Origin of the sequence: Niallia sp. NCCP-28, assembly GCF_023168165.1 — a bacterium.
Lineage (GTDB): Bacteria > Bacillota > Bacilli > Bacillales > Cytobacillaceae > Niallia.
In genome coordinates, this window is the sequence record NZ_BQYJ01000001.1 from 576,715 (window position 1) to 1,000,976 (window position 424,262).

At 35.2% G+C, this 424,262-nt stretch carries 396 protein-coding genes, 3 tRNA genes, 4 pseudogenes, 1 riboswitch and 8 other annotated features (1 of these 412 running past the window's edge); of the genes and pseudogenes, 61 read left to right on the top strand and 342 right to left on the bottom strand.

The window, feature by feature from the left end; translation table 11 throughout:
* The 20 genes from NCCP28_RS02905 to NCCP28_RS03000 form a co-directional block, all read right to left on the bottom strand.
* Positions 1-1,070 carry the 5' portion of a BppU family phage baseplate upper protein gene (locus tag NCCP28_RS02905; protein ID WP_248559892.1) on the bottom strand. The gene continues 1,615 nt to the left of window position 1, outside the view, so 1,070 of the gene's 2,685 nt are visible here — the first part of the coding sequence; it begins with the start codon at positions 1,068-1,070; its stop codon lies beyond the left edge, outside the window.
* 16 nt (positions 1,071-1,086) lie between these two features.
* Positions 1,087-3,108, bottom strand: a complete 2,022-nt coding sequence (locus NCCP28_RS02910; RefSeq protein WP_248559893.1) for a phage baseplate protein — start codon at positions 3,106-3,108, stop codon at positions 1,087-1,089.
* Entirely contained in the window at positions 3,105-5,585 is a 2,481-nt protein-coding gene (locus NCCP28_RS02915; RefSeq protein ID WP_248559894.1) for a phage tail protein, read from the bottom strand. The genes NCCP28_RS02910 and NCCP28_RS02915 overlap by 4 nt, the downstream gene beginning before the upstream one ends.
* Before the next feature lie 11 nt (positions 5,586-5,596).
* The gene (locus tag NCCP28_RS02920; RefSeq protein WP_248559895.1) at positions 5,597-6,430 is read right to left on the bottom strand and encodes a phage tail family protein; all 834 of its coding nucleotides are present in this window, start codon (positions 6,428-6,430) and stop codon (positions 5,597-5,599) included.
* Between the two features lie 14 nt (positions 6,431-6,444).
* On the bottom strand, positions 6,445-10,011 hold the full coding sequence (locus NCCP28_RS02925; RefSeq protein WP_248559896.1) for a phage tail tape measure protein: 3,567 nt from the start codon (positions 10,009-10,011) through the stop codon (positions 6,445-6,447).
* Positions 10,012-10,046: 35 nt separating this feature from the next.
* Entirely contained in the window at positions 10,047-10,193 is a 147-nt protein-coding gene (gene gpGT, locus NCCP28_RS02930) for a phage tail assembly chaperone GT (protein WP_248559897.1), read from the bottom strand.
* A 38-nt stretch (positions 10,194-10,231) separates the two neighbouring features.
* On the bottom strand, positions 10,232-10,597 hold the full coding sequence (gpG, locus tag NCCP28_RS02935) for a phage tail assembly chaperone G (protein ID WP_248559898.1): 366 nt from the start codon (positions 10,595-10,597) through the stop codon (positions 10,232-10,234).
* Positions 10,598-10,649: 52 nt separating this feature from the next.
* Positions 10,650-10,838 carry a hypothetical protein gene (locus NCCP28_RS02940; RefSeq protein ID WP_248559899.1) on the bottom strand — a complete coding sequence of 63 codons (189 nt, stop codon included), beginning with the start codon at positions 10,836-10,838 and terminating at the stop codon, positions 10,650-10,652.
* A 3-nt stretch (positions 10,839-10,841) separates the two neighbouring features.
* Positions 10,842-11,447: a major tail protein gene (locus NCCP28_RS02945; RefSeq protein ID WP_248559900.1), complete on the bottom strand. Its 606-nt coding sequence runs from the start codon at positions 11,445-11,447 to the stop codon at positions 10,842-10,844.
* Positions 11,448-11,484: 37 nt separating this feature from the next.
* Positions 11,485-11,865: a hypothetical protein gene (locus NCCP28_RS02950; RefSeq protein WP_248559901.1), complete on the bottom strand. Its 381-nt coding sequence runs from the start codon at positions 11,863-11,865 to the stop codon at positions 11,485-11,487.
* Positions 11,865-12,257: an HK97 gp10 family phage protein gene (locus NCCP28_RS02955; protein WP_248559902.1), complete on the bottom strand. Its 393-nt coding sequence runs from the start codon at positions 12,255-12,257 to the stop codon at positions 11,865-11,867. Before NCCP28_RS02955 ends, NCCP28_RS02950 begins: the two co-directional genes overlap by 1 nt.
* A complete protein-coding gene (locus NCCP28_RS02960) occupies positions 12,254-12,622 on the bottom strand; it encodes a phage head completion protein (RefSeq protein ID WP_248559903.1) in 369 nt (122 codons plus the stop codon). Before NCCP28_RS02960 ends, NCCP28_RS02955 begins: the two co-directional genes overlap by 4 nt.
* Complete coding sequence (locus tag NCCP28_RS02965) at positions 12,609-12,905, bottom strand: phage gp6-like head-tail connector protein (RefSeq protein WP_309296610.1); 297 nt, start codon at positions 12,903-12,905, stop codon at positions 12,609-12,611. Before NCCP28_RS02965 ends, NCCP28_RS02960 begins: the two co-directional genes overlap by 14 nt.
* A gap of 13 nt (positions 12,906-12,918) precedes the next feature.
* On the bottom strand, positions 12,919-14,079 hold the full coding sequence (locus NCCP28_RS02970; protein ID WP_248559904.1) for a phage major capsid protein: 1,161 nt from the start codon (positions 14,077-14,079) through the stop codon (positions 12,919-12,921).
* Positions 14,080-14,104: 25 nt separating this feature from the next.
* Complete coding sequence (locus NCCP28_RS02975; RefSeq protein WP_248559905.1) at positions 14,105-14,845, bottom strand: head maturation protease, ClpP-related; 741 nt, start codon at positions 14,843-14,845, stop codon at positions 14,105-14,107.
* Positions 14,842-15,984, bottom strand: a complete 1,143-nt coding sequence (locus tag NCCP28_RS02980; RefSeq protein ID WP_483870134.1) for a phage portal family protein — start codon at positions 15,982-15,984, stop codon at positions 14,842-14,844. The genes NCCP28_RS02975 and NCCP28_RS02980 overlap by 4 nt, the downstream gene beginning before the upstream one ends.
* Positions 15,985-15,998: 14 nt before the next feature.
* Complete coding sequence (locus NCCP28_RS02985; RefSeq protein WP_248559906.1) at positions 15,999-17,675, bottom strand: terminase TerL endonuclease subunit; 1,677 nt, start codon at positions 17,673-17,675, stop codon at positions 15,999-16,001.
* Entirely contained in the window at positions 17,672-18,007 is a 336-nt protein-coding gene (locus NCCP28_RS02990; RefSeq protein ID WP_248559907.1) for a terminase, read from the bottom strand. Before NCCP28_RS02990 ends, NCCP28_RS02985 begins: the two co-directional genes overlap by 4 nt.
* A 126-nt stretch (positions 18,008-18,133) precedes the next feature.
* Positions 18,134-18,433, bottom strand: coding sequence for an HNH endonuclease (locus tag NCCP28_RS02995; protein WP_248560281.1), 300 nt, complete (start codon positions 18,431-18,433; stop codon positions 18,134-18,136).
* A gap of 426 nt (positions 18,434-18,859) precedes the next feature.
* Positions 18,860-19,096 carry a hypothetical protein gene (locus tag NCCP28_RS03000; protein ID WP_248559908.1) on the bottom strand — a complete coding sequence of 79 codons (237 nt, stop codon included), beginning with the start codon at positions 19,094-19,096 and terminating at the stop codon, positions 18,860-18,862.
* Between the two features lie 310 nt (positions 19,097-19,406).
* Between NCCP28_RS03000 and NCCP28_RS03005 the strand changes: the two genes are divergently transcribed.
* Positions 19,407-19,583 carry a DUF8096 family protein gene (locus NCCP28_RS03005; protein ID WP_248559909.1) on the top strand — a complete coding sequence of 59 codons (177 nt, stop codon included), beginning with the start codon at positions 19,407-19,409 and terminating at the stop codon, positions 19,581-19,583.
* Between the two features lie 353 nt (positions 19,584-19,936).
* Here NCCP28_RS03005 and NCCP28_RS03010 read toward each other — a convergent pair whose 3' ends face one another.
* The 26 genes and pseudogenes from NCCP28_RS03010 to NCCP28_RS03130 all read right to left on the bottom strand — a co-directional run bounded on the left by NCCP28_RS03010 (position 19,937) and on the right by NCCP28_RS03130 (position 30,610).
* Complete coding sequence (locus tag NCCP28_RS03010) at positions 19,937-20,095, bottom strand: hypothetical protein (RefSeq protein WP_248559910.1); 159 nt, start codon at positions 20,093-20,095, stop codon at positions 19,937-19,939.
* 119 nt (positions 20,096-20,214) lie between these two features.
* The gene (locus tag NCCP28_RS03015) at positions 20,215-20,478 is read right to left on the bottom strand and encodes a hypothetical protein (protein ID WP_248559911.1); all 264 of its coding nucleotides are present in this window, start codon (positions 20,476-20,478) and stop codon (positions 20,215-20,217) included.
* A gap of 204 nt (positions 20,479-20,682) precedes the next feature.
* Positions 20,683-20,955, bottom strand: a complete 273-nt coding sequence (locus tag NCCP28_RS03020; RefSeq protein ID WP_248559912.1) for a hypothetical protein — start codon at positions 20,953-20,955, stop codon at positions 20,683-20,685.
* Positions 20,942-21,397 carry an ArpU family phage packaging/lysis transcriptional regulator gene (locus NCCP28_RS03025; RefSeq protein WP_248560282.1) on the bottom strand — a complete coding sequence of 152 codons (456 nt, stop codon included), beginning with the start codon at positions 21,395-21,397 and terminating at the stop codon, positions 20,942-20,944. The genes NCCP28_RS03020 and NCCP28_RS03025 overlap by 14 nt, the downstream gene beginning before the upstream one ends.
* A gap of 78 nt (positions 21,398-21,475) precedes the next feature.
* Positions 21,476-21,625, bottom strand: coding sequence for a hypothetical protein (locus NCCP28_RS03030; RefSeq protein WP_248559913.1), 150 nt, complete (start codon positions 21,623-21,625; stop codon positions 21,476-21,478).
* Positions 21,626-21,631: 6 nt separating this feature from the next.
* Positions 21,632-21,904 (bottom strand): hypothetical protein, encoded by a 273-nt coding sequence (locus NCCP28_RS03035; protein ID WP_248559914.1) that lies wholly within the window; start codon positions 21,902-21,904, stop codon positions 21,632-21,634.
* Positions 21,891-22,115 carry a hypothetical protein gene (locus tag NCCP28_RS03040; RefSeq protein WP_248559915.1) on the bottom strand — a complete coding sequence of 75 codons (225 nt, stop codon included), beginning with the start codon at positions 22,113-22,115 and terminating at the stop codon, positions 21,891-21,893. The genes NCCP28_RS03035 and NCCP28_RS03040 overlap by 14 nt, the downstream gene beginning before the upstream one ends.
* 38 nt (positions 22,116-22,153) lie before the next feature.
* Complete coding sequence (locus tag NCCP28_RS03045) at positions 22,154-22,501, bottom strand: hypothetical protein (RefSeq protein WP_248559916.1); 348 nt, start codon at positions 22,499-22,501, stop codon at positions 22,154-22,156.
* An 11-nt stretch (positions 22,502-22,512) separates the two neighbouring features.
* The gene (locus NCCP28_RS03050; protein ID WP_248559917.1) at positions 22,513-23,061 is read right to left on the bottom strand and encodes a dUTP diphosphatase; all 549 of its coding nucleotides are present in this window, start codon (positions 23,059-23,061) and stop codon (positions 22,513-22,515) included.
* A 59-nt stretch (positions 23,062-23,120) separates the two neighbouring features.
* Entirely contained in the window at positions 23,121-23,570 is a 450-nt protein-coding gene (locus NCCP28_RS03055; RefSeq protein ID WP_248559918.1) for a hypothetical protein, read from the bottom strand.
* A gap of 2 nt (positions 23,571-23,572) precedes the next feature.
* Entirely contained in the window at positions 23,573-23,716 is a 144-nt protein-coding gene (locus NCCP28_RS03060; protein WP_248559919.1) for a Fur-regulated basic protein FbpA, read from the bottom strand.
* Entirely contained in the window at positions 23,713-24,273 is a 561-nt protein-coding gene (locus tag NCCP28_RS03065) for a crossover junction endodeoxyribonuclease RuvC (protein WP_248559920.1), read from the bottom strand. The genes NCCP28_RS03060 and NCCP28_RS03065 overlap by 4 nt, the downstream gene beginning before the upstream one ends.
* Positions 24,270-24,518 (bottom strand): helix-turn-helix domain containing protein, encoded by a 249-nt coding sequence (locus tag NCCP28_RS03070; RefSeq protein WP_248559921.1) that lies wholly within the window; start codon positions 24,516-24,518, stop codon positions 24,270-24,272. The genes NCCP28_RS03065 and NCCP28_RS03070 overlap by 4 nt, the downstream gene beginning before the upstream one ends.
* 156 nt (positions 24,519-24,674) lie before the next feature.
* Entirely contained in the window at positions 24,675-25,580 is a 906-nt protein-coding gene (locus NCCP28_RS03075; RefSeq protein WP_248560283.1) for an ATP-binding protein, read from the bottom strand.
* Positions 25,540-26,472 (bottom strand): DnaD domain protein, encoded by a 933-nt coding sequence (locus NCCP28_RS03080; RefSeq protein WP_248559922.1) that lies wholly within the window; start codon positions 26,470-26,472, stop codon positions 25,540-25,542. The genes NCCP28_RS03075 and NCCP28_RS03080 overlap by 41 nt, the downstream gene beginning before the upstream one ends.
* A gap of 168 nt (positions 26,473-26,640) precedes the next feature.
* Positions 26,641-27,450 carry a PD-(D/E)XK nuclease-like domain-containing protein gene (locus NCCP28_RS03085; protein ID WP_248559923.1) on the bottom strand — a complete coding sequence of 270 codons (810 nt, stop codon included), beginning with the start codon at positions 27,448-27,450 and terminating at the stop codon, positions 26,641-26,643.
* Positions 27,398-28,273 (bottom strand): hypothetical protein, encoded by an 876-nt coding sequence (locus NCCP28_RS03090; RefSeq protein ID WP_248559924.1) that lies wholly within the window; start codon positions 28,271-28,273, stop codon positions 27,398-27,400. Before NCCP28_RS03090 ends, NCCP28_RS03085 begins: the two co-directional genes overlap by 53 nt.
* Positions 28,274-28,447, bottom strand: a complete 174-nt coding sequence (locus NCCP28_RS03095; RefSeq protein WP_248559925.1) for a hypothetical protein — start codon at positions 28,445-28,447, stop codon at positions 28,274-28,276.
* A gap of 104 nt (positions 28,448-28,551) precedes the next feature.
* Entirely contained in the window at positions 28,552-28,767 is a 216-nt protein-coding gene (locus NCCP28_RS03100; RefSeq protein ID WP_248559926.1) for a YqaI family protein, read from the bottom strand.
* Positions 28,757-29,068: a hypothetical protein gene (locus NCCP28_RS03105; protein ID WP_248559927.1), complete on the bottom strand. Its 312-nt coding sequence runs from the start codon at positions 29,066-29,068 to the stop codon at positions 28,757-28,759. Before NCCP28_RS03105 ends, NCCP28_RS03100 begins: the two co-directional genes overlap by 11 nt.
* Positions 29,058-29,186 carry a hypothetical protein gene (locus tag NCCP28_RS23565; RefSeq protein WP_282579519.1) on the bottom strand — a complete coding sequence of 43 codons (129 nt, stop codon included), beginning with the start codon at positions 29,184-29,186 and terminating at the stop codon, positions 29,058-29,060. Before NCCP28_RS23565 ends, NCCP28_RS03105 begins: the two co-directional genes overlap by 11 nt.
* A gap of 18 nt (positions 29,187-29,204) precedes the next feature.
* On the bottom strand, positions 29,205-29,405 hold the full coding sequence (locus NCCP28_RS03110; RefSeq protein ID WP_248559928.1) for a hypothetical protein: 201 nt from the start codon (positions 29,403-29,405) through the stop codon (positions 29,205-29,207).
* A 2-nt stretch (positions 29,406-29,407) separates the two neighbouring features.
* Positions 29,408-29,779 (bottom strand): annotated as a pseudogene (locus tag NCCP28_RS23725) (YopX family protein).
* Between the two features lie 82 nt (positions 29,780-29,861).
* Positions 29,862-30,086 carry a hypothetical protein gene (locus tag NCCP28_RS03120; protein WP_248559929.1) on the bottom strand — a complete coding sequence of 75 codons (225 nt, stop codon included), beginning with the start codon at positions 30,084-30,086 and terminating at the stop codon, positions 29,862-29,864.
* 140 nt (positions 30,087-30,226) lie between these two features.
* Entirely contained in the window at positions 30,227-30,367 is a 141-nt protein-coding gene (locus NCCP28_RS03125; protein WP_248559930.1) for a hypothetical protein, read from the bottom strand.
* A gap of 12 nt (positions 30,368-30,379) precedes the next feature.
* Positions 30,380-30,610, bottom strand: coding sequence for a helix-turn-helix transcriptional regulator (locus NCCP28_RS03130; RefSeq protein ID WP_248559931.1), 231 nt, complete (start codon positions 30,608-30,610; stop codon positions 30,380-30,382).
* Between the two features lie 191 nt (positions 30,611-30,801).
* Between NCCP28_RS03130 and lexA the strand changes: the two genes are divergently transcribed.
* Both lexA and NCCP28_RS03140 read left to right on the top strand, forming a co-directional pair.
* Positions 30,802-31,479, top strand: coding sequence for a transcriptional repressor LexA (gene lexA, locus NCCP28_RS03135; RefSeq protein ID WP_248559932.1), 678 nt, complete (start codon positions 30,802-30,804; stop codon positions 31,477-31,479).
* Between the two features lie 50 nt (positions 31,480-31,529).
* Complete coding sequence (locus NCCP28_RS03140; protein ID WP_248559933.1) at positions 31,530-32,936, top strand: recombinase family protein; 1,407 nt, start codon at positions 31,530-31,532, stop codon at positions 32,934-32,936.
* Here the strand turns inward: NCCP28_RS03140 and NCCP28_RS03145 are convergent.
* From NCCP28_RS03145 to NCCP28_RS03165, 5 genes are all read right to left on the bottom strand, one after another.
* Positions 32,853-33,392, bottom strand: coding sequence for an ATPase, T2SS/T4P/T4SS family (locus tag NCCP28_RS03145; protein ID WP_248559934.1), 540 nt, complete (start codon positions 33,390-33,392; stop codon positions 32,853-32,855). The genes NCCP28_RS03140 and NCCP28_RS03145 overlap by 84 nt on opposite strands.
* Before the next feature lie 998 nt (positions 33,393-34,390).
* The gene (locus NCCP28_RS03150; protein ID WP_248559935.1) at positions 34,391-35,773 is read right to left on the bottom strand and encodes an amino acid permease; all 1,383 of its coding nucleotides are present in this window, start codon (positions 35,771-35,773) and stop codon (positions 34,391-34,393) included.
* Positions 35,774-36,125: 352 nt separating this feature from the next.
* Entirely contained in the window at positions 36,126-36,551 is a 426-nt protein-coding gene (locus NCCP28_RS03155; protein ID WP_248559936.1) for a hypothetical protein, read from the bottom strand.
* A gap of 34 nt (positions 36,552-36,585) precedes the next feature.
* Positions 36,586-37,116 carry a hypothetical protein gene (locus NCCP28_RS03160; protein WP_248559937.1) on the bottom strand — a complete coding sequence of 177 codons (531 nt, stop codon included), beginning with the start codon at positions 37,114-37,116 and terminating at the stop codon, positions 36,586-36,588.
* A gap of 6 nt (positions 37,117-37,122) precedes the next feature.
* Positions 37,123-37,596: a hypothetical protein gene (locus NCCP28_RS03165; protein WP_248559938.1), complete on the bottom strand. Its 474-nt coding sequence runs from the start codon at positions 37,594-37,596 to the stop codon at positions 37,123-37,125.
* A 243-nt stretch (positions 37,597-37,839) separates the two neighbouring features.
* Between NCCP28_RS03165 and NCCP28_RS03170 the strand changes: the two genes are divergently transcribed.
* Positions 37,840-37,911 (top strand) — tRNA-Gln (locus NCCP28_RS03170).
* A 311-nt stretch (positions 37,912-38,222) separates the two neighbouring features.
* On the top strand, positions 38,223-38,921 hold the full coding sequence (locus tag NCCP28_RS03175) for a helix-turn-helix transcriptional regulator (RefSeq protein ID WP_248560284.1): 699 nt from the start codon (positions 38,223-38,225) through the stop codon (positions 38,919-38,921).
* Positions 38,922-39,072: 151 nt separating this feature from the next.
* Here the strand turns inward: NCCP28_RS03175 and NCCP28_RS03180 are convergent, their stop codons facing one another.
* The 7 genes from NCCP28_RS03180 to NCCP28_RS03210 form a co-directional block, all read right to left on the bottom strand.
* Positions 39,073-39,708 (bottom strand): MBL fold metallo-hydrolase, encoded by a 636-nt coding sequence (locus NCCP28_RS03180; RefSeq protein ID WP_248559939.1) that lies wholly within the window; start codon positions 39,706-39,708, stop codon positions 39,073-39,075.
* A gap of 16 nt (positions 39,709-39,724) precedes the next feature.
* Positions 39,725-40,039 carry an MTH1187 family thiamine-binding protein gene (locus tag NCCP28_RS03185; RefSeq protein ID WP_248559940.1) on the bottom strand — a complete coding sequence of 105 codons (315 nt, stop codon included), beginning with the start codon at positions 40,037-40,039 and terminating at the stop codon, positions 39,725-39,727.
* A 146-nt stretch (positions 40,040-40,185) separates the two neighbouring features.
* Entirely contained in the window at positions 40,186-41,316 is a 1,131-nt protein-coding gene (locus tag NCCP28_RS03190; protein WP_248559941.1) for a YqgU-like beta propeller domain-containing protein, read from the bottom strand.
* A gap of 146 nt (positions 41,317-41,462) precedes the next feature.
* Positions 41,463-42,650, bottom strand: a complete 1,188-nt coding sequence (locus NCCP28_RS03195) for a M14 family metallopeptidase (protein ID WP_248559942.1) — start codon at positions 42,648-42,650, stop codon at positions 41,463-41,465.
* A 164-nt stretch (positions 42,651-42,814) separates the two neighbouring features.
* Positions 42,815-44,701, bottom strand: coding sequence for an LTA synthase family protein (locus tag NCCP28_RS03200; protein WP_248560285.1), 1,887 nt, complete (start codon positions 44,699-44,701; stop codon positions 42,815-42,817).
* Between the two features lie 288 nt (positions 44,702-44,989).
* Positions 44,990-45,952, bottom strand: a complete 963-nt coding sequence (locus NCCP28_RS03205) for an ROK family glucokinase (RefSeq protein WP_248559943.1) — start codon at positions 45,950-45,952, stop codon at positions 44,990-44,992.
* Positions 45,953-45,964: 12 nt separating this feature from the next.
* Complete coding sequence (locus tag NCCP28_RS03210; protein ID WP_248559944.1) at positions 45,965-46,171, bottom strand: YqgQ family protein; 207 nt, start codon at positions 46,169-46,171, stop codon at positions 45,965-45,967.
* A 369-nt stretch (positions 46,172-46,540) separates the two neighbouring features.
* Here NCCP28_RS03210 and NCCP28_RS03215 point away from each other — a divergent pair, with 369 nt between their 5' ends.
* Positions 46,541-47,413, top strand: coding sequence for a hypothetical protein (locus NCCP28_RS03215; RefSeq protein ID WP_248559945.1), 873 nt, complete (start codon positions 46,541-46,543; stop codon positions 47,411-47,413).
* 280 nt (positions 47,414-47,693) lie between these two features.
* Here the strand turns inward: NCCP28_RS03215 and NCCP28_RS03220 are convergent, their stop codons facing one another.
* The 7 genes from NCCP28_RS03220 to NCCP28_RS03250 form a co-directional block, all read right to left on the bottom strand.
* Complete coding sequence (locus NCCP28_RS03220) at positions 47,694-47,885, bottom strand: hypothetical protein (RefSeq protein WP_248559946.1); 192 nt, start codon at positions 47,883-47,885, stop codon at positions 47,694-47,696.
* Between the two features lie 73 nt (positions 47,886-47,958).
* The gene (locus tag NCCP28_RS03225; RefSeq protein WP_248559947.1) at positions 47,959-48,735 is read right to left on the bottom strand and encodes a DUF92 domain-containing protein; all 777 of its coding nucleotides are present in this window, start codon (positions 48,733-48,735) and stop codon (positions 47,959-47,961) included.
* The gene (locus NCCP28_RS03230) at positions 48,732-49,301 is read right to left on the bottom strand and encodes a 5-formyltetrahydrofolate cyclo-ligase (RefSeq protein ID WP_248559948.1); all 570 of its coding nucleotides are present in this window, start codon (positions 49,299-49,301) and stop codon (positions 48,732-48,734) included. The genes NCCP28_RS03225 and NCCP28_RS03230 overlap by 4 nt, the downstream gene beginning before the upstream one ends.
* A gap of 351 nt (positions 49,302-49,652) precedes the next feature.
* A complete protein-coding gene (rpmG, locus tag NCCP28_RS03235; RefSeq protein ID WP_101175018.1) occupies positions 49,653-49,802 on the bottom strand; it encodes a 50S ribosomal protein L33 in 150 nt (49 codons plus the stop codon).
* A 67-nt stretch (positions 49,803-49,869) separates the two neighbouring features.
* On the bottom strand, positions 49,870-50,496 hold the full coding sequence (locus tag NCCP28_RS03240; RefSeq protein WP_248559949.1) for a hypothetical protein: 627 nt from the start codon (positions 50,494-50,496) through the stop codon (positions 49,870-49,872).
* A 59-nt stretch (positions 50,497-50,555) separates the two neighbouring features.
* Positions 50,556-53,027, bottom strand: a complete 2,472-nt coding sequence (locus NCCP28_RS03245; RefSeq protein ID WP_248559950.1) for a glycosyltransferase — start codon at positions 53,025-53,027, stop codon at positions 50,556-50,558.
* Complete coding sequence (locus tag NCCP28_RS03250; RefSeq protein ID WP_248559951.1) at positions 53,024-53,737, bottom strand: DUF4912 domain-containing protein; 714 nt, start codon at positions 53,735-53,737, stop codon at positions 53,024-53,026. The genes NCCP28_RS03245 and NCCP28_RS03250 overlap by 4 nt, the downstream gene beginning before the upstream one ends.
* A 542-nt stretch (positions 53,738-54,279) precedes the next feature.
* On the opposite strand from NCCP28_RS03250, the gene NCCP28_RS03255 reads away from it, so the two are divergent.
* Complete coding sequence (locus NCCP28_RS03255) at positions 54,280-54,672, top strand: hypothetical protein (protein WP_248559952.1); 393 nt, start codon at positions 54,280-54,282, stop codon at positions 54,670-54,672.
* The gene (locus NCCP28_RS03260) at positions 54,665-55,138 is read left to right on the top strand and encodes an endolytic transglycosylase MltG (protein WP_248559953.1); all 474 of its coding nucleotides are present in this window, start codon (positions 54,665-54,667) and stop codon (positions 55,136-55,138) included. The genes NCCP28_RS03255 and NCCP28_RS03260 overlap by 8 nt, the downstream gene beginning before the upstream one ends.
* A 159-nt stretch (positions 55,139-55,297) precedes the next feature.
* Here NCCP28_RS03260 and phoU read toward each other — a convergent pair whose 3' ends face one another.
* The 9 genes from phoU to NCCP28_RS03305 form a co-directional block, all read right to left on the bottom strand.
* A complete protein-coding gene (gene phoU / locus NCCP28_RS03265; RefSeq protein WP_248559954.1) occupies positions 55,298-55,951 on the bottom strand; it encodes a phosphate signaling complex protein PhoU in 654 nt (217 codons plus the stop codon).
* 36 nt (positions 55,952-55,987) lie between these two features.
* The gene (pstB, locus tag NCCP28_RS03270; RefSeq protein WP_375709368.1) at positions 55,988-56,752 is read right to left on the bottom strand and encodes a phosphate ABC transporter ATP-binding protein PstB; all 765 of its coding nucleotides are present in this window, start codon (positions 56,750-56,752) and stop codon (positions 55,988-55,990) included.
* 84 nt (positions 56,753-56,836) lie between these two features.
* Positions 56,837-57,715: a phosphate ABC transporter permease PstA gene (gene pstA / locus NCCP28_RS03275; RefSeq protein ID WP_248559955.1), complete on the bottom strand. Its 879-nt coding sequence runs from the start codon at positions 57,713-57,715 to the stop codon at positions 56,837-56,839.
* Positions 57,715-58,620, bottom strand: a complete 906-nt coding sequence (gene pstC, locus NCCP28_RS03280) for a phosphate ABC transporter permease subunit PstC (RefSeq protein WP_375709369.1) — start codon at positions 58,618-58,620, stop codon at positions 57,715-57,717. Before pstC ends, pstA begins: the two co-directional genes overlap by 1 nt.
* Before the next feature lie 114 nt (positions 58,621-58,734).
* A complete protein-coding gene (locus NCCP28_RS03285) occupies positions 58,735-59,682 on the bottom strand; it encodes a PstS family phosphate ABC transporter substrate-binding protein (RefSeq protein WP_248559957.1) in 948 nt (315 codons plus the stop codon).
* Between the two features lie 196 nt (positions 59,683-59,878).
* Positions 59,879-61,984 carry a peptidoglycan D,D-transpeptidase FtsI family protein gene (locus NCCP28_RS03290; RefSeq protein WP_248559958.1) on the bottom strand — a complete coding sequence of 702 codons (2,106 nt, stop codon included), beginning with the start codon at positions 61,982-61,984 and terminating at the stop codon, positions 59,879-59,881.
* Positions 61,985-62,353: 369 nt separating this feature from the next.
* A complete protein-coding gene (locus NCCP28_RS03295) occupies positions 62,354-64,456 on the bottom strand; it encodes a peptidoglycan D,D-transpeptidase FtsI family protein (protein WP_248559959.1) in 2,103 nt (700 codons plus the stop codon).
* Between the two features lie 168 nt (positions 64,457-64,624).
* Positions 64,625-65,854, bottom strand: a complete 1,230-nt coding sequence (locus tag NCCP28_RS03300; protein ID WP_248559960.1) for an MFS transporter — start codon at positions 65,852-65,854, stop codon at positions 64,625-64,627.
* A 204-nt stretch (positions 65,855-66,058) separates the two neighbouring features.
* Entirely contained in the window at positions 66,059-66,667 is a 609-nt protein-coding gene (locus NCCP28_RS03305; RefSeq protein ID WP_248559961.1) for a superoxide dismutase, read from the bottom strand.
* A 610-nt stretch (positions 66,668-67,277) separates the two neighbouring features.
* On the opposite strand from NCCP28_RS03305, the gene NCCP28_RS03310 reads away from it, so the two are divergent.
* Positions 67,278-67,973 (top strand): Crp/Fnr family transcriptional regulator, encoded by a 696-nt coding sequence (locus NCCP28_RS03310; protein WP_248559962.1) that lies wholly within the window; start codon positions 67,278-67,280, stop codon positions 67,971-67,973.
* Positions 67,974-68,150: 177 nt separating this feature from the next.
* On the opposite strand, the gene NCCP28_RS03315 is transcribed toward NCCP28_RS03310, so the two are convergent.
* Complete coding sequence (locus NCCP28_RS03315) at positions 68,151-68,639, bottom strand: DUF456 domain-containing protein (RefSeq protein WP_248559963.1); 489 nt, start codon at positions 68,637-68,639, stop codon at positions 68,151-68,153.
* A 157-nt stretch (positions 68,640-68,796) separates the two neighbouring features.
* Between NCCP28_RS03315 and NCCP28_RS03320 the strand changes: the two genes are divergently transcribed.
* Positions 68,797-69,582 (top strand): DUF1189 domain-containing protein, encoded by a 786-nt coding sequence (locus NCCP28_RS03320; protein WP_248559964.1) that lies wholly within the window; start codon positions 68,797-68,799, stop codon positions 69,580-69,582.
* A 404-nt stretch (positions 69,583-69,986) separates the two neighbouring features.
* Here NCCP28_RS03320 and NCCP28_RS03325 read toward each other — a convergent pair whose 3' ends face one another.
* Positions 69,987-71,675, bottom strand: coding sequence for a methyl-accepting chemotaxis protein (locus NCCP28_RS03325; protein ID WP_248559965.1), 1,689 nt, complete (start codon positions 71,673-71,675; stop codon positions 69,987-69,989).
* A 219-nt stretch (positions 71,676-71,894) separates the two neighbouring features.
* Here NCCP28_RS03325 and NCCP28_RS03330 point away from each other — a divergent pair, with 219 nt between their 5' ends.
* Together NCCP28_RS03330 and ispG are read left to right on the top strand one after the other, a co-directional pair.
* On the top strand, positions 71,895-72,233 hold the full coding sequence (locus tag NCCP28_RS03330; RefSeq protein ID WP_248559966.1) for a hypothetical protein: 339 nt from the start codon (positions 71,895-71,897) through the stop codon (positions 72,231-72,233).
* A 317-nt stretch (positions 72,234-72,550) separates the two neighbouring features.
* Positions 72,551-73,669 carry a flavodoxin-dependent (E)-4-hydroxy-3-methylbut-2-enyl-diphosphate synthase gene (gene ispG / locus NCCP28_RS03335; protein WP_248559967.1) on the top strand — a complete coding sequence of 373 codons (1,119 nt, stop codon included), beginning with the start codon at positions 72,551-72,553 and terminating at the stop codon, positions 73,667-73,669.
* Positions 73,670-73,779: 110 nt separating this feature from the next.
* On the opposite strand, the gene NCCP28_RS03340 is transcribed toward ispG, so the two are convergent.
* Positions 73,780-74,127 carry a DUF4190 domain-containing protein gene (locus NCCP28_RS03340; protein ID WP_248559968.1) on the bottom strand — a complete coding sequence of 116 codons (348 nt, stop codon included), beginning with the start codon at positions 74,125-74,127 and terminating at the stop codon, positions 73,780-73,782.
* 232 nt (positions 74,128-74,359) lie between these two features.
* Here NCCP28_RS03340 and NCCP28_RS03345 point away from each other — a divergent pair, with 232 nt between their 5' ends.
* Positions 74,360-74,941: a hypothetical protein gene (locus tag NCCP28_RS03345; RefSeq protein WP_248559969.1), complete on the top strand. Its 582-nt coding sequence runs from the start codon at positions 74,360-74,362 to the stop codon at positions 74,939-74,941.
* A gap of 81 nt (positions 74,942-75,022) precedes the next feature.
* Here the strand turns inward: NCCP28_RS03345 and zur are convergent, their stop codons facing one another.
* Positions 75,023-75,436 (bottom strand): zinc uptake transcriptional repressor Zur, encoded by a 414-nt coding sequence (zur, locus tag NCCP28_RS03350; protein WP_248559970.1) that lies wholly within the window; start codon positions 75,434-75,436, stop codon positions 75,023-75,025.
* Between the two features lie 241 nt (positions 75,437-75,677).
* Here zur and NCCP28_RS03355 point away from each other — a divergent pair, with 241 nt between their 5' ends.
* The gene (locus tag NCCP28_RS03355; RefSeq protein ID WP_248559971.1) at positions 75,678-75,932 is read left to right on the top strand and encodes a DUF2624 domain-containing protein; all 255 of its coding nucleotides are present in this window, start codon (positions 75,678-75,680) and stop codon (positions 75,930-75,932) included.
* A gap of 404 nt (positions 75,933-76,336) precedes the next feature.
* Here the strand turns inward: NCCP28_RS03355 and NCCP28_RS03360 are convergent, their stop codons facing one another.
* The gene (locus NCCP28_RS03360; RefSeq protein ID WP_248559972.1) at positions 76,337-77,230 is read right to left on the bottom strand and encodes a deoxyribonuclease IV; all 894 of its coding nucleotides are present in this window, start codon (positions 77,228-77,230) and stop codon (positions 76,337-76,339) included.
* 45 nt (positions 77,231-77,275) lie between these two features.
* Positions 77,276-78,586 carry a DEAD/DEAH box helicase gene (locus NCCP28_RS03365; RefSeq protein ID WP_248559973.1) on the bottom strand — a complete coding sequence of 437 codons (1,311 nt, stop codon included), beginning with the start codon at positions 78,584-78,586 and terminating at the stop codon, positions 77,276-77,278.
* A gap of 376 nt (positions 78,587-78,962) precedes the next feature.
* On the opposite strand from NCCP28_RS03365, the gene NCCP28_RS03370 reads away from it, so the two are divergent.
* On the top strand, positions 78,963-79,580 hold the full coding sequence (locus NCCP28_RS03370; protein WP_248559974.1) for a YqfQ family protein: 618 nt from the start codon (positions 78,963-78,965) through the stop codon (positions 79,578-79,580).
* Positions 79,581-79,799: 219 nt separating this feature from the next.
* The gene (locus NCCP28_RS03375; protein WP_248559975.1) at positions 79,800-80,738 is read left to right on the top strand and encodes a 4-hydroxy-3-methylbut-2-enyl diphosphate reductase; all 939 of its coding nucleotides are present in this window, start codon (positions 79,800-79,802) and stop codon (positions 80,736-80,738) included.
* Positions 80,739-80,786: 48 nt separating this feature from the next.
* Here the strand turns inward: NCCP28_RS03375 and NCCP28_RS03380 are convergent, their stop codons facing one another.
* The 20 genes from NCCP28_RS03380 to yqfC form a co-directional block, all read right to left on the bottom strand.
* A complete protein-coding gene (locus NCCP28_RS03380) occupies positions 80,787-81,902 on the bottom strand; it encodes a Nif3-like dinuclear metal center hexameric protein (RefSeq protein WP_248559976.1) in 1,116 nt (371 codons plus the stop codon).
* Positions 81,889-82,608 carry a tRNA (adenine(22)-N(1))-methyltransferase gene (locus NCCP28_RS03385; RefSeq protein ID WP_248559977.1) on the bottom strand — a complete coding sequence of 240 codons (720 nt, stop codon included), beginning with the start codon at positions 82,606-82,608 and terminating at the stop codon, positions 81,889-81,891. The genes NCCP28_RS03380 and NCCP28_RS03385 overlap by 14 nt, the downstream gene beginning before the upstream one ends.
* Positions 82,609-82,863: 255 nt before the next feature.
* Entirely contained in the window at positions 82,864-83,403 is a 540-nt protein-coding gene (locus NCCP28_RS03390) for a hypothetical protein (RefSeq protein ID WP_248559978.1), read from the bottom strand.
* Positions 83,404-83,576: 173 nt separating this feature from the next.
* On the bottom strand, positions 83,577-84,701 hold the full coding sequence (gene rpoD, locus NCCP28_RS03395) for an RNA polymerase sigma factor RpoD (protein WP_248559979.1): 1,125 nt from the start codon (positions 84,699-84,701) through the stop codon (positions 83,577-83,579).
* A gap of 42 nt (positions 84,702-84,743) precedes the next feature.
* Positions 84,744-86,558: a DNA primase gene (gene dnaG / locus NCCP28_RS03400; RefSeq protein ID WP_248559980.1), complete on the bottom strand. Its 1,815-nt coding sequence runs from the start codon at positions 86,556-86,558 to the stop codon at positions 84,744-84,746.
* A 58-nt stretch (positions 86,559-86,616) separates the two neighbouring features.
* On the bottom strand, positions 86,617-87,057 hold the full coding sequence (locus NCCP28_RS03405) for a YaiI/YqxD family protein (protein ID WP_248559981.1): 441 nt from the start codon (positions 87,055-87,057) through the stop codon (positions 86,617-86,619).
* Between the two features lie 377 nt (positions 87,058-87,434).
* Positions 87,435-88,259, bottom strand: a complete 825-nt coding sequence (locus tag NCCP28_RS03410) for a pyruvate, water dikinase regulatory protein (RefSeq protein ID WP_248559982.1) — start codon at positions 88,257-88,259, stop codon at positions 87,435-87,437.
* A 14-nt stretch (positions 88,260-88,273) separates the two neighbouring features.
* On the bottom strand, positions 88,274-88,906 hold the full coding sequence (gene ccpN / locus NCCP28_RS03415; RefSeq protein WP_101179172.1) for a transcriptional regulator CcpN: 633 nt from the start codon (positions 88,904-88,906) through the stop codon (positions 88,274-88,276).
* A gap of 301 nt (positions 88,907-89,207) precedes the next feature.
* Complete coding sequence (glyS, locus tag NCCP28_RS03420) at positions 89,208-91,274, bottom strand: glycine--tRNA ligase subunit beta (protein ID WP_248559983.1); 2,067 nt, start codon at positions 91,272-91,274, stop codon at positions 89,208-89,210.
* A gap of 3 nt (positions 91,275-91,277) precedes the next feature.
* The gene (gene glyQ, locus NCCP28_RS03425) at positions 91,278-92,156 is read right to left on the bottom strand and encodes a glycine--tRNA ligase subunit alpha (RefSeq protein ID WP_248559984.1); all 879 of its coding nucleotides are present in this window, start codon (positions 92,154-92,156) and stop codon (positions 91,278-91,280) included.
* Positions 92,157-92,250: 94 nt separating this feature from the next.
* Positions 92,251-92,424 (bottom strand) — a binding site (T-box leader).
* A gap of 46 nt (positions 92,425-92,470) precedes the next feature.
* Positions 92,471-93,226: a DNA repair protein RecO gene (gene recO, locus NCCP28_RS03430; RefSeq protein WP_248559985.1), complete on the bottom strand. Its 756-nt coding sequence runs from the start codon at positions 93,224-93,226 to the stop codon at positions 92,471-92,473.
* Between the two features lie 33 nt (positions 93,227-93,259).
* The gene (locus tag NCCP28_RS03435) at positions 93,260-93,403 is read right to left on the bottom strand and encodes a YqzL family protein (protein ID WP_101179163.1); all 144 of its coding nucleotides are present in this window, start codon (positions 93,401-93,403) and stop codon (positions 93,260-93,262) included.
* A 129-nt stretch (positions 93,404-93,532) separates the two neighbouring features.
* Complete coding sequence (era, locus tag NCCP28_RS03440) at positions 93,533-94,447, bottom strand: GTPase Era (protein ID WP_248559986.1); 915 nt, start codon at positions 94,445-94,447, stop codon at positions 93,533-93,535.
* Entirely contained in the window at positions 94,434-94,838 is a 405-nt protein-coding gene (locus tag NCCP28_RS03445; RefSeq protein ID WP_248559987.1) for a cytidine deaminase, read from the bottom strand. Before NCCP28_RS03445 ends, era begins: the two co-directional genes overlap by 14 nt.
* 530 nt (positions 94,839-95,368) lie before the next feature.
* Positions 95,369-95,758 (bottom strand): diacylglycerol kinase family protein, encoded by a 390-nt coding sequence (locus NCCP28_RS03450; RefSeq protein ID WP_248559988.1) that lies wholly within the window; start codon positions 95,756-95,758, stop codon positions 95,369-95,371.
* Positions 95,736-96,206 (bottom strand): rRNA maturation RNase YbeY, encoded by a 471-nt coding sequence (ybeY, locus tag NCCP28_RS03455; RefSeq protein ID WP_248559989.1) that lies wholly within the window; start codon positions 96,204-96,206, stop codon positions 95,736-95,738. Before ybeY ends, NCCP28_RS03450 begins: the two co-directional genes overlap by 23 nt.
* Entirely contained in the window at positions 96,203-98,380 is a 2,178-nt protein-coding gene (locus NCCP28_RS03460; protein WP_248559990.1) for an HD family phosphohydrolase, read from the bottom strand. The genes ybeY and NCCP28_RS03460 overlap by 4 nt, the downstream gene beginning before the upstream one ends.
* 487 nt (positions 98,381-98,867) lie before the next feature.
* Positions 98,868-99,836 carry a PhoH family protein gene (locus NCCP28_RS03465; RefSeq protein WP_248559991.1) on the bottom strand — a complete coding sequence of 323 codons (969 nt, stop codon included), beginning with the start codon at positions 99,834-99,836 and terminating at the stop codon, positions 98,868-98,870.
* Positions 99,833-101,026, bottom strand: coding sequence for a sporulation protein YqfD (gene yqfD, locus NCCP28_RS03470; RefSeq protein ID WP_248559992.1), 1,194 nt, complete (start codon positions 101,024-101,026; stop codon positions 99,833-99,835). The genes NCCP28_RS03465 and yqfD overlap by 4 nt, the downstream gene beginning before the upstream one ends.
* Positions 101,027-101,040: 14 nt before the next feature.
* Positions 101,041-101,325, bottom strand: coding sequence for a sporulation protein YqfC (gene yqfC, locus NCCP28_RS03475; protein ID WP_248559993.1), 285 nt, complete (start codon positions 101,323-101,325; stop codon positions 101,041-101,043).
* A gap of 103 nt (positions 101,326-101,428) precedes the next feature.
* Here yqfC and NCCP28_RS03480 point away from each other — a divergent pair, with 103 nt between their 5' ends.
* Together NCCP28_RS03480 and NCCP28_RS03485 are read left to right on the top strand one after the other, a co-directional pair.
* Positions 101,429-102,961 carry a recombinase family protein gene (locus NCCP28_RS03480; protein WP_248559994.1) on the top strand — a complete coding sequence of 511 codons (1,533 nt, stop codon included), beginning with the start codon at positions 101,429-101,431 and terminating at the stop codon, positions 102,959-102,961.
* A 98-nt stretch (positions 102,962-103,059) separates the two neighbouring features.
* Positions 103,060-104,100, top strand: coding sequence for a hypothetical protein (locus tag NCCP28_RS03485; RefSeq protein ID WP_248559995.1), 1,041 nt, complete (start codon positions 103,060-103,062; stop codon positions 104,098-104,100).
* Between the two features lie 107 nt (positions 104,101-104,207).
* Here the strand turns inward: NCCP28_RS03485 and NCCP28_RS03490 are convergent, their stop codons facing one another.
* On the bottom strand, positions 104,208-105,665 hold the full coding sequence (locus NCCP28_RS03490) for an HNH endonuclease (protein ID WP_248559996.1): 1,458 nt from the start codon (positions 105,663-105,665) through the stop codon (positions 104,208-104,210).
* A 652-nt stretch (positions 105,666-106,317) separates the two neighbouring features.
* Positions 106,318-107,322, bottom strand: a complete 1,005-nt coding sequence (locus NCCP28_RS03495; protein ID WP_248559997.1) for a DUF3231 family protein — start codon at positions 107,320-107,322, stop codon at positions 106,318-106,320.
* Positions 107,323-108,105: 783 nt separating this feature from the next.
* Between NCCP28_RS03495 and NCCP28_RS03500 the strand changes: the two genes are divergently transcribed.
* Positions 108,106-108,669: a recombinase family protein gene (locus NCCP28_RS03500; RefSeq protein WP_248559998.1), complete on the top strand. Its 564-nt coding sequence runs from the start codon at positions 108,106-108,108 to the stop codon at positions 108,667-108,669.
* A gap of 339 nt (positions 108,670-109,008) precedes the next feature.
* On the opposite strand, the gene NCCP28_RS03505 is transcribed toward NCCP28_RS03500, so the two are convergent.
* The 5 genes from NCCP28_RS03505 to rpsU form a co-directional block, all read right to left on the bottom strand.
* Positions 109,009-109,449: a hypothetical protein gene (locus tag NCCP28_RS03505; RefSeq protein ID WP_248559999.1), complete on the bottom strand. Its 441-nt coding sequence runs from the start codon at positions 109,447-109,449 to the stop codon at positions 109,009-109,011.
* A 174-nt stretch (positions 109,450-109,623) separates the two neighbouring features.
* Positions 109,624-110,619 carry a flotillin-like protein FloA gene (gene floA, locus NCCP28_RS03510; RefSeq protein ID WP_248560000.1) on the bottom strand — a complete coding sequence of 332 codons (996 nt, stop codon included), beginning with the start codon at positions 110,617-110,619 and terminating at the stop codon, positions 109,624-109,626.
* A gap of 14 nt (positions 110,620-110,633) precedes the next feature.
* On the bottom strand, positions 110,634-111,956 hold the full coding sequence (locus tag NCCP28_RS03515) for an NfeD family protein (protein ID WP_309296611.1): 1,323 nt from the start codon (positions 111,954-111,956) through the stop codon (positions 110,634-110,636).
* A 151-nt stretch (positions 111,957-112,107) separates the two neighbouring features.
* A complete protein-coding gene (locus NCCP28_RS03520; protein ID WP_248560001.1) occupies positions 112,108-112,551 on the bottom strand; it encodes a GatB/YqeY domain-containing protein in 444 nt (147 codons plus the stop codon).
* Positions 112,552-112,566: 15 nt separating this feature from the next.
* Positions 112,567-112,740: a 30S ribosomal protein S21 gene (rpsU, locus tag NCCP28_RS03525; protein WP_003152957.1), complete on the bottom strand. Its 174-nt coding sequence runs from the start codon at positions 112,738-112,740 to the stop codon at positions 112,567-112,569.
* A 324-nt stretch (positions 112,741-113,064) separates the two neighbouring features.
* On the opposite strand from rpsU, the gene NCCP28_RS03530 reads away from it, so the two are divergent.
* A complete protein-coding gene (locus NCCP28_RS03530) occupies positions 113,065-113,982 on the top strand; it encodes a Na/Pi symporter (RefSeq protein WP_248560002.1) in 918 nt (305 codons plus the stop codon).
* A gap of 105 nt (positions 113,983-114,087) precedes the next feature.
* Here NCCP28_RS03530 and NCCP28_RS03535 read toward each other — a convergent pair whose 3' ends face one another.
* The 13 genes from NCCP28_RS03535 to gpr form a co-directional block, all read right to left on the bottom strand.
* Positions 114,088-114,669 carry a PepSY domain-containing protein gene (locus NCCP28_RS03535; RefSeq protein ID WP_248560003.1) on the bottom strand — a complete coding sequence of 194 codons (582 nt, stop codon included), beginning with the start codon at positions 114,667-114,669 and terminating at the stop codon, positions 114,088-114,090.
* A 253-nt stretch (positions 114,670-114,922) separates the two neighbouring features.
* Complete coding sequence (deoC, locus tag NCCP28_RS03540; RefSeq protein WP_248560004.1) at positions 114,923-115,591, bottom strand: deoxyribose-phosphate aldolase; 669 nt, start codon at positions 115,589-115,591, stop codon at positions 114,923-114,925.
* 134 nt (positions 115,592-115,725) lie between these two features.
* Positions 115,726-117,075, bottom strand: coding sequence for a tRNA (N(6)-L-threonylcarbamoyladenosine(37)-C(2))-methylthiotransferase MtaB (gene mtaB / locus NCCP28_RS03545; RefSeq protein WP_248560005.1), 1,350 nt, complete (start codon positions 117,073-117,075; stop codon positions 115,726-115,728).
* A 6-nt stretch (positions 117,076-117,081) separates the two neighbouring features.
* A complete protein-coding gene (locus tag NCCP28_RS03550) occupies positions 117,082-117,825 on the bottom strand; it encodes a 16S rRNA (uracil(1498)-N(3))-methyltransferase (RefSeq protein ID WP_248560006.1) in 744 nt (247 codons plus the stop codon).
* 101 nt (positions 117,826-117,926) lie between these two features.
* A complete protein-coding gene (gene prmA / locus NCCP28_RS03555) occupies positions 117,927-118,868 on the bottom strand; it encodes a 50S ribosomal protein L11 methyltransferase (RefSeq protein WP_248560288.1) in 942 nt (313 codons plus the stop codon).
* Positions 118,869-118,888: 20 nt separating this feature from the next.
* Entirely contained in the window at positions 118,889-120,019 is a 1,131-nt protein-coding gene (gene dnaJ, locus NCCP28_RS03560; RefSeq protein WP_248560007.1) for a molecular chaperone DnaJ, read from the bottom strand.
* 164 nt (positions 120,020-120,183) lie between these two features.
* Positions 120,184-122,013, bottom strand: a complete 1,830-nt coding sequence (gene dnaK, locus NCCP28_RS03565) for a molecular chaperone DnaK (RefSeq protein ID WP_248560008.1) — start codon at positions 122,011-122,013, stop codon at positions 120,184-120,186.
* Positions 122,014-122,046: 33 nt separating this feature from the next.
* Positions 122,047-122,628, bottom strand: coding sequence for a nucleotide exchange factor GrpE (gene grpE, locus NCCP28_RS03570; RefSeq protein ID WP_282579520.1), 582 nt, complete (start codon positions 122,626-122,628; stop codon positions 122,047-122,049).
* 126 nt (positions 122,629-122,754) lie between these two features.
* Entirely contained in the window at positions 122,755-123,783 is a 1,029-nt protein-coding gene (gene hrcA, locus NCCP28_RS03575; protein WP_248560290.1) for a heat-inducible transcriptional repressor HrcA, read from the bottom strand.
* Between the two features lie 168 nt (positions 123,784-123,951).
* The gene (gene hemW, locus NCCP28_RS03580) at positions 123,952-125,103 is read right to left on the bottom strand and encodes a radical SAM family heme chaperone HemW (RefSeq protein WP_248560009.1); all 1,152 of its coding nucleotides are present in this window, start codon (positions 125,101-125,103) and stop codon (positions 123,952-123,954) included.
* A gap of 138 nt (positions 125,104-125,241) precedes the next feature.
* Entirely contained in the window at positions 125,242-127,077 is a 1,836-nt protein-coding gene (gene lepA / locus NCCP28_RS03585; RefSeq protein WP_248560010.1) for a translation elongation factor 4, read from the bottom strand.
* A gap of 368 nt (positions 127,078-127,445) precedes the next feature.
* Entirely contained in the window at positions 127,446-127,790 is a 345-nt protein-coding gene (locus tag NCCP28_RS03590) for a DUF3679 domain-containing protein (RefSeq protein ID WP_248560011.1), read from the bottom strand.
* 189 nt (positions 127,791-127,979) lie between these two features.
* Positions 127,980-129,101, bottom strand: a complete 1,122-nt coding sequence (gpr, locus tag NCCP28_RS03595) for a GPR endopeptidase (protein WP_248560012.1) — start codon at positions 129,099-129,101, stop codon at positions 127,980-127,982.
* 333 nt (positions 129,102-129,434) lie between these two features.
* Between gpr and rpsT the strand changes: the two genes are divergently transcribed.
* Positions 129,435-129,701: a 30S ribosomal protein S20 gene (gene rpsT, locus NCCP28_RS03600; RefSeq protein WP_248560013.1), complete on the top strand. Its 267-nt coding sequence runs from the start codon at positions 129,435-129,437 to the stop codon at positions 129,699-129,701.
* 79 nt (positions 129,702-129,780) lie between these two features.
* Here rpsT and holA read toward each other — a convergent pair whose 3' ends face one another.
* The 4 genes from holA to NCCP28_RS03620 form a co-directional block, all read right to left on the bottom strand.
* Positions 129,781-130,818, bottom strand: a complete 1,038-nt coding sequence (holA, locus tag NCCP28_RS03605) for a DNA polymerase III subunit delta (RefSeq protein WP_248560014.1) — start codon at positions 130,816-130,818, stop codon at positions 129,781-129,783.
* A 555-nt stretch (positions 130,819-131,373) separates the two neighbouring features.
* Positions 131,374-133,701 (bottom strand): DNA internalization-related competence protein ComEC/Rec2, encoded by a 2,328-nt coding sequence (locus NCCP28_RS03610; RefSeq protein ID WP_248560015.1) that lies wholly within the window; start codon positions 133,699-133,701, stop codon positions 131,374-131,376.
* Positions 133,702-133,866: 165 nt separating this feature from the next.
* Positions 133,867-134,454: a ComE operon protein 2 gene (locus NCCP28_RS03615; RefSeq protein ID WP_248560016.1), complete on the bottom strand. Its 588-nt coding sequence runs from the start codon at positions 134,452-134,454 to the stop codon at positions 133,867-133,869.
* Positions 134,455-134,648: 194 nt separating this feature from the next.
* The gene (locus NCCP28_RS03620; protein WP_248560017.1) at positions 134,649-135,296 is read right to left on the bottom strand and encodes a helix-hairpin-helix domain-containing protein; all 648 of its coding nucleotides are present in this window, start codon (positions 135,294-135,296) and stop codon (positions 134,649-134,651) included.
* A gap of 82 nt (positions 135,297-135,378) precedes the next feature.
* On the opposite strand from NCCP28_RS03620, the gene comER reads away from it, so the two are divergent.
* A complete protein-coding gene (gene comER, locus NCCP28_RS03625) occupies positions 135,379-136,212 on the top strand; it encodes a late competence protein ComER (RefSeq protein ID WP_248560018.1) in 834 nt (277 codons plus the stop codon).
* Positions 136,213-136,354: 142 nt separating this feature from the next.
* Here comER and NCCP28_RS03630 read toward each other — a convergent pair whose 3' ends face one another.
* The 8 genes from NCCP28_RS03630 to NCCP28_RS03665 all read right to left on the bottom strand — a co-directional run bounded on the left by NCCP28_RS03630 (position 136,355) and on the right by NCCP28_RS03665 (position 141,466).
* On the bottom strand, positions 136,355-137,101 hold the full coding sequence (locus NCCP28_RS03630) for a class I SAM-dependent DNA methyltransferase (RefSeq protein WP_248560019.1): 747 nt from the start codon (positions 137,099-137,101) through the stop codon (positions 136,355-136,357).
* Positions 137,098-137,454 carry a ribosome silencing factor gene (gene rsfS / locus NCCP28_RS03635; RefSeq protein ID WP_248560020.1) on the bottom strand — a complete coding sequence of 119 codons (357 nt, stop codon included), beginning with the start codon at positions 137,452-137,454 and terminating at the stop codon, positions 137,098-137,100. The genes NCCP28_RS03630 and rsfS overlap by 4 nt, the downstream gene beginning before the upstream one ends.
* Positions 137,455-138,024 (bottom strand): bis(5'-nucleosyl)-tetraphosphatase (symmetrical) YqeK, encoded by a 570-nt coding sequence (yqeK, locus tag NCCP28_RS03640; RefSeq protein WP_248560021.1) that lies wholly within the window; start codon positions 138,022-138,024, stop codon positions 137,455-137,457.
* On the bottom strand, positions 138,014-138,586 hold the full coding sequence (locus NCCP28_RS03645) for a nicotinate-nucleotide adenylyltransferase (RefSeq protein WP_248560022.1): 573 nt from the start codon (positions 138,584-138,586) through the stop codon (positions 138,014-138,016). The genes yqeK and NCCP28_RS03645 overlap by 11 nt, the downstream gene beginning before the upstream one ends.
* A gap of 24 nt (positions 138,587-138,610) precedes the next feature.
* Positions 138,611-138,904 (bottom strand): ribosome assembly RNA-binding protein YhbY, encoded by a 294-nt coding sequence (gene yhbY / locus NCCP28_RS03650; protein ID WP_248560023.1) that lies wholly within the window; start codon positions 138,902-138,904, stop codon positions 138,611-138,613.
* The gene (gene aroE, locus NCCP28_RS03655) at positions 138,897-139,736 is read right to left on the bottom strand and encodes a shikimate dehydrogenase (RefSeq protein ID WP_248560024.1); all 840 of its coding nucleotides are present in this window, start codon (positions 139,734-139,736) and stop codon (positions 138,897-138,899) included. Before aroE ends, yhbY begins: the two co-directional genes overlap by 8 nt.
* A 107-nt stretch (positions 139,737-139,843) precedes the next feature.
* Complete coding sequence (yqeH, locus tag NCCP28_RS03660; RefSeq protein WP_248560025.1) at positions 139,844-140,947, bottom strand: ribosome biogenesis GTPase YqeH; 1,104 nt, start codon at positions 140,945-140,947, stop codon at positions 139,844-139,846.
* A gap of 3 nt (positions 140,948-140,950) precedes the next feature.
* Entirely contained in the window at positions 140,951-141,466 is a 516-nt protein-coding gene (locus tag NCCP28_RS03665) for a YqeG family HAD IIIA-type phosphatase (protein ID WP_248560026.1), read from the bottom strand.
* Between the two features lie 412 nt (positions 141,467-141,878).
* Here NCCP28_RS03665 and NCCP28_RS03670 point away from each other — a divergent pair, with 412 nt between their 5' ends.
* Entirely contained in the window at positions 141,879-142,019 is a 141-nt protein-coding gene (locus NCCP28_RS03670; RefSeq protein ID WP_248560027.1) for a sporulation histidine kinase inhibitor Sda, read from the top strand.
* Between the two features lie 36 nt (positions 142,020-142,055).
* Here NCCP28_RS03670 and NCCP28_RS03675 read toward each other — a convergent pair whose 3' ends face one another.
* A complete protein-coding gene (locus NCCP28_RS03675) occupies positions 142,056-142,850 on the bottom strand; it encodes a phosphatidylserine decarboxylase (protein ID WP_248560291.1) in 795 nt (264 codons plus the stop codon).
* A 120-nt stretch (positions 142,851-142,970) separates the two neighbouring features.
* On the opposite strand from NCCP28_RS03675, the gene pssA reads away from it, so the two are divergent.
* Positions 142,971-143,510: a CDP-diacylglycerol--serine O-phosphatidyltransferase gene (gene pssA / locus NCCP28_RS03680; RefSeq protein WP_248560028.1), complete on the top strand. Its 540-nt coding sequence runs from the start codon at positions 142,971-142,973 to the stop codon at positions 143,508-143,510.
* Between the two features lie 51 nt (positions 143,511-143,561).
* Here pssA and NCCP28_RS03685 read toward each other — a convergent pair whose 3' ends face one another.
* From NCCP28_RS03685 to NCCP28_RS03695, 3 genes are all read right to left on the bottom strand, one after another.
* Positions 143,562-145,355, bottom strand: coding sequence for a M3 family oligoendopeptidase (locus NCCP28_RS03685; RefSeq protein ID WP_248560029.1), 1,794 nt, complete (start codon positions 145,353-145,355; stop codon positions 143,562-143,564).
* Positions 145,356-145,517: 162 nt separating this feature from the next.
* Positions 145,518-145,748 (bottom strand): hypothetical protein, encoded by a 231-nt coding sequence (locus NCCP28_RS03690; protein WP_248560030.1) that lies wholly within the window; start codon positions 145,746-145,748, stop codon positions 145,518-145,520.
* A gap of 173 nt (positions 145,749-145,921) precedes the next feature.
* Positions 145,922-146,698 carry an N-acetylmuramoyl-L-alanine amidase gene (locus NCCP28_RS03695; protein ID WP_248560031.1) on the bottom strand — a complete coding sequence of 259 codons (777 nt, stop codon included), beginning with the start codon at positions 146,696-146,698 and terminating at the stop codon, positions 145,922-145,924.
* A 183-nt stretch (positions 146,699-146,881) separates the two neighbouring features.
* Here NCCP28_RS03695 and NCCP28_RS03700 point away from each other — a divergent pair, with 183 nt between their 5' ends.
* A complete protein-coding gene (locus NCCP28_RS03700; protein ID WP_248560032.1) occupies positions 146,882-147,199 on the top strand; it encodes a hypothetical protein in 318 nt (105 codons plus the stop codon).
* Between the two features lie 125 nt (positions 147,200-147,324).
* Here NCCP28_RS03700 and NCCP28_RS03705 read toward each other — a convergent pair whose 3' ends face one another.
* Positions 147,325-148,230, bottom strand: a complete 906-nt coding sequence (locus NCCP28_RS03705; protein WP_248560033.1) for an AraC family transcriptional regulator — start codon at positions 148,228-148,230, stop codon at positions 147,325-147,327.
* 174 nt (positions 148,231-148,404) lie between these two features.
* Between NCCP28_RS03705 and melA the strand changes: the two genes are divergently transcribed.
* Positions 148,405-149,730 carry an alpha-glucosidase/alpha-galactosidase gene (gene melA / locus NCCP28_RS03710; RefSeq protein WP_248560034.1) on the top strand — a complete coding sequence of 442 codons (1,326 nt, stop codon included), beginning with the start codon at positions 148,405-148,407 and terminating at the stop codon, positions 149,728-149,730.
* A gap of 332 nt (positions 149,731-150,062) precedes the next feature.
* Here the strand turns inward: melA and sigK are convergent, their stop codons facing one another.
* Positions 150,063-150,776, bottom strand: coding sequence for an RNA polymerase sporulation sigma factor SigK (gene sigK, locus NCCP28_RS03715; RefSeq protein WP_101176418.1), 714 nt, complete (start codon positions 150,774-150,776; stop codon positions 150,063-150,065).
* A 354-nt stretch (positions 150,777-151,130) separates the two neighbouring features.
* Between sigK and NCCP28_RS03720 the strand changes: the two genes are divergently transcribed.
* Positions 151,131-153,065 carry a fructose-1,6-bisphosphatase gene (locus NCCP28_RS03720; protein ID WP_248560035.1) on the top strand — a complete coding sequence of 645 codons (1,935 nt, stop codon included), beginning with the start codon at positions 151,131-151,133 and terminating at the stop codon, positions 153,063-153,065.
* A 701-nt stretch (positions 153,066-153,766) separates the two neighbouring features.
* Here NCCP28_RS03720 and NCCP28_RS03725 read toward each other — a convergent pair.
* The 7 genes from NCCP28_RS03725 to NCCP28_RS03755 all read right to left on the bottom strand — a co-directional run bounded on the left by NCCP28_RS03725 (position 153,767) and on the right by NCCP28_RS03755 (position 159,036).
* A complete protein-coding gene (locus NCCP28_RS03725; RefSeq protein ID WP_248560036.1) occupies positions 153,767-153,904 on the bottom strand; it encodes a YrzI family small protein in 138 nt (45 codons plus the stop codon).
* 27 nt (positions 153,905-153,931) lie between these two features.
* The gene (locus NCCP28_RS03730; protein ID WP_248560037.1) at positions 153,932-154,081 is read right to left on the bottom strand and encodes a YrzI family small protein; all 150 of its coding nucleotides are present in this window, start codon (positions 154,079-154,081) and stop codon (positions 153,932-153,934) included.
* A gap of 636 nt (positions 154,082-154,717) precedes the next feature.
* Positions 154,718-154,957, bottom strand: coding sequence for a YrhC family protein (locus tag NCCP28_RS03735; protein ID WP_248560038.1), 240 nt, complete (start codon positions 154,955-154,957; stop codon positions 154,718-154,720).
* A 506-nt stretch (positions 154,958-155,463) separates the two neighbouring features.
* On the bottom strand, positions 155,464-156,597 hold the full coding sequence (locus NCCP28_RS03740; protein ID WP_248560039.1) for a bifunctional cystathionine gamma-lyase/homocysteine desulfhydrase: 1,134 nt from the start codon (positions 156,595-156,597) through the stop codon (positions 155,464-155,466).
* A gap of 1 nt (position 156,598) precedes the next feature.
* The gene (locus NCCP28_RS03745; protein ID WP_248560040.1) at positions 156,599-157,522 is read right to left on the bottom strand and encodes a PLP-dependent cysteine synthase family protein; all 924 of its coding nucleotides are present in this window, start codon (positions 157,520-157,522) and stop codon (positions 156,599-156,601) included.
* Between the two features lie 168 nt (positions 157,523-157,690).
* Positions 157,691-158,386 (bottom strand): 5'-methylthioadenosine/S-adenosylhomocysteine nucleosidase, encoded by a 696-nt coding sequence (gene mtnN / locus NCCP28_RS03750; RefSeq protein ID WP_248560041.1) that lies wholly within the window; start codon positions 158,384-158,386, stop codon positions 157,691-157,693.
* A complete protein-coding gene (locus tag NCCP28_RS03755) occupies positions 158,383-159,036 on the bottom strand; it encodes a class I SAM-dependent methyltransferase (protein WP_248560042.1) in 654 nt (217 codons plus the stop codon). The genes mtnN and NCCP28_RS03755 overlap by 4 nt, the downstream gene beginning before the upstream one ends.
* A 159-nt stretch (positions 159,037-159,195) precedes the next feature.
* On the opposite strand from NCCP28_RS03755, the gene NCCP28_RS03760 reads away from it, so the two are divergent.
* The gene (locus NCCP28_RS03760) at positions 159,196-159,405 is read left to right on the top strand and encodes a YrzA family protein (protein WP_248560043.1); all 210 of its coding nucleotides are present in this window, start codon (positions 159,196-159,198) and stop codon (positions 159,403-159,405) included.
* Positions 159,406-159,475: 70 nt separating this feature from the next.
* On the opposite strand, the gene NCCP28_RS03765 is transcribed toward NCCP28_RS03760, so the two are convergent.
* From NCCP28_RS03765 to NCCP28_RS03905, 29 genes are all read right to left on the bottom strand, one after another.
* The gene (locus NCCP28_RS03765) at positions 159,476-160,120 is read right to left on the bottom strand and encodes a YrrS family protein (protein WP_248560044.1); all 645 of its coding nucleotides are present in this window, start codon (positions 160,118-160,120) and stop codon (positions 159,476-159,478) included.
* 157 nt (positions 160,121-160,277) lie between these two features.
* The gene (locus NCCP28_RS03770; protein WP_248560045.1) at positions 160,278-162,038 is read right to left on the bottom strand and encodes a peptidoglycan D,D-transpeptidase FtsI family protein; all 1,761 of its coding nucleotides are present in this window, start codon (positions 162,036-162,038) and stop codon (positions 160,278-160,280) included.
* Positions 162,039-162,100: 62 nt separating this feature from the next.
* On the bottom strand, positions 162,101-162,571 hold the full coding sequence (greA, locus tag NCCP28_RS03775; RefSeq protein ID WP_248560046.1) for a transcription elongation factor GreA: 471 nt from the start codon (positions 162,569-162,571) through the stop codon (positions 162,101-162,103).
* A gap of 413 nt (positions 162,572-162,984) precedes the next feature.
* Positions 162,985-163,620, bottom strand: coding sequence for a uridine kinase (gene udk, locus NCCP28_RS03780; protein ID WP_248560047.1), 636 nt, complete (start codon positions 163,618-163,620; stop codon positions 162,985-162,987).
* Positions 163,621-163,624: 4 nt separating this feature from the next.
* Positions 163,625-164,893 (bottom strand): peptidase U32 family protein, encoded by a 1,269-nt coding sequence (locus NCCP28_RS03785; protein WP_248560048.1) that lies wholly within the window; start codon positions 164,891-164,893, stop codon positions 163,625-163,627.
* Positions 164,894-164,917: 24 nt separating this feature from the next.
* Positions 164,918-165,847, bottom strand: a complete 930-nt coding sequence (locus NCCP28_RS03790) for a peptidase U32 family protein (protein WP_248560292.1) — start codon at positions 165,845-165,847, stop codon at positions 164,918-164,920.
* Between the two features lie 2 nt (positions 165,848-165,849).
* Positions 165,850-166,491 carry an O-methyltransferase gene (locus tag NCCP28_RS03795; RefSeq protein WP_248560049.1) on the bottom strand — a complete coding sequence of 214 codons (642 nt, stop codon included), beginning with the start codon at positions 166,489-166,491 and terminating at the stop codon, positions 165,850-165,852.
* Positions 166,492-166,772: 281 nt separating this feature from the next.
* Entirely contained in the window at positions 166,773-167,921 is a 1,149-nt protein-coding gene (gene mltG / locus NCCP28_RS03800; RefSeq protein WP_248560050.1) for an endolytic transglycosylase MltG, read from the bottom strand.
* Positions 167,922-168,574: 653 nt separating this feature from the next.
* Positions 168,575-168,865, bottom strand: a complete 291-nt coding sequence (locus tag NCCP28_RS03805; protein ID WP_248560051.1) for a DUF1292 domain-containing protein — start codon at positions 168,863-168,865, stop codon at positions 168,575-168,577.
* 13 nt (positions 168,866-168,878) lie between these two features.
* Positions 168,879-169,295 (bottom strand): Holliday junction resolvase RuvX, encoded by a 417-nt coding sequence (ruvX, locus tag NCCP28_RS03810; RefSeq protein WP_248560052.1) that lies wholly within the window; start codon positions 169,293-169,295, stop codon positions 168,879-168,881.
* A 5-nt stretch (positions 169,296-169,300) separates the two neighbouring features.
* Entirely contained in the window at positions 169,301-169,567 is a 267-nt protein-coding gene (locus NCCP28_RS03815) for an IreB family regulatory phosphoprotein (protein WP_101176399.1), read from the bottom strand.
* 75 nt (positions 169,568-169,642) lie between these two features.
* The gene (alaS, locus tag NCCP28_RS03820; protein ID WP_248560053.1) at positions 169,643-172,276 is read right to left on the bottom strand and encodes an alanine--tRNA ligase; all 2,634 of its coding nucleotides are present in this window, start codon (positions 172,274-172,276) and stop codon (positions 169,643-169,645) included.
* Positions 172,277-172,740: 464 nt separating this feature from the next.
* A complete protein-coding gene (locus tag NCCP28_RS03825) occupies positions 172,741-173,802 on the bottom strand; it encodes an AI-2E family transporter (RefSeq protein WP_248560054.1) in 1,062 nt (353 codons plus the stop codon).
* Positions 173,803-173,895: 93 nt separating this feature from the next.
* On the bottom strand, positions 173,896-174,027 hold the full coding sequence (locus NCCP28_RS03830; protein ID WP_248560055.1) for a DUF3918 family protein: 132 nt from the start codon (positions 174,025-174,027) through the stop codon (positions 173,896-173,898).
* 80 nt (positions 174,028-174,107) lie between these two features.
* Positions 174,108-174,299, bottom strand: coding sequence for a hypothetical protein (locus tag NCCP28_RS03835; RefSeq protein ID WP_101176395.1), 192 nt, complete (start codon positions 174,297-174,299; stop codon positions 174,108-174,110).
* 355 nt (positions 174,300-174,654) lie between these two features.
* A complete protein-coding gene (gene recD2 / locus NCCP28_RS03840) occupies positions 174,655-177,090 on the bottom strand; it encodes an SF1B family DNA helicase RecD2 (protein WP_248560056.1) in 2,436 nt (811 codons plus the stop codon).
* 62 nt (positions 177,091-177,152) lie between these two features.
* Complete coding sequence (locus NCCP28_RS03845; RefSeq protein WP_248560057.1) at positions 177,153-177,803, bottom strand: tetratricopeptide repeat protein; 651 nt, start codon at positions 177,801-177,803, stop codon at positions 177,153-177,155.
* 246 nt (positions 177,804-178,049) lie between these two features.
* The gene (gene mnmA / locus NCCP28_RS03850; RefSeq protein WP_248560058.1) at positions 178,050-179,165 is read right to left on the bottom strand and encodes a tRNA 2-thiouridine(34) synthase MnmA; all 1,116 of its coding nucleotides are present in this window, start codon (positions 179,163-179,165) and stop codon (positions 178,050-178,052) included.
* Positions 179,166-179,240: 75 nt separating this feature from the next.
* Positions 179,241-180,383, bottom strand: coding sequence for a cysteine desulfurase family protein (locus NCCP28_RS03855; protein ID WP_248560059.1), 1,143 nt, complete (start codon positions 180,381-180,383; stop codon positions 179,241-179,243).
* A gap of 73 nt (positions 180,384-180,456) precedes the next feature.
* Positions 180,457-180,879 carry a cysteine metabolism transcriptional regulator CymR gene (gene cymR / locus NCCP28_RS03860; RefSeq protein WP_101176388.1) on the bottom strand — a complete coding sequence of 141 codons (423 nt, stop codon included), beginning with the start codon at positions 180,877-180,879 and terminating at the stop codon, positions 180,457-180,459.
* Between the two features lie 494 nt (positions 180,880-181,373).
* Positions 181,374-182,516 carry a M20 peptidase aminoacylase family protein gene (locus NCCP28_RS03865; protein WP_248560060.1) on the bottom strand — a complete coding sequence of 381 codons (1,143 nt, stop codon included), beginning with the start codon at positions 182,514-182,516 and terminating at the stop codon, positions 181,374-181,376.
* Between the two features lie 89 nt (positions 182,517-182,605).
* Complete coding sequence (menC, locus tag NCCP28_RS03870; RefSeq protein WP_248560061.1) at positions 182,606-183,718, bottom strand: o-succinylbenzoate synthase; 1,113 nt, start codon at positions 183,716-183,718, stop codon at positions 182,606-182,608.
* A gap of 174 nt (positions 183,719-183,892) precedes the next feature.
* A complete protein-coding gene (locus tag NCCP28_RS03875; RefSeq protein WP_248560062.1) occupies positions 183,893-185,185 on the bottom strand; it encodes a replication-associated recombination protein A in 1,293 nt (430 codons plus the stop codon).
* 396 nt (positions 185,186-185,581) lie between these two features.
* Entirely contained in the window at positions 185,582-186,535 is a 954-nt protein-coding gene (locus NCCP28_RS03880; RefSeq protein ID WP_248560063.1) for an ABC transporter permease, read from the bottom strand.
* Positions 186,532-187,446, bottom strand: coding sequence for an ABC transporter ATP-binding protein (locus NCCP28_RS03885; protein ID WP_248560064.1), 915 nt, complete (start codon positions 187,444-187,446; stop codon positions 186,532-186,534). Before NCCP28_RS03885 ends, NCCP28_RS03880 begins: the two co-directional genes overlap by 4 nt.
* A gap of 20 nt (positions 187,447-187,466) precedes the next feature.
* Entirely contained in the window at positions 187,467-188,171 is a 705-nt protein-coding gene (locus tag NCCP28_RS03890) for an ABC transporter ATP-binding protein (RefSeq protein ID WP_248560065.1), read from the bottom strand.
* Entirely contained in the window at positions 188,158-188,547 is a 390-nt protein-coding gene (locus tag NCCP28_RS03895; RefSeq protein ID WP_248560066.1) for a GntR family transcriptional regulator, read from the bottom strand. Before NCCP28_RS03895 ends, NCCP28_RS03890 begins: the two co-directional genes overlap by 14 nt.
* A 4-nt stretch (positions 188,548-188,551) precedes the next feature.
* Entirely contained in the window at positions 188,552-189,316 is a 765-nt protein-coding gene (locus tag NCCP28_RS03900) for a hypothetical protein (protein WP_248560067.1), read from the bottom strand.
* A 184-nt stretch (positions 189,317-189,500) separates the two neighbouring features.
* Positions 189,501-190,271 (bottom strand): tRNA threonylcarbamoyladenosine dehydratase, encoded by a 771-nt coding sequence (locus NCCP28_RS03905; protein ID WP_248560068.1) that lies wholly within the window; start codon positions 190,269-190,271, stop codon positions 189,501-189,503.
* Positions 190,272-190,570: 299 nt separating this feature from the next.
* Between NCCP28_RS03905 and NCCP28_RS03910 the strand changes: the two genes are divergently transcribed.
* Entirely contained in the window at positions 190,571-191,818 is a 1,248-nt protein-coding gene (locus NCCP28_RS03910) for a sensor histidine kinase (protein WP_248560069.1), read from the top strand.
* Between the two features lie 63 nt (positions 191,819-191,881).
* Here NCCP28_RS03910 and aspS read toward each other — a convergent pair whose 3' ends face one another.
* From aspS to NCCP28_RS03925, 3 genes are all read right to left on the bottom strand, one after another.
* Complete coding sequence (aspS, locus tag NCCP28_RS03915; protein ID WP_248560070.1) at positions 191,882-193,651, bottom strand: aspartate--tRNA ligase; 1,770 nt, start codon at positions 193,649-193,651, stop codon at positions 191,882-191,884.
* A gap of 92 nt (positions 193,652-193,743) precedes the next feature.
* Positions 193,744-195,018, bottom strand: a complete 1,275-nt coding sequence (gene hisS / locus NCCP28_RS03920; RefSeq protein WP_248560071.1) for a histidine--tRNA ligase — start codon at positions 195,016-195,018, stop codon at positions 193,744-193,746.
* Positions 195,019-195,205: 187 nt separating this feature from the next.
* Positions 195,206-195,438: a binding site (T-box leader), on the bottom strand.
* A 64-nt stretch (positions 195,439-195,502) separates the two neighbouring features.
* The gene (locus NCCP28_RS03925) at positions 195,503-195,679 is read right to left on the bottom strand and encodes a YybS family protein (protein WP_248560072.1); all 177 of its coding nucleotides are present in this window, start codon (positions 195,677-195,679) and stop codon (positions 195,503-195,505) included.
* A 192-nt stretch (positions 195,680-195,871) separates the two neighbouring features.
* Between NCCP28_RS03925 and NCCP28_RS03930 the strand changes: the two genes are divergently transcribed.
* The gene (locus NCCP28_RS03930) at positions 195,872-197,230 is read left to right on the top strand and encodes an N-acetylmuramoyl-L-alanine amidase family protein (protein ID WP_248560073.1); all 1,359 of its coding nucleotides are present in this window, start codon (positions 195,872-195,874) and stop codon (positions 197,228-197,230) included.
* Between the two features lie 274 nt (positions 197,231-197,504).
* On the opposite strand, the gene dtd is transcribed toward NCCP28_RS03930, so the two are convergent.
* The 6 genes from dtd to NCCP28_RS03960 all read right to left on the bottom strand — a co-directional run bounded on the left by dtd (position 197,505) and on the right by NCCP28_RS03960 (position 206,458).
* Entirely contained in the window at positions 197,505-197,945 is a 441-nt protein-coding gene (gene dtd, locus NCCP28_RS03935) for a D-aminoacyl-tRNA deacylase (RefSeq protein WP_248560074.1), read from the bottom strand.
* 12 nt (positions 197,946-197,957) lie between these two features.
* A complete protein-coding gene (locus NCCP28_RS03940; RefSeq protein WP_248560075.1) occupies positions 197,958-200,153 on the bottom strand; it encodes a RelA/SpoT family protein in 2,196 nt (731 codons plus the stop codon).
* Between the two features lie 325 nt (positions 200,154-200,478).
* On the bottom strand, positions 200,479-200,991 hold the full coding sequence (locus NCCP28_RS03945; RefSeq protein WP_248560076.1) for an adenine phosphoribosyltransferase: 513 nt from the start codon (positions 200,989-200,991) through the stop codon (positions 200,479-200,481).
* Positions 200,982-203,354, bottom strand: coding sequence for a single-stranded-DNA-specific exonuclease RecJ (gene recJ / locus NCCP28_RS03950; protein ID WP_248560077.1), 2,373 nt, complete (start codon positions 203,352-203,354; stop codon positions 200,982-200,984). Before recJ ends, NCCP28_RS03945 begins: the two co-directional genes overlap by 10 nt.
* Before the next feature lie 247 nt (positions 203,355-203,601).
* Positions 203,602-205,863: a protein translocase subunit SecDF gene (secDF, locus tag NCCP28_RS03955; RefSeq protein ID WP_248560078.1), complete on the bottom strand. Its 2,262-nt coding sequence runs from the start codon at positions 205,861-205,863 to the stop codon at positions 203,602-203,604.
* A gap of 295 nt (positions 205,864-206,158) precedes the next feature.
* Positions 206,159-206,458 (bottom strand): post-transcriptional regulator, encoded by a 300-nt coding sequence (locus tag NCCP28_RS03960; protein WP_248560079.1) that lies wholly within the window; start codon positions 206,456-206,458, stop codon positions 206,159-206,161.
* Positions 206,459-206,738: 280 nt separating this feature from the next.
* Here NCCP28_RS03960 and spoVB point away from each other — a divergent pair, with 280 nt between their 5' ends.
* Positions 206,739-208,283, top strand: a complete 1,545-nt coding sequence (gene spoVB / locus NCCP28_RS03965) for a stage V sporulation protein B (protein WP_248560080.1) — start codon at positions 206,739-206,741, stop codon at positions 208,281-208,283.
* 588 nt (positions 208,284-208,871) lie between these two features.
* Here spoVB and NCCP28_RS03970 read toward each other — a convergent pair.
* Positions 208,872-209,516, bottom strand: coding sequence for a DUF421 domain-containing protein (locus NCCP28_RS03970; RefSeq protein ID WP_248560081.1), 645 nt, complete (start codon positions 209,514-209,516; stop codon positions 208,872-208,874).
* A 352-nt stretch (positions 209,517-209,868) separates the two neighbouring features.
* On the opposite strand from NCCP28_RS03970, the gene NCCP28_RS03975 reads away from it, so the two are divergent.
* Positions 209,869-210,225: a TIGR04086 family membrane protein gene (locus tag NCCP28_RS03975; protein WP_309296614.1), complete on the top strand. Its 357-nt coding sequence runs from the start codon at positions 209,869-209,871 to the stop codon at positions 210,223-210,225.
* A gap of 50 nt (positions 210,226-210,275) precedes the next feature.
* Here the strand turns inward: NCCP28_RS03975 and yajC are convergent, their stop codons facing one another.
* From yajC to safA, 10 genes are all read right to left on the bottom strand, one after another.
* Entirely contained in the window at positions 210,276-210,560 is a 285-nt protein-coding gene (gene yajC / locus NCCP28_RS03980; RefSeq protein ID WP_248560082.1) for a preprotein translocase subunit YajC, read from the bottom strand.
* A 31-nt stretch (positions 210,561-210,591) separates the two neighbouring features.
* A complete protein-coding gene (gene tgt / locus NCCP28_RS03985; RefSeq protein ID WP_248560083.1) occupies positions 210,592-211,731 on the bottom strand; it encodes a tRNA guanosine(34) transglycosylase Tgt in 1,140 nt (379 codons plus the stop codon).
* A 189-nt stretch (positions 211,732-211,920) separates the two neighbouring features.
* Positions 211,921-212,952 carry a tRNA preQ1(34) S-adenosylmethionine ribosyltransferase-isomerase QueA gene (queA, locus tag NCCP28_RS03990; protein ID WP_248560084.1) on the bottom strand — a complete coding sequence of 344 codons (1,032 nt, stop codon included), beginning with the start codon at positions 212,950-212,952 and terminating at the stop codon, positions 211,921-211,923.
* Between the two features lie 28 nt (positions 212,953-212,980).
* The gene (ruvB, locus tag NCCP28_RS03995) at positions 212,981-213,985 is read right to left on the bottom strand and encodes a Holliday junction branch migration DNA helicase RuvB (protein WP_248560085.1); all 1,005 of its coding nucleotides are present in this window, start codon (positions 213,983-213,985) and stop codon (positions 212,981-212,983) included.
* 57 nt (positions 213,986-214,042) lie between these two features.
* Positions 214,043-214,651: a Holliday junction branch migration protein RuvA gene (gene ruvA / locus NCCP28_RS04000; protein ID WP_248560086.1), complete on the bottom strand. Its 609-nt coding sequence runs from the start codon at positions 214,649-214,651 to the stop codon at positions 214,043-214,045.
* A gap of 211 nt (positions 214,652-214,862) precedes the next feature.
* Positions 214,863-215,390, bottom strand: a complete 528-nt coding sequence (locus tag NCCP28_RS04005; RefSeq protein ID WP_248560087.1) for an intercompartmental signaling factor BofC — start codon at positions 215,388-215,390, stop codon at positions 214,863-214,865.
* Between the two features lie 298 nt (positions 215,391-215,688).
* On the bottom strand, positions 215,689-216,438 hold the full coding sequence (locus NCCP28_RS04010) for an NAD-dependent epimerase/dehydratase family protein (RefSeq protein WP_248560088.1): 750 nt from the start codon (positions 216,436-216,438) through the stop codon (positions 215,689-215,691).
* A 292-nt stretch (positions 216,439-216,730) separates the two neighbouring features.
* A complete protein-coding gene (locus NCCP28_RS04015; RefSeq protein WP_248560089.1) occupies positions 216,731-217,390 on the bottom strand; it encodes a YhcN/YlaJ family sporulation lipoprotein in 660 nt (219 codons plus the stop codon).
* A 101-nt stretch (positions 217,391-217,491) separates the two neighbouring features.
* Positions 217,492-218,469, bottom strand: coding sequence for a phosphotransferase (locus tag NCCP28_RS04020; RefSeq protein ID WP_248560294.1), 978 nt, complete (start codon positions 218,467-218,469; stop codon positions 217,492-217,494).
* Positions 218,459-220,153: a SafA/ExsA family spore coat assembly protein gene (safA, locus tag NCCP28_RS23570; protein ID WP_282579521.1), complete on the bottom strand. Its 1,695-nt coding sequence runs from the start codon at positions 220,151-220,153 to the stop codon at positions 218,459-218,461. The genes NCCP28_RS04020 and safA overlap by 11 nt, the downstream gene beginning before the upstream one ends.
* A 342-nt stretch (positions 220,154-220,495) precedes the next feature.
* Between safA and NCCP28_RS04030 the strand changes: the two genes are divergently transcribed.
* Positions 220,496-221,032, top strand: coding sequence for a transcription repressor NadR (locus tag NCCP28_RS04030; protein WP_248560090.1), 537 nt, complete (start codon positions 220,496-220,498; stop codon positions 221,030-221,032).
* 200 nt (positions 221,033-221,232) lie between these two features.
* On the opposite strand, the gene pheA is transcribed toward NCCP28_RS04030, so the two are convergent.
* The 30 genes from pheA to NCCP28_RS04180 form a co-directional block, all read right to left on the bottom strand.
* The gene (gene pheA, locus NCCP28_RS04035) at positions 221,233-222,087 is read right to left on the bottom strand and encodes a prephenate dehydratase (protein ID WP_248560091.1); all 855 of its coding nucleotides are present in this window, start codon (positions 222,085-222,087) and stop codon (positions 221,233-221,235) included.
* 379 nt (positions 222,088-222,466) lie between these two features.
* A complete protein-coding gene (locus NCCP28_RS04040; RefSeq protein WP_248560092.1) occupies positions 222,467-222,922 on the bottom strand; it encodes an ACT domain-containing protein in 456 nt (151 codons plus the stop codon).
* 27 nt (positions 222,923-222,949) lie between these two features.
* Entirely contained in the window at positions 222,950-224,239 is a 1,290-nt protein-coding gene (obgE, locus tag NCCP28_RS04045) for a GTPase ObgE (RefSeq protein WP_248560093.1), read from the bottom strand.
* Positions 224,240-224,304: 65 nt separating this feature from the next.
* A complete protein-coding gene (locus NCCP28_RS04050) occupies positions 224,305-224,856 on the bottom strand; it encodes a Spo0B C-terminal domain-containing protein (protein WP_248560094.1) in 552 nt (183 codons plus the stop codon).
* A 378-nt stretch (positions 224,857-225,234) separates the two neighbouring features.
* Positions 225,235-225,525 (bottom strand): 50S ribosomal protein L27, encoded by a 291-nt coding sequence (rpmA, locus tag NCCP28_RS04055; protein ID WP_016201696.1) that lies wholly within the window; start codon positions 225,523-225,525, stop codon positions 225,235-225,237.
* 15 nt (positions 225,526-225,540) lie between these two features.
* Positions 225,541-225,873 carry a ribosomal-processing cysteine protease Prp gene (locus tag NCCP28_RS04060; RefSeq protein WP_248560095.1) on the bottom strand — a complete coding sequence of 111 codons (333 nt, stop codon included), beginning with the start codon at positions 225,871-225,873 and terminating at the stop codon, positions 225,541-225,543.
* 12 nt (positions 225,874-225,885) lie between these two features.
* A complete protein-coding gene (gene rplU, locus NCCP28_RS04065; protein ID WP_101179424.1) occupies positions 225,886-226,194 on the bottom strand; it encodes a 50S ribosomal protein L21 in 309 nt (102 codons plus the stop codon).
* A 13-nt stretch (positions 226,195-226,207) separates the two neighbouring features.
* Positions 226,208-226,290 (bottom strand) — a sequence feature (ribosomal protein L21 leader region).
* A 211-nt stretch (positions 226,291-226,501) separates the two neighbouring features.
* Positions 226,502-227,947, bottom strand: coding sequence for an Rne/Rng family ribonuclease (locus NCCP28_RS04070; RefSeq protein WP_248560096.1), 1,446 nt, complete (start codon positions 227,945-227,947; stop codon positions 226,502-226,504).
* A 188-nt stretch (positions 227,948-228,135) separates the two neighbouring features.
* The gene (locus tag NCCP28_RS04075; RefSeq protein WP_248560097.1) at positions 228,136-229,002 is read right to left on the bottom strand and encodes a M50 family metallopeptidase; all 867 of its coding nucleotides are present in this window, start codon (positions 229,000-229,002) and stop codon (positions 228,136-228,138) included.
* A complete protein-coding gene (locus NCCP28_RS04080; protein ID WP_248560098.1) occupies positions 228,995-229,774 on the bottom strand; it encodes a M23 family metallopeptidase in 780 nt (259 codons plus the stop codon). Before NCCP28_RS04080 ends, NCCP28_RS04075 begins: the two co-directional genes overlap by 8 nt.
* A gap of 144 nt (positions 229,775-229,918) precedes the next feature.
* A complete protein-coding gene (gene minD, locus NCCP28_RS04085) occupies positions 229,919-230,722 on the bottom strand; it encodes a septum site-determining protein MinD (protein ID WP_248560099.1) in 804 nt (267 codons plus the stop codon).
* Between the two features lies 1 nt (position 230,723).
* Positions 230,724-231,401 (bottom strand): septum site-determining protein MinC, encoded by a 678-nt coding sequence (gene minC, locus NCCP28_RS04090; RefSeq protein ID WP_248560100.1) that lies wholly within the window; start codon positions 231,399-231,401, stop codon positions 230,724-230,726.
* Between the two features lie 449 nt (positions 231,402-231,850).
* Entirely contained in the window at positions 231,851-232,372 is a 522-nt protein-coding gene (gene mreD / locus NCCP28_RS04095; protein ID WP_248560101.1) for a rod shape-determining protein MreD, read from the bottom strand.
* Positions 232,369-233,259, bottom strand: a complete 891-nt coding sequence (gene mreC / locus NCCP28_RS04100; protein ID WP_248560102.1) for a rod shape-determining protein MreC — start codon at positions 233,257-233,259, stop codon at positions 232,369-232,371. Before mreC ends, mreD begins: the two co-directional genes overlap by 4 nt.
* A 24-nt stretch (positions 233,260-233,283) precedes the next feature.
* Positions 233,284-234,306 (bottom strand): rod shape-determining protein, encoded by a 1,023-nt coding sequence (locus tag NCCP28_RS04105; protein ID WP_248560103.1) that lies wholly within the window; start codon positions 234,304-234,306, stop codon positions 233,284-233,286.
* Between the two features lie 162 nt (positions 234,307-234,468).
* On the bottom strand, positions 234,469-235,152 hold the full coding sequence (gene radC, locus NCCP28_RS04110) for a RadC family protein (protein ID WP_248560104.1): 684 nt from the start codon (positions 235,150-235,152) through the stop codon (positions 234,469-234,471).
* A gap of 64 nt (positions 235,153-235,216) precedes the next feature.
* Positions 235,217-235,798, bottom strand: coding sequence for a Maf family protein (locus NCCP28_RS04115; RefSeq protein WP_248560105.1), 582 nt, complete (start codon positions 235,796-235,798; stop codon positions 235,217-235,219).
* A 391-nt stretch (positions 235,799-236,189) separates the two neighbouring features.
* Positions 236,190-237,302, bottom strand: a complete 1,113-nt coding sequence (locus NCCP28_RS04120; RefSeq protein WP_248560106.1) for an SPOR domain-containing protein — start codon at positions 237,300-237,302, stop codon at positions 236,190-236,192.
* A gap of 102 nt (positions 237,303-237,404) precedes the next feature.
* Positions 237,405-237,863 carry a type II secretion system protein gene (locus NCCP28_RS04125; RefSeq protein ID WP_248560107.1) on the bottom strand — a complete coding sequence of 153 codons (459 nt, stop codon included), beginning with the start codon at positions 237,861-237,863 and terminating at the stop codon, positions 237,405-237,407.
* A gap of 20 nt (positions 237,864-237,883) precedes the next feature.
* Positions 237,884-238,657, bottom strand: a complete 774-nt coding sequence (locus tag NCCP28_RS04130) for a pilus assembly protein PilO (RefSeq protein WP_248560108.1) — start codon at positions 238,655-238,657, stop codon at positions 237,884-237,886.
* Positions 238,654-239,322: a fimbrial assembly protein gene (locus tag NCCP28_RS04135; RefSeq protein WP_248560109.1), complete on the bottom strand. Its 669-nt coding sequence runs from the start codon at positions 239,320-239,322 to the stop codon at positions 238,654-238,656. Before NCCP28_RS04135 ends, NCCP28_RS04130 begins: the two co-directional genes overlap by 4 nt.
* A gap of 3 nt (positions 239,323-239,325) precedes the next feature.
* On the bottom strand, positions 239,326-240,312 hold the full coding sequence (gene pilM / locus NCCP28_RS04140; protein WP_248560110.1) for a type IV pilus biogenesis protein PilM: 987 nt from the start codon (positions 240,310-240,312) through the stop codon (positions 239,326-239,328).
* Positions 240,313-240,457: 145 nt separating this feature from the next.
* Positions 240,458-241,204, bottom strand: coding sequence for a prepilin peptidase (locus tag NCCP28_RS04145; protein WP_248560111.1), 747 nt, complete (start codon positions 241,202-241,204; stop codon positions 240,458-240,460).
* A 24-nt stretch (positions 241,205-241,228) separates the two neighbouring features.
* Complete coding sequence (locus NCCP28_RS04150; RefSeq protein ID WP_248560112.1) at positions 241,229-241,669, bottom strand: prepilin-type N-terminal cleavage/methylation domain-containing protein; 441 nt, start codon at positions 241,667-241,669, stop codon at positions 241,229-241,231.
* Positions 241,670-241,776: 107 nt separating this feature from the next.
* Complete coding sequence (locus NCCP28_RS04155; protein WP_248560113.1) at positions 241,777-242,982, bottom strand: type II secretion system F family protein; 1,206 nt, start codon at positions 242,980-242,982, stop codon at positions 241,777-241,779.
* Positions 242,983-242,986: 4 nt separating this feature from the next.
* On the bottom strand, positions 242,987-244,024 hold the full coding sequence (locus NCCP28_RS04160; protein WP_248560114.1) for a type IV pilus twitching motility protein PilT: 1,038 nt from the start codon (positions 244,022-244,024) through the stop codon (positions 242,987-242,989).
* 11 nt (positions 244,025-244,035) lie between these two features.
* On the bottom strand, positions 244,036-245,697 hold the full coding sequence (locus NCCP28_RS04165) for a GspE/PulE family protein (protein ID WP_248560115.1): 1,662 nt from the start codon (positions 245,695-245,697) through the stop codon (positions 244,036-244,038).
* 21 nt (positions 245,698-245,718) lie between these two features.
* Positions 245,719-247,113, bottom strand: coding sequence for a G5 domain-containing protein (locus NCCP28_RS04170; protein ID WP_248560116.1), 1,395 nt, complete (start codon positions 247,111-247,113; stop codon positions 245,719-245,721).
* A 19-nt stretch (positions 247,114-247,132) separates the two neighbouring features.
* Positions 247,133-247,906, bottom strand: a complete 774-nt coding sequence (locus NCCP28_RS04175; protein ID WP_248560117.1) for a PRC-barrel domain-containing protein — start codon at positions 247,904-247,906, stop codon at positions 247,133-247,135.
* 26 nt (positions 247,907-247,932) lie between these two features.
* Positions 247,933-249,195, bottom strand: coding sequence for an MFS transporter (locus NCCP28_RS04180; protein ID WP_248560118.1), 1,263 nt, complete (start codon positions 249,193-249,195; stop codon positions 247,933-247,935).
* Positions 249,196-249,350: 155 nt separating this feature from the next.
* On the opposite strand from NCCP28_RS04180, the gene NCCP28_RS04185 reads away from it, so the two are divergent.
* The 3 genes from NCCP28_RS04185 to NCCP28_RS04195 are packed head-to-tail and all read left to right on the top strand — an operon-like array spanning position 249,351 to position 252,482.
* The gene (locus NCCP28_RS04185) at positions 249,351-249,842 is read left to right on the top strand and encodes a type IV pilus modification PilV family protein (protein ID WP_248560119.1); all 492 of its coding nucleotides are present in this window, start codon (positions 249,351-249,353) and stop codon (positions 249,840-249,842) included.
* Positions 249,826-250,410 carry a type II secretion system protein gene (locus NCCP28_RS04190; RefSeq protein ID WP_248560120.1) on the top strand — a complete coding sequence of 195 codons (585 nt, stop codon included), beginning with the start codon at positions 249,826-249,828 and terminating at the stop codon, positions 250,408-250,410. Before NCCP28_RS04185 ends, NCCP28_RS04190 begins: the two co-directional genes overlap by 17 nt.
* Before the next feature lie 11 nt (positions 250,411-250,421).
* A complete protein-coding gene (locus NCCP28_RS04195) occupies positions 250,422-252,482 on the top strand; it encodes a hypothetical protein (protein ID WP_248560121.1) in 2,061 nt (686 codons plus the stop codon).
* Between the two features lie 54 nt (positions 252,483-252,536).
* Here NCCP28_RS04195 and NCCP28_RS04200 read toward each other — a convergent pair whose 3' ends face one another.
* From NCCP28_RS04200 to hemA, 14 genes are all read right to left on the bottom strand, one after another.
* Entirely contained in the window at positions 252,537-255,437 is a 2,901-nt protein-coding gene (locus NCCP28_RS04200; RefSeq protein WP_248560122.1) for a VWA domain-containing protein, read from the bottom strand.
* A gap of 228 nt (positions 255,438-255,665) precedes the next feature.
* Complete coding sequence (locus NCCP28_RS04205) at positions 255,666-255,830, bottom strand: GGDEF domain-containing protein (RefSeq protein WP_248560295.1); 165 nt, start codon at positions 255,828-255,830, stop codon at positions 255,666-255,668.
* Positions 255,757-256,209, bottom strand: coding sequence for a hypothetical protein (locus NCCP28_RS04210; RefSeq protein ID WP_248560306.1), 453 nt, complete (start codon positions 256,207-256,209; stop codon positions 255,757-255,759). The genes NCCP28_RS04205 and NCCP28_RS04210 overlap by 74 nt, the downstream gene beginning before the upstream one ends.
* 205 nt (positions 256,210-256,414) lie before the next feature.
* Positions 256,415-256,804 (bottom strand): hypothetical protein, encoded by a 390-nt coding sequence (locus tag NCCP28_RS04215; RefSeq protein WP_248560123.1) that lies wholly within the window; start codon positions 256,802-256,804, stop codon positions 256,415-256,417.
* Positions 256,805-257,051: 247 nt separating this feature from the next.
* Entirely contained in the window at positions 257,052-258,362 is a 1,311-nt protein-coding gene (locus tag NCCP28_RS04220) for a bifunctional folylpolyglutamate synthase/dihydrofolate synthase (protein ID WP_248560124.1), read from the bottom strand.
* A 94-nt stretch (positions 258,363-258,456) separates the two neighbouring features.
* A complete protein-coding gene (locus tag NCCP28_RS04225) occupies positions 258,457-261,105 on the bottom strand; it encodes a valine--tRNA ligase (protein WP_248560125.1) in 2,649 nt (882 codons plus the stop codon).
* A gap of 73 nt (positions 261,106-261,178) precedes the next feature.
* Positions 261,179-261,410: a binding site (T-box leader), on the bottom strand.
* Positions 261,411-261,792: 382 nt separating this feature from the next.
* Positions 261,793-262,836 carry a spore coat protein YsxE gene (gene ysxE / locus NCCP28_RS04230; protein WP_248560126.1) on the bottom strand — a complete coding sequence of 348 codons (1,044 nt, stop codon included), beginning with the start codon at positions 262,834-262,836 and terminating at the stop codon, positions 261,793-261,795.
* A 101-nt stretch (positions 262,837-262,937) separates the two neighbouring features.
* The gene (gene spoVID, locus NCCP28_RS04235; protein ID WP_248560127.1) at positions 262,938-264,137 is read right to left on the bottom strand and encodes a stage VI sporulation protein D; all 1,200 of its coding nucleotides are present in this window, start codon (positions 264,135-264,137) and stop codon (positions 262,938-262,940) included.
* A gap of 323 nt (positions 264,138-264,460) precedes the next feature.
* Positions 264,461-265,750 carry a glutamate-1-semialdehyde 2,1-aminomutase gene (hemL, locus tag NCCP28_RS04240; protein ID WP_248560128.1) on the bottom strand — a complete coding sequence of 430 codons (1,290 nt, stop codon included), beginning with the start codon at positions 265,748-265,750 and terminating at the stop codon, positions 264,461-264,463.
* Between the two features lie 16 nt (positions 265,751-265,766).
* A complete protein-coding gene (gene hemB / locus NCCP28_RS04245; protein ID WP_248560129.1) occupies positions 265,767-266,744 on the bottom strand; it encodes a porphobilinogen synthase in 978 nt (325 codons plus the stop codon).
* A 19-nt stretch (positions 266,745-266,763) separates the two neighbouring features.
* Entirely contained in the window at positions 266,764-267,531 is a 768-nt protein-coding gene (locus NCCP28_RS04250) for a uroporphyrinogen-III synthase (protein WP_248560130.1), read from the bottom strand.
* Positions 267,524-268,462: a hydroxymethylbilane synthase gene (hemC, locus tag NCCP28_RS04255; RefSeq protein WP_248560131.1), complete on the bottom strand. Its 939-nt coding sequence runs from the start codon at positions 268,460-268,462 to the stop codon at positions 267,524-267,526. The genes NCCP28_RS04250 and hemC overlap by 8 nt, the downstream gene beginning before the upstream one ends.
* An 80-nt stretch (positions 268,463-268,542) precedes the next feature.
* A complete protein-coding gene (locus NCCP28_RS04260; protein ID WP_248560132.1) occupies positions 268,543-269,367 on the bottom strand; it encodes a cytochrome C assembly family protein in 825 nt (274 codons plus the stop codon).
* A gap of 100 nt (positions 269,368-269,467) precedes the next feature.
* Positions 269,468-270,838, bottom strand: coding sequence for a glutamyl-tRNA reductase (gene hemA, locus NCCP28_RS04265; protein WP_248560133.1), 1,371 nt, complete (start codon positions 270,836-270,838; stop codon positions 269,468-269,470).
* Positions 270,839-271,532: 694 nt separating this feature from the next.
* Between hemA and NCCP28_RS04270 the strand changes: the two genes are divergently transcribed.
* Complete coding sequence (locus tag NCCP28_RS04270; protein ID WP_248560134.1) at positions 271,533-272,018, top strand: LiaI-LiaF-like domain-containing protein; 486 nt, start codon at positions 271,533-271,535, stop codon at positions 272,016-272,018.
* 27 nt (positions 272,019-272,045) lie between these two features.
* Here the strand turns inward: NCCP28_RS04270 and yihA are convergent, their stop codons facing one another.
* The 6 genes from yihA to NCCP28_RS04300 form a co-directional block, all read right to left on the bottom strand.
* Positions 272,046-272,633 (bottom strand): ribosome biogenesis GTP-binding protein YihA/YsxC, encoded by a 588-nt coding sequence (yihA, locus tag NCCP28_RS04275; protein WP_248560135.1) that lies wholly within the window; start codon positions 272,631-272,633, stop codon positions 272,046-272,048.
* On the bottom strand, positions 272,630-274,957 hold the full coding sequence (gene lon, locus NCCP28_RS04280) for an endopeptidase La (RefSeq protein WP_375709360.1): 2,328 nt from the start codon (positions 274,955-274,957) through the stop codon (positions 272,630-272,632). Before lon ends, yihA begins: the two co-directional genes overlap by 4 nt.
* A gap of 373 nt (positions 274,958-275,330) precedes the next feature.
* Positions 275,331-276,998, bottom strand: coding sequence for an ATP-dependent protease LonB (lonB, locus tag NCCP28_RS04285; protein ID WP_248560136.1), 1,668 nt, complete (start codon positions 276,996-276,998; stop codon positions 275,331-275,333).
* 239 nt (positions 276,999-277,237) lie between these two features.
* Positions 277,238-278,503, bottom strand: a complete 1,266-nt coding sequence (gene clpX, locus NCCP28_RS04290; protein ID WP_248560137.1) for an ATP-dependent protease ATP-binding subunit ClpX — start codon at positions 278,501-278,503, stop codon at positions 277,238-277,240.
* A gap of 360 nt (positions 278,504-278,863) precedes the next feature.
* Complete coding sequence (tig, locus tag NCCP28_RS04295) at positions 278,864-280,150, bottom strand: trigger factor (RefSeq protein ID WP_248560138.1); 1,287 nt, start codon at positions 280,148-280,150, stop codon at positions 278,864-278,866.
* Positions 280,151-280,362: 212 nt separating this feature from the next.
* Positions 280,363-281,397: a tetratricopeptide repeat protein gene (locus NCCP28_RS04300; protein ID WP_248560139.1), complete on the bottom strand. Its 1,035-nt coding sequence runs from the start codon at positions 281,395-281,397 to the stop codon at positions 280,363-280,365.
* Positions 281,398-281,699: 302 nt separating this feature from the next.
* Between NCCP28_RS04300 and NCCP28_RS04305 the strand changes: the two genes are divergently transcribed.
* From NCCP28_RS04305 to NCCP28_RS04325, 5 genes are all read left to right on the top strand, one after another.
* Complete coding sequence (locus NCCP28_RS04305; RefSeq protein ID WP_248560140.1) at positions 281,700-282,557, top strand: DUF3100 domain-containing protein; 858 nt, start codon at positions 281,700-281,702, stop codon at positions 282,555-282,557.
* A 1-nt stretch (position 282,558) separates the two neighbouring features.
* Positions 282,559-283,002, top strand: coding sequence for a hypothetical protein (locus NCCP28_RS04310; protein ID WP_248560141.1), 444 nt, complete (start codon positions 282,559-282,561; stop codon positions 283,000-283,002).
* 281 nt (positions 283,003-283,283) lie between these two features.
* Entirely contained in the window at positions 283,284-284,630 is a 1,347-nt protein-coding gene (locus NCCP28_RS04315) for an amidohydrolase (RefSeq protein WP_248560142.1), read from the top strand.
* Between the two features lie 23 nt (positions 284,631-284,653).
* Complete coding sequence (locus tag NCCP28_RS04320; protein ID WP_248560143.1) at positions 284,654-285,409, top strand: GntR family transcriptional regulator; 756 nt, start codon at positions 284,654-284,656, stop codon at positions 285,407-285,409.
* Between the two features lie 46 nt (positions 285,410-285,455).
* Positions 285,456-286,169 (top strand): sulfite exporter TauE/SafE family protein, encoded by a 714-nt coding sequence (locus NCCP28_RS04325; protein ID WP_248560144.1) that lies wholly within the window; start codon positions 285,456-285,458, stop codon positions 286,167-286,169.
* Positions 286,170-286,316: 147 nt separating this feature from the next.
* On the opposite strand, the gene leuD is transcribed toward NCCP28_RS04325, so the two are convergent.
* The 8 genes from leuD to NCCP28_RS04365 all read right to left on the bottom strand — a co-directional run bounded on the left by leuD (position 286,317) and on the right by NCCP28_RS04365 (position 295,735).
* Complete coding sequence (gene leuD / locus NCCP28_RS04330; RefSeq protein WP_248560145.1) at positions 286,317-286,904, bottom strand: 3-isopropylmalate dehydratase small subunit; 588 nt, start codon at positions 286,902-286,904, stop codon at positions 286,317-286,319.
* A 28-nt stretch (positions 286,905-286,932) separates the two neighbouring features.
* On the bottom strand, positions 286,933-288,345 hold the full coding sequence (leuC, locus tag NCCP28_RS04335; RefSeq protein ID WP_248560146.1) for a 3-isopropylmalate dehydratase large subunit: 1,413 nt from the start codon (positions 288,343-288,345) through the stop codon (positions 286,933-286,935).
* A gap of 102 nt (positions 288,346-288,447) precedes the next feature.
* On the bottom strand, positions 288,448-289,548 hold the full coding sequence (leuB, locus tag NCCP28_RS04340; RefSeq protein ID WP_248560147.1) for a 3-isopropylmalate dehydrogenase: 1,101 nt from the start codon (positions 289,546-289,548) through the stop codon (positions 288,448-288,450).
* A gap of 135 nt (positions 289,549-289,683) precedes the next feature.
* Positions 289,684-291,219 carry a 2-isopropylmalate synthase gene (locus tag NCCP28_RS04345; protein ID WP_248560148.1) on the bottom strand — a complete coding sequence of 512 codons (1,536 nt, stop codon included), beginning with the start codon at positions 291,217-291,219 and terminating at the stop codon, positions 289,684-289,686.
* Complete coding sequence (ilvC, locus tag NCCP28_RS04350) at positions 291,206-292,228, bottom strand: ketol-acid reductoisomerase (protein ID WP_248560149.1); 1,023 nt, start codon at positions 292,226-292,228, stop codon at positions 291,206-291,208. The genes NCCP28_RS04345 and ilvC overlap by 14 nt, the downstream gene beginning before the upstream one ends.
* A gap of 50 nt (positions 292,229-292,278) precedes the next feature.
* A complete protein-coding gene (gene ilvN / locus NCCP28_RS04355) occupies positions 292,279-292,797 on the bottom strand; it encodes an acetolactate synthase small subunit (protein WP_248560150.1) in 519 nt (172 codons plus the stop codon).
* A complete protein-coding gene (gene ilvB, locus NCCP28_RS04360; RefSeq protein WP_248560151.1) occupies positions 292,794-294,515 on the bottom strand; it encodes an acetolactate synthase large subunit in 1,722 nt (573 codons plus the stop codon). The genes ilvN and ilvB overlap by 4 nt, the downstream gene beginning before the upstream one ends.
* A gap of 96 nt (positions 294,516-294,611) precedes the next feature.
* Positions 294,612-294,878 (bottom strand) — a binding site (T-box leader).
* A gap of 662 nt (positions 294,879-295,540) precedes the next feature.
* Complete coding sequence (locus NCCP28_RS04365; RefSeq protein WP_101175770.1) at positions 295,541-295,735, bottom strand: YolD-like family protein; 195 nt, start codon at positions 295,733-295,735, stop codon at positions 295,541-295,543.
* A gap of 499 nt (positions 295,736-296,234) precedes the next feature.
* Between NCCP28_RS04365 and NCCP28_RS04370 the strand changes: the two genes are divergently transcribed.
* Positions 296,235-297,068 (top strand): YsnF/AvaK domain-containing protein, encoded by an 834-nt coding sequence (locus NCCP28_RS04370; protein WP_248560152.1) that lies wholly within the window; start codon positions 296,235-296,237, stop codon positions 297,066-297,068.
* Between the two features lie 86 nt (positions 297,069-297,154).
* Here the strand turns inward: NCCP28_RS04370 and NCCP28_RS04375 are convergent.
* From NCCP28_RS04375 to NCCP28_RS04425, 11 genes are all read right to left on the bottom strand, one after another.
* A tRNA-Arg gene (locus NCCP28_RS04375) sits at positions 297,155-297,228 on the bottom strand.
* Between the two features lie 48 nt (positions 297,229-297,276).
* Positions 297,277-297,350: transfer RNA gene (locus NCCP28_RS04380), tRNA-Arg, on the bottom strand.
* Between the two features lie 136 nt (positions 297,351-297,486).
* Positions 297,487-297,999 (bottom strand): metallophosphoesterase family protein, encoded by a 513-nt coding sequence (locus NCCP28_RS04385; protein WP_248560153.1) that lies wholly within the window; start codon positions 297,997-297,999, stop codon positions 297,487-297,489.
* Position 298,000: 1 nt separating this feature from the next.
* A complete protein-coding gene (locus NCCP28_RS04390; protein WP_248560154.1) occupies positions 298,001-298,603 on the bottom strand; it encodes an XTP/dITP diphosphatase in 603 nt (200 codons plus the stop codon).
* A gap of 23 nt (positions 298,604-298,626) precedes the next feature.
* Positions 298,627-299,373: a ribonuclease PH gene (gene rph, locus NCCP28_RS04395; RefSeq protein ID WP_248560155.1), complete on the bottom strand. Its 747-nt coding sequence runs from the start codon at positions 299,371-299,373 to the stop codon at positions 298,627-298,629.
* 115 nt (positions 299,374-299,488) lie between these two features.
* Entirely contained in the window at positions 299,489-300,553 is a 1,065-nt protein-coding gene (locus tag NCCP28_RS04400; protein ID WP_248560156.1) for a GerMN domain-containing protein, read from the bottom strand.
* A 307-nt stretch (positions 300,554-300,860) separates the two neighbouring features.
* A complete protein-coding gene (gene racE, locus NCCP28_RS04405; protein ID WP_248560157.1) occupies positions 300,861-301,658 on the bottom strand; it encodes a glutamate racemase in 798 nt (265 codons plus the stop codon).
* A 10-nt stretch (positions 301,659-301,668) separates the two neighbouring features.
* The gene (locus NCCP28_RS04410; protein WP_248560158.1) at positions 301,669-302,127 is read right to left on the bottom strand and encodes a MarR family winged helix-turn-helix transcriptional regulator; all 459 of its coding nucleotides are present in this window, start codon (positions 302,125-302,127) and stop codon (positions 301,669-301,671) included.
* A gap of 170 nt (positions 302,128-302,297) precedes the next feature.
* Positions 302,298-302,873, bottom strand: coding sequence for a DUF421 domain-containing protein (locus NCCP28_RS04415; RefSeq protein WP_248560159.1), 576 nt, complete (start codon positions 302,871-302,873; stop codon positions 302,298-302,300).
* Positions 302,874-303,267: 394 nt separating this feature from the next.
* Entirely contained in the window at positions 303,268-304,938 is a 1,671-nt protein-coding gene (locus NCCP28_RS04420; protein ID WP_282579522.1) for a ribonuclease J, read from the bottom strand.
* 313 nt (positions 304,939-305,251) lie between these two features.
* Positions 305,252-305,476 (bottom strand): helix-turn-helix domain-containing protein, encoded by a 225-nt coding sequence (locus NCCP28_RS04425; protein ID WP_101175759.1) that lies wholly within the window; start codon positions 305,474-305,476, stop codon positions 305,252-305,254.
* Between the two features lie 473 nt (positions 305,477-305,949).
* On the opposite strand from NCCP28_RS04425, the gene NCCP28_RS04430 reads away from it, so the two are divergent.
* On the top strand, positions 305,950-306,201 hold the full coding sequence (locus NCCP28_RS04430) for a hypothetical protein (RefSeq protein WP_248560160.1): 252 nt from the start codon (positions 305,950-305,952) through the stop codon (positions 306,199-306,201).
* 298 nt (positions 306,202-306,499) lie between these two features.
* A complete protein-coding gene (gene panE / locus NCCP28_RS04435) occupies positions 306,500-307,429 on the top strand; it encodes a 2-dehydropantoate 2-reductase (protein ID WP_248560161.1) in 930 nt (309 codons plus the stop codon).
* A 45-nt stretch (positions 307,430-307,474) separates the two neighbouring features.
* On the opposite strand, the pseudogene NCCP28_RS04440 reads toward panE, so the two are convergent.
* The 5 genes and pseudogenes from NCCP28_RS04440 to NCCP28_RS04460 all read right to left on the bottom strand — a co-directional run bounded on the left by NCCP28_RS04440 (position 307,475) and on the right by NCCP28_RS04460 (position 312,447).
* Positions 307,475-307,971 (bottom strand): annotated as a pseudogene (locus NCCP28_RS04440) (GNAT family N-acetyltransferase).
* Between the two features lie 120 nt (positions 307,972-308,091).
* The gene (locus tag NCCP28_RS04445; RefSeq protein WP_248560162.1) at positions 308,092-309,090 is read right to left on the bottom strand and encodes a DUF3231 family protein; all 999 of its coding nucleotides are present in this window, start codon (positions 309,088-309,090) and stop codon (positions 308,092-308,094) included.
* Positions 309,091-309,268: 178 nt separating this feature from the next.
* Entirely contained in the window at positions 309,269-310,030 is a 762-nt protein-coding gene (gene sdhB, locus NCCP28_RS04450; RefSeq protein ID WP_248560163.1) for a succinate dehydrogenase iron-sulfur subunit, read from the bottom strand.
* Position 310,031: 1 nt separating this feature from the next.
* Entirely contained in the window at positions 310,032-311,795 is a 1,764-nt protein-coding gene (gene sdhA, locus NCCP28_RS04455) for a succinate dehydrogenase flavoprotein subunit (protein ID WP_248560164.1), read from the bottom strand.
* Positions 311,796-311,838: 43 nt separating this feature from the next.
* Positions 311,839-312,447, bottom strand: a complete 609-nt coding sequence (locus NCCP28_RS04460) for a succinate dehydrogenase cytochrome b558 subunit (RefSeq protein WP_248560165.1) — start codon at positions 312,445-312,447, stop codon at positions 311,839-311,841.
* Positions 312,448-312,913: 466 nt separating this feature from the next.
* Here NCCP28_RS04460 and NCCP28_RS04465 point away from each other — a divergent pair, with 466 nt between their 5' ends.
* Entirely contained in the window at positions 312,914-313,369 is a 456-nt protein-coding gene (locus NCCP28_RS04465; protein WP_248560166.1) for a YslB family protein, read from the top strand.
* Positions 313,370-313,513: 144 nt separating this feature from the next.
* Here the strand turns inward: NCCP28_RS04465 and NCCP28_RS04470 are convergent, their stop codons facing one another.
* The 15 genes from NCCP28_RS04470 to NCCP28_RS04540 form a co-directional block, all read right to left on the bottom strand.
* Positions 313,514-315,493 (bottom strand): methyl-accepting chemotaxis protein, encoded by a 1,980-nt coding sequence (locus NCCP28_RS04470; protein WP_248560167.1) that lies wholly within the window; start codon positions 315,491-315,493, stop codon positions 313,514-313,516.
* A gap of 359 nt (positions 315,494-315,852) precedes the next feature.
* Positions 315,853-317,082, bottom strand: a complete 1,230-nt coding sequence (locus NCCP28_RS04475; RefSeq protein WP_248560168.1) for an aspartate kinase — start codon at positions 317,080-317,082, stop codon at positions 315,853-315,855.
* Between the two features lie 149 nt (positions 317,083-317,231).
* Positions 317,232-317,413, bottom strand: a riboswitch (Lysine riboswitch).
* A gap of 64 nt (positions 317,414-317,477) precedes the next feature.
* Positions 317,478-319,286, bottom strand: coding sequence for an excinuclease ABC subunit UvrC (gene uvrC / locus NCCP28_RS04480; protein WP_248560169.1), 1,809 nt, complete (start codon positions 319,284-319,286; stop codon positions 317,478-317,480).
* Between the two features lie 386 nt (positions 319,287-319,672).
* Positions 319,673-319,987 (bottom strand): thioredoxin, encoded by a 315-nt coding sequence (trxA, locus tag NCCP28_RS04485; protein WP_248560170.1) that lies wholly within the window; start codon positions 319,985-319,987, stop codon positions 319,673-319,675.
* 159 nt (positions 319,988-320,146) lie between these two features.
* A complete protein-coding gene (locus NCCP28_RS04490) occupies positions 320,147-321,115 on the bottom strand; it encodes an electron transfer flavoprotein subunit alpha/FixB family protein (protein ID WP_248560171.1) in 969 nt (322 codons plus the stop codon).
* Between the two features lie 28 nt (positions 321,116-321,143).
* Positions 321,144-321,884 (bottom strand): electron transfer flavoprotein subunit beta/FixA family protein, encoded by a 741-nt coding sequence (locus tag NCCP28_RS04495; protein WP_248560172.1) that lies wholly within the window; start codon positions 321,882-321,884, stop codon positions 321,144-321,146.
* A gap of 19 nt (positions 321,885-321,903) precedes the next feature.
* Positions 321,904-323,595, bottom strand: a complete 1,692-nt coding sequence (locus NCCP28_RS04500) for a long-chain-fatty-acid--CoA ligase (RefSeq protein WP_248560173.1) — start codon at positions 323,593-323,595, stop codon at positions 321,904-321,906.
* 381 nt (positions 323,596-323,976) lie between these two features.
* Complete coding sequence (locus tag NCCP28_RS04505) at positions 323,977-324,384, bottom strand: DUF350 domain-containing protein (RefSeq protein ID WP_248560174.1); 408 nt, start codon at positions 324,382-324,384, stop codon at positions 323,977-323,979.
* A gap of 164 nt (positions 324,385-324,548) precedes the next feature.
* Entirely contained in the window at positions 324,549-326,900 is a 2,352-nt protein-coding gene (locus NCCP28_RS04510; protein WP_248560175.1) for an endonuclease MutS2, read from the bottom strand.
* Positions 326,901-326,949: 49 nt separating this feature from the next.
* Positions 326,950-328,671, bottom strand: coding sequence for a DNA polymerase/3'-5' exonuclease PolX (polX, locus tag NCCP28_RS04515; protein ID WP_248560176.1), 1,722 nt, complete (start codon positions 328,669-328,671; stop codon positions 326,950-326,952).
* Between the two features lie 300 nt (positions 328,672-328,971).
* Positions 328,972-329,517 (bottom strand): CvpA family protein, encoded by a 546-nt coding sequence (locus tag NCCP28_RS04520; RefSeq protein ID WP_248560177.1) that lies wholly within the window; start codon positions 329,515-329,517, stop codon positions 328,972-328,974.
* A gap of 7 nt (positions 329,518-329,524) precedes the next feature.
* Complete coding sequence (gene zapA, locus NCCP28_RS04525; RefSeq protein ID WP_248560178.1) at positions 329,525-329,785, bottom strand: cell division protein ZapA; 261 nt, start codon at positions 329,783-329,785, stop codon at positions 329,525-329,527.
* 304 nt (positions 329,786-330,089) lie between these two features.
* A complete protein-coding gene (gene pheT, locus NCCP28_RS04530) occupies positions 330,090-332,510 on the bottom strand; it encodes a phenylalanine--tRNA ligase subunit beta (RefSeq protein WP_248560179.1) in 2,421 nt (806 codons plus the stop codon).
* Positions 332,511-332,529: 19 nt separating this feature from the next.
* Positions 332,530-333,570 carry a phenylalanine--tRNA ligase subunit alpha gene (pheS, locus tag NCCP28_RS04535; protein ID WP_248560298.1) on the bottom strand — a complete coding sequence of 347 codons (1,041 nt, stop codon included), beginning with the start codon at positions 333,568-333,570 and terminating at the stop codon, positions 332,530-332,532.
* A 78-nt stretch (positions 333,571-333,648) separates the two neighbouring features.
* Positions 333,649-333,897: a binding site (T-box leader), on the bottom strand.
* A gap of 78 nt (positions 333,898-333,975) precedes the next feature.
* Positions 333,976-334,725 carry a TrmH family RNA methyltransferase gene (locus NCCP28_RS04540; protein WP_248560180.1) on the bottom strand — a complete coding sequence of 250 codons (750 nt, stop codon included), beginning with the start codon at positions 334,723-334,725 and terminating at the stop codon, positions 333,976-333,978.
* 156 nt (positions 334,726-334,881) lie between these two features.
* Between NCCP28_RS04540 and sspI the strand changes: the two genes are divergently transcribed.
* Entirely contained in the window at positions 334,882-335,088 is a 207-nt protein-coding gene (sspI, locus tag NCCP28_RS04545) for a small acid-soluble spore protein SspI (protein WP_248560181.1), read from the top strand.
* 241 nt (positions 335,089-335,329) lie between these two features.
* Entirely contained in the window at positions 335,330-336,454 is a 1,125-nt protein-coding gene (locus NCCP28_RS04550; RefSeq protein WP_248560182.1) for an AI-2E family transporter, read from the top strand.
* Positions 336,455-336,506: 52 nt separating this feature from the next.
* On the opposite strand, the gene NCCP28_RS04555 is transcribed toward NCCP28_RS04550, so the two are convergent.
* Positions 336,507-337,592 carry a M42 family metallopeptidase gene (locus NCCP28_RS04555; RefSeq protein ID WP_248560183.1) on the bottom strand — a complete coding sequence of 362 codons (1,086 nt, stop codon included), beginning with the start codon at positions 337,590-337,592 and terminating at the stop codon, positions 336,507-336,509.
* 182 nt (positions 337,593-337,774) lie between these two features.
* Here NCCP28_RS04555 and NCCP28_RS04560 point away from each other — a divergent pair, with 182 nt between their 5' ends.
* Positions 337,775-338,125, top strand: coding sequence for a sigma-w pathway protein ysdB (locus NCCP28_RS04560; protein WP_248560184.1), 351 nt, complete (start codon positions 337,775-337,777; stop codon positions 338,123-338,125).
* Positions 338,126-338,296: 171 nt separating this feature from the next.
* Here the strand turns inward: NCCP28_RS04560 and NCCP28_RS04565 are convergent, their stop codons facing one another.
* The 20 genes from NCCP28_RS04565 to NCCP28_RS04660 all read right to left on the bottom strand — a co-directional run bounded on the left by NCCP28_RS04565 (position 338,297) and on the right by NCCP28_RS04660 (position 360,639).
* Positions 338,297-338,878: a TVP38/TMEM64 family protein gene (locus NCCP28_RS04565; protein ID WP_248560185.1), complete on the bottom strand. Its 582-nt coding sequence runs from the start codon at positions 338,876-338,878 to the stop codon at positions 338,297-338,299.
* A 66-nt stretch (positions 338,879-338,944) separates the two neighbouring features.
* Positions 338,945-339,217 carry a DUF1294 domain-containing protein gene (locus NCCP28_RS04570; protein ID WP_248560186.1) on the bottom strand — a complete coding sequence of 91 codons (273 nt, stop codon included), beginning with the start codon at positions 339,215-339,217 and terminating at the stop codon, positions 338,945-338,947.
* A 101-nt stretch (positions 339,218-339,318) separates the two neighbouring features.
* Positions 339,319-339,675: a 50S ribosomal protein L20 gene (gene rplT, locus NCCP28_RS04575; RefSeq protein ID WP_248560187.1), complete on the bottom strand. Its 357-nt coding sequence runs from the start codon at positions 339,673-339,675 to the stop codon at positions 339,319-339,321.
* Between the two features lie 32 nt (positions 339,676-339,707).
* On the bottom strand, positions 339,708-339,908 hold the full coding sequence (gene rpmI, locus NCCP28_RS04580) for a 50S ribosomal protein L35 (protein WP_101175729.1): 201 nt from the start codon (positions 339,906-339,908) through the stop codon (positions 339,708-339,710).
* A 16-nt stretch (positions 339,909-339,924) separates the two neighbouring features.
* Positions 339,925-340,428, bottom strand: coding sequence for a translation initiation factor IF-3 (infC, locus tag NCCP28_RS04585; protein ID WP_248560299.1), 504 nt, complete (start codon positions 340,426-340,428; stop codon positions 339,925-339,927).
* A 226-nt stretch (positions 340,429-340,654) separates the two neighbouring features.
* Positions 340,655-340,797 (bottom strand) — a sequence feature (ribosomal protein L20 leader region).
* 196 nt (positions 340,798-340,993) lie between these two features.
* On the bottom strand, positions 340,994-342,925 hold the full coding sequence (gene thrS / locus NCCP28_RS04590) for a threonine--tRNA ligase (RefSeq protein ID WP_248560188.1): 1,932 nt from the start codon (positions 342,923-342,925) through the stop codon (positions 340,994-340,996).
* A 397-nt stretch (positions 342,926-343,322) separates the two neighbouring features.
* Complete coding sequence (locus tag NCCP28_RS04595; protein WP_248560189.1) at positions 343,323-344,192, bottom strand: putative sporulation protein YtxC; 870 nt, start codon at positions 344,190-344,192, stop codon at positions 343,323-343,325.
* 169 nt (positions 344,193-344,361) lie between these two features.
* Positions 344,362-345,291, bottom strand: a complete 930-nt coding sequence (dnaI, locus tag NCCP28_RS04600; protein ID WP_248560190.1) for a primosomal protein DnaI — start codon at positions 345,289-345,291, stop codon at positions 344,362-344,364.
* A 12-nt stretch (positions 345,292-345,303) separates the two neighbouring features.
* Positions 345,304-346,707 (bottom strand): replication initiation and membrane attachment family protein, encoded by a 1,404-nt coding sequence (locus NCCP28_RS04605; protein ID WP_248560191.1) that lies wholly within the window; start codon positions 346,705-346,707, stop codon positions 345,304-345,306.
* 263 nt (positions 346,708-346,970) lie between these two features.
* Positions 346,971-347,426: a transcriptional regulator NrdR gene (nrdR, locus tag NCCP28_RS04610; protein WP_101175723.1), complete on the bottom strand. Its 456-nt coding sequence runs from the start codon at positions 347,424-347,426 to the stop codon at positions 346,971-346,973.
* A gap of 163 nt (positions 347,427-347,589) precedes the next feature.
* A complete protein-coding gene (coaE, locus tag NCCP28_RS04615) occupies positions 347,590-348,192 on the bottom strand; it encodes a dephospho-CoA kinase (protein ID WP_248560192.1) in 603 nt (200 codons plus the stop codon).
* A gap of 41 nt (positions 348,193-348,233) precedes the next feature.
* Positions 348,234-348,869 (bottom strand): sporulation membrane protein YtaF, encoded by a 636-nt coding sequence (ytaF, locus tag NCCP28_RS04620; RefSeq protein WP_248560193.1) that lies wholly within the window; start codon positions 348,867-348,869, stop codon positions 348,234-348,236.
* Between the two features lie 86 nt (positions 348,870-348,955).
* On the bottom strand, positions 348,956-349,783 hold the full coding sequence (mutM, locus tag NCCP28_RS04625) for a DNA-formamidopyrimidine glycosylase (protein WP_248560194.1): 828 nt from the start codon (positions 349,781-349,783) through the stop codon (positions 348,956-348,958).
* Between the two features lie 19 nt (positions 349,784-349,802).
* Positions 349,803-352,427: a DNA polymerase I gene (gene polA / locus NCCP28_RS04630; protein WP_248560195.1), complete on the bottom strand. Its 2,625-nt coding sequence runs from the start codon at positions 352,425-352,427 to the stop codon at positions 349,803-349,805.
* 612 nt (positions 352,428-353,039) lie between these two features.
* A complete protein-coding gene (pnpS, locus tag NCCP28_RS04635) occupies positions 353,040-354,791 on the bottom strand; it encodes a two-component system histidine kinase PnpS (protein WP_248560196.1) in 1,752 nt (583 codons plus the stop codon).
* Entirely contained in the window at positions 354,792-355,505 is a 714-nt protein-coding gene (locus tag NCCP28_RS04640; RefSeq protein WP_248560197.1) for a response regulator transcription factor, read from the bottom strand.
* 426 nt (positions 355,506-355,931) lie between these two features.
* Positions 355,932-356,864 carry a malate dehydrogenase gene (gene mdh, locus NCCP28_RS04645; RefSeq protein ID WP_375709361.1) on the bottom strand — a complete coding sequence of 311 codons (933 nt, stop codon included), beginning with the start codon at positions 356,862-356,864 and terminating at the stop codon, positions 355,932-355,934.
* A 92-nt stretch (positions 356,865-356,956) separates the two neighbouring features.
* The gene (gene icd, locus NCCP28_RS04650; protein ID WP_248560198.1) at positions 356,957-358,225 is read right to left on the bottom strand and encodes an NADP-dependent isocitrate dehydrogenase; all 1,269 of its coding nucleotides are present in this window, start codon (positions 358,223-358,225) and stop codon (positions 356,957-356,959) included.
* Positions 358,226-358,372: 147 nt separating this feature from the next.
* Positions 358,373-359,488 carry a citrate synthase gene (citZ, locus tag NCCP28_RS04655; protein WP_248560199.1) on the bottom strand — a complete coding sequence of 372 codons (1,116 nt, stop codon included), beginning with the start codon at positions 359,486-359,488 and terminating at the stop codon, positions 358,373-358,375.
* Positions 359,489-360,177: 689 nt separating this feature from the next.
* Entirely contained in the window at positions 360,178-360,639 is a 462-nt protein-coding gene (locus NCCP28_RS04660) for a DUF441 domain-containing protein (protein WP_248560200.1), read from the bottom strand.
* 358 nt (positions 360,640-360,997) lie between these two features.
* Here NCCP28_RS04660 and ytvI point away from each other — a divergent pair, with 358 nt between their 5' ends.
* On the top strand, positions 360,998-362,116 hold the full coding sequence (ytvI, locus tag NCCP28_RS04665; protein WP_248560201.1) for a sporulation integral membrane protein YtvI: 1,119 nt from the start codon (positions 360,998-361,000) through the stop codon (positions 362,114-362,116).
* Between the two features lie 69 nt (positions 362,117-362,185).
* On the opposite strand, the gene NCCP28_RS04670 is transcribed toward ytvI, so the two are convergent.
* From NCCP28_RS04670 to dnaE, 7 genes are all read right to left on the bottom strand, one after another.
* The gene (locus NCCP28_RS04670) at positions 362,186-362,575 is read right to left on the bottom strand and encodes an FxsA family protein (protein ID WP_248560202.1); all 390 of its coding nucleotides are present in this window, start codon (positions 362,573-362,575) and stop codon (positions 362,186-362,188) included.
* Positions 362,576-362,895: 320 nt separating this feature from the next.
* Positions 362,896-364,656, bottom strand: a complete 1,761-nt coding sequence (pyk, locus tag NCCP28_RS04675; protein ID WP_248560203.1) for a pyruvate kinase — start codon at positions 364,654-364,656, stop codon at positions 362,896-362,898.
* Positions 364,657-364,785: 129 nt separating this feature from the next.
* The gene (pfkA, locus tag NCCP28_RS04680) at positions 364,786-365,745 is read right to left on the bottom strand and encodes a 6-phosphofructokinase (protein ID WP_248560204.1); all 960 of its coding nucleotides are present in this window, start codon (positions 365,743-365,745) and stop codon (positions 364,786-364,788) included.
* Between the two features lie 636 nt (positions 365,746-366,381).
* Positions 366,382-367,335: an acetyl-CoA carboxylase carboxyl transferase subunit alpha gene (accA, locus tag NCCP28_RS04685; RefSeq protein WP_248560205.1), complete on the bottom strand. Its 954-nt coding sequence runs from the start codon at positions 367,333-367,335 to the stop codon at positions 366,382-366,384.
* Positions 367,329-368,198, bottom strand: coding sequence for an acetyl-CoA carboxylase, carboxyltransferase subunit beta (gene accD, locus NCCP28_RS04690; RefSeq protein ID WP_248560301.1), 870 nt, complete (start codon positions 368,196-368,198; stop codon positions 367,329-367,331). Before accD ends, accA begins: the two co-directional genes overlap by 7 nt.
* A gap of 362 nt (positions 368,199-368,560) precedes the next feature.
* On the bottom strand, positions 368,561-369,184 hold the full coding sequence (locus NCCP28_RS04695) for a FadR/GntR family transcriptional regulator (RefSeq protein WP_248560206.1): 624 nt from the start codon (positions 369,182-369,184) through the stop codon (positions 368,561-368,563).
* 226 nt (positions 369,185-369,410) lie between these two features.
* Positions 369,411-372,773, bottom strand: a complete 3,363-nt coding sequence (dnaE, locus tag NCCP28_RS04700) for a DNA polymerase III subunit alpha (protein WP_248560207.1) — start codon at positions 372,771-372,773, stop codon at positions 369,411-369,413.
* A gap of 542 nt (positions 372,774-373,315) precedes the next feature.
* On the opposite strand from dnaE, the gene ytrH reads away from it, so the two are divergent.
* The gene (gene ytrH / locus NCCP28_RS04705) at positions 373,316-373,651 is read left to right on the top strand and encodes a sporulation membrane protein YtrH (protein ID WP_248560208.1); all 336 of its coding nucleotides are present in this window, start codon (positions 373,316-373,318) and stop codon (positions 373,649-373,651) included.
* Positions 373,652-374,161: a sporulation membrane protein YtrI gene (gene ytrI / locus NCCP28_RS04710; protein ID WP_248560209.1), complete on the top strand. Its 510-nt coding sequence runs from the start codon at positions 373,652-373,654 to the stop codon at positions 374,159-374,161. It abuts the gene before it with no gap.
* A gap of 113 nt (positions 374,162-374,274) precedes the next feature.
* On the opposite strand, the gene NCCP28_RS04715 is transcribed toward ytrI, so the two are convergent.
* From NCCP28_RS04715 to NCCP28_RS04725, 3 genes are all read right to left on the bottom strand, one after another.
* Positions 374,275-375,210 (bottom strand): DHH family phosphoesterase, encoded by a 936-nt coding sequence (locus NCCP28_RS04715; RefSeq protein WP_248560210.1) that lies wholly within the window; start codon positions 375,208-375,210, stop codon positions 374,275-374,277.
* Positions 375,211-375,240: 30 nt separating this feature from the next.
* Positions 375,241-376,563 (bottom strand): CBS domain-containing protein, encoded by a 1,323-nt coding sequence (locus tag NCCP28_RS04720; RefSeq protein ID WP_248560211.1) that lies wholly within the window; start codon positions 376,561-376,563, stop codon positions 375,241-375,243.
* A 463-nt stretch (positions 376,564-377,026) separates the two neighbouring features.
* The gene (locus tag NCCP28_RS04725; protein ID WP_248560212.1) at positions 377,027-377,272 is read right to left on the bottom strand and encodes a hypothetical protein; all 246 of its coding nucleotides are present in this window, start codon (positions 377,270-377,272) and stop codon (positions 377,027-377,029) included.
* A 337-nt stretch (positions 377,273-377,609) separates the two neighbouring features.
* On the opposite strand from NCCP28_RS04725, the gene NCCP28_RS04730 reads away from it, so the two are divergent.
* On the top strand, positions 377,610-378,710 hold the full coding sequence (locus tag NCCP28_RS04730) for a M24 family metallopeptidase (RefSeq protein ID WP_248560213.1): 1,101 nt from the start codon (positions 377,610-377,612) through the stop codon (positions 378,708-378,710).
* A 114-nt stretch (positions 378,711-378,824) separates the two neighbouring features.
* Here NCCP28_RS04730 and NCCP28_RS04735 read toward each other — a convergent pair whose 3' ends face one another.
* Positions 378,825-378,962, bottom strand: a complete 138-nt coding sequence (locus tag NCCP28_RS04735) for a hypothetical protein (protein WP_248560214.1) — start codon at positions 378,960-378,962, stop codon at positions 378,825-378,827.
* Positions 378,963-379,065: 103 nt separating this feature from the next.
* Here NCCP28_RS04735 and NCCP28_RS04740 point away from each other — a divergent pair, with 103 nt between their 5' ends.
* Complete coding sequence (locus NCCP28_RS04740) at positions 379,066-379,509, top strand: universal stress protein (RefSeq protein WP_248560215.1); 444 nt, start codon at positions 379,066-379,068, stop codon at positions 379,507-379,509.
* A gap of 280 nt (positions 379,510-379,789) precedes the next feature.
* On the opposite strand, the gene argH is transcribed toward NCCP28_RS04740, so the two are convergent.
* The 18 genes from argH to ezrA all read right to left on the bottom strand — a co-directional run bounded on the left by argH (position 379,790) and on the right by ezrA (position 402,552).
* Positions 379,790-381,184 (bottom strand): argininosuccinate lyase, encoded by a 1,395-nt coding sequence (argH, locus tag NCCP28_RS04745; RefSeq protein WP_248560216.1) that lies wholly within the window; start codon positions 381,182-381,184, stop codon positions 379,790-379,792.
* Positions 381,181-382,389, bottom strand: coding sequence for an argininosuccinate synthase (locus NCCP28_RS04750; RefSeq protein ID WP_248560217.1), 1,209 nt, complete (start codon positions 382,387-382,389; stop codon positions 381,181-381,183). Before NCCP28_RS04750 ends, argH begins: the two co-directional genes overlap by 4 nt.
* Before the next feature lie 467 nt (positions 382,390-382,856).
* A complete protein-coding gene (gene helD / locus NCCP28_RS04755) occupies positions 382,857-385,148 on the bottom strand; it encodes an RNA polymerase recycling motor HelD (protein ID WP_248560218.1) in 2,292 nt (763 codons plus the stop codon).
* Between the two features lie 95 nt (positions 385,149-385,243).
* Positions 385,244-386,068 carry an EcsC family protein gene (locus NCCP28_RS04760; protein ID WP_248560219.1) on the bottom strand — a complete coding sequence of 275 codons (825 nt, stop codon included), beginning with the start codon at positions 386,066-386,068 and terminating at the stop codon, positions 385,244-385,246.
* A 174-nt stretch (positions 386,069-386,242) separates the two neighbouring features.
* Positions 386,243-387,430, bottom strand: a complete 1,188-nt coding sequence (locus NCCP28_RS04765; protein ID WP_248560220.1) for an acetate kinase — start codon at positions 387,428-387,430, stop codon at positions 386,243-386,245.
* A 255-nt stretch (positions 387,431-387,685) separates the two neighbouring features.
* Positions 387,686-388,669, bottom strand: a complete 984-nt coding sequence (locus NCCP28_RS04770; protein WP_248560221.1) for a class I SAM-dependent methyltransferase — start codon at positions 388,667-388,669, stop codon at positions 387,686-387,688.
* Positions 388,670-388,907: 238 nt separating this feature from the next.
* Positions 388,908-389,408 (bottom strand): thiol peroxidase, encoded by a 501-nt coding sequence (gene tpx, locus NCCP28_RS04775; RefSeq protein WP_248560222.1) that lies wholly within the window; start codon positions 389,406-389,408, stop codon positions 388,908-388,910.
* A 213-nt stretch (positions 389,409-389,621) separates the two neighbouring features.
* Complete coding sequence (ytfJ, locus tag NCCP28_RS04780; RefSeq protein ID WP_101175694.1) at positions 389,622-390,077, bottom strand: GerW family sporulation protein; 456 nt, start codon at positions 390,075-390,077, stop codon at positions 389,622-389,624.
* Between the two features lie 27 nt (positions 390,078-390,104).
* Positions 390,105-390,797: a DUF2953 domain-containing protein gene (locus NCCP28_RS04785; RefSeq protein WP_248560223.1), complete on the bottom strand. Its 693-nt coding sequence runs from the start codon at positions 390,795-390,797 to the stop codon at positions 390,105-390,107.
* A 256-nt stretch (positions 390,798-391,053) separates the two neighbouring features.
* Positions 391,054-391,602, bottom strand: coding sequence for an RDD family protein (locus tag NCCP28_RS04790; protein WP_248560224.1), 549 nt, complete (start codon positions 391,600-391,602; stop codon positions 391,054-391,056).
* A gap of 13 nt (positions 391,603-391,615) precedes the next feature.
* The gene (gene sppA / locus NCCP28_RS04795; RefSeq protein ID WP_248560302.1) at positions 391,616-392,626 is read right to left on the bottom strand and encodes a signal peptide peptidase SppA; all 1,011 of its coding nucleotides are present in this window, start codon (positions 392,624-392,626) and stop codon (positions 391,616-391,618) included.
* 220 nt (positions 392,627-392,846) lie between these two features.
* Positions 392,847-393,773, bottom strand: a complete 927-nt coding sequence (gene rarD / locus NCCP28_RS04800) for an EamA family transporter RarD (protein ID WP_248560225.1) — start codon at positions 393,771-393,773, stop codon at positions 392,847-392,849.
* 230 nt (positions 393,774-394,003) lie between these two features.
* Positions 394,004-395,611 (bottom strand): amidohydrolase, encoded by a 1,608-nt coding sequence (locus tag NCCP28_RS04805; RefSeq protein WP_248560226.1) that lies wholly within the window; start codon positions 395,609-395,611, stop codon positions 394,004-394,006.
* Between the two features lie 546 nt (positions 395,612-396,157).
* A complete protein-coding gene (gene mbcS, locus NCCP28_RS04810) occupies positions 396,158-397,729 on the bottom strand; it encodes an acyl-CoA synthetase MbcS (protein WP_248560227.1) in 1,572 nt (523 codons plus the stop codon).
* A 251-nt stretch (positions 397,730-397,980) separates the two neighbouring features.
* Positions 397,981-398,184 (bottom strand): alpha/beta-type small acid-soluble spore protein, encoded by a 204-nt coding sequence (locus NCCP28_RS04815; protein WP_101175688.1) that lies wholly within the window; start codon positions 398,182-398,184, stop codon positions 397,981-397,983.
* Between the two features lie 140 nt (positions 398,185-398,324).
* Entirely contained in the window at positions 398,325-399,536 is a 1,212-nt protein-coding gene (gene thiI / locus NCCP28_RS04820) for a tRNA uracil 4-sulfurtransferase ThiI (protein WP_248560228.1), read from the bottom strand.
* A complete protein-coding gene (locus NCCP28_RS04825) occupies positions 399,537-400,682 on the bottom strand; it encodes a cysteine desulfurase family protein (protein ID WP_248560229.1) in 1,146 nt (381 codons plus the stop codon).
* A 157-nt stretch (positions 400,683-400,839) separates the two neighbouring features.
* Positions 400,840-402,552 (bottom strand): septation ring formation regulator EzrA, encoded by a 1,713-nt coding sequence (ezrA, locus tag NCCP28_RS04830; RefSeq protein ID WP_248560230.1) that lies wholly within the window; start codon positions 402,550-402,552, stop codon positions 400,840-400,842.
* Between the two features lie 421 nt (positions 402,553-402,973).
* On the opposite strand from ezrA, the gene hisJ reads away from it, so the two are divergent.
* Positions 402,974-403,771, top strand: coding sequence for a histidinol-phosphatase HisJ (gene hisJ, locus NCCP28_RS04835; RefSeq protein ID WP_248560303.1), 798 nt, complete (start codon positions 402,974-402,976; stop codon positions 403,769-403,771).
* Here hisJ and refZ read toward each other — a convergent pair.
* Positions 403,757-404,380, bottom strand: a complete 624-nt coding sequence (gene refZ / locus NCCP28_RS04840; RefSeq protein WP_248560231.1) for a forespore capture DNA-binding protein RefZ — start codon at positions 404,378-404,380, stop codon at positions 403,757-403,759. The genes hisJ and refZ overlap by 15 nt on opposite strands.
* A gap of 247 nt (positions 404,381-404,627) precedes the next feature.
* On the opposite strand from refZ, the gene NCCP28_RS04845 reads away from it, so the two are divergent.
* The gene (locus NCCP28_RS04845; protein WP_248560232.1) at positions 404,628-405,107 is read left to right on the top strand and encodes a GAF domain-containing protein; all 480 of its coding nucleotides are present in this window, start codon (positions 404,628-404,630) and stop codon (positions 405,105-405,107) included.
* 308 nt (positions 405,108-405,415) lie between these two features.
* Positions 405,416-405,604 (top strand): annotated as a pseudogene (locus NCCP28_RS04850) (transposase); the annotation flags it as partial.
* 101 nt (positions 405,605-405,705) lie between these two features.
* Here the strand turns inward: NCCP28_RS04850 and NCCP28_RS04855 are convergent.
* On the bottom strand, positions 405,706-407,583 hold the full coding sequence (locus NCCP28_RS04855; protein ID WP_248560233.1) for a sensor domain-containing diguanylate cyclase: 1,878 nt from the start codon (positions 407,581-407,583) through the stop codon (positions 405,706-405,708).
* A gap of 658 nt (positions 407,584-408,241) precedes the next feature.
* Between NCCP28_RS04855 and rpsD the strand changes: the two genes are divergently transcribed.
* Entirely contained in the window at positions 408,242-408,844 is a 603-nt protein-coding gene (rpsD, locus tag NCCP28_RS04860) for a 30S ribosomal protein S4 (protein WP_248560234.1), read from the top strand.
* 308 nt (positions 408,845-409,152) lie between these two features.
* On the opposite strand, the gene tyrS is transcribed toward rpsD, so the two are convergent.
* Positions 409,153-410,409, bottom strand: a complete 1,257-nt coding sequence (gene tyrS, locus NCCP28_RS04865; protein WP_248560235.1) for a tyrosine--tRNA ligase — start codon at positions 410,407-410,409, stop codon at positions 409,153-409,155.
* A 105-nt stretch (positions 410,410-410,514) separates the two neighbouring features.
* Positions 410,515-410,747, bottom strand: a binding site (T-box leader).
* A 128-nt stretch (positions 410,748-410,875) separates the two neighbouring features.
* Between tyrS and NCCP28_RS04870 the strand changes: the two genes are divergently transcribed.
* Positions 410,876-413,857 carry a transglycosylase domain-containing protein gene (locus NCCP28_RS04870; RefSeq protein WP_248560236.1) on the top strand — a complete coding sequence of 994 codons (2,982 nt, stop codon included), beginning with the start codon at positions 410,876-410,878 and terminating at the stop codon, positions 413,855-413,857.
* A 155-nt stretch (positions 413,858-414,012) separates the two neighbouring features.
* On the opposite strand, the pseudogene NCCP28_RS04875 reads toward NCCP28_RS04870, so the two are convergent.
* The 3 genes and pseudogenes from NCCP28_RS04875 to NCCP28_RS04885 all read right to left on the bottom strand — a co-directional run.
* Positions 414,013-415,509: pseudogene (locus NCCP28_RS04875) on the bottom strand (SpoIID/LytB domain-containing protein); the annotation flags it as partial.
* Between the two features lie 659 nt (positions 415,510-416,168).
* Positions 416,169-417,173 (bottom strand): catabolite control protein A, encoded by a 1,005-nt coding sequence (ccpA, locus tag NCCP28_RS04880; protein WP_248560238.1) that lies wholly within the window; start codon positions 417,171-417,173, stop codon positions 416,169-416,171.
* 529 nt (positions 417,174-417,702) lie between these two features.
* Positions 417,703-418,779, bottom strand: coding sequence for a bifunctional 3-deoxy-7-phosphoheptulonate synthase/chorismate mutase (locus NCCP28_RS04885; RefSeq protein ID WP_248560239.1), 1,077 nt, complete (start codon positions 418,777-418,779; stop codon positions 417,703-417,705).
* 308 nt (positions 418,780-419,087) lie between these two features.
* Here NCCP28_RS04885 and NCCP28_RS04890 point away from each other — a divergent pair, with 308 nt between their 5' ends.
* Positions 419,088-421,250 (top strand): cell division protein FtsA, encoded by a 2,163-nt coding sequence (locus NCCP28_RS04890; protein WP_248560240.1) that lies wholly within the window; start codon positions 419,088-419,090, stop codon positions 421,248-421,250.
* Positions 421,251-421,294: 44 nt separating this feature from the next.
* Here NCCP28_RS04890 and ytxJ read toward each other — a convergent pair whose 3' ends face one another.
* From ytxJ to NCCP28_RS04905, 3 genes are all read right to left on the bottom strand, one after another.
* Positions 421,295-421,624, bottom strand: coding sequence for a bacillithiol system redox-active protein YtxJ (gene ytxJ / locus NCCP28_RS04895; protein ID WP_248560241.1), 330 nt, complete (start codon positions 421,622-421,624; stop codon positions 421,295-421,297).
* Positions 421,625-421,789: 165 nt separating this feature from the next.
* A complete protein-coding gene (locus NCCP28_RS04900) occupies positions 421,790-422,260 on the bottom strand; it encodes a YtxH domain-containing protein (protein WP_248560242.1) in 471 nt (156 codons plus the stop codon).
* 15 nt (positions 422,261-422,275) lie between these two features.
* Positions 422,276-422,719: a DUF948 domain-containing protein gene (locus tag NCCP28_RS04905; protein WP_248560243.1), complete on the bottom strand. Its 444-nt coding sequence runs from the start codon at positions 422,717-422,719 to the stop codon at positions 422,276-422,278.
* Between the two features lie 371 nt (positions 422,720-423,090).
* On the opposite strand from NCCP28_RS04905, the gene NCCP28_RS04910 reads away from it, so the two are divergent.
* Positions 423,091-424,206: an aminopeptidase gene (locus tag NCCP28_RS04910; protein WP_248560244.1), complete on the top strand. Its 1,116-nt coding sequence runs from the start codon at positions 423,091-423,093 to the stop codon at positions 424,204-424,206.
* Positions 424,207-424,262 lie beyond the last annotated feature (56 nt).

Below are 424,262 nucleotides of genomic sequence, written 5' to 3' on the forward strand. Positions count from 1 at the left end.
CTGTTAGGACTATTATTTTTTATTACAGTATAAGCACCTTTTAACATATCAAAATAAGTTTCTATTTTTTCTATTTCAGTTTGTTCATTATCGAACCAAAACCTTTCAGCGTTGGGCTCATTGTAAACTTCATAATCTACGTTTAGGTCTGCAAAGTGTGCAGTTACTGCATCTATAAAATTTATATACGCAGTTACCATTTCCTCGTTAGAATACAAAGGATTTGCATAGCAAAGAATACATAAAGGTTGTATTCCATTTTCTACATAACTTTGTATATCACTCTCAATACTCGAAAAGTTATAAACACCTTTTGTTGTTTCAAATCTTTCCCAAACGATGTCCAAGCGAACGTGTTTGGTTCCGAGTTGTTGCAATCCATATAAATTTGACGGTGTATTCGTTCCTCGTCCATGTATATTTACGCTCAAACTTTCTCTCAAAGTAGCACTTTTCGAAAAAGAATTAGGCTTGGAATCAACTATATTTACTCTATCCGACATAGTTACCAACTGTGCATTAGTGGTTTCTAATTCTGACTTCTTCGCAACGTCATTTTCTGCGATTAAACTAATGATTTCATCCGCTTTTTCTTTGGTTAAATCTACATTGGTTTGAGTTTCTGCAGCAATGGTTTCGATGGTTTCTTTCATCGTGTAAAAATCATCTACATAAAATTCTGTAGAAACAGCAATATCCGCATCGATCAGCGCTTGCTCAATGACAAAAGAGAATCGATGAACAGACATCTTTTGATTATTATCATAGTTGAGATATAGCTCGGCATTTACGCGGCCGAAGTGTTTCAGCTGCTCTTTAGTAAGCCAATACTCAGCTATTCCGTTTAATTTATCCACTATGGTTACTGTCTCTGTGAATTTACTGCCATCTGCCATTCTCATAAATAGTTTGCCAGTCACTGCATTTAATGGCAGCTCCACACCGTCCTTAAATAAAAAGAAGGCCAGCTTCGCTGTACCCTCATCTTGCGTGCTAAATCGTATATCGGTTGTAATACTTTGAACGCCTATTGGCGATACTTCAAGCTTTAAATCTGCGCCTTTATCCATGTGCTTTTCACCTCACTTAATATATAGAAATCACTGTATTCATACGCACGTTTATAGCACTTCCGCTTGTGTTCGTTGCTTCAATTGTTCCGTCCGTTTGGAATGCAAATTTAACGCCAAGTTGCTCTTCTTCCCACAACATGCTAGGTTTTAGGCTATTCGGCAATGTAGCTATTTTTGTAGCTGTTGAAAGAGAAGGTACGGTAACTGCACCGCGAATAATAATAAATTTACCATCTGTCGCTGCTCTCCATTTTGAATTCGAATCGGGATTACTTGCACCATTACTTAAAGGCATATCGGTATATGTCATAGGGCCTGTAAGTCTAGCTCCTATCCAATCTGCTGAAGGTGTTTTAGTTGCTACCACTACATTTCGTACTTGTTCATCGATAATGACGTCTGAATTTCTAACAATCTTTTGGCGAACCGAACCACCATTGTCACCAGCTGACACATAAATCCTTGCTCCTGCATCGGTATATGGTGCATCCGTAAATAACGCCATCTGTGCTGAGGTAATATAAAACTCTCCTCCAAGCAAAATATTGCTTAATTTATTCCCCCAATCCGCAGCCGAAAGATATTCTTGTTCTGTACTTGTTGTTTGTATGACACTCCAACTACCAAATGAGTGAGCAAAAGTTTCTCTGGTAAAATCAAAAGAACGTTCAATACGAAATATCTTTCTTCCGGCAGATAGTCGAACAAAAAGTTGAATGCTGCCTAATGTTTGAGTGTACGGGAATACGATTATATACCAACCAGCACCACCGCTAGGGTAAGGAAAATCAGATAAGCTTGCGGCAGTTGCCGCATCTAAATAATATTGACCAGGTATCACTAATTGATTAACAGATGTAGTCCCATCCGGTATTGATAGGGCTCTTCCATCTCCTTTTGTCATCGCATAGTTTTGTGCTCCAGTTCTAGCGATCGCTTCCCAGTATTCATTGTCATTTCTCTGAACAAATCCGTACAGTTGGTTAAACCTTTTCCCTGTGTTCCCACTTGTCACAACAAATAACAAGCTATGCTTACCCGTAACTGGATTTACAAAATAACAAAGCCCTTCCGGTTCTGCCAATTCATCCCGAAAAAGCCTTATGCCATTTTCTCCTATGATTTTAGTAACATCATAGTCCATAACTTTTTTATTTGTAACAGCATCATATTTTTGTATTTTCATCACGTTATTATCTCTACCAGATTGATAATAAACATCTGTTCCGTAACTAACGCACCCTTGCATTGGACGTTCCTCAGTATATTGAGTTGGATCAATATTCACTTTATATAACACATTGTCTATCTGTGCTAAAATATCCGTTCGTTTACGCAACTCTACGATTCCATCTTCTCTTCTAAAACAGAAGTAATCATAATGTTCATCGAAAGAAGGAGTAAAATAAACATTTTTCAAAGATGTCGGCGTATAATCTGTTAATCCAGCAACCTCTGATTCTTTCAAGATATAATTGTCTTTCCATGGATAGCATACTAATTTACGCTGGCCTGTATGATAAAGCCAGATGCGTAGGTCACCCTGGCTCTTTCTTTCTACAGAAATCATCGTTCCATGTCCCCCGCGAGGAATCCACATGAAACTCAAATTTTTACCATCTGGAGTCATACGAGTTATATAAAATCCTTCATTTGGTGCCGCTACACTGTCAGATTGAGTCGTATAAAGTTGGGCTGTTTTGCTGTCAATATTAAGCGACTGATTAACAGCATTCCTTATACCTCCAATTCCGGTAATATATTTAGGGTTTAAATTAGTGATAGTAAATTCTAATTCTTTAGCTGCTGCTTCCATTGCATCCAATCTGTCTGGCAGCCAATCAAAATTCCCGCGAGCTGCGATAACTTCTGGCAAATCAGATGCCTTTAACACTAAATTTTTTATTAGAGTTTTTACATTAAGAATCTCGGATATTCTTTTTCTGTTTTCCTCTTCAATCATATCGAAATTTTCATTCTGTTCTCGTCGCCATCCAACTCCCTGAAAATTCTTCAAAATCCTATTTAGATTCAACTAGATCCCTCCTCTTCTATAATTTTCACGAACTGCGGATTCCCATCGTTATCGACTGTTAAATTCCACTTTGAACCATCAGGAGAAAAATAAGCCAGGGCATCCCCAGCTAAATCAATACGATTTGTAATATCGTCTATAACATCATCAGATAAGGATCCAACACCAGAACTTAAATCTATACCATCTGGAGTAATTACCTCTTTTTCCTCCCCTGTGTCATCCACAATAGTTATGGCGCCATTCCCCATAAAAACAGAACCGTTTTCCACTTCTGTTTCTACAGTAGAATCTTCGTCCGTATCATCTGGAATGTACTCATTACCAATAGCAGCAGCATCCCAAGAAGCCAAATCATGTGCTTCAATAATGGATGTTAGCTTGCTGACGTATTCAGTATCTGTTGCATATCCTGCGGCCTTTATTGCCTGTGCTTGCGCTGTATAATCCGTTAATCCAATTACTGCAGCATAACGGCTATTGTCATGAAAAAACTGACCATGATCTAAAATACTTTCTGTCCAGTTGCTGTAGGCTCTGAAATATGCAGTAACATAATAAACGTTGCCATTCGAATCTTGTTCGGCTGTTCTATACGCTTTTTTAGCACCCGTCCAACTACTATCAGCTTTTATTCCGAATAAATTGTTACAATCAATAGTTAAAGAAGACCTGCCCCAATTACTCTCTAAGGCCCCTTGTGCTGCAGTAATAGAAGGCAATATTCCATGAGAGTACCAAGTTTGCATTGCCCCGTTTTTTATCTTCGTTAAAAAACTAGTTACATAACTTGGACTAGTGCTAAGGGTCATGATAGATGCTGTTTGTACTGACGCTGTTGAAACTGTGGAGGACTTAGTTTTTCTAGTCGTCTTAATCCCTTTATCCGGATCAAATTCCACATTACCAGATACAGCAGCAATAGCCTTCGATGCTTCCTGCAAAGAAGGTAAACTTCCAGTTAACGTGCTATTTACGCCAGATAATTGCTTACCTAAATCAGCAATAGATTTCCTTAATTGACTCTGGATTTTAAGCATATCTTTATGAGCACTGCTGAATGTTAAACTCTGCGGTTGGTTTGTATAAGGATGTGGAGATTTAAGGTTGACTAATTTCACATCGCTCGCTATTCCTAGTGGTTCATGAATTAACAGCCATACATCACGGACATCTACCGATTCGGCGCCGCTATAAATAATGTTCAATGACAAATCAGGATAATCTTGCAATTGACTCTTGGCAAACTCAAGCAATTTATCCTTATCCGTAATCGTATCACTTGTTACAGGTGCCGCCATTTTCGTTCCCCAATCCTTATGAGATGGAGAAAGATATGTCACAACAGCTTCGTATTTATCGTCACCCTCATTTTCAAGATAAACATTGGCAGCTGGATCATTCAATTCCAAAGTGGCCGCTTCTTGGGTATAAACATTCTTTGTTTTGCGGACAATTTTCCCTTGTTTATTTTTCTCATCATATGATTCCTGGTGCTTCACTTTTTTCGTATTTGGATTTTTTGTATCCGTGCCAACGAACTTAATATTGCACTTATGTTTTTTATTCTCTAATCCTCGAATAGTAAGGGTTAAAGTGCCACTCTTTTCGCTATACGTCGTATCATTTTTGGAATTAGAATCATCTACATTAATTGATACTTTGCCGCCAAACTTTGACTTCTTAAAGTAGACGTCTACTCCGGTGCCGGTGAATTCAAAGGATGCTACACTGTCCTTTGTGGAAGTAGTCCCATCCGTCCATTTATCTGAGAAAGTTACTACCGATTGTCCTATGGATTGGTCAGATTTAGTATCCTTATTTTCTTTCTCTTTTCCATAGGCTTTTATATAAGTTTTAATATTGGTGATATCTTCAGCGACACTAACCTCATTTGTGTTGTAAAGATAACGAAAAGTCTGCTGCACTTCTCGATACCATTCATCTTCGCTATACAATTGCAAATGCTTATTATCAGCATAAAAAATAGCCCCGAACGTGCGGCAGGCTATGTCGTTTATGATATTTTTAGCATCATTTGCACTGATACTTTCAATTGTTTGCTTTTCAAAGTCTCCGACAATTTCGTAAGTGAACCCTAATTCATTACCATTAATAGCGAATTTCATAATATCATCTAAGCTATATTCTGCAGCACTCTCTTTTGCGTCATATTGATAATGATCCTGCACCGTAAAACTGACATGTACAGCCGTTATGTCTTTCGTCTGCCGCTTACCAACCACTTTAGGCGTACATTGCTTTATGACAAATTCCTGTCCTTGATAAACAATAACTGCATCCCCAGTTAAAAGGTCGAAAGAAAATTTATTATAGATAGTTTCATAAGCTGTGAACGACAATTGGCGAGAAGTATTCTTTTCGTAATCATAAGAAAAACCGCCATAATCAATATCGATTAATATTTCCTCATAAGCATCTGTTTTATCTCTAACAAGCAAGATTCCGTTCTGCATTTTAAGTCACCTCACTTGTTCGCATACAGAAATGGGAAATCAAATGATATTTTACTATTTGTTAGCCCTGTAAGTTCCATTTCATTGAATAGCATAGGATTTAACGTTATAATGCCATGATTGGTATCTCTTCCACAATGATCTCCATTTAAATAAGGATATACCCCTGTCAGTAAAAGAATATCCCCTTGTTTCATGGATTTATTGTACTGAAAAATATCTCCCGTACTTTTATTGATTAGTTTGACGGATGAACCAACCCCACTAATCCCAATGGTTAAATCGTGTCTTAGCAATGGATTCACTACAATATCAGATGCATTATAAACCTTGAAATTTGACTCATTAGTAAAGACATATTTCAAATCCTCTGCTAAAGGCAAGTTCATTCCAATTTGCCACTTTTCTTCATCAAAAGTAAAATCGTTTAATGTGGTGCCCCATGATTCCCCGTAGCCCTTAAACACTTCAAACTCAATGCTGAAAGTGGCAGCAATCGTATTTACCCTTGTATATTCGAACGGTTTAGGATGCACTAAGTAACGAATACCCTTCATATCCGAACTGGAAATGTAGTAAGCCTCACGCTGAAAGAAAAATTGAAACACATCCCGGATTAATAATTGATACTCTTGTGGATCCATGCTTTTTAAATAAAAATTGGCTGTGACTGTTTTTGGGCCATATGTTGTATATCCATCCATTTGACCGTCTAGCCCATCTTGCTGCTGATAATTAGTAGATGGTTGAGGACTGGATATAATCAATTCTAAAAAACGGCATCCTAATACTTCTTCTAAGGACTGCCGCTTCTCATTGCGATCAATATACAATTGCTTCTTCACTTATCACCCACCTCCTAAAACTGATAATTCATTATTACATCATTGAGACCATTTTGTTTATTTACTGTGTCAGTAACATTTTTTCCACTTAAATAGACATTCGTATTTTTTTGCAGTAGTTGCATCAGTAGCTGATTTTGCTTCAATGTGGCATCTAATAATTGTTGCATAACTCCATTATCACTGTCGCCAGCAACGTTGTTAGGCAATTGATTAGGACGTTTATTCCCTTGAATTTCTTTTCCAGCTAAAGCCAACAGTTTCATAGCATCTGTTCTTCGTGCTGGATCAGTAGGAATAACAAATTCAGGCCAACCGCCTTCTGCAAGTTCATAAAGTCCTGCTGTATTAACTAGACCGCCTGACTCGAATTTACGTCCGCCACTTGGCCCCCATCCACTTTTACCGTAAGGTAAATCACGTCTCCATGTTTTATTGTTAAAAAAAGCTAACAATTGATCGTAACCTGAATAGATGTTGTTATGACCGTTCACTGCGTAACTTCCAAATGTTTGCGGGATATATTGGAGCAATCCACGGGCTGGGTTATTATTTTTCATATTGATATCATTCACAGCTGAGGATTGTATAATTTTTTCATTACCGCCTGATTCACGTTGGATTTGAGCAAGAATGCCATTCACTTCGGCAGCCGTTACACTTTCTTTCATAGCCGCAGCCGCTTGAAGAATAACACTTTTCCATCTCTCAACGCCTTTTCCTGAAGGTGCGCCAACATCAAACATGCCTTTCATTTTCTCCTTAACAACATCAGTGGATTTTCCTTTAAGAAAATCTAATACTCCACTACCTAACTTTCCTAAAGCACCACTAAACCCAAAGTCAGAAAAGGAAACATTAAAGCTTTCAAAAACTTTCCCCATTAACTTTTTAGGATTGGATATATAGCTCCATACGTCACTCAAAACACTTCCATCTGAGCCTTCCACGCCATTTTTATAAGCAGGTAATCCTGTTTTTAACAATTGCATACTTTGTTTAAAAGGCAAAACCTCTGTGCCTTTTGGTAGGTTCATTAGTGTAGGTTTTCCTGGAGATAATCCAATAAAGCCATCCAAGGTTCTGAACAGTTCAGGTCCTCCGCCATCCCCTAATATTGCAGGACCACCAGGATGAAAAGGCGTTCCTTTAGCATACTGTGCTGGGCCACTTAGATTATTCACCTTTGAAGTTTCCCCGCTACTCGGATACCATTTTGGAATATCAAAATCAATTCCGATTTTCCCCATTACCCAGTTTAGTCCGTCTATTAAGCTATTAACCTTTTTAGCCAAAGCGCCTGCCATGGATCCAATACCATCAATCAAACCTTGGATGATGGCTTTTCCTGTATCTTTTAAATTAATTCCTTTAAAAAATCCAAGGATATTTTTCATGACTCCAAGTGCTGTGGATTTTATGGCTTTCCAAGCTCCACTCCAATCACCGCGCAAAACAGATAGTGCAACTTTTATAATGCCTAGAATAACTGTCATGGTATTATTTATGATCAGTTGCAAAGTAGCAAAAGCAATCTTTACAACTCCAACCACAATCGGAAAGACTATTTGGAAAGCACCTTTTATTAACCCTAATACTAATTTGATATTAGAAAGGATATTTTGATTAAAAATAAATTTAACTATCCCTAAAATTTGTTTTCCATTTTCACTCCAAAACGATTTGAGTTGAGTTAATTTCTCTTGAATAAAGGTGGTCGCAGAAGATATTATTTGAGTTATATATGGTCCTATATACCCCCATATAGAAATGGCTGTATTTTTTATATAATTCCATCCAGATAAAAGCCCATTTCGGAAGGTTTCTGAGTTTTTATAGAGTAATATAAATCCTGTTCCTAATAAGGTAAGAGCGCCGATTGTAAGACCTACAGGACCTGTTAATCCCATTAGACCCATACGAAGCCATTTTATTAAACCACCTGCTCTTAAAATGGAAGTCATCACCGGCCTTAAGGCTGCTACGATATTTCCAAATGCACCTATTACTATTCCTGCAATGGTTATCAATGGTCCTATCGCTGCCACTAATCCAGCAAAAATAAGAGATGCTGTCTGTGCTGCAGGAGATAAACCGTTAAAAAAGTTAGCCATTTTTTCAATACCGGTAGATACTTTAGGAAGAATATTTTCTGCAACAGATAAAAGAATCTCTCCGAACGGCCTAAAAGCATCGGTTGTTTCTCTCCAGGCAGATTTAAGACGTATTCCAAATGATTGCTCCATATTCTTGGACATCTTATCTACTCGTCCATCCACATCTTTGAGTTTCCCATCGATGCCGCCTAATGTATACATGGCATCCGCTTCGAGATCTTCCCACTTTGTTCCATAGAGACCAACGCCAATATTATTAGCTTTAGTCTGATCATCCATGTTTTTTAATTCTTTAATGATGACATTATGGACATCTTTTACTGTACCTTTGCCAGCCAAGAAATCTTTCCATACTTTATTCGTTCCATCTGACAATTGGACCATAGCATCGCTAGTGCTTGTTGAACCATCTTTTAGCTTTATCTGAAATTCTTTCATAACATCGTTAATGTAATCAAGATTATATACACCAGCTTTACTGCCTTTTTCTAAAAGCTGGAAATATTCTTGTGCTGAAAACCCCATTTTTCCAAATAAAGGCGCATATTCTGAAAGGTTATCAAACATCTCATTCGAGAAGTTAAGTCCATTTTGTGCCCCGTGTGCCATTAAATCAAAAGCTTTATCCGAACTAAGTCCAAACCCTTTCATCAAGTTGTTTCCGGCTCTTGTTACCTCGTTCACTTCACCGTCAAATGTTTCAGCTAAAATTAATGCTTTTTTCGTAATATCTTCTAAGTCTTCCTGATTTAATTCACTGATATTATGTCTTGTTTCAAGTAAAGCATTATCTATATCTTCCACACTTTCGCCAAATCCAGCTTTATAAAGATTCCTTGAAATATTCGTTAACTCTTTCGAATCTTTTATATTTAATCCTAAAGAGTTACTTATTTTTACTGATGAATTTTCAAATTGAGATGCTATCGCTGTTATTCCAGCACCTAAACCCAAAATAGGTAATGTTAGAGATGTTGATAGAGAAGCACCAACCTCTTTCATTTTTCCGCCTAAATCAGTAAGATGCGTCCCTACTTCATCAAATAACTGCCCCATTCGTCCCCAAGTTGATTCCGATATACGTTGTTCTTCTCTTAAATCCGCCAACTCCTGCCGAACATTATCTACATATCTCCCTAGATTATTGAGAGCAGCAACTTCATTGTTATAGGCTCTAGCAGCCTTCTCAGCCTGTTTAGATCCTTCCCCGTGTTGCTGAACCATTCTTTCGTATTCGGATCTCGCTTCCTCTGTTATTGCTGTTTGCAACTCAAGTCTTCTGTTCAATCCATCAACTTGTGTCTCATACTTTTCTATTGATCGATCAGCGCGGTCAAAAACAGACATATTCGCTCGCACTTCACTACTTAGCGTCCTCATACTATTTTTGAGCCCTTTAAGACCAGAAGTGACTCTAACGGTATCTAAATCCAACGATATGGACATTCCCTCTATTCTATCCACTATTTACCTCCCTTCTTTACACAAATAAAAAATCTTTAACCACCGAATGCAGCGATTAAAGACTTTGTCTCTTTTGGTTTATTTCTTTCTGCTAATAGCTCCAACATAAAATGAAACGGCATATTTAATATTTCATTAATGTCTTTGCCATCCTTCATTAAATCAAGGATAAGCTTATCCATATATTCCTTTTGTTTTTGTGGAGTGAAATCCTCATCTGTTAGCGATTCTTCTCCGCTAAAAACTTTTTTGTTTCATCATTTTGGCGCCCTTGTGAAACGAATAAAATTTGTTCCTGAAGTATTTCGATAGCGTCAGGTGCATGCAGGCCATTAAACAAATCTTCCTTGGTGAATTGATTGTTATATATTTTTGTAGCAACAAAATACATTAGATTCTCAAACAGTTCTTTTTCAGATTTAGCATCTGTATTGCCTTCGCTTTTCTCAATCTTTTGAACCATATCAACTGATTCATAAACAACAGAAAAAGGAATAAACACAGGAGTTAAATACTTTTTCGTAATAATTTCCCCTTCTTTTACTTCTTTCACTAATTCGATCATATTTCTTTTAAAATTCGCCATTATAATCTTCCTTTCAACTTTTATTCATGTGCATAAATAAAAAGAGCAAGCTTTATGCCTGCTCCTGAATAACCGGTCTACCTTGTTTGTTTTTATCGGATAAAAGTTCTTCTAAACGTTCTGGTTCAATTTTTTTATTCGTTGGATGTGGAAACGAATCACCTTTACGATAAATTTTATTATTATCCTGCAAATCCTTAAAATCTTGAATCACTTCATATTTAGTTTTTATCTTAGCCATTAATCACACCCCCGCTGGATCTACTGGGTAAGGTTTGCCAAAAACAGCTTGAAACAATGCATCACGGTTTGTTGTAGAACCTTTTTCATCTAAGCCAAAGATTACAGATTTAGGAACATCAAAGCCATCGACTTCTCTATCCATAAACTCTGCCGTTACTTCATCATTCCCAAATTCCACGCCATCTTCTTTTGTTGCAGCAGCAATATTATTTCGCATAAAAATACCTTTGGTAAGACCAACCCATTCCTTACTGCCATCCTCAAAGGTTTTAGCAATTACACATGCAACATATGGAGGATTATCTGAGCCACCATATGAATGCAATCCTCCAATTGTAGATTCAAGACCAAATAACACTTTTCTATCTTCAATCGGCAACTTATGAAATGCTGATGTAACGCTAATATTACCATTAGATATAGCGATTTCTGCTGTGGTATTATCTCCGTATGCACGCACAGCTTCTTGAGGCATTTCTATTTCTATACTTTGCAAAAACTTAACGCGTTCAGGATCCGTTGAAACAATATCCGCACCTGTTTCAGCTAGAACAGCATAATAAAATTCTTCTACTCCAGTTCTAGCACGATATTTTTTTTCTGGCAAAATAATCACTCCTATTTTTTATAATAAAAAAGACACATCATACAGTGTCTAAATCATCTCTATACAATTTTCCTCGATAGCGTCTGGCATCACGAAAAATATTTTCTTCGTACTCATCAATGCCGCCATTTTGGAAAAATCCTTGCTTCCACATGACTTGTTGAATACGTTCAGCTAATTTCATTGTAACAGCTCGATTTTTCGTCCACACTTCTATTTGATAAAGAGCATCATAAGTTAGCCAAGTGTTATCAGCAAAATCAGAAGGATTAGGGACATCTAATGGAACAATGATGATATATGGCGCTGCCACATTGCCACTCTCTGGATATTCATAATATTTAATTCGTCCAGATGCTTGTTCTTTAATAAAAGAATCCGCAATCAACGCATCATATATCACCTTTATAACGTCCATTAGATTCCCTCCCTTATTGCTTGTGCCACAGCTTGACGATAAGCTGTTTCAGCATTTTTCAGTGCTCTTGCAACAGCACCCTTACCTTTAGGATTAGGATTTTTAACAGTGCCCCATTCATTCAAATGAATAATCCTATATCTTTCTTTGGGCCCGCGCCAGTGAACCTTTACAGTCCGCGTGCCTTTTACCCACATAGGCTCTGATATAGTGATTTCATCGATAGAAGCACCTGTGTCTTTAAATGTTGCAAATTGCTTTTTCAATTCTTTAACAAATACTTTGGCTCCAGCTAACAATGCCTTATCACTTATACGTCGGGCTGCTTCTTGTCCTATTCGGTTTTCTATTTGCTGAATAAGCTGCGTATTTTCTCTTATCCTCATACTCATTCCGTTAACCCCGCTACAATCGTAATGAATTGTTTGTTTTGCAAATCAGGCTGCACCTGCTTTATGTTATATCGCTTATCTACATATTCAGCAGCATCAATAGAAATATAGTGCTTATTAGTAGGAATGTAATCAGCCTGTGGATCTCGAATAGTAATGGTTAAATCAGATAAGGTACCATTTGATTTAGCAGTTTCTAAATCTTTTAACCAAACATGATCCACCTGCCCCCACGCTTTATACAAGACTTGTTTTTCATCTTCTCCGGGTTCAGGTCCTTCATTAGGTTTATACTCATAAAAAGTAATTAAAGTTCGTAAATCGCCCGTATTAACCCTTGGTGGTTGATATTTAAACGGCTGCATCTGATTCACCTTCTTCGGCTAATGCAATTGATAGACCTAAGCTATTAATCTGACTTAAAAAATTATTATCAAAATATTCAAGAGCATCGTTGTAGGCATATCGCGTCCGCTCGAATACTAATTCTTTGGCGCGAATATTCTTTTCAATATCGAACGCTCCACACTTCTCCGTAATGTCAGCAACAGAAAAGGACAACAATGTTTTTAAATTGTCATCCTCACTTGAATGGGTTATTCGCATACGATCTTTAAATTCTTGCAATACCTTCAATGCGATTTCCAATCACATCAACCCCTTATGCGCCTGCTGGTTCAGTTGTAAAGCTAATATTAAGATCATAAACGAGAGCAGTTTTATTATCTTTTGGCTTACCATTAGCAAATTGCTTCATAGTGTATAAACGAGCATCTTCAATAGCTAACGTTTCATCAAATTTATTGATTTTATATCCACCAGCAATAGCAGCTAAGTAAGTATCTTTCACAAAGAACAATGCCTTACTATCAGGAATTTCTTCTGATTCAACTACTTGAATATTGTAAGGTAAAGCAGTTACCCATTGGCCATTAGCTGTTTGAATAGTATTTCGTGCTTGTACACTAATCGCGTCAATTGGATTGACCACCATAACTACTTTATTAAGTACCTTACGTGCTTTTCCTTTAGCATCTGTTGTTAAAGCCTTGATTACATCATGCAATTCGCCAGCTACAACTTCCCCATATTGAGAAGGTGCAAAAGTTAATGTGCCAGTAGACGTTTTAGTTGTAACAGCACCTGTTTCTGAATTTACATCTTTCATTAAACCAATTGGTTCATTTTGTGCAGGACCACGACCATTTACTAGACCATATTCTAAACCTACAGAATATGATTCTACTAAAACTGTACGAACATAACGCTCAACATATTCAGGTCCTAATTCAAGCATATCCTTTGGAATAACAGCAAAAGCAGTAAGTTTTAATTGACCAATTTGTTCTTCTCGGAATGATGCAGAAATTTGCCCTTTAATTTCTCCGAATAATGCACCCCAAGCATAAGATTTATTTGCATCAGAATAGATGTATCGAGTGATGGCACCCAAATCTTTTAAACCAATAGCATCCAATAATGGATGTTCAGTAACCAAATCCTCAAACACACGCTCTTGAGTTGTAATCGGCAAAATAGTATCTTCTGCAAATCCACCACTTGCGATTACTTCATTGAAGAATTTGCGCTCTGTGGATGTTAAAACATTTTGGCCACGTGCAGCTAGGATTTGTGCATCGTGAACTTCGTTTTTTGCTTCAGATGTAATTTTTTCAGTAAGATCAGTTTGTAATGCAGTAAACATTTCATCAAATGCATTTGATAATTCTTCCACACTTGAATTTTCAGCTTTCACCAAGTTCATATATGCTTGTTTTTTAGTTTCAAAGTTATCTAACCCACCAGTAAATTTAATGACCATTATTAATTACCCCCATTTTTTTATATTAAAAAAAGCGCCAAGATTTATTATTAACCGGCACTTGGTTTTGCTGATTTTTAATTTGATCTAACTCATTTTGTAATGTTTGCATATTTGCTTTTAATTGCGTGATTTCTTCGTCTTTGTTGTCTTCTACAGTTGATGATGTGGAAGTAGCAAAACCGATTTCAATTGCTTTACTTGCACTAAACCATGTTTCAGCATCAACCATGTTGCGAATTTCTTCACGCTGAACATTTGCTTTAGTCATATAAATATCGATAATTCCATCTTCTAAATTATCTAAAACATCTGCTTCTTTACGCATATCTGTTTTAGTTCCCCATACCAATGTGCTTGCTTCATGAATCATTAGCATTGACCCTAATCCCATATTAAGTTCGTCAGCTGCCATCGCAATAACAGATGCAGCAGAACATGCCCATCCATCAATATTAACAGTGACTTTTCCATCATGTTTCTTTAGACGGTTATAAATAGCAATACCGTCAAAAGCATCACCACCAGGACTATTTAAGTTAATTATAATGTCACCACTAATAGTTTTTAGTGCATTATCAATATCAGATGCTGAAACAGAATCTTCCCACCAAGAATCACCGATAATTCCGTAAATCGTGATTTCGGTATTGTTAGCAGCTTCATTGTGGAAGGTTTCAAACTTGCGTTCAACCTTTTTAAGTTGTTCAACATGAGTTTGATTTTTAAAGCTCTTTAAATATTCTTCTTTTGATATTACTCTCACTCATTCTCACCTCCTTCATCTACGCCTGTTTCAGCATAGTTCTTAGTAATATAGTGCTTATTGAGTTTAGGGTCATCCGAAGCCTCATACCCAACCTCCAATCTAATCTCATTAGCAGTAAAGGCACTGGATGCGATAAGTTTATCAATGCTTGTTGCAAGGTCGAAAATACTTTGATATGAAGGTGCTCGAACTTCTAACCAAGAACCATTAAGATAGGCTTTTTTCTCAAAAAACTTACCACATCCCTCATCTTTTATTTTCTTAAGAATCGGATTGATGGTGTACATCATATAGTTTTTCGTGATTTTTTCTACATCAGCCATATCACCACGAATCAGTGTTAAGGGAATACCTAAAGCAGTTGCTACTTGGTCGAAGAACCCACCTGTCACTTTATTGATTTCGTCCACAGACTGAATACCATTTCCGCTACCTGTGAAATGTTCTTTATATTCAAAACCTGGTTGTTCAGGAATAATCGCAACATCTTTTTCTTCAATAGCCTTGTACATCTTATTGATGAATTCCTGTAAACTTTCCAGACCTTGTTTAGTTTTAGCAGTAGTAGCATCGACTTTTACAGTTGAACGTATTTGATTTTTTCGTTTTTGTGAATTAAGCAAACGTCCAAACAAATCTCCATAATCCTTAAATAAGCTATCTATCAAAGGTGCTAGAGATTCGTTGCTGTACCGTAAATGAAATACTTCACTTTGCTTAAACACTCTCTTAAAGGTGTAATCTTTAACTGTGACATTTGAAAATGTATCTTCAAAAACAGCATATTCTACGTGATCAAAGTCATCAGCAATCAATAGATCCTCATTGTCTGTTTGAATAACGAGCACTTCGTTGTCGTAAATCAGCTTGTACATAATTTCTTGCCAAAACGTACTTGCTGTTTGATTTAAATTCGGTCGTACATTCAACCGATAGTACAACTCATTTTTGAGGAATTTTTCATTCTCTTTAATCCTAAATTCAGATTGACTAATGGTTCTTGCTAAAAAAGAAGCACATGTATCAATCGCTAGCTTTTTCATATGCAATCGATTTGTTGTATCTTGAAAAATATCAAAATCAAATATAAAGCTAGACTCACTCTTACGGTTTAAAATTAAATCCAAAAATCCCAACTTCTCACCTCCTTTTAGAAATTAATGTTAGCAAAGGCGAATGTTCCACCCACTACAATGTCATCTGCCCGATACAACCCATGAACAAATGCTTGGAAACCATCCGTTTTTCTTTTGACGGGTTCCTTTTTCTGATATTCTTTATTTCCTCGTTTATCAGTAACAACAAGTACATTATTGGTGTACCAACGCATCATTGGATTAGATCCAAATATAATTTTGTGATTTGCGAAAGCTGTTTCAATTCGTGGAGCTAATAAGCTGTGGATGGCACGCGGATTTCTGATAACTTCCACTTCGAATCCTTCCACTTCAAATAATGGTTTTAAAATCTCCATACGGAAGTTATCTGCAACGATTTTTTTTATGACATAATGCTCTCGCATTTCTACAAACCATCGGACAATAGTGTGTGGATCAATGGTCGGCGCATCAATTACAGACAATAATCCTTGTTCTTCCCACTCACGAATAGGAGCTAATTTCTTTTGATTTTTCACATTATCACTCGTCTTTTTCGAATAAGCATAATGTTTGTCTACAAATTCTTTACGTACGAATGAATGAGTTTTGAAAATATAATTTTCCTCTTCATCTCTGAACAAAAGACCGCATGCAGCGAAGTCACGAATTGAAGCATAATCCAAACACCCTATACATTCTTCATTTAGAAGTTCTGGCATTTCACGATTTGTCGCTTCGATTTCTTCCCAATTGGCTACAGACTTTTCCAAATCAACCTTAGGCAGGTTCATTCTTTTCGTCATAAATTCTTCATAGTTTGATGGATCTTCTTCCAATTCTTCATACTCTTCATAGATTGTATCGAATAGACCTTGAGCATAATCACTACGTGGTTCACATAGCATCGGATTTGCTTTTTCCCACATATCGGGGTTGTCAGCTTCTGATTCATCATCCAACTTACAAATGAATGGAAAAAGAGAATTCCAACGCGCTTCACCATTAAGGACCTTCATAGCTTTTTCTTTTAACTTGTCTAAGAATCCCTCACGAACATATCCATCAGTACCAATATAGAACTCTCTCGGATTCGGCTTTTTACCAAGACCAGAAATATGAACGCGCACATCTTTGTTATCTTCGTATTGATGGATTTCATCAAAGATAACAGCACCGTCACGGAGACCATCCTTGGTACCACCATTTGATGTTCTAAATGTAAAGATAGAATTTGTTTTCTTAGACACAATTTTTGTTAAAGTTGCTTTAAATGCACGTTGCAGCACTTCATGTTTCTTAACACATTTATAAGCTTCATCAACTGATGTTTTAGCTTGCTCTTCACTGTTGGCCACAATCGAAATATTATAATCTTCAATTCCGTGAAGTTCACTGATGAGGAATTTTGAAACGACTGTAATTAAACCGTTTTTCCCACCACCACGTCCAAGCATCCAAAGGAATTTACGAAAGACCACACGATTATTTTTTTTCCAAAATAAAAAGACGAATGCTATTAAGAATCTTTGAAATGCAGTTAAAGGGAAATACCACTTCTCCCCAAACGCAATACAATTCTCAATCAATTCGTCATCGAAATAAACGTCGTTATTATTCAAAATGTTCTTTTGGACAAACTTCACTAATAACAAACGTTCTTTATTTAATTTTATCTTTCCCGTTTCATACAGTTGGATATATTCATCTACATATTTTTGGCTGTTCATACTAAATCACTAGGTGTGTAGTCACCTTGTTTTCCTTCCACAGATGCAGGGGAAGGGACAAGATTTCCGTTTGTAAAATTTATGCTCTTCTCAAGTGCAATCATTTGTGAATTTAATTTAATCTTTTCGTTTATTCCTGGATGCGACTTGATAAATCGTTGCGAACCATTTTCTGTAACTATGGTTTTTCCCTCACGCTCAATGTCAGCATCAAAAGCTAAATCCAATTCCCGCAATTTAACGTATCGATTCACTTTATCGACTTCCAACAAATCATCCGTATCGATCCGCATCATTAATTGTTCTTTCAATCTTTCCAACATTTCATCCATGCGACCCCCCCTCCCCTCTATCTACACCCCTTACGTGCGCGAATTTATAAAAAACATTTGCGAGTTATTGCTGCTCACCGGTCTTCCCCCCGGTCAAAAAGCCAAAACTTTTTGACCGGGGGGTATTTACCACATTTCGTCATCCCATTTTGATTCTTTTTTCGAATTTTTTATTTTGTCGAAAGTTCGTTCGTGCTCTTCGTTGTGGCAATTGATGCAAAGTGTTTCAAGGTTGTCCAATTCGAGAGCAAACTCTGGATGAAAATAAATTTCTTTGATGTGATGTACGTTTTGTCCTTTACTTACTTTCCCTTTAAGTTTGCATTGCTGGCACTCATAGTTATCACGATTCAATGCAAGTAATCTTAGCTTCTTCCATGCTGTCGAGTTATAGAACTTCTTCTTTTGTTCTTTTGTTTTATACACGACATCAGAAGAATCCTCAACACGATCATAGTGGTTGAACCAATCCTTGATTACTTGTTTGATACGATCTTTATCTGAACGATTGCTTTGGTTTAACCTGTCCAGACATACTTTGATATCTGTATCTATCTTGATGTACTCTACATTTAAATCATTAAGCTTCTTCTTTAAATCGTTTTGGATAAAGGTAGTAATGATATAAGCTGTGCCAATGTTGCTGTCATACCTCAGCTTATCTATTATCAAGTCTCTAAAGTCCATCACATAATCAATCAGATGTTCATTGGATTCTTGATATGGCAAACCTGATAAACATTGCATAATGTCATCAAAGTCATAGAGCAAATCATTTAGCTGCCTGTTCTCTTTTGCATATGTTGTCTTACCAGAACCAGGTGCACCATAGATTACTTTAATGTTAGCCATCTAGCAACAAGTCCTTGCTCGAATCATCATTGGTTTACGAATGGTTACAAGAGAATGAATACGTTGCTTAGAATGTTTCAGTTTAGCTGCTGGATGAATAGGTTCTACATAATGAACCAATAGCAGTTCTTCTTTCAAAGACTCCCAAGTATGCATAAGTTTTTCTTGAAAGGCTTTTAGTTCTTCTTCTGTAAAAAACATTTTATAAACTTCTTCTGCCCATAGCACGTTACTCACCCTTCTTTCTATTTAATTCCTTTAACCACAATGTCTAAGCATCTCTGACAATAAAAGAAAACACTGCTTACCTTTCCGTTAATACTCTCCGTTCTAAAATCTCTATACAAATGATCGCAGTTATTCGAAGGTGTTACCTTTTTCTCTGTAACTGGTCTGTCAAGTCTGTTAGTTAAGCTTGGCTTATCCATATTACTCACCCTTTCTTTTGGTTTTATTCTTGCTGTTGGAAATTCTGAATGCATATCACTCATCCTTCCATGTATAATAAGTCTGTTATTTAAAAATAAATTGCATAAGGTGATTAACCATGTTCGAAGAAAACTATAAAGGTTTCGATACATCCATTGTTTATGATTATCGAGAATACCCTGATAAGAACGCTGGAATCTGCGATAACTGCGGCAATGCACAGTTTAAGAGCTCAATTAAGAATACGATTTTCTTACGTGAGTGTAGGAAATGCGGTATGAAGAAAAGTATTTAATTCTTTTTTCTCCATAAAAAAAGCCCTCGAAACGAGAGCTTGTCTTTAGCATATTTCACCAACCAACTTAATATAGTATGTTGAATCACAATAAAAAATAGGTTGGTGAATAGCATGTTATCAATGATTGTGTATGTTCTAAGAAAGCTTCTTCAAACCAAAAGTTCAAGCATCAATGTGCAAATTTGTATCTTTTACGTTAAGGTGAAGCAACATTAAAGAAGCAACTTAAAACAATTGTATTGGAAAATCGAACTGCGGCCAATGCAGTTCTTTTTTCTTTTCTATACACTTTATGCATGTAATTTACTTTTATGAAAAATATAAAAATAAATTACATATTGATCAGCGAACTATCTTCTTTTCTTAGCCCCACCATGCCCACGCCTTAACGTTTGCATATGCAGATTCATTATTTCTTCCATATCTCTTTTGCTAAATTCTTCTTTCTTCTTCCCCATCTTTTCTAGGTGTCTTAATTGGTCTGTTTTCAGATGATCTTTAACTTTCATATCATCACCTTCTTAATTGATTGTCAGACTTACACAATTGGCTTATTTCGCATTTTAAACAGATACATAGATAAATACCTTAGATAATAGAAAAACGCTCCTATAAAGCTAGGAACGTCTTAATCTAAATCTTCTTGAATGTCTCCAAAATCATCTCCGAATGTAAAACTAACAATCTTTATTCCAGGTGCAAATTTATGAGTAAGATCCCCATCGTATGTTTTTTTATAATAAGCTAATTTAGAATCTATATTCTCACGCTTATTAATAATTATTTCTGGTTCTGGGAATCCTGCCATCTCTATTTTTACCGCAACATAAGGCACACCCAATAACTTCGCTTGCTCAAAACAATTCTCTAAATTAGTTGCCGTTAAATTCATTATCGTTCCTTCTTTCATTTAATTTATTTTTGGCAATAAAAAAGCCGACTAGATTAAAACTAGCCAGCTCGCGTTCTCTCTTTGATTAATTTCTTGATAATATAAATTTAACACATCTAAAAGCAAATGCTCATCTTAGATTCGTGATAAAAACTTCTTAGAATCGTTTCTGTTTCGTTTTAAGTAGAAAATAAATTGAAAAAGTCAGTTCGTTTTCTCTCTCATAGCTAATCCGTTTAGTCTTAACTTCTCTTTCGTTTCTTCCGATAAAACACGCTCTTTTTTCATAGAGACTTGTTTTTCTTTTAAAACACCTTTAATTGCTATTGGTCTGTCATTCTCTGATTCTATTGTTTCCATTTGACCAATACTCATTAATTTACGGATATGTTTAGGAACTGTAGAGTAAACATTCCATTCATTCTTTTCATAATCGAATACTAGGCTTGTTTCTTGCTCTGATTTAGAATATCCCATTTTCTTTTTCCTCCTTAGGTTTGATTACTTCAACTTTCAATGCAAATGCCAATTTATAAAAGATTCTAGGTTTAAACTTCTGGTGGTAATACGATTCACTCATTCCTAACTGGTTATAAACCTCATAATCGAACAACTCTTCTTCTCCAAGATACCTAAGTATAAGGGCTTGTCTTTCTCTTGGAGATAATCGATTTACAGCCTTGCGAAAAAACTCTACATAGCTTTGACGTTTTCTTTCTTCATCTACACGTTCAATAGCTATTTGTTCTGTTGTTGAATGGAATTGATTTGAGAATACTGGCAATTCCAATGTGTACTTTGGTGTAACTTGTGGGAGTTTTTCTTCTGGTACACTCATTAAATAAAAACGATATTTTTCGATTGCTTCCTCCACAGCTATTTGAGTTAGATTACTATCTATCTCAGGAAGAAAAGACATTTGTTTCAAGACGACTCCCCCCATGTGTTATAATTAATTTGCCGATTAATTAAGAGATGGGAGAAGTCCTGTCTTTTTTTATTTGTCTTCATTTGTTTTGTAAACAACCATAATATACTCTCCATATTCAGCTGTTAAACACATTTGAACATTAATTACTTCAACGCTTTGATTTTCTCTCAACCATTTGTTTACTCCGTTTTCATCATTACAATAAACTTGTATCATTCCCCTTCACCCTTCCTTTTCATCATCTGCAAACACCATCATCTTTTTATTTGAGCCTTTACCAATAACCACAAACCCTTCTACTTCATAACTATCGTTTAAGGTATGAACAAAATATTTACCTTCTTCACGTAATTTGACGGCCAATTCATTTACCATTTCATGTGGTATTAATAAATTTTTGAATGTCCCATCCACAATTAGAGAAACTGCAATGTTATTCATATCATCATCCTTTCTGCTGCAAAGTTTTTCGAACTGTTCATTAAACTTCTTCAATTTCACATTCTGTAACATAGCTTGATTCTTTTAAAATTTTAGTAACTGCGTTTTCTGCACCTTTGCGATATTTATACACTTTTGCTAATGCGATATCATCCGTATGTCTAGGTACTACAACACATTCATTTTTGTAATAATCAATTTTTCCTGCATAATATCCATCTATATCAGAAGTACACTGAGGAATGATTTTAACTGCAAACCCCATAATTATCCGACCTTTCTAATGCACAATAGTGGTCTACACTACGCCTTTTGCCCCTTTTTCTTCCACAGTATTTGTTCTTTATATATCCTGGTTAATTCAGCATTCTCTCCACATATCCAATGGCGTGTATAATCGCTTGTGTGGTCCTTCAATGATTCATAAGACGCTTCAATACCTGTGAATATATTGGCTCTTAATCGAACCGTTACGATGTTCTCAGGAGACTTTCCATCTACTAAAAAAGTGCTGCCATAAACTGTTTCATCCGTATGAAAGAAAATACCTTGGTTATATTTGTTCAATTGCGCCTGAGCTTCATATAACAAAGTTGCCAATTCTTCTTTTTTATATTTCCGCATTAATCGTGCTACTTCTTTACTTGGCATATGATCACTCCTTAATATCCGGTGGATTGGCGTACATGATTTATTTGCATTTTTGTATAATAGGCTTGTTCAATTTGTTCCCATGTAAAACCGAGTCTATATCCTAAACCAAGAAATGCGTTGAATATATGAAGCATTTTATAAGCTCTATCCTCAATACTTCCTGTATTCATTAGTTCCGATGTTGAGTGATAAATATATCCGAAATGGTATTCCATACTTCCAATTTTCTTTTTTCGTCCGTCAATAAATCTTTCTAATTGATCTGCTCTTAATCCTAGTTCAATACACAATTCCAACCCGAAAGCTACTCCATCCACATATTCATCAAGTAAAGGATTATAAAAATCAGCATCTTCAATATCCATATAAGGAGCTCTTGCAGCTTTAGTTCTTGGATTCTGATTCTTGCTCCAAAACTTAAATCCACGCCATTCATTAGCACATTCACCTAATTCCACAAGTAAAGCTAAAATTAGTTTTTCAAAACGATCTTCACCTTGATATCCGATTCTATCTCTAAGCACTTTTTGCTTTTCAAATAATTTAGCTAAATTCATTTTAATTCCCCCATTTATTAAGATTCTCTCCCTTCCAGAAGGAAAGGAGAGTGCAGCTATTAATCTAGATCTTCTTCTTTTTCACCTTCCGCAACATCGTCCATTGATAATTGATTATCTGGAACAGTAATATTGCCGCCTTTATCAATGGAATATTCAATACCTTCATGTTCATCTTCGCCATAAAATTCCTCGATGCTCATTTGAGACTCCACAATATTTAGAGTTACATCAGAACCTGCCATTTTATAAAAGTTAAAAGATTGGTCAGATGATGTATCACCTTTAACAACAAAATCTAGAACGGTTTTTTTGCTATCCTTAGATGATTTACTAAATTCACAAGTAAGCTTTTGCTCAACTCCCTCAATCTCCAGTTCAACTACTTCACGAGTTAAATGGTTGATTTCAGATTTCTTTTCATCTTCACCTTTTACATAAAACTGAATTAACTCTTTACGGCTATCCTTAGTTTGTTTATTAAAATGTGCTTTGACTGTTAGTTGCATGGTTAATTCGCTCCTTTTATTTGGTTATATATAGTTTCAAGCTCCTTATATGTAAGCTCATAAAGTTGGCGCCCATCAGGAGTTTTGAAATATCCGAGATTAATAAGTTTGGCTTTTAAATCATCTTCTAATTGTTCAATAGTCATTTTCGCCCTACCGTTTTTCTTTTTTTCTTTTCCTTTTGCTTAGGTTGAATAATATTAATCAATACTTCTGTTTGATATGGTTCTAAAAGCATGTTCATTTCCAATTCAGAAGCATCTTTCAAAAAGTGATAACTTCTTGCAATATGGGCCATGACAAAAGCATCCCTAATGTTGTCACTTGTGTTGCTATATCCCCATAAGTCCATTAATGGTTGAATCATTTCATCCTTAGTTGCATTCCCTTTTCCTGTTGCAAACTTTTTAAGAGCATTAGGAGCAACCTCAATATAGTTAATCTTTCTTCTCAGCAAGGCCATTCTTATCCCCCAGCCGATTCCACCTAATTGAATCCCTTGTGTCGTGCTATAACCAAAGCCCTCAATCACTATGACATCATCAGGCTGTATATGACGCATAACTTCATCAATCATAGTAGCCATTCGCTTAGGGTCAACAGAGCCCACACCAGTTAATTCTTTATTTCTTAACACCTGAGCATTTTCTCCAAGAGCAACAAATCCTGTTTTGGTACTCGGGTCAATTCCCACGAACCTCATATGTGCATCCTCCTATATTGAATTCTTTTCTCTTTAGCTAGATGGATACAGGCAAGCATTACTTCATCTGGATCTCTGCCGAAATACTCACCCATTTCCCACAAGCTGATGCCTTTCTTCCACATTTGCACAATTTCTTTTAATTCACTTCTATCCCAAATGAAATTTACTTCCTCCAGCACAATCACAATGTTTCTTCTGGAATATCCCTTAGGATGATGTGATGTGTGATTTCTCTTTTTCATAGCAACATCTTTAATTCAATTTGTTCTAAAGCTTGATACACTGGAGCTAACCTTTTATCTCGTTCTTCAGCCGTTTCAGGAGGACATAAGGGACAAGGTGTTGTTCTTATGGAATAGCTATCTATCAACCGCAAAACACGTTTTCCACCGCATATGCTACACATTCTCGATTCCTCGCAATCTATGATTCAACTCTTTTTCTAAACCAGTAATATTCACCGTAAAATCGCTACACCTTTCAATGATTCGATCTGCAAGTGCAGGATCTACTCCCCTTAATTCACTGGTATTTAATTCAGACGAGATAAGAAATGGCAGCATATTGTTGTAACGGTAATTAATAACCTCATAAGTCATTTCTACCTGCCATTCTGTCGCTCTTGGCTTTTTGATCTTCCCTTGGCCAGCTTGGACCATAAAAGGTTTGAACAAATCGTCTATAAACAGGACTTCCACTTTCTTCATCCGATCTAGTTTTGATTGCAATTTATTAAAGTCATCCTTTAAATCCGTGAATCCTTCTACATAAGGGAAGTACAAAACACCAATTTGCTTTTTAGACATCAGATTATTAGATAAAGCAGTTAACAAATGGGTTTTCCCTGAGCCTGGATTGCCAAGGAGAGCCATGCTGTTTCTTTCTGTATTTCTGATTTCTCGGAAGTTCTGATAATATTCCACTGCACAATCGTAAGCATCTTTGATTACTTGCGGTTTCCCTTCTGTTAGAAAACTCTTAAACCCTTTTCGTTTAAAGGCTTCTGTTATCTCACTTGATTTTAGGATTCTGTTTGTTTTAACAGCTTTCACACAATTGCATTTCTTGGAATAGGTACTTCTCCATTCCCATGCTTGTTCTGGACCACAAATCTTGCCAGCTAAAAAATCATCTTCTAAAACCATTTCATTAGGAACTAATCTAGTTTCGATATTTCCTTTCACATTAAGGGTTTCTTCTTTCCACTCTGTATCCTTGTGTACTCGATAGATAATTAACTGCTTGTCCTTACAAACAGAGCATTTATACTTCCCTTCTTCTGACACGCCCAACTGGAGTTCCATTTGATTCGGTTTCACTCGTTCCTGTAGCCTGCTTAGTATTGTGGCTAAATCCATTGCCATACTGACCACCACCATTCCGTTTTTCTTCAAACTTCTTGTTATACTCTTGGACGGCTTCTAAGGTATACAGTTCCATATCGTGATATTTCTTGATAATGGCCTTCACATAACTTGCAGCATTTCTTGGAGCCTGTTTTCTAGCCTGCTTAATCACTTCACAAATGATTGCTTCCGGTTCTTGAAAAAACGATTCTTCACTATCTATCCAGAAGCTAAATTCTTGAATTAATATTGCTGGTGGAAATCCGAATGATTTTTCATATTCAGTAATTGGATTATGTTTCATATCAACATCCTCATTTTTCTTTTTTATCTTGTTGTTGTTATTTATATCTTTTATTTCTTTATCTTTCTTTATCTTATTAGACATGCCACTTTTGTCGTGTCTCTCTACCAAATCTGTCGTGTCTCTCGGTTCAGACATGCCATATTTGTCGTCTCTCTCCTCAAGAGACATGCCACTTTTGTCGTGTCTCTTGCTATCAGGTACGACAGATTTGTCGTGTCTGTTTTTATAAAACTTCTTAGAGTTTTTCACTTTAAAAATGTCACCATAAGGTGCTTTGGTTGCTTTTATATATCCAAATTTCTTTAACCTGACTATGTTCCTTTGGATAGTTCGTTCACTACTACCGATTTCCTCAGCAATTTCAGATAGCTTAATAGGTTTACCACCAAGAACAATGCCCCAAGTTTCTCCATCTTCATCCTTCACTTCTTTTGTGGTCTTAGCGATCATCCAGAGAAACTCCCACAAGGCATTACCTATATTTTCTTTATGCTGAGGTGAAAGGAGTCCCGTGTGTACTGGAAAATAAAAGGTTTCGGGCATTGTCTCACCTACTTCCTATAACAAATTGCCATTCCGTTATGCACATTTTTAACTTTAAGGTGCGAATAACGCTGCATATATTGCAAGATAAGCCTTTTAAGATCTTCCGTATCCTTAGCTTCCTTCCACAGTCTTTCTGGCAGGACAACATGAGTAGGAACATCATTGTCATGCATAAATCAAAGCGCCTATTTCCATCGTGTCTGAAAGCTTTTTTATGGACCTGCAATAATCACACTTCCCACAATTCACTGCTGCCACTTTCTCTTGTTTCACCTGCAAAAAACGTTCCATTTTCATTTCGATATATTCATATTCAAATCCGAAACGCGATTCATCAAAATGTAAAACAGCTTTATTAGGTGGATTTTCCTTTGTAACAGCCACAATATACGGTTTGTACATCTTTCCTGTATTTACTTCGATAACCTTTCGATATAGTGCCATTTGTAGGATGTAATCCCATGCTTCAATAAAAGATACCCAGCCATCATATTTATTGCTCCAGTACCTTTTATGAAGGTCCTGCGTGGTCTTTAAATCAGAAAAGTTAAAGCGATTATGATTAATGGAATCCACTTTTATTTTCCAAGGTGCCCCGTAAAGTTCTGCTGTATAAATGACTTCTTTTTCCCCTTGTAAAGCAAACATGGAGAATGGATCTTCAAGAATGGTTTTAATCATTTGGTCTGCTTTTTCAAAGTCAGCATATTTGTTACCACGGGAATTAAAGATAGCTTTACTATTCTTTTCAATAAAATCCCCATATGCTTCTGTACCTTCAAAAGCTACATGTACATAAGAACCCACTAGCAAAGCATTTGATTCAGCTGGCTTATATTCACCTTTCAACTTCGCCATTGTACGTGCTTCACACTCTACAAAGCTTTTAAACTGGGAAACTGACATATATTCAAGGTCAGCTTCAATCGAATGATAGTTCTCTCTGTTCAACTGGAGTTTTTTCTTCTTTGGCATCTTCTGATTTCACCTCTTCCTTAAAGGATTCAGCTAATGAGCTGCCACTTTCTTTTTTGTTAGTAGAACCTTTTTCGAACCAGTCTTCCACTTTGCTTATGCCGTCTTTTAATGAGTTGAAAATTTTAATTAAATCTAAATAATCTCTTTCAGTGAATGAATCTACGTTATAACCGAAACGTAATTCAATCATTGCTTGGGTTACACGATGATTATCTTTGAAAGCTTTGAGTGCATTTCCTATTCTGTCTTTTAAAGGACTTGTATTTTGCCCTGATAGTGTTTTGTTACATTCTTCAACTGCTTGATCTATAATGTCGCCAGGTATAACACCTAAAATGCAGGCTCTCATTCTACGTGATCCTTGGTTTGCCACTATTTCGTATATATCACGTTGATCAGTTAACTTTTGTGGACCTGATTTTTTGTCTCGAATATGTTTAACGGTAAATATCTTTTCTTGTCTAACATTAGTTTCTAGGTCCCACGCATAAGCCATGGCCACTGATTCACCGGCGCGTTGTTCCAGTTCTTTTACACCAAAGGATAAATTACCCCAGTTCTGTGCTATTACCTCAGCCAATCTTATAGATGGCCCCTCAACCTTAGTTCCTCCACGCGGATAGCTATATACTGCTTGTTCTGCTAATGCAGGACGTTTGCAGTTATCTAAAATGCGTTTCTCTGCATCAAAAATATTGCGTGGAAATTGTTTGGCCATAAAGATTTGACCTTTCACTTCCTCCATTTCACGACTGCTAGATGATTGTGCTAAAACACTTGGTTGTTGTTGCTGGTTAAATTGTTGAGATAGTTCGTTCACTTATTTTTCCTCCTTTAATTCTTCATCTAATTTCTGATACATATTTAAAAGTTCTTCATAAAACTTACTTCCGCTAAAATTACTACTATATTTTTCTAAGAAGCTATAAAACTGCTCTAACTTAGGATTTTCAGAACTATATACTGTTTTATTACCTGTGAAAAAGAATGGCAATTTATAACCTCCCCCTTGATTTTCCAAAGTATTTAACATAAAATGTGATTACGATTATTTGAGGTTGCTCATAATTATTAGATCCACTCCGCCAAGTGGGTCTTTTATTCTGCCTTTTTAAATTCAAACCCCAATACTTCAATCAAGTAATCATCCAAACTATCAGCGAGAATTGTTTTCCCTTCATATTCAACAACATCATCACCGGCATAAATTTTATTACCGAAATAATCTTTACCAACAATTTCTTTTGGTTCCACATCTTTAGATGGGTAGCCAGTAGCATTGATTTGAGTAATCATTGGATGTTCAATGCTCAATGTTTTCATCTCCTTCTTCAAGCCAAGAGATAATCATTGTTCTTTTGAAATTGTAATTATCAACAGTAACTTTAAATCCTCTATTTCTGTAGTAATTAGCGACTGACTCTGTACATTCATATTCGTTCCAAAGTGGTTCATTAGGAATGGGAGTCATATAACTAAAGTGACCATCGCTTGCTTTGCTTTTGATATTTTCATTTGTTCCATTAATAAATTGTTCTAAATTAGCAGTTGCTACTTTATAGCGATTCTCCGTTGACTTCTTTCTCATTTCTGCTGCATTCATTTCATTCATCATTCCTTTCTAACATTTGACCAACTGTGATTATTTCCCGAAGACTAGTTGAATGTTCTACACCCTCTAGCTTGATGTGTAGATCACCGTCAGAAACAGCTTTAAGAAGTTCTTTGCTCACTATGAACCACTCCTTTTATTATTCAATTTGACTAAGTTTCTCCCATCTTTCCTTTGTTCTTCTTGCTCCATTTTCACTAGCTTCTTTACGCTTTCTTTCACCGATATTTGCAAGGGAAGAACCTTTAGGTGGTTCAGTTGGAACAATTGGATACTTCTTAATAAAAGCTAATCTTTCTTCCTCAGTCATTTTCCAAACCGTTACTTTGCCAATCATCATTTTCACTCCTTTTCTAATAGTTCAGGGTTTTCATGGATGTTTCCAATGACTTCAAAAGTTCGACTTTCACTTCTTGTTAATTCGAATAAAGCAAATTCATCTGTACAATAAAATCATTCTTGGAAATAAACAACTTGGTTATCGCCTTCTCTATCTGAAATATTTAAAATATCCCCTTCATAAATCTCTATACCGTTTTTATCTTTTAGGCCGGTGAAGCTTCTTAATTTCACTTCTCCTTCAAAAAAGCTAACTACTCCTTCTGGAAGATCTAACTCAACAACCAAAGGGAAAAAATTAATGCTTTTAACAGGGAAACAACCTTTACCATGAATAGGATTATCGATAAATCCTTGCAACTTAATCTCTCTCACTATGTATCACCTCCTTCAAATATTCCTATTTCTTTTCGTCTTTTTTCGCGCTATGGCTAAAAAGAGTACCGACTGTTGTCGGTTATTTACTTAAAACAATCGCTAGTTCTTGTGGTGATAATTTTTCTTCATTGCATACCTGAATAGCTTTTTTAATCCATTCCAATTTCTCTGCTTGTTTAATTAGAAAATCAAAGTCTGATTTGGATAATTGAGCAGACGGATGAACACCTAAATGGCTAATCATCGTTTGATGTTTTATATTCTCCACTCTTTTTTCATCACTAATTTTTTCTTGAAAGTCCATTTACTTCACCCCTCCCTTCACCTGCATCAGATAATATTTATGACTTTGCTTAGTGGCCCACGTTGCAATATGTAGGCGATTTTTCATTAACATTTCCCCAGCGAATTGAAGTAACATCTCTGCTTTTTGAAAGTTGTTCATTAGCCCACTTCCTTGTTTTTTTTTTGTTTTTCCAATTCCTCAGCGATGATTCTAGGAATTGATGTTTTCATAAAGAACTTTTTCATTTCTTTCATAGTTTCATCGCTGATTGAAGGTGGAGTAACTTTTACTTCATTCACACATATCCTCCTTTATGCGCTTTTTAATTTCCGAAAAAAATCGGATTGAGGACCAAAAAAAATATTTTCAACCGGAATCTTATAAAACTTTTCGATATTAATGAAAAAGGATCTTGGTACATTAGATGAATCTTTCTCATATTTAGAAAGAGTATCTTTATTGATACCAAAGAGATCAGCAGCTTCCGTTAACTTTAAACCAGCATTAACTCTTGCAGCTTTTAAAGTGATTTTTATCATCATCTCACCTCCTTGTTCCCTCGGCTTGATTCTAATATATCCGAGTTATTTCGGAAAGTCAACCGATTTTTCTCGGAATTTTAATAATTGTTATTTAAAAAACAGATATTATATTTCGAGTTTTTTCGGATTTATTCTTTACTTTCCGTATTTTTTCGGATATAATTTGCTTATAAGTTAAGGAGGGGAACGTGTTGTTAGATAGAGATTTACCATTAAAAAAGGAAATATCCGAAAACATAAAAAAGTTAATGAAATTAAATGGATGGACTCAAATAAAAACTAGTGAAAAATCAGGAATTTCTAAGAGTACCCTATCCGATTACATAAATTGCAAGACTTTAATCAATCCAGGAAACGTAGAAAAACTTTCCGAAGCATTCGGAGTACATAAATCAGAAATAGATCCAAGTTTTAATCGATCAGCATTAATTAAAATGGATACAGGAACCGGAAAAACACCAATAATGATGCAAAAAGTAATGTCTCAAGTAAAAGATCTTCCTATAGTAGGTAAAATTTCATGCGGAAATGGAGTTTTAGCTTTCGACGAAATTGAAGGGTATGAACCTACACCTGCAGATTGGTTAAATGGTGGAGAGTATTTTTATCTTCGCGCTAAAGGAGATAGCATGGTTAATGCTCGTATTATGGACGGAGATTTACTTTTAATAAGAAAACAAAATGAAATAGAAAATGGAGAAATAGCTGCTGTTTGTATTGGAGATGAAGCTGTATTAAAGAAAGTTTATAAATCTGGAGAAAATGTTATTCTTCAAAGTGAAAATCCTAATTATCCTCCTATCGTACTTGATAAAAATAAAAATATCCGTATAATCGGCAAATTAAAAAAAGTAGTAGTAAATTTTTAACCAAAAGATGGACAAAGTGTACCATCTTTTTTTGAAAGGAGAAATTCTTTGTGACAGTTGGTATTTATATAAGAGTTTCAACGTTAGAACAAGCAAATGAAGGTTACTCCATTGGAGCACAAAAAGAACGTCTTACAGCATATTGCGCTGCCCAAGGATGGAATGATTATAAATACTATATTGATGAAGGAATAACTGGTAAAAACACTAATAGGCCACAACTAAATCAATTATTAGAACACGTGAAAAATGGACAAATCAGCACGATATTAGTTTATCGACTAGATCGCTTTACAAGGTCTGTATCCGATTTATATAATATGTTGCAATTTTTAGATGAAAATAAATGCTCTTTTAAGTCAGCTACAGAAATATATGATACTTCTAACGCTATGGGAAGAATGTTTATAGGACTCGTTGCTTTACTTGCACAATGGGAAACAGAAAATTTATCTGAAAGGGTTAAGATGGCCTTAAAGAAAAAAGTTTCTGGTGGAGAACGAGTTGGTGCAATACCTTATGGTTTCGATTTATCCGAGGATGAAAAATTAATAAAAAACAATCAAACTAAAACAGTCTTAGACATGGTGGATAAAATCCAAAAAGGTATGTCAGCAAACCAATTGGCCTCATACTTAAACAAAACAAACCATGATCGCACCTGGCATGCGCAAGGAGTTTTACGAGTATTAAGAAATCCTGCTCTATACGGTGCTACAAGATGGAATGATGAAGTATATGAAGATACACACGAGGGAATAATTTCTAAAAATCAATATATAAAACTTCAACAAATGCTTGAAGATAGGACCAAGCATTATAGAAGAGAAGTGAAAACTGAATATATATTTCAAGGTGTGATATATTGCCACGAATGCTCACAACCATTATCAGTTAATCGATATATAAAAAAAAGAAAAGATGGCTCAGAACTTCAAAATGCAGTATATAAATGCCAAGCTTGTTATAGAGAAGGAAGAACAATGAAAACGATTGGAGAATATCGTTTTTTAAACGCTTTGAATGAATATATGAAAAATATAGAATTAAATGGTATAGAGATTGAAGAAGAAAAAGATGAGGGCAATGATTTAAGAATACAACTTCAACAAATTGAAAGAAAAAGAGAAAAATATCAGCGTGCATGGGCAGCTGACTTAATTAGTGATGATGAATTTGAAAAAAGAATGATTGAAACAAAGGATTTACATGATGAATTAAAAAACAAACTCGAAGAAATTAAAGTGCCTTATCGTATCGATTTAAACGCAATAAAGGACATCGTAGTTACCTTCAACAAAAGTTTTTCCTACCTCACCAAAGAAGAGAAAAGAATGTTCATATCCCAATTTATTAGAAAAATAGAATATAAATTAATTCCACAACCACCAGTAAGACCTGATAAAGCAAAGGCAGGTAAAGATTTGGTGCTTATTACAAACGTCTTGTTCTATTAGTATTTGCGTAACGCTATCAGTTGGACCTGTGAAAATCACAAGCCCATGAGCATGCTTTAATAATGCGATGAGTTTTCTTGAGGTTTCTGGAAAAAGACTAATATAGTGGATGGGGATGTCATTTTTCTCTTGAAGAATCCGAATAACTAAACTTTCGTGGGGAGCAGAAGGCAGGGTAGAAAAGCGCAAGCCTATCTTTTGATCTTTCAGTTTAAAGGAATAAGCGCCATTTTGCGGCCGCCTCCTTTCTCCAATATCCATAGAGGCTGTAAACTTAAAATGCGAAATTAATTTGTCGCACTGTTTAGGAGGAAGGAGTAATTTGGTGTGGAGTTTATTGGAAATGCGAAATTGGAGCAGCGATTCTTGGGGCTTTGGAATAATATGAATATCTGTTGCATCATCTTCCACCGCCTCCCGAATAATGCGGTTAGCTAAAGCTTCAATTGATACCACTTGACATGGTGCACCACCTTTCATTTATTTACTGACTATTTCGACAAATTTCTTTCAACACCTGCTTTTCCTTTTTTTTTTCGAAATATTTTTGAAGAAAGTTCATCAATTTGTCAAAATTCACATTTTATGATACTTCCTTTTATAAATTATAAATATTTCTATTTAACTCAATAAAATAATCTATGAAAGCAAAATTGACTATTACAATTGTTTCTTTTAGGTACACTGAAAAAGGAAAGTGTAAAACAAATGGAATTCCTTTTTTGAAGACTTACTATTTGCTTTCCAAAAGACGAATAAGCACCTCTCCAAACAAGAAATAAATTGTTCCCTTCAAATCCTCTGTAAATATAAGAAAGCTTTTTGCTAGTTAATCAAGGAATACTTGTTAAATATGTGAAAGCAATGGAAGTTTTCCTTTAATCAGCCCTTTTGTCGTCTTTTTGTTTTATCGGAAGGCTGGGACATAAGTATTCCAGTTGAAAATAAAAACGAACAATTATATGGTAATTACATATAATTGCTCGTTTTTAAGCTTTTAAAAGGGTGGTTTCAGTAAAGTTTATTGTTATTGCCGCAGCCTGAATAATTAATTTTTTCTATTTTTTTAAATGGTTTTAGATAACAACCTTTAAAAAAGAAGTAGAATGGAGCGGAGGACACTCAACTCCTGCGGGAAATAGAAGACCCCGCAGGCGTGCCGAGGAGGCTCGGGCTTCCTCCCCGCGGAAAGGGAGTGTCTGTAGCGCAATGGAACGAATTAGTTTTTACACTTGACTTATAAACACAAGTAACCAAGATTGCGAAACTAGCCTTTATTTTAAAGCGAAAGGTAGAGATTATTCGTCTTTACAGATTATCTAATTAGTTGTGTCCCAACCTCTCTTCACAGCACATCCAATACGAAGATAAAAAACACTAATTTTTTATTAGCCTTATTTTTTTTCGGAATATTTTTTAGTCTTATGTTCTTTTCTACAAGAATCCACCAAACTTTACATTTTCCTATTAATATCCTTATCTATCGGAACACCTTTTCCAATGCCAAAAGCAAAAAAGCTTGCGACTACTATACTTAAAAAGATAATTCCTGCAACAAGAGACATTCTTGTATCGTCGTTTATCCACATTCCAATCAAAACAAAAATTAAAAAGGCAATCGTTAAATAGTTGGTGAATGGTGCAAAAGGCATTTTAAATGGATGATCCGCCATTTTTTCCGCATTTGCTTTTCTAAAGCTGATTTGACTGATTAGAATAACAAACCATGGAACCATTCCAGGAAGCACACTTGCACTATATACATAAACAAATAGATTTTCTGGTGCGATAAAACTTAAAATTACCCCAATTGCTAAACCAATCAGCACACCAAATGTGCTGAATAGCGGAACTCCATTAGAAGAAAGTTTCGTAAAAAACTTAGGTGCTTGTCCATTCATTCCGAGGGTATAAAGCATTCTCCCTGCACTATAGATTCCGCTATTGCACCCAGACATTGCTGCTGTAATAACAACAAAGTTGATAATGCCCGCTGCAGCTGTAATGCCGATTTTTGCAAATGTTGCTACAAATGGACTGCCAATTGATTGCAGCTCATCCCATGGGTACACTGTTACAATAACAAAAATTGCGCCAATATAAAAAATTAAAATCCGCCAAATAATGCTTTGAATGGCATTTTTTAATGTTTCTTTAGGATTTTTTGCTTCTCCAGCTGTAATCCCAATCAGTTCCACCCCTTGGTAAGCTCCTATAACAAGAGAAAGGGCAAAGAAAAATCCAGTCCATCCTCCTGTAAAAAAGCCGTTATTTTTCCAGAGGTTAGAAAATCCAATAGCATTGCCATCATTGCCGATCCCAAATAAAATAAGACCCAATCCTGCAATAATCATTAAAATAATGGTGACAATTTTTATCATAGCAAACCAAAATTCAAATTCGCCAAACGATTTGACCGAAATTAAATTTGCTAAACCTAAAATCACTAATGCAATAACGCCTGGTATCCATGCTGGCAAATCAGGAAACCAGTATTTCATATACGCTCCAACGGCAATAATTTCTGACATTCCAACAATAACCCATTGAAACCAATTGCTCCATGCAGTCATATAGCCTGCCAATGGATGGATATATTTATGGCCAAACGTAGCAAAGGAACCTGCACTTGGCTCCAGGTAAAGCATTTCTCCCATTGCACGCATAATAAAAAAAATAAACACCCCTGTCATCGCATAAGCAAGCATCACAGATGGACCAGTCCATTTTATTGTACTCGCCGATCCCATAAATAGACCAACGCCAATCGTTCCCCCTAGAGCGATCATTTGTATATGACGTGCCTCTAGTCCCCTGCTTAATTTTTCATTTGTCATTTTCTCCATTTCCTCCTTGCAATAATCAAAAGCAGTCTTCTCTTCGATAGGAATGGATTACGTTTTTTATTTACCAAAAATTCAGCGGCTGTAATTTTTGCAACCCGGCTTCTTAGTGAACTACGATCTTGTTGTATCCATGCCCAAATACCTTTCTTATAATAATAAACTTTCTGACAAAAAACAATTGTATTTCTAAGAAAAACAAAACTTGAACTTTTTCCAGATCAAGCTCAAAACTGTATAATAGAAGAAATAAAACAAATACCTATTTAAATAGACAAAAAACTATCCAATTTTCATGATAATGGATAGTTTTTTGTTAAATATTCACATATATTTTTTAACATTTTTATTTTATATTTCTTTCTCTTTTGTTGAATAATTCCGTATCATCAAGCGGTTTATCCCAGCCTTTAAATCCACTTGCTTTTTTGGCTTGCCGATTAAAGCCGAATTCTACCCTTTTTCCCTCTGGAGTATAAATAGCATATTTTTTTATAATAATCTGCGAAGTATCCAAAACCGAAGCGAAAAAATAATATTCATCATTTGGAGAATCAACCGTAAATGAATAACCACCAAATTCTTTTGAAAAATTATTTAGCTCTTTCCCTAATAATCTTTTTCTTATATTGGTAGCAGCACCTGTATATTCTTTATATTCATGGATACCTAAGTTTGTATAAAATTCATCAGGAGAATATGCTGCATATACCCTCATATTCCCTATCAATAATAAAAAACAGCTAATAAGGATGCAATTTGCTTTTTTCATATGTAAATCCTTTCTAATTTTTTTGTCAGGACACTTATTCTATACAGTTTTTTATACGAGAAGATCTATTCTGATACCACCACTTATTCAACAGATGATGGTAAACAATAGTCAACGGAAAAGCAAAACTATAAAACCCTGCAGAAAAATAACTAAGCCAGCCCTTAAAGTAAAACACATGGCATTTTACTGAAAAAGCTTCATATAAAGTCGATAGAATAATAATTACCACCATTAAAAATAAATGATTTCTTCCCTTAGCTTTCCAATAATCATACCAATAAACAAAGATATAGCCGATAGTGGGATACAGAAGCCATTGCAGAATAGAATCAAATAACTCATATTTATTGGAATCATTAAAATCATATAAATCAAATTTAAAGGAACCAGACAATATATAATCCACTAATTTAGAGACCGCACTTATGAAAAGAAACAATAAAACTGTAACAATTGTCGGAAACCTTTTCGGCAATATCCAAATAATGATACAGGCAATCAGAAACGAAATAATAATAAACCATTCATTCTCATCAAATTTTTCTGGTAAATATAAGAACATACCTATTTACGGATTCTCCTTCTTTTCAAGATAAATAAACAGATGAAGCAGTCCATACAGCAAATTCCCAAAACAAAACCATAGAAGAAGTGATTTTTCCATTCCCCAGTGGTGATACTGAATAATCTTCAACCAGCTGTTTGAATAATCTAAACAAACCATAATCAATGTACCAATAATAATTACTATTATTTTTTTGACATAATTTTTTTCTTGTAAAAATACTTCCAGTAACAATATAGAAGCAATTGGCAATAGAATAACCTTATTCATAACAAATATTAAGTTTAGACTCAATTTATTGGGAAGTTCTAAATAATTTAGATTACTTGCTAATATATTTGTCCAATCATGCACAAAGATAAAACTGATCAAATAGCAGCCTATTCTAACAAGAGGTGCCATTACTTTTTCAATATGCAGATACCACCCTAAAACAAAAATATTCAATAAAAAAAATATATAAATACTAATGTTCATTTTTGCTACCTTTCATCTGGAAGTTATAATTAGCATCCCCCACTTGCAAGCATCTATGTAAAAATATGCATAAAAAAATTTAGCCCTCATTAACAGGATTCCTCCACCTAAGGAGTGATGATAACAAACAAAAAATTCAGGTGAAAATAAACTTTCCTGCAAAAGTCTGATTGCAGTTTCACATGATATACAATGTATAAAAAAAGAAAAGCGATACATACTATTTTATGTACTAGATTTTAATGGGCTATAGCCAAGCGGTAAGGCAACGGACTTTGACTCCGTCACTCGTTGGTTCGAATCCAGCTAGCCCAGTAACAATAAAAAAACTTCTTCGTTTACAGAAGAAAAAATGGATAGAAAAAGCAAATAAACTGCTTTTTCTATCCATTTTCATTTTGAAACCATCATATATAAAAAGCCTCGTAAAAAACTCCTCTTTATTATAGCCCCTATATACTTTCCACTTTTAAACTATGTTCATAATTAAAATGATGAATATGTATATTTAATGAACTTTTCATCTGGAAGTTGTGAACTTTTTATAAACTTATAGTTTTTACCGTGTTTATGGTAGATTGCTATATTATAATGTAGAAAAAATAAACATAAAGGGGCAACAAATGATGGAAAGTACATTAAAAGTAACAAATGTATTATCAGATCCAACAAGATTTTATATCTATCAATATATAACAAATCGTCATCAAGATGTAACCGTGCAAGAAATTGCGGATGAATTTGAAATCCATCCAAATGTAGCTCGTCTGCATTTATCAAAACTAGAAGATGTAAGAATGCTTCATTCAGAAACAAAAAAAACAGGAAAAGGTGGTCGTCCAAGCAGATTATATCGCCTTTCTAATGAAGTTATCCAACTAAGCTTTCCTTTTAGAGACTATCAATTATTAAGCAAAATTTTGCTGCAGACAATGGAAAAGCTCGGCCCAGAAGGAAAAAAAGCCTTATATGAAACAGGCAAAAAATTTGGCAAGGAAATGATGGAACAAGAACTCGTTCAATATACCAAAAATGCTGACCTGCTTTCAAAAGGTGATAAGCTGCGAATTTTGCAGAATGCCAGTTTAATGACAGGACAGCTGCCTGCATTAGAATGGAGCGATGACCAAACATCCTTGTATTTTGAAATATACAACTGTCCATACAAAGAAGTAGCAAAAGATCATAAAGAAAATGTCTGCATGATGCATCAGCAATTTTTCACAGGAATGTTTGAGGCACTGTTCGAAGATGTACAATTAGTGGAAAAACAAAATATGCTTGCCGGCTGTCATCATTGCGCATATCGAACAGCCGTTCAGTAAACTATTTCTAGGCTAAATCATCTCTATCCGCATCAATTCCAATCATTGATATCACCTAATTAGTTAAAAAACACTTATCCCTTTACTGCGTATAAAGCTCTATTTTCCATTCAATGATTATGAAGAAAATAGAGCTTCTATCGTTTGGAGATTAAAAGCCATTTATAAAAGGATTATAATCCATTTCATGTCCAATAGTTGTACTTCTGCCATGGCCTGATAAAATAATAGTATCCTCAGGCAATGTTAGCAGCTTATCATGAATGCTATTAAGCAATGTCCGCTGATTTCCTCCTGTTAAATCTGTACGGCCAATGCTTTCATAAAAAAGTGCATCCCCTACAAATGCTATTCCTTCTTTTTTAAAATAAAAAGTGACGCTGCCAGGAGAATGGCCAGGCGTTTCAAACACTTCAAAGGTAAAATCCCCAACCGTCATGCTTGGATTTTCATCTAAATAATAATCCGCTGGTTTTGCAACAATTGGAGTGGGCAACCGAAATTGCGTACTGCCATTTAATACAGGATCAATAAGCCATTCATCTTCTTTTTCATGTATGTATACTGGAATACTATAATGAATTCGAATATCCTCTAATGCTCCAATATGGTCAAAATGCCCATGAGTAAGCAAAATCGCTGTGGGGGTTAATTCAAGATCTGCGATTATTGCCATTAACTTTTGGCTGTTCGCTCCTGGATCAATAACCAAACAGTTTTTCTCCTCATTCCAAACGAGATAGCAGTTTGTCTGAATAGGGCCAAGGGGAATTTGTTTATACTCCATCTTCTTCTTCCTCTCTTTATTTATTTAAATAACTCATTACTCGATCCACTTTATCTTCCATTTTTCGTGTAATGTCTCTGCGATCATCAATTCTTATGTTAGTGCAGACGCGTACTAAACCTTTTGCAAAAGGAACTTCATGCATTGCTTGAATTACTTCAAATAATTTAGGCAGTTCCCCTTCAATAATTGTATTCATTGGTGTAAGCTGAAAACGAATTTCTCCTTTTTCCTCATAACTTTTCAGCACTTTCTGTATATCTGCAACATATGCACTTACACTGGGAGTTTCTGTTCCTACTGGTATTACGGTTACATCTACTATTGCCATTCTTCTATTTCACTCCTTTATTTATTTTGCTAACAGGTAAGAATAAACATGAATCTTCGCTAGCCATTCTTTCTCTATCTTGTCATATTTCAAGTTGTTTCTCAAACTTTTCATCCAAAAGAGTCTCCGCTCTCTTTTAATGCTTATCATTCATTACTTTTTGCGCTTAATGATTGTATTTCCCCTGTATCAACATTCACTAACTTTTCAAAATAATATCCATATAAACACCATTGGCCATTTGGCGACAAGGAAATCGGTTCATTTTCCAATAATTGTTTCCCTATATTTTTTTGCAATCCATTTTTTATATCAAAAGAAACAAAAGAAAATCCTTTATTATATGTTTCGATATCTCCATTTTCTTTTGGGACAAATGTATAAAATTTATCATTATTTATAGCAAAATAAGGGACAAACCAATCATTAAATTTAGCGAGCCGAGGCATAGACACCGTTGTGTATTTTTGAAAATGTTGATTATAAAAAGTATACAATGCCTGCTCCCTTTTTTCATCATCAGTAGATATAGTAACAATAGCTTCTTTTGCAGCATAAAAAGAATAGCTTTTTGGTAAACTATGGACACTTTCTACTTTTGTTTGAAGATTAATTGTTTGAAGAGGAGACTGAAACTCCGAATCTTGTTCTTGCCAGTTGATATATGCCAGTTCTTCTTTATTGAGCCATTGTGAAAATGGTTTTATAGCAGCTTCTTCTATCAGCTTTTGTTCATTGACTTTTAAAAGGAAAACATTGCTGCTCCAATCCTCTTTAAATGTAGTTACTACTAGTTCATTATTAGTAAAGGGGTTCCAGACAAATTCTGCCTCAAAGCTAGCAAGGGAATTTGTATAAAGGGTGTTGCCGCTACTATCTATAATAGTAATTTCTCCCCCTTCTAAAGAGTTGGTATAAATCAATGTCTTTTGCAAATCAGGGCTTATTTCAACAGTGACTATTTCTTTATCACCTTGATAGAGCAGTTTATCTTTTCCTGTTAATAATTGGTGTTCATATAACTGATAGACTTTTCCTTTTTTTGCTATATAAGCGATAGACTCTCTACTAAGCCAACCTGCTACCTGAATAAGATCACCGTTCTTATTGTTTATAGGGAAAATTGTATTTTTCGTTTTTCCCTCTGATACTGCATCTTTTTCTTTTTTATTATTTTTGATGTTTTTCTGTTTATCTGTACATCCAACTACTGCAAGGGTCAAAAGAAAACATAAAAGAACAAGATATGCTGATTTCCCCCTGATTAAGCAACTCATTTTCCACACCTTCTATATCCTTCAAATTAATGGTCAGCTATATTGAATAGTAACATAAAAAAGCCGAAACAGGCCGGCTTTACATAATCTTTTATTTATTTTTTTGTTTTCTAGCATCCTTTGAAAAATAAACAGTTCACAACGGTTTACATATAAAGTGCCGCTAAAAAAACTCCCATTACATCTTTATGGATTTCGTCAAATTGGGATAATGGAAGTGGATTGATTCCCTTACCTAGTTCCATAGTAAAACCAGGTTTTCTAAATTCTTGAATAAACCAATCTTTATAACCTGCATGACTATCTACATATTGAATAGATTCATATCCACTTACTCTGGCAAACTCATTTGCCAACACTTTTGACTCAGGAGGCTCCAGCCCTTCATATCCCCAATAAAACTCTTTTCCTTGCGTATGAAAAGCAAGAACTCTCTGAAATTTTTCCTTTTGTGCAAGCTCTGCCATCGCTTGTGCTTCTGGTTCCGTTAACGGAGCATCGCCAGGATAGTCTCTCGGGGCCGGCACTTTCGGTTTTTTGCGTTCTTTTTCTATTTCCCAGTTCGCTGGATATTGGTTATTTAAATCTATTCCTCTAATATTTGCCTTCCAGCCTGTAAAATCCGTGCTTCCTTCGTTTATCGCTATTACTTGCTCTCGACTGCTTTCGTCCGGTCCATTTAATACAAGATCTACACCATCTGGATTAACCATTGGAACAATGGATAAATCGATGGATTGATAAAAAGGAAACGTCTTCATCCCTCTTATAGCCGTTCCATTTGTTAATGATAATAAATATTCATTTAAATAAGACATTAAAATTGGAGTCGTGATCCATTCATTTGCATGAAAAGATCCATTAAAATGCACTTTTTTGCTGCCTTTTCCTATTCGTATCTCCTGTATAGATTTCTTTCGTACACTCTCCCCTATAAGATTAATTTTAATAAAGGGATAAGCTTTTTTTAATGCTTCTATATCTCTAGCTAATGCCGCATAATCATATCGCTTTTTGCCATTGACTAGTTTGGTGATAATTCTTTTGGGGACCTTTATGCTTGCACCGATTGTTAGCTTATTAGGAATTAAATCTTGATTCAATAATAATAAACTGTCAACCGAAATATTTCTTGCACCAGCAAGCTTCCATAAAGAATCTCCTTGTTTCACTTGAATAGTTTGCATGGTGAAGCCTGGTACAATGATAGACTGCCCTGCTGTTAAAGAATTCGGATTTATGTTAGGGTTGCTGTCTATAATTAAATTTAATGGAATCCTAAATAGTTGGCTATAATACCATAATGTATCACCTGGTCTTATTTTCACTTCCACCGATACCACTCCTTCCATCATTAATAACTATGAAAAACAGCATGCAAAAATACATTTTATAAGGAAAAACTTTCGTTTGCCTCTTTACATAATGGATCTAATAGCAAAAAAAACTTTGTTTAACTCCATTTGATTTTGATTCGGAGTTAAACAAAGCGATTAAATTATTCTACTTCTACATCTTCTATTTCCAGCCTTCCATCATTCACTGTATAAAATCGCAGCAAATCTCCATATATAATGGAATCAGAAATATCCAATTCTTCATTTGCTTGTTCTATATAAGGAGTGCACAAATCTTTTTCTACTGGATATCCGGTCTTTTTCTCGTAGCAAATTTCCTTTGTATATACATAATCTTTTGTAATAAAGCTGCCATCACGCAAAACGGTAAATTCTTTTTTGTCTTTAGAAAAGAGATCAGATCCAAATTGAATATCATTTTTCGTATCAATTCCTAATAGATGAAGAAGTGTTGGTTTAATATCCACCTGACCTGAAACAGTCGAGATGGTTTTCCCCTTTTCCCCAGGAATGTGAATAACAAAGGGAACACGCTGCAATTGTGTACTTACAAATGGTGTAACTTCTTCTCCTAATAATTCTCCCATTGCTTTATTATGATTTTCTGAAATGCCATTATGATCTCCATACATAACAATTATGCTGTTATCATAAATCCCTTCCTCTTTTAGCTGTTGAATAAACTGTTTTAGTGCTTCATCTTGATAACGTACTGTTGGAATATAATTATTTAAGGTTTTGCTTCCTGTTGTAAGAGGCTCAATAAATTTATCTTCTTCCTCTAAAACAAAAGGAAAATGATTTGTTAATGTAATAAATTTACTGTAAAACGGCTGCGGCATTTCTTTTAAATGTTGAATAGACTGTTCAAAAAAGTCAATATCCTTTAATCCCCAACCAACGGAATTTTCTTCCTTTACATCATAATCCTCTATTTCATAAAAACGCTGATAACCTAAGCTTTGATACATAATATCCCTATTCCAAAAACTCTTATTATTTGCATGCAAACTTGCTGTATAGTAACCATTTTCATTCAGAATTTCTGGTGTTGCACGATACTCATTTCCAGAATGAGTAAAAAAGACAGCTCCTCGACTTAGTGGATACAGCGAATTTTCCACGATAAACTCTGAATCAGATGTTTTCCCTTGTCCTGTTTGATGATAAAAATTATTAAAATAGTAGCTTTTTTTAATAAAATCATTTAAAAATGGCGTTATTTCTTCCCCGTTTACTTCCCGGTTTACTAAAAAACTTTGGGTAGATTCTAAGCTGATTAGTATAACATTTTTTCCTTTAGCAATTCCAAACATGTCTTGATTAGGCGCTGCATAGTTGGCAGCATTATAATTGACAATGTCGGTTAATTTACCGCCATCTGCTAATGCTCTTTGGGCAGAAGATTTCGTCTGCAAAAATAAATCATATAATTGGTAATTATAAGCACCGATATTTTTCACTAATATTTCTCTATCAAATGTTCTGGTTAGAAGCTGTGTACGCTGTGTTTCTGCAAGACTTAAATTGAAAAAGGCAAACCCTGCAGCTGCTAGATAAAATATTCTTTTGGCCCATCTTGTATAAGTTGGATACTTTATAAAACTAGGACTCTTTTTAATCAAAACAGCTAAAATAATAATATCAGCAAAATAGAACATATCTGTCCAAGAAACAAGTTCCTTCACACTGCTTCCTAAATCACTCATATTACTTGTTTGAAACAAAAGAGGCAATGTTAAAAAATCCGTATAGATTCGATAAAATACAACATTTGCATATAAAATTATTCCTAAAAAAATACTTGATCCTAATATATATCTTTTTTGATGTTTTTCTTTTAAAAACAAGCTGATGCCAAAAATAAACAGCAATGAACTTAATGGATTAATCCATAAAATAAACTGCTGTATGCCATTTTCAATTTTGATATCAAAACTTGTCTCATATACAATATTTGTCTTTAACCAAATTAATAGTATGGCAATAGTCAAAAGAGACAGACCTGGCCATTTTTTATTTGCAATCAACACTCATAAATCCCCCTATTTCTCATCCTTTTTCTTCTCTTTATATTTTTTATAAAAAATTCATATATTTTTCATTTTATTTTCATAATAAAAATTTATAATATATTATTTCCTAATATATAGACGAATAACTAATAAAAAGGTTTCATTTTTTATGTTTTATGAAATAATTTCCATTTTATAAAAAACACCATTTTCCTTCCAAACAAAAAAAATCTGCACTAAAACTGTTTCAGAAAGCAGAAAACAATGTTAGTGAGATCCTTTTTTTAATCTATTTATTTTTTATGCTTTTGCCAACCATGCTGCACCAATTACTCCTGCTACATTTCCTAATGTAGCGACATCTAGATTAGTAGACTGTGCCACACTCTTAAAAGAATATGCTTTAAAATATTCTTCTACAGGTTTTAAAAGCACATCACCTGCTTTAGACACGCCTCCGCCTAAGACAATCTTTTCTGGATTTAATGTATTGGCGATGTTCGCTAATGCTAATCCTAAATGCTGGGCAATATAAGAAATTACATCACAAGCAACCTTATCCCCATTTCTTGCTGCATCAAAGACATCTTTTGCAGTAAAAGTTCCTTGTTCATTTAAGATTTCTTGAAGTTCACCAGCTTCCTTGGCAGCTCCTAAAAATTCCTTTGCTACTCTTACAATTCCCGTTGCCGATGCAATTGTTTCCAAACAGCCAGTTTTTCCGCAATTGCATGGTGCACCATTTTCTACCACGGATGTTAAATGGCCAATCTCTCCGGCAGCTCCTTTTACGCCTTGAACGATATCCCCATTCACAATTACACCGCCGCCTACACCAGTACCAAGGGTCACACATACTAAATCTTTGCTTCCAGCCCCTGCACCTTTCCACATTTCTCCTAAAGCAGCACAATTTGCATCATTATCGATAATAACAGGCAAGCCTAATTCTGCTTCTAATCGCTCTTTTAGGGGGAAATTATCTGGCCATCCCAAATTGACTGTATTATAGATAATTCCTGTTTCATAATCAAATGGACCAGGCGCTCCCATCCCTACACCTGCTACCTCTTGTTTCGAGTGATTCCATTTATTTAATTTTTCCTCAATCGACTTGGCGATATCTATTGTAATGTTTTTGCCTTCTTCAGAGTTATCTGTAGGAATTTCCCAACTATCTATTAAATCACCAGCTGTTGTTAAAAAAGCTATTTTTACCGTTGTTCCGCCTAAATCAACACCAATAACCCATTTCTGTTCCATACTCTTCTCCCCTTACTTCTCTCTGTCTTCTTTAAGATGCAAAATTTCTTGATTTAATAAAAATAATGCGGATTCAAATTCTTGTTTATCTATTAATTGAGATCTGTGCAGCTCTTCTACTTCAGATTTCATTAACTCTAAATCACCAATTCGATCCCCAATATAAATAATTGTTCCATATTGTTTTAAAAATTGCTGTATGTCATAAATTGTTTTCATTTTAACCCTCTATCAGTTCTTTTTATTTAAATAGATTAACAGAGCTTAATCCATTTAAATCGTTTTCACTTTTAGTATAAAACAATTTTTCCTTTTCCTCAAGATTGTCTTTTTCATCAAATAATTTTTCCCTGAAATTTCGAACAACTTGTTACAGAGCAAAAAAATAAAAATAAAACTTCAATCATTGGAGTTTTCTCTTATCCCCCCTTAGGTTCGGATCGATGGACCGTAAGTAAAGGATAAAACAGCAAACATGAATAAAGCTTATCCATCATATAATATGTAAAGTTTTTATTCTATTTTAAACGGCAACTTCTTTTTAATAAATAACCGTACACACGAAAACATTTATAGTGGGGAATGGAAATGAAAAGAGATTTCATATTATTAAGCTTGTCATTAGCTTTTCTTATTTCTGTATTTTATGTATTTCAGCAAAATCAGATTGCAAAAGAGAGCATTACGTATTTTCCAATTGACCCAACCGTCTCCTTTCCAAAAGCAGAGACTTCCATTCGACTTCAGAATCAAAGATATGATGAATACAGCATCGAATGGGAGACCACATCCAATCTTAATAAACGTGCCTATTTAAGACAAAATATGAGTTTATTATATGCAAACGGCAAACTTGTCAGCAAAATGGGGGAATGGAAACAAAATACAATGGAATTATCGGAAAAGAAAACAGTTGTTGAAAAGCAAAGTAAAAAATTCGAAGCAATTTCTTTCCATTATGCAGAAATTCATGATAAAAATGAGCGCATCTTCAGTTCGCAAAAAATAACATATGATTTCTTGTATGTAGTCAATTCAAAATATGATAATCAAGCAAAAGTTTTTCAAAATGTAAAAAATCAAGATGAAAAAGAGTGGAAAAAACTTCTAGACTCTCAGACAAAAGAATATCTTTATTATTATTTCAATCAAAGCATAAAAAAAAATCAGCTGCCACTTGAACAATATCCCCTTCAGCTTTTATTGACAGACTTTGAAAAATTTAACGAAGAGCCACTAAAAGGTTTTACTCAAAAACAAACAGCAAAAATTATCGGACAACTAATGGAAGGACTATATAAAAATTATTTCCTAGGAATTAGAACAGCAAATGGAGATATAATAGATCCAATCGGCAGCACGATTCCTATTATTCTTGTCGCCAAAGATCATCTTTTAGTTGAATTTACCACTAAAAGCGGGGAATCTATTATTCTTAGGCAGCAAATTTCTGCTTTTTAATTTGCTGCCTTCCTATTACAATGTGTTTTTCAGGCTATTCTCCTATAATTTGCTACTATTTAATGCACAGGATAAATACATTTCGCTTTCCGAGGAGTCCAGATCTGTCTCTTTATTCCCGCAGGAGTCTGCATGTATTCAGCCTGCTCAGTAATTCTAAAACTTTTTTCATCTTATTCAACAAGCAATGAATTTTTTAAATAAACCACTTTTTACAAAGTAAATGCTTGTGCTAAAATCACTAACAGGTCCAATAAAAAAAAGACCAAAAAGGCCTTTTTCAGTAGCTCGTTGGTTTTGAAAAAACAGTGCTCATCATTTGATTGCGCAAACCGGGCAAATTCATTGCAAATTTTATTAAATATTTGCGCAATAATCTGCTTTTTAAAACCGTATTTAAAATACGATAGCGTTTTTTCAGCAGATAATATCCGCTTAATCCGATTAGCAAAATGGAGAAAATTTTCGGCATTTTCATCCCTCCTACCACTTAGTTTGGAGAAAAAGTGAAATTTTATCCATACAATTTTTATTCTAGCTAGAATTTACAAAAGAACAAAAAGTGCTAACAATGCGGCAAATACTCCTGATAAAATATTGACAATATCATTATTTAAAATGGTAAATCCTTTACGCTTGACTGTTTTTTTCCCACAATGGATTTTTTTCTCAACCATTTTTTCACATACTTTACATTGATATTCAGCTTGCAGCAAAGCACCTAATAATGTATCCAATAAATTTCCAACGAACCCAAAGATGCCAATAATTATCATCTCTTTTACCGATATAGAAAAAAGAAAAAAAGTGCATACTGCAATAAAAAAGGAACCGCAAATAGCTGCAGCTGTACCAAGTGCACTGACTGCTCCAGATGTGCCCGTTTCTGCCAAACGGAAGTTTTTGATAGAAAGCGGTTGTTTTTTGCTTAATGTGCCAATTTCTGATGCCCATGTATCAGAATTAGACGCTGCAATGAAAATCGCAAATAGATATATCCAAAGCGATTCATTTGTAGCGAGATAAACAAGACTTGCAAAAGATGCCGCTCCACCATTTGCCAGTACTTGAAAAGCATCTCGTTCACTGCCCTTTTCCACCTTTTCTTCCATCATAATTTTTTGGCTTTTTTTGTACTTTGATAAAAGACTAGATGACAGAAAAAAAGCGCCTAAAAGCAATAATCCTTTATACCCTAATCCTAAAGCAATACAGATGCCTACAAAAAATGCAGCAATACTCCCGCTGCTATTCAAAAATTGAACTTTTTTTGCCGATACAACTACAAAAAAAATGATCAGCATATATAAGAAGGTAATCATGTTGGGATATATACCCCTCTATTTGTAATTATTCTATCAACTGGCAAATCATGAGTTTCTATCGGCAAATCAGTCATAAGCTGCATTTCAAATGCTAGGGATAATGTTTTTCCAGCATACTTCATTAAATAGCGATCATAATAGCCTCCGCCAAATCCAAGCCGAAATCCTTCTGTTGTAAAGCCTAGTCCTGGAACAATTAATAAATCTATTTCTTTAGGTGCTGTTTCCTCTGTGACCTTTTCTATCGGCTCATGCAAACCACTATATACAGTTTCTAGTTGATGAAAGGATGTCAGTTTTCGAAATGCCATTTCTCTGGTTTTTGGCAAACATTTTGGCACACTTACTGTTTTCCCCAGTTCCCATGCACGGTGAATAATTTCATATGTATCTACTTCAGGAAAATTCGAGATTGTAATGCCAATGCTTTTTGCTTGCATAAATAGAGGATCCGCCAATAATTCCCCAGCGATTTCCCTAGATAATTTTATATGCTCTTCTTTCGTTAATAGATTTAATTTTTCTTTTATTTGTTTGCGAACAATATGCTTTGCCTGCTTCATTCTGTCATGCCGCCTCCTCATTTTTAGCTGCTAGCCATTTCTTTTCTTTGCCCTATATTTTTAATTGGTTGTGAAATTGTACATACAGTTTTTCTCTTTTCTCAGAGCTGTTTTTGCAGAAACTGTTATTATTGTTTTTATATCGCTTTATTCAGCCATTTTGTTGCTTTCCGTTTGAATCAACTAATTAACTCATCTTCTCTCTTCACCCCTTAGGTGAGGGTCAAAAGCCCGTTAATGCGTCATAAATTAATTTCCGCAAAACAACAAAGTTTGCAAAAAGAGTTTTTTTAACAAGTTCTTCGCTAAAAAAATTGCATACAAAAAAAACAGAAGGGATATCCCCTCTGCTTATTTTGTTTCGCGGTGAGTTGTAGTACGTTTTTCTCTTGAGCAATATTTTTTTAGCTCAAGACGATCTGGGTTATTTCGTTTATTTTTTTTAGAAATGTAGTTACGATCTCCACATTCTGTGCAAGCTAACGTAATGTTTACACGCATGTTATTTCCCTCCAAACTATTGCTATACTAGTTCGTGCATACGACTTTTATATGATAACACTTTTTGTTAGGAAATGCTAGTATGATTTTTTATTAGATAAGAATTCATTGCCATTACATCTTGTTTTTCTTTGCCATGGATAGCCCATGCTCTGCCAATCGCCGAGGAATGAGGGTTTATTTCTGCATTTAAGGAGAAAATACTGACTGAGGCTCCTTTTCCCATTGGCTGGTATTTTAAAATTCCAGTTCCGTGTTTGCTCCATATATGTTCTGTATGGATATTCCAAAAGGGCTGGATTGTTCTTTGCTCCATTTTATAGCCATTGCATTCACCGTTCACTAGAAACAAATCCTGGTCAACAGAGTGAAAAATTACATTATCAGTAGGAGAAACAAAGGCCAAATGCTCTTTAAAAGGTTTCGTATAATGATTCAGCATCAATATTTTCAACTGTTTTGTAACAGAGGAATGATTTCTTACATAAATCTCGCTATATTGGATCTTTGAGTGTTTGGAAAGATGTTTTATATGCACTGAAATAGAATGGTCAGGAATTAATTTCTCATATCCATTTTGTATCCAGTATGTTTTTCCATCTATCCATATTCCAGGAGTGCCAATCAATCTTCCAACGGTAGCTTCTTTTTGAATACATTGATAATCTGTATTTAAGTAAGCTTCTGATTTCATCCTCATTTCACCTTTTTTAATTTATTTTTATTGCCTTAGCAGAAATCTTTCCAAAGCGACTATGAGTTGCCGATTTCATATACCGTCTCTTTCATTTTATACTGGATAGCCACCTCATCAAATACTCTCATTGTCTCATCCCCAATGCGATTCCATCCAAATAACTGCTCCACCAGTTTTCTTCCATTTTTTCCGATTTCTTCTGCTTTCTTGTCATTTTCCAATAAAAAGTAAATTCCTTGGATAAGTTGTTCTGTATTCGCAGGCTCTATTACTATTCCGCTTTTTTGATGCTCTACTATTGCTTTTAACCCTCCAGTATTGCTAATAATGGTTGGTTTTCCGTAAACAAGGGACTCTAATGCAACAATGCCAAATGGTTCGTAATGGCTCGGTATCACTACAATATCTGCTCGTTCATATAATGCTTTCTTTTTATCCTCCTGCAAATAGCCGACTAAAAAGACCACCGATTGCAACCCGTTTTTTTCTATATAACTTTTATATTCCTCATACATTGGACCAACTCCGGCAAGAACAAAACATACCTTTTGATTGTACATGCTGATTTTTTTCGCTGCTTCCAGCAATGTTCCGAATCCCTTTTCCTTTACAAGCCTTCCAATAGCAAAAATGACTGTTTCTTCACTGGTAATAGGCAAGCTGCTAATGGTAGCATAGGCTGTTTCACAGGAAAATGACATATCAACTCCATTTGGTATGATATATATTTTATTTTGATCCACTTGAAAAATTCGAATCAGTTCTTCCTTCATATAGTCGCTGCAAACAATGATTCCATTCGATTCTTGAATTAATTGACTTTCTTTCTCATGAATAAATTTTTGCATTTCCGTATGAATTCCGCCATTTCTTCCATGTTCAGTCGCATGGATGGTCGAAATAAGAGGGACATTCCATTCTTTTTGCAATGAAATGGCAGCGGCACCTACAAGCCAATCATGTGCTTGAATACAATCAAAATCAATCGATGCTGCAAGTTCCATCCCTTTCTCCCACATTCTCATATTTAATCCGGCAACCCAATGAATAAAATTTTCTTCTAAACTATTGAGCGGTTTTACTCTGTATACAAATAAGCCAGCTTTTTCTTCTCTATCTAACTCTTCTAATTTTATATTTTGTGCTGTAATAAGATGCACTTCATACCCTTTTTTCGCCAAGCTGTTTGTTAAACCGGCAACATGAGTTCCAAGTCCACCTACTATATTTGGAGGGTATTCCCATGAAAGAATCAATATCTTTTTATTGCTGTTTTCTTTGTTTCCTATTTCTTTTGACTCTGCTGGAATCATTGCATCATTTAAGATAGGAATGTCTTTTTCTCTTTCTTGAAGCCACTCCGCATCACAAGATCCTTGCAAAAATGAAAGTAATTTTTCTGCTGCTTTTATATGGTTTTCTGCCAATTCCTTATTTTCTTCATTCACCTCAGAAAGCATTCCAGCAAGTAAAAACCATTCTTTCTCTAACTGTTCTACTACCCTTGTATGAGCATAAAAGTCGGATGTGCCAATAATGTATTCCCATTGTTTTTCAATAAAGGAACCGGCAGCATAATATGGGCCAAATTCAATAAAAGTAGAAGCATCTTTATTTTTCAAACAGCTTGCACAAAGATGTACTTGATCCAAATCTTCTTTAAACTGTTTTTGATACGCAACTGGGGAAATGTTGGCAATAAATCCTTCATCCATTACATACATCATGCCTTTATTTAATTCACTCCGTCTTTCATTAAAGGTTGTCAGCTCTATTGCCATAGTGATAACACCTTGATGCCGATAATGATTATAAGCATTTACAATCGAAACTATTTCGTTTTGTATATCATTTCTATTATTTTGTGTGTTTTGAATGATAGTAATTAATGATTCTTCAATGGGGAAAAACATTAACCCATGCGGGGAGACAACAGCGGTACCTTCTTCATTAGGCAGGGGATCGCTGAATTTAATTGTCTCTCCTTTTAGAAAACTAAATTCAAAGCCAGCATTTTTCACATGCAAATCCAACCCTGGCGTGTAGCTGCCATTAGGAAACCAAAACCCTGTTGGTTTATAGTTGAATACTCTTTCAATAATGGCTCGTCCTTTATCTATATGCTTTCTAACACCTTTTTCAGTAGTCAGGTTTGTTAACTCGCTAAATGTTGCGGCACTTGCTAATATCTCTATTTTATTTTGGGATAATAAATGGCTGATTCCCTTATTCAGCTGCTTGGAATGTTCCTTCCAATATTGCAGCTCTTTTTCATAATGCTCTTTTTCCTTTTCCAAAAATTCAGTCATCTCTTTTTGAAAAAAAGGCATTTCAAGTATGTCATAGTAGCATGGAGGGATGGCAAGCTGTATGGTATAATGTTCTCTTTCCTGCTCTACATATTGCAAGAAGTTGATGAAGGAAGCAGACTCTTTATATAATTTATTTCTTGTATCCTGTTCTTTTGAAAATAGGTTGATAAATGGAAGATTCGCATACACAATTGCTTGAAAGTAAGAATAATTCATTTTTTCTTTACATCCTCCCGTTCCGTTTCATAATAGCTGTATGTGCTGACATGTTCAATCCAATTTGGAGCAGCTGAATTTCCCTTTACCCATGTCTCCATGTCCCTAGCTAAAGCGCCTGTGTGATTTTTATTCGTTCTTGGAAGCTGAATTGGATTAGATTGCAGGATAGGAATAAATGCCTGGTAATGATCAAGCACTCCCACTTCAAAACAGTAGCTGCGATTTGCTTGTAAATCCTCGATGACAGCATGTTCTATGCCATTTTGCAATTCAATTTGTTTAGTTGAGTGTGCATTCTTTCCATTATAGATAATGCTTGTTATATCATTTACTTTCAGGATAAAAGCACATTGATCCTGCTTGATTCCATAGTATTGGAGAAGGATGCTCCATTTGCCTTGGGGAATTCTCCAAAATACAAAAGCACCTGTTTCCGCTGAAACTCTTGCTTCCATTCCATTATTGCCTAGCAGCTCTTGAATGCTTGTCTTCATTAATTGCTCAGAAGAAGCGATTTCACTTTTATCGTTTGCTTTTGATTGCCGGCTTTTCACTTCTGTATCTACTGCATTTTTCTCCTCTTCTTGTAAACTTTTCATATACTTATTCCATTGATATTGGACTTTTCCGACCGTAGACTCTAATTCTTTGGCGATTTTTCGAAAAGACAGTCCCTTTCTTCTTAGTTCAAGGATTTGTTCTAGCAAGAAAGTAGCACCCCTTTTTTAGAATATAAGTTATGTTATTTTAAACAAATGATTTTTTTCTTTTTTTATGGAATCTCTAAACTTTTTAATTCTATAAAAAAGAAATTCACAAAAGATACATGAACACATCAAATGAATGGTAAACAAATCTATTATTGTATGCACAAGATGCAAAATTTATGGCAATTTATTTATACTCTTATGTTATCACTGATTAATAGATGCTACAATAAACAGATTTTGTCGTAAAATGCCTATCTCACTAGCTCCAGAGATTTTTGCTGGATATTTTTTTTCTGTTACCTTGTTTTGACACAATCAGCTGCACTGTTTCGACATCTGCATACATAATTCCCTCTCACAATCCGACATTTTCTCATTTTCTTTGCAGATTTTCTAAAGCAAGCTCTTAACTTTTATTTGCAAGTTTCACTTCCTTTTCTCTTTTTTGCTGCAGTTGTTTAGGAATCGTTGCATCATATAGGGAAAATGGTAAGATACTATTAGATACTTATACAAATTTAGAGGTGAATTCATTATTTATGTTAATAGTTATGCTCAGCTTATTAGGCGTTTCCATCCTGTTATTTATCTTTTCTTTTTTTGCAAAAGATCCCTATAAATCTCTGCAAGATACAATGGATCAATTATCATTGCAAACATATCAAGAATTACATAAGGTGAAAAAAAAATTGAAACTATTAGAAGAGGAACTTTTGCTCGATACGATAGATTTATCGCCTAATTACAGCAGTACAGCCTCTGCAAGGGCCACTAAAGGAAGTTCTATACATGCTATTATCAAAAATCAAATATGGTCGTTGGCAGCCCAAGGTGTCCCTGTTGAGCAAATTGCCAATCAATCCTCCTTATCCATCTATGAAGTGGAGCGCATTATTATGGAAGCAAAGGAGAATGGAAAGTTAGATGAATAAACATAAAATAAGATCCTTTGCATTTGGTATATTTTTTTCTGTTTCTCTAATCGGCGTCTTTTATTTTTTGCAAGATAAAGAAAAAAGCACAAAACCCGATTCAGAAGAAGCCAAAAGAATTGTAATGGAAAAAGGTTATACTATCTTAAGCAAAACAGATTATGAACAGCTTCAAACAAAAATTTCAACACTTGAAAAACAAATCGCTTCCTCAGCAAATGAAGCAGAAAACAAAAAAACGGAAGCAAAAAAAACAATTCCGTCTTCTTATCAGCTTCATATTGTAAAAGGGATGAGTACAGAAGAAATCGCCAAAAAGCTTGCAAATAAAAAGATGATCAAAAATGAAAAAAAATTCGCACAGTTTTTAATTCAAAAAGATTACCATACGAAAGTTCAACTTGGAAAATATACAATAAAAAAAGATATGACTTATACACAAATTGCAGAACTGATCACAAAATAACGTTTGTCGATAACAGAAGCCAATATACAGTAAAATTTCAATCAAGTATTAACGGGAGAAACTCCCCGTTAATGGGATTAAACACTGTAAGCAGAAATGTCAAAAACCTCCTATTATTTTGATTATATGATCCATATAATCAAAAATAGGAGGTTTTTATTACCAATCGTAATGTCTTCCTTTTACAAGGTAAAAAACATTTTCGGCAATATTGGTTGTATGGTCTGCTGCGCGTTCAAGGTATCTGCAAACAAAGGATAACTGAGAAATTTGCTGCACAAACTCAGGTTTTTGTCTGCTGATTTCCATAAGCTCTCGAATCGCATGTGTATTTAAATCATCTACTTCGTCGTCCATCTCGGCAATTTTTTTGGCCAGCTTTACATCTTCTTCATTATAAGCTTTTAGCGCTAAGTGAAGCATATTGCTTGTAATTTCCAACATTTTTTTCACATGTACAATAGGCTTTACCAGTTCTTGGTTGCCAATGCGAATCGTTGCTTTTGCGATATTTACTGCAAAATCGGCAATCCTTTCAATATCTGTCGCAATTTTAATGCCAATAATAATTCTGCGCAAATCAATGGCAACAGGCTGCTGTTTGGCAATCAGCAAAATCGCAAAGTCGTTAATATCCTCATACATCATATCTGCTTTTGCATCATTGTCGATAATTTGAAGTGCTAAGTCTACATTTTTCGTTTCTAATGCTTCTAATGATTGATGCAATGCCTCAATAGAAAATTCGCCAATCTCTGTTAATTTTGTTTGCAGCTCTTTTAGCCCTAATTCAAACTTTTCTCTAACAACCATTTTTATTACACTCCTTTTTGTAAAGTAATATGCCTATTAGCCAAATCGGCCAGTAATATAATCTTCTGTCCGCTGATCTTTTGGGTTAGAGAAAATTTTATCTGTTTGATCATACTCTATCACTTCACCACTAAGGAAAAAAGCTGTTTTATCTGAAATCCGTGCAGCTTGCTGCATATTATGTGTCACAATAATAATGCTGAAATTTTCTTTTAGCTCATGAACTAATTCTTCTACTTTTAAAGTAGAAATTGGGTCAAGGGCAGAAGTAGGTTCATCCATTAAAATAACATCTGGTTCAATCGCTAAACATCTTGCAATGCATAGACGCTGCTGCTGACCTCCTGATAAGCCAAAAGCATTTTGATGGAGACGGTCTTTCACTTCATCCCAAATAGCTGCGCCCCTTAAACTTTTTTCTGCAATTTCCATTAAGATTTTTTTATCGCGAATGCCGTGAATTTTGGGACCATACACAACATTTTCAAAAATAGATTTTGGAAAGGGGTTTGGCTTTTGAAAAACCATGCCCACTTTTGTTCGAAGTTCCTCTACTCCATAATCTTTGTCGAAGATATTTCGGCCACGATAGTTTATTTCACCAGAAGTCCTTACACCTGGCACTAATTCAATCATACGATTTAATGTTTTAATATACGTAGACTTTCCGCATCCTGAAGGTCCAATAATAGATGTTACTTCATTCTCTTTAATATCTAAATTAATATTTTTTAATGCATGGTTTTCCCCATACCAAAGGTTTAATTGGTTTGTTTCATATACACTCTCTTTTGTCGGCATTTCTTTTTCAACCTCTGCATTTTTCTTTTCCGGCTTTGGCATCACTGACATATTCAATGGAAATCCCCCTTTAGAAACTAAAAATTAATAACGTTTTTGAAATTTATTTCGAATTAAAACAGCTATTGAATTCATTACAATTAATAAAAATAATAAAACGAGAATACCTGCTGCTGCTAGACCTTGAAACTCTTCTTGAGGTCTACCTGTCCAGTTATATATTTGCATTGGCAATACAGTAAACATATCAAATACCGTGCGCGGCAAAAATGCTAAGAAAAGAGGAAGACCAAGCACTACGAGGGGAGCCGTTTCTCCTATGGCACGTGATAATGCTAAAATTCCTCCTGTTAATATGCCTGGGATGCTTGCTGGCATTACCACACGAACAATAGTCTGCCACTTTGTTGCTCCCATCCCAAGAGAGGCTTCTCTAAGTTCATTTGGCACAGAACGAATAGCTTCTTGGGAAGCAACAATAATAACAGGCAATACCAATAAACTCATCGTTAATCCTGCTGCTAAAACACTTGTGCCCAATGTTAATGCACGCACAAATAGTGTTAATCCTAATAAACCAAATACAATGGAAGGAACTCCCGCCAAATTTGATATATTAATTTGGATAAAATTTGTAAATTTATTTTTCCTTGCATATTCTTCTAAATAAATGGCTGTTCCAACTCCGATTAATAAAGAAACAGGGGCAACAACCGCCATTAACCATACAGTTCCAATTAATGCTGTATAAACACCCGCCTGCTCTGGTTTACGAGATGGCAAACTTTGCAAAAACTGCAGATCCAAATAGCCAATTCCTTGAGTCAATACCCGATAAAAAAGAATGCCTAAAACAACTAAACCAAACATAGTTGCACAAAAGAACAATGCTCTTAAGATGCTATTTGTGATAATTCTCGGTTTCATTTTTTGCAGTACTTTTGTATGCTCAATCAGTTTCATTAATATTCCTCCCTAAACTTTCGAGAGATAAATTGCGCAAGTAAATTCATTAGTAAAGTAAATAGGAATAAAGTAAAACCAACAGCATAAATACTGTAATAGATAGTTGTGCCATACCCTGCATCACCTTGAGAAACTTGAACAATATATGCTGTCATCGTTTGAATGGATTCTGTTACATTAAGATTTAAGTTTGGTGTGCTTCCTCCGGCAACGGCAACTATCATCGTCTCTCCAATTGCTCTTGATAAAGCTAAAACAATAGAAGAAACAATTCCTGAAACAGCAGCTGGCAGCACAACCTTTAAGGAAACCTCAAGCTTAGTCGATCCAAGAGCAAGGGCTCCCTCACGCATTGATCTTGGTACAGAGCTCATTGCATCCTCAGATAAAGATGCAATCATCGGTGTAATCATAATGCCGATGACAATACCAGGACTCAGCGCATTAAACATTTCCAAAGAAGGAATAATTTCTCTTAATACAGGCGTTACAAATGTTAAGGCAAAAAAACCATAAACAATAGTTGGAATGCCTGCAAGCACCTCTAATATCGGCTTGATAATACGTCTTGTCTTATCACTTGCGTATTCACTTAAATAAATGGCAGAAGCAAGCCCAATTGGCACTGCAACAATCCCTGCAATCAATGTTACTTTTACGGTTCCTGCAATTAATGGAAGGATGCCAAAAGAACCTGGTTCAGAAAATGGATACCATTTTTTAGATGTAATATATTCGATAATGGATACTTTTTCGAAAAAAGTGAATGTCTCTATAATTAATGTTAAAAGTATTCCCAGTGTTGTCAAAATGGAAAGTGCAGCTGTTACCAGCAATACTTTTGGCATTAGTTTCTCTAACATTTGATTTGCACTTGCTTTTTTCTTTTTTTCTTCAATCATTTTTTGTACGGAGTATGATTGGTTTGCTGAGTTTTGTATACTCACTTTTAAATCCCCCTTTATCCACATGCCAAGAAGGAAAGCTTTTTAGTAAAAAGCTCTCCATCCACTTCTTTACTTAACTGCCTTAATTGCTTCTAAATCTTTTTTGTATTCTTCATCTGGAAGTCTTACATAACCTACGTCTTCGGACAGATCCGCTGCGTTATCAATCATAAACTCAACAAAGTTCTGCACTTCTTCTTTTTCCAATGAATCATTTTTAACATATGTGTACAATGGTCTTGAAAGTGGCGCATATTCTCCGCTTTTTACTGTTTCATTTGTAGGTTCTACAGGTCCATTGCCCCCATCAATTGGCACTACTTTTAATTTTTCTTTATTCTCTGCATAATAAGCATAACCAAAGTAGCCAATCGAATTTTTATCCCCTGTCACTCCTTGTACTAATACATTATCATCTTCAGATAATGTCGCTTTTTCATTGATTTGTTTTCCATCTAATATAATTTCATCAAAATAATCGAATGTGCCAGAATCTGTTCCAGGAGAATACATTTTTATTTCTTCTGCTGGCCATCCTTCACGAATGTCTGACCATTTTTTTGTTTTGCCATCTTCTAGCCAGATTTTCTTTAGTTCATCTATTGTTAAATGATCAACCCAAGTATTATCTTTATTTACCACAACGGATAAACCATCATAAGCTAATCGCAATTCTGTATAGTCTGTTCCATTCTGCTTTAATTTTTCTTTTTCTTCATCCTTAATCGGGCGTGATGCATTGCTGAAATCTGTTTCCCCAGCGATAAATGATTTAAAGCCTCCGCCTGTTCCAGAAGAAGCTACAGAAACTTTTACTTTCGGCTGCTCCATCTGATACTCTTCTACAACAGCCTCCATTATTGGGTAAACAGTTGAAGATCCATCAATTTTTATTTGTCCTTGAAGTTGTTTTTCGGCTGAATCGCTATTTGCATTATTTGCTCCTGTTCCACAAGCTGCAAGTGTAAGTACAGCTCCAATCATTGCTACAGATCCAATTCTTTTTAAGCTCTTCATTTTCTTTATTCCCCCTAAGGATGGTTGTTTTGTTTATAGGTTAACTATAATCTCCTTGTATTAATTAAGTTTTAATCAAATGTAAAGCTTGTGTAAATTTGCTAGAGTGAATAGAGACACTATTTTTTTCAATAAAAAAAGGCAAAACTATTTTTCCTAGTTTTACCCTAAATTTATATGTTATTCTCTTTTCTGCTTAGTCCTTTTTGTCCGCTTCTTTCTCTTTTTGCCGCTCTTTTTTCAGATCAAAAAAGGCATCCAGCACTCTTTCACCAATATATTTGTTTGCACCATTATCCACACTTCCTTGATAAGCCCAAGGAACTAATACAGCCATTGCCACTTCTGGATTTTGGCTAGGAGCATAACTTACTAGACTTAAGTTCATTACTTCTGGAGGCTCATCATAATTGCTTCTAGATGGTCCATCATAAAAAGCTTGTGCTGTACCTGTTTTCGCAGCAGGAGAATAAGATTTCCCGCCTAAATAACTATATGCTGTTCCCTTTGGTGTTTGAGCAACCATTTTAAAGCCTTGCTGCACTCTTTCGATCCAATAGTCCTTCGCATCCACTGTATTTAATACTTTTGGTTTAATTGTTTCTACTATCGGTCCAAGCTTGTCTTCATCGGAAACAGGCTCTCTTATTTCTTTTACAATATGCGGTTCCATTCTTTTCCCGCCATTGGCAATGGTAGAAACATACTGAGCCAACTGCATATTAGAATACGTATCATACTGCCCGATCGCTAAGTCAAGCAGAAATCCAGGTTTTAGACTCGCTCCTTTAAACCCAGTCTGCTCATTAGGCAAATCTATTCCGGTACGTACGCCTAATCCAAATTGTGCATAATAATTACGCATTGTCGTAAAAGCAGTAGTATCAAGATCTAGTGGCTGATTATACGCATATGTTCCGCCGGCAATTTTTATAGCGGTTCTAAACATATAAACGTTGGAAGATCTTTGCAATGCTGTTAATTCATTGATATCTCCCATATATGTCCATGATTTTTTTAATGGAGTACCTGCAATTTTTAGTCCTGAATCACTTAATACTGTTCCTGGAGAAATTGCACCGGTTTTATATCCCGCTAAAACAGTCGCCCCCTTTACAACAGATCCCACATTATAAGTTGTTGTAATATTTCCAAGAGCATCATCAGTCATTTCCATTTTTCCTGTTTCAGCATTTCTTTCTAACCGTTTCCCAGCCATTGATAATATTTCGCCGGTATTTGGATTCATTAATACCACATAGGCACGGTCTAAAAGCCCTGTTCCAGCTGATTGTTTTGCTTTGCGGAGCTCTTCTTCAATAATTTTTTCTACTTTTAATTGCAGCTCCATATCAATAGAAAGCACTAAATCATTTCCTCTTTGCCCTTCTGCAATAATTTCCGTACTGGTGATGTTTCCAGATTTATCGGTTTTATTGCGAACCTTCTCTTTTTGGCCTTTTAATACATCTTCATATTGCAATTCTAAATAGCTTGTCCCGACACGATCATTGCGGCTGTACCCTCTTGATTCATAATACTCCAGCTTCTCTGCCGGCAAACCTTTTTCTGAAGAACTGACATTTCCTAAAACTGTTTTTAATGTATCTTTAAATTTATACATGCGATCCCAATCCGTTGTCGTCTCGACTCCAGGAAGAGATTCTAAATTTTCACTGACAACGGCAAGCTCTTTATCTGTTACATCTTCATTTTTTACCATCTGAGGCGTTAATTTATAGCCACTTGAAAATTCTCGGTAAATCGCGATTATTTCTAAATCACTTTGTGTTAATGTATTCAATTCTTTTTCTGTAATTCGCTCTAGCTGCAGTTTGTATACCTGCTTATTGTATTCATCTTCATCCGTATATTTTTCCTGCAATTTCTTTTTTTCTGCAGCCGTCACTTTCTTTTCTGCTTCTTTTGGATTTTTTATCATCCAATAATCTTGTTTATCCCGTTCTGTTACTTTTTTTGTATCTTTTTTTATATATGTTGCCAAAAGTTTTGCTGTTTTCAGCATTTCTTCTTGCTTTACACCAGTATTTGTATATGTTATGGCATTTTTTGCTTTGTTATCCACAATCGTTTTCCCTGTTGTATCGTAAATTTTCCCACGAGGCACTGATGTGTTTACCGTAACATCTTCTGTTTTTTCCAACTCTCTTTTATAATCTTCGCCATAAACAATCTGCACAAATCCTAAACGGAGGATCAATGCAGAAAACAATAAAAATACAGCGAAAAAAATAATATTAAGACGAATTGGTATAGTTTTCTTTTTTTTCTTTTTTTCCAACTTTCAGCACACTTCCTTCAAATCAATTCTTGTTCTATTGTAATAGAAACGGCTTGATAATTCTATTAATAACCTATTGGAATAAATTACTAGATTCATTTTGCAAAATAAGTGTTCTTTTCTCCCACTTTTCTTGTTTATCTTACTATTTTCCTTTATCGTCCTTTTTATTTAGAAAAATATCTAAAGATAAAGGACTGACAACTATACAATGGCATGCATCTTTCTAAAAAGAATTCATCCAAAAATCCCCACATTTTTTCCTCGTAAAAAAAGCCGCAAACCATGATGAATCATCGTTTGCAGCTTCCGTTATTTGTAAATGCTATTCTTTTTTCCTTCCGTTGCACTTTTTAAGTCAGCCGCTTTTTATTTAGCCGCTTCTTCTTTTTTCATTTCAAAATATTTATCCAGGACACGTTTTCCAATCGTTAGGTTTGGCGATGGTCCACTGTTTGTTGTATACACCCACGGTACAAGCACTGCCATTGCCACTTCCGGATTTTCATATGGTGCATACGTAATTAAACTGACATTCATTACTTGCGGAGGCGCACTGTAATTGCTGCGGAGGGGTCCATCATAAAAAGCTTGGGCTGTTCCTGTTTTTCCTGCCGGCTGATAAGAAGTTCCTGCAAAAACCTTTCCTGTACCGCTAGTCATCACCATACGAAATCCTTTTTGTATTTGCTCAATCCAGCCTGGCTCTAAATCGACTTTATTTAATACTTTTGGCTGAATTTCCTGCACCATGCCCCCAAGTTTTTCTTCCCCTAGCGACGGATCTCGTATTTCTTTTACAATATGAGGCTGTATGCGGTAGCCCCCATTTGCGATTGTTGAAGCATATTGGGCAAGCTGCATATTTGTATACGTATCATATTGTCCAATTGATAAGAACATTAAATTACCAGGTGTTTGTGTATCTTGTCCTTTAAAACCTACCATTTCATTTGGAAGATCAATGCCTGTTCTAACACCGAGCCCAAATTCTCCAAATGAATTGCGGATAGTGGAAATAGCCTCTGAAGTACGAGTATCTAATGGCTGCCCATAACTATAGTGCCCTTTTCCAATTGCAATCGCTGTTTTTGCCATATAGACATTGGAAGATTGTTGCAATGCCGTTAAGTCATTAATATAGCCCATTGTTTTCCATGACTTAAAAGGCGGAGATCCTTTTACTTGCATCACTTCATCAAGATAACCAGAGTATGGATGAATAACTCCCTCTTTATAGCCTGTTAACACCATCGCTCCTTTAACCGTGGATCCTACGTTATAAGAGGTTGTAATATTCCCAAGAGCAAAATCCTGCACCTGCTGGTTGCCATTATCATCTTTGCCAAGCATTTTGCCGGCCATTGTCAAAATTTCTCCTGTTTTTGGATCCATTAATACAACAAAAGCCCTGTCTAAAAGATAAGTTCCTGCATAGCCTCTTTTGGTTCTTTTTAATTCTTCCTCAATAATTTTTTCTACTTCCAGCTGCAGCTTCATATCAATGGTCAAAACCAGATCTTTTCCTGATTCTCCATCTGTTAAAACTTTTGAATCAACGATATTGCCTTTTTTATCTTTTATATATTTAATTTTCTTTTTTTGTCCCTTTAGAATATCTTCATATTGGTTTTCTAAATAACTGAGGCCGACACGATCATTCATGCTGTAGCCTTTTGCCAAATAGCTGTCTTTTGCTTCAGCAGGCACCCCTCTTTGAGAACTGGATACATTGCCAAGCACTGTTTTTAAGGTGGAACCGTAAGCATACGTTCTATCCCAATCTTTTGCTGTGTCCACACCCTTCAATTCTGCCAAATGTTCACTGACTCTAGCAAACTCTTCATCTGTTACCCCATTATTTTTTACGATTTGCGGTGTATAGTAATAGCCGCTGTTAAAGGCTCTGTAGATTGCCAGCGTTTCCAGCTCAAATTTAGAAAAACTATTAATCTCTTCTTTTGTAATTCTCGAACGAAGAAGTTCATTATAAGCTTTTTGATATTTTTTTGAATCGTTTTTATACGCCTCTTGCAGCTCCGCATCTTCTTTTTTTGTCACCTTTTCCTTTGCTTCTTTCTCATGAAGAAGAATCCAATAATCAATTTTATCTCTTTCTGTAATCTTTTTCAGATCATCTTCTGTATCCATTTTGATTAGTCTAGCAAGCTTTTCTGCCGTATTTTGCATATCTTTTGCTTTTACATCCCAATTGGTATATGTAATGGAATTTTTCGCCTTATTGCTGACAATATTATGGCCATTCCGATCATACATTTCTCCTCTAGGAACTTGAGTGCTGATAATAACATCTTCTTTTTTTTCTAATTCTCTTTTATAATCGTCGCCGTAGACAATCTGCACAAATCCTAAACGCAGTATCAAAGCAGAAAACAGCAAAAACACTACAAAAAATAAAATATTTAACCGAAGTGGAAATTGATTTTTTTTCTTTCTCTTTTTTTCCCCCATTTGAAAACACCACACTTTCTCCACTCTGTTATTTTATCGAATATTTTTGGATATATCTAGGACAATTGCTAATTTGGTGGAATTTATACGTCATAATCATACAAAAAAACCAAAAGACTGTATAGTAAGTTCAGGCGACTTACTATACAGTCTGACTAGTAGAGAAATTTATTTTGATATATTTTTCCTTTGTTCAAAGTGAATATTTTTTGTCCAAAAATAAATAATCGTGTGTCCTGTGCCTAAAACAAATAAAATATACGGCAATACATGATCAGGATTAAAAAAACTAACTCCAACAATAAAAATTAAAACAGACAATAGCCGTCCCAAATTTAAATACATTTCACGAACAACAATATATTCAATCCGCATTTCGCCTGCATTCCATCCTCTTCCAATTACATCAAATGTTAAACTTGTATAAGGGACTAAAATCAGCGGATAAGCTACAGCTATTATCCCTGCATAAATTAATAATTTCGTATAAGAAAAATCAAAGATGATAATAAACATGGAGAAAAACAACAAAATCCCGCCGCTTAAAATAGCTTTATTGCGATTATCATTTTTGATTGTTCTCGAAACAATATAATAGGCGACAAAGGAAATTCCGGAATTGATTAAACCAAATTTCCCTAATGCCATTTCACTTCCAGTCGCAATAAATACAAATACTGTTATAACAAAGGCAAATGTGCCCTCCCTCATTCCTTGGAAAAAATGCGCATTGGTTATATATTTCCAATTTTTATTATTTTGCCTTTCTTTAATAATTCGTGCAAATAAATATTGACCGCTAGCAGGGCGCCTTTTCAAAAAGAAGCTTAACACTACAGCCAACGAAAACAAACCAAGTGAAATTCCAAATACAACCATATATCCAGTAGATTTAGTAAAGGAAGAAATAATATATCCAGCTAAGATGGGTCCAATCATCCCTCCGGCCGACGTTAAAATACCTAAAAACCCATTAAAGAAATCTCTTGTTTCCGGCTCTGTTACTTCAAATGTCAGCACATTAAAAGCCAACCAGTAAAAACCATAGCCTATTCCAAGCAAACCTCCTAATAACAGCAAAAATGAAGCGGCCTTGTCTCCTATAAATAAAACAGCTAAATAAAACACTGCTAAAAAGATAACCCCAATCCTCAGTACAATGACTCTGTCAATTTTTTTCGCCCATCTACCTGCTAAAATAAAAGTTGCTAGCTGCAAAATGATAATCGCCATATTATATAAGCCTAAATCTTTAAATTCTCCAGACTGCTTCCATAAAAAGATATTTACAAAAGTATTAGAAAGAGCAATGCTTAATGAGTATAATCCTCCAATAAGCAGCAATAAATTCAAATCTTTTGTCAGTTCAACATCGCCAAGCAATTTATTTTTCATCATAAAAAACTCCCCTTTGTTCTAGGGTAGTTTCTATCAAAAATTAGTTAGTTATACATCTAATATAGAGAAAACAAAAGATGATATTTTCTTGCAGATCTATGTAAATAAAATCCACTTGCAAACAAAGCCATCATAAAAAAAAGGCTGTCCCGAAAGTCATTAAAAAATGACTTTTGAGTACAGCCCCTGCTTTTACACTAATGATTATTTTGCAGCAGCAAAACGTTTTGATACTTCTTCCCAGTTGATTACATTAAAGAATGCATTAATGTATTCAGGACGACGGTTTTGATAATTTAGGTAGTAAGCATGCTCCCAAACATCTAAACCAAGAACTGGAGTTTTTCCTTCCATTAATGGAGAATCTTGGTTTGGTGTGCTAGTTACTTCTAATTCGCCATTATTTACAACTAGCCAAGCCCAGCCGGAACCAAAGCGTGTAGTAGCTGCTTTAGAGAATTCTTCTTTAAAGTTTGCAAAGTTTCCAAATTTGCTGTCAATAGCGCTGGCTAGGTCGCCAGTTGGTTCACCGCCGCCTTCTGGTGAAATTATTTGCCAGAATAATGAATGGTTAGCGTGTCCGCCGCCATTGTTGCGTACTGCAGTGCGTGCACTTTCAGGTACTGCATCTAAGTTAGAAACAACTTCTTCTACTGTCTTAGAAAGTAGTTCAGCATTTCCCTCTAAAGCGTTATTTAAATTTGTAACATATGTGTTATGGTGTTTCGTATGGTGAATATTCATTGTTTCTTTGTCGATATGTGGCTCAAGTGCATCGTATGCATATGGTAATTGTGGTAAAGTGAAAGACATGGTTAATTCCTCCTATGTATATAAGTTTTTATAAAATGGCATTACTTATTAGCAGAAGTTAAAACTATTTGTATACTACTAATATGAAATGACCTTTTCATTAACATTATCAAATTATTCCTATATTTTCAATGTTTATGCTTCATTCGCCAACAACATTAAAGTACCCATATTGTAAATCTTTAAACAATAACTTTGCAAAAAAGAGCAGTGTTTTAAAATGGCTGTTTTCGTATAAGATTATGCCCTTTAAAATTATCAGCCTACATACACTTCGATTTGCTCTCCTGCTCAAAATCTGCTTCTCCTGTTTTTTCTGTTAAAACAACCACTTTGAGCAAACCGCCTTTAAAATCATTTGCAACTTGTGATATAGTTCACATTTATCTTAGGACAAATATTTTCCTCCCCTTCTAACAGAAGAAGGAACTGACAAAGAAGAATTTCGCAAAATTGTCACTTATGCGCTTTTCCCTGCTATATCAATGATTTTTCTTTATATATGATTGTCTCCTTCTTTTCATTATACATAATTTAACATTTTGAGATTGACAATCTTTTCACAATATCCTTTAATCAAGGTGGGAGAACAATTAGAGGAGTGCAAAATATGACAGAAATTCAATTATCATTGTACAGTTTATTAATCCAAAACTTTTTTGATATCAACAAAATTATTCATATAAAAAAAGGAACCCTACTATTTCAAGAAAAGGATCCAGTTCATCAAATTTTCATTTTATTAAATGGGACAATATCATTGGGAAGAGTTCATGAAAAAGGAAAAGAATTCATCTTAAAAATATTGCACGATGAAGATCTTTTATTAGAATACAATCTATTTAAAAATGCTCCAAAGTATCATTTTTTTTCTAAAACAATGACGGATTGCGAAATACTTGCAATCGATCGAAAAGAATTCGAAGAAGCTGTCATAAAAGATCCTATTCTTTTAACTGCTCTAACTACATGGCTCAGCAATGGCTATTTAAAAGCACATATGAAATGTCAAGATTTAATTATGAATGGGAAAAAAGGAGGCTTATACAGTATTTTAATTCGATTATGCCATTCCTTTGGAAAAAAAACAGATGAAGGAATTTTAATCGATTTTCCACTGACGCATCAAGAATTGGCCAATTTAACCTACGGTACCCGAGAAGTAATGCAGCGTATTTTAAAAGAGCTTCGGGAAGAGGGAATTATTTCTTACTCCAATCAAAAATTCACGATAAAAAACCTTGCCTATTTAAAACAAGCTGTAGACTGTCAAAACTGTCCTGCTGATATATGCGGCTTAAACTAAAAACATCAGTATTTCCTCCATTTCTCCTGCTTGGAAGTTGAGGCCAACTATAGCATATAGATTACACAGACTAAAGAGTGGCTTCCTTAGTCTGTGTTCTTTTCCCCCGGGCTTTTACAGGCCATTATCTCCCCTATAGATTTCTCTTTTTCTTTTATAATCTCTTAGGTTAGGGTTTTACTGCCCGTTAATGCGTAATAAAAAATAAATAATCATAATTGTTTGAATAACCCCTTTTGTAATGACACTGCTCAAAAAACCAATTAAAGAGCCCATCCCCACTTTTAATGCTGTTTTCCAATTTGCCCGGCTTACCAATAATTCAGCAATTACCGCACCTAAAAACGGTCCGATTATTATTCCTAATACAGGAATAACAAAAGGACCAGCTAAAAGGCCGATTGTACTGCCCCATACGCCAGCTTTTGTCCCCCCATATTTTTTCACGCCAACTAAATTAGCTAAATAATCAGCTAAAAACAATAATAGAACAAACATGCCTTGAATAATCCAAAAGAGAATGGAAAATGATGTAAAATGATAAAATATACCATATGCAATAAAACCAGCTAAAATAAATAATACACTGGGAATAATCGGGTATACTAGCCCAATATATGCTATAAGAAAAAGCACCCCAATAATTGTCCAATAAATATAATCCATATATACTCCTTTTCATTATTATTTTTTTACTACATACCCTGTTTTCTACTAAACAATGCCAGCTATTTTTTTACTTCTATTTAAATTATGCCCAAAACTTGTATCTATCCTTCTGCGAGGATAAAATAGTAATGAATCTTTATAAGGGTGTGTCAAAATGAATATTTTTAAGCAGTTTTACAAAAGCATCTATTCTCCCAGAGACATAGCTAGCTTTCGCATGCAAGGAAAAGGAAAAACCATTCTTTATCTTATTTTGTTAACCTTGTTGGCCTCCATTCCCGCTTTATACTATTTAAGCAGTGGAATCAACGAAGGAGTCAAGTCGCTATCCAATACATTAGAGGAAGATTCCCTTTCTTTTTCTATAAAAGACAATGAACTGAAATCAAATGCAAAAGAGCCTACCATAATAAATAAGGATGATTTAACGATTATCATTGATTCTACTGGTACATATGAAGAAAGTAATATCAGCGCATCTGGCAACACAGTTGCATTACTACAAAAAGAATTTATTATTGTAGCTGCAGGGCAATCCCAAACATTTGAATACTCAAGTTTTGGAAATGTGAGTATTACAAAAGATGATATCGCGGCTTCTTTAAATGCATTTGATTCTATGCTTCCAATACTTATTACGATTTTGGCAGTTGTTTATTTTATCATATTGCTTATTTCCAAAGTAATAGAAGCATTTGTTTTTGCTGTTTTCGGCAGTTTATTTGCACGCACAATGAGACGTACATTAACATATGGACAGCTTTGGAGAATTACTGTGTACAGCATGACATTGCCGACACTGTTTTTTGTCATTATGGATGCAATTCAAACGTCTGTACCAAATGGAATGCTCTTAAATTGGGTAGTCACTTTATTTATGTTATTCCTTAGCATCAAAGAAGTACCTTTTAAAAAACAGCCAGAAGAAAATATACAATAATATAAAAAGGATAAAGGCCAATTGCAAAGGTTTTTATCCTTTTTTATTATCGTTGCTTTCACAGCAGCGATAATAGCAGTCATTCCTCAAAAATCCCCACTTCTTCTAAACTCCTTAAACCAATATGAGAACTAGAAAAAACTGCTATTTACTTGAAAAACACTTTTTTATTTTACATAAACTCCTATAGCTTAAAGGCATACTAATTTTAATACTTGGAATTTCTAAAGACTAAAATGCCGTTTTTAATCAGCAGGTATTTTAACACAAGAGGTGAACAAAATGGTTTTGGCAATATTCTTCTTCGCCGGATGGTTATGCATTAGTATTATTGTGGCAAAAAACAACGTACTTTCTAGAATAGAAAATACTGTATTATTATTATGGATTTAAAAATCACAGCTTTACGTTAAAAATTCATTAGAAACTTCTTTAATTGTCTGCACTAATTCAGCTAGCTTTTCATTTACTTTTGCATTAGTTTGCACCCCTTCTTTATGCATATCAGCAATGTCTTTCATCTCATCAGCATTTGCCAATGTTTGCTGGCTGATTGCCGCTAATTGCAAGGAGGAATTTTCCATTATCGGCAAAAAGGTTTGCAGCTCCTTTAATTTCCCTTGATTAAAATCCAACTCTTTATTAACAACCTTAATTCCTTGCAATAATTGATTAAAAGAAGTGCTGCTTTCTTCTGAAATTTGCGAGCATTTCATAAATTGATTTGTGATTTGCACCATTTCTGCAGAAGCTTTTTCCGCAATTTTATCCATTTCTTTTGTGAATTCATTAATTTCTTCCGTCGCTTTTTTGGATGAATTCGCTAAGGTTCCAACCTCAGCTGCAACAACAGCAAACCCTTTGCCATTTTCTCCAGCTCTTGCTGCTTCAATCGACGCATTTAAAGCAACCAGCTTTATCTGGTCTGCTAATTTTCGAATAGAAAATATAATATTTTCAATGGACATCGATTGCGCTTTCACTTGCCCAATAGTAGCTGCCATTTCCCTAACATCCAAATGAAGGTCATTTAAAGACTGAAACAGCTCTTTTATATTCATTTCACCAATATTAGCACATTCGTTCATCGTTTTTGTTTTTCCATTCATCTCATGCATGCTTGCAGAAACTCGCTTAATAGTTTGTTTCATTTCTTGAAAAACATCAATTGTGCTATCTGAACATACTGCCGTCTCATTCGCTCCTTTTTTTACTACTGCTATCATATTAGTTAAAAAATTATTTTTTTCTATCATAGTATTGGAATGTTCTTGAAGCATATTTCCTGTTTTTGTTAAATCGCCACTAGACAACTGCAATTCTGTGAGAACTCTTCTTATTTTATCTATCATTATTTGATAGCTATGCACTAATGATTGAATTTCTGGAATTGAAGTATCGCTTGTTGCTGCTACCCCTAAATTTCCTTTGCTTACTTCACTCATCATATAACCAAGATCCTTTAAAGGATTTATGATGCCTCTTACAATTAAAAGAATCATCAAAATCGTTACTATCATGCTAATACCAGATACAATGATAATAATTTCACTTATCGTCTTCACTTCTTGCAAATAATCATCTTGGGGAACGGCGATCACATATATCCCTTTTAATTCTTGAATTTTCATAAAAGCAATAGAATATTTTTTCTTTCCAATTTCCTTTTCCATAATCCCATTTTCTTTTTGACGCAGTTCTTTGACGACATTATTAGGCAATGGAATAGCATCATTTTTATTCACACGAAAAGATTTAATTTCTTCATTTGTCACTAAATAGAATTGTCCTTCAATATTGTCTTTCAAAAAATCTGCATCTTGACTATGTATAACCTGCTCTATCTTTTTTTGAAATTTTTCCTGATCATCTACATATGTAAACATAATATTTTGCGACATAATATAAGTTGCTTTTGTTTCTTTAGCAAGACGCTGATGCATAAGTTCTATCGCCAAATCTTTTGATTTTGTAACGGCGACATAGGTAATCGAAAAAGTAGTTAGCAGCAGCAATAAAATGACAAATAATAGTAATCGTTTTCGAATAGATAACTGCAATCGTTTCTTATTTGGAAATTTGCCTTTTTTCATGAAGATCCCCCTTTTCTCCTATTTTGACAGTCGATTATTAACCCACTGTAAAGAGAAGGTAAATTCTTCTTTAATACAATACTTTTTTCCTAATCCTTTTAGCCCTCATCCTTTTTGATCCAGCAAATCTAGCACATTGTTAAGGAATATTAGCAGCATATAAAGCATACCTTATACAAATCTAGCATTTATTCTATTAAACAGGAGGCTTCATAAACAATGAAACGGCTTGCTGCTACCTTTCTTGTTCTCATTACTATCTATGTTATTTACTTTGACTTAAGCCATGGCACTCTTAACTATACAGAAAAACCTGATTCTAGCTCACAAGCTGTTCCTGTCAACTCTAATTCTTCTTCATTTCCATCCTTTGATTATAAAGTGAAAACAGGGGATACTGCTCTACTGATCATAGAAAAACAATTAAACAAAAATATTCCCGTAACAATTGATCAATTAATCAAAGATTTCAAACAACTAAATGACGGCACATCACCAGAAGAGATTCAAATTGGAAAAACTTATCATTTCCCTGATTATACAGGAAATGGAACTTGATATTTTTTGTCATTTAATATATTGTTGGCAACAAACTTGCAATGAAAAATCTCTACAAACTTTTTACAGTCATCAATAATTATTTTTCTGCTATTTTTACATTAATGAAAAAATAGTCTGTTTTCGTATAAATTGTGGCTTTTAAAATCAGCAGCCTTTAAGAAAACAGCAAAAAAGAAAATCAACTGTAAAAAACAGCAAGTTTCTTGTCAATCTTTATATATCATTGTTACAATAGGAAAGGTACATTTTTAATTATGAACACTTTATTTCATTTTATATTTGGCGTGTCCAATATTTAAAGGAGCGAATCACCATTGAGTGAAATTATACATCGTACGAAAACCCGTCCAATCAAAGTAGGGAATTTAACTATTGGCGGAAATAATGAACTAGTCATTCAAAGTATGACAACAACCAAAACCCATGATGTGGAAGCAACAGTTGCAGAAATAAAACGTCTGGAAGAAGCAGGCTGCCAAGTTGTCCGTGTTGCTTGTCCTGATGAACGTGCAGCAAATGCAATTGCAGATATAAAAAAACAAATAAATATTCCACTTGTAGTAGATATTCACTTTGATTATCGCTTAGCATTAAAAGCAATCGAAGGCGGAGCAGATAAAATCCGCATCAATCCAGGGAATATCGGCAAAAAAGAAAAAGTGGAAGCTGTCGTAAAAGCGGCAAAAGCAAAAGGAATACCAATAAGAATAGGCGTTAATGCAGGTTCTTTAGAAAAAAGAATTCTGGAAAAATACGGTTATCCAACTGCTGATGGCATGGTGGAAAGCGCCCTTCATCATATTAAAATCTTAGAAGACTTAGATTTCTATGATATTATCGTATCTATGAAGGCTTCTGATGTTAACTTGGCAATAGAAGCATATGAAAAAGCTGCACAGGCATTTGACTATCCATTGCACCTAGGCATTACTGAATCCGGCACTTTGTTTGCTGGTACCGTTAAAAGCGCTGCTGGTTTAGGAGCAATTTTATCTAAGGGAATCGGAAATACACTGCGCATCTCTTTAAGTGCTGATCCTGTAGAGGAAGTAAAAGTAGCCCGAGAATTGTTAAAATCATTTGGTTTATCATCAAATGCAGCAACACTAATTTCCTGTCCAACATGTGGACGCATTGAAATCGACCTTATTTCTATCGCAAATGAAGTGGAAGAATATATCTCTACTATAAAAGCGCCAATTAAAGTAGCAGTGCTTGGCTGTGCGGTCAATGGACCCGGCGAAGCAAGGGAAGCTGATATCGGCATTGCCGGCGCTAGAGGAGAGGGACTTTTATTCCGCAAAGGAAAAATCGTTCGTAAAGTGCCGGAAGAAACAATGGTAGAAGAATTAAAAAAGGAAATCGATATAATAGCAGAAGAATATTTCGCCAAAAAAGCGGTGGAAGAAGCGGCAGAACTGAAAGAGCAATAAAGGGAAACTTCAATCAGCGAGGATCAAAAACCCTTTAATCAGAAATCGATATTCCATAACAAAAGAAACCGAAAAAGCTATGCTTTTTTCGGTTTCTTTTGTTTAATCAGTTAAAAGAACGGGGCGATAAAAATTCCAATAATAATGGAAATGGCTCCAAGTGAAATGGCCCAAGAACCTAAGGTGATTGCTCCTCTTCTTCTTGCCATAAATCCCATTACTATTCCTACTGCTCCAAGTAGAATTGGCCAGAAAAACAAGGATAAAACGGATAAGATTAACGCAGTGATTCCTATCCCTTTTCCTCCTTCTCTTTCTCCTTCAATATGGCGTTCTCTATTGCTAAATCTAATCGGTGGTGCGATTTCAGCAGAAGTTTCTTCTAAATAATCTTTTGGCGAACCATATTGCTCTCTATCTTGAAGATCGTCTCTTTCATTGCTATTATAATCTGCCATGATGATCCCTCACTTTCTTTCATAGGAGCATTTATTATGATTTCCAGATTTTTTATCTATATAGCTGTAAATGTTTAGCATCGCTTACAGGTATTTGCTTGAAAAGATTTTCCGCTGTTAATATAAATAGCTTTTCGTACCTGTTTATATTTGTTAAGCTAATACAAGTGGACCAGATAACTCATACTATAAAAAATGCTGCATATTGGCGAATCGCAAAAAGGAGTTAAAGATGAAAAAATTAAGATTTGGAATTGATATTGATGGAACAGTTACAAGCCCATCAACTTTTGTGCCATATTTAAATGAAAGCTTTCAATTAAATATTACATTGGATGACATTAAAGAATATGATTTATATCCATTAGTAAATGTGCCAAAAGAGGAATTTGATCAATGGTTTATACAAAATGAACCAAAGATTTACACTGCTTCTCCTCTTGCTGAAGGAGCAAATATTGTTTTGCAAAATTGGGTGGAGGAATTTGAATTATACTTTATTAGCGCAAGAGGAACCCACCTTTTAGAAGTAACAAAAGAATGGTTTGCAAATAATGGCCTATCATTCGACCATATTGATCTAATTGGAACACATAATAAAATTTCGGCAGCAAAAAAATATAAAGTTGATTTATTTTTTGAAGATAAACATGATAATGCCGTGATGATACATGAACAGTGCGGAATTCCTGTTCTTTTATTTGATACCCCGTATAACCGAGATCCTATTCCTGAAGGTGTTATACGAGTAGCTGATTGGAATGAAGCATATGCTTGGGTAGATAAATGGGCGAAATCAGCAATGATCCGCTAAAAATTCAAAAAAGAGGGGAAGAAAAACAAATTGTTTTTCTTCCCCTCTTTTTATTTTAGGACTTATTAGGCAGCCCCTTTTTTAATGGATACATTCTGGGCACTTTCCATAAATTTCAAATTTGTGTCCAGATACATCATATCCTTTTAAATTATCAGTAAGTTCCTGCATGGGACAAGTGATAATTTCTTTTGTTTTCCCGCATTCTAAACAAATAAAATGATGGTGATGATGGGAATGGGAACATGTAAAACGAAAATGTTTTTCGCCGCTTAATTCCGTCATCTCAAAAATATTTAAATCAACAAATAAAGAAAGGTTGCGGTAGATGGTATCAAAACTTAATCCTGGATAATCACTTTTTAGAGCATCAAGCACTTCTTTTGCAGTAATATACTTGTTTTTAGTTGCAAATAATTCAAGCATGTCTTCTCTTTTTCCAGTATGTTTATATCCTTTTTCCTTTAATATTTCTAATGCTTGTTGAACATTCATTCTCCCATCTCCATTTGTTATCTTATATGTCAGCTATTTTTTTAATATAGTAATCGTTACGATTTATCTAAAATAGTATACAAGAAGCACAAAAAGAAAGCAAGCACTAATCACTTTTAAAAAATAATATTATTTCTAAAACAACTAAACTAAGCTACCTATAGAGTTATTTAATAATACCTAAAAAAAATAGGCACAATTTTCGCCGCTCTTTCATATGTTTAGAATGGGGAGTGATGACATGAAAATTTTTGAAAATATTATTAATCATAAGGTTAGCAATATAACTGCGCCTGAATTATTAAAGTACAGCAAACAATTTAAAATTGCCCTTACAAATGATGAAGCGGAAAAATTAGCAAATCATTTGCATGGAAAAAAAATCAATATTTTTAACCCATCAGAAAGAGCACAATTAGTTAAGGATATGGCTAAAATTACAAGTCCAGCCACCGCAAAAGAAGTTAATCAGCTTTTTAACCTATTCACAAGTTAAAAAAATGTATCTTTACACATAATGGCTGAAAAAATACATGCTAAAAAGCCAGTTGAAAAGGAAAGCTTTTCAACTGGCTTCTTTATTTCTTGGATTTTTTTCATATAGATTGCTGCTTTTAAAATCAAGCAGCTTGCATACATTTTCGCTTCCCATGAGCGAAGAAGCACTTTGCCGGGTCTCTTCTAATCGCTCAAGAACCTACCTATTCCATTTGCTGAAAAACCTAATTTTTGCATTTTTCGTTAAGGCTGTTTTCGTAAACTTTATTGCTTTTAAAGAAGGAGGTTGATTGCAGTGAAGGATTCTCGCTTTCCACGGGGCGGGCGGTGAGCCTCGAGGTCTCACTTGGTCCGCTAATCCCACAGGAGTTTTCCATCTTTCACTCTAATCAGCCATTCTTATTAACCTTGCATGATATCTACTAAAAGATTTTCGTTAAAAATTTGTGCCTTTAGCATAGCAATTTCATGCTTATATGGGGCTGCTTTATTATTTTTATCTTCTCCAACATATGGTGTTTCTAAAATTTTCACAATATCCATAAGCTGTGGATGATGAACAATTTTATTTAATGCTGCAAAACCAATATGGCCAAAACCGATATTTTCATGACGGTCTTTTCGCATGCCACTAGCATTTTTGCTGTCATTAATATGCAGCACCTTTAACTTATCCACACCAATAATTCGGTCAAATTCGTTAAGTACACCATCAAAATCTTCTACAATGTTATAGCCTGCATCATGGACATGGCAAGTATCAAAACAGACAGACAGCTTGTCATTATGCACTACTCCGTCCATAATCATCGCAAGCTCCTCAAAACTTCTGCCGCATTCTGTCCCTTTGCCTGCCATTGTTTCTAATGCGATTTGCAAGTTCTCATTGCCAGTTAGAACTTCATTCAACCCCTCAATGATTCGTTTAATGCCAATGTCCGCTCCTGCACCAACATGTGCTCCAGGATGCAAAACAATTTGTTTTGCTCCTAAACTTTCTGTTCGCTCAATTTCTGTGCGCAAAAAATTCACACCAAGTTCAAATGTCGCTGGATTTGTCGTATTTGCCATATTAATGATATATGGGGCATGGACAACAATTTCATTTATGCCATTTTGCTCCATATGAAGTCTTCCAGCTTCAATATTTAACTCCTCTATTTTTTTTCTGCGTGTATTTTGAGGTGCACCTGTATAGATCATAAATGTATTGGCTCCATAAGAAACAGCCTCTTCACTTGCCCCTACTAACATCTTTTTGCCGCTCATGCTGACATGAGAACCTATCTTAAGCAATATTTCTCTCTCCTCTTTGTATCCTGCATCCTAAGGTTAGAATGGTTATCTTTTTTTGCTTTTTATTCGTCTTTCTCTTTTTTTAATGCTCTCTACTTCACGCTGCATTTTCTTTTTGTATCCTGGCTTTACTTTTTTTGGTTTTTGAACCAAAGATTTTGCTTTCGCATCAATCTCATCCGTTTGTCTTGTGCGTTTTTTTCTGCGGTTGCGATCATCAATAGCAACCCACTCGCCATTTTTCAAATCCATATTTTTAAATTCTACACCCAGTTTCTCCAACTGATTTAATGCATCTTCATCAGATGTTTCATAAATCGTCAGCGCAATTCCAGAGTAGCCGGCACGTGCCGTTCTTCCTACACGATGGACATAAAAATCTAAATCTGTTGGCAACTCATAGTTAATAACATGGCTAATTCCTTTAATATCAATTCCTCTTGCAGCAAGATCTGTAGCTACAATGTATTGGTATTCTAAATCCAATATTTGTTTCATTACTTTTTTTCGTTCTCGTGGAGTTAACCCTCCATGAAGTTTTGCTGCCTTTAATCCTCTATTGCTTAAGCCAGCGGCCACTTCATCACATTTTTGTTTGGTATTTGTAAATACAATCGCTAAATAAGGATTAAAGCTCTTTAAAGCTTCATAAACAGTTGTCACTTTATCGCGATGTCTAGATGGAATAAGAATATGTTCAATTTTTGCAGCAGTTAATTGTTTTGGCTCAATTTGAATAAAAGTAGGATTTTCTAAATATTTTTTCAAAAATGGTTTTAATTTTTCTGGAATAGTTGCCGAAAAAACAAACATATTTAAATTTTTTGTCATTCTGGCTGCAATTTGATCTACATCTTCTATAAATCCCATATCCAGCATTAAATCTGCTTCATCGACGATTAAAGTAGTTGCCGTATATACTACTAAAGCTTGTTCTTGTACTAAATCATTAATTCTTCCTGGCGTGCCTACTACAATATGTGGCTGGGCTTTTAATTTTTCAATTGTTCTTTGTTTATCTGTGCCACCAATAAACAGGCGGGATGTTATTTCTGTTTCTGAATGTTTTGCCACTTTTAAAATTTCTTGGTGAATTTGTGCTGCCAATTCTCTTGTTGGCGCTGTAATAACTGCTTGAACCTGCTGTTTTTCTGGTTCTATTTTTTGCATAATAGGCAATAAATAAGAATGGGTTTTTCCTGTGCCCGTTTGAGATTGTCCAATAGCACTTTCCCCTTTTAACATTAAAGGCATTACTTTCGCCTGGATTTCTGTCGGTTCATAAAAACCTAACTCTTCTACCGCTTTTATAATAAATGGTTTTAAATTATATCGATCAAATTTTGTTGTACTCATCATTAAACTCCTTAATAGTATCGCAAATGTTTAAAAGCGCAGAATAAAGCTTTCCCTTATGAGAGGGTTAACTGGGGAAATTCGCCATTTTCATTAGAACTCCATACATTTGCTCACTTGTTCATCATGTTATTATAATAAAGTTTTGGCTAAAAGACCACTAATACTATGTATTAATTAGTTTTAACGAATTTTTTTTATTTTAGTATGCTTTCTTATCTTTTTATCCTCCATTTATAAAAAAGCTCCCCAGCTATTAAAGATTTTTCTAAACCCGCAAAAATCATCTATTTTGCACTCTTCCTCATAAAACCTAAACACAACAGATAGAAAGCGCATAGTCTATAAAAGAGAAATAGTGAAAGGAGGCAAGACTATGCCACCAAGACAACAGATGCCTTTTCAAAGAGGAATGGGAGGCAGAATGATGCCACAAGGACCAGCTAATTTCCGCGGCGGTCCAAGAAGTCCTGGCTTGGGGAAAATTGCTGGAAACGCTGGAGCCCGTAATGGAGGAAGTGGAGGCGGTATTTTGTCTAAACTTCTTGGAGGAGGAAATAAAGGCGCTGCAAATGCCGCTGGCGCTGCTAGTGCTGGGGCAAGAAGTGCTGGGGCTGGAGGAGGTCTCTTAAAAACAATAACAAATCCGGCCTCTATTAATGGCTTTTTAGCCAATTCCCAAAAATTTCTTAACACCGCTAGCCAGCTTGGTCCAATGATTAATCAATATGGGCCAATGGTTCGCAATATCCCAGCAATGTGGAAGCTCTATAGAGGGTTAAAAAACACCGGGACCGCTGATGAAAACAATACTGCAACTGAAACAACCATGCCAGCAAATGAAAAAACAATCGAAACCATGCCAATCAAACAGCATTCTAACAAAACGACTCCTTCATCCAAAGATGTGGAAATAGATGTTTCTGAGGAAGAACGGAAAATCCAGACACCAAAAAAAAATAATGGATCATCTATTCCTAAGCTATATGTGTAGGAAAAAATGTTAACTAATCTGATTTTTTAATAAACCTTATCAAAAATAGAATTGTATCTAAGATTCTATTTTTTTTTGGTGTTTTTCCTCAAAATGTTCTAATGCTTTGTTTTCTGTGCATATTTCTATATAATAGAATTGTTACAGAGAGAATTTTCGTTACTTATTAAAAGGAACGAATCGAAAATAGAGACTTGCCTATGCGGGAGGAATTCAAAAATGAAAGTAATTAAGATTGCCCCGAGGGGTTATTGCTATGGGGTAGTTGACGCGATGGTTATTGCCCGTAATGCGGCATTAGATAAATCATTGCCACGTCCGATCTATATTCTTGGCATGATTGTTCATAATAAACATGTTACCGATGCTTTTGAAGAAGATGGCATCATTACATTAGATGGACAAAATCGCAAAGAAATTCTAGAAAAAGTGGATACTGGCACAGTTATTTTTACAGCACATGGTGTATCGCCAGAAATACGAGAAATAGCTAAACAAAAAGGTTTGGTTACATTGGATGCAACTTGTCCTGATGTAACAAAAACACATGATTTAATACAAGAAAAAGAAAAAGAAGGCTATTTTATTATATATATAGGGAAAAAAGGGCATCCAGAACCAGAGGGAGCAGTTGGAGTTGCTCCACATGCTGTTTCTCTTGTGGAAACAATTAATGATGTGGAAAAGTTAACGATTACACGAGAAAAAATACTTGTTACCAACCAAACGACGATGAGCCAATGGGATGTTGCCGACTTGATGGAATCCATTAAATTAAAATTCCCCCATGCAGAATTTCATAAAGAAATCTGTTTAGCGACACAGGTAAGACAAGAAGCGGTTGCTAAACAAGCTGGAGAAGCTGATGTATTGATTGTAGTTGGAGATCCTAAAAGCAATAACTCCAATCGTTTGGCACAAGTTTCCGAAGAAATCTCCCATACTACAGCCTATCGAATTGCAGATATTTCTGAATTGCAGCTGGAATGGCTCGAAAATGCTAATGTTGTGGCAGTGACAGCAGGAGCCTCTACTCCTACTCCTATTACAAAAGAAGTGATAAACTTTCTTGATCAGTATGATCCAAATGATGAGAATACATGGGATCGGCAGAAAAAAGTTCCATTGCACAAAATACTGCCAAAAGTAAAAAGATAAAAAAGTCGGAAGCAAATTCCGACTTTTTTATCTTTTTTTCTATAGCTATTAAACAAATTGAAATGGATCTGTATGAATCTCCGATGGAAAAATACAAACATTATAGCCCTTTTCTAAGCACATTGCTGTTAACTTTTTGGAAACCCCTTTTTTCATTACTTTTTCCACATTATGGCCTGGATCAATAATATTTAAGCCAAGCGCTTTGGCATCATGTGCAACATGATAATACATATCTCCTGTAACATACACATCTGCCCCTTTAAATAAGGCTTGAGAGAAGTACTTATTGCCATCTCCCCCAAGTACAGCCACTTTTTTTACTTTGGCATTTAAGTCTCCTACCACTCTAACTGTATCCACTTCTAATACTTTTTTGACCTTCAAAACAAACTCTGAAAGCGTCATTTCCTCACACTTGCCGATTCTTCCTAACCCTAATTGCTCCCCGCTAGTTTGCAGGTCAAATAAATCATATGCCACTTCTTCATACGGATGAGCTTTTAGCATCGCTTTTATCGCCTTTTTTTCTAATGAAGCTGGAATAACAGTTTCTATTTTCGCTTCCTGAACAGTTTCTAATACATGGTGTGTTCCTATATACGGATTTGCATCGCTTCCTGGTTTAAACTGTCCTTGCCCATCTGTTGAAAACAAACAATGGGTATAGTTTCCAATTGATCCAGCACCTGCATCACCTAATGCACTTTTGACATCTGCTTCCGCTTCTTTTGGTACATAAACAATCAGTTTTTTCAATTTATCTTCATATGTAGGAATAAGAACCTCTGTATCGATTAGTCCTAGGGCATCACTTAATAAATCATTCACCCCACCTTTTGCTACATCTAAGTTTGTATGGGCAGCATACACAGATATATCATGCTTAATCAATTTCTCCATTAATCGACCAGTTGGATTATCATTTGTAACTTTTGTTAAAGGACGAAAAATGGGCGGGTGATGAGCAATGATTAGATCTACTTTATTTGCAATAGCCTCCTCTACTACTTCATCCAACACATCGAGTGCAATCATCACATTTTTTACCGGACGGCTTAAGTCGCCAACTTGCAATCCAATTTTATCTCCTTCCATTGCATAGGCTTTAGGAGAAAACTGTTCAAATAGAGAAATAATTTCATATCCATTAATTTGTTTCATCAAACAAAACCTCCTCCACTAAAGTGATTTTTTCTATGAGTTCTTTTTTCTTTTGGTTATTTTCTTCAGAATCAGGAGCTGCTTTTAGTTTTGCTAGTATCCTCTGCCAATTGTTAATTTCAGATGTCCATTTTTTCTGAAAGATACTATTTTTTTCTTGCATCAAAAAAGGGCCTAATAATAGGACTGCATCTTCATTTAATTTATCTTGCAGCCCCATTTTCCCTTGTTCGGCAACAAGCACTTCATAAATTTTTCCATCCTCTTCTATTATTTCTTCTCGCACTAATTTCCACTTATTTTCTAATAGCCATACGCGAATCGCATAGGCATGAATGTTTGGCTGAAGAATCAAACGTTTTACGGTGGAAAGCTTTTTTTTCCCCTGTTCAAGAATGCTAGCAATTAACGATCCTCCCATACCAGCAATCGTTATGCAATCCACTTCCCCTAATTCCACCACTTCTAAGCCATTTCCTTTGCGAACAGAAATCACAGAAGTTAGGCCCTCTTGTCTTACTTGCGTACATGCAGATTTATAAGGCCCTTCTACCACTTCTCCTGCAATTGCAAAGCTAGCTTTATTTTTTTTCAGCATATAACAAGGCAAATAGGCGTGATCAGAACCTATATCAGCAAACTTTGCACCTTCTGGAATATATTTTGCGACTGTTTCTAGCCGTTTTGATAATTTCTCCGTGTTCATTTTTACACCACATTTCTAAAAAATAAAAACTGTTTTTGTATCGATTGCTGCTTTTAAAAACACAGTCTGAAGACTTCCCTTTCCATGGACGAGTACCGTACCCTTCTCATCCGTATTCAGGCTGCTCCATCCTGCTTCGTCTTTTTTCTTTTGAGAAAGCAGCCAAAATAAATCATATTGAAGCTATTTTTTCCACAACTATTTCTTTTATTAGTATAAATATTGTTGCGCTTTGTTGCAAAATCATCATCGAAATTAAGATATTTTATAGAAAAAAAGACCAATTAATAAAATAAATCCAACACAGGATGATATGGTCAAATATAATAGCTTAAACTTTCTACCTGTAATAAACCATATTAAACAATGGAATATTAACATGCTATTAAGCATCATTAAATTTCCTGGAAACAGCTGTATCACCATATGTACACTTGCAAGCAAAAAAATTAGCACAGCAGCGGAAATTGCAATATCTGCTCCTAAGTGTCTATATTTTAAAAAATAAATGCTTCCAATGCAAAAAGTCAGAAAAATTAGTGAAATACTCATTTGCAAAATAAAAGACAATTCAGTAAAATAAAATAAAAATACTATTATTGGAATAAATGATAAACAGAGACTGCCTAAAAAAAGGGTTAAACTACTTTTGCTTATCGAGTCTGCTTCTTTTGCAGGATGATTTCCTTCTGTGTAGAGTGTTAATAAATAATCACAATAATGCTCAGGAAGCATACGATTTTCCTTCCAGTACACAATTTCTTTAACAATAATGGTTTTTCTATTTTCATTCATTAGTAAATCACTTCCTTTAAAAAAAGGTGGCATATAGGGATGAGCTAACTTTACGAACATTGTAAATCATTGATTTATTAACTCTTATTCAACAAAAAAAAGAAATAGCTACTTCCATTGTAAGAAGTCAACTATTTCTTTACAACTACTTTTCAAAGCTGTGTTCAAAAATCTTACTCTAAGAAATCTTTTAGACGTTTGCTTCTGCTCGGATGTCTTAATTTTCTTAGTGCTTTAGCTTCAATTTGACGAATCCGTTCACGGGTTACACCAAACACTTTACCTACTTCTTCTAGTGTACGTGTACGGCCGTCATCAAGACCAAAACGTAATCTTAATACATTTTCTTCGCGGTCCGTCAATGTATCAAGGACATCTTCTAGCTGCTCTTTTAATAATTCATATGCCGCATGTTCAGATGGTGATGTAGCATCTTGATCCTCAATGAAATCACCTAAATGGGAATCATCTTCTTCCCCAATTGGTGTTTCTAATGAAACTGGTTCTTGAGCAATTTTTAATATTTCTCTTACTTTATCTGGAGTTAAATCCATATCTTCGCCAATTTCTTCAGGAGTCGGTTCACGCCCTAAATCCTGCAGTAATTGACGCTGAACACGTATTAGTTTATTGATCGTTTCTACCATATGAACTGGTATGCGAATTGTTCTCGCCTGATCGGCAATCGCTCTTGTAATGGCCTGACGAATCCACCATGTAGCATACGTACTGAACTTAAAGCCTTTTTCATAGTCAAACTTTTCAACAGCTTTAATTAAGCCCATGTTTCCTTCTTGGATTAAATCTAAGAACATCATGCCCCGTCCAACATATCTTTTGGCAATACTTACAACAAGGCGCAAGTTTGCTTCGGCAAGGCGGCGTTTTGCTTCCTCATCGCCTTCTAGTATGCGTTTCGCCAATTTAATTTCTTCTTCAGCAGACAGCAGATCCACTCTGCCAATTTCTTTTAAATACATACGAACTGGATCATTTATTTTGACGCCAGGAGGTACACTCAGATCATTTAGATCAAATTCTTCTTCTCCTTTAGCAAGTTCTTGAACATTAGGAGCTTCATTCTCTCCATCGCCAATCAGCTCCACTCCCTGGTCCCCCAAAAACTCATAAAATTCATCCATTTGGTGGGAATCCAGCTCAAAACTGGATAATTTTTCTGCAATATCATCATACGCAAGTACACCAGTTTTTTTACCTACTTCTGTTAATTGTTCTTTTACCTGATCAAGGGTCATTTCCGTTTCAATTTCTTTTGAACGGGTCGACTTTTCAGCCATATGTCCCCCTCCTTCCAAAAAATCAAGACCATCATTTTTCATTTATTTTAATGATTTCTCCAACGAGAGCACTTCCATGCCAATCTTAGCTGCTTCCACATAATTTTGTTGTCTTTCAGCTTCTTTTTGCTTTAGTTTTTTCTCTTTAATTTCCACTAGTTTTTCATAGTTTAAAATTTGCTTCATATAGTCCATTAATTCTTGGTTGCTTAATTCTTCATTAATATCCATCATTTCAATATCAACTACCATCCGCTTAAGCTCATTATCCGTAATAAAGTTGATAAAAGAGCTGATATCTGAACTTTGGCCAGACTCGTAAAAAGCTAAAAGATACGTAAAAATTGCTTGATGTTCATCAATATTAAACATTTTTTCTTGTAAATATTCTTGCACTTTAAAAGCTGTATCTCCGCTTTTTAACATATGTGCAAGCAATCTTCTTTCTGCTGTTTGATATGCAGGCAATAAATTTTTCACTTGTTTTTTTACACTATATTGCTTTACTGGTGTACTAATGCTTTTATTTGAATTATTTATTTGTAAAGAATTCGTCAGTTGTTTTTCTTGCTGTTGCAATGCTTCTAAAGAAATTGAAAATTCGCTGGAAAGTTGCCTTATATATAAATCTTTTTCCACAACCTTTTCAAGCTTAGCAATTTCACCTAATACCTTTTCTATATATTCCAGCTTATCTCCTTCATTTTGAAGATTTTTTCCTCTGCGATAATACATTAACTTAAAACCCATATATGGAAGGGCATTATGGAGAATTTCATTTTGCAGTTTTTCTTCTCCATACTGGTTAACATAATCATCAGGATCCATTCCATCTGGCAATACAGTCACTTTCACTTGGCAGTTTGCTTTTGTTAATAGTTGGCCTGCACGAAAAGCCGCTTCAATACCAGCAGAATCAGAGTCATAACAAATAGTGACTGTCTGTGAATTTCTTTTTAGAATTGAAATATGTTCATCCGTAAGCGAAGTACCCATTGTTGCTACTCCATTTTCAATCCCAGATCTAGAGGCTGCAATCACATCGGCGAATCCTTCAAAAAGAACAGCTTGCTGCGATTTGCGAATGCTAGACCGTGCGGAAGAAAAATTGTAAAGTGTACTGCTTTTATTAAAGATTGGCGTTTCAGGACTATTAAGATATTTAGGATGGCTGTCTCCAAGTGCACGACCTGAAAAAGCGACCGTATTCCCGTTGCGATCCATAATGGGAAAAATAATGCGATCCCTAAAACGATCAAAATATTTATTTTCCTTATCGCTTTTGATAATTAGTCCAGCCTTTTCCATTAAAGTCCCATCATATTTTCTTTTTGCTAAAAATTTCACTGCAATATCCCATGATGACAAGGAATATCCTATTTGAAACTTCTCAATGATAGGAAGTGTAAAGCCTCTATTTAATAAATATTCCAAAGCATGTTGACCATCCTTTGTGTTTACAAGCAAATGATGATAGAATTTAGATAATAAATCATGCGCATCCATCATTTGCTGCAGTGAATCAGGAATGCTTTTTTTCTTTTCAACATCCGCTATGTCTATGCCAAGATCAACATGTGCTCTATTTGCTAATTTAGCAGCGACTTCTTGAAAAGAAAATCCTTCAAGATCCATAAGGAAGGAAAATACATTTCCACCTGCATTGCATCCAAAACAATGAAAAATTTGCTTTTCAGGTGAAACAGAAAAGGATGGGGTTTTTTCCCCATGAAATGGACATAATCCAAGAAAATTGCGCCCTTGTTTTGTTAATTGGACATGTTCGCCAATTACATCCACGATATCAATTGCTTGTTTTATTTCATTTATTTTTTCTTCAGGAATTCGCCCAACCATTTAAAGCATCTCCCTTTAAAAAATCCTACCTACATAAAGGATATTCGACACAGCTGTATTAAACTCCTTCAAATTTCGACAAAATCTTTATTAAATTTCTTTTAAAATTTTTTCGGTCTGCTTCTGTAAAAGATTTGGGACCTTTTCCATAAATGCCTCTTCTTCTTGCTTTGGCTGATAAGTAACGCATATCCAATGCAGTCGCTATATCTTTCTCCTCCATTAACTTACCCCTTGGAGAGAGAACATACACATCCTTTAACAGGAGCGTTGAGGCCAGTCCAATATCCTGTGTTATCACAATATCCTGTTTTTTTACAGAATTCATAATAAATAAATCCACTGCTTCTTTGCTGCTGTCGACATATTTCCATTTCATGTTTGTTTCTTCCCTTGTCATATGAGCATAGGAAGCAACAAATAATACTTCGACAGAATAGCATTTGGCAATTTCGACAATTTCTTCCTTCACTGGACAGGAATCAGCGTCAACATACATGATATGTTTCCCTAATGTACTAGTAATTCTACATCACTCCACATATTCCTTCTTACAATTTTATTTTTCGATGAAAGAAGTATTGTCGAATTTTTTTATGTCTTTTTCTTGACTTCTCACAATAAATAGTTTATTCCTTATAAGCCAACTCTAAACCTAAATTATAATACTTTTTTATCACAATTTTTTATTATAGTATATATAATCAGAAAACACCATGATTTTTTAGAAAAATTTAATAAAAATAAAAAATAATAACACTACTATTTCAACATGTAAAAGACCTTGTTATTTATCAAACAAAGTCTTTAGCATTTCATTCAAATTAAATATATGTTTCTTTTATAAAACTATATGTGCTAATTAAATGAAAATAATCAAGATTGGTGCTTCGTGCGATGATAAAGATTAAAAATAATATTCGCCGTTTCTTCTACAGCTTTATTTGTCACATCAATAACTGGACATCCAATTTGATTAACAATCTGATCAAAATATGTTATTTCTTCTTGGATCCGTTCAATTTTTGCATAACTGGCACTATCGCTTAACCCTAACGAAATTAAACGTTCTTTACGGATATTATTTAATTTTTGAGGACTAATTTTTAAGCCAAAACATTTATTTGCCGGCAACTGAAATAATTCTTTGGGCGGATCCACTTCTGGCACAATTGGTACATTTGCAACTTTGACCCGTTTATGCGCTAAAAATTGCGACAATGGTGTTTTTGAGGTTCTTGAAACCCCAATCAAAATAATATCTGCCTTCTCTAAACCTCTTGGATCTCGGCCATCATCATATTTAACAGCAAATTCAATCGCTTCCACTTTTTTAAAATAGTCCTCATCTAATTTTCTTACAAGTCCAGGTTCATATAAAGGAGTTTTCCCCCAATGCATCTGAAATTGATCGATAATTGGCCCGATAATATCGCAAGCATATACTCCCTCTTCTACAGCAAGCTCACTCATATACTTGCGCATTTCTGGTTTGACAAGGGTATAAGCAATCATGCCATGCTCAAGTTTTGCCTGAAGAACCACTTCATGAATGTTTGACTTGTCTTCAACAAAAGGAAAACGTTTAATGAGAACATTAACATTATGCCCTGAAAATTGACTGATTGCAGCTTTTGTAACAAGTTCAGCCGTTTCCCCTACAGAATCCGAAACCACATAAATTATTTGTCTTTCTTCCATCTAATGTTCCCCCTTTACGAAAGCATTTGTTCATTGTGCAAAGCAACTAATGCCTTGGTGATATTTGTTTTTGTTACTCTTCCCACTACAACAAGCCCCTTTTCTGAATCCTTTACAACTGGAAGGGCATCAATTTCTCGTTCGATCAACTTTTTGCCGACATTCACCAATAACTCGTCCAAATAGCAATATGCGACATTTGGCATCCTTGTCATAATAATGGTCACAGGCAGAGATGTCAGTTCCTGTTTTCCAATACTTGCACGAAGAAAATCTTTGCGGGAAACTACCCCCACTAATAAGGAGAGTTTGTCTACAACAAAAATTGTGCCAACATCTTCTGTAAACATTGTAACGATTGCATCATAAACAGAAGTATTTTCATTCACTACTACAGGCCGTGAATAATAATCGCTCACTAGTAATTTTTGAATATTCTCTGTTAAAAGCTGTTCAGATGTTTTTCCAGTATAGAAGTAGCCAACTCGAGGCCTTGCATCAAGAAAACCTGCCATTGTTAGTATTGCAAGATCTGGACGTAATGTTGCCCTTGTCAAATGCAGCTTCTCTGCAATTTGCTCTCCTGTTATCGGTCCATTTGCTTTGACGATTTCCACTATTTGTTCTTGTCTTTTATTCAGTTCTATTTTTATTCACCACCTTAAAAGGAATGAATATGCTATGTATGCAAATTGTACAATAAAAAGCACTTTCTCTTATAGTTTTTTGCATTATCATCTGCACACTTCAGCAAAGCTATTGACATGAAATTTCATTGCCTATTTTAATTAACTATATACTGGAGTGAAGTGTTTATCAAAGGAAAAAGAAAAAGAGGTTATCCAATTAGTGCTATCCACTTATTACTTATAGTAAACCTTGTAATTAAATATATGCTCGAAAACAAGATTTTAAGTGCATGCTTAGAATTGGATCTCCTCTTAAACTTTATTTCACAAGTATTTCATTAACATTTGCAAATTGTGTAATTAAATCAGCCAGTTTTTTCATTTGATTTAAACGATTTGCCTTTACATTTTCATCTTCAGCCATAACCATCGTATGATCAAAATAATTTGTAATGCCTGTTTTTAAAGCGAAAAGCAATTGGAACGCTTCTTCTTCATTTTGAATTGTTGCTAAACTCTCTTTAACAGATAGATATTTTTCATAAAGAGCTGATTCTTCTTCATTTTCAAATAAAGCTGTTTTTATTTCTCCTACAACTGCAGCTTTATTAGAAATGTTAATAACGCGGCTTAATGCTTCTATGCCTTCTTTAAAGCCTTCATCTTCTTTATGGTATTCCAGCACTTGAGCCTTTCTCACTAAGCTTGCAATGCTTGCCAGTTTGTTTCCTAATACAGCATCAATTAAGTCATAGCGTATTCCTTTTTCTTGCAGAATATGTTTAATTCGAAGTGTAAAGAAAGAGATAATATTTTGGTATAATTCTTCTTTTGCTACTTTAAAGGAATTTGTATTGTTATCAATCGTATTATTAATTAATTCTCCAAGTGATAAATCCCAATTTTTATCCAATAATGTTTGGATAATTCCAGTTGCTTGTCTTCTTAAAGCATAAGGGTCTTGTGAACCAGATGGAATTAATCCGATACCGAAAAAAGAAACAATCGTATCCAATTTTTCAGCAAGAGCCAATACTGCTCCTACATTGCTTGGTGCTGTGCCATCTTCTGCAGAACGAGGCATATAGTGTTCATTGATTGCTTTGGCAACTGCTTCTTTTTCTCCTTTTTGAACGGCATACTTCTCGCCCATCAAACCTTGCAGCTCAGGGAATTCATACACCATATTTGTTACAAGGTCAAATTTAGCAATTTGCGCAGCACGATCTGCATCTTGTTTTTCTGCTTCACTTAAATGCAAGCTATCCGCTATTTTATTTGCTAAGGAACGAACTCTTGCTACTTTTTCCGCTAATGTCCCTATCTCTTCATGATATACAATGGATTGCAGTTTCCCTAAAAGTGAATCAATCGTTGTTTTCTGATCTTCATTGTAAAAGAACGCTGCATCTGCTAAGCGAGCACGCAATACTTTTTCATTTCCTTTTGCTACCTTCTCTATATGATTGCTGTCCCCATTTCTTACTGTTACAAAAAAAGGAAGCAATTCTCCATGTTTAGATTTCACCGGGAAATAGCGCTGATGCTCTTTCATACTTGTAATCAGAACTTCATTAGGCAATTCTAAATAAGATTCTTCAAACTTGCCAAATAATGCAGTTGGATACTCGACTAAATTTACTACTTCCTCAAGCAACTCTTCATCCATTGGAATTTCCCAATTGTTGTCTTCTTCTATTTTATTGATTTGTGAAACAATCATGGCTTTCCGTTCCACTGGATTTGCCACAACGTATTGATTCAATAATGTTTGCACATAATCGCTTGGACGTTCAATAGTCATTTCTGCTCCAAGAAATCGATGTCCTAAAGATGTATTGCTTGTCGTTACATTTGTGATAGTAAAAGGAATCACTTCTTCCCCAAACAATGCCAGCATCCATTTAATTGGACGTACATATCGCAAATCATTATTTGCCCAACGCATATTTTTTGGGAAAGTTAAACTTAAAATGATTTCCTTTAACTCTGACAATAAGACTTTTGTCTCCTGTCCTTTTATAAATTTTTTCACATGAGCATATTCCACACCATTTATTTCTTTAAAGAAAATATCCTCAACTGTCATTTGCTGTCCTCTTGTAAAACCAACAGCCGCTTTGGACCATTCTCCATTTTCCGCAAGGGCAATTTTTTTTGCCGGACCTTTTGCTTCTTCTTCTACATCTTTTTGCGCTTCGTCTAAGCCGCTGACAAGAACAGCCAATCTTCTAGGGGTAGAAAAAGCTTCTACTGATTTATACGCTAGTTGTTTTTCATTCAGCCATGCTTGTACTTTTTCTTTTAATGCATTCATGCTGCTGGTTACAAATCGTGCAGGCATTTCCTCTAAACCAATCTCTACTAACAAATCTCTTTTGCTCATTAATTAAACCTCCTTATCCTTTAAAATCGGGAATCCTAATTTCTCCCGTTCTTCATAGAATGTTTTTGCTACTTTACGAGCTAAATTGCGGCATCTTCCAATATATCCCGTTCTTTCCGTAACAGAAATAGCTCCTCTAGCATCAAGAAGATTAAATACATGAGAACATTTTAATACATAATCATAAGCTGGATGAACTAAGCCTTCCTCCATTTGTCTGTGGGCTTCCTTTTCATACACATTAAATAAATGGAAAAGCATATCAACATCTGATGTTTCAAATGTGTATTTGCTGTGCTCATATTCAGGCTGATAAAAAATATCTTTTACTGTAAAACCATCTGTCCATTCTAATTCAAATACATTTTCCTTATCTTGTATATAAGAAGCAAGTCTTTCAATTCCATATGTAATTTCAACAGAAACTGGTTTACATTCCAATCCGCCAACTTGCTGGAAATAGGTGAACTGTGTAATCTCCATGCCATCTAACCAAACTTCCCAACCAAGCCCAGCGCAGCCCAAAGAAGGATTTTCCCAATTGTCTTCTACAAAACGAATATCATGCTCTAGTGGATTAATTCCCAATGCTTTTAATGAATCTAAATAAAGTTCCTGAATATTATCAGGGGATGGCTTCATAATTACTTGAAACTGATGATGCTGATAAAGTCTATTTGGATTATCCCCATATCTTCCATCTGCCGGCCTTCTAGATGGTTCTACATAGGCAACATTCCAAGGCTCTGGACCTATTGCACGTAAAAAAGTATAAGGGCTCATCGTTCCAGCACCCTTTTCCACATCATATGCTTGCATTAATATACAACCATAATCAGACCAATGTTTTTGCAATGTCAATATCATGTTTTGAATATTCATTGCGTTTTGCACCTCCAAAATTAGTTAAGCTTTTTTATTTGCATAAGGACCTTTTTATAAAGAAAAAACTCTCGTCCCTATGCCAAAAAATTAGCATAGGGACGAGAGTTAACCCGCGGTTCCACCCTATTTGCTGCCAAAAGCAGCCACTTTCCATAGGTGTTGCTCCAAAAACGCCTTCCTTAATGCTCTTGTACCTAGCTTTCACTATCCTAGGCTCGCTTGCACAATAGGTAATTAAGTACTACTTTCTTTTCAACGCAACTATTTTGTTATCAAAAATACTAACGAAAAAAAAAGGGATTGTCAACTCTCTAATTAAAGTGCTGTCCAAAATCTTTTAGGGAGTGAAGGAATTTTTTCGATTTTAAATACAAGCCGGAATATTCCTCATAATAGGCTGAGATAATGATATCAAGCTCTTTTTTTGTCTGCTCTTTAACCGATATTGTTCCTAGTCTAGAAATATCAAACAAATAAAAAATCCGCAGCAGTTTTACTGTTGCTTGCGAAATTTTATAATGATAAGGATCCTTTTCTATACAGCGGTGACAAATTAACCCGCCCTCTCGAATGGAAAAAGAAAAATGCCCATCTGTTGCACCACAAACGGAACATTTATCAAGTATTGGATACAATCCAAGGGCATTTAGCATTTTCATTTCATAAATATGTGTCAGTATCTCTCCATCATACCCCTCATTCATATACTGCAAAATTTGATGGAGCAGTTCAAAATGATAAGGATTTGTTTTTTTTTCCTCCACACATTTATCTGTTAGTTCCACAATATAGCTTGCATATGCAGTTAAGAAAATATCTTCTTTTAGCGCACGCATGCTTGTTATTATTTCACCTTGTTGCAATAGTCCTAAACCGCGGCTTCTTTGCACTAGATAAAAGCCATATGTAAAGGGTTGAGTAATACTGGCGAGTCTAGAATTTGATTTCTTAGCCCCCCTAGCCATTACTCCGACCTTTCCCCATTCTCGGGTGTATAATGTAACAACTTTATTTGTTTCGCCATAATCGATTGTTTTAATTACGATGCCTTCGCATTTTTCGAGCACCTATAACTCACCATCCCTGTTTAAGAGACAGTTCTATGAGATGGGGGAATCCAAACTTGCTAGCTCCTCATCTTGAATTCCTGGTATTTCATGATTATCCTTTTCTAATTCTTTAAAAAGTAGATAAGTATCAATATTACCTGTCTGGGAGAAAACTTTCCAGGTAAAGTCTAACATAATAAAACCCCACCTTTCAATTTTTAAAACTAGCATTATTTCGCCTTAACCTTATCATAGCCTGTCTTTTTAAAATCATGTGACGAAAAAATTGTTAATTAAATTCATGTATAAACACTAAAAATTTGTTTAATATTCGTCTTCTCGAAAACCAAAATCTCTTAACTGAGACATTTTATTGCGCCAATCTTTTTGCACTTTTACCCATAGTTCTAAAAACACCTTTGTTCCAAGAAGATTTTCTATATCAGTTCTTGCTCTTTTTCCCACTTCTTTTAGCATGCTGCCTTGTTTTCCAATAATAATTCCTTTTTGCGAATCTCTTTCAACCACAATAGTCGCCATAACATGGACGACATCATTTGGTTTTTTCTCCATTTTTTCAATAACCACTGCTAAAGAATGGGGAATTTCTTCCCTTGTCAAATGCAATACTTTTTCCCTGATTAATTCTGAAACAATAAATCTTTCTGGATGATCTGTCACTTGATCTGCTGGATAAAACTGAGGTCCTTCTGGCATATATGCTTTGATTTGTTCTAATAATCTTTCTACATTATTTCCTTCCAATGCAGAAATTGGCACTATTTCTTTAAATGGATATTTTTCTTTATAAGAATCAATAATGGAAAATAATTGATCTGGATGAATGGTATCGATTTTATTCACAACAAGAAAAATTGGTGTTTTCACATTTTGGAATTTCTCTAAAATAAACTCTTCTCCTTTTCCAAATCCTTCTTCCGCGTTCACCATAAATAAAATGAGATCCACTTCTTTTAATGTATTTTGAGCAACTTTCATCATAAAATCACCAAGGCGATGTTTTGGTTTATGGATGCCTGGTGTATCAATAAAAATAAGCTGAGAATCATTTGTTGTTAAAACCCCTTGCACTTTATTGCGTGTCGTTTGGGGTTTATCACTCATAATCGCAATCTTTTGTCCGATTACACGGTTTAAAAATGTTGATTTGCCAACATTGGGTCTTCCAATAATACTAATAAATCCTGATTTATGTTCGCTGTTATTATTTATGTTCATTTAAGTCCTCCGGTGAAAATGCTCCTGGCAATAATTCTTCGACAGTTGTTTTTTGTATATCTCCGTTTAAGTTTGTTAAGACAACCGCCATATCTTTTGGGCAAAATTCAGCAATCGCCTGTCTGCAGATTCCACATGGGGATACTGGTCCAGTTGTATCTGCTACTACCGCTAGCATAGTAAATTTCATTTCGCCTTCTGAAACAGCTTTAAATAAAGCTGTTCTTTCTGCACAATTTGTCACACCATATGATGCGTTTTCAATATTGCAGCCATGATATACGGTTCCATTATCGCTAAGCAGTGCTGCTCCTACCTTAAATTTAGAGTAGGGAACATATGCCTTTTCTCTTGCTTTTTTCGCTTCTTCTATTAATTGGCTTTCATTCAAAATGGCCTCTCTCCTTATTGTACCCTAAAGCGCAGGTTATTTTCATGTTTCTTCATTTATTTTTCAGAATTTTTACATTTTAATATTTTTGTAATAAAACTATGTAATAGCTCATAATAGCTGATGAAACATGTTGAAAATGGATAACCATTTTACTGTATGATTTGAATAGGCTGATTGTTTATGATTATAAGTTCCCTCGCTTCAACTAATGGCTTTAAAGACTGCTCTTTAAAAAATAAAGACCCATTAAACCTGTCTGTTGATGGCAAGAAAGGGCGGTCTAGAAGTCTCCCACATCCGCTTCATCCAAAATGTTGACATAACCAAAAATAAAGCTATTTTAATACTCTAAAAACACTTCTTTAAAATATTATATGAAAATTATATACTAAGTTTCATTTTCAATAAAGGGTTTAGAGAAAAAGACGCTCCTTCCCTTTTTCTTTTTGTTAAAACAAAAAGAAAAAGGGATTTGAATAATGGGAAAGCATTTATTCAAACCCCTTTTAACGCTATATATGAACCATTTAAAATAGTGAAGCGACTATTTTAGGCAAAAAAATAACCAGCCCTATAACAACCGAAACAATTGCTGCCATTAATACAGCTCCTGCAGCAATATCCTTGGCTTCTTTAGCTAATGGATGAAAATCCTTTGTCACTAAATCTACAACCCTTTCGATTGCCGTATTCATCATTTCCATAGTGATCACTAGTCCCATTGCTATCGCAAGGATCATCCAATTTACTGCTGACACTTGATAATAAAAACCAAGAAAAATAATAATGCCAGAGATTATTAGATGCAACTTTAAATTTCTTTCTTTTTTTACTGCCGTAACTATTCCTGACAAAGCAAAACGAAAGGAAGAAAATAGGTTGTTCTTTATTCCCCTACCTTTCAAGCCCAAACTCATCCAATATTTGCTTTTGAGTTGAGAACATAATTTCTTCCTCCTCTTTTGTAAGATGGTCGTATCCTAATAAATGGAGAAATCCATGAACAGATAAAAAACCGAGTTCTCTCATATAAGAATGACCATAGTCTTTTGCTTGCTCCTCTGCTTTGTCAATAGAAATAATAATATCTCCTAACACACGGGGCATGTCAGCGCCAACTAGCTCTACTTCTCCTTCACCCAATTCCTCCATAGCAAATGAAATAACATCTGTAGGCTGGTCCTTTTTTCGATATTCTTTATTTATTTCTTGTATTCTGTCATTTCCTACAAAAGTAACAGATAATTCAACAGCACCATTCAACTCTTGTTTTTGTGCAGCAAATTGCAGCAAATCATAAATAATATTCAGGTCATTTTCTGTTACTTTTTCTGTTTCATCAATAAAATCAATTTCCATTTTCATATTGGTTCGTCCTTTACTTTTTTCATATCAGGATATTCAATCCGTGAATGAAAGATTCCTTTTAATGTTTCACATAATGTATTTCTTATTCTGTCTATTTCCTTTAAGCTTAAATCACACTCATCCAATTGTCCATCTTGCAAGCGATCCGAAACAATGTTTTTTATAAGTCCTTCAATCTGTTCAGGAGTTGGCGAATTTAAACTTCTTACAGCAGCTTCCACACTGTCGGCTATTCCTATTATCGCAGCTTCTTTCGTTTGTGCTTTAGGTCCAGGATAGCGGAAATCACTTTCTTTCACATCCAGCCCTTTTTCTTTTGCTTTATAATAAAAAAATTTCAGCAGCGTTGTTCCATGATGCTGTTCAGCAATATCTACAATTTCCTTAGGCATCTTATATTTACGCAATAATTCTGCCCCATCTGTTGCATGTGCAATAATGATATTTTTGCTTGCTAAAGCTGGCAGACGATCGTGTGGATTTCCCATATTCAACTGATTTTCAATAAAAAAATGGGGTCGTTTTGTTTTTCCTATATCATGATAATAGCACCCAACCCTTGCTAACAAGCCATTTGCTCCAATGGCTTCACAGGCAGATTCTGATAAATTTGCAACCATTACACTATGATGATAGGTTCCGGGTGCTTCTGTCAAAATCTTTTTTAACAAAGGATGATTAGGATTGGATAATTCAATCAGCTTCATCGTAGACAAAATGCCAAATCCTGCTTCAAAAAAGGGCAAAAAACCAATTGTTAAAACCGCTGCTGATATTCCAGAGATAACCGCAACTAATACATAAATGCCATATTCTTTTGCGCCGTATTGACCATTTTGCAAAAGAATCATAGAAAAGATAGCGATAATATTAACAAGGGAAACAAATAGGCCTGCCTGCAGAATATTGGAACGCTGGTTATGCTTTTTCAAAAAAAGAACGGCAGCAAGTCCTCCAGCAAATATATACACTCCCATTGCTACATTAAAAGTGCCAGAAACTCCTTCATTAAACATAATCATTCCAAAAATCCCTAAAATTAAGGCAGTAATGATTGCCAGCTTTTCTTCCATTAATATTTTAATCAGCATCACAGCCATTGCAGAAGGAAATATATACCCAATTTCCGCATAATCGAATTGCTGAAAAATGCTCACTGTTTTCATAATAAGAAGACTAATCACAAAAATTAAACTAAACATAATCATATAATTTTGTTTTGTGTCTTTTTTTTCATCGATAGCTAAAAAATAATAATAAAACATGGCAAGAACAGCAAGAATCATTATGCCTAATCCAAGATAGGACTGAATAGAATTTTCATTTGCCAATAATCCTACTAGCTCTAATTGGCGATAAACTTCCCTGCTTATCAATTGTCCTTCTTCAACAATAATTTGTCCTTGCAATATTTTTACAGGGTCTACATTATCAACCGCCTGCTGCCTTAATTCTTCTGTTGCAGAAGGGTCATAAAACTCATTTTGAATAATCGCAAATCTGCCTAAATCAATCGATGCACTTTTCAAATCAGAGTTTAAGCTGTAATTGCTTTTTAAATCTTCTTCTAGTTTTTTCTTGGCATTTTCCACTTCATCTGCTGGTATTTTATTGCTCATTACAGAATTTATCGATGTTACTGTAATGTCTTTGGCAATTTCCAAGTCATTATCCCTATACATAAGCAATGCTTTTAAGCTAGTATCCATTACTTCTTTTGTAACATTATCCGTTAATTTTCCCTTTAGCGATGTCAGTTTTTCTGAAATAGAAGGCTCTGAAACAGATTGTCCATTTCCCTCTTGCTTTTTCCTTTGTTCGGCAAGGTCTTTTTCCACTTCACGGTTCACTTCTGAAACAGAATCAAAAATTGATGAAACTAAATCCACCCTATTTTGTGCAATTTCTTTATTGACTACATACACATCCTGTACTTGATTTTTACTTTCTTCTTTTTTCTTTTCTGTACTTTCTTTATCTTCAATGGTTATTGGAGAGCGGATAGTTTGATCTGCTACTGTAAATAAATTGACAACTAATTTTTCTGGCTTAACATTCGAAAACATAGTAAAAAATAAAACAATGCCGATTAATAAAAATAAGATTATTTTCATTAAACTTGCATGCATTAAGTTTTTCATTTTTTCAATAAATTGATGAAAAAAATTCATGGTAACCTCCTATCTATAAGAATAGGGTGATGTAAAAATGCTAGTTTTGACGTAATATGTAAAATCATAACAGTTTTTTTGTTTGTTTTCATCTTTTTTCTTTCTTTTATTCGTAATCACTCATTAATCCTCTGCCAATGAGCTGCAGCTCCCTTAAAAGCCTGTTCTTTCACCAAGATTTTAAAGGCAAGTTTTTTCTCTTCTTCTCTTATAACCTCTTAAACAGGAAACCAAATCCCTTTAATGCATGATAAAAGAACGCAGCCTTCTACAACAATATCTACCCTGCCTCAGAATGCAATCAGCTGGAGGCTGGGCCCTTCACATTGCAACTTCACTTTATTTTACAATAAGACCTTTTATGGCTTCCACTCGACGGATAGAAAATATTTTATTAAATGCATAAAAAGTCGAAGCTCTTTTTAGGAAATTGGTAATATCCTATACCCGCATTTAAGCTGAGCCAAAGAGATTCGACTTTTGTCATCTATTCATTTTCCACTTCTTTATAAGCCCTAACGATTTTCCCTACAAGGGGATGTCTCACAACATCACTTTCTTCAAGATGGACAAATCGAATGCCCGATACATTTTGAAGAATTCTTTCAGACGCAATTAAACCTGATTTTACACCTTTTGGCAAATCAATTTGTGTCTTATCACCTGTAATTACCATTTTAGAACCAAATCCAAGCCTTGTTAAAAACATCTTCATTTGTGCTTGTGTCGTATTTTGCGCTTCATCTAAAATAATATATGCATCTTCTAGCGTTCTTCCCCTCATATAGGCGAGCGGCGCTACTTCAATTGTATTTCGTTCAATTAAGCGGGCAGTATGTTCCATGCCTAATACATCATGCAGGGCATCATAAAGCGGTCTCAAATAAGGATCTACCTTTTCCTTTAAATCGCCTGGCAAAAACCCTAAACTCTCTCCAGCTTCCACCGCGGGGCGCGTTAAAACAATACGGTTCACTTTCCCGCTTTTTAATGCATTTACTGCCATTACTACTGCCAAATAGGTTTTTCCCGTACCAGCAGGGCCTATGCCAAAAACCAGATCATTTTTTTTCATTGCTTGAATATATTCGCTTTGCCCAATTGTTTTAACGCGAATCGCCTTGCCTTTAATTGTTTTGGCTATTTCTTCATCATAAAGAGCGCCAAAATATTCTAAAGTACCTTTTTTCGCCAATGAAACGGCATAAATAACATCCCTCTGACTAATTGATATGCCTTTTCGGATCACTTGCAAAAGCTTTTCTACCACATCTCCAACAAGATCGATGCTAGTCGGATTCACAGAGGAAACATACAAAGTTTCTCCTCTTGTTACGATGTTGCAATCAAATTCTTTTTCCAATAATTGAAGGTTTGTGTCTCCATTCCCTAGTAGGGCAATCGCTTCGTTAGGATCATTTAATTTTACATTCATTGTTTTTAAATCTTCTGTCATTCCAAGTCTCCTTGAGTTATAGGTTGTACTTTCGCAATGTTTTCAATTGTTGTAAAATCTATATTTAGTATTACTTTACCATTCTTTATGGATTGGTGCAAAACTTTCTCTTCCTTTATTTTCCCATCTCTCCCAATTTTATTAAGCACATCTTTTCGAGCCATTTCCTTTCCTTTTTTTATGGCTTCCTTTTTACTATAAGTTCTTATTACTTCCTCTTTTTCTCGATATGTTTTATTTACAATTGTAATCGGCAGTTCCCACTTTAAAAACTTTACATATTGTTTATTTTCTTCTACCTCATAATTTTTATATTCCATTTTGCCAAATCCCCAAATTGGCACATTTACTTTTCCAACCGAAAGATAGTGTTTTTGTTTTTCATTGCCATTAAAGACTTGAAATGTTGTATTTAGCGGAACTGTGACTTTTGAAGTAAACCAAGTTTCTCCCCAAACTTTTCCTTTTGCAGCTACTATTTTTGTATTTTCTTCTTTCCCTATTGTACCTGACACTAATAGTTGTCCCTTTTTAACCACCTGATTGACAGTAAAAATTTTTTCTCCCTCTTCCACAAAATAATCTACAACCGTTGCCGTTTTCGTTGCAACTAAGTTTTGCGCACTTGTTTTTTGTACTTTTTTTGGTTCGTTTTTTTCTACTACTTGAAAGTGATAAGTTGTCCCTTTTAATTCCACTCCAACCCAGGTTATCGCATTAATGCTGTTTGTCAGCTCTTCTTGGATAACATCCAATTCTTTTGTAAAAAACTGCAGTTTCCCTATTTTGATATCCATTTTATCCAACTGTTTGCGAATCTTATATTCTGTAGCTGGATTGGCTCCTTTAATTTCGATTCCCCACACCATATTTGATAAAACAAAAACTAGTCCAATAAAAAGAAAAATGCCAGCTAAAAATCCACTGTTTTTTAGCATTCTTTTATAAAGAAAGGGAGCTCCAGCCCGGCGCTGGAACTCTATTTTGCACCCACTTCCTCTTACAAGATGACGTAATTTTTTCACCTTTTTTAAACTCATTTGAAAAGTGATTGACTTTGGTCCATGTTTTTTCACATTCCATATTAAAATATTATTTCTGAGCAGTTGATTTAAAAATCTTTCCAACCCTTTCCCAGTAGCTTTTACTGTTACGATACCTGAAAAAAATTCAATCCAATGATTTTTCATAGCTTCCTCCTGAATTAATCATTTATGTACATGACATGATCTATTTTCCCTTCCAACAATATTTCTTCCGGCATAATCGTTTTGATGACAAAACCTTTTCCTTTTATTAAAAGCTGCCCTTGTTTAAGAAGCAGTCGCAACTCCTTATCGGAAAACGTAATAAGTCCTCGGTGGTTCTCAATATAAATATGAATTTGGCCAATCATGGTAATTCTAGGTAAGTCCATCATGACATCTTGAGGAAGCTCTAAGTTTTTCAACATCCAGTTTCGCAGCGTATTTCCCCATTTTTTAGCCATAAAAAAAGAACCCCCTTTCATCTCATATTTATGAGATTTATTACAGACAGTATGTATGCTATAATGGTTCTCATTACTATACTATTCGTCAGGAGTTCATATCATGCTAATAAAAACAGTCGCTATATACAATCGTATCTCAAGAGATAATGGTGAATCAGATGATGTCCTCCTCAATCATAGAACTATTACTACAAGATTATGCGATTCAAGAAAATATCAGTACAAGTTATATGAAGAAATTGAGTCGGGCGGGAAATTCGAGGAGCGAAAACAACTATTACAATTACTTAAAGATATTCAACAAGGTTTATATGATGGACTAGTTGTCGTAGAGCTTAGTCGTATTGCTCGTGATAATCTCTATTCTCAGATGATTGCTAAAGTATTAGAAGATAACGAAGTCCCAATCATAACTCCAAACAAAATATATAATCTTAGTGATGAAGACGATAAATTCGTATTTGATATGGAATCAATGATATCCAGTAAAGAGTTAAGAACTATTACCCGCAGAATGAAGAATGGAAAAATAGAGGGTGCAAGACGGGGTGAATGGATACAAGGTGTTCCTCCTCTTGGATATACACGAGGAAAAGATAAGAAACTTGTAATCGTTGAATCAGAAGCAGATATAATACGACAGATATTCAACTATGCTGAAAGCGGTTATGGAATTCCTAGTATTGTGAAGAAGCTAGTAGGATTCAAGACAAAAACAGAAAAACAATTCACTGATACAGCAGTCTACACCATTCTTAAGAATAAAACTTACACAGGAAGCATTATATACAATGTCAAAGGTAAAAAGGGGAATATCACCGAGACTATAGAGAACAAGCATGCTCATGAAGCAATTATTACCAAGGAACAATTCATCTCGGTACAGCAAGCTATCAAGAGTCGTATGAGTGGTGACTTAGAGACTAGAAATCGTTCAAGGGGTATGGTATTGTCCACACTCAAAGACCTTGTTTACTGCACGAGATGTAAATCCAAAATGGGCTTCAAAAAGGATTCTAAACAAGCCAATAGAATCTACCTCAAGGCTTGTAAATGTGGGAATCGTGGAGTGTCTGAAACAGCCCTATTGGATGCCTTTCAAAAGAAGTTTCGATTCCTAGAGCGCTTCTATCGAGATGAATGGCAGAAGGCATTGGAGACTACCGAGCCAGTTTCAAAGGATAGTCTGCTCCAAAGAATCGAGGACTTAAAGAAAATGCAAGAAAAGTTGAATAAGAACTTAGTCAAAATACGTTCCGCATATATTGAGGAAGTGTTTACTAAAGAAGAATATTTAAGCGAGAAGTCCAATACTGAAGAAAAGCTGAATCAAGTATTAAGCACAATTGATGACTTACTCGACCAAATCAATTCTTTAGATAAAGAGTCCATTACATCCCAATACAAATCCAAGTTGGAGAAAATCAGACAAATCAATGACATATATAATAAGGAAGTTTCTTATAATGATATGGTCGAAGTAAATCGTTTATTGAAGCTGATGTTGGACAAGGTTTATTATAAAAGGCTAAGCGAGAAGGTCACAGGCATAAATCCATCAAGAAAAGGTCTCAAGGTTGAGCAAGTTGATTTCATACAGATACTTATCGCTTCGAAGGATATTCATAAGTAGAGTATCCTTTCGTCTTAACTAACTGGTCCTATTTATAGTTCCACAAAGTTATAAGCATGGTATAATCACAGTAATAATAATAGTTTGAGGGTGGTCAATTGAGCATTAACAACAGAGAACTATACAATCAGTTCATTCCCATTGATGATAGGTCAATTAAAGATAAAAAAACGGGAGATGTTTATACAGGCATATTTCTACATGAGCAATTAAACGCCAAATACAGCTTTACTTTCACAGAGTATTTACCTCATTATGTAAAAATTGCATGGAATCTTGAACAACTAAACAATGAAGAACAACTAGAGCAAAGATATCCTTTTCTTTATAAGCTAATTAAGCGCAGATTACGCTTCTTAACGACATTCATTGAGCATTCAGAGGAAAAGATTACTAGTCGCTTGGCTAAAAAAGAAGGAAACTATTATTTCTTTGCATCATCAAGATACTTAGCGTCTAAACACTTTAGCAGTTACAACACATGGAACAGAAACATATCTATCTTTTGCACATTAGGGTTAATGAACAAAATAAAGATACAGAACCATAATCGAACCATGGACCGAAGAGCAACGAGAGAATTAAAAGCATTGGCTAAAAGAATGAATATTGATAATCACGAGAAGTTATCGCCTATTAATTTTTACACCATTCCCATCTATAACGATGAGTTATTAATGGAAGCAAATCGCAGAGCGAATGTTCTTCTAGATAATAACTTTCGTGCAAATGGATTCAGTAAGTTCTTCTTAATAAAGGTATTTGGAAAAGAGTTCGCTGATTCAATATTCCATGACGAACGCTATATATCAGAGTATAGCAAACATACTCAAACGCAGATTGAGAAGTTTATCTTAAAGGATATTCAGCGTCATGGTTACACAACTAAAGACAGAATACTAAGATATGTTCAAATCAATTATTCTCAGTTACAGCCTTGGGAATACGGGTTTAAAAAAGAGAAACAGAGCAAAAAGTCAATACTAAGCAGAGAATTTGATAGGAGCATATCAGAGATTAAAGAAAAGTATAATTTAGAGTATAGAAAGGCTGATAAGAAGTTGAAGGAAAGATTCCACTTGAATACAAGTAAAACTATCATTTATGAGAATCCTTTCGATGTTATTAAGAACGAATAATTAGAGCAATGTCCTAAATTAAAGGATGTAAAACTAACTAATAAAACCCTTCTTTTATATAGTTAATCTTTTCATAAATTCTAAGTTAGAGTAAAAGCAAGGAGTTCCTAATGAATTCCTTGCTTACTAGTTTCTGTTAGTCTTTTTCTCAAAGGCAAATAAATATTCTCATGATGATACCTAACGTGAGTGGACGATAGTTTATGTTTACTAGCAACTAGAATCTTCTCATGCAAGGGATTCTTACTATCAACATGTAATATCCTTTGAGGATTTTCTGGGTCTATAGCGATAATTCCCATGTCAAAAATCTGATGATGATTAGGACATAATACAATCATATTGGACTTGTCATCAATCCCTTTATGCTGTTTATTAAAAGGTTGAATATGATGAACTTCAGAATAAGAAATTGCATCAATGAATGTAATCTGTTCACCACATATTTGACAGCAATTATTGTAAATTTCTTTCAACTGTTTGACTTTTACACTATCCCTTACTAAACTATCGATAACATTAATTCTAGACTCTATCTTTTTTTTTTCATTTACATCATCATCATTAACCTCAGGTTGAATTTCATCTAAAGAAAGAACCGAGAAGATTGGCTCTTTATCTCTAGCCGTTGTCATACAGTATTCCTCAAATGCTTGTTTAACAAAAGGAAGAAACCCATACAATTCTATGATATCTTGTAATGCAGAGCCTTTAGTATTATATAGAGAATGTAATACCATATTAGCCCTTAAATCTGTTATATGAGGGGTAGGATGTCCTTCTTTTAAACTGATGTACTTCAGCATATATGATACTAAATCATGTGGAGTATAAATTCCCTTTTGAGCAATCCTAGAGTCAAAATTCAACTCATTAGTCCTCCAAGTATTAGCTATAAAGAGGGATTGTTGCCACTTCTTTTTGACTGAGTATGATTCTCTTAACTTATAATATTCCCTTATATGCCCAGCATTTTTCCCTTGTATTATGATGAACGGCACAGTGGATTGACTAGAAAAATTCCTAACCTTAACGTAATCATCTTCCATGAAAATATCCTCCATCTTCATGGCATTTTCATGTTCTCTGTTTGTGGGGAACATCTCTCCGCTATCATAACCCGCTGACAATGCTAATGCTATCGCTGCCTTAACTGCCAACGTTGCACCATGGTTGTTTAAATGCTCATAATGTTTATCCTCAAATAAACGGTTAAAATCAAAACCTTTGACATAATAAGTTGTTGTTCTTCCCTTTTCTGTACTCTTACCAGTTTCTACTTCTTTAGTATCGATTGGAAAAAGGGGAACATTTCGTTTAGACATATTCAGAACTTCTTCATAGTAAAAATTATAAAAGTTGAGTAGGGCATCATATTTTCCCTTTGGTTGTAAATTTCCATCTTCTATTATGTATTTGCGTAATAATCCCTCATTCATAGCCATTTCAATATCTTCATTACCAATAAAAGTAATATATTTGCTCACCTTTCCCTTATGAGCTTTCAGTGAAGATTTCTTTTTATCGCTATTAATATATAAATCAAAAACCTCTTGTATTTTCAAGCCATCACACCCTTAACGTTCACTCACACCCACATCTATATTTTACCACAAAAATTACAAGATATGGATATAAAACTCACAAGATAAGTGGTCAACTTCCCCCTCTTCAAAGTATAATACAGCTCACGACGGCTTGTATTGATACTTTAAGACGGTCTCTAACATCTAAATCCCTTCCTCGATATAAGCTTGAATTTGAGGGCATTATGTAAGTCTAGTGCATAGTTTCATTGTAGTAGTTTTGGTGATACAGAGACCAACTCATCAGCACACAAGCAGTTGATAATTGTTCGATACGAAGCCAATATAAGGCTATATCTGTAGAGTTTTAGTTATTTAATGCAACAAACCAAATTGAAGCTTGGCTGAGATTAATGAAATTCTGATTTCATTAGGGATAAACAATATCTTTCGTTCCCCTACTGATTTAATACAAAACAAGTATGAACAAAGATAATAGTTCTACAAGAAGGTAAGCAAAGGATTGTGATTTACCTTCTTGCATTCATCTGCGGTTTATTGAGTAATTCAAGTACATATAAACAAAAGGGTAATAAATCCCGTCTTGTCTGCTACAAAATGATATATAGCCTTTTATCAAAGCAGAAGATTTTTTAGGAGAATACTATATAGGACTTTCCCAATTTTCTAACTACACTTCTTCGGCAATTTCCTTCCTATTAGGAGCAAGCGGCGGTTGTTCTAACCATTTATTTTCTACCATTAAATTAAACCATTTTTTTGTAACCAAGAGATTTTTTAGAATTGTACTCTCATAAGTGGTCACAAGGTCTGTTCGCATAGCTGAGGCTAGACCCGTCCCATGATAGGTTTGTGCAGCTTGAAACAAGAAACCGATATGATACAACATTAATTTATCGGAAAAAGGAGAGTCCGTTGAAGTTGTCACCTCCGTTTCCCAAGATTTAGGAGCTGGCAAGTTGTCCGCTTGCATTATTTTTGAAAATGCTTTTATTTGACCATCAGCTGTTTTTTCCGAAGCAGCTAAAAACTTTCTTACTTCTTTTGTTTGAGCTACTTGGCTGAATGCAATAGAAAGAGTTTTAGCCATAATGCTTTTTTTAAGGTTGAAAGAAATACTAATAACTTCTGTCGCTGCTAATGTTCTACCCTTTCCGAAAAATCCATCAGTGAAATCTTGATTGGAAATATACTCAGGGTTTTTATTTGGATAAAATAAAGGGTCTCTTTGAAAATTTCCTTTATCAAGTAATAACTCAATTGTTTGATGATACATCTTTTTTGCATCGTTATCACATGAATCGTAAAACTCTCTTAAGTCTTTTCTAACTGATACACCTAATGCAGTACTGTGTCCCAGTAAACCATGTAGGCTCATGATATGTAAATAATTCAAGCAAAATATATCTGTGAACAATCTCTGTTTACCCTTAAAGAGGTCAGATTCATTAAATCCAATTGGAACAGGAAATCCCTCTTTCTCCAAAAAAGTTACGATTTGTTGCTTTTGTTTTTCAAAAGTCTTAATAGCACTCTCAAAAATGGCTTTAATAGGTTTATCCTCAATAATAGAAACCATATATCTATTTACAACATCTGTCATTGTACCGTTTACAAATTCTCCCCACAATGTTCCTATCTCCGAAGACGTTAATTTTAATCTATTCTTATCCATATTCTCACCTCTTAGATATTATTTCTCTGTTTGGCAAACTATATGCGTTTCTGAGAGAATCAAGAGAACATTTTGCTTAACTTTACTAATGAGATTTTTGAAGCTCCTCAGGTTAAGCAAATTCACTAAAAAGGCAAGCACATTTCTATGCTCACTACAACAATGCGAATAGATGATACTTGCAGAATACTCAAAGCTTTAAGTTAAAGATGGGCTTTATGACTCTAAGTAAATTAGAATCCAATAAGCGGAAGCTGAATGAATGAATAACTAACACCCAAAAACGTTTAAAATGGCTTGTGTGGCGGTTTAAAGGGGGAGTACTTCTCATTATTCGTTGCTGCTTAGGATGCATCCAAGGACAGCGTTTAATCCTGCTATGGAGTTAATTCCTTGTTAGTATAATTCATTTGATACAGAGACCACCTCCATCAGCACACAAGCAGTTGATAATTGTTCGATACGAAGCCAATATAAGGCATAGTAAAGCTTGATAAAAGAGTAAATGTATCATTAAAACACTGATGCTATTCGAGGCGGGTCATTGAGATGGATTATGAAATCTAGTTGATATATCACTTCCCCTCCTTTTAACAAGCCATTATTGTAAACAAAGAACTCTTTTCCATTTATATAGACTGATAGCAGTGTATATATACATGCCTCACCGAAGTGCAAATACTTGAAAGTTATTGCACCTTTCTAACGCCCTTGCTATAATCAACTTTATAAGGTGCATTAACTTAGTGCAATAAATAGATGGTGAAAAGTGAGGATATAACAATGAGGTATGGGTATGCGAGAGTCTCAACAATAGCACAAGACTTAGAGGTTCAACTCCAAGCTTTGCAAGCGGAAGGATGCGAGGTCATATATCAAGAGAAGTTCACAGGTACTAAAACTGATAGACCCGAGTTTAACAAGTTACTTGAGGCATTACAAGAAGGCGACACATTAGTTATAACGAAGCTAGATAGATTTGCTAGGTCAGCAGTAGAAGGTATTCAAACAGTTAAGGCTCTATTTGCAAGAGGGGTGAAGGTTCATATTCTTAATATGGGACTTGTAGAAGATACAGCAACTGGCAGGCTGATTTTCAATATACTAAGTTCATTCGCAGAGTTTGAAAGAGATATGATTGTAGAACGAACTCAAGAGGGCAAAGCATTGGCTAAGCAACGTGACGATTTTAGAGAAGGCAGACCAAGAAAGCATTCCAAGCAACAAGTTCTACATGCTTTAGAATTGCTTAAGACTCATACATACAAAGAAGTTGAAGCAATGACAGGAATAAAGAAACGAACGCTGATTAACAGAAAAAATGAATTAGAAGCAAAACAAGTATAAGAGACTCTCAAAGGGTCTCTTTCTTTACGTTAAGGAGAGGGGGCATATTTCCACACTTTCACAGGGTTCATAGTAGATATATGGAATAGGCAGAGTCATCCACACATCATAGAAACTGAAGTTTTGCTAAATTAAATTTAAAAGTATGACCTACTCTCCCCCCTCCTACTGCTAACAGTGCAAATCTTATACAATCCCCTAATATAACTGATGTATCAATCATTTAAGCATATAAAAAAGAACCCCCTATAAAAATTCTCATATTTATGAGAAAAAAGAGGATTCTAGCACCTATTTTCTAGGAAAGTTTATCTTTTCTTGCAGTTTTCATTAAATTGTTTACCGAACAGAATTCCTTCTATATCCCTTCGCTAAACGCCTGCTGGGAGGCGGCGATAACACTTCTGAAAAAATAATGGCATCCACCACATTATTTTTCGTAAAAACGCCATTTGCTTGTTCCTGGGAAGGAAGTGAATCTTTTGCCATAACTTTTGTCTGATACTCTAGAATTTGAAGCTTTTTCTCTAGCATCTTTTTTTCTTGTTTTAATTTATCTAATTCTGTTTTCCCCTGTAATTTTATTGTTTCTGGTTCCCCTGCAGGAAGAGAAATTTTCTTTGATTCAGCTCTTCTTTTTTCCTCAGAAAAAGAAGAAGGGGTGTATTTTTTAGTTGGTATAGGTGTTGGCGTCGGTATTTTCTTTTTTTCTTTTCCACTTTTTTCAAACAAAGAAAACAATACTCCGATAACAATAGCAATAATTGAAATATACTCCAAGGAGATGCCTCCTTTCTTGTTTCTCATAACCCTAGCAGCTTAATTTTTTACGTATAAGCTTTATTGATTTTTTATTTTGTTAGCTTTCCTCCAAGTTCAAGAAAAAAACACGAACAAAAAAATCATTTTATCCAGACTATTATTTATTCTTGCGCCTATCTAAAGCTGTCTATTTTAGCTATTCTTATTATTGTCTTTATTTTCATTTGTTAACTTGCCGATAGAACCGCGCATTTCCGTATCTGCCGTTATATTTTGCAAATTCATATAGTCCATTACACCAATATTCCCTGAACGGAGTGCATCTGACATCGCCATCGGCACCTCTGCCTCTGCTTCTACCACTTTCGCACGCATTTCCTCAACTTTTGCCTTCATTTCCTGCTCTTGCGCTACAGCCATCGCTCTACGTTCTTCTGCCTTTGCCTGAGCTATTTTTTTATCTGCTTCTGCCTGTTCTGTCTGCAGTTCTGCTCCAATATTTTTGCCGATATCCACATCAGCAATGTCAATCGATAGAATTTCAAACGCAGTTCCTGCATCTAGCCCTTTTGACAATACCGTTTGTGAAATCATATCAGGATTTTCTAATACTTTTTTATGATTAGAAGATGAACCGATTGTAGAAACAATCCCTTCACCAACACGGGCAACAACTGTTTCTTCTCCAGCTCCCCCGACAAGTCTTTCGATATTTGCACGAACGGTAATTCTCGCTTTTGCTTTTACTTCGATTCCATCCATTGCCACACCTGCGATAAATGGCGTTTCAATAACTTTTGGATTTACGCTCATTTGAACTGCTTCTAATACATCGCGGCCAGCTAAATCAATCGCCGCACATCTTTCAAACGACAACTCTATATTCGCTCGATGTGCTGCAATCAATGCGTTTACCACTCTATCTACATTTCCTCCTGCTAAATAATGGCTTTCAAGCTGGTTAATCGTTGCATTCAGCCCCGCTTTATGTGCCTTGATCAGCGGATTTACAACACGACTTGGTATTACCCTTCTTAATCTCATCCCAACTAATGTAAAGATGCTGATCTTTACACCTGCTGCAAGAGCAGAAATCCATAGCATAATTGGCACAAAGGTTAGAAAAACCCCTATTAATATAACAGCTAAAACAATAATAATAATTGTAAAAATATCTATTCCTAACATACTTTTCCTCCCTCTTATTGCTCATCCTCTTTTAGGCTGCGCACTACAATTTTTGATCCTTCTGCTTTTATTATTTTTACTTTTTTATCTTTTTCAATAAAATTCCCTTCACTCACCACATCTATCCGCTCACCCTCAAGCTCAACAGTTCCAGCAGGGCGCAGAGCTGTTATTGTGATTCCAACTTTTCCAACTAAATCAATTCTCGTTTTATTAGAAACATAGCCGCTTTCTGTACTTGTTGAATCGGTTAGTATCATTTTTTTAAAGAACTTCATTTTTCTGCCCAACACCTTTACCATAATAATAGCTGCAAGAATGGATGTAACTATTGCAATCAATATGCTTATCCCCATATGAACAACATTACTGCTTGCGAGGAACAAACTAGCGATGATGGCAATACTGCCTAAAATACCGGCAAGTCCTCCTGCTATAAAAAACTCCAGTATAATTAAACCTAACCCAATGACAAATAAAATAATGGATTCATATCCAGTCAATCCAGAGACTAGATGTCCATAAAAAAATAATAGCAAAGAGCTAATCCCAGCAAACCCTGCAAGCCCTAATCCAGGTGAATATAATTCAACAATTAAGCCTATGCTACCGATGGACAACAACAATGGAACAACATAAGGATTTGTTACAAATCGAGCTACTTTATCGGCAAAACCTTCTTTTACTTCTTTTATTTCGGCATTTTCTAAATTCAGTTTTTCTAGCACTTCCTGAAAATTATGCACCGTTCCTTCTGAGTATCCAACTTCGAGACTTTGTGTAGAGGTTAATGTAAGAAATTTCCCCGCCGGAGCCCCGAGTTTCGGTAAAGAAATGGATTTATCCGCCATCGCCATCGCATAAATAGGATCTCTGCCGTGTTTTTCAGCCGCTCCTCTCATAGCTGAAATCCAATAAGATTGAGCTTTTTCATCTGCAGCGTTACCTGCACCATCAATCACTCCCGCCGCTCCCATTCTGCTTCCTTCCTGCATATATATTTCATCTGTATTTAATGCGATAAAGGAACCTGCCGAAATGGCATCTTGATTAATATAACTCACTGTTTTAACAGATGATTCCGAAATTCTTTTTCCAATCTTTGCTGCTGCGTCTACAGCTCCACCAGGTGTATCAATTTCAAATATAATAGCTGCTGCACGATCTTTTTCTGCTGTTGAAATGGCTCGATCCAGAAATTCATTTAATCCCTTTTCAACCGTATCTTTTATTGGAACAACATATACAATCTGCTCTTTTGCAGCAGTTAATCCAGGAATGATAGAAAAAAGAAAACCTAAAAATAAACAAACAAACCAAAATGTTTTCCGGATCAATATTTCCCTCCTTTCTTTTTTAGCTATTTATATGTATATTTACGATAAAAAAATGAAAAGGTTTCATTTTTTTATATTCTTTCTATTTCTCTATGTTTATTTCATGTAAAAAGGCTACAGTAAAAACTGTAGCCTTTAAAACAGTATTAATTTATGAAAGGTGTTGTTGTACAAGTTTATTTACTAGTGAACCATCTGCTTTACCTTTAACCTTTGGCATTAAAGCAGCCATCACTTTTCCCATATCCTTCTTAGAAGATGCGCCAGTTTCAGCAATTGCTTCACTTACTATTGCCGCTAACTCTTCTTCAGAAAGCTGTTTAGGCATATATATTTCAACATGCTTTAACTCCGCACGTACTTTGTCAACAAGATCATTTCGACTTGCTTTTTCAAACTCATGGAGGGAGTCCTTGCGTTGTTTTACTTCGCGAGAAAGGACAGATAACTCTGCTTCTTCAGAAAGTTCACCGCCAAGTTTAATGCTCTCATTTTGCAAGGCAGCTTTTAACATTCTAATAACAGTCAGTTTATCTTTTTCTTTGTTTTTCATCGCTTGCTTCATATCGGTATTTAAACGTTCGAGAAGACTCAATTAATACACCCTCTCTTAGAACTTACGTTTTCTTGCTGCTTCTGATTTTTTCTTACGTTTAACACTAGGTTTTTCGTAGAATTCGCGCTTTCTAGCTTCCTGCAAAGTACCAGTTTTTGATACTGAACGTTTGAAGCGACGAAGAGCATCTTCAAGCGATTCGTTTTTACGAACGACGGTTTTAGACATTCTCTTTCCCTCCCTCCGAACACAACACACTAACATCAACATGTTTTCCATGTACCTTGACATTATAATATAAACAACGATACAAGGTCAACTGTATTTAGCACAGTACTTGTATTACTTTTAAAAAAATTTTTAAAAAATGGCAAAGAAATGTGTAAAATAACTATTTCCTTCCTAAATTATATTTTTCCATATCTAAAAAAAGCTAAACATTTAAATATATATTTATGCAATTTTTCTTTTATTTCCTCTAAATTCCTTCCTTGTTTTTAAACATGTCCTATACATAATCTGCATATAGTTCTTATGAAGGAGTGGGTACAAATGATTTATATCGGATTATTTATTGTCTTTATCATTCTTTTTATTTTTGGCATGACCATCCTCAGGACAGGCCTTTTTAATTTATCTTCCTATAATTTAAAAGTTTGGCTGGAGAAATTAACAGACAAACCATGGAAAGGATTTATTATCTCTATTATTATTACAGCATTGCTTCAAAGCAGTTCAGCAGTAATGGTGCTTACGATTGGTCTTATTGCTGCACGGGCATTAACTTTTCCTCAATCAATCGGAATTATTTTAGGTACAAATATCGGCACGACTTTTACGACTGAATTTATTACTTTTAATATAGACCATATTCTTTTGCCTCTTGCAATAACAGGTGTTTTTTTTATTCTGATGCCTAATAAAAAATGGCGCAGCCTTGGATTTATTTTATTTGGAATTGCTACTGTCTTCACTGCAATGAGAGGTTTTAAATACTTTGCCAGCATTCTGCAGGAAAATCCTGAAATCAAACATTTTTTATTATATATGGCAGACCATACTTTTTTTGCATTATTAGCTGGTATTCTCCTTACTGCGCTTATCCAATCCAGCACCGCAACAATTGGGATTATTATGGGGTTTTTATCGGCAGGAATGCTCCCTGTTGAAACTGCTATTGCTGTTATGCTAGGTTCTAATATCGGGACATGCATTACTTCTTATTTAGCCTCAATCGGAGGAGAAAAAGAAGCCAAATTATGCGCCTATGCACATATTTGGCTAAATATCGGCGGAGTGATTCTTTTTTATCCATTGATTGATGAATTAAAGCTATTTGTCTCAGCTATGACAGCAGATAAAGATGTGCAGCTCGCTCATGCAAGTCTTATCTTTAATGTATTATCATCCTTTCTTGTACTGCCATTTGCGGAAAAATTCGGACATCTTATTATGAAAATTCATAAATGACCTTTTTTCGCTCGAGCCCTCCTAAATAGCCATTAGCTTTATAAAAAAACTGCAGACAGTCTTTCTCAGACGTCTGCAGTTTTTCGCTAAAAACTTTCTGGGAGTTTAGTCATCTTGTTTTTGTTCTAAAATTTTGCCAGTTTGTGCATCAACGCTGACTTCATATTCTTTCATCTGTTCTTCTACCGATACATCAAAATAAGTAGCGGTTGACGCTTTCTCTAAGCTCCATTGTGTAATGGCGCCTTTTTGTGCATCATTTACAATAGCAAGTAATTTTTCTTGTGTAATTAAATTGTCCAAATTTAGTGCTTCTTTTTCTTTTTTAACTCCATTTGCATCGTCTGCATCTAACTTCTCTTCTTCTTTTACATTCAAGTCTCCATTATCCCCGTCTATTTCTACTTCATATTGATTTTGTTCATCCACTCCCTCTACTTCATAATGCCATTTTCCAAAGTCGTTATCTAATGACATTTCAGTAATAGCAGCATCTGGATATTTATCTTGAAATGTTTTCACTGCATCTTCTATATTGACCTTTAAATTTGCTTTAGCTAATGACTCGCTTTCATTATTAGTAGTTGCATTATTTGCTGATTCTTGATTAGTATCATTTTGACTGCAAGCGGCTAATCCTAAAGCGAGTGCCGTAATAATTGAAAAATTCATCCATATTTTTTTCATCTTATGCTCTCCTTTATCCTGTATTAATGGGAAGTAAAATCCTTACCTCAGGAAACGAGGAATCTAGGTAAGGGGAAATTGCCCGTATAAATCCAATTGGCGTTCAACTGATAATCAGCAGGGGATGGAGAAACCCCCGCTGATTGAAGTTGCACTTTATCTTTTTAACTGTTAAAAATTATACCCCTCGTCCATCTTTTTAAAACAAAATTAATCAAGATAAAAGAAAAAAGCCCTAATTTCAGGGCTTTTTTTAGTAATCTGACGTGCTTGTTAAACCATTAACAATGGCAACGCCTGAGCTTGCTCCGATTCTTGTCGCTCCAGCTTCTACCAATTTTTGTGTGTCCTCACTGCTTCTTACTCCACCTGAAGCTTTTACGCCAATATCTGGGCCAACTGTTTTTCTCATTAATTGAATATCTGGAGCAGTTGCTCCGCCAGTTGAAAATCCCGTAGATGTTTTAACAAAGTCAGCTCCTGCTTCTACAGCTAAACGACATGCCGTTTCTTTTTCTTCATCTGTTAAAAGGCTTGTTTCAATAATAACTTTTGTTAAAGCTTTATTTCCTGCTGCATCTGCCACTGCTTTAATATCCCCTTTTACTAACTCCAAGTTGCCATCTTTTAATGCACCAATGTTAATGACCATGTCTACTTCCGTTGCGCCATTTTCAATTGCATCTTTTGTTTCAAACGCTTTTGTGGCACTTGTGGTTGCACCTAAAGGAAATCCGATTACGGTACAAACTTTTACTGTTGTGCCTGCCAATAATCCACTTGCTGTTTTTACCCATATTGGATTTACACATACAGATGCAAATGAATATTCTTTTGCTTCTTCACATAATGAAATAATTTGTTGTTTTATTGCTTCTGGTTTTAATAATGTATGATCAATCATTCCAGCAATTTTATTCATTTTCTTATTCTCCTTTAACCAATATGTACCACCCTATATTCACAGGCTATTTTAATCATAAAAAAGCCCCCTGCAACCTTTCACCTATTATATTACAATAATAGTATAAGAATAAGATAACAGGGTGCTTCTATTTAGCCTATTGCTTGTTTCTGCTCAACTGTATCCATAACACGAACAAACTGTCCTTCATTTACAGGATAACCAGCTTTTGTAATTTTCACTTTTACAATTTGGCCAACCATTTCTTCTGTTGCTGGAAAAACAACTTTAAGATAGTTATCTGTATATCCAACATATAGTTCGCCATTTCCATTGTCTTTATATACTTCTTCCGGAATCACTTCCACTACTTCTCCTTCATAGTTGGAAGCATATTCTTTTGCTAATTGATCAGATAATGCAATTAAACGATGTACTCGTTCATTTTTAATTTCCTCATCAATTTGATCTTCCATGCGGGCTGCAGGAGTTCCGGTACGTTTTGAATACGGGAATACATGCAGTTCTGAAAATTTATGTTCTTTGATAAAATTATAAGTTTCCATAAATTCTTCTTCTGTTTCTCCTGGGAAACCAACAATTACATCTGATGTGATGGCAAGTCCAGGCAATGCTTTTTTTAAGCGTGTAATCCGCTCTGCGAAAAATTCCATGGTATATTTCCTTCTCATCCGCTTTAACACAGTATTAGAGCCTGATTGAATAGGAATATGAAGATGATTTACAACAATATTGGACTGATCCAATACTGCAATTACCTCATCCGTAATCTGACTTGCTTCAATAGAAGAAATTCGGAGACGCTTTACTCCTTTTACCTTTGCTTCTAATTCACGAAGAAGAGCAGCCAAGTTATAATCCTTCATATCTTCCCCGTAGCCGCCAGTGTGAATTCCGGTTAAAACAATTTCTTTGTAGCCAGCATCCACTAATTGCTGCGCTTGTCTGATTACTTCTTTTGGATCTCGAGAACGCATTAAACCTCTTGCCCATGGAATAATACAAAATGTGCAGAAATTATTGCACCCTTCTTGAATCTTTAAAGAGGCTCTTGTTCGATCAGTAAATGCAGGAACATCTAATTCTTCGTATACACGATTTTTCATGATATTTCCCACTGCATTTATCGGCTGTCTTTCTTCTTTATACTGCTTTATATATTCAAGCATTTTTATACGGTCTTGTGTGCCGACAACAATATCTACCCCAGGAATAGCCATAATTTCTGCTGGTGATGTTTGTGCATAACATCCCGTTACACAAATTACCGCATTAGGGTTTTTGCGGACAGCACGTCGAATTACTTGACGGCTTTTTTTATCACCTGTATTAGTTACTGTACATGTATTGATAACATATACATCTGACATATTTTCATACTCTACCCGTTCATACCCTTGTTCTTTAAAAAGCTGCCATATAGCTTCTGTTTCATAATGATTTACTTTACAGCCTAATGTGTGAAATGCAACTGTTGGCATTTTTCGTCACCTCAATAATTCATAATGGTAGGAAACAGCAGATAATAAATAAAGGGGTGCTGTTTCCGTTCTTAAAATTCTTGGCCCCAACCCGCATGTTTGAAAACCATTTTCTTTTAATGCTGTTACTTCCTCTTCCGCTAAACCGCCTTCTGGGCCAAACACAACTAATATCGATTTGCCGCACTCAAGCTTTTTTAAGTTTTCTGCTAAAATTGAACTTTCGCCTGCTTTAGCTTCTTCTTCATAAGCAATTAGTTTAAGGTCATAGTCATTTCCAAGCTCTAGTAATCCTTTGAGTTTTACTGGAGACATTACTTTAGGCGTTCTATTCCGATGGGATTGTTCTGCTGCTTCCTTGGCAATTTTATTCCATCGGACAAGTTTTTTATCAGACTTTTTCTCATCCCATTTAACAACGGAGCGAGCTGCAATAAAAGGGATAAACTTAGATGCTCCTAGTTCTGTACCTTTTTGTATAATCCATTCCAGCTTATCCCCTTTCGGCAGTCCGCTCACAATCGAAATAGAAACCGGAAGTTCTCTCTTTTCTTCTATCCATTGTACCACTTTAGCAATAACTTGGTTTTCGGTAATTTTTTCTATAGAACAGCGAGCAGCTTGCTCTTGATGATTTACACAATACAGTTCATCACCAAGCTTCATGCGCATAACTCTTGTTATATGATGAAAATCTTCCTCTTCAATAAAAAAAATATCTTCTACATTTTCTGCAAAATACCTCTGCAATAAAAAAACCTGCCTTCATTTTAACATATGCTTCAAGTTCTAATAATTAGCAGAGGAGTTTTGTCCGTCTAAAATAGACAACCAAAACTCCTGCACATTTATTAATGAATTTTTTTAGCGGTAATGCTTACCCAGTCTTCCATTTGGACAGTTTCCACAATTTCTAGGCCAGATGCTACTATTGCATCTTTTACTTCTTCTTTTCTCTGGGAAATAATGCCAGAAGCAATAAAATAACCGTCTTTATTTAATAAGCGATGCACATCATCTGTAAACCGAACAATAATTTCAGCCAAAATATTTGCGACAATTACATCTGCCTGTTCTTTAATGCCATTTAAAAGATTATTTTGCTTAACTGATGCCACTTCCTGCACTTTATTTAATTCTAGATTTAGTTTTGCTGAATTTACTGCTACTTCATCTAAATCAAGTGCCAACACAGATTTTGCTTTAAGCATTGCTGCAGCGATGCTTAAAACGCCTGAACCTGTGCCAACATCAATCACTGCATCGCCTTTTTCTACTATTCTTTCCAAAGCTTGAATACATAATACTGTTGTAGGATGTGTTCCTGTGCCAAAAGCCATTCCAGGATCTAGTTCAATGATTAATTCATCGCTGTTAACAGGCTTATAATCTTCCCATGTTGGCACAATCGTAAATTTTTCAGAGATTTTAACAGGGTGATAATATTTTTTCCAAGCAGTAGCCCATTCTTCCTCATTTACTTCCATAATAGAAACTTTATTTAATCCAATATCAATATTAAATAATACAAGATTATTGATTGCTTCTTTAATTTCCTCGACCGTTTCTCCAAGAAAACTATTAATAGGCAAATAAGCTTTTACTATGACGCCTTCTTCAGGATAATCATCAGGATTTAATTGGTAGATTTCGCCGAAACGGTCTTCTCTTTCTTTACTTAATTCAAAAGGATCTTCAATAACTACTCCGCTTGCTCCTGCTTCATGCAAAATATTAGAAATAGGTTCAATAGCTTCATTTGTTGTATGAATACTGATTTCTGACCATTTCATATCTACCAACTCCATCTTCATTATTCACCTTTAAAGGCTCTTTTTACTTTTGAGAAAAATCCTTCTTCTTCTTCTCCTCTTGGAGAATCTCCAGTTACTTCTGCAAATTCTTGCAATACTTGTTTCTGTTTATCTGTTAATTTCGTTGGAGTAATTAAGCGCACAATCACATGCTGATCTCCAACGCCATATCCCCGTACATTCGGTATTCCTTTGCCCCTCAGGCGGAATTTTGTTCCCGTTTGTGTTCCAGCTGGCACTTTCAGCTTAATCTTGCCGTGAAGAGTCGGAACCTCTACTTCGTCTCCAAGTGCTGCTTGAACAAATGTAATCGGCATTTCGCAATAAACATCTTCTCCATCACGTTCGAAAAATTCATGTGCTCGAACATGGAATACAACATATAAATCCCCGGCTGGTCCCCCATTTACGCCTGGCTCCCCTTGGCCGCTTACACGCAATTGTTGGCCATCATCGATACCAGCTGGAATCTTAACAGAAATTTTGCGGCGTTTTTTCACTTTGCCTGTACCGCCGCATGTTGAACATTTATGCTTAATTTCCTTGCCTGTACCGCTGCAATGGTTACATGTTCTTCTATTCACAATGCGGCCAAATGGTGTGTTTTGTTCCACGTTGATTTGACCAGTTCCACTACAATGCTTACAAGTGACAGGTTTTGTTCCTGGCTTTGCACCAGAGCCGCTGCAGGTTTCACAAGTTTCTTCCCTTGGTATTTCAATTTCTGTTTCTTTGCCAAATGCAGCTTCTTCAAAAGAAAGAGTCATGGTATATTGGAGATCCGCTCCCTGTCTTGGTGCATTCGGATCACGTCTTCTGCCGCCTCCGCCACCGCCAAAAAAGCTGTTGAAGATATCTTCAAAACCGCCAAAGCCGCCAAAGTCTCCTGCTCCTCCTCCAAACCCTTGATTCGGATCTGTATGGCCAAATTGGTCATAATGAGCACGTTTTTGATCATCACTTAACACTTCATACGCTTCTTTTACTTCTTTGAATTTTTCATCTGCATCTGCTTCTTTATTAATATCTGGATGGTACTTTTTTGAAAGCTTTCGATATGCCTTTTTGATTTCATCCTTAGAGGCCGAGTTACTTACTCCAAGGACCTCATAGTAATCTCGTTTGTTCATGATTACCACTCCCCGATTCTTTTCACATAGATGCTATTGTATCATTTCGCTATACTAAAGTACAATAGTTTACGCATTTTTTATCAAACTTCTCTTACAGTGCAGCAAGAGAAAAAGCCAAAGCCAAGAATAACCTGACTTTGACTTTTTAGACTCTCTTATACTTATTTATCGTCTTTTACTTCTTCGAATTCTGCATCTACCACATTGTCATCTTTGCCAGTAGATTGGCCTTCTGCCCCTTGTGCAGCTTGTGCTTGTTTTGCAGCTTCTTCGTAAAGTTTCATGGAAAGATTTTGCACGATTTCTTGCAATGCATCTTTTGCAGTACGAATTTCTTCTAATTCATTTTTCTCAATCGCTGCTTTTAATGCCTCTTTTGCTTCGTTTGCTTTTGCAACTTCACTTTCATCTACTTTGCCTTCCAAATCTTTTAACGTTTTTTCCGTAGTGAAAACTAATTGATCTGCTTCATTGCGAAGTTCTACTTCTTCTTTACGCAATTTATCTGCTTCTGCATTTTCTTCTGCTTCTCTTACCATTTTATCGATTTCTTCATCAGATAATCCAGTAGAAGATTTAATTGTAATAGTTTGTTCTTTGTTTGTGCCAAGATCTTTAGCACGAACATTTACGATACCATTTTTATCAATATCAAATGATACTTCAATTTGCGGGATTCCGCGTGGTGCTGGCGGAATGTCTGCTAATTGGAATCTGCCTAATGTTTTGTTGTCTGCTGCCATCGGGCGTTCCCCTTGAAGCACATGGATATCAACAGCTGTTTGGCTATCTGCAGCAGTTGAGAATACTTGTGATTTCGATGTTGGGATTGTTGTATTACGGTCAATTAATTTTGTAAATACTCCACCCATTGTTTCAATACCTAAAGAAAGTGGTGTTACGTCAAGCAATACAACGTCTTTTACATCACCAGTGATAACTCCACCTTGAATCGCAGCACCCATTGCCACCACTTCATCTGGGTTTACACCTCTATGAGGCTCTTTGCCGATTTCTTTTTTGATCGCTTCTTGTACCGCAGGGATCCGAGTAGATCCACCAACTAAGATAACTTTATCAATTTCAGAAGTGCTTAAGCCCGCATCTTTTAATGCTTGACGAGTAGGACCCATAGTGCGCTCTACTAAGTCAGCTGAAATTTCTTCGAATTTTGCTCTTGAAAGAGTTACTTCCAAATGAAGCGGTCCAGCTTCTCCAGCAGTGATAAATGGTAAAGAAATTTGTGTAGATGCAACACCTGATAAATCTTTTTTCGCTTTTTCAGCTGCATCTTTTAAGCGTTGAAGCGCCATTTTATCTTTGCTTAAGTCAATGCCATTTTCTTTTTTAAATTGATCTACTAAATAGTCGATGATTACTTGGTCAAAGTCATCTCCGCCAAGACGATTGTCGCCAGCAGTAGATTTAACTTCGAATACTCCATCGCCAAGTTCTAGAATAGAAACGTCAAATGTACCGCCGCCAAGGTCATAAACAAGAATTGTTTGATCTTCATCTGTTTTATCAAGACCATATGCAAGTGCTGCAGCTGTAGGTTCATTAATAATACGCTCTACTTCTAAACCAGCAATTTTACCAGCATCTTTAGTCGCTTGGCGCTCTGCATCATTAAAGTAAGCAGGAACTGTGATAACTGCTTTTGTTACTTTTTCTCCTAAGTATTCTTCTGCATAACCTTTTAAGTACTGAAGAATAATAGCTGAAATCTCTTGTGGAGAATAGTTTTTGCCTTCCACTTCTACTTTGTAGTCTGTTCCCATATGACGTTTGATAGACATAATCGTATTTGGATTTGTAATAGATTGGCGCTTCGCCACTTCCCCTACTTGTCTTTCTCCATTTTTAAATGCTACAACAGATGGAGCAGTGCGGTTTCCTTCTGGATTTGGAATAACTTTTGGTTCTCCACCTTCTAGTACAGCAACACATGAGTTTGTTGTACCTAAATCGATCCCAATAATTTTGCTCATGGAATATCCCTCCAATTTTTTTATGTAGTGCTTTTATTGACTTACTTTTACCATTGCTGGTCGAATTACTCTATCTTTTAGCTTATACCCTTTTTGAAACTCTTCTATTACAGTATTAGGTTCTGTTCCTTCTACTTCTACTTGCATTACTGCTTGATGAAGATGTGGATCAAACTCTGAACCAACGGACTCAATCGCTTCTACGCCTTCTTTTTTAAGAGCTTCCAATAAACCGCGGTACACCATTTCCATCCCAGTATATAAACTTTGGGCCTGTTCTTGGGTTGCTTCCATTTTCAATGCTCTTTCGAAATTATCGATCGCTGGCAGTAAATCCATAACTAAACTTTGAGCTCTATATGTTTGCGCCGCTTCTAAATCCAGTCTTGCTCTGCGACGGGAATTATCAAAATCAGCTTGAAGACGAAGATATCTATTTGCTTCGTTTTCTAATTTAGCTTCTAAGTCAGCGATTTTTACTTCTGCTGCTTTTAAGTTTTCTTCGCCAGAGGATTCTGCTTGCACTTCTTCAAACACTTCTTCTACTACTTCTTCCTGCAGGTCACTAGCATTTTGTTCTAATTCTTCATTCTGTGTTGTTTTTTCTTCTCCCAAAATGTTCACCTCCCTTAAATGCAACGCTTATTAATACTGTCTCCCTTCTTGCTTCTTTGCAAAAAATTCACAAAAGGGAGACTTCAAAAAAATCATAAGAACAGCTTTATTATTTTAAAGCATGTTTTATTTTTGATACAGCTTTGTCAAAACTTTTGTTAAGTCCTGCGATAAAAATTGCAAAAGACTGATCACACGGGAATACTCCATTCTGGTCGGCCCTAAAATAGCGATAGATCCTAATTGCTCATTGCCGATGCTATAAGACGCAGAAATGACACTGCAATTATCCATGGCACTATTTTTATTCTCTGTGCCAATTTTAATGCTGATTTCTGCTGAAGTATTGCGAATCAGATCATGGATTCCCTCTTCTGTATCTATCATGTTAAGAAGGTTTCTGATTTTTTCAATATCATGAAACTCTGGCTGACTCAGAATATTTGTTTTGCCGCCAAAAAATAATTTTTCATGGCTGTCAATTTTCACTGTCTCTGACAAGGATTTGATAAAGTAATCATAGTGGCTAATATGCTGCCTTAATATTGATGCCACTTCTTTATATATTTTATTATGCAATTTATCAAGAGAAACTCCTAGCAGCCTTGCATTTAATATATTAACCACTTTTTCTATTTCGCTTGCATCAACAGATTCAGGCAATTGAAACATTCTATTTTCGACATGGCCAGTATCTGTAACAATAATAGCGGTCGCAGTATGTTTGTTTAAAGGAACAATCTGAATTCTTCTCAGCTTATTTTCTTTTACAGCTGGCCCCAGAACTATAGTAGTATAGTTGGTTAAATCCGACAATATTTTTGCTGATCTTTGCACAATTTTTTCTAATTCATATATTTTTTCGGCAAAAACCGAATTAATCTTTATTATATCTGTCTTATTAAGCTTTTGTGGCGACAATAAATGATCCACATAAAAACGATATCCCTTTTCCGATGGAACCCTACCCGAAGAAGAGTGTGTTTTTTCTAAATATCCCGACTCTTCCAGATCAGCCATTTCATTGCGGATAGTCGCCGAACTGAAAGTTATTTCTTCTTTCTTCGACAAACTTCTTGAGCCAACAGGTTGTGCGGTCGATATAAAATCATCAATAATCACTTGTAAAATTAATAATTGACGATGTGTTAGCACATTCATCACCTCTGTTAGCACTCTCTCTTAACGAGTGCTAAATCTATTTATAAATTATCAAATATACAGGGACTATGTCAATAATTTGCTTCTTTTTCTAACAGAAAAATTATAAACTTATTATTTTTCGGCGCAAAACTTTACCCTTTCATAGACGTTTTGCCATCTTCACTTTCCTTCAGAGAGCGTCCCGATAAAAGATTGAAATACTTCATTCCCTAAAAAGCGCCCTTTGTCTGTTAATTGCAAGAAACGATCATTTATGACAATTAACTCTCTTTTCATCAATTCTTCTATTTCAGCATGAAAAAGTTCAAGAACTTCTTGATTATATTTTTGTCCAAATAATGTCAGGTTTACCCCTGCATTTTTCCGCAAGCCCAAAAATAATTCTTCTTCCATCATTTCCACTTTTGTCACAGGATGTTCTTCGATAACAGGAAGCCTTTTTTGTGCAAGAGGCTCCATATATTTTTTTAAAGGTCCAAAATTAGAAACCCTTTTCCCTGATACATATCCATGTGCGCCTGCTCCAAAACCAAAATACTCTTTATTATTCCAATAGGTTAGATTATGTTTACTTTCGAAGCCCGGTTTAGCAAAGTTGCTGATTTCATATTGCTTATAGCCATTTTTGGCCATTTCTTCCATCAGCAATGCATACATTGCTGCTTCTGCATCTTCCCCTGGTACAGGAAGTTTGCCTTTTCTTCTTAAATTATAAAAAACAGTTTTAGGTTCGATAATCAAGGAATATCCAGAAAAATGCTCAATATCTAAGGTGAATGCCGTTGTTAATGTGTCTTTAAAATTTTCTATCGTTTGACCTGGCAAACTATAGATTAAATCAACGCTGATATTTGTAAAGCCAACTTTTTTTGCATCTTCAATAGAACGGAAAACATCCTCTGCTTTATGCGTTCTGCCAATTTTCTCTAAAAGTTCATTATGAAAAGATTGAACGCCAAAGCTCAAACGATTTACGCCACCATTGTACAGAGTCTGTAATTTTTCTGCTGTTATTTCTCCAGGATTTGCTTCAAATGTATATTCTACTTCTTCTTCCATCGCTAAATGCTTTTTTATCATGGCGCATAATCGCTCTAACTGGGAAACGGATAGTGCTGTAGGCGTTCCCCCGCCGACAAAAATAGTGGAAAGGGGCATGTTTCCATATTGTTCCACCGTTAATTTCATCTCTTGTTCTAATGCATCTAAATATTGATCCACAGGCTGTCCCTTTAGAAACACTTTGTTAAAATCACAATAGTGGCAAATATGTTCACAAAAAGGAATATGGATATACGCGGCTTTTATCAATTCTTCACAACCTTTTTTGCTTTATTGACTAACTTTATTATATTTTTATTAGCTATTTTTATTGTCTCATCAAAAAATAGATAAACAAATAAGAAAAGAGGTTAGCGCCTAACTAGCAGCCTAACCTCGTTCTTTATATTATTTTTTCGTATTGCTGTCATCCATTTTCAGCACAGCCATAAACGCTTCTTGAGGCACTTCTACCGATCCTACTTGCTTCATTCGCTTTTTACCTTCTTTTTGTTTTTCCAAAAGCTTACGTTTACGGGAAATATCACCGCCATAACATTTAGCAAGTACGTTTTTCCTCATCGCTTTTATCGTAGAACGAGCAATAATCTTCTGCCCTACCGCTGCTTGAATCGGCACTTCAAACTGCTGGCGAGGAATAAGCTCTTTCAATTTTTCTACAATCACTTTCCCACGCTCATATGCAAAATCTTTATGAACAATAAAGCTTAATGCATCCACTTGTTCACTGTTTAATAGAATATCCATTTTTACAAGAGTTGATTGCTGATAGCCAATTAGCTCATAGTCAAATGAAGCATACCCTCTTGTATTGGATTTTAATTGATCAAAAAAGTCGTATACTATTTCAGATAAAGGAATCTCATACACGATTTTCACACGTGTTTCATCCATGTATTGCATGTCAATGAATACGCCTCGTTTCAATTGGCATAGTTCCATAATTGCTCCTACATATTCATTAGGGGCCATCATCGTCGCTTTTACATACGGTTCTTCAATGCGTTCAATCTTCTGCGGATCAGGCATTGCAGATGGGTTGTCGACATTGATTTCTGTTCCATCTGTCATAACTACATGATAAATAACACTTGGTGCTGTTGTAATTAAATCAATTTTAAATTCACGCTCAATGCGTTCTTGGATAATTTCCATATGAAGCAATCCTAAGAATCCACAGCGGAATCCAAAACCTAACGCTTGAGATGTTTCTGGTTCAAATTGAAGAGCAGAATCATTTAGCTCTAGCTTCTCTAGCGCTTCACGAAGATCATTAAACTTCGCACTGTCAATTGGGTAAAGGCCACAGTAAACCATCGGATTTAATTTTCTATATCCAGGCAGTGCTTCAGTTGCCCCATTTTTGGCATTTGTAATGGTATCCCCAACACGAGTATCCCCAACATTTTTAATAGCCGCAGTCAAGTACCCTACATCTCCTACAGATAATTCCTTTGTTGGAGTTGATTTTGGTGTAAACACCCCTACTTCAATTACTTCGAACTCTTTGCCTGTTGCCATCATTTTAATTTTATCGCCCAGTTTGACTGTACCATCTACAACACGAATATATGTTACAACCCCACGGTAGGCATCATATAAACTGTCAAAAATAAGCGCTTTAAGAGGAGCTTCAGGATCTCCTTCTGGTGCAGGTACCTTTTCAACAATCTGTTCTAAGATGTCTTCAATTCCTATTCCAGCTTTTGCAGAAGCCAATACTGCATCTTGTGCATCCAGTCCGATTACATCCTCAATTTCATTGCGGACACGTTCTGGATCAGCGCTTGGCAAATCAATCTTATTGATGACTGGAACAATTTCCAAATCATTATCAATCGCCAAATAAACATTGGCCAATGTTTGTGCTTCAATTCCTTGCGCTGCATCTACTACTAAAACAGCTCCTTCGCATGCAGCTAAACTACGAGATACCTCATATGTAAAATCAACATGTCCAGGAGTATCAATTAAATGTAATGTATAGATTTCTCCGTCTTTTGCTTGATATTTTAACTGTACGGAATTCAGCTTTATCGTAATTCCACGTTCCCTCTCTAAATCCATGGAATCAAGCAGCTGATCTTTCATCTCCCTTGCTGTAAGTGCATTGGTTTTTTCTAATATTCTATCAGCCAAAGTAGATTTACCATGATCTATATGAGCAATAATGGAAAAATTCCGGATTTTAGATTGTCTTTTTAGCATTTCGTCTCTGTTCATCTTGTTCACTCCTACAATAATCGCACATGTACACTATTTTTGATTATAGCAGTGTGATTAATAAGATTCAATCAAAACTAATCTAGGCTACTAAATAAATACGCAAACAGCCCTATTTCTAATCAAACTATTCAACAAAACAAGGGTATATTCGTATTCAGGTTGTTATTTAACACATAACCTGAATACGCTTCGCTTTCCGAGAGACGAACGTCGAGCTGCTTTGCTCCTGCAAGGTGCCAAAATCTGTCTCACTAATCCCCCAGAAGTCTACATGTATTTAGGATTCTCCGCACTTCTGAACTGCTTTTCAGATTCTTTTAAAAGCAACAACCTTTTAGAAAATGGCTAAAATAAAAAATGGCCGGCTACTCCTTTTTATCCATCAAATCAGCAGCAATATCCACTCCCTTTTGAACCAGTGAATTCATTCCATCAGCTACGCCTTTCCCCATACTGGAAAATAAATTATATGCTTTCAGTTCTTCTAGTTGCTGTTTCTTTTTTTGCAAATCGTGGCTGGTAACATCCTGACCAAGTACAGATGCTTCTAAATTGCCATCATTTTTTTGAAAACCAAGGGCATTTGCAAACTTTTCATCATCATATCCTTTCATACTTCTTATGCCATTATTTGCCTGCTGCATGCCAAATAGCACACATAAAAACATTACGAGGGCAATTCCTGCTGCGCGTAAAGTAAATCCTTTCATGCTTTTTCCTCCTTCAGCAAAAAATCTATATCAAGTGGACAAATAGAAGAGATTTATGTTTTGCTGTTTTCTAGCACTTCTACTAAAATCCTATGTATTTACTAGAGAAACTAGAACAAATTACTAGAAAGAAAAATAGGAACAGCAGGGTGTTTTTCTCTCCTACTGCCCTTATTTCAATCAAATTGGTTAATGTGTATTAAAACCTACATTTTCTTGATTAATAGCTTGATGCAATGCAGCATTTAAGCCATTTGCAAGGAGATTGGACATATCTTCAATAAATACATCGACTTCCTTTGGTGTAACCATTAAATTATGGCCAATCGGAGACAACACTTCATAAATCAATTTTCTTTTTTCTTCTTCTGGCAGTGTTCCAATAATCCCTAAAAACGTTTTGCGATGATGTTCTTCCGGCAAATCTTCGTCTTTCAATACTTTTTTTTCTCCAAAATTTAATCCTGCAGGCGCTAGCGCTCTAGAAGGTTTATTGCCTTCTTTTAATTCTTTGCCAAAATGCTTTAATATATAGTCTATGGTATCACTTGTAATAGAAACGGCATCAACTACTGTCGGTACACCAATGGCAATGACCGGCCTTCCCAATGTCGCCCCGCTTAACTCTTTTCGTTTATTCCCGACACCAGATCCAGGATGAATGCCTGTATCTGAAACTTGAATGGTAGCATTTACACGTTCAATTGATCTTGACGCAAGGGCATCAACTACAATAATAAAATCAGGATTTGTTTTTTCGACTACTCCTTTAATAATGTCGCTTGTTTCAATGCCGGTCAGGCCCATCACCCCAGGAGCAAGAGCACTGACTGGTCTATATCCTTCTTCTACATTTTCTGGCTGCAGTTCATATAAATGTCTTGTCACCAGCACATTTTCACAAACCTGTGGACCTAATGCATCAGGGGTTACATTCCAATTCCCTAACCCCACGATTAAACAAGAAGCATTCTCTGTTATATTAAGCTGTTTTAAAAATTGCGAGAACTCCTCTGCAAATAATTTTTCCACTTCTCTTTGCAGCTCGCTGTCTTGCTGTCTAATGCCGAGCACTTCTATCGTTAAATACTTCCCCTTTTTTTTGCCGATTAGTTCTTCTCCCTTTTCCGTCACTTCCACGTAAGAGATTTTCATGCCGTTTTCATCTTTTTCTTTAATAATGACACCATCTAATTGAGATTGATTAGGCTCTGTGTGAATTTTACTTTCTGCCTTTAGGGCCAGCTCTTTTGCTTCAATCGCTAAATCAGTTCTTACAGAATACTTGCTTAAATCGATAGAATTTTTCATGTCAATCTCCTCCCAGAACAATAGTTCAATTTATTCCTATCTTTTCCTAGGAACAGAAAAAACATTCATTTAAAAAGCCCATCCTCCACCAATTTATATTGACTAATCAAAGAAGAATAAATTACACTAGTACTTTAGAGAAAGAAAAACATTAAACTTTCGTATAAACAGCTTTTTATAGTAAATATCAAGTTGTTTTCAGCAAATTAAAAGGATAGTATTGCATTATCGATCTGCTTTTGATAAAATATCACTTGTTCTTTAAGTTTGTTTTAGGAATGTAAAATCGAGAGGATATGCCACTCGATGCTTCTTTTTAGGAGGTGAACGTAAATGCCAAATATTAAATCTGCGATTAAACGCGTGAAAACTAGTAATGCTCGTAACGCTCAAAACACTACAGTTAAATCTGCAATGCGTACTGCTGTTAAAAAGGCTGAAGCTGCTATTGCTCTTAATGACGCAACTGCTGCAAATGAAAGTTTTGTAGAAGCTGCTAGTAAATTAGACAAAGCTGCTGCAAAAGGTCTTATTCATAAAAATGCTGCTGCTCGTAAAAAATCTCGTTTAGCGAAAAGAAAAAATGCTATAAACGCTTAATTGAGTGAACGCAGGCTATCATGTAAAATGATAGCCTTTTGTTATGCAAAAAAAACGCGAATTTTTCCATTCGCGTTTTTTAATGAGCTTTTTTATTAAATCGATCATGTATTTGAAAAAAAATCATTTCAATAATCATATGTTTATTCATACTTCCTGTTTTCATCCCATAATCAGCTTCGGCAAATAAGTTGATGCATGCCAACAGTTCTTTTTCGGAAAACCTCTGTGCTTGTCCAGCTGCTAGTTTCACCCGAAATGGATGAACTTTTAAGACAGAGGCTATTTGCTGTTGTCCATAACCCGCTTTAGAAAGTCCTTTCACCTGATAAATCAAACGAAATTGATTTGTTATAATCGCTAATATTTTTAATGGTTCTTCATTTTGTTTCATAAGATCATAGTAGATGCGTAATGCATCCTCTATTTTCCTTGAAATAATCTTATCTACCAATGAAAATATATTTTGCTCCAATGATTTTGCAACTAGCTCCTCCACAATTTCTTTTGTGATTAAATGAGAATCTTGCACATACAATGCCATTTTATCTACTTCACTTGTTAATAAAAAAAGATTTGTTCCAGCAAGGTGAAGCATTGTGTCAAGCGCTTCTTCATCCATTTCTACTTTATTAAATGCAGCTCTTTGCCTCATCCATTTTTTTAATTCTGCTTCGGTTAGCTTTTTGGCCTCTAACACTTCTGCATTCTTTTTAAGTTCTTTTGTAATTTTTTTTCTTTCATCTAACTTTTCAAAACTCCCAATAAGCAAAAGGATTGTATAAGGAGGTGGCTCTTTTAAATACACTTCTAATTTTTTTATGTCATGTTCTACTTTTGACTTTGTTTTTTCTGCAGTCAAAAAAAATGGATTATGCAAAACAATAATTTTTCTCTCTCCAAAAAAGGGAATGGTTTCCGCATCTTCCAATATTGCTTCTATTGGCGTCTCTTCTAAATCATAAGAAGATAAGTTAAAATCTTCTTCATTTATATCAATTGCTGATTGAATTAATAATTGTTTTGTTTCATTTATTAAAAAAGTTTCAGCACCATAAAATAAGTAGATGGACGAAAACCTTTTCTTTTTTATATTTTTCCATAATTCTTCTACCATAAAATTCTCCCCATAAAAATTTTTAGCCTATCCTTTTCTCCTATCCTAAAGAAGCTTTTCTCTTTTTACAAGTGGCAAACAAAATATCTGTTTTATTTGTTTTTTCTTCTATTTATTTCTATGCTTCTAAAAATAGAAAAAGGATATAATGAAAATCCATATTTGCAAGTATAATGGAACAATTTATCCATTTATATAAATGCATGATGGATTCTCTTTATTATATCCTCTTTCGATCTATGATGAACATTGCTTAATAAGGCCTAGGATACTTATTAAGCAACGGTGCGACATGATTATACTATTCCCTCAAACCTCTGCCTCTATTTGTGTAAAGTCTTGTCATTTAGGGAATGGTTGTGTTAAGTATTTCCTTTAAATTAGTTCATCTAAAAATAAATCAGCGCATGTTAGAGCCTTTCTGCTTTATTATTACTTATATGTTTTTCATAAAAAAAAGAAAAAAGCAATTAGATTTTTTCCTTGCTAATACATGTATGCTGCAAGCTAAGATTGGGAGAATCCCCCTTAGATTCATTGCTTCTTGCTTTTAGTTTATGGCAATTGCATAAAAAAGGTGCCTTTCTTATTTGAAAATTTATAGGTTATTTCACCATTTAAATCTGTTCTCCATACAGTAATATGCGCTTTTTGCAGTCTATCAATAACTGCTTTATGAGGATGGCCATAACGATTATTTTTTCCTGCAGAAATAATTGCCGCTTTTGGATCAACTTTTTGAAGAAATCTTTCCGAAGTTGATGTTTTGCTGCCATGATGCCCAATTTTTAAAATATCCGTTTGAAGATTAGGATATCTGCTTAATAATAATTGTTCTCCGCTTTCCTCCAAATCACCTGTGAACAGCCAATTTAAACCACCTATTTTGGCTTTTATGACAATAGATGCATCATTTTTATTTTCTATATTTTCTGTTAGAGGAGATAGAATATGAAAGCGAGTATCCCCACTTAAAAATGATTGTCCCCCTCTTACATAGGAAACAGGAATTCTTTTTTGAGCTGCAAGCTGCAAAATCTCCTTTTCCTCTTTTCCAGGTTCAAGATTTGTTTGGGGAAATACGATTTCTTTTACTCTAATTGAAGAAATCACTGCTAAACTGCCGCCAATATGGTCTAAATCCCCATGTGTCAATATTAATTTATCAATTGTCGCAATGCCTTTGCTTTTTAAAAAAGGGACTAATGTATCCTTTCCTACTTCATATGGATTGTTTCTTCTCTGCCACTCTTCTTTATCGAACTCTATGGTTCCCCCTGTATCAATTAAATAAATGCCTTGATGCTCCGGAAGCTTAATTAAAATACTATCTCCTTGCCCAACATCAATAAAAGAGACTTCTCCCTCTGCGTGATAATAATTCCCCATCACCTGCATTAAAACTAAGCAAAACGGAATAAATAATAAACAAATGCGGCTCGGACCGTTATTTTTTTCGAATTGATAAAAAAAAATAATCGACGCTGCAAGATAAAAAAACAGCATAAAATTAGAAGGTTTCCCCAATATAACAGTGCTGGATGGCAAGGAAGATACTTGAATAATTAAACGATTGGAATAAGATAAAACCACATCCATTGGCAACAATAAAATATCTATCATAAAAGGAACAAAAAAGGAAAAGACAAACACAACTAATAAATAGGGAAGAACAATAATGGAATAGAATGGAATATACACTACATTGGCCAAAAGGGATAACGTGGGAATTTCATAAAAATAAGATAAAATAATAGGCACTACAGAAAACTCAGAAACAAATGTAGGAAATAACAGTTTATACATAATATTAGAGGATAAATGAATAAAAATAGAAGAAGAAAGCAGCAAAAACAAACAGACAGTAAAAGATAAGATAAAACCAACATCAAAAATCACTTTTGGCTGAAAAAAAATATAAAAAAGAAAAACAAAACTTAACAGATCAATGGAAGGAAATGAGCGAAGTGTTTTTGCTTTTAACTTAAGAAGAACGAGCATAGAAGTGGCCACTGCACGAATTACACTGGGACTTAGTCCTGTCAACACAGCATATATCGGCAATATAATCAACATAATTGTAGTAGCTTTTTCTTTAGTAATTCCAAAACGGATCATCAAAAAATAAAAAATAGCAATAAGGATAATGATATGCGATCCTGAGATAGCTAATAAATGAATAATCCCCAATCTCTGAAAAGCGGTTTGAATCCCTTCATCCATCAACTGTCTATCTCCAAATATAAGCGCAACAGCAACCCCTTTTGTTTCTTCAGAAAACTTTTTTTCTATCCACTTTATGCCTGATTGCCTTTCTGCTTCGATCAGATGGATAAGGTTAACCGAAGAATCCAAACAAGTTTCAATTGTAAATGCATCTGCTTTTACATTCCAATAAATTGAATGATTCCATAAATACTTTTTATAATCAAAACTAAATTCATTTCTTGCAGAAGCTGGTTTCTCTAACTTACCTATTGCTAAACATCTGCTTCCAAGCAAAGAAAGCTTTTCAATCTCTTCTTTTTCCGCTTCAGATTTTATTTTATAGGAAAAGTGTATCTTTTCATTTGTTGTCACTTCTTTTGCAACGCCTTTTAACATATCGCCATCCACTGTCGGTTCTTCTAAAAAAAGAATAGTGAACTTTGTAGCAGTCGGAAGCAAGCGGGAAAAAGAAAGACGATTTTCCAAGTCGGCACGAAAAAAAAATAATCCAAAAATAAAAAATAGGGCGCCCAGAGAAATTAACGTAAATTTTTTTGATACAAAAAGCCACAAAACATAAAGAAAAAATACAAAAAGAAAAAAATACAAGTGCAGAAAAACACATAAATAAGCAAACAAACCTGCTATACTAAAATACAATATTCTATTTCTCATCACATGCAATCACCTTTTAAAGAAATTAATGATCTTTTTCTAAAAGCAAACTTAATACTCAGCAAGGTGTTTCTATGTCTTTTATGCAGAAAAATTCCATCTCCTCCTGTCTCCATACCCTCCTGCTCTGCTAATTTATCCTGTACATGCAGGAGAGAAATGCTATCACTTTAAGATGCCTTCAGAAAGTGCCCCTGCGAATAATACCTTCGCTTGCTCTTTCAATTCTTTTAGCTCTAGAGCATCCATATCTGTATCCTTTAGCTTGTCCACTAGTTTCTCTACAAAAAATTGTTTTTCTGCTTGATGTTTATCAAATACTACTTCCTTGTTAGAAACTTGCACCATAGAAATGCCCGCTTGCGTAAACAGTTCTATTGCATATGGATGATTTTTATAATCATTTGCATAATAAACCGTTTTAATGCCTGCTTGTATAATTGCTTTGCAGCATTGCAGGCAAGGAAAGTGTGTTACATAAATATCTGCTCCTTCTGCTGCTACACCAAACTTGGCACACTGCAATAATGCATTCATTTCTGCATGAATTGTGCGCACGCAATGATTATCGATAACATAACAGCCTTCATCTATGCAATGAACTCCCCCTGTAATGCTTCCATTATAGCCCCCTGCAATAATTCGTTTATCTCGAACAATGGTTGCACCAACAGCAAGTCTTGTACATGTGCTCCTTAAAGCAAGCAGCTCACTTTGTGCCATAAAATACTCATCCCATGAAATTCTGTTCATTATTCCACCTACCTGCTTCCTCATTAAATATATATTGATTATAACGTGATACTGCCTTTTTCGATAGTGAACTTTTCCTATAGAAACTGAATGCTTATGAATAGTACACTAAATATTTTGGCGTTTATTTATCAAATTCAAAAGCCAGCAATCTTTTTCCGTATTTTTTTAAAAAATAGATTGCATAACATTCATTAATTCACTGTAATTAAATCCGCTAATTTTTCATAGGTCTTTTCGCCAATGCCACTGATTTTTTTTAAATCTTCTTTGGAGGAAAATCCTCCATTGCTCTCCCGATATTCAATAATGGTCTCTGCTTTGGCAGGGCCTATTCCAGGCAGTTCATCTAACTCAGCTGCTGTTGCCTTGTTTAAATCAACTGCTCCCCCATTGCTGCTTCCATTTTCAGCTGCCCCGCCCGTATTTACGAAACTTTCCGTACTGCCCCCTGCCCCTTCTTCTCCTTTATACGGTACATGAATAACCATTTCATCAGCTACTTTTAATGCTAGATTTATTCCGTTTTCTTCTCCCTGCTCCGTTATTCCTCCTGCTTTTTTTATTATATCGACTACTCGATCTCCTTGAAGAGCTTCATATACACCAGGACGTTTTACCGCCCCTTTTACATCAACAATTAACGTTTCTTTTGTTTTGTCTTCTTGTTCCTCCTCCATCCCCTCCTCTTTTATCTCCAAGTCCTCTGTGTCATAAATTGGAGCCGCTATTTGACTTTGTTGATTTGCAAAAAGATTTGGATATATTTTGTAGCCAATAAATATAAAGATAACGGCTGCAATGATTAAAATCCCTTGATATTTTTTTGCCCAATTCATCATTATCATCCTTTCTAGGTATATTCTTGTCATCGAATTCATATCGTTATATGAGAAACCGCTCATTTTAGGGGGGGAAGGACAGATGAAAATCGGAATAATTGGTACGGGAAATATGGGGAGAATACTGATTGAGTCAATGCTTGATAGCAAGGCAATTTCCCCCGATTCACTATTGATTCATAATCGAACAAAAAGCAAAGCTTTACAAATTAAAAAAAGTTATCCCGACATTGTTGTTTATGATGATTTTATAGAGGTGGCAAAGGCTAGCGACGTCGTTTTTTTGTGCATCAAGCCACGTGATTCTATCATGCTTGCAAAAAAACTGACGCCATATATTACAGATGATATGTGCGTTGTTTCCATTACAAGCCCGATTAATGCAGAAGATTTGGAGGTCTTTTTTACATGTTCTGTTGCAAGAATTATTCCAAGCATTACAAATAGGGCATTAACAGGTGTCAGTTTATTTTCTTTCGGAAAACAATGTACAGAAGAATGGAAAAAAACATTAACCATGATATTCGAAAAATTTTCAAGCCCTTATATAATTGATAAAAATATCACAAGAGCAGCTTCTGATATCGTCAGCTGCGGCCCAGCTTTTTTCAGCTATTTAACACAGCGGTTTATAGACGGAGCTGTAGAGGAAACAGAAATGGACAGCAAAACAGCAACATTGCTTGCAAGTGAGATGCTGATTGGCCTTGGAGAACTGCTAAAAAAACGTTATTATACATTGCCTACTTTACAAGAAAAGGTTTGTGTCAAAGGTGGGATTACTGGAGTTGGGATTGACATATTGGAGAAAAATTTGGGAGATACCTTTAATCAGCTATTTCATGCAACACACGAAAAGTTCGCAGAAGATGTGGAATTGGTGCAAAACGCCATGCTCGCAGCAAAAGATACTTAATAGCCTATCCAAATAAATAAATTCGATATAGTCAACAAATATCCTTCTTTTTTATTTTTTTCTAGCATTTTTATTCATTTAGCACATATGTTAGATAGCATAAAAAAATGACTGGAGAAACAATCCTCTAGTCATCTTTTTATTATGCTTTTTGGCAAAGGAAAAAAATTCTTTCTCCATTTTCTTTGCTTTCTTTTTCATTAAAATCAACTATAATGTCCACAAGACGGAAATCATTTTCTTTTAGCCATGTTTTATATTGATCAATGGAATAGGTTCTCTGACAATGAAGTTCATCATAGCGATGATACATCCCAGATTCCTCATCTAACTCAAAAAAGGTTAAATCATGCTCTACACTATTCTTATACTCTCCAGGATAGCATTGCCAAATTAAACTTAATTCTTCATCATTGACTGCATAGGTTTGATTGATGAAAAGAGCATTCATTTTATACAAGGAATGAACATCGAATATAAATAGTCCTTTTTCGTCTAAATGGCGATGGACTCCTTTGAATGTTTCGATAACCTCTTCTTCTGTTTGCAAATAATTTAAAGAATCACAAAAAACCCCAATAATATCAAATGATGGAAGACCTTCTAACTTGGACATATCTTGTTCGATATAAAAAATGGACTGCCCTTGTTTATTCGTTTTATCTTGGGCCACACTTAGCATATCTTCTGAGAGATCCACTCCTGTTACTTGAAAGCCTCGCTCTGCAAGACTTATGGATAATTCTCCTGTTCCACATGCAAGATCCAAAAGGTGATTGCCTGAAATATTGTATTTCTCTTTAGCATCTGCAATTAGTTCTACCCATTTTCCATATGGCACATCGCTCATTAGCCTATCATATAGATAGGCAAATCTGCCGTACGTCATTGACTAATCTCACTTTGTATATTTTCGATAGGTGCATCTCCCCATAATCGTTCTAGATTATAGTACGTTCTTTCATCTCGGTGGAATACATGCACAACAATATCTCCTAAATCAACAAGAATCCATTTTGCTTCTTGAAAACCTTCTAGCCTTTTGACATTTACGCCGATTTCTGAGCATTTATCTTTTATTTCACTTGCAATTGCTTGTACCTGTTTATCCGAGTTGCCATGACAAATAATAAAATAGTCCGATACAAGGGAAATGCCTTTCATATTAAGAGCCACAATATTCTCCGCTCTTTTATCATCCGCTGCTTTCACAGCAGTTACTAGTAATTTACGATCATCCATCTATTCATCCTCCATTTTCATTACGATGCTGTTATACATTTGAAAAGTCAGCGGAAAAACCGGCCGATTATTTTGTATAAGAAAACCCATCGTATTTTTTACCGATTTAATAAATCCTTGATGAAAATCAACATTTGTCAATTCTCGCACTTCCTCTACCCCTGGGAACGCTCTATTCGGTTCGATATAGTCTGCTAAATAAATAATTTTCTCAAGCATACTCATCCCTGGTTTGCCTGAAGTATGGTATTTGATTGCCTGTAAGATCTCTTGGTCATGAATGCCTGCTTCCTTTTCCACAAGATAGGCGCCGACCGGGGCATGCCATAATTCAGAATGAAACTCCAAAAGAACAGGATCCATCTTTTGCTCTACAATAATTTGTTTCATTTCTTCTTTTGGGCGGAATTTGGCGTAATCATGAAATATAGCAGCAAGTTCTGCCTTTTCTGGATTTACTCCATATTTTCCAGCAAGTTTAACAGCCGTTTCCATGACTCCAATCGTATGCACATATCGATGCTCTGTTAAATGTTCTTTCACAATCGCTAATGCTTGTTCACGCTTCATAAAGATGATTCTCCTCAATATATCTCTTTACATTATCTTTCGTTAGATACTGAATAGTGTCCCCTTTTTTTAAACGCTCCCGAATTAAATTAGAAGAAATATCAATGGCAGGCACATCTACATAACGGACAGGATAGGCTGTTTCATTGCTGTATTGTGGACGATTTACACTAATAAATTGAATAATCTCTACTAATTCCTCAATCTTATACCAATTCGGCAAATATTCGACCATATCTCCGCCAATGATAAAATGAAAATCTATATGCGGATGCACTTCTTTTAATATTTTCATTGTATCAAACGTATAAGACTTGCCTTCCCGATTCATCTCTATCGTTTCTATTCGAAAGTTCGGATGGTCTTCTATTGCTAAATGAAGCATCTCTATACGATTTTGATTCGAAACATTCCCTGCTTTTATTTTATGTGGAGGTTCTTGATTTGGCATAAACCAGATCTCATCCAATCTTTCATGATGCAGCACTTCATTTGCGATGATGAGATGTCCAATATGAGGGGGATCAAAAGTCCCTCCCAATATTCCAATCCTTTTTTTCAAAGAAATCCCCTCTTTTTACAAAAGTTAAGATGGTAAATTTATCGTTTTATTTTCTTTCGACTCTTTATATAACACAATTGTCGATCCGATAATTTGCACCAGCTCGCTTTTCGTGCCTTTTACAAGCTGTGCTGCCACCGTTTCTTTATCTTCGTCACAATTTTGCAGGATGCTGACTTTCAGCAATTCTCTTACTTCTAAAGCATCTGCTATCTGTGTAATCATATTTTCATTTACCCCGCCTTTTCCCACTTGAAAAATTGGGTTTAAATGATGTGCCTTTGCACGTAAAAATCTTTTTTGTTTGCCTCTAAGCATCAAAGTTGCCTCCTAATTGTTTTAACACATTTCTTTTCATACGTTCTGTATCCGGAAAAATACCGGTCCATTTTTCAAAAGCTAACGCCCCTTGAAAAACAAACATTTCCAATCCATTTTGCACTATTGCTCCCTTCATTTTTGCGTCATAAAGCAATTTAGTTTCTAATGGATTATATATTATATCACTAACTAGCGAGTTGCTGTTTAAATTCTCAAGAGAAATTGGCTGCTCTTTTATATATGGCGACATTCCAATTGAAGTCGTTTGAATAATCAAATCATATTCCCCGCATTTCTCTTTTGCCGACTGCAAATTCAGAACTTCTGTTTCTACAGAATAAGGACAGGCTTTTTTGAGATTCTCTGCTTTTTCTAATGTTCGATTAACAATATCAATTTTTTGTACTTTTTCGTGTGCAAGTGTAAAATAAATCGCTCTTGCTGCTCCACCTGCACCAATCATCATTACCTTTTTATCAGTTAAAACAGGAAGCAAAGTTAAAAGCCCTCTCACATAACCATAACCATCTGTATTATAGCCAACCCACTTGCCATTTTCATTTACTACTGTATTTACTGCCCCAATCGCTTGGCTTAAAGGATCCAGTTCATCCAAAAAAGGAATAATATCTGATTTATGCGGCACTGTAATATTAAAACCAGCAATGCCCATCTCTTTTAGCTGTGAAAGTCCTTCTTTTAGCATCCCTTTTTTGATATGAAACAAATCATACTGTGCTTCTATTTGATAAAAATGAAATAAATCATTATGCATAACAGGTGACATACTATGTGCGATAGGATCTCCAATAACTACATATTTTTTCATTTTCTGCTCTCCCGAACTTTTTATTCTTTTGTAGTAGAAAGTAGCAACTATCCCATTGATGCAGTATATGTTTAGCTTCTAAACGATGGGAATGCTGTAGCCATTCCTTAAATCAGTGATTTTCTAATCATCGCATGTACCCCTTTTGGCACATACACAGATATTTGGATATTTGGTTCATTTACAGTAATCCACCCTAATCCTGAAAATACAATATCTGTTTTTGCTTCTTTTATAGTAAAATCATGTTTTACAAGTTTCGGAAATTGATCCAATTGCTCTACTCGAGGTGGTGTGAGCATTTCCCCAACATGTTTGTCATATAATTCTTGAGCTTTTTCGGTTTTCGTGCGATGGATATTAATTTCATTGGAGAAATAACAAACAAATGCTTGTTTTTGCCCTTTTACAAAATCAAAGCGTGCTAATCCGCCCAAAAATAAAGTTTGTCCATCATTCAACTGGTAAATTTTCGCTTTAATCTCTTTTTTCGGCGTAATATATTTTAAATCTCGTTTATCTACATAATGGGCCATTTGATGATGATTAATAATCCCAGGCGTATCTACTAGCGCTTTTCCGTCCGATAATGGAATTTCAATAATATCCAATGTCGTTCCTGGAAAATGAGAAGTTGTAATAATATCTTCCTCACCAGATACTTCCTTTAAAATTCGATTAATAAATGTTGATTTACCGACATTTGTACAGCCAACCACATATACATCCTTGCCTTTTCGATATTGCTCTATTGCTTCCACTACCTCTTGGATCATTTGTCCTTTTTCGGCACTAACTAAAAAAACATCTTCAGGTTTTAATCCAAGCTCTTTTGCTTCTTTTTTCATCCAATTGATTACTTTTTGCTTTTTCACCGATTTCGGCAGTAAATCTACTTTATTTCCCACTAGCAGTACTTTATTTTTTCCTGTAAAGCGATGCAAACCAGGCAGCCAGCTCCCATTAAAATCAAAAATATCAACAATCTTAACAATAAGGCTGTCGCTTTGGCCAATTTCATTTAATATTTTTAAGAAATCGCTATCTGTTAACGAGACATCCTGCACTTCATTATAATGTTTTAATCGAAAGCACCTTTGGCAAATAATTACTTCTTTTTCTAAAGCAGAGGGCGGAGCATATCCTAAATCGTCACGCTTATCTGTTTGAATTTCTACTCCACAACCTATGCAATGTATCTTTTCTGTCACTTATTAATCCTCCCAAGTTATCTTTCCTTTTTTGCGAAACCAGTTTAATATTCTTCTTTCAATTGTTCGATTGATTTTCGTAAAAAAACCATCTGTCTGTGCTACAGGCACCACTAAAATAGTATGGAATCCACTGCGGTTGCCTCCAAGTACATCTGTTAATAATTGGTCGCCAATAACAACTGCTTCTTCTTTTTTTATATCCATTTGTAAAATTGCCTTTTTAAAAGCCCGTCCCATCGGTTTTCTTGCGGCAAATATAAATGGGATATTTAAAGGATCAGAAAAAGCCTTTACTCTTCCTTCCTTATTATTAGAAACAATTGTTACTTTTATCTTATTTCTTTTCATTTCTTCAAACCATTCAATGATTTTAGGCGTTGCAAGAGGACGATCCCACTCAACCAATGTATTATCAAGATCGGTTATAACCCCTTTTATCCCCTTTTCTTTTAATGCTTCCGGGGTAATTTCAAATATATTTTTTACATGCTGATCTGGTAAAAAATCATTTAACAATTTATATGCACCTCTTTAAGATAATGGCTTTCCGTTGTTTTCAAAGCTTTAGCCTGCTAGTAAAAATTTTAAAACAAAGTTATATTATACCGTTTTATACACATAAAGTGAATCGAACATTCATGCAAACCGTAAAACAAGAATAAAAGCAGTTAGAACTATTTTTTTTTAAAATATCTAAATATTTTTCGACAAAAACCGTATATTTCTTTGGATGTGGATAACATTGTACACATATTCACTATTGATGAACATACTCTGCTTTTAGTTTTAAACAACTTAATCACAGGTTATCCACTTATTATTGTGGATAACCGAACAGTTGTTCTTACTGTTTATTTTTGTTAAAGTAATGGTATAGAAAAAACAAGCTATCAAACAATGAGCTTAGTGAATGGAGGTGAGTTCTGACATGCGCAAACTGTCAGATGAATTGTTAATTGAGTCTTATCATAAAGCAAGAGAACTTAAACTCAACCCTGAATTTATACGTCTCATTGAAACAGAGATTCACCGACGTTCATTAACTAATAAAATAAGAGTGTCATCCTAATAAAAAGCCCAATAGATGGGCTTTTTATCATTATTATTATTTACTTTTCCCACTAAGTTCCCCAATTACTTCCCCTATTTTAACTGGATATGGAGTAGAAAGAAAGTCTTTGCTTCTAAAAGTTTCTTTTTCGAATAATAATATAACAGTTGATCCAAATGAAAAATAAGCCATTTCTTCTCCCTTGTTCACTTTTTCTTTTTGATGGCTAAGTATAATGGAATTAATAAACATCGCTCCTACTTTTACAATCGCAATATGATGATTATCCTGTGTTTTGACTTCCGTGATTGTCCGATAATTTTTTGCAAGGGGGCTTCTTCCAAATTTTAATCCCCATTTATTAACAGGGTAAGACTTCTCTCCTAATGTCCAGCGTTTGGTCACCTGCCCAGATACAGGACTATGTATACGATGATAATGGCTTGGGCTTAAATAAAAAATAATGAAAGTGCCTCCTGTATATTTATCCACCATTTCTTTATTTCCCAGCATTTCAGAAATGGAATAGACTTTGTCTTTCACATGAATCGTTTTGTTTCCTGTAATTATTCCCATCTCTTCAATAATGGCGTCCACTGGACTAATAACTTCTTTTTTGCTGAAAAGGCTGTTTCTTGTTCCGTTCTTCAATTTTCTAATAAAAAAGTCATGAAGATTATTGTAGGAAGTCAAATCTTTTTCCATTTCGTCTATATTTATTTTGTATACCTTTGCAAACGACGGTATAATAAAAGAACTCGCTTTAGAATGAGCAAATTTCATAATCAAATAAGAACTCCATTTACCATTTGTTAATTCTATAAAAAATTTATATAGATAAGATTTCAATTCAGCAATTCCTCCATAAAAATTATTTTTCTTTGCGAACAATCATATACTACCTTAAAATTATATATTATTATATAAATAAAAGTTGTATGAAAAATTTTCATACTAGGAGTGAATAAAATGTTTCTACCCAATGCTTTAGATCAAACTTTAAAAAAGTTTAAATCGCAAGTGGCAAATTGCCTTACTTTAATGAACTTATGTTTAGGCGGATTTTCTATTATAACGAGTTTTAAAGGCCATATCCCGCTAAGTATATTATTGATTTTTATTGCTGCACTTTTAGATAGATTAGATGGGATGGCAGCAAGAAAATTTAATATCGAATCAGAATTAGGCAAACAATTAGATTCAATGAGCGACATTATCTCTTTTGGTGTGGCGCCAGCTGTTTTAGTATATCAAGGGGTGCTCTTTGATTTAGGGTCACCTGGTTCCTTTTTTACTGTTCTATATATTTGCTGTGGCGCGTTTCGTTTAGCAAGATTTAATATTACCGAAAACAACGGCTACTTTACTGGCCTGCCTATCACTGCAGCAGGCTGCATTCTTACCTTTATTTGCTTAGGAGTTAGTTTTATTCCTGCACACCTTTACTTATTTTTAATACTTGTCCTTTCTATTTTAATGATTGCTAATTTTAGATGGAAAAAAATATAGCTGCATTTGAAAAACGCCTTTAGCAAAAGGCGTTTTTTTGTAGCTGCATCGTTATTCCGTTAGTTCTAAAAATTCTTCTACATCATCTATGCATAATTGAATGGCATTTTGCCAAAACACTTCTTCGGCTAAATTTACAGCCAGATGTTTTTTCGCTAATTCTTCTACTGTCATACTCGCAGTATCTTTTAATAAAGCCATATATTTTTTTTCATAGCCTGATCCTTCTTGCTGTGCATGTGCATAAATGCCAAGGGAAAATAGATAGCCAAATGTATAAGGAAAATTATAAAACGGAACACCTGTAATATAAAAATGCAGTTTAGATGCCCAAAAAGTCGGATGATAGGTATCTAACGCCTCTCCATATGCCTCTTTTTGCGCTCGCACCATTATTTCGTTTAATTTCGCTTCACTGACAATTCCTTTTTTACGCTCTTCATAAAAATTCGTTTCAAATAAAAAACGAGCATGAATATTCATTAATAATGCAATAGAATTTTGAATTTTCCCTTCTAATAATACAATCTTTTCTGCCTTGCTGGAAGAAGCTTTAACAGCAGCGTCTGATACAATCGTTTCTGCAAATGTAGATGCCGTTTCTGCTACATTCATTGCATAATTTCTGTTTAATGTATGCATATCCTTCATTGCATATGTATGAAAGCCATGTCCTAGTTCATGGGCCAATGTAGATACATTGCTTGTTGTGCCAGAATAGGTCATAAAGATGCGCGACTGCTCGCTTTCAGGAAAATAGGTATGAAAACCGCCTGGCCTTTTTCCTTGTCTGTCTTCAGCTTCAATCCATCTGTCTGCAAATGCTTTCTCAGCAAAAGCTTTCATTTTTTCGCCAAATTGTGAAAATTGTTTTAAAATAAATGCTGCTCCTTCTTGATAATTCATCTTTCCAAAGGAATTTCCAATAGGAGCATCCAAATCATGCCAACTTAATTTTTCCACCCCTAACATTTTTGCCTTTCTCTCTAAAAAACGTTTAAACGGCTCTTTATTAGCAGCTATTACTTCCCACATGGTCTGCAGTGTTTTCTCCTGCATCCGGTTCATCTCTAAAGGTTCTTTTAAAATATTATGCCACCCCCTCTTTTCATAAACATTTAAACGAAATCCTGATAGATGATTTAATGTTTTGGCAATTAATGAACTTTTATCTTCCCAAGCCTTTTCCCATGCAGAAAAAACCTCTTTTCGAACATTCTGATCAGGATCGGAAAATTTATTGGCAGCTTGCCCTACAGATAAATAGAGGGTTTGGCCATTTTCTTCTAAAGGTATTTGAATGGAGCTAACGATTGTATCATACATTTGGCTCCAGCCATGATAGCCATCAATGCTCAATTTATTAATGAGCATTTCTTCTTGTTCCCCAAGTTTGTTTTTTGCTTGCATTCGTCTTTCTGACAGCACAAAAGCTAATTCTGTTAGTCCCTCTCCCTGCAAAAGATTATTCCATTGTTGGTCATCATAAGCAGATATTTTCCCATCAAATATTGTTAGAGCATTTTGAAAGGATGCGCTAAGCTCCATTACTTTTCCTCTTAAGGCATTAGCCTGCTTATCTTTAATATCTTGCGCCTCTAGACAGCTGACAAAAGCGCCTGCTTGTCTGACTTTTTTGACAATTAATTCATATAGTTTAATCAACTCTAGTACACATGATTGATCTTTTTTTCCATTTGCAGGTTGATACATTTGCACCTTATTAGAAAACTGCTTAATATGTTTTCCTGTTTTAAACAGATGCTCCACAAATTCTTTCGAATTGCTTCCACCTTTATAAAATACATCTAAATCCCAAGTTTCCAAAAAAGTATGTTCCTTCATCGTATCCCTCCTGTTTCTACCTTATATTATAAGTTTATTTCTGGCATTTTCCTATTGTTCTAGTACCTTCTTCTAGAATCAACTTTACCTAAAAAACGCTTCTATAATGTGAAAAATAGAAGCGATTATACTGCATCATATATTTATTTTTTTCAGCTAAATTCAACAATAAAACTGGCTTCCAAACCACCATATGCTTCCAAAAACTAAAATAACAATAAATAAAACAATCAGCAAAGCATACCATGCTCCTCCTGTAGCGCCATAAGCAACGGGAGCAGCGTATGGCGCTGCTGCTTGTGAAGGCGCTGGTGGCGGGGGTGCTGCTTGTGGAATTGGTGCTCCTAATGGTACACTTGGCATTGTCTGATATGGATATCCATATGCAACCATTTATATTCCTCCTCTCTATTATAAACTATTCATCTTTTCTTCGACATGAATAGGCAATTGCTCTATATATAGCATATTTGCCTTTCTAAGATGAACCTTCAATCAGAGAGAGGTAGCTGCTCTTTAAATAGGAATAATATTCCCCTAATTTATTTCAGTTTGGTTAGTACAGGCTAAATGATTATCGTATCAAAACCACTTGATTTGGCTCTTGATGCAAGGGAATCCGCATTGCTTCTTTTGGAAAATGCCCCAATTTGCACTTTATACAAATTTCCGCTTTGAATAATAATTGTATCGAATCCCTTCGATTTTGCTTGAGCTGCTAGACTGTTGGCATTATCTCGATTTTTAAAGGCGCCTATTTGTACTTTGTATAATGCTGTGCCATCGTTTCCTGAATCAATTACTTTTTTTTCAAGTTGAAAAACACGAACAAGTCCATTGACATGTCCACGGGCAATAGACGTTATAAAGGAAGAGTCTTTTAATTTATCGGCATCAGCTTTTGTGTCAATAAACCCATTTTCTGTTAATATTGCTGGCATCGTCGTTTCTCTTAGCACATGAAAGTTTGCTTGTTTTTTCCCTCTATCTTGAAAATTTGTACTGCTTATTACTGCACTGTGAATCTGTGTTTGATAAGTAGTAGTTGGAGTCCCTACTCCCGTATATACATAACTTTCAAACCCAGTTCCTCCGCCAGCATTAATGTGAATCGATAGATAATAATCTGCTCCCCAAGAATTTGCAGCATTTGTTCTTTCAGATAAACTGACAGTACTATCACCTGTTCGGCTCATTCGTATAGAAACATTTGAATATTCATTTTGAAGAATGTCTTGCACCTTTTTGGCAATTTGTAAAGTAATATTTTTTTCTTGAATTCCATTGCTAACTGCTCCTGCGTCAGAACCGCCATGTCCTGGATCAATAAAAATTTTCACCATTTAATTCACCACCTAGTCATATAGTATGACAAATCGAAAAAAATGCTTGGACAATTTCCTCTCTTTTATAAATATTGTTGATTTTTCCAAACCCAACTTTTCTTCTTTGTTATTTTTTCAAGTGCCCCCGAATAACTTTTCCGGACATGCATATGATGTATGGAAGGAGGAATCAACATCTCGATGAAAAAAAGTGCTATTTTTTTTATCCTTATTTTATTAGTTGCATTAGTTGCTTATATAGAAACTCCAAATGCCCGCATCAATAAACAGTATGTTTACTACTACGGAACGACCGATGAGTCAGAAGAAGCGAGCACATCAACAGAATCCCTTAGCGCACCAGAATTAGAATACCAACTAGATTCCACTGTTAAAGAAGGTGGCTACATATTAGAAACTTACCGGGAATATGAAATATACAAGGACAAAAATGGAGAAGTGATTAAAACAAAAGCAACCTCGAATACACAAACGATTAAATATGCAGAGGATGAGTAAATAGAAAGCTTGTACATTCATCCTGTTTTGGTAAATAGGGAGTTTTCACTTAGCAATAAAGTGAAAATTCCTTATTGTTATTTTTTATTTTTTTACAAAATATACACAATGGCTATCGCCTTCATTTATTCCATAATTAAATAATCAATTTCTGCTGCATCCTTGCTGTCACGAAATGCTCCCGCAGACACACCAACCACTTTGCGGAAAACTTTATTGAAGTAATTAGCATTGGCATACCCAACAGCATCTGCAATTTCTATAATAGAAGAATCTGTTGTTCTTAGAAGTTCTGCTGCTTTTTGGATGCGTATTTTAGTAAGGTATTGGACAGGTGTCATATTTAGCTGATGCTGAAACTGCTTAATAAAATAATATTTGGAATAACCAGAAATGACCGCTATTTCATCAAGCATAATTGGTTCATGATAATGTGTTTGAATATAAGTGATTGCTTTTGTCATGTTCAGTGAAAAATCTTTTTTTTGTTTTTCCATATTTTTAATAAAACGATAGCATTCCATAATAAATTCATATGCTTTTGCTGAAGCATGATAAGAATCTGAAATTTTTTGTTCATACGTATGCTGGTGAATTTTTAGCAGAAGCTGAATAAGCTTAGAATCTGCTGGAATCTTCAACACAGGGCCATGGTGCTCTTGCATCATATTCCAGCAGTTAGCTGCCTCTTTTCCAACTAATGTAATAAAAATAAACTCCCAACGTTTGCTGTTCTCTGGGAGATAATAGCGGTGGTTGCTTGGAATCTCTACAATAAATGCTTGACCTGCTTCTAATCGATAATCTTTCCCCCCCACTTCCAGCCTGCCTTCTCCGGATAATGTATATTGAAAGACATACTTGCCGACCTCTTTCCTTTTTAATCCATGCCAGTCATATGTTGTGCCAAATAATTTTTCTTCCCTGCCAAGCACCGAAATATTGGCTAAATCGTTGCCGATGCTATCTTGAAAATAAAAGCCATATACGCCATAACCCACTCTATTATTTTCCTCTTGAACAAAAGACAATATATTACCCTCCAATCACAGTAAGTTACCATTGATATTAAATTGAAAGCGCTCTATTATTAATTTATCAAGAAAAAACAATTCTGAAAAGATGCTAACTATCTAAATGAAGAAAGCAATTTTTTCTTAAGTAATCAAGCATCTAGCCAATTTCAGTAACTAGGAGGAAAAAAGATGAGCAAAATTACCTTTATTGGGGCAGGAAGTACCGTTTTTACAAAAAATGTTCTTGGAGACTGTATGTTTGTTCCCGCTTTAGCAGGATTTGAATTCGCCTTATTTGATATTGATGAGCAGCGTCTAAAGGAATCAGAAAACATGCTGAAAAATTTAAAACAAAGCTTGCAGGCAAATGTTGTGATAAAAGCATACACTGATCGAAAAGAAGCCTTAAGGGGTGCAAAATATATTATTAATGCCATTCAAGTTGGCGGCTACAAACCTAGTACGGTCATTGATTTTGACATACCAAAAAAATATGGGCTTCGCCAAACAATTGCCGATACAATTGGAATTGGCGGAATTTTCCGTTCTTTGCGCACTATCCCTGTTATGTGGGATTTTGCAAAAGATATCGAAGAAGTTTGTCCAGATGCTCTATTTTTGAATTATACAAACCCAATGGCAGCTTTAACTGGTGCGATGCTGCGCTATACAAATGTCAAAACAGTCGGCTTATGCCATAGTGTTCAGGTTTGCAGCAAACACTTGTTTGAATCATTGGGAATGGATCATGAAGGCGTGGAAGAAAAAATTGCGGGAATTAATCATATGGCGTGGCTTCTTGAAATAAAACGAGACGGCAAAGATTTATATCCAGAAATTAAGCGCCGTGCAAAAGAAAAACAACTTACAAAACATGACGATATGGTCCGTTTTGAGTTAATGGATAAATTCGGCTATTATGTAACAGAATCCTCTGAACATAATGCAGAATACCATCCATATTTCATTAAAAGAAACTATCCAGAATTAATTGACAAATTTAATATTCCATTAGATGAATACCCACGCCGCTGTGTAGAACAAATTGAACGCTGGGAAAAAATGCGGGATGAAATGGTAAATAATGCACAGCTGACTCATATCCGCTCTCATGAATATGGTTCACGGATTATTGAAGCAATCGAAACAAATAATCCATTTAAATTTGGCGGAAACATTTTAAATACAGGACGCCTTATCAGCAATTTGCCGGAAAAGGCTGTTGTTGAAGTACCTTGCTTAGCAGATCGAAGCGGCATTACACCTTGTTATGTCGGGGATATTCCAGAACAGTTAGCAGCTCTTAACAGAACCAATATTAATACACAATTACTGACCATTGAAGCAGCTGCAACTGGAAAAAAAGAGCATATTTATCAAGCAGCCATGCTTGACCCACATACAGCAGCAGAATTATCAATGGATGATATTATTGCAATGTGTGACGACTTAATCAAAGCACACGGGGATTGGATCCCTAAATTTAATGACTCTAAAACTATCTCATTTGCATAAATCTAAAAAGAAAAACTGATTTGAACTGTTCTCAATTGTTAAATATCATTAACAATTGGGCACAGTTTTTTTACCAGCAATTATCTATATAAAGGAAAATCACAGGCAACACTAGCCTAGAATAATTGCATCTATAATAAAGTGAAACTTCAATCAGTGGGGAATTCTCCATCCCCACTGATTGTTAATTGAACCAATCGGATCTTTATGGGCAGTTATCCCCGATCTAGATTTCTCATTTCTTCTCATCATCTTGAGGTGGGGGTTTTACTGCTCTTTAATGCCAGATAAAGGAAAAAAGGGCACTCGATTTTAGAGAACCCTTCTATTCATTATTTTTTCTTCTTCTCTTTTTCGGCACGGTAAAATTCATGGAACATTTTCATCAATGCCCTTTTTTCAATTCTTGATACATAACTTCTTGATATCCCTAATTCTTTGGCTATTTCCCTCTGCGTTTTTTCTTTTTGCAAATCTAGACCAAAACGTCCGACAATCACTTCTTTTTCTCTTTCATCCAACACATCGATGTATTCTTTTACTTTTTCCAGCTCCATATTTAATTGAATCGTATTGACAACATCTTCAGATTCCGACTTTAAAACATCAATAAGACTAATCTCATTCCCTTCCTTGTCCTGACCAATTGGATCATGCAAGGAAACATCTTTTTTCGTTTTCTTTAATGCCCGCAAATGCATTAATATTTCATTTTCAATACACCTAGCTGCATATGTCGCAAGCTTCGTGCCTTTCCCCTCTGAAAAGCTTTCAATGCCTTTAATTAATCCAATAGTGCCAATTGAAATTAAATCTTCAGAATCTTCTCCTGTATTTTCAAACTTTTTGACAATATGTGCAACAAGACGCAAATTATGTTCGATTAACATATTCCTCGCATGTGAATCCCCTTGTGCCATTAAGCGCAAATATTTTTTTTCATCTGCGGCAGACAATGGCTGTGGGAAGGCATTGTTTTTCACATAAGAAACAAGGAATACTAACTCTTTCAGCAAAATTCCAAGCGAATATAAAATTCCAGACATTGTTTCACCTCCACATTAAAGGACATTAGCCTATACTTTATAACTATGTAAATAAGAGGACTGTTTTGCATGTCCAAGGAATAATAATCTTTGGAAAATCTTTTAGTTTTAGGTTTAATACCCTGCAAAATTGGGTAAAAAATGATATTTGTATCATAAACTAGGAAAACAGATAATAAAAAAGAGAACGCGATATTACAAAATTTTCAGTATCCTTTTTCCATTTTTTCAATAAAACTAAGGTTTTTTATTGAATTCCTTGTATAATATGGATAAGCAGCCTTTTACTATACATAATTGCTTCATTTTGGCCAGCTAACAAACAACATATGGCTATTTTGCGAGGGGATAATAATGAATACAAAATATTTGGACTTATTAGTAGAAAAATATGATTCTGAAGAAAAAGTTGTCACAGAGATTATCAATTTAGAAGCCATCTTGAACCTGCCAAAAGGAACCGAACATTTTGTCAGCGATCTTCACGGAGAATATAATGCATTTCAACATGTATTAAGAAATGGTTCAGGCAATGTAAAAGAAAAGATTAAAGACTTGTTTAAAGATGAACTTTCCCAAAAAGAAGTAGATGAATTTGCTACATTGGTCTATTATCCTGAAGAAAAACTAGAAATGGTCAAATCATCCTTTAAACGTTCTGATCGGCTTTATCAATGGTATGCTGATACAATTGAACGAATGATCAAGCTTGTATCTTTTGCTTCTTCTAAATACACACGCTCTAAAGTTAGAAAAGCGCTGCCAAAACAGTTTGTTTATATTATTGAAGAACTGCTTTATAAAAAAGATGAACTAGATAATAAAAAAGAATACTATACAGAAATTATCCAAAGAATTATTTCTTTAGGCCAAGCGCCCAAACTAATTAGCGGCATGGCATATGCCATTCAAAATTTAGTAGTGGACCACCTTCATGTGGTAGGTGACATTTACGACAGGGGACCAGATCCTGATAAAATCGTCGATAAATTAATGACTTACCATTCTGTTGATATACAGTGGGGAAACCATGATGTGTTGTGGATAGGAGCATTTGCAGGATCAAAAGTATGTCTTGCCAACATTATTCGCATTTGTGCCAGATACAATAATTTAGATATTATCGAAGATGTATATGGCATTAATTTGCGTCCGCTCCTTAATCTAGCGGAAAAATATTATGGGGACAATTCCGCATTCCAGCCAAAAGTCTCAAAAGAAAATAACATTTCTGCAGAAGAAATAATGCAAATAACAAAAATTCATCAAGCTATTTCCATTATTCAATTTAAATTGGAAAGTGCAATTATTAAAAGACGCCCAGATTTCCATATGGAGCGAAGATTATTATTAGAAAAAATAAATTACTACAATAATACCATTGAATTAAATGATATTACCTACCAATTAGAAAATACATGTTTTGCAACAATTAATCCTGAAAACCCTGGATTGCTGTTAAAAGAAGAAGAAGAAGTACTCGAAAAATTATTATTTGCCATTCAGCATTCAGAAAAACTCGCTAGGCATATGAATTTTCTGATGAAAAAGGGCAGCCTTTATCTTCCGTATAACGGAAACCTTCTAATTCACGGCTGTATTCCACTGAACAATGATGGAACGATGAAAACAATGGTCATTGATGGACAAGAGTATGCAGGCAAAAAATTATTGGATATTTTTGAGTATTACTTAAAAGCCGGATTTGCTCATCCCGAAACAACCGATGATTTAGCAACAGATATGATTTGGTATTTATGGTCTGGCGAAAATTCTTCGCTATTTGGAAAAAAAGACATGACAACATTTGAACGTTACTTTATTAAAGACAAAAAAACACATAAAGAAGAAAAAAATGCTTATTATAAATTGCGGGAAGATGAAAACATTTGCCAAAACATCTTAGCTGAATTTGATTTAAATCCAGATCAAGGGCATATCATTAATGGACACACTCCTGTTGAAGAAATAAACGGTGAAAACCCAATTAAGGCAAATGGAAAAATGATCGTCATCGATGGAGGCTTCTCCAAAGCATATCAATCAAAAACTGGGATTGCTGGCTATACTCTTTTATACAATTCATACGGGATGCAGCTTGTTGCACATAAACAATTCACTTCCAAAGAAGATGTGCTTCAGAATGGTACAGATGTTTTATCAGTAAAAAGAATAGTGGACCGGGAACTTCGCAGAAAAAAAGTATTGGAAACAAATGTCGGTGAAAAAATACTAGAGCAAATCACTGATTTAAAACATCTGTTAGAATATCGTTTCGTCAAAAACTAAATGCATTTCATAAGATAAAAAAGTTAGAAAAATAAGCGATGTCTACAAATTAAAGAGAGGCTGGGACATAAGTATTCCAGTTGAAAATAAAAACGAACAATTATATGGTAATTACATATAATTGCTCGTTTTTAAGCTTTTAAAAGGGTGGTTTCAGTAAAGTTTGTTGTTATTGCCCGCAGCCTGAATAATTAATTTTTTCTATTTTTTTAAATGGTTTTAGATAACAACCTTTAAAAAAGAAATGGAATGGAGCGGAGGACACTCAACTCCTGCGGGAAGTAGAGGAAAGGCTGAGACCCCGCAGGCGTGCTGAGGAGGCTCGGGCTTCCTCCCCGCGGAAAGGGAGTGTCTGTAGCGCAATGGAACGAATTAGTTTTTACACTTGACTATATGTAAAAACACAAGTAACCAAGATTGCGAAACTAGCTTTTATTTTAAAGCGAAAGGTAGAGATTATTCGTCTTTACAGATTATCTAATTAGTTGTGTCCCAACCTCTTTATAAATTCAATAAAAAATCATTTGCCTTTTTTCTTCTTTTTTCTTCTCCACTCCAAGGTCAGCAATAATATATATACATTCATTAGATATTCTCCATTTTTTAAGCCGTTAGGTGGAATCCTTCTCCACCCAGAGGATTGCTTGCCGGTTTTGTAATTTTATAATCATAATGCCTCATCACCTTTCTATTTGTATTGTTTAAAAGCGGCTCATATAATAGTGTTTACTTTTATTTGCTTCCATAATTTCTTCTATTTGCTGCTCTGCTAAAAATTCTTTTTCTGATTGCCTTACTTTTTTTATCGTAATGGTAAAAAACAACATATTTAAAGTCATTCTTTTTCACTCCTTTCCTTTTTATCTTTAGATGCGCGGCGAACCGCCCATTAAGATATTCCTTCTGTTATGTTCATCCATAATACGATTTATTTCCTGTTCATGATAAATTTCTTCGGATGTCTTTTCATATTTTTTGATTATAATGGTAAAAAACAATAAATTTAGTGTCATCATTACACCTCCTTTTTCTATCAGAATTTACTTTTTTTATTAAAAATGTAAAAAATTAATAAAAAAAGCACACAAAAAACCGCAGAGAGTTGAACCCCTGCGGTTTTCTAAAAAATGGCATAAAAAACCGCAGGACACCATTCACCTGCGGTTGGATAGACAAAATTTATCGTAAACTAGTTCTTCCATTCCTTATAGGTTGAATTTGTGTTAATTGCATATAAAATTGTTGTATTTCCATTTAATAAATATGCTGATACAACGATATGCTTTTTCATATTATTCAACCTCCTTTAAGAAATATTTGTTTACATTGGTAATTATATCCTCTGTTTCCATTTTTGTAAACCTATTTTTCAGAAAATAGGCAAAAAATCAGAATCAATTCTGACAATAAGTTTTTCGGACAGTTTCCATAAGTAAATCCATGGTTAAAATAGGTTGATTGGAGTGAAAGGCGGGAGACTCTTGCGGGATTAACGGGACAGCAGGCGATTGTACGCCGTGGAGGTTCACCGCCCGCCCCACGGAAAGTGAGCATCATGGAACGGAAATCAACCTAACTTCTTTAAAATTTATAAAAACAGCAAAAAAAGAGACTAGTCTTTAAGTTTTTCTTAAAAGCTAGTCTCTTTGCCTTTATTTATTAGATAGTTCATTTAATTTATGTTTTAATTTTTTTGCCTTTGCGAAAAAGAAAATAGATCCACCTAGGCAAGCTGATGTCATCATCATCATTACAGCAGTGTTTATTTCTGTTTTATCGGGAGTTGGAATGATAACGCCTAAATAAAAAAAGACGCCTACAGCTAATAAAACAATCGCAAATCTTTTAAAGTCGACCATTTTTCCCATTAAATCTTTTAATGTCTTCTCCATTTTGCTCCCCCTTTTTATCTAGTTATCTATTTCCTTACTTTATCACACCAGCAATTTCCTCTCCTTATGAAATTACTAGTAAAATTGGAAATAAAAAACCATTTAAAAAGAGAACTAGAAGGAAATGACGGAGAATACGGCAGACCCTCAAAGTGAGTACCATGTAAAAGATGAATGGACTAAACTGTTTGCGTATTCTTTCATACAGCGACAGGTGGAAAAGAATTCGTTTCAAGCAAAATGGTAACGCCTGGAAATGTATAGGATCGTTATACTAGCTGTTGAAGGAAACATTTACCATATCTTCTGCAAATGTAAAAACTGGCAACTTGAACATGACAATTGCTTAAGAAGGGCTCAAAAAACTTCGCATACTAGATGATTGGAGCGGAAATCAAGCTTTTCCCTACTATTTTCATCAAAAAAATGGACAAAAGGTCACGGGATCTTTTGCCCTCAATCTAAAGCTTTAGCCGTTATGATCAAAGCTTTCCTTTCTTCATTTATTACTCTAATGCTTGCTTTAAATCTTCTATTAAATCGTCCACATCTTCTAATCCAACCGAAATTCGCACTAATCCATCTGTTATGCCCAGTTCTGCTCTTCTTTCTTTTGGAATGGATGCATGTGTCATTTTAGCTGGAACAGAAATTAAACTTTCTACAGCACCAAGGCTTTCTGCAAGTGTAAAGTATTTCAGTTTGCTTAATAAATTAGCTGCTTTTTCCTCACTTCCTACATCAAAACTTATCATCCCACCAAACCCTAACGCTTGTTGTCTGCTGATTTCATGATTAGGATGCGCAGGCAGTCCTGGATAGTATATTTTTTCTACTTGAGGATGTGTGGATAAAAAAGAAACGATTTCCTGTGCACTTCTTTCATGTTCCTCCATACGGATGCCCAGTGTTTTGATGCCGCGAATCAACAGCCAGGAATCATTTGGCCCAAGGATGCCTCCTGTTGAATTTTGTATAAAATGCAGGTCACTTCCTAAATCATCATCATTTACTACGACTAACCCAGATACCACATCACTATGCCCTCCTAAATATTTGGTAGCACTATGCAGGACAATATCCGCACCTAAGGGAAGGGGTGTCTGAAAGTAAGGAGTAGAAAATGTATTATCGACAATCGTTAATAAACCATGTTCTTTTGCTAAAGCAGAGGCCGCTTTTATATCGGTAATTTTCAATAAAGGATTTGTCGGTGTTTCTATATATAAAGCGACTGTATTGCTTTGTATGGCTTCTTGAATATTGCTGATGCTACTTGTATCAATAAAAGTAGCTTCTATTCCAAATTTGTTTAATACTTTTGTAATGACTCGAAACGTGCCGCCATACACATCATCTGTTAAAAGAATATGATCCCCTTGTTTAAACAGCATCATAACAGCAGTAATTGCCGCCATTCCAGAACTGAATGCAAAACCCCTTTTTCCATCTTCTAAGTCTTTAATCAATTCCTCTAATGCATGTCTTGTTGGGTTTCCCGTTCTTGAATATTCAAACCCTTTATGATTGCCTACTCCCTCTTGTTTATACGTGCTTACTTGATAGATTGGCACATTTACTGCTCCTGTATGAGCATCTCCTGAAATGCCTCCATGGATAAGTTTTGTTTTCCTTTTCAAGTTATATGCCTCCTTCAAATATTTTTTTGCTCATATAACGATCGCTGCTGTCTGGGAAAACAACGACAATATTTGTACCTTCTTTTGCACTTTTTGCTTCTAGAAGTGCTGCGTGCAATGCAGCTCCAGAAGAACTTCCAACAAGCAATCCTTCTTTTCTAGCCGCCTCTTTTACTTTTTCAAAAGCTTCATCATCGCTTATCGTATAAATTTGATCCATATAAGAAGTATCCATAAATTCAGGCAAAAACTCCATGCCGATTCCTTCTGTTTTATGCGGCCCAATTTTTCCTTTATTTAAAATGGAGCCTTCTGGTTCAACAATAACGGTTTTTATTTGTTTATTCTGCTCTTTTAAGAATTGTGCTGTTCCCATAAATGTTCCCCCAGACCCAGCACCTGCGACAAAAATATCCACTTTATGATCCATTTGCTCCCAAATTTCCGGCCCTAATGTTTGATAGTAGGTATTTGGGTTTGCAGGATTTTCAAATTGTCCTGGAATATATGAATTCGGTATTTGGGTTTGAAGCGCTTTGGCTTTTTGAATAGCTCCTTTTATACCTAATTCTGTTTTTGTATGAATAATTTTGGCACCTAATGCCATCATGATTTGTTGTTTTTCTATACTGAATTTCTCTGGCACACAAAATATAACATCCATATCTTGATTTAAAGCAGCAAGCGCCAAACCAATTCCAGTATTGCCTGCAGTCGGTTCAATAATAGTGCTGCCCCTTTTTAGCTTTCCCGTTTTTAAGGCATCCTTAATTAGTGCCATCCCTAATCTATCTTTAATGCTGCCTCCTGGATTATAATATTCTAACTTTGCAAATAGGCGCACTTTTTTGGGCAAGAAAAAATGTGTCAATTCTACCATTGGCGTATTTCCAATTAATTCATGAACATTCTGAAAAACCTTCAAGGCATTTCCTCCCTTTGCCTTTTATTTTTTACAGCTGTATTAAAAATGTAGGGGATTTTCATAAATAATTATACATAGCGGAAAAGTAGGAATTAAAAAGAGCGGACTCTAAGTACTTTTCTTAGAGTCTCCACTATTTCAGATGAATACTATTATAAACATGCTGAATCAGCTTATTTTAGAAATAATCTTCATTACTAAATTTGCTGAATGAACAGCTGCTTTTTCTAAATATTGGTCAAAGGAAAGATGCGATTCTTTCCCAGCAATATCTGATAAGGAACGAATAATTACAAATGGCAGTTTATATTGGTAAGCAACCTGTGCAATTGCAGCTGCTTCCATTTCAACGGCTTGAAGTCCTCGAAACTTACTTTGAATAAATGCCGCCTTTTCTGGATCATTAATAAAAGAGTCTCCTGTTGTAATCAGTCCTTTTACAACTGCATGATCCCCTATCTCTTTAGCACATGTTTCAGCGATTTGAACAAGTTCACCATTTGCTTCAAAAGCAGCAGGCATTTGCGGCACTTGGCCGTACTCATATCCAAATATGGTTGCATCTACATCATGATGACGCACTTCTTTCGAAATAACAACATCACCTACATTCAGTTCTGGATTAAGCCCTCCTGCTGATCCTGTATTAATTAAATACTCTGGTTTGAAATTTTCTAATAAAATCGTTGTACTCATTGCAGCATTTACTTTCCCAATGCCTGAACGCAATAATACTACCTCTTTATCAAATAAACTTCCTTCAATAAATTGAAAACCTGCAATTTGCTGCTCTTTTTTATTTGTTATTCTCTCTCGTAGTAAAGCTACTTCTTCTTCCATTGCTCCAATGATTGCTATTTTCATTTTTCGTCTTCTTCTCCTTTTTTGACTCCTTCCATAATCCAGACAAAATCATTAAACTGTTCAAATTTAACGGTAAATCCATTATCATGAAATATTTCCGTTAAGATAGGAATAGTTGTATAATATTCACGTTTTAAATCTTCTGCTAAATTTGGATAGCCTTTTTTAATTGCATCATTAATGGTTTGCAAATATTTATCATCTGATGCAAACATTGTATCTGCAAAAACTATTTTACCATCAATAGGCAAGCAATTACTATACAGCTCTATTGCCTCCCGTTTTTCCTTATCTGTAAGATGATGAAATGCATATGTGCTGACAATCGTTTGTGGAGTCTCTGTTATTTCAAAAACAAGAAAATCTCCATTTTTTATTATTGCATTTTCTCCTAATTTTTCTAAAGCCTGTTTGCGCATCGCTTGTGATGGCTCAATCGCTGTGACATTCAAACCTTTATTTAATAATTTTACAGTCAAATTTCCAGTCCCAGGACCAAATTCTAGAACATGGCCAAAAGCCCGCTCTGCAACTTCCTGTAAAATGTTATCATAACGGAAAAATACTTCTTTATATTCTTCATCACTTTTTATGCTTTCATCATAAGTATCAGCCCAATTTTCAAAAATCTCTGCAAACTCATTGCCCAAAGTTCACACCTCTTTTTCATTTTTATTATTCCTATCAACATAGTATGTTTTAGATTTGATTCTGGGATTGAATTCTGCTAAAAATACTTTTCATTCTACACTAAAAGATAAATAACATATGATAAAATAAGGGTTAGTTTATAAGAAAGGAAGAGTGGAATGGACTTTCACCTAGACATAATCGAAGATAAAATCGAATTTTTTGAAGCAGATAATTTAAAGACTTTAGAAAAAAAAATCACTGAGCAAATTGATATAAACAAAGGCATATTCTTAGGTGTTCATTCTGTCAGTCATCAAATGGCTATTAGCGACAACGGGAGACCGTATTTTACCGCAGTCGTTCATTTTAAAGCAAAAAACAGATAATATTCATCTAAAAAACTAGCCTTATGCATAAATAAAAAATGCGGGTGATTTTCACCTGCATTTTTTATTTTTATCTTATATTTAGGTTTTTTATTTCTTCTACTTTTATCGGCTTCCATCCTTGTTGGTCGACCCATTCAATATACACACGATATTTTTTAGATTTGTCTTTGGATGATACAGTGCCGATTGACTTTTGAGGGTCATGATTATTATTTCCTAAAAACCAGACAACCATATCAGACTCATCCAACCCTGAACCATACGCTAACGCCTTCACTTGTTCATCCCAATCTGGTCCATCAGAATAAACCGCTCTATGTTCCCCTGTTTGTGTAGTGCCAACAGATTTCCATGAAGGATTTTCAATTGTTTTCACCACATTGGAATCACTGCCGCCTTCTGTTACAATTGCTTCTTCTTCGGTTTTAGACTTGTCTTCCTCTAGCTTTTTTTCTTCATCAGAATTAGCGGATTCATCTGTATTTCCATTCACAGTTTCTGTTGTATTATCGGCTTTTTTTGTCTCCACAGTTTTTTCCTTAACTGTTTTGTCTCCATTCGTTTCATCTTTGGAGCCGAAAATTGTATAAGATACAAATACAATTAGCAGAATGACTATTACGATTAAACTATTTAAAATTAAGTTGGTTTTTTTTCTTTTGGAGCGTTGCTCAGAACGGCTTTGATTGTTTGCATTGCCTTCACTATTCAAAGTGTTTCTCCTCCTATTTTTCAGTTCCAGTCAATGGTGGATGTATTTATTTGTATAGTTATGTAACATAACCATACATTTATTAAGACTGTACATATTCTACCATGAGAAAGCAATAGTGAAAAGTATTAAAGAACAGTATACTGCAATCTGCTGGTTATTTTGACTTTTGATCATAATCATAAACAGATTTGACCATATCAGAGAATAATGGATTTACTCCCCCTTCTTCAGCAAAAACGCCTAAATTGACTGCAACTAGTGCATACCTTGGCTTATCATAAGGAAAATAGCCTGCAAACCATTTATTATGGAGCTGCTTTCCATCTATCATCACATCTGTCTCTGCTGTTCCTGATTTTCCTGCCACTTCATATGGCAAATCTTGAAACCATCTGCCTGTCCCTTTTCCATTTACAATCACTTCTCGCAGCAATTTTTGTAACCTTGCTGCAGTATAAGGGGATATCGTATTCCCCGATAAGTCTTCTTGTTTAAATTTTAAAAGAGTGCTTCCATTTTTATACTGTATTTCTGATGCAATGCGCACGCTCTGTTTTTCTCCGCCTCTTGCAATCGTGGCCATCATATTGGCGACTGCAAGAGGGGTCACTCTGACTTCATTTTGGCCAATCCCAGTTAATGCAACAAAATTATTATCTTTTTTGTCCTCTTCTGTTAAAAACACTCTTCCTTTTTCTTCATCCTGCAATTGTTTAAAATTTTTCGTATGATAGATAGTTCCTTCCCAGCCAACCATTTGTGTTAACGACAACTTCTCTGCATAATTTTCTAATATATTCCCATCCATATTTTTCAATTCCTTAGCAATCGTTGCAAATGTATTATTGCAGCTGACTGCAAAACTGTTTGTAAAATTCAACATTCCATGTTGATAGTTTGGATCAGGATCACCATTAATTTTTTGACTGCAGTCAAACATTCGCTTGTCATCATCTAATTTATAATCAATGGCGGCGGCAGCTACAACTGTTTTAAACACAGATCCAACAATTTGCTGCTTTAGCATAAAGTTGTTTATCCCTTCTGTTTCATAGGGATTTTGCCTATTGATTACAGGTCTAGAAACCATTGCTGCTACAGAATTGGTTTCTAAGTCCAACAGTACCAGTCCTCCTTTTTTTATACCTTGTTCATCTACTAATTTCTCCGCTGCTTCTTGAAGATTTTTATTTATAGTTGTTTTTACATTAACAGGATAAAAGGGATTTGCCGGTTCTACATATTTAACGTTAATGCCAAATAATGGCCTCCCTGTGCCATCCACATGATAGACTAATTTCGCTTCTCCATCAGGCAAAAGAAACTCATCAAAGCTTTTTTCCATACCCGTAAGTCCTATCAGTGTATTAAAAGAGAGTTTTTTATCTGGATATCGTTTTGCTAATAACTCCTCATTTTGCCCTGTTATTCCAAGAAGCTGTTCTGCCAAATTATTTTTGAGACTATCTTTTTTTTCTACAGCAAACACCCCTGGTATTGCCATTTTATTGATAGCTTCTCGTTGCAAATCTGTTAAACTAATAGGAGCATCTCCCCCAAAAATAATAGGAGCATTTGCAGTTTGTACCGCACCCTGCAACTGATATTCAGAAACCCCTATAATTTCTGCTACCTTGCTGCTATTCCATTCCATACTTTTCAAAAAAGGAAAAAGGACTAAAACCGATTGTGTCTGATGGGTAAGGAAATTTCCATCCTTATCTAAAAATCCTCCCCTCCCATTATCCAGCACAATTTCTTGAGATCGCTGCTTAACACTCTCTTCTGTCAAATTGATATTATGTTTTGTAAAATGTTTTGTTTCCACTAGCTGTACTTGCACTAAACGTGCAAGCAAACAAGCAAGTCCCATCATTAAAATAATTCCTACACCAATTATTCTCTTTCTCCACATAAAAAACACCTCATCAAAAGTCTTGACGAGGTGCTTTTATTTCAAACTATATTTTAAAGCTTTTATTTAATCGTTACAATTTGTACATTCATTTCTCCACCAGGAGTTTGTACAACTACTTTATCGCCAACTTTTTTGCCGATAAGGCTTTTAGCAATTGGAGAATCATTAGAAATTTTCCCTTCAAATGGATCTGCTTCTGCACTGCCGACAATACTATATGTTTCTTCATCCCCATCAGGAAGTTCAATAAATGTAACCGAGCTGCCTAATGATACTTTATCTCGGTCTAATTCAGCTTCTGAAATAATTTTCGCATTTCGGATCATATTTTCAATTGTTGTAATACGGCCTTCCACAAATGCTTGTTCCTCTTTTGCCGAATCGTATTCAGAGTTCTCTGATAAATCTCCAAAACTTCTCGCAATTTTAATGCGTTCCACTACTTCTTTTCTTTTTACCGTTTTTAATTGTTCTAACTCTTGTTCTAACTTTTCTTTACCAGCCAATGTCATCGGAAATACTTTTTCCATTGTGTTCTTCCACTCCTTCTAGTTTCCATAACAATCATTTTGTTTAGGAATAGTTGTTTTTATGTATAAGAAATTTAGCGCGTCCGATAAGACGCGCGTACTTATTCTAATAGGAAGAGTTTAATACGTATTACGGAAAAAAGAAAGCCCTTTTTTCATTTTGTAATAGTAATGATATACATAACTTGCCAAAAATAGAATCAATTATACGAAAATTCCTTATTAAACCTAAAAAATGAAAAACTATTTTATTGATTGACCATGTTAACGACTATTGATAAAAGTAATTTTGGTTTATCCATAAATAACAAATGTTTTTTATGGCCTATTGACACGAATATGCGGCAACAGGTTCATAAACCAAAATCATCAAAGTTGGTTAACAAAAAGCCTAGGTATTATCTGCTATTGTTTCATAAAAGTGACTTTTGTTCAAGGATTGTTTGTATTTTGGTCACCATTAAATCGATGGCAACATGATTTTGTCCACCTTCTGGAATAATGATATCCGCATATCTTTTGGTTGGCTCAATAAATTGATTATGCATTGGCCGAACAACATTAACATATTGCTCAATAACAGAATCCATTGTACGTCCACGATCCTGAATGTCTCTTTTCAATCTTCTAATGATCCTTAAATCAGCATCTGTATCGACGAATAATTTAATATCCATTAAATCACGAAGTCTTTCATCCTCTAAAATCAAAATTCCTTCAATGATGATAACATCTTTTGGCTCTACAATAATTTTGTCTTTCGACCTTGTATGGATATTATAGTCATATACAGGCTTTTCTATTGTTTCATAACGAAGCAATTTCTCAATATGATCAATCAACAGCTCTGTGTCAAATGCTAATGGATGATCATAATTTGTTTTCAGCCTTTCTTCAAAAGGCAAATTTGTTTGATCTTTATAATAAAAATCTTGTTCAATCATTAAAATAGAATGATCATTAAAACTTTCAAAAACTGCTTTAGAGACGCTTGTTTTACCTGAACCAGATCCGCCTGCGACCCCAATTACAACCGGTTTACGTTGCATGCAATTAGAGCTCCTTTCGCATCATGTTGTTAGGAAACACAGGATGCTCTACTTTAAATTTTACGGTTTGCAGCGGATGTCTTGCCGCATCTAAAACTTCGCCCTTTTCATCCCAAATTGTATCTACAACCATTTTGAAATTATTGATTTCTGGACCAAAAAATTCTACTTCTTGTCCTGTTTTAAAATAATTGCGCTGCTGCAATGTCACAATTTGTGTTTCTGCATCATAATCAAGCACTAATCCAGCAAAATCAAAAGTTGTCTTTTTGCTGTGATTGCCAAACATTTGCTCTTCATATCCTGGTTGTCCTTCAAAAAAGGCAGGAGCAGTATCTCGATTTGCACATTTATCCAGCTCTTTTAGCCATTCTTCATCTATTACAAAATTATCTGGATCTGCACAATAAGCATCGATAACTTTGCGATAAACAGTTACAACTGTTGCAATATAATGGATAGATTTCATTCTTCCTTCTATTTTTAAACTGTCAATGCCTATTTCAATCATGCGGGGAATGGATTCAATTAATTTTAAATCCTTTGGACTCATTGCAAATGAAGAATCTTCATTTGAAAATAAAGGATTTTCTTTATTATCCTCCAATTTATATAAATCATAATCCCAACGGCAGCTTTGGCAGCATCCGCCTCTGTTTGAATCACGTGCAGTCATATGATTGCTTAATGTGCATCTTCCAGAATATGCAATACACATTGCCCCATGGATAAATGTCTCAATCTCCACATCAACTTTTTCCTTCATTTCGATGATTTCTTCTGCACTTGTTTCCCGTGCCAATACAACACGCTCTAATCCTTCTTCTTTCCAATATTGCACGGCTTTCCAATTGGATAGTGATTGTTGTGTACTCAAATGCACTTCAATTTCTGGAGCTACTCTGCGGCAAGTTTCAATGATTAATGGATCAGCAACGATAATTCCATGTACCCCAGACTCTTTTAATCCTAATAGATATTCTTCAAGGCCATCAATGTTCTCATTATGTGCAAAAATATTTGTTGTCACATACACTTTTGCATTATATTTTTTCGCGAATTCCACGCCTTCTTTCATTTCCTCAAAAGTGAAATTCCCCGCATTAGAACGCAATCCATACTCTTGACCGCCAATAAATACTGCATCTGCTCCATAAGCAACAGCAATTTTTAGTTTTTCTAGATTTCCTGCTGGAGCCAATAATTCTGGTTTTTTAACAATTACTCTTTTTCCATCTCTTATTTCAGATATTGGAGTTTTAACGATTGTCATATGCTCTTTCCTCCTTTTCCCTTCTTAATAAACAGTTTCTTTGAAGAAAAATCCTGTATCCAGCTGTCTATTTACTGGCTGTATTTTTTCGATTTCTGCAAGAAATAATTCTTTTTCTTCTTCATATTGATTCGGATCATCTACACACATATCAATAGCCTTTCGATAAATGCTTGTTACTTTCTCGATATAAGAAGAGTCTTTTAATAACCCATCAATTTTAAAAGAATCAATGCCTGCCTCAATTAAATCTTGCATTTCATCTACAATGCAAATATCATTAGGGCTCATAATATGAGTGCCATTTTCATCTTCAAAGATCGGATATTTATTTTCTCGTTCTTTATCATGTAAAAACAAATCTTTTTCCGTTCTTTGTTGATCCATTTCTTGCTCTTTTCCTTGATATTGAAAATAATGTTTCAAAAGAGAGCGTTTTGACTGAAACATTGTCGTCATCCCATGCACTTGTATCTCAATTTCCACCTCAGCATTTTCTTTTGTTTCAATAATGCTGTCCATGCTGAGTTCTCTCGCTAGGACTGCTCTTTTTGCACCTTTTTTGCCCCAATAATTGCATGTATACCAATTTGTCCCAGTAGTTTCTGTGCTCCAATGAAGCTTTAATTCTGGAGCAGCTTCACGAGCAACCATTAAAACAGCGGGATCACCAAAAATAACGGCATCTGCACCCGCTTCCTTTAAAAATGGAAGATAATCATAAAGATCATCCATTTTATCATTATGAAAAATAGCATTAACTGCTACATACACTTTTTTATCATTTTCATGTGCCAATTCAATCGCCTTTTTTACATCCTCACGATTGAATTCACCCGCTAAACGAAGTCCAAACTTCTGCTCTCCTACTACAAATGCATCTGCGCCGCTTTTTATAAGGGGCAATATATCATCAACATGATTTGGTGTAACTAATAGTTCAGGTCTCTTCATCATTATCTCCTCTTTTTGCTAATGGCTATTCCATCTCCAACAGGTAAAATGACTGTTTCATACTCTGGATGACTCATTAGCCACTCGTTATAATTGTTAATTTTCCGCACCAATGCTCTAACATTTCTGCTTTCAATATTGCTTTGGGCTACCAAACCGTGAAACAATACATTATCGGTAAAAATGATGCCCTCATCTGAAAGCTGTTTTGAATATATATCAAAAAATTTGCGATATTGGCTTTTTGCCGCATCAATAAATAATACATCATATGGTCCGTATTGCTGCACTAAACTCTCTACTTCAAAAGCATCTCCATAAATAAGCTTAATTTGCTTTTGTTTGTTTAGCTTATCTACATTTTGTTCCGCGATTTTATAGCGCTGTTCATCTCTTTCAACCGTTACTATCGTAGCATTTGGCAAAGCATTTGCCATTCTGATAGCTGAATAGCCGATCGCTGTTCCTATTTCGAGAATTGTTTTCGGCTTTTGAATGCGCAAGAGCTGGAGCAGCGATTCTATGCCAACAAGCTCCATAATCGGCACATCATTATCATGGGCATAGTTTTCAATTTCCTCTATTTCTTTTGTTCTTTGCGGAACCAAAGCCTCAATATATGCCGTTATTTTATCTTCTTGCATTTCTTCCACCTCATTGTTCTCTCTTCTAAATAGGCCATGTTACTCAGCTCTCGTATCCTCATATGCTAACAAAGCCTTATCCTTAAAAAATCTCTACCTGAAAATAGTTAGCTTCTTTTTATAAGAACCTAACCCTCGACACTTCCTCATACAATATAATAAATAGAAATAAAAATATATTTCATAAAAATAATAGAATATCTAAAAACACTTGTACTATTTTAACATAAAATAAAAGGGAAAGCTAATTAATCTGCTTTCCCTTTTCATTATTCAACAAATCAATTATTGGAAATATATTTTGCCTTTAATTTATTATGTTCTTCCAATGTTTTAGAAAAATGAACTTTTCCATCTTTCGATGCTAAGAAGTATAGATAACCCGTTTTTTCAGGATGCAAAGCTGCTTCCATCGACATAACGCCAGCATTGGCGATTGGCCCAGGAGGAAGCCCTTTATTTTGATAAGTATTATATGGAGAATCTACTTCTAAATCTTTATATGTTACTTTTGCTTTATGTTTGCCTTGTGCATATAAAACAGTCGGATCTGTCTGCAGCGGCATTTTTTCTTTTATCCGATTATAAAATACACTGGCGATTTTATTGCGGTCTGCTTTTTTTGTTGCTTCTTTTTCAATCAAAGAGGACATCGTCAAAAATTGATGAACTGATAATTCTTGATCTGCTATTTCCACTTCATATTCCTGTACAACATTTACGGTTTTATCCAGCATGACAGAAACAATCTCCTCAAGTGATGGATTTTTTTTATAAAAAGAATAGGTAGCTGGGAAAAGATATCCTTCTAACGGATGTTTTACATCCTTTGCCATTATTTCTGTTGTCAATAAATCAGGATATTTATTCATCATCGATTGAATGAATACCTCATTATTTAATTGTTTAATAATATCGGATTCTTTTTGATTATTTTTTTGGGCAATCGCTGCGGCTATTTCATCCAATTGTTTCCCTTCCGGTATAGTGATGGAAAACACAGGTTTTTGCATAATTTTCCCCGTTTTTAAACTATCAATAATCTGCGTAAAGGTCATAGAAGGGTTCATATGATATTCCCCTGCCATAAAATCCGACTCATTTTTAAATTTCACATAATATTTAAACACACGAGCATTTTTTACCATTCCTTTATCCTCTAATGTTTGTGAAATAGAAGATACACTTGAACCAATCGGAATATCTACAACAATTTCTTTTTTGCTGTTTGGTTCAACAGGCTTTAATGCAGCATTAATATATAGGAAGATGCTTAATGCTGAAATGCCAATAATCAGCACCAATGCCGCCCCAGCCAGCAGTACAACTCTTCTTATAACTTTCGCTTCATTTTGTCGTTCTGCTAATTTTTCTAAAAAAAGCTCTTTTTTATTTTTTATTCCATTATTCCCCTCTTTATCCAAAGACACATATTTCCCTCCTAGATGTAGGGCATGCCTGCCCAAAAAATCTCATATCTCGACTCATTATACTATATTATGACCTTAAAAGTCGCAAGTTTTGACGAAACCCGAATATACAAAAGAAGATGATTCATCTTCTTCGTATAATCACGCCTATCCTTTAGGATATATTTCCTAAAATAAATGCTGTTTTCTTAGAGTTTTTTATTTTCAGCATAAAAACACTTGGCATCCAAGCATTTACGCAGACTTCTCTTTGGAAAAATGAGACAGATAGAGTTTCAACTGCCGTTTAGCGGAAAACAAGATGTATGCAGCCAGCAGATTTAAAGTCAACGATTCATACGAAAACAGCCCCTTCTTTTTAGCTCTGTTAAACTATCCTGTTGATGCAGTCCGGGATCCTCCTCGGCGCGTATGAACGCGTGCGGGGTCTCCCTTTGACTCGCTTTTCCCTCAGGAGTCTCACTCCTTCCATTCCCATCAATAAAGTGCCAAAATCCACCCTAAACATTGCCTAACTTTTTTTCAAATTACATACAAAAACACCATTTTTTCTTGTAAATTAAATAGAAATTAAAAAACAGGGGAAGAAAAACAATTTGTTTTTCTTCCCCTGTTTTTATTTTAGGACTGATTAGGCAGCCCCTTTTTTATTTTTATTCTTCTTCTTGATTGGAAAGGAAAGTATTCAGCATTTCTTCTACTAAATCCCATTCTTCTTCTGTTTCAATTGGAGATAACTCTCCGTCGCGTGTTTCTTCGTTTGGAATAAAAGAAGATGCATGAATATCAATGTCTTCATCCTCGTCATCATCTTCTCCAATTGGATAATATAAAACGTAAGACTTGCCAAACTCTTCTGATTCAAATGTAAAAAGGATTTCGCATAACTGCTCGTTTCCCTCTTCATCTACTACTGTAATTGTATTTGTTTCACCATGTTCCATTTTTTCCACCTCATTATTTCTGGCTATCTAAATAGCCTTGTAGAATCATTGATGCTGCCATTTTGTCTATTACTTTTTTCCTTTTTTTCCTGCTGACATCTGCTTCTAAAAGGATTCTTTCAGCAGCCATTGTTGTTAAACGCTCGTCCCACAGGATTACTGGCAGCCCAAATTCTTCTTCAAGCAATTTTGCATAGTCCATGCTTGCTTCCCCGCGAAACCCAATGCTGCCATTCATGTTTTTAGGAAGTCCAACCACTATTTTACTCACATCATGCTCAACAATCAATAGCCCAATTCTCTTAATGCCAAATTCCTTTTTATCTTCATCAATTTTAATTGTTTCTATACCTTGTGCTGTCCAGCCAAAAGCATCGCTTATGGATACTCCTACTGTTTTTGAGCCTACATCCAAGCCCATAATTCGCATTTATACTATTCCTCTCGCTGCTGTTTTAAATAGGATTTTACCAGTTCTTCTATAATTTCATCCCGTTCTAATTTACGAATGATGTTACGTGCGTCCAAATGTCTCGGGATATAAGCAGGATCTCCCGAAAGCAGATAACCGACTATTTGATTAATGGGATTATAGCCTTTTTCTTGAAGTGCATCATATACTTGATATAATACTTCCTTCACATCATGTTCATATGGTTCTTCAGGAAAGTTAAATCTCATCGTTTTATCGAATGAACTCATCAAACAACACCTCATTTTCTATTAAAAACGACTGCTTTAGTAGTTATCTACATTTTACACTAGTTGCTGATAATATCAAACGGATTTCACGTATTCTTCCACAAATTGCAGCGCTTCTTGTAATTTAGAAGGATCTTTTCCTCCTGCTTGTGCCATATCTGGACGGCCGCCTCCGCCTCCGCCGCAGCGTGTTGCAACTTCTTTAATGATTTTCCCTGCATGGAATCCTTTTTCAATCAAATCTTTTGTTACTCCTGCAATGATATTGACTTTTCCTTCATTGACGCTTCCAAGCACAATGACAACAGAGTCAATTTTTTGTTTTAAATCATCAGCCATCGTACGCAAATTGTTCATATCCACACCTTGGATATTGGCAGCTAGAACATTAACTCCATTGATTTCTTTTACATTATTCACTAGATTGCCTGCTTCAATATTGCTGATTTTTGCAGCCAATGATTCATTTTCTCTTTGCAGCTGCTTCGTTTCTGCCATTAATCCATCAATTCGTGCCACAATATCTTTTGGACTTGTTTTTAGTTTAGCTGATGCTTGCTTTAACAAGCTGATCTGATCTGTCAATTGCTGATATGCCGCTTGTCCTGTTACAGCTTCAATCCTGCGTGTTCCTGCTCCAATTCCAGCTTCTGAAACAATCTTAAATAGTCCAATTGCAGAAGTATTGTCAACATGGCATCCTCCACATAATTCTAAACTAAAATCCCCTACTTGAACAACACGAACGATTTTTCCATATTTTTCGCCAAATAAAGCCATGGCTCCCATTGCTTTTGCTTCATCAATATTTTTATGCTTTATGGAAACAGCTATGCTCTCCCAAATTTTTTCATTTACAATTTTTTCAATATTTTCTAATTCCTCTGCTGTAATTTGTCCAAAATGCGAAAAGTCAAAACGCAAACGATCACTTTGCACTAAAGAACCTGCTTGATTCACATGCGATCCAAGCACATCTTTTAATGCTTGATGAAGCAAGTGTGTAGCTGTATGGTTTTTAATGATTTTTGAACGATTGCTTGCATCCACAATCGCCGTCACTTTGTCATGTAAAGAAACAGTTCCTTCTTCTACTATTCCTCTATGAAGGTTTTGTCCATTTGGCGCTTTTTGAACATCTTTTATTTTTACTAAAACACCAGTTGCGTTTAATGTTCCGATATCAGCAATTTGTCCGCCGCTTTCTGCATAAAAAGGTGTTTGATCCAATATAAATTGAATTTCATCTCCCGCTGATGCGCTGGATGCCATCTCTCCATCTTGAAGCAATGCAGCAATCGTCGATTCAACGGTTAATGCGTCATAGCCAACAAATTCACTGCTTACAGTAATATCTCCAAGCACACCTGTTTGCACTTGCATGCTGTCCACTTCTTGACGTGCACTGCGGGCGCGATTTCGCTGACTTTCCATTTCCTGCTCAAAACCTTCAAGATCCAATTCCATTCCTTGTTCCTCTGCATATTCACTTGTTAACTCTACAGGGAATCCATAAGTATCATATAAACGGAAAACATCAGCACCAGAAATAACTGTGCTTTTTCCTTCTTTTGCTTTTTTCATAACTGCTTCAAGAATCGCTAATCCTTCGTGAAGTGTTTCATGGAAACGTTCTTCTTCACTTTTCATTACCTTCTGGATAAAATCTGTTTTATTTTTTACTTCTGGATAAAAATCTGCCATCACTTCCCCGACAACAGGGACTAATTCAAACATAAATGGGCGATTAATATTAATATTTTTTGCATAACGAACCGCTCTTCTTAACAATCTGCGGATAACATAGCCTCTGCCCTCATTGGAAGGAAGAGCCCCGTCCCCAATCGCAAAAGCAACAGTACGGATATGGTCTGCAATCACTTTAAAAGCTTCATCAAGCTGTTTTTGTTCCCCATACTTTACATCGGCAATTTGTTCTGTTGCACGAATAATCGGCATAAACAAATCTGTATCAAAGTTTGTCGGCACATTTTGCACAACAGAAGCCATGCGCTCCAGCCCCATGCCTGTATCAATATTTTTCTTAGGAAGAGGTGTGTATGTACCATCTGGATTATGATTAAATTCTGAGAATACAAGATTCCATACTTCTAAATAACGATCATTTTCTCCACCTGGATAAAGTTCCGGATCATTTTCATCCTTGCCATATTCCGGACCGCGATCATAAAAAATTTCTGTATTGGGACCACTTGGACCCTCTCCAATATCCCAGAAATTCCCTTCTAAACGAATAATGCGATTTTCAGGGATGCCAATGCTATTCTTCCAGAATTGGTAGGCTTCTTCATCTTCTGGATGAACCGTTACAGACAGCTTCTCCTTATCAAAACCAATCCACTTCTCATCTGTAAGGAATTCCCATGCCCAATTGATAGCTTCTTCTTTAAAATAATCGCCAATAGAAAAATTACCGAGCATTTCAAAAAATGTTTGATGTCTTGCTGTTTTCCCGACATTTTCAATATCATTTGTGCGGATGGATTTTTGCGCATTGGTAATTCGCGGATTTTCAGGAATAACTCTTCCATCAAAATATTTTTTTAATGTAGCAACTCCGCTATTTATCCATAATAAAGATGGATCATCATGTGGAACTAATGATGCACTAGGTTCTACTGCGTGGCCTTTTTCTTGGAAAAACTCTAAAAATTTGCTTCTAATTTCTGAACCAGTTAAAACTTTCATTATTCTACCTCCTTATATGTATACAAGCATACTTTTCTATAAAAGAATAAGCATACATCAAGCTATTGATAAACATTTTTAATCTGCTTGAATGTCTTCATTTTTGACTTTGGCTGCACTCTGATATATTATGATATTTTTCAGCATAAAAAAAACTTCCATCCCTGGACAGGGACGAAAGTATGCTTTCGGTACCACCCTGATTACGGTAAAAACTCTACCATCTCTCATTAGTTCCTTAACGCGGAACTACGGCAGGGATTAGCTGCATTCAAGAACTAGCTTTCGATTATCCTTCACTTAGAATTCCTTGCAGCCTATGGAAATTCCTCTCTGCTATGCCCATGCATTAAGCGGACTATAACCTACTTCAATCTATCAACATTTTATCAAAATTTAATTCTACATTTCGCATTATACTGATTATTATGCAGTATTGTCAATATAGTATCATGTTAGACCATCTATGTCTTTTTTCCAAAGTGCTTGCGTAAATGAATAAGAGCTACTCTTAATATAGAAAGAACAGGAACAGCAATAATCATGCCGATCATTCCGCCGACTTCTCCTCCAAGCAGCAAAGCAAACATAATAAATAATGGGTGCATATGCATGCTTTTCCCTACAATAAATGGAGATAAAATATTTCCTTCTAAAAATTGCAGGACAATAATGATGATTGCTGTAATAAACAGCATTTTAACAGATATCGTGCTTGCAATGATAACAGCAGGCACCGCTCCAATTATTGGACCGAAATAGGGAATTACATTTGTAATGCCAATAATAATTCCTAAAACAAGAGGATATTTCATATGAAAAATCCAAAATAATAAGGTCGAAATAAACCCAATAATAAAACAGACCAATAATTGTCCTCTTATGTAGCTGCCTAAAGATAAATTGACATCTTTAAGAAATAAGGAACCACTATTACGCCATTTAGCAGGTGTTATAAATGCTGTTGCCTTTTTGACAGCATTTATATCTTTTAACATATAAAATGATATAAATGGGATAAGCATAATAATAAGGAAGGAATTTACAATGTCCATAGCCCCTTTAATCACTTTTGTTAATAGCCCATCCATTTTCACTTCAAAAGATTCAATGCCATGGTCTACCTTTTCTTGCATATTTTTGGGCCATTCCTTTGTTTTTTCTTGTATGTATTGTATCCAATCGCGATATTGATTAGAAAGTTCTGGAGCACTCTCTGTCAACTCTTCAAGCTGCTCGATAAACACAGGAATCCCTTTATAAAACCCATAGCCAATTCCTCCAAAAAATATAATATAAATAAGCGCAACAGCCAAACCGCGATGCAATCCTTTTTCATGGAGCCATTCAATGACAGGATGCAATAAATATGTAATAAATGCACCAATAATAAATGGAGAAATAACTTTTAGCAGTATATTTACAATTGGAAGCCAGATTGAAGATAATTTGACAAAGATAAAAAGGACAATAAATAATAATAAGGAAAAACCTAATCTATAATACCATTTAATCTGAATATCCATCTAATCCCCCCTCTCATATTTTGAGTAGAATAAGGAGATTTTATGCAAAAAGCAGGAGTACCTAAAAGGCATCCTACTTTCTTTTTAAACAATCTATAATGCTTTCATTACACGTTTTTGCAGTTTCTTCATTTGTTTATTGCTGATTATTTGATTTTTTTGCATATAGTTGTATACAGCAACACCAGCTCCAACTACTAGCACGGTATTTAATGTTTTGCCCATTTAAGTGCACCTCACCATCATTTATTCACGAAAGCTTAAGCAGTTTTCACTTTTTCCGAACTAAATGAACAGAAGCATACCTAAAGAATAAAACGGCGATCATCTTCTTCAAATAAATCATCAAGTGAACTTAAGCTTCCATCTTCTTCAACTTGATGTGTATGAATTACCCCTTTAACTAATGATAATTCAATAAAACAGCTCCAACAGTAATATTGATTAATGCCGATTTTTCCAATATCTTTGCTTTGGCAGTTTGGACAGATCATCATATGGAATGCACCCCATTTAAACAATTTATATGTGACGGGCACTTTGTTTGTCAGTTAAATAAAACAATTAAGTTCCCTAATTATCCCCATTCTGTCCAAATCCCTGCCTTTATATACCAGCACTTTCCATTTTCATTTAGGAGTCGGCATATTTTTTTTATGAAAAGCGTTTTGCAAAATTGGAATATCCCTGCAGTTTGATCAAGCTGAAGATACTATTAGTTTAAGTCTTCAAAAAAAAAACATGCACTGAAATCATTCCCATAATTAACAATTGGCGCTCGAAAAGGGCTGCCCTAAAATGAACAGCCCTTCTCATAATATGTGCCAACCTTCAAATGAAAAAAATTTATAGCTATATTATCGCTTCTTTTTCCATAAAATCATATGGAGTAATATTTTCCATGCCGATTAATGGATCTATTTCATTTATTCGATTGGTGTACAATAAAGAAATTTCTTCCTTACCTTTTTTCTCCATATTGGTTTCTATGGATGAGGCGTTGGAATCTGATAATATTTCTTTTAATTTCTTTTGCAATGTCGTTTGCCTTAACAATTCATCATTGCGCTTTACACCAATTTCCATTGCTTCCACTTCACCAAGCAAAATTAAAAATTGTTTGCTTCTTGTAATTCCTGTATAAATTAAATTTCTTCTCAACATACGGTAATAGCTTTTTACAATCGGCATAATAACAATTGGAAATTCGCTTCCTTGTGATTTATGGACAGAACAGCAAAAAGCATGGGTGATTTGATGCAAATCCTGTCTTGTATAGGTCGTTTCGATTCCATCAAAAGAAACAACAACCATATCTTGTTTTTCCGTATTTTCTTTTGCATAAAAGATGGAAATAATCTCTCCCATATCTCCATTATATACATGGTTTTCTGGCTGATTTACAAGCTGCAGCACTTTATCGCCAATTCGATATACAACCTCGCCAAACTTTAATTCTTTTCTTTTGCCATCTGGATTTGGATTTAATATTTCTTGCAAAATAACATTCATCCGATCAATCCCCGCAGGTCCACGGTACATGGGAGCCAACACTTGAATATCCATTGGTGCATAGCCTTTTTTCTTTGCATTAAGAACGACCTTTTTAATGGCTTCCCCAATTTGACCTTGTGTACATTTAATAAAAGAGCGGTCGCTTTGCTGCATAATAAGATTTTCCGGCAAACTTCCTTTTTTGATTTCATGAGCAAGTTCAATAATGGAAGAACCTTCTGCCTGACGGTAAATATCGGTTAGTCTTACTGTTGGAATACACTCGGAGGCAAGCAGATCTTTTAGAACTTGTCCTGGACCAACAGAAGGCAGCTGGTCTTCATCACCTACAAGAATTACTTGCATATGCTCAGGCACCGCCTTAAATAATTGATGGGCAAGCCAAATATCCACCATAGAAGTTTCATCTATAATTAAAATTTTCCCAGAAAGAGGATTATCCTCATCCCGATCAAACCCGCCAGAACCATTCCAGCCTAATAAGCGATGAATAGTCACAGCTGGGAGGCCTGTCGATTCTGTCATTCTTTTTGCAGCTCTACCCGTTGGTGCAGCCAGTACAAAGGGAAATACTTCATCTTTTTTATACATATTCGGATCTAATGAACATCCATGCAATTCTCCATAAAGTTCTACAATCCCTTTAATTACCGTTGTTTTCCCTGTTCCAGGACCTCCTGTTAACATCAGCATCGGTGACATTAAAGCTGTTTGAATTGCTTCTTTTTGTGATGGCGCATATTGTACACCAAGACGATCCTCCAAATCTCCTAATGCCAATAAAAATTCCGATTCAGGAAATTGGTCTTTATATTCTGTCTGATCAAGGATTCGTTTAATATTGCGGACAAGCCCTTTTTCGGAAAAATAGAGAGCAGGAAGATAAACTTTTTTATCTTCCCCAATTATTTTCCTATCTTCTTCTAATTGAATAATCTGCTCCGCAATGCTTGAAAACTCAATTTCTTCTTTTTTATTTTCTTCTAAAAGATTTTTCACCTTTTCAAGCAAAACCTGTACATCTAAATAAACATGACCTTCTTGCTGACTTGCCAACTCCAAAATATAAAAGCAGCCTGCCTTCAATCGATCTGGATGATTGCCTGTCAGTCCTAGTTGTGACCCCAAATCATCGGCTCTCCCAAAGCCAATTCCTTCTACATCTTCCACTAACTGATATGGATTATTTTGAATAATGTCCAAAGTAGTTTCTTTATAGGTTTGATATATTTTCATCGACAGCTGTGGACCAAATCCATATTGATTTAGTGCAATCATCGCCTGTTCTAGCCCCTGATGTTTCATTAAGGTATCATATACAGATTTAGCTTTGTCTGGAGGGAGTTTTGGCACTGTTTCAAGCAATGATGGCTTGCTTAAAATCCGTGATATCGAATTTTCTCCAAGGGTGTCTACAATGCTTTCTGCTGTTTTAACGCCAATCCCCTTAAATAAATCACTCGAAAGATACGTAATAATCCCCTGTTTTGTCTGAGGCATTTCTTTGCGAAAGGATGTGGCAGCAAATTGTTTGCCAAATTTCGGATGTTCTTTAAAGTCTCCAAAAAAACAGTATGTTTCCTGTTCATGAATTTTAGGCAAATACCCTGTAATGACAGCCTCTTTATCTTCATAATTAGCATTTGTTTCTTCCACCCTTATTCTCATGACCGTATACAAATTTTGTTCATTATGAAAAATCGTGACAAGATGATGTCCTTTTACATAGGTAGGCTCTTCTTTAAAAAGATCCAATGATTCTTGTTCTTTCAATCTTCTCCCTCCTTTCTATTCGATAATTTTAGATTCCTTCTATTTTGATCTATAAAACAAAGTTATTCTGCTTCGAGAATTTTTTTTCCGTATCCTGCAAGCATATGATCCGGCTGGATGGCTAATGCTTTATCAAACATTTCCATCGCACGCTCTCCTTGCTCTTTAAATCCATATGCAACACCTAAATTATAATAAGCATCTGCATGGAACTCATCTATTTGAACACAGCGATTAAACTGTTCGATTGCTTCATCGATGTATTCAGCTTGTGCAAGACATAGACCTAGCTGAAAATACGCCTCTGCATCCTGATCATTTAATTCTACCGCTCGTTGCAGATAAGGAATCGCAAATGTCGATTGTTCTAGCCCAACCAGTGTCAGTCCCAGCATAAAAAAAGTATCACTATTTTCCAAACCTTTATTAATAGCTGCTTCAAACATCTCTTTTGCTTCTATTAACTGTTCCTGCTCAAAATAAACATTTCCTGCACTATAATAAGCAGCAGCAGCATTTTCATCTATTTCTATTGCTTTTTTATAAAAAGTCAAGGCTCTTTCCTGATCTCCTAATGCAGATAATACATTTCCAAAATTAATGTAGGATATAGGATTATTAGGTTCCTTTTCAATTTCTTCCATAAATACTTTTGCTGCTTCTTCCCATTTTCCTTCTTGCATATATTGAATACCTAATTGATTATTTTCCACTTAAAACACTCCATTTCTATGTACAAAGTATAGCATATTTATTCTTTTGGCTATCTCTTTCGCCTCGTTATTCGCTTTATTGCAATGCATTGGCGAACTATTCAAAAACCATTTTATCATATCATCTACTATTAGCATCTTATACAAAAAAAAGAAACATTAAATGCCAGCCCATAATTTTCCTCAAAAGCAATTGCTTCTTGGAGTATAAACAAGGACTATCCTTTAATATTTCTTTAAAAATGTTTAGCCAACATATGTTAATCTGTCATTATTTTTAAACACTTGATCGATTGTTCCTCCACCTAAACATTCTTCGCCTTGATAAAACACTACAGCTTGTCCTGGAGTGACAGCGCGAATTGGCTCATCAAAAATTACTTTCACTTTTGTTTCATTCAATATCTCCACCTTTACTTTATTATCCGGCTGGCGATATCTGAATTTTGCTGTGCATGCAAAAGATGCAGGCATTTTCCCTTTGGAAACCCAACTGACATTAGTCGCAATAATACTATCTGAGTATAATTTATCGTGATGAAAACCTTGGTCAACGTATAATACATTTCGATTTAAGTCTTTACCTATTACAAACCAAGGATCACCGCTTCCGCCAATGCCAAGACCATGTCTTTGTCCAATTGTATAATACATTAATCCATCGTGCCGTCCTACTATTTTGCCATCAAAAGTTTCCATATTTCCTTTTTGTGCAGGCAAATAGCCACTTAGAAATTCTTTAAAATTGCGTTCACCGATAAAACATATGCCTGTGCTATCTTTTTTTGCTGCTGTTGCGAGATTTGCTTTTGCTGCCAATTCCCGAACCTTTGATTTTTCCATGCCTCCTATTGGAAACATCACTTTTTCCAGCTGTTCTTCCGTTAGTTGATTAAGAAAATATGTTTGATCTTTATTTTCATCTTTTCCGCGAAGCATGCGGACTTTGCCATTTTCTCTGACTACTTGCGCATAGTGCCCTGTTGCTAAATAATCGGCGCCTAGATTCATTGCATGCTCTAAAAATGCTTTAAATTTAATTTCTTTATTGCACATAACATCTGGATTTGGTGTTCTGCCCGCTTTATATTCCTCTAAAAAATACGTAAATACTTTATCCCAATATTGTTTTTCAAAGTTCACAGCATAATAGGGAATTTCTAATTGATTGCAAACACGTATAACATCCTCATAATCTTCTGTAGCAGTACAAACGCCAAATTCATCTGTATCATCCCAATTTTTCATAAAAATTCCAATTACATCATAACCTTGCTCTTTCAGCAATAATGCTGCGACAGAGGAATCTACTCCTCCTGACATGCCAACAACTACTCTTGTATCTTTTGGTGCTTTTTCCATTTGTTGTTTCCACCCCTATATCTTTTTCTGTCCTTCTATAGGGAAATTTACAGTCGAGTAATCAAGTGTTGCCTTTTATCTTGTTAATCTTTGTACTATTTTCCCTAATTCTTGACCTGCTTTTGTTATTTGGTCTACCGTATTATTTAAACCGAAACTAAAACGAATCGAGTTTTGTGTTCTTTCTGAATTTTCTCCAAACATGCTCACAAGTACATGTGATGGATCAATAGAACCTGCTGTACATGCAGAACCGCTTGATGCCGCAATTCCTGCTAAATCTAGATTCACTAGCATTGCTTCTACATTTGTTCCAGGAAAGCTTAAGTTTAAAACATGTGGTAGGGATTTATCAACTAATCCGTTTGGCACATATTCTATTTGTTGTTCGTCTAGCTGCTTGATGAGAATTTGTTTATATTGAGCAAACAATGCTCTTTTTTGCTCTCGTTCTGCCTCGGCAATTTCCACTGCTGTCTGAAACCCTGCTACTGCAGGAACATTTTCTGTTCCCGCTCTGCGTTTCCTTTCCTGTTCTCCCCCGTACAGACGAGGAGATAGGCTAATGCCATTTTCAATATATAAAAATCCAATTCCTTTTGGACCATTTATTTTATGGGAAGATACACTCAATAAATTAATATGCTGCTTTTTCACATCAATTTCTTCTAAACCATATGCTTGGACAGCATCTGTATGAAAAATGGCTTGATGATTTTTCAGCATTTCGCCAATTTCTTTAATTGGCTGCAAACTGCCTACTTCATTATTTCCATACATTATCGTAACAAGGATTGTATCTTCTCGTAATGCATGTGCAAAATCTTCCATATTAACTATTCCAAACTCATCAACAGGCAAGTACGTTACTTTATAGCCATTTTTCTCTAATTGTTCACATGCATGCAGCACAGCATGATGTTCAATTTGCGAAGTAATAATATGCTTTCCTTTATGCTTTAAGCTTTCAGCAACCCCGAAAATGGCATGATTATCTGCTTCCGTTCCGCCGCTTGTAAATACAATCTCTGTACTTTGAGCTCCAATGCTTTTGGCGAAAACATCTCTTGCTTTATCGACAATATTTCTTGCTTCCCGACCATATGAATGAATGCTCGACGGATTTCCAAAAACAGCGCTCATCACTTGATGCATTTTATCAATTACTTTTGGATGCATAGGGGCTGTTGCCGCATGATCCAGGTAAATTTTTCCCAATTCATTCACCTACTATATATAATTATACTTATATTTTGCATAAACAACCATAATGGTTTATTTTCTCCACTACTTAAATATAGAACATATAAGAATCTGGCATATTTCCATCTTCTTTATAATTCGCTAAATCCTTAATCGTTGTACCGTCTAATACATCTTTTACTGCATCTCTAATTTTCATCCATAGAGCTTTTTTTGCTGGTTCTTCATCCTCTAATCCTTCTACCGGACTAATAGGACCTTCTAATGTTCGAATAATGTCTCCAGCTGTGATTTTTTCCGGATCATCTCCTAAAACATATCCTCCATATGCCCCGCGTATGCTTCTGACAAAACCTGCATTTCGCAGTGGTGCAACCAATTGTTCTAAATAATGTTCAGATAAATTATTAGATTGCGCAATTGTTTTAAGTGAAATTGGTCCTTCTCCATGTTTTTTTGCAAGTTCCATCATGATGGTTAATCCGTAACGACCTTTTGTTGAGATTTTCATCACTATTCCTCCTTTATTTTCATTAAGTATATAAATATTTTCTATGAAATAGTAAATGCCGGCTGTAGATAAACATTTTCGATTTAGCCTGAAAGTCAGCATTTTTTATTTTGTCTACACACTCTATATTTATCTATAAACTAGTAAATGGCTCTATGTTTTTTTCCAATGCAGCTCCTGCTTATTTATCAACCGTTTTAATCTATTATGGCAAAGCGACACTAACAATTGGGATTTTGCTGCAAAAATTTTTTGTATAGCGAAAAGAGACAAACACGATTATACCATAATTCGACATTATCTGCGGTTTGCTTACCTGACAATAAAATATAAATTTTTCTCTTATAGTATTTCCAATCTATTTAATAGGATATCATATTTATATTATTATTGTCTTTTTAAGAGCATTCTTTTATGGAACACTTGCTTCAAATAAAACAAAGCTGTCATAAATAAGACAGCTCTTCTTGCTCTATGTATCATTTTCTTTTGCCTTATGGATTTTGGAGCAGCTTGCTTGTGGCAAGCACCATGACTTTAATGCCATTTAATAAACTGTCTAAATTAAAAGACATATTAGGGTGATGAAGACCTGGCTGCAAGTCGCTTCCTAACCCAATCATAGTAGCTTTCAGCTGTCTTTTATGGTGGTAATAAAAATGAAAGTCTTCTCCACCTGGCGTTATTGGTGGTGGGACTAGATTATCCTCTCCAAGCATTTCAACGATGCTTTCTGCTACAGTTTTCTCCATATCTGCATTAGGGTTTGCCGCTACCATTTCGGCAAGAATCTCCACCTCTACCTTTGCACCATTTGCTTCTCCCGCATTTATAATTGCCTTTTTCAGCTTTTGGAGCAGTTCCTGCATTGCTTCATTTGTTTGCGCCCTTATATCAATGCCGAATTCTCCATAATCAGGAATTATATTAAAGTTTTTCCCTCCTGCTTGTGCATATGTCATTTTAATGGTAGAAGGAACTGCTGGATTAAACGGAATCGACCGGATTGTTGTATTAATCAATGATAGGCTATCAATGACATTAACCCCTAAATGATGACGGGCAGCATGTGCTTGCACTCCAAATATTCTTCCTTTTAAAATAGTGGAAGCACCATGATAAATAGCAGCAGAACAATTTGGAAACCTCATTTCTTGAATAGGCCTTACATGAAGTCCTAGCAAGTAATCAATATCATCGATTACTCCCTTCCTCAATAAAGATAAAGCCCCTCCTCCAGTTTCTTCTGCAGGCTGAAAAATACTTTTAATCAGCCCTTTTGATTCCATGCCTAATTCTTTTAAACATTTTAATGCAAATATCAAAATCGTCATATGCCCATCATGGCCGCAAGAATGGTTTGCCTTCCAGGTGCCATTCACATTCTGCCATAATGCATCCATATCTGTTCTTAATCCAACAACAGGCCCTGCTTCTTTTTTGCCAAAATAGCCAATTACTCCCGTTTGATCAGAAAAACGAGTATATGGTATTTGCAGTTGTTTAAGCTGCTTGCATATAAAATCCGTTGTGTGTTTCTCTTCCCAGCTAATCTCCCCATTTTGGTGCAAATAATGATACATTTCTTTCACTTCTTTTTCATAGCTGTCCACTAAAGCATGTATTTTTGCTTGCATTATCCACCTCCTCCCTCTTTTTATATGGAACGGAAAAAGCACTAATTCATGCCGCTTTTTCTTAAAATCAATTTATCGCTAAACATCGGTTAATTTTTATATATTTTTCTGCTTATTCGATACTTTTTTACGTTTTGTTCCTTTAGTTCATAGCCAATTCCAGGAGCGGCTGGAACTTGTATCGTTCCTGGTTTTGATAGAACTACTTCTGGATAAATAATGTCTTCATGCCAATATCGGTTTGATGCAGATGTATCTCCTGCAATAGTAAAATTGGCTAGAGATGTGATTGCAATATTATGTGCACGGCCAATGCCCCCCTCTAACATTCCTCCACACCAAACTGGAATATTATTTTCTGCACATAAATCATGTATTTTTTTTGCTTCAGACAGTCCTCCTACCCTGCCGATTTTAATATTAATAACTTGGCAGCTTCCTAACTCGATTGCTTTGCGGGCATCTTCGCTTGAATTGATGCTTTCATCTAAACAAATAGGTGTTGTCAGCTGTTTTTGCAATTTCCCATGGTCCACAATATCATCAAACCCTAAAGGCTGTTCAATCATCAGCAATTTTAACGGATCTAGTTTTTGCAATTTATTTGTATCTTGTAAAGTATATGCTGAATTTGCATCAGCCATTAACGGAATATTATATCCAAATCGCTCTCTGATTTTTTGCAGTGGTTCTATATCATAATCCGGTTTAATCTTCACTTTAATTTTTTTATACCCTTCTTGCAGAAAATGTTCTACCTTTCCAAGAAGATCCTCTATCGACTTTTCAATGCCGATGCTGACTCCGACATCAATCTCTTTTCGGCTTCCGCCAAGAGCGTGTGCAAGGGATACGCCTTTTTGTTTACTGTACAGATCCCAAACTGCACCTTCTAACGCTGCTTTCGCCATATTGTTTCTGCGAATAGGGGCAAAAATAGTTGTTATATCATCTGGATGATTAATAGTATGGCGAAACAATAAGGGGATTAGAAATTGATCAAGCATATAGGAAATCGTTCCAGTGGTTTCTTCTGTATAAGTGGGATCTGGAAGCGCCACCGACTCTCCATAACCGATATATTCGCCACTATACATTTGAATAACAAGAAAATCTTTTTCAAGCATTCTGCCAAAACTTGTTTCAAATGGATGGACTAACGGCATTTTTATATGGTCGATAATTATTTTGTCTATTTTCATTCTTTTTCACCTCTATTAATTTTGTTTTGTGCTTCTCATTATTTCTTCCGGCATAATAAAATGGACCTGTCCTTTTAAGAGCAGCCCCATTTTTATTTAGCAGCATTTTATCATTCTCCGGCAGAAGACTCCCACTTCAAGCATGAGCTAAGTGGCGGGTAGTTCAAACTTAGATTATTCCTGTTTCCCTTGACGGAATCTTGCTAATTTTTCATAAATGGCCCCGAGTTTTTTTTCTTCTCCAGCTTCTATCGGCTCATAAAACTGTGTACCTGCTATATTTTCTGGTAAATACTGTTGATTTACCCAGCCCCCAAATGTACCGATTGGAAAATCATGGGGATAAATATAGCCAACATGTCCTAATGCTTTTGCTCCTTGATAGTGTCCATCCCTAAGATGCATGGGAATTTCCCCAACATGTCCTTCACGAATGGCGGCAATTGCTTTATCTAGTGCAAGATAAGCAGAATTTGATTTAGAAGATAAACACATTTCTACAACAGCTACAGCTAGCGGGATCCTTGCTTCTGGCAGTCCCAGTCTTTCGCTTGCCATAACCGCTGCTAAAATATTATTTCCTACAGAAGTATTGGCAAGACCAATATCTTCATAAGCGATTACTACTAATCGGCGGTTAAGTGCCACTAAATCTCCTGTTTCAATTAAATGGGCTAAATAATAAAGAGCCGCATCTACATCACTTCCTCTAATGCTTTTTTGCAAACAGGATAATAGATTATAAAAATGAGAGCCTTTTTTATCTCCATAGACTCCTACTTTATCAATCATTTGTTCCACTGTTTCATCTGTCACTATAAAAACTTCCCCTTTTTTATCAGAAGAATATACAATGGACTCAAGTAGGGTTAAAGATTTTCTCGCATCTCCATTTGTGCCTGCTGCAATACTTTTTATTTGCTTTTCCGTTATTTCTATGGAAAGATTACCCAGTCCTTTTTCTTTTTCTTTAATGGCACGATGCAGTAGCTCCTCTATATCTTGAGCTGTCAGCCGCTTCAGCTGCTTTATTTGTCCGCATCTGCTTCTAATCGCTGGATTTACGTCGTGAAAAGGGTTTTCCGTCGTAGCGCCTATCAATACAATATCTCCACGTTCTACATGTGGCAGCAAATAATCTTGCTGAGCTTTATTAAAACGATGGATTTCATCTAAAAATAAAATTACTTTTCCCGTTAATCTCGCTTCATCCACCACATGCTCTACATCTTTTTTGCCCGCGGTTGTTGCATTTAATGCAATAAAGGGCAGATTGGTTGTGCCTGCAATGGCAAACGCTATCGATGTTTTTCCAATCCCAGGTTCTCCGTACAGAAGCATTGATGGAACATGACCATTTTTAATCATTTTATATAAATTTGTTTGCTTTCCGATAACATCTTTTTGGCCAACGATTTCTTCAAGTATGGTCGGCCTCATTCGATAAGCAAGCGGCTCACCGTTCATTACTAACACCTTCTTATAACTTGCATCTTTTTTCTTATTATAACGCAGCAATAACAGAAAGGAAAAAAACAGGCATTCTAAATATATCCCCCTTTTTAGCAGTAAAAGGACCTTTTTTCATTAGGCTCTTTTATGGCTACTTCTCCGGCGGTCATTTTGTGGTTATTCGCTTCCTCTCCAAAATAAAAAGAAGGGGCTGTTAAACTATCCTGTTGATTTCCACTCCGCAAAGTGCCAAAATCCATCCTAAACAGTACCTAACTTTTTTTCAAATTACATACAAAAACACCGTCTTTTCTTGTAAAATAAATAGAAATCAAAAAAGAGGAAGAAAAACAACTTGTTTTTCTTCCTCTTTTTTGATTTTAGGACTTATTAGACAGCCCCGTCTATATCTTACGCAGCAACATCCCGTTTATTAAATACAAAAAACGCCAAAAGGTGGAACAGACAAAAATACAAAATCAGCATAATAATGGAAAAAGTTATCGTCATACCGCTCACCATTGGAACTCCATCAAAGTAGCGAAGTAAATCTGTATTGGCAAATAAAATATATTTCGCCCACTCAAATCTGCTTGCTAAAAGCATGGTTGCTGTTGATCCCATAAACATTAAGAAAATCGATACGCCAATAGCTAGGGAACTATTGCGGAAAACAGTTGAAATCATAAATGCCATCGTAGACAACATCAGCATACTTACTGAATTAAATCCATAATAGACAATAAGATGAACAATCATGCTTTGCTCTTTCACCACTCCATTATAATAGGTTAAATAGGGATAACTTTCTTCTGGTAATCCAAATAAGATAGCTCCTAGCATAAAGGAAAATAGAAATAAGACAATTAATAGAAGCAAACCAAAAGCAATGATCATGATATACTTTGATAATAAAATTTTTGTTCTGCTGATTGGTCTAATAAGAAGCAATTTAACAGTGCCCCAGTTAAATTCATTTGCAACAATTCCTGCGGCAATAATAATGGTAAAAAGTGCGGCAAGAGAAATAAGCTGAGAACTGTCTGAGACAAAATCCCATGCCGAATAATCAGTATTTGTGGAAATATCGTGTTTGATCCGATACTCATTTAAGGCAATTTGCTGCTTATAATAATTAACGGATTCTTTCGGAAGCGCCTCATCCTTTAGCTGTTCTTTGTATCCTTTATTTTCTAATTCAAGACCATGTTTCCAGTTCTCATTATTAGGGACCGTTAAACCATACTCCTGATATTTTGTAAATATGCCGATTGCTGCAACTGCTAATAGGATTATGCCGATCATCACAATGGTTGCAGGCCGTCTCCAAATTTTCATCCATTCATTTCTGACAAGTGCAATCATTCCCCTTCCTCCCCTCTAGTTACTTCTAAAAAACGATCTTCTAATGTTTTGGATATTTTTTTTATTCCATAAATATCAATTTCACCTTCAACAAACTTGCGAATTATTGCTGGTATATCTTCTTTTGAAAAAGTTCCTTCAATATATAAATCATTAATGGCCGCTTTTGATTGAGGAAAATATTTCTGAATGAGCTTTAGTGCCTCCTCTTTTCGATTCACCTCTATCTCATATATTTTTTCCGTGTTGCCGACAAAGTCTTTTACTAATTGTACGTCGACCAATTTTCCGCCTTGAATAATGCCGATGCGGTCACACATCATTTCCATTTCAGATAGTAAATGGCTAGAAACAATAACTGCCATATTGCGATTTCTTGCAAGCATCCGCAAATGATCACGAATTTCTCGAATGCCCGCAGGATCTAATCCGTTTGTCGGCTCATCTAAAATCAAAACTTTTGGATCATGAAGCAAACTTTGCGCGAGTCCCAAACGCTGTCTCATCCCTAGAGAATAGGTGCGGACCTTATCATGGATTCGGTCAGTTAAGCCAACAAGCTCCACCACTTCCATTATTTTTTCTTTTGTTATGCCCTTCATCATGCGAGCATAATGAAGCAAATTATGATAACCGCTTAAAAATTTATACATTTCTGGATTTTCAACAATTGCTCCAATATGCTGGACTGCTTTCTCAAAGTTTTTCTTTACACTCTGCTGGCATATATAAATATCTCCATCACTAATATCGATTAATCCTACCATCATTCGAATAGTTGTGGTTTTTCCCGCTCCATTTGGCCCAAGAAAACCAAATACTTCCCCTTCTTCCACATTAAAACTTAAGGAATCAATTATCTTTTTTCCTTTTATTACCTTTGATACATTTTTTATTTCTACCAAACTCAAATGACTCACTCCTCCTTTTTTTACTTTACAGATGGACTATTTAAGTTTGCTTTCATCCATTCTAAAACAGATTGACCCTTTTCTTCCCGTAATTGATCGACATTATACGATGCGACAATTTGGCCATTGCTTATCGCAATGACTTCATCTAAAATAGGTTCAATTTCCGCTATTTCATGTGTGGCAATAATAACTGTTTGTTTTTCAAAATCAATAAATGTTAATAAGCTCTTGACAATCGATTCCCTCACCATGGGATCTAATCCAGAAAATGGTTCATCCATTAATAATATAGGCACATCTCTGCTTAAACTAAGAATAAATTTTAATCGGCCTCTATTGCCTTTTGATAAGGTTCTTATTTTTTTTGCACCATCAAGCTTCATAAATTCTAGCAGCTGTTCGGCTTTATTTATTTGAAAATCTAAAAATTGCGAGGCCGAATAATTAATCATTTCCCTTACAGTAAAACCTTCATAAAACAGATCTAATTCTGTTAAATAAGAAACTTTTTCTGCTATTTTTCGGTTTGTTTGTTTATTCATTACAAACACATTTCCATTGCTAGGATGTACAAGACCTGCTATCATCTTTAAAAAGGTTGATTTTCCGCTGCCGTTTGCACCAATTAGGCCATAAATCTTCCCTTTTTTTAATGTTAAATTCATATTGCTTAATGCCGATTCTCTGCCATATTTTTTCGTTGCATTTTCAAATCGTATCATTATACCCCTCCTTTCTTTTCTTTAAATAGCTGTTTAATTTTTCTGCCATCTCTTCTTCTGCTATTCCTAATTCTTGCATATTGCCAATAAACAGCTCCATTGTTTCTATCTGCAATTTTTTGACCATTGCTTCTAAGATAAATTGATCTTCTGTAATAAAAGTTCCTTGCCCTCTTTTTGTTTCTACCATCTGCATCCTCTCCAATTCTCCATATGTTCTTTGGATAGTGTTTGGATTAACCCCTAATGTAATAGCCATTTCTCTTACAGAGGGGAGCTTTTCACCGGCAGTTCTTTCTAGTCGAGCAATTTCCAGCAATATTTTATGGACAATCTGCATATATATTGGTTTGGATGCTTCAAATTCAGCTGCCATTTTACTACACCTCCACTTTATTATCCAACAACCAGGAAGAGAGGATAAAGAGAACAATCACTGTACAGAGATATCCAGCTATAGTAAATAAAGATATGTCTGCTACTTCAAAGCCTGCTTGAAATGATGCAGCATCTCCTTTTATGTTAAATCCATTTCTTGTATGAATAGTTCCCATCTTTTTTAATGATTTAATAAGAGGCAGTTTGTTTAATAGATCCACTGCAAAACTCCAACCGCTCCATATAATTACCAGGATAACCCATCTTATACTTTTCAAACGAGGATAACTTGCCAAACTATAATAGACAGTCCAGTAGAAAATGACCCAAAAGCTAATATACAATCCAATAAATGTTATGGCTATAGCTAAAGAAATTAACTCTCCTGCATTAAAAAAAGAAATAATATTATCTGAAAACATAATGAGAATTCCCGCTAAAGCAGTTGTAAAAAGAGTCAAAATAACATGATAGATACTGCTTGCAATAATTTTTGATAAGAGGAGCTTTAAGCTGCTGGCAGGATTATGGAGCCACAATTGTGTTTTGCCCTCTATATTTAATGACTGAAAAACTGCGGCTGGCAAACAAAACATTTGAACAATAACTAAAGCTATAGAAATCGCTGTCAACGCATCCATTTTGCCATAATATCCTGAAAAACCAGAACCGACAATTAGACTGACAAGAATAATAACTAATGTCTTATAAAAAAAGGGCAAAGAAATTTTTAAATCCTTTTTTAATAAGCCGATAAATAATATCATACATATCCCTCCATTCCTTAATGTATCAGTGTACTATTAAAACAGTACACTAATACATTAATATGCGTCAATAGGCAAACTTTCCTTTTTAGCATATTCCATTTGAGCTGATCTCTAATAATTTGAAAATCCCTTTATTAAAAGAAAAAAGATGCCCTCTTATTGTTAGGGCATCTTTTTTCTTTTATTTTTTTTCATCCTTTACACGGACAATTTTAATATCTCTAAGCAACTCTTTTACAACATGGCTTGCCATAATTAATCCTGCTACAGAAGGCACAAATGCATTAGAAGATGGCGGCATTTTTGCTTTGCGAATTGGTGCATCTTCTTTGCCGACTACTTTTACCACATCTTCTCTAATTACAATCGGACTTTCATCAGAAAATACAACTGTGATTCCTTTACGAATTCCTTCTTTGCGAAGTCGTGTGCGAATCACTTTTGCAATAGGATCTGTATGTGTTTTGCTGATATCAGCAATTTGGAAACGTGTTGGATCCATTTTATTAGCAGCTCCCATACTAGAAATAATGGGAATATTTCTCGTTAAGCATTCTTTCATTAAATGAATTTTATAGCTGATTGTATCCGATGCATCTACTACATAATCTAAACCATATTCAAAAATTTCTTCATATGTTTCTTCTGTGTAAAACATTTTTAATGCAACTACTTCACATTCTGGATTGATGTCTGCGATTCTTTCTGCCATAATTTCTACTTTAGGACGCCCGACTGTTGATAATAATGCGATGACTTGACGGTTTACATTTGTTATATCCACATCATCTTTATCAATTAAAATCAATTTTCCTACACCTGATCTAGCAAGTGCTTCCGCTGCAAAAGAACCTACACCGCCTATGCCTAAAACAGCTGCCGTACTGTTTTTTAATATATTTAATCCTTCTTTGCCAATCGCCAATTCATTTCTAGAAAATTGATGCAACATGTATATTTCAACTCCATCTTTTTTTATTCACAAGTAGTGGAATAATCTAGCTACTATTTGCATTATTATTTTGCAATCTTTTAAATCAATCATTATTAGTATTCCTAATTAACAACGCTATGTAAACTGCTTTTCTTGACTTTTTAAGCGTAAGTATTCCATTTTGTAATATAACATAATTTGCCGAAAGGAACTAGTTATAGAAGATATCCTTGCCTTTTTATTTAAATTTTTATTTTCATTTTTGGCATTATCATATATTGTATTGATTAGTGGATATCTTAGGAGGAACTATTATTATGTTTGGCATACAAGAACTACTGTTAAATGTACTAGCATTAATTGTTTTTATTTTGTTTATTCCTTTGATTATTGTATTAAAATGTAACAATGATTCTCATATAAATCTTTTGAAATTCATTTCTTTTTCCTTGGCGATTATTAGCTGCATTAGCTTTCCCTTTACTTTAACAAACGGATTTATATTTGATTTGCGATTAATTGCACTCGTTATAGGTTTTTTATACGGCGGAGTAAAAAATGGGCTGCTTTTAATAGGCGTTACCGTGCTTTATCGTTTATGTTTTGGGGGAATTGGTATAATTGGAACGATAATCACTGTTGTCGCCACACTTATTTTGACGTTTCCTTTTATAAAAAAATTCAATAATTTTACCAAAAGGAAACGTATGTTAACAGCTAGTTTAGTGGCATTACTAAATTCTAGCATTTCTGTTATTATAGCTCTTGCTATTTTTTCTGTTGATTTTGAACCATTGCTTATTTTTTATTATTTAGTGATTACAGCAATATCTTGTCCATGCATTGTTTATATTTATGAAACCTTCCATGAAAGCATCTATATTAGACAAAAAATTATTAAAACAGAAAAAATGGAAATGGTCAGTCATCTTGCTTCTTCTATTTCTCATGAAGTGCGCAATCCATTAGCTGTGGTAAAAGGGTTTTTGCAATTGATGGAAGATGTCGACTTAGAAGAAAAAAAACGAAAGAATTTCCTGCAAATATCAATTAATGAGATTAATCGTGCAGATACCATTATTCGCAACTATTTAACATTTGCCAAACCATCCCCTGAAAATATTGAAATTCTTGATATAAGAGATGAACTTGGCAAAACGATTGATATGATTACACCCCTTGCCAATATGAATAGCATTATCATCGATACTGCCATTAAACCTTTTTTTATAAAAGGAGAGTCGCAGCTATTGCAGCAATGTTTATTAAATATTTGCAAAAACTGTATTGAAGCAATGCCAAACAATGGTACTTTAACTATCGAAACAGCATCAGAAAACAACAATCTTCATTTGACCATTGCTGATACAGGAACAGGCATGACAAAAGAACAGCTTGCAAGAATTGGAGAACCCTATTTTACAACAAAAGGGCGAGAAGGAACTGGATTAGGAATGATGGCCGCCATGCAAATTATCAGCAGTCTGCAGGGAAAAATTCATATTTCAAGCACTTTAAATAAAGGAACAAAATTTTTAATTATTTTGCCTTTGCTAAATAAATAAAAGCAGTTTATTGAGATATTCAATAAACTGCTTTTTTATTCCCATTCAATTGAATCATTTTCCTTATTTGCTTAAATTCAAAGCAAGATGCAAATCAGCTAATTGCACTTCACTAACTTCGCTTGGAGCATTTGTTAACAGGCAACTTGCACTTGCTGTTTTCGGGAATGCTATTGTATCACGAAGATTTGTTCTTCCAGAAAGAAGCATGATCAGTCGGTCTAACCCTAGAGCAATTCCACCATGCGGGGGAGTCCCATATTCAAAAGCATCTAAAAGGAAACCAAACTGTTCATATGCTTCCTCTTTAGTGAAACCTAACTTTTCAAACATTTTCTCTTGAATATCTTTTTCAAAAATACGCAGTGATCCTCCGCCTAGTTCATATCCATTTAAAACAATATCATATGCTTGAGCTTTTACTTGTTTAGGATTTGTATCCAATAATTCTAAATCTTCTCTTTGCGGCATAGTGAACGGATGATGCGCAGCATAGAAGCGGCCTTCTTCTTCATCAAACTCAAATAGTGGCCAGTCTGTTACCCATAGGAAGTTGAATTTTGTTTCATCAATTAACCCTAATTCTTTTGCAAGTTTTAAACGAAGCGCCCCTAAAGCATCTGCTACAACATTTGTTTTGTCAGCAACAAATAGCAATAAATCTCCGCTTTCAATCGCAAGAGCGGATTCCAAACCTTTTTGTTCTTCTTCAGAAATAAATTTCGCAATCGGTCCTTTAAGTCCATCTTCTTCTGCTTTCAGCCATGCTAAACCTTTTGCTCCATATACCTTAACAAATTCAGTTAATGCATCAATGTCTTTGCGTGAATATTTATCGCTTCCTTGTTTCACATTAATCGCTTTTACTTGCCCGCCAGTTTCTACTGCTTGTGCAAAAACTTTAAAGCTTGAATCTTTTACTATTTCAGAAAGATTTACAAGTTCCATATCAAAACGAGTATCTGGTTTATCTGAACCATATCTTGACATTGCTTCATCATATGGCATTCTAGCAATCGGCAAAGAAATTTCAATGCCTTTTACTTCTTTCATGATTTTTGACATCATCTGTTCCATCATGCCCATAATATCTTCTTGACTCATAAAACTTGTTTCAATATCAAGTTGGGTAAATTCCGGTTGGCGGTCTGCACGTAAATCTTCATCGCGGAAACAGCGTGCAATTTGATAATAGCGCTCCACTCCGCTTACCATTAATAATTGCTTAAAAATTTGCGGCGACTGTGGCAGTGCATAAAATTCTCCTTCATGAACACGGCTTGGCACTAAATAATCTCTAGCACCTTCTGGAGTGCTTTTTGTTAAAATAGGTGTTTCAATATCTAAAAACCCTTCAGCATCTAAAAAGTCTCTCATCACTTTTGTTACTTGATGACGCATTTTAAATGTTTCGAACATAACTGGTCTTCTTAAATCCAAATAGCGATATTTTAAGCGTACATCTTCTGCTACTTCTGTTTTATCCTCAATTGTAAAAGGAGGTGTTTTCGATTCATTTAGAATCGTAATACTGTCGACGATTACTTCGACTTTACCAGTTTTTAAATTATCATTAACCGTGCCCTCTTGTCGTGCCACTACTGTTCCTTTTATATCAAGCACATATTCATTGCGGACCTTTTCAGCAATAGCTAATGCTTCTTTATTTGCTTCTGGATTAAACACAATTTGTATAATTCCAGTACGGTCTCTTAAATCAATGAATATTAGCCCTCCAAGATCGCGTCTTCTTTGTACCCAACCTTTTAAGACAACTTTTTCTCCAATAGCGGCTTCTGTTACTTCCCCGCAAAAATAGGTTCTACCAAACATGCTGTATATCCTCCTAGTATGATATCTATTGCTTTCTCCCATCTACATAAGTGAACCAAATAAAAAATATGTCTATCTCTTTGTTCCTTTGTTTAATAGGCTGCAAAATCTTTTAAAACAGCTACAAGCTCAGACAATTCTATTTCTTTCTGTTCGCCATTTTCCAAGGATTTTACATTAATTTTATTATTTTTTAATTCATCTTCTCCAAGTACAGCTACATATTTAGCCTGAAGACGATCTGCCGCTTTAAACTGCCCTTTAATTTTGCGGTCCAAATAATCTCTTTCTGCCGACAATCCTGCCTGTCTTAATGTATGCAATAGACCAACCGTATAATCTTTTGCTGCATCTCCCAAGGATACTAAATAGCAATCAATCGTTTTTTCAATAGGCAACTCAATCTTTTCTGCTTTTAATGCAGAAAGAAGCCTTTCGATGCTCATCGCAAATCCAATGCCAGGAGCTTCTGGGCCGCCTAATTCTTCAGTTAAGCCATTGTATCTGCCGCCGCCGCATAATGTAGTGATGGCCCCAAACCCTTCTGCTTCGCTCATAATTTCAAAAGCAGTATGCTTATAATAATCCAGCCCTCTAACCAGATTAGAATCGACTTCAAAAGGAATATTCAATGCTGTTAAATATGCTTTTACTTTCTCAAAGTACTGGCTTGATTCCTCATTTAAATACTCTAGAATTGATGGAGCATTTTGCATTAGTGGATGCTTCCGATCTTTTTTGCAATCCAAAATTCTCATTGGATTTTTCTCTAAACGATTTTGGCAATCATGGCAAAACTCGCTGATATTTGGAGCAAAATGCTCTATTAAAGCTTCTCGGTGTGCCACACGGCTTTTTGCATCCCCTAAGCTATTAATAACAACTTTTAATTTAGATAATCCAAAGCTTTCATATGCTGTGTATGCTAACGCAATCACTTCTGCATCAATTGCCGGATCATTGCTTCCGATCGCTTCTACGCCAAATTGCACAAATTGGCGAAACCTTCCTGCTTGTGGACGTTCATAGCGGAACATCGGTCCTAAATAATATAATTTAATAGGCTGTGATGCAGCTCCGTGCATTTTATGTTCCACAAACGAACGCACAACAGATGCCGTACCTTCAGGCCTTAAAGTAAGGCTTCTTTTTCCTCTATCTTCAAATGTATACATTTCTTTTGTCACAATATCGGTTGTATCTCCAACACTTCTTAAAAAAAGATCCGTATGTTCAAAAATCGGGGTGCGAATTTCATTATATTGAAATTTGTCGCAAATTTCTTTTAGTTTCTTTTCAATATACTGCCATTTTTCTACCTCGCCTGGAAGTATATCCTGCGTACCTCTAGGTATATTAATCTGCATAATATGTATCCTCCTATATAAACACACCTTAAAAATGGGCTCTGTTAAAATTTGCTGTTGATTTCCGCTTCAATCAGCTATCCTGCAAAAATCAACATTTAGCTTTAACACAGCCAAAAAATAAAGTTTTTTGCTGCTGAATGATGTTTTATACAACAAAAAACCCTCGTCCCTTGCATCACTGAATACAAGGGACGAGAGTTATTATCCCGTGGTACCACCCTAATTGAAGATAAAATCTTCCACTTTACAGTTAACGCCTGCTAACGTTTCATTCCTACTCGTTCATATTATGAACATTCAGAAGAAAACCTAAAGAGTGTTCTTTCATTAAGTCATCATGCAGAAATGCTTTCAGCCTAAGGCACCTCTTCTCTATTCATGTGTTTCTTAATTACTTTTCTCCATCATTGGTTATTTCTACATATTTAATCCATTATTTATTTAATAATAAAGAGGAACTATTTTATTGTCAATAACTTATTCAATTTCTTTCTAATTGTTTTTTAAGCTGTTTTACTTCACCAACAGACAAGCCAAATTCTGCTGCTAATTCCAGTACATTATTACGAGATTCCTTTTCAATAAAATCATGAAAATTAACGCCTAATAATTTTGAACCAATTGTGCCTGCAGACAAATTTTTTTCTCCAAATCTCATGATAATCACCCTTTATTCTTATTCTTTCTATCTATTCTCCCCCAAGTTTTCAAAAAAATATCACGTAATCGCTATTTTATTGTCTAAATTTGAAGTTAATGCAAGAATTTTTTTTGAAGGAATTACAGACTTTCTAAAAGAAATCATTAAAGCAAAGAAATTTTAAAATAAATAAGGGAGGGTTCTAGTCATTTGAGCAAAACAGGAATGATCCTTCTTGCTTTTTTTGTTTCTTTTTTGTTTATTTCATTACAAGAAATAAAAGCAGAAAACAGTGAAAATGCCATATCAGCCGTTGTTGTTAATATAAGAGAAAGTCCTAGTTTAGACGCTCTTGTAACAGATCAAATGGAAATAAGTAAAGAATATCCGATTATTAGCACCCAAGGAGATTGGGTGGAACTTCAATTGCCTGGAGGAAAATCTGGTTGGGTTGCCAGTTATCTGGTCATAAAAAAGGAAAAAAGAACAGAAGAAACAAACGGAGATAGTTATACAGACGAGCATCGTTCTTCTGCCACTATTGCAAGTGTCTTAGAAGATGCCATTAATGTTCGTCTAGAACCTACAACATCTTCTGCCATTATTGGAAAACTGGCAAAAGATACGCAAATCCATATCGTCGGAGAACAGGGAGAGTGGACAGAAATCCAATACTCTGGCAATAAAGGCTGGATAAAAAGTTCGTTTTTACAGCATAAAAAAGATAGCAGCACCGATGAAGCAAAAAATGCAGCAAAAGCGGCTGAAGACAGCAAAAGAATCACTATCTTGTATAATCGAACAAATATAAGAAGCAATGCGACCGTTAACTCTACTATTGTTTCCATTGCAAATGAAGGGGATAGCTTTTCTGTCATCAAAGAGATTGGGGATTGGTATAAAATTCAATTGGAAAATGGAAAAGAAGGCTATGTAGCTAATTGGATTGTCGATGCTCCTTCCATAACAAAAGATGCAGAATCCCCCCCTCTGACTGGGAGCAAAAAAACAACAAAAAAAGGGAACAAAAAAGACTTAAAGGGAAAAGTGATCGTCATTGACCCTGGGCATGGAGGAAAAGATAGTGGAACGATTGGATATTTAGGTACATTAGAAAAAAACCTAACCAATCGCACAGCTAATTTATTGGCAAAAAAATTAATGAGTGCTGGCAGCAAAGTTATTCTGACAAGAACGGATGACACATTCCTTTCATTGGAAAAAAGAGTGGATATCAGCAGCCAATATGATGCCGATGCCTTTGTGAGCATTCATTATGATAGTGTAAAAAATCATAATATTATGGGGATGACCAGCTATTACTATACTTCTCGGCAAAAGGAATTAGCGAATGAGCTGCATGCAGAATTAATCGAAGCAACCAATATGATAGACCGTGGCGTCAGAAAAAATGATTATTTTGTCCTTAGAGAAAATAGCCAGCCTGCAACCCTTTTAGAATTAGGCTATTTAAGCAATCCAAAAGAAGAGAAGTTTGTTTCTACCAATAAATATCAAGAAACTGTATCTTCTGCTATCTATCAGGGCTTAGCTAACTATTTTAAATAAAGTGAAACTCCAATCAGCGAAGGTTTACTCCATCTCCTGCTGATTTGATTGTTAGTTGAGGTGATTTCACAGACTAAGGAAACAAATCCTTAGTCTATGCACTTTTTATCAGACTTTTGCTCAGCTAGATTTCCTATTTTCTCTTATCGGAGCAAAAGTTCTGTTAATTCGCAATAAAATTTTATTTTATTGACAAAAAGATTTACTCACCAATAAATTAAAAAACGTCTATGAAACAAGTTATCGTCCTCATAACTTGTCTCATAAAACGTTTTTATTTACTCTCTAATATTAATGTCACAGGTCCATCATTTATCAAGGAAACATCCATCATACTGCCAAATATTCCTGTTTCGACAACAAGGCCTTTCGCTTTTAAACAATCGTTAAACGCTTCGTACAGCCTTTCAGCAGTAGCTGGTTTTGCCGCATTCATAAAATTTGGTCTTCTTCCTTTACGGGTATCTCCATATAATGTAAATTGAGATACAGATAAAATGGATCCTTTCACATCTAATATGCTTGTATTCATTTTACCTGCTTCATCTTCAAATACACGTAAATGCGCAACTTTATCTGCTAAATATTCAGCATCTTCTATTGAATCATCATGTGCAATGCCGATGAGAAGCACAAACCCTTTATCAATTCTTCCGACGATATTCCCATCTACTTCTACTTTTGCTTTTTTTGCCCTTTGCAATACAATTCGCACTTTTTTTGCTCCTTAGTTCATAATTCTGCGGACAGAATATACATCAGGAATTTGTTTGATTCTATCCACTACTTTATGAAGATGATTAACATTTAATATTAATATCGACATTGTAATAGTTGCCATTTTATTTCGATCAGAACGGCCGGATACAGCAGAAATATTTGTTTTGGATTCATTAACTGCTTGCAGCACTTCATTCAGCAGTCCTCTTCTATCATATCCGCTGATTTCAATTTCTACATTGTATTCTTTCCGATTATTAAGAGCTGTCTCCCACTCAACGGGAATTAACCTTGCTTTTGCATCATCTGTATCAATATTGGTGCAGTCTGCTCTATGCACGGATACCCCTCTTCCTTTTGTAATGAAACCGACAATTTCATCACCTGGGACAGGATTGCAGCAGCGAGAAAGACGAATCAACAAATTATCAATGCCAGTAACGCGTACACCAGATGCCCTCTTTTTGTTGGCAGGAAAAGATTTCAGTTCAGCAACAGCATTGGATATTGTCGCATTTTGTTCCGCATCCCGTTTTTTGCGCCATTTTTCTGTTAATCGATTAGCCACTTGAAGAGCGGTAATGCCGTTATAGCCAACTGTAGCATACATATCTTCTTCGTTCATAAAATTAAACTTTTCTAAAACTGTTTTTACATTTTCCGGTGTTAGAATTTCTTTTAAATCAAAATCCATGCTGCGGATTTCTTTTTCTACTAACTCTTTTCCTTTTTCTACATTTTCCTCTTTGCGCTGCTTTTTAAAGAATTGTCTAATTTTATTTTTTGCTTGAGAAGTTTGAACAATTTTCAGCCAGTCTTGACTGGGACCATAGGAATGTTTACTTGTATGAATTTCAATGATATCACCAGTTTTCAATTTATAATCCAATGTTACCATTTTGCCATTCACTTTGGCGCCAATCGTTTTATTGCCAATTTCCGAATGGATTCTATAAGCAAAATCAATAGGAACAGAACCAGAAGGCAATTCAAACACATCGCCTTTAGGCGTAAACACAAAAACCATATCGGAAAACAAATCAATCTTTAAGTTTTCCATAAATTCTTCTGCATTAATGCTGTCTTCTTGAAAATCTAATATTTCCCTAAACCAAGACAGTTTTTCATCTAACGAGGACCCTTCGTTTGCCGATTTGCCTTCTTTATACGCCCAATGCGCTGCAATCCCAAATTCTGCAATCCGATGCATCTCTGTTGTTCTAATTTGAACTTCTAGCGGGTCGCCTTTTGGGCCAATCACTGTTGTATGCAAAGATTGATACATATTGGCCTTTGGCATCGCAATATAATCTTTAAATCTTCCTGGCATTGGTTTCCACCGAGTATGAATGATTCCCAGCACTGCATAACAATCTTTAATGCTGTTTACAACAATTCTTACGGCAAGAAGATCATATATTTCATTAAATTGTTTATTTTGCAGCACCATTTTGCGATAAATGCTGTATATATGTTTTGGACGGCCAGAAATATCTGCTTCAATCGTTACTTCTTCGGTCCCTTGACGAATTTCCGTTATTACTTCATCCAAGTATTGTTCTCGTTCAGCCCGTTTCTTTTTCATTAAATTAACAATCCGATAATATTGCTGCGGATTCATATAACGTAATGCGGTATCCTCTAGCTCCCATTTAATCGTAGAAATCCCTAATCGATGCGCTAATGGTGCAAAAATCTCCAATGTTTCATTTGAAATGCGGCGTTGTTTTTCTGCTGGCAAATGCTTTAATGTTCGCATATTATGAAGCCTGTCAGCAAGTTTAATCATGATGACCCTTATATCTTGTGCCATCGCAACAAACATTTTCCGATGGTTTTCTGCCTGCTGTTCTTCATGGGATTTATACTTTATCTTTCCGAGCTTTGTAACACCATCAACGAGCATGGCCACTTCTTTGCTAAAGCTTCTACTTATATCTTGTAATGTGATATCTGTATCTTCAACAACATCATGGAGAAAACCGGCAGCAATTGTATCAGGATCCATTTGTAAATCAGCCAATATCCCTGCAACCTGAATAGGATGGATAATATAAGGCTCACCGGATTTTCTATATTGTTCACGATGAGCATCTCTTGCAAAATTATATGCTTTTGCAATAAACGCTGTATGCTCTTCGTTTAAATACCCTTTCGTCTTGTCGATGACTTGTTCGGCGGTTAATACTTGATCATTCGCCATGTAATCACCTTTCATTTTTCATTTATTGTTATCATTGACTATAAAAAATTTATTATTGCTGTTTCTTTGTTCTATTTTCCTCTTAGAGAAGAATATAAAATAAAATCGTAATAATTTAAGAATCATTATTTCTATTATTAAAAAAATGAGGGTAGTTGTAAAGAGAATACTTGTAATTTTCTTGAAAAAATAAAAAAAATGTCGAAAAAAGTCAGCTTCATTTATCTATCTACTAAAAAAAGCGCTAATAAGAAGCGCCTTTTCCAGTACGATTATAGATTTATACCAATTAATAAAAATAAAGATCTGCATTTAAAAATGGCTATTAATACTCCATTAATGTCAGGACATTATAACCATTTAGATTTTTGCGTCCTTCTAAATAAGATAATTCAATTAAAAAAGCAATTCCTGCAACTACGCCGCCTAATTCTTCGACTAATTTAATCGTTGCTTCAATGGTTCCGCCTGTTGCAAGCAAATCATCTGTAATTAAAACTCTTTGTCCAGGTTTAATGGCATCTTTATGAATAGTCAAAATATCACTGCCATATTCTAATCCATATTCTACCTTGACTGTTTCTCTTGGCAGTTTTCCTTCTTTGCGAACTGGGGCAAAGCCCACCCCTAAAGAATAGGCAACAGGACAGCCAATAATAAAACCTCTTGCTTCAGGTCCAACAACTAAATCAATTTCTTTTTCTTTTGCATATGCAACGATTTGGTCTGTTGCATATTTATATGCTTCACCATTATCCATTAATGTTGTAATATCTTTAAATTTAATTCCTGGTTTTGGCCAATCTTCAACAATTGTAATAAACTGTTTTAAATCCATTCTTTTACTTCCTCCTCATTGTTAACGGATTTTTTTAGAATAAGATCAAACCAATTTTTTAATTGCTCATATGAAGAGTATATTAATTCATTTTCGAGCGCAAATTGTGCTTGTTTCTGTTGAAAAGAAGGTGACTCTGTCAAATCTCTTTTCGCTGTATTCTTATTCAACAAAATAAACCCATCCTCCATTGTAACAAAATTCAGCTCAAAAAACACCTTTGTCATAAAAACAATTGTTTCTTTGCTCCAGCCTTTTCTTTTGGCTAGTTCATCACCGAATTTCTCCAGATGAAATTTTTTTTGTTTTGCTAAAAAGGCATAATACCACTTAAAATGATCTCTCGTTGGCATCGTACTAAAGAAGTCACTTTCCCCTTTATAAAAAACAGCATAAATTCTTTCTGGCGTCATATTAGAAAGCAGCTTATTTATTATTTCATTATTTGTTGGAAAATCAGCTAATACTACATTTGCTTCTTTGCTATAAAAAGATGCCGCTTCTTCTATTGTTTCCACTATTTTATAATTCGACACCTTGCTTTTAAGTGCTGACGTCACAGAATCTTGATGAAAAAATATCCATAAAGCATCTTCTACCGGCATTTTTGCAACTAATGTTTCTAATTGCAAGGCACCGCGGTAGTCAAAAAGCTGCCATTTATCGATCATTAAATCTTGAATAAAAATCTGCGGTTTTTTAATATTATTCCACTCATTAATAGCCAGCTGTCCCAATACCGAAACTTTTGCCGATGGAGAAATATGCTCATGCCATTCTCCTAGGCCAAATCCAATACCATCTAATATACTTTCTCCTTGCTTCAGCTGCATTTTCAAATGGTTTTGGTTTGCTCCTATTTTGCGGATTGCAGCAATCTCCATATCCTTTAAGATCACTTTGGGTTTTGCATTATCAACTCCAAATGGAGCCAATAATTGCATTTGTTCGATCGCTTTTAACTGTACCTCTTCTAGCATAAAACTGCCATCCACTTTTGTTAGCGGGATTAAATCTTCCTCTTTTAATTGTTCAAAAGCCAATTTGTTTAATCTTTGTCTTAATAGATCCACATCCTCTAATGCAAGAGACATTCCAGCTGCCATTGGATGGCCTCCAAAATGAGGTAAAATATCCCTTGCTGTAGAAAGATTTTTATATAAATCAAATCCAGCTATACTTCTCGCAGATCCCTTGGCTATTTGTTTGTCCTGGTCAAAACTAAGAACAATCGTTGGCCGGTAATACTTTTCTACAAGTCTAGAGGCAACAATTCCCACAACTCCCGCATTCCATCCTTCCTTGCCGACAACTAATACCCGGTTTTCTGCTAATGGATACAGCTCTTCTACTTGGGCAATTGCTTCTTCTGTTATTTGATTAACAATGGCTTGGCGTTCTTTATTCGTTTCTTCCATTTCTATGGAAAGCTCTATTGCCATCTCTTTATCTGATGTCATCAGCAGCTCAACAGCAGGATCTGCACTTCCAAGCCTTCCAACTGCATTGATTCTTGGTGCAATCATAAAACCAATTGTTTCTTCATCAATCGCATTCGGTTCTGTGTTCATTTGTTTCAGTAAAGCTTTTAATCCAACATTGTCTGTTTGCTGCAATTTTTTGATTCCCTGTTTTGCAATCAACCGATTTTCTCCTGTTAAAGAAACTAAATCTGCAATCGTTCCAATAGCCGCAAATGGAAGTAAATGTTCAGGAACATAACCATATAAGGCGTGCGCTACTTTAAATGCTACACCAACCCCTGCCAATTCACCAAAAGGATACTCGCTTCCTGGAATTTTCGGATGGATAATACAATAAGCATCAGGCAATATTGGACCAGGCTCATGGTGATCAGTAATAATTAAATCCATGCCAAGCTCTTTTGCCACATCTGCTTCATGTACTGCTGCAATCCCTGTATCTACTGTAATAATCAAATCGATCCCAATGCTTTTAGCATAACGAAATGCCCCTTCATTTGGACCATATCCTTCTGTAAATCGATTAGGGATATAAAATTCTGCATATGCCCCCATTTCTTCCAATGTTTTCATCATAACTGTAGTGCTTGTTACACCATCGGCATCATAATCTCCAAACACCAATATTTTCTCTTTATTATTTATAGCCGCACGAATTCTTTCCACTGCTGTTTCCATATTCAATAAAAGATAAGGATCATAAAAATCTTGATTTTGTGCAAATAAAAAATCCTTCGCTTCTTGAGTCGTTCGATATCCTCTGTTAATAAGCAATGATGCTACAAGCGGCGTTATATTTAAATGCTGTACAAATTCTGCTATTATATCGTCCATTTGGTTATCGATATGTGTAATCCATCTTGTTTTTGATTGTAACATGTCATCACCCCAATCTAATTATTATACAATCTAGGCAACTTGCTTTCAATGTGAGATAAAGGAAACTTTTTCTTTTCCATCGATACAATAAAGTGAAACTTTAACCAGTAAAGTTTTCCTCTCCCTCCCAACTCAGATTCCTTATTTCCCCTTATAACCTTGATGTGGGGAGAGGTCAAAAGCCCGGCAATGCATAAAAAAAGAACTACGCACACTTTTGTATGCATAGCTCTTTTCCTTTTAGCTTTTAAACTTGTGGGATATCTGAATTTTTTCGTTTTTCTTTTGCAGTAATCAGAACGCCTTTTTTCTTCAATTCTTTTTTCTTCCATACATACCATAACTGGGATGCAATAAAAATAGAAGAGTAAGCTCCGCCAACTAAGCCAATTAGCAAAGCAAGGGAAAAGTTTCTGATCGAATCGCTGCCAAATATCAATAAGGCAATAACACAAATTACTACTGTTACAACTGTATTGATAGAACGTGCAAGTGTTTGGCGCAAACTAATATTGATGATATCTTTAATTTCTTTTGCCGTTTTAATGCGTTTTTTCTGCACTAAATTTTCTCTTATACGGTCAAATGTAACGATTGTATCATTAATAGAGTAGCCGACAATTGTTAAAACAGCAGCAATAAAGGTTATATCCACTTCTAATCTTGTAATGCTGAATATAACGATGATAAAGAAAGCATCATGAAGCAATGCTAGAACTGCTGCAAGCCCCATGTAAATTTCAAAACGAATGGCTACATAAATTATAATGCCGATAGACGCTATTAACACTGCATAAAAAGCGTTTTTCGCCAACTCTTTTCCAACCGTTGGAGATACCGTGCTTATATTTGGTTCATGGCCATATGTTTTCTTTAATTCTGTTTTTAATTCAGCAATCTTATCTTTGCTTAAATCGCCTTTTATTCGAATAGCCCCTATTTCCTGATTATCGCCGGATAAGGTAATGTCATCTGCTTCAATATCAACCTTTTTTAATTCTGATTTTAATTCTTCTGTTGTCAATGATTTATCTGCCAGAATTTCAACACGGGAGCCGCTGGAGAAATCAATGCCTAAATTCAGCTTAAATATAAATAGTACAACAATACCTGCCGCAATCAACACACCTGAAATAGTAAAAAAGGTATTTTTATATTTCACAAAATCAATGCGGTCAAATTTGGTTGGCAATGTTAATATATCATAGCCTTCATTAATATCTTTGATATCTTTGCGGTTTACGCCAAACCATGTTTGCTTTTTATTAAACAGTTTGCTGTTGACTAATAATCCCAATAGTAAACGTGAACCATATACTGCTGTTATAAAGCTGACAAGAATGCTGACAATTAATAGTGTCGCAAATCCTTTAACAGAACTTGTCCCATAGATAAATAGCACAACGGCTGCCAAAATTGTCGTTAAGTTTGCATCCAAAATCGTAGATAAGGAGTTTTTATTCCCTGTTTGAAATGCTGCTTTTAATGTTTTTCCAACACGAAGTTCGTCTTTAATTCGTTCATACGTGATGATGTTCGCATCTACTGCCATTCCCACACCAAGTATAAGTGCGGCAATACCAGGCAATGTCAAAACACCGTTCATTAAATCAAGAACAAGCAAGTTTAAGTACACATAAACAGTTAAAGTAATAACGGCTACAATTCCTGGCAAACGATAATAAAGCATCATAAAGATAAAGACAAGGCCTACACCAATTATACCCGCTAAAATAGTATCTTTTAATGCCTGATCCCCAAACTGCGCGCCGACGCTTGTAGAATATTTTTCTGTAAGATTGACTGGAAGAGCACCAGCATTTAATAAATCCGCCAGATTTTTTGCTTCTTGAATGGTAAAGCTGCCTGTAATCGATACAGTATCTTGGTTAATAACCTTGCTTACCTGAGGTGCAGAAAGATATTTTGGTTCTGCTTTTGCGGATTCTGTTTCAAAAGAATCCCCTTTTTCATAATCAAGCCAAATAACAAGCAAATTATTAGGTGCCATGTTAAGAACAGTTTGTGTAACATTTTTAAATTTTTCAGCACTTTTTAGTTTTAAAGAAACACTGGGATTTCCATTTTCATCAAAAGTCTGAGATGCTCCATTTTCCTTCAAGTCAGAGCCATCCATCAATTTTTTATTATTGACATCACGGAACGAAAGATTTGCTTCGGTAGATAGTATCTCTCTTGCCTTGTTCTGGTCTGTTACGCCAGCAAGCTGTACACGAATGCGGTCATTCCCTTCAATCTGGATGATGGGTTCACTTACACCCAGTACGTTAACACGTTTATCTAACGCTTTTGCTGTACTGTTTAATACTTCTTTTGTAATCTTTTGACTGCTGTCAACTGGTGTAACTTCATATAAAACTTCAAATCCACCTTGCAAATCCAGTCCTAGTTTAATATCATTTAGTATATTTTTGGTTGTGCCTCCCAAAACACTTGCACATAAAATGATGATTAATAGGAATGCTACTATTCTGCTGCGTTTTGCCATTATGTATTAATCCTCCTCGAAAGATAAACAAAAAATAAACATATCTCTTCCAAAACTTGCAATGCTATTTTCATTATTCTTTCCATTTGCCTATTTTCTATAGCATCATCATGCTTTATCCAAGAGGTTTGTCTGTTTTCTTACAGTCTTCACAAGCATAAGCCATCCTTTTGCAGAGGAAAATCCCTCACTGGTAACAGGATGGCTTTATGCATAGACTTTTTGTTTATAAAAACCATTATGAAACAGATTATGTTAGCTGTCAATTTGTTCAAAAAAATATCATAATTCATTTTTACTTTAGCAGTTCTCTTTTCTCTTCTTCCGTTAATTGCGTAAAAAAATTATCCAGCTTAAATGCTTCAATTGTAGCGAAATTCATATATTCTGAAATTTTCACATGCAGCACATCTTGCACCAGCTCAAAAATCCGCCTATCTCCAAATGATCTTTTCCATTTTTTTTGCGTTAAATATTTCCATAGATCATCTTCTGAGATCGTATCATATCCCAGCAATTGAAATTCTTCTAATTTACTTCGCAAAGCTGGTTGTATTTCCAAACGATACTCATCATATATATGCTCTGACGACACTAGAAAACAGCTCCCTTATCGATTATTTACATACCAGAAATCTATTGAACCGTTAGGAAGGAGTAATGGCCATTCATTTTTCTGCTAACTTTTTTCGTTGGCCGATTTCAAATATCCAGGAACCCTAAAAAAATTCTTTTATTCTATTTTTTGGCTTTCCTTCCGAACATCTGGCCGAACAAACAGCAAAAAATAATCTTTCCTAGTCATGCTTTGTCCACATGCTTGCATATAGTTAATTGTATAGTATTATTCGCTATTTGAGAAGGCAGGGAATGAAATGTCTAAGTTTTTAAAAGGAACCATCATTTTATTAATTGCAGGATTTATAACAAGGATACTAGGCTTTATTAATCGTATAGTGATTGCAAGGTTTATAGGAGAAGATGGAGTCGGATTATATATGATGGTATATCCTACACTCATTCTCGTCGTAACCATTACACAGCTTGGATTGCCTGTTGCCATCTCCAAAAATGTTGCAGAGGCAGAAGCAGAAGGAAATCATAAAAAAGTAAAATCCATTCTAATTGTATCGCTAACCACTACACTTGCACTTACTGTTTTATTTACACCTGCTTTATTTCTGCTGGCTCCTTATTTATCGCAAACATTGTTTACAGATCCAAGAACATTAACGCCACTTCTTGCAATCACGCCAATTATTCCTATCATTGCTGTTTCTTCTGTTTTAAGAGGTTACTTCCAAGGAAGGCAGAATATGAAGCCTGCTGCGACTTCTCAAGTGATTGAACAAATTGTGCGCATTACTTTAATCGCGGCACTTACAAAAGCATTTTTGCCTTTAGGCATTGAATATGCAGCTGCTGGCGCCATGTTAGCATCGGTTCTTGGCGAATTGGCATCTTTGCTTTTTCTATTAGCATCTTTCAAATGGAAAAAATCCTTTCCTTTAAGAAAAAAATTCTTTCAATATGTCACAAATGGTAAACAGACATTCAAGGAGTTAATGCAAGTAGCTCTTCCTACAACTGGAAGCAGAATGATTGGAAGCGTCGCTTGGTTTATAGAGCCTATCGTTGTTGCCCACAGTTTAGCATTGGCTGGTTTAACGGCGATAAATGCGACCAAACAATATGGAGTGTTAACAGGATTTGCCCTTCCTCTTTTAATGCTGCCATCTTTTTTCACCCAATCTCTTTCGACATCTCTTGTCCCTGCAATAAGTGAAGCAAACGCAAATCATGAATATAAAAAAATAGATCACCTGCTGCAGCAGGCTCTTCGTTTTACTTTTATGACTGGTGGACTTGCTGTCGTTGTATTATTCGTCCTAGCAGAGCCTTTAATGACTGTTATGTATAACAGTTCTAGAGGAGCATCCTTTATTCAGCTTATGGCACCTTTTTTTCTATTGAATTATTACCAAGGACCACTGCAGGCAACATTACAGGCCCTTAACTTAGCTCGTGCCGCTATGATTAATAGTTTTATTGGAGCCTTGGTAAAAACCATCATTATTTTCTGTTTGGCCAGCCGTCCCGAATTTGGAATATATGGTGTAGCTATTGCTTTAATTGTGGGATTTGTACTTGTAACCCTGCTTCATTTTGCAACAATTATTAAGACAATCAGTTTTTCTATCTATATAAAAGATTACATAAAAATGCTAGTTGTCATTTTTGCATCCGGTTATTTAGGAATGCTCTGCACCAAATGGCTCAATGTATCTTCTTTGCCGCTAAAAGTTATTATTGTAACCTGTTTTATCACCATTTGTTATATTATTTTGCTGTTTTTATTAAAACTTCTAAAAAAGGATGATCTGCGAAAAATACCGTGGCTAGGAACATTGCTTTCCTAAAATAAAAACGAGGCTGGAACATAAGTATTCCAGTTGAAAATAAAAACGAATAATTATATGGTAATTACATATAATTATTCGTTTTTAAACTTTTAAAAGGGTGGTTTCAGTAAAGTTTGTTGTTATTGCCCGCAGCCTAAATAATTAATTTTTTCTATTTTTTTAAATAGTTTTAGATAACAACCTTTAAAAAAGAAGTGGAATGGAGCGGAGGACACTCAACTCCTGCGGGAAGTAGAGGAAAGGCTGAGACCCCGCAGAGAGGGAGTGTCTGTAGCGCAATGGAACGAATTAGTTTTTACACTTGACTATATGTAAAAAAACAAGTAACCAAGATTGCGAAACTAGCCTTTATTTTAAAGCGAAAGGTAGAGATTATTCGTCTTTACAGATTATCTAATTAGTTGTGTCCCAACCTCGTTTTTTTGTATTTAATTTTAAAAAAAGTTATGTAATGCTTAGAATAGATTTTGGCACTTTATTGATTGGAATGGAAGGCATGAGACTCCCGGACCATCCGCGGCAAGCGGACACCTGGAGTGGAAATCAACAGGCAAGTTTAACAGTTCCTTCTCTATTAAATAAGCATTATTTTTTATCAAAAAAATCAAGATAAAATATCCCGTCTTGATAGCTGCAAAATGAAATATCTTTTATGTTTATGCATCCTTGCTTTTTCAATTCTTTCCTTAGCCAAAAAGTTGTTTGTCCGATTTTCGACAAATTTTCTTCCTGAATAATTCCATCAATAATAAGAGGCATTGTGATTCCTGAAATACTCTGATCTTTTTCAAATACGGATAATTTTCCAGAGGTTTCTAATATGGCAAACTCAACATCGGCAATATTGCGGATATCCTTTTCTCGCAATTGCAGCAATAAGTCATCAAAATTATATCGTTGACTCTTCATTGCCTGCTCATCGATTTTTCCATCATTTATGATAATAGTTGGTTTTCCATCAATAAGATCGCGAAGTTTTTTGCTTTTCAAAGAAAAAAACGCCAACAGCAATTGAATAAATAATAAAATAAACATTGGCATTAATGTAGGCAATAGTGGTGCTTTTATGTCCTCAATGGCTACAACAGCAATCTCTGCAATCATAATAAATACAACTAAATCAAGAATGCTCAACTCCCCTATCTCCCTTTTTCCCATTAAACGGAAAATAAGAACGATTAATGTGTAGATGAGTATGGTTCTAAAAAGAATAATCATATATTCTTCCACTTCTATTCCCCCCACTCTTTGTTTGCTTTTTTTATTTATGTTTTGTCAAAAACAAAAATAAATTCTGGGTATTATTTTTCTAAAAGTTGATTAGTAAACAAAGTTAAAGCAAAGCTTCAACCAAGCTTTCACAGGTAAGTTTCTCCCCCGACTAGATTTCTAACTTTTTCTTATAACCTTGAGTTGGTGTTCAAAATCCTGTTAATGAGCAATAAAAAAGTTCGCCAGCCATTTTATGATTCTATTTTTTTTCTTGGTGAATATGCTTGTACTAGAATGTTTTATTTATGAAAACTAAAGCTTTTGAAGGGAGAGGTTTACAATCGAAGAAAGCAAACATGTTGGAAGTGCCATTTTATATGGCCTGATCTCAATTTTTATTCTTTTAATAACCAGCAGCATACTTTTTTCTTTGCTGCTCAAGTTTACGTCATTGCAGGAATCTTCCTTGCAATATGCCATAACTATCGTTTCATTTATTACCCTGTTTACAGGAGGGTTTATCTCTGGAGGAAAAGGAAAACAAAAAGGTTGGTTTCTAGGAGGATTAACAGGCTTTACTTATTCTCTGATTGTATTTTTATTTACCTTTTTAGGATTGGATCAGCTGTTTACGGCTGAACAATTTATTTATCATATCTGCTATACGTTAATTTGCATGATGGGCGGCATTTTAGGGGTTAACCTTTCAAGAGGAAGTACTGCATAAAAAATATAATAAAAAGCAGCGAGGATAATGTTTTTCCTGCTGCTTTTTTATTATGCTTTATCTAAAACAGTGCTTGAAGACGCTGATACATCACGTATTGCACTTCGGTCAAATGTTAGACGGCTTCCATCGCCGCTCTTGATTACAACAGTACCTTCATCAATTGCATCAACCATTCCATGAAGACCACCAATTGTAACAACCTTGTCCCCTTTTTTCAGATCGCTTTGCATTTGTCTAACCGCCTTTTGGCGCTTTTGCTGTGGACGGATCAACAAAAAGTAAAACAGAACAAACATTAAAATAAAAGGAAGTAATCCCATAATTTGTTGCATATATTTCCCCTCCTTTCAAATCCCAATCTATTTAAAAGTTTTTAGCGTTTGGCTTGTTAAATCCATAACGTTCAAAAAACTCTTCTTTGAAGTCGCCTAATCGATCTTCACGGATCGCTTGACGGACATTCTCCATTAAGTTTAACAGAAAATAAAGATTATGGTAAGATGTAAGTCGAATTCCGAATGTTTCGTCACATCGTATCAAGTGACGAATATAGGCACGGCTGTAATTTTTGCATGTATAGCAATCACATTCTGGATCTAGCGGCCCAAAATCTCGAGCATATTTTGCATTTTTCACTACTAAACGGCCATCGCTTGTCATTACTGTCCCATTTCTGGCAATTCTCGTTGGCAATACACAGTCAAACATATCAATTCCGCGAATCGCTCCATCGATTAAAGAATCAGGCGATCCTACTCCCATTAAATAACGAGGCTTATTATCAGGCATTAACGGGGTGGTAAATTCCAGCACTCTATTCATAACATCTTTCGGTTCTCCAACAGATAAACCGCCAACTGCGTATCCAGGGAAATCCAATGAAACTAAATCTTTAGCACTTTGTTTTCTTAACTCCTCATATTCTCCCCCTTGAATAATGCCAAATAACCCTTGATCTTCTGGACGATTATGTGCTTTTAAACAGCGCTCTGCCCATCTGGATGTTCTTTCTACTGATTTTTTCATATAATCATACTCAGCTGGGTACGGAGGGCATTCATCAAAAGCCATCATAATATCTGATCCGAGTGCATTTTGAATTTCCATTGCTTTTTCAGGAGATAAAAATAACTTATCCCCATTTAAATGATTGCGGAAGTGTACACCTTCTTCTTCAATCTTGCGGAAATCACTTAAACTAAATACTTGAAAACCGCCAGAATCAGTTAAAATAGCTTTATCCCAATTCATAAACTTATGAAGTCCGCCTGCTTCTTTGACAATTTCATGCCCAGGACGAAGCCATAAATGATAGGTATTGCTTAAAATAATATTAGCTCCCATCGATTTTAAATCTTCAGGAGCCATTGTTTTTACAGTAGCTAATGTTCCTACTGGCATAAATGCAGGTGTTTCAAAGGATCCATGTGGTGTATGGACAATGCCCAGTCTAGCACCAGTTTGTTTGCATGTTTTGATAAATTCATAGCGTATTGCTGTCAATGTATTTTTCTCCTTTTTCTTTATAATGCAAAAATATCTAACTAGTTTTAATACAATTTATATCTTTTACATATTAGCAAAAAGCTAACAGATAAAAGGAAACTAACAATCGGACCTTTACAGGCAATTTTCTCCCCGTCTAGATTTCTTGTTCTCTCTTATGCCTCCTAGGCGGGAATCAAAAGCCCGTTAACGCGTGATAAACATCGCATCTCCAAAACTAAAGAAGCGATACCGCATCTCAACTGCTGTTTCATATGCATGTAATATTTGTTCTCTTCCAGCAAGGGCGCTGACAAGCATAATAAGTGTTGATTTTGGCAAATGAAAATTTGTAATCATTCCATCAATGCCTTTAAATTCATAGCCAGGATAAATAAAAATATTTGTCCAGCCGCTTTGTTCTTTAAACACTCCATCATGGGCTGCAGCGATTGTTTCCAATGTTCTTGTTGATGTCGTGCCAACAGAAATAATTCTCCCTCCATTTGCTTTTACCTTATTCAGCAAATCAGCCGTTCCCTTCGTCAACTGATAAAATTCTGCATGCATTTCATGACTATCGACATCATCAACACTTACCGGCCTAAAAGTTCCTAAGCCGACATGCAGCGTAATAAACGCAATATGAACTCCCTTTTTCTGCAAAGAGTCAAGCAATTCTTCTGTAAAATGAAGGCCTGCTGTCGGAGCCGCAGCTGAACCTCTTTCTTTCGCATATACTGTCTGGTATCTATCTTGATCATCTAGTTTTTCTTTTATATATGGAGGCAATGGCATCTCGCCAAGTTCTTCCAGTATTTCATAAAAAATACCATCATATTGGAAATCCAGCACTCTTCCACCATGCTCTAATTCTTGTACGCATACAGCTTTTAAACGGCCCTCTCCAAAAGAAATCACCGTCCCCACTTTCACTCGTTTTGCCGGCTTCACTAAAGATTCCCACTTATCTCCATCCTGCTGCTTTAACAGCAGAACTTCAATATGTGCCCCTGTATCTTCTTTTTCTCCATAAAGTCTTGCCGGCAATACTCTTGTATCATTGAGAACAAGACAATCGCCAGGATTTATATACTCAATAATATCTTTAAAGTTGCGATGCTCTAAACTGCCTGTTTTTTTATTTACAACCATTAGTCTGCTGCTTGTTCTATCCTCAAGGGGAGTTTGGGCAATCAGTTCTTCTGGCAAATGAAAATCAAATAATTCTACTTTCAATATGGTCACCTGTTTCGTTTATTTCTTGTTATTCCTCATCTTTTTGCATCTGAAAATGTTCATATGCAAGTGGAGTCACTACTCTTCCTCTAGGAGTTCTCTGCAAGAAGCCAATTTGCAATAGATAAGGCTCATACACATCTTCAATAGTATGAGCTTCTTCACCGATTGTCGCAGCAATTGTTTCTAGTCCGACAGGACCCCCTCGAAATTTATGTATCATTCCCATTATTAATTTATGGTCAATATGATCAAGTCCTAAACGGTCCACTTGCAGAAGCTCTAATGATAAAGTGGAAATCTCTTTTGTAATGCTGCCATTTCCTTTTACTTGGGCAAAATCCCTTACCCTGCGCAAAAGTCTGTTAGCAATCCTTGGAGTTCCTCTAGAACGTCTTGCAATCTCCCAAGCTGCATCTTCTATTATTGGTGTATGCAGCACTTCTGCTGTTCTTTCAACAATGTGTTTAAGCTGCTTTTGTTCGTAATATTCCAACCTTGACAACACGCCAAATCGGTCTCTTAACGGAGCAGAAACAGCTCCAGCTCTTGTCGTTGCTCCGACCAGGGTAAAAGGGGGCAAATCAATGCGTACCGATCTTGCGCTTGGTCCTTTTCCTATAACAATATCTAAACAAAAATCTTCCATAGCAGGATATAATACTTCTTCAATGGATCGTGGAAGTCTGTGAATTTCATCAATAAAAAGCACATCTCCAGGCTCTAAAGCTGTTAAAATAGCTGCTAAATCTCCAGGCCTTTCAATGGCCGGACCTGCGGTTGTACGAATATTCACACCCATTTCATTGGCTATAATAGTAGCTAATGTTGTTTTTCCAAGACCTGGAGGACCATATAATAATACATGGTCAAGAGCTTCCTGCCGCTGTCTTGCCGCTTGAATGAATACTTCCAAATTTTCTTTGACTTTATCCTGGCCGATATAATCTTTTAGAAAAAGCGGCCGCAGGCTTTGTTCAAAAGAAATATCCTGCATGTCCGCGTCGCCAGATATAATGCGGTCCTCATCCATTTCTTTCCCCCCCTTCATTAAAAATGCTTACAGTGCAAAAAACTCCTGCTGCTGCTTTTATTTTAACAGCAGTTTTAATGCAAGCTTAATATACTCATCAGTTGTAAGCTGCTCCCTTTTTAAGCTTGGCGTAATTTTTTTAATTTCTTTCTCTGAATATCCAAGTGCAGATAAAGCCAGCAAGGCCTCTTCTAATTCCAAATCGCCCATTTGTTTTTTTTCGTCTTCCTCCGCAGTAAAAAGATTGGGGAAAAAATCCGGCATAAGATTTTGCAATTTGCCTTTTAAATCGAGAATCATTTGCCTTGCTGTTTTTTTGCCCACTCCAGGAAACTTAACTAAAAAAGATTCATCTTCCTCTTCTATTGCGTTGATGACTTGACTTGGCTCCCCTGTTGCCAAAATAGCCAAAGCCCCTTTAGGGCCAATTCCTGAAACGTTCAGAAGCATAGTAAACAATGCTTTTTCTTCTCGTGAGCGAAATCCATATAAACTGATTATATCTTCTCTCACATACTGATAGATAAAAACCGCAATGTCTTGTCCAGCATAAGAAGAAAAAGAGAAAGGATTCGGTGTTTTTATTTGATATCCAATGCCATTGTTCTCGAGCACAATGTATTCTGGTCCTACAAAATCTATTTTTCCTTTAATATATTCATACAAAATCAATTCGCTCCTTTTAAAACCTAATGCTTATTTTATCATATATTAAAGAAAAACTACTATTTCAGATGATTTTCATAATATTCCGTCACCGTTTCCCCATTAAAGAAGAACAACCATATTTTCTTTTCCACGCAAAAAAAACTTTTATGAACGGCGGAGATTCATGTTCGCACACATAAAAGTTTTATAGATCATTTTTCTATAAGATTCATTTAGCTTCTTCCACAATGGTGTAATTCTTAAAAGTTTCCAAAACTTCAACATAACGATCTTTCGTTTTAATGGGAATGCCTTTTCGCAAATGCTTCTGTTGTGTGGACTCTAGTTTTTTCAAATCTATTTGAAAAAACGATTGAATAATATTGGACTTTTCTGGTTTCCCATTATAAATGGTTAATATCCCTTCATCGGAAATTCCAAAATAACCATTTGTTTTTAACAAAGGAGATATATCATCCACTATTTTTGTAAAAACAAGTATATCGCTATTTTTGTCTGCAAGCTGCCACTTATCATACTTTGACCAAAAATCTTCCATAGACCAAACCGTTTCTTCTATATTTTCCTCACTTATTTCCCCATCTAAATAGATTCTTTTTAATACTATATGAAATTGTTTTGGATGATTCTGAAAAGTGCTAGAAGCTTTTGCATATCCTATACTAGTTATCATCGAATAAGAACCTATCAAAAAAAATAGAAAAACAGTTAAGAATAAAAGGAATCTGGTTTTCATTTTTAACCACCTCTTTAATACTTTTACAAAACAATTTTTAAAAAGAACTGTTTTTTGGCCTGAATAAAGGAAAAAGGCACACTGCCCTTAAAAGGAGGAGATGAAATATAAACATCCGCTTTGTTTGAAAGCTGCATGCCCCATCTGCCCACATTTCACTTTATCACTATTATTCTCACCATATTATTTTTTTTCATTCTGAAAACTTTATGAACCTATTGCTTTACTTTCCATTTATTCTTTTTAAAAGAGCAAGTCTCTATTTATTTCCTTTAACATTGCTGACAATCAAAAGTTTTTAATCCTTATAGATCTTATTATCGGGTAAAAAGGAATAGGCGCTTGGTTTCCAGCACAGCATTTTTTTTGCTTTTTCTATTGATATTCTGCTTTTATCTGCCCTTGTAGTCATTGATAAAATATTAAAAAATTCATTATCCCCTTGATTTAAACTTGCTATGATAGCTGCTGCTCCATCCTTTATGTAAACGCCATCTTTTTTTCCATCCGTTAATGTGTCTTTTTTGTTTAGTTCATATATAGCAGCAAACCGTAAAATCGTATAAGTTAATCCATATAATAGATGATAATTTTTTATATACTGTTCTTCTATTTTTTTTGAGATGCCTTCAAATTGTAGTGGCTGCAAAGGAGAATTTTCTGTTAGCAGTTCTTCCGATTCTCCATATACAGAAATCGAGGAGGAAAAAATTATTTTTTTTACATTGGCAGCTGCACTTGCTTCTAATACATCAATTGTTGCAGCAATATTGTTTTCGGAAGCCTCAAATGATTCTTTTATGCTATCTGAAATTTTTTCTTGCTTTAGATGAATGATGATCGTTGCTTTTTCTTTCACTAATATCTTTAATAAACTGTCTTTCTCTATTTTTTGTTGATAATAGGGAACAATGGATAAAGGAAAAATCGGATATATCTCCTTTAACTCATCCACTACAACTACTTGAATATTATTATGTAATAATTGATGTATTACTTCTAATCCGATACTGTTGCTGTATCCACCAGTTAGTAAAACTTTCATCATACTCCCCACCCATTATGTTCTTTATAAAGAATATATTTTTCATTATAAAGTATTTTTTTCTGTTTTTAAAGGGATTTATGATAAAAGATTCATGATTAAGAACATTTTTTACTTTATCATTAATTATATAGAACATTTTTTTACAAACATTAACAAAATCCAGAATACCTAGTAGAAAAAGAAGTCCTACCAAGTTATTCTGGATCATACAATAACAAGCTTTTGCCCTCGTCTAAGGGGACGATAAAAAATAAGGAATCTAGATGGAGAAAAACTGATTCTTAGTTTCCATTTATCTTATATTCAATTGTTCAAATATGTCTTCGATATTATTTGTAATCGTTTTATTTGGTTTTCCTTCTCTGATTTTTTTATTGATTTCTTCAATTCCAGAAAATATTCCTTGATCTGTTATAATAGAAATATTTTTATCGCCAGCATATGGTGTAATTTTCTTTTCTAGTCTTTTTTTAGTCGCATCCATTTCCCTTTTATCATACATCTGTACAGCAAGAAGCACATTATTTCCATAAACTAAGGAATGTGCATCCTTTATATTTTTTACACTTGCCGATTTTTGATCAATTGTCTTAGCTAATTGATTATCATAGGTTACATTGGTTCTATTTCCTCTATTTGTTATTTCTTCCTTCGTCTCCGCTCTTGTTTGCCTACGATCGTTTACGTTTTCAACATTAGAAGCACCTGTTTGTCCCTCTTCTCCCAGTGTATGATCCATCATTTCGACAAGGGGACCATCATTATCTTCATTATCCAATATTCGTGCATTTCCCCCATTATTCCTTTCATGATGCTCATTGGAATAGTACCCCATTGGCTTTGCATTATTTATTTCTTTATTATTTGCTTCCTCATCAGAAATGCCGCATCCTGTTAAGCAAATAGACAATCCTAAAAAGAGAGAAGCAGTTATTTTTTGATTATATTCCAAAGCATTTTGCCCCCTTTTATCAAATAATGAGCAGTAGCTCTATCTTATATTTCGTGTAAAAGGGGACTTTCATGCTGATTGTAGTACAGGCAATATTTTCATTATATTATTTTAGTTAACTCCATTATTTTATCAGCAAACTTTTTTCTTTTGGCAAATTGATTAGTTGTTAATGGAATCATATAGTTCTCTAGCACTTTTTTTGAAAAATTATGTTGCCTAATAAAACGATTCCATTCTCTGAGCAAATCACTTGGATATGCTAAAGCGCTTAAAAATGCTTTATTTTTTACAAATTCATCAAAAACAGACATTTTTTCTAATTGGGAAAAAGACCAATTTATATGGGGCAAAAATCTATTCGCCAATTGAATATAATCCACACTTTTTGGTCCAATGCTGATTAAATCAAAATCAATTAAATATAAGCAGCTATTTTTCCCACGAAGAAAGTTATGATGTGCTACATCTCCATGCAACACGACCTTTTCTCCCTCTAAAAAACAGCTTTTATCTTGTTCTAAAAATTCTAATGACCAATCTGACCAATAATTTATCCATTGAATGTACTGCTCGTCTAAAAAATAACGAATAGTAGGGATATTTCGTTTGAATTGTTCCCTTCTTTCCAGCCATTTTTTCATCATATTGTGTTCAGGAATAATATATTTATAAATATCCACTAACTTCCCAGTCGTTTTATAGTATTTCTCCAAAAGATCAATCGCTTCTTTTCTATTTGCCTTAGTTGTATATGAAAATAACTTCTCATTTGGCTTAATGTATTCCATTATACCGAATAATTGATGATCAATAATAAGAGGTTCTTTTTTAAAAACATAAAATCGATATGTTTCAGTAAAGCCTTCTTGTAATAATGAATTAGTAAAGGCTTCTTGTATTTTTAGTTTTTGATAGCTAGGATAGCCTTTTACAATAAACCAAAATGGTTCAGACTTTATTAAATAGACAGATTTTCTTAACTTAGAAATTTCTTTAATAGGATATGGAATGCGTTTTTTTAATAAAGAGAGGAGACGATAATAAAAATAATCGTCTCCTTTTCCTTCAATTTCCATAGTCACTGCTTTCATCATCAAAATAACGAGGCATTCCAAAAGGTGTTGCAGCACCAGCTCCATATGGATTCATTAATGGCGGTTGAGCGAAGTTTCCATTAAATGGAGGAGCATATACTGGCGCATTTCCTCCCGGTCCAAAAATTGGTGAGGACATTTCCGGTGCAAATGGCTGTTGATTATGCGGTGCAAATGATTCTTGCTGAAGTACATTTTGTACATGCACCTCATCTTCCATTATAGGCGTTGGGATATTTCCCACTACCCCTGGAGGATACGGGGCACCCATCATTCTTGGATCCAATGGCATTGGACTTGGAGGGAAAGGCGCTGGCACAAACCCTTGTGGTATCCCTTGACGATTTTCTGGAAATGGATAGCCTCCCATCTGTGGTGCCTGCACTCCTGGATATGGGTATGCTCCCATTTGCGGATACCCTGCTTCTTGCGGCATTCCCATTTGCGGTGCCTGCACTCCTGGATATGGGTATGCTCCCATTTGCGGATACCCTGCTTCTTGCGGCACTCCCATCTGCGGTGTTTGCATTTCTGGATATGGGTATGCCCCCATCTGCGGCGCTTGCATTTCTGGATATGGGTATGCTCCTATTTGCGGATACCCTGCTTCTTGCGGCACTCCCATCTGCGGTGCTTGCACTTCCGGAAATGGATATGCTCCCATCTGTGGACTAAAACCTTGTTCTCCATATATCCCTGGTTGTGGAATAGCCGGACCACCACAGCCACAATCATCCGCTTGAGCTGGACTATACGGCATTGGTGTATGATGAATATGGTGTCCAATAGAATTAGAAGAAGACTCCTGTTGATAGGAATGTTTTTGATTATAGCCATGTTCTGTCGGCATTTGTCCATATGTCACTAATGGCTGTTGATAGTATTCTGCTGGAATATTTCCCATTTCAGGATATCCAGTTTTAGACTGCACTGCACTTGGCTGATATCCGCCGGCAACTTTTCCATAATGATGCATATGTGAAGAGGAGGAGGACTCTTCTTCCCATTTTGTATATTCTCCATGCATTACTCCCGGCATTGGCGTTTGCTCGTATTGCATCGGCATTTGCTCTAATGGAGAAGGAGGACAGACTCCTGGAGGAAATCCAGAACCTGGCATCATTGGCGATACCTCATAACAATATGGCTGATAAGGAATAATAGGTGGACAGACATCTTGAACTGGCGCTTCTATATGCATTTTTGGCGGTTCTGGCTTAACGGGCTCTGGCATTTTTTCTTCAATATCAATATCAACGTCAACATCCAAATTTGTCATACTCATTGTATAATAATTGTTAATATCTATTTCAGGAATAATTGGTGTAGGCATTTTAGGAGTATATGGCTTTTCTTTTGGCAGTTCTTTTATTGGCTTTTCTTTTATCGGCATTTCCTTTTTAGGAGCTTCCTTAATTGGCATCGCAATTGGCTTTTCTTTTACATAAGGATGCTCTTTTATCGGCATTTCCTTTTTTGTTCCTATAATCGGAGCTTCTTTTTTTATACTTCCTCCTGTTGTAGGAACTTTGATTTTCATTCCGGGCATTATCATATCTGGGTTGCTTAATTGGGAATTTAACATTTTTAACTCTTCGAAATTAACACCGTATTTTTTGGCAATTTCCCAAAGAGTATCCCCCTTTTGTACAATATGGATCTTCACTATAGTTTCCCTCCTATGCATATGTCCATATAGTCTATGTTGTCAGAAAAAATTTGTTATCATTCTACAAAAAAACTATGCTTTTTTTTATAAAATGATGTTTCCTTCTATAAAAAACTTTTTACTATTTTCTTTCTCTATAAAAGGATATTAAATCATTGGCATGATTATTATTCCTTTTGATAAAATAGTACAAGTATATGCTTCATTTTTTGCTTATTTGATTTTTAATGCCGTATACCTATTTTTTGCTTTTATTCCCGTATCTTACTATTCAGCAAAAAATTTATTCATACATTGGCATGTAATTGCTGTTTCATACTATAAAAAAGGAGAGGTTTCATGACAGAGACAAAAAAGCTTTTAGGAGATGAAAGAAGAGCTTATATTCTCTCTTTACTGCAAAATAATGGGAGAACTTACACAGGAAGCGAATTGGCTAAACTGACAAATGTCAGCAGACAAATTATTGTTGGAGATATTACCTTGCTAAAGGCAAAAAATGAGCCGATATTAGCAACGAGCCAAGGATATATCTATTTATCCCCATCTAAACCCGCTTTATATGAAAAAATCGTGGCATGCAACCATGGACCAGAACGAACGGAAGAAGAATTAAATCTATTTGTAGATAATGGGGTGACTGTAAAAGATGTCAAAATTGAACATCCTGTTTATGGTGATTTAACTGCCTCTATTCTCGTCTCCAATCGGAAGGAAGTTCAGCAATTCATGAAAAAAATTGCCCATACAAACGCTTCCTATCTATCACAGCTAACAGAAGGAATTCATTTGCATACCATTTCGGCTTCCTCTGAAAGGATTTTAAAAGAAGCGGAAGAAGCATTAAAATCAGCAAAGTTTTTAATAGAAGATTAATTTTCTGATAGGAATCAAAACAGGGTAAAACACTTTTTTATGCCTTTCTTCTAAAGAACATTTCTCAGATTTTGGATCATACAATAAATGAACCAAAATCTTTCAGAATATCGATAAAACTAAAAATGCACATTTTCAGGCTGATTGAAAACGTCTGCCCCAACAAAAAAGCAGGAGTTTGGCAACAGCCTGAAGCTTTTTTATTCATTCATTGCATAAGCAGGATAACTTCCTAGCACTTGAACTTTACAGCCGACAGCCTCCAACTCAGCTATTGCCCCTGGAATTAGTACATCATCCATTTCTCTATCTAGATCAATAATAAAATAATAATTGCCCAATCCTGTTTTCGTTGGTCTAGACTCAATCCGAACTAAATTTAATTTTCTCCAGGCAAATGCGGACAGCACTTGATGCAGCGCCCCAAATCTATCCGCTGGCAATGTTACCATCATCGTTGTTTTGTATCCTTTTAAATCGCAAGAAGGCGATTTAAATTCTACCTGTTTATTTGCCAAAATCAAAAAACGTGTATGATTATTATCGTAATCATGAATATTTCTTTTGATAATAGCTAACCCATACTCTTTTGCTGTCAGCTCATTCCCAATTGCAGCCCCCATAACTTCTGGATGCTCTTTAATAAATTGTGCTGCTGCTGCAGTAGAAGTTGTATTTTCACACCTGATGCCATTCCATTCTGAATGAAGATATTTATGGCACTGAGCAATGGCATGGGAATGACTGTACACCACTTCCACTTTATCAAAGTGTTCCGTGTGAATGGGATGAATCATTAAATGCTGTTTAATCGGAACAGTTATTTCTCCCTTAATCGGCAAATTCACTTCATGAATTAAATAATCTAATGTAATATTCACAGAACCTTCTAATGTATTTTCAACAGGCACTAATGCTACATCTACTTTTTCTGCAAGGACAGCATCCAAACAATTTGGAATCGTTAAAAAGGCGATTGCCTCTTCCTTTGGAAACATATTATTTACTGCAATATTTGTAAATGTTGCTTTGGGGCCTAAATAACCAACTTTCACGTTTTTCTCCTCCACATTTTCCAACTGTTTTATGTATTCTGAATTTTCTTTTCTCGATAACTGAAGCCTGGTCAATAAATAATTAACAATAATACGTTTTTTTGTGAATTCCACCATTTCAAAAGTTTGAATTCCTTTAATAATTGCTTTCTGCTATTTATTTTCAAAGAGGGAAATAAACTGAAAATCAATGGAAACTTTAATCAAGCATCTTGTTAAAAAAGAGAGTGACAAAATTGGATAAGCAGCAAAACACTGCATATACATAACCAAAATTGTCATTCTCTATAAATCAAAACTTCAAACAAGCTGTTATGGACCGTAATCCTCTACCTAGATTTCTTCATTTCGCTTCTAATCCTGAGGGTGATAAGGATATTTACGCTCCTGAACTCAGCACTTCTACTTTTTCGACAAACTCTAAGCTCCGCAATCTTTCAAGAAGCACATCAATAGATATCTCCATCTCCGCTATATTCAAAGAAAGGGTTACATTTGCTCTTCCCTGTAAAGGAATGGTTTGGTGAATCGTCAAAATGTTGCACCCTCCAGAAGCCACTACACTTAATAATTTAGAAAGGGTGCCTGAACGATCTTCAATATAAAAAAACAAGGTAATCAGCCGCTCTTTCACAACTGTATGAAATGGAAATATTGTATCCCGATATTTATAAAAAGCACTTCTGCTTAAATCTACTTGTTGAACAGCGTCAAAAACAGAATCCGCTTTGCCCCGATCAATAAGTTCTTTAGCAAGCAAAGTTTTTTTCATTGCTTCTGGAAGGACATCTTCTCGCACTAGATAAAACTTCTGATCGAATTTATTTTGTTTCATTTCCTCACCTCATAAGGATAATTAACATTAATCAATAAACTCGAATTCATAATCCATCAGTTTTACAATATCTCCATCTTTTGCTCCGCGTTGTCTTAATTCTTCATCAATACCCATTCCACGCATTTGGCGGGCAAATCTTTGCACTGATTCATCACGTGAGAAATCCGTCATTTTAAAGAGCTTTTCTATCCCCTCGCCAGAAAGAATAAAGCTGCCATCTGAATCTCTGGAAATATAAAATTCTCGTTCATCTGCTTCATGTTTATATAGAACTCGATGTATGCCAGTCTCTTCTTTCGCTTCTTCTAATGGGAATTCTGGAGTCGATTCTATTTTATCAGCAATCGCAAATAAAAGATCTCTTAAACCCAATCTAGTTAGTGCGGACACTGGGAAAATAGGATAATCCTCTTTTAGCTGTTCTTTAAAGAGTTTAAGGTTTTCTTCAGCTTCCGGCATATCCATTTTATTCGCCACAATAATTTGTGGACGTTCCATTAAACGAAGATTATATTCTTGCAGTTCTTTATTTATTGTTAAATAATCTTCGTAAGGATCTCTTCCTTCTATTGCTGCCATATCAATAACATGAACAATTACCCTTGTTCTTTCAATATGGCGAAGGAATTGATGGCCTAATCCAATACCAGAATGGGCGCCTTCAATTAGTCCTGGCAAATCCGCCATAACAAAGCTTCTGCCATCTTCTGTTTCTACCATCCCTAAATTAGGTGCAATTGTTGTAAAATGGTAATCTGCAATTTTAGGTTTGGCAGCTGATACTACAGACAGCAATGTTGATTTCCCTACACTTGGGAATCCAACCAGCCCAACGTCTGCCAATACTTTTAATTCCAGCATTACTTCTCGCTCTTGGCCTGGTTCTCCATTTTCTGATAATTCTGGAGCCGGGTTGGAAGGACTGGCAAATCTTGAATTTCCTCGTCCTCCTCTGCCGCCTCGGGCAATGACAGCCTGCTGGCCATGCTGCGTTAAGTCAGCAATTACTTCCTTGGTATTAGCATCTGATACAATCGTGCCTGGCGGTACTTTAACAACCATATCTTTTGAGTTTCTTCCATGCTGATTTTTTGACATCCCATGTTCGCCGCGAGGAGCTTTAAAATGGCGTTGGTAACGGAAATCCATTAATGTGCGTAATCCTTCTTCCACTTCAAAAACGACGTTTGCTCCCTTTCCGCCATCGCCTCCTGCTGGTCCGCCCTTAGGCACATATTTTTCACGACGGAAAGCAACCATGCCATTCCCACCGTCTCCACCTTTTACATAAATCTTGACCTGATCCACAAACATATTCTTATTTCCTCCTGTAAACAATAGATAAAACAACCTATTGTCTTTCTAAACATTTCTATTTTCTAGCCGGATGCACTTTCATTTTCCACAAATACTTCCAATGCAATTTCCTCGTCCATCAATGCATGGATTTCAACTTTTATGCTTTTTGGACTTTTTGCATGCAGAAAATCATCTATTAATGCTCTATCTGTTATTATTCCGCTAAAATCAAAAAACAAACGAATTCCATTACTTTCGGGAGCGATGGACACAGACAAATGATTTTCATAAAATGATTTCGCACTTTTATCTAAAACATTAAAAAGCATAGCAGTCCATTTTGTCAGTACCGCATCTTCTATATACTGGCACTTTTCATCATTTAACACTTCATATTCTAAATGAAAGCAATAGCTTTCCCAATTTAATGTCAACAATAATAGTGCAAAATCAGGGAGTTCTAAATTCGATAATCTCGCTTCTTGCTGTGCTTCCCTAATAATATCATCAATGATTTCTTTCACTCGTTCTTCCTTATTTAATGCTAAATTGCCTTTAATTAGTTGAACTTTATTTAACCAATCATGTCGGACATGCCGTAAGAAGTCTATATTTTTCCAGTCTTTTTTCATTTTTTGTACCCCTACACATTTTTTTAAGTGCCAGAAGACTGCTTGTATGTAAGTATAACAAAAAATAAAACGGTACGTAAAAAATTATAGGATAAAAATTGAAAAAATACGTTTTATCCTTATCGTTCACTTTCATACTTATTTAAATGGAACTAGAGCTTTCCCATTCAATCGGCATCCCAACTAGATAGATTGCTTCAACTCTTAGACAGAAAGCATCCACGCTGCTTTCTGTCTAAGAGTTGAAGAGCATTAATTTATCACTCATTAACGGGCTTTTGATCCTACTGATTAAAGTTTCACGTTATCGTTTTATTTTTTCATAATGAAAATAAAAGGCTGACTCATATTATTGAGTCAGCCAATGATTCAAAAAGCTTAAGCTTCTTGTGCTACTGGGTATACGCTAACTTGTTTGCGATCACGACCAAGACGCTCAAATTTAACGATTCCGTCAACTTTTGCGAATAGTGTATCATCACCGCCACGACCAACGTTTACTCCTGGATAGATTTTTGTACCGCGTTGACGGTAAAGAATGCTTCCACCAGTTACTAATTGACCGTCTGCACGTTTAGCACCTAAACGTTTTGAAATGGAGTCGCGTCCGTTCTTTGTAGAACCTACCCCTTTTTTCGATGCAAAAAACTGAAGATCTAATCTTAACATTCGTTCCACCTCCTATTAAATTATAGTAATAGACACGTATTTTCCATAGTCTCTTTCAATCGTTTCCAATGATACAACCATACCTTCTAAAAGCAGCTGTATTTTTTGGCTGTTTTCTTCCGAAATATTTTCGGGAATTCGGCATTCCAAAAAACCGCCCTCTTTTCCTTGCTTAATAATAGGTGTAATGCCTGTGAGAGAAATAACGGCATTTATAGCTCCAATAGAGACAGCCGATACTCCCGCACATACAATATCATTCCCACTATTTGCAAACAAAGCATGACCGCTAATGGAAAAAGATTCAATAAGACCTGAATTTGCTTTGTTAATCGTAATATCGATCATACAAAGTTAACCTTACGCGTTGATTTTTTCAATAACAACTTTTGTATAAGGTTGACGATGACCTTGTTTTTTACGGTAATTTTTCTTCGCTTTGTATTTGAAAACGATGATTTTCTTTTGACGGCCTTGTTTTTCAACTTTAGCTGTAACAGTAGCTCCTTCAACAACTGGGCTTCCTACTTTTACACTTTCTCCGCCAACGAAAAGAACTTTGTCAAAAGTTACAGTCTCACCAGCTTCAACATTTAATTTTTCAATGTAGATAGCTTGACCCTCTTCAACTTTAATTTGCTTTCCGCCTGTTTCAATAATTGCGTACATAACTGCACCTCCTTGTTAGACTAAGACTCGCCAATCACAGGCGTCTTGCTAAAAGAGCAAAAACTTATAACCTGTTCCGAGCGGTTGTAGAGCACGGGTGCTACAAACAACATTAAAATACTATCATGTTTATTAATGCCTGTCAATATATTGATTAGCATGCAGAAAAAATTCTGCTCCCTTATGTTTTTATTTTAAGGCTTTTTTTGTAACCTTTATTGCTGTTTAATTCAAAAAGGGGCAATTGCTTTCCAACCGGTTAAATAAACAAAACCTATTGAAAAATAATAATTTTTTAGAGAAGAGCCTAACTTAAAGAACCTACATAAGAAATCCTGTAATAAGGTTTTGAGAATTCACTGACAGTAAAGCGTATTTCACATAATAATAATTCTTCAAATCTTTTCTTATGTTCCTCTTTTATACCTGAAAATATATGAATGACATCCAAAGTGGCTTCAATCAAAATAAGCTCACAGTCGGCCGTTTTATATTCCCATAACTCCCTTTCTAGCTGAAATGCCACACTTTCGGCACTAAGAACATATCCTGTTCCATTACAAACTATACATTTAGATTGGCGAACTTCTTTCAGCGTTTTTACCGTCTTTTTTCTTGTTATTTGCAGAATCCCAAGTGAAGTAAAACCTACCACTTTGGTTTGCCGGCTGTCTTTTTGCAACTCCTTTATCATCTGTGATTGAATCTTTTGTTGATTTTTTACAGGCATATCAATAAAATCCACCAGAACAATCCCTGATATATCACGGATTTTCAGTTGTCTTGCCACTTCTTCACATGCAAGCTTATTGGTTTGAAAAACCGTATCTTCCCTTTCTTGTTTTCCTTCAAACTTTCCTGTATTCACATCAACCATGGTAAAAGCTTCTGCTTCATCAATAATTATGTAGGCTCCATTTTTCAGCCAGACAATTCGGTTTAATGCTTTTTCCACATCATTTTCCACTTCATAATAAGCAAAAAGACCTTGGGTTTGCTGATAAAAATTCACATCAAAAGCGGGAAATCGCGCTGCCCATTTTTTGCTCTCCAGCAAATCATCGATAATGACTTCCCCTGTTTCCAGCTTCTCCAGCACAATTATTAACTCTTTATCAAAATCATCCTCTTCTTTTAAAAGAGCAACTTTTTTTAATTGCCCTGCATTTATTTTCAATTCCTGATAATCTTTCTTCAGCCTTTTTAGCTCTTCTGTTAACTGATTCTCTGTACAGTTTGCCGCAGATGTTCTAAAAATAATACCTTCTTCCTCAGTGGTCACAGCACTTCCGAATGATCGCAAAAAATCACTTTTTTCTTTTTCGGCAATTTTTTTTGATACGGCAATATACCGCCCTGTTGGAATATAAATAATATTTTCTCCTGCCAATTCAATTATGCCCGTCAGTTTAGAACCTTTTGTTCCTGCAGCATCTTTAACAACCTGAACAAGCATTCTTTCTCCCTGCTTAACAAAAGAGTTTATATTCATCTTTTTTTTCTGCTCCAATGGCCGTGCATCCGTAATAAATGATGCCAGCTGTTCTTTCGGCAAATATCCAGCCTTCCCTTCTCCAATTTCAATAAAAACAGCATTCATTCCAGGAATAACCTTTGTTGCTTGTCCTAAATATATATTGCCGACCGATGAATTTTGCTCCGGCTGTTGTATGTATAAACGCTCTAATTTATTTTCTTTTATAAAGGCAAAACGTTTTTCTCTTGTTTTTATATTCACTAATACTCTATTCATTTTTTTCCACCCTTTATAATCATTCAGCCACTGCTACAGCATGTTCTTGAGTCATTCCATTAAAATTTTACCTTATATCATTTCAAAACATACACTCAGCAAAGCATTTTCAGAATATACCTGTTACTTTTATACAGCTAAAAATATAAAAGAAGCCATATCAAATGATATCACTTCTTTTATATGTATTATACAGGATAAACGATATCTCCTATTTTTACAGAAACTAATTTATCTGTAAAATAGGCATGAAGCACTTCATTTTCATCCAACACTTGTTTTTCTTTTCCTTCTGTTGTAATAACAATCGGATGTTTACAGCCCCGATGGAAATGTTCTAATACACGGAAAATCATTTCTCCTTCATCAACCTCAATCGGCTTTAATTGCCGCAGCTCTTTTGATTTTCCATAATACCTTTCTAACAAAAAACGCATAAATACATACCTGCTTTGCTTCCATTCATAATAAATCGAGAACAATAAAAAACAAATAATAATCCAGGCATTAAGATTTATTGGCATAAACAATATGACGAATAGAGTAAACAATATAACACCAGCAACAGACGTCAACAGCATCATTTTATGGGCTATCGGAAAAGCCTTTTTCATCGATATATAAAGGAAGAGCAGTTTCCCTCCATCGAGTGGCCAAATGGGCAGCAGATTAAATAAAAAAATGATCATATTATAGGAAATAAACACTTCATAGATGGAGGCAGACAAATACCCATTTTCATAAAGAAAATATGCGAGTATCATCATCCAAATATGCTGTGCTGGTCCTGCAAGAATCACAATGACCTCTTCTTTTAACGGCCGGTTTCCATGCTCATCCATTTCGGCTACTCCCCCAAAGGGCAACAACGAAATGCGCTTAATGCGCCAGGAAAAAAAGGAAGCTGCCACAGCATGGCCAAGTTCATGCACAGTAATAATAAACAATAATAAGCATAAATCATAAAAATGGGCAGTCATTACACCTATTGCCATGACAACCCATAATAATGGATGAATATGAAAATATTTAAAAACACGGAAAAATTTATTCAAAATCAATCACCTGGATAGGATCAATAAAATCATTATCCTTTTTAATGGCAAAATAAAACAGACCCAGCGATTCATCATTTTCATAACTTGAGGCAAGCCCAACCTTATCTCCCTTTTTTAAGTTTTCATATATTTTCACATCAATCTCTTTCAGATTTCCATACCATGATTCACTTTTATCACTATGTTGAATAATAACTGTATTGCCAAAACCTTCTTTTTCCCCTGCAAACTTCACAAATCCTTCATTCATTGCTTGTACAGTCGTATCATTGTCTGTTTCAATCGCGACTCTTTGTCCATTGTCATTAAAATCTTCCAAAATTTTTCCAGATGCAGAAAGAGCATATTGCTGCAAGTTATTTTCTTCTTTCTCTTCTTTTTGCTTTTCCAACGGCAAAAAGGCAAGTGGTTTGCCAAACTGCTTTTCATACCAGTTAGAAACACCAGCAAAATTAAATTCCTGATTCATAGATTGCCTAATGACTTTTTCCGCCGAGGCAAATGTTGCTGTCTGCTGTTTAACAATAATGGCAACAGCTAAAAAGAAAACGGCAGCCCCTAATATCTTTAATAAAAATAATTCTTTGCGGAACAGTGGATGAAATTGATTGCCATCCTCTTCATAATAAATCTCCCTTTTTTCTCGAGCATTAAAATCATCATCCTCATCTTCCCATAAAATTCTATTATCAATATTTTTTTTCAATTTGGACTGTTCTTTTTTTCTTTTTTCAATGCGCTTTCTTATTTCCTCTTTTCTCGAACTCATGAACACCCCTCCCTTTTATTTATTTGTACAAGTTTATGAACAAAAAGAAAGGAGTATGACAAGATGTCCTCAGAAGAAAAAAATAAAAAGCAGCTCCTATGTTAGGAGCTGCTCTAGAATAATATAGGAGCTATGTATAAACAATTATTTTGCACCAAAAAACATTTTGATTTTTGCAAATACGCCTTTTGACTCTTCTTCTAAATGCTGAAGAGGAACAGATTCTCCAAGTATTCTTCGGGCAATGTTGCGATATGCTAAAGAGGACTTGCTATTTGGATTCAATGCAATAGGCTCACCATTATTAGAAGCTTTAATTACTTCATCGTCATCTGCAACAATGCCTAATAGATCGATGGAAAGATGTGTAGTTACTTCATCTATATCCAGCATATCTCCATTTTTGACCATATGATTGCGTATACGGTTAATTACAAGCATAGGCGACACAACATTTTCTTCTTTTTCTAATAATCCAATCACTCGATCGGCATCTCTTACTGACGACACTTCTGGCGTTGTAACCACAACTGCTTTATCAGCACCAGCCACTGCGTTTTGATAACCTTGTTCAATGCCTGCAGGACAATCAATCAATACATAATCGTAATCCTGCTTCAATCGAAGTACTAATTCTCTCATTTGGCTTGGGTGTACAGCTGTTTTATCACTCGTTTGCGCAGCTGGCAATAAATATAATAAATCATCAAATCGCTTATCTTTAACAAGCGCTTGATGTACTTTGCATCTTCCCTCTACAACGTCAACTAAGTCATAAATAATTCTATTTTCTAGTCCCATCACGACATCGAGATTTCGAAGGCCTATATCTGTATCAATTAAGCACACCTTTTTCCCTTGTAAAGCAAGGGCAGTACCAATATTTGCAGTAGTGGTCGTTTTGCCGACACCACCTTTTCCTGACGTTACAACAATCGCTTCTCCCATCTTAATGTCCTCCTTCCAAATTTGTTAAATTAGGCCTTACCTGTGTTAAAACTTGTAATCTATCAATCATAATAACACTATTATCGACATAAGCACATTCCATTTCACGCTTTTCGGCATCTGGATATTGATCTGGAGCCCTATTAATCAAACTGCTGATGCGAAGCTGAGTTGGCCTCATAACAGATGCAGCTACGATCGCCCGATCATTTCCATTAAATCCTGCATGAGCAATTCCTTTTAGTTTGCCCATAATAAAGATATTCCCGCCTGCGACGACTTTTCCGCCTGGATTAACATCACCAATCAATAATAGATCTCCTGGCACCTCTAGTATTTGACCTGAACGGATGATGCTGGTGACAGAAACAATTTCTTTTTCCTTAACCCATTCTGCTGCTTCTTGCCTTGTTATTATATTGCTTTTTATAGCATGTACAGAAAGATTTCTTTTGGTTTGTATCAGTTCAATAAGCTCCTGCTTTTGATCATCTGTTACATATCTATTGCCAAGCTCTACATTGACATGAATATCCTGCTTGTCCTCATGCATATTTGAACTTTCATTTAGTCTAGATTGCAGTTCCCTTTTTAATTCATCATAGGAACAATTATCATTTAAATGAAGGCTTAGCCCGCTTTTTGTTCCTTTAATTGTTACTAATTGCTTTTTCTTCATTTCAAGATGTTCACCTCTGCTAGGAAAAAGGAATACATTCCTCTGTCTGTTGATACCGTTCTCTTTTTAAACAGCTAACCTATCAGCCTTTTAAAAGATAGTCGTTTTCATACAGCATAAAAAGTTTGGAAACATATCTTTTTCTACATACTTAAGGACTAATCTCCTTTTATTTATATTGTACATATTTTTTTAAACTAGGTCTTTATTTTATTCGACATTATAAAAGAAAAATCCTTTCTAGTTAGACACTAGATTTAAATAATGATATTTTTCACTTCCCAGTAATGGCGATCCGCCAATAAAACAAAAAGCAAATTTTTATCACTAGAAAATCCCTTTCCAAAAAGCAACAACTTTTTTTAGAAAGGGCTATTCTCCCTGCCATTAAGCAAGTATATAAATATTAAGCTGTCAGCAAAGGCCTTAATCTGCCATCATGATGGCTATCATGGCTGCTCTCGTCTTTCAGCAGCGTATTTTTCAAAAAAGCGTTTGAAAGGATATGCCACAATAACAAGAAAAGCCGCATTTAATACAAGCGTAGGAAAAAGTCGCAAATTAAGAAAACTTGAAAAATCCATACTTGTCAAATGAATAATTAAAATCATTTCATATACAATAATTTCCAATAAACTAATGCTGATTAAAGAAACAATCGAAACAACAACAATATTATTATGAAAAACTTTCATAATTTTGCTGCAAACATACACAACAAAAGGGAACATAAAAAAATAAATCCCCAATATTTCCGTATAAATTATATCAAATAATATCCCAAATACAAATCCATAGAGAATGCCTATATTCCGATTGCCAAAAACTGCAAGAAAAAGAATCCCAATCAGCAGAAAATGAGGAATTAAGATGCGGTTACTATTAAAAATCTCCGCTGGAAGCAGTTCGGTAAATATGCTTTCCAATACAAAAATGCCAACAAGTAAAGCAACGACTAAATATTTCCTCATAACCCTTTTTCTTCCTCAATATCATCCGGCTGCGTTGCAGTCCTTTTAATAATAATAACATGTTCTATATCATAAAAATCTGCTGCTGGCTGAATAAAAATATTATTAGTTAAACCATCTTTATCTGGTTCTACCTTTACTACTTTTCCTACAGGCAGCCCTTCTGGAAACACACCGCCAAGACCAGATGTTGTAACAAGCTGTCCTTTTTTAATTTTTGCCTTTTTCGAATCTTCCGTCGACTCCATAATAAGGTATTTAGACTCTTTATCATAGTCTACAATCAGTCCAAAGACTTTGTCCCCTTTTTTCTTGGAATCTTCTTGAATAACCGCAGATATCCGATTGGTCGGATCTTCTGAACTTAAAAGCTGGACAGTGGCTGTGCCAGTACTCACTGACTTTACTTTTCCAATCAATCCTGATGCCGTCATAACTGCCATATTTTTTTTGACTCCGTTGCTTGAACCTTTATTAATCGTTAAAAGTTCTCTCCATCGATCAGGATTTCTTCTAATGACTGTAGCATTCATTGGGTTATAGCTGCTTAAATTTTCTTTTTCTTCTAATGTTTCATGTAAAGTCGCATTTTCTTTTTGAAGTCCTTGCACTTGATACTCCAATTTACCTAATTCTTCTAATTTTGATTTTAATTCTTTATTTTCCTCGTATGTACTTTGTAAATCTCGCACATTATCAATAAAGCCTGCTACATAGTGAGCAGGTCTTGAAACAAGGGTTTGAACCCAGCCGGATGTATCCTTAATAAATTGTTCCGGCCAGGTTAGCTTATCACGACTTCTAATCGAAAACCCTATTAATGCCACGAGAATAATAATGCTTACAAGCAAAATAATCAGTCGTTTATTCATAAAAAACTGTGGCATGCTTTTTACACCTCGGAGTGGATATTATCGTGAATCTTTTGCTTTGTTTTTAAATAAGTGAATATGATCAAGTGCTTTTCCTGTTCCAGTTGCTACACAGTCTAGTGGATCTTCCGCAATTACAACAGGCATTTTCGTTTCATCGCTAATGACTTTATCCAGATTGCGAAGCAAGGCACCGCCGCCCGTTAAAACAATTCCTCTATCCATAATATCTGCTGCAAGCTCTGGAGGAGTTTTTTCAAGGGTGACTTTTACTGCATCAACAATAGCAGAAACAGTATCTTTTAATGCTTTTGCTATTTCATCCGCACTAATTTTAATGGTTTTCGGAAGACCTGTTAATAAATCTCTGCCACGAATATCCAGATTTTCGATGCCTTCTGGATTCCCTGCAGAACCGATTTCCACTTTAATCATTTCAGAGGTTCGTTCCCCAATCATTAGATTATATGTTTTGCGGATGTAGTTCACAATCGCATCATCCATTTCATCACCTGCAATACGAATGGACTGACTTGTCACAATGCCGCCTAATGAGATAATCGCTACCTCTGTCGTACCGCCGCCGATATCCACTACCATGCTTCCAGTCGGCTCCCAAACAGGCAAATTGGCGCCAATTGCAGCCGCAAAAGGCTCTTCAATTGTATAAGCATCACGAGCACCAGCTTGACGTGTTGCATCAATAACGGCTCTTTCTTCAACTGCCGTTATACCTGATGGCACACATACCATTACATATGGTTTTCCAGAAAAATAGTTTTTACTTTTCATCGCTTGTTTAATGTAGTATTTCATCATAGTGGCAGTTGTTTCATAATCCGCAATAACGCCATCTTTCATCGGTCTTAATGCAACCACATTGCCAGGCGTTCTACCAATCATATTTTTTGCATCATTTCCAACAGCGACAATATTTTTTGTATCTGTCTGCAATGCTACAACGGAAGGCTCTCTAACAACGATCCCCTTTCCTTTTACATAAACAAGTGTATTTGCCGTACCTAAATCAATTCCTAAGTCTCTTGTTCCAATTCCAAACATAGTTGTATCTCCCTTTCCGAAACTAAGTGCTTTTATTTTTTTACTCTAGATAGATTCTTCCTCATATATAATTAGTGTGTTTAATTCGTGTCATAATAAGACATATTTAGGCAAAAAAATCATACGCACTATTATATCCTATTTACTAAAAAATGAACAGTATCATACATATCCTTTTTCCTTTAAACTGACAAATTTATTTTCCCCAATTATGATATGATCTAGCAAATCAATGCCAATTATTTTTCCGGATTCGACTAATCTTTTTGTCACTTCAATATCCTCCCTGCTTGGCGACGGATCGCCTGAAGGGTGGTTATGAAGGCAGATAATAGAGGCTGCTGATCGCCTAAATGCTTCTTTATAGACCTCTCTTGGATGCACAATCGAGGCATTTAGACTCCCAATAAAAACAGTTTGTTTGTGCATTACTTGATTTTTTGTATTTAAATATAAACAAACAAAATGTTCTTGTGTTAAAAAACGCATATCATTCATCATGTATTTCGCTGCATCTTCAGGCGAGCGAATACTATAGCGATCACTATATACCAAATTAGATACTCTTCTACCTAATTCTATGCTTGCTAAAAGCTGTATCGCTTTAACAGTTCCGATTCCCTTTATTGTTTTTAATTCATCGAGGCTGGCATCTTTCAAGAGCCGCAATCCATCAAAATGAACCAATAGTTTATTGGCTAGCGATAATACCGATTCATTTTTGGAACCTGTCTGAATAATAATGGCGATAAGTTCGTGATTAGATAAACTTTCAGGCCCATGCTTAATAAACCTTTCCCTCGGACGCTCGTCATTAGGAAAATCACGAATTAATATGGAGTCCATATTTTTTCCCCTCTCTTATAAAAAATAATGTTTTGAGAAAAAAGAGGGGGAACGTCATATGATTTTAAAAGGGAATGGTAAAACCTACTGCCTTCAGTTCTCGAATTAACCGGGAGACAGGAAGGCCCACTACAGTATAATAGTCTCCTGCAATCCTTTTTACAAGAGTTCTGCCAACTCCTTGAATTCCATAAGCTCCCGCTTTATCAAATGGTTCCCCCGTATCTACATAGTTATTTATTTCTTCATCTGTTAAATTCCAAAATAATACATCTGTTTTTTCATAAAATGCAGAACAATGGCCATTAGAAACGATGGCTACCCCTGTATAAACAGAATGTGTCGATCCTGACAATTGTTTCAGCATGGAATATGCCTGGCCTTTTGATTGAGGTTTTCCTAATACATTTCCTTTATAGTAGACAATAGTATCTGCTCCTACAACATAGGAATTCTTTTTATCGGAGACAATAGATTCTGCCTTTCTTTTTGCCAAATCCATCACTATTTCTTCTGGAAAAAGGGATGCATCAAAACTTTCATCCACATTACTACTGGAAACTTCAAAAGATATACGAAGATCTTCAAGGAGTTCTTTTCGTCGAGGAGAAGATGAGGCTAATATGAGGGTTTGTACATGATTCATTGCTTTTCCACCTGCCTAGTTTCATTAATAATTGGGAGATACACTCTAATGTTAACAAAGAATGTCTAGATAAACAATTTGGAATATACTTTTTTTATTAAATAGTAATTAAAATGTAATATGCCCTCTTCCGATGAAATCTAACAGAATTTTCCCACATAAGATGAAACTTTAGTCAGTAAGAGTTTTCCACACCTCCTCCCTGATTGTTAGTAGAACCAATCAGGCTTTTGCGAGCAAGTTTCTCCACATCAAGATTGCTCGTTTCTCTCATAATCTTGAGGCATAAGCATTAATGCCCTTTAACGCACAATAAAAAACAGGAGGCTATTATGCTAATAGCACTCCCTAAATCGACATTATTTCCTAGGTAATTTTCTCAGCAAATTTTTCAGTTTAATTGAACATATTTTTCTAAAAACGCCAATAAATTCTTTTGAATAGCTTGTGTATCCCCTTTACCATTATCGTCTAGAGCAACGCTTTTGGTGATGCCTTCATTTAATTGGATAGCCATATTTTTTACCTCTTTATTTTTAAAGGCGCTTATTTTCATTTCTTCTAAAACAGCTTGTTGTTTTTTCAGTTCTTTTTTTGCCTCTGCTGAAGAAGACTCGCCAAATTGAGCCGAAGATACAAAAACAGTGATTGCATTATATATTGCCGGAGAATTTTCAATAAAACTTTTTTCTTCTTTTGTTACATTTTTAATCTTTCCGCCGCCATTAAACGTAATCGGCTTAGCAAAAGCTTCTACTTTATCTTTTTTTATTGCTTTAGCCCAAGTTTTTGCCTCCTCTAAATCGCCTGCCACACCTAAATATACAGCTATCTTTCCATTTACAGCAATTTCCTGGCTAATATATCCTTCATTTTTTAATTGCGATTGCACTTGCTTTACTGCATTTTCATTAGACAAGATAATATGTTGGATAATAAATGTCGAAATATCTTTTTTAGTGGCCGTTACAGCGCTGGTTTCCGTACCAGCGGCCGCTTCTTTCGCTTCCTCATTTGTTTTTTTCTCTACTTTTGTTTCCGTTTCTCCTTGTGATACAGCAACATTTGGGTTAGAAGCAACTTGTTGATCAGAACTCACCATTTTTAATAAGATAATGCCAAATCCCGTCCCCAAAACAACAGCAAAAAGCACTGTAAAAAAGATGGAAGGAACCAGGCCTTTGTTCACTGACTTTTTATTTCCTTTATCCTGTTTTATTTTCTTTTTCAAGAATGTATTTTTTTCTCCAGCGGAAGAATCATTTGCTAGAATAGGGGGTTTTTCTTCCATTTCATCTTCATTAGGTAGAATCCAATCAAAGCTCTCATCATCGATTGTCTCACTACCTGCTGCCACTTCATCTCCAAACTTTTCAGCATTTTTTCCCTCTATTAAAGTGGAAGAATTCAGCTCCACGCTTCCTTTTTCTTTGTCGTGGAATGGACGCTCTTTGCCATTTATTTTAATCGTAATCGTTTTACGGTTTCCTGGGTTTTCACTCACTCGTCCTTCCCTCCCATTTCACTAGTTTTGTTCATCCTATCATACTAGCAAAAAAAAATAACAAGACTTTTGTCGTCTTGTTATAGAATGATTTCGTCAAATTCAGTTAGGATTCTCCATGATTAGACTCTTGTCTAAATCATGGAATTGTACAGCTCTTTCCATGCCATCCTTCGTGCATAAATTTCTTTTTGCTCCCTTTATACAGACAGCAGTGGCTATATTATTCTGAATGACAACATAGCTTTTATTGGATGGCTGAAGCTCTTCATCTGTATCTGGGTCATGAAAACTACTCAAAAACCCGCCTTCAACAAGTTCCAAATAGGTAATAGTTTCCTTTGCTCCATTTCCGCTTGTCGTTTCTTGTTTTATATAATAATCTGCTGCTTCTTTCATATTCCAAGCATTTGCTATAAAAGCCCGGTCTCTCATATCGTGAATTATTTTAAGAACAGATGGTATAGCAATTGCAGCAATAATTCCTATAAGGACAATAACTGCCAAAAGTTCTACCAATGTTAATCCTTTATTATTCACCTCAATTCTAGTAAAATTCAAGAGCTGGTCCTCATTTCTTCTTACGGATTATCGATATCCCCATCTTCTTTAATCGAAGCACTAGCAAAAGGATTTAATTTATCAGATGTTTTAGGGCTTTCTAACGGAGGAAGTTCATTAACTAAATCCGTTAGCTTTGGAAAATAATAAATAGAAAGACTCATTTCAAATTCTATTTTTTGATCATTATCTTCTACTGACACTATTTCTTTTGTCCCGGTAACATCAAGTGACTCAATATCTATTATTCGATTAGATGATTGCAGCGTTTCAATTAATTTTTCTAGTTCATAATAGGTTTCCGCTTCACCAATAATAGTAATGGAGGTTTTTTTTATGCCATTCGGCAAGCTGATTTCATTCTCCACTGCCATCTGATCAGCTGAATCTCCATCCTCTGCATTAGCATCTTTTATAGCTTTGTCTGCAGTTGTTAACTCTTCATTCGTTACGTCTTCATCCGATGCTGTTCCATTTACAGTCAGTTCAATAAGATTGGCACCTGAAATAATTTCTGCTTTTTCAATCTCTAGTAGCGCCTGCTCTAAAAGGCGTTTTACCGGCACCTGTTTTTGCAGTTCAATAGAGCTTTCAGCAACTTTTTCTTGTGATGATTTGATTTTTGTTTCAAGTATGCTCGCTTCTTGTTGTGCAAGCTCTAGCTCCATTTTTTTTGCATCCACTTTTGTAGATAAAGGCATTAAATAAAGATAATAGCAGCTGACTGCAAGTAAAATAATCATAAATACGCTAAACAAGATAATAATGATATGTTTATTTTCTGCTATTTTCATGGGGAATTCTCCCCTTCCTCATCTGCTATGCTGGTTTCGTTGTCTTTTTTATCTTCTTCAGAAGCTTTTTTTAATGCAGATACATTAAGAATCACTTCATACTGAGCATAATATCTTGGCTCAATGCTTGCTTTTTTCAACGTGTCGATTGCTTCATCAATTTCATCACTTACTTTATCCTCGAGAAAGTCTGTCGATTTAAAGTTAGTTAGAACCGCTTCTTCTACCCAATCAATTTGCAGAAGAGAATTCAAGTAATATGTCGCTTCGCTTTTCGTATCAAATTGGACTATAAGATTTAGCTTTTGGCGTTCTTCCAAATGAAGTTCTTCTAAAAATCCTCTTTCCGGAAGATTTTTTGACAATTCTTTCATCATATAAACGGTATCGATTTGTTGATTTTCCGCCCAAGAGACGGCCGTTTCTAACTCTTTTGCAGATTGAGAATCTGCATAGGCAGACAGCTTTTGTTTTTCTGACTCTGTAATTTTTTGTGTTAATCTCAAGGAATTTTCTGTTGTTTCCAGCAGTTTATTCTGTTTCGTGTACTGCCAATAAAACAAACCCGCTAGAATAAAAGCGATAAATACAAGGATAACGATCCAAATAACATAAGTTGAGCTTTTTGCTTCTTTTTTGGGAAGGAGGTTAATTTCCACCAGCATGTTTTACACCTCTTTTAACCCTAGACCAATGTTGACAAGCATCGATGTTGGAATAGGCTCCTCATTTACTATTGGTTGGCTGCTTAATCTGACTACAGGATTTTCAAATCTATCTTCTATATTTTCCATTATTCCAGAAAGCCATGGATGATCTCCGGCAACAACAATTTTATTTACTTGTTTTTCCCCTTTGTTAAGGGTATATCGATAAAAGCTCATTACTTTATCTAATTCTTTATATATATCTTCTAGCCCACTCCAAACTTCTCCGTTATCCCCTGTATAAATAAGATCTTCTTTATTGGCTGCATTTTGGGAAACTTCCCATTTGGAAACATCCATTTCAATATGCAGATTTCTCATTAACAGTGGATAATTTTGTTCAAAAATACTGACATTCACTGTTTCTAAGTCGATTTGAATTAGCATGGCAATATCATCATTCATCACATTATTTGTTTTGTAATAATAACGGTAAAGTGCTAGTGCTGAAATATCAGCAGCTATAGGCGACAGCTTTACATCTTCAAATAAGTCAGCATATTGTTCAATATGCTGCTCTGGTGCTGCAAATAAAATAATGTGACGTTTCTTGTTCTCTCGATCTTGCAGCAAATAATAGTCAAAAACAGGATCCTCGAATGGCAGATGGATTGAAGTACCCAGCTCCATGTATAAATAACCTTTTATCTCTTCTGGGCTGACATCCTCTGGTATAGGAAGCTTGCGGATAACAACAGATGAATCAGGCACAAGAAAACGGATTTTTTTTTTTGAAATTTTCCAATCTTGGATACATTCTTCCAATATCATCGTCAATGTTCCGATATCCTGAATCGCTCCATCTTTAATCAGCCCTGCAGGAAGGTGCCGTTCTCCCCACTTCTGCACAACAAGATCATCTGTATTTTTCATTTCTGCAAAACGAATGACATGATCTTTAATGATTAAGTTTGTTATTTTATTTTTTCCAAACTTGAATATTGCCATAATAATTGCTCCTTACAGTATGTGTTCAGAAAGAAAAACCGAAAAATTCTTATGACAGCAGCTTCTGGTTGCTAACATCTAAAATAGCATATGGAATGTTTCGGGAATTTATAAATAAATTGAAAAAACCTTGTTTTATGAACTTCTACAGGAAAAATCCGATATACCAACTGATTAATTCCGCTCCATAGAAATAGCTGATCAATGTTCCAATCACAATAAAAGGACCAAATGGAATTGGTTTTCCTTTTTTTACTTTTCCTAAAAGCATTCCTGATAATCCGCCAATTGCTCCAAATAAAGTAGATAAAAAAAAGGCAGTCAAAACAAGTTTTGTTCCAAGCGCAAAACCAATTACGGCAAATAATTTAATATCTCCGCCGCCCATGCCGCCCTTGCTGACAACTGCAATGACTAATAAAAGCGTAAATCCTACTCCAGCGCCTAATAAGGAATCCCACCAAGGATTTAAAGGGATAAAAATTCTTTCGATGATCAATAATCCTGAGAAAACCAATAAAATCTTATCCGGGATAATCATATACACTAAATCAGAAACCGCAATAATCATAAATAATGAGATAAGAGTCCATGCAACAAAAAGCTCTGAGCTCCAGCCAAGCATAAGGGGGGATACAGCAAAAAGAACACCTGTCAAAAGCTCGAATATAGGATATAAGGGGGAAACCGATGCCTTGCAGCACCTGCATTTCCCCCTTAATAATACATAGCTTAAAACTGGTATAAGTTCCATTGCGGTCAATGTATGCCCACAACTTGTACAATGAGATCTCGGCCTGATAATCGATTGCTTTAATGGCACTCTAAGTCCAACGACGTTAAAGAAGGAACCAAAAGTTATTCCATAAAGGAAGATCAGTAGGTAGATCATATAAAATTACCTCTATAAACAAAATTATGGATTTGTTTTTGCTGCTGGAATTTGTGTAGCTCCTTTAGTAGCAACATTAATATTGTCTATCGTTGCATTTGTAAATGTAATGTTTATTTTCCCAGCTGTAACATTAGTAGCATTTAAACCAAACGTTGTTCCATCAGAGCTTACAGTAACTGTATAATTTCCAAATGAATCATCCACACCACTCACGTAAGTGTCTAATTGAGTTTTTGTAATATTTTCACTTGGTATCCCGTTAGCAGCAACATAGTTTTTTGCAGAATTCAAAATTGTAATAGCGTCCGCCTTTGTTGCATCTTCTTTAGACTTCTGAATAATAGAACCGATACTCGGAATCGCAATCGCTGCTATAATCCCCAAAATAACAATAACTGCTAAAAGCTCGATCAGCGTTAAGCCTTTTTCATTTTTTATATGCTTTTTCATTAATTGTATCATTTATTTATTCTCCTCTTTTTTATAAATTTTTATTCAATCAACCTGAACCTATTATACTAGATAAAAAGTTCTGTTTATATATATTTTTTTATGCAAATAATAACAAATCATTGAACATGATTAAAAATCTCAAACATTGGAACCATGATAGAAGTCACGATTGTACCGACAATTCCAGCAAGGAAAACAATCATAATTGGCTCAATCAATGATTTCAGCCGGTCTGTTGCACTTTCCACTTCTTTTTCATAAAAATCAGCTACTTTTGAGAGCATGGCATCAAGGGAGCCTGTTTCTTCCCCGATGGCAATCATTTGTGTTACAAGGGGAGGAAATACCCAATGCGCTTTCATCGGCATGGTCAAGGACTGTCCTTCTTCTAATGAACTTCTGGACTTCTGCAGAACCTTTGCAATCACTTCATTTTCGATAACACCTTCGACAATGGCAATTGCCTGCAATATCGGGACCGAGCTAGAGAAAAGAGAGCTTAAGGTTCTGGTCATTCTCGCCAACGCTGCTTTTTGCAATATTTTGCCGAAAACAGGAATTCTCAGTAAAACATAATCCAAGTAATATTTAGAGGACTTATTATTGCGCATTACTAGAATGCCTACTGTAAATGCAATCATTAATAACACAACAAACCACCAGTACTTTTGCATAAAGTTGCTTGCATTTAATACAAACTGCGTAATTGCAGGAAGTTCTCCTCCAAAATCTTTAAACATATCCACAAATGTCGGCACAATGCTGACAAGCAGAAAAATAACCACTATTACAGCAATTATTGCTATAGCAATTGGATAGGTGAGAGCCGAAATAATTTTTTGTTTGGTATAATGCTGTTTTTCAAAATGAACCGCAAGTCTTTCAAGGGTTTCATCCATGCTTCCGCTTGCTTCTCCTGCACGAACCATATTAACAAACATGCTTGTAAATACTTTCCGATGCTTTGCTGCTGCTGCAGATAGAGGATTTCCTTCCCGCAAATCCTGTTCTACTACTATTAGGGCTTTCCGCAGACTTTTGCTTTCGGTCTGTTCCGCTAGAATGGCTGTAGCATCAACAACCGTAATGCCCGCTTTAAGCAATGTAGAAAATTGCCGCAGATAAATAACAAAATCTTGAAGCTTAACAGAACCGCCAAACGTTATTTCCTTTGTCAGCAATGTTTCTGGAACTTCATTTATTTCTGTTGCTTTAATGCCTTTTTCCCTAAGCTGCAGCATTGCTTCCCTTTTCGATATGGCTGATATTACACCTGATTTTTTTCCTTTTCTGTCTCTGCCTTCAAATCTATAACGAGCCATCTCTTTACTCCTTTTCCTGTAAGTAAGGAAGTGCGGCTTCTTTTAAAATGGCGCCTGCATTCACTAGTTCCTTAACATTTGTTTCCAAGGTATGCATGCCAGCGGCTCTGGATGTTTGCATAATATTTAAAATTTGATGGATCTTTTCATTTCGAATTAAATTTGCAACAGCAGCATTATTGATTAAGATTTCAGTTGCTGAAACTCTTCCAGATTTATCTGCAGTCGGGAACAGCCGTTGTGATACAATCCCTACAAGAACAGATGCCAGCTGAATTCGAATTTGATCCTGCTGTGAAGGAGGAAACACATCAATAATTCGATTAATGGTGGCCGGCGCACTCGAAGTATGGAGTGTTCCCAACACTAAATGGCCTGTTTCTGCAGCGGTTATCGCTGTTTGAATGGTTTCTAAATCTCGCATTTCTCCTACTAAAATGACGTCTGGATCTTGTCTCAGCGATGCTCGCAGGCCATTTGCAAAGTTATTTGTGTCAAAACCTACTTCCCTTTGATCAATAATGCAGTTTCCATGTTTATGGAGATACTCAATTGGGTCTTCTAATGTAATGATATGTTTTCGCATATTTTCATTCATATAGGCTATCATGGCAGCAAGGGTTGTAGATTTTCCGCTGCCAGTTGGGCCGGTAATCAGAATAAGTCCTTGTGGTTTTTCACTTATTCTTTTTAATATTTGCGGCAATTTTAATGCATCTAAACTAGGAATAGAGGTTGGGACTATACGAATTGCCATTGCAAGGCACGCCCTTTGCTTGTATGCATTAATGCGGAATCTGGAAACTCCCTTTATGCTGTAGGAAAAATCCAGCTCTCCCTTTTCCTGAAACACTTCCCACATATTTTCTGGGATAATGGCTTTGGCCATTGCTTCTGTATCAGCAGGCTTTAAAATTTCTTTTCCGTACCTTTTCAAATCTCCATTTATTCTCAGGACGGGAGGAACACCGACCGTTAGATGGATATCAGAAGCTTTTAATTCAAATCCGACTCTTAATAAATGATCAATATTGTTATACAATAACACCCCTCCTAATCAGGGATCGCTACACGTAGAACTTCTTCTGTAGTAGTAATTCCTTGCTTTACTTTCAATAATCCATCATCAATCAGAAAAATGGTTTTTGCTTTAACTGCTAATTCACGCAGCTTCGAAAAAGACTCTCCGTTCATAATGACCCTTCTCATCTCATCATTTATCACTAAAACTTCATGAATCGCAATACGCCCTTTATATCCTGTCATATTGCAAGATGCACAGCCCTTTCCTCTGACAACTTTTTCAATGGACAATCCTCTTTTTGCAAAAATTTCTTGCTCGCGAAGACTTGCTGAATGAACTTGTCCACAATCTCTGCAAACCTTTCTTACCAAACGCTGAGCAACAATTCCACTTACAGAAGATGCAACTAAAAATGGCTCAACTCCCATATCCAGCAATCTTGTAACAGAACCTAAAGAATCATTTGTATGCAATGTACTTAATACTAAGTGACCTGTCAGCGATGCTCTGACTGCTACTTCAGCAGTCTCTTTATCGCGAATCTCTCCGACCATAATGATATTTGGATCTTGGCGCAATATTGCACGAAGACCTGTCGCAAAAGTCATGCCGACGTTCGGATTAACTTGAATTTGATTTATGCCTTCCAGTTGATATTCCACTGGATCTTCTACAGTAATAATATTGACTTCTTCCCCATTTAAACGGTTTAAAGCAGCATAAAGGGTAGAAGATTTACCTGATCCTGTTGGTCCTGTAATCAGCACAATCCCTGTTGGTTTTTCAATCATTTCAACAAATCGCATGAAATTTACTTTATTAAATCCCAATTTAGAAATATCATTTAACGTACTTCCTAAATCCAAAATACGCATAACTACTTTTTCTCCAAAAACTGTAGGCAAAGTAGATACGCGCAAATCAATAGGATGAAAATCCAGATTAATCTTTATTCTTCCATCCTGTGGTATGCGGTGTTCTGTAATATCCAGGTTCGCCATAATCTTCAACCTTGCGATTAAAACACTTTGCATATGTTTTGGCAAAACTCGCTCTGTTCGCAGAACACCATCTACCCTATATCGAATGATAACTTTTGTTTCTTGTGGATCAATATGGATATCACTTGCTTTTAATGTTGCGGCATTTGTCAGAATTTGATTCACTAAACGGACAATTGGGGAATCCTGTTCTCCCAATGATTCTTCAACCGCTTCTGAGAAGGCGCCGTTGTCTGCCAATAATTCTTCAAAGCCTTCATCCATATCATAGTATTTATTAATCGCTCTTAAGATATCGTCTTTTGTAGCAATGGCTGTTTCAATTTGAAATCCTGTGGCCAAACGCAGATCATCTATTGTATAAAAATCCATTGGATCTGCCATTGCTACGTAAAGTTTGTCCCCATCTTTTTTTAAAGGAATAATCAGCTGCCTTTTTGCCATTTCTTTAGAAACAATATGAAATAACTTTAGATCAAAGGGGTATCGATATAAACTAACATGAGGAATGCCAAGCTGAAATTCCAGCACTTCTATTAGCTGCTGCTCTGTAATATATCCTTTCTGCAGAAGACTGTCCCCTAAGCGTTGATTCGGATGCTTTTCTTTAAGAGCAAGCTGAAGCTGCTCTTTTGTCAACAGACCTGCTTCTACTAATAAGTCACCTAAACGCTTTCGAGTTTGTTTCATTTTCATTCTCCTCGTTCACCATTATTTTTCTACAGGTGCTTTCCCATTAGTTTCGCTTTCCTCTGTATTTTCCTGTATATTTTTCTTGCTGCTTTTTTTCTCCTTATCATTTGATTCTTCAGCTGAATTGCTGTCTGTTTCCGTAGATGCATCATTTTTTGCACTTCCATTATTTTCTGAAGCATCGGAAGTTTTGTCATTTATATTTGTTTCATCATTTGTATCTGTTTTTGCTTCCTCTTCTGTTGAAACACTATTTTCTTCTAATAAACCATGTGCAATCACTTTATTGACTGGAGCATAAAAATCTTCGCTCATCAGCTCTTTTTTTATTGTTTCTCCATTTTCATCTATTATTTTTCGATATACTTTAATCAGCGAACCATTTTTTCCCTCTGTTACAGTTTTGGATTCATTAAAATCTAATCCAGGATCAAATTGGATAATAGTTTTTGGTTTAAAACTTTTTTCATCTGAAAGCACAACCTCGTACTTATAGATAAAGGAATCTCCTATTAACGCTACATACAATTTTTGATCAATCATTTTAAAGGTAAGATTATATATTTCATCATTTGGATTATAGAATCGATAATCTATTTTTTTATCCTTGTTTACTCTCGCTTCATATCCTAAGGATGCGAATAATGGCAATTCATTGCTTAAGAACCTTTCCGCAACAGAAAAATTAGTCGCCAAAACAACTGTGTGTACAGCTGTCGCTACTTCACTTAAAGTCAAATTAGAAAAATTCTTTTCTTTTGCTTCTTCTGCTAAGTTTAAAAAGGAAACAGTAGAATGGGGCGCTATTTCTAAAGAAGGGAATGTTTTTACCCATTCCTTTATACTTTTTGCATTATCTGCAACAGCTAAAGTTGTCTCTGAAAGTACTTTTTGTTCCTCATTTTTGCTTACTTTATAATTATCTGCATCAATTAAAATTTCACCTGTTTGCAAAAATGCAGCAATTTCTACTAAACTATCGTTTAACTTATTTAGATAAAAGGAATCCTCTTTAACAATTTCTGAAGACAGAGATTCTAAAAATGAAGAAAGTTCTTCTCCATCCAATGACACTATCACACTATTCTGCGCTCCAGATTTTGTTTCTAAAACAGAATCTTGCAGGTTAAAAGCAAATAAATCTAAATCAAATTTTTTTGTTTTTTCCTTGTATTTAACCGTTATTTCTGTTTTTTCTTCCCATTCAGATTTCTTATTCTCTAAAGCATTTAATAATTCTTCTTTATTCATTGCTGCTGCATCAATTGAAGCAATTTTTGTATTTGCTTCAAAGACATCAGATGGATAAAACAGATTATTATATGCTCTCGCACCAAATTGAGAAAAAGAAAAAATAAATGCGGCAGTAATCATTATAGCTAATATAACCTTGATGACTTGAACGTTTTTCATGCAGTGTTTCTCCTTTATTTTAGGCTTTCACACTCATGGATAATTGGATAACAATACTCGGACCCGCATCTTGAGCACTCCTGATATCTTCCAATGATAAAACTTTCCCTTCGGCGAAAAGCAATGTACCTTCATCTGAATAGACATCCTTTGTTACCTTTTTATTAAGAAGTAGCTCTATTTGTTTTTCTTTTAATGCTTGCAAACGAAGCTCTTCCTCATTATTTGCCGGCATTTTCAGATAATCTTCCAGCAATTCATTTTCTTTCTGTTCTATTATTTCATGTATTTCTTCTTCATTTTTCCCCAAAGTCTTTTTCAAATTATTAGCAGCATCTTCCTTAACAATAATAATCTGCTTTCCATATGTCATAACATATTCAGATAAAACAATCGCTTCAGCATCTTTTAGCTTTATATTTAAGCCAATGATTTTCCCGCTGCCTTTATTTATATAAAATCCAAGAACTTTGCCCAAAAGATCCCCTTTTCTTGTAATAACATTTGTATCTAGAGCGGCAATTTTTTTATCTGTTGATTCACCTGCTATTAAGATTTCCTTTAAATCTATAATAGAATCAGCATTTTCAATTGTAACTGCATATCCTCCAATGCCAATTACTTTCTCGAATGGAATAGCCTTCATGCTTTTTTGCCATTCTTCTTGTTTAAATATTACAAAATCAACCGAACTCCCTGCTGGATTAATAAGAAGAGATTCAACAATTCCTTCTTGTTCGCCCTCCAAAATACTAATAATTGGTAATTTTTTCATTTGTGAACTATTTTCCATTACAAACCTCACCTAGTCTTTCTAAATTAATTAAGTAAATAGTTTTGCTCCATAAAAATTAACTGATCTAAAAGAAGCGGTTCATGCTGGAATTTTAACTTTAAGAGTTCAAATAAATTTTTTAGCTTTTCATATTCTTGAAAATGAATATATTGCTCAATCAAAAGAGTAGAAAAGGCGAAATACTCATACTGCGGAATAAAATCACTCATACATTTTATTAAAGTTGCTTCATATTCTTCTTTAGAAATAATATTTTTCATCAGCTTCAACTGCTTAAAGGTATTATCAATCACTTGATGTGTAAGCAGATGAGCTGCTTGGCCATTTTTATCATCTTTTATTTGCAATATTTTATTCTCTATTACTTCTTTATTATTTACTAATTCCTCTTTATCAGAAATGCTCTCTTGTTTATCTACCAATAACGGAAAACCTTCTAATTCTGATTCTAAATTATTTGTTTCTGCATCAATATTAAAAGAAAGTTCTTCCTCCTGATCTTTAAAAGAAAATATTTCTAATTCATCTATTGCTGATTTATTCTCGCTTATTTTCTCCAGAATATCTTTACTTACATCAGTTGATGACAAGAAATTTTCATTTTCTTTGGATGAAGCAGCTAAAATGGAAACATCTCTATCTTCTAGCATCTTTTCTATTTCATCCATATAAATTATTTCATTCAGTACCCCAGTAACTGTATCATTGGCATCTTCTATTGAAGTCTCTCTTTTTTCTCCTTCATTCCAAAAGTCTCTATCCAATTCTTCAAGCAACATTTCTGCTGGTGTTATTTCATCAAGCTTGTCTCTGTCTGAAATAACATTCTCCAGTAAATTTCCTCCTAAATTATCGCTCATTTCTTGAGGAATAATCATATTGTCTTCCTCTTGCATCGAAAAATCTTCTGTTGCTACATAATCCTCCAAAGAGGAATCTGCTTGTTTTTCCTTTTTATCAATTAATTCGCTCACTGCTTCTGCTTCATTGGGAACATCCTCCCAAAAAAACTCATCTTCTATTTCATCTTCATTAGTATGAAATAGTAATTCCGGAGATTTCTTCATTAAAAAATACGTAAAAATAATGGCCAATAGCAACATTAATAAACCTATCTGCCACCAGGAAAAAATATTAATATACTGCGAAAACAGTCCAATTACAGAAATAAAAAAAGCTACACCTATAATTGCCAATTTACCCCTTTTCGAGAAATTTAGCGGCAATAAAAAAAATATCGGAAGCACAAAAACCAAGGAAAAAAGTGCTAATATATATATAATCATTGTACACCTCTTCAAAAAATAACTTCATCTATCTAAAATATACATTTTTTTACAATTAAATCGAACTTTCGGATTATTTTTTCGACTAATAAGGAATGTAATAACTAATAATGATTGTATAATAAGTTTAGTAATTTTGAAAGAAGGGTAAATTTATGAAATTTTCTAAGCTGTTTTCTAGTGCAAAGGGTCTAACCTTGATTGAAGTACTTGTTTCTTTAACCATACTTAGTATTATTTTATTAGGTATAATGAACTTCTTTAATCAAGCTTATTCTTATACAAATTCTAACCAAAAGAAAACTGCTGCTGTAAATGTTGCCAGAAATGCAGCATCTTTTATGGAACAGTCCTCTTTTATCCAAATAAAAACTATAGTAGAAAAACACCCAAATGTGACAGGATCCTTAGTTATATGTGACAACAGTGGATATGCTATCAAATGGAGCCATGAATCCAGTTCAAATAATCTGTGCAAACCGATTATAATTAATAATATAAGCTATCATGTTGAAATTCTTCCAAAGCTTGATGAAAAATATACCTCCTACTTTATCCCTTTCCATGTAAAAGTGAATTGGAGCGTCAATAAAAAAAACTACAATACATCAGTAGAGGGGGCTATAAAAAGTGAAGATCTTCGATGAACGGGGAATTACCTTAATGGAACTATTGGCAACAATTACGATATTAGCTATTGTGCTTCCAGTAATTTATAGCGTCTTTAACTCTGGTCTCTCCTTGTACAATAAAATCCAGATTGAAGGACAGTTGCGCGATGATGCTGACTATGCCATATCTATGATGTTGAACGCTTTTAACAGCATTCCATTTGATAATGTGCAAACCTGCGGAGAAAATTGCATTCAGCTTAATAATGTGACACATACTGATTTAGAAAAAGTAGAAAAAGAGAATTCTTCTTTTTATTCAATCCAAGAAAATAAAGAAAATGCTGCAGAAGACATCAGCCGCCATAAAATTGCATTAGTGAATAATACAATAAATAATGAGAAAATAAAATCTGTTGCTGTTGACGGCAATATATTAGATGGGATTGGGAACTTTGATGGTTCAACCTTCTCGCTTACATGTTCGCAAAAGTCTAAAAACAATGCTGATTTGTGTGAACATGGCTTTATTGATGTTCAATTTATCATTGATCAAAGCAGATTAAAAAAACCTCTTGCTTTAGAAAGCCAGTTTGGATTTTAAGGAGCACCAAAATGATGATGAAAAACCAAAATGGAAATGCGCTTATTATTGTTTTACTTGTTTCTTTAGTTTTTACCACTATCGGACTTGCTATTGTAGCCTCGACCATAAGCGGAACAAAAAGAGTGGAAACAAGAGAATCAGATATAGATATTACGTATAAGAACAAAAAAGTCCTAGAAGAAATTATTTCCGAAATCGCTGAATCACTAGACAATTTGCCGATTAATAATTATACGTATGAAAATGCAAATCATTTATATATCAACAATACTTCTTTTGAAAAAGATTTAAAAACACAAGTACTGATACCAAGTTTAAATAGTGTGCTTGATAAAGAATCATATAAAAATTCTGTAGAATGCCTCAGTATTGTTGATTTAAGCAGCGGAACGCCTAGCGCCAATGATATAGTTCATTCATCAAATGAATGTGCATTAAACAAAATAACTACAAAAAGCATCTATACAATTAATAAAAATCTTGATTTTACGAGGGTATTGGAAATTATCCTTGTGACAAAAAATCCAAATAAAACAGAAGGAAACGTTACTCGAACACTGAAAAAACGCATTATTCTTTCTTCATTGCCTAGCTTTCTTAAATATGCAGTCGGATCCGATTCATCCAATAATGACGAAGGATTATTTTTAAATGGATCTCCTAATATAAATGGCAATATTTATGCAAATCAGTTAGCAATAACAAACAAAGCGAAATATCAATTAAAAAATGGAAGATGGGCAGAAGAAGACTCACTTATGCCTTCTATAACTGGAAGCATCTATAGCAGTACAGCCAATTTAATACCTGTATTGATAGAAAATAATTTTTATAAAAGGGTTGTTCCAACACTTAATCATGACAGCCAATTTATAAATATCGACTTTGATTCAACCATTGTCCAAAAAATCAATAACATCTTAAATGTAAACAACCTAAACATAGAACTATCTTCTATTGATAGCATTAATAATTTAACTTCTCTATTGAAACAGGAGATTGCATCCATTCCTATAACCGAAATTTCCAATACAGATGGAACAATAGAAAAAGTTCTTCAGCAGGAAACTCCATCAACAGTTATTGGAGAATCCTTGGAAAAATTAAAAGAAAGCTATAGAATAGAAAGCACTGGAAGCCCATTAATTTTTACAACCCCCATTAAACTCAATGGAGATGTAGTCATTAACAGCAATGATGCATCCATTACTTTTAAAGATAAAATGATTGTTGATGGAGATTTATATCTTGTCAGCAATGATAACTTAGCGGCTAATGATAATATTTTTGTAACAGGAGATATTCATATTATTAACTTTGACGGGAATTTCACATCAATGAAAGATATTATTGCTGCAGGAAATATTATTGTTGAATCAGAAGCAAATCAAAAAATTAATAATAAAAATGGGGTAACAGTAAAAGGAACCATGTTAGCCGGAGGAAAAATAACTATTCGTCCATTCAATACATCCATTAACTTTCAGGATAACTTAATAAGTCTTGATGCATTTACAATAAAGGGCGATGAAACAGGAGAAGAGGCAGGGGAAAATGATACAGTTCAATTTAACTCTGTTGTATATTCATTAGCTGAAGCATTTTTATCAAATAGTAATATAGTTGGCGCTCCTTATATAGATGACAATGGGGTCAACAAATTAGGGCAATTAGTGTTGTTAGCAAAAAAGAAACTGACTATTACAAGAATGAATGAGTTTAATAACTTTTCCAATTTAAATGAAACCAGTTCTTCTTACTTGCCGGATAAAGATGAAGAAATCCTTCCATTGCAGGCGTTTTTTTATACAGAGGAAGATGCAGAATTATATGGAGTCGGATCATTGTTTTATATTAAAGGGGGAATTTTTGCAAAACGTTCATTAGAAATCAATGCCATAAGAGCAAATTCCAAAGTAAGAAATATTGTCAGTATTCCACGATCTTCAGAAAACTATTTATCCCGTTTTATCGTCGATTATGACAAGGATGTATTGCTTAAAGGCATTGATGCCCTGCCAATCGTTGATAAACTGCAAATTATTCCAGACGAATTTATTATAGAGTAGACAAAAAAGGGGATCGCATTTTGAGTGTAATTCCCCTTTCTCTATCAATATCCGTTACCAGCGTCCTTCGCCGGTATCTTCATTTGTACCGTCATTATTATCTGACGAACCGCTATCTTTTACCACTTCAAATAATGCAGAGTCTTTTGGCTTTTTGCCATTTTTCTGCTCCTCAGCAGTAGCTGTAATGTTAGAATATCCAATCTTTACTCCTTTCACATAAAACTCATCATTGATTTTCACTACTTCCACCTTATCAGGCATACTAGAAACAACACTTTCCAATTCCTTATTCGTAGCATTAGATGGGTTAAAAATCAACAAATCTTTTATTGGGACAAGATTATTGTTATTCTCACTAATTTCCACTTTGTACACTGGTTTTTCAAATTTTATTTCTTCTAATGCTATATATGGATCTACAACCTTAATCGGCACCTTAACTTCTAGATTAGATCCATCTATCGATTTTACAATTAATTCTGTTGTTCCATCTTGATTTCCTAGTATGGTATTTTGTCCAGGAATTAAACTAGCTATGGACGGATTGGAAATTTTAATATCTAAGTTTTTATTTGTCGCATCATCAGGAGCAATTGTTAGCGTAAAGCTCCCTGTTTTGCCAACCGTCAATTCAATCGGATTTGGCTGAACAGAGATCGATTTCACTATTTTTGAAATGGTAATCTTTTTAGAAACTTCTTCATTATTAGCAAATCCGCCGACTGCCCTAACCTTTATTTCATTTAATCCTGCGTCAGTAATTGGTATAACATTATTTAGAGTAAACTCTTTCCAGCCTGTTGATTGGCTGCTGTTATTGATTTGATAATAATACACTACATTATTTCCAGCTACCTTTTGAGATATTGTTCCATTAATTGACTCAGCGGACGTATCGTTACTATTATATTTTTTCCCTGTATCCTTTCCAATCAAATCATAATCCGGAATCATGTATAAATAAGCTTTGCTATTATCAGAATAAGTTATCTCAATTGTTTTATTGCTGGATCCTGATTTAAATACCATATCTTTTACTGCTTTATTTGGCAAATTATAATCATTAGGCACTTCTGTTTGGGCAAGTTTAGCATTTGTCGATAGCTCTTTCTTTTCTATAATCCCTACTGCGTCACCTTCATATTTATTAGCAGTTTGCTCTTTTAGCTGTACTTTCATATTAATAGATTGGGTTGAAGCAGGAATGCTTGTTGCATTGCTGCCTGTAAAACGGGAATCAGTATAAGTCAAGCTAGCTTTAGGCATAGTTAAATTATATACTGCATAATCCACCTTAAATTGTATACTTGAAGTTATTTCTGTTGGCGAAAAGCTTCCTTTGGCATAACTTGCTTCCTTATTCAACAAACTAATGACGGCATATCTTTGCCCATCAATGACTTGTTCTGCTGCATTAGTTGTTGAAACTAGTGATACACCATTCGGAATAGGCTGTTTTATTACTAAATTAGCAAGTTTTCCGCTTACAGTACTATTTACAAGATTAGCAGGCTTTAATGAGTAATTAACATTAAAATAATTGGTTTTATCTGTAGAATTACTTGTTTTGATTAAATTATTCAACTCATTTACTTCTTTTTCCAATGTCATTGATGAATTAAATCCTGCTGGCGCATCATCTTTAACTATTATTGTTGTACTGGCTGTTTTTTCGCGCCATACACCTTCAAGGTCGCGATACTGCAGTGCAATATTGTCAAAGCTATACGTTCCAGTACTGCTAAATGTCAAAGGAAGAGACACATCAATAGGACTGTTTATCTCTTGATTAATTGGAAATAAGATATCTTTTTTTATAATAATATTTCCCGAACTGTCTACTGTTGCATTTGCTCCATCGGCTAATTTTACCTTATCTCCAAATTTAGAGATATTAATTTTTACCGTTGCTGTAATAGTTGGTGTAGCAATTTTTTGAGAAATATCCTCGAAAATTTTGGCAATTGTAGTGGTAGAGGCTTGCTGTGCCGTTACTCCCGTTGTTTCTGAAAGCTTTTGCAAATAGGGCATATCCACTTCGCTATTTGTGCCGAATCCTATTGAATAAAGTTTAATATTATTGTTCGCCAGATTTGTAACCTCTGTTTGAACATGGGACTTGATTGCATTTTGGACTGTGCTTAGTTTTGTTGTAGTCATCGTGCCATTTGACCTTACAGCTTTTGCCGTATTATTGGAATAAATAGTATACGTAACCGTATCATTCACCGTTTGTGTTTTTGTTTCATACACATCTTCATACCAACAATAGCCAAAAAAGCATTTCTTTTCTGATCCTACTTTTACCTTGACTGTGTCTTCAAAGCTTTCTACAGCTTGTGAAGAAGTTGGCTGACCATCTGTTAAAAAGAAAATATATTTATTCACATTGCTGCTAGCTGCAGTCAACATGTTATTGGCTGTTTGAAAAGATTGCGTATAATTTGTCCCCCCTACAGCAGACAAACCTTGTGCTCTCGTTTTGATTGTTTGCAGATTGGCTTTAACTGTACCTGTTGTCGGTAAAGATACGATTGGAAAACCAACTACTTTATCTGTTTCCACATCACTTGAAAATGGAATAAATGCAAACCGATCATTTTTATTTGGATCTGCACTAAAGTAATTTACCGCTTCTGACATCGCATTTTTTGCACTAAGAAATTTCAATGGATTATCACCCAATTCATCCATTGATCCTGATTTATCGAAAATAAAGGCTACATCTATTGGAGAACGATTAGCATTTGTAGCTTTTCCTTCTGGCGATAATCGTATATCTAAACTTCCTTGTGCAGAGCTGCCCGATGGCTTAACAATCTCACTCTGTGAAGGGGCTACAGTAAAACTAACCGCGGGGCTGGTTGATGCTGCACTTGTGACATTTGGAAAAACCAATATAACAAGCAGCAATGCTACTAAATATTTACTATAAAAAAGCGTTCTCCTCATCAATTTCCACTCCAATTCCATTACTCTTGAACTAAAATTATCATTAAACATTAATTTATTTCATTATACCAAGTACTTTTTTACCATGATACTTATTTTCTATCTTATTGTAATTCCAATTCTCACCATTCTATTATTGCATTTGCCGAATTTCTATTCCCTTTGTTGAGATAGAAAAAGAAAAAGAACTCCCAATCTAGAAGTTCTCACAAATAAATAACTATTTTCTTACTTCATATATCTCGCTACACGATTTCTGTCCGCTTGCTTTGCTCCAGTATAAAGAACCCTATCTGCATGCCTTATTAAGGCTGGCGGTTCATCTGCATCGTTTGGGGCACTGGCCAAACCAGTTGATGCAGTAATTTTTATTTTTTCTGTCTGATTTTTCATGCTTTGTTTGATGATAAAAGAATATAGGGCAGCCATTCCACTTTTTTATGATAAATAACCGGTCCTTTGTTGCAAGGACATTGCCGCAAATCCCTTCATTTATAAACAACACATCTGAGAAGGAAGAAAAAACACTTTTATTCTCTACCCTCATGTATAATACAAAATCCACTTTAAATAGCTTGTATAAACTATTAGTAAAAAAATCAATTGTTTCTTTCACTTGTAAATTTTGAGTTAATTGATATCCCAATTCGGCGATTGCTTTTAAATAGTCATTTACTGTTCTGCTTGAATGATAAAAACGCAACATAACCGTAAGAAAAATAAAAGGGATGCCAGTTAAAATAAGGAAAATTAAGCCAATTTGTTCATACATAATATATAAAGCAATGCCTACTGAATAAGTAACAAGTGTTTTTACAAACTCCCATCCCAAAACTAGTGTAAAAAAATTTTTTTACTCTTATATACAACTCGGCTAATAAAATAAATCAAAATTGCATTTAACAAAAAATAAATAAGCGGATATAAAATAACCAAAAAAAAAGAGAATTTGAATAAAGCAAAATATCTGCCGCATGTTATCCACCCAGCCCATAATAAATAAGCCCGCTAAATATAGAAATCAGAAAAAACATGCTGGAATTTAACGGCAATCGAAAACTTGTTTCTTTTGATAATCTTAACTGCAGCAAAATTGGGATGAACGCCAGCTGTACAAGCACTGTTTCAATAAATAATCCGAAAATTAAAAACACAAAAAGACTGGCCCATTGGAGAAAAAACACCGATCTCCCATTTATCATCATCGGCATACTTGCGACAACTGACATAAAAAGCAAAAATGCTAATATATCTGATGCATTGCTATCAATCTTTGGTGGATAGGTTTGATAAAGAAAGCATAATACAAATGGCAGCAGCATAAGCCAAACTGCCCAGATTGATATTTTTACTGGTGGCTTAACCAAATACTCCACCTCTTATTTCAGCATTAATATCTCTAGCCCAGCCTGCCCGCAGACAACCAATACTTTCAGCAAAATAAGCAGGCGGGAGACTAAAAATAAAAAGAGTGCCAATTGCAGCAACCTTCAGACTGATTAATGCTTGCCAATTTTTTTTGGCAAAAGTATATCCTTCTTTGGGTATTTTTATTTTTCTTCCGAAGTTATCTCCTGCATACAGATAACAGTTGACATTTATTTATATTTCCACTTATTTTGCCGTTCTTTTGCCTTTCCAATAAGCTTTTACAGCAGATAAAAAATAAAGGGAACCTGTAACAATAAGCATAGAGTCTTCTTCCATTTCCTCTAATTGTTCCTCAATTGATTTTTTCCAATCTATTGAATAAGTCTTTTGTTGATGACGGCTTTCTTTATATAGCTCATGGCATGTTGCTGCACGCGGATAGTCAAAAGACACAAAAATAATTTTATCGGCAATCCTATCAAGCTGATAGATCATTTTATCCGTTTTTTTATCAGAAAGTGCCGCAAAAATAATCGCCTTTTTTTTATCTTTAAATCGTTTGGTTAACTCTGCTGTTAAAGCCTGTACTCCTTCTTCATTATGAGCTCCATCTAAAATGACAAGAGGCTTTTCTGATACCATTTCAAAACGCCCCGGCCATTTCGCTCCTTTCAGCCCCAGCCGGATATGCTCTTGTGTAATTTGAGGGAATATTTCTTTTCTTAATAGGCTTGCTGCCATCACCGCTAATGATGCATTTTCAATCTGATGTTTTCCCATCATCACTATTTGCAAATCTTCAAGTTTTTCTGCAGCAGTTTGAAACGTAAAGCTTTCTCCTTGCTTCCATGATATAAGATTATCTATTATAAAGTGTTTATCAAGAAAATAAGTAGGGGCATTCTCTGTCTCCGCTTTTTTAATAATTTCTGCTAATGCTTCTTCTTGTTTTATTGCAGCAATAATTGGCGTATTTTTTTTGATGATCCCTGCTTTTTCCCTGGCAATCTCCTCATATGTATCCCCTAATATAGCTGTATGGTCTAAGCCAATACTTGTGATGATGGATAAAATGGGATAGATGATATTCGTCGAATCAAAACGTCCTCCGAGACCAACTTCATAAATAACTATATCAACGGGCTTAATAAACGCAAAATAATAAAAGGACATAGCTGTGATGATTTCAAATTCGGTTGGACCACCAATTTCCATTTGATCCATTTCCGCCACAATTGGATACAAAATATTGCATAGTTTTATAATATCTTCGTCACTTATAGGTTCGCCGTTAATGCTTATTCTTTCATTAAATTGCTCAATATAAGGCGATGTATAGGTGCCAACTGTTAATCCTCCACTTTCTAATATGCACCGAAGATACGTAACGGTTGATCCCTTTCCATTTGTTCCTCCAATATGGACAGTTTTTAATTTTTCATCAGGAAAATTCAGTTTTTCCATCATCCTATTCATTCTTGTTAAACCTGGTTTTATTCCTAATCTTAGACGGGAATGAATCCAGCCTAATGAATCTTCATATGTTTGAAACATTTCTACACCCGCTTTTTATTATCATAAATTGACTTATATAACAAGACGAATCCAAGTTAGGATTCGTCTTGTTTCTTGCCTTATTGCCCCGCTTTTACGCTTCGCCTTTTAATTCTTTAATGCGTGCCTCAACTGTTGCTCTTTTTTCTAAGTAATCTTTTTCTTTTGCCTTTTCTTCATTGATTACTTTTTCAGGAGCTTTTTTCACAAATCCTTCATTTCCTAGTTTTTTCTGAACACGTTCAACTTCTTTATTCCATTTGTCCAGCTCTTTTGTTAAACGGGCAATTTCTTCTTCCATATTAATTAATCCTTCCAATGGAAGAATAATTTCTGCTCCTGTAATAACAGAAATCATCGCCTTGTCAGGAGTAGCAATTTCTGTTGCGATCACTAGATTCTCTGGATTGCAGAAACGTTCTATATACGCTTTGTTCTCTTCTAATGTGCTTTGCACATCTGCATCTTTTGCTTTTAATAAAATGCTGATTTTTTTGCTCATTGGTGTATTTACTTCAGCACGGCTGTTGCGCACAGATCGAATAATTTCTACTAATAATTTCATATCATTTGCAGCTTTTTTATCTGTCCATTCTGGATTCACCTCTGGCCATTTTGCTGTTGTGATCGTCTCACCTGCATGAGGAAGGTTCTGCCAGATTTCCTCTGTAATAAATGGCATAAACGGATGCAATAAACGCATTGTGTTATCTAAAACATAGGCCAAAATGGAACGAGTCGTTAGTTTTGCTTGTTCATCTTCCCCGTATAATGGAAGTTTTGCCATTTCAATATACCAATCGCAGAAATCATCCCAAATGAAGTTATAAAGCACACGGCCGACTTCTCCAAATTCATAGCGGTCAGAAAGACGGGTTACCGTTTCAATTGTTTCATTTAGCCTTGTTAGAATCCATTTATCCGCTACAGATTTTTCTCCAGATAAATCAATTTCTTCATATTTTAAACCATTCATATTCATTAATGCAAAACGGGAAGCATTCCAAATTTTATTGGCAAAATTCCATGTAGATTCTACTTTTTCCATGCTAAAGCGCAAATCTTGACCTGGTGAACTGCCAGTAGATAAGAAATAGCGAAGAGAATCTGCACCATAATTTGCAATAACATCCATTGGATCAACGCCATTTCCTAATGATTTACTCATTTTTCGGCCTTGTTCATCGCGCACTAAACCATGTATTAACACATCTTTAAATGGACGTTCTCCTGTAAATTCTAGCCCTTGGAAAATCATGCGAGACACCCAGAAGAAAATAATATCATATCCAGTTACGAGCGCTGCTGTCGGATAGTAGCGTTTAAAATCTTCTGCTTCCTTTTCAGGCCAGCCCATTGTTGAAAATGGCCATAATGCGGAACTGAACCATGTATCCAGAACATCTGTATCTTGCTCCCAGTTTTCCAAATCTTCTGGAGCCTCTTGATTTACATAAATTTCGCCAGTTTCTTTATGATACCACGCTGGAATTCTGTGTCCCCACCAAAGCTGACGGGAAATGCACCAATCACGAATATTTTCCATCCAGCGCAAATACGTGTTTTCAAAACGTTCTGGTACAAAGTTTACTTTGTCTTCTTCTGTTTGCAACGCCACAGCTGCATCTGCAAGTGGCTGCATTTTAACAAACCATTGTGTAGAAAGATATGGTTCTACAACTGCTCCACTTCTTTCTGAATGCCCAACAGAATGCATATGCTCTTCAATCTTAAATAAAACGCCTGCTTCTTGAAGGTCTTTTACAATTTGTTTGCGGCATTCGAAACGATCCATGCCTTTATATTTGCCTGCACGATCATTCATTGTGCCGTCTTCATTCATTACAAGAATTCTTTCTAAATTATGGCGGTTTCCTACTTCAAAGTCATTTGGATCATGTGCAGGTGTCATTTTAACTGCTCCAGAACCAAAATCCATTTCTACATAATCATCTGCTACAATCGGGATTTCTCTTCCAACAATCGGCAGAATAACTGTTTTGCCAATTAGATGCTGGTAGCGTTCGTCTTTCGGATGTACAGCAACGCCCGAATCTCCAAGCATCGTTTCTGGACGAGTTGTAGCCACTTCAATATATCCAGATCCATCCGCCAATGGATACTTCATATGATAAAATGCACCCTGCACATCTTTATAAATTACTTCAATATCAGAAAGTGCTGTTTTTGTAGAAGGGTCCCAGTTGATAATATATTCCCCTCTGTAGATCAAACCTTTATTGTAAAGGGAAACAAACACTTCGCGAACCGCTTTAGATAAACCTTCATCTAATGTAAAACGTTCTCTTGAATAATCTAATCCAAGTCCTAATTTAGCCCATTGTTCCCGAATATGGCTTGCGTATTCTTCTTTCCATTTCCATGTTTCTTCCACAAATTTTTCTCTTCCCAAATCATATCTGCTTATATTTTGACTGCGCAGTTTTTCTTCCACTTTCGCTTGTGTTGCAATTCCTGCATGGTCCATTCCAGGAAGCCACAATACATCATAACCTTGCATCCTTTTCATTCTTGTCAGAATATCTTGCAGCGTTGTATCCCAAGCATGGCCTAAATGCAGTTTACCTGTAACATTTGGCGGTGGAATTACAATAGTATAGGGTTCTTTTCCTTCGGTCGGTTTCGCTTCAAAAAACTTATTATTTATCCACCAGTCATAACGTCCTTTTTCAATTTCTTTTGGATCGTATTTTGTAGGCATTGAAATTTCATTTGGTTCCATTTATTTTTTCCTCCTAATTATTTATTCCATTCAAATCAAAATATTTTGGCAAATAAAAAAACCCCTATCGTCATAAAAGGACGAATGGAGTTTTGTTCGCGGTACCACCTTTTTTCCAATATAAAGTATATTGGCTCTTTATAGATGATATCGGAATCTATCCGTCTTTCACTAATAAGAAATTACCGTTCGCAAAAGAAGCTCAAGGGCTACCTTCCAATGGATTGAATAGAAATCTTTCAGCAAATGATTTCCTCTCTACAATTCAACTTATACATTGTACTACTCCCTGTCATTGCCTTTATTTATATATATAGCTATACTACCGAAAAAAAGGGATTTTCGTCAATAAGGATAACCGTTATTTTTTTAATTTATACAGATTCTTATTATTTTTCGATAAATAGTATGTTAGATCTTTTCGTTGACTGTGGAATTTATTATAAAAAATTTATTTTAAAAAGGCTGTTTTATATTAAGTTTTTTATTTGGTAATAAAACTTGTGGAATTACTGAGCAAGCTGAATACACCGAGACTCCTGAGGATTAGCGAGACAGGCAAGACCCTGCAGGAGTGCAACAATAAAGCGGCTCAGTCGTCTACCCGCGGAAAGTAAAGTGCATTCAGCTTGCGGGTCAAATAGCGAAGAAAACCTTAAAAAGCACAGCAAGAAACCCAAAACTTGATTAATCTTGGGTTTCTTGCTGCGCTTCCTGCTGTGCTTTTTTTTGCTTCTCCACTTCCTCTATTCTCATGACAATATATTCAGTATTTTTTAATAGCCAATACTGCTTAAGCAATTTTTGCACATACTTTCTTTCATTTGCTGTTTGTTCCCCTTTTAAATACTTCTCGCAGACGCGAAGAATAGGACCAGGATGGGCTAAATAGCTTAAAAACAAAAGCATTTCCTCTTCTCGAAGAGGATAATAATTAAAATAGGTATACAGCCAATCTATACAATCTTCATTTTGTCTTGGCGCTGTTTTTAGCGATCTTGCTAAAAAGGGAAGCAAATCATGGCTAGGAGGACCATATTTTGCATTTTCAAAATTTGTAAAATAACCATAGCCTTTTTCATCATAAAGAAAATGTTCTGGAGAGATTTTACCATGAATAATCGATACCCTTGCCTTCTCATCCTCTTTTGTTTTTTCAAACCAATCCTTTAATTTATTTTCCGAATAAGTTAATGCTTGTTTCGTGTCATGATAATACATGCAAAACATTAACTCAAATGGAGACATATACTCTTTATTTTCACATTGTTCGATAAAGCCTTCTAATAGCTCCTGCTCTTTTTCTAATTCAAGCAATGTATTTTCATAGTGCTCTTCCCGATCTTCTTTTTCCACCGTCACTTCTTTAGAAGATAAGATATGGAGCCTCGCTAGTTCCCGAAACATTTGCTGATGCTTTTTATAATAGTTTTCCCGTTCATCATTTGGAAGCCAAGGCATTAAATAATACAATCTTTGCTCATATAATACTGCATATCTTCCATCAACAGTTGGAAAAATAGGCACAATCCGATTATAGCCCTTTTGATAAAGTGTTCTAACATGTTTAGTAAAGTCTGATCCTTTATGTGGATCAACAGACTTTAATGCAAATGTTCCCTTACTGCAATAGATTTTTGTAATGCGATTAAACTCCTCAATGAAATGCGGCTCCACTGCGTAAGGCTTTAAAATCGGTGTATATTTTTTTAGCAAATTTTTTTCAGTCATACGCGCCACTCTTTCTTGTTAAAAACACATTCTTCTTATATAAAGGGAAAAAGAAAACAGTCAAGCAGGGATGCCGCCATACTTGATCTGTTCCTTCCTCATTACTTTTGTGTAAATTTAACAGGTATATATAACACCTGTCCTTCCGAAATATCTTGATTTGCCTCCATTCGATTTTCCTTTAGAATGCTTAGTGCATTTACATTATAGCGGTCGCTTAAGCTTTCTAGGGTTTCCCCATGTTGAACAATGCAAATTTTTATTTTTGTATGTGTCTCTTCCTCTTTTCTTGCGAAGAACTCTGTAAATGTTAATGATTTTGTTTTATTAAAAATGCTTTTTTTCTTTTTGCCCTGTTTTCCATCTGAAGAAGAGGATTCCTCTTCCATCACTGGCTCTTTCTCTTCTTGTTCGTAAGAGGATTCTTCTAATTTTAATTCTGATGATTCTTGCGGCGGCTTTTGAAATACTTCTTCTGCTGAATAGATTTCTTTTTCATTTCTAAACATGCTAACTTTCATTTCTGGTATAGCAACATCAGATTTAGCAGCAGGATTTTTTTCCTCTTCTGATTCTGGCTGTACGAAAAACGGAATAATAACATCCTCTTCTTCCTGAACTTCTTGTTCTTCTTCAGGGGACCTTCTCACTTCTGTTTCAAAAGGGGCATATAAATCATCTATCTCTTCAGCAGCAATTCGATCAGCATCTTCTTCTATAAGGGGGCTGATCCCTTGTAATGGACTCACTTTTATCTCAACAGGTTCTTCTTCCACTTCCCAAACTGGCAGCTCTACTTCTTCAGTTCCTCTGAAAGCAAGCTCAAACTCCTCTACTTCCTCTGCTTCTGGTTCTTGCCCTTCTTCCTGCTCTCCATAATTGGCTAAACCGGAAATAGATAAATCTGCCGTTAAATTTAAACAGCTTCTTTCAGGAAAAACATAATCAAATGTTTCAATATCTACTTCAATTTCCTCTAGGCTGCTAATTCTTGTTCGGGGAATCGTAATATCAACAGGAAAATGATGAAGAAATTCGCAAATTCCTTCTTCCCTTTCCATAACGGAATGAACCAATTTAGGAGTTTGAAATACTTCTTCTTCTTCTTGTTCTTCCTGAACCCTAATGTATTCACCCGTTAATTCTAAAGATCCCTGAATAGTAATATACTGATCGTTTTCTTGGATAGTTATATTTGGATCAAGTGATATCGAAAGCAGGTCTGCTACTTCCTGTCCTTTTTGAAACCAAACAGACTCTTCCAATGAAAACCGTAAATTAGACGCATTTTCTAAAGACAAAGCGACTCCTCCCTTCATTCCTTTACGTTAATCACTATGTCAATTACAACTTATGAAGCAAAATTCTTTTTTATGATTAGATTCTGGAGAAATCAAGTATATTTTTCGATTGTAAAACCTTTTCCTCTATATCATTAGATGAAAATAATAAGCTATTCTCTTAAAGAATGACCTATCAAACAGCTAATTTGGCAAATAGCGACTGGACTTATCTATACTATTCATAAGCAAAAAAAACAATGCAATCTTCCGAAGAAAATCGCATTGTTTTAATAGTAAATCTTTATTTTTCCGAATTATTACAGAGGCAAAAAAGGAGTAGTTTATCCTTTCAACTGAGAAAATGCCACTTCAGCAGCTTGAAGCGTCTTCTCGATATCTTCATCTGTTAATGTTGTAGAAAGAAAAAGTCCCTCAAATTGGGAAGGAGGCAAAAATATCCCTTGTTCTAACATACTATTATAAAATGCTGCAAAGTGGTCTAAATTAGATGTTTTTGCACTCTCATAATCTTTAACATCTTCATTTGTAAAAAAGAAACCAATCATGGATCCTGCACGATTCACTGTAAGAGGTATATCGTGCTTTTTCGCATGTGCATATAAACCTGCTTCCAATTTATCTGCTTTTTGAATAAAGTCAACATATGTTTCCTTTGTGAGTTGGGATAGTGTTTCATATCCTGCCGTCATTGCTAATGGATTTCCTGAAAGAGTCCCTGCTTGATAAATCGGACCACTTGGAGCTATTTGGTTCATAATTTCAGCTTTACCCCCATACGCTCCTACAGGCAATCCGCCCCCTATGACTTTTCCTAAACAAGTTAGATCTGGGGTAATGCCAAAATATGATTGTGCACAACCATAGTCCACACGGAACCCTGTCATTACTTCATCAAAAATTAACAATGCCCCATATTGTGTTGTTATATTACGAAGTCCTTGAAGAAAACCTTCTTGAGGTGGAACAACTCCCATATTTCCAGCTACTGGTTCTACAATAATGCCTGCAATATCTTCTCCAAACTTTTCAAAAGCATATTTAATGCTTTCTAAATCATTGTATGCAACTGTTATCGTATTAGCCGCTATTCCTTCAGGCACTCCAGGACTATCCGGCAAGCCTAGTGTTGCTACACCGGAACCGGCCTTAATTAATAAGGAATCCCCATGCCCATGATAGCATCCTTCAAATTTAATAATTTTATTTCTGCCAGTATAGCCTCGCGCTAAACGAATTGCACTCATCGTTGCTTCTGTACCTGAAGAAACCATGCGAATAATTTCAATAGAAGGAACTCGTTCTTTCACAAGAGCTGCCAGCTTATTTTCAATCAATGTTGGCGCACCAAAGCTTGTACCACGTTCTGCCACTTTTTTTATGCCTTCTACTACTTGCCCATTAGCATGTCCTAAAATCAATGGTCCCCAGCTTAGCACATAGTCAATATATTCATTGCCGTCAATATCGTATATTTTTGACCCTTTTCCAGATTCCATAAATACAGGATTGCGTTTCACTGATTTAAATGCACGTACAGGACTGTTTACCCCGCCAGGCATTAATTCCACAGCTTCTTTATAAGCCTCTTCTGATTTTTGATATGAACGCATATTTTTTCCCCCGTTTCTATTGTTCTCTCAGCATTTTTGCTGCATCTTTTGCAAAATAGGTCATGATTAGATCTGCACCCGCTCGTTTCATGCCAACAAGCATTTCCATGACGATTTTTTCTTCATCAATCCAGCCATTTTGCGCAGCCGCTTTGACCATACTGTATTCTCCACTTACATTATAAATAACGATTGGCAATTTAAGTGCATTTTTCATATCGCGGACAATATCCAAATACGGCAATCCCGGTTTAACAATCAGAAAATCAGCCCCCTCTGCTACATCCGATTCTGCTTCCCTTAATGCTTCTAAGCGATTGGCCGGATCCATTTGATAAGCTTTGCGATCCCCAAATTGGGGCGTACTGTCTGCTGCTTCCCGAAATGGTCCATAAAAGGCAGAAGAATATTTAACGCCATATGACATAATCGGCGTCTCTAAAAACCCAGCTTCATCCAATCCCTTGCGAATTGCAGCAACAAATCCATCCATCATATTGGATGGCGCAATAATATCTGCACCTGCTTCAGCTTGGCTTACCGCTGTTTTCACCAATAGTTCTAATGATTCATCATTTAATACTTTGCCTTCTTCCACTACCCCGCAATGTCCGTGGCTTGTATATTCGCATAAACATGTATCTGCAATAACCACCATATCAGGATAGTTCTTTTTGATAAAACGAATGCCCTCTTGGACAATGCCATGATCATGGAATGCTTGTGTTCCGCATTCATCTTTTTCCAGCGGCAACCCAAATAATAACACCGATTTAATGCCTAGGCTTTGCACTTCATCCATTTCTTCCCCTAATCGATCCAATGAAAAATTATAAATGCCAGGCATAGAAGAGATTTCCTTTTTTATATTTTCTCCTTCTGCAACAAAGATAGGATAAATTAAGTCTTCAATATGTAAATAATTTTCTCTTACTAATGCTCTCATATTTGCAGATTGTCTTAATCTGCGATGACGTTTAAATTCAATTGACATTTATTAGTCTCTCCCTCTATTATTTCATTTTAAAATAGCTGCCCAATGATTTTATCATGCTTTCAACGGTATAATCGTCAGGCATCACATCTGCTTCTAGCTGATAATACCTTAACCTGTCTCTTGTAACAGGACCAATAGAAACAATCGTGCAATCTTTTAACTGGCGATGCAATTTATATTTATCTATAACAAACATAAAATGATCTACTGTGGATGCACTTGTAAAAATCAGGACATCCAGCTTATTAGCTTTTAGCTTTTTAGAAAGCAATTCCTCGCTTTCTTGGGGAAAATACGTTTGATAGACTATAATTTCTTCTATTTGCGATTGAGTGGTTTTCAGTGTCGTATATAAATAGTCGCGAGCTAAATTTCCTTTTACAATCAATACCTTGTCATTGATCTTTAAAACTGGCAAAAATTCTTGTGCAAATGTTTCTGCTACATATTTACTTGGCATAAAATCAACAGAAATGCCGTATTCCCTTAATGCATTTGTTGTTTTTTCTCCAATTGCAGCAACTTTCATAGTTTTTTGCCGAAGATTTGGCAGCTGTTGAAAAAAAGCTCTCACTCCATTGCTACTTGTGAAAACAAGCCACTTATAATAAGGTTTCTCTATGCATTTTCGCTGCACATCCAACGGAATCGCTACATTCTTAAAGGCCAATAGTGGAATTTCTATGGCTATTCCCCCATAATCCTCCACTTTTCTCACGAGAGAAGCTGCTTGCTTTTTAGAGCGGGGAATAAGAATGCGTTTCCCCTTAAGCGGCTCATCCATCAATAATATTCTCCTCTTTTAGCTCATCAATTAATTTTTTTGCACCTTTTTCTGTTAAAATAGCTGCAGCCTGTTCGCCAACTTCGACAGGATTGCTTCCACTTACTTCTTGTTTAAAAATTTTTTTGCCGTCTGGTGATGCAACAAGAGCCGTCAAACTTACTTCATTATTTTCTTGTATTGTTGCATAACCAGCTATCGGCACTTGGCAGCCGCCATCCATTTTATTTAGAAAAGCTCTTTCTGCAAAAACTGTTCGAGTTGTCTTTTCATTAGAAAATTTGCTGAGAAGTTCCAATATCTCTTTATCATCTTCTCTGCACTCAATTGCCAGAGCTCCTTGACCAACAGCTGGCAAACAAACTTCTGGTTCTAAAAATTCTGTTACAACATCCTTTGTCCATCCCATTCTGGACAGCCCAGCTGCAGCCAAAATAATAGCATCATAATCATTGGTTTCTAATTTTTTTAATCTCGTATCAATATTTCCTCTTATCCATTTAATTTGTAGATCTGGTCTAATGCTGAGAATCTGTGAACCTCGTCTTAAGCTGCTTGTCCCAACAATTGCCCCTTCCTTTAACTCGTTCAGCGATTTATGATTTTTGCTGATTAATGCATCTCTATGATCTTCTCTTTGCGGAATGCAGCCAATAATTAGCCCTTTTGGCAATACAGCCGGCATATCTTTCATACTATGTACAGCAATATCAATTTCTTTATCCAGCATAGCTTGCTCTATCTCTTTTACAAAAAGTCCTTTTCCGCCAACTTTCGAAAGAGTGACATCTAAAATAACATCCCCTTTTGTCACCACTTCCTTTACTTCAAACTCAAAGGAAGGATCAAGCTTCTTTAACTGATCAATAACCCAGTTTGTTTGTGTAATAGCTAACTTGCTTTTTCGTGAACCAACAATAATCTTTCTCATAAAACCCTCCAAAGTTCTTTTATCTTTTCATTCCCTTGATGCTGTATAAAAAGAATTTTTCAAAATAAATCATAATGTTGTTAAAAATGAAAAGAAGAAAATTTTCCAATAAAGATAAAATTAACCATCACCATCAAAAAGTTCATAATATTAAGCACTGCAATATTTTTTCCTCTTAGTTTATTGGTAGCCCGTAAATATAAGTAAATGCTGTAGATAAATAAAATAATAAAGGAACCAATTATTTTCGGATCATACCAAAAAAAAGCTGGCTTTTGGATAATCGCCCATTGAATTCCAAGTATTAATGCAATTAACAGAATTGGCACACTAATAACATTAAGCAAATAGGATATATATTCTAGCTTAGCCAAGTCAGGGATTCTTATTAACCTTTTTCCCCATTGTTTTTTCTTCAGAAGATTATATTGCACACAATATAATACGGAAAAAATAAACGATAATGAAAAAGCTCCATAGGAAAGAATCGCGGCAGTAATATGAATAAATAATAGTTCAGATACCACTTTTTCCGCTATTTTGCCGCCAGACTCATGAATAGGGGCAAATGTATGTATCGCCATAATAATAAAACCTAGAACATTTGCAAAAAAAACAATAAAATCCACTTTTAGTAAGCGATTTATCGCAAGGGACAAAGATATTAATACCCATGTATAAAAATATAAACCTTCCATTATGGTTAATACGGGAAATCTCCCTGTCTCCTTCATATATACAATAAGAAAGGAAGTTTGCAGCGCCCATACAAATGAAAGTAACCAGAAAGCAGCTTTATTGGCCCTCTGGTTATTATGCATAAAATCAAAAAAATAAAACAAAACAGATAATGCATAAAGAATGATCGTTAACTCATGAAGTCTTGACATGTAAATATCCTGCATAATGTTACTCCTCTACAATCCAGTACAGAATAGTAATCAGATCCTTTTATATTATCTCGTAAATTTTATGAAAATCAAATAGCCTACATTGAGTTTTCTTTTAATAGGATTGTAAAGTAGTTTGATAAGAATAAGAAGGAGCTGCTATATCTGTTTTTTGTTTTCTCTCTTCTTTTTTTGTTTCCTCTTTATCATGTACAGCAACAGCATCTTCTAACTGAAAAATTTGTTTAAATAGCTGCAGAGACTTTTCTGCATCTTCAGTAGAGGCTAGCTCCTTCACTTGAAGAATTGGATCTTTTAACAATTGATTAATGATGCTTTTTGTATGCTTATTTAGGACTTTTTTATCTCTTGTGCTTAAATGGGGCATCTTTCTTTCAATGCTCTTCATCGTTTCTGATTGAATGGTAAGAGCCTTGTTTCGAAGTTCCGAAATAACTGGCACGATGCCAAGCAAGTGAAGCCATTGGTTAAATTCCACTATTGCCTCTTCAATCATTAACATAATTTTCGCCGCTTCTTTTTGACGTTCTTGCATGTTTGCTTCTACTATTCCCTCTAAATCATCTATATCATAAAGAAAAACACTTTCAAGCTCCGTAATCTCTGGATCTAGATCTCTTGGCACTGCAATATCCACCATAAATAGAGGTTTGCCTTTGCGAGTTTTATCTACGGACTGCATCATGTTTTTGGTGATAACATAGGAGGTTGCTCCAGTAGAGCTTATTACGATATCTGCATCCATTAAAGCGCATTGCAAGTCATTAAACTGTTTTGCCTGTCCTTCAAAACGCTCTGCCAACCCTTGGGCTTTTTCGAATGTGCGATTTATCACCGTTACATTTTTTGCACCATTGCTATATAAATTTTGGATGGCCAGCTCTCCCATTTTCCCCGCACCTAATATTAAAACATTTTTATTTTCTAGCGTTCCAAAAATTTTCCTTGCCAATTCAACCGCAGCATAACTTACAGAAACAGCATTTTCGCCAATAGTCGTTTCTGTATGAGCTCTTTTTGCAAGGGTGATAGCTTGTTTAAACAGCTGATTAAATACGGTTCCAACTACATTTCTATTTTGAGCTTCTAAAAAGCTTGTGCGAACTTGCCCGAGTATTTGCGTTTCCCCTACAACCATAGAGTTTAACCCGCATGCCACTTGAAATAAATGGTTCATTGCACCCTCTTGCTCATAGACAAATAAATATGGAACAAATTCATTTTGCTCCATTCCAAACCATTCCGACAAAAATTCTTTTATATAGTAGCGGCCTGTATGCAATTGGTCGACAACCGCATATATTTCCGTTCTATTGCATGTAGATATGATCACATTCTCTAATATGCTTTTTTTATATTGCAGTTGATTCATTGCCTCTCCCAATTGCGATGAATCAAACGTCAAACGTTCACGTATTTCGACTGGTGCCGTTTTATAATTTAGTCCAACAACTATGATATGCATCAGTTAAATGACACCCCTAACTATTTCAATTAAACGCTCACTTATTTATAATAATTCTAAACATGGATTAATTATAGCAAATTTTCTTTATAAATGTATAAAAAATAGCTTTATATTTGTGAACATATTGTGAATTCTTTAATTAACAATAATTAAGATTGATAATTGATACCGACGTAAAAAGAAAAAGCAATACGGCCCTTTGCTAGTTTCCGAATATTACTAATCTTAGTTTATTCTTATTTTCCTTTTTTATCGATTAAATTGGAAGAAAAAATTCACCCTTTTATAAAGTAAAACTAACAATGAGGCTTTCAGGAGCGCTGTTCTGCCTAAACTTGTCATTTCTCCTCCCAATCTAATCCCTGCCCATTAAATAAGCAATAAAAAAGTTTTTTATTTATACCCATTATTATACTATATAAAAAACTTTAAGCTGATTATTTCTAAATGTTTTATAATGAAAGCAGGGGATTTTTATTGTTCATGCGAATTACTTGATGAGTGCTAAAGAAAAATGGATGTTTGGATCTTTCTTTTTATTTCCAAAATCAATGGAACAAAAAATCATCTATAAAAAATCTTAGCCACAATAAAAAAAGTGGCTCGGAAGATATTGCTTACTTCATGTACAGTAACAAATATCTCCCTATAATTCAAGCTTAGGTTATTGGAAGTAGAAGCGGAGGAAACAATGAAAAGTCAAAAATTATTTTCAGGCATTATTTTAATAGGATTTGGATTATATTTTTTATTGAAGGAGTTTAATATTCCACTATTTGCAGATTTTTATACATGGCCTACTCTATTATTGATAGTTGGCATAGCTTTTTTAATTCAAGGCTATCGAGGAAATGATTATAGCAGTATTCTGCCTGGGGTTATTTTAGCTGGATTCGGCTTGCATTTTCATTTAATAAATAAATTAGCCATTTGGCCTGATCATACCGGATCTTTTATTCTTATTATTGCCTTAGGTTTTATTCTCCAAAACCAAAAATCTGGCCAAGGACTGTTAAATGGGATGCTATTTCTTTTATTGGCTATTCTCTTGCTATTTTTTCAAGATATTATCCAATCACTTGGATTTTTAAAATTAAAGGAAAATACTGTAAGCATGATCATTCCCATCCTTTTTCTTCTTATTGGCAGCTATTATTTATTTATCCAAAAAAAATAAAACGAAGCAGGGTTTCCCCGCTTCGTTTTATTTTTTAGCCAAATGCTGCAATAATGACCAAACTTTATCTTTTCCTTCTCCTGTTTCCGAAGAAAAAAGAAGAAGATAGTCCTTATCACTTAAATCAAATGTTTCTTTTGTCACTTTTAAATGCTTTTGCCATTGCGACTTGGAAATTTTATCTGCCTTTGTTGCGATGATGACACATGGAATATCATAATGCTTTAAAAAGTCATACATTAGCACATCATCTTTGGTAGGCGGATGCCTTAAATCAGTAATTAAAATAACTGCTTTTAGCTGGTCTCTTGTTGTAAAATATGTTTCAAGCATTTTGCCCCATGCTTCTCTTTCCTTTTTAGAAACTTTCGCATATCCATATCCTGGGACATCCACAAAATGAAGAATCTCATTAATTAAATAAAAATTTAATGTCTGCGTTTTTCCTGGCTTGGAAGAAATGCGGGCAAGCGCCTTTCTTCCAAGCATTTTATTAATAAAAGAAGACTTTCCTACATTTGATCTTCCTGCCAAGGCGAATTCAGGAATATCGCTTTCTGGATATTGATTAGGTTTTACTGCACTTATTACTATTTCAGCACTAGTTACTTTCAAGAATTTACACTTCCGTTCAATGCATGTTTTAATACTTCGTCTACGTGGGAAACAAGAATAAATTCAAGTCCTTCCCGTACGCTTTCAGGAATATCTTCTAAATCTTTTTCATTATCTTTTGGTGCAATAATAGTAGTTAATCCCGCTCTATGGGCACCTAATGATTTTTCTTTTAAGCCGCCAATAGGAAGCACTCTGCCTCGCAATGTAACTTCCCCTGTCATGCCTACTTCTTTTTTTATCGTTCTGCCAGAAAGAGCAGAAACTAATGCTGTTACCATCGTGATGCCGGCAGATGGGCCATCCTTTGGCACAGCACCTTCTGGAACATGAATATGGATATCATGTTTTTCATGAAATTTAGGATCAATGCCAAGCTCTTCCGATTTTGAACGGATATAACTAAATGCGGCTTGAGCAGATTCTCTCATCACATCACCGAGTTTGCCTGTTAATACAAGTTTGCCTTTTCCAGGTGCTAAAGATACTTCTATTTGTAATGTATCCCCGCCGACAGTCGTATAAGCAAGACCTGTCGCTACTCCGACTTGGTCAATTTCTTCTGCCTGACCAAAACGAAACTTCGGTTTGCCAAGAAATTCTTCCAAATTTTTGCTTGTTACAACAATTTTTTTCTTTTCGCTTGTTACAATTATTTTTGCACTTTTACGGCAAATGGAAGCAATCTGTCTTTCTAAGCTGCGCACTCCTGCTTCTCTTGTATATAATCGAACAATTTTTTGAATGGCATCATCTCTTATTTGCAATTGCCCTTTTGTTAATCCATGATCTTTTATTTGCTTTTCCAATAAATGATTTTTTACAATATGGTTTTTTTCCAGTTCTGTATATCCAGCAATCGAAATTATCTCCATTCTATCCCTTAGCGGCGCTGGAATCGTTGCTAAATTATTAGCAGTTGCAACAAACATAACTTTTGAAAGATCATATGTTTCTTCAATATAATGATCGCTAAAGTTGTGGTTTTGCTCTGGATCCAATACTTCCAACATTGCAGCAGACGGATCTCCGCGAAAATCATTCGACATTTTATCAATTTCATCAAGCAAAAATACTGGGTTTACTGTTCCAGCTTTTTTCATTCCTTGAATAATTCTGCCAGGCATTGCTCCCACATATGTTCGGCGATGTCCTCTAATTTCCGATTCATCACGCACGCCTCCAAGAGAAACACGCACAAAATGTCGGTTTAATGATCTGGCAATAGAACGGGCTAAACTAGTTTTCCCTACACCTGGAGGTCCTGCTAAACAAAGGATAGGGCCTTTTAGGGAATTGGTCAATTTTTGAACGGCCAAATATTCTAATACTCTTTCTTTCACTTTTTCTAGACCATAATGATCTTCATCTAGAATTTTTTCTGCTTTCAGAATATCCAGATCATCTTCTGTTGCTTTTGACCAAGGCAGGGCAATTAGCCATTCAATATAGTTGCGAATTACTGAACTTTCCGCAGATGTAGAGGGAATTTTTTCATAGCGGTCCAACTCTTTTAATGCAGTTTCTTTTACATGCTCCGGCATTCCGCATGCTTCAATTTTCTCCATCAGAGAACTGACTTCACCGCTTTTTCCATCTTTATCTCCAAGTTCTTTTTGAATGGCTTTCATTTGTTCACGCAAATAATATTCTTTTTGTGTTCTTTCCATGGATTTTTTGACACGCTGTCCGATTTTTTTTTCCAAACTAAGGACTTCTTTTTCATTATGAATAATATCAATCACATAATTCATTCTTTTTTTATTATCGATTGTTTCCAAAATATGCTGCTTTTCTTTCAGCTTAATCGGCAAATGGGAAGCGATAATATCTGCCATCCTACCTGGCTCCTCCATATCAGAAACAGTGGATAGCGTTTCATTTGAAATCTTCTTCGAAATTTTTATGTATTGTTCAAAATATTCCAGCATCGTCCGCATCAAAGCTTCATCTTCTATATCTTTGGAAGTATCCTCGTCAAATACATGCAAACTAGCAGAAAAATACCCTTCTTCCTCGATTATTTCAAGAATTTCCGCTCTTTGTAGACCTTCCACTAATACACGAATAGTTCCATTAGGCAGCTTTAGCATTTGTTTCACTTTTGTTAAAGTTCCTATTTTGTATAAATCTTCTTCAGTCGGATCATCTATATCCATATCCTTTTGCATCGTTAAAAAGATTAAATGGTCATCTACCATTGCTTTTTCAAGTGCCTGTACTGATTTTTCACGTCCAACATCTAAATGTAAAACCATTGTTGGATAAACAAGCAAACCTCGAAGCGGCAGGAGGGGGACAATTGTATTGTTTATTTCCTCCATTATGTTGCACCTCCAGCTATAAAAAATTCCATTTCAAAATCTAATGCTTTGTACAATTCTATCTTATTTATGAAAAAGTGTCTATTAACTAGATTTATTGCGGATTGGAACAAAATAGAACTGTTTTTGGTATAAGTCACAAAAAGAAAAACTTTATACTCCTAGTATTTTAACAAACAGCTCGTAATATGTCTTTTTAATAAAAAATATCCTGTTTATTTTTTGCTCATTTAGACTTGAAAGCAGAAATGAAGAAAATATTGTTCTCTAGGCACTATTCATTAAAATAAATGCAACGTTCCACTATTATAACAGTTGGACCTATAGAAGAAAAAAAGCTTTAATTTTCCCTAAGAAAATTAAAGCTTTTTTCTTACATACTTTTTTTCTTTGTTAAATCAGTTGCAGGAGATATTGGTTCTTCCATAACATGCTCCTTTATCAAGGCATGTTCTAATACTTCTTTTAATGTTGTGACAGGCACTATTTCAATGCCTTTCACTTCTTGTAATACTGTTTGCATATTCTCCTTTGGAATAATAACTTTTTGCGCTCCAGCCGCATGCGCTGCTTTTACCTTTGCCAGCACACCACCGACTGGCTTTACTTTTCCATGTATGCTAATCTCACCTGTCATTGCCACTTTGCGCGCTACCGGAAATTTATAAATAGCAGAATAGATGCCTGTAGCCATAGAAATGCCCGCAGACGGCCCATCTATTGGAATGCCTCCTGGAAAATTCACATGGATATCGTATTGATCTGCCGGAACATTCATGGACCTGAGCACTGTTATTACATTTTCAATAGAGCCTCTTGCCATACTTTTTCTGCGAATAGACTTTCCTTGGCCTCCGATACTCTCTTCTTCCACAATACCAGTTATATTAATAGAGCCCTTTTCTTTTGCTGGAATCACTGTTACCTCTATTTCCAAAAGAGATCCAATATTGGTGCCATATACAGCAAGACCGTTTACTGAACCTATCGAAGAAGTTTTATTTATTTTTCTTTCCATTCTTGGAGATAGCTGACTGGAATTGATTACCCATTCCAACTCTTCTTCTTTAATATGATTTCTATCTTCTCCTATAGCAAGACCTGCAGAAATTTGAATAATATTCACTGCTTCTCTTCCATTGCGTGCATACTCCGCTAATGTTTCCAAGCTTTTTTTGCTGATTTCTAGATTTACTTTATCAGCTGCCTTTTTCCCAATTTTCACTACTTCATCTGCTGTCAGCTCTCTAAAAAACACTTCCATGCACCGCGAGCGGATAGCAGGCGGTATCTCATTCGGCGTTCTTGTAGTTGCACCGACTAAACGAAAATCAGCTGGCAGCCCATTTTGAAAAATATCATGTATATGTGTAGGTATTTGTGTATTTTCTTCGTTATAGTAAGCACTTTCTAAAAATACTTTCCGATCCTCAAGCACCTTTAACAATTTATTCATTTGCGTCGGATGAAGTTCCCCTATCTCATCAATAAATAAGACACCGCCATGTGCATTTGTAACGGCCCCCTGCTTTGGTTGAGGGATTCCTGCTTGTCCCATGGCTCCTGCACCTTGATAAATCGGATCATGAACAGAACCGATTAGCGGATCTGCAATTCCCCGTTCATCAAATCTTGCTGTAGTAGCATCCAGCTCCACAAAAACAGAATTTGGTTTAAAAGGTGATCGTTTATTTCTTTTGGCTTCTTCTAAAACAAGTCTTGCCGCAGCTGTTTTACCCACTCCAGGCGGTCCATAAATAATGACATGTTGAGGATTGGGCCCACAAAGCGCTGCCTTTAAAGATTTGATTCCATCCTCTTGGCCTACAATATCTTCAAAGCTTGTCGGGCGCACTTTTTCTGATAAAGGTTCTGTTAAAGAGATAGACCGCATTTTACGCAATTGATCCATTTCCTTTTTAGATTCCCGATCAATAGATACTTTTTGTGTTCTTTGGCTTTTTAATAAATTCCAAAAGTATAAACCAATTATTATTCCAAAGAACAATTGTACAAATAAAGCAATCTCCGTCCAGCTCATATAAATACCTCCTGAATATAAATCATGCTGATAAACAGTAGTATCTCCTTTGAATGGTAGGAATAAACAATTTTTCTTACAAAAATGATAGAACTTTCCAATCATCAGTTTTTTTAATCCTTCATTTGATCCCAACGGAATTTTTTTGGTTCATTTATAGCTATAGAATACATCTCTTTCAACAAAAAAAGCTTCCTATTTATTAAATAGGAAGCCCTAAAACTTTATTAACTGTTGCTTTACGCAGAAGTTTTTGTTTCTTCTTCAATAACCGTTCCATCTTCCAAAACCAGCTTTGGCGATGCATTATCTATTACTGTCTCTTTTGTAATGATGCACTTCACAATATCTTCCCGTGAAGGCAAGTCAAACATTACATCAAGCATAATGCCTTCGATGATAGAACGCAGGCCGCGGGCACCTGTTTTTCTTTCAATTGCTTTTTTAGCAATCTCCACTAAAGCTCCATCTTCAAAATCCAATTCTACATTATCTAATTCCAGCATTTTTTTGTATTGTTTTACTAATGCGTTTTTTGGTTTTGTCAAAATTTCAACAAGCGCTTCTTCATCTAATTGTCCAAGACTAGCAATTACTGGAAGACGACCGATAAATTCTGGAATTAATCCAAAGCGCAAAAGATCTTCTGGCAATACTTTTGACAGTAAATCTTTATCTTCCACTTCAGCTTGTTTCGTTTCTGAACCAAATCCAATTACTTTTTGCCCTAAACGTCTTTTAATAATCGGTTCAATTCCATCAAATGCGCCACCACAAATGAATAAAATATTAGTTGTATCAATTTGGATAAATTCTTGATGTGGATGCTTTCTTCCACCTTGTGGAGGAACACTTGCCACAGTGCCTTCTAATATTTTCAAAAGTGCTTGCTGCACACCTTCACCAGAGACATCTCTAGTAATGGAAGGATTTTCCGATTTCCGGGCTACTTTATCGATTTCATCAATATAGATAATCCCTTTTTCTGCTTTTTCTACATCGTAATCAGCAGACTGAATAAGTTTTAGAAGAATATTTTCTACATCTTCTCCAACATATCCAGCCTCTGTTAATGATGTAGCATCAGCAATTGCAAATGGAACATTTAAAATTCTTGCAAGCGTTTGAGCTAAAAGCGTTTTCCCACTTCCAGTAGGTCCAATCATCGCAATATTACTTTTTGAAAGTTCTACATCATCAATTTTACTGTTAGAATTAATCCGCTTGTAATGATTATAGACAGCAACCGACAGCGCCTTTTTTGCTTGATCTTGTCCTATAACATATTCATCCAAAATATCGCGGATTTCAGAAGGTTTTGGCACGTCTTTAAATTCTACTTCTTCTTCCGTTCCAAGCTCTTCTTCTACGATTTCTGTACATAATTCAATGCACTCATCACAAATATACACACCTGGTCCGGCAACTAACTTGCGTACTTGATCTTGTGTTTTGCCACAGAAAGAACATTTTAGCTGTCCCTTTTCATCATTAAATTTAAACATGTCTTCACCCCTTAAAACTCTTTGTATATGTTTATCCCACGGATTATTGTTTGAATCTTCTTTTTCAAAAAAATCTTACAACAGTTATGTATTGCATTGTAACATATGGTCGTATGTACAGGAAACGATACGCTCTTCGTTTAAACTAGACTAATCCGACGGGAATAAAACTTATGTACTTCTTTTAAGCATATCCATTTTTCACAAACTTAAATCTGGAAATATTAACAGCTGTCAAAGTATGTATATATTCCTGTACATAAAACTAAATGAAATCTGTTAAATATATTATATGTTACATGGTGTGAATATAAAACTAAGGCACGATTGATTCGCGCCTTAGTTTTTTAATTACTTCTATTATGCAACAGTTTTGCTGTTTTCCACAAGAAAATCGATTGCTTTTCTCATTTTTATATCCATTTTTAAGTTTTCAGTACCGCCAAGTGCTTGTGTGATAGCATCTGTAGGCATATTGTACATTTCGGACATTTTTGCTAATTCAGCTGTTACTTCTTCTTCAGATACTTCAATGTTTTCAGCATTAGCGATTGCTTCAATTGTTAAGTTAACGCGTACACGCTTCTCCGCATCTTCTTTCATTTGCGCTTTAAGTGCTTCTTCATCTTGGCCTGAGAATTGGAAGTATAGTTCAAGATTCATGCCTTGCATTTGAAGACGTTGTTCAAATTCATTCATCATACGGTCAATTTCAGTATCAACCATAGCAGAAGGAATATCAATTGTTGCATTTCCAGCAGCTTTTTCTACCACTGTATCACGAACTGCATGTTCTGCTTGATGTTTTTTATCATTTTCTAAACGTGTTTTAATTTTTTCTTTTAAAGCTTCTAAAGTTTCTGCTTCTTCATCCACATCTTTAGCGAATTCATCATCTAACTCAGGAAGTTCTTTTGTTTTGATTTCATGGATTGTTACTTTGAATGTAGCAGGTTTTCCAGCTAATTCAGCTGCATGGTACTCTTCTGGGAAAGTTACTTCTACTTCTTTAGCTTCTTCAGTAGCAAGTCCAACTAATTGTTCTTCAAACCCTGGAATAAATTGACCAGAACCTAATTCAAGTGAAAAGTTCTCAGCTGTTCCACCTTCGAAAGCAACTCCATCTTGGAATCCTTCAAAATCCATTACTACTGTATCGCCTAATTCAGCTGTTCCTTCTTCTTTTACAACAAGTTCAGCTTGTTTTTCTTGTAATGCTTTAATTTCAGCATCTACATCTTCTGCTGTCACTTCTGTGTTTACTGCTTCTACTTCAAGACCTTTGTATTCGCCTAAAGTTACTTCAGGTTTTACAACTACAGTTGCTTTAAAGATTAATGATTTGCCTTTTTCGATTTGCTCTACATCGATTTCAGGACGGTCAACTGGCTCAATTCCAGTCTCTTCAATTGCGTTAGCATAAGCGTCTGGCAATAAAATATCGATTGCATCTTGATAAAGAGATTCTACACCAAAACGTTGTTCAAACATTCCACGCGGAATTCTTCCTTTACGGAATCCAGGAATATTTACTTGTTTTACTACCTTTTTAAATGCCAAATCTAAACCTTCGTTTACTTTTTCAGCATCTACTTCAATTGTAAGAACACCACGGTTTCCTTCTAAAACTTCCCATTTAGCAGACATACTATATTTCCCTCCAACAATCTATTCTACTTTTCATTACTTCTAATTTTTTTCAGATTTGCTGCTTCCTTTGTTTAAAATAGTATATTTAAACACTATTTCAACAAATTTAGCCTTTTAAGCAGTCAATCTATTCATCAAAAAAATTATAGCATTTTCTAAATGCAACCATTCCATTATATCATAGGTTCTAGTTGTTTCAACATAGAAGCCTAAATATTAGGATAAGAAATTTCCTCTAAACTTTTTATAAAGCGTATTGCTCCCATTAAATCCTTCCTATCCACCTCATATGCTTTCATATAATCTCCTATTTTTGTTTCTGGATCAAAATATGATTGAATGACGTAATGATAGCCAGCTGCCCATACAGGATTTGAATACCGCTCTAGCTTAAGGGGATAAAGGAGAAAAAATTGCTGTTCTAATAGAACCATAATATGTTCAAGCAAAACTGGATCTTCATGTTCTAATTGGTGAATTAAAGCAGACCATATTTCATCCTTTTGTGATTGAACCCCCATTTCTTCTAATTCACTGGGTATAACCGTTAGATGCTGATTCAATTTATGGATTGCAATTTCTTTATCATATTCCTGCTCTTTTAATATATTTAATAATAATGTTTTCAAAAACGGACTGCTATTTTCATCGGCTAGGTACCCTTTTATTTCTTCTATATAAGGACGAACATTTTGATGATGTAACTTTGCAATACATTGCATCTGTTCGTTTGAATTTTGCAAGGAATAGAGATTTAGTTTTTGACGATTGTCCTCCTCTTCTATGTAATGATTTTCATCCCCTTCTTCTTTTTTTATTGTAGACAATGCCATTCTTCTGCTGAAATCCAGCATTTTAGAAAAGTGCTCCAACTTTTTAGCCGGAATTCGATGTTCTTCCAAGAGCACTTCTATCGTGGCGACAATTTCTTCATACTCATGGAGCTGAACAAGAATCATCAAATACAGATCAAGCACATGAATATAATCGCCTAGACCGCTTTGAAGCATATTTTTTGCTATATCCTTCGCATGATGCAAAGATCCGAGTTCATAATAAGCCAAAATTAATCCAATTTGCACTTCACTATTTGTTGGATTTAAGCTAAGCGCCTCTTTGAAAAAAGAAACTGCTTCATAATAGCTTTTTTCTTGTATAGACTGAAGACCCTTTTCTAAAAAACGTTGATCTAAATCGGGGAAAAGTACAATATTATCTTTCTTTTTTTTATCCCGCTTACTCATTTTTTTCCCGCCCTAATATGTCTTTTTAGACAGTTTAGCCTTTTTTATACACTGTTGCAACAAGAGGATAGCCATAAAAAAGGAAGTTTTTTATCAGGATAAATTAGCATTTAGCTGCTCGCCAACTAATATCCCACTCCCTTTCTTTTTTACTTTCTACTCCACTTCAAAAATATTTTGTTAGAATTTCTAACAAAACTAGTGACATATTTAAAAACTATGTTTACTATTAAGCTATCTTTTAACATGTAAACTTGTATTACAAGTTTACATGTTAATTATTTTTCTATTAGGAGGCAATTATGGATAAAACTATGCAGCAACAAACTATTAAAAACCATTTCAAGGAATACTATCGTATTTACCTTGGAGCACTGCTTATTGTTATTCTTGCAGAGTTAATTGGCACACATCAATTTCAAATAGGATCTGGACTTGTCGTTATTTACCCCATGCTTTTTGGACTTATTTTTGGCATCTTACTTGGACCTGACCTTCTAGGATTTTTTAAGAAAAAAGAAGCAAAAAAAGCATCCTCCCTTGTACTTATCGTCATCTCTCCTTTTATGGCGAAAATAGGCATATTAGCAGGTGCTAATATTTCCCATTTAATAGAAGCTGGACCTGCTTTAGCCTTTCAAGAAATCGGACATATCGGCACCATTATATTAGCATTGCCAGTTGCCATTATGTTAGGAATTAAAAAAGAAGCAATTGGTGCCACTAGCTCTACCTGCCGGGACAAAGACTATGGTTTAATCGTCAGCCTATATGGAGCTAACTCACCAGAAGCTAGAGGGACACTTTCCATTTATGTCATCGGTTTCCTAATTGGCACAGTATATCTGGGCTTATTGGCAAGCATGGTTGCTGCTACAGGGATTTTTCATCCATTGGCGCTAGCAATGGCTTGTGGCATCGGCAGTGGTGCGATGATGGCCGCAGCTTCCAATACACTTGCTACCATTTATCCTCATTATGCAGACCAAATTTTGGTTTTAGCTGGTGCAAGTGATCTATTGTCTGCCATTATCGGCATTTATTTCACACTGTTTCTCTCTTTGCCAATTACGAAAAAACTATATGCCTGGCTAGAGCCAAAAATCAGCCCAAAACATACACGAATTGCCAATATACATTCTTCAAAGGTGGTTGAATAAAATGAGCTTAAGTTATCGAAATCTTCTCCTTTCCTTACTGGCTACATCCTTTATTACAATGCTTGTTTCCAATTGGATTGGATATCATATAGCAATAGCTGAGTCCATCCCTGGAGTGTTAATTTTAGTCGGAATCGCATTCATCGGCATTTGTCTGGGTAAATTAATTCCCTTAAACATACCTGTAATTGTTTATGTCGTGTTATTCGGCTTATTGATTTCTTGCCCACTTTCTCCTATTTCCTCTACTGTAGTGGAACAAACAGGGAAAATTTCCTCTATGGCAATTATTACCCTTGTAGGAACATTAGCTGGAATAGGCTTAGATTTTAAAAGCTTCCGCAAACAAAGCTGGAAGATGTTTATTATCGCTATCTTAGTTTTTACAGGAGCCTTTTTAATACAAGCCATTTTTGCAGAAACATTTTTAAGATTAACAAACTGATAAAAAAACATACCTATGCAAGTGATGCCCCCTCCTTTCATTTTTATGAATAGATAAAGGGACTGTTTAAGTTATTTTTAGTTTTTTTTACAAATAGCTATAAAACTAAAAAGTTACTTTTTTATAAAAGCGAACTGCCAAAACAACTATCTGCAGTGAAATAAGAAATAAACGCTTGCATATTAAACGAAGCTTCCATCAGCGGAAGTCAAAAGCCCATTAAATAATGTGTAAACGGCATCCAACTAAATATTCGAGTATAAAATGGAAGGATTACAACGATGAATCAAGTTAAAGAATGTGATTTAATTATTAAAAACTGCTCTATCTTAACGAGTGAATTTACTGTTCAAGACGATATGTCTATTGCAATAGGGGATAAAAAAATCATTGCATTAGACAGCTCCTTTCAAATAAATAAACAATATAATTCCAAAACAACATTAGATGGTAAAGGGAAACTTCTCATGCCTGGTCTTATTGATGCACATATGCATACAAATCAACAATTCCTAAGGGGAAAAATCACAGATGAATATCCTATGATCTGGACAAGAATTATGGTTCCTTACGAAAGCAATTTAGACGAAGATGCTGTATATAAAAGTGCTCAATTAAGTTGTCTGGAAATGATAAAAAGCGGAACTACATCCTTTGTTGATGCTGGCGGCAGTTATATGCAGAAGGTGGCGGAAAGCGCATTACAAGCTGGATTGCGAGCCACTTTAACCTGTTCTACCATGAATACAGGTGAAGCTATACCTACGAGCATGAAGTTTTCCGAAGAAGAATTAATAGAGCAGAACAAAAGACTTTATGATGATTTTCACCAGGCAGGAGAAGGAAAGATAAATATTTGGTTTTCATTAAGATCTATCATTACATGTACACCAAGTTTGATTATGCGTATTTTTGAAACAGCAAAAGAATTAAATACAGGGGTTCAGGCCCATATGAATGAATATACAAATGAAATAAGCTTCTGCCTGGAACGCTATCAAAAGCGTCCATTGGAATTTTTAGAGTCTTTAGGGGTATTAGATCAGCCTTTTCTTAGTGCACACAGCATTTTGCTTTCCGATAATGAAATAGATATTGTGAACAAGCATAATATTAAAATTGCCCATTGTCCGATTAGCAATTCTGGAAAAGGTTTTACGAAAACTCCCACGCTTTTGCACAAAGGAGTCAGCATTGGTCTTGGAACAGACGGGGCAGCTCATGCAGGATTAAGCCTTTTTGATCAAATGAAAGTATTTAAATCCTTAATGCGCGCTTATTGGGGAACCCCTATCTTCGACCCAGTTGTCATGCCTTCAAAAAAAATACTGGAGATGGCAACATTAGGAGGGGCAAAAGCTAGCCTGCAAGAACAACATATTGGTACACTAGAGATTGGCAAAAAAGCAGATTTAATAGCAATCAATCTAAATCAGCCACATATGCAGCCAACCCAAAACTTAGTGAATACCTTGGTGGAATCAGCAACAAGCAATGATGTGTCGGACATGATCATCGATGGAAGTATTATTATGAAAAACAGAGAAGTACTGACATTGGATGAAGAGAAAATTATGTTTGAAAGCAAGCTATCCGCAGCAAAAATCATCCAAAAAGCGGGTATTTAATGCCAAACAGACAGGAGGAAATTATGTCAAAAATCGGAATTAATAAAGTGCAAAAATTAACAGCAGTAAAACAAACAATTGAATACTTAAAACAGTATATTTTGCGTACAAATGAACATGAATTGAAAAAACTTCCTTCTGAAACCAAACTTGCTGCTGAAATGGGGGTAAGCCGAGTAACTGTTCGAGAAGCTCTTACTGTTTTAGAAAATGAAGGTTTTATTACACGAAGCCAAGGAAGCAGCACAATCATTACTACTTTTGCGAGAAAACTTACTGGCATTATTGATTCTTCAGGAGAACTAAGCAACTTTATAAAAGAATCTGGTTATCAAGCTAATGTTGATAATATAACCTATTCATGGGAAAAGTGTGATAAAAAGACGGCGGAATATTTAAAAATAGAGCCAGGAGACGAAATCCTTATGGTGAAAAAACGATTTCTTGCCGATCATGCACCTGCTGTTTATTGCATAAATCGTATTGCAAAAAAACATTTGCAGGCCAATAGATTTGGAGAAGATGATCTCGGACAGAATATTTTTACCTATTTAGAAGAAACAAGCCATGTTCATTTTAGCCATGATTTTATGGAGCTAATTCCTACTCTAGCAGATGAAGAATTAGGAAAGATGCTTCATTTGCCGATAAATACTCCCCTTTTAAGACTTGATATTACAAAGTATACAGACGAAGGAATACCAATCATGTTCAATTCTGAATACTATGTACATGACCTAATAAAGTTTACAGCATGCAGGACATTATCGAATATTTAAAAGAAAAAACACATAGTTTATTGCACGATACAAAGCGAGGTACTTTATGGATGGTTGGTTATTATTAATTATTGTTGTGTTTTTTGCATCACTTTTGCAATCAAGCACTGGTTTTGGCTTCTCTATTATCGGGACTCCTTTTCTATTTTTGCTTTACCCTATTCATACTGCTGTACAAATCAATATCGTCTTATCCATTTGCCTTTCTAGTTTTATGATTTATAAAATCAGAAAGGAAATTAATAAACAATTATTGATAACACTAATAAAAGGCAGTATTTTAGGATTAATCTTCGGACTTGCCGTTTATTTATACATGGATGTTCAAATGCTTAAAATGACTGTTGGCATCCTTATTATTCTTTTAACTATCTTACTGATTTTAAAACTGACCATTAAACAATCGAAGCAAGGAGACTTTCTAACAGGAGGCATATCTGGTTTATTGACAACAAGCATAGGTGTGCCAGGACCTCCCCTTCTGCTTTATTTCTCTAGTGTAGGGACAAATAAAGCAACACTTCGCAGCACAACTTTAGCTTATTATTTATTTGTTTATTTTGCCAGCCTTGTTATGCAGATTGGTTTCGGGGGGACCAGTTCAGAAGTTTGGATGGCTTCCGGCATTGGACTTCCTCCCTTGATTATGGGTATATTTGCAGGGCAGTTATTATTTAAATGGATCAGCCAAAAAACATTTAAAATCATTACATATATTATTCTTCTTTTTACAGGAGTATATTTAATCATCTCTTCTTAAATAGAATGACCAATGAAAAAGAGCTTGGGCCAAAAGTAAAATCCATTTTAAAATCAAGAATGCCAATATATTAGCATTCTTAAACAAACAAAGGGGCATCCAACAGTCAAAAAATTGACTTATTGGAAAGCCCCTTTCAATATATACTTATTTTGCTGCTGCATTTTCATATTCTTCAATTTCAGTGCTGTATTGCAGAGTTATTTCAATTTCATCCCAACCATTTACAAGCATTTTTTTCCAGTAAGGATGGATATCAAAGCTTTCTTTAAAGCCATTTTCATCTTCTACTGTTTCGTCTTCTAAATTAACATGCAAATTATATGGCTGATTTTTAGCAGCATTTAACAAGTATTCTACCTTTTCACTGTCTAATTGAATAGGAAGCATTCCATTTTTTAAACAGTTTTGATAAAAAATATCTGCAAATGATGGTGCAATGACTACTTGAAAACCATAGTCCTGCAATGCCCACGGTGCATGTTCCCTGGATGAACCACAACCAAAATTTTTATTGGCAATTAAAATGGTTGCACCTTTATTCTCAGGAAAGTTCAATTCAAACTCAGGGTTTAGTTCCCCATTTTTTAAATAGCGCCAATCAAAAAAGGCAAAGCGGCCAAAACCTGTTTTTTCAATCCTTTTTAAAAATTGTTTTGGAATAATTTGATCTGTATCCACATTGACACGATCCATCGCTGCTGCTTTTCCAAAAAACTTAGTAAATCCGCTCATTTGTATCCCTCCCTGCCTTATCTCTTGTTTATACTAATTCTTTCACCGCTTGTTCTGTTCGAATATCTACAAAACGTCCATTTATAGCAGCTGCTGCAGCCATCGCTGGACTTACTAGATGAGTTCTAGCCCCTGCACCTTGTCTGCCTTCAAAGTTTCGGTTTGAAGTAGAAGCACAGTGTTCACCTGGTGGCACAAAATCATTATTCATGCTTAAACACATGCTGCATCCTGCTTCTCTCCATTCAAAACCAGCTTCTTTAAAAATCCCATCTAGTCCTTCTTTTTCTGCTTGTGCTTTTACTTTTTGAGATCCCGGCACAACCAAAGCCCGTACTCCCGCTTGCACTTTTCGCCCTTGAATGACACTAGAAGCTTGTCTTAAGTCTTCAATTCGAGAGTTTGTACATGAACCGATAAATACATGTTGAATTTTAATATCTGTAATTGCCTGCCCTTCTTGTAAATCCATATATTGAAGAGCACTTTGCAATGCACGGCGTTCTGTTTCTTCTTCATAACTAGAAGATGTAGGAATACTAGCATCTACTTTTGCTGTCATCGCTGGATTTGTACCCCAGCTTACCATTGGTGCAATATCATTGCCATCAATAATAATCACTTTATCGTACTCGGCATCTTCATCTGAAACAAGTTCTTTCCACTCTGCAATAGCTGCTTCAAAATTCTCAGGGGCATATTTGCGATTTCTTACATATTCAAAAGTTGTTTCATCTGGTGAAACTAAACCAGCTCTCGCTCCGCCCTCAATAGACATATTGCAAATGGTCATTCTTTCTTCCATGGAAAGATTTCTAATGACATCGCCAGTATACTCAATAACATGTCCTGTACCGAAGTTTACTCCATATTTGGAAAGGATATATAAAATAACATCCTTTGCTGTAACACCTTGAGCAAGTTTGCCGTTTACTTTTATCTTTAAGGTTTTCGGTTTTGTTTGCCATAGAGTTTGTGTCGCTAATACATGTTCTACTTCACTAGTGCCGATGCCAAATGCCAGTGCTCCAAATGCTCCGTGTGTAGATGTATGACTGTCGCCGCATACAATTGTTTTTCCTGGCTGTGTTAACCCTAGCTCTGGTCCAATAACATGGACAATTCCTTGTTCAGGGCTTTCTAAGTTTGCTAAAGGAACATTAAATTCCAAACAGTTTTTTTCCAATGTGGTCATTTGATTTAATGCCACTTCATCATCTATTTTAAAGCGATTAATGGTTGGTACATTATGATCCATTGTCGCAAATGTACGATCTGGTCTTCTGACTTTGCGATTCTTCATTCTTAGGCCAGAAAATGCTTGAGGTGATGTTACTTCATGTACAAGATGAAGATCAATGTATAGCAGATCTGGCTTCCCCTCTTCTCTATGAACAATATGCTTCTGCCATATTTTTTCAATAATTGATTTCCCCATCATATTCCCCTCACTTTCTTGTTATTCCTTTTTTCCAAAACATTAGATTTTTCATTATTTTATTGACAATCGATTAGCAGCTAACAATATTGGCATTTTTTCTTATTAGGCATTTAATTTATTCGCCAATGTAGCCACTATTTCTTTTTTCACTTCTTCTACCATTTCCTTAGTGGAAACAATTTTTGTATTCGGAGAAATAATATCTCTTGTGCGGAATCCATTATCTAAAACAGCATTTACCGCTTTTTCAATAATTTCCGCCTCTTCTTCTAATTGGAAGGATAAACGTAAAAGCATAGCTGCTGAAAGAATAGTAGCAAGTGGATTAGCAATATTTTGTCCTGCAATGTCTGGTGCTGAACCATGAATTGGCTCATAAAGATACGGTCCAGACTCTGAAATGCTTGCAGATGGCAGCATTCCTAAAGAACCTGTCAATACAGATGCTTCGTCACTTAAAATATCCCCAAACATATTTTCTGTTACAATCACATCAAATTGTTTTGGATTTCTAATAAGCTGCATTGCTGCATTATCTACTAACATGTGCTCTAAAGAAACATCTGGATATTTTTTTGCTATTTCATTTGCACATTCTCTCCATAATCTGCTGGATTCTAGTACATTCGCTTTATCTACAGAAGTTACTTTTTTCGAACGGATTTGTGCAATTTCAAATGCCTTTTCTAATACTCTTGTTATCTCTTCTTTGCTGTAGACCAGTGTATCTACTGCACCGCTTTGGCCATTAACAGCTGTTCTTTCGCTCGGTTTGCCAAAATAAATTCCACCAGTCAGTTCTCTGACAACAAATAAATCTACACCTTCAATAATTTCTTGGCGTAATGGAGAGGATCCAGCTAAACTCTCATAATAGGTTGTTGGTCTTAAGTTAGCAAAAAGATTTAATTCTTTTCTAATTTTTAGCAACCCTTGTTCTGGACGCAAGGGAACAGGAAGAGTCTCCCATTTCGGTCCACCGACAGCCCCCAAAAGAATGGCGTCACTGTTTTTGCAAAGCTTAATCGTTTGATCTGGCAAAGGACTTCCATCTATATCAACAGCATTTCCACCGATATTTCCAAATTCATATTCAAACTCATGTTGGAACTTCTCCTCAATTACTCGCAATACTTCAATAGCACCTTGAACAATCTCAGGACCTATTCCATCTCCTGGTAATACAGCGATTTTCTTTTTCATTCTAATTCGCCCTTTCCGTTCTACGTGAAACTGCCATCAATGAAACAAAATATAACTTCACTGATGGTTAAAATGTTTATTTATTTTGCACTTTACTTTAAAAGCTGAAAATTGATTTGCTAACAGAATAAACAATTAACTATTTACGACTTCTGCTATTTGTTCTTTAGCCAATATTGCACGGTTAATAGCGTTTAGATATGCTTTTGCTGAAGCAACTAATACATCTTGATCCAATCCGCGACCATTCGATTCTTTTTCTTCAAATTGAACTTTTACAAAAACTTGTGCCAGTGCATCTCTGCCAGCACCAACTGATTGTATGCGATAATCTGATAAGCATACATCTCCATTAATTGATTTTTCCAATGTATTATAAAGCGCTTCTACACTGCCTGAACCTTCACAGGTTTCTTCAATCACTTCATTTTTTGCTCCATGCAATTTAATGTAAGCTTCTGCTATATCATCATTGTGTTTTACTTTCACATCAACAAGTTCATAATATTTTTCTTCTTTAGAAAGCTTTTTCTCTAATACAATAGCAATAATATCTTCATCTGTTATTTCTTTTTTATGGTCTGTTAATTCTTTAAATGCGACAAACAGCTCTTTGACATCACTATCCGCTATTTCCAGACCAAGTTCTTGAAGGCGAGATTTAAATGCATGGCTGCCAGAATGTTTTCCTAACACCATGTTATTAGATGAATAGCCGACTAATTCAGGTGAAATAATTTCATATGTTGTTTTTTCCTTTAATACCCCATCCTGATGAATGCCAGATTCATGAGCAAATGCATTCCGTCCAACAACTGCTTTATTTCCTGGAACAACCATTCCGGTTAGTTCACTGACTAAGCTGCTTGTACGGCTAATTTCTTTTAAGTTGATTCTAGTTGATTCTTTATAATGATCATTTCGAATATGAAGGGCAACCGCAATTTCTTCTAAAGCGGCATTTCCAGCTCTTTCTCCAATTCCATTTATCGTGCATTCCACTTGGGTTGCACCATTTTCAATCGCAGCCAAAGAGTTTGCTGTTGCCATTCCTAAGTCATCATGACAATGTGTAGACAAGGAAACTCTATCAATAGAGGGAACATTATTTTTTAAATATTGAAAAACTTTTCCGTATTCATATGGATTTATATATCCAACCGTATCAGGAATATTGATTACATTTGCACCAGCTTGAATAACTTCTTCAATTATTTCTGCTAAAAAAGGGAGTTCTGTCCTGCATGCATCTTCTGCACTCCATTGAATAATCGGAAATTTCCGAGAAGCATATTTTACTGCGGAAACAGCTCTTTCCACTACTTGTTCTTTAGTCATTTTCAGCTTATATTCTCGATGAATAGGAGAAGTCGCTAAAAAGACATGAATTCTTGGACTGGCCCCATCTTTTAATGCTTCCCAAGCAGCGTCAATATCTGACTGAACAGCTCTAGCTAGACCTGTAACAGAGCTATTTTTAATTGTCTGTGCAATTTTTTGCACAGACATAAAATCTCCTTTAGAAGCAGCTGGAAAGCCTGCTTCTATAATATCTACATTTAATTTCTCCAATTGTTCAGCAATAAGAATTTTTTCTGAAAGATTAAGATTTACTCCAGGTGATTGTTCCCCGTCTCTTAATGTTGTATCAAAAATCTTAATTCTTGCCACTGCCTACCACTTCTTTCTTCTTAGAACTTTTTACAAATGGCATCATTTGACGTAGTTCTTTACCAACTTTTTCGATTAAATGTTCACTTTCACGAGCATTAATTGCTGTAAATTCTGGTCTATTTGCTTGGTTTTCTAAAATCCAGCCTTTTGCAAATTTACCATCTTGGATATCTTTTAATACTGCTTTCATTTCTTTTTTCACATCTTCTGTTACAATTCTTGGTCCTGTTACAAAGTCGCCCCATTGCGCTGTATCAGAAATAGAATATCTCATTCCTGCCATACCATCTTCATACATTAAATCAACGATTAATTTCAACTCATGCAAACATTCAAAGTATGCTAATTCTGGTTGATATCCAGCTTCTACTAATGTTTCAAATCCAGCTTTAACAAGTGCTGTTAAACCTCCACATAAAACAGCTTGTTCTCCAAATAGATCTGTTTCTGTCTCTTCTTTAAATGTAGTTTCAAGCGCACCAGCACGTAACGATCCGATTGCTTTTGCATATGCTAACGCTAACTCGCGAGCTTCTCCAGTAACATCTTGATAGATAGCGAACAATGCAGGCACTCCAGCTTCTTGTTCGTATGTTCTGCGTACTAAATGTCCAGGACCTTTAGGTGCTACCAATAAAACATCGCTTGTTTCTGGTGCAACGATTTGATTAAAATGGATATTAAATCCATGTGCAAACATTAATGCTTGGTTTGTCAAATTTGGTTTGATTTCTTCATAATAAACTTTTGTTTGAAGCTCATCAGGCAACAAAACCATTACGATATCAGCTTGTGCTGTTGCTTCGCCTACTGAAAATACATTAAATCCATCTTCAACTGCTTTGTCCCAGGATTTCCCTTGTCTTAAACCGATGATTACATTTACGCCGCTGTCTTTCATATTTAAAGCATGCGCATGCCCTTGTGAACCGTAGCCAATTACCGCTACTGTTTTCCCTTCAAAATATCCTAAGTTTGCGTCTCCGTTATAATACATTTTTGCCATTTTTTATTCTCCCTTTCGTTTTCAAATGTTAGTTTTATATAATAAATTAATTAAACTATAGAGTAAGTACTTCTTTGAATATTACTTTTTTGGGATCCGCGAGGAAAGGCTGTTGTGCCCGTTCTCGCCAATTCTTTAATTCCATATGGGCGAATCAGCTCAATAAATGCTTCAACCTTATTGGATTCACCAGTTATTTGGATGACGATGCTTTCTTTGCTGACATCTATGACAGACGCTCGAAATGGTTCAATTAGCGAATACAATTCATGCCTAGTTTGAGGAGTAGCAAGCACCTTAATTAATGCAAGCTCTCTTGCTACAATGGCTTGGTCTGTAATATCCACCACTTTAAGAATATCTACTTGCTTATTTAATTGTTTGGTAATTTGCTCAATTACACTGTCGCTTTCAACATGAACCACACAAGTTATGCGTGAAATTCCTTCATTCTCTGTGTGCCCTACAGAGATGCTTTCAATATTATAATTTCTTTTTGAGAATAAATTAGTAATGCGGTTTAGCACACCTGATTTATTCAATACAGTTAAACTAATAATCTTTTTCATGGTTTCATCCCCACCATTTCATGTAAACCTTTTCCAGGCGCAATCATTGGATAGACATTTTCATTTGGGTCTAAACGGAAATCAAGCAATACAGGCTCTCTTTCATTTAACACTTTATCTAAAACTGTTTCCGCTTCTTCATCAGTAGAAATTTGATATCCTTTTATGCCATATGCTTCTGCTAGCTTTACAAAAGACGGCTGTACCGATTCCTTGCTGTGAGAGAATCTGGATTCATAAAAGAATTCCTGCCATTGTCTCACCATTCCCAATGCCTGATTATTAAAAATGATAATTTTAATAGGCAAGTTTAATTCTTTAATTAGCGCCAATTCTTGGCTGCACATTTGGAAACCGCCATCGCCGCTGATTGCAAGCACTGTTGCATCAGGGTCAGCCAATTGTGCGCCAATGCTTGATGGCAATCCGAATCCCATGGTTCCAAGCCCACCTGATGTAACCCATCTATTGGATTCTTTAAATTGATAATACTGCGCTGTCCACATTTGATGCTGGCCAACATCTGTTGTAACAATGGCTTTTCCGCCAGTTTTTTCATGCAATAGCTCTAACACTTTTTGCGGTTTCAACAAATTTGAATTTTCATAATAATAAGGATATTCTTTTTGCCAATTTTTTATTTTTTCATTCCATTCATTATGTTCTGACATTTTACCATTTTGTTTGATCAATTCAGCTAAAGCCTCTTTTGCATCTGCTACTACAGGTATTTTTGTAGGAATAATTTTGCCGATTTCAGCTGGATCAATATCAATATGTGCTTTAATTGCATTTGGAGCAAAATGAGCCAAGTTTCCAGTTAGCCTATCATCAAATCTAGCGCCTACATTAATTAGCAAATCACATTCATATAATGCCATATTAGCTGCATAACAGCCATGCATGCCACCCATGCCTACAAACAATTCATTATCTGCCGGAAAACCGCCTAATCCTAAAAGAGTATGAACAACTGGTATTTGCTGCTGCTCTGCATACTCTTTCAGCTCCACGCTTGCTTTTGCAAAAATAACGCCTGCGCCAGCTAAAATAACCGGTTTTTTAGCTGCACTCACCGCTTCTGTCAATTTGCGAATCTGCAAATAATTAGGCTGCGTCGTCGGCTGGTAGCCTGGGAGGCTGATTTCCTGCTCCTCTGGCACTTCCGTAATAGTTGCAGCGATATCTTTTGGAATATCAATTAATACAGGACCAGGTCTCCCGCTTGTTGCAATATAAAATGCTTCTTTAATGATTTTTGGAATATCTTCCAAATTCCTGATTTGACAATTGTATTTTGTAATTGGTGTCGTAATCCCTAAAATATCTGCTTCTTGAAATGCATCTGTTCCAATGACGCCTGTTGCTACTTGCCCTGTGAATACAACCAATGGCAAGGAATCCATCATCGCATCTGCAAGCCCTGTTACAATATTAGTAGCGCCAGGACCGCTTGTTGCAATTACTACGCCAGGTTTTCCAGAAATTCTTGCATAGCCTTCAGCTGCATGAATTCCCCCTTGTTCATGACGAGGAAGCACATGGAAAATTTTCGAATCATATATTTTATCGTAGATCGGCAACACAGCACCACCAGGATAGCCGAAAATAAATTCTACATTCTCTTTTTCCAAAGCTTGCAATAAAAGGTCAGCGCCAGTTAATGGTTTAGTATTGGTATTAGCCTTTGTCTCTTCAAAGGCAGTTTCCTGTAACATTTATTTTACCCCCTCATAAAAGTAAGTACTGATAAAGCATGACTATTTAAATGAAAAAAGCCTTTTCACCTCCATGTATACTAGCTAATGTAGTAGACAAGGGATGAAAAGGCTTTTGCTTTCCACGGTACCACCCTAATTCATACACTTCTAAAAGTGAATGCACTCAAGAGAAACAGTTTTGGTAACTGCTCATTTTTTGGTAACGAGTGGATATCACTCGGTTGACTCTACTAAAGCATGCGTTTTTCAAGCCAACACTCGGAGGTGAGTTCATTTCAACTGGCTTCACCGGCTCTCAGCACTACCGGCTCTCTGTGGAATCCCAGGTTTGAAACTACTTATCCTCTTCATCGAATTTTCCTATATGGATTATTTTGTATTTTAATTTTGTTAGTATAATTAATCTTTTCATCAAAAGCATTTCTCGTTTGCTATGCTTTTTGTTTTGCTTTTGTTGAAGTTATCTTACGCCGAATCGAAAAAAGAGTCAACAGTATTTTTGAGAATTGTTAGATAATTTAAACAAACCATCTTACATGGAAAACGCTTACAATATTGACAGATAAACAATTCATATACTTTTAATTATTCAAAAAATTTTTTTAAATTTTCACTTTCAATCTGAAATAAAAAGCAATAAATACGGAGAATATTTTAAAATATATCTCTAAAAGGATAATAGGGGGAATATTTATTCGTACTACTTAAATGGGGAGGACGTTCTTCTACTATCGTCTAATAACTCATTGAAATCAGCGTTTATATAGTTTATTAATTTGTGTGAATCTAATGATGGTAATCGATTAATTTCTTTTTACATCCATATATTACTTTATGTTTTATATTATAATACAATAATTCTAATATTGTACATTATGTTGTTATATATTCTCACACAGTTTTTTATGCATTTTATAAAAGATGCTGCCAACAGACTCATCTATTATTTCATTTCTTATTTTCGAAGTTTAATCAGAATAAATGCAACCCCTAAAAAAGAAAGCGATTGCATTTATTGCCAATCATTTGCTTACTGCTGTAACATCATGTATCCAGGAAATGCGTATATTTAGTAGATTTTGTCTTTCATCTTTTAAATCAATACTTTGATCATTAAGATTCAACTTTTGCACATATCCTTTACAGGTTTGCAAAAATCCATTTTTATAATAGTTGATAATAATCATTCTATTCCTTCCTAATTCTTTTAAAATCATGTTGCATTTCTCCTTTTTAATTTCATTTTGATCATCTATTCACATAATAAAATATTAATGTAATCATTATATGTTCATTATACTACAAAGATAGTAAGCGTTTCCAATACTTTTTTACAACTTTGTGAACTTTTAATATACGAATAGATATTATTTACATTTTTTCTTTCTTTTAACCATTTTATACATAATTTTAGTAATTTTTTCTTTTTCTTATGAGAAGGAAACTTACAAACAAACGTCAGAATATTGTTCATATTATTTATTTCCTTTCTATAATTTATATTTTTTTCTAAAAATAATCAGAGATATTATTTTAGGATAAAAATAAACTGCATTTGTATACCATAGGCGCTATCACTATTTCAACACATCGCAAACTATGATTTCTAATAATAAATGGATAAATTTACATTTGCATATACTGTTTAAAAGAAACTACAACGGGAATCAAACAATACATAACCGATTACAACAATAAAAAAGGAGGAAGCAAGCTATGGCTAGATATGTAATAGGAGTATACGAAACACCAGAAGAAACGATTTCAGCAATTGAGGGTTTTACTGATAAGGGTCATGAATCTGCTAGTTTTTCCGTTATTACCGACAGAAAGGATACAGATTATCTAGAAACTCAGACAAATGCAGATGTATATCAAGCAACAGAGATTAAAGATAAGGAATCTGAATCGTTTTTTGAAAAATTAAAAGATTTCTTTACAATGGATGATCTAGGATTAGCTGGAAATAGCCTAAATCATTTAGATCTCTCCAAAGAAGAAATTGACAAATATAATATGGAATTAGAAAATGGCAAATTTCTATTGGTAAAAAGTGATACTACTGAAACCGATAACTTATACGGAGAAGATTTTCCGCCTGATTCGCATGCAGTGGCAGATGTTTCTAATAACCAGCAAAATTATAGGACAAAAGAAGAAAAGATCATGCCTATTAGAGAAGAAGAATTAAATATAGATAGAGAGAATGTGCAAACCGGAGAGATTCAAGTCAGCAAAGAAGTTGTAACAGAAGAGAAGAAAATAGATGTTCCGGTAAAGCATGATGAAGTATATGTAGAACGTCGCCCAGTTAGTGATTCTTCAGGTAAGGTGTCTCCTGTCAGCGACTCAGAAACAATCAGGGTGCCCATTGTTGAGGAACGCCTAGAAGTTACAAAAAAACCAGTGGTTACTGAAGAAATTGTTGTTGGAAAACAAACAGTGGAAGAAAACGAACATATTTCTGAAACTGTTAGAAAAGAAAAAGCGCGCTTTAATAAGGAAGGCAATGTTCGTGGAGCAGAGGAAGATAACTTGACGAAAAAATAAACGGTACTTCTTCATTGATAAATCCAAATAAAAAATCACTCTTATAAGTTAAGATAAGAGTGATTTTTTATTCTTTATCAGAAATACGTCCCAGGAGAGATTCGAACTCCCGACCGTACGCTTAGAAGGCGTATGCTCTATCCGGCTGAGCTACTGGGACATGCTTTGTTAAAAACATCCTATTCATAATAACAAAAATAATTTAATACGTCCCAGGAGAGATTCGAACTCCCGACCGTACGCTTAGAAGGCGTATGCTCTATCCAGCTGAGCTACTGGGACATTATTATTATTTTGTCACATGTCACGAGGACAATATTTATTATATGTGCTATTAAAGTAAAAGTCAATTGTTTTTATAAAACTTTTTTCCTAACAAGGATTTTTTATTTCCTTGTTAGGAAAACATTTGCAATTATTATTCTCTAGGGAATTCTGTCGTTAAATTTGGCAATTTGCCCTGAGCATAATCATATACTTCTGTTTTATATTTCTGTTGACCGATCGTTAATATAACATATGTTTTTTCTATTCTCCCTCTTGGCAGCCTCAAACTTCCTGGATTAATAAATAAAATTCCATCAATTAACTCCATCCCTAAGTAGTGAGAGTGCCCAAAGCAGACAATATTTGCTCCAACTTCTTTTGCTCGATACAATAAATTATTTACAGAAGACTTTACTCCATATAAATGGCCATGCGTTAAAAAGATTTTCGCATCTAAAGCTTCCTCTATTAGCTCATTTGGATATTTTTCTTCATAGTCGCAATTTCCCCGCACTGATTTATACCCTTCTATAGCTGCTTCATTCGCAGCTAGTTCAGAATCTCCGCAATGAAGAAATAAATCAACTTCTCCCTTATGCCTCTTTTTTAATTCTTTTAATTCATTTGCCAAACCATGACTATCACTTACAATCAGAACTTTCATGCTATCCCTCCTTTAAAACAGAATTAATTTCTCCCTTTAGTTTTTTGATTGCATCAGCACGATGGCTTATTTGATTTTTAATTTCAGAAGGAAGCTCCGCCATTGACTTTTGTTCTTCCACCACATAAAAAATCGGGTCATAACCAAATCCAAATTCCCCTCTTTTTTCTTCTAAAATAAGCCCTTCACATGTTCCGGTAAAAGTTAATGTCTTTTTCTTTGGGTTCGCCACCGCAATTGTACAGCAAAAACGCGCTGTTCTTTTATCTGTTGGAACACCGTTTAATTCTTCAAGCACTTTGACCATATTTTCTTCATCATTTTTCCTGGCTCCTGCATAACGGGCGGAATACACACCAGGTTTTCCATCCAAAGCATCAATCATTAAGCCAGAATCATCCGATATAACAATCGCTCCTAATTGTTTAGCAACTGTTTCTGCTTTTATGATCGCATTTTCTTCAAAGGTTGTGCCCGTTTCTTCGACATCTTCTATTTCTGGGTAATCCAGCAATGTTTTAACAGCAAACCCCATGGGTGCAAACATTTGCACGAACTCTTTTGCCTTACCTGCATTTTTGGTTGCAATGATTATTTCCTTCATGTTATTCTCCTTTTCTCCCACACTTATTTTTTCATTATTTTATTGGTTATTTCTTCCCCAAGCACTTCTTTTTGGATTTCTATCAGCTTATGTATACCACTTTCCCCTAAACTTAATAATGTGTGCAGTTGTTGATAGGAAAAAGTTGCTTCTTCTCCTGTTCCTTGAAGTTCTACAAATTGATTTTCACTCGTCATAATAAGATTCATATCTACTTCTGCATTAGAATCTTCGACATAATCTAAGTCTAACACTGCCTCTTTATTATTTAAAATCCCTACACTAGTTGCTGCTAAAAAAACGTGCACAGGATATACTGCTAGCTTTTTCTGCTGTGAAAGCTTGTCCAGTGCAATCGCCATTGCTACAAATGCTCCAGTAATTGAAGCCGTTCTTGTACCCCCATCTGCTTGAATGACATCACAGTCTATCCAAACCGTACGTTCCCCCATTGCTTCTAAGTTAACTGCTGCACGAAGTGCTCTTCCTATTAGGCGCTGGATTTCCATTGTTCTTCCTGTTACTTTTCCTTTGGCTGCTTCTCTTATATTACGCTGTTCTGTCGCTCTTGGAAGCATGCTGTACTCCGCTGTAATCCACCCTTTTCCGCTTCCTCGCATAAATGGCGGAACTCGCTCCTCAATCGTTGCTGTACAAATAACCTTTGTATCTCCAACAGTTATTAAAACAGATCCTTCTGGGTGTTTTAAATAACCGCTTTCAATATGCACAGGTCTTAATTGGGCATTTTGCCTTCTATCATGACGCATAGTACTCCCCCATCCTTCAGTCGCTAATAAGATTTTGTCGACTTGTTCATAAGAAAGAGGGCTGCATAAATGCAAACCCTACTCTACTACTATTTATTATAGCAAAAATCCTTTTTTAATAACTACCTGTGTTCACTTTTTGCGGTCGTGTTACAGGTGCTGATAAACTTTTTCCTTCTTCACTTTGAAGCTGTGCTTTTCCATCCACTGTTAATGCAACACTCTCAATTCCTTCTTGTTCTGTTAAAGATAAAACAAGTGAGTTAATAGCCATATCTGTCACCATTTTTTCTTTTTCATCAAAGCTGCTATAAATAGATTCGTTGAAGTTTAGCGTTACTTTCCCATCTGCTACTTTTGGAGAATCAAGCAGTTTTGCTTCTGGTGATAGTTGTGATACAAGGGAAGAGCTTTTCTCTGGACCTTTCACTAACTCTTCCACCGCCGCTGTAATATTATTTTCTTCTCCATTGTTAACCCTTTTGGTAACAGGAACATAATAGTAGGCTCCTGAATCTCCGCCAATATAATAAACTGTTAGTGGTTTTGTATTGGTGATATCTGTTACATCTGATGTATCCATATTAATCCCATCTGCTCTTGTTAAAGCATTTTGAATCGGTGTTTTATCAACAGGCATCTCTGTTAATGCTTTTCCGTTTATTTGCAGTTTTACCGAGTTAATAGAATCAAATTGTGTTAATGTCCAAGTGATGGATTGGAGAATTTTTGCTTCATCTTCTTTTTTATATTCTTTAAATTCTTTGGAAAAGTCTACTGTAGCTACTTTCTTTTTAATATTTACACTTACTTTTGTATCTTCAGGAATAACTGCCTGGAATCCATTTGGAAGCATATCAGTTACTGGTCCATTTTTCACTAAATATTCTAGAGCTTCTGTTGCTATACTTTTGGTTTTTGGTAGATTAACTGTTTGTGGCACCACATATCCGTCTTTGTCCAATAAATACAATTCTGTTGCAATGGAATTCTCATCCACAGCTTCTCCGTTCGTTTCCTTAGCTGTATTTGTGCTCTCTTTTGCTGTATTTTCACTATACGTGTTTTTAGGCGGATCCACATTTACTTTTGTATCATTACCGAATAGACTACATCCAGAAAGCATGGCTGTTGAAAGAAGTACCGCTGAAACGATTGCCGTTTTTTTATTCTTAGACATTCTCAAATCACTCCTAAGACAGTTTGTACTAATATATATACGAGCATTTTTTTAATTTAGACCCCTTAGAAGAGAAAAATTTCTAACTAATCTACTAAAATAAAAAAACTAAGCTATTGCTAGCTTAGTTTACCAGGCTGTTGAAAAACGTTCGCTCTCTGCGTCACTCCCCTTTTTTGCGGTGCTCATTACCACCAAACGGTAACTCCGCTCCTCAAAAAGTGGGATTCCTCGATAGTCAAACGTTTTCATTCAGCCTGATTTTTTACTATCAAACTTTTTCGACACTCTGAAAACTAAGCTATTGCTAGCTTAGTTTAATTGTTTCCACAGCTTCAATATTTTCATTTAGCCACTTAGATGCAATTCTTGCAAAGATATCTTTTGAACCAGTTGTAAAAAATTGATGTCCCATATTGCTTTTGCAAGAAGCCAGCTGATTATTGTGGGATAAAATCGTGCTTACTTCTCTTGCTGTTTCGGCTCCAGAACTGATTACCTTTACATCAGGCCCCATTTCTTGGCGAATTACTTTTTCCAATAATGGATAGTGGGTACATCCAAGAATTAATGTATCGATTCCTGAACCCTTTAATGGCTTTAATGTTTTTGCTACAATTTTTTTTGCAACCGGCCCTTCATATTCTCCACTTTCTACTAAAGGAACAAACTTAGGACAAGCAAGACTTTCTGTCTTCACACGAAAATTTATCTGTTTTAATGCCTGTTCATATGCTCGACTTTTTACAGTGCCAATTGTGCCAATCATGCCAATATAATTATTTTTCGTCACCTTAATGGCCGTTCTGGCACCTGGTATAATGACTCCAATAACCGGGATAGGAAGCTGTTCCTTTATTTCTTCTAATGCAACAGCAGTTGCTGTATTACAGGCAATAACAAGCATTTTAATATTTCGCTGCAATAAAAACCTTGTCATTTCCCATGTGAATTTTTTAACTTCTTCTCCTGTTCTCGGGCCATATGGACACCTTGCCGTATCTCCTAAGTAAATAATATTTTCATATGGCAGCTGGCGCATAATTTCTTTTGCAACTGTCAGTCCGCCAACTCCCGAATCTATAACACCTATTGCTCTTTCCAAAAAAACCGCCTCATTTTTCTCGCATTTCTTGATGTAGTTTCATAAAATTATCTTTTAGCTGCGATATTTCTTCCAACGTATAATTACCCAAAACTTCTTGCAAATACACTTGTCGTTTTTTTATTACTTCATCTATAAGAACCTTTCCTTCATCTAATAAATGAATGCGCACAACTCGCCGGTCATTTGGATCTTTTACACGTTGCACAAGCTCATTTTTCTCCATCCGGTCCACTAAATCTGTTGTTGTACTAAATGCCAAATACATTTTATTCGAAAGTTCTCCTATTGTCATATCGCCATCTTCAAACAACCATTGAAGAGCCACAAATTGTGGAGGAGTAATCGTATAATCACTTAACAGTTCTCTGCCTTTTTGCTTAATTATTCCTGCTATGTATCTCATATCTTTTTCAATCGTTGCAATAATATCTAAATACTCTTTTGAGTCTTTTTCTTCTATAGTCATATTTACATCTCCTAATTTCTATCCTAATACAATTGATTCTTGTATTGAAAAATATACAAGATGCCCAATAAACCAATTATAATCCACATTTGAATCTTCGTAAATGGATATAGGAACGAGATTATTTTACATGGAATGTTTTTTGGAAGATCTTCAAAAAAAACACCCTGCTATTTATCTATTTCCTCAAATATATTTTCCCTTGTCTCTATGGAATGATGGAGGTTCTCCTCATTCTCTATCTGCTTATTTACCATAGGAAAATATTTCTTCATTAGTTTTTTAAACTCACCTACTGTTAAAGGTTTCGCATCGCCTTGCATTTCATAGCCTATATCTCCATTCGGCTCAATTGTTGCAGTTTTAATATCTTCTATTTTCGCAATCCCCTTATTCCTTAATCTCATTTCCATCTGATCAATAGTTAATCTTAGTTGTTTTAATGTATGTCTTTGCAAAACCCCATCCTTTATCACCACTTTAGCTTTTCCTGTCACTATATTCTCAAAAAAATCCCATTTAAGCTGCAAATATTCCAAAAGAAGTATCGTTACCACAAAAATAGTTGATGCAGCAATTGCCTTAATGACACTATTTTCCACAATCGGCTGTACAATAAGGGTGCCTATAGAAATCATCACAATCGTTTGTGTATGGGTCATTTGAGAAATTGATTTTCTCCCAGCAATCCTCAAAAGAATGATTCCAGAAAGTATTAATACAACACTATGCCAAAAATAATGCATATAGTTTCCTCCTAAACATTATGCTTACACTATAGTGTAAGCAAACAAATAAACCTTATTCTTTCCTCCCTTGCTAATCCCCCATGAAAAAAGAAGATGATTCAAAATAAGAAGCCATCTACACAATTTTTGCGGACAGCTCTTACCTGAATCATCTTCTCTTATTATAGATTTAGCTACCTTCTTCAAAAGATTCCCCAACAATAAAACCTATACATGCCTTTTGGGACTGCAAATACAAAAAGCACTCTTTTTCTAATTCAAAATATCCTGCTCGATTTACTTTAAACGTATATTTACTGTCCAATCATTCAGTAGATTAGTTTTTTAGCATCGATATTAGCAATCAATAAAATTAAACATCTCTTTTTATTTAATAGGGGTTTGCACCCACTTAAATTTCGATTATAATCGGCAGTATCATCGGCCTTCTTCTAGTTTGCGCAAATAAATACTGCCCTACAGATTTTTTAATACTTTGTTTCATGATATTCCATTGTCTAGTATTCTCAGCCTGTAATTCTTCCACTGTTTTTTTCACAAGTCTGTTAACTTCCTTTAAGAGATCGTCTGCATTTCTGGCATATACAAACCCCCGAGTAATAGTATCAGGTCCTGAAATTATTTTTCGTTCCACTTTGTTAATTGTTATCACAATCACTAACATTCCATCTTCGGAAAGCTGTTTTCGGTCTCTCAGCACTATCTGTCCAACATCCCCTACTCCCATTCCATCAATATATGTATCTCCTGCTGGTATTTTTCGTGTTTTTCTGGCAACCTTATTTTGAATATCAACCACATCGCCATTTTGGATAATGAATGTGTTTCCTTTCTCCACTCCAACAGATTCAGCAAGCAAACGATGATGGTGCAGCATTCTATATTCACCGTGGATCGGAATAAAATAAGTCGGCTTCATTAAAGTAAGCATAAGCTTAAGATCCTCCTGATAGCCATGCCCGGAAACATGCATGCCTGTTGTACTTCCCGAACCATAAATCACTTTAGCTCCAAGCTGAAATAAGTTATCAATAATACTCGAGACACTCCGTTCATTCCCAGGTATTGGGGAAGCAGCTAATATAATTGTATCACCAGGATAAATAGCAGCATCTCGATAATTTCCAGTAGCTAAGCGGGCAAGGGCAGCATTTGGTTCGCCCTGGCTTCCTGTACACAGGATAGCTACCTTTTCTGAAGATAATGCATCGATTTCTTGCGCCTCAATCAGCATGCCATCAGGAATAGTTAAATATCCTCGCTCTATTGCTACAGATACTATATTGACCATACTTCTCCCTAACAGTGCAAGTTTTCTATTGGTTTTCGCAGCCGCTTCAACTACTTGCTGTACACGATTTACATTTGAAGCAAATGTAGAAACGAAAATTTTCCCTGTAGCTTTTGTAAAGGCCTCCAGCATATGACCTTCCACCATTCTTTCTGATGGTGTTAGACCAGGACGTTCTGCATTTGTACTTTCTGATATAAGAACAAGCACTCCTTCCTGACCAATATCAGCCATTTTATGAATATCAGAATATTCATTATTCATAGGAGTTAAATCAAATTTAAAATCCCCAGTATGGACGACGTTTCCTTCTGGTGTATGCAAAACGATTCCCAGACAATCTGGAATACTATGATTAGTTTTGAAAAAGGACGTTTTTATTTTCCCAAATTCTATTTCTGTTTTGGAGTTAATCTCAATTAGTTTTGTATCCCTTTTCAGCTTATGTTCATCTAATTTTAATTCAATTAACCCTAGTGTAAATGCTGTCGCATAGATGGGAACATTTATTTTTCTTAAAAAATAGGGAATGCCTCCAATATGATCTTCATGGCCATGTGTCACTACTAATGCACGAATTTTATCCTTATTTTCTTCTAGATAAGAAATATCAGGAATAATTAAATCAATTCCTAACAAACTCTCATCTGGAAACTTTCCTCCACAATCAATGATTACAATATCATCTGCATATTGAATAACATACATATTTTTCCCGATTTCATTTATGCCGCCCAAAGCGAATATTGCTAAGTTTTCTTTCGTTTGCAAATTTATTCCTCCCATACTAATTTGTTATCATTAGTATGGCTTTATGAAACAGCATTAATTATTGCTTTTACAAATTAATTTTTATAAATAAAAAATGAATTAATAATAAATATAGTAAATTTAGGCAGGATTTAATTTTTGAGAATTCCTATCGTGCAATTTTTTCTTTAGCTATTTGATGGAATGGTTCTTATCAATCCTAAAAAAAACAATGGCTTATCTCCCTTTATTTTATGCAAAAGAAGATGATCCAAAATAAGAAGCCATTCACGCAATTTTCGCGAGCAGTTCTTATCTGAATCATCTTCTCTGATTATAGTTTTAGCTCTCCCATTCTAAGGAGCTCTACAACAGCCTGTGAACGCCCCTTAACGCCCAGCTTTTGCATTGCATTTGAAATATGATTTCGAACTGTTTTTTCGCTTATGAATAAATCACTTGCGATTTCTTTTGTTGTTTTATCTTGTACTAACAGTTCAAACACTTCTCTTTCCCTTTTCGTTAGTAATGGCTTGTGAGTAAATTCATTCTCCTTCAAGTAGTATAACCCTCCTTGCCTACACCAGCTATGAACTTTGGGATGGGTATTATCATAGTCTGAATATAGTATGTAAGGAGAAGCCTTGGAGTGACTACATTTCTGTAAAATCGGAATGCTTTTTTCTTTTTTGCTTTTTTAAACTAAACAAAAAAGAAAACGCTTTATAAATTAATTATATTCTTAGATTTTTTCCTGCTGATATTTTAATCATGGACTGCCAGCATAAATACATAATTATTCCTGCATACATGTTTCAAGTGCAACTCCTTGAACGAAAATATTTTTAGAAAGTAATTATTCAGTATTTAACTATTAGCGAAATCCCTTAAACAAAATAAATATGAACTTTCAATTTTATACATATTCCCCACTATTAACAAGGGAAATCCTTCTATTTTAAGTATAATAAATACAAACCATTATGAAGAAGGGGAAACTGCATAAAAAAAATACTGGGCTTAATATTTATTTTGCTAATTGGAGTAATAGCCACTGCTTGTAGCAATGAAACAATAAAAACAGAAGAGGTTATTCAAAAAAAAGAAAAGCAAAATAATAATGGAACAGCAGATTACAGCTACACACTAAAATTAAAAATATCTGATGGCCAATCCAGCGAGATTTTTGAAAAAAATGGTCAATTATCCTTTTCAAATGATGGTGCCTTAAAAATAACGCGAGATTGGGAAGACCATGTTGAAATTGAAGATGCGGCAATTTAAATTGGCTAAAAGGAGAATACATAGTACTCTTTTTTATAAACGATACAACAAACAGATTCCCTACTGGAAACATTATGATTTCCCCTGCCTTTTTATCGCTTTATTTTCTTAAAGAGAATCGTTGCCACTTTGAAAAGTTTTTTATTTATCCGGCATGAACGGACAATAAGGCCCCGCTGCTTGCAGATTCATTTTACTAAAAATATTTTCCTCCCTCCATGTTTTTATATTTTGTGTAAAATTGTTCTTAAATGCTACAATAAAAAAAACAGTCTATATACTAGAAAGGAAGAATCGCATGCGCATACTTATATTAGGAGCTGGAGGCGTTGGCGGCTACTTCGGCGGCCGTCTAGTAGAAAAAGGAGAAGATGTTACTTTTTTAGTAAGGGAAAATAGAAAAAAACAGCTGAAAAAAAATGACCTAGTTATCCGAAGTGTAAACGATGATTATTCTTTTACCCCTAAATTAATCACAGCTAAAGACACTAACGAAATATTTGATGTTGTCCTTTTTTCTACAAAGTCTTACCATTTGGAAAATGCTATAAAAGATTTAAAACCTTTTGTCAGAGACCATACCGTTATTATTCCTCTTCTAAATGGCATCGCACATGTACCTATATTAAAAGATGCTTTTGGAGAAGAAAAAGTTATTGGAGGCTTATGTTTTATTGAAACCACCTTAAATGATAATGGTGATGTAGTGCAAACAAGTAAAGCTGCAAAACTTGTTTATGGGGAATTTGAAGGAAAAGAAACAGAACGCATCCGTAAAATTGCTGATGCATTCAGCGGGACGAAAGCTGAGTTTGTGCTGAGCAGCGCTATTGAAAAAGAAATGTGGCATAAATATATGTTTATTACAGTCATGTCAGGCGTTACTTCCCTTATGCGTGCTCCAATCGGCCCTATCCGCGAAAGTGATGGAGGGCGAAACATTATTCGCCAGCTATTTACAGAATGTGCGGCTATTATGACCGCCTATAATGCTCCAATCAGCGAAACAATTATTGACGATCATATGAAAACAATGGATGCCATTGGATATGGAATGAAATCTTCGATGCAGCGGGATATGGAAAAAAACGCGTTTGTCGAAGGAGATCATTTGCAAGGTTATCTGCTAGAACTTGCTCAAGCAAAAAATATCCATGCACCATTGATGGAACTTGTCTATCAAAATATCAAGGTATATAAAAAAATGCTTCAAAAACAAAATCGATAATAAAAAGGAACCTTTTCTCTTATTTTAAAAAAAGGTTCCTTTTCGTTAAATAAATAGCACCATAAGTTCTTCATCATAATAAATGCCATTAACTTTTAATGCCTTTTTATCTATTCCATATGTTTGAAACCCTAATGATTGGTATAATTTAATTGCTCCTTCATTACCTGATACTACCCCCAAATAAATTTGTTTTAGTTGCTTGAGCCCCTTTGCGTAATTAATTGCTTCTTTCATTAACTTTTTCGCAGTTCCTCTGCCGCGATATTTTGGTTTCACATACATTGCAACAATATTGCCTCTATGCTTCATTTTATTTTTTTGCTCTACAATTAAGGTTACTGCACCGATCAATTGATTTTTTTCAAATGCTCCAAAAGTAAAATTATCATTATTCATTAACCTGTTTGCAAAACTTCTACAGAAAAATGGACTTCCTCTTCATAACTAGAACCAAAAGCTTCAGGATGATTCTTCAATGCTTCTAATCGTATATCTTGATATACGGATGCATCTTCTGTATGTAATATTCTTATCTCCATATGACGACACCCCATTGATAAAATAAATGATTTTCCATTTCATTATATCAATAAGTACATATTCGACGTAAAAATCAGATGTTCTTTTGATGCTTGTTTCAATTCCAGCAGCTAAATTGATTATTTGCTTAATTGATCTCGATCCATTCCTGGGGGCTCCTCCATCCATCCATGATCTATCATTGCCATTACTCCCTCTCTAGTGTATTCATACACATCTTTTGCCAAAAGCGCTAATTTCAAATTCACATCATTACGCAAGCTAAAACCTGCGCCGAAACTTTGGCCGCCCAGGCTAAAGTTGCACATTAAATAAGTGCAGAACATCATTAATTTATCTGAAAATGGAGATTCTGTAGAACTTGTGATATTTCCCCCGGAGGTTGCTGGGGCATATATATCATCATTAATCAGCATATTTCCCATCTCTGAAAGTATACTTTTAGATAAATTTTTTCCTTTTAGAAAATATTTTTTAATATCCGGATTTTTTGCACATTGAGCAAAGCCTGTTATCATTTGCATGCCAACTATATTTGTTTCAATCCCATGATAAATATATCCATATTCTATGGTATTTAGTTTTCTTTTTTGTCCCAATATATTTGTTCCTTTTAAATAAGCTTTGTCTGTAATATAGTCCACCGTTTTAGGCATATTGATGAAATTAGGGGCTAACAGCATGTCTTCTTCCATTAAATAGTTGGTAAATTGTTCATAATAGTTTTGCGTTAAAGCAGATAACTGTTGATACAATTTAATTATATCTTCACGATATGCCATCGTTAAATGCAATGTATACAAGCCCATGCTTATTTCCTTTAATATTCTGCATAGCATAATATCAAACCTATTATCATATAGCTTTGGTGCATAAATATTAACATCACTGCTCGTGAATCCCGTAGGAAGAGCGGCTCTTTCTTCTTTAAATAGTTGTTTAATTTCTTCTACTTTTGGATGAAGCTCTTTCCATAAGCCTTCCATTAACTTTTTTGCTTGTTTATCTTCAGCTGTTTCAATAAAGTATTCAAGTATTCTTAAAATCATTGTTTTCTTTTGAAAGGTCATCCATAAAGCACCCAACTCAGTTGATGATAATTTCCTTTTTTTCGCCACTATACCAATTCCCTTCATTAAACAAATATTAATTATATAGTGTGATATTAGCTGGTTATTATACAATTATTGTAAAACAACTCATGCTTATAGTTTCCTTAACATTTATAAAGTAATCCGTCTTTTCTTTAACACATAAAAAAACTCGCCTTTAGACGAGTTTTTTATCCCTATTCCTTTATACATTATCACTGCCAAAAAAGTTTTTAAACGCTTGTAATGTTGTTTCCCTATTTAGGGAAGCAATAGATGTAGTTAATGGGATTCCTTTTGGACAAGATTGTACACAATTTTGTGAATTGCCGCAGTTGGCAAGACCGCCGTCTCCCATAATCTGCTCTAGTCTTTCTGCTTTATTCATGCTGCCTGTTGGATGTGCATTAAAAAGACGCACTTGCGATAAAGGCGCAGGCCCCATAAAATCTGCTTTGCTGTTTACATTTGGACAAGCTTCTAAGCAGACGCCGCATGTCATGCATTTTGATAATTCATATGCCCATTGCCTTTTTTTCTCTGGCATTCTTGGTCCAGGTCCTAAATCGTACGTTCCATCAATAGGAATCCATGCTTTTACCTTTTTTAATGAATCAAACATTCTGCTTCTATCCACTTGCAGATCTCGAACAACAGGAAATGTTCGCATTGGCTCTAAGCGAATTGGCTGTTCCAACTGATCAACTAAAGCAGTGCATGATTGTCTTGGTTTTCCATTAATAACCATCGAACAAGCTCCGCAAACTTCTTCTAAACAATTCATATCCCAAGCAATAGGAGTGGTTTGTTCTCCTTTGCTTGTTACTGGATTTCTTCTAATTTCCATCAATGCAGAAATTACATTCATATTGGGACGATACGGCAAAATAAATTCCTCTACATAGGAAGAAGAATCGGGATCATCTTGTCTAGTAATCTGAAAAGTTACTGTTCTTGTTTCTCCCATTTTAATTCACTCCTTCTTTTTGTTTCGAGTAATCACGTTTTCTTGGTTTTATTAAAGATGTATCTACCTCTTCATAATGAAAATGAGGAGCTTGTGATTCAGAGACAAATTTGGCCATTGTAGTTTTTAGGAAGTCTTCATCATTTCTATCTGGGAAATCTGGTTTATAATGGGCCCCTCTGCTTTCATTTCGATTATAAGCGCCAATTGTTATTACCCTTGCAAGCTGCAGCATATTGGAAAGCTGTCTTGTAAATGCTGCTCCTTGATTGCTCCATTTTGCAGTATCATTAATATTAATTTTTTTATATCGTTCTAAAAGTTCTTGAATTTTATTATCTGTCGCTTGTAATTTATCGTTATAGCGCACAACTGTTACATTATCGGTCATCCATTCTCCTAATTCTTTATGGAGAATATATGCATTTTCATTTCCATCAAGCTTCATAATCCCATCCCATTTTGCTTGCTCTTCTGAAACTGCTTGCTCAAAAAGGCTAGAAGATAAATCTTCTGCACTTTTTTTCAATCCGCTAATATAGCTTACTGCATTTGGCCCAACTACCATTCCTCCATATATTGCTGAAAGGAGGCTATTTGCGCCTAAACGGTTTGCTCCATGTTGGGAATAATCGCATTCACCAGCCGCAAACAATCCAGGAATATTTGTCATCTGATCATAATCGACCCATAATCCGCCCATAGAATAGTGAACAGCTGGGAAAATTTTCATTGGAACTTTCCGTGGGTCTTCTCCCATAAATTTCTCATATATTTCAATGATTCCGCCTAATTTAATATCTAGCTCTTTCGGGTTTTTATGAGAAAGGTCCAGGTATACCATATTTTCGCCATTAATGCCGAGCTTCTGATCAACACAAACATGGAAAATTTCACGTGTTGCAATATCCCTTGGCACTAAGTTTCCATATGCAGGATATTTCTCTTCAAGAAAATACCATGGTTTCCCATCTTTATATGTCCATATCCGACCACCTTCACCGCGGGCAGATTCACTCATTAGCCGCAGCTTATCATCGCCTGGAATAGCAGTTGGATGTATTTGGATAAATTCCCCATTTGAATAATACGCTCCTTGCTGATAAACAATCGAGGCTGCTGATCCTGTGTTAATAACTGAGTTGGTCGATTTCCCAAATATTATTCCTGGTCCACCTGTCGCCATGACAACAGCATCAGCTGGAAATGCTTTTATTTCCATTGTTTTTAAATTTTGCGCCTTAATTCCTCTACATACACCCTCATTGTCAATAATAGCTCCCAAGAATTCCCAACCCTCATATTTGACAACAAGTCCATCTACTTCAAACTTTCTCACTTGTTCATCTAATGCATATAATAACTGCTGCCCTGTTGTTGCTCCTGCAAATGCAGTCCGGTGGTATTGAGTTCCTCCGAAGCGTCTGAAATCCAACAATCCTTCAGGCGTTCTATTAAACATTACTCCCATGCGATCCATCAAATGAATGATTCCAGGCGCTGCCTCTGCCATCGCTTTAACTGGAGGCTGATTTGCCAAGAAGTCTCCTCCATAAACCGTATCATCAAAATGTTCCCACGGGGAATCTCCTTCTCCTTTTGTATTAACAGCCCCATTTATACCGCCTTGTGCACATACAGAATGTGATCTTTTTACTGGCACAAGCGAAAACAATTCTACGGGAGTACCTGCTTCTGCTACTTTTATTGTTGCCATTAGTCCGGCTAAACCGCCACCGACAATAATTACTTTTCCTTTACTCATTTTGCTTCACTCCCCCTTAACTATCACCCTAGTAAACTCTGTTTTAAATAAATGCGAATAATGCCCGTACTCCGACAATAGATAAAGCGATAAAAACACCGATTGTCACATATGTAGATATTTTTTGCGATTTCGGTGAAACCGTAATTCCCCAACTAACACAGAAAGACCATAAACCATTAGAAAAATGAAAAATAGTAGAAATTACACCAACTAGATAAAATGCAAACATAAATGGATTTGCCAAGTTTTCCTGCATCATTTCATAATTTACTTCTTGTCCCATAGCTGCTGCTATTCTTGTTTCCCAAATATGCCAAATAATGAATATCAAGGTAATAACTCCGGTTAATCGTTGCAGATAAAACATCCAATTCCGAAAATATCCGTAGTTTTTTGTATTATTTTTTGCGGTAATCGCAATATAAATTCCATAAAAAGCATGATAAATGATTGGTAAAAATATCACAAAGATTTCTAGTATGTAACGAAATGGTAAATGTTCCATAAATGAAGCCGCCTTATTAAAGGCTTCAGGACCTTTTGTAGCAAAATGATTAACGACGAGATGTTGAATAAGAAAGACGCCTACTGGAATAACACCAAGCAGTGAATGAATCCTTCTATACAGAAACTCCCGATTTGTTGCCATTAACTTCCCCCCCAATTGATGAAAAAACATTTTTTGATTTTAAACGATTACAACACCAAATTTTCTTACAATTTAGTGACAATTTAATTGTACTCCCTATAAAATCCAAGGTCAAGAAAACGGATACATAATTTATAAGTTCTTTTGCAAAACCAGCCTTATCTTATCTATATGATACTTACAAAAAAATATTTACCCTATATTTCCTTGAATACTTGCCTTTTTATGTGAAATGATAGTAATAGAACTGCTTCTTTTCTGTAGATGATTTTTTATTTTCATTTCCAGTTTCCAACTGAAAAATGCGATTAATTCTTATGCAATCTTCCTTTTTTCTTATGCTTTTTTTAAGGTTTTAAAGTATACTATTAGAGCAATATATATTTTTATACAATACTAATAAAAAATATCTAATACGTTTTTTTGAAAATATATATAAATAGAATTGTAGAAAGAGGAGAGATTATTGAGCGAACTAACATCTGTAGAAGAGAAATCAAAGGTGGAAGAAGAACCTCTTACTGTCCCTGCATATGGATATGAATTATTGCGTGAAATATTAATACCCGATTTATTAGGAAGAGACACACCCGATTTGCTGTATTGGGCGGGAAAAAGAATTGCAAGAATGTTTCCATTAGAAAATATAGAAGATGCCCGCAGTTTTTTTGCAAAAGCAGGTTGGGGAACTTTAGAAATTGCCAAACAGACAAAAAATGAAATAGAGTATACCATTACAAGTCCATTAATAGAAAAAAGATTAAAAGAAAAGGGCAAATGTTCTTTTCAACTAGAAGCAGGATATTTAGCCCAGCAGCATGAACACTCAAAACAGGTTATCGCTGAAGCTTTTGAGGACCCAAAAAGAAGAAATAAAAAAATAATGATTACAGTCCGTTGGGATAGCAAAGATCCTGCTTAAAAAAGACTATTAATATTTCTAAAGCAAAAAGGCGAAGAAAATGCAGCATTTTCTTCGCCTTTTTTAGATATTTCTCCTGAAAAAAGCTGGTGTAATCATAAACAAGTTCCTTTTAGAGAATAATAAACCATGTTTTTTAAGTCATTATATTTTAAATTGTTCAATACTAGTATGCAGTTCCTCAGCAAGTTGGGATAAAGATACAGCTCCAGCGCTTATCTCTTGAATTGCAGCAAGCTGTTGTTCTGTGGTGCTGGCTATCTCTTCTGAATAAGCAGCATTTTCATCTGCAATCACCAGCAATTTATTTGCAGTTGCTGAAACACCTTGTACTCCAATTGATATTTGGTCTGATAATAATGCTACTTCTTCAATTCGCGGATACACTGTTTGCACATTTTGAATGATTGTAGTAAATGTCTGTGTTGTTTTATTGGAAGTTTTAATGCCTGCTTCTACATTTTCTGTTACTAACTTCATCCCTTTTGCTGCTGATTCTGTATCTTTTAGAATCCTTGCAATAATTTTTGTAATTTCTTTCCCAGATTCTTCAGATAGTTTCGCAAGTTTTCCAACTTCTGTAGCTACAACCGCAAATCCCTTTCCTGTTTCTCCAGCTCTTGCAGCTTCAATACCTGCATTTAGCGCCAATAGCTTCGTTTGCTTTGCAATGCCGTTCATTACATCTACAATATTGTGAATCTCTTTTGATTGTTCTTGCAATAATTGAATTTGTTTATTAGAAGATACCACAGATTGATGCATTTCATTCATTTGAGCTACCGTTTCTTTAACCGATTCTTCTCCTTCTTTCGCCTGTTTTGCTGTTAATGTTGTTAATTCAACAGCCATCATGGCGTTTGCTGCCACTTGTTTTATATCTGTTGCCGCCTGATCTAATGCTTCCGCATTTTTTGTTAAATTTTCATTTTGCATTTCTGTTCTGCTTACAACTTCTTGCAGAGTGGCAGCTACATAATCAGATGTTGTAGCTGTTTGGCCAGAACTTGTCATAAATTGTTCGGATGCAGCCGCAATATGCTCTGATTTCTCATTGACCTCTTTAATGATTTTATGTAAACTTTGTGACATATGTTGGAATGCTTTCAACACTTCGCCAATTTCATCTCTTCTAGTAACAGCTATTTTCTCTGTTAAATCGCCACTGCTGACTTTTAAAGCAACCCTTTTCAGCAGGTTCAATGGTTGTGTAACTGATTTAATAATTATATAAACAAGTATTCCTCCAACAAGCAAGGAACAAATAATAATAAAGATGGTTTGCTGCAAAATTGGCTTTGTCATTGCCTGTATTTCAGAATTATTTATTATACCTGCAATTTTCCAGCCAGTTAGTTTATTTGTAATATATACCATCTGTTGTTCTTTTCCATTTGTTTTATATGACACGTTTCCAGATTGTCTTTTATAAATAGATGATACAACCGAATCATTGGCTTTTATTCCTATTTTTCCATCTGGATGAACCACATAATACATATCCTCATTTAATATGACAACATGTCCCTCCTTGCCAATTTTTACGTTCGATGTGAGATTTTCCAAACTTTTCAGACTAACCTCCAAAGCAACTACTCCTGTTTTGTCCTCCGTCTGTGATGCAATCGCAACCACTAAATTATTAGTGATAACAGATATATATGGTTTGGTGATTGTTATATCTCCATTTCTTTTTACAGCTTCTTTATACCAAGTTTCTTCCTTTACATTAAAATCCTTCTCTAAAACATTTTGGGGATATTGAACAATTGTTCCATCGTTTCCTCCAAAAAATACACTCTCCATATCAGGATGAAACTGCATATACTCCGCAAACGTCTCTCTTATAGATGGAATACTTTCAATACTATTGCTATCATATTTTATTATTTTTGAAAGGATAGCCGTATCATAGATTCTTGGCTCCACCGTATCTTTGATGATAGAATCTAATATTTTTACATTTTCTTTTGCAGTCTGCATAAATTGACTATTCAATTCTTCTTTGGCTTTCAAATAGGAAAAAGCACCTAATATAGCACTTGGAATAATTAAAATAAGAGCAAAGGAAACAATCAATTTCTTTTTCATACTTAATCCCGGTCCTTTAGTCCGTATTTTCATTTGCTAACCTCCCATCCACTAGTTCATTTATCCTTAATATTAACATAAACTAAAGCGCTTTCAATACTTTTTTCATAAAACTCCTTTTTTATTGGTATTTTTACCATTATTGATTTTTGAAAAATAAAGGATAAAAATAACAGTTTGCATTAATAAATAAGAAATAAAATTTATTTTTAATACATACAAAAAAAGCTCACCTATACTAATAGATAAGCAAAATTTTTATAAAGTGAAACTTCAATCAGATTTTTACAGACAGTCATCCCCCACCTAGATTTCTCGTTTTCTCTTATAGTCCCTGAGCGGGGATGTTACTGCCCGTTAATGCGTGATAAAGATTAAATGACCTAACTTGCTTATGCAATGACTGGTACAGAACTCAATTCAAAAGCATCATGCAACGCTTCTACTGCCTGCACCATTTTCTCTTTGACAATAACAGTTGATACTTTAATTTCTGATGTACTTACCATCTTAATGATAATATCTTCAGATGCCAATACTTTAAACATATCAGCTGCAACACCTGGATTGGAAATCATGCCAGAACCAACAATGGAAACTTTAGCTAATCCTTGTTCAGATGTTACCTTTTCATAAGACAAAGCTGCTTTATTTTCTTCCAGCACTTTTACTGTTTCTGCTAAATCACTATCTTTAATAGAAAACGATACATTCATTGTTTTTTGATCTGTTAAACTTTGAATGATAATATCTACATTAATATGATGTGCAGCCAGTGTAGTAAAAATGGTAGATAGGCTTGTTAAAGGATTCTTTAATCCAAATACCGTCACACTAGTAATATTATCTTCAAAAGCTACTCCTCTAACAACTAAATTTTGCTCCATTGAAACTTCCTCCTCGATAATGGTTCCTTCTTCACGTTCCATACTTGATCGTACTACTAGGGGCACTTGGTAATTTTTTGCATATTCAACAGCACGAGGATGAAGTACACCTGCACCTAAATTTGCAAGTTCTAGCATTTCATCATAAGATACCGACAGCAGTTTTCTTGCATTTTTGATATAACGTGGATCTGTTGTAAAAACGCCTGTAACATCTGTATAAATATCACATTTATCTGCTTTAAGGGCTGCAGCTAACGCAACCGCAGTGGTATCCGAACCGCCTCGGCCAAGCGTTGTAATGGCTCCTTCTTCTGTTGCGCCTTGAAATCCTGCAACAATCACTACTTTTCCCAACTTTAATTGTGCTTGGATTCTCTCTGCTTCTATATTTAAGATGCGGGCATTTCCATGAACCCCTTCTGTTTGAATTCCGGCTTGCCATCCAGTGAAAGATATAGCATCCACTTGTTTTGCATTCAGCGCCATCGCCAAAAGACTAATCGTTATTTGCTCACCTGTAGAAAGCAGCACATCCATTTCTCTTTTAGATGGACGCTCAGTTAATTCACCAGCAAGATTCACTAAATCATCTGTTGTTTTGCCCATTGCAGATACAACAACAACTACGTCATTTCCTCTTTGTTTCTCTTCTATAACTCGTTCAGCTACATTTTTTATTCTTTCTGCACTACCTACAGATGTACCGCCAAACTTTTGTACTACTAATCCCACTGCATTCCCTACTTTCCATTTGTCTAATTAGAAGCCTTTTTATGTTTTGCTTTCATGAGCTTTTTTTATTATAAACAATCTTTTAGGCAATAAAAAAAGCAATGAGAAGGTCTCATTGCCGTGCAGAAAAATATCATCGTGTGCACAAACAGTGAGATAGCCCTCCAAAACAGTTCCTTGTTTTGACAGTCTTGCATTTATTTAATGCAAAACCAGCAAAGAAAACAATGAGTTTTTCTTCGCTTCGGCGAACTGACCCTTTCATAATCCTTCGTTGAAGCTCATCCTTCTCCGGATTATTACTATTGAAGTTCGCACCTCTACCATCACTTATTAAGTATAAGTTGCCATCATTGTAGCACACATTTTTTCATCATACAATCATTTTTTACATTTTATTCATTTTCTTGTACATGTTTATCTGGATAATTTTGTTCTTTTAATTTGATTATCAGCTCTTCGGCAATATTTGCAGGTATCCCAATCGCACGAAATTCATCTATTTTTGCTTCTTTCATTTTTTTTACAGAGCCAAATGTTTTTAATAATAGTTTGCGCCGTTTTTCTCCAATTCCGGGAATTTCATCTAAAAGGGACTGAAACGCATTTTTGCCCCTAAGTTGGCGATGAAAAGTAATGGCGAAACGGTGCACTTCATCTTGAATTCTTTGCAGCAAATAAAATTCTTGGCTATTGCGCGCTAGTGGAATGATTTCCAATGGATTTCCAAATAAAAGCTGCGACGTTCGGTGTTTTTCATCTTTTGCTAATCCGGCAACTGGTATATCTAGCCCAAGTTCATCAGCCAGTATTTCTCTTACAGCTTCTAGATGCCCTTTCCCTCCATCAATAATAATTAAATCAGGCAAAGGAAGACCTTCCTTTAGTACCCTTTGATACCTTCTTCGCACCACTTCTCTCATAGAATTGTAATCATCGGGTCCTTCTACTGTTTTTATTTTATACTTTCTATATTCTTTTTTAGCTGGCTTTCCATCAATAAATACAATCATTGCAGATACGGGATTTGTTCCTTGAATATTGCTGTTATCAAATGCTTCAATTCGATGTGGAGTATAAATCCCCATTTGCTTACCTAAATTCTCCACTGCTTTAATTGTCCGATCTTCATCACGGTCAATTAAAGCAAATTTTTCGCTTAATGCATTTTTTGCATTTTTATTTGCCAAAAGAACCAGGTCCTTTTTCTGTCCTCTTTGGGGTTTTAATACTTTTACATCTAGCAGTTCCTCTACCATTTCACCTTGGATGGAATCTGGCAATAAAATTTCTTTCGGCTTAAAATGATTTTCCTTTTCATAGAATCGTCCAAAAAAGGTCAGCATTTCCTCCTCTGGCTCTTGATACATCGGGAACATGCTGACATCCCTTTCAATCAGTTTTCCTTGTCTAATAAAAAACACTTGAACGCACATCCAGCCTTTATCATAAGAATAGCCAAAAACATCTCTGTCCACTAAGTCTGTCATCGTCATTTTTTGTTTTTCCATCGTTGCTTCAATATGGGCAATCTGATCGCGATACTCTTTTGCCCGCTCAAAATCTAATTCTTCTGCAGCAGCCGTCATTTTTTCTGTCAGTTGCTTTTTGATTTCTTTATATCCGCCATTAAGAAAACTGGTAATTTCATCAACAATTTTTTTATACTCTTCTTGTCCAATATCTTTGACACATGGAGCCAAACACTGGTCCAAATGGTAATATAAGCAGACCCTATCTGGCAATGTATTGCATTTGCGCAATGGATAAATGCGATCAAGCAATTTTTTCGTTTCATTGGCTGCTTGCACATTAGGATATGGGCCAAAATATTTGCCTTTATCTTTTTTTACTTTTCTCGTTGTAATCAGCCTTGGATGCTTTTCTGCTGTTAATTTAATAAATGGATAGCTTTTATCGTCTTTTAGCATGATATTATATTTGGGATCATGCTTTTTAATTAAATTAAGCTCTAATATTAAAGCTTCTATATTAGAAGAGGTAATAATATATTCAAAATCCTCAATTTCATTAACAAGTCTTAATGTTTTTCCATCATGGGAACCTGTAAAATAAGACCGCACTCGATTTTTTAATACTTTTGCTTTTCCTACATAAATAATGGTGCCCTGCCGATCTTTCATTAAATAACATCCAGGCTGATCAGGTAAGAGCATCAGTTTATTTTTAATGGTTTTATTCATCGTCTTCCTCCCTGAATGCCAATGTATAGAAGCATTAAAATTGGCTATGAGTATATTTTTATTCTTTCCTTTTCCCTCAAAAAATAGGATTTGTTCACTTATCCTTTATTAGCATAATGGCTGGAGAATGATTTCAGCAAGAAAAAAGCAATAATATAAATGGCAATGTTCGGGGATAAAAGGATTGTTTTATCAGGAAAATCATTCATTAGGGCTTATAATAAGGCTTTTTAAACTGACCTGTTGCTTTGCGCCTGCTGCTCTAATGAACATCCCCCACTAAAAATTTAGCACAGCCTATAATAAAAAGAGGCGGTATTCACTTGATAATCAATTTTAAATAAAACAAAAAAATAGTGAAGAACAATTTGTTCTTCACATTTTTTTTAAACATGTTTTCCTAATAATTCAGCAAGTGCTTCTTTTGGTTGGAATCCAACTACCTTATCTACCACTTCTCCATCTTTAAATACCAATAAAGTTGGAATGCTCATTACACCAAATTTTGATGCTGATCCTTGGTTTTCATCTACGTCTACTTTCACGATTTTTGCTTTATCGCCCAGTTCAGCATCTAATTCTTCTAAAACTGGAGCAATCATTTTACAAGGTCCGCACCATGGTGCCCAAAAATCTACAAGCACTACACCTGAACCTGTTTCTGTTTCAAAGTTTTGATCTGTTGCATGTGTTATTGCCATTTAAAAAGCCTCCTCAAAATGTTAACTTATAATATCGAAAGTATACCATCGAATTGATTTTGATGCTAATAATTTGTTTCATCTCTAATTTCCCCGATAATTACTTTATCTATGCGAAAGAGCATTTTGCATATCGGTGTGTAAGCCATTTAACTATCCTTATTTATATGATTCTAGCTCTTTTATTAATGCTGGCAACACTTCAAATATATCTCCAACCACTCCATAATCCGCTTCCTCAAAAATGGGGGCTTTTTGATCATTATTGATGGCAACTACTGTTTTGGCTGCATTCATTCCAACAATATGCTGAATTGCCCCGGAAATGCCGCAAGCTATATATATATCTGGAGAAACGGTTTTGCCAGTTTGGCCAATAAGCAAAGAAATATCTGCAACTCCTAAATCCACAGCCCCTCTTGATACCCCTACTGTTCCGTCAACTAAACTGGCTAGCTGCTGCAATAAATGATACCCTTCTTCATTTTGAAGCCCTCTTCCTCCTGCCACAATAACTTTTGCATCTAGTAAATCTTTTCTGCTTTCTGAACTTTTTTCCATTTGTATTAATGGAAAAATCGGTGCTTTTTTATCTATTTTCATTTCTTCTATTGGTATGTTCTTTTGCTCCTTTTTCATGGGCATTTTAAAAGAGTTAGGTTTTAGGGTGATAATAAATTGAGGAAAATCAATATTTATGATTTGATGGAGTTTCCCTGAAAAAACAGGCATTGTTGCCCTCATTGCATTATCTTTTCTCTGCAAGTCCATAACATTAGAAAATAATGGAAATGACAACTTCTCGCTTATATATGGGGCAACAGCTTTTCCGAATTCTGTATTGCCGAAGATGATTTTTGTTGGTTTTTCTTTTTCTATAATTTTTTGTAAACATGAATTATACATTTCTACTATACGCTCTTTTTTATCCAATGATGTCCAAACTATTTTTGCTGCTGAATAATAAGATATTTCCTGGCAAATAATTTCTGTCGGTTTTTCTCCACAAAAAATTATAATAATCTCCCCATCTTCTGATAGGTTTTCTGCAGCTGCTAAACATTCTAATGTTATGGGGCGAAGATTCCCCTCATAAACCTCCCCAATAACTGCTATTTTTTCTGCCATAATTTTTCCTCCCTTCTACAAGAAACTCTTATAATAATTTTTTTAAGATGCCAGCAAGTTTCATTATTTGTGTTTGATTATCTCCCATAAAAATTTGATTTTTTCTATTTTTAATGGGAAGTTCATATTGAATAGCAAGAGTGGATGGTTCGTGGTCTAGTTGTGGCTGTATTTTCTCTAATGGTTTTCTTTTTGCTTTCATAATGCTTGCCACATTCGGTAGTCTCGGAGAATTAAATCCTTGAGGAACTGTTATTAAAAGTGGAAGCACTCCTCTGTAGGCCTCTATTGCATCGCCTGCTTTTTTTCTAATTAGTGCTTGATTCTTTTCAATTTCTATTGATGCGATATTGGTTAAATAGGGAACATTCAATCTCGCAGCAACTCTTGGTCCAACTTGGCCACTGCCCCCATCTATTGCAAATGAACCGGAAATGATTAAATCAAAAGGCATAGTTTTAATAAAGTCAGCAATTGCTTGGGCTATTTGCCAAGCTTCTGCTTTAAGATCATTCATTAGCAAATGTATGCCCTTATCAGCCCCCATCGCTAATGCAAGCCGGAGCTGTTTTTCGGCATATTCATCTCCTGCACATACTGCTGCAACATTGCCGCCATATTTCTCTTTTAGGCGAATAGCTGCTTCTAACGCAATTTCGTCCAATGGATTAATGATAAAAGAGACATCAGAATAATCAATTTCACCACTTTCTAATTTTATTTGCTGTTCCGAATCGATTGCTCTAGACAGCAATACGATAATATTCATACAAAACTCTCCTCTTCATTTACTTTTCATCCTCTTTATCTATATTTTTTTCTTCTTTCAATTCTCGTCTCAGCACTTTTCCTATAGCTGTTTTCGGCAATTCTGTACGAAACTCGTACACTCTTGGCACTTTAAAAGAGGCAATTTTTTGCCGCATAAATTGGTTTAATTCATCCTCTGTAACGGTTGATCCTTTTTTCAAGACAATAACCGCCTTAACTGTTTCCCCACGATAGTCATCCTTGATGCCCACAACAGCCGCTTCTTCTATTTCCGGATGTTCATATAATACTTCTTCCACTTCACGAGGATAAATATTAAATCCGCCAGCAATAATCGTATCCTTTTTACGATCCACAATATAAAAGTAGCCTTTTTCATCCATATAGCATAAATCTCCTGTCAGGAGCCAGCCATCTTTTAATACATGTGCTGTTTCCTTTGGATTATTCCAATATCCCTTCATCACTTGCGGTCCTTTTATGCCTAATTCCCCAATCTCACCTGGAGGCAATTTTCCGCCGGTCTTTTCTGAAAAAACTGCTGCATCCGTACCGGGCCATGGCACCCCAATACTTCCCTTTACAATTTCATGATCCCATAAAAAATTCACATGGGTAACTGGTGACGTTTCCGTTAACCCATATCCTTCTACTAATTTCCCCCCTGTTTTTGCTTGGAATCTTTCAATGATTTCAACTGGAAGTGGAGCAGAACCACTGATTGCTCCTTTGATAGAAGAAAGATTATATTTAGATATATCTGGATGGTTTAACAAACCAATATAAATAGTCGGTGCACCTGGAAATACAGTTGGCTTTTGTTTATGAATGGTTTTTAAGGTTGTCTCTGCATCAAATTTTGGCAATAAAATCATTTTATAAATTTCCATTACGGAAAGAACCATTACTGTCATCATGCCGTATACATGAAACAACGGCATCAAACCAAGCATTTTTTCTTCTCCTTTTTTCATTTGATAAAGCCACTGGCGGCACATAGAAGTATTGGCGATTAGATTTTGATGTGTAAGCATTACACCTTTTGGAAATCCTGTTGTTCCACCTGTATACTGTATAATCGCAATATCCTCTTCAAAATCAACAGGATATTCTATTATGTCGCCAGCTTGTTTTTTTAAAATATTGCGTAAAAGATAGGTGGATTGGTTTTCTGTAATTTTGGGCAGTTTGCCTTGTTGCTTTTTTTGCACGATAGGATAAAGAAGGTTTTTGGGGAATGGGAGAAAATCTTTTATACTAGTAAAAATAACCTTTTCTAATTTTGTGCCTACTTTTGCTGATTGAACATTTGTATATAATAGATCTAACGCAATAATCATTTTCGCACCGGAATCTTGCAATATAAAATGCAGTTCTCTTGCTTTGTACAGAGGATTTGTCGGCACTACAATTCCACCTGCCAATAATATTGCATAAAAACTAATTACTGTTTGGGGGCTGTTTGGCAGCATAACTGCAACTCTATCGCCTTTTTTTAATCCTTGCTGCTGCAAAAAAGCAGCAAGTTTTTGTGCTTTCTTATATAATTCTTTAAATGTCAGCTCTTGGCCCATAAAGTGTATCGCTTTATGTTTTGGGTATTCTTTAGCAGCATTTTTTAATAATTGCTGGAGCGTCTCCGCCCGGTAATAAACATTTTTGGCAATAGATTTTGGATAAACCTTTAACCATATTTTTTCCTCATGCACGCCTTTTTCCTCCTTATAATAGTCAGCTTGTCTGTTGTACTAGCATATTATTATATGGAGATCGGCTCATATCAGCGCTTTAAAATAAGCCCAAATTCTTTCTCACTAAAAAAAGGGCTCTACTGAAGGGAAGACAAACTAAAATTCCAGACCACTTTATCCCGCATTCACGTACTTTGGACCCCACCTCAAAAGACTAAGGAAATAAGGAAACAAACAGGCTGGGTGGATGGAAACTTGCCAGCAAACGCTTGACTAGTTCGACTATGCTCCGTGAAAGGCAAGGCCCTTCTCTATCTGTCCTCTAGACTGAAATTTCACTTTATAAAAAAGAAGCCTTCCCCTGCAGTTCAAACAGATGAAAGACTCTTTTTTTAGCTATTATGATATTCCTGAACCTATAACATAAGATAAACCGATTGAGATAATCATGGAGATTAGTCCAACAGCTCGATTGTCATTTTTTATTTCTTCATCTACTTTAAATTTTGGCGTTAAAAATTCAAAAATAAAATAACCGACCAATAATAAAAAGAAGCCATACATGCCCCATATAATCATGGTTAAAAGTGAATCGTTTTGCATAATAGAATGTCTAAATATATTTGCAATCCCATATATTTTCCCGCCTGTTGCCATTGCAACCGCAACATTCCCTCTTTTTATTTCTTCCCAGTTATTGTATTTTGTCACCAATTCAAAAATAGCCAAAAAAACAACAATACTTAAAATAACAACACTGTAATCACCGGCAGTTTTTATATATTCATTATTCCAAAACTGATCCATTTTAAATCTCCTTATCTTTTGTTCAAAACCTTTTTTCATTGTTTTATGACTAATATGGTTTATTTGTTGATTCATTTTTGCAGCATATGCTCACAAAAATGAATCACCCTTTTCTTAACGCTCGCCTACCCAAAAATAACCCGCTGCATCAAAAACAAATCTATTTATTTGAATTCTACGACTGTAACACCGCTTCCGCCTTCTCCCGCTTCACCAAAACGAATGCTTTTCACTGCACGATGATTTTTTAAATACTCTTGAACACCTGTCCGTAATGCACCAGTTCCTTTGCCATGGATAATGGATACACGGGGATAGCCTGCAAGCAAACTGTCATCCACATATTTTTCCACTCGAGAGATCGCATTTTCAAATCGCTCCCCGCGCAAATCAAGCTCTAGGCTTACGTGATAATCTTTTCCTTTAATCGTAGCAAGGGGTTTTGTTTCCACCACTTTTGCTGCTTTTACAAATTCCAAATTTTCCTCTTTTACTTTCATTTTCATAATTCCGATTTGCACTTGCCATTCTTTATCGGAAATTTTCTCTAACAGCTGGCCTTTTTGCCCGAATGTAAGAACTTTTACTTCATCTCCTGGCTGGAAAACATGATTCGTTTTTGCTGTTGTTTCTTTCCTTTTTACAGGCATATCCGGCGTGGCATCATTCAGTCGTTTACGTGCATCAATTAATTCATGCTCTTTGATTTCGGCACGCTTTTCTAACTGCATTTTCCGTAAATCTGCAATAACAGTTTCTGCTTCTTTTTTTGCATTTTCTAGAATTTCAGCCGCTTCTTTTTTCGCCTTTTCCTCAAGTGATTCTTTCTTTTCATAATACTCCATCACTTGCTTTTGCAGATCGCGATGAAGCATATCCGCTTGCTTCAATAAATCTTGCGCTTCTTTGTATTCTTCTTCTGCACTTTTTCTGCTGCTTTCTAGTGAGGCAATCATATTTTCAATTTTATTGCTTTCATCACTTACATGGGATCTTGCCGTTTCAATAACGTACTCACTTAATCCTAATCGTTTGCTGATTTCAAAGGCATTGCTTCTGCCAGGAACGCCAATTAATAATTTATAAGTGGGACTTAATGTTTCAATATCAAACTCTACACTCGCATTCATAACGCCTTCTCGGTTGTAGCCGTATGCTTTTAATTCTGGGTAATGGGTAGTCGCAATAACGCGTGCTCCCCGCCTGTTTACCTCATCTAATATAGAAATAGCGAGTGCCGCCCCTTCTTGCGGGTCTGTACCTGCTCCAAGTTCATCAAATAAAACTAGACTATTATTGTCAACTTCTTCTAAAATTTTTACGATGTTCACCATATGAGAAGAAAAAGTGCTCAACGATTGTTCAATGGATTGTTCGTCGCCAATATCTGCGAAAACAGCATGAAATACACTCATTTCAGAACCATCAAGCGCTGGTATTTGCAATCCTGATTGTGCCATTAATGTACATAAACCGACTGTTTTTAATGTAACTGTTTTCCCGCCAGTGTTTGGCCCTGTAATAACAATAGTTGAATACGTGTCTCCCAGCGCAACATCATTTGCCACTACTTGTTCTGCTTCAATTAATGGATGTCTCGCTTTAAAAAGAACAATTTTCCCCGTATTATTAATAGCCGGCTTTGTTCCTTTTATGCGGTGTCCATATTTTGCTTTTGTAAACATAAAATCAATCTCTGCAAGTACTGCAACAATTTCTAATAATTCTTCAGCATATCCAGAAACAAGGGCTGTTAATTGTGTTAATATCCGATCAATTTCCTGCTGTTCTTTTACCCGTATTGCCTGAAGTTCATTATTTAAAGTAACAACAGCTTGCGGTTCAATAAACAACGTTTGGCCAGATGCACTTTGATCATGGATGATCCCCCCATAATTTCCTCTATACTCTTGTTTAACTGGAATGACAAAACGATCATTTCGAATCGTAATAATTGTATCAGAAAGCATTTTTGCCGCATTGGATGACCGAATCATGCTTTCTAGTTTTTCTCTTATTCTTGTTTCATTTCGACGCAGCTGATGGCGAAGAGTACGGAGTGTTTCACTTGCACTATCCAACACAAAGCCTTGTTCGTCTATCGCCATTTTAATTTCTTCTTCAACTTCTGCAAGTACCGTCATTCTTTCTGTTAATTCGGCTAAAATTGGCGCTTCTTCATCTTCTTGAAATTCATCAATAAATCGTTTCATCTGTCTGCTTGCATGCACCGTGCTTGCAATTTGATTTAATTCAAAAGGACTTAGCATGCCGCCAATCGTAGATCTTTTGACATGAGGCCGAATATCATGGATGCCGCCGAGGGGAATGTTTCCTCTCATTCGGAAAACTTTTGCCGCTTCATCTGTTTCTTCCTGCCATCTGACTACTTCTTCATAATTAGTGGAAGGAACCAGTTCTTCTGCTTTCCATTTACCTAAAGAAGAAGAAGCATATTCTACTAATTGACTTTTGATTTTATCAAATTCTAATGTCTTTAAAACTCTTTCTTGCATGGAGCTTTCTCCTTTGCTACTTTTCTCTTTTGCCTATTATATCTTATTTTCACTTTCTTTTTTTTTGCAATAATGCCAAGAAGTCATCTCTTTCCAGCGCATTTGCTACGGTTTGCTTTTTTATCCATCCTTTTTTCGCAGTACCTACACCAATTGCCATATGCTCTAGCCCCTTCGTATGGTGTGCATCTGTATTGATGATAATAGTTACTCCTTGTTCTTCAGCCATCTTAATATACTCAGCATTTAAGTCTAGGCGATGGGGGTTGCTGTTTAATTCCAACATCGTATTTGTTTCTTTTGCTGCCCCAATTAGACGCTCTATATCTACTTCATACCCTTTTCGAGCTCCAATCTTTCGACCCGTTGGATGTGCAATAATATGAACATATTTATTATTCATCGCTTGTTCTAATCTTTCCATAATTTTTTCTTTTGGCTGAGAAAAAGCAGAATGAATGGAGGCAATTACCAAGTCCAATTCACTTAGCAAATTATCCTCATAATCCAATGAGCCATCTGGCAGAATATCCATTTCCACTCCTGCCAATATGGTAATATCATCATACTTTTCATTTAGTCGTCTAATTTCTTGAATTTGTTGTTTTAGACGCTCTGGTGATAATCCATTTGCTACTTTTAAATAGTGGGAATGGTCGGTAATGGCCATATATTGATAACCCCGTGCTCTATTTGCTTCCACCATTTCTTCTAAAGAAAAGGCCCCGTCACTCCATGTGGAATGCATATGCAGATCTCCTTTAATATCTTCAATGGCAATTATATCAGAGTTCTCTTTATATAATTCCACTTCTTTTCCATCTTCTCGCATTTCAGGAGGGATGTAGGGAAGATCAAAATAATGATAGAATTCTTCTTCTGTGGCAAATGTTTTTATTTCTCCAGTCTCTACATTCTCCACTCCGTACTCACTAATTTTTTCTCCCCGCTCTTTTGCAAGTTGGCGCATTTTAACATTATGTTCTTTAGATCCTGTAAAATGGTGAAGAGTCGTCGCAAATTCTGCTTCTGTCACTAAACGAAAATCAACGGAAACATCGTATTCCAACTCTAATATAATGCTTACTTTTGTATTTCCTGCTCCTATTATTTCTTTAATGGCTGCAAGATTTATTAACTTCTCTTTAACAGCTTGGATATTTTCTGTTGCAATAATAAAATCTAAGTCTTTAATTGTTTCCCGAATTCTTCTTAAACTGCCTGCACGAGAAAACTGACTGATTTCTTCTATTTGCAGAAGCTGTTCTTCAATCTTATTGGCTACAGAAAGCATATAGGCAATCGGCAATCTTTCGGGTCTTGTGCCGACATTCTTTAATGCTTCTAATATTTTTTCTTCGGTTTTTTTCCCAAATCCGCTAAGCTCCTGTACTTTTTTTTGCAGACAAGCAGATTCTAACTCTTCAGCATTCGTAATTGAAAGCTCTTTATAAAGTTTCGCTATCTTTTTTCCACCAAGACCTGGAAGCTGCAATAAAGGAATAAGCCCTTTTGGCACTTCTTCTTTTAATTCATGTAAAACAGTTGAAATTCCAGTATTTATATATTCCTCTATCACTGCAGCTGTACCTTTTCCTATTCCAGAAAGAGCCGTATAATCTGTTATCTCCTCTAAGCTTCTTTCTTCATTTTCAAGACTTGCCGCCGCTTTGCGAAATGCACTAGTTTTAAAAGGGTTTTCTCCTTTTAACTCCATATATATAGCAATCTGCTCTAGTAATTGAACAATTTCTTTTTTTGTTATTGGCATATTTATCACCCATTTCTATCTATCATCATTTCTTACATTTTGATTGCAAAAGAAATCTAATTTCTTATTATCATACCATGTTCTACTTGTTTTCAATAACAGTCAGACTTTATGCTGTTTTTCCCTAGTTTAATGGCTCCGCTTTTTATCTTAACAAAGCTTCTTAAAAAGGGAAACTTCCATCTTCAAAAGGCTAATGAACTTGTTGAACAAATAAAAACTCTCCTAGCATAAGATTCTTGCCAGGAGAGTTGAAAGAAAAACAAATGGAAAAAATCAATAAAAAGACTATCCCATCTACTATTCACCATTTACATAATCAAACCATAATGCTTTTATTTTCTCTGAGAAATAAGGAGTATTTTCAATGATTCCTGCTGCTAAACTTGAGTTTGTTACATGATTTTGAATTATTTCCATTGGTACAAGTGCAGAAATATATAATAATATAAAAATAAGAAGATACACTTCCACAAAACCTAGAATTGCCCCAGCCCATGTGTTAAGCTGACTTAAAATTGGCAGACTCGCCACAAAATCCAGCATACTTCCAATAATTTGCCAAACAATTTTCACCATAAAAAAAATAAGCACAAAAGCAATAGCCCGATAGAATACTTCTTCTAAATCAGCATTGCTAAATAAAGTTTTGATGGTATTGCTCTCGCCTAAATTTGGATATGGTATCCAAAGGGTTAATTTAGATGAGAATGGTATGTAATACTTATTTGCAACAATAAATGCGATAATAAATCCTGTTAGATGCACTATTTGCAGGATAAACCCTCTTTTTAGCCCCCTTAAAACACCAAATATTAATAATACGATAATAATAAAATTCAACATGACTTATTCAGTCCTTTTCTCGTTTTAGTTCCTCTTCTAGCTGCTCCACTCGATTTAATAATTTAACATGATCATTTACTATATTAACAGCAGTCAGCACTGCTAGTTTATTTAAATCAAGAGAAGGATTCTTTGCATATATTTCCCGCATTTTTTTATCTACTATAGAGGCAACCATCCGTACGTGACTTGACGATTCTTCACCTATAATTGTATATGGGGTATCATAAATCTCCACCTTTGTACGGTTTTTTGGTGTATCTGCCACGTTTTTGCCTCCAATCATAAGAATCCTAATCTATATCATAACATGAACTCTTTAGGAGTGGGAAGTCATATAGCTGCAATTTCGAGCATGTCTTCTATATGTTTCTTTCCAAAAGAACAAGCTTTATTAATTCTCTTTTTTTCCAGCTGTTTTCTCGTCCATTTATTCTTCCCTCCTCTCCTTATATTCACCGTTATACCGCTAAAACTTTTTCAGCAATTAAAATCAATTACAAAAAGGATTGCTCTCTTTTGGAGGCAATCCTTTTTGCGCTATTCACATAAACTTCATGTTCTTTTGCTTTTTACCCTCTAAGAACGGCACCTGCTTTTTCTTTTACTGCTGCAAGAACCTTGTCATGCACTTTTGTAATCATTTCGTCTGTTAATGTTTGTTCTGGATCAAAATATTTTAAAGAATAGGCAATTGATTTTTTGCCTTCTTCCATTCTTTCGCCTTCATATAAGTCAAATACTTGCACTTCTTTTAGAAGATTGCCTCCAGCTTCAACAATGATTGTTTGAATGTCACCTGCTAAAATTCCGCTATCAACCACTAATGCGATATCTCTTGTTACAGATGGGAAACGAGGAATGCTTGTATAACGTAAATCAGCGACTTCTTGTGCCAGCAATTTGCTTAAATTTAATTCAAAGCAATATGTTTCTTTTAAATCAAGTTCATTTTGTATTTGCGGATGCACTTGGCCAACAAATCCAATCACTTCTCCATCTAGAAGAACTTTTGCTGTTCTCCCTGGATGCATCCCCTCTAATTCTCCTCTTTCAAAAGCAATGGCATTAGAAACGCCTAATTTTTCAAATAAACCTTCTAGCACGCCCTTTATAACAAAGAAATCAACAGCCTTCTTTTCTCCTTGCCATAGGTTTGCACTCCAAAGGCCAGTAACGGTGCCTGCTACATGTTCTCTTTCTTCTGGAAGCTCCTGTTCTGCTCCTTCATTTGCTAAGAAAACAACACCTGTTTCATATACAGCAAGATTTTCATTTTGACGGGCGCTGTTATGTTTCACTACTTCTAATAATTGTGGAATAATGCTTTGGCGAAGCAGACTGCGCTCTTCGCTCATCGGCATGCTTAAACGAACTGGCTGGCGTTTGTCTAAAGCAAATTGCTGTACCTTCTTTTCGCTTGTTAATGCATACGTAATTGCTTGGTATAAGCCTGCACCTTCTAAAAATTTGCGTACAGTACGACGTTTTTTCTGATACTCTGTTAATGCACCAGGAATAGCTTCTCCTACCGGCAAAGTGGTTGGAATATTATCATAGCCATAAAGCCGTGCTACTTCTTCCGTTAAGTCTTCTTCAATGGTAATATCATTTCTTCTTGTTGGAACAGTAACAGTAAAAATATTATTTTCCACCGTCGTTTCAAATTGAAGACGCGCAAAAATATCTGTCACATCCTTCACAGCAAGAGATGTTCCGAGCACTTTATTAATTTTTTCTAATGAAATAGAAACCACTTGCGGTTCTGCTGTTAACGCATCAACAGCTGCTTCTCCTTCTAATACTTCGCCGCCTGCATACAAATAAAGCAGTTGTGCTGCTCTTTCAGCTGCCGCACGCACACGATTTGGATCAATTCCTTTTTCATAACGGGCACTTGCTTCACTTCTTAAGTTAAGCACTTTAGAAGACTTTCTGATGACGCCGCTGTTGAAATAAGCTGCTTCTAAAAGCACAGTTGTCGTATCAGCTTGCACTTCTGAGTTAGCTCCGCCCATAACACCTGCAACGGCTACACCAGTTTTGCCATTTGTAATTAGAAGATTGTCTTCTGATAAAATACGTTTTGCTTCATCTAATGTAACTATTTCTTCATTTTCAGCTGCTCTTCTAATATATATTTCTTTGGAATCTAATCGATCATAATCGAATGCATGCAGAGGCTGTCCGTATTCTAATAAAATATAATTTGTAATGTCAACTACATTGTTATGCGGGCGGATGCCTGCTGCCATTAATCTGCCTTGCATCCATAATGGAGACGGTGCAACTGTTACATTTTTGATGATTTTTGCTGTATATAATGGCACATCTTCATTATTTTCTACTTTTACATGCACATAATCAGATGCTTTCTCTTGAGATGCAGGATATTCTACAGCTGGAAAAGTTACTTCTTTTCCTAAAACCGCTGCTACTTCGTATGCTACGCCTAACATATTCAAACAATCTGCACGGTTTGGAGTTAATCCCAATTCAAGCACTGCATCATCGCGCTGTAAATACTCCATCGCATTGTGGCCAACTTCTACATCGCTTGGGAAAACAAAAATTCCTTCCGAGCAGTCTTTTGCCACTAATTTGCTTTCAATGCCTAATTCCTGCAGAGAACAGATCATGCCATTTGATTCTTCGCCGCGAAGTTTTGCTTTTTTTATTTTAAAGTTTCCTGGAAGCACTGCACCAACTTTAGCAACCGCTACTTTTTGGCCTTTATCCACATTCGGGGCGCCGCAGATAATTTGAATTGGATCCCCTTCGCCGACATCCACTAAACATTTATTTAATTTATCTGCATTCGGATGCTGTTCTCTTTCCACTACATATCCAATCACAACATTTTTTATGCCTTCATTTAATACTTCGACACCTTCTACTTCAATTCCGCTTTTTGTAATTTTATCTGCCAACTCTATTGGACTAATATCGCTTAAATCTACATACTCTTTTAACCATTTATAGGATACAAGCATTATTTATTCTCCCTCCACCTTAATATTCCGGTACTGAAAATTGCTTTAAGAAACGAATATCATTTGTATAGAAATGACGAATATCGTCCACTCCGTATTTTAGCATCGCAATGCGCTCTGCCCCTATTCCAAAAGCAAATCCGGAATATTTTTTCGAATCATAACCAGCCATCTCAAGTACATTTGGATGAACCATTCCAGCTCCTAATACTTCAATCCACCCAGTGCCTTTGCATACATTACAGCCGCTACCTTTACAAATCATACAAGAAATGTCCACTTCTACAGAAGGTTCTGTAAACGGAAAGAAGCTTGGGCGCAAACGAATTTCCCGATCTTCACCGAACATTTTTTTCGCAAATACTTCTAATGTTCCTTTTAAATCGCTCATGCTGATATTTTCATCCACAACCAGCCCTTCAATTTGCATAAATTGATGAGAATGTGTTGCATCATCATTGTCGCGGCGATATACTTTGCCAGGACAAATAATACGCACAGGACCTTTTCCTTTATGTTTTTCCATCGTCCGCGCCTGCACAGGAGAAGTATGGGTTCTTAAAAGCAACTCTTCGGTAATGTAAAAAGAATCCTGCATATCGCGAGCTGGATGATTTTTCGGCAGATTTAACGCTTCAAAATTATAATAATCTACTTCTACTTCTGGACCTTCTTCTACTGTATAACCCATTCCAATAAATAAATCTTCTATTTCTTCCACTACTCTAGTTAATGAATGATGATTTCCCACTGAAACAGGGCGTCCTGGCAGCGTAATATCGATTGTTTCTGCTGCAATTTTCCTTTGCACTTCTGCTTCTTCCAACGTTGTTTGTTTCTGTTCAATTTGCGCTGTAATTTCATCACGAATTACATTTACTAACGCACCCATTTTTGGACGTTCTTCTGCAGAAAGTTTGCCCATCCCTTTTAAAACTTCTGTAATAGGACCCTTTTTTCCTAAATAAGCTATGCGAATATCATTTAATTGTTTGACATTTTCAGCATCCGCTATTTTTTGTGCGGCGTCTGACTGAAGTTCTTTTAATTTTGCTTCCACATTCATTTCCTCCTTCACCTTTTGCATGTAATTTAAAAGAAAAGATATTTTTTTTGGCATAAAAAAACCTCCTCCCAAATAAGGGACGAGGTTTTGGATTCGCGGTACCACCCTAATTAACTTTAATAAAAAATCTAAAGTTCGCTTCATTTAGATAACGGCACATTATACCGGCACATCTTTACATTTCAACAGCGCTTGAAATGGTCCCGATGCCAACTCAGGAGGTGAACTTCATTTATTTTTTGATAAAAATGCTTCCAGTCTAAAGGCATTTTCTCCCTATAATCAAAACAATAAACTACTTTTCTCCGTCTTTGTTTTTAATCATGCAATTTGCAATTTATTATAGTATATTTCTGAGATATTTTCAAATCCCTAATAGAAAATTCCTCATCATCTAGATTACTTTAAATGATACATTAGAATTCCTGCTGCAACTGCTACATTTAGGGACTCACTTTTCCCAAATATAGGGATATAAAGATTTACATCTGTTTCAGCTAAAATTTCTTTTCTTACGCCTTTTCCTTCATTTCCAACAATTAAACAAAACCCCTTGTCGGAAGGAGAAACTTCTCGATAATTCTTGCCATTTTCTAAAGATGTGCCATATACGGGAATTTTTTTTCCTTTTATCTCTTTCATAAAGGAAAGAAGATTCACTTTTATTATCGGCAAATGAAAATGGCTGCCTTGTGCAGAACGAACTACTTTTGGATTGTAAATATCTACTGTACCATCGCCAATGATAACAGCATCTACACCGCAAGCATCAGCTGTTCGAATAATTGTTCCTAAATTTCCCGGATCTTGTACTTGGTCCATCACCATAAATGTTTTGCCAGAATCAATTACTTCATTATGGTTTAGCTGTTTGCAGAGTGCAACAATCCCCTGTGGTGTTTCTGTATCTGTCAATTGTTCAATAATTTCTTTTGTCACTGTAGTCACAGGAATATCTCCGTAATCCCATGCTGGCAACTCTGTTTCTTCTGAAATAATAAGGTCAATAATAGCTTCTGCCTTAAAAGCCTCTTCTACCAAATGAAATCCTTCCACAAGAAATGTGCCTGTTTTTTCTCTTTCTTTTTTGGTTAATCGTTTTTTCCACTCTTTTACTTGGGAATTTTTTGCGGAATGTATATATTTCACTTTTTTCTCCTCAACTTTCTTCTTTTGCTGCGGGTAATTTTTACACTAATAATCATTATAGCGTAAGACAAATACATAATAAATGACAATGGAGAAATGCTATAATAGGATGCTTTTTATAAACATCTTAAAAAAGGTGAAAGGAAGTATGAATAAATGAATTTAAATTTACGTAATGCGATTATTCATAATGTTTCTGGAAATTCACAAGATGAATTAAAAGATACAATCGTAGATGCCATCCAAAATGGAGAAGAAAAAATGCTTCCAGGATTAGGTGTTCTTTTTGAAATTATTTGGCAAAATTCATCGGAAGCAGATAAAACGGAAATGCTGCAAACCCTTGAAAGTGGATTAAAGTAATTCACTAAATAAAGATTTCTATCTAATAAAAAACATGCCTCTTAAATCCATAAGGAGAAAAATACTTTTTTCTTTCCTTATGGATTTTTTTCTCCATTAATAAAATTTAATGAAACTATCTTCTCTGTTGATTCGTATTATATTCACCAATCGAGATTTTTATTTTTCTATTTTTTGGGTATAAAAGAAATAGTTGAATATGCTATACTACTTTTACAATAAACGAAAAAGGTGAAAAAATTTGACTAAAAAGAAGTTTCATTATTGGCTTTTGCAAATTCTTTTGATCGTTGCCATCATTTATATTTGCACAAAAATATCGTTCCTTTTCCAACCGATAGGAGTGCTTTTTACTACTCTTTTTGCTCCTATTATTATTACAGGATTTCTATACTTTTTGCTTAATCCCATTGTTACCTTCCTGCAAAAGTCTAAAATCCCTAAAACTTTGGCCATCTTAATTATTTATGTTGTTATTATCGGCCTAATTATTTTGGGAATTGGCAATGTGATTCCAATTATCTCCAAGCAGATTACAGAATTATTCTCGAACCTGCCTGGCTATACTGATCAAGCAATTAAATATTTCCAGCACCTTAATGATACAAAACAATACCAATGGCTGCTTAATCAGGAATATATTACCATTGAAGACATTACGAAAAAATTCAATGATTTTGCTCAAACCATTCCAAGCAACTTAACAAATAGCATTACGGTAATTATTAGCACAATGACCAATATTACAATCACCATTGTTACCGTTCCATTTTTGCTGTTTTACTGTTTTAAAGATGGGAATAAATTCCCTGTCGCTTTATCCAAATTTTTCCCTTCTTCTTATCGAAATGAAGGATTAAAAATCTTAAAGGAAACAGGCGATACTTTGGCTGCCTATATTCAAGGACAAGTAATAGTCGCAACATTTGTTGGCACTCTTGCCTTTATTGGCTATTGGATTATTGATTTAGATTACGCACTAGTCATGGCAATGATTGTTGCAGTAACGAACATCATCCCATATGTAGGGCCTTTAATCGGCGGGGCACCTGCTGTCATCATCGCTTTATTTACATCTCCGACACAGGCATTGCTTGTTATTCTAGTCATTACAGTTGCACAGCAAATTGAAGGAAATGTCTTGTCTCCCCTTATTTTAGGAAAACGATTGGACACACATCCCGCCACAATCATCATCTTATTATTGGTTGCTGGAAACTTAGCTGGCATACTTGGCATGATTTTGGCTGTTCCAACCTATGCTGTTGCCAAAACGATTGTTTTAAATATTGTACGTTTTCTTAAAGCAAGAAAAGCTGCCATTGCAGTATCAGAATCACCAGGTAACAAGGATTTTAGTTCCTAAAAAAGCGAGGCTCCCATGTATGGAGCCTCGCTTTTCATTATATTATTATATTTTAAGCGAATGTTAAATGATTAACTGTTTCGCGGTCTAATCTTTTAATCACTTCTATTATTAATTTTACTGCATTTTCATAATCATCGCGATGAAGCATTGCTGCATGTGAATGAATATAGCGGGTTGCAATAGTAATGGACAATGCTGGAACGCCATCATGTGTTAAATGGATGGAACCTGAATCTGTTCCTCCTCCTGGCACACTGTCAAATTGATAAGGAATATTTAATTCATCCGCTGTATCTGTCACTAAGTCTCTTAATCCTTTGTGAGATACCATGGATGCATCATAAAGGATAATTTGAGGGCCTTTCCCCATTTTGCTTAACGCTTCTTTTTCTGTAATCCCCGGTGTATCGCCAGCGATGCCGACATCCACTCCAAATGCAATATCTGGATTGATTTTTTGAGCTGCTGTTTTTGCACCGCGCAGGCCAACTTCTTCTTGAACTGTGCCAACTCCGTACACAATATTTTCATGTGTTTCATTTTTCAGTCCTTTTAATACATCAATGGCAATTGCACAGCCAATCCGATTATCCCAAGCTTTTGCCAGCAGCATCTTTTCATTATTCATTACAGTAAATTCAAAATATGGAACAACCATATCTCCTGGCTTTACTCCCCATTCTTTTGCCTCTTCTTTTGAGGACGCACCAATGTCAATGAACATATCTTTAATATCCACTGGCTTTTTGCGAGCTTCCGGAGATAAAATATGCGGTGGCTTCGAGCCGATTACCCCAGTTATATCCCCCTTTTTTGTGACAATTGTCACACGCTGGGCAAGCATCACTTGTGACCACCATCCGCCTACTGTTTGAAAGTATAAAAATCCTTTGTCATCAATGCGTGTAATCATAAAGCCAACTTCATCTAAATGGCCTGCCACCATAATTTTTGGTCCTTGTTCATTGCCGACCTTTTTTGCAATTAGACTTCCCAAGTTATCTGTTGTTATTTCATCCGCATATGGAGCTATGTATTTTTTCATGACTTCCCTTGGTTCACGTTCATTTCCAGGAATTCCTTTTGCATCTGTCAATTCTTTTAGCATTTCTAATGTTTCATCCATTTTCTTCATTACTTCGACTCCCTTATATTAAGATATAAAAACAAATACTATTATACTAAGAAATTTATATTGTTCCTAGTATGCACTCCCCTTATACTGTTTTAAATTTTTTTATAAAAATGAAACTTTTTTCTAGCTGCAACGTATTCATAAAGCTAAATGTATTATTTTTATATATTGGGGGCTTTTTTATGATGTGGCTTTTGCGTTTATTATTACTCGCTTTCGTTCTTTTTATCCTATACCGCATTGTTGCATTTTTATTGAAACCAGAACGGCGGCTAGCTTTTGCACGCTTTCGAAAAAAGTTTTATTTAATGGATAATGCTAAAAACATTCTAATGAACTTTCTTTTAACGTATAAAGGCTTCTTGATAGAAGGGGAAAAATATGCTGATAAATCTGATACAGTCCATTCTATTTCATTATGGCCGACAGATCCTTTTAATACTAAACTTTTAGAGGAAGATATTCATTTTATCGAACAATCATTGTTAAAGGTATATCCTAATGCCAAAATAGAGTGGAAATATCCTAAATAACTGGCTCTGTTAAACTTGCCTGTTAATTTTCACTCTAGAGAGTTTGTTTTCTACAGGTTGTCCAGGGGTCTTGCAAACCCGCTCCAAACAACGAAATGCCAAATTAAAACTTGAACTCTAACTAACATAGACATAGCCAAATAATAAAAAGCTAAAACGAAATTTTTTGTTTTAGCTTTTTTGTTGTGCCTCTTTAAAAAATTCTTTCCATTTTATAATGGTTATTTTTTCTCGCAAAACATACACCAGAATACATAACGCAAATAAAATGACTATCATCATCGTTGGAGAGAACTGGCTGATAAACTGTCCAAAAATAGTATAAAAGAATGCCAATGGAATATTGGTAATAGTTGCGTATTTTAGATAATCTTTAAGCCCTTGTCTTTTTTCCAATAGACAAAAGTTCAGCAAATGATAGTGGATAAATGGAATGAGACGCAGCACAGTAACCTGGCCGACTGTTAAATTGCGATATTCTCCAAACCAGCGTTTTTTTAGCAAAGAAAGTTTGCGATGTGTTTTTGGCATTTTTTTGATAACAAAATAAAAAAACAAACAATTAATGGTTAAGCCGATAATTGAATAAATCGTTCCAAGCGTCACACCAAAAAGAATGCCCCCAGCAATACATACAATCATGGGAGGAATAAAAATCACTTGTCTTAGTGTATGAAAAAGAATAAAGGCAATCGGAGCAAAAATTCCTCCTAATTCAATCATAACAAACAACATTGATAATTGTTCATCCACTTTATATCACCTTCGCTTCTGTAAAAATCATGCTGTTATTAACAGTATATAAAAAAAAATGAATTTTTATGCCTTTGTACACACAATATATAGAACAATCCCTATTTCAATTATAGACAAAACAGGCAGTCCTAGTTTAAAGTTAGCATGTTTTGTTTTATGGCGAAATCGGTTCATTCCAATGGCTAACCCACTGGCGCCAAATAAAAAGGCAATTGTCCACAATGTTTTTTCACTGATGCGGTATTGCTGTTTTATTGCTTTGGTTTTATCTATTTTCATTGCGAAAAATCCCATTATATTAATAAAAATGCAATAAATTAAAAGCATATAGATCATTTAACCCTCTCCTTGGCATTGACAGACTTTTTATAGCATTTTTCTCAATCGCAAAAACCATAATAAAAAAGAAGGCATTGTTATGCCTTCTTTTTGGATAATTATTTTAAGTTTTGTTTAGCAACTGTTGCTAATTCAGCAAATGCTTTTTCATCGCTTACAGCAAGCTCAGCAAGCATTTTGCGGTTTACTTCAATACCAGCAACTTTTAATCCGTGCATTAAACGGCTATAAGATAAACCGTTAATACGTGCAGCTGCATTGATACGAGTAATCCATAATTTGCGGAAGTCGCGTTTTTTCTGACGACGATCGCGGTATGCATACATTAATGATTTCATTACTTGTTGGTTAGCAACTTTGTATAATGTATGTTTGGAACCGAAATAACCTTTAGCTAATTTAAGAACTTTTTTACGACGTTTGCGTGTAACTGTACCGCCTTTAACACGTGGCATATTGTTTCCCTCCTATTTTCCGTAAGCTTTTATTACTTGATATTGTCTAATAAGTGACGAATGCGTTTGTAATCTCCTGAAGATACTAAAGATCCTTTGCGAAGTTTACGTTTTTGTTTTGTAGATTTGTTTGCGAATAAGTGGCTTGTATAAGCGTGAGAACGTTTTAATTTACCAGACCCAGTTTTCTTGAAACGCTTAGCAGCTCCGCGGTGAGTTTTCATTTTTGGCATTTGGTATTCCTCCTCTTTACTTGTCGTTTTTAGGCGCTAAAGTCATGAACATGCTTCGACCGTCCATTTTTGGATGTGATTCCACTGTGGCAACTTCTGTACAAGATTCTGCAAATCGAACAAGCACGCGTTGGCCAATTTCTTTATGTGTAATAGCACGTCCCTTAAAACGGATGGATGCTTTTACTTTATCGCCTTTTTCTAAGAATTTTATCGCATTACGAAGCTTTGTATTAAAGTCGTGCTCATCTATAGTAGGACTAAGGCGAACTTCTTTAATATTAATAATTTTTTGGTTTTTACGTGCTTCTTTTTCTTTCTTTTGCTGTTCAAATTTATATTTGCCATAATCCATTATGCGGGCTACTGGCGGTTTTGCAGTTGGTGCAACAAGAACAACATCAAGATTTACACGTGTTGCGATTTCAAGAGCTTCAAATTTTGTTTTGATACCAAGCTGTTCTCCATTTTGGTCAATCAATCGAACCTCTCTAGCACGAATACCTTCATTTAAAATCATATCTTTGCTAATAGTTAATACACCTCCAAGGTTAATTAACGAATACAACGTTCGGGTCAAGAATTCCTGTAACAACGAGAAATTTCAAGCATCTACTTTCCCGTTCCATCACAAATTGACACTTGACCTCCAAGTTGAATCGTCAGGAAAATAATTTACAGTTCCCATTTAGAAGCAATCATCCTATAATATCTGCACTATTGTTTAGATCATTAGGATGAAGCTAAACAATAAAAAAGTGTGGATGGAAAACCACCCACACTTACGATAACAAACATAAAAAGCTAAAATGTTCACGTAATTACCTGTTAACTACTTATTGGAATCTTGTGTCAATCAGGTGAGAAGCGGGTGCTTCTTCTTTTCCTCAAACTTGTATTCAATTTACCTTAGTAACTATATCACGTAGATATCTATTAGTCAACGAAAGAAATACCACAACGAGAAAAATTTTATCAAAATTATTTATACAATGCAATACTTTTCATGATTTTTTTCCGTCGACCAACTATTTTCGCCAAATTCATCCTCTTTTATTCGGCTATTTTCAGCATTTTAAAAAGGTTTATCGATTAACCTCTTTTTTCAAATTGGCTAAAAATGCTTCGAAAGGAACAGTTTCTGACTTTTGTTCTCCATATTTACGGACATTTACAGCTTGTTCTTCTACTTCTTTATCTCCTACGACTAGCATATAGGGAATTTTTTTCATTTGTGCTTCACGAATTTTATAGCCGATCTTTTCATCACGCTCATCTAATTCTACACGGAAGCCTTGTTTTTGCAGCTCTTCTTTCACCTGTTGTGCATAATCAAAATGAACAGATGGAGAAACAGGAATCACCTGCACTTGAACTGGTGATAGCCATGTCGGGAACGCACCTTTATATTCTTCGATTAAAAATGCTATAAACCTTTCCATTGTTGACACAACTCCGCGGTGAATAACAACTGGTCGATGCTGTTTGCCGTCTTCTCCAACGTATGTCAAATCAAAACGTTCTGGAAGCAAGAAATCTAGCTGTACAGTAGAAAGGGTCTCTTCCTTGCCTAATGCTGTTTTCACTTGAACATCTAGTTTAGGGCCATAAAAGGCTGCTTCTCCTTCTGCCTCAAAATAATCTAGACCTAGGTCATCCATCGCATCTTTCAGCATGCTTTGCGCTTTATTCCACATTTCATCATCATCAAAATATTTTTCTGTATCTTCTGGATCACGGTAAGATAAACGGAAGCTGTAGTCAGTAATGTCAAAATCTTTATAAACATCTAATACAAGGTTAACCACGCGTTTAAATTCGTCTTTAATTTGATCTGGACGAACAAAAATATGGGCATCATTTAATGTCATCCCACGAACACGCTGCAGTCCTGATAATGCTCCTGACATTTCATAGCGATGCATTGTTCCAAGTTCAGCAATACGAATTGGCAACTCTCTATAGCTGTGTATGCTGTTTTTATATACCACCATATGATGAGGACAATTCATTGGACGAAGCACTAGCTGCTCATTATCCATTTCCATTGGCGGGAACATATCTTCTTGATAGTGATCCCAGTGGCCAGAAGTTTTATATAAATCAACGCTTCCCATAATTGGTGTATACACATGGTTATAACCTAGTCTTTCTTCCTTATCAACAATATATCGTTCTACTATGCGGCGGATAGTTGCACCTTTTGGCAGCCATAATGGCAGACCTTGTCCTACTTTTTGAGATGTCATAAAAAGATCAAGTTCTTTCCCGATTTTTCGGTGGTCTCTCTCTTTTGCTTCTTCTAAAAGACGCAGATGTTCATCTAATTCTGCCTTTTTAAAGAATGCTGTTCCGTAAATGCGCTGCAGCATCTTATTATCACTATTGCCTCGCCAATAAGCACCAGCAATGCTTAATAATTTAAATTCTTTTAACTTTCCAGTAGATGGGACATGAACACCGCGGCAAAGATCAATAAATTCTCCTTGTTGATATAATGTTACTGTTTCATTTGCTGGAATCGCATCAATTAGCTCTAGTTTGTACTCATCTTCCATTTCTTTAAACAGCTCAACCGCCTCATTGCGGCTAACTTCTTTGCGGATAATCTCTATATTTTCATTTATGATTTTAGCCATTTCTTTTTCTATTTTTGGCAGGTCTTCCGGCGTTAATGATTCTTCGATATCAATATCATAATAGAACCCGCCCTCAATAACTGGACCTACACCAAGCTTTACATTTTTATATAATCTTTTAATTGCTTGGGCCATTAAATGTGCTGAACTATGGCGTAAAATTTCAAGCGCATCTTCCCGTTCCGGTGTGATTATCTCAAAAGATGCATCTTGCTCTATTGGTCTTTTCAAATCATAAAGTGCACCGTTTATTTTGCCTGCAATTGCTTTTTTTCTTAAGCCAGGACTTATTGAACCAGCAATATCTTCTGTTGTTGTGCCAACAGGAAACTCCTTTACAGCTCCATCAGGAAAAGAAATTTTGATTAATTCTGACATACTATTTCCTCCTATATTCCTTACTATTTGTTCACATGCAGTGATTTTTGCACACAAAAAAACCCATCCCTATAGAAAGGGACGAGTTATCTTTATCTATAACACGTGGTTCCACCCTAATTCCCGATTATAAAAAGAGAAACTAATTATAACGGCTTAGTTAAACAGATAACGGCTGTCTGCCGCCAACCAATAATAAGGCATTTAGCCTGTTCATGATTGAAGTTTAAAGGTGGTAAGTAATCTTATCGTATTAGGAAGCTCCCAGCCATACTTCCCTCTCTTTGAATCGTATAAGAAAACTATTGTCCTCATCATAACATGTAACAAAATAGAGTTGATTTATGTACGTATTATATTCTTTAAAGAAAAGAAAATCAAGGGCAAGTCATGATTTCTATTCAAATGGTCGTGCTGGAATGCTGACTCCTTGAAAAAAATCTTGTTTTTCCCTTACATAAACCCGTTCTTCAAAAATATTAGTAATGGTACGCACAAATGCCTGCTCCCTATCTTCTGTGTATAAATAAATTTTATTTGGGGCCAATGCCAAAAGTGGACCAATTGTAAAAGGATCTATATAAATAGACTGGTTCTCCACTATTTTTTTATCCCCTAGCGGCACCAGTTCTTGTCCCGTTATTTCCCTATATTCAGCATCGAAAATTTGAATGTCCAAATCAACAAAAACATGAATAATTTGTTTTTTGGGTTTGCGATTTATTAAAAATTCCCGTAATGTTTGAATAAACACTTGATATTCCTGCTCCATTTTATATTCATCGATGGAGATTTCCACATATTTTTTAATCATTTCTTTAAAGGAACGGAGACGAAATTGAACAAAAGAATCAAACGAAAAGGATTTTTTTTCTGCAAATATATCAGCAATGGCGCTTTTTAAACACTCTTCCAAATTCACATCATGCATTAAATTAGCGAGATCTTCCTTTTCTCCTTCTAATATAGAATGCATGATATCGACAATATGACGCTGCTCTGCTTCATCTTTAAAAAAATATTGATTGCATACTATTTCTTTTGCCCACTGATCGCATTTATTGGATAAAATAAATTGAAAAAATATTTGTTGCAGCGCATTAGTATAATTTTTCTGATACCCTTTTTTATCCCAATCTATTTTTAGAATATATTCATATCCATTCTGCAGATGCTCTATTTTCCATCCTTGTAGCCAGCAATGCTTAAATAATAATTGATGCATTTTTTTTGCTTCTTCTACTTTTTGAAAACTAATTTGAATCAAATATATCCCCCCTTTTATAAAGAATTCCTTGATAGCATGTATATGGGGAAATAACAAAAAATAGAAGTGAATTTGCATAAAAAAAAGAATAGTGCAGACCACTATCCCATTTTTCAAACTTATTGACTATTCATCCTCGTCTCTAGTGAAACACAATATATGACTTGTACTATAACCTTTTATTTTGTCCTTTTACATGAATAGGCGCTGCTAAGTAGCGAATTCTTTCCATTACCCTCATTGCTTTCATCTTTTCTTCTTCGCCTCTTTGTGTATAAGTTAAGTGGTGTTCTAGTCCACTAAAATCAAAATTTGAGGAAAAGAATGTCGGCAAATTCTCAAGCATTCTAAATTGAAGAATAGGACCTAGCACTTCATCTCTTATCCAGCTAGACATTGTTTCTGCCCCAATATCATCCAGCATAAGAATGGGCTCCTTTTTTATGCTTTCTAGCTTCTCATTTAATGTGCTGTCCGCAATGGAGCCTTTCATTTCTCTAAATAATTCTGGAACGTACACAATCATCGAGGAAATTTGTTTTTGAGATAACTCATTTGCAATAGCTCCTAATATATAGGATTTTCCAACGCCGAATTCCCCATAAAAGTATAAGCCTTTTTGCTTTTTCCCTGGCTCATATTGCTTTACAAAATTGATTGCTGCTCTGACAGCATCTGCCCGATCTTGTCCAATATCCATATAATTAAAAGATGCTTCAAGAATATCTTTAGGCACATATAAACTTTGAATTAATTTTTCTTTTTTCTTTTTAGCCTCTTCCATTACTTTTCGAGGGCAGCGATCATATTGGATATCGATTCTGCCGCGGATAATAACTAATTTCGGATGATAGCCATGCATCACATTAATGCATGACTCTAAATTAGGACATTTATTGCATTCTTTGCTTTGATTGGCATATTCATATAATTTAATCATGCCGACTTCAATCATTTCAGAAGTAAGCTCATCCTCCTGCTCTCGCAAAAAAGTTCTTACATCCGCATTTTCGAGGACTTCCCTTTTCATTCTTTGGTATCTTTCTTGAAAACCGGAACTCCCCCCAAGTTTCTTTAGCGTATCATTAATCCTTTCCATAATTGTCACCACCTATTTTCGTAAGTTTTTAATTTCTTCCTCTAGCTCTTGTTTTAATTTTAAAAATTCTGCTGATTCACTTCCAGCTTGAGCAGTAGTGTCCTTTGAGTTTTGATCTTTCCCAAACCACTCCGGAATTTTTTCTGTGCGAATTGCCTTTTTATTATTTTTTGTTTTTTTATTTTTATTTCCTTGTGCCCATTCTAAATATTGCTGATGCTCTTTTTTAGCAAGATTCATGGCATCTTTTACTGTCCGTACATTTTTCCTTACCCATTGGCCAGCAATTTTTTCAATATAGCCTTTTGTTAATTTCATATCTGTTTTTAACATCACATACTGTATCAATACATTAATAACACCAGGCAGAAGCTTTTGAGAAAACATCAGTTCTTCAATAATTTGCAAATCTGCTTTCGACGGCTCTGCCCCTCCAGAAATATCTTTGAGCAATTGTCTAGGAGAAGTATGGTCTAGATAATAAAGCAATTCTTCTTCTTTTGTCATTGGCTCTGCCGCTTGAGACTGATGTTTTTGCGGCTGTATCCGGTCAACAAGGCTAGGCAGCAAATCATTATGCTGAAATTGGTACCAGTCTCTAGCAGCTATTCTAAGTTCTTCTATATCAATTTCATCCGTATGATTGATAGCGGCAATCACAATATTTTTCATTTGAATGGCATCAATTCCATATAAAAAGGAAAGATTTTTTATAGCATCTTTCGCCTTTTGCGTAAACGCTTTTTTCGATAATAAAGAATCATGCAGACCTGCATATAATAATTCAAAATCAAAAGAATTATCTTGTATTTGAATGCTGGTTTGTCCGTTTCTTCCAATAAATTTTGTGTTTTCTTCATCTATTTCTTCTTGTTTCATTTCATAGCTAGTGCGGATTGCACTGTGATGATCAGACATAAATACATCTGGAAATTCTTTTGTTATTGAGACATACTCTGAAGTTTCCGGAAGTTTTTTATCGGAGAAAAAACGTTTTAAACGAGCATATTGTCCTTTTCCTATTTTTCGAAACAGATAAACATTCAGCATGCCATCTAAAAAAAACTGATCTGGGGATAACGGAGACTGCAGCTCATAGATAAAAAAGCGATTTTCATCTTCTTTTTTCATATAGGTTTTCAGCAATCCGATTCCTTCCAGCTTTAATCTTGCTTCATATATTTCCTTTAAATTGCAATTCATAAAATTCATTAAACTATGATGAGAATTGAGGCCAGACCAAAGTCGATTTTCTTCCACCTCTGCCCACAATGTCATATATAAGCTAATACAGGATGTTCCTATTAGCGGTTGATATAAAAAGGTAATTATTTTCCGATCATAGTCTGTTAATAAACCATTAACTGCTGCTTGATATCTGTCAACTGGAAGCAAGTCCTGCCAATACTGAGACATTTTAACGATTTCCTCCTTCTACCTTTCATTTTCCTCCTATTTTTGACCACAAGTAAATATAAGGTAAAACTGTAATCAAGGGGATTTTCACTGCCCATTTATGGAGGATAAAGTCAAAAAAGAGCCAAAGAAATCTTTAGCTCCTTTTTTAGGAATGGAGTTATCTTTATTCTATTCCTCTTTAAACAACAATACACTATTTTACAATTTCCTTGTTTGCCAGCGCAATTTTTTCGTTCTCCTGCTGACAACTCTAACATTTCTTACTCTTTTTTAATCAGTTCCTTTAATTCATTTATAAAGACATTGATATCTTTAAACTGTCGATATACAGATGCAAACCGAACATATGCCACTTCATCTACTTCAGCAAGACGATCCATTACCATTTCGCCAATTATATCGCTTTTTATTTCTGAAGCGGCATTGCTGCGCAGTTCTTTTTCGACATCCGCAGTAATATCTTCTAATTCTTTTAAAGCAACAGGTCTTTTTTCGCATGCTCTAATTAAACCGCGCAATATCTTATCACGGCTAAATTCTTCCCGTGTTCCCTCTTTTTTCACAACAATTAAAGGTATTTCTTCTACCTTCTCAAAAGTAGTAAAGCGGTAGCCGCACACTTCACATTCTCTTCTTCTGCGGATAGAACGAAATTCATCAACAGGTCGTGAATCAAGAACACGGGTATTATTATGTTGACATGTTGGACATCTCATCTATATCAGCTCCGAATTCATTGTTTCGCAGAGTGCATTGATTCTACCTATATCTTATAGAAAAGTAATTCGTTGCACAAGAGATAGTCTAGATTTCTTTAGAAATGACCGTTAGATTGCTTTTTTCATCCAAAAAGAGGAAGCTTAAAATTAAGCATCCCCTCTAATCTAATACATTCCATTTTTCCAGTATTTCTTTTGCTTGCATTGCTGCTGCTTCTATTGTTCCATTATTATCAATCAATTCATCTGCTAATATACGTTTTTTCTCTAAAGGCATTTGTGCATGGATTCTTTTTATTGCCTGTTCAAATGTTAATTGGTTTCGTTCCATTAATCGTTTTCTTTGAACATCCTCTGTCACATAGACAAGGATGGTTTTATCTACTTTTTCATTCAATTTATTTTCAAATAATAATGGGATATCTAAAATAACCACTTTTTCGCCATTCTCCATAGCGAACCTTTGTTTCTCATCCATTCTCCTGCCTACATCCGGATGCACAATTCCATTTAACACCAGTCTTTCTTGCTCATTAGAAAATACAATTTCTCCTAGTTTCATTCGGTTAATGTCTCCATCATTTTGAAGAATTCCTGTTCCAAAATGTTCAACGATTTTTTGATAAGCTGGTTCCCCTGCCTTTACAGCAAGCCGAGCTTCTAGGTCTGCATCAATAACTGGAATATTTAATGATTGATAATAAGCAGAAACAGTGCTTTTCCCACTGGCAATTCCACCCGTCAGCCCAACAATAAGTGTCATGTTTTTTATCCAACCTTTTATTCAAAATTTAATTATTTTTCCTATAATTTAAAAAGACCAATAATAATTAAAATGATCCCTGGAATAAAGGAGCATTTTTCCATAAAACTTTTTTGCGAAAAAAATCTTCCTCCAACAATGCCTAATGAAACAAAAGATGTACTCATTAAAATGACAGCAATGGTTAAATAAATGGGGGATAGCCCCAACATAGAAGCGCCGACGCCGGCTCCAAATGCATCTAATGATAATGCCAAGCCTAAAACAACCGCTTCTTTTCCTGTGATTGTTCCCGAATTATCAAAGTCTGCATCCATTGGTTTTTTTAATATATTAATCACAATTCCAAGTGATTTAATTTCAAAATTAACAATGTTTTTTTCTTGTATAACGACTTCCTTTTCTTTCGATGGACGAAAAAATTGATATAGTATCCATATCCCCAATAAAATTAAAATAACCCCGCCGATGCTTTCTGCAAAGGAGGGTGAAAAGATTTGCGAAATAATATGACCAAAAAACATCCCAATTAATAAGGTCATGCCTGAGCAACAAGCAATAATGAAGATGGATTTAAATGGTATCTTCATCTTTCTTAGACCATAAGTAAAACCTACACTAAAATTATCAATGCTTACAGCTAATGCTAGCAAGATGAGAGAAATTACTTGTGCCATAAGATTTAAAGCCCCTTCCTAAACAATAGTACTATACTATATGGAAGGAGCCCATCCAATGTTAAAACTGAATCTGCTAAATTCTTTTATTTCATTTGACACTTAGGGCAAAATACAGTTCCTCTGCCTCCAACAATAATCCTTTCTAATGTAGCACCACACTTTTTGCACGCTTCTCCTCTGCGTCCATAAACAAATAGTTCTAGCTGAAACATGCCTATTTGGCCTTGAGTGTTTACATAGGAACGAATCGTGCTGCCACCTTTTTCAACCGCTTCAGAAAGTGTTGCAATGATTTCCTTATAAAGTTTCTCTATTTCTTTCTCATTTAGAGTGCTGGCCACTTTTTCTGGATGAATGCCGCTTCTAAATAATGCTTCATCCACATAAATATTGCCTAGACCGACCACTATTTTTTGATCCAATAAAGCTGTTTTTACACTTCTTGCAGTTTTCGCCAAACCCTCCTTCAGTTTCAGAATAGTAAAAGAGCTGTCGAAAGGTTCAGGCCCCAGCTGGGAAAGAGGCAAGGCTGCATGCTCTTCTCCCTTTTTAAACAGGTGCATCGTGCCAAATTTACGTACATCTTTATAACGCAGCTGGGTACCATCCTCAAAATAAAAAATAACATGTGTATGCTTATCTATCGGATCTTCTTTTTGAAATAATCCATAGCGGCCTTCCATTCTTAAATGCGAAACAATAGTATAGTCTGTTGTTAAAATGAGCAAAAACTTTCCTCTTCTGTTTACATCTTCTATTTGCTGCCCTTTTAATGCATCAGAAAACTGTTCGGCATTCTCTGGTTTTTTTATCATTTTAGGCCATGTAACAGCAACTTCTTTGATCACTTTATATTGTGTTAATTCTTTTAATGTTCTTCTGACTGTTTCTACTTCTGGCAATTCTGGCAATTAACTCAGCCTCCGACTTTTACTTTGCATCAAACCATGTATCTCCATATGCATAATCCACTTTTAATGGAACATCCAAGCTGACAGCATGTTCCATTACATCTGGAACAATTTCTTTTAGCTTTTCAATCTCCTCTTTTGGTGCTTCAAAAATCAATTCATCATGCACCTGCAATAATAAACGAGATTTCAGTCCCTCTGATTCAAGGCGCTTCGCCATATCAATCATTGCTTTTTTGATAATATCTGCGGCACTTCCCTGTATCGGTGTATTCATCGCTGTTCGTTCTGCAAAACTTCTGAGATTAAAGTTTCGGCTTGTAATTTCCGGCAAATACCGTCTTCTATGCAGCAAGGTAGAAACATACCCTTTTTGTTTAGCCTGTACAACAACTTCTTCCATATAATTTTGAACACCAGGATAGCTTTCCAAATAGCGTTCAATAAATTTTGCCGCTTCTTTTCTTGTAATATGCAAACTTTGAGACAAACCATAATCACTTATGCCATATACAATTCCGAAATTTACAGCTTTTGCATGGCGACGCATATTAGAAGTTACTTCCTCTGCTTCGACATGGAATACAGCCATAGCTGTTTCTGTGTGAATATCATGGTCTTCTTTAAAAGCCTCAATTAATTTTTCATCATTGGCAATATGTGCAAGCACTCTTAATTCAATTTGGCTGTAGTCAGCTGCAAAAATCACCCAATCTTTTTCTGAAGGCACAAAAGCTTGTCTAATTTTTCTTCCTTCTTCCAACCGTATTGGAATGTTTTGCAGATTAGGATCTGTCGAACTTAATCTTCCTGTTTGAGTTAAAGCTTGATTAAAACGTGTATGGATTTTGCTTTCATGCACCACTTTTTGCAATCCTTCAATATAAGTAGACTGCAATTTGCCCAATTGGCGATAATTGAGAATTTCACCAATCACTTCATGAGAACTTGCCAACTGTTCCAATACGTCTGCTGATGTAGAATAGCCTGTTTTTGTTTTTTTGATGACCGGCAATCCAATTTTTTCAAACAAAATAACGCCTAGCTGTTTAGGTGAATTGATATTAAACGTTTCTCCAGCCAATACATAAATGCGGCTTTCCATTTCTTGCAGACGTTCTTTTATCTCTACTCCCATCTTTTGCAGTCTTTCTAAATCTACTTTTACTCCCGTAAATTCCATATCAGCCAACACTAGGCTAAGAGGCATCTCTAAATCATAAAACAGTTCTTCTTGTCCATTCGCTTTCAGCTCTTTTTCCATTTTTTCTTGGATATTCTTTAAAGCCATTGTTTTTCGGACAAGATGTTCTGACATAAGCTTGTCTTCCGGAATCTTGCGTTTTGCTCCTTTACCATAAAATACTTCATCTGATTGAAGATTCGTATAGTCATACTTTTTAGCTACAGATGCAACATCTTCAATCGTAACAGACGGGTCAGCAAGATATGCAGCAATTAATACATCAAACGTTATCCCTCTTAAATGAATTCCTTTATGGCGCAAGGAAACTTCTGAACGCTTCGCATCATAGACAATTTTTTTGCTATGTTCATTTTCTGCCCATTCTTTAAAAACATTGGAGTTTAATGCGAGCTCTATTGGCAAATAATATGCTCCTGTTTCATTCAATAAAGAAATTCCAATAATCGGTGCATAATGATAGTTATCGTCTAAAATTTCTACATATAAAATATTTTCATCTGCAAAAATATCTGCAGTAATTTCTTCTATATGCTTAAAATCTACTTCCTCAAGCACTACTTCCTCTTTCGGTGCATCCTCCCCAAGTTTTCCTAATAAAGAATTAAATCCTAATTCTTTAAAAAACTCTTTCAATTTCTCTCCCTGCATCCCATGATATGCCACTTCATTTAATCCCATCATAACAGGTGCTTCTCTTGTAATAGTGGCAAGCTCTTTGCTCATAATAGCCTGGTCTTTAAATTCCTCCAGCTTTTCTTTTAGCTTTTTCCCGCTTACTTTATCAATGGACTGCAGCAAATTCTCTAAATTTTGATATTCCTTTAATAGTTTAATCGCCGTTTTTTCACCAACACCTGGCACGCCTGGAATATTATCTGAAGCATCCCCCATTAGCCCTTTCATATCAATAATCTGCTCTGGCACTAGTCCATATTTTTCTTGAATATGCCCTGGTGTGTATACTTCCATATCAGTAATTCCTTTTTTCGTTATATATACAGTTGTTTTATCAGAGCTTAATTGAGTTAAATCTTTATCTCCTGAAATGACAATCACTTCAAACTCTTCTTTTTCTCCTTCTAAAGATAAGGTGCCGATAATATCATCTGCTTCGTAGTTTTCAAGCTCGTAATATTTGATGCCATATGCATTTAATAATTCTCTAATATAAGGGAACTGTTCTGATAGTTCTGGTGGCGTTTTTTGTCTTCCTCCTTTATATTCTGTAAATGTGCTATGTCTGAAAGTTGTTTTCCCAGCATCAAATGCTACTAAAATATGACTCGGCTTTTCTTCTTCTACTATTTTCATCAACATCATTGTAAAACCATATACAGCGTTTGTATGCACGCCTTTATCATTATTTAAAAGGGGCAAGGCAAAAAAAGCGCGATATGCGATGCTATTGCCATCAATCAAAACTAATTTATTGGTCAAAAGGTTTTCCTCCTTCTTTTATCTAAAAGTAAGTATGTATGAACATATGTACTATTATGATCAAGTTCACTTTATTTTACCATGGGGAAAAAAAGATTGTAAGGAATAGACTTTAAGTAGAAAGATAGCCAGCAAATAATGTTAATAGTGGCAGAAAACTAGAGGGATAGCAATAAAGTGAAGCTGCAATCAGGCTTTTATGGACAGTTATTCCTCCCTAGTTCTCTCATAATCATGAGCTGGGGGGCAAAATCCCGTTAATATGTGCTAAATTTGCATTCAGAAATAAAAAATCTGGCTGCCCGTCAAAGAATAAATGATCCTAGCTAAAAATTTAAAAAAACTTCAATCAGTGGGAATTTTTCTTATAATCTTGAGAGGGGGAGCAAAGGCCCATTAATGTGTAGTAAATAGCTTTTTTTCTCTATTTAGAATAAAGCAAAGACCGAAAGCGGGGTACTTCCGGTCTTTTTGCCTAGCCTTGGATAAAGGGGTCTTCATAATGAATTGTAGCAACTATGTGTTAATCTACTATAAACAAAATGTAAATAGTTTGTAAACTCTCCCTTCTAACTATAAAAAATAAGGAAAATAACCTGTTAACATGGCCGATTAGTAAGGAAATTCTTTTTTTAATTTAATAGCGAAAGTAGTTCCTTTGCCAACCTGACTTTCCACCTGAATGCTCCCCTTATGAAGTTCCACTAAATGCTTAACAATCGCAAGGCCTAACCCCGTTCCTCCAGAATTTCTGCTTCTTGCTTTATCTATCCGATAAAATCGTTCAAAAATCCGATGAATTTCCGATGATTCTATCCCAATTCCTGTATCCTGCACTTTTATAATGACATCTCTTTTTCTTTCTAGAACAGAAATATCTACCCTTCCTCCATTTGGTGTATAGGAAATCGCATTTGAAATAAGATTAAGAAAAACTTGAATTAATCTACTTCGATCTCCTACTATCCATATACTCTCTTTTTCTGGATGGAAAGTGATTTCCAGATTTTTCGTTTGTGCCTTTTTACAAAGTATTTTTATTACTTCATCTAATACATCTATTATATTAAAATGCTCCTGATTTAAAGTAAATCCATGCTGTTCCAGTTTAGACAGCTCTAATAAATCTTGAATAAGCTGCTGGAGTCTATCACTTTCTTTTAATATAATTTTCAAGAATTCTACTAATGTTTCTTTATTTTCTAGCGCACCATCTAATAGTGTTTCCGAAAATCCTTTAATAGAAGTGATTGGCGTTTTTAATTCATGACTTACATTGGCAACAAAATCTTTGCGGATTTGTTCTAGCTTTTTAATTTCCGTTATATCATGAAAGACAATCAATATTCCCATCCAAACATCATTGGCTCCAATAATCGGCACACCATATGCTTGAAAGATTTTCCTCTCATCCTTTATTTGCAGAACGCACTCTCGCACTACTTTATGTTCGGTCATAAATATTTCTTCAACTAAGTCGGTGATCTCTCTATGATCTAGCACTTTATAATATAATTTATATAAATAATCCGATGAATGTACATTAAAAATATCCTTGTATGCTTTATTAATTAGATTAATATACCCTCTGCTGTCAATGAGCAGTAAGCCGCTTCCAATGCTTTCAATTAAAGTACCGAGACGATCTTGCTGAATTTCCTGAGCTTTAACCATATCCTGCATTTTTTTTGCAACTGTATTTAATGAAGAACTAAGTTCACTCGTTTCATCAACTTGCCCTTCATAGGTTCTCGCATGGAAATTCCCATTGGCAAGATCCGCTGCCACTTTAGCAGCAGATTCAAAAGGGCGTGTATAACGATAAATCAGTTTAAATGCCACTAAAAAAATAATAAGCAAAGAAATTCCTAATGAAAGATGGACCATCCAATTTAATTGTTTATACGTTTCTTTTAGATCAGACTGTTTCATGCTTAAAAACAAATAGCCTTGCTTATCTTGATCATAAAATTTTGTCGAGTAGTAATGAAAATCAGAGTCACTGCCAACCATGGCATTTGCATCATTTTTAATAATTGTTTCGATTTTTTTTATATGAACATCATCTATGCTTTTGCCCATATCCCCTTCATCAAAAAGAATAGAACCTTTATTATCAGTAATCGTTATTTGCAAATCCAACATTTGGCTGTACTCTTTTATCACACTTGAATTTACTGAATCAATGCCGCCTTCCTTTTCAATTGCCTTTGAAACTAGCAAACTTTCCCTTTTCAGCCTTTCATCATACACTTGCGTGTAGAATTTTTTATTAAGCTGAGCAAAAACTAAACTGATGAACAAAAAAACTACAAATATAATAAACAATAAGCTAGAAAGCAATTTCGATTGGAACTTTACCATTTATTTTGGTTCCTCAAGTTTATATCCTAAACCACGAATTGTTTTGATATAAATTGGCTTTTTTGTATTGCTCTCCACTTTTTCTCTTAAATGGCTAATATGTACATCTACTATACGTGTATCTCCTACAAAATCATAATTCCAAACAGCACTTAGCAGCTGGTCTCTTGTTAAAACCCGTCCTTTATGTTTTGCTAAGTATAGCAGCAATTCAAATTCTTTAGGAGTAAGTTCTATTAATTCATCTTTAAAGTATGCTTCATAAAAATCTGGAAATATTTTCAGATCAGCGATGCTGATGCTTTCTTCTTTATCAGTTGATTCTATTGCAGGAGCTTCCTTTTGGTATTGAGATCTTCTTAATACTGCTTTAATTCGAGCAATAACTTCTCTTGGACTGAAAGGCTTTGTCATATAATCGTCTGCCCCAAGTTCTAATCCAAGAATTTTGTCTAATTCATCGTCTTTTGCTGTTAACATTAAAATAGGTGTAGAATTGCGCTGTTGGCGTAATTGTTTGCATACTTCCATTCCATCCATTTTTGGAAGCATAAGATCTAGCAAAATAACATCTGGATTTGATTGAATAGCTAAATTTAATCCTTCTTCTCCATCCATTGCTGTTAAACACTCAAAACCTGCTTGCTGCAGATTATACTGCAAAAGTGTTAAAATAGACTGTTCATCATCTACGACAAGAACTTTCTTTTTCATATATTGCCTCCAAGTAATCAAATTCCCCAGTGAATACCCCATTTACCCCTTCATTATAATATAAATTTAAAATAAAAAGAAACCATCTAAACAGAATAAAAAATATGTTCTCTCCTCTTTTGATTTGCTTAGCAGTTTTTTTCCTGTATTTAAATAAAGCAAAACTTCCATCAGGATTTTTCTCAGCACAGTTCTCCTCAACTCAATTCCTCATTTTCCCTTAATCATCTCAAAGCAGGGAGCAAAAGCCTGTTAATGTGTGATTAAAAAAATTCTGTATCCAAACAGCCTATGAAAAAGCTTTAATGTTTTTTCCTTTATTCTTCAATATCCATAAAAAAAATCAATACAGCAATTCCCTTTAATCATCAACTGAAAAGGAATGCTTGTACTGATTTTTTTCTTTGCCTAGCAAATCACTATATTTTATGTTAATACACTCAATACGTTTTTAACAGAATCTGCTGATTTATTTAACTGTATTTTTTCTTCTTCTGTCAGTTCTAATTGAATAACTTTTTCAATTCCATTTGCGCCGATAATAGTCGGTACGCCAAGGTAGATATCATGATAACCGTACTCTCCTTCCAGATAAGCGACAGTCGGCAAGATTCTTCTTTGATCTTTAATAATCGCTTCACACATTTCTGTGAGTGACGCTGCCGGAGCATAATAAGCGCTTCCATTTCCTAATAAATTAACAATTTCCGCCCCGCCTTTTCGCGTTCTATCAACGATTTCATCTAATCGATTTTGGGGAATCAATGTTTCTAAAGGTATTCCACCCGCATAAGAATATCTTGTAAGAGGCACCATATCATCACCATGGCCACCCAACACAAAACCAGTTATATCTTTTACCGATACATTAAGTTCCATTGCAATAAAGCTTCGAAATCTAGCAGTATCTAAAACGCCAGATTGCCCAATTACTCGTGATTTTTCAAACCCTGATTCTTTATACACGGTATAGGTCATCGCATCTACTGGATTTGACAAAACAATAATAATGCATTCTGGCGAATATTTGACAATTTCTTTTGTCACAGCCTTCATAATAGATTGATTTGTTTGTACCAAATCGTCTCTGCTCATTCCTGGTTTTCTGGCAATTCCAGCAGTTATGACTACAATATCAGAATTTTTTGTATCTTCATAATTAGAGGTGCCGATAATATTTGCATCAAAACCTTGAACAGGACTTGACTCAAACATATCAAGCGCTTTTCCCTTTGTAGGATTTTCCATTTGAGGTATGTCTAATAATACGATGTCGCCAAGTTCTTTTTGTGCAAGTAAAAAAGCAGTTGTTGCTCCAGTAAAACCTCCACCAATTACAGAAACCTTTTTGCGCTTCATTATTATTACTCCCCCTTTGGTTTCATAACATCTTCAAAAAAGGAGAAGAGACATCCCCTAAAATACATCTCTTCTCCCGCCTAGCTGTATTATTAACCCATGTTTTTAATTAATTCATCCCCGAATTCAGAGCATTTCACTTCTGTTGCTCCATCCATTAGACGAGCAAAGTCATATGTCACAACTTTAGAAGCAATTGTTTTTTCAACAGATTGAATGACTAGTTGAGCTGCCTCGCTCCAGCCTAAATGCTCTAATAAAAGCACTCCTGAAAGAATAACGGAAGATGGATTTACTTTATCCAATCCTGCATATTTCGGTGCTGTACCATGTGTCGCTTCAAAGATAGCATGGCCTGTCTCGTAATTGATATTTGCTCCAGGAGCAATGCCGATTCCTCCCACTTGCGCAGCAAGAGCATCAGAAATATAGTCACCATTCAAGTTCATTGTTGCAACAACATCAAACTCTTTCGGACGAGTCAAAATTTGCTGTAAGAAGATATCTGCAATAGAATCTTTGACAAGAATTTTGCCCGCACTTTCCGCTTCTGCTTGTGCTTTATTTGCAGCATCAGTTCCTTGTTCGTCTTTAATGCGGTCATATTGAGCCCATGTAAATACTTTGTCCCCAAATTCTTTTTCTGCTAATTCGTAGCCCCAGTTTTTGAAGGCACCTTCTGTATACTTCATAATATTTCCTTTATGTACTAATGTAACCGATTTTCTGCCTTCTTTGATAGCATAGTTAATCGCAGCACGTACAAGGCGGCTTGTTCCTTCTTCTGAAACTGGTTTAATTCCGATTCCAGAAGTTTCTGGAAATCTGATTTTATTTACTCCCATTTCATCTTGAAGAAATGAAATTAACTTTTCTACTGCTTCTGAACCTTTTTCATATTCAATTCCAGCATAAATATCTTCTGTATTTTCTCGGAAAATCACCATATCAGTATCCTCTGGTCGCTTAACAGGTGAAGGAACTCCTTCAAACCATCTTACAGGACGCAGACATACAAAAAGATCCAATTCTTGTCTTAATGCAACATTTAATGAACGGATTCCACCGCCAACTGGTGTAGTTAAAGGTCCTTTAATGGCAATTAAATATTCCCTGATAACATCTAGTGTTTCAGATGGCAGCCATTCTCCTGTTTCATTAAAGGCTTTTTCTCCAGCTAGAACTTCTTTCCAAACAATTTTGCGTTCACCGTTATACGCTTTTTCAACGGCAGCGTCTAATACTCTTTCAGATGCAGCCCAAATATCAGGACCAATTCCATCTCCTTCGATAAAAGGTACAATCGGATTTGCTGGTACATTTAGAACTCCATCTACTACTGTGATTTTTTCCCCTTGCATGTAAATCCCTCCGTATTAGAAAATGTATGACTTTCTAAAAAAGATATAACTTCTTTTCTAAAAAGAATTAAACACATATATATATAAATTTATATATGTGATTAAGTTAAGTATATATCATAATTGTTTTTAATGGGAACCTGTCAATTAACGTTCTTGCATCGGAACATATGATAATCGCTCAGGCCCTACATAATCTGCTCGCGGTCTAATTAAGCGGTTGTTTTCATATTGCTCTAAAATATGGGCAATCCAACCAGAAACCCTGCTCACAGCAAAAATCGGCGTAAATAAATCATGATCTATCCCTAAGCTATGGTAAACAGATGCGGAAAAGAAATCTACATTTGGAACTAGATTTTTTTCCTGTTTTAACATGCTTTCTATTTTGATGCTCATATCAAATAAGTGGCTTTCCCCAGTTAATTCCGTTAGTTTCTTTGCCATCTGTTTTAAATGCTTTGCCCGCGGATCACCTTTACGATAAACACGATGGCCAAATCCCATAATTTTTTCCTTTTTAACCATTTTATCTTTTATATAGGAATCTACATTGTCCTCATTTCCAATTTCAGTCAGCATTTTCATGACAGCTTCATTTGCACCGCCATGCAATGGGCCTTTTAGAGCTCCAATTGCTGAAGTGACACCAGAATATATATCAGATAATGTAGCTACACAAACACGTGCTGTAAATGTAGATGCGTTCAGCTCATGATCAGCATGCAAAACAAGCGCTTTGTTAAACGCTTCTATTGCGATTGGCTCTGGCTCTTTTGCTGTCAGCATATAAAGAAAATTTGCCGCAAAACTTAAATCTTTTCTCGGAGATACAGGCTCTAGCCCTTTTCTTAAACGGGAAAATGCTGTTACGATCGTCGGCAATTTAGCTTGCAGATTTATCGCTTTAAGGTAATTGGATTTTTCGTCCATTAGCTCTGCGTTTTCATCATAAACTCCCAATAATGAAACAGCTGAACGAAGAGCTGACATTGGATGAACTTGATCCAATGGCATCATTCTCAGTTGATTAATTAATGATTCAGGAAGTTCCGCATTTTCTGCCAACTCTTGCTGCAATTGAATTAGTTCTTGACTTGTCGGCAATCTTCTATTCCATAATAGGTAGATAATTTCTTCGAAACTGGAATTTTCTGCCAATGCATCAATATCATACCCAACATATGCTAATGAATCATCAATGATGGAACTAATTGATGAAGTGGTAGCAATAATTCCCTCTAGACCTCTAGTAACTGCCATACTTATCTCTCCTTTACACTATAATCCTTTTACTTTTATACGGTATTTTAGTTTCCTCCCACAATATAAATAAACAATGTAGTTACCTTATTTCTGTAAAAAGTATTAAATAGAACCAATTTTATTAGTCTTAAAAATTTTCTACTATTTTGTTAGATTAACTGAATATGTACTAAAAAATCAATACAAATTGTGCAACGGATTTGTTTTTCGACAAAATGGAGGGGCTTTCACAGATCATTCAGAAAGTAATTGATTAGCTATAATTGTGCCATCACTTCAATTGAAAATGCTTACATTTTAATTCAAAAAAATAAATTATTTCCTTTTAGTGTGGGAAGTTGGTAACCATAAATACATTATAAACAATTTTTTGTAAAAAGTCTTGTTTAAACACTTATTTACACTTCGAATAGTAAAAAATATTTCTTCATAAATAAAAACTTAATATAGTTTATTTCAGCATATAGAAAATTATACCATAACGTTCCTAATAAAGTAATAATTTTATAGCGAAGCACTTTTACTTTTATTCTCAAATAAAAAGATGACATATATTTTTATCACATTCCCCCCTAAATTCATACGTCATCCTTTTCCAGCAGGAAAAATATTATATTAAAATATTTTTCATCCATAATATATGTACTATATTTACAAAAATATTTATAGATAACAATAATTCGCAATCATCTTATCCACTCCATCGCTTTTATCGCTATATAAGCAATGCCTGCCCCAATAAGGGGACCAACTGCTACACCATTAAATATGGAAACAGCAAATATTGTTCCAAGCACAAGTGCAGTTGTTATTTGCGGATCTTCTGCTAATAGGACAATACCTCCTTTAGCCAATAAAGCAACAAGTATTCCTGATATTAAAGCGATCCAGGCAAATGGCGACTTAAAAGCTGCCGATAAATCTTTAAAGCCAATATCTCCTGTTGCAATAGGAACAAGTACTGCAATTGTAATAACAGTTACCCCCCAATTGATTCCTTTTGATTGTATATAAGAAAATGCCTTTGCATCTAATCCAATCCCTTTTAATACAATTAAACAGGCAACGGCAATAAGCAGCGAATTATTTTTCGCAATAAATGCAATGACAAGAAGCAAATATAAAAATAAATATGATGATGAAAACATAAATAACTCCTTCCTTATTAGAACTATGTTGTTCTTCATCCCTTCTAAAAAAGAATGGTCAATCAACTCAAATGTATTAGCAAATAAGCGTTTTCTCCCTCCTAAATAACATGTGTTGTTTCTTCTTATTTATAGTAGCTAAAATTTAGTATTTTCATCCTTTCTTTACTATAATATAGATATAATAAACTTTTTTCTTGCAGGAACGGACAATAAGACTCCAGTGTTTAAGATTATTAGATATTCGTCCATTATAGCAAGTGCAATAGGAAAGCCCATCACTTGCAGCGCGATACTGCATAGTTTTAGTTTTAAAAGCAGTGCTTTAAAATAGCGAAAAGAACAGGAGGATATTTATTTGAATCAAACCTATTTAGACCGGACTTTTCGATTACTATTTGTTATTCTATTGGCAGTAGTAGCTATCGTTAGTATCTTCTATTTATCCAAAATAACTTATCCATTTATTATCGGCTTTTTAATAGCCTTCATCATGAATCCATTAGTGAATTTTTTTCAATATACATGCAAGCTGCCTCGAACTTTTGCAGTCGTATTGAGCATTCTGATTATACTTTCTTTATTTGCTGGGCTAATTACTTTGCTAATCGCTGAAATTGTTGCGGGAGCTGCCTATTTAGCGGATGTAGTTCCAAAACATATTGATACTTTAATTGAATATGTTGAAAATATTTTCACTGCACAAATCATCCCATTTTACAATAAAATAGCGAGTTTATTCAATAATTTGGAAACAGGGCAACAAGATACTATCATTGCTAATATAAAAAATGTTGGAGAGCAAGTGGGAACAAAAATGGGTGATTTCATCCAAACTTTTTTTCAAAAAATCCCAATTATTTTATCATGGTTTCCTAATGCAGCAAGTGTCCTTATTTTTTCCTTATTAGCCACTTTTTTTATCAGCAAAGACTGGACTCGGCTAGCAGCAAAATTTGGAAAAATCTTGCCTAGTCGTGTGCATAGAAGCAGTAAAACCGTTTTTTTTGATTTAAAAAAAGCTCTATTAGGATTTATAAAAGCACAGCTAACACTCGTCTCTATTACCACTGTTATCATCTTAATCGGTTTATTAATACTAAGAGTCGATTATGCGATTACGATTGCACTTATCACAGGAATTGTGGATATCATCCCTTATTTAGGTACAGGCCTCATTTTTATCCCTTGGATTATTTATGAAATGATTACCGGACAAACAGGACTAGCAATTGGTTTAGCTGTTTTATATATTATTGTTCTTGTTCAGCGTCAAATTATGGAGCCTAAAATACTTTCAACTAGCATTGGCCTTGATCCATTAGCTACTTTAATTGCTCTATTTGTAGGTTTTAAATTGATGGGTTTTCTCGGTCTAATTATCGGCCCTGTTACATTAGTCATTATCAGCACATTAAATAAAGCAAATGTTTTCCATGATATCTGGAAATATATTGTTGGCAAAAACAACACTTAACTTTAACACAGTCTAAAAAAGAGGAAACTAATGCGTAGTTTTTCATCTACCTTAGTTCCCTCTTTTTTCTTAATGAATAATTGTAATGCGGTTCTTTTTTTGCAGCTTCCGCTGCATGGACTGCAAAAGAAGTCTTTTTATTAATTTTTTGGTTGGAGGAAACAAAATAAATGCTCCTGCTAGATCAGATAAAAATCCTGGCAGTACTAACAAAACCCCTCCTGCCAATACACATACCCCATCTAAAATAGCATCCCCTGGCAATTGCCCCAAACGAAGTTTCTCTTGAACATTTTTATATGCTTTAAATCCTTGTTTTTTCAATAAATAACCACCTATTAATCCTGTTCCTATAATAAATATTAGCGTTTCGGCAATGCCAAATACTTTACCCGCTAATAGAAAAACTGCTATTTCCACAACTGGCACACATACTAAGGCAATAAAAAAATAGCGCAATTATTCTCCTCCTAATTAATGACTTAATTCTATTATACCTATTTTCCCCTTAAGAAAAAAATATTAAATCATCTCTAAATATAATTTAGCTTCTGGGAAAACCTTTATAAATGTATAAAAAGAAGCAGAATTATTTTCTAAAACTTCTATTCCAAAAAAAATAAGTGCCACTAGCTTTATCTAGTGGCACTTATTTTTATGAAGGCTATTTTCGCAATGATTATTATTTTGAGGTAGGGAGCTCATTCAGTCCTCCCCTTGCTTTTCGTTCTAATCGCAACAAAACAAACTAAATATACGAAAAGAGCCTTTATTAATTATTAAAGTACGCTTGCATGTCCGCTATAAACTGTTCCAATTCGCGTATCTACTGTAATGTCTTGTCCATCTTTGAAAATGCTTGTAGCATTTTCAACGCCTACAATTACAGGAATTCCGATGTTTAAGCCTACTACTGCAGCATGGCTTGTTAAACCACCCTCTTCTGTAATTAAAGCACTGCATTTTTCAAGGGCAGGAACCATGTCGCGATCTGTTCCAGTTGTAACTAAAATAGAGCCTGAAACTACTTTTTCTAGCGCTTCTTTTGCTGTATGTGCAACAACTACTTTACCAAAAGCAGTTTTGCGGCCGATTCCTTGGCCTTTTGCAAGAACATCGCCAATTACATGGATTTTCATAATGTTAGTTGTACCTGTTTCTCCAACAGGAAGGCCTGCAGTAATGACAACTAAATCACCATGTGTAACGATTGCACTGTTAACACTTTCTTGTACAGCAACATCCAACATTTCATCTGTTGATTCCGATTTATGGCTTAATCGAGGATAAACGCCCCAAACTAATGCAAGCTGTCTCATGATATGCGCATCATATGTTACTGCAACAATCGGCGCTTCTGGACGATACTTAGAAATCATTCTAGCAGTATGTCCGCTGCCAGTTGGGGTAATAACTGCTTTCACTTCTAAGTTTAATGCTGTATGTGCAACAGATTGGCCGATAGAATCTGTAATGTTATGCTCTACATCACGGCTTCTTTTTGAAAGAATTTCTTTATAATTTAAAGCTTGTTCTGCTCTTGAAGCAATATTATTCATTGTTTGAACAGCTTCTACTGGATATACTCCTGCTGCTGTTTCTCCTGAAAGCATAATTGCATCTGTTCCATCAAAAATTGCATTTGCAACATCACTTGCTTCTGCGCGAGTTGGTCGAGGATTGCGCTGCATGGAATCTAGCATCTGTGTAGCTGTAATAACCGGTTTCCCTAAAATATTGCATTTTTTAATCAGCATTTTTTGTACCAACGGAACTTCTTCTGCTGGAATTTCTACACCTAAATCTCCACGAGCTACCATCAGACCATCAGAAACTTCAAGAATTTCATCAATATTATCGACGCCTTCTTGGTTTTCAATTTTTGGAATGATATGGATATGAGATGCGTTATTATCTTCTAAAAGCTGTTTAATTTCCAAAACATCAGAAGCGCGGCGAACAAACGATGCAGCGATAAAATCAATGCCTTGTTCAACTCCAAATCGGATATCGTTTGCATCTTTTTCTGTAATACCAGGTAAATTCACGGAAACGCCAGGAACATTAACGCCCTTTTTATTTTTTAATGTACCAGAATTTAAAATTTTAGTATGTAGTTCTTTAGCAGAAGCATCAATTTTTGTTACTTCTAAACCAATAAGTCCATCATCCAATAGGATTTTGCTTCCTTCTGTTACATCCTCAATAAGGCCTTCATAAGTTACAGAGAATTTTTCTGTTGTGCCTTCCACTTCATTCATAGAGATAATGATATCGTTTCCAGCCACTAAATCCAACGCGCCGTCTTTCATATTATGAGTACGGATTTCAGGTCCTTTTGTATCCAATAAAATTGCAATATTTTTCCCTGCAATTTCAGCTGCTTCACGAATGTTTTTAATGCGTGCGCCATGCTCTTCATAATCACCATGTGAAAAGTTCAAACGTGCTACATTCATTCCAGATTCCATTAGTTTTGTTAATTTTTCAATACTTTCACTAGCAGGACCAATTGTACAAACTATTTTTGTTTTACGCATTTATATATATCCTCCAATTTATAAAATAACATTGCTAAAAAAGAATGCACTGTTTTTAGAATTCTAATCCTAAAAACAGCCTAGTCTTTCTGCAAAAGGGCCGTCCATAAAATTTTACTCTAACTATTATTAAATAGAAAGCTCTTTAGACAACTGATATAAGTTATTATCGATGGTATGTTTGCGGCCTAATGCTTCGATAATATCATAATCCACTAATTCATTTTTTTCTATTCCAACAGCACGTCCGCCTTTTCCTTCTAAAAGAAGCTCTACAGCATATGAGCCTAAACGGCTTGCAAGCACTCTATCAGCAGCTGTTGGCGAACCGCCGCGCTGCATATGCCCTAATACAGACACACGAGTATCAAAGTCGGTGTTTTCTTCAATTTGTCTGCCAATTTCCACACCGCTATTAACACCTTCAGCTACTACGATAATACTGTGTTTTTTTCCTCTTTCGCTACCTTTTTTCAATCGTGTGATGATTTCCTCTAAATTATAAGTTTCTTCAGGAATTAAGATTGTCTCAGCACCGCCTGCAAGACCTGCCCATAAAGCAATATCTCCTGCATTTCTGCCCATTACTTCAATAATAAAGGTTCTTTCATGAGAAGTAGCAGTATCACGAATTTTATCGATAGCATCAATTACTGTATTTAATGCTGTATCAAAACCAATTGTAAACTCTGTGCCTGGTATATCGTTATCAATTGTTCCCGGTACACCTACACAAGGATATCCTTGTTCTGTCAGCGCCTTGGCACCCATATAGGATCCATCTCCGCCAATAACAACAAGTCCATCGATATTATGTTTTTTCAGCTGTTCAATCCCTTTTTGCTGACCTTCTTTTGTTTTAAATTCTTCGCATCTAGCGGAAAAAAGAAATGTTCCGCCGCGATGAATAATATCTCCAACAGAGCCAACTTCTAATTTTTTAAAGTTTCCGCTAATTAGCCCTGCATACCCTCCAACTACGCCAATTACTTCTATATCATGATAAATCGCTTTCCGAACCACCGCTCTTATCGCAGCATTCATTCCTGGTGCATCTCCACCACTTGTTAATACGCCAATTCTTTTCATTACAATTCACCTCATACAAATTAATCCACAGCAATTATGTAGGAACATACTTATAACTTATATAACAACTTATCTTTCTGCAATATTTGTCACAAATATTACATATAAAAAGATATTTTCTTGCCACTAATTGTTAAAATGATGTCAAATACCGGGCAAAACTCCTATTTATTGCCATACTTTGATACCAGAGCTTCCATAACAATTCTAACATATCATGAATATAAATCTATCTCAACTTTATATCAAATAAAAAAATAATAAATGAATATATGAACTCTTGCAAAGAACATTAATAAAAATCATTACAATATTCATACACTATTTTTTCTAAATATAAACATGCTTTTAGAAATTCTATCGGCCTTGATTAACATTTACTTTTTCTGCCTTTTTTATGTATTTCTAAAAATAGGAAAATAGCGTTTTAGTATTAGCTCATTTTGCGATTATTTTTGCTTGTTAAGCAGACATTATTTTACAAACGATCCTATCTTTTAAAATAGATATTTATTCCCCCAGCGAAAAGCGAGCTGTTCTTTATTCACAAAAGAGCAGCTCGCTTATATTTTCAGGATAATTTTTATGGCCTCTTCTAAAATAAAAGGGGATTTTCCATCATCCTTTTATTAGAACTTATATGTTTAAATATGCCCCCATATTTTTGAACTTTATATAACGCTCTTCCACAAGCTCTTCTTCTGATTTATTCCGCAATGTTTTTAAAGACTGAAGGAGAATTTGCTCAATCTCTTCTGCCTGTTCTTGCACGTTATGGTGTGCTCCGCCTTTAACTTCTGGAATAATTTCATCAATAATGCCAAGCTCTTTTAAATCAGGTGCTGTTATTTTCATTTTTTCTGCAGCTTGTTTTGCTTGGTTGGCATCTTTCCAAAGAATAGAAGCTGCTCCTTCTGGAGAAATAACAGAAAAAGTAGAGTTTTCCAGCATATGAATATAGTTGCCTACTCCAAGAGCTAAAGCTCCTCCACTTCCCCCTTCTCCTATAACAATACAAATAACAGGAACTGTTAGTGACGCCATTTCAAATAAATTTTTGGCGATTGCTTCACTTTGTCCTCTTTCTTCCGCTGCTTTTCCTGGATAAGCTCCTTTTGTATCAATAAAGCATATAATTGGCCGCTTAAATTTATCAGCTTGCTTCATTAATCTTAACGCTTTGCGATAGCCTTCGGGATGCGGCATCCCAAAGTTTCTGCGGATATTTTCCTTTGTATCCTTGCCTCTCTGATGGCCAATGACTGTTACCGGAAGACCTTTAAACTTGGCAATCCCGCCAACAATTGCCTCATCATCTCCAAACGTGCGGTCTCCATGCACTTCAAAAAAATCAGTGAACAAATACGGAATATAATCTAATGTTGTCGGTCTATTAGGATGTCTGGCAATTTGTACTCTATCCCACGGCTTCATATTGTCATAAATTTCCTTTTGTAATTTCGCAAGACGATTTTCTAATTTTTCTATTTCTGCAGATAAATCTACATTGGCTTTAATAGAAAACTCGTTAAGTTCTTTAATCTTATCTTTTAATTCAATAATCGGCTTATCAAAATCAAGTCCTACCATTCTAAATCACCGCCTGACTGATGCATTTCTATTATCATGTGCAGCTTTTCTTTCATTTCCAATCGTGGAATTACTGCATCCAATTGGCCATGCTTTAATAAAAACTCTGCCGTTTGAAAATCTTCTGGAAGATCTTCCCCGATTGTTTGCTCAATAATGCGTCTTCCAGCAAATCCAATAAGAGCGCCAGGCTCTGCGAAATTATAGTCTCCAAGTGAAGCAAAACTCGCAGAAACTCCTCCTGTTGTTGGATGCGTCATAACAGTAATGTATAGACCGCCATTGTCGCTGAATTTTTTTAATGCGATGCTTGTTTTCGCCATTTGCATTAAACTTAAAACACCTTCTTGCATTCTCGCTCCGCCTGAGGCAGTAAAAATGATAAATGGCAAGGAAAGTTCATCTGCTTTTTCAATAGCCAGCGTAATTTTTTCTCCAACAACAGAGCCCATGCTTCCCATGCGGAAAGTAGAATCCATTACAGCAATAACAACTTTTATGCCATTAATATCTCCTGTACCTGTTACAACTGCTTCATTTAATTGCGTCTTTTTTTGGTCCCCTGCAATTTTCTCTTCATATCCAGGAAATTGCAGCGGATTTCCTGTTTTCATCTCTTGATTTAATTCTTGAAAAGTATTTTCATCTATAAAACTGGCTAGTCTTTCTTTGCTATTCATTGGAAGATGATATCCACAATTCAGACAGACCTTTAAATTTTTTTGCAGTTCTCTTGTATACATGATTTTTTTGCAATTAGCGCACTTTGTCATAACCCCTTCTGGAACTTCAGTTTTTGCAGTTTCTGATGGGATTGTTGCATATTTCTTTTTTTTCGTTTTCGAAAAAATATCCTTAATCATCAATGTGGAAGCCTCCCCGTTTTTTACAATCAATTAATGGAAAAGGTGTTCTTCTTTTCCTCGGCTTTTACATACAGAGCCTCTTGATTGAAGCATTTTTAGAATAATCGACATACGTTGACTTTTAATCCGTATATAAGTAATACGATATATGTTTGGGTATGTTTTTTACCTTTATTAGAAAGGCTGTCTTCGTATAGATTGTTGTTATTTAACCCGCAGGCTGCATACTCCCCCGAACAATCGCCTAGCCGCTTCGCTATTTCCCTCCCGCAGGAGTCTTGCGTGCATTTAGTCTGCTCAGTAATTCTAAAAGTTTTTTGCTTATTCAACAAGCAGCAAATTTCCAGAAAAAGCCCATGCTAGTTATACTGCTCTTTTATCAGTTTATACACTTTAACTATTTCAAAATCATTTCCTGTTTTCATTGCATCTACTAACAGCATATATTCTTCTGATGTCCAATAAGTTACTGGAAATCCTAATGCATGATAATAATCATTGAGGATTGTCCACATTCGAAACAACAAATAATTATCGGCAATCTTTATAATCTGATAAAAAAATTCACTTTCTTTTACTTTTTTATTTGTTGTCCATTCCATTAAATGATTTAGCTCATCTACATTCATATTATTTTTGGCAATCATCAAACCATTTAATTGTATATGGTTTTTTGTTTCAAGGACATCCAATTTCGCCTTATCATCTTGTAAAATAAATGTACTGATTAGCTGAACAAGCTGATGTCCCTGGAAATCACGCAAAAATGTTCCTTCCCCTTTTCTGGTTTCAATCAACCCTAAAAGCTCCAATGCTCTTAAAGCCTCTCTAACAGATGACCTTCCAGCATGCAGGCTTTCAGATAAGGATCGCTCAGAAGGGAGTTTATCGCCTGGTCTTAAGCCATCCCGCTCAATCATTTCTCGCAAATAATTTACGATTTCTACATATTTAGAACCATTTGTTGCAGAAGGCTGATTCACCTTATTTCATCACTCACTTTTTTGTGAATTTTTTACACACTTCCTTATCTTTCATATAGACTGTACTCAAGAGCACCACTGTTGATTTTCAACTTAAATCAACATCCTTTTATCCACCCTGTTCATTAAACTAGCCAGCATATAAATTATTTATATATAGTGATTTTAATAGTGGTCAGACCATTAGACTTATTAAACAATAATACAACTTTTAAAAGTTGTAAAGTTAATCTGACAAGATAACATTGCTATCCCCTAAAAGCATCTGTATTTTTTCTAAACAAGCTGAATTGGCTGAAATATTCCATTCTTTTTGAAGAGGAATCGTTTTATCCAGCTCCGCATAATGAATAATGACAGGTGTACTCCCAGGATATTGCTTGATAATTTGCAGCAGCTCTTTTTTAACTGCCAAATGATCCTTGTCTTTTATAATCTTTATGTACAATTTATGCATGTTTATTGAAAGTGATTGGACAGCTTCCTTTATGGGTGCAACATTTTGCACATTAAATTGTTTATTTCCATTCCGTTCCTCCACTTTTCCATCCATTACTAATATTTCTCCCTTTTTTAAAAACGGTTGGATGCGTTTATAGACAAGAGGAAAAACTACTGCGTTCATCTCTCCACTTTGGTCGCTGATAACAAGAAAAGCCATCGCCTCGCCCTTTTTTGTCCGTATTCCATTAATGTCTGAAAGATAAACAGCGCCTCGCTGCTTTACTCCTGCTGCCATATTAGTCAACAGACAAGTATTTAAAGGCAAAAAATAATCCTGATAGACAGAAACTGGATGATCTGATAAATATAAGCCCAACGATTCTTTTTCATGCAACAGTTTTTCTTCTGTTGACATTTTTTCTGCATCTGCATATTTCGGTTTGAACAAGAAATCATCTTCTCCAAATAGATCTTCCTGATCTAGTTCATCTGGGTGCACTAACTGAGCATGCTGGATAGCAACATCGATGGTTGCAAACAGTGTTGCTCGATCTTCGCCAAATTCATCCATACTTCCTGAATAAATAAGTGCTTCTATTGCTTTTTTATTGACTATTTTTGTTGATACACGGAGACAAAAATCAAATAAGTCCTCAAATTTCTTTTGTTTGCGCACTCTTACAATTTCTTTTAATACAGTATTGCCGATTCCTTTAATAGCAGAGAGGCTAAATAGAATAGATTCTCCTTCCACATAAAAAGAATAGCCGCTTTTATTGATGGAAGGCGGGACAATGCGTATATTCATTTGTTTTAATTCCTGTATATACTGCAGTATTTTTTTTTCATTCCCTATTGCGGTTGTCAATAATGACGCCATAAAAAAAAGGGGAAACTTGGCCTTCAAATAGGCAAGCTGATAAGCAATCATGCTATAGGCAACCGCATGGCTTCTATTGAAGCCATAATCGGCAAAGCGGACGATCAACTCGTATATATTATTGGCTGTTTCTTCTTGATATCCTTTTTCTTTTGCTCCTTTTATAAAATATTCTCTTTGCTGATCCAAGACTGTTTTTTGTTTTTTGCTGACTGCACGTCTTAAAATATCTGCTTCGCCGAGTGAAAAGCCAGCCATTTTGGCAGCGATTTGAATAATTTGCTCTTGATAGACAATAACTCCATAAGTATTTTCTAATATATCTTGTAAATCATGATGATAATAATCTACCTGTTCTTTTCCATGCTTTCTTCTAATATATAATGGAATATTCTCCATTGGGCCTGGCCGATACAACGCATTTACCGCTACAATATCTTCAAATTCCGTTGGTTGCAATTGCTTTAGCACATTGCGCATTCCATCTGATTCTAATTGAAATATCCCTGTTGTTTCTCCACTGCTTAACAGCTGAAAAACAGCATCATCATCAAGAGGAATATCTTTAATCGCTATTTTTTTTCTTGTTGCCCGGTAGATAAGATCTAGTATCGATTCAATTAATGTTAAATTCCGAAGCCCTAAAAAATCCATTTTCAACAAACCTAATTCTTCTAGATATTCCATGCTATATTGAGTTAAATAGATGTTTTCATTGCCAGATTGAATAGGAATGACATTAACAAGAGGCTGTTCGCTTAAAACAACTCCTGCTGCATGGGTAGATGTATGGCGGGGAAGTCCCTCTAATTTACAAGCAGTGTCAAATATTTTTTTGTTTCTGTCAGACTCAAAAACGAAATTTTGCAGCTCCTTTGATTCTTTTAAACTTTGCTTAAGTGTAATTCCTAATTTGGAAGGAATAGACCGAGATAATGCTTCAAGCTCCTTCATCGATAATCCAAAAACGCGGCCTACATCCCTTAACGATGCTTTCGCAGCAAGTGTTCCAAATGTAATAATTTGGGCAACATGTAGTTCTCCATATTTATTTTTGACATAATCTATTACCATTTCTCTTTTCGTATCTGGAAAATCAATATCAATATCAGGCATGGTAATTCTCTGTGGATTAAGAAACCGTTCAAAAAGCAAATGAAATTTAATGGGATCAACATCTGTTATATATAAACAATACGCAACAATAGAACCCGCTGCAGATCCCCTTCCTGGCCCTGTTAAAATATTATGATCACGGGCAAATTTCATAAAATCCCATACAATTAAAAAATAATCGCTATAATTCATTTTGTTGATGATATTTAATTCATAATCTAATCGCTTTACGGCTTGCTCATCAGGCGTTCCATATCTTTCCACTAACCCTTGCTTGCATAATTTCTCTAAAAATAGTTTAGCGGAAATCCCATCAGGCACATCATATTTTGGTAAACCAGTCACATCCTGCTCCATTTCAAGCAAACAGCTCTCCGCTACTTTCCCTGTATTTTCTATTGCTTCTGGCTCATCAGCAAAAATTTCCATCATTGCTGTTTCTTCCTTTAGATAAAACTCCTCTGAATTCCATTCGTCCTGCTCCATATCAGCAAGTTTCATGCCGGTTTTTATGGCTAGCAAACAGCTTCTTGCAAAACTATCTTCTTTATGTATATATTGAACATTATTTGTCGCTACCATTTTAAGATTTTCCTGCTCTGCAAGCTTTTTAATTTGTTCATTTAAATCCTTTTCAATCTCTAAACCATGTTTTTGCATAGATAGAAAAAAGTGATCTTCAGCAAAAATATGCTTAAACAAACGAACTGTTTTTACAGCATGTTCATATTCATTTGCTACGAGTGCCTGTTCCACTTCTCCTTCATGGCCAGGGGTGATAGCAAATAAACCGTCCGTATAATGTCTGAGCCACTTAACAGGCATACCTTTTGGGTTTTTTGTTTGTACAGTACTAGAAATCTTCAAAAGCTGCAAAAATCCAATTTTATTTTTCGCAAGAAGCACTAAAGGATAGCTTTTTTCGCTATTTTGCTCACTTATTATATCTACCGTTAAACCTAATATAGGTTTTATTCCTTGTTTTTGGCATTCTTTATAAAAAGATGCAGCCCCATACATCACATTTCGGTCAGTCAATGCTAAAGATTGATAGCCTCTTTTTTTTGCTTCTGCCACTAATTCCTTAATGGAAGCTGGGCTCGATAATAAACTAAATGCACTGGAAACTTGCAAATGAACAAAAGCCATTTGATCACCACCCTACTTTATATTTTATTTAATGATAGATTAATATGTATATGTTTAAATATAGTTTCACTGTTAACTTTAATGTTCCACTCTAGATTCTCCTATTTATAAAAATAGTTAACCAAATAAACAGAAACCTCTATATCACAACTTAATATTTGAACTAATGATGATTTATTTTCAAATAAAAAAATTCAGGAATGCTCCTTTCAGCCTGCCATAAATCATCTCTTTTCATCAGACTTTTTATTTTCCAGAGACGCAATACTACAATTAAGTTAATACTATTTATTATAGTAGTTCTTTTAAAAAAAAGAAAATACGTTCTATCTTTTGAATAGCAGGGATTATGCTGATTCCTCATTAGCTAGGCTTATTCAGACTGACAGATTTTTTGGCAGAAGTATCGATAGTCTCCTTTTTTCCCCTTCTATTCCTTGCACGCTCTTCTTTTTCCTACTAGTTGCTGGAAAAGTTCATAAATATATCTGTTTGTCCATATAAATGGTAATAAATCATTATTACATTGTGAGGTTAAATAGATGAATCAACAGCCTTTTTTTTCTTCCTTTATTGAAAGTTATTTCATTGCACTTGGCGTTATATTAGGAGGAGCACTGGTGGGGGGAGGGTTAGCCGCTTTTCTGACCGGTAAACCTATGTTATCAGAAGTTATTCGCATTTCCGATATGATTCGCATTTGGGCCATTGTAACAGCAATTGGCGGAACCTTTGACGCAATTTATAGTTTTGAAAAAGGACTGCTCGATGCTGCAACAAAGGATTTATTTAAACAGACGCTATTAATTATTTCTGCATTTGGCGGCGCTCAAACTGGTGCCACTCTGCTAAAATGGATTACACAGGAGTATATATAAATGCGTGTTCCTCCATTCTACAGAAGCGCCGCCGTTCAACGTTTTTTTGCTGGCATGGTAATTGGCGGCGTCATTGCTTGGTGCATCTTTTTATTTATGTTTGGGGTATGGCAGGAGAGGTACAGCAAAGAAATTAAAACACAAAAAGAAACAATTAATGAATTAAAAGCGGAAAAAGAGATATGGCAGAAGGAATTTTCAAATTTAAATAAAAAAACAGAAAAAAAATTGACGATTCAAGATTTAGTAGTGAAAATAAACAGCAAAGATCAAAAAAAATACGATATTAACTCTGTCAGCGTTCATGAAATGCAAAATACAATTAAAGAAGATCTCAGCAGCATTATTGCAAAAGATATGGAATTGGTATTCAAAAGCAAAGATTTGTTGAGGAAATCCATTGAAAATAAAGTGTTCGTCTCAGACGGAAAGCGCTACAAATTTAAAGTAACCGAACTGTTTATTTATACAACCATATATATTGAGATCAGTGTCGCATATGCCGATTAAAAATGCACCTTATAACAAGCAGCACCCCACTTGTTAATTGTGTCTAACAAGTGGGGTGCTGCTTATTATTAATCGTTTTTTATAAATGGCATTAGCCTCTTCAATGAATCCCTTTATTGCTGGCAAACCTTTACTAAATCGTTCACAATTGCTTCTACCGTACTCCACTCTGTAATGCTTGCACCAGAAGCTAATGGATGTCCTCCTCCATTATACTTTTTAGCCACTACATTAATAATTGGCCCTTTTGAACGAAGTCTTACACGGATTTGATCTTCTTCTTCAATAAAGAACACCCACGCTTTAATTCCTTTAACATTGCCCAATTCTCCAACAAGCATGGATGCTTGTGCAGGGGTTGCTCCAAATTGATCAAGGATCTCTTTTGTTATTTTCATATAAGCAACATTCGATTCTGCTGTCACAAAATTTTGCAGAACGAAACCTTTTAATTTAACAACATGAGGCTCTAATTCATACATTTGATCATAAACAGCCGTACGGGAGAAATTATAATTAATCAATTCCCCTGCATATTCAAAAGCTTTTTCCGTTGTACTAGGATAAAGGAACCTTCCCGTATCTCCTACAATTCCTGCATAGATGAGTTTTGCTGCTTCATCGCTTAATTTCAGGCCTTGTTCTTTTCCAAATAAATAAAATTCATAAATCATTTCACTGACAGAGCTTGCATTTGTATCTACCCAAACTATATCTCCATATACATCATCATTTGGATGGTGATCAATCTTAATTAGCATATCTCCATTAAGGTAGCGCTTATCGCAAATTCTATCTTGATTTGCCGTATCACAAACAATAACTAAAGCATCTTTATATTCTTGGTCTTCAATAACATCAAGCCTTCTTAAAAAATTCAAGGAAACTTCTTCTTTTCCGACTGTATATACTTCTTTCTCTGGAAAGGAAGCTTTAATAATTTCTGCTAGTCCTCCTTGTGATCCATAAGCATCTGGATCTGGACGGATATGTCTGTGTATAATAATTTTTTCATATTTTTTTATGGCATCTAAAATACTTTGCTTCATACAGTTCCCCTATCCTTCAGTAATTTTATATTAATGACGATCAATTAATTGACACATCATCATTGCTTTGCCTACAAGAATACCCTGATTAAATACTTCCACATCCACTTTTCCAAATTTTCTTCCAACTTCTAATATTCTTGGAGCAACCTCAATCACACTGTCCATTTGTACAGGTTTTATAAAGTAGATAGTCATATTTTCAACAACTAAATCTCCTTTTTTAAATCCCCTTAAAATTCTGTTTGCAGCTTCTGATACAATCGTAGTAAAAACACCATACGATATCGTTCCAATATGATTGGTCATTTGCGGCGTTACTTCACATGTAAAAGTAATGGGTTCTCCTTTTGCTTTGCCTTTTGTTAATACAAGCTGATTTGTCACAATATCATCAATAGTTTCACCTGACTGAGGCTGTCTTTGATTCATTTGTAACGCTTTTAATACATCTTGTCTACTAATGATTCCTTCTAAATGATTTGTTTCATCTACAACAGGCAAAACTTCTATCCCTTCCCATACCATCATATGAGAACAAGATGCCACACTCGTTTTTCCGCTTACCGTCATTGGCTGCTTTGTCATAATTTTATCGATTGTACTATCTAGCGGTTTTCCGATAATATCTTTGGATGTAATCATGCCTTGCACTTTCATATTAACATCAACAACAGGAAATCTTCCATGCATTGTTTCTCTATTATGTTTATGCCAATCGGCTGCTGTATCTGTTGTACGTAAAAAAATAGTATCCTCTAATGGAGTTAACACATCTTCGACAAGAACAATCTCTTTTTTTATCAGCTGGTCAAAAATCGCTCTATTGATCATGGCTGCTACTGTAAAGGTGTCATAGCTAGTAGAAATAATGGGGAGCTGAAGATTGTCTGCTAATCGCTTTACATGCTCATCTGTATCAAAACCGCCAGTAATCAACACAGCCGCTCCTGCTTTTAATACATGTTCATGCGCGCGGACACGATTGCCAATAATCATTAAATTTCCTGCACCTGTATAGCGCATCATTGCATCAAGCTTCATTGCGCCAATAACAAATCGATTTAATGTTTTATGCAATCCTGCTTTTCCTCCCAGGACTTGTCCATCAACAATATTTACTACTTCTGCATAGGTTAATTTTTCGATATTTTCTTTCTTTTTTCTTTCTATCCGAATGGTGCCAACTCTTTCAATTGTACTGACATATCCTTTATTTTCTGCATCTTTGATCGCTCGATATGCCGTGCCTTCGCTTACGCTAAGCGCCTTTGCAATTTGTCTTACAGAAATTTTTTCACCAACTGGCAGCTCATCAATATAATTTAAAATCTGTTCATGTTTAGTAGCCAAAACGCCCACCCTCATTTTTATTTCCAATAAAGTAGCACCTCTGGCAGCTTTTAATTTTGCCGCCTATTATACTGAGGTAAAATTTTCATTTATAGCAATACATCGAAAAAATTCCCTATTGATTAATTGAACGAAACACTTATTAAAGTTTCGATAGCGTTAATTATGCTTATATCTAATGCTAATTTTTTTGATTATCTGTTTCTATTATATCTTATTAAAAACTGAAACACCTTCTATTTTTTATTATAAATTTTATGGAAAATAGATTCAATCTTTAAAATGCCTTTATAAATATCTATTTCTTTATTTTCCTTTAAACAAAAAAATATATACGTAAAGAAATTTTCTTTACACAATAAAAAAGTGAGGACTGTTTTAATTCCCCACTGTTTAAGACTTCTATTTTATTTTATACAAGATTTAAACAAAACAGCTATATTCTTATTCTAAAAATATGCATTTATTGAAAATAGCGTATTTTTTTATTTTTTGGTGCAAGAGCCATTTTTTTGCTTAGATATTTTTTATTTTTTGGTGCATAAAGTATCGCTGTTAAATTTCCAGCTATAACCATCAAAGCAAAAGCAAGCCAGGTAATGGAAAAAATCCCGGCCATGCCATCTTGATAGGAAGCAAGCCTTGGCACTCCATAATATAAAAGTACACCACACAGTAATAAGCATAATAAATATCTATTTTTCTTCAATCATTTCCCCCCTTTTCCTATATTCCATTTATATGCGGACAAGTATAAAATAAGTATTCAAATAAAGTGAAACTTCAAAATTTAAGATAAGACTTTATTGCCTATCACATAAATTTAAGCAATGCCTATTTAAAATGCAAACAAAATTAACCTCTATTCTCCATTAAATAATCGTCATTTTTTGTTCATCAACTCTTCCCATTATTTCGCTCCTCTAATGTTTACAAGATTATTATATGTTGATAATCTATAGAGATAGCGCAAAATAAATATTCTAGTAAAGCATTTTGGAATGCAAAATGCTTTAAATCGTACAACATACATGGGAGGTTGTTTTATGGAACAACAATTTAAAGAAATATCCAACTGGATGGCTGAGCAAAATATTGATTTCACTTTTTTAACTTCAACAGATAATGTTTTTTATTTCAGCAACTTTTATAGTGATCCACATGAAAGATTATTAGGATTGTTACTATTTAGAAATGAGGAGCCAATTTTAGTTTGTCCAAGCATGGAAAAAAATGATGCAATAAGCGCTGGATGGAAGTTTGATATTATTGGATATAGCGATATCGAAAATCCTTGGGAAAACATTCAACAAAAAGTAGCATTAAAATTGTCCTCAATCAAAAAAATTGCCGTTGAAAAGGATCATCTCAATGTAAACCGATGGGAGTCCATACATACTGCTTTTCCTTCTATCAAAGAGGTAATTTCTGCTGAAGAAAAAATCAACCAGCTCCGCATGGTAAAAACAGAAAAAGAATTAGCTATTATAAAGGAAGCATGCAAATGGGCTGACTATGCAATTGAAGTAGGCTGCAGCGAACTGGCAGAAGGAAAAACAGAAATGCAAGTTTTAGCTGCAATTGAATATGAATTAAAGAAAAAAGGGATTGCCCAAATGTCCTTTTCTACTATGGTGCTGACAGGAAAAAATGGAGCTTCCCCACATGGAACCCCTGGAGACACGCCAATCCAAAAGGGAGATTTAGTTCTTTTTGATTTAGGCGTAGTTGTAGATGGCTACTGCTCAGATATAACAAGAACCGTTGCATTTGGCGATATTAATGACAAACAGAAACAAATTTATGACACGGTGTTAAAAGCCCAGCTTGCGGCCATTGATGCATCAAAGCCTGGTGTAGCTTGTTCCGTCATTGATCTTGCAGCAAGAAATATCATTTCTGAAGCAGGATATGGCGAGTATTTTCCACATCGCTTAGGCCATGGTTTAGGCATTAGCGTACATGAATTTCCATCCTTAACAGAAACAAACTCCCTTCTTCTTAAAGAAGGAATGGTTTATACGATTGAACCTGGAATTTATGTCCCGAATATTGCAGGGGTGCGGATAGAAGATGATGTATATGTCACAAAAAATGGAGTAGAGATACTGACAAAATTCCCAAAAGAACTGCAAATTATTAAATAAGCTTTTATCACTAGGCTTTTAAGTTATTCATTTCTTTAAATTTACGGACCTGGGAAAAAAATATAAAAAGACAGAAATCGCTTTTTTAAAATAAAAAGCGATTCCCGTCTTTTTTTATTCTACTTTTTCTTGTGCTTTTTCTTGGATAAACTGATCAATCGCTCCGTCATTATAAGCATCCATCACCTGTGCTGTCACAGCATCTGCACCACTTTCATCATATGTGCAAGCAAATTTGTCTTTCTCCTTCATCTACACCCATTCCCTTCTTTCTAAAAAGTCCTTTATATTGTCTCATTTACGTGTTCAAGTTATGCAATTTGGGTATAAAATAAAAAAGAGGAGGCGTTTAAAAATGTCCACACACTATCAAAACATTATCGTTGCTGTAGACGGTTCAGAGGAAGCGGATTATGCATTTAAAAAAGCTGTTTTATTGGCAAAAGAGTCGAATGGAACACTTATTATTGCACATGTTATTGATACTCGGTCATTTGCCACTGTCGCAGCATACGACCAATCTATTGCCATTAAAGCAGATGAATTTGCCCATGATTTAATGGATAAATATGCAAATTCAGCTGCAGCATCTGGAGTAGCAAATGTCAAAAAGGCGATTGAATTTGGTTCGCCAAAAGTAGTCATTCCAAAAGATCTTGCTAAAAAATATAATGCAGACTTAATTATCTGTGGCGCCACTGGATTAAATGCAGTCGAACGCTTTTTTATCGGAAGCGTCTCTGAAGGAATTACCCGTCAGGCCCCATGTGATGTACTTATTGCACGATTAAATGATTAAAAATCAAAAAAGGTATCGAATAAGATTTTCGATACCTGAGGCTGTTGACAAACACCCGCTTTTTTTGTTGCTCGCCTTGTTCGGATGCTCATTACCTACCTTGGTAACTCGGCTCCCCTCAAGGCTTCGCTCTTTAATGCCGCAGACGTTTTCAATCAGCCTGAAAATTTGTATGTTTGACTTTGTCTACACTCTGAGGTATCGAATAAGATTTTCGATACCTCAGAGTGTTTATTTCATCTAGCATTAGCGGAAAGCAAAATCTTCACTGATTGCCGATTCACTTTATTGCTTGTCCCTCTTTATTCATACAAGCTTTTGCTTTTGCAATTGCTTTTTTTATTTGTTCAAAGCCTGTACCGCCAGCGCTATTTCTGCGCTGTACAGCCGTTACAGGGTTTAGTACATGATAAATATCCTCTTCAAACAAACTGCTGGCATCTTTAAACTCATCTAACGATAAATCACTTAAGAAACAGCTCTTATTCACACAATATAACACAAGTTTTCCAACTACTTCATGGGCCTCTCTAAATGGCATGCCTTTATCTGATAAATAATCCGCCAATTCTGTTGCATTAGAGAAATCATTTTTGGTTGATTGCTCCATTACATTCGTATTTACTTTCATTGTTTGAATCATTCCTGCAAATATCTTTAAAGATCCAGCTACCGTTTTTACTGTATCAAACATGCCCTCTTTATCCTCTTGCATATCTTTATTGTAAGCCAGAGGAAGTCCTTTTAATACTGTTAAAAGACCCATTAAATTACCATATACACGTCCAGTTTTTCCTCGGATTAATTCCGCCATATCTGGATTTTTCTTTTGCGGCATAATACTGCTTCCAGTAGAGAAGCTGTCATCTAATTCAATAAATTTAAATTCTTGGCTAGACCATAAAATAATTTCTTCACTAAAACGGGATAAATGCATCATTAGAATCGAACTTGTTGATAGGAATTCTAAAATAAAATCCCGATCACTCACTGCATCCATACTGTTTTCATAAATAGAATCAAAATCCATTAAGCTTGCACTATAATTTCGGTCAATTGGGAAAGTTGTTCCCGCTAATGCACCCGCGCCTAATGGAGAAATATTAATTCTATTTAGGTTTTCCGCCAATCTTGCTTTATCTCTTTCAAACATCCAGAAATAAGCCATAAGATGATGAGCAAAAGAAATTGGCTGAGCTCTTTGCAGATGTGTATATCCCGGCATAATTGTTTCAATATGCTCATTCGCCTTTGCAAGCAAAGCATGTTGAAGTTCTTCTACATAAGAGATAATATTCTTAACTTCTTTGCGCAAATAAAGATGCATATCTGTTGCTACTTGATCATTTCTACTTCTGCCTGTATGAAGTTTTCCGCCAACAGGACCAATCAAATCTGTTAATTGGCTTTCTAGATTTAAATGGATATCTTCTAATTTCACCGAAAAAGCAAGCTCTTCTTTTTCCGCTTTTTCTTTTAGAATTAATAAACCATTTTTAATTTTTTCCCCTTCCTCTTTTGTTAAGATGCCTGTTTGAGAAAGCATTGTCACATGGGCAATGCTTCCTTCAATATCTTCTAGCACTAACTCTTGATCAAAAGAAATGGAAGCGCCAAATTCATCTACCCATTCCTCCGCAGACTTTGTAAATCTGCCTCCCCATAATTTCTTCACACTGTCACCTTCTTGTTGTTTTCCACGATGCTTTGTACTTTTGTTGGCAAGCCCCATAATTTAATAAACCCAACAGCTGCTGTATGATCAAATTCATCATCAGAAGTATAAGTTGCCAATTTTTCATCATAAAGTGAATTTGGAGATTTTCTTCCTTCAATAATAGAATGACCTTTAAATAATTTTATACGTACTGTTCCTGTTACATTTTTTTGCGTTTCTTTCAAAAACGCTTGCAATGCTTCTGTAATAGGAGAGAACCAAAGTCCTTCATAGATTACTTCTGTCAGTTTTTTCTCGATAACTGGTTTAAAATGAGCGACTTCTTTTACTAATGTAATATCTTCTAATTCTTTATGTGCTTTAATTAATGTTAAAGCAGCTGGGCATTCATAAACCTCACGTGATTTAATGCCGACTAGGCGATTTTCTACATGATCAATTCTTCCAACTCCATGTTTGCCAGCTAACTTATTCAGCTCTAAAATTAAATCAGATAATTTATAAGGGATGCCGTCAATGCTTACTGGCACACCTTCTTTAAATTCAATTTCAATCACATCTGCTTTATCTGGAGCATTTTCCAAACTAGAAGTTAATTCATACGCTTCTTCTGGTGGTGCTGCCCAAGGATCTTCTAAAACTCCACATTCATTTGCACGTCCCCAAAGGTTTTGATCAATCGAAAATGGACTGTCTAAGTTAATCGGAATTGGAATATTTTTTTCTTTTGCATATTCGATTTCTTCTTCACGGCTCCAGCCCCACTCGCGAACCGGCGCCAATACTTGCAGGTTTGGATTTAGGCTTTGAATTGATACTTCAAAGCGCACTTGGTCATTTCCTTTTCCCGTACATCCATGTGCAACTGCTACTGCATTTTCCTTCTCCGCTACTTCCACTAACTTTTTGGCAATTAGCGGTCTTGACAACGCAGATACAAGTGGGTATTTTCCTTCATACATTGTATGTGCTTGTAAAGACACTAACGCAAAATCTTGTGCAAATTCTTCTTTTGCATCAATCACATATGATTGCACTGCACCAACAGTTAATGCTTTTTGTTGAATAAAGTTTAAATCTTTCCCTTCTCCAACATCAAGGCAGCATGCTACAACATCATACCCTTGATCTTGAAGCCATTTAATTGCTACAGATGTATCTAAACCGCCTGAATATGCTAAGACTACTTTCGGATTTGCCATTTTTGTTCCTCCTATATATACGAATAAATATTCATTAATTTATATTTTTATTCAAAAACTATACTAAACACTTTAACAACTTTTTCTAGGAAATTCAATAGTAATTTATAAAAATATAAAAAAAAATATATATTTATGAGAATTACAGTATTTTATCCCTGCACTGTTAGATACGGATATCGCTCCCTCTATTCACATAAAAGTTGATTTTCTTTTTTTGCTTCAATAAAAAAAGAGAGGCAAAATCTCCCTCTCTCTTTATGCAGTAATTTATACATCATTTATGTAATTTGCTAATAACATGAATCAGCTTAAGACATGATTAGCTTCTCCATCGCAAAACAAACAGTGCCAGTTAATCCTGATGCAGCCAAAACAGCAAACATCTAATATTTCTGCTACTGGGATTGCACCTCCCTGTTTATCTATTGCTTCTGTCTTTTCATACTCTTGATTCACTGCTTATTTTATTGCTGATCATAATTAACTTCATTCACATAATCTAGCAATAAATCTTTTTGGGATTTGGCAAAAAGATCAAGCTTGTGCATAGGTCTTGTCATTGCTACATAAAGAAGCTTTATTTCTATTTCCTCCAAATGAAAACACTCATCAAGAGAAAAAATCACAACAGCATCAAATTCTAATCCTTTTGATAGATAGCTTGGGACAATTATTACATGGTCTTTTTTTAATTCTTCGTTTTCCCGAAGCAACTGAGCTTCATAGTTTTTGCTTTTTTTTAAATGCTTGTATATTTTTTTACACTCTTCTTCTGTTTTTCCAATGACAGCAATAGAATGATACCCTTCTTTTTGAACAGCTTGTATTTTAGCATCTACTTTCTCTACTAATTCCTTTTGATTATGAAAAGGATGAAAAACCGGCTTGTCTCCGTGGCGGACAACTGGCTTTACTTTCGGAAGATCTTCATCAAGCAGTGCTAATACATCATTTGCCATCTGCATAATTTCAATCGTTGTTCGATAGCTTTTCTGTAATGTCATATAATTCGCTCGGGGAAAAACAGTTTTCCTTAAAGCATCCCAGTTTTTTAGCCCACGATAAGAATGAATGCCTTGAGCTAAATCGCCAACAAGTGTAAACATATCCGTTTCTAGTCCAGCTTTTAAAGCATATAGCTGGAATTCGCTGTAATCTTGCACTTCATCTATTACTACATTTTTTGCTTTATATTTTTTATCAATGCCAAATATTTTGTACTGCAAATAAAAAAGCGCACCAAAATCTTCAATTTCTACTTTTTTCTCTTGAAGAAGGTTTGTTTGGAAATCTACGATAAAGTTTATCTCCTCTTCAGAAAGATAATCGCCTGCATATTTTTTAAATATCTCTTTACTTCCAAATAATTGTTGATAATATCCATATAAAGTATCTACAGGGATTTTAGCAGCATATTTCCTAACAGCTGACGCTGCTTCCTTTTTCACCGCATCTAGTCTTTCTGTTTTTGTATCTAAAAAATAGACAACTCGCTCTTTTCTTTTTTCATCATCTTTTATTTGCAAAGCGCGATCTAGTGCAGCTTCGTACTTTTCTGTTAGTTTTGTGAAGATGATACTTTTTTTCCGTTTCAAATCTGCTTGCAAAATCCCTTTAATTTTTTCTTTTCGTTTCACAAGGGGAAGATAATTATATTCTGTTTTAAAAAGCCGCTGCAATTTTTTCGCCCCATACAAAGGGAATTTTTCAATGCGAAAGTCTTCTTGTGGACACATGTTATCACATATATCATTTAAATATTGATCTATTATTTTTTTGTAAGTCAATGACCCTTTAAATTGTGCAAGCCATTTGGTCATATCCTCTTTTTCTAATGAATGGTGAAGCAAAGAGATCAATTTTTCAGTAGACTTTACCATTTTTATGTTTTTGCCAATGCATAATCGTACATAATCAATATAGGTTGTTTGTCTGATTTTTTCTACTCCAAGATCTGGAAGAGCATCTGCGAGATAGCCAATAAACATGTTATTTGGAGCTAAAATCATAAGCTGCTCTGGCTGAAAATATTTTGCATAATGGTAAATGAAATAAGAGATTCGATGCAGGGCAATCGTTGTTTTTCCACTGCCTGCTGCACCTTGAACAATAATTGGCCGATTAAGGTCTGCGCGAATGACTACATTTTGTTCTGCCTGAATGGTTGTAATTATTTCTGTTAAACGCTGGTCTGCCTTTCCGGCTAAAGATTCCTGCAGCAATTTATCCGTTGTAGTTAAATCAATATCCTGATAATCAATAAGTTCTCCTTTCTCTATTTTATATTGCCTCTTTAATGACAAATGTCCTTCGATTATTTCGTCATCCACCTCATAGGACACTTCTCCTAATCTTCCATCATAATAAACATTAGCAATAGGTGATCTCCAATCAACAATAATTGGCTGCTGCGTTTCTTTTTCATAAAGAGACGTTTTTCCAATATAATATATTCCTTTTGTCTTTTTATCCTTCATCTGATAATCTATTCGTGCAAAATAAGGCGCCTCCAATATTCTCTGCAGAATATTCAATTCTGTTGTCGCAGTTTGCAAAAACTTGCTATTTGTTAATAAGTTAATATAACTTAAACTACTATCCAATAAATCAGCATTTCCCATTGCCTGCTTCATATTTTCCTGTAGGTTGCCTTGATTCTGCTTCGCTTCTGCTATTACTTCATTCATATAATTTTTTGTATAAAGAAGACGTTTTTGTTCTGCTCTAAATTCAGCCATCTTATTTTCTTCTTTCATATCCTTTGACTGCTCCTTTAAAAAATTTATCCTCTAACTGTCAAATCCTTTTTTCTTCATAAGGAGATTTCAATCTCTATGTAGCTTTTTACTTATTAATCAGCTGCTTTTTTTAAATCCAAATAGCTTTTTTGATAATAGTTATGTGCAAAATCAGTTATTTTTTTAGTAAATTGGTAATTGGCTCCTCCACCAAACAATATGCTGAAATAAGGAGATTTTTTACTAAAGTGTAAAATAAGGATGATTTTTATACTTTGCTTTAATAACAATGAAAAAACGTGTTCATCCATTATCTCTTCCGTACCTTTATAAAAAAACTCTTCCCGATAATTATCTAATTCAGCCATTAACTGATTCCATGCTTCTTTTTGCACCATCTTAGGCAAACACGCTGCATGAAATACTTTTAAAACAGTCATAATTTCATAAGGACTATTAGCAGGTCTTCCATAAATGGATGCAATAACTTGAATGGAGCGCAGATTGATTGCTAAAACTGCGAGAAGATCACTAAGCAAAAAGGAGGTTTTTCCACTCCCTGAAGCTGCACCTTGGCCAAATGCAAGGAGGCGGTAATAGGCTATTTGCTGTTTTGCAATGGCATATAATTGATCACTTGTTAATATTTTTATTTCTTCCAATTGAACAATATCTGCATTAAATAATCTTGCTGAGTCGATCAATTTATCTGCCGTATTTTTCTGAAAAGTGGAGTTAAACAAAATGGAATGAAAGTGAAACAAGGAACTGTCTAACAGCATATATATTTGTTCTTTTGTCGTTTCCGGCAAAAAAGAAAGTCCTAATTCCATATATTTTTGATATATTTTCACATTGACTGGTTGATGATTTGCTAATTCTTTTTCCCATGTTTTTATCTTTTCTAAATAATAATAATCACTTTTAGTCAAAATCACTTTATCTCCTCCAACAAATAGAATAAACCACTTTATATAAATGAGGATACCATATTTAGACAACAACTGGAAAAAGTGCCATATAGTTTGTGCTATTCATTATTTTATTAACAATCAACAACAAAAATCCGAATTTCGATTAAATGACGAAATTCGGATTTTTATTGTTGATTATTATTTTGCAAGTCTTACTACATCACGTGCGATCATTACTTCTTCATTTGTAGGAATAACCATTACTTTAACTGGAGAATGAGGGTAATTAATAAATGATTCTTCTCCAGAGATTTTGTTTAAAGTTGGGTCCCAGTATACGCCCATAAACTCTAGTCCTTTTAATACTCTTGAACGTACTACTTCACTGTTTTCACCAATTCCAGCTGTGAAAATGATTGCATCAACACCATTCATTCCAGCAGCGTATGAACCAATGTATTTATGAATGCTGTCAGCAAATACTGTTAAAGCAAGTTCTGCACGATCATTTCCTTCATTTGCAGCTTCTGTGATGTCACGCAAGTCACTTGAGAAGCCAGAGATACCTAAAAGTCCACTCTTTTTATTTAATACTTGAAGAACTTCATCAGCAGTAGTATTTGTTTTATCCATAATGAACGGAATAAGCGCAGGGTCAATATTACCAGAACGTGTACCCATTGTTACACCTGCTAAAGGTGTGAATCCCATTGATGTATCAATTGATCGGCCTCCATCAATTGCTGCAATGCTTGCTCCATTACCTAAATGGCAAGAAATTAAACGCAATTGGTCAATCGGACGGCCTAATAATTCTGCCGCACGTTGAGAAACGTACTTATGGCTTGTACCATGGAAACCATATTTGCGCATGCCATACTTTTCATAGTATTCGTAAGGAAGGCTATATAAATATGCGCTTTCTGGCATAGTTTGATGGAAAGCTGTATCAAACACCGCAACTGCAGGAACATTTGGCAACACTTGTTGGAACGCACGAATTCCTGTCAGATTTGCTGGGTTGTGCAATGGAGCCAACTCAGATAAAGCATCAATTTTTTCAATTACTTCTGGTGTGATTACTGCAGAATCGGAAAACTCTTCTCCACCATGTACAACACGATGGCCAATTCCTTCGATTTCATCTAAAGAAGCAATAATTCCAAGTTCTGTTAATTTATTCAAAAGAATTTTAACAGCTACCTCATGATCAGGAATTTCTGTTACTTCTTTAATTTTTTCGCCATTTGCAGAAATATTAAAAACTGCATCATTTAGCCCAATACGTTCGATTAATCCTTTTGTGATAACTTCTTCACTTGGCATTTCAAAAAGCTGAAATTTTAATGAAGAACTACCCGCATTAATTGCAATAATTTTCGACATAAATTTATATACGCTCCTTTTATATAACAACAGTTTTATACGCATGCCTGACATGGAACAACCTTATTGTGTACAACAGACATCACAAATATCTCTCAATTTACCATTTAAACATTGTACTACAAACATTTCAAGCACTTAATCAACAGATTTGCCATTTTTTACGATTTTCTTGCTATTTTTCATTTTTTTGACAAACTTTACCTTAAAATCACCGAAAACTACTATATAATAGAAGAATTCTGTTTTATAACATTATTTATTATCTTTTACCCATTTTTCAATATCCGCTAATATTTTTTCCATTTTTCCCATATTAGAAAGACTTGGCACATTAGCCAAAAGCACTTGTTTTGGAGCTTCTATTCCTTCGCCCTTTTTCTGTACCACTAAAATGCTTTTTGCTGCCTGTTTACTTTTGAATAGTGTTAATGGCAACTGCATAATCGCTTGAATATGGACCGTTTCTTTAAAAAATTGATGCAGCTTATCTGCCTGCTCACTTTCAAACAAATTATTTGGTATCATGCAGAAAAGATAGCCACCAGATTTCAAGTGGTTAATGCTTTGTTCAATAAACAAATGATGTGCATAAGAGTGGCCATTATCTGACTTTAATTTATAGTCACTTGCACCAATATCATTTGGATAATAGCCAATAGGCAGATCGCTTACAGCTAAATCAACAGGATCAATAAATAATTTTCCCAAACTGTCTTGATTATAGAATTGAATTGGCTGCTCTTGTAAATTTGCATTCACAAAACCAAGCTTCAATAATAAATCGTCTATTTCTACCCCATATGCTTCTATGACTTTTTCAGGCTGTTGATTCATTACTGTTGTTAAGAGATTCCCTGTTCCTACGGCTAAGTCAAGAAGTCTCATTTCCTTGTGCTTATACAGTTTTTGCACTAAATAGCCAATAAACATGCCTATTGAATCTGGGGTCATTTGATGATTCGACTGAATATTTTCCTGCATTCCTTTTAATATCGCTAATTGAAAACTCTTTCGTATCTCTTCTTTGCTATATTTATCGAGAGAAATTGATTCATAGCTCTTTTTTAGTTTTTTCCTGCCATATTCACTTAAATCAGCTTGTAAAATTGCTTCTTGGAACATATTCTCACCCGTATTGGCCAATGCTTCTAAATACGTACATCCCATCTCTTCCTGTAACAATGTTGCTGTTTCGCTAAAAACTGTAAATAGTTCTTCAACCGGAACCATTTTCATTTTTTCTACCACCTATTCTATAGTATGTTTTTTACCCAATTGTGTTTGTATAGTAAGATTGCTTTCACCTGACACAAACAATCATCGTCTATCTTATCATTTAGACACATGAACATTGCTGCATATTAATGCCACTTATTTTTCTAGATTTTTCCCATCAGGGTTAACAGAAAAAAATCTCGAAAATATTTCCGAGACTTTTTTCATACAGCATCTTTTTGGATTGTCTTCGTTTTTATTATTTTGCTTGTTTTGCCGCTTCAATTGCTTTTTCATAATCTGGATGATTGCTTGCTTCCGATACATATTCAACATAAGTTACTGTATCAGTTGAATCCACAACAAAAATTGCACGAGCGAGCAAACGCAGTTCTTCAATTGCTACTCCATACGCTTTTCCGAAAGAAAGGTCTTTATGATCAGAAACCGTTATAACATTATCAATCCCAGAAGCCGCACACCATCTTCTTTGAGCAAAAGGCAAATCCACACTAACTGTAAGAATTTGTACATTATCCAGTTTTGCTGCCTCTTCATTAAAGCGGCGTGTCTGCGCATCGCAAACACCTGTATCAATTGAAGGGATGACACTAAATAAACGAACCTTTCCTTTTGAACTGTCTAATGTAACAGCAGACATATCATTTGCCAATACGGTAAAGTCAGGTGCTTTATCACCGACTTTCACTTCAGTTCCAATAAGTGTTACAGGGTTATTTTTAAAAGTAATAGACGCCATTTCTCTTCCTCCAGTACTTCATCATATGTATATTCTTTGACTATCATATCGCTAAGAATATGTATTTGCAACGAAAACGTTCTATTCAGCATTAAAAATGGTCTGACATTCTTTTGGCGGGCATAAGAAGCAAAAGCCTCCTTATGCCAATCCTGTTTGCATGTCAGACCATTATAATATAGTTTGCCGCTTTATCAACAACAAGTATTTATATTAAAATTCAATATCTTCTTTTGGTTTAGGCGGTTCTTGTTTTGCAGTTGCAGAGGATGCTTGATTATTATTTTTAGAGAACATCTGTGAAACTTTCTCGACTGCCTGAGGGGCAAAATCTAATAATTTTTCATATAAATGAGTGCTTTCATCTAAATGAACCATGTTTACACCTTGTGCATTAACAATTAGAAAAGCAATAGGAGTAATGGAAACTCCTCCTCCGCTACCTCCTCCAAAAGGATGTTTTGTGAAGGAACTATCTTGTGCAGAATGATTTTCCAAAGTAAATTCACTTCCACCTGCAGCAAATCCAAAACCAACCTTGGATACAGTAAGAATTACACTTCCATCTGGTGTTTCCACAGGATCCCCTATTATCGTATTTACATCAATCATTTCTTTTAGGTTTTCCATTGCTGTTGTCATTAAGCCTTGTATTGGATGATCTGACATATTGCTATTCCTCCATATAATCATTATTTATTTTTGGACAGACGTAGTTGTATCAGTGGATTTAATCTGAGGAAATCCGCCCTTCCAAAATTTAATTATCTTAATACCTGCAAACATAGCATGCCCTATTCGAAATTGAAACATACACGTAAATAATGTTTCAGAGGCAACACGCTGAAATTGGGGATAAATATTTATTTTAGGCATATTCTGCATTCGCATATATTGACTTATTATGCCTATTATCCCTCCCTTTACTGCCCAAAGTGCCCCAGAAACCGCTCCCGTATGTGCTGCATCGCCGAGACCGACAATTGAACTCCATTCGATATTTTTAATGGTCACTTTTGATAAAAATGATCGAATAATGCGGTGAAATCCAACAACATGCCACAATATTTCCTTTGCATTCTCCAAGGTAGCTACTAAATCCTCTGCTGAAAATTGTTTCGTTTTTTTTGTACCTGCTTCCTGTGATTCATTTATTTTTGTTTCTTCCTTTACCACAATGGTTGGAGAATTATCATCTATTTTAATAAGAGGAATTTTCTTTTTATATCTTATAAGTCCAAATAATAGTTTTACCTCAATCGTTAAATCATCACTATCTTTTTTATGATAATAGCGGATATGTATGGTAGACTTCGTAACTAAAAGCAAAAAGAATAAAAGCAGCAGCAAGGAAAATAAAATAATTCCAATAATTAATATAAGCTTCACTTAATACACGCCCTTCAACATTTTATTATTGGTAAAAAAAAAATATATATACTATTTTTACCAATAATAAAACTAACTATATTAACTGATCTTCCTAATAAAAAATCCCCCGTAAAAAATTTACAGGGGATTTTTTATTCAAACTGTTTTTGCAGTGATTGTATATATTAATTTGTTATAAAATAATCAAGCATACAAAAAGAACCTTTGTTTATAGGAATATCATTTATATTTTTCACATAAATTCAGCGAGCTTTTATCGCACATGGACAACAGCTGTATCTGCAAATAAATCATGCAGTCCTTGTTTTTTAGGTAAAAATGCAACTATTGCATAAAGAATAATAACACTAGAAGAAATAAAGCGCCCAATCCATTCCCGGAAAAGAACTGTGTCCCAAGATAAACTTTCTTTTTTGAGCGGCACTACTTCTAATCCAAAAATCATCTTTCCTAATGTTTGTTTTAAAAATTTTGTCATCAAAACAAAATACAAATAAAATACAATAGCTGTAGTTATATTTATCGGTGTAAATATGCCGCTTTCATGTAAAGGCATATCAGCAGCTCGAAATATAGGATGTATGATAATCCGATTTAGACTGCCAATAATAATCAAATCCACTAAATATGCCCAAAACCTCATCCAAAACCCGGCAAATTGATAAGTCGGATTTTCAAAGACTTGTAAAGAGGCATTATTATGGAGCTCTTGCTGTTTTTTCACTATTTCTTCTTCATCATGCTCCATATTTTCCATTTGTTTAATTATTGCTGTTTCTTCCTCATTTGATCGATTTGTCATTTGTCATCCTCCCCTACTCTGCGTATAAATACATAAGACGAGGAGAATTTGTATGGCTGACAAGTTTTAGAATATTAACTAACTCCTTATCCTCACCCATTATTTTGTTGGCACTCATCCCGAGTATAGATGCTAAACCAGTGCTATCTGAATAGCTCACTACCATTGGATCGCTCAAATGATAATCTTTTTTCATCTGTTCCATTACATCATCAAAATAGCCAAATCCATCGATTAAATTTAACTGTTTTGCTTGTCTGCCATCATATATTCTTCCATCTGCAATTTTTTTCACTTCTGACGTAGACATGCCTCTTCCATCTGCAATGACCTTAACAAACCCTTCATACGAATTATTAATCATGGTTTGCAGTATATCTTTTTCCTCTTTTGTCATCTCTCTAGTCGAACTCATAATATCTTTATATGGGCCACTTTTTATCGTAACAAAATCAACTCCATATTTTTCTGCCAATCCTTTAAAATTATAGCCATGCATAATGACTCCAAGAGATCCTGTTAATGTTTCAGGACTTGCAAATATTTTATCTGCTGGTGCGGAAATATAATAGCCGCCAGAAGCTGCCATAGATCCCATCGAAATATATACAGGTTTTTTTGAATTTTTTTGAATTTCTACAATTTTATCGTGTATTTCCGCACTTTCAACAACACCGCCCCCTGGTGAATTGACTTTGATGATCAGGCCTTTGACACTATCATCTTCTTGTATGTAATTAAGTTTCTCCATAAAGGACTTATGATTATAACCTGCTGAACTAAGGAGCGACTCTGCATCTCCAGTATCTTGTATCGTTCCATCGATTTCTAATACTGCAATTTTTTGCAATTCATCCCCATCTTGTATAACATCCTCAGCAAATGCCTCTTCTTCAGCATTCATAAAGCTATTGAATATTCCTTCCACATCTGTTGTCATGGCTGTTGATACAATGCTTGTGATAATAGAGAATACAAATAAAAATGCGGCAATTCCCAACGCTGCCCAGCGTTTTCCATTCATCAAAATATTTTCCCTCCTGCTATTCTTTGCTTATAAAACTATACGTTAAACTTTATTAAATGTTTCAAAAAATAATACTTTCTGTACAAGTTTTCCTTTTATGTGTAATAAAAAAAGATTATCAACCTAATCACTACAACTAGTTTTTCCTAATGAACCATTACCATTCCTTTGTAAAAATCTAGATGGGGGATGAAGAATCCCCACTGATTGAAGTTTCTTATTTACTATAAACCTCTGCTTTCGATTTATTAAAAATCCGAAATAATTTCGTTTGTGATAAGCTGTATATGGTTAACGCCGACCAAATGCAGATAAATGCCATTAAATGCGAATTTGTAAACTTTTCATGATAAAGAAAAACGCCAAGAATTAAAGTAAGGGTCGGGGTCAAATACTGAATAAACCCTAACATGGAAAGAGGAATTCTTTGTGCACCTTTTGCAAAAAACAGCAAAGGAATGGCTGTTAAAACACCAGAAACCATTATTAATATATTGATGCTCATTGAACCAGTAAGAAATTCATGTCTCCCACTCGCAAATAAATAGCCCATATAAAAGAGGGCAATTGGGGTAATAAACAACGTTTCGATTGTTAAACCAATTTCAGAATCTAATACTATTATTTTTTTTGCTAAGCCATACAATCCAAATGTTAAAGCAAGAGACAGTGCAATCCATGGAAAACTCCCATGAGAAAAAGTTAAAATAAGCACCCCGATTGCTGCTAAAACAAAGGAAATGATTTGTGCCCTCTTCATTTTTTCTTTTAAAACAAGCACTCCTAAAAGTACGCTTACAAGGGGATTGATATAATAGCCAAGGCTTGTTTCAATCACTTTATCTGCATTAACTGCCCATATATAAATAAACCAATTAAAGCTTACAAGAATAGAAGCCGCAAATAAAAGAAAAGCCTGCTTTTTATTTGTTTTAAAAGCTTGAATCGTCAAAATGACTTTTTTCCATTTATTTGTCGAGATAACGAGAATAACCATAAATATAAAAGACCATATAACCCTGTTAGCTAAAATTTCATCTGCCCCTACTCCCTGCAAAAGTTTCCAATACACCGGAAACATTCCCCATATTAAATAGGATATCCCTGCAAATATAACACCTTGCTTTACTTTATTTTCTCCCATTTTTATCGCTTCTTTCTATTTACGAAATATTCCACCATTATAATATCTAAAATCATTTCCCACAAGACAATATTCAAAAAACTAGCAGCTACTTATACTAGCTAGTCCCTTTTTATTTATCACCATGCCAAACCTTCATCTATTTCTTTCCTGCAATTAGCAGAAGACTTTCTATTTCCTATATATGGTTTAATTGCTACTTATATGTTATTTTACCTGTATATGCATCTCTAAATCGGCATAGAGGCATCATACATAATCTGGCCGCCAATAATCGTTTTCTTCACTTTTAATGTATCAATTTCTTTTGCATCCACTTCAAAAATATCTTGATCCAACACGGTAAAATCTGCTGCAAATCCTATATCTATCATGCCTCGATCTTTTTCATGACAAATAGCAAGCGCACTTCCTTTTGTATACAAGCATACTGCCTCATATACTGTCAGCGCTTCAGCCATCCTATACCCTTTTTGTTTTTCATCAAATGTATTCGTCCTTGTCACAGCTGCTTGTATTCCACAAAGAGGGTCTGCTGATTCTATTGGCGCATCTGAGCCACCTGCACAAATAAGCCCTTCATTAAGCAGTGTTTTCCAGGCATAACAATAATCCATACTTTCTTCCCCAAGCCGTTCGATCACCCAAGGAAAATCGGAAGAGACAAAACTTGGCTGAATATCTAAAATAACAGGCAATTGCTTTACTCTATCAAGCAAATCGGCACGAAGCATTGTTGCATGAATTAGCCGATCTTTTCCAATTCCTTTTAAAGGATGTTTTTCTAAAGCACAAAGAACCATTTCAAATGCAGCATCGCCAATAGCATGAACAGCAACTGGCATATCTTGGTCCCGAGCTTTTTTTACAAGCTCATTCAATTGTTCCTGTGTAAAAATGGATACACCCCTTGTTGTTGGATCATCCTTATAAGGTCTGCTTAAAAAAGCTGTTCTTCCACCAAATGCTCCATCCGCAAATATTTTTATTGCGCCAAATTCTACCCACTCCCCACCACTTAAATATGCTTCCTTAGACTTTACAAAATCTGAAAAAACTTCATGATGGATCAGAAGGTGGGCTCTAAACAAATGCCCTTCTTCCTCGATTATTTTTTTAAATGCACGACATGTTCCCACATACCCATGATAATAGTTCAAATCTTCTGTATGGGCACCTGTCAAACCTAAACGATAAGCATTTTTAATTGCTGTTCTTAAAGCATTTTCTACATATGAATCGGCTGCTTTAGGCAAATGTTTTTTCACAAGTTCTTGTGCTTGATCTTTTAATATTCCAGTAAGCAGCCCCTTCTCATCCAGTTCAATCACCCCTCCATAAGGAACAGGAGTCAATTCATTTACTCTCGCTAGTTCAAGCGCCTTGGAATTAACAGCGACAGCATGTTTGCATATTCTATTTAATAATATAGGATGACTTAAAATATAATCGTCCAATTCTTTTTTTGTAATCGGTGTTTTTTCCACCCATAAATTTTCATTCCAGCCATCGCCAATTATCCATTCTCCCTCAGGAACCTCACGGGCAAATGCAGCCACCTTTTCTAATGCTTCTTCTTTTGATCGGCATCGTGACAAATCTAGCCTCAACAGTTTTTCTCCATAGCCGACAAGATGCATATGGCTATCAACAAAACCAGGCAGTAAAGTGTTGCCATATAGATCAATATTTTCTTTTATTCTATTTTGATATATCTTTTCTAACATATTTTTTTGTCCGTAATCAACTATTTTTCCCTTTTCAAAAAAAATTGCTTCCACTTTCTGTCCTTCTTGTTGCAATGTATATATATTTCCACCGTATACTAATGAGCCCACATGATTCCTCCTATACCTATCAGCTGTATAAAACAATAATTCTAATTTTTGATTGCTAGCCTATTCTACATATAAAAAATAAGCAGACATGTATATATTAAGGATACATTCTGCTTATTCCTTTATTATTCCTTATCTTTTCCAAAAGCTGTTTTCATAAACTTTGCTGCTTTAAAGAAGCAGGCTGATTTCCTTAGAGCAGGCGGTGAGCATCCTCTGCTTCTCGCCTGGCCCGTTAATCCCACAGAAAACTTGCACCTTTCACTCCAATCAATCTGTTTTAACAATGGATTTACTCGTTGAAATTACCAAAAGACAACAATCTTTTAGCAAACAGCCTCTCCAAAAGAAGATATAGTTTGGTTTATCATACATTAATGGACTTTCCTCCACTTAATTGAATGATAAAATCTAGATATCTAGAAACTTGTCCGCAAAAGCCTGATAAAAAGTACACAGACTTCCACGTCCTGCGGCAGCGCCTGTGCGGCCTCAGGCTACAATCATCGAGGAGCACGGAAAAACCTATTGATTGTTAGTTTCACTTTATTTTTTGCTTTCATTTTCCCTTAATTCTACACGGCGTGTTTTCCCAGAAGTTGTTTTTGGCAAGTCATCAATAAATTCTATCTTTCGTGGATATTTATAAGGCGCCGTTAATTCTTTTACATAGGTTTGCAGCTCTTTCACTAATTCAGCTGTTCCTTTTACACCATCTTGCAGTACAACAAAAGCTTTTACTATATTTCCTCTGATTGGATCTGGACTTGCCACTACTGCACATTCTTTTACAGATGGATGTTTCACAAGAGCATCTTCCACTTCAAATGGTCCGATTGTATAGCCAGAGCTAATGATAATATCATCGCTTCTTCCTTCAAACCAAAAATATCCATTTTCATCTTTTTTTGCTCTATCACCAGTTATATAATAATCGCCTCTAAATTGATTTTTGGTTCTTTCAGGCTCTTTGAAATATTCTTTAAACAGTGCTGGTGTATCTTTATGTACAGCAATATCTCCAACTTCTCCCACTGCACAAACCTTGCCATGTTCATTGACAATGTCCACTATATTTCCTGGGGTCGGCTTCCCCATAGACCCAGGGCGCAAATCGACCCCTTTGGTTATACCTAATAATAAAGTATTTTCCGTTTGGCCATATCCATCTCGAACATCCAAATTATAATGCTTTTTAAACACATCAATGACTTCTCTATTTAACGGTTCTCCAGCTGAAACAGCACTTCTTAAACTTGTTAATTGGAAAGTGTCAATATCCTCCACTTTTGCCATTAAACGATACTCCGTTGGTGTACAGCAAAGCACATTCACTTCATATTTTTCCAGCAGCTGCAAATATTTGCGAGGATTAAATTTTCCATGATAGACAAAACCTGTTGCTCCAGACCCCAATACGGATAGTAACGGGCTCCAGACCCATTTTTGCCATCCAGGGCCTGCAGTTGCCCATACTAAATCTCCTTCTTCAATACAGAGCCAGTTAGGCGCTGCAGTTCGAAGATGAGCATATGCCCAGCCATGTGTATGTACTACGCCTTTTGGATTTCCCGTTGTTCCAGATGTATAAGAAATAAAAGCAGTGTCCGTTTTTTCCGTTTCACAAATATCTAAATCTTCTGAAGCAGATTTTGCTTCCTCATCTAGATAAGTCCAGCCTTCGACTGCCTCTCCAATGACAAAGCGTTTCAGTGAATTGATTTCTTCTACTTTTTTCAGTTCATCCAAAAATGGATAATAACTGATGATCCCTTTTACATCCCCATGCTGAATTCGATACTGCAAATCTTTTGCCCGAAGCATTTCCGAACTTGGCAGAATGGTTAATCCTATTTTAAGAGCAGCCAAATAAACCTGATACGCTTCTACTAATCGAGGAACGATGACTAAAACGACATCCCCTTTTTTTAAGCCTGTGTCTTTTAATACATTTCCCATCTGATTCGCTAACTTTAAAAGGGAGTTATATGTAATTTCTTTTGTTTCTCCATCCTCATTTTCCCATTTTAATGCCAAACGATTTTTATCACGGGCACACTTTTCTATTTCTGAAACAAAATTATATGTTTGTGGTGCTATCAAGTCTTGCCGACTCATTTCTTTTCCCCCTATAATTATTTAGGATTTTAAAAATATACTTTAGTCATTATACTATTTAGAAGTATTTTTTTAAAATAAATAACTTGATTCTTGTTTAAAAATTAAACTCTGTTAAATTTGCCTGTTGATTGCAGCAGGAGGCATTCGCTTTAATCTATAAAATATAAAAATCAACAATGAGCTTTATATAGCCAAAAACTAATAAGGAGTGAGGCATATGCCTCACTCCCAGTAGCCATTATATGGAATTATTTTGCATAACCACCAAGTTGTTGTTCAGCCATTTGAACTAAACGTTTAGTGATTTCTCCACCAACTGAACCGTTAGCGCGAGCTGTTGTTTCTGCACCAAGACTTACTCCAAATTCTGTTGCAATCTCATATTTCATTTGGTCTAATGCTTGAGAAACACCAGGTACTAATAATTGATTTGAACTGTTGTTGTTTGCCATGTGTATCACCTCCTTGTGATAATAGAATGTGTAATACACATGGTCTTCATTCATCAAAAATATTGGTAATTTTTATCAATAAATCATTCATTATATCCATGCTGCCAATTTCCAAACTTCTAGATGTCGGATCCCAGCAATTAAAATAATGACTCTTCAGTTTTTTCAGCGTCCATTTTTTCCCCTTGCTTGATGATTATTGTCTCTACTTTTGAAACGGCCTCTTTAATCATTGGCTCAAAATCAACAAAACTTTCATAAAACTGGACTTTTTCTTTTTTAGGTTTTGTTTTTGGTGATGACGGCACAAACACAGTACAGCAATCCTCATATGGCCTAATAGATATATCATGTGTATCTATTTCCCGTGCAATTTTGATGATTTCTGTTTTATCCACCGCAATTAATGGTCTTAAAATTGGTGTGTTTGTTACATCATTAATAGCGTACATGCTTTCTAATGTTTGGCTTGCAACTTGTCCCAGACTTTCTCCGGTAACAATAGCTAAAGCTTCTTGTCTTTTGCGGATTTCATCTGTGATACGAAGCATCAGCCTTCTTGTTGCCGTCATCGTATAGTTTTCTGGAATTTGTTTATGAATAAGCTGTTGAATTTCCGTAAAAGGGACAATATGCAGCACAAAATGACCATTTCTATTTGCTAATTTTTTGGAAATATCAATTACCTTTTGTTTTGCTCTTTCTGAGGTGAATGGTGGACTAAAAAAATGAACACCTTCTAGTTCTAATCCTCTTTTCATTGATAAGTATCCTGCAACTGGGCTGTCTAATCCACCAGACAACATTAACATCGCTTTCCCACTAGTCCCTGAAGGAAGGCCTTGTGCCCCCTGTATTGTTTCACAAGATAAATAAACTGCCTCTTCTCTTATTTCAATCAATAAATTAATATCAGGATTTCGTACATCTACTTTTATGCCGGGAATATTTTTTAAAAGATGGCCGCCAAATAAAGAATTGATTTCCCCAGTATCTAAAGAAAATGTTTTATCGACTCTTTTTGCCGTAATTTTAAATGTTTTTCCCTCTTGATAGATAGAAGACACTAACTTTAATGCAGCCTCTTTCATTGTATCAATATCTTTTTCCAACTTAATTGCTGGACTAAACGACTGTATTCCAAAAATATTTTTTAAAGCTCTTGCAATCTCTTTTTCGTTCTCTCCGTTTAAGAGCACATACATTCTTTCTCTTTTCACTTCAATTTTTGCAAAGGGAAAAGGAACAAGCGCCATTTTCACTGATTTATGCAATTGATCTACAAACTTTTTTCGATTTCTTCCTTTTGTTGATAATTCACCATATCGGATTAATATTCGATCATATTTCATTTATTTCATCACACCTCTTAGCCATTTTATTGTGTCCGCTATTTTTTCGATCGTTATTTTTATTTCTTCCAATGTATTGTCATAGTGAAGACTAATGCGAAAAGAACTCTCTGCTACATCTTTTGCTACTTCCATGCTTGTAAGTGTTTTGCTTACTGTATTGCTTTTAGATGAGCAAGCGCTAGTCGTTGAAAGATAGATATTGTGTTTTTCCAATGCATGGACAAATACCTCTGCTTTAATTCCCAAAATAGAAAAATTAATAATATGAGGTATACTTTTATCTAAAGGAGAATGTATCACCACATCTTCCATTTTGGCTAAATTCTCTCGCAAGTACCGATTAAGTTCCACGAGCTTGTCCTTTTTATGCAGCTGGTTGTCTAGTTGCATACGCAAAGCCTTAGCGGTTGAAACTGCACCAGCAACATTTTCTGTTCCACTTCGATAATTTCTCTCTTGTCCGCCTCCAGCTAGCAATGGAGCTAACACTAGTCCTTCTCTTATATATAAAACACCATTTCCTTTTAATCCATGAAACTTATGTGCTGAAATGGTATATAAATCAATGTTTGCTTTTTTTAACTCCACAGGCAATTTCCCTATTCCCTGCACTCCATCTACATGAAATAGCACTGATGGTTTCTGCTTTTTTATCACGGAACCTATTTCTGCTATCGGTTGAATAGAACCTATTTCATTATTAACGTGCATGATTGAAACAATGCTAGTATCTTTGCGAATATTGCTTTTTATATCCTCAACAGAGACTAAACCATTCTCATCGACTGGAAGATAGGTGATTGTAAATCCATCTTCTTGCAATTGTTCCATTACTTTATGAATGGAATCATGTTCTATTTCCGTTGTAATAATATGTTTCCCTCTGCCTTGATAAGCATTGGCAGCACCTTTTAAAGCAAAATTATTCCCTTCCGTCCCTCCCGATGTAAAGTAAATCTCGTTGCTTTTTACACCCAATAAATCGGCAATTTGCATTCGAGCTTGTGTAAGCAGCTTTTCTGCTTGCCCCCCTATAGAATGTAAAGATGAAGGATTTCCAAAAAACTCTGTTGCTACCGTCGAATATGATTTTACAACATCAGGAAATGGTTTTGTAGTAGCACTGTTATCTAAGTATATCAAAAGCCTTCTCCTCCTTATGCTTGCAACTTTATATGGTATCACAGTACCTTCATTTTGCAAATATAGATCATTGCCCTTTATATAGACAAAAAAGGTGAGAAGCTATTTTTCATAGCAACACACCTTTTGCACTTTTTCCTTTTTATTAGCTACTTTATTAATTATATTGGTTCTCTTTTTCTTTTTCTTCCAGCACTATTGCTTCCATTCGTTTTATGCTGCCTGGTTCTACTTCTTCGATTGCTGCAGCAGCTTGACTTAGTGCATCACTATATTTATAGTGCCTAAATGAAGCCTCTGCCTGAGATAAACTTTTTTCTACTTTCGTATATTTTCTCCGGTACCTGTTTCCATATTGAATGATTTTTTCTGCAAGCATTACTGTTTCCACTAATTTATCTGTCGCTTCCACTAATGCAGCAACATTGCTTTCTGCCTGTCCAATCAATGTATGTACAGCAGGAATATCCAATGGAGCTTCATTTAAAATAGACTTTAGCTTTTCTATGCTTTCTTTTGCTTCGTCTATCAGGCTGCTATATTCTTTTGTTACGCCAGGCAAATTGCTATTTGCTACCACTCTAATGGAATTTGCAATCTCTTTGCTTAATTCTTTCATTTTTTGGCGTGCAAGCACTTCATCTTTTCTTAATGCATAAAATTTGTCAAATAGAACTTGCTGCTCCTGGGCAACAGTTTCCATTTGTTCCTTTAGAAGCTTTAATTCTTCTGTCAGCACAGTATGCGCTGCTGTCTCATGCATTAGCTTATGTTCCAATACTTCATATTGCTTGAATAGATGCTTTAGTTTGGTCTCAAGCTTAAATTGCAATTCCAAGTCCTCATTATCAATATGATAGCTTCTTTGCAGCAAGCTGACTTCTTCTTGCAAACGCTCATTAGCACCACCTATAGCTGCCAAAATGCCTTTCACCACATCCAGATTTTTAGTGGAATAGTTTTTGGCTATCGCTTCTTTTTCCAATAAATCATATAATAAATCTAGTTTTTCTTGAACTTCTGCTAGTATGCTTTGAATCCTCTCTACTTCGCCATTCTGCAATAATTCACTGCATAACTTCAATTCTTTTTCTATTTCTTCAACTTCCGCCTCCAATTGGATATGCTCCAAAATAAAGCCTTGTTCCAGCATAGCTTTATACCCTTCTTTTAGCTCACTGATTGATTCGGGCAATTTTGTTTTGCATTCCATTAAAATAGGAGGGATTGCTTCTACTAAAAAGCGAATATACGCTAATTTTTCTTCTATTTGCTGAACAATCTTTCTCGCATCCAAATAATTTCCGTTTTTTGTATTCTCTTCATAATCATTTAATAAAGAAACTACTTCTTTAAGCATAGCTTCTAATTTAGGTTCCGTTTCTCCAAAAGTATATCGATGTGCAAGCAATGTCTTTTTGCTTTCTCGATAAGTCTCTTTTAAACCTTCTATTTCTGTTCTATTTTTTTCTTCACTTCCAACAAGATTCTCCAATTCCTGGAGCATTTTTTCAATTGATTTTTCGATTTGCTCTAATTTCAAATGAATTTTATTTTGATTTTTTTTTACTTTATGTAATTTATATTTATCAATAAATTCTTCTGTATCAAGGAGCATTTCTTCCACTTCAGGCAATTGGACTGTAACAATATCATCCCATTCGGATCTCCATCGCTCAAACAACTCTTCTGTTTGCCCAATCATATTTAGCTGCTTTACCTTAGAAAGTTCTTCTAAAACCGGCCGATTCATAATAGTCATTTTCCGATTTTCCAACTCATCCACTAAACCATAGTATTTTCTTTTGATAAGATATCCTGACAAGAATAGACATATAATAATGACTACTCCCCCAATTATGTAATCCATTTGAAGCCCCCTGTTCTAGCACCGACCATTTTTTATTCCTATATCTATAATAAAGGTATGTAAAAGTTCTTTTCATTTGTTTTTATGATACCATGTAAACGTCATTTTTTGACTATTATTTTATATTTTTTTAAAAGAATTTCTATTGGATTGTGCAGGCATTTAACGAAAGAGAGAAAGAATATCCTTTTTTCTATGATAAAAAACAAAACTTCCTTCTTTTTTAGTAAAATAAAAAAAGACGGATGAACTCTAACATCCCTCCATCTTTTTTCATTTTTCGCTTTAATTTTCCACTGTGTTAGTCACTATTGTTGATAGAATGGTTTTGATTTCATCTGGCACACAAATAAAACCAAAATCAGCAGCATAACCCATAGTCTACTTTTTAAAAGAAAGGGAGAAAAAAATGAATACATCAATAAAAAAAGACGGGCATATTCACACAGCATTTTGTCCGCATGGTACAAAAGATGCATTTAGTGATTATATTGAAAAAGCAATTTCACTAGATTTTTCAGAAATTTCATTCACCGAACACGCCCCGCTTCCTGTCGGTTTTATTGACAGCACTCCGACAAAGGACAGCAGTATGGCACGAGAGGATCTCCCGCATTATCTGCAGATGGTCGAAGAAGCAAAAGACTATTACAAAAATAAAATAAAAATAAATATTGGATTAGAAGTGGATTATATTGAAGGTTTTGAAAAGGAAATCACAAGCTTTTTAAATGAATGGGGGCCAAAACTCGATGACAGCATTCTCAGTGTACATTTTCTAAAAAACAATATGGCTTATGATTGCGTTGATTATAGTCCTGAACTATTTGCCGCTATGATTGACCAATATGGGGATGTGGAAGCCATTTATAAACGGTATTTTGAAACAATAAAAAAATCAGTGTTTGCAGATTTAGGACCTTTCAAACCGAAACGAATAGGACATATTACATTGGTGCATAAATTCCAGCATAAATTCCCCATTTCTAAAGATTATCGCTCTACTATTATTCAATTATTAGAGGATATAAAACAGCAGCAATTAGAACTTGATTATAACGGGGCCGGTTTATATAAACAATTTTGCCAAGAGTCCTATCCCCCAAGCTGGGTCGCTTTAGAAGCAAACAAACGGCAGATTCCATTGATTTATGGATCAGATGCTCACCAAGCAAAAGATATAGGCCAAGGCTATGACATGTTATTAGGGAATCGATAAAGATTCTTTATGAAAGCAGATCACTTCATCAATCCATCTATAGATTTCTTCTAAATATTTTTTTGCAAAATAAGATTCACGGACATATACATGCAGCACTTCTGTTAAATAAAATGCATTAAGAAAAGGCATAGATAATAGACTTTTTAATTGAATGATGCTATAAGAAATCATTTGCTTTTTAAATTGTTTTTTTTCTATGCCTTCTTCTAAAATTTTTGTCAAATAAAATCTTTCTTTTACATAATAAGTAGACATAATTTCTCTGACAACTTGAGAGTCAATCGACACTTCCCTTAAAACGAATCTCGTTAAATGCGGATGCAAACACTGAAAATGTATAATGGATTCTGCTATCTTCTTTAACTTCTCCGTTGGTTCCAAAAGAATATCCCGATAAACATCTTCTATTTTTTCTAAATATTTTTCAAAATAGCTTGTAAAACAGTATTCTAGCAGCCCATGTTTTCCATTAAAATAATAAGAAATATTTGCCACATTTACATGAGCATGCGATGCTATATCTCTTATAGAAGTCCCATCATATCCATTTCTGTTAAAAAGTGTAATTGCTGCTTCTATTATAGAATCTTTCGAATTTCTTTTCATATCATTTCTCCTCTCTTGCTAATATCAGAAATATATGGTTGAATAAATCAATCTTCTGCTTTTAAAAGATGTCTGCATTTAAAGAATGTAAAAAAAATCTTCTTATTCATTTGAGGTTAAAATAATATATATTATTACTTCTTGCTAAATAAGAACAATCCTTCAATAGAATCTCGACAAAGTTTCCTCCTTTTCAACTTTTTTTGCTAAAATAAAAATAATTTATGAAGAAAGATAGGTGTTTACCATGTTTAACGTCGAAATATATAATGGCAATCGAGAGGAAAAATACCAATTAGTAGTAAAACAGTTAAAAGCTCTTCTCGAAGGAGAAAAAAATGCTATTGCCAATCTTGCTAATGCTTCTGCTTTATTAAATCAATTTTTAGATCGCATTAATTGGGTTGGTTTTTATTTAGTAGAAGATGGAGAGCTTGTTCTTGGTCCTTTCCAAGGTCTCCCTGCATGTGTAAGAATCCCTTTTGGCAGAGGCGTTTGTGGAACTGCTGCAAGTAAACAGGAAACAGTTAGAGTAGAGGATGTTCACCTTTTTCCTGGACATATTGCATGCGACGCCGCTAGTCAATCAGAAATTGTGGTTCCAATAATTAAAAATGGTACATTAATTGGCGTTTTAGATATCGATTCCCCAGAAAAAAATCGTTTTGATGAAATAGACCAAAAATATTTACAAATTTTCACTGAAACATTAGTAGAATATCTATAAACTTTTTCAACATACCAAAAAACCTGGTTTAAGAACCAGGTTTCAGACTGTAGACAAACGCCCCTTAAAAAGAAGTTTGTTTACAGTTTTTTTATTATAAATAGGATTGTTGATTTCCGTTTCAGGGGTTCGCTTTCCACAGGGCGAGCGCCGAGCCGCTTCGCTCCTGCAGGGTCTCGGACTGTCTCGCTAATCCCGTAGGAGTCTCACCCCTTCCACTCCAACCAACTGGTTTTCAATCTATTTCGTATAAAAATTTGAATAGATTGGCTTTAAAATAGAAAAAGATACATAACAGAGGTGACATCATGCTTTCTAAACATTCTTCTATCCAAGATCAATTAGAAAGAATCGCTTTAGATCCATTAGTTCCAGCCAATCATTTAGTTCGCAAAATCGAAGCGGCACTTGATTTCTCGTTTATTTATGATTTAGCGAAAGATATGTACTCAGATATAGGTCGACCAAGTATTGTCCCAGCTGTATTAGTTAAACTGAAACCTGGTTTAAGAACCAGGTTTTTATGGATCTTCTTATAAAAATTTCACATCTGAACATGTATCCACTCCAGCTATAATAAATCTCTATTATATTTAAACTACTCGTTTACAAAATCCATGGTTTGCACGACTACTTTATCTTTTCCTGTTTCTTTAGCCACATACAAAGCTTTATCTGCCCGTTTAAAAATAGAATGATAGTCATCTTTTGTCTCTTTATTCCAGTAGGATACACCACAAGATATGGTTACAGATGGACTCGTTTCTGCTCTTACTTTGGCAACAAGTCTTTCTGCAATGCTAACCCCTAGCTGCAGCGGCACTTTTGGCAAATATACAGCTAATTCTTCTCCTCCCCATCTCGAACCAATATCGGATCCTCTAATATTTTCATTAATAATATCAGCAACTTGTATAATTATTTCATCGCCTATTTGATGACCATAAGTATCATTCACTGCCTTAAAATTATCAATATCAATTAAAATAAATGTTCCTTCTGGATCTGCTTTTATAGAACATTGAACTTTTTCATCAAGAAAATTTCTCGAATAAAGTTTTGTGAGATGATCAGTAACTACAAGTTTTTCCAGTTCTTCTCTAAGCATGGAGTTTGTTAAAGCTAATGTAGAGTGATGAATTAGTGATTGTAATAATTTAAATGTTTCAAATGAAAAATGATAAGGAGACGGATGCATCACCAAAGAAAATCCTTTTAGAAGCCCTGTTTGCATCATCGGAATTGCCATAATGGATTTGTATTTAGCTGTTTTTTGCTGTGGAAATTCAAAATCTCCGATAAATAAGGAATCCTTTTCCAATTTAATTTTTTCTTTAAAATGCTGAATATATGCTTCTGCATCTTTTGTGTGAAAAAAGGTTGTGCTGCCTACCAATACAGACATAGCATTAGATTCAGAAGAAAAAAGAATGAATCCCACTTCTTCGGCATTAAAACTAGAAGATATTCGCTCAGAAATATATTTCATCATTTCTGTTAAACGTAAATTTGAATTGAGTCGATGCGTTGTTTCATTTATTAATTGCAAATCAGAAACCAATTTTTTGGATTGCTGATATAATTGGGCGTTTTCTACAGCACTTCCTGCTGTGTTGGCTAATAGCGTAATAAATTCTTTTTCGCTTTTCGGAAAATCAACAGTTTTTGGGCCGATTACTTGCAGCACTCCATAGACGCCTTGCTTTCCTTTTAAAGGCGCATATAAAACAGCTTGTCTTTCTTCCCTTGAATTTTCAAACTGAACTTGACCAGTAACATATGCTTCTAGCGCAGCAATATTTTCACTATCATATTCCAAGTCTTTTATCGGCAAATCTCCACGGCTATTATTATCATGAGACAATAACAAGTAGTAAGAAAATGTAGGATATATTTCCTGCAGTGTATAAATAACTTCACCAAGCACATCTTCCATTTTCATGGAAGAATGAAATTTTTCTGTTACCCTAAATAATAGTTTGTACTTTCTTTCTTCAGTTACAATTTTTACCAAACTTTGTATCTTATAGAGAAATAAGCTGCATTCCTCACTAAGAATTTCTAATAAAGAATCACTGTAGCTGATTTTTTGCCCTGTATCGCTGCTTCTTATAACAAAAAAGCTATTTATCCCATCTTTATGTTTTAATGGCAATAAAATATCATATTTATTAAATGCTTCTGCCTCGCATGATTGACGATGGACCTTCTGGGACATCAGCAATTGACGGAACTTTAAATAATTCGGAATATTAGGAAAAAACTGAGAGGAATCCGTTGCTGCTTCTATTCTCCAATGATCATCCCCCTCCTTACAACTATATAAAGCAATGTCCTTGGCATGCAAAACATTTTTTATTGTGCCTAACATTTCATCAAGTAATTGGATGTAGCTTAAATTATGACTATTTGTATCAACAATATCAAAAAAACGGCTTTTTAGTTTTAATATTATTTGGTGGCCAAGCATGTCCATTTAATCATCACCTAATTCATCTAACTATTTCATTCTATTTATCGGTCATATTAATAAATTTTGATGGATACAATTCTTCATTTTGTTTTAATGGCCAATTAATATACACACACCTTGAGAAGAATTATAATGATTGGTCATATTTATCTTTTCCACCTCTATATTTGAGATGACAATAAATGCTCCTATTTTTTGCTAAATAATTATCGCAACCCCAAAAAATCCCATAAATGTTTTTTACTCTATATAAATATCTAATTTATTTCTATTAATTATATCATATGGCAATATAATCAGGCCAAAAATGAAAAATAATTTTTTTCAGGAAAAATGCTTTTAAAGCAAAGGTCATGTTGATGAATAATGTAAAATGAAACAACACCGATGAAGTGTTTGACTATAGACTGAATAAAAAACAGCAGAATTAGCTAGCCTCTGCTTGACATTCTATCATCTAAAGTCATATAATACTCTTTGTGTAAAATATTGCAGCATATGTAAAATACTTTACTGTTTCATTTTATTCCTCAATCTTATTGATGGTGTATTGTGTAACCCTTAGCTGCTAGGGCGAAGGTACATGAAGATAAAATGTGCAGAAAGAAACGTTGCATCTGTTTTTATTTTACCAAATAAAAACATGAAGGAGGAGTCTATAATGGCTCGATATACAGGTCCAAGCTGGAAACTTTCTCGTCGTCTTGGAATTTCATTAAGCGGTACTGGTAAGGAGTTAGATAAACGCCCTTACGCACCAGGACAACATGGTCCAAACCAACGCAAAAAATTATCAGAATACGGTTTACAATTACAAGAAAAACAAAAATTACGTCATATGTATGGTGTGAACGAACGCCAATTCCGTAATTTATTTGATATCGCTGGCAAAATGCCTGGTAAACACGGTGAAAACTTCATGGCACTTTTAGAAACTCGCCTTGATAACGTTGTTTATCGTTTAGGTCTTGCTCGCACTCGTCGTCAAGCACGTCAGCTTGTAAACCATGGTCATATTTTAGTTGATGGTTCTCGTGTTGATATCCCATCATACCGTCTAAAATCAGGCCAAACTATCACTTTGCGTGAAAAATCTCGCAACCTTGATATTGTGAAAGAAGCAGTGGAAGTAAATAACTTCGTACCTGATTTCTTAACATTTGATGCTGATAAATTAGAAGGTTCATTCACTCGTTTACCAGAACGTTCTGAATTGCCAGCAGAAATTAACGAAGCTCTTATCGTTGAGTTCTACTCTCGTTAATAGATTGTTAATATTTATGTTAAACCCTAGAAGCCTCTATTCGGCTCTAGGGTTTTTTCATCTCCACTGATTGTTAATTGAGACCTCTGGAATTATAGTCACACAGATGTTGCCACAAAATATAGGTGCTATAAATAAACCTGTCTACTTTTTATCAGGCTTTTGCAGGCAATTCTCTATACGCCTAGATTTCTCCTTTCTTTTATTATCCATCCCTTAGGTGAGATCAAACTCTCGATAATGGATGGCAAAAAAGGCTTCTCTTTTAAAAGAGAAGCCCAGGCTCTTAACCGGAACACCTTTTGGCATTAAAACTTAATTAAAAAATATTTCTTTTTACCGCGGCGAATTACCGTAAACTTATCTTCAATACGATCTTCTGCTGTTAATACATAATCTAATTCTTGTTTGCGTTCCCCATTAATGTAAACTGCTCCGTTTGTTACATCTTCTCTAGCCTGGCGTTTAGATGAAACAATCCCAGCCGCTACTAGCAAATCAACAAGAACCGCTGCTCCGTCTTTATGCTCATATGTTGGCACATCTTTAAACCCTTGTTGGATTTCATCTGCTGTCAGATTTTTAATATCTCCGCTGAATAATGCTGCTGTAATCTTTTGAGCTTGCTCTAATGCCGCTTCACCGTGAATTAATGTAGTCATTTCCTCTGCTAATTTTTTTTGTGCCTCGCGCAAATGCGGCTCTTCTTTTACCGCAACTTCTAATTTCTCAATTTCTTCTTTTGATAAGAAAGTAAAGAACTTTAAGTATTTGACTACATCTGCATCCGCTGTATTAATCCAAAATTGGTAAAACTCATATGGAGTTGTTTTCGTTGGATCCAGCCAAATTGCACCACTTTCTGTTTTTCCAAATTTTGTGCCATCAGCTTTTGTTACAAGCGGTATTGTTAAACCATATGCTTTAGCACCTTCTGGCATATTTTTTCTAATAAGCTCTAATCCTGTTGTGATATTTCCCCATTGGTCGCTTCCGCCAATTTGCAATTTGCAATTATGATTTTCATATAAATGCAAAAAGTCCATCGCTTGAAGAATCGTATAAGTAAATTCTGTAAAAGAAATTCCTGTATCTAATCGGGAAGCAATCGTATCTTTAGCCAGCATGTAATTAATCCCAATATGTTTTCCATAATCTCTCAAAAAAGTAACAATATCCATAGAACCGGCCCAATCATAGTTGTTCACCATCACCGCACCATTTTTTCCATCAAAATCAAAAATTCTTTTTAATTGATTCTGCAAACATTTCACATTATGGCCAATAACATCAAGTGTCTGCAATTTTCTTTCTTCACTTTTTCCACTCGGATCTCCTATAAGCCCTGTTGCTCCACCCACAAGAACAATTGGACGATGACCTGCATTTTGAAAACGTCTTAATGTTAAAAATGGCAGAAGATGTCCAATATGCATACTGTCAGCCGTTGGATCAACCCCACAATATAAAGACGTCATGTTTTCCATTAACTGCTCTTTTAACCCTGCTTCATCTGTTTGTTGATAAATAATCCCTCTCCACTTTAAATCCTCTAATAAATTCATTGCAAGTAACCTCCATTATTTAATAGTTTTCTCTCAAACTATATTGATCATTATTATTTCCCTTAAAATATTCCTTTTGCAACAAAAAAAGTCCCTGCATCTATATGCAGGGACGCAAAATAAGCGCGGTACCACCCTAATTTGAGAAAAATATTTTTTCTCCACTCTAATAGATAACGGCATATCCCGTTTACTGCTACTTTGCCTACTAAACAGTAGTAATTTCCCAGTAAAAGTTCAAGGAGGTAATTCACTCTTTTATTTATGCCATTTTTCACCAACCAATGGCTCTCTGAAATAGTGATAAAAGAGCTACTCATTCCCATCATTACAATAACGATCAATATATAGTTGAATTATTTTTATCATAAAAACAAGATGCCTGTCAAATGCTTTCATGAAAAAAAAACGAATTGTACCCTTTCTTTATGCTATAATGTATGTGATTTTAGGAGGAATGATATGAATGAATGATAGGTCGAAGTGGAGCAATTACTGGAATATATTCCGAAACTTCTTCGCTAATAAAAAAACGGTTAAAAAAGCCCGCTTAACGTATGAAGTAACATGGAATCTTATCCTTCTTTTTATAATATGCCTTCTAATAGGCGGCGGGTTTGCGGCAGGTGTTGGAGCAGGATATTTCGCGTCATTAGTAAAAGAAGAACCAGTGCGTTCTTACAATACAATGAAAAAAGAGATTTATAACTATGAAGAAACATCTGAAGTCTATTTCGCCAACAACGTGTATTTAGGAAAATTGCCAACAGATTTGGAAAGAGAAGAAGTCAAACTAAAAGATGTTTCACCATATTTAATTGATGCTGTCGTATCAACAGAAGATCAATACTTTTACGAGCATAACGGCGTTGTTCCAAAATCTATTATGCGTGCTTTATTTCAAGAAGTTGCCAATACTTCTAGTCAATCAGGAGGAAGCACACTAACACAGCAGCTTATCAAAAACCAAATACTTACAAATGAAGTATCTTTTGAAAGAAAGGCAAAAGAAATATTATTAGCGCTGAGACTAGAAAAATTCTTTGATAAAGAAGATATTTTAGAAGCATATTTAAATGTTTCTACATTTGGAAGAAATTCATCTGGACGCAACATTGCTGGTGTACAAGCTGCCGCTAACGGTATCTTCGGTGTGGATGCAAAAAAATTAACACTGCCGCAAGCTGCATTTATTGCTGGTTTGCCCCAAAGTCCATTTGGCTACACTCCATTTACCCAAGGAGGGAAAGTAAAAGAAAATCTGGAACCTGGCATCTCAAGGATGAAAACTGTTTTATCTAGAATGTACAAAGAAAACAAAATCACAAAAAAAGAATATGAAACTGCTAGCAAATATGATATTACAAAAGACTTTATTTCTGCTAAAGAAAGCCCCTCGGAAAAATATCCATGGCTGACATACGAATTAGAAAAAAGATCTACAGAAATTATCGCTGAAATGCTAGCAAAAAAAGATGGCTATTCAAAAGAGGATCTAAAAAAAGACGATATACTGCTTGAACAGTATACAGCACTTGCTGATCGCCAAGTACATCAAAACGGATATGAAATTCATAGTACTATCGATAAAAAAATCTATGATAAAATGCAAAAAATCGCCAAAAACTTTTCTTTATATGGCCCTTCCAAAACAGAAACAGTAACAAATAATGAAACTGGTAAAACAGAAACAGTAGCGGAGCCAGTTGAAACTGGAGCTATTTTAATTGAAAATAAAACCGGAAAAATCATTAGCTTTGTAGGTGGAAGAGACCATGATAGAGAGGCTACAAACCACGCAACAAGTGCAAAGCGTTCTAATGGTTCGACAATGAAACCACTATTAGTGTACGCTCCTGCCATAGAGCTTAATACATTATCGCCAGGAAGCATTTTGCCTGATTTGCCGCTGCGCCTAAATCCGGGAAGCAACAAAGCATGGCCGACAAACTATGATATGCAATACCACGGATTAGTAACAGCTAGATATGCCTTAACCAAATCATACAATGTTCCAGCAGTTAAAGCATATGTAGATATACTTCCTCAAAAACCTGCTAAATATTTAGAGAAGATGGGATTCACCTCTCTTAAAGAGGAAGATTATACAAACAGAGCAACTGCATTAGGAGCCTTGGAAACAGGAGTAACAGTCGAAGAAAACACAAATGCATACGGCACATTCGCAAATGATGGGGAATTTATTGATGCCTACATGATTGATAAGATTATCGACAAAAATGGAAAAGTAGTTTATCAGCATAAAGTAGAACCGGTGAAAGTATTTAGTCCCCAAACCTCCTATTTAACATTAGATATGATGAGGGATGTTATTAGTCAAGGTACGGCTACTGCTGTAAAAAACCGTTTGAAATTCCAATCTGATTGGGCTGGAAAAACAGGTACAGCACAAAACTTTACCGATTCTTGGTTTGTTGCAACAAATCCTAACGTTTCATTTGGCGTATGGACAGGCTATGACACACCTAAGTCATTATATACAGGCGGCTTAAGCTACAGCATGCGCACAAACTATTTATGGGCTGATTTCATGAATGCAGTCTATGACATTAATCCAGATTTGGTTGACCCTTCCGAAAGCTTTAAAATGCCTGGAGGAATTGTTAGAAGGTCTATCTGCTCTGTATCCGGACTACTTCCTTCTGAAGGCTGTTCCAAAGCCGGTCTTGTTACAACAGACCTATTTAAATCAGGAACGGCACCAAATAAAACAGATGATAGTTTAATAGCTGGAAAAGTAGTGCAAATTGGGAATCAGCGCTATGCAGCTCTAGATTCCACACCAAGTGAATTTACAGAATCAGGATTAATGTTAAACCCAGATTATCTAAAAAAACTGTTTGGAGTAAATGTCTCTGATTCATCTTCACTCGTACAAAATAACCCTAATTGGAGCAAATTAGCTACAGCTTCAAAGAAAATGTACGATAATGGAAAAACGCCTTCCGCTATCACTCTAATCAACAGCGGAAAAGGAATAGCTTGGTCCAGACATGCTGAAAATGATGTAATAGGCTATAGAATCTATAAAGATGGAAAAAAAGTAGGCAGTAAAAAAGCTGGAGAAAAACTTTATTTTAATAGCGGCTCTGGATCTTATACAGTAAAAGCTGTTGACATTGCCGGCAGAGAGTCCTCTTCTTCCAATGCAATAAAGATTGGAGAAACAAAAAACAAAAAAGAGACTAAAGAAGATAACAACAAGGATAAAAATAAAAAAGAGGCAGACAAAACAAATAGTCCAGAAAACAAAAAAGAGACAAATCCAGCTGACAATAACAACAGTCAAGATAAAGATAAAAATAAAAAAACAGAAGAAACACAAACTAACAAAACAAATAATCAACAAGAGAATAGTCCAGAAGACAAAGAGGAAACAGCCAAGCAAAATGAACAGCAAAAAGAAAATAACAGCAATAATGAATAGAGAAAAAAATTCATTTAGAAAATAATAGTTGACTTTATATGCATAGGATTGATATTCCTTCTGGGCAGAACCCACAATCCATGTAGCATACATGATAAAAGTAAAAGAGAGGGCTCCTCAATAATGGAATCCTCTCTTTTACTTTGGCTTTATTATCAGCTTTTAGTGATATATTTACTTTTAACATATCCAGTGCTTTTTCCAGCTTTTATTTTGTACCAAGATCCGTGTTTAGACACTATGACAACAGATTGTTTCTTTTTTAATTTTGTTTTAATTTTGGAATTAGTAGTTGGTTTTTCTCTTATATGGAGAATAGTTGCATTTACTTTGCCATTTTGTACAGGAACTGTTTTTTTTATTGCAATCTTGTTTGTAAAATTGCGTTTTATTCCATCAGCATTTGCTGCGCTAATTTCCGCCTTATATATTCCATTGTTAATTTTTGCAATATTCCACTCAAATGCTATATTTCCTGCTTTTACTATATTATTGTCGCTCAATGTAGCAATCGTTTTCCCTTTTGAATCTTTTATTTTGATTACTATTTTTCCGGGCTTATTTGTTTTCAGCGACAAATTCATTTTATTTTTTTTATAATCCGGGTTTGTTTTAAACCCAGTAATGACTGGTGCTACTTTATCTTGCACTGTTTTTTTTGTTTCTGTAGATGATTTTGACTGTACACCTGTTTTTGGCTTTTGTTCCGAAGCAGCTGCGCCACTATATGCTTTTATAAGTGTAGATTTGGGATAATAAAACCCTAAAATTTGCTGATAAGAGTGTCCTGCTTCCGCCCGATTTCTGGCTCCGTATTGACTTAAACCAACAGCATGTCCATAGCCTTTTCCATTAATTTTGATAAAACCTGCTTTATTCTCCGAAGCATCCACTAAATAGCTGCGCATACTCTCAATTCCTACAAGTGCACGTATTTTTGAAGCAGCTACATTTTTTAATTCTAACGTATTTTTTTCTACGACCGTTTTATTATTCACTATTTCTTTTTTTAGATACACAATAGTGGCAGAGCCTTCCAATACCCTTCCACCTGCCGTTTTATTCGATAAATTGAGCTGCAGCACTGGGATATTCATTATTTTCATATCCTCTATTTTTTTAGAATAACCTTGTTTCTGCATCCAGTCTTTTATATTTTTTACTACTTGAAGACTTGCATCCTTCTCTACAACAGAATTCCACCATTTTTCCCCTGTAGATAAATCCAACCCAGGATCAAGCTGTTGCTGGCTGAGTTCTATACTCCAAGGAAATTTTGTTTTATTAGTAGGATTATAATCATATATGTCATCTTGAACAGCAAAATAGGGCAATGCATATCCACCCCATACACTTGAATTTAATTCTGTTTTCCCGCCATTACTGGAAGAAAAAACTGTATCTATTAGTTTATCATTATATTTTAATATCATTCCTTCTGTTTGCCGAATAGCCTCATCACTTCTTGAATGAAGGGCATAAGCGCCTCCATACACTTGATTAGAAATAGTATCAACAAACTCCTTATCATCTTTATGCTTTAACGCATATGTTCTCGCTGCAACAGTTTGCGCTTTTAATGCTTCCAATGGCCATAATGCAGGCATTTCTTGTGGCACTACACCTCTTAAATATGTTTCTATATCAATTTCATTAATAGGTCGAATATATACAGCATTATTTGCTGTACTTTTTTCCATTACAAATTGAAAAGATCCATAATAGCTTCGTCCATTCAATGATAATGTATTAGAAGCTTGTTTCGGCTCAAGGGTTAATACATTGCTTTTCATTAAAACTGTCCTGCTCACATTTTCAATAAGCTGCAATGAATCATTTTTTACTTCCACAGCTAAAGTCATGCCATCATTAATGATTTTTCCATTCGATAATTTATATTCACCTATAGTTTTTAATGTAATGGATGTTGTATTCCCTATATAATTTACCAGTTTCACCTTTAAAATAGGATTGCTGTTTGCTTTAGGATAGATTGGAGTAATTAAAGTGGACGTCATTGTTATTGCAATTAAAAAGAGGAAAAAGAATTTTTTCATCAGTCAACTCCTAAATTAGTAGTTTAATTGAAAACAATCACTTTTACTTTTTTCTCTACTAATCATATGGGAATAAAAAAAGAAAATCTATAAGCAAATTCTGGTGCAATCTTGTTTATAAATTACCCTAAACTTTAATCAGTGGAGGGCAAAAGCGTGTTAATAACAAATAAATAAAACCACAGAAAAAATGGTCAATATAAAACCATCCTTTCTGTGGCGAAATGAGCTAATTACTTTATTTCAGCATTGCCTTATGCCTTTTTAGTAGATGAACGTTCTTCAATTCTATGAGGCAGAACTACAATATGATCTTCTACTGTCTCTTTATTCATATACTTTGTTAAAAGTCGCATAGCAACTGCGCCTATATCATATAGCGGCTGAACAATTGTGGTCAACTGTGGTCTAACCATAAGAGTAAGCTTTGTATTATCGGAGCTAATTATTTCAAAATCATCCGGCACGCTATAGCCTTTGTCTTCTGCACCATGAATAACGCCAATTGCCATTTCATCTGATCCTACATAAATAGCAGTTGGTTTATCAGCTTGTTCCATCAGCTTATCAAATGATTCTATTCCTGATTCATAAGTATAATCGCCTTCAACAACTAAATTTTCATTAAAAGGAATATTAGCAGCTTCTAAAGCCTTTTTATATCCAATAAGCTTTTCTTTGCTATTGATCGGTTCATCCATAGAACCTAAAACAAGCGCAATAACTTTATGCCCTTTTTCGATAAAAGAAGTTACTGCATCAAATGTCGCTTGTGCATAGTCAATATTTACAGAGGCAATTTTTTGGCTTTCTTCTATACTTGCTGCAAGAACAATTGGCACTGGAGATTTTTCAAATTCTTGCACATGCTCTTCTGTAATATTTCCACCCATAAATACAATACCGTCCACTTGCTTGCCAAGCATCGTATTTAACAGATGGAGCTCTTTATCTTTATTCTGATCCGAGTTGCTTAATATAATATTGTATTTATACATTGTTGCAATATCTTCAATTCCTCTTGCCAGTTCAGCATAAAAGGTGCTGGAGATATCGGGAATAACAACTCCAACTGTTGTTGTTTTTTTGCTTGCCAACCCACGCGCAACTGCATTCGGGCGATACCCTAATCGATCGATTACTTCTAGCACCTTTTTCCTTGTTGCTGGTTTTACATTCGGATTTCCATTTACTACTCTTGATACGGTTGCCATTGATACACTTGCTTCTCTAGCAACATCATATATCGTTATATTCATAATACTAAAACACTCCTTTTATATGTCCACTCATTATCTTTTTTCTTCATTGCAAGCAGCTAAAAAACACAAAAATTTTATCCGTATATAGCTAATCTTGTCTAATTATGTATTTAATCATACGATAACGTTGCAAATGCCGCAATGACAAGCTTTCACTTTTTTTCAAAAAAACGCTTTTTTTATCTATTATAACAAAAAACTTCACTAAAACTTTATATTTATATAAAGCAAACCTTTAATCAGTGTTTTTTTCCATCTCTCACTAATTCGTGATTGAACCAATTGGACTTTTATGGGCAATTAATTAATCCTGGATAAAAACAAAGGAACAATGCATATCTTTATATTCTCTTCTACCATTTATTCCATTTCTGTTGCTAGTACTATTCTTCCCAATAATTAGCTTTCTCATCGGATTTTCATAATGAATTATGCTAAACAGATAAAATTTCATCAAAAAAAAGCATAGACTGATTCTATCTATTCTAATAGAATCAAAGCCTATGCTTAAAGCTTACATGAAAAATTATGCTTTTACAAATGGAGTTGCTTGAATAGCATTATAAAACTCATCAAACTGCTTTAAATCCATTTGTTGAGCCGAATCAGACAGCGCTACCGCCGGGTCTGGGTGAACTTCTGCCATCACACCGTCTGCACCGATTGCTAATGCTGCTTTTGCACATGGCAACAGCAAATCTTTTCTGCCGGTAGAATGAGTAACATCAACAAATACAGGCAAATGCGTTTCCTGCTTTAAAATTGGTACAGCTGAAATATCTAATGTATTTCTTGTTGCACGCTCATACGTACGGATACCTCTTTCACAAAGTATAATTTGATCATTTCCTTGTGACATAATGTATTCAGCCGCATTAATAAATTCTTCAATAGTAGCTGCTAAACCTCTTTTTAGAAGAACTGGCTTTTTCACACTGCCAGCAGCCTTTAATAATTCAAAGTTTTGCATATTGCGGGCACCAATTTGAATAACATCAATATAATCTAGTGCTTCTTCAATATGTTCTGGGCTTACAATTTCACTGATAACAGATAAACCATACTCATCTGATACGCGCTTTAATATTTTTAGCCCTTCTACTCCTAGGCCTTGGAAATCATATGGAGATGTTCTTGGCTTAAATGCACCGCCGCGAAGCAATGTTAATCCTTTTGCTTTTACAGATTCTGCTACTTTTGCTACTTGTTCATATGATTCTACAGAGCATGGGCCAAATACAAACTTTGGAATGCCATCCCCAATTTTTGTTCCTTTTAAATCAACAATTGTATCTTCTGATTTCTTTTTTCGGGAAACTAGCAATGCTTTACTGTCGTCCTCTTGCTGCAGCTGCAAACCTGCTTTAAAAATTTGTTTAAATAAATGAGAGATAGTTGCATTATCAAATGGTCCGTCATTTTTTGCCAATATATGATCAAGCATTGTGCGTTCACGAACTGGATCATAACGATGAGCGCCATGTGTTACTTTCGCTTGTGCAATTTCTTGTACAAGAGCTGCTCTTTCATTAATTTTCCCTAAAATTTCCAAATTCAATTCGTCTACACGGTCGCGCAATTGATCTAATTCTTTGTTACTCATCTAGTATCCCCATCCTTTTTTCTACTTGTCACTATAGAAATCTTAATTTTCATATTAGTTCTACTTAGACAAATTTTCAATATTCTTTATTGACATATAAAAATATGTTACATTTCTTGTGATTGGGTTTATTATAAATCATCTTTTTGACATTGTCACTAATTTTCTTTAATAATTAAACGCTTTTAAGTGTTAAAGTGCACAAAAAAAGATTTTTCCATAAAGTGAACCTCCACTCAGTGAGGGTTTTACTGTCCGTTAATGCGTGATACAAATAATATTCTTAAATAATAAAGAAGGTGTTTTCTTTGCACAGTAAAGATAAAATATTTGCTTTAGATATCGGCACACGATCAGTTGTAGGAATCATTTTAGAAAAAGATAAGGAAAAATATCATGTTGTCGATATTCTTTCTATTGAGCATAAAGAAAGAGCCATGCTCGATGGACAAATACATGATGTTTTGGCTGTATCTAAAATTATTCTAGAAATAAAATCAAAATTAGAAAAAAAGTATGGCCCCTTACATAAAGTATCTGTTGCTGCTGCTGGCCGCGCCCTAAAAACAGAAAAATCATCCTACTCTACAACTATTAAAGGCAAACCTATGATTACTCAACAAGATATATTGCATATGGAGCTTACAGCCGTGCAAAATGCCCAAAGTGCTGTTGCTGAGAAAAATAATCAAGACAAAAGCCAATTCTACTATTGTGTCGGCTATTCTGTACTTCGCTATTTATTGGATGATCAGGAATTAGGAAATTTAATTGACCAGCAAGGCAATATTGCAACAGTAGAAATTATCGCAACATTTCTCCCAAGAGTAGTAGTCGAATCCTTAATTGCAGCATTGAATCGAGCTGATTTAGAAATGGAAGCTTTAACCTTAGAACCTATCGCTGCCATTAATGTACTTATTCCTCCCTCTATGCGGCGACTGAATGTAGCTCTAGTAGATATTGGTGCAGGAACTTCTGATATTGCCATTACAGATTCAGGAACCGTCATTGCATATGGAATGGTGCCTATTGCAGGAGATGAAATTACAGAAGCAATCAGCGACCAATACTTATTGGATTTTCCCCTTGCAGAAGAAGCAAAAAAGCGGCTTTCTGAACAGGAGGTTATTTCTGTGACAGATATACTGGGCTTTACAACAGAAGTAAGCAGGGAAGAAGCAATTACAAGCATATCTCCTGCATTAGATAAGCTTAGCGACCATATATGCAAAGAAATATTAGCATTAAATAATCATAAGCCTCCAAAAGCAGTAATGCTTGTCGGTGGAGGCAGCCAAACGCCTGCACTTCCAAACAAAATTGCTGAAATGCTTCATCTGCCAAGCAATCGTGTTGCCATTAGAGGAATAGATGCCATTACTCATTTAACTTTTGAAGATGCCAATGTAAAAGGGCCTGAATTAGTTACTCCTGTCGGCATTGCTATTGCAGCAGGAAAAACTCCTGTTCAATATAAAACTGTTTATGTGAATGAACAGCCTGTTCGTTTGTTTGAAATAAATAAATTAACGGTAGGGGATTGTCTATTGGCTTCTGGGATAAGCTTAAATAAACTATACGGCAAACCAGGCAATGCCATGATTGTTACTGTAAACAACCAACAAATTACGATTCCAGGAACTTATGGAGAGGCACCTGTCATTATCCGTAATGAAATAAAATGTTCATTAGATGATATTGTTCAAAATGGAGAAGAACTAACGGTGTATAAAGGCAAAGATGGACAGCAAGCAGCCGTCCAAATAAAAGATCTATTAGATGCAATTCCAGAAAAATCAATTCAAATAAACGGAGAAATTTTTCAAGTCACGCCAACTATTATGTGCAACGGTTTGGCTGCTGCAAAAGAGAAGTGGGTAGAGGATCGAGACACAATAAACTATATCATGCCAACTACGATTAAAGACTTGCTGCATAGTCTCCAATTAGATCATTACATGAAAGAAATGCTGCCATTCAGATTAACAGTCAATGATAAAGATACGGTTATTCCAGCTTTTTCAGGAAGTATACTGCGAAATGGGTTGCCAATTAAATTAGACTATAAATTTGACCATGAAGATGAACTAACAATCAAAAGAAAAAAAACGCCAACCGTAAAAGAGTTGGCAGAATTAAAGCATGTATTATTATATCAAGTGCTTCCTGTCACTTTTAATGGGAAGAAATTGACACTTACTAAACAATTGGCACAATTCAAACGAAATGATCAAGTACTGCCGCTAGACACCCATCTATATGATGGGGATAAGATAATAATAGAACAAAAGCCTTTTAACGGTTTTTTCTTTCAAGATTTATTTGCATATATTCAAATTGATATGCCCCAAACAAAAGCTGGAACATTTGAATTAATAAAAAATGGTGAAAAGGCAACCTTTTTAACCCCTTTAAAAAAAGGAGATGATTTGCAGCTTATTTGGCCTGCTAATACGCCAAATAACTAATAAAAAGCTGATGCATGATTAAGATTTGCATCAGCTTTTCTTTTTCACTTAATGGTGTCCACAGCATCTTCCAAAGCACTTACTGTAATATTATAATGTGAAGCATTCCAAACAACCTTCTTATCAGAAAATAATAATGCTTGTGGAGACTCATGTTTAATATGATATGTTTCCCCAATATAATTGGACAATGGTCTAGAATCTTGGACTGCCAAATAATAGGCATCTACCTTATTGTTATTTGCTGTATATTGTTGATACTGTTCAAAACCTGCCTGGCTGATTGGACATGTCAAACTATGCTTTAAAAATAAAATGGAATCATTATTTTTCATTACTTCATTAAATTCTTCTACTGTATCAATTTTTTTCATTAAAATGCCTCCTGTTTCTATCTCAAAATAATCTTGCTTAACCCCCATACAATAACACAGAATGATAAAGAAAGGAAAATGATTAACATCTTATTAAAATGCCTCTATTGCCGCTTATATTTAGCGCCAATAGAGGCATTTATCTTTTTTGCAATTTATATCTACTTACGAATGATTGTATTTGCTTTCTGTCTCATCAAACGCCTTTTTTGTCTCTTCTAATTTTTTTTGGATTTCATCATAATCGCTTTTAAACTTTTCTTCCATCTGCTCTTGATCATTTTCGGTGCTGTCATCTTCTTCGTTGGCTGATAGGTCTTCTGTTGAATTAGCGCCTTTCACTTTATCCATAATGCTACTAGATTGTTTGGAAACAGCAGTTGTAAGCTGATCTGTTTTTTCTTTGGCTATCGTAATATATTCAGAACCTTTTTCTTTTAGCGTACCAGACAATTCAATGCCTTTTCCTTTTAAAGAATTGGCATGTCCATTCATATCATTCAGCAATTCTTTTCCTGGTTTTGGAGCAAGAAATAATGCTGCCGCTGCGCCAACAACGCCCCCTACAATTGCTCCTAATAAAAAATCTTTTGACCCGCTATTTTCCATATGCATTGCTTCTTGCTCTTTTTTCATTAGATTAGCCTCCCTTTATATAGTTCTATTGCTTTTTGCTTTCGCCAACGCTTTTCGAGCATTCCACTGATCTCTAATATTCATTACAATTTTGCTCCATTGCACAACTTGAGCAATTTTATCTTGATTTTGTTCTAACGTCGATTCTACATTTGCCGTAATAGTCTGAACAGATTGATTAAATCCTTTTACAGAATCCCCAACATCTTTGACCGCATCTACGACACTATTTAAGCTTTCTGATTTCTTTTGAATATCTGTAGCCAAAAGATTTGTCTTCTCAAGCAGTACGGTTGTTTCTCTCGTTACTCCATCAAGCTGTCTTTCTAGCCCTGTTAATGTCTTTGAAACACTATCTAAAGTAATATGTAATGATTTTAATGTTTTCGCCAAATAAATGACTAAAATAGTGAATGCTATTGCTATTAATGCTGCGCTCCAATATAAAATTTCAATCATGATTATCGCACCTCCGCTTTTTAGTTACTTTCCCAGTTTTTCCATTATTTAAACACTTTTCTTTTTCATTATAGAGGGAAAGAATAAGAGAAACAAATATAAATCCCTTTCTACTTTGCTTTATTTGCAATTGATGCTGATCTTGGTCTCCCTCTTTTGCCATGCATAAAAAAGGGAAAGAATTTTCATAGCAAGCATTTCCCATTATGCGAAGCTTACCCTTTATATCCGCCTTCTTAATTGCAGGAGAAACTTGCCATTCAAATATATCAAGTTGTTTTTGCTGGATGCAATTATTATTTGAGAAAACCTTTTTTTAGAGTACAATAATAGTTGCACATCATTTCAGTTTACTTTTGGAGGTACATATTATGAAAGATCCACGTATTCAGCAATTAGCAAAAAATCTAATCAATTATTCTATCCGTCTTCAAAAAGGGGAAAAGGTTTTAATTGAGAACTTTGGATTGCAGAAAGAATTAGTAAAAGCGCTTGTAAAAGAAGCATATAATGCAGGCGGCTATCCATTTGTTTCATTAAAGGATAATGACATTAATCGGTCCTTATTATTAGGAGCAAAAGAAGAACAGTATGAAATGATGGCATCATTTGAAGCAAATGTAATGAGTCAAATGGATGCATATATTGGTCTGCGCTCAGGAGATAATATCAATGAACTTGCAGATGTTCCTGCAGATAAAATGAAAATTGAAGGAGGAACTATCGGCAAAAAGGTGCATCGTGAAATCCGTGTACCAAAGACACGTTGGGTTGTTCTCCGCTATCCGAATTCTTCGATGGCACAACTGGCAAAAATGAGCACAGAAGCTTTTGAAGACTTCTATTTTGATGTTTGCAATCTAGATTACAGCAAAATGGATAAAGCAATGAATAATCTTATGGAATTAATGAATAAAACAGATAAAGTAAAAATAACAGGCCAAGGCACAGATCTTACTTTTTCTATCAAAGATATTCCTGCCATCAAATGTTCTGGACAAATGAATATTCCAGATGGAGAAGTCTACACCGCTCCAGTTCGCGATTCCATAAATGGTGTACTTACATATAATACTCCTTCACCATATCAAGGATTTACATTTGAAAATGTAAAATTAACGTTTGAAAACGGGAAGATAATAGAAGCAACAGCAAATGATACAGAGCGCTTAAATAAGATTTTAGATACTGATGAAGGAGCAAGATATATCGGAGAATTTGCGATTGGCGTCAATCCATATATTCTTCATCCAATGCAGGATATCTTATTTGATGAAAAAATTGATGGAAGCTTTCACTTTACTCCCGGACAATGCTATGATGATGCATTCAACGGCAACCACTCTAATATCCATTGGGATATGGTAAATATTCAGCGCCCTGATTACGGTGGCGGGGAAATTTATTTTGATGATGTGCTAATTAGAAAAGATGGCAGATTTGTTTTAGAAGAACTAGCGTCTCTTAATCCTGAAAATTTAAAATAACTGCATTTCCTAATTAATTAAAAACAAAAAGATGCTGGTTTTCCCAGCATCTTTTT

Bases quoted from the DNA above. Each gene is read 5' to 3' on its own strand.
- NCCP28_RS02915 (WP_248559894.1), bottom strand. From the start codon at position 5,585: ATGCAGAACGGAATCTTGCTTGTTAGAGATAAAACAGATGCTTATGAG.
- gpGT (WP_248559897.1), bottom strand. From the start codon at position 10,193: ATGGATAAGCTTATCCTTGATTTAATGAAGGATGGCAAAGACATTAAT.
- gpG (WP_248559898.1), bottom strand. From the start codon at position 10,597: ATGGCGAATTTTAAAAGAAATATGATCGAATTAGTGAAAGAAGTAAAA.
- NCCP28_RS02940 (WP_248559899.1), bottom strand. From the start codon at position 10,838: ATGGCTAAGATAAAAACTAAATATGAAGTGATTCAAGATTTTAAGGAT.
- NCCP28_RS02950 (WP_248559901.1), bottom strand. From the start codon at position 11,865: ATGGACGTTATAAAGGTGATATATGATGCGTTGATTGCGGATTCTTTT.
- NCCP28_RS02955 (WP_248559902.1), bottom strand. From the start codon at position 12,257: ATGAGTATGAGGATAAGAGAAAATACGCAGCTTATTCAGCAAATAGAA.
- NCCP28_RS02960 (WP_248559903.1), bottom strand. From the start codon at position 12,622: ATGCAGCCGTTTAAATATCAACCACCAAGGGTTAATACGGGCGATTTA.
- NCCP28_RS02970 (WP_248559904.1), bottom strand. From the start codon at position 14,079: ATGGTCATTAAATTTACTGGTGGGTTAGATAACTTTGAAACTAAAAAA.
- NCCP28_RS02985 (WP_248559906.1), bottom strand. From the start codon at position 17,675: ATGAACAGCCAAAAATATGTAGATGAATATATCCAACTGTATGAAACG.
- NCCP28_RS02990 (WP_248559907.1), bottom strand. From the start codon at position 18,007: ATGGATGAAATGTTGGAAAGATTGAAAGAACAATTAATGATGCGGATC.
- NCCP28_RS03005 (WP_248559909.1), top strand. From the start codon at position 19,407: ATGTTCGAAGAAAACTATAAAGGTTTCGATACATCCATTGTTTATGAT.
- NCCP28_RS03010 (WP_248559910.1), bottom strand. From the start codon at position 20,095: ATGAAAGTTAAAGATCATCTGAAAACAGACCAATTAAGACACCTAGAA.
- NCCP28_RS03015 (WP_248559911.1), bottom strand. From the start codon at position 20,478: ATGAATTTAACGGCAACTAATTTAGAGAATTGTTTTGAGCAAGCGAAG.
- NCCP28_RS03020 (WP_248559912.1), bottom strand. From the start codon at position 20,955: ATGGGATATTCTAAATCAGAGCAAGAAACAAGCCTAGTATTCGATTAT.
- NCCP28_RS03025 (WP_248560282.1), bottom strand. From the start codon at position 21,397: ATGTCTTTTCTTCCTGAGATAGATAGTAATCTAACTCAAATAGCTGTG.
- NCCP28_RS03030 (WP_248559913.1), bottom strand. From the start codon at position 21,625: ATGATACAAGTTTATTGTAATGATGAAAACGGAGTAAACAAATGGTTG.
- NCCP28_RS03040 (WP_248559915.1), bottom strand. From the start codon at position 22,115: ATGGGGTTTGCAGTTAAAATCATTCCTCAGTGTACTTCTGATATAGAT.
- NCCP28_RS03045 (WP_248559916.1), bottom strand. From the start codon at position 22,501: ATGCCAAGTAAAGAAGTAGCACGATTAATGCGGAAATATAAAAAAGAA.
- NCCP28_RS03050 (WP_248559917.1), bottom strand. From the start codon at position 23,061: ATGAATTTAGCTAAATTATTTGAAAAGCAAAAAGTGCTTAGAGATAGA.
- NCCP28_RS03055 (WP_248559918.1), bottom strand. From the start codon at position 23,570: ATGCAACTAACAGTCAAAGCACATTTTAATAAACAAACTAAGGATAGC.
- NCCP28_RS03060 (WP_248559919.1), bottom strand. From the start codon at position 23,716: ATGACTATTGAACAATTAGAAGATGATTTAAAAGCCAAACTTATTAAT.
- NCCP28_RS03065 (WP_248559920.1), bottom strand. From the start codon at position 24,273: ATGAGGTTCGTGGGAATTGACCCGAGTACCAAAACAGGATTTGTTGCT.
- NCCP28_RS03070 (WP_248559921.1), bottom strand. From the start codon at position 24,518: ATGAAAAAGAGAAATCACACATCACATCATCCTAAGGGATATTCCAGA.
- NCCP28_RS03075 (WP_248560283.1), bottom strand. From the start codon at position 25,580: ATGGAACTCCAGTTGGGCGTGTCAGAAGAAGGGAAGTATAAATGCTCT.
- NCCP28_RS03080 (WP_248559922.1), bottom strand. From the start codon at position 26,472: ATGCCCGAAACCTTTTATTTTCCAGTACACACGGGACTCCTTTCACCT.
- NCCP28_RS03085 (WP_248559923.1), bottom strand. From the start codon at position 27,450: ATGCCAAAGAAGAAAAAACTCCAGTTGAACAGAGAGAACTATCATTCG.
- NCCP28_RS03105 (WP_248559927.1), bottom strand. From the start codon at position 29,068: ATGATGAATGAAATGAATGCAGCAGAAATGAGAAAGAAGTCAACGGAG.
- NCCP28_RS03110 (WP_248559928.1), bottom strand. From the start codon at position 29,405: ATGATGATTGGCAAAGTAACGGTTTGGAAAATGACTGAGGAAGAAAGA.
- NCCP28_RS03120 (WP_248559929.1), bottom strand. From the start codon at position 30,086: ATGGACTTTCAAGAAAAAATTAGTGATGAAAAAAGAGTGGAGAATATA.
- NCCP28_RS03130 (WP_248559931.1), bottom strand. From the start codon at position 30,610: ATGATGATAAAAATCACTTTAAAAGCTGCAAGAGTTAATGCTGGTTTA.
- NCCP28_RS03150 (WP_248559935.1), bottom strand. From the start codon at position 35,773: ATGACAAATGAAAAATTAAGCAGGGGACTAGAGGCACGTCATATACAA.
- NCCP28_RS03155 (WP_248559936.1), bottom strand. From the start codon at position 36,551: ATGAAAAAAGCAAATTGCATCCTTATTAGCTGTTTTTTATTATTGATA.
- NCCP28_RS03160 (WP_248559937.1), bottom strand. From the start codon at position 37,116: ATGTTCTTATATTTACCAGAAAAATTTGATGAGAATGAATGGTTTATT.
- NCCP28_RS03165 (WP_248559938.1), bottom strand. From the start codon at position 37,596: ATGAACATTAGTATTTATATATTTTTTTTATTGAATATTTTTGTTTTA.
- NCCP28_RS03175 (WP_248560284.1), top strand. From the start codon at position 38,223: ATGGAAAGTACATTAAAAGTAACAAATGTATTATCAGATCCAACAAGA.
- NCCP28_RS03180 (WP_248559939.1), bottom strand. From the start codon at position 39,708: ATGGAGTATAAACAAATTCCCCTTGGCCCTATTCAGACAAACTGCTAT.
- NCCP28_RS03185 (WP_248559940.1), bottom strand. From the start codon at position 40,039: ATGGCAATAGTAGATGTAACCGTAATACCAGTAGGAACAGAAACTCCC.
- NCCP28_RS03190 (WP_248559941.1), bottom strand. From the start codon at position 41,316: ATGAGTTGCTTAATCAGGGGGAAATCAGCATATCTTGTTCTTTTATGT.
- NCCP28_RS03205 (WP_248559943.1), bottom strand. From the start codon at position 45,952: ATGGAACAGAAATGGGTTATTGGTGTTGATTTAGGCGGAACAACGGTA.
- NCCP28_RS03210 (WP_248559944.1), bottom strand. From the start codon at position 46,171: ATGAAAACAATTTATGACATACAGCAATTTTTAAAACAATATGGAACA.
- NCCP28_RS03215 (WP_248559945.1), top strand. From the start codon at position 46,541: ATGAAAAGAGATTTCATATTATTAAGCTTGTCATTAGCTTTTCTTATT.
- NCCP28_RS03220 (WP_248559946.1), bottom strand. From the start codon at position 47,885: ATGCCGAAAATTTTCTCCATTTTGCTAATCGGATTAAGCGGATATTAT.
- NCCP28_RS03225 (WP_248559947.1), bottom strand. From the start codon at position 48,735: ATGATTACCTTCTTATATATGCTGATCATTTTTTTTGTAGTTGTATCG.
- NCCP28_RS03230 (WP_248559948.1), bottom strand. From the start codon at position 49,301: ATGAAGCAGGCAAAGCATATTGTTCGCAAACAAATAAAAGAAAAATTA.
- rpmG (WP_101175018.1), bottom strand. From the start codon at position 49,802: ATGCGTGTAAACATTACGTTAGCTTGCACAGAATGTGGAGATCGTAAC.
- NCCP28_RS03240 (WP_248559949.1), bottom strand. From the start codon at position 50,496: ATGAAATCAGAAGCTTACTTAAATACAGATTATCAATGTATTCAAAAA.
- NCCP28_RS03245 (WP_248559950.1), bottom strand. From the start codon at position 53,027: ATGAATTATTCTTACTTTCAAGCAATTGTGTATGCGAATCTTCCATTT.
- NCCP28_RS03255 (WP_248559952.1), top strand. From the start codon at position 54,280: ATGTTAATAGTTATGCTCAGCTTATTAGGCGTTTCCATCCTGTTATTT.
- NCCP28_RS03260 (WP_248559953.1), top strand. From the start codon at position 54,665: ATGAATAAACATAAAATAAGATCCTTTGCATTTGGTATATTTTTTTCT.
- phoU (WP_248559954.1), bottom strand. From the start codon at position 55,951: ATGGTTGTTAGAGAAAAGTTTGAATTAGGGCTAAAAGAGCTGCAAACA.
- pstB (WP_375709368.1), bottom strand. From the start codon at position 56,752: ATGCCGACAAAAGAGAGTGTATATGAAACAAACCAATTAAACCTTTGG.
- pstA (WP_248559955.1), bottom strand. From the start codon at position 57,715: ATGAAACTGATTGAGCATACAAAAGTACTGCAAAAAATGAAACCGAGA.
- pstC (WP_375709369.1), bottom strand. From the start codon at position 58,620: ATGATTGAAGAAAAAAAGAAAAAAGCAAGTGCAAATCAAATGTTAGAG.
- NCCP28_RS03285 (WP_248559957.1), bottom strand. From the start codon at position 59,682: ATGAAGAGCTTAAAAAGAATTGGATCTGTAGCAATGATTGGAGCTGTA.
- NCCP28_RS03295 (WP_248559959.1), bottom strand. From the start codon at position 64,456: ATGGGGGAAAAAAAGAGAAAGAAAAAAAATCAATTTCCACTTCGGTTA.
- NCCP28_RS03300 (WP_248559960.1), bottom strand. From the start codon at position 65,854: ATGATGAAAAATAAATTGCTTGGCGATGTTGAACTGACAAAAGATTTG.
- NCCP28_RS03305 (WP_248559961.1), bottom strand. From the start codon at position 66,667: ATGTCTTTCACTTTACCACAATTACCATATGCATACGATGCACTTGAG.
- NCCP28_RS03310 (WP_248559962.1), top strand. From the start codon at position 67,278: ATGACAGAAATTCAATTATCATTGTACAGTTTATTAATCCAAAACTTT.
- NCCP28_RS03315 (WP_248559963.1), bottom strand. From the start codon at position 68,639: ATGGATTATATTTATTGGACAATTATTGGGGTGCTTTTTCTTATAGCA.
- NCCP28_RS03320 (WP_248559964.1), top strand. From the start codon at position 68,797: ATGAATATTTTTAAGCAGTTTTACAAAAGCATCTATTCTCCCAGAGAC.
- NCCP28_RS03325 (WP_248559965.1), bottom strand. From the start codon at position 71,675: ATGAAAAAAGGCAAATTTCCAAATAAGAAACGATTGCAGTTATCTATT.
- NCCP28_RS03330 (WP_248559966.1), top strand. From the start codon at position 71,895: ATGAAACGGCTTGCTGCTACCTTTCTTGTTCTCATTACTATCTATGTT.
- NCCP28_RS03340 (WP_248559968.1), bottom strand. From the start codon at position 74,127: ATGGCAGATTATAATAGCAATGAAAGAGACGATCTTCAAGATAGAGAG.
- NCCP28_RS03345 (WP_248559969.1), top strand. From the start codon at position 74,360: ATGAAAAAATTAAGATTTGGAATTGATATTGATGGAACAGTTACAAGC.
- zur (WP_248559970.1), bottom strand. From the start codon at position 75,436: ATGAATGTTCAACAAGCATTAGAAATATTAAAGGAAAAAGGATATAAA.
- NCCP28_RS03355 (WP_248559971.1), top strand. From the start codon at position 75,678: ATGAAAATTTTTGAAAATATTATTAATCATAAGGTTAGCAATATAACT.
- NCCP28_RS03365 (WP_248559973.1), bottom strand. From the start codon at position 78,586: ATGAGTACAACAAAATTTGATCGATATAATTTAAAACCATTTATTATA.
- NCCP28_RS03370 (WP_248559974.1), top strand. From the start codon at position 78,963: ATGCCACCAAGACAACAGATGCCTTTTCAAAGAGGAATGGGAGGCAGA.
- NCCP28_RS03375 (WP_248559975.1), top strand. From the start codon at position 79,800: ATGAAAGTAATTAAGATTGCCCCGAGGGGTTATTGCTATGGGGTAGTT.
- NCCP28_RS03380 (WP_248559976.1), bottom strand. From the start codon at position 81,902: ATGAAACAAATTAATGGATATGAAATTATTTCTCTATTTGAACAGTTT.
- NCCP28_RS03385 (WP_248559977.1), bottom strand. From the start codon at position 82,608: ATGAACACGGAGAAATTATCAAAACGGCTAGAAACAGTCGCAAAATAT.
- NCCP28_RS03390 (WP_248559978.1), bottom strand. From the start codon at position 83,403: ATGAATGAAAATAGAAAAACCATTATTGTTAAAGAAATTGTGTACTGG.
- rpoD (WP_248559979.1), bottom strand. From the start codon at position 84,701: ATGGCTGAAAAGTCGACCCGTTCAAAAGAAATTGAAACGGAAATGACC.
- dnaG (WP_248559980.1), bottom strand. From the start codon at position 86,558: ATGGTTGGGCGAATTCCTGAAGAAAAAATAAATGAAATAAAACAAGCA.
- NCCP28_RS03405 (WP_248559981.1), bottom strand. From the start codon at position 87,057: ATGTATGTTGACGCTGATTCCTGTCCAGTGAAGGAAGAAATTGTCGAA.
- NCCP28_RS03410 (WP_248559982.1), bottom strand. From the start codon at position 88,259: ATGGAAGAAAGACAAATAATTTATGTGGTTTCGGATTCTGTAGGGGAA.
- glyS (WP_248559983.1), bottom strand. From the start codon at position 91,274: ATGAGCAAAAGAGATTTGTTAGTAGAGATTGGTTTAGAGGAAATGCCT.
- glyQ (WP_248559984.1), bottom strand. From the start codon at position 92,156: ATGAATATTCAAAACATGATATTGACATTGCAAAAACATTGGTCTGAT.
- NCCP28_RS03435 (WP_101179163.1), bottom strand. From the start codon at position 93,403: ATGTTAGACTTTACCTGGAAAGTTTTCTCCCAGACAGGTAATATTGAT.
- era (WP_248559986.1), bottom strand. From the start codon at position 94,447: ATGAACATAAATAATAACAGCGAACATAAATCAGGATTTATTAGTATT.
- NCCP28_RS03450 (WP_248559988.1), bottom strand. From the start codon at position 95,758: ATGAGTTTGGGCTTGAAAGGTAGGGGAATAAAGAACAACCTATTTTCT.
- ybeY (WP_248559989.1), bottom strand. From the start codon at position 96,206: ATGAAAATGGAAATTGATTTTATTGATGAAACAGAAAAAGTAACAGAA.
- NCCP28_RS03460 (WP_248559990.1), bottom strand. From the start codon at position 98,380: ATGAATTTTTTTCATCAATTTATTGAAAAAATGAAAAACTTAATGCAT.
- NCCP28_RS03465 (WP_248559991.1), bottom strand. From the start codon at position 99,836: ATGACAGAAGATTTAAAAACAATGAATGTAAAATTAAATGATCCTAAC.
- yqfD (WP_248559992.1), bottom strand. From the start codon at position 101,026: ATGAAAAATCATTGGATTGAATTTTTTTCAGGTATCGTAACAGTAAAA.
- yqfC (WP_248559993.1), bottom strand. From the start codon at position 101,325: ATGGCTAAAAAATGGGGAAATACGCTGCGAAACTGGATGTTGAAAAAC.
- NCCP28_RS03480 (WP_248559994.1), top strand. From the start codon at position 101,429: ATGCTAATAAAAACAGTCGCTATATACAATCGTATCTCAAGAGATAAT.
- NCCP28_RS03495 (WP_248559997.1), bottom strand. From the start codon at position 107,322: ATGGATAAGAATAGATTAAAATTAACGTCTTCGGAGATAGGAACATTG.
- NCCP28_RS03500 (WP_248559998.1), top strand. From the start codon at position 108,106: ATGAGGTATGGGTATGCGAGAGTCTCAACAATAGCACAAGACTTAGAG.
- floA (WP_248560000.1), bottom strand. From the start codon at position 110,619: ATGTTAGGAATAGATATTTTTACAATTATTATTATTGTTTTAGCTGTT.
- rpsU (WP_003152957.1), bottom strand. From the start codon at position 112,740: ATGTCTAAAACCGTCGTTCGTAAAAACGAATCGCTTGAAGATGCTCTT.
- NCCP28_RS03530 (WP_248560002.1), top strand. From the start codon at position 113,065: ATGATTTATATCGGATTATTTATTGTCTTTATCATTCTTTTTATTTTT.
- NCCP28_RS03535 (WP_248560003.1), bottom strand. From the start codon at position 114,669: ATGAAAAAAATATGGATGAATTTTTCAATTATTACGGCACTCGCTTTA.
- deoC (WP_248560004.1), bottom strand. From the start codon at position 115,591: ATGAATAAAATTGCTGGAATGATTGATCATACATTATTAAAACCAGAA.
- mtaB (WP_248560005.1), bottom strand. From the start codon at position 117,075: ATGCCAACAGTTGCATTTCACACATTAGGCTGTAAAGTAAATCATTAT.
- prmA (WP_248560288.1), bottom strand. From the start codon at position 118,868: ATGAAATGGTCAGAAATCAGTATTCATACAACAAATGAAGCTATTGAA.
- dnaJ (WP_248560007.1), bottom strand. From the start codon at position 120,019: ATGAACAAACGAGATTACTATGAGGTCCTTGGAGTAAGTAACTCGGCC.
- dnaK (WP_248560008.1), bottom strand. From the start codon at position 122,013: ATGAGCAAAATTATTGGGATCGATTTAGGTACAACAAACTCATGTGTT.
- lepA (WP_248560010.1), bottom strand. From the start codon at position 127,077: ATGAACAGAGACGAAATGCTAAAAAGACAATCTAAAATCCGGAATTTT.
- NCCP28_RS03590 (WP_248560011.1), bottom strand. From the start codon at position 127,790: ATGAAAGGATTTACTTTACGCGCAGCAGGAATTGCCCTCGTAATGTTT.
- gpr (WP_248560012.1), bottom strand. From the start codon at position 129,101: ATGAAAAATTCTATCGATTTAAGCAAGTATTCTGTAAGAACTGATTTA.
- rpsT (WP_248560013.1), top strand. From the start codon at position 129,435: ATGCCAAATATTAAATCTGCGATTAAACGCGTGAAAACTAGTAATGCT.
- holA (WP_248560014.1), bottom strand. From the start codon at position 130,818: ATGGTAGAAGAATTATGGAAAAATATAAAAAAGAAAAGGTTTTCGTCC.
- NCCP28_RS03610 (WP_248560015.1), bottom strand. From the start codon at position 133,701: ATGAGAAATAGAATATTGTATTTTAGTATAGCAGGTTTGTTTGCTTAT.
- NCCP28_RS03615 (WP_248560016.1), bottom strand. From the start codon at position 134,454: ATGAACAGAATTTCATGGGATGAGTATTTTATGGCACAAAGTGAGCTG.
- NCCP28_RS03620 (WP_248560017.1), bottom strand. From the start codon at position 135,296: ATGATGAATTGGGCAAAAAAATATCAAGGGATTTTAATCATTGCAGCC.
- comER (WP_248560018.1), top strand. From the start codon at position 135,379: ATGAAAATCGGAATAATTGGTACGGGAAATATGGGGAGAATACTGATT.
- NCCP28_RS03630 (WP_248560019.1), bottom strand. From the start codon at position 137,101: ATGACGTACGGCAGATTTGCCTATCTATATGATAGGCTAATGAGCGAT.
- rsfS (WP_248560020.1), bottom strand. From the start codon at position 137,454: ATGGATGATCGTAAATTACTAGTAACTGCTGTGAAAGCAGCGGATGAT.
- yqeK (WP_248560021.1), bottom strand. From the start codon at position 138,024: ATGAAGCGTGAACAAGCATTAGCGATTGTGAAAGAACATTTAACAGAG.
- yhbY (WP_248560023.1), bottom strand. From the start codon at position 138,904: ATGCTTAGAGGCAAACAAAAAAGATTTTTACGTGCAAAGGCACATCAT.
- aroE (WP_248560024.1), bottom strand. From the start codon at position 139,736: ATGAAAAAATATGTAGTTATTGGAGATCCTATCGCACATAGTATGTCA.
- NCCP28_RS03670 (WP_248560027.1), top strand. From the start codon at position 141,879: ATGCGCAAACTGTCAGATGAATTGTTAATTGAGTCTTATCATAAAGCA.
- pssA (WP_248560028.1), top strand. From the start codon at position 142,971: ATGTTTCTACCCAATGCTTTAGATCAAACTTTAAAAAAGTTTAAATCG.
- NCCP28_RS03685 (WP_248560029.1), bottom strand. From the start codon at position 145,355: ATGAAGGAACATACTTTTTTGGAAACTTGGGATTTAGATGTATTTTAT.
- NCCP28_RS03690 (WP_248560030.1), bottom strand. From the start codon at position 145,748: ATGGTTGCATATGGATATCCATATCAGACAATGCCAAGTGTACCATTA.
- NCCP28_RS03695 (WP_248560031.1), bottom strand. From the start codon at position 146,698: ATGGTGAAAATTTTTATTGATCCAGGACATGGCGGTTCTGACGCAGGA.
- NCCP28_RS03700 (WP_248560032.1), top strand. From the start codon at position 146,882: ATGAAAAAAAGTGCTATTTTTTTTATCCTTATTTTATTAGTTGCATTA.
- melA (WP_248560034.1), top strand. From the start codon at position 148,405: ATGAGCAAAATTACCTTTATTGGGGCAGGAAGTACCGTTTTTACAAAA.
- sigK (WP_101176418.1), bottom strand. From the start codon at position 150,776: ATGTCTGGAATTTTATATTCGCTTGGAATTTTGCTGAAAGAGTTAGTA.
- NCCP28_RS03720 (WP_248560035.1), top strand. From the start codon at position 151,131: ATGAATACAAAATATTTGGACTTATTAGTAGAAAAATATGATTCTGAA.
- NCCP28_RS03725 (WP_248560036.1), bottom strand. From the start codon at position 153,904: ATGACTTTAAATATGTTGTTTTTTACCATTACGATAAAAAAAGTAAGG.
- NCCP28_RS03730 (WP_248560037.1), bottom strand. From the start codon at position 154,081: ATGATGACACTAAATTTATTGTTTTTTACCATTATAATCAAAAAATAT.
- NCCP28_RS03735 (WP_248560038.1), bottom strand. From the start codon at position 154,957: ATGGAGAAGACATTAAAAGATTTAATGGGAAAAATGGTCGACTTTAAA.
- mtnN (WP_248560041.1), bottom strand. From the start codon at position 158,386: ATGAAAATAGCAATCATTGGAGCAATGGAAGAAGAAGTAGCTTTACTA.
- NCCP28_RS03760 (WP_248560043.1), top strand. From the start codon at position 159,196: ATGGACTTTCACCTAGACATAATCGAAGATAAAATCGAATTTTTTGAA.
- NCCP28_RS03770 (WP_248560045.1), bottom strand. From the start codon at position 162,038: ATGTGGAGAAAGAGAATAATTGGTGTAGGAATTATTTTAATGATGGGA.
- greA (WP_248560046.1), bottom strand. From the start codon at position 162,571: ATGGAAAAAGTATTTCCGATGACATTGGCTGGTAAAGAAAAGTTAGAA.
- udk (WP_248560047.1), bottom strand. From the start codon at position 163,620: ATGCAACGTAAACCGGTTGTAATTGGGGTCGCAGGCGGATCTGGTTCA.
- NCCP28_RS03785 (WP_248560048.1), bottom strand. From the start codon at position 164,893: ATGACAATCGTTAAAACTCCAATATCTGAAATAAGAGATGGAAAAAGA.
- NCCP28_RS03790 (WP_248560292.1), bottom strand. From the start codon at position 165,847: ATGAAGAGACCTGAACTATTAGTTACACCAAATCATGTTGATGATATA.
- NCCP28_RS03795 (WP_248560049.1), bottom strand. From the start codon at position 166,491: ATGCAAGAAGATAAAATAACGGCATATATTGAGGCTTTGGTTCCGCAA.
- NCCP28_RS03805 (WP_248560051.1), bottom strand. From the start codon at position 168,865: ATGGAACATGGTGAAACAAATACAATTACAGTAGTAGATGAAGAGGGA.
- ruvX (WP_248560052.1), bottom strand. From the start codon at position 169,295: ATGCGAATTATGGGCTTGGATGTAGGCTCAAAAACAGTAGGAGTATCC.
- NCCP28_RS03815 (WP_101176399.1), bottom strand. From the start codon at position 169,567: ATGAGTTCATTCGATAAAACGATGAGATTTAACTTTCCTGAAGAACCA.
- alaS (WP_248560053.1), bottom strand. From the start codon at position 172,276: ATGAAAGTTTTAACTGGTTCAGAAATTAGAAGCAAATTTTTAGAGTTT.
- NCCP28_RS03825 (WP_248560054.1), bottom strand. From the start codon at position 173,802: ATGGATATTCAGATTAAATGGTATTATAGATTAGGTTTTTCCTTATTA.
- NCCP28_RS03830 (WP_248560055.1), bottom strand. From the start codon at position 174,027: ATGGGCAAAACATTAAATACCGTGCTAGTAGTTGGAGCTGGTGTTGCT.
- NCCP28_RS03835 (WP_101176395.1), bottom strand. From the start codon at position 174,299: ATGATGATCTGTCCAAACTGCCAAAGCAAAGATATTGGAAAAATCGGC.
- mnmA (WP_248560058.1), bottom strand. From the start codon at position 179,165: ATGGAAAAAGCACCAAAAGATACAAGAGTAGTTGTTGGCATGTCAGGA.
- cymR (WP_101176388.1), bottom strand. From the start codon at position 180,879: ATGAAAATCTCAACAAAAGGTCGTTACGGATTAACCATCATGATGGAA.
- NCCP28_RS03865 (WP_248560060.1), bottom strand. From the start codon at position 182,516: ATGCAAGCAAAAATACATGCTTTAGTGGACAGCTATGAAAAAGAAGTG.
- menC (WP_248560061.1), bottom strand. From the start codon at position 183,718: ATGAAAATAGACAAAATAATTATCGACCATATAAAAATGCCGTTAGTC.
- NCCP28_RS03875 (WP_248560062.1), bottom strand. From the start codon at position 185,185: ATGAACGGTGAGCCGCTTGCTTATCGAATGAGGCCGACCATACTTGAA.
- NCCP28_RS03880 (WP_248560063.1), bottom strand. From the start codon at position 186,535: ATGATTGCACTTGTCAGAAATGAATGGATGAAAATTTGGAGACGGCCT.
- NCCP28_RS03890 (WP_248560065.1), bottom strand. From the start codon at position 188,171: ATGATACGATTTGAAAATGCAACGAAAAAATATGGCAGAGAATCGGCA.
- NCCP28_RS03895 (WP_248560066.1), bottom strand. From the start codon at position 188,547: ATGGCAGCTGAATTTGAAGCATCCAAACCAATATATATGCAGATTGTC.
- NCCP28_RS03900 (WP_248560067.1), bottom strand. From the start codon at position 189,316: ATGATATTATTTATCGGCTTATTAAAAAAGGATTTAAAAATTTCTTTG.
- NCCP28_RS03905 (WP_248560068.1), bottom strand. From the start codon at position 190,271: ATGTTGCATCAATTTTCTAGAAATGAATTGGCGATTGGCAAAGAAGGA.
- NCCP28_RS03910 (WP_248560069.1), top strand. From the start codon at position 190,571: ATGTTTGGCATACAAGAACTACTGTTAAATGTACTAGCATTAATTGTT.
- aspS (WP_248560070.1), bottom strand. From the start codon at position 193,651: ATGTTTGGTAGAACCTATTTTTGCGGGGAAGTAACAGAAGCCGCTATT.
- hisS (WP_248560071.1), bottom strand. From the start codon at position 195,018: ATGCAGATTAATATACCTAGAGGTACGCAGGATATACTTCCAGGCGAG.
- NCCP28_RS03925 (WP_248560072.1), bottom strand. From the start codon at position 195,679: ATGAGATTTGGAGAAAAAAATTTGTCTGCAGGCACAATTGGTTCAAAA.
- NCCP28_RS03940 (WP_248560075.1), bottom strand. From the start codon at position 200,153: ATGGCGAATGATCAAGTATTAACCGCCGAACAAGTCATCGACAAGACG.
- NCCP28_RS03945 (WP_248560076.1), bottom strand. From the start codon at position 200,991: ATGGATTTAAAACAGTTTATTACAATTGTTGAAGATTGGCCAAAACCA.
- recJ (WP_248560077.1), bottom strand. From the start codon at position 203,354: ATGTTACAATCAAAAACAAGATGGATTACACATATCGATAACCAAATG.
- secDF (WP_248560078.1), bottom strand. From the start codon at position 205,863: ATGGCAAAACGCAGCAGAATAGTAGCATTCCTATTAATCATCATTTTA.
- spoVB (WP_248560080.1), top strand. From the start codon at position 206,739: ATGTCTAAGTTTTTAAAAGGAACCATCATTTTATTAATTGCAGGATTT.
- yajC (WP_248560082.1), bottom strand. From the start codon at position 210,560: ATGCAACAAATTATGGGATTACTTCCTTTTATTTTAATGTTTGTTCTG.
- ruvB (WP_248560085.1), bottom strand. From the start codon at position 213,985: ATGGATGAGGACCGCATTATATCTGGCGACGCGGACATGCAGGATATT.
- NCCP28_RS04005 (WP_248560087.1), bottom strand. From the start codon at position 215,390: ATGAAAACCAGATTCCTTTTATTCTTAACTGTTTTTCTATTTTTTTTG.
- NCCP28_RS04010 (WP_248560088.1), bottom strand. From the start codon at position 216,438: ATGATGAAAGTTTTACTAACTGGTGGATACAGCAACAGTATCGGATTA.
- NCCP28_RS04020 (WP_248560294.1), bottom strand. From the start codon at position 218,469: ATGGAAATTGAAGGAAAAGGAGACGATTATTTTTATTATCGTCTCCTC.
- NCCP28_RS04030 (WP_248560090.1), top strand. From the start codon at position 220,496: ATGACAGAGACAAAAAAGCTTTTAGGAGATGAAAGAAGAGCTTATATT.
- NCCP28_RS04040 (WP_248560092.1), bottom strand. From the start codon at position 222,922: ATGAAACAAAATAAATTCGATCAGAAGTTTTATCTAGTGCGAGAAGAT.
- obgE (WP_248560093.1), bottom strand. From the start codon at position 224,239: ATGTTTGTGGATCAGGTCAAGATTTATGTAAAAGGTGGAGACGGTGGG.
- NCCP28_RS04050 (WP_248560094.1), bottom strand. From the start codon at position 224,856: ATGAAAAAAGACTGGAAAAATATAGACTTCTTACGGCATGTCCGACAT.
- rpmA (WP_016201696.1), bottom strand. From the start codon at position 225,525: ATGTTAAGATTAGATCTTCAGTTTTTTGCATCGAAAAAAGGGGTAGGT.
- NCCP28_RS04060 (WP_248560095.1), bottom strand. From the start codon at position 225,873: ATGATCGATATTACGATTAACAAAGCAAATTCAGGTCTTATTGAATCT.
- rplU (WP_101179424.1), bottom strand. From the start codon at position 226,194: ATGTACGCAATTATTGAAACAGGCGGAAAGCAAATTAAAGTTGAAGAG.
- NCCP28_RS04070 (WP_248560096.1), bottom strand. From the start codon at position 227,947: ATGAATAGAGTATTAGTGAATATAAAAACAAGAGAAAAACGTTTTGCC.
- NCCP28_RS04080 (WP_248560098.1), bottom strand. From the start codon at position 229,774: ATGAGTTCGAGAAAAGAGGAAATAAGAAAGCGCATTGAAAAAAGAAAA.
- minD (WP_248560099.1), bottom strand. From the start codon at position 230,722: ATGGGAGAAGCGATTGTTGTAACGTCAGGAAAAGGTGGTGTCGGCAAA.
- minC (WP_248560100.1), bottom strand. From the start codon at position 231,401: ATGAAGAAAAAGCAATTAGTAACAATTAAAGGAACAAAAAGCGGGCTA.
- mreD (WP_248560101.1), bottom strand. From the start codon at position 232,372: ATGAGGAAATATTTAGTCGTTGCTTTACTTGTTGGCATTTTTGTATTG.
- mreC (WP_248560102.1), bottom strand. From the start codon at position 233,259: ATGCCACAGTTTTTTATGAATAAACGACTGATTATTTTGCTTGTAAGC.
- NCCP28_RS04105 (WP_248560103.1), bottom strand. From the start codon at position 234,306: ATGTTTGGAATTGGAACAAGAGACTTAGGAATTGATTTAGGTACGGCA.
- radC (WP_248560104.1), bottom strand. From the start codon at position 235,152: ATGGACTCCATATTAATTCGTGATTTTCCTAATGACGAGCGTCCGAGG.
- NCCP28_RS04115 (WP_248560105.1), bottom strand. From the start codon at position 235,798: ATGAATCATGTACAAACCCTCATATTAGCCTCATCTTCTCCTCGACGA.
- NCCP28_RS04130 (WP_248560108.1), bottom strand. From the start codon at position 238,657: ATGAAAATAGCAGAAAATAAACATATCATTATTATCTTGTTTAGCGTA.
- NCCP28_RS04135 (WP_248560109.1), bottom strand. From the start codon at position 239,322: ATGCTGGTGGAAATTAACCTCCTTCCCAAAAAAGAAGCAAAAAGCTCA.
- pilM (WP_248560110.1), bottom strand. From the start codon at position 240,312: ATGGCAATATTCAAGTTTGGAAAAAATAAAATAACAAACTTAATCATT.
- NCCP28_RS04145 (WP_248560111.1), bottom strand. From the start codon at position 241,204: ATGATCTACCTACTGATCTTCCTTTATGGAATAACTTTTGGTTCCTTC.
- NCCP28_RS04150 (WP_248560112.1), bottom strand. From the start codon at position 241,669: ATGATACAATTAATGAAAAAGCATATAAAAAATGAAAAAGGCTTAACG.
- NCCP28_RS04155 (WP_248560113.1), bottom strand. From the start codon at position 242,982: ATGGCTCGTTATAGATTTGAAGGCAGAGACAGAAAAGGAAAAAAATCA.
- NCCP28_RS04165 (WP_248560115.1), bottom strand. From the start codon at position 245,697: ATGAAACAAACTCGAAAGCGTTTAGGTGACTTATTAGTAGAAGCAGGT.
- NCCP28_RS04170 (WP_248560116.1), bottom strand. From the start codon at position 247,113: ATGAAAAACGTTCAAGTCATCAAGGTTATATTAGCTATAATGATTACT.
- NCCP28_RS04175 (WP_248560117.1), bottom strand. From the start codon at position 247,906: ATGGAAAATAGTTCACAAATGAAAAAATTACCAATTATTAGTATTTTG.
- NCCP28_RS04180 (WP_248560118.1), bottom strand. From the start codon at position 249,195: ATGATTATATATATATTAGCACTTTTTTCCTTGGTTTTTGTGCTTCCG.
- NCCP28_RS04185 (WP_248560119.1), top strand. From the start codon at position 249,351: ATGAAATTTTCTAAGCTGTTTTCTAGTGCAAAGGGTCTAACCTTGATT.
- NCCP28_RS04195 (WP_248560121.1), top strand. From the start codon at position 250,422: ATGATGATGAAAAACCAAAATGGAAATGCGCTTATTATTGTTTTACTT.
- NCCP28_RS04200 (WP_248560122.1), bottom strand. From the start codon at position 255,437: ATGAGGAGAACGCTTTTTTATAGTAAATATTTAGTAGCATTGCTGCTT.
- NCCP28_RS04205 (WP_248560295.1), bottom strand. From the start codon at position 255,830: ATGAAAAATCAGACAGAAAAAATAAAAATTACTGCATCAACTGGTTTG.
- NCCP28_RS04210 (WP_248560306.1), bottom strand. From the start codon at position 256,209: ATGTATGAACAAATTGGCTTAATTTTCCTTATTTTAACTGGCATCCCT.
- NCCP28_RS04220 (WP_248560124.1), bottom strand. From the start codon at position 258,362: ATGTTTCAAACATATGAAGATTCATTAGGCTGGATTCATTCCCGTCTA.
- NCCP28_RS04225 (WP_248560125.1), bottom strand. From the start codon at position 261,105: ATGGAACCAAATGAAATTTCAATGCCTACAAAATACGATCCAAAAGAA.
- ysxE (WP_248560126.1), bottom strand. From the start codon at position 262,836: ATGACTGAAAAAAATTTGCTAAAAAAATATACACCGATTTTAAAGCCT.
- hemL (WP_248560128.1), bottom strand. From the start codon at position 265,750: ATGCGTTCATATCAAAAATCAGAAGAGGCTTATAAAGAAGCTGTGGAA.
- hemB (WP_248560129.1), bottom strand. From the start codon at position 266,744: ATGTCAATTGAATTTAAACGTCATCGCAGATTAAGACAATCTGCAAAT.
- NCCP28_RS04250 (WP_248560130.1), bottom strand. From the start codon at position 267,531: ATGGATGAGCCGCTTAAGGGGAAACGCATTCTTATTCCCCGCTCTAAA.
- hemC (WP_248560131.1), bottom strand. From the start codon at position 268,462: ATGAGAAAGATTATTGTTGGTTCACGAAAAAGCAAGTTAGCTATTACA.
- NCCP28_RS04260 (WP_248560132.1), bottom strand. From the start codon at position 269,367: ATGCAGGATATTTACATGTCAAGACTTCATGAGTTAACGATCATTCTT.
- hemA (WP_248560133.1), bottom strand. From the start codon at position 270,838: ATGCATATCATAGTTGTTGGACTAAATTATAAAACGGCACCAGTCGAA.
- NCCP28_RS04270 (WP_248560134.1), top strand. From the start codon at position 271,533: ATGAAAAGTCAAAAATTATTTTCAGGCATTATTTTAATAGGATTTGGA.
- lon (WP_375709360.1), bottom strand. From the start codon at position 274,957: ATGGAGGAAATAAACAATACAATTGTCCCCCTCCTGCCGCTTCGAGGT.
- lonB (WP_248560136.1), bottom strand. From the start codon at position 276,998: ATGAGCTGGACGGAGATTGCTTTATTTGTACAATTGTTCTTTGGAATA.
- clpX (WP_248560137.1), bottom strand. From the start codon at position 278,503: ATGTTTAAATTTAATGATGAAAAGGGACAGCTAAAATGTTCTTTCTGT.
- tig (WP_248560138.1), bottom strand. From the start codon at position 280,150: ATGTCTGCTAAATGGGAAGTTTTAGAAGGAAACCGTGGTGTTCTTACA.
- NCCP28_RS04300 (WP_248560139.1), bottom strand. From the start codon at position 281,397: ATGAGTAAGCGGGATAAAAAAAAGAAAGATAATATTGTACTTTTCCCC.
- NCCP28_RS04305 (WP_248560140.1), top strand. From the start codon at position 281,700: ATGGATAAAACTATGCAGCAACAAACTATTAAAAACCATTTCAAGGAA.
- NCCP28_RS04310 (WP_248560141.1), top strand. From the start codon at position 282,559: ATGAGCTTAAGTTATCGAAATCTTCTCCTTTCCTTACTGGCTACATCC.
- NCCP28_RS04315 (WP_248560142.1), top strand. From the start codon at position 283,284: ATGAATCAAGTTAAAGAATGTGATTTAATTATTAAAAACTGCTCTATC.
- NCCP28_RS04320 (WP_248560143.1), top strand. From the start codon at position 284,654: ATGTCAAAAATCGGAATTAATAAAGTGCAAAAATTAACAGCAGTAAAA.
- NCCP28_RS04325 (WP_248560144.1), top strand. From the start codon at position 285,456: ATGGATGGTTGGTTATTATTAATTATTGTTGTGTTTTTTGCATCACTT.
- leuD (WP_248560145.1), bottom strand. From the start codon at position 286,904: ATGAGCGGATTTACTAAGTTTTTTGGAAAAGCAGCAGCGATGGATCGT.
- leuC (WP_248560146.1), bottom strand. From the start codon at position 288,345: ATGATGGGGAAATCAATTATTGAAAAAATATGGCAGAAGCATATTGTT.
- leuB (WP_248560147.1), bottom strand. From the start codon at position 289,548: ATGAAAAAGAAAATCGCTGTATTACCAGGAGATGGAATAGGTCCTGAG.
- ilvC (WP_248560149.1), bottom strand. From the start codon at position 292,228: ATGGCAAAAATGTATTATAACGGAGACGCAAACTTAGGATATTTTGAA.
- ilvN (WP_248560150.1), bottom strand. From the start codon at position 292,797: ATGAAAAAGATTATTAGTTTAACTGTATTGAATAAATCAGGTGTGCTA.
- ilvB (WP_248560151.1), bottom strand. From the start codon at position 294,515: ATGTTACAGGAAACTGCCTTTGAAGAGACAAAGGCTAATACCAATACT.
- NCCP28_RS04365 (WP_101175770.1), bottom strand. From the start codon at position 295,735: ATGATTTTAAAAGAATTAGGAAGGAATAGAATGATTATTATCAACTAT.
- NCCP28_RS04370 (WP_248560152.1), top strand. From the start codon at position 296,235: ATGGCTAGATATGTAATAGGAGTATACGAAACACCAGAAGAAACGATT.
- NCCP28_RS04385 (WP_248560153.1), bottom strand. From the start codon at position 297,999: ATGAAAGTTCTGATTGTAAGTGATAGTCATGGTTTGGCAAATGAATTA.
- NCCP28_RS04390 (WP_248560154.1), bottom strand. From the start codon at position 298,603: ATGAAGGAAATAATCATTGCAACCAAAAATGCAGGTAAGGCAAAAGAG.
- rph (WP_248560155.1), bottom strand. From the start codon at position 299,373: ATGCGTCATGATAGAAGGCAAAATGCCCAATTAAGACCTGTGCATATT.
- NCCP28_RS04400 (WP_248560156.1), bottom strand. From the start codon at position 300,553: ATGTCTAAGAATAAAAAAACGGCAATCGTTTCAGCGGTACTTCTTTCA.
- NCCP28_RS04410 (WP_248560158.1), bottom strand. From the start codon at position 302,127: ATGACTATAGAAGAAAAAGACTCAAAAGAGTATTTAGATATTATTGCA.
- NCCP28_RS04415 (WP_248560159.1), bottom strand. From the start codon at position 302,873: ATGCATTATTTTTGGCATAGTGTTGTATTAATACTTTCTGGAATCATT.
- panE (WP_248560161.1), top strand. From the start codon at position 306,500: ATGCGCATACTTATATTAGGAGCTGGAGGCGTTGGCGGCTACTTCGGC.
- sdhB (WP_248560163.1), bottom strand. From the start codon at position 310,030: ATGGGAGAAACAAGAACAGTAACTTTTCAGATTACTAGACAAGATGAT.
- sdhA (WP_248560164.1), bottom strand. From the start codon at position 311,795: ATGAGTAAAGGAAAAGTAATTATTGTCGGTGGCGGTTTAGCCGGACTA.
- NCCP28_RS04460 (WP_248560165.1), bottom strand. From the start codon at position 312,447: ATGGCAACAAATCGGGAGTTTCTGTATAGAAGGATTCATTCACTGCTT.
- NCCP28_RS04470 (WP_248560167.1), bottom strand. From the start codon at position 315,493: ATGAAAATACGGACTAAAGGACCGGGATTAAGTATGAAAAAGAAATTG.
- uvrC (WP_248560169.1), bottom strand. From the start codon at position 319,286: ATGAATAAAACCATTAAAAATAAACTGATGCTCTTACCTGATCAGCCT.
- trxA (WP_248560170.1), bottom strand. From the start codon at position 319,987: ATGGCAATAACACATGCAACAGATCAAAACTTTGAAACAGAAACAGGT.
- NCCP28_RS04490 (WP_248560171.1), bottom strand. From the start codon at position 321,115: ATGGCAGAAAAAATAGCAGTTATTGGGGAGGTTTATGAGGGGAATCTT.
- NCCP28_RS04495 (WP_248560172.1), bottom strand. From the start codon at position 321,884: ATGAATATTATCGTATTGCTGTCTAGAGCAATCGATTCGGAACAGCAA.
- NCCP28_RS04505 (WP_248560174.1), bottom strand. From the start codon at position 324,384: ATGGATCAGTTTTGGAATAATGAATATATAAAAACTGCCGGTGATTAC.
- NCCP28_RS04510 (WP_248560175.1), bottom strand. From the start codon at position 326,900: ATGCAAGAAAGAGTTTTAAAGACATTAGAATTTGATAAAATCAAAAGT.
- polX (WP_248560176.1), bottom strand. From the start codon at position 328,671: ATGCCAATAACAAAAAAAGAAATTGTTCAATTACTAGAGCAGATTGCT.
- NCCP28_RS04520 (WP_248560177.1), bottom strand. From the start codon at position 329,517: ATGTTGAATTTTATTATTATCGTATTATTAATATTTGGTGTTTTAAGG.
- pheT (WP_248560179.1), bottom strand. From the start codon at position 332,510: ATGCTTGTATCCTATAAATGGTTAAAAGAGTATGTAGATTTAAGCGAT.
- sspI (WP_248560181.1), top strand. From the start codon at position 334,882: ATGAATTTAAATTTACGTAATGCGATTATTCATAATGTTTCTGGAAAT.
- NCCP28_RS04555 (WP_248560183.1), bottom strand. From the start codon at position 337,592: ATGAAGAAAATGGATGAAACATTAGAAATGCTAAAAGAATTGACAGAT.
- NCCP28_RS04560 (WP_248560184.1), top strand. From the start codon at position 337,775: ATGATGTGGCTTTTGCGTTTATTATTACTCGCTTTCGTTCTTTTTATC.
- NCCP28_RS04570 (WP_248560186.1), bottom strand. From the start codon at position 339,217: ATGATCTATATGCTTTTAATTTATTGCATTTTTATTAATATAATGGGA.
- rplT (WP_248560187.1), bottom strand. From the start codon at position 339,675: ATGCCACGTGTTAAAGGCGGTACAGTTACACGCAAACGTCGTAAAAAA.
- rpmI (WP_101175729.1), bottom strand. From the start codon at position 339,908: ATGCCAAAAATGAAAACTCACCGCGGAGCTGCTAAGCGTTTCAAGAAA.
- infC (WP_248560299.1), bottom strand. From the start codon at position 340,428: ATGATTTTAAATGAAGGTATTCGTGCTAGAGAGGTTCGATTGATTGAC.
- thrS (WP_248560188.1), bottom strand. From the start codon at position 342,925: ATGTCAGAATTAATCAAAATTTCTTTTCCTGATGGAGCTGTAAAGGAG.
- dnaI (WP_248560190.1), bottom strand. From the start codon at position 345,291: ATGGAAAGGATTAATGATACGCTAAAGAAACTTGGGGGGAGTTCCGGT.
- NCCP28_RS04605 (WP_248560191.1), bottom strand. From the start codon at position 346,707: ATGTCTCAGTATTGGCAGGACTTGCTTCCAGTTGACAGATATCAAGCA.
- nrdR (WP_101175723.1), bottom strand. From the start codon at position 347,426: ATGAGATGTCCAACATGTCAACATAATAATACCCGTGTTCTTGATTCA.
- coaE (WP_248560192.1), bottom strand. From the start codon at position 348,192: ATGACACTTATTGTTGGGCTGACGGGTGGAATTGCCAGTGGGAAAAGC.
- ytaF (WP_248560193.1), bottom strand. From the start codon at position 348,869: ATGGCACAAGTAATTTCTCTCATCTTGCTAGCATTAGCTGTAAGCATT.
- pnpS (WP_248560196.1), bottom strand. From the start codon at position 354,791: ATGGTAAAGTTCCAATCGAAATTGCTTTCTAGCTTATTGTTTATTATA.
- NCCP28_RS04640 (WP_248560197.1), bottom strand. From the start codon at position 355,505: ATGAAAAAGAAAGTTCTTGTCGTAGATGATGAACAGTCTATTTTAACA.
- mdh (WP_375709361.1), bottom strand. From the start codon at position 356,864: ATGAAGCGCAAAAAGGTTTCTGTAATTGGTGGAGGTTTTACTGGAGCA.
- icd (WP_248560198.1), bottom strand. From the start codon at position 358,225: ATGCAAGGGGAAAAAATCACAGTAGTAGATGGAGTTCTAAATGTACCA.
- citZ (WP_248560199.1), bottom strand. From the start codon at position 359,488: ATGGCAGTTACTAGAGGTCTAGAGGGAATTATTGCTACCACTTCATCA.
- NCCP28_RS04660 (WP_248560200.1), bottom strand. From the start codon at position 360,639: ATGTTTTCATCATCATATTTATTTTTATATTTGCTTCTTGTCATTGCA.
- pyk (WP_248560203.1), bottom strand. From the start codon at position 364,656: ATGCGTAAAACAAAAATAGTTTGTACAATTGGTCCTGCTAGTGAAAGT.
- pfkA (WP_248560204.1), bottom strand. From the start codon at position 365,745: ATGAAAAGAATTGGCGTATTAACAAGTGGTGGAGATGCACCAGGAATG.
- accA (WP_248560205.1), bottom strand. From the start codon at position 367,335: ATGGTAGGACTTGATTTTGATAAGCCGATTATTGAATTAAAAGATAAG.
- accD (WP_248560301.1), bottom strand. From the start codon at position 368,198: ATGATTAAGGATATTTTTTCGAAAACGAAAAAAAAGAAATATGCAACA.
- dnaE (WP_248560207.1), bottom strand. From the start codon at position 372,773: ATGGCTTTTGTTCATTTGCAAGTTTCCAGTGCATTTAGTTTATTATCG.
- ytrH (WP_248560208.1), top strand. From the start codon at position 373,316: ATGAATCAACAGCCTTTTTTTTCTTCCTTTATTGAAAGTTATTTCATT.
- ytrI (WP_248560209.1), top strand. From the start codon at position 373,652: ATGCGTGTTCCTCCATTCTACAGAAGCGCCGCCGTTCAACGTTTTTTT.
- NCCP28_RS04715 (WP_248560210.1), bottom strand. From the start codon at position 375,210: ATGAAGCAAAGTATTTTAGATGCCATAAAAAAATATGAAAAAATTATT.
- NCCP28_RS04730 (WP_248560213.1), top strand. From the start codon at position 377,610: ATGGAACAACAATTTAAAGAAATATCCAACTGGATGGCTGAGCAAAAT.
- NCCP28_RS04735 (WP_248560214.1), bottom strand. From the start codon at position 378,962: ATGAAGGAGAAAGACAAATTTGCTTGCACATATGATGAAAGTGGTGCA.
- NCCP28_RS04740 (WP_248560215.1), top strand. From the start codon at position 379,066: ATGTCCACACACTATCAAAACATTATCGTTGCTGTAGACGGTTCAGAG.
- NCCP28_RS04750 (WP_248560217.1), bottom strand. From the start codon at position 382,389: ATGGCAAATCCGAAAGTAGTCTTAGCATATTCAGGCGGTTTAGATACA.
- helD (WP_248560218.1), bottom strand. From the start codon at position 385,148: ATGAAAGAAGAAAATAAGATGGCTGAATTTAGAGCAGAACAAAAACGT.
- NCCP28_RS04765 (WP_248560220.1), bottom strand. From the start codon at position 387,430: ATGTCGAAAATTATTGCAATTAATGCGGGTAGTTCTTCATTAAAATTT.
- NCCP28_RS04770 (WP_248560221.1), bottom strand. From the start codon at position 388,669: ATGAAAATGGTTCCGGTTGAAGAACTATTTACAGTTTTTAGCGAAACA.
- tpx (WP_248560222.1), bottom strand. From the start codon at position 389,408: ATGGCGTCTATTACTTTTAAAAATAACCCTGTAACACTTATTGGAACT.
- ytfJ (WP_101175694.1), bottom strand. From the start codon at position 390,077: ATGTCAGATCATCCAATACAAGGCTTAATGACAACAGCAATGGAAAAC.
- NCCP28_RS04790 (WP_248560224.1), bottom strand. From the start codon at position 391,602: ATGACAAATCGATCAAATGAGGAAGAAACAGCAATAATTAAACAAATG.
- sppA (WP_248560302.1), bottom strand. From the start codon at position 392,626: ATGAATGGAAAACGCTGGGCAGCGTTGGGAATTGCCGCATTTTTATTT.
- rarD (WP_248560225.1), bottom strand. From the start codon at position 393,773: ATGGGAGAAAATAAAGTAAAGCAAGGTGTTATATTTGCAGGGATATCC.
- mbcS (WP_248560227.1), bottom strand. From the start codon at position 397,729: ATGAGTCGGCAAGACTTGATAGCACCACAAACATATAATTTTGTTTCA.
- NCCP28_RS04815 (WP_101175688.1), bottom strand. From the start codon at position 398,184: ATGGCAAACAACAACAGTTCAAATCAATTATTAGTACCTGGTGTTTCT.
- thiI (WP_248560228.1), bottom strand. From the start codon at position 399,536: ATGAAATATGATCGAATATTAATCCGATATGGTGAATTATCAACAAAA.
- ezrA (WP_248560230.1), bottom strand. From the start codon at position 402,552: ATGGATTACATAATTGGGGGAGTAGTCATTATTATATGTCTATTCTTG.
- refZ (WP_248560231.1), bottom strand. From the start codon at position 404,380: ATGAAAAGAAATTCGAAAGATTCTATAATAGAAGCAGCAATTACACTT.
- NCCP28_RS04845 (WP_248560232.1), top strand. From the start codon at position 404,628: ATGTTTAACGTCGAAATATATAATGGCAATCGAGAGGAAAAATACCAA.
- NCCP28_RS04855 (WP_248560233.1), bottom strand. From the start codon at position 407,583: ATGGACATGCTTGGCCACCAAATAATATTAAAACTAAAAAGCCGTTTT.
- rpsD (WP_248560234.1), top strand. From the start codon at position 408,242: ATGGCTCGATATACAGGTCCAAGCTGGAAACTTTCTCGTCGTCTTGGA.
- tyrS (WP_248560235.1), bottom strand. From the start codon at position 410,409: ATGAATTTATTAGAGGATTTAAAGTGGAGAGGGATTATTTATCAACAA.
- NCCP28_RS04870 (WP_248560236.1), top strand. From the start codon at position 410,876: ATGAATGATAGGTCGAAGTGGAGCAATTACTGGAATATATTCCGAAAC.
- ccpA (WP_248560238.1), bottom strand. From the start codon at position 417,173: ATGAATATAACGATATATGATGTTGCTAGAGAAGCAAGTGTATCAATG.
- NCCP28_RS04885 (WP_248560239.1), bottom strand. From the start codon at position 418,779: ATGAGTAACAAAGAATTAGATCAATTGCGCGACCGTGTAGACGAATTG.
- ytxJ (WP_248560241.1), bottom strand. From the start codon at position 421,624: ATGAAAAAAATTGATACAGTAGAAGAATTTAATGAAGTAATGAAAAAT.
- NCCP28_RS04900 (WP_248560242.1), bottom strand. From the start codon at position 422,260: ATGAAAAAAGAGCAAGAAGCAATGCATATGGAAAATAGCGGGTCAAAA.
- NCCP28_RS04905 (WP_248560243.1), bottom strand. From the start codon at position 422,719: ATGATTGAAATTTTATATTGGAGCGCAGCATTAATAGCAATAGCATTC.
- NCCP28_RS04910 (WP_248560244.1), top strand. From the start codon at position 423,091: ATGAAAGATCCACGTATTCAGCAATTAGCAAAAAATCTAATCAATTAT.